Below are 451,247 nucleotides of genomic sequence, written 5' to 3' on the forward strand. Positions count from 1 at the left end.
GCAGGCGCTCTGCCAACTGAGCTATGGCCCCTGGAGATCGTCCTACAGCCTACCGGGGGAGGAGGAGTGCCCGCTCGCCATGGTGCCATGTGGTCCCCGTGGATCGTCGTGGGCAGGTCCCCGGAAACCTTCCACGAGCATGGGGAGCTCGGCGATGCTGCCGATCACGTGGGTGGCGCCGGCGGTCTCGAGGCGAGTGCGGTCGTGGGCGCCGGTGAGGGTGCCGGCGACGATGGCGGCGCCGGAGCGGCGGCCGCTGCGCATGTCGCTCTCGGTGTCGCCGCAGACCGCGATGTGGCGGACGTCGTCGACCTTCACATGCAGCGCGGCGGTGAGGATCATGTCTGGGTACGGGCGGCCGCGGCCGCCCGCGTCGGCGGGGCAGAGGAGCAGGTCGGCTCGTTTCCACCAGCCGAGGGTGTCGATGATGTGGCCGAGTGTCCGGCTGCTGAAGCCGGTCATCAGGCAGATGCGCACGCCGGACGCGGCCAGGGCGTCGATCGCCGTCTCGGCGCCGGGTATCGGGGACAGGCCGACGCGGTCGATGATCGAGTCGTACGCCTGCTCGAACGCGTGGTTGGCCGCCTGGGCGCGGTCCTCGTCGGCGAAGACCTCGCGGAAGATGTCGAGCTTGGACCTGCCTCGCGCGGCGTGCACGCGGGTCATGGCCCGGTTGTAGGTGTCGGTGCCGGAGACGATGCCCTGGGTGGCCAGTGCCTCGCTGAAGGCTCGCTCGCCTATCCCGTCGTCCGCGACGGTCGTACCGGCGAGGTCAAGACAGGCGAGCGTGATTCGCGACTCGTCGCCCACGCCCGCCCCCCGTTTTACCTCGCCGGCACGTTGAAAACATCTCTCAGCTGTCGGACGACGTCGCCTCGGTCCACAGGTCCAGCTCGGCCCGGTCCTGCTGAAGCCGGCGCCAAACCGCGAATCCACCGAGGGCGACCAGCGCGAGAACAATGAGCTTCTTCACGATGGGAACCCCTTCAAACCTCGACTAGCACTGCCCTCGCAGCCTAGCAACCACCAGATGACCCCGCGTCGCTTCCCCCGGCGCGTCACCGATCATCCGGCGTGTCGTGATCCCGCAGCAGGTCTACCGTGCATGACGGGACCTTCTGGTTCCCTCCGGGCGCTCGGAGGTGCTGTCACCGGTGCGTCCCGTGGGCCGGCTTCGGATCTCCTCCGGCTCGGGTTCGGGGACCCGTCCCGGCTCGGGCTCCACCGGGAGCGCCGCGCGGGCGGTGAGCACCTGCCCGATGAAGAAGTCGTAGAAGAGGATTCCGATGATGCCTCCGATCAGAGGGCCTGCGATCGGTATCCACCAGTAGTTGTCGAACCATTGGAAACGCCCGGGCAACGCGATCGGTCCCCACCCGAGCGCATAGCTGAAGAGGCGCGGGCCGAAATCGCGGGCCGGGTTGATGGCGTATCCGGCGTTGACGCCGTAGGTCAGCCCGATCCCCGCGACGACCAGTCCGATCATCAGTGCCGAAGTGTTGCCCTTCGGTGCGTTGTTCCGGTTGTCGATCAGCGCCGCGACGAGCGCGACGAGGATCGCGGTGCCGACGATCTGGTCGACGAACGGACCGCCCCAGGACCCGTTCCAGTATTTAGCGGGGAACGTCGCGAATATCGCGAACGTGTCGAGCGACTGCCCCCTCGTGGTGTGATGTGTGCTGGTGAACCAGTCGATGGCGCCCCAGTACACCGCGTAGACAAGGGCGGCGCCGCAGAAGGCACCGGTGACCTGCGCGAACCAGTACGGGACGACCTTTCGCCAGGGGAAGCCCCGGCGCAGGGCGAAGCTCAGGGTGACCGCCGGGTTGATGTGCGCTCCGCTCACCCCGCCGGCGGCGTACACCGCGAAGGCGACCCCGAGCCCCCAGCCCCAGATGATGATGAGCCAGTTGGCGGGGCCGAAGGGGGCGAGGGCGAGGTTCTGCCGACCGGAGCCGGGTAGGCCGGCGACGGCGACCGCGACCGAGCCGTCACCGAACAGGATCAGGATGAAGGTGCCGAAGAATTCGGCGAGGAGTTCTCCGCCGAGTCGGGCCCGTAGCCGCCCGAACGGGATGCCACTGGGACGTCGAATCTCTCCCACAGTCGCCATGGCCGATCGCGTCTCCTCTCCGGGAGCGGATCACCGCCGTCACGGAGCGGCCTCTTCGGCGTGAATCCGTCCCCCACAGGAGCGGCTGACGCCGATGGACCGACCGACGGCGGCGGCCAGCGGAGGAAGCAGACACCGACACCACAGGAGCGATCGGCAGCCGGCGAAACACCCCCGCATATCCGCACGACCTGCAACAACTCATGACTTACCCCCCTCGCTGTCCACTCAAGCCACCCCCTCTCCCGGCGCGCCGCACGCGATGGTCCTACGGCGCCGATTCCCCCGGCGGGTCGCGGATCATCTGGATGGCGCGGTTGTTCGGCGCCGCACCGGGCATTTGCTTCAAACTCCCGATATCCGGCGGAGGAGAGCATGCTGAAGGGCATCGACGTCTCCAGCTATGAGGGCACGGTCGACTGGGACGCGTGGAAGCGCAAGGGCCTGGCCTTCGCCGTCGCGAAGGCGACCGAGGGCCGTACGATCCGGGATTCGAAGTTCTCCCGGAACTGGAGTGAACTGCGGCGAATCGGCCTGGTCCGCGGTGTCTACCACTTCGCGCACCCGGGCAACGACGCGAGCGCTGAGGCGGACTTCTTCCTCAGCACCGTACGGCCGCGGGGGCTGGAGGCCGGCGACCTCCTGGTGCTGGACCTCGAGCGGACCGACGGGAAGTCCCCCGCGCACGTCTCCTCGTGGGCGCGAACGTGGTGCTCACGAGTGGCGAAGGCGACCGGCTGCGACCCCATCCTCTACACGTTCCTGTCCTTCGCCCAAGAGGGGAACTGCGCCGGACTCGGCGGCCATCCCCTGTGGATCGCCGACCCGTCCCGTACGGCGGGCAAGCCGCGAGTTCCGGCGCCGTGGAAGCACTGGCTGCTGCATCAGTACGACCAGGACCCGATCGACGCCGATGTGGCGAACGTCTCCACGGCGGCGGCGCTTCGCGCGTACGGGATCGGCGGGCGGGACGACACGGCCATCGTCGTCAGTCTCGGAGCGGGCCGGGACCAGAGCGTCGCGCCCGGGGCGACGGAGTCGATCGCCTGGCACACCGAGTACACCGACCGGCATGGCGTGCACGCCGCCGACGACTCCTCGGTGATCGTCGACGCGCCGTACTGGGTCGTGGGGGACGCCCTCGTACGGGTGTCCGGGATGCGTCCCGACGATCCCGTGGACATCATGTGGACACGGATGACGCGGGACGGCACCACGGTGAAGGATGACGCGTGGCGCGTGACCTACCGTGCCGACTCGACGGGCGGCCTCGCGGTATCGCACTCGGGCCAGGTGGGGATCGCCGGTGACGTGCGGTTCCGCCTCCGTGTCCACAATCCGAACCCGGTGCCCATCACGGTGTCCGGGTCGACGATTGCAGGCCTCACCCTCCTGGCGTACTGAGCGACGGCCGGTTCTCCACTGCCTGTGGAAAACCCGCCGCCTCAGCACCCGGCGCGCCCGGTATCTCCCCCTGTAGCCACCGAGTTGTCCACAGCTCTTGTGGATAACCTGTCGATGGTCGAGCGGTGATCATCACGAGTAGTGTCACCGCATGCACGTCGACAGGTCCCTGGCGTGGGTCACCGTGCGAACCCCTCTTGCCACGGGCGACCTGCGGGTCGCGGTGACGGACCGGGGAGTGGTCGCGGCGGCCTACACCGCCGGCGGGGCCGCCGGGCTCCCCGCCGGCCCGCAGATCGCGAACCCGTCCGACGACCGCCGGGCCGCGGCCGTGGTGAGCCGGATCACCGAGTACTTCGCCGGCCTGCGCCGGGAGCTCGACCTGCCGATCGACTGGCGGTCGACCTCGGGGATCCAGTCGACCGTCCTGCGAACGCTCCAGCGAACGGTCGGCTACGGCGAGACCATCACGTACGGGGTGCTCGCCGAGCGCAGCGGCGTGTTCGAGGAGGAGCCGGCCGAGCCGGGATACGCCGCCCGTACGGTCGGCACGATCATGTCGACCAACCCGATCTCGCTGCTCGTGCCGTGTCACCGGGTCGTCGCCGCCGACGGGCTCGGCGGGTTCGGATCGGTCGGCCTCGACGTCAAGCGCTGGCTGCTGACGTTGGAAGGCGTCCTCCCGCCCACCCTCGATTGGACGGGCCCGGGCTGACGAGGCCCCGCCGTACGAGCGGCTCGTCTCTGTCGCCTTCCGACGGTCCCCGGTAACCGTACGGGCGTCTCGCCGTTACCTCAGAACCGTTCGTCGAGGTCAGGCGGCATATCCGGAGCACTGACACATCTCGCAAAGCCCTGCAAATGAAGTTTGTTAGCTGTTTTCCTCACATACCGCCATTTCGGATTCACTTACCGCTCGCTCCGGCGTGGCTCTGGGGAGCGACTCTCGCGCTTGGGAAGCCCCAGAGAGGAGATTGCCCGTGAAGCGCGCGATCGCCGTCACCGCCCTCCTGCCCGCCCTGCCCCTCCTGTCCGTCGTCCTCGCCACTCCCGCCTCCGCCGCACCGCCACCGCCACCGAGCACCGCGACCGTCAAGAAGGAACTCGCCAAGCTGAAGGTCCGGCGGGAAGGCTCGCTGTCCGGGTACAGCCGGGCGAAGTTCCCCCAGTGGATCGACCAGGGCCACAACTGCAACACCCGCGAGGTCGTGCTGAAGCGCGACGGCGCGAAGGTCCGCGTCGGCTCCGACTGCTACCCGACCAAGGGCCGCTGGTACAGCCCGTATGACGGGAAGTACCTCACGAACCCCCACAAGGTCGACATCGAGCACCTCGTGGCACTCGCGGAGGCCTGGCGCTCCGGAGCGCGGTCCTGGAGCACCGCGAAGCGCCGTGCCTTCGCCAACGACCTGCGGCATCCAGAGCTGTGGACCGCCGACGACCCCATCAACCGGCAGAAGGGCGGCAAGGACCCGGCGCGTTGGCTGCCGCCTCGCCGCGCCTTCCGGTGCACGTACATCCGGGCCTACGTCAACGTCAAATACGTCTGGGGCCTGTCCGTGGACTCGGCCGAGAAGAAGGCGATCAGCGCGGTCCTCAAGGGCTGCTGAGGCCCTGGGCACGCCAAGACCCGCCCTGACGTGCGCCTCGGACCGCCCGCCCTGCTCAGGGCGGGCGGTCCGCTCACGGCACCAGCACCACCTTGCCGACGGTGGCGCGCGTCTCCAGTGCCCGGTGCGCCGCCGGGGCGTCCTTCAAGGGGAACGTCTGCACGGCGGGCACCAGGCGCCCCTCCGCGGCCTCCGCCAGCGCCCTCTCCTGAAGGCCGCGCAGACCGCCCGGGCGGCGAAAGATCCCCGGGCCGAGCGCCACGGAGGCCGACAGGCCACGCTTGAACAGGTCGGCCGACGTGAACTGGACCGGTTCGCCCGCGGACCAGCCGAAGAGGACCAGCCGTCCACCGGGCGCCAGCAGCTCGAACGCGGCCTGGCCCGCCTCGCCGCCGACGCCGTCCAGCACCAGAGTGACCCCGCGGCCGTCCAGGGACTCCCGGACCCGGTCGGTCCAGTCCGGCACCGTGTAGTCGGCCGCGATCGTCGCCCCCGACTCCCGTACCCGCGCGACCTTGGCGTCGCCGCCGGCGACACCGACGACCGTGGCGCCGGCGTTCCGCACGGCCTGGACGAGCAGCGTGCCGATCCCCCCGGCGGCCGCCGTCACCAGTACGACGTCGTCCGCCGTCGGCTGCGCGACGTCGAGGATGCCGATCGTCATCCGGCCGGTTCCGACCATCGCCACGGCGGCGCCGTAGTCGAGCCCGTCGGGGAGAGGGTGCAGGTCGGCGACGTTCGCGACGGCGCGTTCGGCATATCCGCCGCTCGCCATGCCGAGGTGGACCACCACGCTCCGGCCGAGCCACGCCTCCTCGACGTCGTCGCCGAGCTCGTCGACGACGCCGGCCACCTCGCGCCCGGGCGTCATCGGCAGCTCCGGGAGCCCGAACGGCCCCTCGTACGAGCCCTTGCGGAGCATCGTGTCGACCAGGTGCACCCCGCACGCCCGTACGGCGATCCCGACCTGACCCGCGCCGGGCCGTGGATCGGGGACCTCCTCGTAACGCAGGTTCTCCGGCGGCCCGAACTCTTGCTGACGGATGGCGTGCACAGCGTTCTCCTCATTCGGTCGGTACGTGCGCGTCCACCCTGCAACCTCAACCATGATTCAGGTCAACGCGCCGGCCGAACGATGCGAGACTGGCGACATGGCCGACGACCACGAGCACGACCCCGCGTGTGCCGCCGCGCACGGTCAGGCGCCCGGCGTGGCGGACGACCGTACGCTCATCGCCGTGTTCGCGTCTCCGGTGGCCGGCTTCCTGATGCGGTTCGGCACGGAGCTCGGATTCCGGTGCCTGCTACTGGAGCCCGACCCGGAGCGGGCCGCGGTCGTGGCCGCTGGCTCCGCCGAGGTGGTCACCACCCCGCCGTCCGGCCTCGACGGTACGGCGGACGTCGTCGTCACCGACCATCACCGGCCCGAGCTGGGCGTCGTCCTGCGCGACCTGCTGACCCGGCGGGTCCGGTGGATCGGCGTGATGGGCAACCCGCGCCATGAAGGACCACACGTACGCCTGCTGACCGCGCTGGGCGTTCCGGCGGAGGAGATCGCCCGCGTGCACCGGCCGGTCGGGCTCAACATCGGCTCTCGTACGCCTCCGGAGATCGCCGTCGCCACGCTGGCCGGGCTCCTCGCCGACCGCAACGGACGGCCCGGCGGCTTCGCCTTCTGATCCCCCGGAGGCGCCGGGGTTTCGCGGATTCGCGGGCTCGCGGGGCTCGCGGGGCTCGCGGGGCTCGCGGGGCTCGCGGGCGAGTTCACGCCCCGAGTTCGCGCCCGCACAAATCGTTGTGCTCAGCCGCATGCGCCCTGGTCCGGCGACGTTCATGTTTAGCCCGATTCCTAATGGTGATGAAGAAAGCGCCATCTCGAAAGGAGAATGAAATGGGCATCGTGATCGCCGTTCTGATCCTCGCGCTTATCCTCGGTGGCGCCGGTTTCGCCGTCCACGTCCTCTGGTACATCGCGCTCGCCGTCCTGGTGCTGTGGCTACTCGGCTTCGTCCTCCACGGCTCCGAGGCGGCCGGCGGCCCGCGCCGCCGCTGGTATCGATGGTGACCTCCACGCCCTTCTGACCTCCGGCGACCGTCTCTCCATCGGAGCGGACGGTCGCCGGAATGCGTGCTGGACGATGAGTTTCCCGTACCTCTCGGCGCACTGAACGGTGCCGGAATTTTGCTTCGTTGTTGTTTACTGAAAATAAGCGGTCAATTACGAGGAAACAGCGAGCACATCCGCTCCCGAGGCAAGCGCCGCACGACCCTGATGGATGAGACACGTGACACTCATGAGATAGTCGGCGACGACTGCATCCCCCAGAGAAAAGCGGTGGCATGACCGACCTTCCCGTCCAATGGTTCGAGGGCCACGACGGCGCCAAGCTCGCCTACCGCGAGCTGGGAGACGGCCGGCCCGTGGTGCTGATCCACGGCTACTTCTCCACCGCGACGGTCAACTGGATCCGCTACGGCCACGCCGCGGCGATCGCGGCGCGCGGCCATCGCGTGATCATGCCGGACCTGCGGGGGCACGGCGACAGCGCCAAGCCGCACGCCCCCTCCGCCTACCCGCCCGACGTGCTGGCCGACGACGGCTTCGCGCTCATCGACCACCTCGGGCTCACCGACTACGACCTCGGCGGCTATTCGCTGGGCGCCCGGACGACCGTACGGATGCTGGCCCGGGGCGCGACACCTCGCCGGACGATCCTGGCCGGAATGGGGCTGGAAGGCATCGTCGACACCGGCCAGCGCGGCGACCACTTCCGCCGGATCCTCACCGGCCTCGGCACGTTCGAGCGCGGCACGTCAGAGTGGATGGCGGAGGCCTTCCTGAAGACGGTCGGCGGCGACCCGGTGGCGCTGCTCCACGTCCTCGACACGTTCGTCGACACGCCACGCGAGGAGCTCGGCCGGATCGAGGTGCCGACCCTCGTCCTCGCGGGCGACAAGGACCGCGACAACGGCTCCGCCGAGGCGCTGACCGAGGCCCTGGCGAACGCCCGGCACGCCGTCGTGCCCGGCGACCACATGAGCGCGGTCACCAAGCCGGACCTCGGCACGGCGATCGCCGACTTCCTCGACGACGCTTCTCAGGTGTAGGCCGTCGCAGCCGGGACCGCCCGGCCCCATCCCACCGGCCGGTAAACCGGAGGTTTTCGCAGGGCGTCTTGATCATGAAAAGCGGCGTTCCGGACGGCCTCCGTTTCGAGCGCCGCGCTCGTCGTTTCTGGGAGGAAGACGCATGCGAAAGACGCTCGCCGGTGCGGCCGCCGCGGCCATGTTGACCGGTGTGTTGGCCGGCGGCCAGGCAGATGCCGCCACCTCCCCGTGGAAGCTCGCCCAGAAGAACGACCTGCCGACCTCGAACTCGGTGACCGCCCTGTCCATCAGCGCCGGCGGGAGCGCATGGGCGGGCGGCTACCAGGGCGTCGGCAACAAGACGATCCCCTTGGTGCAGCACCTCTCCGGTAAGAGATGGGTGACCCACTCCGTGCCCCCCGGGGTCACCGGCAGTGTCAAGTCGCTCGCCGTCTCGGCGAGTACGAACGTGTGGATGTTCACGGCCTACGGCTCCGGCAACAACCGTGCCGGTCACTGGGACGGCAAGAAGTGGACGACGACGAACCTGCCCGACTTCTTCGTCCCTACCGGCTCCGCCGCCATCAGCCCGTCGAACGTCTGGGCGGTCAGCGCCGACAACGGTGACGGGACGCCCGCGAAATACGCCGAGCACTGGACCGGCAAGAGCTGGAAGAGGACCGCCGTCCCGGCCGCCGCCAGCGCGGTCGGCGCCTCATCGCCGAAGAACGTCTGGGCCGTCGGCACCTACCAGCGGCAGCCGGCCGTGATGAGCTGGAACGGCACCTCCTGGAAGCTCGTGAAGACCCCGAAGATCAAGCTCGCCGGCACCAACGCGCGGGGCATCCTCTACGACGTCCTCGCCCTGTCGTCGAAGAACGTGTGGGCGGTCGGCGGACTCGAGCGGTACTGCGGGGAGGACGGCGACAGCATCTGCGCCAAGCCGCTCATCATGCACTGGAACGGCCGGACCTGGAGCGTGGCCGTGGACGCGAAGGAGTCCCACTCGTACGCCAAGGTGGCCTCCGACGGATCCGGCGGCCTGTGGCTCCTCCGTGGCCGCTGGAGCGCGGACCTCGTCCACAAGGTCGGTTCCAAGCTGACCGTCACGAAACCGCCGCAGACCGCAGGCGCCGACAACTCCCTGTCCGCCCTCGCGGCGCACGGCACGACCGTCTGGGCCGCCGGCGAGGCGGTCGCCCGTAGCACCGGCAACTCCAGCGGAATCTACTTCCGCAACCACTGACACGACCGGTACGGGCCGGCGAACTCCATTCCCGGCCCGTACCCACCCCTCAGGAGCCTGCGGGCAGCAGGCTCGTCGGTGGCGTACGGGGCCGGGACGGCGGGCACGGTCGGGACGTGAGGAGGCGTCAGGTCGTGAGGAGGCGTCAGGCCAGCGAGCGGACGTCCGCGACGTCGTACTCGGCCACAGACGCCGCGAGCATCGCCGCGCTCTGCTCCGCACTGGGGCCGCTGCCGCGAAAGGTCACGACGGCCTCCTGAGAGTCCCAGCGCTCGAAAACGTTGATCCGTCCAGGCTCGATCGCGAGACCGCGAGGTCATTCCAACGGCGCGAGTACGAAAGTCTGTTGCGCGGCAATGTGATCATGGACGCATGCGGGTGAGATTTCCTCGACTGCCGGACGGCAAGCGCTCGTACAGCGTGGTGGAGCGTTCGGATGGTGTCCGGTATCGCGTGCATGAGGGAGTGGCCGGTCCTGACCTCCCGCACGACGCGGTCCACTTCATCGTCGAGCGCGAGATGGAGGAGGATGGCGGCTTCTGGGGAGCGGTAGCCGCGGGGGCGGTGTTCTCCAGCATGGAGCATCTCGACGGCCGTCGTCCGCCGCATGCCAAGGAACGCTCAGAACGGGCAATACGCTCCCGCTCCGATCGGTTGCAGCGTGCGGAGTTGATGGCGGGCCTGGTGGAGCGCATCGCGGCGGAACGACTCACCTCCATCGACGCCGTCGCCAAGGCGGCCCGGGAAGCACTGTCTACGCTTCCCGATACAAAAGTCGACGAGTCGAAGGCCATCAGGGCCGCAACGGCGCTCCAGGACACCGCCGGGCGCTGGGCGGCACTCGTTCCCGGTGATGAGCTGGTTCTGGAATGGCCCGGAAAGCGGCGACACCGACACCGGTAGAACCCTGTTGGTGAATCCGCGGCACGCCACCTGGTGCTGCCGAGCCCATTCCCGAGCCGGATGCTCCCGGCTCTGGCGGGCCGAAAGCCGGCCGTTGCCGTCACCACTGCTGTCAAAAGCCCCCGCCGGAGACCCGGCGGGGGCTGTGACCTGGGTGGGCCTAGGTGGACTTGAACCACCGGCCTCATCCTTATCAGGGATGCGCTCTAACCGACTGAGCTATAGGCCCGTGCAGCTGCTCCCGGCTCGGACGACCAGGAGGCGACGTCGAGAAACAGTACCCGATCGTCGGCCCCAACAGGAAATCGAATCCGGTCTTCCGTCCTGGGGCGGCCGCGGGATTACTGGTCGGCCTCCTTCAGCGTGACCTCCACACCGCCGACGAGGTCGGCGGCCATGTTGTAGATGACCGACCAGACGGTCGCGAGTGCGGTGATGAGGAGGACGTTGAGCGTGCCGATCAGGGCGGTGTAGCCGAGGATGCGGGCCGCGGAGAACCAACTGGCGGGGTTCAGGGCGTCCTTGCCGTTGGTCTTGCCCTGCAGGTCCTGGATCGTGTTGGTGAGCGCGTCGAAGACGCCCAGCGCCGACAGGATCAGGTAGAGCACGGTGACCGCGACGAACAGCACCAGGAAGCACACCAGTGACATGATGAAGCTGAACTTCATCACCGACCACGGCTCGAACCGCGCGACCTGAAGGTGGGCCTTGCGCGGGGACTTCCGGCCGGCCGTCTTGTCGGGCGGCGAAGGGGTGCCTGCCGGCCGCCGGGCGGGCTCGAGGGCGGTGGCGGAGCCGGAGCCGGACCCGTACGACGTGGAGCCGGACCCGTAGGACGGCGTGGAGCCCGCCGGAGAGCCGGTGCCGCCGAAGCCCGGACTCGTCTTTGGAATGTCCATGGACGTCGTCCTACCCGAGGCGGAGCCTGCTTCTCCGGTGTTCGACTTTTCCTTGCCCGACCCGTCACTCGTCGATCCACGGGAGACGAGCCGGTCCTTGCTTCCGGCGGCGTCGCCCGTGGGATCGGGCTTCTTGTTCTTGGACGGCAGCTTGAGGTCCATGACGGTGTCCTCGGTGCCGTCCTTCTTCGCCGCGAGGTCGACGACCGTGTCCTCGGCCTTGTCGGCCGGCTCCACATCCTTCTCTTTGTCGTCGGTCTTCTTGACCGTGACCTCGTCGGTCGGTGGTTTGTTCGCGGCGCTGGTCTTCTTCCCCGTACCGCCCTTGTCGCCTGCCCCGGTGGAACGCCCCGACTTCCCGTCGGCGTCCTTTCCGGCGTTGGCCGTCATATAACCTCCCCGGGGAGGCGACGCGCCATCAGGCGTCTCACGCGTCGCTCCCTTCCCCGGACTCTGCGTCCGGCTCAGCGTCGGTGTCCTCGATGGACTCCACGTTCCTCGCGATGGCGACCACGCTGTCCCCATCGGCGAGATTCATTAGGCGTACCCCCATCGTGGAGCGCCCAGACTGCTTGATCTCGGCCGCTCGCGTACGGATCACGCCACCGCTGGCAGTGATGGCGTACACCTCATCCTCGGGCCTGACCATGAGGGCACCGACCAACCTGCCGCGATTCTCCACGATCTTAGCGGTCAGTACGCCCTTTCCCCCACGACCGTGGATCGGGTATTGGTCGGCGGGGGTGCGTTTTGCGTATCCACCCTCGGTGGCGACCAGAACGTCCTCGCCTTCGAGGACGACGTGCATATCGAGAACTTCCTGGCCATCGTCGAAGCGCATGCCGATGACACCGGCCGTGGCGCGTCCCATCGGGCGCAGGACGTCGTCGCGGGCGGGGAAGCGGATTGCCTGCGCGCCGCTGCTGACCATGAGCAGGTCGTCCTCGGGTGAGACCAGGCGGGCGGCGATGACCTCGTCGCCCTCATCGAGGTTGATCGCGATGAGGCCGGCGGAACGCGGCGAGTCGTACGCCGACAGGTCGGTCTTCTTGACGCGGCCCTGCTTGGTGGCGAGCACGAGGTACGGGGAGACGCCGTAGTCGCGCAGGTCGAGGACCTCGGCGATGCGCTCGTCGGGCTGGAAGGCCAGCAGATTGGCCACGTGCTGACCACGGCTGTCCCGGCCCGCCTCGGGCAATTCGTACGCTTTTGCCCGATATACCCGACCCTTATTCGTGAAGAACAGAATCCAGTGGTGGGTCGTCGTCACGAAGAAGTGGTCGACGATGTCGTCCTGTTTGAGCTGGGCGCCGCGTACGCCCTTACCGCCGCGCTTCTGCGCACGGTACATGTCGGTCTTGGTGCGCTTGGCGTAGCCGCCGCGGGTGATGGTGACGACGACGTCCTCTTCGGCGATGAGGTCTTCCATCGACACATCGCCCTCGAAGGGGATGATCTGGGTGCGGCGTTCGTCGCCGTACTTGTCGACGATGGCCTTCAGCTCGTCACCGACGATCGAGCGCTGCCGATCCGGCGAGGCGAGGATGTCGTTGTAGTCGGCGATCTCCGCCATGAGCTTGTCGTACTCATCGGTGATCTGCTGGCGCTCCAGGGCGGCCAGCTTGCGCAGCTGCATGTCGAGGATGGCCTGCGCCTGGATCTCGTCGATCTCCAGCAGCTGCATCAGGCCGTTCTGGGCCTCGGCAGCGGACGGCGAGCGGCGGATCAGCGCGATGACCTCTTCGATCCGGTCGAGGGCCTTGAGCAGACCGCGCAGGATGTGGGCGCGCTCCTCGGCCTTGCGCAGCAGGAAGCGCGTGCGCCGGATGACCACTTCGATCTGGTGGTCGACCCAGTGGCGGACGAACTGGTCGAGGCGGAGCGTGCGGGGCACGCCGTCGACCAGGGCGAGCATGTTCGCGCCGAAGGTCTCCTGCAGCTGGGTGTGCTTGTACAGGTTGTTGAGGACGACCTTGGCGACGGCGTCCCGCTTCAGGACGATGACGAGGCGCTGGCCGGTACGGCCGGAGGTCTCGTCCCGTACGTCGGCGACACCGCTGATCTTCCCTTCCTTCACCTGCTCCGCGATCTTCAGAGCGAGGTTGTCGGGGTTGACCTGGTAGGGCAGCTCGCTGACGACGAGGCAGGTGCGGCCCTGGATCTCCTCGACCTCGACCACCGCGCGCATGGTGATCAGGCCGCGGCCCGTACGGTAGGCCTCCTCGATGCCCCGGCGGCCGACGATCAGGCCGTAGGTGGGGAAGTCGGGGCCCTTGATCCGCTCGATGAGCGCGTCGAGGAGCTCCTCGTCGTTCGCCTCGAAGTTGTCGAGGTACCACTCGACGCCGGCCGCCACCTCGCGCAGGTTGTGCGGCGGGATGTTGGTGGCCATGCCGACCGCGATGCCGGCCGAGCCGTTGACCAGCAGGTTGGGGAAGCGGCTGGGGAGGACGTCGGGCTCCTGGGAGCGCCCGTCGTAGTTGGGCGAGAAGTCGACGGTCTCCTTCTCGATGTCCCGCAGCATCTCCATGGCCAGCGGCGCCATCCGGCACTCGGTGTACCGCATGGCCGCGGCCGGGTCGTTGCCCGGGGAACCGAAGTTGCCGTTGCCGTCGACCAGGGGGTAACGCATCGCCCACGGCTGCGCCAGGCGTACGACGGTGTCGTAGATCGAGCTGTCGCCGTGGGGGTGGTAGTTACCCATGACGTCACCGACGACGCGCGCGCACTTGAAGTAGCCGCGGTCGGGGCGGTAGCCGCCGTCGTACATCGCGTAGAGCACGCGCCGGTGCACCGGCTTGAGACCGTCGCGCACCTCGGGCAGCGCCCGCGCGACGATGACCGACATCGCGTAGTCGAGATAGCTGCGCTGCATCTCGACCTGGATGTCGACCGGTTCGATCCGGTCGGCCGGGCCTTCCGGCGGCAAGGTAACGTCCGTCACCTGAAACCTCTTCCCGCTGTTGAGTCAGTGGCCGGGCGACACCGGGGATCGGCCCGGTGCCCGCGCGTCGGCTAGATGTCGAGGAAGCGCACGTCCTTGGCGTTGCGCTGGATGAACGAGCGCCGCGCCTCGACGTCCTCACCCATGAGAACGGTGAACAGCTCGTCGGCCTGGGCGGCGTCGTCGAGCGTGACCTGGAGGAGGATGCGGTGCTCCGGGTCCATGGTGGTGTCCCACAGCTCGCTGGCGTTCATCTCGCCGAGACCCTTGAAGCGCTGCACGCCGTCGCGCGGCCGGGGGTCGCGCTTGCCGTTGGCGATGCCCGCCTCGATGACCGCGTCGCGCTCGCGGTCGGAGTAGGCGTAGTCGGACTCGTTGCCCCGCGCATCCCACTTGATCTTGTAGAGCGGGGGCTGGGCGAGGTAGACGTGGCCGGCCTCGACGAGCGGCTTCATGAAGCGGAACAGCAGGGTCAGCAGCAGCGTGCGGATGTGCTGGCCGTCGACGTCGGCGTCGGCCATCAGGATGATCTTGTGGTACCGCAGCTTCTCGATGTCGAACTCGTCGTGGATGCCGGTGCCCAGGGCGGTGATCATCGCCTGGACCTCGTTGTTCTTCAGGACCCGGTCGATGCGGGCCTTCTCCACGTTGAGGATCTTGCCGCGGATCGGGAGGATCGCCTGGTACTGCGGGTTACGGCCGCCCTTGGCCGAGCCGCCCGCCGAGTCGCCCTCCACGACGTAGATCTCGCACTTGCTCGGGTCGGTGGACTGGCAGTCCGACAGCTTGCCCGGCAGTGACGTCGACTCCAGCAGGCTCTTGCGCCGCGTGAGGTCGCGCGCCTGGCGGGCGGCGATGCGGGCGCGGGCCGCCTGCGTGGCCTTGCTGATGATCTCCTTGGCCTCGCCGGGGTTGCGGTCCAGCCAGTCGCGAAGGCTCTCGTACATCGCGCGCTGGACGAAGGACCGCGCCTCGGTGTTGCCGAGCTTGGTCTTGGTCTGGCCCTCGAACTGGGGGTCGGCCAGCTTGATCGAAATGATCGCGGTGAGGCCCTCGCGGACGTCCTCACCGGCGAGGTTGTCGTCCTTGCCCTCGCGCAGCAGCTTCTGCTCGCGCGCGTACTTGTTGACGACGGTCGTCAGCGCCGCGCGGAAGCCCTCCTCGTGCGTGCCGCCCTCCGCCGTGTTGATGGTGTTGGCGAAGGTGTGGACGGACTCGGAGTAGGACCCGCTCCACTGCATGGCGACCTCGACCGACATGCCCTCGGTCTCCTCGCTGAACGCGATGACCGAGTTGTGGACGGACTCCTTCTTGGCGTTGATGTAGCGGACGAAGTCCTCGATGCCACCCTCGTAGTGGTACGTGACCACGCGGGGCTCGCCGTTGATGTGGTCCGGCCGCTCGTCGTGCAGGGTGATCGTCAGCCCGCGGTTGAGGAAGGCCATCTCCTGCATGCGGCGGCTGAGCGTCTCGAAGTTCCAGTCGAGCGTCTCGAAGATCGACCCGTCCGGCCAGAAGGTGATGACGGTGCCGGTCTCGTCGGTCGCCTCGCCCTTCTGCAGCGGCCCTTCGGCGCCCTGCCAGGTGTAGGACTGCCGCCAGACGTGGCCGTCGGTCCGTACCTCGGCCTCGAGCCGCGTGGACAGGGCGTTCACCACCGCGGAGCCGACACCGTGCAGACCGCCGGAGACGGCGTAGGACTTGCTGTCGAACTTGCCGCCGGCGTGCAGCGTGGTGAGGACCAGCTCGATGGCCGGTCGCTTCTCCACAGGGTGCTCGCCGACGGGGATGCCACGGCCGTTGTCCTGGACCCGGACGCCGCCGTCGGCCAGCAGCGTCACCTCGATGGTGTCGGCGTATCCGGCCAGCGCCTCGTCGACGGAGTTGTCGACGATCTCGTAGACCAGGTGGTGAAGACCACGCTCTCCCGTAGAACCGATGTACATGCCCGGGCGCTTGCGAACCGCCTCGAGGCCTTCTAGGACAGTGATCGAGCTAGCGTCGTACGCCAAGTGGAGATCCTCCTGCCGGAGGACACGCGCCGCGCAGCACCCCGTAACACATAAGCAGGGCGCCCGATCCACGGGCGGCCCGCAACGGCGATCGTGTCCTGTATCCGGCCTCCATTCTATCCATCCCGGACCCCTTCTTGGGCCATGTAGGGCGTTCTCAAGGCGTACAAGCGACGAACAGAGCCGCCCGGAAGTCCCCCTACCGGTCCAGGGGGGTTACGAGGCGTACGGACGACGAAAACGAATCGGGCCGGACTGCGCAAGCCGCCTCGCACACCGTGTGGAAAACGATTCCTCACGTACGGCGCCGACCGCCGGTCACCCGCAGCCGCCCGGGGCTGCGCGACGCCGACGACGGCCCGACGACCTTGACCCGCTGCACGCTCCCGTGGCCGAGCTCCTCGTTGAGCCGCTTCACCAGCGTCGCGGCCAGCAGGCGCAGCTGCGCCGCCCAGGCGTTCGAGTCGGCGGCGACGACGAGGATCCCGTCCTCGAACGTCTGCGGCTCGGTGTGTTCGGCCAGCTCAGGCCCGACGATCTCCGGCCAGCGGCCGAACACGCCACCGACCGCGACACGCTCCTCCCAGCCCCGGGCCGCGAGCAGCTCCCGGATGGCGGGGCCGAAGGCCGTCGGATCGCCGCCGCGCCGCGGGTCGCGGCCGCCACTCCGGGACCGCTTCTTCCGGGCCTGCCCCGGTTGGGCGCCGCGCCGCTTCGCGTCGGCCTTGGCCTGGGCGAGCGCCTCGCGGGCCAGCTCGATCCCCGACTTCGGCTTTTCCACAGGCTGTGGATCGCCCTGGTCATCGGACACGTGTGACCTCCCCATCCGCGACCTCGTACGTCGCGCCGCTCAGCCGTTCGGGTACGTCCTCGGGGACCGCCGCGGTGATCAGCACCTGCTCGGCCTGGGCCACCAGCTCGGCGAGGCGGTTGCGCCGTCCGGTGTCGAGCTCGGCGAACACGTCGTCCAGGATCAGGACCGGGTCGTCGCCGTCGGAGCGCAGCAGCTCGTACGACGCGAGGCGCAGCGCTAGCGCGAACGACCAGGACTCGCCGTGGCTGGCGTACCCGCGCGCCGGCAGGTCGCCGAGCTTGAGCAGCAGCTCGTCCCGGTGCGGGCCGACGAGGCTGACGCCCCGCTCCAGTTCGTTGCGCCGGGTCTCCGCCATGCCTTTCAACAGGGCCTCGGCCAGCTGTGCACGGTCTGTGGACAACCCGGTGTCGACAGAGGACCGGTACTCGAGGGCGGCGGCCCCGCTGGGTGCGAGCGTGGCGTACGCCTTGGCGACGAGCGGCTCGAGCACGGCGACCAGCTCCAGGCGGGCGCCCAGCAGCTCCGCCCCCGTACGGGCGAGGTGGGTGTCCCACACGTCGAGCGTGCTCAGCACCTCCGGACCGGGCGCCCGGCGGTGCTGGGCCGCGGATTTCAACAGGGCGTTGCGCTGCTTGAGGACACGGTCGTAGTCGGACCGGACGCCCGCGAAGCGCGGGGCCCGGACGGTCAGCAGCTCGTCGAGGAACCGGCGGCGCTCCCCTGGGTCGCCCTTCACCAGGACCAGGTCCTCCGGGGCGAACAGCACGGTCCGCAGCATCCCCAGGACCTCGCGAGGCCGCTGCACCGGCGACCGGTTCAGCCGGGCGCGGTTGGCCCGGCCCGGGTTGATCTCCAGCTCGATCAGCGCCTTGCGCTCGTCCCGGACGATCCCGGCCCGCACGATCGCCCGCTGCGCGCCGTGCCGGACCAGCGGAGCGTCTGTGGACACGCGGTGGCTGCCGTGCAGTGCGACGTACCCGATGGCCTCGACGAGGTTGGTCTTCCCCTGGCCGTTCGGGCCGAGGAAGGCGCTGATCCCGGGGTCGAGGGCGATCTCCGCCGACTCGTACGACCGGAAGTCCTGCAGCGTGAGGTGGGCGACGTACACCCAGACGAGAGTAGGGCCTGTGGACGATCCGCGCTGCCCGGCCGCACACCGGCCCTTACGCGGAGGGCGGGTGCGGCCGTGGAGACCACGAGTCCGGGAGGTCTGTCGGGGTCGGCCGGGGTCGGTTGGTCGGAAGAGACACGACCAGGAAAGACACGACCGGGCCCGCATGCCGCCGGCACTTCTCAGGCGTCCCCAGATCAGGCGCGCTTTTCCACAACCCTGTGGATTACCGTGTGCGTCGCGACCCGGCGATCAGGACTGCGGCGGGGTGACGTCGGCGCCCGGTGAGTCGGCGCCCTTCAGCGTCTCCACAGCATGGCCGCCGAACTGGTTGCGAAGCGCGGCGACCATCTTCATGGCCGGGGAGTCGTCCTGCCGCGAGGCGAACCGCGCGAACAGGGACGCGGTGATGACGGGCAGGGGCACCGCGAGGTCCACCGCGGCCTGCACCGTCCACCGGCCCTCACCGGAGTCCTGTGCATAACCCTTCAGGTGGGCCAGCTCCGCGTCCTCCTCCAGCGCGCGGTCGGCCAGGTCGAGCAGCCAGGACCGGATGACCGTGCCCTCGCGCCAGCTGCGGAAGGTCTCGGGAACGTTGTTGACGACGCCGCTGGCCTCGAGCAGCTCCCAGCCCTCCGCGAAGGCCTGCATCATGCCGTACTCGATGCCGTTGTGGACCATCTTCGCGAAGTGCCCGGCCCCGACCGCGCCGGCGTGGACGAACCCGAACTCGCCCTCGGGCTTGAGCGCCTCGAAGATCGGCATGACGCGCTTGACGTGCTCGTCGTCGCCGCCGACCATCAGCGCGTAGCCGTTCTGCAGGCCCCAGACGCCGCCGCTGACGCCGGCGTCGACGAAGCCGATGCCGTGCTGGGCCAGGAGCTCGGCGTGCTTCTGGTCGTCCTGGTAGTGGGAGTTGCCGCCGTCGATGACGGTGTCGCCCGGGTCGAGCAGCTCGCCGAGCCGGTCGATCGTGGCCCGCGTCGGGTCGCCGGCGGGCACCATGACCCACACCGCCCGCGGCGCGCTCAGCCGCTGGATCAGCTCCTGCAGGGAGCCGACGTCGGTGACGGCCGGGTCACGGTCGTAGCCGACGACCGTGTGCCCGGCCTGCCGAATGCGCTTGGCCATGTTGCCGCCCATGCGGCCGAGCCCGATCATCCCCAGTTCCATGAACATCTCCTCAGATGGCGCTCCGTGTCCGTCTGAGCCTAGTTACCCCGCAGGATCAGCTTGACAGCCGGATCGGCATGATCAGGTAGCGGTAGTCGGGGTCGGCCTCGTCGGCGGGCTTCCCGGTGATCACCGCGGGCTTCGTCGACGTCGTCATGGCCAGCCGGGCGACGTCCGAGCCGATGGCGCTGAGGCCGTCGAGCAGGAAGTTCGGGTTGAAGGCGATGTCGATGTCCTGACCCTCGAGCGACGCGCCGAGAACTTCCACAGCCTGTGCATCGTCGCCGCTGCCCGCCTCGAGCACGACCTCGTCCTGCCGGAACGACAGGCGGACGGGGGTGTTCTTCTCGGCGACCAGGCCGACGCGCTTCACGGCCTCGGCGAACGGACCCGTCTGGATCTCCGCCACGGCGGAGGTCTCCTTGGGCCACAGCGACTGGTACTTCACGAACTCCGCGTCGAGCAGACGCGTCGTCGTACGGCGGCCGCCGCCCTCGAAGCCGATCATTCCCTCGCCGCTGCCTCCGGCCGCCAGGGCGATCGAGACCTCCGCCCCCGAGGTGAGGGACTTGGCGGTGTCGGAGAGCGTCTTGGCGGGCACGAGAGCGACTGCGGAGATGTCGGCCTGCTCCGGCTGCCAGCGGAGCGTACGGACCGCGAGACGGTAGCGGTCGGTGGAGGCCAGGGTCACGGTGTCGCCCTCGATCTCCACGCGGACGCCGGTGAGCATCGGGAGGGTGTCGTCGCGGCCGGCGGCGATGGCCACCTGGGAGACGGCCGCGGCGAACGCGTCGCTGCCGATCGTGCCCGCGGTTTGGGGCATCGCCGGGAGGCTCGGGTAGTCCTCCACAGGCATGGTCAGCAGTGTGAACTTCGCAGACCCGCACTTCAGCGTCACCTTGGCGCCGTCGGTGGTGATCTCGACGGGAGCGGCGGGGAGGCTGCGGCAGATCTCGGACAGCAGCCGGCCCGACACGAGCGCGGTGCCCGCCTCGTCGGCGTCGATGTCCATCGTGACCTGCGCCGAGACCTCGTAGTCGAACGACGACAGCTTCAGCTGGTCGCCGGCTTCGATGAGCATCCCGGCCAGCACCGGGACGGGAGGACGGACCGGCAACGAGCGCGCGGTCCAGGCAACGGCGTCGGCGAGAACGTCTCTCTCGATGCGGAACTTCACTTTGGACCGTCTCCTGAGGTTTTGATCACCTTGTGTGGTGGAACTTAAGAAACCGTACGGGCCGGGCCGGTGGGCCCGCATGCCCCTCTACGTTTTGACTTTCTTTCTTTGTAGATACAAGGAGAGTCATCGTCATAGGGACCGTGGATACTGTGGAGAAGCCTAGTCTTCGCAGCTCAGACCCTGTTTCAGTATCCACCCCCGGTGTGCATCGACCCTGTGGATCCAGTGGATGCCTGGGGATGACGAGAATCTGTCCACCGGGTGTCCACCGTCCATCCCCATGTCGTCCACCGTTTTTCCCCCTCGTTCCACAGGGTTGTCCACGGTGATTCATCCACAGAGTTATCCCCACCCTGTGTAATCCACGACTTCGGGATAACCACTGTGCATGGCCTGTGGACGTCTGTGGACCGCTGTGGACGACCCGGCGCGCACGGACCGGCTCCTGGGGACAGGGTGCCCACCCGCACCGACAGATCCGGGGAGACCACGTCACGCACCGCCGTTGCGGGCCTGCTGCTTGATGCGGTTCGTCAGCTCGGTGACCTGGTTGTAGATCGGCCGCTTCTCCGCCATCAGCTTGCGGATCTTCTTCTCGGCGTGCATGACCGTCGTGTGGTCCCGGCCGCCGAACTGTTGCCCGATCTTCGGCAGCGACAGGTCCGTCAGCTCCCGGCACAGGTACATGGCGATCTGCCGTGCGGTCACCAGCACCCGCGAGCGCGACGGGCCGCACAGCTGTTCCATGTCGATGCCGAAGTACGTCGCGGTCTGCGCCATGATCGTCGCCGCGGTGATCTCCGGGCCGCTGTCGTTGGGGATGAGGTCCTTCAGCACGATCTCGGCGAGCTGCAGGTCCACCGACTGGCGGTTCAGGCTCGCGAACGCCGTGACGCGGATCAGCGCGCCCTCCAGCTCGCGGATGTTCGTGGAGATCTTCGACGCGATGTACTCCAGCACCTCCGGCGGCGCGACCAGACCCTCCTGCACCGCCTTCTTGCGCAGGATCGCGATGCGGGTCTCCAGCTCGGGCGGCTGAACGTCCGTGATCAGCCCCCACTCGAAGCGGTTGCGGAGCCGGTCCTCGAGCGTGACCAACTGCTTCGGCGCGCGGTCGCTGGAGATCACGATCTGCTTGTTGGCGTTGTGGAGCGTGTTGAAGGTGTGGAAGAACTCCTCCTGCGTCTGCTCCTTGTTCTCCAGGAACTGGATGTCGTCGACGAGGAGGATGTCCACATCCCGGTAGCGGCGACGGAAGTTGTCGGCCTTGCCGTCGCGGATCGCGTTGATGAAGTCGTTGGTGAACTCCTCCGAGCTCACGTACCTCACCCGGGCCCCGTTGAACAGGCTCTGCGCGTAGTGGCCGATGGCGTGCAGCATGTGCGTCTTGCCGAGCCCGGAGTCGCCGTAGATGAACAGCGGGTTGTACGCCTTGGCCGGCGCCTCGGCGACCGCCACGGCCGCCGCGTGCGCGAACCGGTTGGACGAGCCGATGACGAACGTGTCGAAGGTGTACTTCGGGTTCAGCCGCGCGGGCTCCGCGCTCGCCTTCTCGCCCGAATCCGCGGGCGGGCGGGACTGCCAGCCCCCGCCCGGCACCACGCCGGGCGTCGGCACGAACGGATCCCGCTGGTTCCCCGGGACGTTCGGCATGCCCGGCTGCTCGAGGCGGCGCTGCGGCTCCTGCTGGTACGGCGCGCCGTACTGGTCGCGGTAGCCCTCGCCGCGATAGGGGTCACCGCCGTACTGGGGCTCCGCGCGGTACCGCTCGGCGCTGAACCGCTCGCCGCCGCCGTACTGGTCGTTCTTATAGGAGGCGGGACCCGGCTCGCCGTAGTTCGGACCCGGGGCGCTCGGGTCGCCGTACGGGGCGGGGCCGCGTTCGCCGTAGCTCCCGGCGTTCGGGCCTCCGGCGTTCGGGTCCCCGTACGACCCGGAGCCAGGGCCGGGTCCGGGGTCGGCGGACGGACCGCGGTGCGGCGCGGCGGGGAACCGCGGGCCCTCCAGGCGGTAGCCGCCGGGGCCGTGGGCGGACTGCTCGTGATCGGTCTCCGGCTCCGCCGGGATCTGGCGCTCGGCGGACGGCGACGGGTCCGGCTGCACGGTGACCACGACGCGGATGTCGCGTCCGAGCTGGGCGGACAACACCTCGGTGATGAACGGGTGGAGGCGGTTCTCCAGCACCTCTTTGGCGAACTCGTTCGGAGTCGCGAGGAGCGCGGTGTCCTCGACGAGGGCCAGCGGCCGGGTCATGGAGAGCCAGGCGCGATGCTGCGGGGGCAGATCGGTGGGGAGCGCCTCCAGGGCCCTCGTCCACACGAGCGCAAGATCCAGCCCATCCATATCCTGGTTCCCCTCCCTCGAAGCGGCCGGCGCCCCACTAATGGGCGTTGTCCTCCCGCACAACGTCAGACGAACACTCTCTCACGCGTCATCCACAGGGTTGTCCACAACTTGTGCACAACCCCCGGGGTTATTGGGGATACGCGTGCTCGGTTTGACCGGAGGGCGGCGCAGACCGTAACGTACGACGGTCGAGTCGCATCGACGGCGGTGCTGCGCGCCCGCAGGACGCCGCTCCCGTAGGGGGTCAGGCGCCCGATGCGACATCTGTACATTGACCGCAGCACCCCACTGGAGTCTCGAGTGAGCAAGCGCACGTACCAGCCGAACAACCGCCGCCGTCACAAGAAGCACGGCTTCCGGCTCCGCATGCGCACCCGGGCGGGGCGCGCGATCATGTCGTCGCGCCGCCGCAAGGGACGCGCGCAGATCGCCGTCTGAGCAGCGGCGATCGATGCTGCCGTCCGGACACCGGATGCGGCGGCGAGAAGAGTTCACTTCGGCCGTCCGGCGCGGGGATCGTGCCGGACGGCCTCATCTCGTTCTTCACCTGCAATTCCGGGATGACGTCGACGAACCCCCCCGGGTCGGCTTCACCGTCGGCCGCCAGGTCGGTGACGCGGTCGTCCGCAACCGCGTGCGCCGCAGGCTCCGGCACATCGTCCGGGAACACCTGCATCGGCTCGCACCAGGTAGCCTGCTTGTCGTGCGGGCCAATGCCAAGGCGGCCACCGCACGCCACGACGAACTCGCCGCAGATCTCGACGCGGCACTCGACCGGCTCCTGCGGCGACAGGTCAAGAGGCGGACATGACGGACAAGCCGACGCTAGCGGCTCGGGCCCTGACGGTGCCCATCGTCTTCTACCGTCGGTTCATCAGCCCGCTCTTCGGTCCGGTGTGCCGCTACCAGCCGACCTGCAGCGCCTACGCCCTGGGGGCGCTCCGCACCCACGGCGCCCTGCGCGGCGGCTGGCTCGCGGTACGGCGTATCGCCCGCTGCCACCCCTTCCACGCCGGCGGATACGACCCGGTCCCGCCGCGGAAGGGCGAACGACACGACCTCACGCCGCCCCCCGGCGGCACTGTTTCGGAGAGCACATAGGAGCCAGCCGGTGAGTCTCAGTTTCCTCAGCCCGCTGTTCGAGGCCGTAGCGTGGGTGATCGTACAGATCCACGCCGGCCTGAGCCTGATCTTCCCGGCGGACAGCGGGTGGGCGTGGGGCCTGTCGATCTTCCTGCTGACCGTCCTCATGCGGATCATCATCTTCCCGCTGTTCGTGAAGCAGATTCACGCGTCGCGGAAGATGCAGGAGCTGCAGCCGCAGGTGCAGGCGCTGCGTAAGAAGTACAAGAAGGACAAGCAGCGCCTCAACCAGGAGATGATGAAGCTCTACCAGGAGGCGGGCGCCAACCCGCTGTCCGGGTGCCTTCCGCTGGTAGTGCAGTTCCCCATCTTCATCTCGCTGTACAACGTGCTCCGGGCCATCTCGACGACGCCGAAGGGCCAGTCGAAGTACGGCATCTCCGCCGACCTCATCCAGAGTGCCCAGAACGCCCACATCTTCGGCGCGCACATCCCGTCGACGTTCAAGGACGCCTTCTCCAGCGGGCACGTGGGCGCCATGGTCGTCACCGGCCTCGCCGTCGTGATCAGCTCGACGACGACCTTCTTCACGATGAAGTCGAGCGTCGGCCGGTCCATGCAGACGATGACGGCCGACAACCCGATGATGGCGTCGCAGAAGTACCTGGTGTACCTCTCGCCGCTGTTCGGCCTCTTCGGGCTCACCCTGCCGCTGGGCGTTCTGATCTACTGGGTCACCACCAACTCCTGGACCCTGGCCCAGTCGCACTACGTCTACAAGAAGTACCCGATGGCCACCCCCGACGCCCAGGGCGACGGCGCGGCCAAGACGGGCACCGCGAAGCCCGCGACCGGCAAGACCGGCACCGCCAAGGGCGGCGCCGTGAAGTCCGCCACGAAGGCGACCCCCCGGACCGCGCTCACCAAGTCTGCGACGTCGAACGGTTCAGCGGGTAAGGCAAAGAAGAAGGCCGAGGCCGAGGCGGAGGAGCCGGTGGACGACACGCCGCCGAAGGTCGTACGGCAACAGCCGACACGCCAGCCGCGGAGCAAGAGGAAGCGATAGCGTGACTTCCCAGTCGAGCCGCAGTACGCATGAGGAGCCCGCAGTGAGCCAAGCCGAAGCCGAGACCGCTGAGACCGTGAAGGTCGACATCAAGGCGCTCGAGCAGGAAGGCGAGATCGCGGCGGATTACATCGAGGGCCTCCTGGACATCGCCGACCTCGACGGCGACATCGACATGGACGTCGAGGGCGAGCGCGCCCTGGTGTCCGTCGTCGGCGCCACGCTGGACGAGCTCGTCGGCCGCAAGGGCGAGGTGCTGGAGGCGCTCCAGGAGCTCACCCGCCTGGCGGTGCACCGCAAGACCGGCGAGCGGAGCCGGCTGATGCTCGACGTGGGCGGCTTCCGGGAGCGCCGCCGGTCGGAGCTGTCCAAGCTCGGCAGCGAGATCGGCGAAGACGTCAAGCGCACGGGCGAGCCGAAGGCCCTGTCGCCCATGACGCCGTTCGAGCGCAAGGTCGTGCACGACGCGATCGCCGCCATGGGACTGCGCAGCGAGTCGGAGGGCGAGGAGCCCAACCGCTACGTCGTCGTCTACGCGGAGTGATCCGGCCGGGCGCCTGCGCCTGACCCGCCGGCGCGCCGTGTGAACGCGCCCGCCGACCCGTACGAAAGACGAACGGCCCCGCCACTCGGTGGCGGGGCCGTTTCTTTTGGCACGGATCGGCCGGTCGGTCCGCGGTCGGTCGTGGCGACCTTTCCGATTACTCCGGCTCGTACCTCGTGACATCACGGCGGGCCTGTGAAACCGACCGCGGACGGGCGGACGACTCCGGCGCACGCTCGGCGGGAGCCTCCCGGACAATGATCGTTTGCGGACGCTCCTCCTCGCTCACATACAGCGGATCGTCCTGGACGATCTCCGCGATCTGCCGACGGCGACGCGGCCGCGTGTAGGCGAACGTGATCGCCAGCCATGCCGCGCCGACGAACATCAGGATCCATCCGATCATCTGGATATCGATCCCGCTGACGTGGAAGTTGAAGGCGAAGGCGAGGATCGCTCCCATGGCGATGAACGCCAGGCCCGTTCCGATGCCCATCTGAGACGGCTCCTTCCGGGGATGGATCGGCCAGCCAGTGACCTACCCGATCCACGAGAGATATGCATAGGACCGGCTTTTCCTCGTGGGGACGCAGAGTCGAAATCCGAACGAACCGCCATCAGCCCGTACGACCGGGGCGATGTCTGCGCCGCGCGTACCGTCCGGCTGTGGCGTTCAGGGGCGTCACCCAGGGCATGGAAGAGGGGCGTCGATGTCACGTTCGGGGGGTGGGCCGTGCGGGTCGGCGTTTCCCGGACGCCATGCGATGTGGAAGCATTCCAACACTGTGGGGACCCATACGACGTTTCTGAGCCGCTGAGCCATGCCACTACTTCCTGCACCGTCGATCGCCCGCGAGATCTTCACCGACGCACTGCCTTCCGCTGAGAGATACGCCGAGTTCCTCGCCGGCCCCGGGGTCGAACGCGGCCTCATCGGGCCGCGCGAAGTCGAGCGCCTGTGGGAGCGGCACCTGCTGAACTGCGCCGTGATGGCGGAGGTGATCCCGGCGGAGGCGTCCGTCGTCGACATCGGCTCGGGCGCCGGGCTGCCCGGGCTGGTGCTGGCGATCGCCCGCCCGGACCTGTCGGTGACGCTCCTCGAGCCGCTGCTTCGCCGCACCGTCTTCCTCCAGGAGTGCGTCGATCTGCTCGGGCTGCCGAACGTCGAGGTTCGTCGGGGTCGAGCCGAGGAGGTCACCGACGAGTTCGCCGCCGACGTCGTCACGGCTCGGGCGGTCGCGCCGCTCGAGCGGCTGGCGCGGTGGGCGCTGCCTCTGCTGCGACCGGGCGGCGAGCTCCTGGCGTTGAAGGGGGAGCGCGCGGCGGCCGAGCTCGAGGAGGCCGACACCGTTCTGAAGGAATTCGGTGTTCGCGCCGCAGAAGTGCTCCAGGTGGGTCACGGTAAAGTCGAGCCTCCGGCGACGATCGTCCGTGTCGTCGCCGGCAAGGCTCCGCGACCCTCGGGGAAACGGACGAATTCTCGTCGCGGCGGGCGCCCGCGCGGCGAACGGAAGAGGTGACGGTCCTTGACGACAGCAGAAGGCTTGGGATGGCCGGACCGTACTGCGGGAGCGTCACGGCGGGACGCGTCCGGTCTCGGCTGGCCGGGCGCGACGGCGGCCTCGCCCCGGTCGGCGGCCGCGCCATCGAGACCCGCGGCCCCACCTACGGCCCCACCTACGGCCGCGCCTCCCTCGCCGCCGATGGCGTCATCGGCCACTCCGGCCGCACCGCCCGCACCTGCCGCAGAGGCATCGTCCCCGCCGGCCGCCGCACCCGCGGCCCCGCCCGCGGCCCCGCCGGCCGCCGCACCCGACGAAGAACCGGTGGGAGATCTCGCCACGGAGATCCCGCCCGCTGTCGATCCTGTCACCGAGACGTCGCAACGTGACCCGGCCCATGGGGAGTCGAAGTTGGTAAGTGAGGCACTCAAGTCGGCCGATGTTTCACGTGAAACAGCGAAGCCGATGGCGCAAGCCACGGCGGCCGCGTTCAAGGCGGTTGCGAAGCGGGACGAGAAGGACTGGCCGAGGCCGCCTCAGTGCCGCATCATCACGATCGCCAACCAGAAGGGCGGCGTCGGCAAGACGACGAGCGCCGTGAACCTGGCGGCGGCGTTGGCGATGCACGGCAACCGGGTGCTCGTGGTCGACCTGGACCCCCAGGGGAACGCCTCCACCGCGTTGGGCGTGGAGCATCACGCGGACATCCCGTCCGTCTATCACGTGATCCTCGAAGGCGCGCCGTTCGATGAGATCGTCGTGCCGGCCGAAGGGCTGCCGAACGCCTACTGCGCTCCGGCGACCCTTCACCTCGCCGGAGCGGAGGTCGACCTCGTGCCGATGGTGGCGCGCGAGGGTCGCCTGCGGCGAGCGCTAGAGGCGTACGACACCACGAAGTTCGACTACGTGCTGATCGACTGCCCGCCGTCCCTGGGCCTGCTCACTGTCAACGCCCTGACGGGTGCGAACGAACTGCTGATCCCGATCCAGACGGAGTACTACGCCCTGGAGGGTCTCACCCAGCTCCTCCACACCGTCGATCTCGTCCGGCAGCACCTCAACCCCAACCTCGCCGTCTCGACCATCCTGCTCACGATGTACGACGCGCGGACCCGCCTGGCCGCTCAGGTCGCGGACGAGGTGCGGAGCCACTTCGGCGAGTTGGTCCTGGGCACGGTGATCCCGCGGAGCGTCCGGGTGTCCGAAGCGCCGAGCTATGGCGAGTCCGTGCTGACCTATGACCCGAGTTCCAGTGGCGCGCTCGCCTACACGGAGGCCGCCCGCGAGATGGCCTACCGGGGAGCGGAGGGCGCCGTATGACCGGATCATTCGCGCTGAGGCGAGCGGTGTGGGCCTCGGCCGGGTCCGCCGACACCGCAGAAGGACGTAGGGAAGGTCGCAAGTGAGCCAGCCACGACGAGGCCTGGGCAAGGGCCTGGGTGCGTTGATCCCGACGGCGCCCGCGCAGCCGGCGTCGCCGTCCACCGGCACTCCCATGTCGGCCGACGACGGGAGCCAGCCGCAGGCGGTGGCCGGGGCGCATTTCGCCGAGGTGCCCCTCGCGGAGATCACTCCCAACCCGCGGCAGCCGCGGCAGACGTTCGACGAGGACGCGCTCGAGGAGCTGGCCGCGTCGATCGGGATCGTCGGGCTGCTCCAGCCGATCGTCGTCCGCGAGCTCGGGCCGGACGGCTACGAGCTCATCATGGGCGAGCGGCGGCTGCGCGCCTCCAAGATGGCCGGTCTGGAGAAGGTCCCGGCGATTGTCCGGGACACCGGCGACGACGAGATGCTGCGCGACGCCCTCATGGAGAACCTCCATCGGCAGCAGCTCAACGCGCTGGAGGAGGCCGCCGCGTACCAGCAACTGCTGGACGACTTCGGCGCGACGCACGAGGAGCTCGCCACCCGCATCGGCCGTTCCCGCCCGCACATCACCAACACCCTGCGGCTGCTGAACCTCCCGCCGGCCGTGCAGCGGCGCGTCGCCGCCGGGGTGCTGAGCGCCGGTCACGCCCGCGCGCTCCTCGGACTGGAGAGCACCGAGCGCCAGGAGTATCTCGCCAAGCGGATCGTGGAAGAGGGCTTGTCGGTCCGGGCGGTCGAAGAGCTCATCGCGCTCGGCGAGGGCGGCGAGACCAAGAAGGCGGCCCGGCGCAAGGCGCCCAGCAGGCCGGAGAACCCACGGATCAGGGAGCTCGCCTCGGAGCTGTCGGAGCTCTACGAGACGAAGGTCAGCGTGGATCTCGGACAGCGCAAGGGAAAGATCGTGGTCGAGTTCGCCACGCTCGAGGACCTCGAGCGGATCGTCGACGCGATGACGCCGGGCGGCCACCCCGGCGCCTAGCGCGCGTCCGGTGGATACCCCCTAGCTCGGATCGGGCGGATGGTTTCACGTGAAACAGCGGCCATCCGCCATCGAGCCACAGTTCAGGTGGAAGCTCTAAGCTCCTCCTGGAGCGGGAATAGGTTCCTGAGAATGAAGGCGCTCCGCCCAAGAAGGGGGCCTGGCCGGTGTCGCGTCGTCTGGTGAATATCACGCTCGACAATCTTGAAGACCTGCCATCGCGGTGTCGCAGGTGCGTGTTCTGGGAGCTCGACCCCGTCAGCAAGCAGCGGGCCGAGGACTGTGGCGATCCGGAGTTGGAGAAGGAAGCCTGGATCTCCGCCACCCTCCTCGAGTGGGGCAGCTGCGGCAAGATCGTGTACGTCGACGGGGTGCCCGCGGGGTACGTTCTGTTCGCACCGCCGCTCTACGTCCCGCGCTCCGTGGCGTTCCCGACGAGCCCGGCGAGCGCCGACGCCGCGCTCCTGATGACCGCGCACATCGTCCCGGAGTTCCAGGGCGGCGGTCTCGGCCGGATGCTCGTCCAGGGCGTGGCGAAGGACCTCACCCGGCGCGGGATCCGCGCGATCGAGGCCTTCGGCGATCTCAAGTGGGAGAAGCCGTCCTGTGTGCTCCCCGCCGAGTACATGCTCGCGGTCGGTTTCAAGACGGTGCGGCCGCATCACCGGTTCCCGCGCCTGCGGCTGGAGCTGAAGTCCGCCATCTCCTGGCGTGAGGACGTCGAGGTCGCCTTGGAACGCCTCCTGGGCTCCATGTCCCCGGAGGGCGCTCTCCGGCCCGTCTGAGGGCGTCTCCGGGCCCGTACCCGGCATCAGGTGGCGGCTCGGGCCCTTGTCGTAGAGCCCGAGCCGTCGTACGTGCCTCGTGAGCATCCGCCGGACGAGCCCTTCTCGGCTGCTCCCATCCGCCGGACGAGCCCTTCTCGGCTGCTCCCATCCGCCGGACGGGCCCTTCTCGGCTGCTCCCGTCCGGCGAGCGACAATCCGACGACACCCCTCGGTGAGCGCGGTGACGTCGTGAATCCGCCGGTCCTCGGCCGGTGACGCCTGTTGGGTGGAACGCATCCACTGCCATCCACCACAGGACGGGATCGATGTCCACGCTCACCACTTCCGCCGATGGCGCCACGTCGGCGAGGCCGGCGCCGACCAACTGGCCGGCGGTGCTCGCGGTGATGATGGGGATCTTCTCGATCGTCACCACGGAGATCCTCCCGATCGGGCTGCTGACGTCCATCGGCTCCAGCTTCACGGTGTCCGACGGAACGGCCGGGCTGATGATGACCATGCCCGGTTACCTCGCGGCGGTCTCCGCGCCCGCGGTCACCCTCGCGACCGCCCGGCTCGACCGGCGGCTGATGCTGTGCGCCTTCATGTTCCTGCTGGCGTCGGCGAACTTCATCGCCGCGGGCGCACCGGCGTACTGGGCGGTGCTCATCTCGCGAGTCCTCGTGGGGGTCGTCATCGGCGGCTTCTGGTCCATCGGCGCGGGCCTGGCCGACCGGCTGGTCCCGGCTCGATCCATGCGCCGGGCGACGGCCGTCATCTTCTCGGCCGTTCCGCTGGGGTCGGTTCTCGGCGTGCCGTTGGGGACGCTGATCGGAAATGCCGAGGGTTGGCGGGTCGCCTTCGTCGTGCTGGGTCTGCTGTCCGTGGCGGTGCTCATCGCCCTGGCCACGCTTCTGCCACCGCTGCCCGCCGAGCAGCTCACGCGCCGAGGCGTCCTGCGCGGCATGATCTGCGGCGTCGACACCCGGTTCGCGCTGCTGGTGACGGTGCTCGTCGTGCTCGCGCACTTCGGCACCTACACCTACGTGACGCCGTTCCTGGAGCGGAGCACACATGTCCCCGCGAGCCTGATCACGGTGTTCCTGTTGACGTACGGCGTCGCGGGAATCGCGGGCAACTTCCTGGCCGGCGCGGCCGTCGCCCGCCATCCGTACGCCGCCATCGCCACCGCCGGAGGTCTGATCGCCGTGGCCACCTTGGCGCTCCCGTCTCTCGGCCGGTGGGCACCGGGCGCCGTCGTACTGCTCATCGTCTGGGGCGTGGGCTACGGTGCCGTTCCGGTCTGTTCGCAGGCGTGGTTCGTCAGGGCGGCTCCGCATGCACCGGAGGCGGCCTCGGTGTTGTTCACGGCGTCGTTTCAGGCGACGTTGTCGACCGGTGCTCTGGTCGGCGGCGTCATCGTGGATCGCACGTCCCTGCCGACCGTCATGCTGCTCGGCGGGGCGACCGCCGTGATCATGGTGATGGCCGTCGGAGTGCGCCGAAAGCTGTTCGCGCAAGGCGACACACCGGTCAGATCGTGAATTCGCCGATGAGGGACGCCCGTCTCGAGGGGTCGTAACGGGTCTTGAGCGGGGTAAGGGCATTCTGTGGCCTGAGAGGCTCCTGAGGCCGCTTGACCCCCGGATTGATCCGATCACACCAGGGAGGCGGCGTTCGCGGCCCACCGGCGCTCTGGTGAGTTTCCGCAGGCCAGAGGCGTGAAATGGTGACGGCCCCGCGTGAGAACGCGGGGCCGTCGGGTACCAGCCGCGGGAGGCTGGGAAGAAAGTCCGGATCGAGCGGTCGAAGGGCGGATCAGACCTGCTGCGGCGTCAGCTCGGCGGTGCCCTCGTCCTGGAGCCAGCGCTCGGCGTCGATGGCCGCCGCCGCGCCCGTGCCCGCCGCGGTGATCGCCTGGCGGTAGCGGTGGTCCACCACGTCGCCCGCGCCGAAGACGCCGGGGATGTTGGTGTGGGTCGTCGGCGCCTTGACGCTGAGGTAGCCCTCCTCGTCCAGGTCCAGCTGGTCGGCGAACAGCTCCGTACGCGGATCGTGCCCGATCGCGATGAACAGGCCGGAGAGCTCCAGCTTGCGCTGCTCGCCGGTGTCGACGTCGCGGAGGACGACACCGGTCAGCTTGTCGTCACCGACGATCTCGGCGACCTCGCTGTTCCACTCGAAGCGGATCTTCTCGTTGCCGAATGCGCGGTCCTGCATGATCTTGCTGGCGCGCAGCTTGTCCCGCCGGTGGATGACGGTGACCGACCGCGCGAACCGCGTCAGGAAGATCGCCTCTTCCATCGCCGAGTCGCCGCCGCCGACCACCGCGATGTCCTTGTCGCGGAAGAAGAACCCGTCACAGGTGGCGCACCAGGAGACGCCGCGGCCGGACAGCTGCTTCTCCGTCGGCAGCCCGAGCTCGCGGTACTTCGACCCGGTGGCGATCACGACCGTCTTGGCGAGGTAGGTGTCGTCGCCGACCTTCACGACCTTCGGCGACGCCGCCAGGTCGACCTCGGTCACGTCGTCGGTGACCAGCTCGGCGCCGAAGCGCTCGGCCTGCTTCCGCAGGTTGTCCATCAGGTCAGGGCCCATGATGCCGTCGGGCCAGCCCGGGAAGTTCTCCACGTCGGTGGTGTTCATGAGAGCGCCACCCGCCGTCACCGAACCCTCGAACACCAGCGGCCGCAGGTCCCCGCGGGCGGCGTAGATCGCTGCCGAGTACCCCGCCGGCCCCGAACCGATGATGATCACGTTCCGGACGTCGCTCACCACAGTGCCTCTCTCTGAATGAGTCCGCGAAGCCGAACCCGGCCTCGTCTGCCGGTCACCTTCGCTCGCAGTGACCCTCAACCGATCCTAGGGTGCGGGCATTCCCGGGTATGCCGACCGTGCATCGTATAGCCGTGGGCGTGCCCGATGGATCTTCGTCCGGCTGCGCGGCGCCCCGGAGCGCGCCCGCTACGAACAAGACCCACCGGACACGCCCCGGCGGCATGGCCGTACGACACTCGGAGATCAGCGAGCGATCTGCCGGTGGACGATCAGATCGGTGTCGCCGGCCGAGCACTTCGGCCCGACGACCCAGACGTCGGCATGCCCGCTGTCGGCCCCCGCCAAGGCGATGACCGTCGCCGCGGCCGTCGTACGTGGCCGAGTCGACCAGCAGCGGGACCTTCCCGCCACTGACCCGGCCGACGCAGGCCGAGAGCGCGCCGTCGGTCGCCGCGTTCAGCGTGGGGCGTCCGGCGGCCGACACCGAGGACAGCGCCGAGGCGAGCTGGGATTCCAGCCCCGCCGACGTGTAGCGCGTCCCGCTCCGGAGAGCGGCGTACGGAACGGTGCTCTCCGCCCGCGGCCGAGGCTGGGTGCCTTCGATGTGCGGTCGAGAGGGCTCCTCCACCGGACGCTGGGAGACCGTCGCGCTGTCGGAGTCTCCGTCCTCCAGAACGGTGCGGGCGACGACGGACCCGCCGCCGACCACCACCACCGCGGCGGCCGCCGCAGCGAGAAACTGAAATCGCCGGGCGTGCCGATGCCCCGGCACATGCGAGGCTGCTTCAGCGGCGATCGCCGCGTCGAGGCGCTCGACCAGGTGAGCGGGCATCGGCGGAGTCGGTGCCTCCGCGAGAACGCGGGACACCTCCGCGACCTCGGTGGCCCGATCACGACATTGGGCGCACTGGGTCAGGTGTTCTTCTGCGGATGTGGCCGTGGCATCGTCGAGAATCCCCTCGGCGAGGTCGGCCAGCGCATCGTAGTCAAGGTGTGCGGCAGTCACGCGGATGTGCCACCTCCTTCCTCCGCAGATTCGACGCCCGAGCCGCGTCCTTGGTTCCGCAGGTGCCCGAGAAGCGGTGCGAGGCGGGCCCGGCCACGGGCGCACCGGCTCTTGATCGTGCCCGGCGGGACCTCCAGGACCTTGGCGGCCTCGTCGACGGCGTACCCCATCATGTCGACCAGGACGAGCGCGGCCCGCTGTTCGAAGGGTATGCGCTGCAGCGCCTCGCTCACGTCAAGGGAGAGCTCGTGTGCGGCGGTCGGGTCGGAGTTCTTCGGCGCGACCGAGTCGAGGGTGGCGTCGTCGCCCATCGGCACGACCGGCCGGATCGAGCGGCGCCGTACCCGGTCGAGGCAGGCGTTGACCACGATGCGGTGGAGCCACGTCGTGACGGCTGCGTCACCGCGGAACCGGCCCGCCGCCCGGTACGCCGACAGGAAGGCGTCCTGCAGAGCGTCAGCGGCCTCCTCGTGATCGCCGAGCGTACGCAGCGCGACGGCCCACATGCGATCACGGTGCCTCTGCACCAGCTCCGCGAACGCGTACGGGTCCCCACCCGCGTGCCGCGAAAGCAGCTCCTTGTCCGGAATCGCCTCGACCGAACGTCCCCCGCGCATGACCGCCATATTCGTCAGCCCGCTCCGTAACCGGCGACCCCGCCGATGGTGTGCCGCTCTCGCCCAGCGTGCCCCCCGAAGACCCCCATCCGTCCCCGTCGCGCCGCACCGCCGTGTTCGCACGACCGGCGCGCACGTGAGTGCACGGAATGGGAGGGCTTCAACACGCTCATGATGGTAGCCGTCCCCGTACGCTCCCGTCCGCCGTGACCGGATCATGCCGATCCGCGCACATCCGCAGGTCCAAGGAACGGACATTGACGGACTCTTTACTCCCAGGAAACATGCGTGTCCGGCTGGGCACCCGGCCTGGCCTGTCTAGGGGACAAGGGGGCAACACATGCGGATTGCGCGTGCGGCGACGATCGCCGGTGCGGCTGCGTGCCTTTCCTTCACCATCGGCGCGACACCGAGCTTCGCCGGGCACGGCCGGCGCCGCCCAGCCCCGCGTCGCGGATCGTTGCTCAGGAGGGATCGGCGCATAGCCGAAAAAGCGGCAAAGGCGGTTCGCGTCCGGTCGGGACGCGAACCGCCGATTACGTTACGGCGCTCTCAGAGCGCGTAGGTCGGTGCCGGCAAGGTCACTCGGATCCAAAGACCTTGACGTCTTTGACCTTGGCCTGGAACTGCCCGATGTTCGGCAGCTTGGTGAACCACAGGATGACGTAGCGGCCCTTGGTCGGGGGGACGGCCTTCATGTCGAAGGTGTCGACCGCGTCACCGGTGGCGACCCTGGTGTCCGACCCGTGCGTCGCGGAGTCCCCGACCCTCAGCTCGACGTGGCCAGGCGAGCCGTTCGGCATCGCCACGGTGACCTTGTCGACGGTCACGCTCTTGCCCATGTCGAGGACCAGGCCGATGCCCGAGCGCTGCCCCCCGAACTCGGCACGACCGATGTAGTACTGCGTGGTCCAGTACGACGACGGGCTATCGTCGATCGCCTTGCGGCGGTCCTTCGGCGCGGTCGAGTCCGGGTTCGGCGGCTGGTTGTCGAGAAGGACGTCGGAGACCTTGAGCTCTCGGGTCGGCGGCTTGCTGGACTGGCTGGGCGTCGTCTGGACGCGGGTCTTGATGTTCTTGGCGCCCTTGTCGTCGCTCATCTGGCTCAGGCCCCAGCCGCCGATGGCGACGACGACGAGCACGATGGCGGCGATCGCGGCCATCACGGGCTTGTTGACCGAGCCCTGGCCGCCGTTCCCGCCACTGGTGGCGCGATGGCCGCCGGTGTGCTGGGGCGGCTGTGGGGGGCGCATACGGGCGCTGTCGGGCACGGTCTGCACCGGGGGGATCGGCTGCGACGCCGCGGCACCCATGGCGGCCGTATGGTCCGTGCTCTCGGGCCGTGGGACGACCGACGGCGGGGTCGAGCCGACGAGCGGCACGAACGGCAGCGGTGACCGGGGGACCTTGGCGAGGGCGTCCGCGAAGGCCGCAGGGGAGTCGAACCGCTCCGGAGCGCCGTGGACGGGGAGGCCCAGCGACCGGCTGACGATCGCGTCGAGGTTGTGCGGGATGCCGGCGCGGACCTGGGCGGGCGTGAGTGGGCGTCCGTCGGCCCCGGTGGGCGCGGGCGGGAGGATGGTGCCCTCGCCGCCCGGCCAGTGGCCGGTGAGCGCGGCGTAGAGCATGGCGCCGAGCCCCTGGACGTCGTCCAGCGCCGGAGTGTCGGAGTTCGCGCCGGACAGGACGGCCTCGACGCCGAGACCCGTGATCTTGACGGTGCCGCCGCTGGTCCAGACGAGGTTGTGCGGGGTCAGGCAGAGGTGGGCCAGGCCGGCGGAGTGCGCGGAGGTCAGCGCCTCGCCCGCCTCGAGCAGGAACGCCGCGGCGCGGTCGGCCTCCATCGGTCCCTGGGCCAGGAGATCTTCGAGGGTCTCCCCGGTGACCCACTCGCTGACGACGTAGGCGCGCTCGCCGCTGTCGTCGGCGTCGAAGACCTGGGTGAGGCGCGGGTCGGTGAGTCGGCTCGCGGCGCGGGCCGCGGTCACGACGTCGTTCACCCGGGGGAAGCCCGGGGCGAACGTGAGCACGGCGACGGAACGGGCGAGGATCTCGTCCGTTGCCTTCCAGAATGTGGAACCGCCCGCTTCGCTCACGCGGTCGTCCAGGCGGTACCGACCGGCGAGGCGGGTTCCAGGTTCGATGACGGACGTGCTCAACGCGGCGTCCGGCGTAGGTGGTCGCATCCCATTTTCAGTGCCGTGGCTCCCTTACGCCTTCGACCCTCCCTCACTCCTGCGGAGGCAGAGGAAGACTTCATCACATTCCCGCCCGATGGTAGGACGCTCGAGGAGCGTCGCTGGATTACTACCCGGCGCGAGTCGCGCTCTCCCACCTTACGGGCAGCGCGTCCTAACTCGCCCCACGACCGGGCAATCTGGCCATCACGGTTCGCTGTAGGGTCTCCACCTCTGGGACCCGCAATACGCGTGCGACCAGCGCGTACAGCACCACCGCTCCTCCTCCACCGATCACGAGTGCGCCCAGCGACGAGATCGCGTGGTAGTAGAAGAATTTGACGGACGCCAGGTGCACCCCGAACGCGAACACGAACGCCGGGATGGTCGCGATCGCGATCTTCATGTGGGACGTGACGATCTGGCGGGCGCCCAGCCCGTTCAGGCGACGGCGCAGGATCAGGGCGGCCAGGACGCAGCCGAACGTCCAGGAGATGCCCAGGGCGATCGAGATGCCCTCCACGATCTTGTCCGTGGGCAGCGTGTAGTAGCCGACCAGCCCGAGGCTGATGCTGATCGCGACGTTGAAGATCGCCATGATGGCGGGCGTCCGCGTGTCGGCGAGCGCGTAGAAGACTCGCAGCAGCAACTGGTAGACGGCGAACGGCACCAGCGCGAACGTGAACGCCTGCAGCACGTTGGCGATCATGAGCGCGTCCGAGACGTGAGTGGCGCCGTGCGCGAAGAACAACGTGGTCATCTCGGGTGCCAGCGCGAACAGCAGTGCGGCGGACGGGACGATGACCACCGACGACAGGTTCAGCGCGGAGGACATGTTCTCTCGGACCAGGTCGTACCGCTTGTCGGAGGCGTGCCGGCTCATCTGCGGCAGCAGCGCCGTGACCACCGAGACACCGACGATCGCCCACGGCAGTTGGAACAGGAGGTACGCGTTCGTCCACGGCGTGAGCCCGACGCCGTACCGGATGCCCTCGTGCGCACCCCTGTCACCGGCGCCGTTGGCGATGTTGGTGTTGACGACGAAGCCGACCTGCTGGATCGCGACGTACAGCAGCGTCCACAGCGCCATGCCACCGACCGGCGCGAGCTCCTCACGGCGGAAGTCGAACCGCGGCCGGTACCGGAATCCGACCTTCCGCAGGGACGGCCACATGGCGATCGTCTGGATCACGATGCCGAGCGTGGTGCCGCCCGCGAGCAGGATGATCTCGTTGTGCGTGATGTTCGCCGGGTTGACTCCCGGGCCGGCCATGAAGAGGAACGCGATGCCGACCGCGATCACGACGATGTTGTTGAGCACCGGCGTCCACATGGGCGCGGCGAAGCTGCCGCGCGCGTTGAGGGACGCGCCGGCCAGCGCGCCGACGCCGTAGAAGAAGATCTGCGGCAGGAAGAACAGCGCGAAGATGATGGCCAGGTCGTGCTTCTGTTTGCTGTACGAGCTCGCGTACAGGTCGACCAGCAGCGGGGCGCACAGCATCGCGATCGCGGTCAGCGCCAGCAGCGCGCCGAGCACGAGCGTCAGCAGCCGCGCCTCGTACTCCTCGCCGTACTTGCGGTCCTTCTCCAGCGCGCGGACCAGCATCGGCACGTGCACGGCGGTGAGCACGCCGCCGAGCAGCAGGTCGTAGATGACGTTGGGGAAGGTGTTCGCGGTGTTGTAGACGTCGCCGAGCGCAAGAGTGCCCATGGCCATGACGAGCACCGCGGTGCGGAGGAAGCCGGTGAGCCGGGAGGCGATCGTGCCCAGGGCCATGACGGCGCTGGACTTGAGCAGCCCGCTCACCCCGCCGCGGCCGGGCTTCTCGCTGGGTTCCTCGGGGGAGATCGCTGGGAGATCGGTCGCCGTCACGGCGACATCGGGAGTGGGTTCGGCCTCAGCCACCGGTCGTATCCTCCGCTTCCTCACCTCGACGCCGGATCACGCGATATCCGACGCCGACGAAGAGTACGGCAAGTGAGATGCCGGTGATGAGCAGTGCGGTTCGCGCGTAGGCCGTCGCGCGGACCTGGAGCATGAGCGGCTGGGTGATGGGCTGGTCGTCGGGGCCCAGGAGATCGATGTTGACGTAGGCGGGGCCGTTGGCCGCGGCCTTCATGTACAGGTTGACCGTCTCCTTGTGGCCGGCTTCGAGCGTGATCTCGCTCTGCTTCGGCCCGGGGCCTTCGACGCGGAGCCTGGCGGCGTTCTGCGAAGTGGCGCGCAGCCGCACCTTGATCGTGCCGTGTTCGAGCTCGTTGGAGACCGTGATCGGCACCTGCCCGGACTTGCCGGCCAGGTCGAGGCTGGGTTTGAGCACTCTGATCTTGCTCTGGGCGCTGCGCAGCTCGTTGTCCAGCGTCTGCCGCAGCTTCGACCCGGCCCGGGTCTGGTCGTTCCAGGCCGAGGACTCGAGCCGCGTCACGCCGAGGGTGAAGCCGCTGGCCGGCGGCTCGAAGACGTTGGTGAACCGCCCCACCTCGTCGCCGAGGTCCTTCACCTGCCCCAGGTAGCGCTTCGAGAGCCCGTTCTGGCTCTTCTGCGGCTGGAAGGTGCGCGGCTGCGCCGGCTGCCGCTCGACGGAGCCGAGGGAGATCTCCTTGAGCCACGGTGCGTGGGCGGAGAGGTACAGCAGGTCCTTGGCGAAGACGGGGCCCGGTTCCCAGCGACGCGGCGGCACGATCACCACGGTGCGGGAAGGGGCGTACGGCCGCTCGTTCGTGACCATGGCCGTCTCGGCGAGGAACCGCTGCTCGGCGAGGGCGACCCCGCCCGGCTCGTCGGTGTCTGTCGCGAGGACCTTGTTGATCGTGTCGTCGAACGCGACGAGCTTGACGTTCTGGCCGCCGACCTGTTTCCGGGCGACGGGATCGGCGGTGTAGTTCTGATTGGGATGGGGCAGGACGGTGCTGTTGAGCAGGATCGTGTGGGCACCGGCCTTGACGAGGTTCGTGAGGGTCTGCTGGTCGGCGAGGCCGTCCGGAGGGACCGCCACCGACGTGCTCTCCAAGGGCAGCTTGGCCCGCGTGAGCGCCTGGGACACCGCAGCGCCGGCGGCCGTCTTGATGTGCGAGGACATCCGGGCCCGGGAAAGCGCCATGACGTCGGGGTCGGCATACGGCGTGGCGATGACGCGTTTGTTGCCCCCGAGTGCCTGCCGCAGGCTGGTCAGCCAGGAGTTCGCGGCGACGCTCTGCGGCTGGTGCGCGGTGCCCTTGGCGGTCTTGATCGTGTAGCCGTCCTTGCCCGACATGGACGCGGCGTCGTCCGCCAGTCCCGGGTCGACCAGCCAGCTGACCGACTTGTAGGGGGCGGCCGCGGTGACCAGGTCGGCGAGCCGCCCGCCGGAGTTGAGCATGCGTTCGAGCTTGTCGTCGACGAACGTCGAGTCGTCGGCGCGATGCGGCTGGTCGACCACGGGCCAGACCCACGAGACCTTGGTCTTGTTGGCGGTCGTGGTGCTCGGGAAGTACGTGATCAACGTACGCTGCCGGCCGACGACCACGCCGGCGCTGAGCACCTCGACGGAGATCGGGTAGACGCCGAATCTGAGCAGGTTCATCTTGCTGACGGGCATCTTCAGCATCCAGGGCTGCTGGCCGCCCGGCTGCACCGAGCCGGGCACCGCCTGGGTCACACCGACTCCGACCGGATCGTTGGTCTTGCCCTCGGCGTACGCATCGAGCGCTCCGCGGCTCTGCACCGCCGTTGTGGAGTAGCGCAGGCGCACCGAGAGCCGCTGGTACGCGCTGTCGGACTGGCTCTGCAGCACCCCGCTCAGTTTGAGCGCCTGCGACGGCCGTACGAGGTATTTCGGGGTCACGGAGCCGATGACCACGCCGATGGGCAGCTTTCCGGTGGGCTGCCTCTCCCGGGAGGCCCGTGTGGTGCCCAGCCCGCCTGAGGATCGCGTGGTACGCGCGGCGTGGCTGGAAGAGGTCGCGCCGTGATGCGGGTGTGGGGTCGCGGCGAGCGCCGGCCCGCCGGTCAGCACCAGTGGGACCACGAGGGCGAGCGCCCGCTTCATGCGGCGCCCGTGAGCAGCTCGGGCACCTTGGCGACCAGCGCCTGCTCGTCGGCGTGAGCGAGCCGTCCGGCCACCTCGTCCAGCGGCACCCAGGCGACCTCGGCGACCTCCGCGTCGCAGTCGGACAGATCCCCTCCCACCGCGACGAGCAGGTGGTGGTGCACGGTCTTGTGCACGCGTCTCCGTTCGGCGGAGAACCAGTAGTCGACAGTGCCGAGTGGGGCGATGATCCGGCCTCGGATGCCGGTCTCCTCCTCGACCTCGCGCACGGCCGCCTCCTCGATCGTCTCGTCGGCCTCGACATGCCCTTTCGGCAGCGACCACAGGAGCCTGCCGTCACGGTCGAATCTGGCGATCAACGCGGCCCGCGGCGAGCCCGTCAGGTCGACGACCAAGCCTCCCGCCGACGTCTCCTCATGGTGACGGCCCGGCGGGCCGGCGGGCCGACGACGACTCGGTCTGCGCGAGCGGGACACGGCCGCAATCGTAGTAGCCACGCGTACGTTCTCGGTCAGTGATCCGTTGGACGCGAGGCCTCGGGGGCGTGCGTACAGGGGATCGGCGTCGGCTTGGCGTCACAGAGTGCGAACAGATCCAGGGTGTGGATCCCGAGGGCCGTCCACGCCTCACCCGTGGTCGTGTAGACGATGTCGTCGACGCAGGCGGCCTGCTGGTCCACGAACATGGTCATGCCGGCGGGGAGGAGAAGGGGGGCGACCAGGTCGGCCGCGTAGTCGGTGACCTCGTTGACCAGGTCGGCCGGGGCGGGACGCACCTCCGACACGCCGAGGGCGGCGGCGATGACCTCCGGAGTGGGCCGGGCACCCGCCGTGACGATCACCGCGATGAGGTGGTGACCCTCGGTGTACGGACGGTTCGGTTCGTACGGGAGATACACGCGCGTGCACAGGCAACGGAACGGCGGCAGTCCGAGCACCTCTGGAAGATCGTCCGCGCCGCTGATGTGCTTCGGCAGGCGTACGATCTCGTGTGCCGTCTGGCGCTCGAGCAAGAGCCGATGGATGGAGAGTGCGTCCTTCATCGTGGTCTCCGTGCCTTGTTCAGGCAATTTACCCGGATTTCGTGGCATTAGCGGATCACGGAAGTGGTGATTCGCGTTTTGCCCGCCACGTGCGAGGACCTACTCTCGATTGCCGTGCCGAACGACCACGACGTGACCACCGACCACCAGGCAGCAGTCAGCGCACTGCTACGGCGTGTGACGCCCCTCGCCGACGAGATCGGCGGGCGTTTCGCCGCCGCGGGCCACGAACTCGCCCTCGTCGGCGGTCCCGTACGCGACGCCCTCCTCGGCCGCCCGGTGAACGACCTCGACTTCGCCACCGACGCCCACCCGGACCGCGTCCTGGAGATCGTCAAGGGCTGGGCGGACGCCGTCTGGACGATCGGCATCGAGTACGGCACGATCGGGCTGCGCAAGGGCGATCTTCAGCTCGAGATCACCACGTACCGGAGCGAGTCGTACGACCGCGACTCGCGCAAGCCCGAGGTGACCTACGGCACCTCCCTCGAAGGCGACCTCGCCCGCCGCGACTTCGCGGTCAACGCCATGGCGGCTCGCCTGCCCGGCCACGAGTTCGTGGACCCCTTCGGCGGCCTGCGCGACCTGAAGCTCAAGGTCATCCGGACCCCCGGGCGGCCCGAGGACTCCTTCGGCGACGACCCGCTGCGGATGCTGCGCGCCGCGAGGTTCGCCGCACAGCTCGGATTCAGCGTCTCCCCCGACACCGTCGCCGCCATGACGGCCATGGCCGACCGCATCGAGATCGTGTCCGCCGAGCGGATCCGCGACGAACTGTCCAAGCTGCTGCTCGGCGCGCACCCCCGCGCCGGCATCGCGCTGCTCGTCGACACCGGCCTGGCCGACCGGGTGCTGCCCGAGGTCCCGAAGCTCAAACTGGAGATCGACGAGCACCACCGGCACAAGGACGTCTACGAGCACTCGCTGATCGTCCTCGAGCAGGCGATCGCCCAGGAAGAGGACGGCCCGGACCTCATCCTGCGGCTGGCCGCCCTGCTGCACGACATCGGCAAGCCGAAGACCCGCTCCTTCGTCGACGGCGGCCGCGTGACCTTCCACCACCACGAGGTCGTGGGCGCGTCGATGACCAAGAGCCGCCTCACCGCGCTGCGGTACCCCAAGGACGTCGTCTCCGACGTCTCCCGCCTCGTCGAGCTGCACCTGCGTTTCCACGGGTACGGCACGGGCGAGTGGACCGACGCGGCGGTGCGCCGCTACGTCCGCGACGCCGGGCATCTGCTGTCCCGCCTCCACAAGCTCACCCGCGCCGACTGCACGACCCGCAACCGGCGCAAGGCCGCCGCGCTGGCCCGCACGTACGACCAGCTCGAGGAGCGGATCGCCCGGCTCCAGCAGGAGGAGGAGCTCGCCAAGATCCGCCCCGAGCTGGACGGCAACGAGATCCAGCAGATCCTCGGCATCAAGCCCGGCCCGGCGGTCGGCAAGGCGTACAAGTTCCTGCTCGACGTGCGCCTGGACCGCGGCCCGATCGGCAAGGAGGCCGCCACCGAGGCACTCCGCGAGTGGGCACGCGAGCAGGAGCTGGGTTAGGGGGCCGAGCCGGCCCCCTTTGGGGCTGATCCGGGATGCCATGATGACGCATGGCCTCTGAGGACCTGCTCGCGTTCGACCGGGAGCACATCTGGCACCCGTACGCCCCGATGCCCGCGAGCACGCCGGTGCACCCCGTGGTGTCGGCCACGGGCGTACGCCTGACGCTCGCCGACGGCCGGGAGCTGATCGACGGGATGTCGTCGTGGTGGGCGGCGATCCACGGGTACGCCCACCCCGTCCTCGACGCGGCCGTCACCCGTCAGCTCGGCGCGATGGCCCACGTGATGTTCGGCGGGCTCACCCACCCCACCGCCGTCCGCCTCGCCGAGCTGCTGATCGACGCCACGCCGGAGCCGCTCACGAAGGTCTTCTTCGCCGACTCCGGATCGGTCTCGGTCGAGGTCGCGATCAAGATGGCCCTGCAGTACTGGCGGTCGCGCGGCCGTACGGACAAGACCCGGCTGTTCACCGTCCGCGGCGGGTACCACGGCGACACGTTCGGCGCGATGGCGGTCTGTGATCCGGTGGGCGGCATGCACCACCTGTTCACCGACCTGCTGCCCGATCACGTCTTCGCGTCGGCGCCCCCGGCGGCGTACGACCCGGCGTTCGCCGCCGACGTCGAACGCCTCGTCGCCGCCCACGCCCACGAGCTGGCCGCCATCATCGTCGAGCCGGTGGTCCAAGGGGCCGGCGGCATGCGGTTCTACGACCCGGCGTACGTGCGTCTGCTGCGCGACCTCGCCGACGAGCACGACGTGCTGCTGATCCTCGACGAGATCGCCACCGGGTTCGGCCGGACCGGCGCCCTGTTCGCCTGCGAGCACGCCGGGGTGAGCCCGGACATCATGTGCGTCGGCAAGGCGCTGACCGGCGGCTACCTGACACTGGCCGCGACCCTCTGCACCGACCGGGTGGCCCGGGGGATCAGCGAGGGCGAGGCCGGCGTGCTCATGCACGGCCCGACGTACATGGCCAACCCGCTCGCGTGCGCGGTCGCCACCGCCTCCCTCGAACTCCTGCGCGAGCGTGACTGGCAGGCCGAGGTCACCGGGATCGAGAAGCTGCTCACGACCGGCCTCGAACCCGCCCGCGACCTGCCCGGAGTCGCCGACGTACGGGTGCTGGGCGCGATCGGCGTGATCGAGCTGACCGACCCGGTGGACGTCGCCGCCGTCCAGGACACCGTCATGGCCCACGGCGTGTGGCTGCGCCCGTTCCGCAACCTGATCTACACGATGCCGCCGTACGTGACGGCCGAGGCCGACCTGGCGCGCGTCACGACCGCTATGGTCGCCGCCGCCCGCCGGCACGCCGCGACCGGCTGACTCGCGGGACAGAACTCGCATAGCGGCGCGGGGTCCGATGCGTCTCAGGGGTGACGCACTTCGGAGGTGACGATGGTCGTCGCAGACCACGCGGTTTTCCGGGGAGCCGAGGCGGGCTTCCCCGCCGAGGCGGCCGAGAGCAGATGGATGCGGATGCTCGAGGCCCTTCGCCAGAACGTGGCGCTCATCCTCGGACCGGAACGGCCCCTGCACGACGGGGATGATTCACACGGTCTCAACCGCGACGAGGATTCCGATGAGCTGTGGTGACGGCGTACGTGGCCATGGTCATGCGGTGGGCCGGGATCGATTACTCGTACGGGGACGCATAGTCGCGCGGGTCCGCAGGCGTCTCAGGGGGCCGATGACCTTCGGAGGTGACGATGGATGCCGCTGCTGAGCGACATTTCCGGGAGTTCGTGGTGGCGCGGTCGCCGGCGCTGATGCGCCTTGCCTTTCTGCTGACCGGGGGCGACCAGCAGTCGGCCGAGGACCTGCTGCAGATCGCGCTCGCCAAGACGGTGGCACGGTGGCGCACCGTCGACGACCCGGACGCCTATGTGCGGCGCGTCATGTACCACCAGCAGGTGAGCTGGTGGCGGCTCAAATGGCGGTCGCGCGAGACCCAGGTCGCCGTCCCGCCGGAGCGGTCCCACGAGGACGACACCTCGGCGGTGGAGCTGAAGATCACCGTACGCCGGGCGCTGGCCAGGCTGACGCCCAAACAGCGGGCCGTCCTCGTGTTGCGTTTCTTCGAGGACCTGCCGGAGTCGGAGGTCGCCAAGATTCTCGACTGCAGCGTCGGCACGGTGCGCAGCACCACCCACCGGTCCCTCGCCCGCCTGCGCGAAATCTCCCCCGAACTCGCCACGCTGAAGAACATCACGGAGGTTCGACCGTGAAACTGGAGACGCTCGTCCGGCGGTCACTCGACGAATGGTCCGCCGAGGCCCGGGTGCCCACCGGCCTGGCCGACCGGGCACTGCGCCGCAGAACCCGACGGCGGATCCGCGGCATCGCCCTCGTCGCGGGGACGGCGGCCGCCGTCGCGGCGACGACCTTCACGGTCGACCTCGGAACCCGGTCCGCCACGCCCCCGGCGACACGCCCCACGCCCATGGACACCTCGCTGCACACGGACCCGGCGCACTCGCCGCCACAGCGCTTCGTCGCGGCGGGCCAGACGGCGATCTCCGCGTACTCCGTCCAGCGGCAGTCGTCGATCGGCGGGAAGACGGTGTTCCAGGCCACGTGGTACCTCTACAGTCCCGCGACGGGCGGCTATCAGAAGACGCCGTGGGCGAACCTCGACGTGGCACCCGGCCTCCGGCAGGCCGCCGTCCTCGAAGGCCCACTGCCGGCCGCCCGGGTCGGCCTGGTGGACCTGAAGACGCAGAAGGTCACCCGCTGGATCAGGCTGGAACACCGGGCCGGCGGCCTGGCCTGGTCGCCGGACGGCACACGGCTGCTCGTGACCACCTACGACCACTCCCCGGACGTGCCCACAGGCCCGAGGACGAGTTCGCGAACCGGCTACTACCTGGTCAACGTCGCGTCCGGCAAGGCCTCGTTCCACACCCTCCCGACGGCCACGGACAACTTCAACGCCAGGCAGGACCTCGGCTGGAGCCGGAACGGGAGACTGCTGTGGGCGCCTACGGACACGACTCCGACCAGGAGGTTCTACGACCTGAGCGGCAGGCCGCAGCCCGCGCCGCCACACGAGGACCAGACCTACGTCGATGAGGCGGGACTGTCCCCGAACGGTCGCTACCTCTCACGGGGAAACCCGAACGTCCGCCCTGGCGGAACGAATCCGCTCGGTCCCGCCACAGCGGTCGAGGACGTCACGACGTCGAAGCAGGTCGGCGTCCAACCGGTCGAACAGCTTCGCGCCTGGGCGGACGACACCCATCTGATCGCGGTCGCGTGCGACGTCAAGAAGTGCACCGGGAAGGGAGAGTTCCACAATCGGTACGTCCTGGTCAGCGTCGACGGCAAGAGCGTCATACCGCTCACCGGCTACCAGAACAGCGAAGCGCCCGGTGCCTGGAACCCGCTCTTCACCCACCGCTGAGGCCGACCACCGTCGGTCGTACGGGCGCGCTCATGAGGCCAGGTCACTACCGGCGGTGGCAACCCTCGGCGCGTTTTTCATGGACAGCCAGTAGATGATCGCGGACAGTACGTAGCCGGTGCCGATGAGGGCGAGGACGCCGTAGGACTTGCCGTTCGCGGGGAGCAGGGCGGCGGCGACGGCGAAGCCGGCGACGTACAGGCCGTTGAAGAGCATGTCGTAGATGGAGAAGACGCGGCCCCGGAAGGCGTCGGCGATGGAGGTCTGCACGATCGTGTCCACGCAGAGCTTCACGCCCTGGGAGGCGAGCCCGAGCACGAAGGCGCCCAGGATGAACGGCAGTGGCGAGAACGGCGCCGCGAGGATCATCTCGGCGACGCCGGCGAACGCCAGTTGCATCGCGATCCAGGCCTCCTTGCGGATCCGCCCCGTGACGGCCGGGGTGATCACGGCGGCGAGGAAGTAGCCGATGCCCGAGACGACGAGGACGACGGCGAACCCGCCGAGTCCGGCCTCCGCGCTGCTCGAGAAGTAGTTCCGGAACAGCAGCACCGTCATGATGGTCGCGATGCCGTAGAGGAAGCGGTGGGCGCCGATCGCGCCGAGCGCGGCGGCGGCCGGGCGCCGGTCCCGTACGTGCCGGGCGCCGTCGAGCAGGCCGTGCAGCACCCGGCCGAGCGCCTCGCGGGTGTCGGTCCGCAGTTCGCTCTGGTCCGGGCCGAGCCGGTCGCGGCCCATGCGGGTGGCGACGAGCGCGGTGGCGACGTAGAGGACGGCGGCGCCGAAGAGGACACCGGCGGTGCCGCCCTGACCGGCGCCGAACAGCACCCGCAGGACGTACCCCACTCCGGCGCCGGCGAAGGTCATCATCGTCCCGGAGGTCACCGACACGGCGTTGGCGGTGATGAGCTCGGCCGCTCCGACCACGCGGGGCAGCGCCGCCGACAGCGCGGACAGGAAGAACCGGTTGACGGCGAACACGATCAGCGCCGCGAGGAAGAACGGCAGGCCGTCATCGCCGCGCATCAGCAGCAGCGCGGTCGCCGCCACGGCGACGGCGCGGATGAGCGGGGCGTGGACGAGGATCTGGCGGCGCCGCCACCGGTCGATGAAGACGCCGGCGAACGGGCCGAGCACGGAGTAGGGCAGCAGTAGCACCGCGGCGGTGGCGGCGGCCTCGGTGGCACTGGCCTGTTGTTCCGGGGAGAACAGGACGTAGCCGGCGAGGCCTACCTGGAACACGCCGTCGGAGAGTTGCGAGATCACGCGGGTCGTGAACAGGCGGCGGAAGTCCTGACCCCGGATGACCAGGCGCAGGTCGGCGGCGTAGGACACCGCCCAAGACTAAGGCAGCGAAACGGCCGGTCGTCCCCCGAGGGGACGACCGGCCGTTCCGGTGCTGGTTCGACGCGGCCGCTACTCGAGACGGACGCGCGGGTCGAGGAAGGAGTAGACGATGTCGACGACGATGTTCGCGAGGACCACGAAGAACGACGCGATCAGCACGACCGCCATGATCACCGGCAGGTCGCCGGTGGTCAGCGAGCGCACGGTCAGCTGGCCGATGCCCTGCAGGCCGAACACCGTCTCGGTGACGAGCGTGCCGCCGATCAGGACGCCGACGTCCACGCCGAACTGGGTGAGCACCGGGGTCAGCGCGGACCGCAGGCCGTGCCGGTAGATCACCCTGTTCTCCGGGAGGCCCTTCGCCCGCGCGGTGCGGATGTAGTCCTCACCGAGCACGTCGAGCAGCGAGCCTCGGGTCAGCCGGGTGTAGATCGCCGACTGCAGGAGCGCGAGCGTCAGCCACGGCAGCACCAGGTGCTGGAACCAGCTGACCGGGTTCTGCTGGATCGGGACGTAGCCCGAGGCCGGGAAGATTTGGATCTTGTTGGCGAACAGGAACGCCAGCGTCAGCGCGACGACGAACGCGGGCATCGAGATGCCGACGAGGACCGCCGCGGTGATGCCGCGGTCGAGCAGCGTCCGCGCCCTGGTCGCACTGAGCACCCCGGTGACGACGCCGGTGACGAGCCAGATGACCGCGGCACCGAGGATCAAGGACAGGCTGGCGGGCAGCGCGCTCTTGATCATGTCGTTGACCGGGCTCTGGGTGACGAAGGACTGCCCCAGGTCACCCTTCAGCAGGCGCGTCAGGAAGCGCCAGTACTGCACGGTCAGCGGCTTGTCGAGGCTGAGCTTGTGGCGCACCAGGGCGAGCGTGTCCGCCGTCGCCGACTTGCCGGCGAAGCGGGCGGCCGGGTCCTTCGAGGTGGCGAAGAACAGCAGGAAGACGCCCAGGGTGACGATCCACAGCACCACGACACCGAAGGCGATCCGCCGGATCAGGAAACGAAGCATGTCGGTGTCCCTTACTTCTTCTTCTTTTTCCGGCCGGCCTTCTGGGCCGCGAAGAGACGCTCGGAGCGCGGGTCCATGGCGTCGCGCACGGCGTCGCCGAGGATGTTGAACGCCAGCGTCGTGATCAGCAGGAAGGCGGCGGGCACGAACAGCGTCCACCAGGCGACCTGGTACGTCTCCGTGGCGTCGGCGAGCATGTTGCCCCAGCTCGGCGTACGGGGGTCGATGCCGGCTCCCAGGAACGAGAGCGTCGCCTCGAAGACGATCGCGACCGGGATCGTCATCGTGGCCAGCACGATCAGCGGAGCGAGCAGGTTCGGGATCACGTCGATGAAGATGATCCGCATGTTGCTCGCGCCGAGAGATCGTGCCGCCTCGACGAACTCCCGCTGTTTGATCGAGATGACCTGGCCGCGCACGATCCGGCCGATGGAGGCCCACGAGAAGAAGGTGATGACGAAGATCGTCAGCGGCGTGCTGGCCCCGAACGCCGCCGCCAGCGCGATGGCGAACAGCAGGTACGGGAACGACAGCGTCACGTCCATGAAGCGGGCCAGGACCGTGTCGACGACACCGCCGAAGTAGCCCGCCACCGAGCCGACGACGACACCGAGGATGGTGGCCGCGGCGGTGGAGACCAGGCCGACGATGAGCGAGATGCGCGCGCCGTACACGGCCCGGACGAGCAGGTCGCGCCCGAGACGGTCGGTGCCGAGCGGGTGATGCCCGTTGGGACTGACCGGCAGGCCGTCCACGGTGACGCCGAGTTTCCGGTCGCCGAACGCGGGGGCGTATCCGATCCACTTGGAGATCACCGGGGCGATCAACGCCATGACGACGAGCAGGACGATGACCACGAGGGATATCATCGCCGCCTTGTCGCGGCGTAGTCGTGCCCAGGCGAGCTGCCACGGGCTACGGCCCTGGATGGGCCCGGCCGCCGCTACTTCTCCCGCGGCCGGAAGCGAGGCGTCGGCTTCGAGATCGGTGAGGCTCATTGTCGTCTCGCCTATGCACTCGGGAGCGTGGGCTCGGTGGACAGCTGCTCGATCCCCGCGCTCTCACGGGCGAGGTGCTCCCCGGCCTCGACCGGGAAGTGGCACGCGGTGAGGTGATCGGCGGGATCGCCCTGACGCGTGATGAGCTCGGGGACCTCCCCGACGCACGTCTCCTGCGCCTTGGGGCAGCGCGGGTGGAACCGGCAGCCGGACGGCGGCTTGATCGGCGAGGGGACGTCGCCGATGAGGACGATGCGGTCCCGCCGCTCGGCGGCGTCCGGGTCGGCGATCGACGCGGCCGACAGCAGCGCGTTGGTGTACGGGTGCCGGGGGCGTTCGTACAGCTCCTCGCCGTCCGCCTCCTCGCCGATCTTGCCGAGGTACATCACGGCGACCCGGTTGGACACGTAACGGACCACCGACAGGTCATGGGCGATGAAGATGTACGTGAGGCCGAGCTCGTCCTGCAGGTCCTTCAGCAGGTTGATGACCTGCGCCTGGATCGACACGTCGAGCGCCGAGACCGGCTCGTCGCAGACGATGAGCTTGGGCTTGAGCGCGAGGGCCCGTGCGACGCCGATGCGCTGCCGCTGCCCACCGGAGAACTCCGCGGGGAACCGGTTGTAGTGCTCGGGGTTGAGACCCACGAGCTCCATCAGCTCCTGCACCCGCCGCTTCCGCTCGGCGCCGGAGGCGGTGCCGTGGATGTCGAACGGGTCACCGATGATCGAACCGACCCGGCGGCGAGGGTTCAGCGAGCCGTACGGGTCCTGGAAGATCATCTGCACGTCGCGCCGGAACGCCTTGCTCGGCGACTTGCCGATGTCCTGGCCCTCGAAGAGGATGCGCCCCTTCGTGATCGGGTGCAGCCCGGTGATGCAGCGGGCCAGCGTTGACTTGCCGCAGCCGCTCTCACCGACGATGCCCAGCGTCTCCCCGCGGCGTACCTCCAGGTCGACGCCGTCGACCGCGTGTACGCGGCCGACCTCCTTCTTGAAGAAGATCCCCTGCTTGATGGGGAAGTGCTTGTAGACGCCTTCGAGCTTGACGAGGGCGTCACCGCTCTGGCTCACTGTGCCTCCACGCCCTGGGTGGTGATGTTGGACGCCGTGGTACGTCCCGTCGCGACGGCCTGCCGGCGAAGCTCCTCGGCCTCGGGCTTCAGCCCCGTGGCCTCGGCGGGCAGCCAGCACGCGGACCGGTGGTTCGGGTCGGTGCCGCCGTCCGCGTCGAGTACCGGCCTCAGCTGCGGCTCATCCGTGACGCACCGGTCCATGATGTACGCGCAGCGAGGGTGGAACGTGCAGCCCGTCGGGAGGTTGATGAGGGATGGCGGCTGGCCCGGAATCGGCTTGAGCCGGTCCTTCGCCCCGCTGGAGCCGGGGATCGACTCGAGCAGGCCCTTGGTGTAAGGGTGGTGCGGCCGGTAGTAGAGGGTGCGCCGATCGGCGTACTCCACGGGCTTTCCGCCGTACATCACCAGCACGTCGTCGGCGAGGTCGGCGATCACCCCCAGGTCGTGCGTGATCATGATCAGCGCGCTGTCGAACTCCCGCTGCAGGCGCAGCATGAGGTCGAGGATCTGCGCCTGGACGGTCGCGTCCAGCGCGGTCGTCGGCTCGTCGGCGACGATCAGCTTGGGGTTCAGCGCGAGCGCCATCGCGATCATCGCGCGCTGCCGCATACCGCCGGAGAACTGGTGCGGGAAGTCGTCCACCCGCTGGTCCGGCTGAGGGATGCCGACCATGCCGAGGAGCTCGACCGCCCGCTTGCGGGCCTGTGCCTTCGAGACCTCGGGCTCGTGCTGGCGGATCATTTCGACGATCTGCCGGCCCACCTTGTACAGCGGGTGAAGACTGGAAAGCGGATCCTGGAAGATCATCGCGATCTCCTTGCCGCGGATCCGCCGGAGCTGCTCATCGCTCATGGTCAAAAGATCTTGACCTTCGAACAGAGCCTGTCCTTCGATCCGTGCGCCGGCCGCGAGCCCGAGGAGCGTCTGGGTGGACACGCTTTTACCTGAGCCGGACTCGCCGACGATGCCGAGGGTTTGCCCCCGGTCAACACTGAACGACACCCCACGGACGGCTTTGACCACTCCGTCGGAGGTATCGAAGGAGACCTTTAGGTCATGGACCTCGAGAAGGCTCATGTCCTCCCCTTCGAGAACTGGTTAGAGAGCAGAGCCACAGCATGTTTACCTGATGAGAACGGTCTCGGCGACATCGACCGAGGCCAGGATGCCAGGCGATCTGCGCGGGGATGTGCATGTGACGCGGCCGGGCACCGGAATCCGGGGCCCGGCCGCGTCGCGTGGCAGTGGCGGGGGTCAGCTACTGCTGAGCCACAGGTTCGTGTAGTCGAACTGCTGCGCGATCGGGAGCCAGGTGGCGCCCTTGACCTTCGAGGAGTGGTACCACGGGGTCTTCTGCGCCATGAAGGGCACGATCGCCGCGTCCTTCATGATCTGCTGGTCGGCCTGGTGCCAGAAGCCTGCGGCCTCGTCCACGGTCTTGGCCTCGAGCGCCTTGTCGATCAGGCCGTTGGTGACCGAGCTGTCGTAACCACCGTAGTTGGAGGTGCCGTCGGCCCAGTTGCGACCGTCGAACAGCGGCGAGATGACCGCACGCCCGTTGTTACCGAACCAGTCCGGCACCCAGCCGGGAGCCGCGACGTCCCACTTGCCGGCGAGGGTGTTGTCGGTCTTCTGCAGGAACTGCGAGTAGAAGTCCGCCTGCGGCACCGGCACACCCGTGACGGTGATGCCGCACGCCTGGAGGTCCTGCGCGTAGCTCTGGAAGATCGCCGGGTGGTTACCCGCCTGCCGGTACGCGGCCTTGATCTTGAGGCCGTTCGGGTAGCCGGCCTCCGACAGCATCTGCTTGCACTTCTGCGCGTCGCCCTGGCTGCCGTTGGTCGGGTACAGGTTGTAGTCCTGGTAGCCGATGCTGTCCGGCGGGATCACGGTGTTCAGCGGCGTGTTGTACTTCGGACCGCCGTAGACCTTCGCCAGCGCGACCTTGTTGATCGCGTACTCGATGGCCTGCCGAACCTTGAGGTTCTGCATGGCCTTCTTCTCGTTCGGGCTCTTCAGGTTGAAGACCAGGTACGGGTTCGAGATGGGCGGGCCGTTGACCGTCAGGTTCGGGTCGTTCTTCGTGGCCAGGCGGCCGAGCGCGGACGCCGGCACCGGCTGGTCGAGCGAGATGTCGGACGAGCCGCCCTCGAGCTGCTGCTGAACCGCCTCGGGCGAGCCCTGGCCCTCGGTGACCTGGATCCGGTCCACCCACTGGTTGCGCAGCGGGTCGGTGTCCTTCTTCCAGTTCGGGTTCTTGTCCATGATGATGGACTTGTTCGGGTCGTACGAGGTGATCTGGTACGGCCCGGCCGAGACGAGGTGCTTGAACTGGTCGGTGCTGCCCGGCACGTACTGGTAGTACTCGACCGGCACCGCCGACGCGAACGTCATGGCCAGCAGGCTGATGAAGTCAGAGGCGGGCTTCGTCAGCTCGAACTGGATCGTGTAGTTGTCCAGCGCCTTGACGCCCGAGATCTCGTGACCGTTCTCGTAGTCCGCGATCCCCTTGGGGTCCTGCTGGAGCTTCTTGTTCTTCAGGAAGGGGTCGCAGTAGGACTGCATCCCCTTGATGTTCGGCACGTAGTAGTTCGGCGCGCCGACCGGCGAAGCCGGGTTGCACATGTGCTTGAACGCGCGGACGAAGTCCCCAGCCACCATCTCGCGCGGCGTGCTGGTGTTCCACATGACGCCGTGCCGCAGCTGGATCTTGTAGGTCAGGCCGTCCTTGCTGATCCCACCGTTCTCCGCCGTCGGCATCGACGCGGCGACGTCGGGCACCGGGGTCGAAGCCGTCTTCGGGTCCTTAGACGCCGGGTATGCGAAGAGCTGCCGTGAATAGGCACGCTGGAGGGCGCTCGACGTGGTGCTGTAGGCGCTCGTCGGGTCCAGGTTGTCCTGGCCGCCGGCGCCGACGATTCTGAGTGTGCCCCCCTTCTTCGGCTTGCCATCGTCCGAACCGCTGCTGCCGCCCGAACCCCCGCCGCAAGCGGCGAGGGCCAGGGCAAGAGTGCCGATCGCGGCGGCAGCTGTCAGCCCTGACTTCCTGCCAATCATGTACGCCCTCCATCCGGCCGATACGGCCGTCTTGCATCGCGTTGAGATGCACCAGGTCATGGCGCGTCCAAGGTGGAAGAACACCGTGAGTTACGGCTTCTGTCCAGCTCAGCCCGGTAACGAGTGGTACCAGTTACTCAACCGTTGAGATCACGCAATAAGCTTGTTATTGCTGATGAGCCGACTGTGAGACGAACAGTGCTCTGCGTGTTCGCGGAGTTGAACGGCACGGCGGTGGGTGTCCCCGCCCGACTCTGCGCACGGCGCCTTCTTTCCCCTGTCACACGGTGAGCCCTGCCCGGCCCCGTCGGCCGCGGTCCGAGCTCCGACGCGGTCGGTGTCCGGCCGTGGTCCAGCGTATGGGCACAGGTCAGGTGGCCGGTACCCGGGGTTACGCCCTGTTCTGCCGAAACGGCCGCCGAACATGCGCAGGGCCCGTACACCGCGTGGTGTACGGGCCCTGCGCTGCTACTCGTATGACGTTCCGTCAGTGCTTACCGCTCGACCTCGCCGCGGATGAACGCCTCGACGGCGTCGCGGGCCTGGTCGTCGCTGTACTGGACCGGCGGGGACTTCATGAAGTAGGAGCTCGCCGACAGGATCGGACCGCCGATGCCGCGGTCCTTGGCGATCTTCGCGGCGCGGACCGCGTCGATGATGACGCCCGCGGAGTTCGGGGAGTCCCAGACCTCGAGCTTGTACTCGAGGTTCAGCGGGGTGTCACCGAAGGACTTGCCCTCCAGCCGGACGTAGGCCCACTTGCGGTCGTCGAGCCACGGCACGTGGTCGGACGGGCCGATGTGCACGTCGGCCTTTGCCATCTCGTGCGGGATCTGCGAGGTGACCGACTGGGTCTTGGAGATCTTCTTCGACTGGAGGCGCTTGCGCTCCAGCATGTTCATGAAGTCCATGTTGCCGCCGAAGTTGAGCTGGTACGTGCGCAGCAGCTCGACCCCGCGGTCCTCGAACAGCTTGGCCATCACGCGGTGGGTGATGGTGGCGCCGACCTGGGACTTGATGTCGTCACCGACGATCGGGATCCCCGCGTCGGTGAACTTCTGGGCCCACTCCGGGTTGCTGGCGATGAAGACCGGCAGCGCGTTCACGAAGGCCACGCCGGCGTCGAGGCAGCACTGCGCGTAGAAGCGGTCCGCCTCCTCCGAGCCCACCGGCAGGTAGGACACGAGCACGTCGGCCTGGGTGTCCTTGAGGATCTGGACGACGTCGACCGGCTTCTCGTCGGACTCGTCGACGATCTCGCGGTAGTACTCGCCGAGACCGTCGAAGGTGTGACCGCGCTGCACCGTGATGCCGGACGGCGGCACGTCGCAGATCTTGATCGTGTTGTTCTCGCTGGCGACGATCGCTTCGGACAGGTCACGGCCGACCTTCTTGGCGTCGACGTCGAAGGCGGCGACGAACTCCAGGTCGCCGACGTGGTAGTCGCCGAACTGAACGTGCATCAGACCAGGGACTCGAGTCTCGGGCGAGGCGTCCTTGTAGTACTCGACTCCCTGGACGAGCGAGCTCGCGCAGTTGCCGACACCGACGATGGCTACGCGCACTGAACCCATCCGGATGCTCCTTTGCTCTCTTTGCGGGGGGACGCCTGGCGCCCTCAGCCGTTGCTCTCATCTGCTTGCTGTGCGCGCTCGCGCCCGATCAGCTCGTTGAGCCACCGGACTTCGCGCTCGACCGACTCCAACCCGTGCTGCTGGAGCTCGAGCGTGTAGTTGTCGACACGCTCCCTCGTACGGGCCAGCGCGGCCCGTACGCTCTCCAGTCGCTCCTCGAGCCGGCTGCGCCGACCCTCGAGGATCCGCAGCCGTACGTCGGCGCGGGTCTGGGCGAAGAAGGCGAAATGCACTCCGAACCCCTCGTCCTCCCAGGACGCCGGGCCGGCCTCGGACAGGAGCTCCTGAAGGCGCTCCTTACCTTCGGCCGTGAGCTTGTAGACGATCTTCGAGCGCCGGGTGCCTCCCGGACGTGCCGCGACGGGCTCCTCGTCGTCCTCCATGATCAGCCCCTGCTCGAGCAGAGCCTTGAGACAGGGGTAGAGGGTGCCGTATGAGAACGCGCGGAACATGCCGAGCAGGGTGTTCAGCCGCTTGCGCAGCTCGTACCCGTGCATGGGGGACTCGTGAAGCAGCCCGAGCACGGCGAGTTCCAGCACGCCGGCCTTGCTTCTCATGGTCCCTCCAACTCGACCGCTCGATTCGATGTATCGCTCGAATGTATCGACTCGATACATCAGGACGATACGTGGCCCAGGGGAGGCTTGCAAGCGCGGGGTCCGGCGAAGGGCCGGAAGGGGGCCGTGTTCGGGCAAGACGCACGTTCGGTGCCTGGAATGTCACGGATCGGGGATTGCGGGCCGTCGTAGTCTGCTGACATGTGGTCCCAGCGACTGGTCGTCGACTACGGGCTCGCCCGGCGGGCCACGCTGGCCGAGCTGTCATCCGGCGGCCTGACCGTCGCGGACGCCTGCGACGCACACCCCTATCTCCTGCGCGCGGCGAAGTATCACGGCGAGCCCACCGATCGGGCCTGTCCCGTCTGCCGGAAGGAGCGGCTGACCCACGTCACGTACGTGTACGGCGACGAGCTGGGCCGGTACGCGGGACGCGTCAAGGCGACGGACGAGCTCCAGGAGATGGCCCGGGAATTCGGTGAATTTCGGGTCTATGTGGTTGAAGTATGTCAAGGTTGTGCCTGGAACTATCTGACGCTGTCCTACGTCCTTGGGCACGGAGACACAGCTCCCGACCAGGGACAAAGCGTCCGAGAGTAGCCACGCGACCACAGTCGCGTGCCCGGCAGGCGGTCCCCGCTCACTTGCCTACGCAGTACTGTCGGACGGATTGAAAAAGCCGTACCCCAGTGAACGAGGTCGCGTGAGTTACAGCAGCGATTACGGGCCAGAGTACGGTCGATCGGGGTCTGCTGGACCTGCCCCGACCCGGCCGCAGCCGCAGGTTGGTGGGTCTAACCTTCCCGCACTCCCCACGGGCACACGCCCCGGCGGCCCCAGCCGACCGGGCGGGCCCGGTGGTCCTGGCGGACCTGGAGGATCAGGCGGTGGTGGCGGCCCGGGCCGCCGGCGTCCTGGGGGCGGTGGAGACGGCACGCGCCGCGGCAAGAAGGCCAAGAAGCTCGGTTGGCGCCGCCTTCTGTCGTGGAAGCTGTGGCTCGCCGTATTCGGCATCGGCACGCTCGCGATGATCTGCGGGGTGGGTGTCGCCTACGCGATGACACCGGTGCCCAAGGTGAACAGCTCCACCTTGGATCAGGGTACGACGATCTATTACAGCGACGGGAAGACCGTACTCGGCGTGATGGGCACCTCGCGCCGGATCGTCCCGCTCGGCCAGATGTCGCCGAACATCCGCAACGCGGTGCTCGCCGCAGAGGATCGGAAGTTCTACCACGAGGCGGCCATCTCCCCGACGGGCATCGGCCGCGCGGTGATCAACAACCTCTCCGGCGGTGACACGCAGGGCGGCTCGACGATCACGCAGCAGTACGTGAAGAACGCCTACCTGAACCAGGAGCGCACCTTCACGCGAAAGTTCAAAGAGCTGTTCGTCTCGATCAAGATCGGTAAGCAGAAGTCCAAGGACCAGATCCTTCAGGACTACCTCAACACGATCTGGTTCGGTCACGGCGCGAACGGTATCGAGGCGGCGGCCAAGGTGTACTACAACACCAAGGCCCAGAATCTGACGGTCCCCCAGGCGGCGATGCTGGCCGCCAACGTCAAGTGGCCGGGGCACTACGACCCGAGCGACAAGGGGCCGGCGTACCAGGCGACGGTCGACCGGTACAACTGGGTGCTCGACGGCGAGGTCAAGATGGGAGTGCTCCCCCAGGCCGAGGCCGCCAAGTACATGAACCACCCGCCGAAGTTCAAGATTCAGAAGACCACGAGCGGCGGCGGCGACAAACAGAAGGAATACCTGCTGGAGCGAGTGCGGCAGGCGCTGGTCTCCATGGGCCTCGACCAGGCCAAGATCGAGACCGGTGGCCTGAAGGTCTTCACGAGTTGGGATCCGAAGCTTCAGGCCAAAGCCGCGGCCGCGGTGCAGCAGAGGCTTACGGGGATGCCGAGCGACACGCGCGTCGGCCTCGTCACCATCGACGCGAAGACCGGTGAGATCAAGGCGGCGTACGGCGGCAAGGACTTCACCAAACGGAAGGTGGACGACGCCTACTACTCCAGGGCACAGGTCGGCTCCTCGTTCAAGCCGTTCGTCCTCGCGACCGCGCTCAAACAGGGCATCAGCCTCAAGACCACGATGGACGCGGCCGCGCCCGCCTATATCAACACCGACGGCGATCGCGTCTCTCCCACGGATCCGAGCGGCCACAAGTTCACCAACGACGAGGGGAACACCAACAAGATCGTCGACCTGGTCGAGGCTACGGCCGAGTCCTACAACACGGTGTACGTGCCACTCGGATACAAGGCGAAATGGCAGAACGTCCTCCAGACCGCCGAGGACTCCGGCCTTCCCAAGGAGGCGCTGCAGCGCGGACACCCAGGTGAGGGTGGTTTCTTCCTGGGCCAGTCGGACATGCGCCCGCTCGACCTGGCCGGCGGATACGCCACGCTCGCCAACGACGGGAAGTTCATCACTCCGCACAGCATCCGCCGGATCGAGGACTCTCACCACAACGTGGTCAAAAAGCCGACGATCGCCAAGACGACGGCGTTCGAGCCGGACATCGCCCACGACGTCCAGTTCGCCATGCAGGCCGTGGTCAAGCGCGGTACCGGCAAGAACGCCCAGCTCGGCAATCACGAGGTGGCCGGCAAGACCGGAACGACCAACGACAACGTGTCCGCGTGGTTCTCGGGGTTCACCCCGCCGACCACGGGTTCCAACCCGGTGCAGTACGTGACCTCGGTCGGTATGTGGCGGTACGACGACGCGGTCACGCATGGAAAGCACAAGCGGCGCGCTGGTTTCGGCAAGCTGCAGAACGTCGGCGGACATGGCCACATCAACGGTGGTGACCTGCCCGCTCAGATCTGGCACGACTACATGAGCCAGGCGCTGGAGGGCAAGACGACCGGGTCGTTCCCGCCGCCGGCGTACGTCGGCGAGAACAAGATGTTCGCCACGCCGTCGCCGACCGCGACGACGCCGACGCCGTCGACGACGCCGACGTGTCAGCCAGACCAGATCCCCGAGATCGACCACTGCAAGCCGGGCAAGACGCAGGATCCGGGCGGCCCGCCCAACCCGAGGTTCTGCAAGCACCACCCGACGGACCCGAGGTGCATCGGGCAGGGGAGCCACAGCCCGACGCCCGACCCCACTGATACCTGCAAGAAGTTCATCGGCTGCCCGTCGCAGCCGGCCGGTCCCGGCAACCCGCAGAGCAACGAGGTGCAAGGGCGGGCGGCGCGGCCCTTCAGGGAATAGCCTGCAGTCATGCCGGAGTCACAACTGATCGATGGGGCCGGGGGAGCAGCGAGCTCTCCCGGCCCCGCCGGTGTCCGTACGGGATTCCGGCAGGTGCTGCCCCTGCTCGTGTCCACGACCGCCGTCGTGTCCGTCCTGGGCTATCTGCAGAAGCTGCCGTGCAAGCAGGTGGGCTTCGACTTCATCCCGACGGTGCGCAACGCCTGCTACACCGACGTCTACCCGCTGTACTTCGGGCGGGGGCTGGCCGACGGGAAGATCCCGTACCTGGACAAGATCCCCGAGCCGGTGGAGTATCCGGTGCTCACGGGCGGTCTCATGCAGGCCGCGGCGACGCCGGCGCGCTGGCTGGGCGGCGATGCCGTCATCTCGCGCGGCATGTGGTTCTTCAACCTGACCGCCGTGGCGCTCGTCCTCTGCGCGGTCGTCACCGTGCTGGCGACGGCGCTGGTGGCCGGGGGTCAGGGTCGCCGTGCCGGGTTGATGGTCGCGGCGTCGCCCGCGCTGCTGCTCACGGCGTACATCAACTGGGACCTGCTCGCCGTCGCGCTGACCGCGCTGGCGCTGGCGGCCTGGGCGCGGCGTCGCCCGGGGCTCGCAGGCGGCCTGCTCGGCCTCGCCGTCGCGGCGAAGTTCTATCCCCTGATCCTGCTCGGCCCGTTCTTCCTGCTCTGCCTGCGTGCGGGGAAGTGGCGGGAGTTCGGCCGGTTGCTCGCCGGCACGGTCGTCGCGTGGCTGGTCGTGAACGTCCCGATCATGCTGGCGGCCTGGGACAGCTGGAGCCGGTTCTACACGTTCAACCAGAAACGCCCGGTCGACTGGGGCTCGATCTTCTTCTTCGCCGAGCGCAAGGGCCTGTCGTCCGTCGATGACATACCGACCCTCAACCTGATGGGTGAGGTCGGGTTCGTCGTCCTCGCCCTGGCCATCGCGTTCCTCGTGCTGTTCGCCCCGCGCCGTCCCCGGCTGCCGCAGGTGCTGTTCCTGGTGCTCGCGGCGTTCCTGCTCACCAACAAGGTCTGGTCGCCGCAGTACGTCCTGTGGCTGCTGCCGCTGGTCGTGCTGGCCCGGCCGAAACTCCCCGCCTTCCTGCTCTGGCAGGCAGGAGAGATCATCTACTTCTTCGGCATCTGGTGGTACCTCATGGCCGGAGCGAAGGAGCATCCCGGCGTGGGGCTGTCCGCCACCCTGTCCGCGGTCTTCTCCGGGCACGCCCCGGCGGCGGGCATCAGCGACGGCGTCTACTACATCGCGCTGCTGGCCCGTTTTCTGACGGTCCTGCTGCTGGCGGCCCTCGTCGTGGTCGACATCCTCGTGCCCCGGCTCGACGTCGTCCGTGCCAACGGCGCGGACGACCCGGCCGGTGGCGTCCTGGACGACGCCGAGGACCGCTTCGCGCTGCGGCGCCGTACGGCGATGCGACCCGCCTGACCGATGGATCAGGCGGAGCGTCCGCGCGGAATCGGCGCGGCGCGGCTTCTTCATGGCGACCGTCTCGCCCTGCGCGCCTGGGTCGGCACGCGGATCGCCGTGCTGGTGATCTCGTTCCTCGCCTCGGCCCTGTGGCCGCACGGTGACCTGCGCGACTCCTTCCTCGATCGCTGGACCCAGTGGGACGTCGACCACTTCGTCGAGATCGCCCGGTACGGCTACGGCGGCGATCCCGGGCACCCGAAGGATCCCGGACTGCCGGCGTTCTTTCCCGGTCTGCCGCTCGTGCTGCGGGGGGTCCACCTGGTCGTTCCGGACTGGCGGCTGGCGGCGCTGCTGATCAGTTTCGTGGCCGGCGCGGTGGCGATGGTCGCGCTGGCCCGGCTCGGCGACGAGTTCATGGAGAGCGGGCGCCCGGCGGGCGGTGCCCACGCGGGTCGCCGCGGGAGGCTGTGGGCGCACGCGGGTTCGGGACCGGTGGGGCCGTTGGCGGTGTTCGCGCTGCTCGTCAGTCCGTACGCCGTGTTCCTGTTCGCCGGCTACTCCGAGAGTCTCTTCCTGGCGTTCGCGCTGCCGGCGTGGCTGCTGGCCCGACGGCGCCGGTGGGCGGCCGCCACGCTCTGCGCGGCGGGCGCGACCTGCGTACGGGTGACCGGGCTGTTCCTCGCCGTCGCGCTGATCGTGGAGTTCGTCACCGCGGACCGGCGATGGCGGTCGGCGCCGTGGCTCGCCGTGCCGTTCGTCCCGGTGGTGGGCTACACGCTGTACCTGTGGAGACGCACCGGCGACTGGTCGGCGTGGCAGCACGCGCAGCAGGCCGGGCTGGGGACGTTCGACGGTGTGGCCGTGGACCTCCTTCCACACCACCTGGCAGGCGGCCTTCGGCACGCACGACCAGTTCACGACGGCGTTCCGGGTGGAGTTGATCGCGGCCGCCGTGGGCGTCGCGCTGACCGGGTGGCTGCTGGTCCGGCGCCGGTGGGCGGAGGGCGTGTACGTCGGACTGCAGCTCGCCTCGCTGCTGACCTCGGCGTACTACCTGTCGATCGGCCGGGCGACGCTGCTGTGGTGGCCGTTGTGGCTGGCGGCCGGCCGATGCCGGCGCCCGGTGTACATCGTGTTGATCATCGTCTTCGTGCCGCTGATGACCGCCGAGGTGGTGGCGTTCACCTCAGGAGGGTGGGCCGGGTGACGGCGGACGGGGCGTTCGGGGGATCATCGAAGAGAGAACACCGAGCGCTGGGACCGCCGAGCCTTCCGAACGGGTGATTCATGATCGCGGAGCTGCTGGCCGGACACCGGGAGCCGGGTGTGTACACCTGGCCCGTCGACCGCAAGGAGGCCTCCCGGGGCGCCACCGAGGCCGAACGCGCCGGGTGGCGGGCCTTCTGGCTCGACGGCCACGGCGTCCACGACAAGCGGACGCTGCTGGAGCGATGCGCCGAGGAGTTCGTCCTGCCCTCGTACTTCGGCCACAACTGGGACGCCCTGCAGGACAGCCTCACCGACCTGTCCTGGGTTCCGGCGAACACCGGCTACCTGGTGCTGTACGACCGCTGGCGGGAACTGGCCGACGCCGACCCCGCGGCCCACCAGACCCTGCTGGACATCTTCACCAGCGCGGTCGAGCACTGGCGGCGGACGCCGACCCCGATGGCGGTCCTTCTCCTGGTCACCGAGGAGGACCGGGAGCACGCCCCCGTGGGGCTCCCGGACGCCTGAATCGCCCGGCCGTTTTCCACAGCCTGTGGACGGCCGGTCGGCGTCCGTACGTAAGGGCCCCCGCACGGCCGCTTCGTACGGCCGGACATGCGCGCATCGGTCCCGGCGGGTCGCCGGCGCCGAGCCCTTCGCCGGCCGTGTCGCCGGTCAGGGAGAGTCGCGCGCCAGCTGGTTATCCACAGGTTGTGGATCTCGAGTCCTCGCCGGGAGGCGCACTCGGGATCACCGTCCGACGCTGTCGCGGACACTGCTGCGGATCAGCGCCAAGGTCGTCGGCGAGCGTGGCACCATGACGGTCCTCAACCCCTTCCTGCCGCACGCCTTCCACCGGCTGAAAGTCACCGTCGACGGCCGGACACGGCGCGAGAAGGTCGCCGGCGACGCGACGTACACCGCTCAGCTCCGGGCGTTCGCCGCGGCCTCCGGCGGGGACCCGGCCGCCAACCTCACCCCACCGGAGGACGCGATCGTCACCATGGGGCTGATCGACGACATCTATCGCGCGGGCGGTCTCGCCCCACGCGGTGCGGCCCCGCCGCCCGGCGGACAGGCCTCCTAGAGAGCGCCTGATCGCGTCTCGTCCTGGAAGCCGGGGCCCTTCTCCCCGCACCGGGAGAAGGGCGTCTGAGTGCTCGGCGGCGGTCAGGCCTGCGCGTTCTTGATCACTTCCGCGACGCTGGTGAAGCCGTCGGCACCGTGGCCTGCGGCCTCCGCGCGGGCGAACAGCTCCTTGAGGGCGGCCGGCATCGTGGTGTCGACGCCCGCGTCGCGGAGAGCCTGCACCACGTGCCCGGCGCCGACCACCTGCATGTGGAGGTTGTTCTGCCCACCCGGGTACTCACCCGTCTCCAACTGCTGGGTGACGATGCGCAGGAAGCCCATCGGCCCGTCGGCGGCCAGGTCGCCGAACATGGCGGCGACGTACGGGCGCAGCGCTTCGGCCTTCACCCCCGCCGTCCGCAGCAGCGCGGCGGAGTGGATGTAGCTCGTCAGGCTGGTCCAGAACACGAGGAGCATGGCCTGGTAGTAGAGCATGGCCAGGCCGGGGTCGCCGCCGGTGTACTCGATGGTCCCCAGCACCTCCAGGGTCGCCCGGTGAGCGTCGAGGGCGCCGTCGGGGCCGCTGTAGAAGGCGTACGAGCCCGGCTTCCCGATCCCGGGCGGCGGCACCATGATGCCCGCGGTGACGAGTTCGGCGCCGCGCTCGGCCGCCCACCGGCTCGCCCTCCGCAGTTCGTCCGGTGTGTCGGAGCTGAGGTTGACCAGCACCCGGCCGCGCAGAGCGTCGTCCGCCGCGCCGAGGGCGTCGTACATGGCGGCGTAGTCGACCAGGCTGATCACGACCAGGTCGCCGGCTGCGACCGCGTCGGCGGGCGAGGCCGCCAGGGCCGCTCCCCTGGCGACGAGCGCGTCGGCCTTGCCGGTCGTACGGTTCCACACCGTCGTCGGGTGACCGGCGGCGAGGAAGGCCTCGGCCATCGCCGAGCCCATGGCGCCCAGGCCGATGACGGTGACGTGTTCACGCGTGCTCACGGTGTTCCTCTCATCAGGGGGTGTACGGACCCACGATCGGCCGACACGCCACGGGTTCCCTACGGGCCGGCCACGGGCCGCACTCCGCGACCGCCCGACGCCCGTACGGTGCGAGAGCCGGGGCGAGTGGGGCCGCACGCCGCGATCGGGCGGTGCGCGGGGTGAGGCGCGAGCGGAGGACGCACCCTGCGGCCGGGCGGTGGTCCGTACGGGGCGAGGGCTAGCGGGCCCCGCGATAGGGGCGGTGGCTCGTGCGGTGCGGGAGTCGGGCTAGCGGGCCCCGCGATAGGGGTGGTGGCTCGTACGGTGCCGGAGCCGGGCGAGTGGGGCCCGCGCGCCGCGATCGGGCGGTGGTCCGTGCGGCTCCGGGGTTAGGGCGGTCGCGGGACGTCGGCGTCGGCAGGGCTGGCTACGCTGGCGGCGTGCGCTTCGGGGTGCTCGGTCCGCTGGCCGTCTGGACGGATGACGGCGCACTGGTCACGGTTCCCGACCGGAAGGTCCGGGTGCTCCTGGCCGACCTGCTGGCGCACGAGGGGCGGTCCGTGTCGGCGGACCGGCTGATCGACGATCTGTGGGGTGACCGGCCGCCGCGCGATGCGGTGGGCACGCTGCAGGCCCGCGTCTCCCAGCTGCGTACGACGCTCGAGCGCGCCGAACCGGGCGGTCGCGCCCTCGTGGCGTACGGCCCGGCCGGGTACGCGCTGCGCGTCGCCTCCGGTGCCTCCGGCACCGCGCCCGCTGGATCCGGTGGCGCGCGCGCGGGCTCCGACGCCGTGCCCGCCGGGGCCGGGATCGTGCCCGCTGGATCCGGTAGCGCGTCCGTGGGATCCGTCGACGCCGACCGGTTTCGGGACCTGATGCGGCGGGCGCGGGCGGCCGGTGATCCGCGCGTCCGCGAGGAGCTCCTGGCGGAGGCGCTCGGCCTGTGGCGGGGGGCCGCGTACGCCGACTTCGCCGACGAGGCGTTCACCCGGACGGTCGCCGCGCGGCTCGACGACGAGCGCCTCACCGCGTTGGAGGAGCGGGCCGAGACGTGGCTGGAGCTCGGAGAGCACGACCGGGTGATCGAGGAGCTGGCCGAGCCGGTGGCCCGGCATCCGCTGCGGGAGCGGCTGCGGGCCGCGCAGCTGCGGGCCCTGTACCGCGCCGGCCGCCAGGAGGCGGCGCTGGTGAGCTACCAGCGGCTGCGCGAGGATCTGGCCGAGGAGCTGGGAGCGGATCCGGGGCCTGAGATCGCCGCGCTGCACCGCGCGATCCTGACGCACGATCCGGCGCTCGCGCCGCGTCCCCGGACGAACCTGCCCGCGCCGCTGAGCGACCTGATCGGCCGGGCCGAGGCGGTCGCCGAGACCCGGGCGCTGCTGGAGACCGCCCGGCTCGTGACGCTGACCGGCCCCGGGGGCGTCGGCAAGACGCGGCTGGCCCTCGAGGTGGCCGCCGGACTGGCCGCGGCGTACGCCGACGGCGTCTGGCTGGTGGAGCTGGCGGCGCGCACGGGGGCGGAGGTGCCCGACGCGGTGGCGGGGGTCCTGGGCCTCCGCGACGACGCCGTCTCGGGGGTGCTGCCCTCCGGCCGATCCGCGCCGCTCACCGATCGGCTGGCCGACGCGCTGGCCGCGAAGACGCTCCTGCTGGTGCTCGACAACTGCGAACACGTCGGCGAGTCCGTGGCGGACCTGGCGCACCGGCTGCTGAAGGCCGCGCCGGGGCTCCGGATCATCGCGACGAGCCGGGAGCCTCTGGGCATCACGGGCGAGCACCTCCGGGCGGTTCCGCCGCTCGACCTGCCCCCACCCGGAGCATCGGCGGCCGGGGAGTTCAGCGCCGTACGCCTGTTCGCGGCGCGGGCCGCCGCGGCGGCACCGGGATTCGCGTTCGACGCCCTGGACGACGACGAGGCCGGTGCGGTCGCGGCGATCTGCCGGAGCCTGGACGGGATACCCCTCGTCCTGGAGCTCGCGGCCACCCGCGTCCGGACCCTCGGCGTACGCGAGCTGGCGCTCCGCCTCGACGACCGGTTCCGCCTGCTGGCCACCGGGCCGCGTGACGCCCCGGCCCGCCAGCGCACGCTCCGCGCGATGATCGACTGGAGCTGGGAGCCGCTCCCGGAGCCCGAACGGGTGGTGCTGCGGCGCCTGGCCGTCCCCATGGACGGCTGCACCCTCGAGGCCGCCGAGGCGGTCTGCTCCGATGACACCGACGCGCCCGGCGGCCGGGTGCGGCCCACCGACGTCCTCGACGTCCTCGCCCGCCTCGTCGACCGGTCGCTGGTCGTCGCCACCGGCGGCCGGTACCGCCTGTTGGAGTCGATCAGGGCGTACGGTCTCGAACGTCTCGAGGAGGCAGGGGAGTCCGCACGGATTCGCCGCCGCCACGCGGAGTACTACGCCGCCCTGGCCGAGCGAGCCGAGGCCGAGCTGCGCGGCCCCCGGCAGCGGAAGTGGCTCCGGCTGCTCGACCTCGAGTCGGCGAACGTCCGTGGCGCTCTCGAGTGGGCCGCTGGGGAGGGCACCCGCGGGCATCGTCCCATCGGCGCCGATCTCGCGCTACGCCTCGTGGGCGCCATGGCCTGGTACTGGTTCCTGCGCGGCCGGCTCGGCGAGGCCCGCCGGTCGCTGGCCACCGCACTGGGCGTCGACGGCCCGGCGGCACCGGCTCTCCGGGCGGCGGCCGTGGCCTGGCAGGCCGGCCTGACGGCGACGGCACCGGACGGCGCCGAGCCCGCCGCGCGGGTCCCCGAGGCGCTGCACCCGTACGAGGGCGTCGACGACCCGGTCGGCCGGGCCAGGGCGGAATGGTTCCTGACGCTGGTCCGCTGGGCGTACGGCGACTTCGCCGTCCACGAGGCGCAGGTGAATCACGCGCTGGCGGTCTTCGAGGCCGCCGGTGACCGCTGGGGCACGGCGGCGGCGCTGAGCACGCGGGCCAAGCTGGCGATCGGCCGTGGAGATCTCTCGGCCATGGAGCGCGACGGGCGCCGGAGCCTGGAGATCTTCAACGAGCTCGGTGACGCCTGGGGACGCCTCGAAGCGGGCTATGCCCTCACGGTCGTCGCCGAGGTCACCGGCGACTACGACCAGGCGGGGCGCAGGCTCCGCGAGGACCTCGGCCTCGCCGAAGAGCTCGGGATGTGGACGGAGGTGTCCATCCGCCTCTCGGGGCTGGGCCGGATCGCGCTGCTCACCGGCGACCACGCGGAAGCCGAGCGCCTGCACGAGCGGGCCCGGCGGCTGGCGATCGAGCAGGCGAACCGCTCCGCCGAGGAGTACGCCGAGGTCGGTCTCGGCCTCGGGGCCCGCTGGCAGGGACGGCTCGACGAGGCCGAGGCGCACCTGCGCAAGTGGCTCGGCTGGCTCGGTCGGGTCGGCGGCACGGCGGGCGAGGCGTTCATCCTCGCCCAGCTCGGATTCATCGCCGAGCAGCGCGGTGACCACGACGCCGCGCTGCGCCTGCACCGGGAGGGGTACGCCGCGGCCCGCGCCATCGCGGATCCCCGGGCGATCGCCCTCGCCCTCGAAGGACTCGCCGGTGCCGAGACCGGTCTCGGTCGTCCCGAGCGCGCCGCCGCCATCCTCGGGGCGGCCGCCGCGACCCGCGCGTCCGTCGGGGCTCCGTTGCCGCCCGGCGAGCGTGGCGACGTCGACCGCATCACCGGGGCGGTCCGGGCGATGCTCGGCGACGAGGCATTCCTGGCGGCGTTCGAGCACGGCCACCGTTCGGACCCGCACACCGCCGCGTGAAAGGCGGCCGCGTCGAGGGATCGGGTCGCCGCGAGTCGCTGGTCGCGACGTAAGGCGGGGCGAAAATAATCTTGTGGCAGGGGCCACGGCCTCGAACTTCGCCGGCCTGGGCCTGGTCAAGCACTGCTGATCGCGTGATCGGCCATACGTAGCCTCCGCGGTGGAGGGCGCGGACCGCGCCGGCCACCGCGGAGGGCTCAGAGGTGCTCGCGGAGCCAGGCGATGTCGGCGGCCTGTCCGTCGCCGGGCGTCTCCACGATCACCGGCGCGCCGGCCGCGCGTACGACGGCGAGGATCAGCTCCGGGTCGATCTGGCCGTCGCCGAGGTTGGCGTGCCGGTCGGCGCCGGAGCCGAACGCGTCACGGCTGTCGTTGCAGTGGACCAGGTCGATCCGGCCGGTGATGGCCTTGACGCGTTCGACGACGTCGACCAGGTCCTCGCCCGCCGCGTGGGCGTGGCAGGTGTCGAGACAGAATCCGACGTCGAAGCCGTCGAGGGCCTCCCACAGGCGGGCGATCCGGTCGAGCTTGCGCGCCATGGCGTTGTCGCCGCCGGCGGTGTTCTCGATCAGGACGGGGACGGGGTGGTCCTCCATCCGTTCGAAGACCTTCCGCCAGTTGTCGAAGCCGGTCTGCGGGTCGTCGTTCTTCAGCACGTGCCCGCCGTGCACGATCAGACCCTTGGCGCCGATCTTCGCGGCGCCCTCGAGCTGCTGGGTGAGGATCTTGCGGCTCGGGATGCGGATGCGGTTGTTCGGCGACGCGACGTTGACGACGTACGGCGCGTGTATGTACACGTCGACGTCGGAGTCGCGGATCGCCTCGTACCCGTCGGGCATGACGGGCGCCTTCCACCCCTGGGGGTCGCCGAGGAAGAACTGCGCCGCTTCGGCCTTCTTGGCGGCCGCGGCGGCGAGCGGGTCGGTCCGGTCGACGTGGGCTCCGATTCGCAGCATGGCGTCGAGCCTACGCGCGAGGTGGGACGGACGCGCTGACCGCGGCGGATCCGGGGTCGCCGCCGCGGCCCGGCCGATCCGGCGAGCGGGGCCCGGAGGCGAGGTCAGACCGTGAAGCCGCCATGGGACAGTCCGAGACCGACGCCGACGAACGCCATGCCGATCCCCAGGACGTTCAGCCAGCGCTCGGCCGTGGTCGCGGAGACCAGCTGCGAGTACAGGCCGAAGAAGAACGCCACGATCCCCACGCACACGGCGATGAAATGCGTGTCGTGGATGGCGCCCGTCACGAACGCCACGAATCCGGCGACCACGGTGGCGATCGCCAGGGAGTTCTCCAGGGGATGCTCCTGGTGGCGGATATTACGTCGTGGGATCGCTGCCGGTGACATACGATCTGCCACCTCCATCCGAGAGGGTTTCCTCTCAGGGTGTGCCTCGCCGCGATGCTGGTCAACCCCTTGGCAGGCCTCTCGAGGCGGCGAGCGTTCTGTCGGTCCGACGCGGTAGTGTCGAACGTGGTTTCGAACGGAGGATGCCATGACGATGATCACTCGTGACCTGGCCGGCATCGACGACGCCGAGCTCGTCGAGGAGTTGTCCATGCTGACGACCCAGACGGCGCGGATGCGGTCGCGGATGGCCGACATCATGTCCGAGCTCGACCGGCGCCGAGGCCGCTGAGCCACCCGCCCGCGGCGGGGAGCCGTCCGCGCGAAGCGTGCCGATTGAGCTGCTGGTTGTTGGTAGCCTGTGTCGGTCCCGCATATCCGATACGCGGGGCGACGCAAGAGCCCTCCTGTCACGGAGAGACCGTGACCGCACCAGTCCAAAGGAGGTTGGGACCCGCATGCGTCGTTACGAACTCATGGTCATCCTCGACCCGAACACCGAGGAGCGTACGGTCCAGCCGTCGCTCGACCAGTTCCTCACCGTTGTCAAGGACGGCGGTGGCAGCGTGGAGAAGGTCGACGTCTGGGGCCGCCGGCGCCTGTCGTACGACATCGCCAAGAAGTCCGAAGGCATCTACGCGGTCATCGACCTGACGGCCACCCCTGACACGGTCAAAGAGCTCGACCGGCAGCTGAACCTGCAGGAGACCATCCTGCGCACCAAGGTCATCCGCCCCGAGGCCCACTGACCGGTCTCCGGTCAGCCCACGACACGCACACGATCTGTAACCGGAGAGCCGCATGGCAGCAGGCGACACCCAGATCACGATCGTCGGCAACCTCGTCGCCGACCCTGAACTGCGCTTCACGCCCAACGGGCAAGCGGTCGCGACGTTCCGCGTGGCCTCCACCCCTCGCTTCCGCGACCAGCAGTCCGGTGAGTGGAAGGACGGCGAGAGCCTCTTCCTCACCTGCAACGTCTGGCGGCAGGCGGCAGAGAACGTCGCCGAGAGCCTCCAGCGCGGCATGCGGGTCATCGTCCAGGGCCGCCTGAAGCAGCGGTCGTACGAGACCCGCGAGGGCGAGAAGCGCACCGTCTTCGAGGTCGAGGCCGACGACGTCGGCCCGTCCCTGAAGAACGCCACCGCCAAGGTGAACAAGAGCCAGCGCCAGGGCGGCGGTGGCGGCTTCGGCGGAGGCGGCGGCCAGGGCGGTGGCGGCTATGGCGGTGGCCAGGGCGGCGGCTTCGGTGGCGGTCAGGGCGGCCAGGGAGGCCAGGGCGGAGGCGGTTTCGGCGGAGGCGGCAACGCCCCGGCCGACGACCCCTGGGCGACCGGGGGCGGCGGCGGTGGATTCTCCGACGACCCGCCGTTCTAGGCCCGTACGGGCATCACTCATCATCCGACCGACCATTCCCGCGCGAGCGGGGCTCTTCTTCTAAGGAGCACCACGATGGCGAAACCGGCACCACGCAAGCCGAAGAAGAAGGTTTGCCTGTTCTGCCAGGAGAAGCTCTCCTACGTCGACTACAAGGACACGGCGCTGCTGCGCAAGTTCATCTCCGACCGCGGCAAGATCCGCGCTCGCCGGGTGACGGGCAACTGCACCCAGCACCAGCGTGACGTCGCCACCGCGATCAAGAACGCGCGCGAGATGGCGCTGCTGCCGTACACCAGCACGGCCCGCTGAGAAAGGAGTCACTTTTCATGAAGCTCATCCTGACTCAGCAGGTCTCCGGCCTCGGCGCTCCCGGCGAGGTCGTCGAGGTGAAGGACGGCTACGGCCGTAACTACCTGATCCCGCGCGGCTTCGCGATCCAGTGGACCCGCGGCGCGGAGAAGCAGATCGACTCGATCCGCAAGGCTCGCGTGGCCCGTGAGATCGCCAGCGTCGAGCAGGCGGAGGCCATCCGCGGCGAGCTGGAGAAGCTCAAGGTGCGGCTGCGCACGCGTGCCGGTGACAGTGGTCGGCTGTTCGGCGCCGTGACCCCGGCCGACATCGCCGGTGCCGTGAAGTCCTCCGGCGGTCCGCAGCTGGACAAGCGTCGCATCGAGGTCAAGAACCCGATCAAGACGGTCGGCGCCCACCAGGTCGCGGTGCGCCTGCACCCCGAGGTGAGCGCGAAGATCTCCCTTGAGGTCCTCGCCGGCTGACCTTTCGATCAGCGCGAAGGGCCGGGTCCTGTGGACCCGGCCCTTTTCGCATTTCCCTGGGCGGGAGCGATTCCTTTTCGGCCGTCGAAGGTCTGCATTGTCGAAGGCTCCGTGGCACCGCGAGGCCTTCCACAACTGCCCGACCCACACCGCCTGAGCGAGGAACGATGCCGAGCACACAGTCCGAAGCGGTCAAGAGACACTGGGCGGCGGCCCGCCTCGCCGCCGAGCGGCCGGCCGCCGAGCAGCCGGACACCGAGTCCGCGGACGATGCCTGGGGCGGCCTGACGGCCGAACCGCGCGGAGTCGACTACATCGAGACCGACGCGGGCGGCCTGCCCGCGATGTGGGCGATGCCGAAGAGGAGCGCCGAGGATCGCGTGCTGTTGTGCGTGCACGGCGGCGGGTTCGTGAGCGGCTCGATGTACTCGCACCGCAAGATGTTCGGTCATCTGGCCAAGGAGACCGGAGCACGGGCGCTGATCTTCGATTATCGTCTCGCGCTCGAACACATCCATCCGGCGCAGGTCGACGACGCCATCGCCGTCTACCGATGGCTGCTCGACCAGGGGATCGGCGCGGACCGCATCGCGTTCACCGGCGACTCCGCCGGCGGCGGACTCGCGATCACCACCCAGCTCCGGGCTCGCGAACGAGGCCTGCCGCTGCCCGCCGCGACGATGCTGCTGTCACCGTGGGTGGACATGGAGGCCCTCGGGGAGTCGTACCGGACCAACCGGGACCGGGACGCCTTCTTCTCCACGGACGTCGTGCGAGCGCTCGTGGGCATCTTCCTCGGCGAGGGCGGCGACCCCCGCGATCCGCTGGCCAACCCGCTGTACGCCGACCTGTCCGGTCTCGGACCCGTCCACATCCAGGTGGGCGGGGACGAGGTGCTGCTGGATGACGCCCGCCAACTGGAGGAGCACGCGCGCAAGGCCGGTGTGGACGTCCGGCTCCAGGTCTTCCCCGAGATGCAGCACACCTTCCAGATGGCCGCCGGCCGAGCGCCCGAGGCCGACGAGGCGATCCGTGCCATGGCCGACTGGGTACGTCCGAAGCTCGGCCTGTGACCCTCGACGATTCGGACGTCCGGCGTGATGAACGGGGAGCGGGGATGACGGACGTCGTATCCGGCGCTGAGGAGTTCTCCCGTCGTACCGAGCCGTTCCGGCGCGAGCTGCTGGCGCACTGCTATCGGATGCTCGGTGCGGTGGACGAGGCCGAGGACCTCGTGCAGGAGACCTACCTGCGGGCGTGGCGGGCGTACGCCACCTTCGAGGGCCGCGCCTCGCTGCGGGTCTGGCTGTACCGGATCGCCACCAACGCCTGTCTGAACGCGCTAGCGCAGCGTGGTCGGCGGGCGTTGCCGTCCGGTCTGGGCGGTCCCGGCGACGACCCCGACGCCCCGCCGGTTTTGGCCGGCCCCGACGTGGCGTGGCTGCAGCCCATCCCGGACACGCTGGTGAGCCCGGAGTCACAGGACCCCGCGGTGATCACCACCGCACGCGAGAGCCTGCGGCTCGCGCTCATCGCCGGCCTGCAGTATCTGCCGCCGCGGCAGCGGGCCGTGCTCATTCTGCGGGAGGTGCTGGCCTTCCCGGCCGCCGAGGTCGCGGCCATGCTCGACACCACCGCGGCCGCGGTGAAGAGCACGCTGCAGCGGGCCCGCGCCCGCCTCGAGGAGGTGGCCCCGGAACGCGGGCAGATCACCGAGCCCACCGAGCCGAACGTCCAGGCGCTTCTCGAGCAGTACATCGCCGGGTTCGAGCACGCCGACACGACGGCTCTGGAACGGGCGTTGCGCACCGACGCCGCGATAGAGACGGTGGGCACCCGCACCTGGTTCGCGGGCCGCGTGACCTGCCTGCGCTACCTCGCGCACGTGGTCGGATCCCCCGGGGACTGGCGAATGATCCCGACCCGGGCCAACGGACAGCCCGCCGTGGTCGCCTATCACCGCGACGGCGATGGCATCCACCACGCGTTCGGCCTCGGCGTCCTCACCGTGACCGACGGCGGCATCGGCCGTGTCGTCGTCTTCGGTGGCGGACCGGACCTGGTCGCCGAGTTCGGTCTCCCGCCCGTGCACCCGGCCACATTCCGCTGAGCGCCCGCGCCGTGGCGGCCCGTCGAGGACCGCCACGGCGCGGGCGTCCAACGCACCCGGCTCCGCAGCCCGATGTCCATATCAGCGCTATTTCCCGGTGAAACGCCCAATGCGGCCTCCTCGCATTCCGTGATCTGATCACTACGCTTGGCGATCAGTCGTCCACGGGGGGTGGCCACGGTCGTGGGTGAGGGGACGCTACGCCGGAATGTGCTGCGGGCGATGCTGGGCGTCGTCGCCGCCGATGTCATGATGGCAGGCGGGATGATGTGGGCGAACGCCGATGCGGCACCGAGGGTGTACACGCGCAAGGAGTGGGGTGCACGGCCGCCCAGGCGTCCGTCTCATGTGCTCGACCGCGCCCCGGACCACATCATCGTGCACCACACCGCCTCTCCCAACGTGCCGGACCTGTCCCGCGTGCACGCGTTCGCGCTCTCCCGGCAGATCCAGCGGGACCACATGGAGTCCAACGGCTGGGACGACATCGGCGAGCAGCTGACGATCAGCCGCGGCGGTCACGTCATGGAGGGGCGAGCGGGCTCGCTGCAGGCCATCCAGGAGGGGCGACTCGTCGTCGGCGCTCAGTCGCTGCACCACAACAAGCACACGATCGGTATTGAGAACGAGGGTACGTATCTGAAAGACGACGTCCCCGACCCTCTGTGGGAGTCCCTGGTCGACGTCTGCACCTGGCTGTGCACGGCCCACCAACTGGACCCGTCGGTCGCGATCATCGGCCACCGTGACTACAACCAGACGGACTGCCCGGGTGACGTGCTGCACCGTCGGCTGCCCCGCCTGCGGGTGGAAGTGGCGCGCGCCCTGGACGACGCCGCGCGAAGCGCCGACGCGCCTTCGGACGCGCGACGCCGCGTCACCTCGCGCCATCATCGTCGGCTGCGCGGCCACGGAAAGTAGAGATTCGGCTTGAGCCTGCCGCTGGCCGAGAACGCCCGCCCGGCGCGGGCGTCGAGAGGGCGACGCCCGCGCGGTTCGCCGGGCGGCGAATCAGTTTTGAATCTCGTAGTAGGCGCGGCGGCGGGCGAGCTCGGGATCGAGCCCCTCGACGAGGGCCCAGATGCCGGCCACCCGCTCCGCCCACGCGTCCGGCGGAAGGCCGCCGAGGCCCTCGGCCGCCAGGTCGTCGATCGCTCGGGTGAGGCGCGCGAGGCGCTCCCCTTGTGTAGAACACATGTTCGAAGTCTAGCGTGACCGACCGACACGGGAGCGTATTTCCGCGCCTTCACATGCGGCGCTCTTCGCCACTCCCGGCACTCAGGCCCCGCACCAGGGAAAGCGTGTCGCAGACCCCTGACATTCCCCCGAGCGTGGCGGTGCTGTGTCTACGCTGTAGTCTACGACGTAGACAAAGAAGCGTGAGGCGATGGAGGTAGAGGTGGAGCTGGTTCAGACCAAGGGTGCGGTCCTCCACGTCGAGCGATCCGGTCAGGGGCCGGCCCTGGTCCTGATCCCGGGCGGCGGTGGCGACGCGGGCGTGTACGAGGATGTCGCTCCGCTGCTGTCGGGACGGTTCACGGTCATCACGTTCGATCGGCGCGGGAACTCGCGCAGTCGCCTGACCGAGCCCGACGGTCCGGTCGACGTGTCCGACCAGGCGGAAGACGTCGTCGCGATCCTGGACCAGCACGGGATCGACCGCGCGTTCGTGTTCGGCACCAGCGGTGGGGCGGTCATCGCGCTGGAGCTGCTGAGCCGGCACGCCGACCGGCTCCTGGGGGTCGTCGTGCACGAGCCCCCGCTCGTCCAGGTCCTGCCCGCGAACAGCGCCGAGCGGCGGGCCATGGAGGACATCGCCCGGCTGGGACGAGAGAAGGGCACCATGCGGGCGTACGCGGCGTTCGGCGCGATGACGATGGACGATCCACCGCGGATCTTCCGCTCCGCGTCCGGGCAGGCGATGATCGCCGTCGCCACCCGCTGTGGGCTGGCCGTCGGATCGGTGCTGCGCGGCATCACCCGGCGCGAGCCGTCGACCATGACGCGCATGCTGGGCAACGCCGATCTCCTCATCGCGCGCGAACTGCCCGCCGTCTGCTTCCGCTACCGGACCGACCTCGACGCCCTGCGTACGGCCGGTGTCCGCTGGTGCACGGCCGTCGGCGAGCACAGCGCCGGCCGTCCCTACCATCGGCCGGCGCTCGTGCTCGCCGAGCGGCTCGGCGTATCCTGCGAGACGTTCCCCGGCGGCCACACGGTCTACCAGGAGGCCCCGGAGGCATTCACGACCCGGCTCATCACGATCCTGGACCGCTACCGCTCATGACGCCCAAGGGCCGCACCGACGAGACATCGCCGTCCAGGCCTGCCCGGACGCGCCTCAACCGCGACCACATCGCCTCCGCCGCACTGGCCCTCATCGACGCCGACGGCCTCGCGAAGTTCTCCATGCGCAAGCTCGGCGCCGCGCTGGGTGCCGACCCGATGGCCGTCTACCGTCACTTCACGGACCAGGAGGCGCTCTTCGACGGCATCGCGGAGGCGATCTTCGACGAGCTGGACGTCGCCTCCCTGCCCTGGGACGGCACCTGGCAAGAACTGGTCTCGCGGTACTGCCACCGCCTCCGGGACGCTCTTCTGCGGCATCCCCACGCCGTCACGATCTTCGCCACCCGACCGGTCCGCTCGCCCGCGTCGATCGACACCGGCGTCACAATGATCAACCGGCTTCGAGACGCGGGCTTCGCACCGGACGCCGCCCTTCGGATCATCCGCTGCCTGCGGGAGTACACCGTCGGGCACGCCCTCAGCGTCGCCGTACTGCGTCTGGGCGCCGGCGCCGGAGCAGGAGACCCGCCCCGAACGCACCCGATTACAACGCCCTGGCCGAGGCCGCGGACGCCACCGAACCCGACGACCACTTCGACCTCGGCCTCACCGCGATGCTGACCGGTTTGACCCCGGCCGACGGCGCCTGATCCGTATCCTCGGCCTCTCCCGTAGGGCCGATCAGCGAGCGGCGCCGAACCAGCGCGCGCACGCGTGCCGCAGCCCGTCGGCGTCCTCGCCCGCCCACGCGACGTACCCGTCCGGCCGTACGAGCACGGCGGGCGCCGGGGCCTCCTCCGTCCGTCCCGTCACCGTCTCGACCCGGTCGGCCCACGGCCCTGCCACGTCCCGTACGTCGGCTCGGCCGTCGAGGTCGAGCAGCAGCGGCCGACCACTCCGCGACAGCTCCGCCACGCTCGTTGCCGCACCGGCGACGGTCAGGGGCAGGTCCGGGCAGTAGCGGCCGGCGAGCGGATGGTCGACGCCCACCTCGTAGCGCAGGTCGAGATCGGCCATGAGGTCGGTGAGCAGGCGGTTCGCCTCGTCGGTCGAGGCCAGAGTGGTGAAGATGTCGCGCAGCGCGTCGACCCGCGGGCCGGGGGCCAGCAGTGCCACCTGGGCGCGCGTGTTGTGCAGGACGCGAGCCGCGGCCGGGTGCCGTTCGGTCGTGTAGGTGTCGAGCAGTCCGTCCGGGGCCCAGCCGGCGACCTGGGCGGCGAGCTTCCAGCCGAGGTTGACGGCGTCCCCGAGCCCGAGCGCGAGTCCCTGCCCGCCGAACGGCGGATGCACGTGGGCGGCGTCACCGGCCAGCAGCACCCGTCCGGCGCGGTACGTCTCGGCCTGCCGCGTGTTGTCGGTGAACCGTGTGGCGCTGTGCACGGCGGTGACGGTGACGTCGGTGCCGGACAGCCGCCGGAGGGATGCCTGCAGCTCTTCCTGGGTGATCGGCGCGGAGCGGTCGACGGGCGGCCCGTCGAACTCCACGGCCAGAACCCGCTGCGGCATCGGCCCCCGGGCCAGCAGCCCGTGCTCGGTCCGGTGCCAGCCGCGCGGGAAGAAGTCCGGGTCGTCGACCTCGACGAGCGCCTGATGACCGGTGATCACTCCGTCGTCGCCGGGGAAGGCGAATCCGGTGAGCTTGCGGACCGCGCTGCGCCCTCCGTCGCAGCCGACGAGCCATCCCGCGCGCAGCTCGTACGGCTCGTCGGGCCCCTCGACGGCGATCGTGACGCCGGTGCCGTCCTGGTCGAGGCCGGTGAGGGCGTGGCCGCGCCGGACGTCGGCGCCCAGCTCGATCGCGCGTTTCTCGAGGGCGGCCTCGATCACCTGCTGACCGGCGATGATCGGCGCTTCGGCCGGGGTGGTGCCGCCGCGCAGGATCCACAGCCCGGCGAAGTGCCCCCTGAGGGGCGACCCCGCCGTGGCGGTCTTCGTCTGCAGGCTGCCGGCGCCGGGCTTACGGCCGCCCGTCAGCTCGGCGATCGAGGGCAGGTCGCCCAGTAGCTCCACGACACCCCGGCGGATGAGGGTGTCGGCGCCTCGCCCGGTGATACCCCCGGCCTTGACGGTCGGGTCGATCTCGGTCCGCCGCTCCAGGACGACGGCGCGCACCCCCTGGAGCCTGAGTTCGCAGGCGAGGAAGAGGCCGATGGGCCCGGCACCGACGATCACCACGTCGTACGACATCACCACTCCTTAACAGCGTTAAATCCTTAACGGTGTTAAGGGTTACTCGAACAGTGTTAAGTTGTCAACGGGAGGAGGGCGTTCATGGCGCTGGAACGCGAGACGGTGCTCCGCACCGCTCTGCGACTGCTCGACGAGGTCGGCCTGGACGGTCTGTCGCTGCGGCGGCTGGCCAAGGAGCTCGGCGTCCAGGCCCCCGCGCTCTACTGGCACTTCGCGAACAAGCAGGACCTCCTCGACCACCTGACCGTCTTCGCGAGAGATGAGGCCGGCATCGCCATCCGCCCCCCCGAGCCTGATCTGCCGTGGGACGAGTGGCTCGCCGAGGGCATGCGGGTGCAGCGCCGTGGGCTGCTCGCGCACCGCGACGGCGCACGGCTCGCCGCCGGCAACCGGCCGGTACCCGAGTCCTGGCCGCACATCGAGCGCGTGCTGGCGTTCCTGGTCGACGCCGGGTTCAGTCCCGAGGACGCCCTGCGCGCCGTGATCGTCCTCGGTCACTACGTCGTCGGGTTCGTGCTGGACGAGCAGAATGACGCCGAGCGCCAGAGCGGCACTCCCGGCGAGTTCGACCCCGAACGGTTCCCGATCATCACCGCCGCCGGACCCGCCGCCCTCGACGGCGACACGCTGTTCGAGTACGGCCTGCAGCGAATGCTGGACGGCATGCGCGCCCAGGTCGCGGCCCGGAAAGGCTCAGCCGCGGACGGCCCCCGCGACGAGCCACGCGTCGCTCCGGGCCCGCAGGCCGAGGGTGACCAGCCGGGCGGTCATCCAGACGCCCATCGCCAGCCACAGTGACACCAGGCCGCCGCCCAGCGCGTACGCGAGCCACGCCACAGGCAGGAACGCCGCCGTCTGGATCACTCCGGCCACCGCGAGGTAGCCCATGTCCCCGGCACCGATCAGCACACCGTCGAGAACGAAGACCACTCCGGCGATCGGCTGCAGCAGCGCGACGATGACCAGCGCGGCCAGGAGCTGCGACCGTACGGCCGCGTCCCCGGTGAACGCGTCCGGCAGCCAGGGGCGTACGGCGAACAGCGCGAGCGCGAACACCACCCCGCAGGCCACGCCCCACTCGACCATCCGGCGGGTAGCGGCGCGGGCGCCCGCCACGTCGCCCGCACCGAGCTGCCGGCCGGTGATCGCCTGCCCGGCGATCGCGATCGCGTCCAGCGCGAACGCCATGAGCGTCCAGATGTTCGCCGCGATCTGGTGGGCGGCGATCTGCGGGTCGCCGAGGCGCGCGGCGACCATGGTCGCGACGACCAGGACGACGCGCAGGCTGAGCGTCCGGATCAGCAGGCCCACACCGGCCGTCGCGGACGCCCGCAGACCGCGCAGGTCCGGACGCAGCGGCGCGCCGTATGCCCGCGCGCCGCGCACGACCATGACGACGTACGCGGCGGCGCCACCGGTCTGGGCCAGCACGGTGCCCCAGGCCGATCCCGCGATCCCCCACCCCAGCCCCAGAACGAACAGGGCGTTGAGCCCGGCGTTGCCGGCGAACATCCCCACCGACACGACCAGCGGCGTCCGGGTGTCCTGCATACCGCGCAGAACCCCGGTCCCGGCCAGCACGATCAGCATCGCCGGCACCCCGAGCAGGCTGATGTGGACGTACGTCTCCGCCTGCGGTGCGATCACCGCCGACGCCCCGAACGCGCGGACGACCGCCGGGACGAGAGGCCGCCCGGCGAGGATGAGCGCGACCCCGATGAGGGCGGCGAGCCAGATGCCGTCGACGCCCTGGCGCACGGCCGCCCGTTGGTTCCCGGCGCCGATCTGGCGGGAGACGGAGGCGGTGGTCCCGTACGCGAGGAACACGCACAGGTTGACCAGCGTGCCGAGGATCTGCCCGGCCACCCCGAGCGCGCCGAGGGGGACGGTGCCGAGGCGGCCGACGATCGCCGAGTCGGTGAGGAGGAACAGCGGTTCGGCGACGAGCGCGCCGAAGGCCGGTACCGCGAGACGGAGAATCTCCCGGTCGTGGGGGTGCCGGAACATCATGATGTGCCACTGTAACCGACAAATGTGAGTTGACACTTACTTTGTCCTGTGGGTGACCCTGTGGATGACCGGCGCCAAAACTTTCTCCCGCCCACAGGTGGTGGACGGAGTATTACCAGCTCAGCGCGGTCTCTCGCTAGGGTGATTCGATCATCCACAAGTTATCCACAGGCGATGTGCACAGCTGGATCGGCGTGTATGCACAGGCCGTCCACAACACCCTCCACAGATCGTTTTGCCATCCCTCCCGTACCGGCCGCAGACTGTCAGACCCGAGGGGTAGACGTGGAACACGTGAGCGACTGAGGCGGTTGGGGGTGCCGGAATGAGCGTCACCGAGATGCCGTCACACGAGCAGGAGTTCGAGCGCACGCCGCCGCACGATCTCGCCGCGGAGCAGTGCGTCCTGGGCAGCATGCTGCTGTCCCAGACGGCCATCGCCGAGGTCATCGAGATGGTCCAGCCGCGCGACTTCTACCGGCCCGCGCACCAGACCGTCTTCGACCGGGTCCTCGACCTGTACGGCCGGGGCGACCCGGTCGACGCCATCACGGTCAAGGACGAGCTGCTCAAACGCGGCGAGCTCAGCCGCATCGGCGACGCCCCCTACCTGCACACGCTCGTCGCCTCCGTGCCCACGGCGGCCAACGCCGGCTACTACGCCAAGATCGTCCAGGAGAAGGCCGTCCTGCGGCGGCTCGTCGAGGTCGGCACCCGCATCGCCCAGCTCGGCTACAGCACCGACGGCGCCGACGCCGACGCCCTTCTCGACCGGGCTCAGGCCGAGGTCTACGCCATCGCCGACAAACGGTCCGGCGAGGACTACGCACCGCTCAGCGACATCATGCCCGGCGCCCTCGACGAGATCGAGGCGATCGGCAGCCGCGGCGGCCAGATGGTCGGCGTCCCCACCGGCTTCACCGACCTGGACGCCCTCACCAACGGCCTCCACTCCGGACAGATGATCATCATCGCCGCCCGGCCCGCGATCGGTAAAGCTCTCGCTCTGGACACGCCTTTGGCGACGCCGACGGGGTGGACGACGATGGGTGACGTCGCGGTCGGCGATTTCCTGCTCGGCGCCGACGGAATCCCGACTCGTGTGGTGGCGGCTACCGAGGTAATGCACGGACGATCCTGCTATGAGGTGGAATTCTCCGACGGTGAGGTCATTGTTGCGGATGCTGACCACCAGTGGTTGACCTGGACCCGGGCGGCTCGCAGGTATGACGCACAGACGCGTGGTCTGGGAAAGAACTATGCAAATCCCGTAACCCCGAGTGTTGTCACCACCGAGCAGATCGCCGCGACCCTGCGGTGCGCAACTGCAGAACGTCGGCCGAATCATGCGGTGGAGATCCATGCGCCTCTCGAGCTTCCCCCCGTGGATCTACCTATACCGCCTTACGTTCTCGGCGTGTGGCTAGGCGATGGTCATTCCAGCGGAGCCCGCATAACGTCCGCCGATCCGGAGATCGCTGTTCATCTGGAATCCTGTGGAGTCGAAGTCACGCAGGGGAGCGGCCTCAACTATGGACTGAGGTTTGCCCAGGAGCGTACGGTCGGCGAAGAGCGAACGTGCGTGGTATGTGGAACGGCGTTTAAGCCGAAGGCTGTCCAAGTGCGGACGTGTGGCAGATCCTGCGGAGGGAAGGCTCGATTCGTTAGTCCGCCCGCTCCCCCGCCGAGCTGCTCGCGATGTGGTTCTCCCATGACTGGTGCGTCAGCCGGCTCTGGGCTGTGCAATAACTGCTGGAAGAGCCACGGAACTCTCCAAGCCGTTCTCCGAACCGTCGGCGTTTTGGGAAATAAGCACATTCCTGCCTCCTATCTCCGAGCGTCTGTACAGCAGCGGCGCGATCTCCTGGCTGGGATTCTCGATACGGACGGAACCGTCACCAGCAGTGGGGCCATTCAATTGGCGGTGACGTCGCAACGTCTCGCGGAGGGCGTGCGCGAGTTGGTCCTCAGTCTCGGATATCGCTGTTCGATCACTACGAAGACGGTTCGCGGACGTACCGAAGAATCTTCAACCTGTTACATGGTCAACTTTACGACCACGGATGAAGTATTCCGGCTTTCGCGTAAGCAGAAGGTGCATATTGAGCGGCTGAGTCACGATCCGCAGCGAACCCGTTGGCGTTATATCACCGACGTTCGGCCAGTGGAGTCGCGCCCTGTGAGGTGCGTACAGGTCGACAATCAATCAAAGCTTTATCTTGCTGGTCGGCGGATGGTCCCGACGCACAACTCAACTCTCGCGCTCGACCTTGCTCGGGCGGCGGCGATCAAGCATCAGCTGGCGACCGTGGTGTTCTCCCTGGAAATGGGGCGCAACGAGATCACCATGCGCCTGCTGTCGGCCGAGGCGCGGGTCGCGCTGCACGCCATGCGGTCCGGCTCGATGAACGACGAGGACTGGACCCGGCTGGCCCGGCGGATGAGCGAGGTCGCCGAGGCGCCACTGTTCATCGACGACTCGCCGAACATGTCGATGATGGAGATCCGGGCCAAGTGCCGGCGGCTCAAACAGCAGCACGACCTGCGCTTGGTCATCATCGACTATCTGCAGCTGATGCAGTCCGGCAAGCGGGTGGAGAGCCGCCAGGTCGAGGTCTCGGAGTTCTCCCGGTCGCTGAAGCTTCTCGCCAAGGAGCTCGAGGTCCCGGTCATCGCGCTCTCCCAGCTCAACCGTGGCCCGGAGCAGCGAACGGATAAGAAGCCCATGGTGTCCGACCTGCGTGAATCCGGATCGATCGAGCAGGATGCCGACATGGTCATCCTGCTGCACCGCGAGGACGCCTACGAGAAAGAGTCCCCGCGGGCGGGCGAGGCCGACCTGATCGTGGCCAAGCACCGTAACGGCCCCACGGCGACCGTGACCGTCGCCTTCCAGGGCCACTACAGCCGCTTCGTCGACATGGCCCACTGACGGAAAAGGATTGGACGGGGCGATGCTCGGGCTTGTAGCTTCCAGCTGACCGTGACACCGCCCGAGGAGGTGAGACCCATGAACGCTGTATCGACGTGGGTGCTCCTCCTACCCGTCATGGTCGGGCGATTGACGTAGGTGTCGCCGGGAGCGCCTCGACAACAAGGCACTCCCGAAGGGCAACACCTATGCACTCTCCGCAGTTCACCGCCGAGCCGTCGTCGAACGGTATGGCCGGCGCCGATCGCGCGCCCCTCACGTTCGATGTGATCATCGCCGGATGTGGGCCGACCGGTGCGATGCTGGCCGCCGAACTCCGGCTGCACGATGTGCGGGTACTCGTTCTGGAGAAGGAAACCGAGCCCGCGTCGTTCGTCCGCGTAGTCGGCCTGCATATTCGCAGTCTCGAGCTGATGGCGATGCGCGGACTACTGGATCGCATTCTCCAGCACGGAAGACGGCGTCCGGCCGGCGGTTTCTTCGCCGCCATCACCAAACCCGCGCCCGAGGGCCTGGATTCCGCGCACGCCTATCTGCTGGGCATCCCGCAGCCGGTCATCAACCATCTGCTCGAAGAACATGCGATCGAACTGGGTGCGCAGGTCCGGCACGGTTGTTCGGTGGCCGGTTTCGAGCAGGACGACGAGGGTGTGACCGTCGAGCTGTCCAACGGGGAACAGCTGCGTTCGCGCTATCTCGTCGGCTGTGACGGCGGGCGCAGTACGGTGCGCAAACTGCTCGGCGTCGGCTTCCCCGGCGAGCCCTCGCGGACCGAGACGCTGATGGGCGAGATGGAAGTGGGTGTGCCGCGGGAGGAGATCGCCGCCAAGGTGTCCGAAATCAGCGAGACCAATAGGCGATTCTGGCTCAGGCCCTTCGGCGAAGGGGTCTATAGCGTCGTAGTCCCCGTCGCGGGAGTCAGCGATCGCGCGGAACCGCCCACTCTCGAGGATTTCAAACAACAGTTGCGCACCATCGCCGGAACCGATTTCGGCGTGCACTCCCCGCGCTGGCTGTCCCGCTTCGGGGATGCCACCCGGCTGGCCGAGCGTTATCGGGTCGGGCGGGTGCTGCTGGCCGGCGATGCGGCGCACGTCCACCCGCCCACCGGCGGTCAGGGCCTCAACCTGGGCGTTCAGGACGCATTCAACCTCGGCTGGAAACTGGCCGCACAGGTCCGCGGCTGGGCGCCGGAAACATTGCTGGACACCTACCAGGCCGAACGTCATCCGGTCGCCGAGGACGTGCTGGACAACACCCGCGCCCAGATGGAACTGCTGTCCACCGAACCGGGCCCACAGGCCGTGCGCAGGCTGCTCGCCGAACTGATGGACTTCGACGAGGTGAACCGCCATCTGATCGAGAAGATCACCGCGATCGGCATCCGCTACGACTTCGGCGAGGGCCCCGACCTGCTCGGCCGCCGCCTGCGCGACATCGACGTGAGACAGGGCCACCTCTACGGTCTGCTGCATCGCGGCCGCGGTCTGCTGCTGGACCGCACCGAACGCCTGACCGTCGGCCGCTGGTCGGACCGGGTCGATCACCTCGCGGATCCCACTGCGGTCCTGGATGTTCCGTGCCTCCTGCTACGCCCCGACGGCCACGTCGCCTGGATCGGCGACGATCAGCAGGACCTGAACGACCACCTCTCCCGCTGGTTCGGCATGCCCGCCGACTGATTTCCACCCTGATCGCTCTGGGCGGCCGGCTGCGCTACTCGGCGCGGAGGGCGGATGCGGTTCGGGCCCGTGCCGCCCAGCCGGCCGGGCCGAGCGCTCCGGTGACCGCGATGATCAGGCCGGCCAGCGCGAGAAGGACGAGTTCCCACGGTGCGTAGACCGAGATCAGCGACGGCGGGTACCCGGAGTTCGCGGCGTGCGCCATCACCGGCACCACGGCATGGTGCAGGAGGACTCCGGCGGGGACTCCGACGATTCCGGCGACCAGACCGACGCTGGCGACCGAGCACACCACCATGAGGAGGGTCTGCCGCGGCGTCATGCCGATCGCCTTGTACACGCCGATGTCGTGAGCTCGCTCGCGGATCTGCAGCGCCACGGTGTTCAGCACGCCGAGGCCGGCGACCACGGTGATCAGGATCGTCAGCATCGTGATCAAAGTGAGCACGGCGAGGAACTGCGTGGTCGAAGCCTGGGAGGAGGTGGCGCGATAGGAGTGGCCGAGCGCCGCCGACACGTTGTTGGTGTACGCCCGCACGCTGGTGCCGGGCTGGAGGGCCACGTCGAAGTACTGCGGCCGCGCACCCGGGTCGAAACGGGAGAGCGTGGCCGGGCTCAGGTACAGCTCGGGTTGACTGCCGGTCTTGAACACCTCGCCCACGATCTGGACCGTCAGCCGGTGCCGGCCGGAGATCAGTGTGTACGTCGACCCGACCGAGGTGCCGGTGTCGGTGAGGAACAGCGTGTTCACATCCACCTCCGCGGCTCCCGAGGAGGTGGAGTACCAGCGGCCGGAGATCAGCGGAATCCCGCTCAGGGACGGGGTGCCGCCGTAGGCGACGGCGGCTGCCTTCCGCGCCGAGCCGGGCACGCTGAACTCGTCGTCGGTCTCGGTCATGTAGTACCGCGTTCCGGCCTGTGCTTTCAGCGCCGTCTCGACGGCGTGCTGCTGTGCGTCGCTCAGAGAGGGAGGCCGGCCGCCTGCGCCGCCCGACACCTGCACCGGCATGCGCGAGTAGGGCGAGTCGCCGCCGACCCGGATCAGCGTCGACCCCAGCCCGATGCCGAACGTCACCGCCGCGGCACCGAACACGATGACCACCCAGGTCGTCACCGTCCGCGCGGGCCGAGCGGCCGGCGCGGCCAGGCCGAGCGTGATCGACCGAGGGAGTGACCGCAGTCGCGCCGCGGCCCGGTGTGCGAAGAAGCCGTGGACCGGGCGGGGGGCACGGCCGGTGGCGATCGCCTGGATGGCGCTCATCCGGCCCGCCCGCAGCGCGGGAAGGACCCCGCCGACCGCGGTCAGCGCGAGTGCCGCCAGCGGAACCAGGACGTCGACCCACAGCGGGACGCTCAGCGTCCCCACCTGGTAGACGTGCGCGTTCACCTCGAGCATGGGTATCGCCAGCAGGTTCCCGACCACGACCCCGACGGCGCAGCCGACCATCGCCGGAACCAGCACCAGCAGCACGTACGAGGCGACCACCTGCACCGGGCTGAAACCGATCGCCTTGAGCACACCGATGCGGGTGGTTCCGGCGATCACCGCACCGGCCACCACGTTCACCACGATCAGCACCGAGATCACCAGCGCGATCACGCCGAACGCGATGATGAACGGCACCCACGGCTGGATCCCGGCCTGTTCCGCCTGCCGAACGTCCAGATAGGACGCGCTGCCGAGGACCGCGCCGCTCGGCAGCGCCGACCGTACCGAGGTGATGTCGGCGGCGACCGCGGACTGCGACTCCGCGTGGGTGAACCGGTAGAGCAGCTGAGCCTCCCCGGTTCCTCCCACGCTCCGGAGCGAGGCGATCTGGGACGGCGTCACCCAGCCGGCGGCGGTGTGGGTGATCGAGTTCGCGGTACCGACCACGGTCAGCGTCTGCGAGCCGATGGTGAGAGTCGACCCGGTGAACACCCCGTTGCCCCGGTCGACGACGATCTGCCCGTCGCCGTCCGGCCAGTGGCCGTCGAGCAGCGTAATGTCGTCCACCGGGCCGCTCGGGGCGGACCGGCCGACGATCCGGAGCGGCGTCGTCGACGAGCCGGGTACTCCGGGAACCGTGACCCGCGCGTTCACCTCGACCTCGCCGAACGGGCCGGACGCAGCCGTCACACCCGAGAGCCGGGACGTCGCGGCAAGCCGGTCGGCGTCGGCGACCGAGGTGTTCACGGTGACGGCGATGTGGGCGCCGTTCTGTTCTGCGAACGCGCGGTCGAACGCGCCGTGGGCGCCCGCGAGCAGCCCCAGCGCGACCGTCGAGGTCGCGGTGGCCGACAGCATGACGACACCGATGATCAGTGCCTGCAGGCGGCGTCCGCGCAGGCCGCTGAGGGCCGTGCGGAGGACCGCGGTCATCGCCGGCCCCCCACGCCGGGCGCGCCCGCGGGACCTGCCGGGTCGGCCGAGTCCGACCTGATCCGGCCGTCGGCGACGGAGATCACCCGGCTCGCGTACCTGGCGGCCAGCTCCGGGTTGTGGGTGACCAGGATCAGCGTCTGCCCGGTCGAGTTCAGATCCAGCAGCAGTGCGCCGATCTCCTCTCCGGCCCTGGTGTCCACCGCACCGGTCGGCTCGTCGGCGAGCAGCAGCGCGGGCCGGTTGATCAGGGCCCGGGCGATCGCCACACGCTGCCGCTCACCGCCGGACAGCCGCGCCGGGTAGGCGTCGCGGCGGTGGTTCAGCCGGAGCCTGTCCAGCAGCTCGTCGGCCCGCTGCCGCGCGCCGTCCGACCGGCCCCCGGCGAGCTGGGCGGGCAGCAGGATGTTGTCCATGACGGTCATGTCGTCGAGCAGGTTGAAGAACTGGAAGATCATGCCGACCTGGCGCCGGCGGTACTTGGCGGCGGCGGTCTCGTTCATCTTGTCCACGCGGTCCTGGCCGACCTGCACCGTGCCGGTGGTCGGCCGGTCCATCGCCGCTATCAGGTTGAGCAGCGTCGACTTGCCGCTGCCGGACGGCCCCATGATCGCGACCGCCTCGCCGGCATGCACCGCCAAGTCGACGTCCGCGACCGCCGGCGCCGCCCCGTCGTCGTACCGTTTGGTCACGCCGTCCAACCGGATCAACTCCACGCCGGTGGCAGGCACGCTCTGTCGTCTCATGGCGCCCACTTTGGCCACGCGGGGCACGTCACGGTATCGGCTGGAAGTCTGCTTCCCGCGCGGCCCGGATTCGTACTTTCGACCGACACGGCCGCGGTGGCGTGCGGCCGTAACCTTGCGACATGGACGTGCTCAGGCCCCTGGCCCGGCGGGCCGGGAAGGGCGCCGAAGTAGCGCTGGGCGTGGCAATGGCCATGATGATCGCCCTCAACGCACTGCTGATCGCCAAAGTCGGCAGGGGCTGGTTGTTCAGCCCCGGTGTCGGCATCGTGATCTGCGCGACCGCCCTGCTACGCGGACGGAACCGGACACTGGCGGCGGTGACCGGTCTTGCCCTGTTCGGCGGGGCCGGACTCGCGATCACGCTGGGGGCGATCCCCCCGGGACCGCTGTTCGGCGGCGGGCTCGTCGGCCTGCTCGTACTCGGCGCCGCGGCCGTCCGAACGCTGCCGCCGCGCCGCGCCGCCATCGTCGGCGTCGCCGGCACGCTCGTGATCGGGATGAGTGAGACCGCCGGGCCCCACGGCCTGTTCGACAACCGGGTCTATTGGGCGCTGGCCGGAGCCACCCTGTGGTCTGCCGCGCTGGCCGTCGGCCTCTATCTCCGCTATCTCGACTTCCTCCACCATGAGACGCTGGCGACCGTACGGCACGAGGAGCGCCTTGAGCTGGCCAGGGAACTGCACGACGTGGTCGCCCACCACGTCACCGGCATGGTCGTCCAGGCCCAGGCTGCCCGGTTCGCCGGGAACGACCACGCTGAGACGCTACGGTCCGCGTTGAGCGACATCGAGACCGCCGGCACTGACACGTTGACCGCGATCCGGCAGCTCGTCGGGCTGCTGCGCGATCCGGACGACATGAGCGGTGTCCCGCCGACACCCGAACCGATCAGCAGGCTCGTGGAGCGATTCGCCGAACACGGCCCCGCTGTCGAGCTACGGCTCCCCCCGGGCATACCGACCTCCGCCTGGCCGCCTGAGGTGGCCAGCACCATGTACCGGGTCGTGCAGGAAGCGCTGACCAACATCGCCCGCCACGCTTCCGGCGCCCGCTCGGTCACCGTCACCGTCACCCACGACCCCCGGCAGGTCAGTGTCGAGGTGACCGACAACGCCCCCACCACACACTCCCGACCCGGAGGAGGCTACGGGCTCGTCGGGATGCGAGAGCGCGTCGAGGCGCTCGGCGGCAGGCTCCGCGCGGGGCCGCTGCCCCAAGCGGGCTGGGCGGTCCAGGCCAGCCTGCCCCTCCCCGCGCCAGGCCGGCCGTGACCCTACGGGTCCTGCTGGCCGACGATCAGGCCATGGTCCGCAGTGGCTTCCGGCTGATCCTCGAGAGTCAGCCCGGCATCACCGTGGCCGCAGAGGCCGCGGACGGCATCCAGGCCGTAACCCTCGCCCAGGCACTCCGCCCGGACGTATGCCTCGTCGACATCCGCATGCCGGGCCTGGACGGCATCGAGGTCACCCGTACGCTGGCCGGCCCGGGCGTCGCCGACCCGCTCCGCGTCGTGATCGTCACCACCTTCGACACCGACGAATACGTCTACGGCGCGCTGCGTGCCGGCGCGGTGGGCTTCCTGCTCAAAGACGCCGGACCCGCACTCCTCATCGAAGCCGTCCGCGCCGCCGGCGCCGGTGACGCCCTGATCTCCCCGTCGGTCACCGTCCGGCTCCTCCGCCGGCTCGCTTCCACCCGGCCCCCGGCCGCCGTAGCCCGGGACCGGCTCTCGGACCGAGAGATCGACATCGCCCGCCGCATCGCCAAGGGACGCACCAACCAGGAAATCGCCGCCGAACTGTTCATCTCGCTCAGCACGGTGAAGACCCATATCACCCGGATCCAGAACAAACTCGGCGTACGCAACCGGGTAGAGATCGCCGCTTGGTGTTGGGAGAACCGAATCACGGACCAATAGGCGAAAAGGTTCAGGGCCGTCAGACCGGTTGGTCTGACGGCCCTGTTCGGCCGGTTCACGGTCAGGCCTTGTTGTAGGTCTTCTTGGCCCAGAGGTAGGAGACTGCGGCGATGCCGGCGCACCAGGCGGTGGCGATGGCGGCGTTGTCGCCGATCGGGGTGCCGAGCAGGAGGCCGCGGACGGTCTGCATGATCGGGGTGAAGGGCTGGTATTCGGCGAACCAGCGCAGGACGGTGGGCATGGAGTCGGTGGGGACGAAGCCGCTGCCGAGAAAGGGCAGGAAGACCAGGGGCATCGGGGCGTTGCTGGCGGCTTCGGGGGTCGGGGACTTGAGGCCGAGGGCGACCGACAGCCAGGTGATGGCCACGACGAACAGGGTGAGCATTCCGGTGGCGGCGAGCCATTCGACGGGGGTGGCGTTGGGGCGGAAGCCGATGGCCAGGGCGATGCCGATGACGACGGCCATTCCGATGAGCTGCTGGATGACGCTGGCGACGACGTGGCCGGTGAGGACGGACGCGCGGGAGATCCGCATGGTGCGGAAGCGGGCGATGATGCCTTCGGTCATGTCGGTGGCGACCATGACGGCGGTTCCGGTCGCGGCGGTGGCGGCCGCCATGAGCAGGATGCCGGGGACGACGTAGTCGATGTAGGTGTGGCGGCCGCCGCCGAGTCCGGCGCCGAGGGTGCCGCCGAAGACGTAGACGAACAGCAGCAGGATGATGACGGGCGTCACGACCAGCTGCACGGTCATGGACGGGTAGCGGAGCAGGCGCTTGAGCTGGCGCCGGACCATGGTGGAGGAGTCGCGGGCGGCGAGGGCGAGGGTGCTCATCGGATGGCCTCCGTGTTCTGGCCGGTGAGGGTGAGGAAGACGTCGTCGAGGTCGGGGGTGTGGACGCTCATCTGGTCGACGTCGATCGAGCGTTCGTCCAGGAGGGTGAGCAGTTCGCGGATCGCGTGGACGCTGCCGTCGTTCGGCACCTGCAGGGTGAGCGCGTCGTGGTCGGGGGTGCCGGCGCCGAGGACCAGCCGGGCCGCGTCGACGCGGCCCGGGTCGGTGAACTTCAGCAGGACGTGGCCGCCGGGGATGAGCCGCTTGAGTTCCTCGGCGGTGCCTTCGGCGATCAGCCGCCCGTGGTCGAGCAGGGCGATCCGGTCGGCGAGCTCGTCGGCCTCCTCCAGGTACTGCGTGGTCAGGAAGATCGTGACGCCGTCGGCGACGAGGTCGCGGACGATCTGGTACATGGCGCGGCGGCTGCGCGGGTCCAGGCCGGTGGTGGGCTCGTCCAGGAAGATCAGGCGCGGGTCGCCGACCAGGGTCATCGCCAGGTCCAGCCGGCGCTGCATCCCGCCCGAGTAGGTACTGGCGGGCTTGCGCGCCGCGTCGACCAGGTCGAACCGTTCAAGCAGCTCGGCGGCCTTCCCCTTGCCCTCGCGTTTGGGCAAGTGCTTCAGGTCGGCCATGAGCAGCAGGTTCTCCTCGCCGGTCAGCAGCTTGTCGACCGCCGAGTACTGCCCGGTCACCCCGATCGCGCCGCGCACGTCGTCGGCCTGACGGTCCAGGTCGTATCCCGCGACCTGAACCTGGCCGCCGTCCGCCCGGATCAGCGTGGACAGGATCTGCACGGTGGTGGTCTTGCCGGCGCCGTTCGGGCCGAGCAGGGAGAAGATCGTTCCTTCGGGGACGGCCAGGTCGAGGCCGTCGAGCACGACCTTGTCGCCGTTCTTGTCGGGGTAGGACTTGCGCAGCCCGGTCGCCGCGATGGCCAGGTTCGTCATGATGCTGCTCCTCAGAGGCTGCGGGTCACAGGCTGCGGGCGGTGATGTCGCCGTTGGAGGTGGTCGCCTGAATCGTCAGGTCGGCGGCGCCGTCGTTCTTGAGGGCGTTGTGGATGCGGCCGTGGGTGGTGCCGGCGTCCAGGGAGGCCGAGACTCCGGCGGCGGCGGTGACCGAGATGTCGCCGGACTGGGTGCGGAGCACGACCGCGCCGCCCGTGGCCTCGGCGATGCGGATGTCGCCCCGTGCGGTGCTGATCTCCGCCGGGCCGCCGAGGCGGCCGACCTCGACGTCGCCGTCGACCGCGGTGAGGTGGAGGCTCGCGGCCTCGTCGACCTTGATCTGGCGGTAGGCGCCGTCGAAGGTGACGTCGCCGAGCCGTCCGACGGTCCGGAGCTCGGCGCCGGCCGTCTTGGCCTCGATGCGGGAGCCGGCGGGCAGTTGGACGGTGACCTCGACGGATCCGGACGGGCCGAAGTACTGGTTGTTCGCCGGGGCACCGATCCGCAGGACGCCGTCGCCGTATTCGACCGTGGTCTGCTCCGCCGCCTTCACGTCGCGGCTCTTGGAGGGGCTGGCGGGCCGGACCTCGACGGTGGTGTCGGTCCGGTCGGCGGCGATGACCTGGACGCGCCCGGCGGGGATGTTCAGGACCGTGGTGATCGAGGCGGGGGTGGTGAACTTCTGCATCGTGTGCTCCTGGTGCCGTGTCGTTTCTGACATCGCAAACGCTACGTTGCATTCCAAAATTAGGCAACACATCCGTTGCGCAGAATCGACATCTAGGCAGGTAGAAGCAAGAAAACTGTTGCAATGGTCTTCGAGGTTAACGCAATACTGGTTGCTCGATCATTGCATTGGATGAGAAGTGAACGCTATGGTGAGGGATCAGGGACACCACGAAGGATCACCAAGGAGATCACGATGCCGGGAGGCAGGCTCACCCAGCAGGACCGCCAGCAGATCGCGCTGGGGCTGGCCGACAGCCTCCCCTACGCCGAGATCGCCCGGCGCCTCGACCGTCCGACCTCGACCATCACGCGTGAGGTGATGCGCAACGGCGGCCCCACCGGCTACCGCGCCGAGTTGGCCCACCGCGCTACCGAACGCCGCGCCCACCGGCGCAGGCAGGCCGCGCCCCGAGGGCCGCAGACTCACGGACGCGACGCCGAGGCCGTCGCCGAGTACGAGGAGACGCTCACCACCGTCTTCATGGAATCAGGCACGCCCAAGATGATGGCCCGGGTGCTGGCCTGCCTCCTGTGCACCAGCGACGCCGGCAGCCTCACCGCGTCCGAACTCGCCCAGCACCTTCAGGTCAGCCCGGCGTCGATCTCCAAAGCGATCACATTCCTCGACAGCCAGGGCCTCGTCCGCCGTGAACGCGCCGAAGGCCGCCGCGAGCGCTACATCGTCGACGACGACGTCTGGTACCAATCGATGATGGCCAGTGCCCGCGGCACCGCCCAGGTCGCCGAGACCGCACGGCAGGGCGTCGGCGTCCTCGGCCCCCACACCCCGGGCGCCGTCCGCCTCCAGAACGTCGCACGCTTCCTCGACTTCGTCTCCGAGAGCATCACCCGCGCCGCGGACCAGGCCCGCGAAGTCCTCCACACGCAACCCGAAGCGACCTCAAGCGACACTGCCGAGCCACCGTCCGCGTCGTAGGGCCTCCGCCGGCCGGAGGGCCTCATCGGCTCGGGGCACGACTTCCTCTCACGCCGATGAGCGGGCGCGTGGCCGGCGATTCGGTCACGTCCGCCGGCCCGTCACGTCATTCCGCGGCCAGGCGGAACACAGGCCAGCCGATCTCGGTTCGCCAGGCCCGCGGATCCGGGTCGTCGCGCGGTCCGACGAGGTAGGTCTCGTGGACGGGACCGTCCACGGCGAGGGCGTGTTCGACGACCCATGAGCCGAGCCGGCCGTACGTGACGTCGATGTCGTCGTGGGATCCAGAATGGACGGTGATGGCAAGTTCGGCGGACGGAAGGTCGACGGGTGCCACTCGCCCTCGGGCCGGCGGTTCGGCGACCGGACGGTAGACCAGCACCGCTCCTCGGCCGCCGGTGAACAGCTCGTTGGCGTACCGCCCGCCCGGCGGCCCGAGCGGCGGCAGGCCGGTGATCGCGGCGTCGAGTTCGGCCATGGCCTCCGCGTACCAGGACAGCACCTCGCCGTGGTCGATGAACCCCTTGACCGCGGCGACCGTTCTGGCGGCCACTGAGCGCAGCTCGACCTGCGGTAGGCCCTCGTCGGGACGGAGCAGTCGGCGCAGCGAGGTCACGGCGGCTCGCGTGCGGTCCAGCTCGGCTTCCAACCGCCGCAGGTGCCCGCCGACCAGACCGGCGCGTTCCTCGGTGTCCTCGGTGGCGAGGATCTTGGCCACCTCGGCCAGCGGCACGTCCAGCTGACGCAGTCGGTGGATGACCTGCGCGGTGGGGATCTGGCCGCTGGTGTAGTAGCGATAGCCACTGACGGGGTCGACGGACGCGGGCTCCAGCAACCCGGACTCGTGGTAGCGGCGCAGGGTCCGAACGCTCAGGTGCGTCAACCGCGCGAACTCGCCGATCGTCAGTCCGCCGTACATAGCCCCACTCTGCACCCTCACGGGACGGTGCGCTTGACCCTCTCCCCGCGGGAGACCGCAGTCTGAACGCGCGACACCACGACGCAGAGAGGACCGTGACATGAGTGAAGCGATCGATACCCGCCGGCTGCCCGAGGCGATCACCGACTACCTGGCAGCCCACCAGGCCCGTGACCTGGACCCGGCCCTCGCCCACTACACCGAGGACGCCATCGCCGTCGATGAGGGCCACACCTACCGCGGTAAGCGTGAGATCCGCGACTGGTTGGCACGCGCCAGTGAGTACACCTACACCACGGAGCTCGTCGCGGCCCAGCGCATCGACGACGACCATTACGTGGCCGTGCAGCACCTCGAGGGTGACTTCCCGGGTGGCGTCGTCGACCTGCGATTCCGGTTCACCCTGCGTGACGGCCGCATCGCCGAGTTGGTCATCGAGCCCTGACCCGCGAAGACCTCACGACCACGTCGTCATCCGGCGGTCAGAGCGACGTTTATCACCACCCCGACGATGACCACGATGAGCAGGATCCACGGCCATATCCGGCGTTCCTTCGGCGGTGTCCATTCGGAGCGGCCGTCGGTGTTCTTCTCTTCGTTCACAGTGACTCCTTCGGGTGGGATCGCAGGGCGATTCGGGCCGGGATGAGGATGGAGAGGGTGCCGAGGACGGACGCACCGCCCGCGATCGCCGCGTACAGCAACGGCGGGAGGTACGGCACGGGGTCGCCGGTGAGGCCGTAGCTGATCGTGGCCAGGGGCAGCAGTGGCACGGCGGTCCCGATGACGATGGCCGTCACGGCGACCAGTACGGCTTCGGCGCGCATCATCCGCATGACCTGGCTGCGGGTGGTGCCGATGAGGCGGAGCAGCGCGAATTCGCGGGTTCGGCCGGTGACGGCGAGGGCGAGGGCGTTGGTGACGGCCACGGCGATGTAGCCGAAGACCATCAGCAGGGGCAGTGCGCTGGTGAGGATGGTGCCGTCCTGCTGTGATCGCTGCGCCGCCGCGATGTCGTCGCGGTCCTGGACCGTGAGGCCGGGGTAGCGTCGCTGGAGTTCGCCGAGTGAGGTGCCGGCGCGTGCGCGGACCAGGACGGCCTCGTCGATCCGGCCGGTGGTGTGGGGCAGTAGGTCCTGGTGGGGCAGCGTGATGTCGCCGAAACCCGCTCCGCGGCGGTAGACGGCGATGACGCGCGGGGTGATGGGTGAGCCGTCGCCGAGGTGGAGCCGGACGGTGGAGCCGACGCGGGCGCCGAGCGTGCCTGCGGCGGCTCGGCTGATCGCGACCGTTCCGCCGGTGAGGTCACCGAGTTTCCCGGACTGAACGCCGAGGTCGAGCGTGCGGTCGACTCCCCTCGTGTCGATGCCCTGGGCCTGGTATTCGAAGACTTCCGGGTCGCCCAGCATGGTGATCGCCGCGTAGACGGTGGAGCGGACGACCGGCGTGGCCGCCAGCACGCCGGGGGCGTTCCGGGCCGCCTCGACGGCATCCCACGGGACTCCTCCCTTACGCGCGAGGGTCCGGTCGGCGAGGAGCCCGTGGATGGCGTCCCGGTGGGCGGCGGCGGCCATGGTCGTGGGCAGGCCGAGCTGGATGAGGGCGAAGCCGACGACGAGGATCAGCGGTGAGATCGCCGCCGCCAGTCGTCGCGACGAGGCCCGCGCGCTCGCCACCGCGAGGTGGCCGGGCGTGCCGAACGAGCGCCGCAGCGGTCCCGCCAGCACCCGTGTCGAGGCCCTGACGACGGGCGGGCCGAGCAGGGCCACGGCGATGATCATGATCAGCCCGCCCGAACCGGCCCCCGCGACCGCGAACACGCTCCCGAAGAACAGCGGGAGTAGGGAGGCGGCGCCGCCGACCAGCAGGAGCCCGAGACCGGCCACGACACGGGCACCACCGATGGCGCCCTGCTCCAGCGCGGCCTCGCCGAGCGCCTCGACGGGACGGACGCGCACGGCCCGGCGGATCACGGTCCACGCGGCCAGTTCGGCGACGCCGACGCAGGTCACCAGCGCGACGAGGACGGGCAGCGGGCCGGCCGAGAACGCGAAGTCGGCGGGGATCACCCCGGCGGCTCCCAGAGCGCCCTTCAGCAGGAACGCCACGGCGACGCCTGGGACCCAGCCGAGCACCGCCGCGATGAGCGACACGACGAGGACTTCCGCGGCGATCATCTTGCTGATCTGCCGTGGGGTGGCCGCGATGGCGCGCAGCAACGCGATCTCGCGTCGCCGCCGATGGAACGTGAGGGTGAGCGTGCTCGCGACGACCAGCACCGTGACCAAGATGATCATGCCGGTGAGTGCTCCGGCCATCTCCTGAAGGTCGCTGCGGGCCTGCCGTACGTCGTGGAACTCGACGCGGCTGCGGGCCGCGCCGGTGGCGACCGTGACACGGGTGCCGCGCAGGGCCTTGCCGACGCGTTGCGCGAGGGCGCCGGTGTCGGCGTGCGGCGCGGCCAGCACGCCGATGGCGTCGACGGTTCCGGGCGGCCGGCGATCCGTTCGGCTTCCGGGTCGGCGAAGAACAGGGCCGGGCGCCGGTCCGCGCCACGTGACCTGGCGACGCCGCTCACCTGGTAGGTCGCCGGTGCGCTGCCGGCCATGACCTGGATCCGGTCACCGGAGGTCACGCGCGCCCGGCGGGCGAGAACCGCGTCGAGCACGACCTCGCCGACGGTGGTGGGCGGGTGTCCGGAGGCCAGCGTGACCGGAGTCAGGGCCGCGGAGGCCCAGCCGTGCCCGAGTGACCCGTCCCCGGCGGTGACGGGTTCACCGTGCCGGTCGATCACCTCGGCGGGAAAGCTCACGTCCCCGATCGCCGTGCGCACGCCTCGGACCTGCGCCACCCGGTCCACGAGAACGACGGGCAGCGTGGCCCGCTCGGTCAGCGGCTTGTGCTTCGTCTTGCCGTTCCGCGTCACCGCGACGTTCGCCGGCCCACCGACGACGACCGCCGCACCCGCGTACCGCTGAGGTGCGACACCGGGGCTCAGCCCCGACTGCAGGATGATCCCGCAGGCGGTGATCAGGGCCGATGCGCCGAGCAGGGCGACGAACGTGCCCACGAGCCCGCCGCGGTGCGCCCGGATCATCTTCCAGGCCAGGTCCAGCACGGTCACCACTCCCCGAGGCGGGTCATCGCCGTCGCCACACGTTCGGGAGTCGGCGCGTCCAGGTGCCCGGCCAGCCGTCCGTCGGCCAGGAACACGACCCGCCGGGCGTAGGACGCGGCGACCGGATCGTGGGTCACCATCACCACGGTCTGGCCGAGCGCGTCCACGAGGTGCCGCAGGAGAGTCAGGACCTGGCGCCCGGACCGGGTGTCCAGCGCGCCGGTGGGCTCGTCGGCGAAGACCACGTCCGGCCTGGTGATCAGCGCCCGGGCGATCGCGACGCGCTGCCGCTGGCCGCCGGACAGCTCCGCGGGACGGTGGCGTCGCCGGTCGGTCAGCCCTACCCGCTCGAGGATCTCCGCCAGCCACCGCCGGTCGGCGGGCCGGTCCGCCAGCCGCAGCGGAAGCGTGATGTTGTCGGCGACGTCGAGCGCGTCGATCAGGTTGTACGCCTGGAAGATGAAGCCGATCCGTTCCCGGCGCAACGCGGTCAGCCCGGTCTCGTCCAGGTCCGACAGGTCGGTCTCGCCCAGCAGCACCTCACCGGCGCTGGGACGGTCGAGGCCCGCGGCGCAGTTGAGGAACGTGCTCTTGCCCGATCCCGACGGCCCCATGATGGCGATGAAGTCGCCGCGCGCGACGGCGTATGTGACGCCCGCCAGCGCGGTGACGGCTCCGTCACCCCGGCCGTAGATCTTTCGAACGTCCCGCATCCGTACGGCGGCCACGGCGTCCTCGTGCGTCGGCTCGCCCATTGGAACTTCGCTCACCTGCGTGAACGTACGGTCCGGGTGATGGGCCCGGACAGCCCGTGCACGGGTGTCTTCGAGGTGTGGCGCGTGGGGGCTCCGATGGTGGAGCCGGCACCACCCCCGGGCGGGGCGGCGAGAATGAAGCAGTGATCAGTACTGAGGGCGGGCGGCGGCCGGCTTCATGGTGGCCGGCGACCGCCGCGTCCATCCGGTCCACGATGCGGTACCTGTTCGTCGGCTTCGGGACCGGCCTGCTGGCGCTGTTCGCCCTGATCGGACTCCTGCTGGTCGGGGCGCTGTCGCTGATCGGTATCGGCCTGCCGGCGCTGCCCGCCGCCGTGGCCGGGGTGCGGCGCCTGGCCGGGACCGAACGGCGCCGTGCCGCCGCGTTCCTGGATACGCCCGTACCCGATCAGTACCGGAGCGTGGAGGGGGGCTTCGCGGCACGTCTGCGAAGCGTGCTGGGCGATCCCGCGACAGGCCGCGACCTGGCCTGGCTCGCGGTCCACGGCCTCACCGGGACGGTCGGCGGCTACCTCGCGCTGGGCCTGCCACTCGCCGCGCTCAACGCCGCGACCATGCCGCTGTGGTGGTGGGCGATACCGGGCAGCCCACCGTCCGTCATCGGGCTCCCGGTCGACTCATGGCCGGCGGCGCTGACCACGCCGTTCGTCGCCGTCGGCTACGCCGCTCTCGGCCTGGTCATCCTGCCCCGGCTGGCCCGCCTCGACGCGCGCGTGGGCCGGGCCCTGCTGCGGCCCACCGACCGGATGCGGCTGAGCGAGAGGGTCACCGAACTCACCGCCACGCGTGCGGCGGCGCTGGAGGCGCACGCCGCCGAACTCCGGCGTCTCGAGCGCGACCTGCACGATGGGACACAGAACCGCCTGGTGGCCGTCGTGATGCAGCTCGGCATCCTCGAGCGGGCCCTGGAGGCCGCACCGGAGAACCAGCGCGCGCTCGCGTCACGAGCCCAGAACGCCGCCAATGACGCGCTGGCGCACATGCGCCAGGTCGTCCGCGCCATCTATCCGCCCATCCTCGACGAACGTGGCCTGGACGGCGCCGTCGCGGCGCTGGCCGCACACTGCCCGATCCCGTGCGTCCTGGAGACCGCCGACGTTCCACGTGCTCCGGCCGCCGTGGAAGCGGCGGCATACTTTTCGATCGCCGAGGCGCTGACCAACGTCGCCAAGCACAGCGGCGCCCGGCAGACCGTCGTACGGCTGACCGGACGCGACGGAACACTGGTCATCGAGGTGACCGACGACGGCCACGGCGGCGCCGACGAGCACGGCGGCAGCGGGCTCGCCGGCATCCGCCGGCGGGTCGCCGCCCTCGACGGCCGCACCGAACTGCTCAGCCCGCCAGGCGGGCCGACCGCACTACGAGTGGAGCTGCCATGCGGGTCGTGATCACCGAGGACGACGCACTGCTGCGCGAAGGCCTGGTACTCCTGCTGGAGACCGAGGGCATCGACGTGACCGCCGCCGTCGACAACGCCGACGACCTGCTGGCCGCCATCGCCGATGACCGCCCCGACGCACTCGTCATGGACGTACGCCTGCCGCCGACCCATCGCGACGAAGGGCTGCGCGCCGCGGTGGAGGCGCGCCGGATCCATCCGGGCCTTCCGGTGCTCGTGCTGTCCGCGCACGTCGAGGACAGCCACGCCGTCGACCTCCTGTCCGACGGCGGCGCCGGCGTCGGCTACCTCCTCAAGGAACGGGTCGGCAAGGTGACCGAGTTCGTCGACGCGCTACGCCGCGTCGCCGACGGCGGCACCGTCATGGACCCGGAGGTGATCGCCCAGTTGCTGGTCCGCCGGAAGGCCGACGATCCGCTGCGCACCCTCACCCCCCGGGAACGCGAGGTGCTGTCCCTCATGGCCGAAGGGCACGCCAACGCGGAGATCGCCGAGCACCTTTCCGTCAGCCACGGCTCGGTGAACAAGCACATCGGCAACATCTTCGACAAGCTCGGCCTGCACCCCGACGGCAGCGGCCACCGCCGCGTCCTCGCCGTCCTGACCTACCTCAGCGCTTGACGCCGTCCATCGTGGGCGGCCACCGCGCCGGGAGATCTCAGTACAGGCCCATGACCCGGTCCACCGTGATCTCGATCGCGACGAGGCCGGGGAGAGCGGGCGGTGGCGCTCCATAGCGGTCGGCGTATCGGCGTATGCCGTCGGCCAGCCGCCGCGGATCGTCGGACACGGTCGCCGAGCCCTCGAGCGTGATCCAGCGCGAACCCACCACCTGACAGATCGCGGCGCGGCCGGCGGGGTCGGCGACGAGGTTCGCGGCCTTGCGGCGCGACGCGACGGTCATGACCCGTACGGTCGCGCCGTCCCAGGTGAACCGTACGGGTGCGACGTGCGGCGTGCCGTCGGGGCGCACGGTCGTCAGCGTGCCCAGGTGCGGCTCGGTGAGGAAGGCCTCGGCGGAGGAGGGCAGTGGCGGGGGCGCGGTGCTTCGGCGCCGGGTCCCGCGAGCGGTCATGGAGGTTCCTTCCTGACGGGCCGGAGCCGGGTTCGGCCTCCGGCCGGAGAGACGGATGAGCGGGCTCACGCCGGGCCGGCGCGTGCGGCCGTGACCGGTCTCGCGCCCGTACCGGGCGGGCACGGCGCGAGATCCGGTCTCAGCGACAGGCGACGATGCGGCAGGTGCGGCACCCGACGTCAGCCGGGGGCGGCGACGCTGTGGGCGGGATCCGGCCGCAGGGGCGACATCACCGCCGGTACGGGCGCGGGCCCCGTGTCAGCGGAATGCGGCGACGCTGTGGGCGGGATCCGGCCGCAGCGGGCGGCGGCGACGTCACCGCCGGTACGGGCGCGGGACCCGTGTCAGCGGAATGCGGCGACGTTGCGGGCCGCCCAGTCGGCGAACGAGCGGGGCGGGCGGCCGAGGACGTGCTCGATGTCGGGGCTCACGCGCTGCTCGGCGGGCAGCGGCTCGCCGAGGATGGCCAGCGTGCCCTCCACCACGGGTTCGGGCATGAACTGCAGCATCTGCGCCCGGGCCTCCGCGCGGGTCTGCTCGACGAACCGCACGGGACTCCCGAGCGCGTCCGCGATCGCCTGGGCGCGCTCGCGGGGCGTGGTCGGTGCCGGCCCGGTGAGCTCGTACGTCCGGCCGGCGTGCCCCTCCTCGAGCAGGACCCCGGCCGCGACCTCGGCGATGTCGTCCGGGTCGACGGTCGGCAGGCCGATGTCGCCGAACGGCGCGGCGGCCATTCGCTCCGAGCGCACCGTCTCGGCCCACGCGTAGGCGTTGGAATCGAACCCGCCGGGCCGGAGGATCGTCCAGGTCAGGCCCGACTCCCGTACGGCGTCCTCGAAGGCGCGGGGGTGACGGTAGGCCTCCGGCCGGGTGCCCGCGCCCTGAGAGGACAGCAGGATGATCCGGCGCAGACCGGCGCCCTTCGCGACGTCGACGATGCCCTGCGGGTCGCCTCCGGCGACGAGGAGGAAGAGCGCGTCGGCTCCCTCGAGCGCCGGCTTGAGGCTCGCCGGGTCGTCCAGGTCGCCCGGCACGTGCCGGGCCCCTTCCGGCAGGCCGGCAGCCGGGGCGCGCCGTGAGACCGCCGTCACCTGCTCGCCTGCCGTCGCGAGCAGGTGGACGAGCCGTCCACCGACGTTCCCGGTCGCTCCCGTAACCACGATCATGACTATCTCCTTGCGTTTCGCGAGTGAGTCAGTTGACTAACTAAGAAGACCATAACCACTCGAGCGGTGACTGTCCACTGTTAGTTGGATAACTGACTCAAAGCGCGCCGTCCGCAGCACGCGTGGCTCACCCGGGTGAGCGAGCTCGTCATCCGGGGTAAGGGTGACGATGGTTCGTCAACGGCTCGATCCGGGGGGAGCGATGGCGGCTGTTCACCATCGGTACGGCACGGTCCGCGGTCGGCGGCTCTTCTACCGGGAGGCCGGCCCCGCGGACGCTCCTGTGATCGTGCTGCTCCACGGCTTCCCGGCCAGCTCGTTCATGTTCCGCGACCTCATCCCGTTGCTGTCCGACCGCTACCGCGTCATCGCTCCGGATCACCTTGGGTTCGGTCTGTCCGACATGCCGAGGATCGAGGAGTTCGACTACACCTTCGATGCGCTCACCGACCTCACCGAAGGACTGCTCGCCGACCTCGGTGTCGTCCGGTACGCCATCTACGTCCAGGACTACGGCGCACCGATCGGGTGGCGGCTGGCTCTGCGGCGCCCGGAGGCGATCACCGCCATCGTCAGCCAGAACGGCAACGGCTATGACGCCGGGTTCGTCGAGAGCTTCTGGAAGACGATCTGGGACTATCAGCGCGAGCAGACGCCGGAGACCGAGAGCGCCATCCGGCAGGCGTTCACGCTCGATGTCACCAGGTGGCAGTACGTCATCGGGGTTCCCGACGAGACGCTGGTCAGTCCCGACACGTGGCATCACGATTTCGCGCTGCTCTCGCGTCCGGGCAACGATGAGATCCAGCTGAAGCTGTTCCTCGACTACGCGACCAATCCGCCGCTCTACCCCCGCCTGCACGAGTACTTCCGCACCGGGCAGGTGCCGCTGCTGGCCGTGTGGGGTCGCGGTGACCCGATCTTCGGCCCGGACGGGGCCCGCGCGTTCGCCCAGGATCTCCCCGATGCCGAGATCCATCTGCTCGACGGCGGTCACTTCCTGCTGGAAAGCGCCGCCGAGGAGGTGGCCACGTTGATCCGAGGCTTCCTCGCCAACGTCAAGCCAAGCGCGTGATGACGAGCGTGCCCTGTGGTCCTCAACGCCTAACGCAGATGGGCGCGGTAGAGCTCCTGGAGCGCTTCCCAGTGCCGGGCGTCCGCTTCCGCGTCGTAGGTCGGATTGTCCGGCACCGCGAATCCGTGATGAGCGTCGTAGAACTCCACGGTGTGCTCGACTCCGGCGCTCGTCAGCGCACTCTCCAGTAGGTCGGCCTGCTCGGCGGTGAACGACCTGTCGTCTTTGGCGGCGCCCACATAGACCGTGGCGGTGATGCGGTCCGCCGCGAGATGCGGGCTCGACTGGTCGTCGGCGACGGCGAGGCGGCCACCGTGGAACGACGCGGCCACGGCGACCTTGCGCCCGAGCCCGCCCGCGGTGATGAGCGACAGGCGGCCGCCCAGGCAGTAGCCGGTGGTGCCGATCGCGGATCCCGTCACTTCCGGACGTGCCAGCAGGAAATCCGCGTAGGCCTCGGAATCAGCGATGATCCGGTCATTGGTGAGCACGCTCGTGAGGCCGGCCAGCCGCGCCCGCTCGTCCTTGTCGGTGAAGAGGGTGGCCACGTCGAACGGTCGCCACTCGCCGGCGCGGTAGTAGATGTCCGGGACCAACGCGACGTAGCCCATGCTCGCGAGGTGGTCGCCGAGCCGCCGGATCGTCTCGCGCGCTCCGCCGGCGTCGGGGAAGACCAGCACGCCCGGTGCCGCGCCGTCCCCGTCGGGGACGTGGAGGGTTCCGTCGCTCTGCCCGTCGGGAGTGGAAATCCGAACGCTCAGGCGTCCCATCGCGCTGCCTCCGCTCGGCTCGTCAGCGCCGGTCGCGTGAAAACGTATCAGCGTCCGTCTCGGCGCGGAGGTGTCACGCCGACCGCGGGGAGGAGGCTCGCCTCTTCGGCGGCGAAGTGCTCTTCCAGCCCGGCGACCACTCGGTCGAGCTCGTCGCGGAGGTGTTCCAGGTCATCCGCCGGCTCGTCGCCGAGGAGCGTCTCGAGCTCGGTCAGGGCCTTCTCCATGACCCGATGCTCGGCCCGCAGCCGTTCGATGACGGGTACGAGGTCGGGGAACTCCTCCTCGAACGCAGAGAACGCGCCGTTCTCCCGGGTGTGGTGCAGGTGCAGGCCGTAACAGAAGGTCAGGCAGTGCCGGCGCAGCTGGGCGGCCAGGTCCGCTGAAGGCGCGGCCTGTGGCCCTCCGGCGAGCAGCTCGTCGATCCGCGCCCGTACGTCGCGCAGTTCGGCACGCAGATCCTCGTGGTGCCGGATCAGCTGCTCACCGATCATCCGGTTGCGCGCGGGGTCGGCGGACAAGTCGAGGGGGTGCAGGGCGACCACGGGGATCGTACGGACGGTCTTCTCCTGGTATGCGCGGAAGCCGGGTTCGATCGCGCACTGGCGTTCGTACCAGTGGTCCCGCTCCTCGCCGTCGAGGACGACCGCCCGGGTCGCGAGCGCGCGGACGCCGCCCGCGGTGCCGATCTCGAGCGTGACCTGCGGGTTCGCCACGATGTTGTGGTACCACTGCGGGTGTTGCGAGCTGCCGGCGTTGGAGCCGAAGACGAGGTGGCGGTCTCCGTCGCGCAGGTGGACGACCGGGGTGGTGCGGGGTCGTCCGGTCTTCCGGCCCGCCGTGGTGATCAGCACGAGCGGTACGCCGTCGAACATCCCTCCGACCTGGCCGTTGTTCGCGCGGAACTCCTGGATGATCCGTTGGTTGAAGCTCGCTGTTTCCGAGGGCGTCGCGTTCATGGAGACCTCCACCGGAGGGGTGTCCGGTACGGTGTGGCTGCCGAGGAAGTGTTTGCTTTAAAAGCAATGTTTGCTTTGAAAGCAAATATGATTTGATCGCAAACGTATATGGGTGATCGCGGGGATGTCAACGGATCCGGAAGCCGGCCTGGGCGCGGACGAGGCGGTCCGGGCCATGCTGCTGCTGATGCCACGTCTGGCCGCGCGGCTGAAGCGCACCCCGATCCCCGAACGACTGCGGTCCTTCAACCTCGCGCCACGGCACCTGTCGCTGCTGTCGTACCTGCTGTTCGACGGGCCGATGGTGGTCGGTGAGCTCGCCGCCCGGCTGCAGGTCGCCCCGACCACCGTCAGCCTCATGGTCAGCGACCTGACCAAGCAGGGCGTCCTGCAGCGCCGCTCCGACCCCGGCGACGCCCGGCGTACGATCGTGGACCTCACCGAGGACCTCGAGACCCGCGCGGCGATCGAGAGCTGGCTCGCCGGCGGGGCCACGGCCTGGCGCTCCGCGTTCGAGCCGCTGTCCCCGGAAGAGCGCGCGCTGTTCGTCCGGACCATCGAGACGTACGAGGCCGGCGCCTCCGGCTCCGCCGAGGGCGGTTGACCTTCAAGCGGGTCGAAGGCCCACGATGGCCGCCATGGACGACACCGGAGCACTGGTGAGCATCGGGGCCTTCGCCCGCCGGGTGGGGCTGAGCCCGAGCGCCCTGCGGTTCTACGACGACTGCGGCCTCCTGCCACCCGCCCACGTGGACGGCGCGACGGGATACCGGTACTACGCCCCGGACCAGGAGTCCCGCGCCGTCCTCGTACGGCGGCTCCGCGAGGCCGGGCTGCCGCTGGTCGACGCCTCGGCCGTGCTCGACGGCGATCCCGGAGAGGCCCGCGCCGTCCTGGCCGAACACGCGCGCCGGACCCGCGAGACGGCCGCGGCGGCCCAGGCGGCGATCGACGCCGTCCTCCGCGACCTCTCCGGCTCCCCGGGAGGCGCGGAGGCCCGCGTCGGCGGCCCCGAACTGGCCGGCGCGGTCCGGCAGGTCGTTCCGTCGGCGGCCCGAGGGGAGGCCCGGGAGGAGTTCCCGGTGCTCGGCTGCGTGCTGGTCGAGATCGCCGGGCAGGAGGTGCGCCTGGTGGCCACCGACCGGTACCGGCTGGCCGTCCGCGCGCTGCGCCCGAGCGTCGTCACCGGTGGCCCGCACCAGACACTGGTCGACACCGCCGCGCTGGCGGAGATCGCGTCCTGGGCCGTACGGCTGCCGGAGGTCGGCCTCGAGATCGACGGCCGGGGCGCCCGGGTGTACGGCGACGGCGACCGTCGGGTGATCCCGGTGACGGACGGGACGTTCCCCTCCTACCGGGTCATCCTCGACGACCTCCCGGCCGCCCGGCATCGGTTGATCATCGAGCGGGACGCCCTCCGTACGGCGCTCGCGCGGGACGCCGACGGGCCGGTCACCTTCTGGTCGGACGACGGGCACGGCCTGGTCGTACGCCGTGGACCGCACGAGACCCCGCTCCGTGCCATCCGCACGGGACCGCCGGTGCGGATCGCCTTCGACCCGGCGGTGCTCCTTCCGGCGGTCGACGCCAGTGTGGGCCCCGACGTGCTGCTGGAGATCTCCTCGGCGACGCACCCGGTCGTCGTCCGCTCCGCCGACCAGGGCGGCTTCACCACCGTGGTCATGCCGGTCCACGACACCACCGGCGCCTGAGCCCACGCGAAAGGGAACCATGAACCCGGACAATCCGGTCGTACGGCTGTGCGCGGAAGGCATGCGCGCGGAGGCCGACGGCAGAGCCGCCGACGCCCGTGACCTCTTCGAGAAGGCCTGGGAGACGGCCACCGACGACTACGAGGCCTGCGTCGCCGCGCACTACCTCGCCCGGCACCAGCCGACCCCCGAGGACACGCTCCGCTGGAACCGGGAGTGCCTCGCCCGCGCGGACAAGGTCGGCGACGAGCGCGTCCGCGGCTTCTACCCGTCCCTGCACATCAACCTGGGAACGGCGTACCGCGACCTCGGCGACCTCCCCGCGGCGCGCGAACACTTCCTCCTCGCCGCCGCGTGCGTCGACGACGCGCCCCAGGGCCAGTACGGCGACTGGAACCGATTCGCGATCGCCGAGGGCCTGCGCTCGACCGGCGGCCTGGAGCACCGCGCCGCCGACGACCTCCTGCCGGACCTGCTGGCCCGGCTCTGCGCCCGCGCCGACCTCAAGGCTCTCGGCCTGATCCTGCCCGCCTACCTGGGTGACCTGGGGACCGACGCCGACCGCGTCCGCCTGACGACGGCCCTGCACATGGTCCACGCGGCGAGATGGCTACCGGACGACGACCAGACCGCCATCGGCCAGGCGATCGCCGCCTTGTCCCCCATCCCCTGACGAGACCACCGTCGGCGCTTCTGGACTCGGCGGCCGCGTTCATGGGAGCTCAGGGCTCCCGTGTGAGCGGCTGTGCGTGGCGTCAACGGGCGAACTTTTCGATGGCCGCCGGGGTGACGGGGGTGAAGAAGTTGACGAGGTTGCCGTCAGGGTCGCGGAAGAGCAGCGACCGGTTGCCCCAGGGCATTGTGGTGGGCTCGGTGACGAAGTCGGTGACGAAGCCGGTCAGGTTCTGGTGGACGCGGTCCACGTCGTCGACGAGGAACTCGGTGATCACGCTGTGGTTGTCCGCCGGGCGGGCAGAGCCCGGGGCGAACAGCGGGACGGTGCGAGTGCTGGCGATCGCGAGGGTGGCGTTCGGGGTCTTGAGCTCGGCGAAGTCCTCCGTGGCCCACATCGCCGGCACTCCTGTGGCGCGCTCGTAGAACTCGACGAGGCGCGCTACGTCGCTGGTGATGATCCGGATCGAGACGAAGTTCATGGTGATCTCCTTGGCCGTGCTGAAGTCGTGCACTTCGCAGGTTAGGCGAAATAGTGGACAGAATCGGTCCCCTATTTACGTAGGCTGTGCACATGTCTCGACCCACTGGCCGCGTGCTGACACTCCTGGAGCTGCTGCAGTCGGGCGGCACCCGGACGGTGGCCGAACTCGCCGACCGACTCGGCGTCGAAGGGCGCACCGTGCGGCGGTATGTGGACCAGCTGATCGACCTGGACGTGCCTGTGGAATCGGTGCGCGGCCGCTACGGCGGGTACCGGCTCGCCCCCGGCTACCGTTTGCCTCCGCTCATGCTCAGCGACGACGAGGCGCTGGCCGTGCTGCTCGGTCTGGTCGCCGGCCGCCGAGCAGGGTTGACGACGACGGAGCACACGGCGAGTGAGACCGCGTCGGCGAAGATCCGGCGGGTGCTGCCCAAGCACATCGCCCGTCGGCTCGACACACTCCTGGAGGCTCTCGCCTTCACGGATCAGCCCGGGGAGTTCGACACCCCGGACGCCGGGGTCCTCCTCACCATCGCCGATGCGGTGCGCCACCGTAGACCGGTCTCGATCCGCTACACCGACCGCGACGGACGGCGCAGCGAACGCACGCTGCACGCGTACGGGATCGTCGCCCATTCAGGCCGGTGGTACGTCACGGGCAAGGACGCCCGGAACGGCGAGGACCGAACCTTCCGGCTCGATCGCATCGCGGACGCGAGGGCCCTGCCCGGTTCATTCGAAGCGCCGGTGGGTCCGAGTCCGGCACAGCGCGTGTTGTCAGGGTTCGCCACGGCTGAGTACCGGCATGAGGTGACCTTGCGGATCCACGGGACGGTTGAGCAGATCCGCGCCCACCTTCCCGCCAGCGTCGCGAGCCTGGAGGAGCTTACGACCACGGCAGGCGAGGACCGGGCGACCGAGCGCTGGCTGCGGGTCGAGCTACGGGCGGAGCGGCTCGACTGGCTGCCTCCGGTGCTCGCCTCACTCGACCGGCCGTTCGTCATCGAGCGCCCCGATGAACTGCGCGATCGCGTCATCGCGCTCGCCGATCGCCTCGCGTTCCACGCCCGCCAAGCCTGACAGGGTGGCACACCCGGTTCGAGGTCGGCCATCCGGCCTCCGCCGATGTGGTTATACGCTGGGTGACCAGCCCGGATTCGCAGGTCACGCCGGCTTGGGAGGGGACCATGGCAGCTGCACGCCAGGGATGATGGCCGTGCCGAGGAGACTGCTTCGTCAGCTGGGGATGATCTGGGATCGGCTGTACGCCCCAGGGTCAGGTCGTGACGAGCTCCCGCGGATCATGGAGCGCGAGGGAGCCTTTCGGCGCGTCGCGACGCTGGTGGCCGAAGGCGCCTCACCGTCGGCGGTCTTCACGGCGGCGGCCGGTGAGATGGGCGGGCTGCTCGGCGCGGACTACACGTCGATCACGCGTTACCGGGAAGACCGGACGCTCACCCTGGTCGCCAAGTGGAGCAGCCCCGGCCTTCCGGAACTCGACGCTCCCTTCGGAGGCCGCTGGGCCGTCGCACCCGACACGCCGGCGGGCGCCGTGCTGGAGACGGGATGGCCGGCGCGCCGGACGATGGCCTCCATCGAGAGTGATCTCGGTCCCTGGGCCAGGGCACATGGCCTGGGAGTCGGCGTTTCCGGGCCCATCACGGTCGAGGGCCGGCTGTGGGGGGTGATCACCACGCTGTACCGGGAGACCAACCCGCCACCCGATGACGCCGAACAGACCATGTCCGAGTTCGTGCAACTGCTGAACTGCGCGGTCGCGCAGGCCGACGCCCGCGCGGAGCTCATCGCCTGCCACGCCCGCATGGTCACGGCGGCCGACGCGGTACGCCGGAGCGTCGCGGCGGACTTGAGCGACGGACCACGGCAGTGTCTGGAGGCGCTCACCCGGCAGCTCCGGGAGGCGCAGGCCGGGATCGCGGATGAGGGGCTCCGGCGACGCCTGTCGCGGTTCGCCGATGAGGCGTCGGCGATCGACGGCCGGCTTCGGCAGGTTTCCACGGACCTGCTCTCCGTGGGCCCGGCGAGAGGCGGCTTGACGGCCACCCTCAAGGCGCTCGCCCGTCGCTGCCCGGTGCCCGTCGACCTCAACGTTCCGACCGGTCAGGAGCTGACCGACCGGGTCGAGATGACGGTCTATCAGATCGTGGCCGAGGCGCTGCTGAACGCGATCAGGCACGCCCACGCCTCCGCGGTCCGCATCGATCTCACCAAGGACGGCGAGGGCGTCCGGCTGTCGATCAGCGATGACGGTGTCGGCGGCGCCCATCCTCTGCACGATGAGTCCGGGCTCGCCGCGCTCAAGAAACGGGTCGAGGTGCTCGGCGGGTCTCTTCAGGTCGAGAGCCCGGTCGGGGAAGGGACGTCGCTGTCCGTCACGCTTCCGTGTTCCGCGTGATCGCCGCGCGGAACGTCAGCGGCGGGCCGTGTGGTGGTCGACGATCCGGCGCAGCAGGGCCGTCAGCTGCTCGCGTTCGGGTGCCGAGAGGGGCGAGGAGGGCGTCCTGGATCTCGGTCAGGACGGCGGTGAGGTGCTCGAGGCGGTCGCGGCCGGCGGTGGTGATCGTGATGATGTTCCGCCGGCGGTCGTCCGGGTCCGGTGAGCGTTCGATCAGCTTCTTCTCGGCGAGTTCGTTCAGTGCCGCGACGACGTCGCTGCGGTCGATGCCGGTGCGGCGGCCGAGCTCGGCCTGGCTCGCCGGGCCGAACTCCTGCAGGGCGGCGAGCAGCCGGTAGTGGTAGCCCCGCGCGTCGGCGGCGGCGAAGTGCTCGGACACCAGCCGGCCGCTGTGGATCGAGGCCTGGCCGAGCAGCCAGCTGGGCGCCTGCCGCAGGCGGGTGGGCGTCGTTTCGTCGCCTGTCATGGGGCGCAGTCTAGCCGTTGGCCGTACCAATGAATGGTGCTATTGTTGGCCGCGCCAATGTTGGTTACGCCAATGAATTGAGGTGTGTCATGACCGACCATGTCGAGCTCTCCGCCCTGGTCACCCGTCTCGGACTCTGGCTGGACGAGAAGCGATTCGACGAGGCGCGCACGATCTTCACCGAGGACGCGACCGCCGACACCCTGGGCGGCACGGTGCACGGCGTCGACGCCCTCGCCGCGCAGGCTCGCCGATCGCACCCGGCCGACGTGGCGACCCAGCACTTCATCACCAACCCCCGCATCGAGGTGGACGGCGACCATGCCGCCATCGACGCCAACCTCCTCGTCGTCTTCGCGGCACCCACGGGACAGCGGATCCTCGGCGAGCGGTACCGGCTCGAGGCCGTCCGCACCCCCGGCGGATGGCGGCTCTCCCGGGTGGCGGCCAGCCCGATCTGGGAGTTCTCCCCGGCCTGACGCTCACGTCGGCCTCCGGAGTCCGAGGCGCTGTACGGCGTAGGCGCGCACGGCCTCGGCGAGCCACGGCGGCAGGTCGGGGTCGACGGCGGCGACGATGGCGCGCTGCTCGGGATTGTCCGTGATCAGATCGGCCAGAGCGTGGTAGGCGGCGGCGTCGGCGGGCCAGAGGGCGCGCACACCCTGATAGTGCTCGGCGACCAGGTCCAGTGCCTCGGGCGCGTCCGGAGGCGCTCCGCGCCGACGGGCCTCGGCCATGCGGATGTACAGGCGTTTCCCCTGCTCGGCGGCGTCCTCGTAGTCGGCGCGGGTCCAGTGGCGGGTGACGTGCTCGGCGTCGGCGACGTGACTCTCGGCCGCCGTGCCGTATCTCACGCGCAGATCCTGGCGCAGCCGGTCCTTGGCCTCGGCCAGTCCGCTGAAGAACTCCTCATCGCGCATGAGGCGTTCTCCGGACAGGCCGGCGATGGTGCGGTCGACGGTGTCCAGCACCCGGGTGAGGCGGTCTCGTTCGGCGGCCAGTTGTTCGCGGTGTCTCCGTAGCGCGGTGAGCTCGTCGGTGGCGCCGTCCAGGGCCGCGGCGATGTCGCTCAGCGGCATGCCCAGTTCGCGCAGCAGCATGATGCGCTGCAACCGCAACAGCTCCCCGCGCCCGTACCAGCGGTACCCGTTGTCCGACACGTCCGCGGGCACCAGGATGCCGATGTCGTGATAGTGGCGCAGTGTCCGGGACGAGATACCCGCCATGCGGGCGACCCGGCTGATGGAGTACCGCATGACCGCAGGTTAACCGCTGGACCTTCTCGTTACGTCAACTTCTAGGGTCGCGGAGGTGAGCACACACCTCCCATTCACCATCACCGGCGTCCGGGTCTTCGACGGCCGTGACGACCTCGACGTCACCTGCGTGCGAGTCGCCGACGGGCGGATCGACGCGCTCGGCGACGCCTCGATCGCGGCCGAGGGCGACGTCCTGGTCGACGGGCGCGGCGGGACGCTGCTGCCGGGCCTCATCGACGCACACGTCCATCTGCTGCCCGGCTGCACGCAGCTCGCGGCGGTGTTCGGCGTCACGACCGTGATCGATCAGTTCAGCAAGCCGGAGGTCATCGAGCCGGAGACGGCGGCCGTGCGCGCGTCCGTGCGGGGAGTCGGCCCCGTGCGGGCCGACCTGCGGACATCCGGCATCGGGGCGACCGCTCCCGGCGGCCACCCCACGATGGCGTACGCGCCGCTGCCCTACGTCGGCGAACCGACGGACGCGGCGGCGTTCGTCGACGCGCGCGTGGGCGAGGGCGCCACCCACCTGAAGGTCATCTACGACAACGGGGCCGGCGCCCTGCTGGACATCCCGACGCTCGACACCGCGACGATCGAGGCCCTGGTGCGGGAGGCGCACCGGCTCGGGCTTCCGGTGGTCGCGCACGCCTCGACGGCCGCCGGGGCGGTCACGGTGGCCCGGTGCGGCGTGGACGTGCTGGCGCACGCGCCGTTCGACGCCATGAGTGACGAGGAGGTGGACGCCGTGGCCGCCGCGGGCTGTGCGGTGATCGCGACGCTGGACGTCGTCGACGGATTCCCCGGCCCCGACGGTGTCCTGCCGCTGCTGGCCGAGCCGAGGCCGGCCGGGCGGCTGCCCGCGCGGTGGCGCAGGGTCCTGGACCGCCAGGCCCGGCGGTGGATGCCGCCTCAGCCGCCCGACGGCGCCGCGGCACGGCGCAACACCCTGGCCCTGCTGCGGGCGGGAGTGCCGGTGCTGGCCGGCACCGACGCGCCCAACCCGGGGCTGGTGTTCGGTGCGAGCCTGCACCGCGAGCTGCGGCACCTGGTCGCCGCCGGACTGAGTCCGGCCGAGGCGCTGACCGCCGCCACCGCCGTGCCCGCCGAGGTGTTCGGCCTGGCCGACCGTGGCCGGGTCGCGGTCGGCCGCCGCGCCGACCTCGTCCTGGTGGACGGCGACCCCACCGCACGCGTCGACGCCACTCAAGAGGTGCGCGCCACGTGGGTCGCCGGACGCCGCGTCGAACCCGACGCCTACCCGGGCAGCCAGGCCGAGCGCGACGGCATCACCTGGCTCCGCGCCACGAACGAAAAGATCGTCGCGGCGATGCGCGAACGCTGGCCCGGCCTGCCCGCGCCCGAGCAGGTCGTCCGGGACGACGGCGAGCCGCTCGGCCGGCTGGTGCCCGCGGCGGGAGGCTGGCAGGCCATGACCGTCTTCGGCGCCCCGCTCGGCGAGGTCACCTCCCGCGAGGAGGCCAGGGAAACGCTGCTGACCACGGGCCTGTCGTGCCTGGCCGAGCCCTGGTGGGCCCGGCCCGTGGACGAGACCCCCTGGCGCCAGGCCCGCCTGCTGGAGGTACGCCCCGACCGCGTCCGCCTGCGCTGGACCGACCCGATGGCCGAACAACCGGCGTCCGGGCAGTGGTTCGACCTCGACGACGTCGACCTGTCCTACACCCGGCCCTCGGAGTGAGCTTCACGTGTCCCGGAGGAGCCGCGGATCCTCCGGGACGCGCCTGCGAATAAATGAGCTGCCCCCTGGCGAGCCTCTTGTTAGGCTCCGGCCGCATCGGCGTCGCGCGTACGCCGTCGTCGTCCGTACGAGGAATGGGGGCTCGGCGATGCGCCAGTGGTCACAGGTCATCACGACAGAGGATCACTCGGCGGCATCGAGGACGACACTTCATGAATTCCCTGAACATCGGGGTGCTCGCGCATGTTGACGCGGGCAAGACGACGCTCACCGAGCGGCTGCTGTTCCACGCGGGCGTCATCGGCGAGCTCGGCAGCGTAGACCGGGGCACGACGCAGACCGACTCCCTGGAGCTGGAGCGGCGACGCGGGATCACCATCCGATCGGCGGTGGTGTCGTTCACCATCGACGACCTGAAGGTCAACCTGATCGACACGCCCGGCCACTCCGACTTCGTCTCCGAGGTCGAACGCGCGGTACGGGTCCTGGACGGCGCGGTGCTGGTCGTCTCGGCGGTGGAGGGCGTCCAGGTCCAGACGAGGGTCCTCATGCGCGTGCTGGCCAGGCTGCGCATCCCCACGCTGATCTTCGTCAACAAGATCGACCGGATGGGCGCGCGCCACGACGACCTGCTGCGGGACATCGCCCGCAGGCTCGCCCCCGGCGCGGTGGCGATGGGCACGGTCACCGGCCTGGGCACGCGCGACGCGGCGACCCGGCCGTACGCCCTCGACGATCCGCGGCACCTCGACCGGGTCACGGAGGTACTGGCCGACGGCGACGACTCCTTCCTGGCGGCGTACGTCCGCGCCGACGGCCGGGTCGACGCCGCGGACTGCCGGCGGCGGCTCGTCGCGCAGACCGGCCGGGCGCTGGCGCATCCGGTGTTCTTCGGTTCGGCCGTGACCGGCGTGGGCGTGGCCGAACTCGTCCGCGGCGTCCGCGAACTCCTTCCGCCGGCCGGCGGAGCGCGCGGCGACGACCTCTCCGGCACGGTGTTCACGATCGAGCGTGACGCCTCCGGCCGGAAAGCCGCGTACGCGCGACTGCACTCCGGGATCGTCGCCGTACGGGAGCACCTCACCCTCTACCGGCGCACCGGTGGCGCGCCCACCGCGTGGCAGGAGCACCGCGAGAAGATCACCGCCCTCGAGGTCTTCGACCGGGGCGGCGCGGCACCGGCTCCCCAGGCGGGGGCGGGCGACATCGTGAAGCTCCGGGGCCTCAAGGACGTACGGATCGGCGACCGGATCGGCGCGCCCGCCGACGGGCCGGACGAACCGCACTTCGCACCCCCGACCCTGGAGACCGTCGTACGGAGCGTGCGCCCGGCCGACGCTCCACTGCTCCACGGCGCGCTCCTTCGGCTGGCCGAGCAGGACCCGCTGATCAACGTACGCCTGGGCGACCACGAGATCTCCGTGCTGCTGTACGGCGAGGTGCAGAAAGAGGTCCTCCAGACACGGCTGGAGGAGGAGGCGGGCATCGCCGTCACCTTCGACGCCACGCGGACCGTCCACATCGAGCGGCCGGTCGGCGTCGGCGCGGCGTTCCACGAGATCGACCGGCACGGCGACCACGAGGTGTGCGCGACGGCCGGCTTCCGGATCGAGCCCGCCGAGGCGGGGACGGGCGTGCGGTACGGGCTGGAGGTCGAGCCGGGATCGCTGCCCGCCGCGTTCCACGCGGCCATCGAGGACAGCGTGCACGCCGCCCTCCGCCGCGGGCCGCACGGCTGGGAGGTCACGGACTGCGCGGTCACCCTGACGCACTCGGGCTACGCCAGCCCGGTCACGACCGCCGGCGACTTCCGGACGCTGACGCCCCGGCTACTGGAGCGGGCACTGCGCCAGGCCGGGACCCACGTGTACGAGCCGGTGGGCCGCTTCGAACTGGAGGTTCCGGCCGACCTGGTCAGCGGCGTGCTGGGCACGCTCACCGAGGCCGGCGCGACCCCCGACGACATGGCCGTACGGCGCGACACCGCGTACGTGACAGGCGTGATCCCGCTCGGGCGGGTGCACGAGTTCGGGCGGCGGCTGCCGGGTCAGACCCGCGGGGAAGGGGTGTTCCTGACGGAGTTCGCAGGCCACCGCCGCGTCGAGGGAACCCCGCCGCGCCGGCCGTGCCCCCGCGCGGACCGGTCCGGGTGAGGACGCCGCGCTCACCGGATCCGGCCGGGGGAAGCGTGTGATCTCAGGTCGCTCGCGTCCGGTCGGCCGTCCGCGCGGAATGATCGCACGTCGTCCGGGTCTGGTCGGGGTCACCGGGTGATCGGTCGGCGGGTCCGCGCGCGTTTGAGCTCGAAGAAGCCGTCCGTGCCCGCCACGAGAAGCACGCCGTCCCAGAGCCGGCCGGCGGCCTCGCCGCGGGGAATGGGGCTGACGACCGGGCCGAAGAACGCGATCCGCTCGCCGTCCGGTCCTGGGACGTGGATCGCCGGGGTTCCCAGGTCCTCCCCGACCGGGTCCAGACCCGCGTGCTGGCTCTCCCGGAGGGCCTCGTCGTGGTCGGTCACGTCGGCCGCGTCGGCGAGCTCGGCCGGCAATCCGACCTCGGCCAGCGCGTCCAGGTAGAGGGCCCGCCCGACGGGCGCCTTGTCGTGATGGATCCGGGTGCCGAGCGCCGTGTAGAGGTCGCGCAGCACCTCGTTTCCGTACTTCCGCTCGGCCGCCATGGCGACGCGGACGGGTCCCCACGTGTCGCGCAGCCACTCGGCGTACCAGTCCTCCAGGCCTTCACGGCCGTCGTTCAGCATCGCCAGGCTCATGACGTGGAAACGCACCTGGACGTCGCGCACCTTCTCCACCTCGAGAAGCCAGCGGGAAGCGATCCACGCCCACGGGCATTTGGGGTCGAACCACATGTCAGCACTGATCACGCGGTCAGACTAGGAAGCAGAATGGCCGGGCGTAAGGACCAATGTGCTACATACTGATTGGGCCAATGGCCTGGAGCCGGTCCGGTCGGGAAGGCGGGTCGACCGGTGGATCGGCCGGCTTCGTAGGATGACCGAGGACCTGCTGCGCTCGCGGGAGGTGCCCGACGACCTTCCGGGGAGCCCGATGGGAAACGAGCCGATTCGGCCTGACGTGACGGTCGTCGAGGTGCCGCAGTGGCAGGGATCTTCCTCGGTGACCGCCCATCGCCTACGCGCCGGAGCCCGCCTCCTCGGCGACCTCGTCCCCGCCGCCGACCGGGTGTGCGTCGACGTCGCGAATGACGACGGCGGCCGGGCGCTGGCGGCCAACGCCCGGCGGACACGCGCCGCATTGGAACGCGCCGATGGCCGGTTCACCGTCACGCTCGGCGGCGACTGCGGTGTCGAACTCGAGCCGATCGCCGCCGCGGCGCGCCGGCACGGCGACCGGCTCGCCGTCGTGTGGTTCGACGCGCACGGCGACCTCAACACACCGGAGTCCTCGCCGTCCGGCGCGTTCCACGGCATGGTGCTGCGCACGCTGCTCGGCGATGGGCCCGCGGACCTGGTGCCCGACCGGCCCCTGAAACCCCGCCAGGTCGTGCTCGCCGGAGTACGGGACCTCGACCCGGCCGAACGCGACTACGCGGCCGCCGCCGGCATCCCGGCCGTCGGCGACCCGGACGCTCTCGTCGAGGCGGTCGGCGACGCGTCCGCCGTCTACGTCCACATCGACCTCGACGTCCTCGACCCGGAGCTGTTCTGCTCCGTCGGCGTGCCCACGCCACAGGGGCTGACGCCGGACCGGCTGCTCGCGATGGTGACCGCCCTCGCACAGCGGTTCGAGGTGACCGGACTCGGCATCACCGAGTACGAGCCCGCGCGGCCCGAGGACCAGGACCTCCTCGCCGGCCTGATCCGCCCCATCGCGGACGCCTGCCGTTCGTCGGTCGCCGCGGTCGTCGAGCCCCGTGCCCGCGCCGCCTGGCCGGCGGAGTTCACCGAAGAACACGAGGGCTGGCTGCTCCGGCACACCCCCGACGTCCGACGCCGTCGCTCGAACTCCGCGGTGCCGCCCTCGTCCGGCGGTGAGGCGGCGATCGGCGACATCGAGAGGTTCTACCGGGACCGCGACCGGCCGGTCATCATCCAGGTCCCCGATGCCCTCGGCGACCTCGACGCCCTCCTGGACCGGCGGGGCTATCGCCGAGATGCGCCGACGACGGTACTGACCGCCTTCACCGAGGAGGTCGTCGCGGCCACGGCGGGCGCGGAGACGCCGTCCGTCGACGTCGACGAGGACCTGGAGCGCCCGCTGCGGGTCTTCGCCGAGTTGGACGACCACGCCGACACGACCGCCGTCGGGGAGAAGGTGATCTCCCGGATAGCGCGGCCCGCCGGGTTCGCGAGCGTGACGCGGAACGGCCGGGCCGTCGCCATGGGGCTGTTCGTGGCCGACGCGGGGTGGGCGGGCGCCTTCTGCATGGCCACCCGCCCGGACCTTCGGCGGCAGGGCGTCGGCACCGCCGTCCTCGGCGCCGGCGCACGATGGGCCGCCCGCCAGAGCGCGGACCGGCTCTACCTCCAGGTCGAGACGGGCAACGACGCCGCCTGGCGGCTCTACCGAAACGTCGGCTTCACCCCGTCATACGCCTACCACTACCGAATCGCCCCCTGACCAGCGCGACCTGGCGCCAGGAGCAGCTCCAGGTCGCACAGCCGGACCGCCAGAGGCGAGCCAGACGGGCCCGGGGCGGACCGCCGGGCCGTCAGAGGCCGGCGCGGTCGGGCGAGCCCGACTCCACCCAGCGGTAGACCGCCTCGACGCCCTCGGCGACCGTCGTACGGGGCGTCCAGCCCAGGTCTCGCTCGGCGGCGTCGATGGCCAGGGCGCTGCGCTGCAGCTCACCGGCTCGGGCCGGCGCGAACTCCGGGTCCAGGTCACGACCGGCCGCCCGGCCGAGCAGGTCGATCAGCTCCCGGACGCTCGTCTCGCGGCCGGTCCCGATGTTCCACATGCCCGGCTGGTCGGTCTGGGCGGCGGCGAGGAAGGCCCTCGCGACGTCCTTGACGAACACGTAGTCGCGGGTCTGGTGGCCGTCGCCGAACACCGTCGGCCGCTCCCCCCGGACCGCGCGCCCGCAGAAGATGCCGACCACGCCCGCCTCACCGGCGGGATCCTGGCGCGGGCCGTAGACGTTCGCGAGCCGGAGCGCCGCGTGCCGCGTGCCGTACAGCCGGTTGTACAGGCCGAGGTACTGCTCGGCGCAGTACTTCGCCGTGCCGTACGGCGCCTCCGGACCGGGCAGCACGTCCTCCGGCGTCGGTATCGGCGCGTCCACCCCGTAGATCGCGCCTCCGGTGCTGGCGAACAGCACCCGGGCCCCGACCGCACGGGCGGCCTCCAGCACGTTGACCGTGCCGACGACGTTGACGACCGCGTCGTCGGCGGGGGCGTCCACCGACACCCGTACGTCGATCTGCGCGGCCAGATGGCAGATCAGCTCCGGCCGTACGCGCTCGACGATCGAGCGGAGCGCGGCCGCGTCCGTGATGCTCGCCTTGTGGACGACGACGGAGGGGTCAAGGCGCCCCGGCCGGCCACGGGACAGGTCGTCGAGCACCGTGACCTCGTCGCCGTTGTCGAGGAAGACGTCCGTCAGATGAGAGCCGATGAAGCCGGCGCCGCCGGTCACGAGGATGCGCATGTTCCGCAAGCGTAGGCGATCCGCACGCCACCCCGGCATCGACCGACGGCGAATGTGGATACGCAGTTCCCTACCGGCCGGTGTGGATATTCGCACGCCGGCCGGTGGCGCGCCGCGGGCGGTCGGGGCACCGGTCCGCGGCGGCCCGCGCGCCGGCTCGGGATCGAGTGGTGGCGTGGCGCGGGCCGCCGGGGCACGGTGCGAGTTCCCCGGTCAGGCGGCGGGCACCTTGTCGAGGAAGCCGTGGACGTTCTGGATCCGGCCGTCTTCGGCGAGGACCACCACGTCGAACCCGATGATGATCGCCTCGGCGCCGGCCGGGCCGAGCTCCCAGGTGAACCGGGCCAGGTTGTGGTGGGCGTCGACCACCGCGCCGGGGCGGAAGACGAAGTCGGGGAACTGGGCCTGCACGGCGCCGATGACCGCGTCGATGCCGTCGTGCCCGGCCACGTCGGCCAGCGGGTCCAGGTAGGTGCCGTCCTCGGTCCACAGCGCCTCGACTGCGGCACGGCGGGCGGCGGGGTCCTTCTCGTTCCAGGTGTCGATGTAGCGGCCGACCAGCTCGTTGATGTCGCTCATTGCGTTCCTCCTTGAGATCCGATGCCTCAAAGATGCCGAGCGACGAGCAGAAGATCGATTACGTGGGAGGTAACGGCCCCGACTCGACGTGGCTGTGCGCCGGGGCGGTCCGTTGTTTCCCGAGGGCCTGGGCGTTGGGGAGCGTAACCCTCAGGGCCTGGTCTCACGGTGTCACAGGTCCATGACGGCGAGGACGAAGTGCACGTCCTCGTTCCCCTCGTTCGCGTACGAGTGCGGCCGGTCGCCGTGGAAGACGGCGGCATCCCCGGCGCCGATCTCGGTGCGGCTGCCGTCGACGGTGAGGCTCAGGCATCCGGAGTCCACGGTGACGACCTCGCGGGTGCCGGGCGTGTGCGGCTCGCTGTCGCGGCACTCGCCCGGGCGCAGGACCCACCGCCACAGCTCGACGGACGGGCGGGGATCGCTGCCGGCCAGGAGTGTGCCGGTGCCGCCGGCCGCGCCGTGCCACAGGACGACGTGACGCTCGGCGGGGAAGAACTGGATCGGCGGCTCCTCCTCGACCTGTACGAGCCGGGTGAGAGGCACTCCGAGGGCCTCTGAGACGCGGATGAGCGTGCCGAGGTTGGGGTTGCCCCGGGCCTGTTCCAGCGCTACCAGGACGCCCTTGCTGACCCCTGCCCGCGCGGCGAGCTGATCGAGGCTCCAACCGTGCGCCGCGCGCAGGGAGCGTACGGTGCGGGCGACCGCGTCGCCGACCTTGTCCGTCACGCAGGACACCCTAGATGGTCATTTCATTGAACCGGACGGTATGCTGAACCGACCGATGATTCGAGAGGATGGGTCCATGCTCGAGCAGATCGTCATCGATGATGCGATCCGCACCTTGCGTCCCGACTTCGCGGTCCTGCTCATGACCGCGGAGGGGCTGACGAACGCCCCGTCGGACGGCCGCGTCGCCGACTCCGCCGCGGCCGACGGCGTCGGCGGTGGTCATGTCGAGGCCTGGCGGGAGGCGTACCGGGGGTTCGGCGTCAACCCCAAACGCGCCCGCCCGTCGGTGGACGCCCTCCTGCGCCGTGGCGACCTGCCGGAGATCAACCGGGTCGTGGACGCCTACAACACGATCAGTGTCCGGTTCGAGCTGCCGATCGGTGGCGAGGACCTCGACGCGTACGACGGTCCGGCACGGCTGGTCCGCGCCGGCGGGGACGAGCGCTTCGACACGGTCAAGAACGGCGAGGCGGTCGTCGAGCACCCCGACCCCGGCGAGGTCATCTGGCGCGACGGCTCGGGCGTGACCTGCCGCCGCTGGAACTGGCGTCAGTGCACCCGCACCCGCATCACCGAGGACACCAAGAACGCCCTGTTCATCCTGGAGCGGCTGGAGCCGTACCCGATGGACGTGCTGGCAGCCGCGGGGGAAGCGCTGACCGGCCTGCTCACCGAGATCTCCCCGGGCGCCGTCGTCCGTACGCGCCTGATCGAACCGTGATCATCGCACTCGCCCTGGCCTCCGCGATCGCCTTCGGCGCCGGCGACTTCTGCGGCGGTGCGGCCTCGCGGCGGATCGACGACCTTCGTGTCCTGCTGGTCAGCCTGCCCACCGGGCTGCTCCTGCTACTCGGGGTTGCGGTGCTCGGCGGTCCGTCGAACGCGACCGCGCTCGGCTGGGGAGCCCTCTCCGGAATCGCCGGGGGAGCCGGGCTGCTCGTCTTCTACCGGGCCCTGGCCATGGGCCCGATGAGCGTGGTCGCCCCGGTGTCCGGGCTCCTGGCCGCCGTCGTGCCCGCGGTCGTCGGCATCGCGCGCGGCGACCGGCTGAGCCTGATGGCGATCGCCGGGATCGTCCTGTGCCTGCTGGCCGTCTGCTTCGTCAGCATCGAGCGGGGCGGCGGGCCGGTCCGGCTGACGGGCGGTCCCGTCCTGGCGGTGGTCGCGGGTACGTGCTTCGGCCTGTTCTTCGTGATCATCCACTTGGGCGACGACGGCACCATGTGGCCGCTGGCGGTGTCCAAGGCGGCCAGCCTCGCGGTGGTGCTCGTCGTGGCCGTCCTGGCGCGCCGTGGCCCCCTTCCGCTGCTCAGGAACCGCGGCGCCCTCGGCATCGCCCTGCTCGCCGGCGTCCTCGACGTGCTCGGCAACGCGCTGTACGTCCTCGCCGCGCGGGCGGGTGCGCTGAGCATCGCCGGGGTGCTCAGCTCGCTCTACCCGGCCAGCACCGTGCTGCTGGCCCGCCTCGTGTACGGCGAACGGCTGCGGCCGATCCAGCGCCTCGGCCTCGCCATCGCGGTCGTCGGCGTCACCCTCGTCACGACCGGCTGAGACGGCGTCTCGGAACCTCCAAGCGTCATTGCGATTCGTAAGGCAGGTCGCAGCCGCCGGCCGGTCGGAACCACTCCGGGGACATCGGGGAATCAGAGTCGACCGTGGTTCTCGGAAAGGAGTCCGCCGGATGGCCGGCTCCCCGCACCGGCCCCCACCCCTTCCTCACGCGCCACGCGTAACCTCAGCCGGCACCGAACGCCGGACGGGAGCACCCGTCCGGCGTTCTTGCGCTCGTCCTCGGGAAAAGGGAGTCGTCGTCGCCCGAGCCGCCGGCCGGATGGTCGGCCGACGGATGCCGCTGAAACACAGCGGCGCGGAGTGCTTCGCGCGCCGTCGGTGTGCCAGTGAGACGGCCACGACCGGTCGAGACGGTCGGGCGGCGCGGATGAGCGTCGGCCCGACCGTCTTCGGTGTACGACCCCGCAGGGGTCAGTGGCTGCTGAGGTCGGCGACGGCGTTCGAGTGCTGGGGGGTCGACCGGAGGCCGGCGGATTCCAGGGCCTTGCGGTAGGCCTCCATCATCGCCTCGGTGTCTCCCGCGGCGCCGAACAGGTCGCCCAGCTCCCGCCAGACCCGCGCGGTCGCCCGCGACGGGGCGAGCACGTCGAGTTCGCCGCCGGTCGCGCGGAGCGCGGTCAGCGCCTCCTTGTGCTCACCGGTGGCGACGAGCGCCTGGGCGAGCATGAGCCGGGCCCGGATGACGGTGACCGAGCCGCCGGGGTGGGAGGCGAGCTCGGTCAGGACCCGCTGGGCGATCGTCACCGCGGCGGCGGGCTCTCCGAGCACCATCTTCGAACGTGCCGTCTCGATGAGGCACTCGGCCGCGTCGGCGCCGCTCAGCGCCTGCTGCGCCGTGTGCAGGAGCTCCAGGGCCTTGTTCGCGGCGTCCGGCGACGCGTCGCCGGGCAGCAGGCTGCGTGCCGACGCGACGCGGAGGCGGGCCTGCGCGGTGGTCAGCGTGTCGCCCGCGTGCAGCGCGAGCGCCTGGTCGGCGAGGTAGAGGGACTCTCCGCCCGCGCCTTCCTCGAGCGCCCGCCGGCTGGCCTTCCGGTAGGCCGTGATCATGACGGTGGGGTCCAGCTCGGACGCGGCGAGGAGGCGCTCGGCGAGCGTCCGCGCCTGCGCGGCGTCGCCGCGATCGAGGTAGGTGCTGATGAGGGTACGTCCGACCTCCGCGGCCTCCTCGCCGCCGAGCAGACCGAGCTCGGCCAGGCGCTCCAGCGCGGACTCGCCGAGCGCGATCGTACGGCCGAGGTCGCCGGCGGCGCGGTAACAGCGGGCGAGGACGACGATGACGGGCAGCCATCCCGCCCGGCCGCGGTCCCTCCCGGCCTCCTCACGGAGCTCCTCGAGCGCCCTGATGGCCTCTTCGCCGTCGCCACGGGCCTCCAGCGCGCGGGCCTGCCCCCACCGGGCCCGCTTGGCCAGGTCGGGGTCGTTGTCGACCGCGGAGAGGATGTCGCCGAACATCCTGAGCGCCTGATCGGCGTCGCCGGCCAGCAGAGCGAGCTCAGCGTGGCGGACGCGGACCTGGAGATGCAGGCGCTCTTCCGGCTCGATGCCCTCGGACAGGTACTCCGGCAGGCAGCCCAGCCGGCTCGCGAGTAGCCGGACAACTGCGGGCGTCGGGGTTCGCTTCCCCGACTCGATCAATGAGATGTAACTGTCGGACAGCTCCGTCCCCGCCAGCTGCGCCTGAGACAGATGTTTACTCAGACGTAGGTTACGGACTCGCTCACCGACGCTTCCTTGACCCGGCATCTCGACTCACTTACCGAAGGGTTTCACCCGGAATGGGTTACGTCTTGTTCGTAGGGTGCACTACCTCACACATGGAGAGTAACCCAAACGACACGGACAACGTGGAGAAGTTTTGGTCAAGACCGGGGTCGAATCAGTCGTCAGCGTCGTCCTTGCTCGGAAAGATCATGCTGCAGACCTCGAGGTAGAGCTGTTCGGGGTAGGGGAGGAAGCTGACGACGCGGAACGCCTGGTCCTGACCTGCGGACTCGAGAACGAACTCCCCGTAGCCGAGCATCCGCCCGGTGATGGACCGCTGGAAGCTCATGTCCGTGACCTTCGACAGCGGCATCATGGCCACCTTACGGGTCAGTAGGCCCGTGGTCAGGAGCATGCGCTGGTTCGTTATGACGAAGTAGTCAACGGACCACTCGGCGACCTTCCACACGAACCACGCGAGCAGGATCAGCCAGGCCCACCAGATCCAGCTGACGACAGACCCGCCCTGCTTGGCCAGCAGGTTGCTCAGCACCCCGGCGACGATGAGGCCGCCGAGCACGAAGCCGATCGGGGTCATGAGCACCGCCGGATGGCGCCGGACGGTGATCACCTGGTGCTCGTGCGGCAGGAGGTAGCGGTGGATCGATGCGGGCGCCGAATCGCCCGGCGTGACGAGCCTCATGGCGCGGTCACGAATTCAGCGGGCGAATCGCTCGCCGGAGCCCGGCCGCCGGACGCGTGACGGGCGATGGGTCTCGTGCCGTGGGACTTCCCCAACAGCACGGGCGTCAAGGCCCCGTCCGCCCGAGTGAGGTACTTCTTCAAGGAAACCCCGCCTCCCGAAGGCCGACCCACTGACCCATTTAATTTGTACACCAGGCGACGATCCAGCCGCAAAGAGCCGCGCGAACGGATGCGCCGGATCGCGTCGAAGTACGGGCGCTCGCGCCAGGACGCGCGCTAGACGACGCCGTACAGACGGTCGCCCGCGTCGCCGAGGCCGGGGACGATGAAGCCGTTCTCGTTCAGGTGTGAGTCGACCGCGGCGGTGACGATCCGGACCGGCACCTTGCAGTCCGCGAGCTTCTCCTCCATATGGGCGAGGCCCTCGGGCGCGGCGAGCAGGCAGATGGCGGTGACGTCGTCGGCGCCCCGGTCCATGAGCAGCTGGATCGCCGCGGCGAGCGTGCCGCCCGTGGCCAGCATCGGGTCCAGGACGTAGCACTGGCGGCCCGACAGGTCGTCCGGCAGCCGCGTCGCGTACGTCGTCGCCTTCAGTGTGCCCTCGTCCCGCACCATGCCGAGGAACCCGACCTCGGCCGTCGGTAGCAGCCGGGTCATCCCGTCGAGCATTCCGAGCCCGGCGCGCAGGATCGGCACCACCAGGGGCTGCGGCCGCGTCAGCCGTACGCCTTCGGCCGGCCCGACGGGTGTGTCGACCGTCACAGGAGCGACACGAACGTCACGGGTCGCCTCGTACGCGAGCAGGGTCACCAGCTCGTCGGCGAGCCGGCGGAACGTGGGCGAGTCGGTGGTCGCGTCGCGGAGCGTCGTGAGCTTGTGCGCGACGAGGGGGTGGTCGACGACGAGGGTCTTCATATCCCGAACGGTATCCGAATGGATGCCTGAGCATGGGGAACGTACCGGCCATGAGCGAAGGGATGAGCCCCGAGGAGGTCCGCGAGCGGCTGCGCCGCAGAGCGGTCTTCCTCCGGGAGTTGGCCGAGGCGAGGGAGCTCCGGAAACGCGTGTCCCCCCGCCGATCACGCCGAGAACGGGTCCGTGAGGCAGTCCGCATGCGCACCTTCCGATCCAACTGACCGGACCCGGGTTTTCCCGTGCCGCGAATCTTTGGGCTCCGCATCTGCCAAGATGCCCGAGCAGGACGCGCGCGGCTGGGGTGAAGATGACTGAACTGGACACGGCGGACTTCGCTGTCGTGGTCTATCGCGAAACCGACGCGTGGGAAGTCGAACAGCTTCCCATCGCGCTGACAGAAGACCTCGAGGGGCTGATCCATGCCCTACGGCAGCAGCCCAGCATCGGGGGCACGATCGGGTTGGTCGCGGTCGGCGACGACTTCTTCGTGGCCCTCCGGATGCTCGCCGACGAGGTCCTGGTCTTCCTCTCGGACGTCACCGCGTCCGTCGACTGGGTGCTGGCCCGGCAGATCGTCGAGTACCTCGAACTCGACATCCCCGACGACGAGGAACTCGACCAGGTGCTTCCCGCGGGAGACATGTCGATCTTCGCCGACCTCGGCCTCGACGAGATGGAGCTCGGCGCCCTGTCCGGCGACCTCGACCTCTACCCCGACGAGATGCTGGCGAGCATCGCCAAACGACTCGGATTCGGCGCCGCCTTCGAGCGTGCGATCGGTTGACCGCGGCTTCGGGAGAGAATAGAAGCGTGCCGTACTTCTCCGCGGTGTTCGCGCGTGGCGACGCCGGATGGATCGGGACCGAGCCCGACCTCAGCGAGGTCACCGGTCTCGAGGACATCGCCGACATCATGCGAGAGGCTGCCGTCGAGACGGCGGCCGACACGGTCGTCCTGCTCGTCGAGCAGGAGGACGAATGGTTCGTCGTGGTCCGCCTGGACGACGGCGAGGACCCCCGCGTCTTCCTCTCCGACGGTCGAGCCCCCGTCGGCAGCGAACTGGCCGAGATGCTCAGCGAGCAGCTCGACACCGAAGACGTGTCCACCGACGACCCGGTCGGCGACGCCGAACTCCTCGCCGACCTCGGAACCACCTCCGGCGCCCTGACCGCCCTCGGCGAGCGAACCCTCCCCGGCGACGCGCTGTCGGTCGTCGCCGAAGGAGCCGGGTTCGCCGAGGAGTACGAGCGGCTCCGCTAGCCGGGGCCGTCATGGACACCGGAGGGCCGACGGCGGACGAGGCGATGCGGCTCGCCCTCGAGGAGGCGCGGCGGGCCGCCGCCGACGTGCCCGTCGGCGCGATCGTGCTCGCCCCCACCGGCCAGGTCATCGGCGCGGGCCACAACGAACGCGAACGCACCGGCGACCCGACCGCGCACGCCGAGATCCTCGCCATCCGCCAGGCCGCCGCCCACCAGGGCGAATGGCGACTGACCGGCTGCACCCTCGCCGTCACCCTCGAGCCCTGCACCATGTGCGCCGGAGCCGCCGTCCTCGCCCGGCTCGACCGCGTCGTCTTCGGCGCCTTCGACCCCAAGGCCGGGGCCGTCGGCTCCCTCTGGGACGTCGTACGCGACCGCCGCCTCAACCACCGCCCCGAAGTCATCGCCGGCGTCCTCGCCGACGAGTGCGCCGCCCTGCTCACCGAATTCTTCGCCGGCCGACGGGACCGAGGACCATCCGACTTCCGGTAGGCTCCCGTCTTGGTGGAGTCGCCTAGTGGCCGAGGGCGCACGCCTCGAAAGCGTGTGATGGGGCAACTCATCCGTGGGTTCAAATCCCACCTCCACCGCCATGTTCGGTGCCCCCTTCGGGGGGTCACCTTCCCCTCTTCTTGCTTCCATCCGGGGGGACGACCCCCCGGACCCCCCGGTGCGCGGCTTCGCCGCGCCCTCCCGCGCCTCCGCGTGTTCGCGCCCTCCGTGTGTTCGGCGGTTCATTTGCGTTTAGGGCTTTTGGTGACTTTGGCGCGGTGTGATCGGGTTGTGATCATTTGTGGGGAACCGGACTGTCCGTTAGTTGGTCTCACCGTCGGTCGGAACGATCGAAGGGGGGCCGGTGGGTACCGTCCGGGTTCGGTTCGTGGCGTTCGTCGCGCTTTCCCTTGTTCTGTGCGGCGGCTGTAAGAACGGTCGGTCCGACCGGCATTCCTCGGTGAGGCCGTCGGCTGCCGGCACCTCGCCCACGGTGCGGCCCTCCGCTACCCCGGGCCGTTTCGGTGCGGTCATGGTGAGTGCGCGCCGCTTGGCTGGAGGTACGGAGGTGACGTACCGGGTGGCCACGATCAAGCACGTCGTGGACAAGTACACCGAGTACAACAAGGTCATCGTCACTGGTCCGCAGGCGACGCTCGAGTTGAGTCCCGACGTCCGGATCACGCTCATGGTGCCGCTGTACGGGTTGGAGGCCAAACCCACGCGGGTCACCTCGGCCGCTTTCGTCGCGGCACTGGCGAAGAATCGCAGGTTTCTGCCCAGCGTCGGCTTTGAGGTCCGGGTCGGGGCGGACGGTCGGATCACCTCCCTGCAGCAGGTCTACACGCCGTAATCGACCACCTTCCGCGTCCGGCCTCGGCTTGTGATTGCTCCTGTACCTACTGGTATGTACGATCCTTCCCATGGATACCAGGGAGCGGCTGATCGAGAGCACGCGGGAGTTGTTGTGGGAGCGCGGGTACGTGGGGACGAGCCCGAAGGCGATTCAGCAGCGGGCGGGGGCCGGTCAGGGCAGCATGTACCACCACTTCACCGGCAAGCCGGATCTCGCGTTGGCGGCGGTGCGGCGCAGCGCCGAGGAGATGCGGGACAAGGCCGAGCGTGAGCTCTCCGGGCCTGGCACGGCGTACGAGCGGATCGAGACGTACCTGCTCCGCGAGCGGGAGATCCTGCGCGGATGCCCGGTCGGGCGGCTGACCCAGGATCCGGACGTCATCGCGGACGCGGAGCTCCGGCGGCCCCTGGAGGAGACGTTCGACTGGCTGCGGGGACGCCTGGCGGAGGTTCTGGCGGAGGGGCAGGAGCGCGGAGAGCTGCCGGGAGGCCTCGACCCGGTCGCCACGGCGGCGACGATCGTGGCCACGCTGCAGGGCGGCTACGTGCTGGCCCGGGCCGCCCAGTCGGTCGAGCCGTTCGAGCACGCGATCAAGGGTGTGCTGGGCCTGCTCGCCGCCCAGACGACGTCGGCCCCGCGCCCCGCCTGACGAGAGGGAGCACGCGCGTGTACGCGATGCAGTACGAGATCACCTTGCCCGCCGACTACGACATGAAGATCATCCGGGAGCGGGTGGCGACGCGGGGTCGGGCCATGGACGACTTCGGGGGACTGGGACTGAAGGCGTTCCTGATGCGGGAGCGTGGGGTCTCCTCACCGGTGAACCAGTACGCGCCCTTCTACCTCTGGGACTCCGTGGACGGCATGAACCGTTTCCTGTGGGGCGGCGGCGGGTTCCGCGGGATCGTGGAGGACTTCGGGCGGCCGGGGGTGCGGCACTGGACGGGTGCCGGGTTCGAGCGGGGGCCGGCGTACGGTGCGACGCCGCGTGCGGCGACCCGCCGTACGGAGCCGATCGAGGCGGGAGTGGACCCGGCGGGCGTGGTCGAGTCGGCGCTGGAGGAGCTGGGGCGCCGCGCCCGTACGGAAGGCGTGCACGCGACGGCGCTGGCCGTCGACCCCGGGCGGTGGGAGCTCGTGCACTTCACGCTCTGGGCGGATTCGCCCGCGGCGGCGGACGGCGACCGGTACGAGGTGCTGCACCTTTCCGCGCCGCACCTGCACGATCTGGCAAGGGGACGGCAGTGGTGAACCGCGAGGCACGTTTGGATCGGGAGGCCGGGCATCGCCTGCTCGAGGTCCTGCAGGACGAGCGGACCCGGCAGGGCACGTTGCCCTGGTTGGAGGAGCTCGCGCCCGGATTCCCCGACTGGATCGTGACGGCGCTCTTCGGCGGCACGTACCAGCGCGACGGCCTGTCGCTCCGCGACCGGCAGTTGGTGAACCTCGCGGCCCTCACCGCGCTCGGCGGGGTGGACCCGCAGTTGACCGGCCACGTCCGTACGAGTCTGCGGGTGGGGCTGACCGCGGAGGAGATCGTCGAGGTGTTCGTTCACCTGGCGCCCTACATCGGGGTGCCGAAGGCGCTCGCCGGGCTGCGGGTCGCCGCGGCCGTGCTGGAGGACGAGGCGTGAGGGCCGCTCGTACGGTTCTCGGCGACGTCCCGGCGGAGGACCTCGGCGTCTGCGACGCCCACGATCATCTGTTCTTCCGGAGTGCGCGGCTGCCGGGGCAGGAGCTCGACGACGTCCCCGCGGCGACCGATGAGGTGCGGGCGTTCCGCGCGCTGGGCGGCCGTACGGTCGTGCAGTGGACGCCGTACGGGCTGGGCCGGCGCGCGGACGCGCTCGCGGAGGTCTCCCGGGCCGGCGACGTGCACGTGATCGCCGCGACCGGGCTGCACCAGGCGGTGCACTACGAGCCGGAGGTCCTCCGGGAGGTGCGCGGGCGGCTGGACGAGCTGTTCGTCGAGGAGCTGACCGAGGGCGTGCACGGGGGTCCCCGCGCCGGGATGATCAAGGTGGCGGGCGATTTCCACGGGCTGGACGAGCACGCCCGGTCCGTGCTGGCCGCGGCGGCGCGGGCTCATCACGCGACCGGCGCGCCCATCGGGGTACATCACGAGCTCGGGACGGCGTCGCTGGACGTCCTGGATGTTCTGTGCGGCCGGCACGGCGTGCCTCCGGAGCGGGTGATCCTCGGGCACCTGAACCGCTTCCCGGACCCGCGTGTGCACGCGGAGGCGGGCGAGGCCGGCGCCTTCCTGGCCCTCGACGGCCCGTCGAGGGCCAACCACGCGACCGACTGGCGGCTGTTCGACCTGCTCGCCGCGCTCGTCGAGGCGGGGCACGCGGATCGGCTGCTACTGGGCGGTGACACGACGACCGCGGCGGCCCGGGCGTCGACCGGCGGCGGGCCCGGCATACCGTACCTGCTGCGGGTGATGAGGCCGAGGATCGTCCGCGATCTGGGCGAGGACGTCGCCGAAAAGATCTTCGTGGCGAACCCGGCCCGGGCGTTCGCGGTCGACTGGCGGTGCTGACGGCCTATCCGGAAGGTAAAGGAAAGTTGGCCCTCCGGTTGGCTGCATCGCGAACTAACACGTCGCCACGGACGTCATGCTTACTGACCGGAGTCGTCCGGCCGAGCGACGAGCCCACAGGGTGGGGTAGGGAGGATCGTGTTCGGTCCACAGGGCTTCCTTACCTTCAGCGTGCTCGTGATCGGTTTCATGGGCGCGCTGTACTGGCTGGTGAGAACGCGGATGCTGGCGCTGAAGATGGTCGCCGGGGTGGTCGCCTTCGCCCCGGCGATGCTGTTCGGCGTCGCGCTGGTGAACAAGTTCTACGGCTACTACCAGAACTGGGACGACGCCTGGCGCGACCTGACCAACCAGGCGCCGGCGAGCGTCGCGCGCGTGCCCGACCTCGGTGACCGCCTCGACCAGGTGCTGAACGAGGCGGTGAAGAAACGGAATGCGCGTAAGAACGGGTTCGCCCTCGAGACCGTGCTGACCGGTGTGAAGAGCAACATCACCCGCCAGGGCATGATCTACCTGCCGCCCCAGTACTTCCAGCGGCCGTACGCGGCGCAGCGGCTCCCCGTCATCGAGCTCATCCACGGTGCGCCGGGGAACCCGGGCGACTACGAGGGCCGGCTGAAGATCTCCGGGATGTTCCGCAAGCTGATCGCCGCGCACAAGGCCAAGCCGGCGGTGCTCGTCATCCCGGACGTCGGCGGCGGGCCGGACCGCGCCACGCAGTGCCTGAACACGGCCGGCGGCGAGCAGGACGAGACGTACGTGGCCTATGACGTGCCCGACCTCGTCGCCTCGCGGCTGCGCGTGGAGCCGCCCGGTCCCGCCTGGGAGATCGCGGGATTCTCCGAGGGCGGCTACTGCGCGGCCAACCTCGCGCTGCGTCACCCGGACCGGTACGGGATCTCCGCCTCGCTGAGTGGCTACTACGAGCCGTTGCGGCGCAACCGGCTGCCTCAGCCGGTCGACCCGTTCGCGGGCAACAAGGCGCTGCGCGACGCGAACTCCCCGCTGAAGGTGCTGGGGCAGCCGCGCATGAACGGCCGGATGCCGAGATTCTGGGTGATGACCGGCAGCGGCGTCCAGGTCGACCTGGTGCAGGCGCAGGCGTTCGTCGACCTGGTGAAGCGGTTCCAGCCGGACGTGCCGTTCCTGATCGTCAAGGGCGGCCAGCACAACTACGGCGCTTGGCGGGAGGCGTTCCCCAAGATGTTCGAGTGGGCGACGCCACGCCTGTGGAACGCCACTCCCTGCCGACCAGGGCCCGGCCTTACCTGCTGACTAGCGGGCGTATTCGTCCAGGTCGAGCACGCGGGCGTGGAGCACCAGGCGCTGGTGGAGGGCCGCCCGGAGCGCCCGGTGCAGGCCGTCCTCCAGGTACAGCTGGCCGCGCCACTGAACGACGTGCGGGAACAGGTCGCCGTAGAAGGTGGAGTCCTCGGCCAGCAGGGAGTTCAGGTCCAGCCCGGCCTTCGTCGTGATCAACTGGTCGAGGCGGACCTGGCGTGGGGGTACGTTCGCCCAGTCCCGGGAGCTGAGCTGGTGCTCCGGGTAAGGGCGGCCCTCGCCTACTGCCTTGAAGATCACGCCATGCAGTTTAATGCGGGCGCGACCTCATCGGCGCCTCGTCCGCCAGGCCCGGCCACGCGCCCGCCAGTCGTATCGGGTGCCGAACCCGGCGAGGTGAAGCGCGATGAACAGCAGTCCGAGCGTGTCCAGCGTCGGATAGTTGAAGAAGTCCGAGCCCTTGCCGAGCCAGTCCGCGAGAAGGGCGATGGCGAAGCAGACCGCCGCGACCAAGACGAACATTTGTGCCTCCTGAGGTAGATTCGCGTCCCCCGAGACGCCCAAGAGATCTCCCACAGGACGAAGATCAAACCTCGGGTGAGACGGCTCTCGCCTTGTCGCGCAGGGTGGTCTTCTTGGCGCGGTTGCCGCAGGTCCCCATCGAGCACCAGCGCCGGGTGCCCGGCCGTGAACCGTCGAGGAAGAGGGCCCCGCACCGCGGGCCCGCGCACTCGCGGACGCGGGCGATGGCGGCCGAGGTGACGAGGTCCAGGGCGTCCCGTGCGATCAGGGCGAGCGTCGCCGTGACGGGGTCGTCCGCCCGCCATCGGACCCGCCCCGACGCGTCGAGGCTCGGCACCGGCACGGGGGCGGCGGCGGCCCGGTTGAGGCGATCGCGGGCGGCGTCGCCGCAGGACGCCGGCTCTCCGGTACGGACGGCCGCGATGACGAGGGCGTGGACCGCCTCCCGGAGCTCACGGGCGCGGGCGACCTGGTCGGGGCTCGGTACGACGGTCTCGTCGAGCCCGTACGAGCCGCACTGCCGGATCCAGGCGGCCAGAGCCGTGCCGTCGGCCAGTTCCTCCGACTCCGAGGGCGTCCCCCGGTACCGCAGGGTGCGGATGAAGTCCAGGCACAGTCGGCCTGCTCCCTCCCGGAACCGCACGGTGTCGCTCGTCGTCGCCATACCTCACCCTAACTCCGGAACCGGTTTAACTGGTACCGTTCGGAGAACCCGTTAAACCGGTTCTGCTTGTGAGGTGCCGTGTCCCCCCGATCCTCTTCCCCCACCGAGGCGTCACCGTCCACCCGATCCGTGCCCGAATCCGGGCCGCCGGGCTGGCTGGTGCTGCTGCTCGCGGCCTCCTGCGGCCTGACCGTCGCGAACCTGTACTACGCACAGCCGCTCCTGGCCGAGCTCACCCGTTCCTTCGGCATCAGCGGTCTCGCCGCCGGCGGCCTGATCACCGTGACGCAGGTCGGATACGCGGCGGGCATGGTGTTCCTCGTCCCCCTCGGCGACCGCATCGAGAACCGGCGCCTCGTCTCGACCCTGCTCCTGCTGACCTGCGCGGCGCTGCTCGTCTCCGCGACCGCGCCGGTGTTCCCCGTGCTCCTGGCCGCCTCGCTCGTCAGCGGAGCGACCTCCGTCGTCGTGCAGATCCTCGTCCCGTTCGCCGCCGACCTGGCCCCGGACCACACCCGCGGCCGCATCGTCGGCCGCGTGGTGAGCGGCCTGCTCACCGGCATCCTGCTCTCCCGTACGCTGAGCAGCCTCCTGGCCGACCTCGCCGGCTGGCGCGTCATCTACTTCACGTCGGCCGTCCTCATGGCGGTCCTGGCTCTCGTGCTCCGGTCGGCCCTGCCGACCCGCGCCCCCAGCACCGGCCTCTCGTACGGCCGGCTGCTGCGCACGACCGTCCACCTCGTGCGCGTGCACGCGCCGCTGCGGCGGCGGGCGCTCTACCAGGCCGCGATGTTCGCGATGTTCAGCGCCTTCTGGACGACGATCTCCTTCGTCCTCACCGGCCCGCCGTTCCACTACTCCCAGCTCGGCGTCGGACTGTTCGCCCTGGTCGGCGCGGGCGGCGCGCTGATCGCCCCCTGGGCGGGACGCTGGGCCGACCGGGGGCTGACCCGTCCGATGACGGCCGTCGCCTTCGTCGTCGCCGCCCTCTCGTTCGGCGTCGCCGGAGTGGGGCGGCACAGCGTGATCCTGCTCGCCGTCGCGGCGATCCTCATCGACATGGCCGTGCAGACCACCCTCGTGCTCGGCCAGCACACCATCTACGCGTTGGACCCCACCGCCCGCGCGAGGCTGAACAGCGCCTACATCGCGACCCTGTTCCTGGGCGGCGCGGTCGGGTCACAGCTCGGATCGGTCGCCTACCACGAGGGCGGCTGGACCACGCTGGCCGGCTTCGGCGCCGCCCTGCCCGTCCTGGCCCTTCTCGCGTGGTGCACCGAACGCCGCGTCAAAGAGACAGCGCCCGCAGGGTGAGGACGACGGCGGCGACGATCAGCATCACCAGAGCGTTGGGCAGGCCCTTGAAGTCGCTCTTGCGCAGGTGGGCGCCCACGGCGCCGATGAAGTAGAGGACGACGCCGATCGCGGCGGCGACCCCCAGCGGGCCGTACCACAGCCCGATGACCAGGCCCGCCGCGCCGGCGATCTCGCAGGCGGCCAGGAACGGGAACATGCCGAGCGGCACGCCGATGGAGGTCATGCCCTCGACGATCATCTTTTGGCGGGTCAGCTTGGCGAACGCGGAGAACAGCAGCGCGACCGCCAGTAGCAGGCCGACGATGGCATAAGCGACGAACATTGCGGGGCTCCCGATGATTGGAACACGTGGAGCATGGAGATTAGCAGATCATTGAAGACTTTCAATGATCTAACTCTGCCGACTATCTGCGGCTTGTATCATCGAGGAGTGATCTCGCACCGTCCCGGCCTCGCCCTCGCCTACGCAGGGCAGATCGCCAACGGTCGGATCAAGAAGGCCCTGGCGGCGCACGGTCTCAAGCCCGCCCACTCCCACGTCCTGATGCTCCTCACCGAGAAGGGCGCCATGGGGCAGCAGGCCCTCGTGGAGGAGCTCCGGGTCGACCCGAGCGTGCTGGTGGCCATCCTCAACGACCTGGAGGGCGCCGGCCTGGCCGAGCGCCGTCGCGACCCGGCCGACCGTCGCCGGCACATCGTCGAGATCCGCGACCGCGGCAAGGAGCTGCTCGAAGAGGTCGACCGCGCCGTCGCGGCCGTCGAAGCGGCGCTCTTCGCCGACCTGGCCCCCGACGAGCTCACCGCCCTGCAGCACATCCTCGAACGCGTCCGGCCCGGCGCCGACGACGGAAGCTGCGCCGAAGACACCTGACGCGCTCGACCGGCGGACCGCCGCCTGCGCGCACCGGCACATCGAATGGTCTATGGCCCGTCGGCCGTTCCAGGGTGGGCTCGGTGTGCCGTCTCTCCGCCGCCCCGACCTGTGAGCGCGGCCAAGGCCGCGGCGATCGCCGGTTGGCGTTCGGTGCCCGCGCGTACCAGCGCCTCGATGGTCCGTCCCCGGCCGGGGAGTGGCAGCACCGCGATGCCTGCCGGCGGGCCGGTGCACAGGAGGTTCGGCAGGATCGTCACGGCGAGCCCGGTCGCCACCAGGGACAGGGCCGCTCGCAGGTCGCTGTAACGGTGGTCGATCCGCGGCGTGAAGCCCGCGTTGCGGCAGGCGTGCAGCAGGACCTCGTCGCAGGCGCTGGACGCGGGCGCCGAGATCCACGATCGGTCGCGCAGGGGCCGGAGTCCGTCCTCCTCCACCGCCTGCCGCAGGTCTTCGGGTACGGCGACCATGAGGGGGTCGTCGAACAGCGCGACCGTGGTGATCCCGTTCCGTGGCGGCGAACCGAGCAGGTGGTAGTGGTAGGCCACCACGAGGTCGAGACCGTGCTGCTTCAGCCGCGGAATGGAATCCTCCGGCTCGGACTCGACGATCCGTGGACGGAGCCGAGGGTGGCGAACGGCCAGCTCGGCGACGAGCGGCGCCGCCACGGTGGGCAGAGTGCTGGGGACGCAGCCGATGTCCAGCTCGCCGCCGGCCTCGGCGTCCAAGGCGCGGACGGCGCCCTCGGCGCGCTCCAGCGCGGCGAGCACGCGCTCGGACTCCGCCGCGAGGGCCGCCCCGGCCGCGGTGAGTCGCAGAACGCGTCCCTCCCGGCGGATCAGCGCCGCGCCGGCCTCCGCCTCTAGGACCCGCAGCTGCTGGGAGACCGCCGAGGGGGTCACGCCGTGGAGCTCCGCGACGGCCGTCACCCTGCCGTGCTCGGCGAGGTCGCGCAACATGACCAGGCGTTTCACCTCGAGCATGAGTTGAGCTTAACAAGTGCTGTAGATGAAGTAGCTGGACTTCATAATGTCGACCGGGCCATTCTTCCCGCTATGAAGATCCTCCTGATCGGAGCGAACGGCACCCTCGGACGAGCCGTCCACGCGGTCCTCCTCCAGCGCGGCCACGAGGTGGTCACCGCCTCCCGCAAGGACAGTGACCAGTACGTCGACATCGCCGACCCCGCCTCCATCGGCGCTCTGTACGAGCGGGTCGGGTCGATCGACGCGGTCGCGTGCGCGGCGGGCCCCGTCCCCTGGCGGCCCCTTGCCGAACTCGACCTGCGAGACATCCGGAACGGGCTGGAGGGTAAGGCCATCAGCCAGGTGGAGCTGGTCCGCCAGGGTCTCCGTCATGTCACCGAGGACGGTTCGTACACGCTCGTTACCGGCATCCTGGCCCGCGAGCCGATCCGTACCGGCGCGGTCGCCTCACTGGCCAACGGCGCGGTGGAGGCGTTCGTGCGCGCCGCCGCGATCGAGCTTCCCAACCGGCAGCGCATCAACGCAGTGAGCCCGACGGTCTTCGAAGAGTCCCTCCCGGAGTACGAGGCGGTGTTCGCCGGCTTCGAAGCCGTGCCCGTGAGCCGGGCCGCCACCGCGTACATCCGTTCCATCGAAGGCCACCAGACCGGGCAGGTCTATCGAGTGGAATGAGCGGGCCGCGTCCGCCGGAGTCCCACGCGGACGCGGCTGCGCGTCCGGCCCGGCGCCGACGACGGAAGCTGCGCCGAAGACCAGTGACGGGCTCGAATCTCCGCTCGGAACGATCGACGGCGAGGTTTCCGGCCCTGAACGCGCGTGTGCCCCCGAACCGTGAGGTCCGGGGTCACATTCGCTCATCGCATCAGGTTGAGAAGGAGCAGGTTCGCTTGATCGAGCTCGCCTGCTTGTCGCCCACGCCCGACTTGTAGGGACTCTTGCCGAGGTCGGGGACGTTCCAATAGCCCTTCCCCGGTCGGTCCTTCGCCCTCTTCCAGGTGCTGCGCTTTCCCTTGTATCCGCCGTCCCGGTAGAGGGTCACCGTGCAGGCCTTGTCGATGCTGACCGACCTGATGTGGTCATTCAAGGAGGTGTGGGTTCCCGGCCAGTAGTACTTCCTGCCGTACTTATCCTTGACCAGGTTTGATATCGACCCCGTGATGCAGGCCTGTTTGCCGGTGTAGTTCTTCCCCGAGAACACCAGGACATAGCAGTCTGCTGCGTGCGCCTTAGGCGCGGGGGCGGCGTGAGCGACACCGCTCAGTGCCGCGGTGAGCACAACGCTCGTCCCCAGCATGGCGCCAACGCGTGCGATTCGAGACATGCGAGGTCTCTCTCCTTTCCATGAACGACGAGAACGGAGGACCATCCGAGCCGAACGATCCCGGCCGCCCTCTGCTGCCGCCGCACATGCGAAATACGGTGCGGAGCGGCCGCTACAACCGGTGATCTTGGCGTTGATTCGCCTATCGCAACAGATCCGGGAGACCTGATTCCCGGCTGCTCGTTCAGGGACCTGCGCCCTAACTTCCGGCCATCGGCGTGCATCAACACGTCGGGTGATCTATAGTCCGGCCCCTTGGGGTAGGGGCCGTGTCCTCGGACGCCTGGACCTCAGGAATGATTGATGACTACTTTGCCGAAGCCACCGCCGCCCTCGACGTAGGCGAAGGCGTCGTGGACCTTCTCGAACGGGAAGACCCGGTCGATCACGGGGCGCAGCCGATGCGTCGTGACGGCGCGGTTCAGTTCGAGGAAGTGGGCCCGGCTCCCGGTGGCGACGCGGTGGAGCACCGCGCCCGCGCCGAAGAGAAGCCCGGGATCGATCGGCTTCGCGCCCTCCCGGCCGGACAGCCAGTGGCCGACGAAGGCCACCGCGCCGCTCGGCGCGACGGACCTCAACGACTGCTCCAGTGGGCCCGTCGGGTCGACGACGCGGTCGGCGCCCACGCCACCGGTCAGGTCGCGTACCCGGTCGGACCACTCCGGGTTCTCCCGGTAGTCGATCACCTCGTCGGCGCCCAGCTCCCGCAGCCGCGCGGCCTTGGCCGCGCTGGACGTCGTCACGATCACCCGGGCGCCCGCCAGCTTGGCGAACCGCAGGACGAACAGCGACACCGCCCCGGACCCCAGCGTCAGCACAGTCTCGCCGGGACGCGGTGCGCCGCCGCTGGTCAGGGCGTTCCACGCGGTCACCGCCGCCAGCGGGAACGCCGCGGCCTCCTCGTACGACAGGTGCTCCGGGATGGGTACGACGCCGTCCTCGCTCAGCACCGCGTACTCGGTGAGCACGCCGTCGATCATCGTGCCGAGCTGCGCGGCGTTGTCCCGCCGGAACGGGCCGTCGAGCCAGTGCGGGAAGACGGTGGCCGCCACCCGGTCGCCCGGCTTGACCCGGCCGACGTCCGCCCCGACCGACACGACCTCTCCGGCCCCCTCGCACCCGGGCACCACGCCCGGTCTGATCGGCAGGGGATAGTTGCCGGCGAGCACCATCAGGTCGCGGAAGCCGAGGGCGTTCGCGCGCATCCTGACCACCACCTGCCCCCGTCCGGGCTCGGGCTCGGCGTGCTCCTGGACCGTCAGACCGGCGAGTCCCCGGCCCGGGTCAAGGTGATAGCTCTTCATCGAACGGCCTTTCAGCGTCTCGGCAGGCCCACGGCGGGCCGCCGGACGTGATCCTCCGGAGGGCACCTGACGTCCGGCAATTCCCCCGGGGGAATCGCCGGCCTCCCGAACGCCCGATAGAACTGCGTTTGTGACGATTACGACGGAGCGGATCGGCGTCGGCGCGGAGCTGCGGCGCTGGCGCCGGGCTCGACGGCTCAGCCAGCTCGAGCTCGCCATCCTGACCGGCACGACCCAGCGGCATCTGAGCTTCATCGAGAGCGGCCGTTCCCAGCCCGGCCGCGCGATCGTGATCCGGCTGGCCGAGTCGCTCGGCCTGTCGCTGCGGGAGCGCAACGACCTGCTGACCACGGCCGGCTACGCGCCGGTGTTCAGCGAGTCGGGCCTGGACGAGGAGGCGCTGCGCCCGATCCGGACCGCGCTGGAGCAGATCCTGTACGGCCATCTGCCGTATCCGGCGCTCGTCATCGCCCCGTACGGCCGGGTGGTGGCCGTCAACGACGCCGTCGAGGTGTTCACCGAGGGCGCGTCTCCCGCGCTGCTCGAGCCTCCGGTCAACATGCTGCGGCTCATGCTCCACCCGGACGGCATGGGGCGAAGGGTGCACAACCTGGGCGAGTGGGGCCTGCACGTCATCGAGAACCTCCGCGCCCGGGCACGCCGCAGCCCGGACCCCCGCCTCGACGACCTCGTCGACGAACTGGCCGGATACGTACCCGAGGTCCCGGTCGGCCCCGAGCACCTGGGTTTCTCCGTGCCGATGCGGCTGGCGTCGGCGGACGGCGAACTCCGGCTGATCACGACCCTGACGTCATTCGCCACCGCGACCGACATCACCCTCGCCGAGCTTCACCTGGAGGCCTTCCTGCCCGCCGACCAGGCCACCGCCGAGCTCCTGAGGCGCCGGGCCGACCGCCACCAGTAGCATTCCGGCGTGCGGACTCTGGTCCTCTGGGACATCGACCACACGCTGGTCAGCATCGCCGGACTCAGCGCGGAGATCTACGCGGCGGTGTTCCAGGAGATCACCGGCCGCCCTCTCGAACGCCTCGCGCACATGGCCGGGCGGACCGACCGCGCGATCATCACCGAGATGCTGGGCCTGCATTCCCTCACGTCCACCGAGGACGTGATGATCGCCTTCGGCGACGCGTTGGCGGCTGCCTTCGCCGACCGCGCCGATGACCTCCGGAAGCGTGGCCGGATCCTGCCGGGCGTCGAAGAGGCACTGTCGGCACTGGCGGCCCGGCCCGAGGTCGTGCAGTCCGTCCTCACCGGCAACATGGATTCGATCGCGTCCGCCAAGCTGACCGCCTTCGGCCTGCACCGCTTCGTCGACCTGGACATCGGCGCCTTCGGGTTCGACGGCGTGGAACGCCCACCGCTCGTCGGGCTGGCCCGCGAACGCGCGGCCGAGAAGTACGGCGGCTCGTTCGATCCCGCGCACACCGTCCTGATCGGTGACACGCCGCACGACGTCCTGGCCGGTCACCGGGGTGGCGCCCGGGTCGTCGCCGTGGCGACCGGCGCGAGCGACGAGGCCGCCCTCAGGGCGGCCGGCGCGGAGCTCGTCCTCGCCGACCTCTCCGACACCGACGACGTCGTCCGGTCGGTCCTCGGCGTCAGCGCCCCCTGAACGGGCCGCGGCTGGTGCCCCGGGCAGCTGGGAGCTCCGTTCAGCGGGGCATGAGCCTGAGGGTCGTCGCGCGCGCGTCGGGGGCGACCATCGGGTCGACGTAGGTCGCGCTGTAGTGGCCGTACTTGGTGCGGTACGCGGCGTCGATCCGGTCGTTGACGCCGGGCTCGGCTTCCTCGACGAAGGCGACGTCCTTGTCGACGCCGCCGGCGCGAATGCGGCCTTCCCCGTTCGCCCGCGCGGCCCGGAACCACGCGCCGCCGCGGCCCCGATAGGAACGGACGTACAGGTCGTCGCCGTCGCGGACGACCCAGATCGGCACCGGGGTGCGCGGCGTGCCGTTGCCTCGGAGCGGCGCGATCCGCAGTTCGTCCGCCGTCGCGATCCTGTCGAGTTCATCGCTCGTCCACGTCGTCATCTGTCTACCTCCCTGGTGTAGGTACGGGTTTCGAACCGGCTGAGCGGGGGCGGCTGCGTCAGGGGCGCAGCAGTGCCTTGACGGCGCGGCGTTCGTCCATGGCGCGATAGGCCTCGGCGACCCGCTCGAGCGGCAGGGTCAGGTCGAAGACCTTGCCGGGGTCGATCCGGCCGGCCCAGACCCGGTCGATCAGGTCGGGCAGGTAGCCGCGTACGGGCGCGGGGCCGCCGCGCAGCCCGACGTGGGAGAAGAACAGCTCCTCGCCGTCGACGGTCACGCCGTGCGGAACGCCGACGAAGCCGACGTTACCGCCGGGGCGGGTCGAGTGCAGGGCCTGCCGCATCGCCTCGCCGGTGCCGACGCACTCCAGGACCGAGTCGGCGCCGACGCCGTCGGTCAGGTCCTTGACGCGGGCCACGCCCTCGTCGCCGCGCTCGGTGACGATGTCGGTGGCGCCGAACTCGAGGGCGAGCTTCTGCCGGGACTCGTGGCGGCTCATCGCGATGACGCGCTCGGCCCCGAGTTCCTTGGCCGCGATCACCCCGCACAGGCCGACGGCGCCGTCGCCGACGACGGCGACGGTGGAGCCCGGCCTGACCTCGGCCGCCACGGCGGCGTACCAGCCTGTGCCCATGACGTCCGACAGGGCGAGCAGGCTGGGCACGAGCTCGTCGGCGGGCCGGTCGGGCGTGGCCACCAAAGTGCCGTCGGCCAGCGGGACACGGATCGCCTCGGCCTGGCAGGTGCTCATGAACTCACGGTGCACGCAGGAGGACTGGTACCCGTTGCGGCAGTTGGGACAGGTGTTGTCCGAGGTGGCGAACGAGCCGATGACGAACTGGCCCGGCCTGACCGCGGTCACCTCGCCGCCGACCTCCTCGACCACGCCGACGTACTCGTGGCCCATCGGGTGCGGCTCGGTGACGGGTTCGATGCCCCGGTACGCCCACAGGTCCGACCCGCATACGCAGGTGGCGACGGTACGGATGATCGCGTCGGTGGGGTTGATGATCTTCGGGTCGTCGCGCTGTTCGAAGCGCACGTCCCCGGGAGCGTGAATGACGGCTCCGCGCATGATGATGTCCTTGTTCTCTGTCGTACGAGCGGGGCTGAGCCCGCCCGGTCGGTGGGTCAGCGGCGCGTGCTGACGCGCGGGCCCTGGTACTCGGCGTCGGTGACGTGCTCGAGCCAGGAGACGTCGTCGCCCTCCCACAGCGCGAGGTGGCTCATGAACCGGTCCGGGGCGGCCCCGTGCCAGTGCTCTTCGCCCGCCGGGGTGTGGACGACGTCGCCCGGGTGAGCCTCGATGAGCTCCCCGCCACGGGACTGGATCAGCGCGACGCCCTCGACGATGTAGAGGGTCTGGCCCAGCCCGTGCGAGTGCCAGGCGGTACGGGCCCCGGGCGTGAACCTGACCAGGTTCGCCCGGGCCCGGGAGGGCTCGTCGCCCCGGTAGATCGCGTTGAACCAGACGTCACCGGTGAACCAGTCGGCCGGTCCCTTGGCGGTCGGCGGCTGCGTCAGTAGTTCCATCACGTTCTCCTTGATCAGCGTTTGCACCACCCGTGAGCTGGCACTACCCATGAAACAGCCGGTGCTCTGGGCGTAGAAGGCTCTGTCGTTCCAGGTAATGACAGAACACCCCAAAGCTCGCGAGGCGTACGTAACCTGGGGCGGTGGACCGAAGGAACGACGTTCGGGAGTTCCTGGCCTCCCGGCGAGCCAGGATCACGCCGCAGCAGGCGGGACTGCCCGCGTACGGCGGCAAGCGGCGCGTTCCCGGGCTCCGGCGGGAGGAGGTCGCCATGCTCGCCGGGGTCAGCGTCGACTACTACAACCGTCTCGAGCGGGGGAACCTCGGCGGGGTCTCCGAGAGCGTGCTCGAAGCACTCGTCGGCGCGTTGCGGCTTGACGAGGCCGAGCGCGAGCATCTGTTCGACCTGGCCCGTGCGGCGAACTCCTCGCCGCGGCGCCGCCGTTCCCCGCAGCAGCGGATCCGGCCGGGCGTCCAGCATCTCCTCGACTCGATGACCGACGCACCGGCGTTCGTGCGCAACGGGCGTCTGGACGTCCTCGCCGCCAACCGGCTCGGCCGCGCGCTGTACTCACCGGTCTTCGACGACCCGGCGCGACCCGTCAACCTCGCCCGGTTCCGGTTCCTCAACCCCCGCGCGGCCGACTTCTACCCCGACTGGGAGGACTCGGCCAACACCACCGTGGCCCTGCTGCGCACGGAGGCCGGCCGCGACCCGTACGACCGGGCTCTGCAGGACCTCATCGGCGAGCTCGCCACGAGAAGCGAGGACTTCCGCACCCTGTGGGCCGCGCACGATGTCCGCCTGCACCACACCGGCGTCAAGAAGTTCCACCACCCCGTCGTCGGCGACCTCGACCTCCCCTTCGAGGCGATGCCGCTGCCCGCGGACCCCGGCCTGACGCTCACCGCGTTCAGCGCCGAACCCGGCACTCCGGCCCAGGACGCGCTCAACCTCCTCGCCAGCTGGGCGGTGAGCATCGAGACGGAGGAGGTCGGATCTGCCGAAGGCTCCGGCGCGTAGGGCCGGCCGTTCCGATGGGATCCACGGCCGCCGGGCACGCGGTGGTCGTCGGAAGGTGACCCGCTGCGGGCGGATCGCCCGGTCCATTACCAGGGCACTTTGCCAATCATTTACTCTTGTGCTGTGACCTGCCCCAAGTGCCACAGCCCGATGCAGACGTTCAACCGACAAAACATCCACATCGAGCAGTGCGCCGGCTGCGGCGGCATCTTCCTCGACCGTGGTGAGCTCGAGCAGATCGTGATGGCGGAGCAACGGCACTACGCCGCGCCGCCGCCCTACCCGGGCGGCTACTCCGACTCCCCGCCTCCGTACCAGGGGCACCGTGACTCTCCGCCCCCGTACCACCCGGGCCACGCCCCCCAGCACGGGCGCTACAAGGATTCACCCCCGCCGTACGGACGGAAGGGTCGCAAACGGGGCTTCCTTGAGGATCTCTTCGACTGACCGTCCGGTGAATCCGCTCATCTGCGTACGCTGCGAGGCCCGCGCGGACTCACCCCAGGTCATCGCCGAGCCGCCGGTCGTCGTCTGCGCCGCGTGCGGCCACCGGCAGCCGTTCGTCCGGCTCCCCCTGTGGTCCCTCACCGGCCCCAGCGGCTGCGGCAAGTCGACCGTCGCCCGGCTTCTCGTCGAGCGGCTGGGCGGGCGTTTCGTCATTCTGGAGCAGGACGTGCTCTGGCAGGCGGGCCTCCACGACCCCGTACGCTTCCGGTCGGCGTGGCTGGCGATGGCCGCGATGATCCAGCAGAACGGCCGGCCGGTGCCGCTGTGCGGCACCGTCGTGCCGCCCGAGTTCGAACCGCTGCCCGAGCGGGCGCTGTTCACGGAGATCAGATACCTCGCGCTGACCTGCGACCAGGACGTCCTCGCCACCCGGCTCCGAGCGCGTCCGGCGTGGCGGGAATGGTCCGAGCCGCGGATCGCCGAGATGCTGGAGTACAACGCCTGGGTCCGCGCCGAGGCCGCCTCGATGGCACCGGCGGTGCGGCTCCTGGACACGACGAACGCCACCATCGACGCCACGGCCGATCAGGTCTGCGCCTGGGTGCTCGAGGACGAGAAGTACTCTGCCGCACATGCCTGAAGCCCTCACTCTGACCAACCTCCTCGAGGCGCCTTGGTGCTCGACCTGAACGAGACCTGAGAAAGCACCGGGCCGGCACCCCATGGGGTGCCCGCCGGCTGTTCGATTCTCAGCCGGAGAAGTAGATCTCGCGGCTGACCACACCGTCGTAGTCGCCGGGGAGCTTCGTGGTCAGCACGTGGTAATACCGGCGGCCGGCAGGCAACCGGACCTTGAAGGCGCCACCCTTGCCCGTCGTGACGATCGTGACGCGGTGCTCGATGGTCGTCCACTTACGGGTGCGGTATTCGAGGGCGATCTTCTGGCCTGCCAACGGTCCGTTCTCGGAGTACAGCCGGCCTACGAGGTAGGCCTTCTTGTGCGACTTCGTGACCTTCAGGCTGTGGAACGAAGTCGACAGGTACACCTCTACGGGCAGAGCCTGGGTCGCCGCTCCCTGGAGCAGCGGAGTCGCCGCCGTGCGCAGCTGCCACGAGCCCTCACGCGGCCGGCCCTTCGCGACGTATCCGCAGATGCCGGAGATCGTGACGGCGCCGAACCGCTCAACGGGATAGGAGCCCATCAGTTTCCAAGCCGCCGATCCGCGTTGTTGGAAGTACAGATCGGCGGTCTGGCCGTCTACGTATGGCGAGACGCTCGCCCTGAAGGCAAGTCCTTGGGAGGCGGCGACCGAACGCATCGGGATTCCGTTGTAGACCGCGGTGAAGTCGCTGATCTGAACCGGCATCGGTGTCACGTTGATCGTCTGCGCGGAACTGTTCGCCGTGCCGGCGAAGGTCCGATCGTCGCCGGCGCTGGTGGCGGTCCATGGGCCCGACGACGTCACGTAGACATTGGTGCGGAACGCGCCGGAGCCGTCGGTGCTGGCGAATGTCCTCGCCTGTTGCGGGTCGCCGTTTTCGATCTGAACGGTGGTGTCGGGTACGGGAATCCACTGGTCGTCGGGGGTCTGCATCTCAACGTGTCCAGAAACCGGCACCGTGCCGTACGCGACCGCGGTCGCGGGAAGTGGATCCAAGGTGACCCGCGCCGGCAGGTGCGAGGCAGGCCTCGTCGTCCTGTCGCTTTTCGCCAGGCTGTAGTCCGCGTCGCCGGCGTACGTGGCGATGACCATGCCGGGCTCGGGAAGCGTGGTGGTCAGGGAGAATGTGCCGTCGTCCCCGGTCGTCACCGTGCCGAGGTCCTTCGGAGGCCCACCGTTCCGCAGGGCCAGGTCCACCGGCTTTCCGGCGATCGGGTGGGCGTCGCTCGCGTTCGAGGCGCGGGTTTCAAGGGTGCCGTGGATCGTCACCGTCGAATCACCGTAGGCGATGGTCCGGATCGGTGACATCACGATCACAGTCGGGGTGGGTGCCGCCGCTATCGCGCCGGATGCCGGACCAGTCGACAAAGCAAGCGCGATGAACCCGGAAACGGTGCTTACGGAACGGCCGAAACGAGAAATGCGCATTAGGCCTCGTGTCACTGAGATCTTGGGAGACACGGGACTTTAACACCATGATCACGACCGTGGTGCGGAGTTTTCAGCAGATCGACAAGCCCGGCATCGGGAGATGCCGGGCTTGCGTACCTCCAGTCTCGCGGGGAGCCTCAGCGGAGTTCGTTGATGCGAATCATGTTGCCCGCGGGATCGCGGAAGGCGCAGTCACGAGTCCCGTACGGCTGCTCGGTCGGCTCCTGGGCGACCTCGGCGCCGCCGGCCCGTACCTTCTCGAAGGTGCCGTCGAGGTCGGCGGTGGCCAGGACGATGCGGCCGTACGTGCCCTTGGCCATCATCTCGGCGATGGTGCGGCGCTCGTCCTCGGTGAGGCCGGGGTCGGCGGCCGGCGGGTGCAGGACGATGGACGTGCCGGGCTGGCCGGCAGGGCCGACCGTGATCCAGCGCATCTTGCCGCTCCCGACGTCCTGGCGGACCTCGAAGCCAAGAGTGTCGCGATAGAAGGCCAGGGAGGCGTCCGGGTCGTCGTGCGGGAGGAAGGTCCAGTGAATGGTGATGTCCATGGCCGCAACGCTAGGCGTGGCCCGCTGACCGGCGCTTCTCGATTCCTGATCGGTCTGTCGACCTGTTTCAGCGACCCCTGACGGGATTCCTTTGTCCCCCGTGCGAGCTACCCGTGAGTGTCCACCGCGCGGTGACGATTCCGGGCCGTCGAATCCATAGCGTTCTCGACGTCGCCGCGGCGCTCCGGTCGCGGAATCTCGCAACGGAATCCCGCAAGGAGTCGTCATGCGATTGTTGAAGCAGCTCGTGCCCGTCGTGGCGGTCGCTTTCGTCGGCGGGCAGGTCGTGACCGCGGTGCAGGGGAACGCGCTGTTGAGCCTGGTTCTCGGTGTCGCGACGGCTGCGCTCGCGGTGTTCGTGTACGCCCGGGTGGTGCGGTGGTCCGAGCGTCGCGCGCCGGTGGAGGTAGCGGCCAAAGGCGCCACCGCCCGCATCGGCCTGGGAGCGCTGATCGGTGTCGGGTGGTTCGCGGCCGTCATCGTGAACATCGCCTTCCTGGGCGGCTACCGGGTCGACGGCTTCGGGTCGGCGACGGGCGCGGTCGGGCTGTTCGGCTTCATGGCGGCCGCCGCCGTGACCGAAGAGCTGATGTTCCGCGGCATCCTGTTCCGGATCATCGAGGAACGCGCCGGCACGTGGATGGCGCTGGCGCTGACCGGTGTGCTGTTCGGCCTGTGGCACCTGGTCAACCCGGACGCCACCGTGTGGGGCGCGATCGCCATCGCGATCGAGGCCGGCGGCACGCTCGCCGCCGCGTACGCCGCCACCCGCACCCTGTGGGTGCCGATCGGCCTGCACTTCGGCTGGAACTTCGCCGAGGCCGGCATCTTCGGCACCGAAGTGTCCGGCAACGGCAAGACCGAGGGGCTGCTGCACGGCGTGACCTCGGGCCCGGCCCTGCTCACCGGCGGCCGGTTCGGACCGGAGGCGAGTCCGTACACGGTCGTGTTCGGCGTGCTGCTGACGATCGTGTTCCTGTGGGTGGCCCACCGGCGCGGCAACCTGGTCCCTCGCCGGCGCGGCGCCCGGACCGCCGCGACCGCTACCCTCGCCCAGTGATCGACCTTCGGGGCGTCCCGGACCTGTGGCGGCGGTGGGACGTCACGGTCCGGGATCTCCCGTTCGCGCTGCTGCTCGCGGTCGCGTCGTTTCTGCCGGTGCTCCACGGCCACGAGACGCAGGTCGGCGACCTGCCGGCGCGCCCCTTCGACGCGCTCGCCATCGTGGCGCTCGTCCTCCAGTGCCTCCCGCTCGCCGTACGCCGGCGGTGGCCGGCCACCTGTCTCGCCTTGGTCTCGCTCGGCTTCACCGTCGCCGAACTCCGCGGTTACCACATGGTCGCGGGCACCGCGCTGCCCATCGCGTTGCTCAGCGCGGGCGCCTATCTGGCACATCATCGGCGCGCCACCGCGGTCGTCCTGTCCGCGGCGTACGTGTCGCTGGCGGTCGCGCTCCACCGACTCGGCGGGGCCGAGCGCCTGGACGGATTCGCCGTGTTCTACCTGGGGCTGGTCGCCGTGTGGGGCGTCGGGTCGTGGCTGCGCTCCACCCGAGCCGCCGAGGCCGTACGCCGCCGCCACGTCGCCGAGGCCACCCGCGCCGCCGAACGCACCCGCATCGCCCGCGAACTCCACGACGTCGTGACCCACCACGTGACGGCCATGGTCGTGCAGGCCGAGGCGGCACGCTACCTGACCGCCGCGCCTGATCGCCTCGATGAGACCCTGAGCGCCGTCACCGACACCGGCCGGAAGGCCATCACCGACCTGCGGCACCTGCTCGACCTGCTCAACCCGGACCACGACACCGACGCCAGGACACCGTCCGTCGGCGAACTCGACACGCTCGTGGAGCAGACCCGCCGGGCCGGACAACCGGTGGAGTTCACCCAGGAGGGCAGGCCGGCGAACTCGGCCCGCAGCGCCGAGTTCGTGGCCTACCGGGTCGTGCAGGAGGCTCTGACGAACGCCCTCAAGTACGCCCACGGCAGCCGCACCGCGGTCCGCGTACGCTACGACGAAAGCGAGATCATCGTGGAGGTCGGCACCGACGGTTCCGGCTCGCGGACCGGCTCTCCCGGCGGGAGCGGCCGGGGCCTGGCCGGGCTCCGCGAACGCGTTGCGGCCCTGGACGGCGACTTCAGCGCGGACCGGCGGCCGGACGGCGGCTTCCTCGTACGGGCACGCATCCCCGCGCGGAACCCGTCGTGAGCGCGCCGATCCGGGTCCTGATCTGCGACGACCAGGCGCTGATCCGCACCGGCCTCACCACGATCATCGACGCGCAACCGGACATGGAGGCGGTAGGAGAGTGCGGAGACGGCCGCGCCGCGGTCGACCTCGCCCACCGGCTGAACCCGGACCTGGTCGTGATGGACGTACGGATGCCGGTGCTCGACGGCATCGAGGCGACCCGCCTGCTCGCCGGCGCCGGGGTGGAGCGTCCCACCAAGGTGCTGGTGGTGACGACGTTCAACCTGGACGAGTACGTCTACGAGGCGCTCCGCGCGGGGGCGAGCGGGTTCCTGCTCAAGGACGCCCCGCCCGCGCAGCTGCTGCACGGCATCCGCACCGTCGCGGCCGGCGCCGCGCTGCTGGCACCCGAGGTGACACGGCAGCTCGTCGGCAGGTACGCGGCGCGGATCCGCCCCGCCGAGAGCACGCCGGACGACAGCGCGCTGACCCCGCGCGAACTGGAGGTCCTGCGCCTCATCGCCGACGGCCTGTCCAACAGCGAGATCGCCGCGACGTTGGTGATCAGCCAGGAGACCGTCAAGACGTACGTGTCGCGCATCCTCACCAAGCTCGACCTGCGCGACCGCGTGCAGGCCGTGGTCCACGCCTACCGCAACGGCCTGGTGACCTGACCCCGTCGCACCGGTCCGCGGACCCCGCCCGACCGAACGATCGGGCGGGATTTCTTCGTGAAACGGCCTCAATGGCCGACCGAGGCTATCGCCCGGGGCAGAGCACTCCGAACCCGAACACCGGCCATCACCCATGCGTGTCCGCCCTGCCACAAGATCACGGCAGGCCGTTCGCCGCGCGACTGAGACCACAGAGCATGCCGGGCCGGTACCCCGTGTGACGCCGACTGATGAGGGTTGATCTCGTATACGGATGTGGTGGCGAAATAGTTCACTCGCGGATGCGACTTCTCTGCCGTGCCTTTGGGGCGCGCGACATGTCGGAGGCGATCTGTTTTTGCAGGCCAGCGGGGCGGAAAGCCCTATGGCGCCAACCTCGAATATGCTGCTTTGTGTAGTATATCACAATAGCTCGTTAGGTCGAGACAGAATAGGCGTTTGCGTGCAAAATTGCATTGAGGTCCATTCGGCGTCATTGCGGGGCGATCGCGGAGTGATGACCCTGTCATTCTCGTCGAATCAGGCCTTCGGCAAGGATCGTCGACTTTCGAAATGAGGTAACCCATGCGACGTGCTGCTCTTGGCAGACTGGGCATCGCCACCGGCATCGCCGCGGCGGCTGCGGCACTCTCCTTGTCCGGCGCCGCATCCGCATCCGCATCTACGGCCGACGGAGGCTGGTCTCCCAGGTGGTACTCGTCGTACGGGGAGTGCCAGTACGCCGGAAACGTCCTCGCCCAACAGGGCAAGCTGCACGGATTCTCCTGCCAGCCGTACGACGGCGGCTGGGGACTGTACCCCTGGTGAAAAAGGCTCCCTGGCCTCGACCTTTCGTGAGGTCATGTCGTCCGGCTGTTCACCGCCGGCGGCCACCCGCGCGTCTATAGGTCGGCTGAGTAATCGCCATCCATCGGCGACAACTGAGACCAGGAAGCATGTCGGGCCGGTACCCCTAGGGGTACCGGCCCGAAAAAATCGCCACGCTAGTGAACTTCTGTCCCGGTGTGCGCTTCGAACCTAGTGAACGACGCACAGAGCAGGCGGCTTTCGGCCGCGGCGCCTCTCCGGAAGAGCTGTGCATGGAAAGGCCCGAAGACACCCGATGGAGGAATTCATGAAGTCCTGGCGCTCTCGTATCGCTCTCGGTCTCGCCGCTCTCGGTATCGTCGCGGGTGCCGCAGCGGCCACTGTGCCGCTGGCCGCCACGAGCGCTTTCGCCGACACTGCGCCCAATGACGGCTGGGTGCAGGTCGGTGGCGACTCGTACAACTCCTTCCAGGACTGCTATGACCAGGCGCAGAGGGACCTGCCACTGAACCCCCAGTACCACGAGGCCACCTGCCAGAGCTACCCCAAGCCCGGCTTCCCCAACTACTACCTGGTGTGGATGCGCTGACCCGCTCCTCATGGTCTGACCTCGAACGATTCCGCGGAACGTGACCGCTCGTACGAGGATTCCAGGGACGCGAACAGTGAGTCTGCCGCAACCTGTCCGGCCGGAAGCGTTCGCGGTGGCGTCCTGAGAGTAAAACCGAGACCACAGAGCACACAGGGCCGGTACCCGCTGGGTACCGGCCCTGTGCTTCTGCTGCTCAGAGTGGCGGAGGATGCGAGATTCGAACTCGCGAGGCGTTGCCACCAACACGCTTTCCAAGCGTGCGCCCTAGGCCACTAGGCGAATCCTCCGCCGCAGAGCCTACCGGTTCTCCGGCAGTGCGCGAACCTCGATAACCGCGCTCGGCGGGATCGGGCCGTAAACATGGGGGAAGACGTCGTCTCCGACGGGCTCGTACCGGACGTCCAGACCCTCCGGATCGATGACCAAGAGTACGAGATCGTCGAGGCCGGCGTAGAAGGCGCGCCGGACCTTGCGGACCTGCTCCTCGTCCCGGGAGGCGTGGATGAAGCCCTCCTCGGCCAGCGTACGGCCGCGGGTCGACACCTCGTACGGGCGGTCGGCGTCGCGGGCCGCCTCCCATTCCGACCGTTCGGCGATGTGGAGGATCGGTGTGCGCGTCTCGTCGAGGTCCCCTGCCATGAAGCAGAGCGTACGGGCCGAACCCGTCCGCCGGATGCCATAGACTCGGGCCCAGACCCCTCGCACGGCGTCCATCCTGTGAACCTCCCCAGGGCCGGAAGGCAGCAAGGATAAGCAGGCTCTGACGGGTGTGCGGGGGGTCCTCTTTTCGACGAGGACGGACCCCCATGAGTCTGGCTCTGTACCGCAAGTACCGGCCAGCGACGTTCGCTGAGCTCAAGGGGCAGGAGCACGTCGCCGAGCCGCTTCAGCAGGCGTTGCGCAATGGGCGCATCCATCACGCATATCTGTTCAGTGGGCCGCGTGGCTGTGGCAAGACGTCGAGTGCGCGCATCCTCGCCCGCTCGCTGAACTGCGAGAAGGGTCCGACCCCGGATCCGTGCGGCGTGTGCGAGTCCTGTGTCGCGCTCGGGCCCTCCGGCGCGGGCCACATCGACGTAATCGAGATCGACGCGGCGTCCCACGGTGGTGTCGACGACGCCCGTGATCTGCGGGAGCGCGCGTTCTTCGCGCCGGTGGCAGCGCGGTACAAGATTTACATCATCGACGAGGCGCACATGGTGACCCGTGAGGGGTTCAACGCGCTGCTGAAACTCGTCGAGGAGCCTCCGCCGCACCTGAAGTTCATCTTCGCGACGACCGAGCCCGAGAAGGTCATCGGGACGATCCGGTCGCGGACCCACCACTACCCGTTCCGGCTGATCCCGCCGGGCACCCTCCGGGAGCTGCTGGAGGAGATCCTCCAGAAGGAGGCGGTGCCGTACGAGCCCGCCGCGATCCCGCTGGTGGTGCGGGCCGGCGCGGGGTCGGCGCGTGACTCCGAGTCGATCCTCGACCAGCTCCTGGCGGGCGCGGGCGAGGAGGGCATCACGTACGCCCGTGCGGTGTCGCTGCTCGGTTACACCGACTCGGCCCTGCTGGACGAGGTCGTGGACGCGGTGGCGTCCCATGACGGGGCGGCGGTGTTCGCCGCGATCGACCGTGTGATGGAGGGCGGGCAGGACCCGCGGCGGTTCGCCGCCGACCTGCTGGAGCGCTTCCGTGACCTCGTCATCCTGTCGAACGTCCCCGACTCCGGCGCGACGGGCCTGCTGAACGTTCCGCCGGACGAGTTGGAGCGGATGCAGGCGCAGGCGTCGCGGCTGGGCTCCGCCGAGCTGACGCGCGCCGCCGATCTCCTGCACACCGGCCTCACGGAGATGCGCGGCGCGACGTCGCCGCGGCTGCTGCTCGAGCTGATCAGCGCCCGGATCCTGCTGCCCGGCGCGTACGACGACGAGGCGTCGCTGCTCACCCGCCTGGAGCGGCTCGAGCGCCGCGTCGCGGTCGGTGGCACCGCCCCGGCCGCGCCCGTGCCGCACACCTCCCAGGCCCCGGCCGCGCACGCGCCCCAGGTCCCGGCCGCAGCCGTGCCGCCGCCGGTCACGCCGCAGCCCTCGCCCGTGGCCTCGCCTCCGCCGTCCCCTGCCCAAGGCCGGCCGCAGCCGGAGTCTTCACCGGCACGGGTCGCGGCTCCGCCTGAGGCCGATCGGCCTCAGCCCTCTGCCTCGCACGTGTCACAGGCCACAGGTCACCAAGGGGTTCGGCAGCCCGCCACGCGCGAGCCCGGGGGTGACGGGCCCGCCGGAGGCCAGGGCGGGAGTGCGGACTGGCCGGTTCCCACTCGGCCTTCCAGCGGCGCGCAACCGTCCGCTCGGCCATCCGATCCCGGCCCGGCGGCCTCCTACGGCCAGCCCGCGCCCGACCGGCCGGCCGACCGGACCTCCTCGTACGGTCAGTCGCCTGCCTCCGGGGGATCCTCGGCCCCCAGCGCCCCGTCCGGTGGGGTGGACGTCGCCGCGATCCGGCGGATGTGGCCCGACATCCTCGAGGCGGTCAAACAGCGGAGCAAGGTCGCCTGGATCGTCCTCATGGAGGGCGTCGAGGTGGCGTCCCTCGATGGGCAGGTGCTGACCCTCGCGTTCGCCAACGAGGGCAAGCGGCGCGGTTTCACGACCGGGGGCAAGGACGTCGTCCTCCGCGACGCGCTGAAGGAGATCCTCGGCGTCGAGTGGCGCATCGACGCGATCCTGGAGGGCGGATCGGGGCAGGCCTCACGGCCGGCGCCGCCGCCACCGGATCCCGGTGGTTGGGGCGCCCCGGCGGCCCCGCCGCGCGAGACCCGTACGACGCCGCCGCCCGAGTCGGCGCCGGTTCCGCCGCCCAGCCCGCCTCCGCCACCGCCGCCCGAGCCCGTGGACGAGGCGGACGAGGTCGACCCCGAAGGCGACGCCGACGCGGACGTCGAGGCCGTGCTCACCGGAATGGCCCTGATCGAGCAGGTGCTCGGCGGAAAGGTCATCCAGGAGTTCGACAACACCTGACGATCGGCAAAAGGATCGGTAACAACGCGGTCATGCCGCCCCGCCGTCGATCGGTCCCGCGCCTTTCGTACGGGCCTCGCCGGGCTGGCGGGGGGCGTTTCGGCACGCCCGTACCGGTTGCCCGGAGCCGCATACCGGATTCGGGGCGGACCCCGTAGTCTCGTCTCATTGGACGATCTGAACGAGGAGAGCACCGTGGAACCCGGTGGCCAGCCGAATATCCAGCACATGTTGCAGCAGGCGCAGCGTATGCAGGAACAGTTCATGAGCCTGCAGCGCGAACTCGCGCAGACGGAGGTCGAGGGCACCGCCGGCGGCGGCTTGGTCTCCGCGACGGTCAACGGGCAGAACGAAGTGACCAAGATCGTCATTGATCCGGCCGCGATCGACCCCGCGGACCCGGCGGACACCGCCGAGACGGTCGCCGACCTGGTGCTCGCGGCGATCCACAACGCTGTGGAAGAGGCGCAGAAGCTGGCGCAGGAGAAGATGGGACCATTGACCGAGGGCCTGGGCGGCCTGGGCGGCGGATTGGGCCTGCCCGGTATGTGAGCCCGGGCGGCCGGGTGCCGTCCTCGCGGCGGCACCCGCCCTGCCACGGTCGCCGGACGCTCTTCGATCAGGGAGGTCTCGAAGGACGTCCGGGGATGTGACTCATGGTCGCCGAGCGTCGCATGAGACCACCGCCCAGATCGGAAGAGCCTCCCGGACGACACCACCGAAGACGGCGCTCCCGGTGAGCGCGTCGACGAGGAGAAGGGAGGGACCGTGTACGAAGGGGTTGTCCAGAACCTCATCGACGAGTTGGGCAGGCTGCCCGGCGTCGGACCGAAGAGCGCACAGCGGATCGCCTTCCACCTGCTCGCCGCGGATCCCGCCGACGTCACGCGGCTGACCGAGGCGCTGCGGGAGGTCAAGGACAAGGTCCGGTTCTGCAGCGTCTGCGGAAACGTCGCCGAGGCCGAACAGTGCCGGATCTGCCGCGACGCCCGCCGCGACACCCACGTGATCTGCGTGGTGGAGGAGCCGAAGGACGTCGTCGCGATCGAGAAGACGCGGGAGTTCCGGGGCCGCTACCACGTGCTCGGCGGGGCGATCAGTCCGATCGAGGGCGTCGGCCCCGACGATCTGCGCATCCGGGAGCTCATGCAGCGCCTCGCCGACGGCGAGGTCACCGAGCTGATCCTGGCCACCGACCCCAACCTCGAAGGCGAGGCGACCGCCACCTATCTTGCCCGGCTCGTGAAACCGATGGGTCTCACCGTCACTCGGCTGGCCAGCGGACTGCCGGTGGGAGGCGACCTGGAATACGCCGACGAGGTCACCCTCGGTCGCGCGTTTGAAGGACGGAGGCTGCTCGATGTCTGAGAACAGCAAGTCTGAGCTCAGCTGGATGACGCTCGCCGACCGTGTGGCGAAGCACGCCGGAAACTACCTGACAGGGCTGACCGCCGTGGCGCGCGGCGAGGCCGGTGGCCACGCGGTGCCGCTGCTGCTGCTCGAGGTGTCGCAGATCGCGCTCGCCGGGGCCCAGCTCGGCGCCAGCACCGACGTGATCCTGCCGGACAACTGGGAGCCGGACGTCGGGGAGGATCCGGATCTCGATTCCACCCGTCAGGGGCTTGCCGAGCGCCTGACCGACGTCGACGAGTACACCGAGGTCTTCGACCCGTACAAGGACCCCGAGACCACCGCGTACCGCCTTTCGGACGACCTCGTGGACGTGGCCAGCGACCTGGTGCACGGGCTGCGTCACTATGACGCCGACCGCAAGCTCGAGGCGCTGTGGTGGTGGCAGTACAGCTACTTCAACCACTGGGGAAACCACGCCGGTGCGGCTCTGCGGGCGCTGTACGCCGTGTCGGCGAGCGCGCGGCTCGACGTGATGGAGGAGCCGGTCGCGGGGTAGATCCGTCGTGGATCCATTTCCGTCGCAAGGTTTCCGGAGCGTTACACGACTTTCGGGAAATCTCGCATACCGGGACAAATCTGGCCGGGTATTGAGCTGACCTCGGTAGACTCGAGTCTCGAACGCCTGATCCCCATCCGAGGAAGTGCACACGCGTGGCTCTTGTCGTGCAGAAGTACGGTGGCTCCTCCGTCGCCGACGCTGAAAGCATCAAGCGCGTCGCCCAGCGGATCGTTTCCACGAAGCGGGACGGCCATGACGTCGTTGTCGTGGTGTCCGCCATGGGTGATACGACGGACGAACTCATCGATCTCGCCAACAAAGTCAGCCCCCTCCCGCCGGCGCGTGAGCTGGACATGCTGCTCACGTCCGGCGAGCGCATCTCCATGGCGCTCCTGGCCATGGCCATCGCCAACCTCGGGCACGAGGCGCGGTCGTTCACCGGTTCCCAGGCCGGTGTGATCACGGACGGCACGCACGGCAAGGCGCGCATCATCGACGTCACGCCCGGTCGTCTCCGTGACGCGATCGACGAGGGTTCGATCGCGATCGTCGCCGGGTTCCAGGGCGTCTCCCAGGATTCCAAGGACATCACCACGCTCGGCCGGGGCGGGTCCGACACGACGGCGGTGGCGCTGGCCGCGGCGCTCGGCGCGGACGTGTGCGAGATCTACACCGACGTCGACGGCATCTTCACGGCCGACCCGCGGATCGTGCCCGCGGCGCGCCGCATCCCCGACATCTCCTACGAGGAGATGATGGAGATGGCGGCGTGCGGTGCGAAGATCCTGCACCTGCGCTGCGTGGAGTACGCCCGGCGGTACGGCATGCCGATCCACGTCCGGTCGTCGTTCAGCAACAAGACCGGCACGTGGGTCAAGAACAGCATCGAGGGAAGCCAGATGGAACAAGCGATCATCTCCGGCGTCGCACACGACCGGAGCGAGGCGAAGATCACGGTTGTCGGTGTCCCCGACAAGGTCGGCGAGGCGGCCACGATCTTCTCCACGCTGGCCGACGCCGAGATCAACATCGACATGATCGTGCAGAACGTCTCGGCCGCGGCGACCAACCGCACGGACATCTCCTTCACCCTCCCGCGCACCGACGGGCAGGCGGCGACCAAGGCCCTCAACAAGATCAAGGAGCGCATCGGCTTCGACTCGCTCCGCTACGACGACCAGATCGGCAAGGTCTCGCTGATCGGCGCGGGCATGCGTTCCCACCCCGGCGTGACCGCCAAGTTCTTCGGCTCGATCGCCGACGCGGGCGTCAACATCGAGATGATCTCCACCTCGGAGATCCGGATCTCGGTCGTCGTCGACCAGGACGACGTGGACGCCGCCGTCACCGCCGCCCACCGCGCGTTCGACCTGGACGCCGACCAGGTGGAGGCCGTCATCTACGGGGGTACCGGCCGATGAGTCGTAAGCCCACTCTCGCTCTCGTCGGCGCCACCGGCGCGGTCGGCACCGTCATGCGGGAGATCGTCTCCTCCCGTGAGGACGTCTACGGCGAGATCCGTCTCGTCGCCTCCGCCCGGTCCGCCGGCAAGCGGCTCTCCGTACGCGGCGAGGAGCTCGTCGTCCAGGAGCTGACCCCGGAGGTCTTCGACGGCGTCGACATCGCGATGTTCGACGTGCCCGACGAGGTGTCGAAGGTCTGGGTGCCGATCGCGGCCGAGCGTGGCGCGGTGGTCGTCGACAAGTCCGGCGCGTTCCGGATGGAGCCGGACGTGCCGCTCGTCGTCCCCGAGGTGAACGCCGAAGCCGTACGGAACCGGCCCCGGAACATCATCTGCTGTCCGAACTGCACGACCCTGTCGATGATGGCCGCGATGGGCGCGCTGCACGCGGAGTACGGCCTGGACTCCCTCGTCGTCGCCTCGTACCAGGCGGTGTCCGGCGCGGGCGTGGCCGGCACGGAGCGCATGTACGCCGAGATCGAGGCCGTCGCCGGCGACCGTACGCTCGGCCAGACCGCCGGCGACGTGCGCAAGGCGATCCAGAACCGCCTCGGCGAGACCGAGTCGCCGTTCCCGGCCCCGATGGCGCTGAACGTCGTGCCCTGGGCGGGCTCGCTCAAGGATGGCGGCTGGGCCTCGGAGGAGCTCAAGCTCCGCAACGAGTCCCGGAAGATCCTCGGCATCCCCGACCTGAAGGTCTCCGCGACCTGCGTGCGGGTGCCCGTGATCACGACCCACTCGCTGGCCGTCCACGCGACGTTCGAGCGGCCGGTCACGGTGGAGGGCGCGCGCGCGATCCTGGACGCCGCCCCGACCGTCGTGGTCATGGACGACCCGGCGAACGGCGTCTTCCCGACGCCCGCCGACGTGGTCGGCACGGACCCGACGTACGTCGGCCGGATCCGCCAGGCGATCGACTTCCCGAACACGCTGGAGCTGTTCATCTGCGGCGACAACCTGCGCAAGGGCGCCGCGCTGAACGCCGCGGAGATCGCGGAAGTGGTCGCGGCGGAGCTCACCGCTTGATCGTCGTCGGCGGAGTCCCGGCGGTGCACCGCATCGCCGGGACTCCGCCGATGGGCATTGCCGTTCGGTACGCGCGAAACCTTCGGCCGTCCTATGATCATCCGAATTTGATCATGATCGTGGGGGTGGGTTCGTGGAGGTCTGGACCGACGGCACGCTGACCGTACAGGCGTGTGAGCAGACCGGCGCCGTGCGAGTGATACGCGACTTCGCCGTGGTCGGTGAGGTGAAGGCCGAGCATCACCTGGGCTGGAAGACCCCGCTGGCGGTCGACGTGGACGCCGACCGGATCTGGGCCGGCAACCGTCTTCAGGAGTTCCGGCTGAGTGACGCGTCGGTGGTCGCGGTCCATGGGGAAGAAGTCGTTCGGGTGGCCGGGCTCGGTGACGGCCGGCTGGCAGCGGTACTCCCGCCCGCCGACGGGGTCTGCCGACTGGCCATCGGACGTCCGGGCCGATGGGAACGAGAGGTCATCCTCGATGACCTCGGTGACGCGGCGGTCGGTCTGGCGGCGACCGGCGAGTGGCCGGTCTCCCACGCGATCGGCGGCGACCCGATGTTGACCGCGACCGAGCACGGCCTGGTCGTCGCCGACGGTCAGCGTGGGGTCGTGGCGCACTTCACCCCGGATCTCGACCTTGTGGGGCTCTGGCATTCGGGTGGCGTCGACGAAACCGAACTGATCGGCTATGCGACGGCTCACGGGGTACTCGTCACCGCCCGCTGGGCCGGCCGTGACTCGCATGTCGGGCTGCTCACCTCTGAAGGCGCGGAACGGCTGCACGACGGCTACGGCGCGTTCGCCATGCCGGCAGGCGACGATCGATTCTGGCTGATGGACTTCTTCGATGGCGTGGCATTGCTGGATCGCGGCGGTAAGGCCGTCGCCTCGGTGCGGTCGCCGCGCAGCGGGGACGCCGCCCAGGCGTGCGGTGAGACCTGCGTGATCGGTACCACCTCGTCGGTCCACATCGCCATCGCGGACGACGACCTCACCGTGCGCAGCGTCGCTGTCGGCGGCCTGGCCGACATCACAACGTAGGGCACTCACGGAGGAGACATCGGGGCGGACGTTGCGGCGACCAGGGCGGTGAAGAGCGAACCGTCGTCGCCGGCCTCCGGATGCCACTGAACGCCGATCCCGAACGGGTATCCCGTGAGCTCGGCGGCCTCCACCAGGCCGTCGTCCGCCCACGCGGTCGGGATCAGTCCGGTGCCGAGCCGATCGATCGCCTGATGGTGATAGTGCGCGACCGTGATCCGCTCGTCGGCGAACGTCGCGGCGAGCCGGGTCCCGGATCCGATCTTCACCGGGAAGCGGCCGTACACGCCCGCGGCCGGGCAGTGCCGGCCGTCCCCCACGACGTCCGGGACGTGCTGGTGGAGCGACCCGCCGAGCGCGACGTTCAGGACCTGCAGCCCACGGCAGATGCCGAGGACGGGCAGCCGCCGCTCGATCGCGGCCCGTACGAGACCGAACTCGGCGTCGTCGCGGAAGTCGCGCACATGGCTCGTCCGCTCGTGCGCGTCGGCGTCGTACCGCGCGGGGTTCAGGTCGCCCCCGCCGGCGATGATCAGGGCGTCGAGACGGTCGACCAAAGACGAAGGGTCTCCGGCCGGCGGCAGCAGCACCGGCTGCCCACCGGCCCGGACGACGTGTTCGACATAGGCGTGGGGCAGGAGCGTGGCCGTCACGTCCCAGACCGTGAAACGGGCCGGTTCGACGTACGCCGTGATGCCCACGACGGGGGCGGATGCGCTCATCGCGGGCGGCCTACAGCGGCGTCACGTACGCGCCGGAGATGCCGCCGTCGACGAGGAACTCCGACGCGGTGATGAAGGACGCGTCGTCGCTGGCGAGGAAGGCGACGGCGGCGGCGATCTCCGTGGCCTCGGCGAACCGGCCCACGGGGACGTGCACGAGGCGGCGGGCGGCCCGCTCGGGGTCCTTGGCGAACAGCTCCTGGAGCAGCGGGGTGTTCACCGGCCCGGGGCAGAGGGCGTTGACGCGGATGCCCTCCCGGGCGAACTGCACGCCGAGCTCACGGGACATCGCCAGCACGCCGCCCTTGGACGCCGTGTAGGAGATCTGGGAGGTGGCCGCGCCCATCACCGCGACGAAGGACGCGGTGTTGATGATCGAGCCCTTGCCCTGTTCGCGCATGTAAGGGATGACGTGCTTGCAGCAGAGGTACACGCTGGTGAGGTTGACCTCCTGCACGCGCCGCCACGCGTCCAGTCCCGTCTCGAGGATCGAGTCGTCGTCCGGAGGCGAGATCCCGGCGTTGTTGAAGGCGATGTCGACCGATCCGTACGTCTCCTTCGCCGCGGCGTACATCGCCGTGACGTCGTCCTCACTGGTGACGTCGGCCCGGACGAAGAGGCCGCTGACCTCATCGGCTGCGGCCTTGCCCGCGGTCTCGTCGAGGTCGGCGACGACGACCTTGGCGCCCTCCTGGGCGAAGCGCCGCGCGGTCGCCAGCCCGATCCCGCTGCCGCCGCCGGTGATGACGGCGACGCGGTCCTGCAGACGCTGCATTCGAGTTCCCTCCGATGGTGAAGCTGTGATCAGCCGGTGGCGATGAAGACGTTCTTGGTCTCGGTGAAGGCGGCGAGCGCGTCGGGGCCGAGCTCGCGGCCGAGCCCGGACTGCTTGAACCCGCCGAAGGGCGTCCAGTACCGCACCGAAGAGTGGGAGTTGACCGACAGGTTGCCGGCCTCGATCGCCCGCGCGAGGCGAAGGGCGCGGCTCACGTCGCGGGTCCAGATCGATCCCGACAGGCCGTACGCCGTGTCGTTGGCGATCCGTACGGCGTCGGCCTCGTCGTCGAACGGCAGGACGCTCACGACCGGCCCGAAGATCTCGTCGTTCCAGGCCCGCCGGAACGCCTCGTCATCCGGCGCGGGCGCGAGCACGGTCGGCGGGAACCAGAAACCCGGACCTTCCGGGCATCGCCCCTGGATTGCGATGTCACCGGCGACGTAGCCGCGCACCCGCTCCCGCTGGGCGGCGCTGATCAACGGGCCGACCTCGGTGTCCTCGGCCTGCGGATCGCCGACCCGCACGCCCAGCACCGCCGGCTCCAGCAGTTCCATGAACCGGTCGTACACGTCGCGCTGGACGAGGATCCGCGAGCGCGCGCAGCAGTCCTGCCCGGCGTTGTCGAACACGGCGTACGGCGCGGTCGCCGCCGCCTGCTCCAGGTCGGCGTCGGCGAAGACGATGTTGGCGCTCTTGCCGCCCAGCTCCAGGGTGAGCCGTTTCACGTCCGTGGCGCAGGCCGCCATGATCTGCTTGCCGACCCTGGTCGATCCGGTGAAGACGATCTTCCGGACTCCGGGATGCTCGACGAGCCGTTGCCCGGCGACCGGGCCCTCGCCGGGCACCACCTGCAGGACGCCTTCCGGCAGGCCGGCCTCCAGGGCGAGCCGGCCGATGTGGAGGGCGGTGAGCGGCGTCGCCTCGGCGGGCTTGACGATGACGGTGTTGCCGGCGGCCAGGGCGGGCGCCATTCCCCACGCCATGATCGGCATCGGGAAGTTCCACGGCACGATCACGCCGATCACGCCCAGGGGCTCCTGGAAGGTCACGTTGAGCCCGCCGGCGACCGGGATCTGCCGTCCGAACTGACGCTCCGGCGCGGCCGCGTAGTACGTCAGCACGTCGCGGACGTTCCCGGCCTCCCAGCGGGCCTGGCCGACGGGGTGGCCCGCGTTCGCGATCTCCAGGGCGGCCAGCGCGTCGATGTTCTCCTCGACCTTGGCGGCGAAGGCGCGCAGCAGCCGCGCGCGGTCGCCGGGCGCGACGTTCCGCCAGGTCTCATGCGCCGCGGCGGCGCGCTCGACGGCGGCGTCGACCTCTCCGGCACTCGCCATCGACACGGACTCGACGACCTCTTCCGTCGCCGGATTGATCACTTTGAAGTCGGTCACGATCTGTCTCCCCGGATGCCTGGTCAGAGCCGCTCGAAGCCGCGGAACAGCTCCCAGTCGGTGATCGCCCGGTCGTAGGCGTCGAGTTCGACGCGCGCGTTGTTGGCGTAGTGCTCGACGACCTCGTCGCCGAACGCCTCGCGGGCCAGGGAGCTCTTGCACCAGTCCTCGTACGCCTCGCGCAGCGTCGGGCGTACCTGCTCCGCGTCGGCCGCGTAGGCGTTGCCGGCGAACGGGTCCTCCAGCGGCAGCTCGCTCTCGATGCCGTGCAGGCCCGCGGCGACCAGGGCGGCCACGGCCAGGTACGGGTTGACGTCGCCGCCGGGCACGCGGTTCTCGATGCGCAGCGACGGGCCGTGCCCGACGAGCCGCAGCGCGCAGGTCCGGTTGTCCAGCCCCCACTTGAGCGCGGTGGGCGCGAACGAGCCCGGCGCGTACCGCTTGTAGGAGTTGATGTTCGGCGCGTACAGCAGCGTGAAGTCCCTGATACAGGCCAACTGCCCCGCGATGAAGTGCTCGCCCAGCGGCGACAGCCCGTACGGTCCGTCGCCGGCCATCACCGGCGTGCCGTCGGCGGACCGCAGCGAGATGTGGATGTGGCAGGAGTTGCCCTCCCGCTCGTTCGGCTTGGCCATGTACGTGATCGACATGCCGGCCTGGGCGGCGATCTCCTTGGCGCCGGTCTTGTAGAGCGCGTGGTTGTCGCAGGTGGACAGCGCGTCGGTGTACCGGAAGGCGATCTCGTGCTGGCCGAGGTTGCACTCGCCCTTCGCCGACTCGACGTACATCCCGGCGCCGTCCATGGCATTCCGGATCCGGCGCAGCAGCGGTTCCACGCGCGAGGTCCCGAGCACCGAGTAGTCGACGTTGTACTGGTTCGCCGGTGTCAGGTCCTGATACCGGCGGTTCCACGCCTCTTCGTACGACTCCTGGTAGACGATGAACTCCAGCTCGGTGCCGACGTAGGCCCCCCAGCCGCGCTGCGCGAGCCGGTCGAGCTGGCGGCGCAGGATCTGCCGCGGCGCGGCGACCACGTCGGCGCCTTGTGCCGCATCGTGCGCCTCGCCACCCCACTCCAGGTCCGCGAACACCATCACGGTCCCGTCGTGCCAGGGGATGCGGCGCAGGGTGGCCAGGTCCGGGCGCATGACGAAGTCGCCGTAGCCGCGCTCCCAGGAGGACATCGCGTACCCGCCGACGGTGTTCATGTCGACGTCCACCGCGAGGAGGTAGTTGCACCCCTCCGAGCCGTGCCCGGCCACCTCCTCCAGGAAGAACCGGGCGGACAGGCGCTTGCCCTGCAGCCGTCCCTGCATGTCGGGGATGACGATGAGGACCGTGTCGATCAGGCCCGCCGCCGCCTCGTCCTTGAGTTGCTCGAGTGTGAGCAGACCTCGGTCGACCACGCTTCGTCCTCTCCGGACGCCGGACCGGGGGTGGCCCAGGGGGAATGGTTTGGTTTAGAACCATTGATGGCTAGACCTGGGCATCTGTCAACCCCCTGGCGTCGCCGGTGAATTCCACGGCCGAATAAGTACCCCCTTGACGGGAGGTCTTCCGGCTCGCACACTTCCGGAACAGTGAAAGGGCCGCTACGGGCCGTGTTTCGAACGGGTTACGGACAGTCCAAGACCCCCTCCGCTCTGCAGACCCGGCGCGCGCCGGCCGACCCCCGACCTCCACCACCCCCGATCCGAGGAGGCCCCATGGCCACCGGTCTCGACGATGACGCCAGACGACTCGCAGAACTCGGTTACAAACAGGAGTTGGAGCGGTCCTGGAGCGGCTTCTCCAACTTCGCCATCTCCTTCTCGATCATCTCGATCCTGTCCGGGTGCTTCACGACCTTCGGGCAGGCGTGGAACAACGGCGGTCCCGTCGCCATCACCTGGGGCTGGCCGCTCATCGCCGGGTTCATCCTGATCATCGGGTTCTGCATGTCCGAGCTGGTCTCGGCCTATCCGACCGCCGGCGGCATCTACTGGTGGGCGGCCACGATGGGCAAGCCGGTGCACGGCTGGTTCACCGGCTGGCTCAACCTGATCGGCCTCATCGCCGTCACCGCGTCGGTCGACTACGGCTGCGCGACGTTCCTCAACGTCCTGCTCGGCATGCTGCACAAGGGCTGGGACGGCGGCCTCGGCTTCGTCTTCGTGCTGTTCCTGGTCATCCTGGCCCTGCACGCGCTGATCAACATCTATGGGCACCACCTCGTCGCGATCCTGCAGAACATCTCCGTCTGGTGGCACGTGTTCGGCGTCGCCGCGATCGTGCTCATCCTGGTGTTCGGCCCGGACTCGCACCAGAGCCTGAAGTTCGTGTTCACCGAGCGGATCAACAACTCGGGCTTCTCCGGCGGGACCTACTGGTTCTACGTGCTGCCGCTGGGCTTCCTGCTGACGCAGTACACGATCACCGGGTTCGACGCGTGCGCGCACGTGTCGGAGGAGACCCAGGACGCCGCGCGCACCGCCGCGAAGGGACTGTGGCGGTCCATCGCCTACTCCGCGGTCGGCGGCTGGATCCTGCTGCTGTCCTTCCTGTTCGCCGCCACGGACGTCAAGGGCATCAACGCCGCACAGGGCTTCGCACCGGCGATCTTCACCAGTGCGCTCAGCCCCGCGCTCGCCAAGATCGTGATCGCCATCTCGGTGATCGGCCAGTTCTACTGCGGCATGAGCTGCGTGACGAGCATGTCCCGGATGACGTACGCCTTCTCGCGGGACCGCGGCGTGCCCGGCTGGCGGCTCTGGTCGAAGGTGGACAAGAACCGGACGCCGGTGAACGCGATCATCATGGGTTCGATCGCGGCTCTCATCCTCACCCTCCCGGCGCTCTACAAGAGCCCGACCGGAACGCCCGTCGCGTTCTACGCCGTCGTGTCCATCGCGGTCATCGGTCTGTACCTGGCCTTCCTCATCCCCATCTACCTGCGGGTACGGATGGGCGACCGGTTCCAGCCGGGGCCGTGGACACTCGGACGCAAGTACAAGCTGTTCGGCTGGATCGCGATCATCGAGATCGCCGTGATCTCGATCTACTTCATCCTGCCGCTCGCTCCGGCCGGCGTCCCCGGCAACAAGAAATGGGACTGGAGCGCGGTGAACTACGCCCCGATCGCTCTCGGCGTCGTGCTGGCCCTGGTCGGTGGCTGGTGGGCGCTGTCGGCGCGAACCTGGTTCACCGGACCCCGCCGGACGATCGACACCGACGAGCCGGCGCCGACGATCGCCGACGGGCCGGCGGCCCCGCCCCCGAAGCGTCGCAGGCCTGACCACGCCCGCCGGGCGGGCGAACGGCCCGCCCGGCGGTGCGCGACGGCCCAGCTGTCCGCATCGCCGTCGGCATTACGCTGATGCGCATGAAGGGCGGTCTTCGTTGAGTGACGAGCGGGAGCCGGCCGCTCTGGCGCCCTCGACGGTCTTCCGGCCCGTCCGCGCGGGCAACGCCTTCGAGGAGACGGTGGAGCGTCTCCTCCAGGCGATCAAACTCGGGGTGGTCGGCCACGGCGAGCGTCTCCCTCCGGAGCGGGAGCTCGCCCCGCAGCTGGGCATCAGCCGCGTCACGCTGCGCGAGGCGATCCGCGCCCTGCAGGAGGAGGGATACGTCGAGTCCCGGCGCGGCAGGTTCGGCGGGACCTTCGTGACCTACCGGCCCCGAGCCCCGCGCCGTGGCGACCTGGAGCGGGTCGCCGCGGGCATGGGCGAGGAGCTCAGCGACGCCCTGATCTACCGCATGGCGGTCGAGACCGGGGCGGGGCAGCAACTGGCCGGCCAACGACTGCGCGACGAGCAGATCGACCGGCTCCGGTCGTGCCTGCGGGACGCCGACACGGCGGCGCCCGAGGACTACCGGCGGCTCGACACCCGGTTCCATCTGACGATCGCCGAGCTGACCGGCTCGCCACTGCTCGCCGGTGCCTGCGCGGACGCCCGGATGCGGCTGAACGACCTGCTCAACGCCATCCCGGTGCTGCAGCGCAACATCGAGCACGCTTCGACGCAGCACGCCGCGATCGTGAACGCCATCCTGGACGGCGACCCGGAGGCGGCGCGCCGCGCTATCACCGAGCACCTGGAGGGCACCGGCGCGCTGCTCCGCGGCTTCCTGACCTGACCGGGCCGCCGGCGCGCGGCAGCAGACCCACCGAGCGGAAGGAGCCGGAAGAGTGAGGATCCGTCAGGGCGGAGTGGCCGACGTGCCAGCGATCATGGAGATGCTGGACGGCGCGGTGGCCTGGCTGACCGCCCTCGGCCGTACGGATCAGTGGGGCACCGAGCCGTGGTCGGCCAACCCGGAACAGGTGCGGAGCATCACCGACAAGGCCCGCACCGGCACCACCTGGATCGCCGAGATCGAGGAGGCACCGGCGGGCGCCATGATCGTCTCACCGGTGGCGCCGCGTCACGTCCCGGCCGCCGATGAGCCGGAGCTGTACATCAACTGGCTCGTCACCTCCCGCCCCTTCGCGGGCCACGGCATGGGCGCCGCGCTGCTCGAACATGCCTGCGGGGAGGCCCGGCGCCTGGGCGTCGGGCTGCTTCGCGTCGACTGCTACGCCGGCAACGACGGCCGCCTGGTCGACTACTACCGCGGCAACGGCTTCACCACGGCCGAGACGTTCTCGGTCGGTACCTGGCCCGGCCAGGTGCTGTTCCGACGGATCTGATGCCCCCGCCCGGCCGGCGCGCTGGGCAGGCCGCGGAACCGGTCGGCGCGGAACGCGGCGAGTTCGGCCGGGCGCCGGCCGGTCACGACGTAGTCCGCCATCGCCTTGCCGGTCACCGGCGCGAGCGTGATCCCGAGCATGCCGTGACCGGTGGCCACGTACGCGTTCGGGCTGCCGGGCACCCGGTCGAGCACGGGCAGCCCGTCCGGCATCATGGGCCGTCCGCCGACCCACGGATCGTGGATGAGGGCCATGAGGTCGTCGGCGTTGTCGTACCAGTGACCGAGGTAGTCGCGGCTGGCGTGCGCGATCGCGACGACACGCCGCCAGTCGAGCCGCCGGTTGTTGCCGCTGAGCTCCATCGTCCCGGCGATGCGGGTGGCGCCCCCGATGGGCGAGACCGCCAGGTGCTTGTCGCCGAGGTACAGCGGATGTTCGGGAGCCGGGTCGAGGTCGACGGAGAAGCTGTAACCCTTGCCCGCCTGCAACGGCAGGCGTACGCCGAGCCACCGCAGGAGGTCCACCGACCAGGCGCCGGCGGCCACGACGACGGAGGAGCACTCGATGTCGCCGCCCGTGGTGCGCAGCGCCGCGACCCGGCCGTCGCGGAGGTGGAAACCGCGGACCGCCTCGTGCTCGGTGAAGCCGACGCCGTCGTGCCGCAGCCGGTCGGCGAGCGAGGCCACGAAGGCGGTCGGGTCCACGACGCCTTCGCCGGGGACGAGGTAGCCCGCCTCGACCTTGCCGCCGAGGGCGGGATCCAGCGCCATGGCCTCCTTGCCGGTGAGGATCTCGCCGGGGACGTCGTACCCGGCCCACGCCATCGCCCGCTGGACCGCGTGCGTCCGCCGCGCCTCCGCCATGGACGAGTAGGCGTGGACGAGACCGGGGCGGGTCAGCGTGGTCACCACGCCGGCGTCGGCGAGTTCGGCGAAGCGCTCGAAGGTGGCCTGGGCGAACTCGGCGACGGCCGCGTACCCGCGGTCGAAGGCCGTACGGGCGCAGCTGCGCTGGAAAAGCACCAGCCAGCGGAGGAACGCCGGTGTGGGCTGGAGGCGCAGGTAGAGCGGGGAGTCAGGCCGGCCGATGGACCGCGCGGCGTACCAGATCACCCCCGGCGCCGGAACCGGTGCGGAGTGGCTGAGGCAGACCCAGCCGGCGTTGCCCCACGAGGAGCCGCCCCCGACGGGCCCCCGGTCGACGACGTGCACCGGGACGCCGAGGCGCCGGAGGTGGAAGGCGGTGCACAGCCCGATCGCTCCGCCGCCGATGACGACGACCGGGGCACGGCTTTCCGCAGACAGGGCGTTCACCTGGTCCTCCGGAGGAAGGCCTGCGTACGGGCCTGCCGCGGGTCGTCCAGCACCTGCGCCGCGGAGCCCTCCTCGACGACGCGTCCGCTGTCGATGAAGGCCACCCAGTCGGAGATCTCCCGTGCGAACGGGACCTCGTGCGTGACGATCATCATCGTCATGCCGTCGTCGGCGAGGTCGCGCATGACGCGGAGCACCTCCCCGGTCGACTCCGGGTCGAGCGCCGAGGTCGGCTCGTCGAAGAGCAGCACGGCGGGCCGGAGCGCGAGCGCGCGGGCGATCGCCACCCGCTGTTGCTCGCCGCCGGACATCTGCTCGGGAAAGGCGAGCGCGCGGTGCGCGAGCCCGACCCGGCGGAGCAGGCGCACGGCCGTGGCGATCGCCTCGTCCTCGCCGACGCCGGCCGCCTTGATCTGCGCGAGCACGACGTTCTCGACGGCGGTGAGGTGCGGGAACAGGTGGAACCGCTGGAACACCATGCCGACGCGCTGCCGCAGGCGGGCCAGGTCGCCGGACGCGACACGGCCGTTCGCGAAGACCGGCTCGCCGGCGACCTCGATGGTCCCCCGATCCGGCCGTTCGAGCAGGTTGACGCAGCGCAGCAGGGTGCTCTTGCCGCCCCCGCTCGCGCCGAGGATGCTGACGATGTCGCCGGATCGTACGTCCAGGCCGATGTCGTCGAGGACGACCCGGCCGTCGAACGACTTGCCGAGACCGTCGATCCGTACGACGGGGCGGTCGCCGGCGGGCTGAGCGGTCTTCGCCACGGCGGGCCTTTCGATTGTCATTTCGCCTCCAGCGCAGGCTCGGCCTCGGCGATGGCGAGCAGCGCGCGGGCCTTGCGCAGGCGCCGGCGTCGCCCCGGGAACAGCGGCGCCCCCGCGCGCACCCGCCGTTCCAGCCAGAGCAGCGCCTGGGACAGGGGGTAACAGACGGCGAAGTAGATCGCCGCGATGACGATGTAGACCTCCAGAGCGCGGAACGTGTCGGAGGTGATGAGCTGCGCCTGGGTCATCAGCTCCGCCGCGGAGATCGTCACGAGCAGCGAGGTCGACTTGAGCAGGTCCACCAGCATCGTGTTGGTACCCGGCAGGGCCAGGCGCAGCGCCTGCGGGAAGATCACGTGGGTGAGGGTGCGGAGGCCGCTCAGGCCGAGGGCGTGAGCGCTCTCCCGCTGGCCGTCGTGGACGCCGGCGAGCGCGGATCGGAAGATCTCCGAGAGGTACGCCGCGTAGAAGACCACCATGCTGAGCGACCCGGCCGCCAGCGCACTGAGCTTCACGCCCACGGAGGTCAGCCCGAAGTAGGTGATGAAGATGATCGCGAGCAACGGGATGTTCTTGAACACCTCGGTGTAGATCGTCGCCGGGAGGCGTACGATCCGCAGGCGGTTCATCCGCAGGAGGGCGACGGCGAGCCCGAGGATCACGGCGCCCGCGAAGCCGAGCGCCGTGTACTCCAGCGTGTGCAGCAGTCCTTGCACCAGCGAGCCGGTGTAGTCGGACCAGGGAACCTTGAACATCGCGGTCCTTCCGCTCGTCGTCAGATCGACGGGGGCTGCCACCCGGCCGGCCGGTCGACGCCCTGCCGCTGACCCGCCATCCACGGGGAGGGCTTGAGGAACTGGTTCGGGTCGCCGCCGTACTTCTTGATCAGCGCCGTCATCTCGCCGTCCGTGTACATCTGCCGGATCTGCGCCGAGATCGCCTGCTCCAGCTTCGGCTCCTGCTTGGGGATGTAGAAGCTCGTCATGTACGGCCGGAGGGCGTCGTACGCGGGCTTCTGCTTGACCTCGGCGTCGGTCGGCGGCGTGAGGTACTGCGTCGTGAATTTCATGTCGGGCCGCTTCCGCTGGGTGTAGATCACCAGCAGCGGGTCCAGGAAGCCCACCTGGATGCGGCCGGCGGACAGGTCGTTGAACACCCCCTGCGCGTTGGGGTAGGCGTGCAGCTTCGCGCCCGGGATCGCCTTGATCGAGTCGACCCACACGTAGCCGGTGACGGTGCCGAGACTCAGGCCCTGCAGGCTCTGGACCGTGGAGTACTGCTTGCCGCTGTGCACGGCCATGGCCGGCGGCGAGTAGTACGGCGGGTCGGTGAACAGGCCCTGCTCCTGCCGTTTCTTCGTCCAGGCGATGCCGCCGATCGTGATGTCGGCGCGGCGGCTCTGGATGCTGCCGAGCATGCCGTTGAAGTCGGTGACCTGGGTTTCGATCTTCAGGTTCAGCTTGCGTGCGGCGGCCTGCAGGATCTCGCTGTCGATGCCGACGAGCTTGTCGCCCTGGCGGGCGGTGTACGGCTGGTACGGCTCGATGGTCACCTTGAGCACGCCGGGCTTGAGGGTGTTGTACGGGTTGGACGTTGACTTCGCGCTGCTTCCGTCGGCGGAGCCACCGCAGGCGCTGAGGGAGCCGAGGGCGGTCAGCGCCGCCGTGGCGGCCATGAGGGCGCGGGGTCCGGGCCGGGTTCTTCTCCACCACATGAGTACGTCGGCCTAACTCTGAGGAGGGGTCTCCCGACGTCGCGAGGGCCCGCCGGACCGTGCTCTGGCCGGCCTCCGCCGTCGATTGCGTACACGGTAGAGAGGGGCATCGGCCCAGGTCATTAGCCGATTCGTACGAACATGTGAGTAAATAGGGCCCTGTGCTCGTACGACACGTACGACCGAGGAGCGCGCATGTCCCAGGGGCTCGGGCCGGGATGGCATTCGGCGCTGACCCCCGCGCTGGCGCAGGAGATCGCCGGCGACACCAGCGCCATCATCGGATTCAACGTCCTGGTCACCGACCCGGACGGCGTGGTCATCGGGAGCGGGGACGCCGGGCGCATCGGCTCCTTCCATGAGGCGTCGGTGGAGGTCATGCGGACGCTCCGGGCCGCGACGCACACGGTGGGGCAGGCCCGCCTCCTGCGCGGCGTACGGCCGGGCGTCACCCTGCCCATCGTCATCGACGGGCAGGCGGCCGGCACCGTGGGCATCACCGGCGCGCCGGCACAGGTGCGGCGGTTCGGGCTGGTCGTCCAGCGGCAGACCGAGATCCTCCTGCGGGAGTCGCTGCTGCTGCGGTCCCACCTGCTGCGCGAACGCGTCCTGGAGGACCTCGTCCGCGACATCGCGCACTTCGACGCCGACCTGGTCACCCCCGAAGAGCTGGCACTCCGCGCCGAGGAACTCGGCTATGACCTGGATGTCCCGCGGACGGCGATGATCCTCGAGCTCGAGGACGCCGCCACGGCCGTCCCGCCCGACGGCCACCACCTGCGGTCGACGCTGCTGCGCCTCATCCGGGAGACGTTCGCCTCTCCACAGGACCTCGTCGCCGCGGTGGCGGCCGGTCGGTTCGCCGTGTTCCACCGGGGTTCGGTCAGGCCCGCCGCGGACGATCCGTCCGGCGTGCGGTCACTGGGCCGCGGACTCGTCGACAATGTCCAGCGCCGGCTCGGCCTGTCCGCGAGGGTCGGCATCGGCGGGCTCGCCGCCTCGGTGCCGGAGCTGCGCGACTCCTACGAGGACGCGAAGGCCGCGCTGCGGCTCGGATCGCGGACACGGCCCGCGACCTCGGTGCATTCCATCGACGAACTGCGGGTGCATCAGTTGCTCGCGGCGGTTCCGCACCGGGTGCGCAGGCGGTTCGCCGAGACGTACGTCGGGGAGTTGTGCGAGCGCCCCGACTGGCCCGTGCTCCGCCAGACGATCACCGTGTGGACCGAGCACGGCTTCAACCTCGTCAGGACCGCGGCCGCGCTGAACATCCACCGCAACACGCTGGTCTACCGGCTCGACAAGATCGCTCGCCGGGAGGGCGACCGGGCCGACGGCGACGCGGACCGCCTGGCCTTCTACCTGGCCTGCGTGGCGGATCACCTGGACGATTGACGACTGCGGACGCGGCCGAACGTCCCAGCCGCGCAGAGCGGCGGGGTCAGCCGGACCCGGTCCGTCTGACCCCGCCTCCCATGTTTCACGGGAAACCCTCAGTCGTCGTCGTCATCCTCAGGGTCGAACCATCCCGTGCCGACATCGGCGTGCCGGTGGCCCGTCCTGTCCTCGGCGGCCCGGGGCGCGCCCACCGACGGTGGGGCCCCGTGCCTCAGCCGATGGCTGTGGGCGCCGTGTCGCGTACCCGGTCCTTCCTCCTTGCCGGTCCGGGGCGCGGCCTTCGCGTCCCCGCTCCCGGTGCCGGTCCTGTCGCTTCCGGTCGCGGGGACCGTCTTGCCGGTTCCGGTGCCGGTTCCGGTTCCGGCCGCGGGAACGACCTTGCTGTCCCCGGTGGCGGGGACGGTCTTACCGCTCCCGGTGGTGGGGACGGTCTTTCCGCTCCCGGCCGCAGGGACGGTCTTTCCGCTTCCGGCCGTGGGAACGGCCTTACCGCTTCCGCTCTTCTCGGCTCCGTCGCCGGTGAGGGCGTCGTCGTCCGGGCCGCCGATCGGGAGCTCGTCGTCGCGCCCGGTCATCGGCTTGTCCTCGCCCTGCCCGATACCCGGCCTGAGCTCTCCCCGATCGGCCGGGGGCTTGACGCCCTTGTGCCCGATCGGCGAGCCCGGAGCGGCACCGAAGGTCATGTCCCAGTGGGACCCCTCGCGCGCGAGCGTCACCCGCCCCGGCCCGCGATACTGCGCCGCGCCGTCGGCCCGCGTCGCGACACGCTGGAAGTGGCGCGGGATGTAGCCGTCGAGGCACCGGTTGGGCAGGACGTCGAGCTTGTAGCCGGTGTGGTGGCTGAAGCGACCCGCCGCGTGGCCCGCCTCCGTACCACCGGAGACGGTCAGGTGGCAGTGGCTGGCCTGCTTCAGCGCCAGCAGCCCGCTGAACGTCGCCGCCCGCAGCCCCTCGAACGAGGTGCAGTGCGGGTTCGCGCGGCGCGCGCAGTGCCCGGAGGAGATCGAGCGGATCCCCCCGGCCCGGAGCAGCGCCCCGACCAGCCGCTGGTGCAGCAGGTTCGGGGCCGACGCCGGGGTGTGGGTGCGCGCCATGGCCGCGGGACCTGCTATTAACGTGCAGAACCCCACGGCGCAGCCGGCGATGACGGTAGTGCGAATCGACATGAAGCCCTCCCGTACTGTCGCAGCGCCAGTCGCAGCATTGATCGCGTCAAGCGCGACACTCCGGCAAGGGACGCGCCGCTTTCCCGATTCCGCACGTAGTTATGGCCTGTCGCTGACCGACACGGATGGTCCGCGGAGAGTCGTACAGTGTCGGCTGTGGCCGTACCGACCAAATCCGAGCAGACGAGAGAACTGATCGCGAAGACCGCCCTGCGGCTGTTCCGCGAGCGTGGCTACGAGGCCACCACGATGCGGGCGATCGCAGCCGAGGCCGGGGTGTCCGTCGGCAACGCCTATTACTACTTCTCCTCGAAGGAAGAGCTGATCCAGCTCTACTACGAGCACTCCCAGGACGACCACACCGAGGCGTGCCGGGCCGTGCTGGAGCGGGAGCGGGAGTTCCGTGCGCGGCTGCTCGGCGTGGTCCGCGCGCGCATCGACGTGCTGCAGCCGTACAAGGAGTTCGCCGGGAAGTTCTTCAAGTACGCGGCCGAGCCGACGAGTCCGCTCAGCCCGTTCAGCACCGAGACGGCACCGATCCGCGAGGCAGCCGTCGCCGTCTACCGCGAGGTCGTGGAGGGCTCGACGCTCAAGGCCGACGCGGAGATCCGCGCCGACCTGCCGGAGCTGCTGTGGCTCTACTCGATGGGCGTGATCCTGCACTGGGTGTACGACAGCTCGCCGGACGCGGCCAAGACCTACCGGCTCATCGAGCGCACGGTCCCGCTGATCGACCGCCTCGTCGCCCTGGCGCGGGTGCCCGGTATGCGGGGCATCGTGCGCGAAGCCCTCTCCACCTACCGCGACCTGCGTACATAGCACGACCGGCCGGACCCGCGTGTCCGGCCGGTCCTCGGGCTCACGTCAGGTCGAGGTGCTTGCGGGCGAAGTCGATGGTCGCGGCCATCTGCCGGATGCGCTCCTCGACCACGAGGGAGCCGTGCCCGGCGTCGTAGCGGTAGACCTCGTGCTCCTTGCCCAGCTCCCGCAGCCGGGCGAGGTAGTTGTCGATCTGCCGGATCGGGCAGCGCGGGTCGTTCTCTCCGGCCATGACCAGCACCGGTGCGGTGACCTGCTCGACGTACGTGATCGGTGAGGACGCCTCGTACCGCTCGGGGACGTCGGCCGGCGAACCGCCGAACAGCGACCGGTCGAACGCCTGCAGCGCCTCCATCTCGTCCTCGTACGCGGCGAGGTAGTCGGCCACCGGGACGATGCCGATCGCGACCGACCAGTCGCCCGGCTGCGTGCCGATGCCGAGGAGGGTGAGGTAGCCGCCCCACGACCCGCCGGTGAGCACGATCCGCGACGGGTCGGCGAGCCCGGAGGAGACGGCCCAGTCGCGGAGCGCCTTGATGTCCTCCAGCTCCGTCAGTCCGGGACGGCCCTCGATGGCGTCGCGCCACGTGCTGCCGTATCCCGTCGACCCCCGGTAGTTGACGCGGACGACGGCGAAGCCGTGGTCCACCCAGGCGGCGGTGTCCGGGGAGAAGGAGTCGTCGTCGTACGCGGTCGGCCCGCCGTGGACGTCGAAGACGGTCGGGAACGGACCCGAGCCCGCCGGCTTGGAGATCAGGGCGTGGATGTCGCCGCCGGGACCAGTCACCCAGGCGTCCTCGACCGGCACCGACTCGGGCGCGGGCGGACCGGGCGGGGCCAGCACCACCGCGCCCGACGTCGAGCGGATCACGGGCGGCGACGCCGACGACGACCAGGAGAACTCGACCGTGCCGTCCGGGCGGGCGGTGGCCCCTCCGATCACCCCACGCGGCGTGTCGATCCGCTCCAGCGCGCCGCTCGCCAGGTCGTAGCGGTACAGCTCGTCGCGCGCGTGGTGGGAGTGCGAGACGAGCAGCGCCGACCCGTCGGGGTACCAGTTGGCGCCGACCTCGCCGGGCAGGTCGAGGACGATCTCCTGCACGTCGCCGCCCGAAGGGTTCCAGATCAGCAGCTCCGGCCTGCCGCGCCGCTCGTGCTCGACGAGCAGCCGCTGGTCGCCGGCGACCGGGGAGAACGACAGCCCGCCCAGCCCCTTGCCCGGGCCGTCCCACAGGTCGGCGACGGTCTCACCGTCCGCGCGCACGACCCGCAGCGCCATGTGCCGGCTGTCGCCGTGCTCACTGTGGTTGATCGCGACGAACGACTCGTCCTCGGACAGGTCGATCGCGTACGCGTCCTCGGCGTGCGAGTACAGGACGTACGGGTCGGCTCCCGGCGGGCACACGTGGATCGTCGTGCCGCCGTCCGTCGACCGGCCGATGACGGCGAGCCCGCTGGATCCCACGGCGAGGCCGGCGGGGTAGGACGGCTCCAGAGCGGGGACGGCGGGCGCGTCCTCCCCGCCGCCGAACCGCTGACGCCGCCACACCCCGAACTCGTCCCCGTCGGTGTCGGCGAACCACCAGATCCATTCGCCGGTCGGGTCGATGCCCCCGATCCAGGTGCCGTTGGGCCGGTCGGTGACCTGTCGGCGTTCGTCGGTCGTCCGGTCCCAGGTGTAGATCTCCCAGGTCCCGGTGGTGTTCGAGCGGTACACCGAGCGGTGCGGCGCGTCGTGTGCCCAGCCGGGCAGGCTAACCCGGGCGGCCCGGAAGCGAGCCTTCCAGCGTTCGTCGTCAACCATGAGTCAAGTCTGTCAGTCCGTGGCCGTGCCCGAGGGGAGTGAGCGAAGCCGCATCTGCGCCGACTTGGTGCCGTACGCCCAGTCGAGCATCTTGGCCGCGTCGGTGAACCGGCGGTTCGGGGCGGTGGTCGTGCTGTTCAGCTCCACCCCGTAAAGCGTACGGCCGCCGCGCCGGGCCGCGAACAGCAGGCAGTAGCCCGCCTTGTCCGTGTGGCCGGTCTTGATGCCGATGGCGCCGCTGTAGGAGCCGAGGAGCAGGTTCGTGTTGGTCCACTTGTACGCGCGGTGCCCGCTGGTCTTCGACAGCGAGTACGTCTTTCGGGCGACGACCGCGCGGAACGACGAGCTCGCCATGGCCGCCTTCGCCAGCTTCATCAGGTTGCTCGGCGTGGAGTACCCCTCCTTCTTGGAGGAGGTGGGCAGTCCGTCGGACGTACGGAAGTAGGTGCTCGTCATCCCGAGCGACTTCGCGGTCTTGTTCATCTTGGCGACGAACTTCGTCTGCCCTGGGCCGTACACGTCGGCGAGGGCGTACGCCGCGTCGCAGCCGGACGGGAGGAGCATGCCGTTCAGGAGCTGCCCGACCGACACCTTGTCACCGACCTTCAGCCCGGCGGTCGTGGCGTCGTTGCCCTTGACGTGGTCGACGTAACTCTGCTTGACGGTGACCTTGCGGTCGAGACCGCCGGCGCGGATCACGACGAGCGCGGTCATCACCTTGGTGATGCTGCCGATGGGGCGCTTGGTCGTGGTGGCGACGCCCCACAGCTTCTTGCCCTTGGTCGCGTCGTAGAGGTAGGCCCCCTTCGCCGCGATTCCGGACGGCTGGGACGCCTGCGCGGCGTACGGGGCGGCGGTCTTCGGGGTGGCGCTCTTCGGGGTGGCGGCGACGGCGTTCGGGGTGGTCAGCGAAACCGAGCCGATCAGGGTCCCCACGGCGGTGGCGGCGACCAGGCGCGCGCTGCGACGCATGCAAACTCCTGGGAAATCTGGGGGGAAACAAGCATGCTCGCAGTTGATCAATTCGGGACGCAACAGGACTCGCGGGACAACTGTGCCGGATGCGGTCAGCCGAATCGGTTTGGATGGGCCGTTCAGCACCTGTCCGGGATCTTCTGGACGACGCGTCGTACCGTTAAGGGGTGACGCCGAGATCCTCGACAGAGCTCGCGCCGCTGCCGACCGGCAGCGGCGACGACGAGGTCACGCACGGCTATCCGCCGCCCGCCCGCCCGGTCGGGAGCACCGTGGTCGCCTACTGCGGCGTGGTGATGACGGTGCGAGGGGAGTCGACCTCCGCGCCTCCGCCCGACACCTGCGCGGAGTGCGCGAAGATCTGGCGACGCCGTCGGCGCCGTTTCCGCTGAGGACCCGTTAGTGTCGCTCCGGCCGTGCATGCTTGGGCCCATGGAATCCGAACTCACACTGATGGCCGTTCATGCGCACCCCGACGACGAGGTGATCAGCACCGGCGGGATCTTCGCGCGCTACGCCGATGAAGGCATTCGCACGGTCCTGGTCACCTGTACCAACGGCGAGCAGGGAGACGGCCCCGGCGGGGTCAAACCCGGCGAGCCGGGCCATGACCCGGCCGACGTCAGCCGCCGCCGGCTCGGCGAGCTACGCGAGTCGGTCGCTCACCTGGCCATCGGCCACGTGGAGCTGCTCGGCTACCCCGACTCCGGGATGGCCGGATGGGACGCCAACGGCGACACAGGCGTGTTCGCCAACGTGCCCGTCGAGCAGGCGGCCGCCCGGCTCGCCGACCTGATGGAGCGGTACCGCCCGCAGGTGGTGGTGACCTACGACGAGAACGGCAACTACGGGCACCCCGACCACATTCAGGCGCACCGCATCGCGATCGCCGCCGCCGAGTCGACCGGGATTCCGCGCAAGTTCTACCACACCGCCATCCCCCGGGCCGGGATCGAGCAGATGATGGAGTATCTCCGCAGCACCGGCGCCGATATGGGGGACTTCGAGCTCCCCGATGACTTCGGCACGCCGGACGAGGAGATCACCACCGTGGTCGACGTCTTGGCGTACTTCGAGCGCAAGGTCAAGGCCCTGGAGGCCCACGCCAGCCAGGGGGAGAACATCTTCCTGCTGCGCATGCCCGACGACATGCAGCGCCAGGCGCTCGGCACCGAGTCGTTCGTCCGCCGCTTCAGCGCCGTATCGGCGCCCGACCACGAGGACGACCTGTTCGCCGGCCTCCGCTGACGCTTCCGACGAGAGCGATCCGTATCCGGGCGTCCGCGCCATGACGCCCGGATACGGATCACGCGTGCGAAAGGCGTGTCACTTGCCCAGGATCGTGACCGGCGCGCCGGCCTTCTTGCCCTGCCACACCTGAACGGAGAGCTTCTTCAGGTGTGCCGTCGGGAGGGCGAACGTCTTCCCGCCCGTGGCCTTGACGGTGATGGGCGCGGTCTTCCTGGTCTGGTTGGTCGGGGTGACGTAGGTGAAGATCACCGTGATGGTGCCCTTACCCGTCTTCTTGTTGTACGTCTTGTTGGTCGCCTTCCACTTCACCGTCGTCCAGGCGGTGATCGTGGCGCTTCCGGTCACCGTCTGCAGGTGGATGACCTTGTGGTGGGGGGCCTTCTTCACTGCGGGACCGTAGGCGGTGAACTTGTGCGGCTTCGGGGGAGCGGTGCCGGCGTGGGCGGCACCCGCGGTGCCGGTCAACGCCAGGCCGGCCACGGCGGTCGCGATGATCGTCTTACGAAGAAAAGCCATGACAGGTCTCCTTTGAGACGAGTGAGTACCACGCCGCGCGAAAGGGGCATCGCGGCCAAGGCGGAAACTATCAATCGGAATGATCATGGCGGAATCCTCGCCAGTGGAATTGAGGCACAGTTCCCATCTCGAATGGATCCGGTGGGCTCTGTCCGTTCCGTGACCGATGTGCTAAGGAAGCCGTTCTTCGTGCGGGAAGCCCGGCGTCGAGGGAGACATCGAGAGCGGTGTTTTAGTCCCTCGTGTGATCTAAGTCCTGGGTGTTAGGTTCTGGTGGCCACTGTCTGATCTTGGGAGCGTGCCGCATTGTCGCTGCACAGCCTGCTGGGTCCGCTGCTCCATCCCGCCGTCACGCTCGGCGGCACGCCTACGACCTGGGCGGAGGTGCTCGGGTTCGCGACCGGCGTGGTCAACGTCTGGCTCGTCGTCCGGCAGCACATCGCCAACTGGCCGATCGGCATCGCCAACGTCGTCCTCCTCGGCCTGATCTTCGTCGACGGCGGCCTGTACGCCGACGCGGGCCTGCAGGTCGTGTACGTCGTCCTGCAGGTGTGGGGCTGGTGGGAGTGGCTGTACGGCGGGCGGGAGCGGACCGAGCGGGTCGTCCAGCGCACCTCCGGTACGGAATGGGCCGGGCTCGCGGCCGCCGGGATCGTCGCCACCGGCCTGCTGACGTGGGCGCTCAGCGCCTGGACCGACTCGACCGTGCCGTTCTGGGACGCGCTCACCACCGCCATCTCGCTGGCCGCGACGTACGGCCAGAGCCGCAAGCTGCTCGAGTCGTGGTGGCTGTGGATCTCCGCCGACCTGATCTACATCCCGCTGTACGCCTACAAGCACCTCTACCTCACCAGCGTCCTCTACGTCGTCTTCCTGGCGCTGTGCGTCGCCGGACTGCTCGCCTGGCGGAAGGACCACGCGGAGCGGCAGGCGGCGGCCGTCTCGGTGGCCTCATGACGTTCCGGCACGGCCTGGTGATCGGGAAGTTCTATCCGCCGCACGCCGGCCATCACCACCTGATCGACACCGCAGCGGGCGCCTGCGAGCGCGTGACCGTCGTCGTGGCCGCCTCCACCGCCGAGAGCATCCCCCTCGCCCTCCGTACGGCCTGGCTCCGCGAACGGCACCCGCAGCCGCACGTCGAGATCGTTCCGGTCGTGGACGACGTCGAGGTGGACTACGACTCCGAGGAGATCTGGGCGGCGCACGTGGCGGCGTTCCAGACCGGCCTGGCCGCGGCGTCCGGGCAGGGTGTGGGGGCGGTGGCCGGGCAGGGCGTGGGGACGGGGTTCGGGCAGGGCGTGGAGGTAGTGGCCGGGCAGGGCGTCGGCGCGCTCGACCGTCCGCCGGTCGACGCGGTGTTCAGCTCGGAGGAGTACGGTCCCGAGCTGGCCCGCCGGTTCGCCGCCGCGCACGTCCCGGTGGACCCGCCGCGCGGCCGGTTCCCGGTGAGCGGCACCGCCGTACGGAGCGACCCGGTCGCCTGCTGGCAGTGGCTCTCGCCCGCCGTACGCGCGTACCTGGCCCGGCGCGTCGTCATCGTCGGCGCGGAGTCCTCGGGCACGACCACGCTGAGCCGTGCCCTCGCGGCGCACTACTCCGCGCGCGGCGGGGTGTGGGCCGCGACCCGGTGGGTGCCGGAGTACGGCCGCCTGTACTGCGAGGAGAAGCTCGCCGTCGCGCGTCGCACCGATCCGGACCGGTGGATCGGCGATCTCCCTTGGGCGTCGGAGGAGTTCACCCTGATCGCCGAGCGGCACCTCGCCCTCGAGGACGCCGCCGCCCGCTCCGGCTCGCCGCTGCTGATCTGCGACACCGACGCCTTCGCCACCTCGCTGTGGCACGAGCGCTACCTCGGCGCCCTGTCACCCGACGCCGAACGCGTCCACGCCCGTACCCGCCACGACCTGTGGATCCTCACCGACACCGCCGGCGTGCCCTTCGAACAGGACGGCTGGCGCGACGGCGAGTCGATCCGGGAACGCATGTCGGAGCGGTTCCGGGAGGAGCTCGACCGGCGCGGCCTGCCGTACGTCGTCGTGACCGGACCGCATGAGGACCGCCTCGCCGCCGCCGCCACCGAGATCGACGCCCTCCTCGAGAAGGGCTGGACGTTCGCCGATCCGCTCTGAGTAGTGCCCCGGTCCTGGGTCCCCAGTACTAACTCCGCCGCAGGTCGTGAACGAACCCTCAATCGTGACCAATAGGTACGGACTGGTCGGCTAACCTCCGGTCCACCCCGGCCACGCCCCTCGTCGGAGACCGCCCTATGTACAGCTATTACGTGTTCGAGGAGTCGTCCTTCCCGGGAAGCGGCGGCCACGGACACGTGTGGACCTTCACCGACCTGCCGAGCATGCGGGACGCCGTCGGCGACTTCCTGCGCACCGGCTGGTCCCCGCATTCCGGCGGCACCCTCGCCATCCGCGTCCACCAGCGGGGCGAGGAAGTGGCGGCATACGACCTGTATCCGTTCCTGGGACTGAAGATCCCAGGGCTGACGGAGATCACCTGGGACGCCGAGCGGCGGATCCACGGCGGGGAGCCCGAGCCGGTGGGCTCCTACGCGCGCCTCACCACGCCGGACGGCACGGGAGGACGGCGCTTCCGGGTGCTGCCGGCCGAGGAGGTCGCGCCGCCCGCCGAGCAGCGGTCACTCGAGATCCGGATCGACTGGGCGAGGATGGACCTGCCGGCGCTGATCCCGCCGGTGCGACCCGGGGAGGCGTCCTACGGCGTCGGCCACGGCGACCGTCGGTCGGTGCTCGACCGCACCGACGCTCGTTGAGCTACGGTGCCAGCCCGTTCAGCAGGACGGCGAGACCCCGACGGAACTCCTCGTCCACCGTGACCCGCCCGGCCTGCCGTGCCGTCTCGGCCAGCAGGGGGAAGTCCGCGCCCGGCAGCGTGGCCAGGGTCCGCGTGCCGTCGCCGGACAGCGGTCCGAGGTGCTCCAACTGGACGGCCCCGACCAGGTAGCCGACCAGACTGCGCAGCGCGACGACGCGCCGCTCGCCGACGATGCCCGCCTCGGTGAGGATGCCGAGCACCGTCTCCCCCCAGCGCAGGCTGCTCGGTGAGCCCTGCCGGTGCGTCAGCGTGAGCGGCACGACGTTCGGGTGGGCGCCGACGGCATCGCGGACGCGCTCGACCATGGTCGCGACCCGCTCCCGCCACGACGAGCCCGCCGGGGGCGTGGTGTCGACGGCACCGAGGACGAGGTCGACGACCAGGCCCTCGAGCTGGTCGCGGTCGTCGACGTAGCGGTACAGGGACATCGTCCCCATCCCGAGTTCCTTGGCGACCGCGCGCATCGTCAGGGCGGCGAGTCCGTCGCGGTCGATGACGGTGAGCGCGGCCGCCGCGATCTGCGTCTCTGTGAGCGAGCGTGGGCGTGGCATGGTCCCGACAGCGTACAAGGTACGCCTACGCGTGTTAGCGTATGTTGTACGCCTACAGGAAGGACGACGCGATGGTCGCCCACGACGATCCGCGCAGGCCCCGCCCCGGCACCGTCATCGACGAGCGCGAGTTCACCCCCATCTCCGGCACGCCGATCCGCGTCCCGTCACCCGGGCGCCTCGTCCACCTGCAGTTCCGCCGCTTCGCCGGCTGCCCGGTGTGCAACCTGCACCTGCGATCGATCGTGCGGCGCCATGCCGAGATCGAGGCGGCCGGCATCCGCGAGGTCGTCGTCTTCCACTCGCCCGCCGACGAGTTGCGCGAACACGCCGCCGACCTGCCGTTCGCCGTCATCCCCGACCCGGCCAAGCGGCTGTACGTCGAGTTCGGCGTCGAATCGGCGCGGCGCGCACTTCTACACCCGCGCGCCTGGGGGCCGATCCTCCGGGCCGTCCTGCGCAGTACGTGGGCCATCGTCCGCGGCCGTGAGCGCGGCCCCGCGGCCCGCCCGGAGGGCGGCCGCTTCGGCCTGCCCGCCGACTTCTTGATCGCCGAGGACGGCACCGTGGTGGCGTGCAAGTACGGAGAACACGTCTACGACCAGTGGTCCGTCGACGAACTGCTGCAACTGGCCGCCGGCAGCCCGCGCCCCGCGGCTTCGACGCCGTGAGCTGAGGGCGCTGCGCCCGGGCGGTCCCTTTTTCTGGGTTTCCGACGGGTGAAATCTCCGCGGTTGACTCTGCGGAGGACCGGCGGACACGATCGGTCGTACGGTGGTTCCACAACGTCACGGAGGTGCTGCACCATGCCGAAGGTGCTGATCGTCACGGGCGACGCGGCCGAGGATCTCGAGGTGATGTACCCCTACCAGCGGCTGCTGGAAGAGGGCTACGACGTGCACATCGCCGCTCCGGCGAAGAAGAAACTGCAGTTCGTCGTGCACGACTTCGTCGACGGCTTCGACACCTACACCGAAAAGCCCGGCCACACCTGGCCCGCCGACGTCGCGTTCGCCGACGTCGACCCGGCCGAGTACGCCGCGCTCGTCCTACCCGGCGGCCGCGCGCCCGAGTACATCCGCGGCGACGCCGACTGCCGCCGCATCGTCCGGCACTTCGCCGAGGCGGGCAAGCCGATCGCGGCGCTCTGCCACGGCCCGCTCGTGCTCGCCGCGGCGGGAGTCCTGGCGAGCCGCTCCTCGAGCGCCTACCCGGCGCTCGCCCCCGACATCGAGGCGGTCGGCGGCTCCTTCGTCGACAGCGAGGCGCACATCGACGGCTCCATGGTCACCGGCCGCGCCTGGCCGGACCACCCGGCCTGGATGCGCGAATTCCTCAAGGTCCTCCGCGTCGCCGCCCCGGCCGACTGACCGACCGCGCCCGAGCCCACCGCCGCGCCGCCCGTAGCGGCCGGCGCGGCGGTACGCAATGCGCGACGATCACGGCTCGGAGAGCCGCTGATCGGGAATCGGCGGCTTCTCGTGCCTGGATTACTCGCCGTCGGGGCGCATCTCTGCCACGTCGATATCGTCGGCCACGCCCTGTTTCAGGTCAGCCGGTCGACCTCGGGTGCCGTGTCCACCGTTCGGTGGACACGCGAATGACCGGTTCACCGATCGCCTGAGGTGCCCGCTGCCGCGACGCTGGCGGTACGGATGAAACAGCGGTGCGCGTACGCCCTTCCGTAACGCAGGCGCTGTCGCCCAATGCCCTGGATGTGACATGGACGAAAGGGCTACGGCGCTTACGCGGGCGCAATCGTCACCGAGCGGGATGGCAGGCGGAATGGCCTGTGCCCTGGACTCTGACCTCCGACCGAAGGGAAGCACTGATGCATGCAAAAGATGCCGAACTGGCCGGCGCCCTGACCGAGCAGCTCGGCGACGAAAAGATCGTGGCGGCCGCGTACGCCAGGGTGGACACCGCGCTCAGCCCGGCGCGGATGCTTTCGCCGCTCGGCAACTACCTCATCGCCAGGCCGGCAGCCCGCGCGGCGGCGAAGAAGATGACCGAAGAGACCGACATCCCGCTCGACGCTGCCGTCGTCTTCGGCGTCAGCGACGGTGCCCTGCACGTGTGGGCCGCCGACCCGATGCTCAACCGGGTCGGTGAGCACCTCGGCCAGATTCCGCTGGAGCGCATCGCGTCCATCAAAGTCGAGGGCGGCAAGAGCTGGCAGCCGGTCACGATCAGCATGGCCGACGGAAAGAGTGTCCAGCTCGAGGGCCGGGGCTCCATCCATGCGGTGGCGGCCGAGTTCGACAAGCGCAAGGCTGGATAGTGTGCACCGACGGGCAATCCGAGCCCACCGCCGTACGGACCGATGTGGCGGTGGGCATCCGCATTGGGCCTGGCCGACGGACCATGGTCCCGCCTCCTCAGGGACGTTCGTCCCTGGGAGGAACGCCGACCAGCAGAGCAGAGTGGAAGTTGGCCTGCGAGACGGGCGAGGGAGCTCGACCGTACGAATCCGCCAGGACGGGGACTCGTAGGGGAGGGCTGAGAGGCCGGCGGGGGCGATATGCCTCCATAAGACGGCGACCCCCAATACCTGAATCGGACAATGCCGACGAAGGGAAATCGCCTCGCAGGTCTTCGCCGTCCCCGGACAGCCGTGCACCTCGAGAGGGTCCCGGCCACACCGCCGACCGGCAGCAGAATCCGGCTGGGCGAGATCAGCTCACGTCAACGTAGTCACCCGAGCCTGTCACGGCCAGGTACGTCGAGGTCCCGGCGTAGGCCGCTCGCCAGGTGCCGTCCTTGGACGCCGTGAAGCCGTGGGAGAAGTATCCCGTGCGGCTGGTGGTCGCCTTGCCCTCGTACGTCCAGGTCGTGGATCCCTTGGCCTGGAAATAGATCTTCACGCTCTGCCCGGAGAACGCGGTCCACGATGAGCCGTAGCGCTGTAGGTAGCCGGCCGCCGTGATGGTCTTCCCCTTGCGTACCGGTTCCGGTGAGGCGTTGAAGGAGCGGATCCGCGTCCAGGTCTTCGTGTCGACGTAGTCGGAGCCGCTGTTCGCCGGGAGGTACGTGCCGTCGTCCTGGACGGCGGCGCGCCAGTATCCGTCCTGGGTGGCCTTCGCGGTCAGAGTGAACGCACCGTCCTGTTCGAAGGCGAGGCGGTTCTTGGTCGTCCAGGTCTTGCCGTCGGGCGAGAACTGCAGGGCCACGGTGGGATAGGGGGCGGGTTCGGTGCCGCCGTCGCCTGTCCGCCGGAGTACCTGGCCGCGTGCGGTCACGGTGGCTCCGCGGCCGACCGGTTCGGGCGCCGCGTTGAATCCGGTGACCGTCGTGCGCCACTGGGCGGCGACGTACGCGGTGGTGCCGCCCGAGTCGGCGTAGCGGCTGCCCTCACCGGGGGGCGGGAACCGGGCGTCCCACTGGGTGCCTGAGTACTGGGTCACCGGCACGCTGAACGTGCCGTCCGGACCGGTCGTCACCCGTACCGGCGAACCCGTCCCATCGTGCGCCGTCACGAGCACCGGGAGGCCGGCCAGGCCCGCCCATTCTCCGGAGCGGCTCTGCCGTTCCAGACGTCCCGTCAGGACCATGGTGTCTCCGACGATCCCGCGGGTGACGGGTGCCTTGATGGTGAGACGCGTCGGGAGATCAACATGACCGACCATGACCTGGGCGCTCTTGGCCGACCGGTACATCGCGCCGGCCGTCGAGACGGCGTACACGTGCATCGAGTTGGTGAAGCGCGTTGTGAACGTGAAAAGGCCCTGCTCGTCCGTTGTGGTGCTGCCGATGGGATTATTGGGCAGTTCCGGTGAGTGGAAGCTGATCTTCAGCCCGGGTACGCCCGCTGCCGCGGGATCGATGACCTGGCCGGTGATGGTGACGTCCTCGTGCTCGGTGTCGATCGTCGTGGGGTTCACCGCGAACGCGCTGAAGGTGACGTCGCGTCCGTTGTCGATCACCCCGGCGTCGGTCGTCGTCCGGTGGTACCCGCCGACCGTGGTGCCCTCGACGTCGACCGCCACCCGGCCCTCCGGCAGGGTCACCGCTGTTCTGCTCCGCCAGACACCGTTATTGCCGGCTCCCTGGACCAGTTCGAAGTCGTCCACGGTGGCGAGAACCTCGGTCTGGCCAGAAAGACGCAGCCGTGCGACCAGCGTCGCGATGTCGGTGCCCGACAGCGCGGTGATCTCGATCTGGGTGGTCAGTCCCGGCGTTGTGGCTCTGACGCTCCTGACGATCAGCCCGTCCCCGGCGAACGACGCTGGCCCCGTTGCGACGAGCGTGAATGCCGCCATAGCCAGAACAATGGCCGCGCCGATGAGTCTCCGCATACGTAGTCCCCGGATAGAGCCGAACCATGGTCATCTAAACGACGCCATTGGGCCCCATGGCGTTGACACCGCGGAGAACAAAAATTGACGCGTCCGTGCCGACGCACCGCCGGCCAGAGGCGATAGCGGCCTTGTAGACGGCCGAGCAAAAGACAGAGGCCCTGTACCTTCGCGGTACAGGGCCTCTGAGCTGGTCGGGGTGGCGGGATTTGAACCCACGACCTCTTCGTCCCGAAGGAACTTCGGTCTATCGATCTTCGTCCTGGTCGGCTACGAGCCAAGCGGGGCGCCTCTCACCTGGGATTACGCCCGGGGGAGTCGCGGTGAGTCTGAGGGTGCCTGAATGCGTTGGCTCCCAAGATTGGCTCCCCGTGGCTCCCTCTCCGGGCGGGAGAGGAGCCTCCATGGCAATCGAGATCAACGAAGACCGCATGTCCCTCACCGTCGACGGAACCGAGATCGCCACGGCCAGTCGGAGCGGCGAGCGGTGGACCGTCAGCACCTGGCCGGTTCCGCTTTCCTACAACCAGGCGATCACGGCCCTGACCCTGGTCGAGCGCCTGGCCCACGGCTACCGCGACGATGACCCGTTCGTCGCCGCGTGGCGAGAGGAGTTGGCCGGTGATTGACCGGATTATTCGGGCGACAACCACACTGGCGGTAATTGGTGTAGCCGCAGTCGCCGCGGTCATCTCGTATCGGCACGCCTACGAACTGGTGCGCTCACACGGCGAGTCGGGCACTACCGCACGGCTGGTGCCGCTCACCGTCGATGGACTCATCCTGGCGGCTTCGATGGTAATCCTCGATGCCAACCGGCGTACCGGTCGTGTACCAGCATTGGCCGGCTGGAGCCTTGGCGCGGGCATCTCCGCGACGGTCGGCGCCAACCTGGCGCACGGCATGGGACACGGACCAATAGGTGCCCTCGTCAGCGCATGGCCGGCCCTGGCGCTTGTTGGCTCCTACGAACTACTCATGATGCTCATCAGAGCCGAACACGGCACCACGGCAGTGCCGCCTGCGGACAAAGCTGAGTGCCGCACCACGTCATCCGGCAAACCGGACGCACCACCTGAGCCGTCGGACGTACCAATGCTGGAGCAGGCGGTACGGACACGATACGAAGCAGGCTCCAGCCAGCGTGCCATCGCTCGTGAGCTGCAGATCGACCGACGCAGAGTGAAACGGATCATCGAGCAGCCCGCATAAAGAGCAGCCTCTGTACCGGTTGCCCTGGTGCAGAGGCTCCTCTCATACCCCGGATCCCGACTTGGATCGCGAGTCGGTGAGAACTTGCTCTACAGCGATCAAGGACGCCTCGCTGTGCGGGCCGCCCGCGGCCTGCACAGCCCTCGGGCTGATCTGTTCCGAATCGGTCGCCCGCAACGTGTCGATAGTGCCGCCCATAATTGATAAGTCTATAGTTGTCCGGTTTGCTGGTCTGTCGAGTCACAATTGTTACTTCAGAATAGGCTTCATTTTTCACGCAAGAGGTCGTATCATGACCTGAAGGCCATCAAAGCTTGAGGTTAAATATGTTTTTTGAGCAGCGAATGTTTGCGCGGCTTAAGTTCTTCGAAAAGATCCTCGAATTAAGTGAAAACGCATTTGAGGATTTCTTTCATAATCTGATGTCTGCGCGCCATCCTGATTATGTTGATGTCCGCACACATGGAAATATTGGCGACAAGGGTGCGGACGGGTTGGGTCTGCATGACAGAAAATTGTATGCATGCTACGCGCCGCCTACCTTCAACGTTAGTGAGATCGAATCGAAGTTCGCTTCCGATCTGAAGAAGGCAAAAGAAAAAAGAGACGGCGAGTTTGACACTTTCGTCTTTGTGCACAACGATATGCGTGGTGCGCATCCAGAAATATCAAGTGTGTTGGCAGAGGCCGGTCGGGATCACGCACCCCTAAAATTCGATCACATGGGGCGAAGGCGTCTTTGGCATGAGGTTCTCAAGCTTAACGTAGAGCAAGTGGAAGATCTTCTGGGATGCCCAATTCCGATTACTCAACTTGCCTACGGCATTGGCATGGAAGATCTCGCGCCTCTACTGGAGCACCTTAAGGATCAGGCCAAATTTTCCGATCCACTTAAGCCAGTGCCGCCCGTGAGTGAATTGAAGCTCGACTATAATAGACTCGACGGTGATAGCCGTGAGAGCCTTGTTAAAGCATTTCGAAGCACTCGACTTATCGATCAGTATTACACTATGAGGATGGCGGCATACGAGAGAGACGAAGTTGCCGCGGGATTCTCAATTTACTATCAGCAAATAAAGGAAGATTGGGAAGACCCTGAAGATATAATATGGCAACTTGAGATGTACGTGCTCGGGAACATGCACCAAGATCGTCGTACCCATAGAGCAGCGATGGTTGTCTTGGCCTACTTCTTCGAACGGTGCGATATTTTTGAGCAGCCGCCACCGGACTGGAGGCCCGCCAGCGTCGCTGGGAGCTCAACATGATCACGCCAACCAAGGGTATTGAGCCAGACAGAGCCCTGTTGTCAGTAGGCGCGCAAGTTTTGCAGCAGCTCAACGAGCCAACGTCGGTAAGCCAGACATGGTTCAAACTGAAATCGTGGAGGAAAGAGGCAGGACATCAGGCGCCCATTTCCTTTGGGTGGTTCACTCTCGCGCTTGACATTCTCTACGCTATGGGACTGGTAGAGTTCCGCGACGGCCTTTTGATTCGGAGGAAAGTCCATGCTTCGTCGACTCGGAGCTGACGACTCCCGATTCAAAACGCTGAATTTTAATGCCGGCTTGAATCTGCTAATCGCCGATACTACCCCCAAGTCTACTTCTACGGACAGTAGAAATAGTTCTGGTAAGTCAAGCACTATTGAGCTAATTCACTTTCTGCTTGGGGCAAGAGCAGATAAACATCTTGCGACGCGAAAGGCTCTCCGGGACGTTAGCTTTGAGCTTCTTCTTGATTGGCCACAGGTCCCTGAGGGACTTCGCGTCCGCCGTAAGGGATCTGACGCTAATGTGGTAACGCTCGATCCGGACGTCTCGGCGGATTCCGCAAATCGACTCTCTATCGGTCCTGGGCGGGTTGCTGCTGCCGAATGGGTCAACCTCCTTGAGGCAAATCTATTTAATCTGCAGGGCGAGCATGCCGGCGTAAGTGGACGTGTCCTGCTCTCTTTCTATGCGCGCCGCAGCGGCAGTCATGCATTTAACGAGCCGATACGCATTCATTCTCGCCAGTCGGAAGTAGAAGCAACGACGAATTTGGCGTACCTGTTGGGCCTCGACTGGAAGCTTGCGTCTCGCTACAAAGAAATAGCTGCGAGAGAAGCTACTCGGAAACAGTTGCGGCAGGCCGTTAACGATCCCGTATGGGGTCGGATCGTTGGCAATGTCGCAGATTTGCGTGGGCAGATCACTTTGGTTGAGGCGCGCATCGCGAAAGTTGAAGAGCAAATAGCTAACTTTCGAGTTATACCCGAGTATGAGAACCTGAAGAACCGTGCTGATGAGATAGCAATGCGCATTCGCGATCTATCAAACAGTGACGTCGTTGATCGTCGCAATCTTCAGGAGCTGGAAGCCTCGGTGGAGGAATCTACCGATACGGAAGTTCGCTATCTGGAACCGGTTTACGGCGAACTGGGAGTAGTTCTGCCAGAGGAGGTTCGCCGGCGCTTTGAGGACGTTCGCCTATTCCACGACTCCATCGTTCGCAACCGCCGCCGCTATCTCGCTGAGGAAATTTCGTCGATTCGCGAACGCATGGCCGAACGCAAGGCTGAGCGGGAGCGCCTGGGGGCACAGCAGTCCCAGATACTTCGACAACTCAATGAAGGCGGTGCTCTGGAAGCGCTGACTATGCTTCAACAAGCTTATGCGCAAGAACGTGCATCGCTAGAGGCCCTGAGGAACCGGCTTGCGGCAGCACAAGAACTAGAAGCCAGCGCTAGGCAAATCACGGCGATGCGGCTAGAAGTTGAAGAAGAGATGGCCGCCGACCTTGAAGATCGTGAAAGTCGGACTAGGGAAGCCACGCTGCTGTTCGACGAATTTGCGAAAAGGCTTTACGGAGAAGAGCGTGGCGGCTACCTAGCGATCAATGCCGGACGTAATAGTATAAAGATCATTCCTCGTATCGATAGTGATGACAGCCGTGGTATTAGCAACATGGTGATCTTCTGTTTTGATCTTACCGTGGCCGTAATTGCACACCGACATAATAGAGGACCAGACTTCCTTGTTCATGACAGTCATCTATTCGATGGTGTCGATGATCGGCAACTTAAGGCTGCACTGGAACTCGCGGGCGAGACGGTCGATGCAGAAGGAATGCAATACATAGCCATGCTTAATAGTGACGATCTGAATAAAGCGGTGAGTCGAGGCTATGATCCGGGCAATAAGATCTTGTCCCCCCGACTAACTGACGAATACTCAGATGGCGGCTTGTTCGGATTTAGATTTAAGTGACGCGTGAGCTAACTCCACGGGCGTATGCGAACGCTCTCGATCTTGTTGCAGATCGGATGATCCGCTGCCGAGTTGGATTTGGTGGCCCAAGTGACAACCCAGTGACGAACTTCGGCTAGTCGGGGGCCTTGGCTTTCGCCCATACCCGATCAAAGCTTTCGAGGTATGTCTCTGCCATGTCGCCTGCGGCGGCATGCCGGATTCCAATAACTGGCGAGTGGGATGCAGGCACTCCGTAAGCGTGTGTATTGATCAAGACGTCGTTGTCGGCCCGATAGATCGACGCGTAGAGCGCTGTGTCGTGGAGTCGAATCTCTACCCCGTCGATATCGGCAAGAGCTCGGTACAGGGTGAGAGCATTGCGCACCTTGGCGGCGATTGCATCGCCAATCCCTTCACCGGTTCCTCGTTCGGCTACCTGAGACCCTTTTGGATTACCAAGCAAAATCCGTATATGGACGCCTGCGCGTGCCCTCTCCGCGAGAGTGCGGATGATTCCATCATCTTCGGCGAGGAAGAGCGCCGCGTAGGCCAGCACTCCGATGTCTTGTTTTGCTGATAGGAACAGCCGAATCCATTGTTCTCGGGGCACGGCCCACCGATGTGCGTATGCAACCTTGATCTCTGCTGTCCGCTCATTTGAAGCGGTCGTTTCCTTAGTTATTCTCTGGTGCCAGATTGCTTTCTCGTCGAAACCTAGGATCTCGGCGAGGGCGCGACGGTAACGCGGGTATGGCAGACGGCCGGCTACCCATCGCTCGACGGTCTTCGGATCAACGCCAAGCTGTTTTGCTATCGCGGCCTCATCAAGCGTCGAAGCATTGAAAGCTTCCCGAAGTCTGTCGTTCACCGTTTCTCCTCGATGTGAAAACTTGGACCGAAATTCCCGTCGCACGCACGGACTGCACGCACGGACGTCCCGTCCTCGACGTTAGGCCAGCCACTAGGGACGTCTACGGACGTCTCGTAGTCGTCTTAGGACGTCTACGTGGGGATTCAAGACATCCCAAGACGTCCCTTGGCGTCGGTAGAGACGTCGGCCGTTGGCCGGAAGGCTCACCTATAGGCGATGGACCCGATGGGTTCTCAGTGGTGGTTAGGGATTCCAAGACCGCACTGGATTCCAACGTCATCGCATCGGATTGGCGCACTGTCCACAAATCCGACACGCGAAGGAGACGCGACATGAGCGTCATGGAGTCAAGTTCGGACGCGGCCCCCGAAAAGGTCGTGCTCTTCCTGGAAGCACTCACGGCCGCACTCACAAGGCGCGGACTTGTCGCCGAAGCGTTCGGCACAAGGATGGTCTGGGTGAAGAACCCAGCCGCCGACGCTTCGGGCGGCGACCCACGGGCAGCGGCGATGAGCCCCGGACTACGTCAGAGCGTCGTGTGCCAACGTGACGGCGACTCTGGTCGCCTCGCATGGTTCTGGGTGTGGTCGGGACCGACACGAGACGCACCGTCGGAACTGGAGTACCTCTGCCCTGCCGAGTACGTCGAGCAAGCGGCCAATCGGATCACGCACGTCCTGCGACTTGACGGCGCCGACTCGGGAGTGACGCCATGACGGCGCCAACTCTGGTCGACGGCCTGACGCCACCGATCGGGAGCCAGGCCGCCGTGACCGCCTCAATGCTGAAACGTCGCTTCCCCTCAGCCATGGTCTGGTTCGGGACCTTTACGCGAAGGTGGTGGGCGCTGGTATGGGCCAGCGGACGGTGGCAGCTCATCGAAGGCGCCGGGCCGGAAGAACTCACCGGGGCAATCATCAACGCCCACAAGCGATGAAGGCTCCGCGCGTCCGGCCCGTACCGGGGAGGGGCGGTCGCGCGGTAACCCCCGTGACGGTTGCGTCGTTCTGGCGTCACGGGTGACAAGCGGGGGCGCGGCGGTGCCGGAGGTGAGGGGCCGGCGACGTCGTGCCCCCGCGCCCTGATCCCCCCGGCGGGGCAACGACCGGTAGCTCATGGCCATGACACCAGCCCGCCCCGCCGGGGGCACCATCAATGGTGCAGCCGTCGCGGACCGCACCCTCTACGCTGTCACCGCACAGAAGCTGATCAAAGACCTGGCGTGCTAAGCCTTCACGCACGAGGTAGATAGTGAGCCCCAAATCGACCGCCTGGGGAGTGTTTGCGCAGATCGCGGATGCGCTGCGTGGGCGCATCGCCAGAGGTGAATTCGTTGCCGGTGCGCTGCTACCTTCCGAAGCCGCCCTATGTAAGGAGTTCGCTGTCGTCCGTAACACGGTGCGCCGGGCGCTGTCGGTTCTTGAGGACGAGGGGCTGATCGAGACGCTTCCCGGCAAGGGGCGCGCCGTGCGTGGCGACACACCGACGCAGTACATGTACATGCGGATCGCTGCTGATCTGCGGCGCCAGATTGAGATCGGCGGATTGGTCCCTGGGGATCCTGTGCCTAGTGAGGCCGCACTCGTCGAGCAGTACGCCGTTGCGCGGGGCACGGCCCGCCAAGCTCTTGCCCATCTTGAGGCCGCTGGCCTCGTCGAGGTGCAGCACGGGAAGGGACGTTTCGTGTGTAGACGTCCCTAGACGCCGCTCGTACGTCCGTGGACGTCCCTGCGATGTCGCCTAGCGTCGGTGACATGACACAAGCCGACTGGGCGCGTGAGGTCGCCCGCACGTTGCTCCAAGCGCCGATGCCCCGTCGATGGTCACACGTCCAAGGGGTGGCACGGCAAGCCCGAACGCTGGCGCCGATACTCGGCGGTGATGCGGATCTCGTTGAGAGCGCCGCGTGGCTCCACGACATTGGCTACTCATCGAAGCTCGTCGTGACCGGCTTCCATCCCCTTGATGGCGCACGTTACCTGCGTGACGTCGAGTGTGCCGATTCGGTTCTGTGCGGCCTGGTCGCCTACCACTCCTGCGCTATCAACGAAGCTGAGCAACGAGGTCTTGCTACCGAGCTTGCCGAGGAGTTCAGGCCAGCGAGCGAGCTCCTGTCGGATGCGCTGACCTACTGCGACATGACGACGACACCGGACGGAGAACCGGTGGCGGCCGAGGAACGCCTTGCCGAGATTCAGAGACGGTACGGCGCAGGGCACCTTGTCACGCGGTTCATCCAGCGATCATCTACGCAACTCCTCGCTGCTGTACGAACGATCGAGGCCGCGCAAGCAGGAGTTATGTGATCTCGGGAGAGCTCTCGGGAGAAAGAAACCGCTCGATCCGTCTGCGCATCGTACGGTCCATCGTGTAGCTGCGGATGTCGGCGGGCGGCACCCAGCGCACTTCGCTTGATTCGCTGCTGGGAGTCGGCTGGCCCTCGACAGGGCGACCGGTCAGGACGACGGAGAACTCCTGCCGTACCTCGTCGTTGCTGGTGTAGTGGATGACATGCCGCGGGTCGGTATAGATGCCGACCAGGCCGGTGATCTCGGCGGTGACGCCGGTTTCTTCTTGGGTCTCGCGTATCGCGGCCTGGGTGACGGACTCGCCAAGATCGATGGCGCCGCCAGGGAGCGCCCAGTTGTTGTTGTCGGTACGGCGGATAAGCAGGATCTCGCCCTGGTCGTTGGTGACGACCATGTTGACCGAAGGGACGATGCTGTTCGCAGCCGGCGCATTCGGGTCGTCGTAGTAGTCGATCCGTCGCCCCAACGTCATGCCTCCGGTATTGATGTCGCGTCGTCCCAGACGCGCTCGAAGCTCTCAAGGTACGTGTTCACGATGTCGCCACCCGCGACCTTGCGAAGGTGGAGAACCGGTGCGCGCGGCGCGGTCACACCGTAGACGTGCGTGTTGACGAACAGCTCGTCGTCAGCACGGTAGATCGAGTTGTACAAGATCGTTGTGTGGAATCGGAACTCGATGCCCTCGACGCCGCGTAGCGGCCGGTACATGACCAGGGCGTTGCGGATCTTGGCTGCCATGGCGTCGTCCACGCCCTCGTCGGTGCCGCGCTGCGCCACCTCGGGGCTGTCCGGGTCGCCGAGCAGAATGCGCACCCGCACGCCCGCACGCGCCTTGTCCAGGAGGATCTTCTGTACGCCGCCGTCTTCGGAGAGGAAGAGGCCGGCGTAAACGAGGATTCCGATCTCGTGTTCGGCCCGTGAGAACAGACGTCCCCACCCGTCCCGTGGCACGGCCGTGCGCCGTGGGTAGATGTTGATGATCTCGCTATCCGACGCCGTGGCTACCTGCTCGCGAGAGATCGCGTCCGGCCATAGGTAGGTCTCGTCCACGCCGAGATGCGTTGCCGCAGCGTAGCGGTGTCGTCGGTAGGGCGTCCGTCCCTGACTGATCCAGCGCTCGATGGTCTTCTCGTCGACCCCGATGCCTTCGGCCAGCGAGGCCACGGTCATGCCTCGCTCCAGGAGCGCCGCTCTCAGTCTCTCGTTTGTCATCTACCCGACCGGATCAAAGGACGTCTCAGGACTCCTTGACCCTAGTAAGACGTCATGAACACGTCCAGTCATGCTGGTGCTCGTCCGGCCTGATCGGCGCATCTTTGGTGGCGTAAGGAAAAAGCCCCGATCAACTCCGAGCCGAAGCCTCCGTTTCCTCCCCCTCCAAAAATCGCTCTTGAATGCCAGCAGGTTCTTATACAGGACTGGTCATGTTCATTAGTGCAGAGCGTGGGAGGCGAGGTGCCGGCTCTGAGAGGAGAGCCGATGCCCGTTCGCCGGATCACCCTCGAAGCCTGGTGCTGGCACTGCCCGTGCGGCGCCCGAGCCGAGCACACCCACCGCCTGTGCCGTAAGTGCCAGGCACGAGCCGCCTGGAGTCGCCGCATCATGCGGCCTCGCCGTGTCCGCCGTACCGCCCGCGGTCAGCACGTGGCGGTGACCAAATGATCGCCGTTCCGATTGTCACAATCACCGTCGCCATCCTGGGCGTCGTCTTCGTCGCCCTCGTCCTCATCGGCGCACACAGAGAGGCGCCCTGGACCGCCCTGGACGACCAGCCACCTACCCCGCTGGCCGGCTTCGCCCGCGCCGTGCTCGGCGTCTACGTCCGCAAGAACACCAACGACCAGGCCACCGAGCCCACACAGATCACCGAACTCATCAAGGGACGGAGGTGATGCGTGTGCGCCGACTCCCTGACGGTTTCTCCGGCCGTCGCTGCCCATGCGGGGCGCTCATCGAACTCGGCAACCGGCTATGCCGCAAATGCCGATGCCGCGCCCGCTGGCAGCGCCGCAAGGCCCGCAACGACTGGCTGTGAAAGGAGGTGACGCCTCTATGACCGTTTCCGTGCCCCTCGTCGTCATCCTCGGGGTCGGCGCCTGGGTGGCCTGGCGCTACATGGGTCTGCGCGTCTGGCACGCGGTGCTGTGCCTGCTGTTCGGATTCTTCCTCGCCGCGACCAGCGCCGCCCCCGAGATCCATCGCCTGGTGACCGCCGTCGTCCAGTGGCTCACCGGTGCCTGAACAACCCGCAGTCGACCAAAGGAGGCGATGCCTGAGTGCCTGACAATTCCCCCACGACCAGGCGTGATCTGCAGGAGGTCAGCACCCGAAACGACACCGCTCGTCAAATCGTCGCAGGATTCTCCGACGCACTGCCCACCCTCGCCCGCTACTGGCAGACCATCGACACCGCCCTATCCGACATCACCGAACTCGTCGGCACACTCAAGCGGATCCGCCTCGACCACGCGAACCTTCTCGCCGCTGCCCGAGCCACGCTCAGCGCCTACGCCGATGGTGAAGCCGATCACCTGGCCTACCTCCGTGACGAGCTGGACGACCAGGCGGAAGGGCGGGCCGACCGATGAGGAATCGTCAGCTTCGACGCCACGCCCGCAAGATGAGCCGCCACGGCATCCAGCCGATGATGGTCATCAACTCCGACGACGGGCTACCCGACATGATCGGCGTGTTGATCGCCCGCTGGCTGTGGCGCTACCGCTCCGAACTCGCCCCCGTCCATCTGGCCTACCTCACCGCCCTCGCCGCATGGCTCCTCCACGCCACCCACCCGACGTGGTGGCCCGAACTCCTCGCTGCCCCAGTCGTGACCGCCGCGGCGCTCATGCGTTTTGGCCACCGTATGGGCCTGGTTAGGCGCTCGGAGCGGCTGTACGCGGCTCTCGTTGTTATCGCAGTGGGCACGTGGCTCACCGCCGCAACCGCCGTAGGTCCGATGCACCGGCCGCTTCCGCAAGCTCTACTCGTCGGCGGAATTCTGCTGTCAGTGCCGTGGTGGGCACACCGGCGCCGGCGCGTACGGGTCCGTGTCGAGCGCACCCTTGAGTCCTGGCCCCAGATCGCCGAGTCGGTAGGTCTGGCCGGCTCTCGCGTGATGTCCGCCGTGGTGGACGCCTGGGGCTGGACCGCCCGCATGGCCCTGCGCCGTGGACACACCGTCGCCGACGCGATCGGCAAGCTGCCCGCGATCGAATCTGCACTCGGCACCCGCCCGGGCGCCGTCCGTATCGAAGCCGACGCAGCACGGGCCGACCACTTCCTCATGCGTGTGCTGCACACCGACCCGCACGCGCGTCCGATCCCCTGGAAAGCGCCCGAGGTCCGCTCCATCGCTCAGCCGATTCCGCTGGGAGTGTTCGAGGACGCCGCCCTGGCAACCGTGCTGCTGCTGCGCCGTCACGCGCTGATCGGTGGAGTCGTCGGCTCAGGCAAGTCCGGTGTCCTCAACGTCATCCTCGCGGCGCTGACCGCCTGCGAGGACGTGGTGATCTGGGGAATCGACCTCAAGGGCGGCATGGAGCTTCGACCCTGGGTCCGAGCTTTGGACCGCCTGGCCACCACACCCGAGCAGGCGACACGGCTCTTCCGCGACGCGGTGACGGAGCTGGATCAGCGCGCCACCGAATCCGGTCACCATGGCGCACGCGTCTGGGAGCCCACACGCAGACGCCCTGCACTGGTGATCGTGGTCGACGAGTACGCCGAACTCCCCGAGGCCGCGACGGCCTACGCCGACTCGATCGCCCGCCGTGGGCGTGCCGTCGCGGTGACCCTGCTGGCCGCGACCCAACGGCCCACACAGAAGGCCATGGGACACGGCGCTACGCGCTCGCAGATGGACGTGCGCATCTGTCTCCGAGTGCGGGAACGCCGCGACGTCGATCTCATCCTCGGACAAGGAGCGTTCAACGCCGGCTGGCACGCCCACACCCTTGACGCGCCCGGCAAGTTCCTCATCTCCGCCCCCGAACATCCGACCGCCAAACGCGCCCGCGCGTACCTCATCACCGACCAGGACGTCACGACCACCGCCGACCACTACGTGACGCGTCGGCCGATGCTGTATCCACCCCATCCAGTGCCCGAACGTGACGACGTGCAGGGCGAGCCGTCCGACGACTCCCGGCCGTCCGGCGGCGCAACCGAGAGACCAGCCTCGGAGCGGCCGGACACCGCCGAGGGACGCCTCTGGCAGGCACTGCTGACCGCCCCGGACGGAGGGATCTCCGTCCCCAAACTGGTCAAACTCACCGGGCTGAGCCGTCCGACCCTCTACCGACGACTTACCGAGCAAGCAAAAGCCGGGCGAGTGGTCCAGGTGAGTCGAGGCCGATACCGCGCCGCTAGTCCCGAATCCGGCAACGCAGCGTGATCGTCTCAACGTCTCAGTCTCACGCGCGCCTGCACGTAGAGCGCCTGAGATGAGACGTGAGACAACGCCGCAGCGACCACCCAACGTGACGGCAACCCGATGGAGGCAACGCGCGCGGAGAGGAGGTGAGGCACCTGCAGGCGTACACCGTTGAGCAAGTGGCCGAGATGCTGCACATCGGACGCGACAAGGTCTACTTCCTCCTGCGCACCGGCCAGCTACGCAGCATCAAGATCGGCAAGCTGCGCCGGATCACCGACCAGCACCTTGCCGAGTTCATCGAGCGCACGGAGACCAAAGGATTGACCCGAGCGTAGAACACCGTGCTACGTTGCTCTACGAGCCTCGGGGCGCGCCCCAGCAGGGAAGGTCCCGAGGCCACGCCTCTTGATAACCGCATCGACGCGAGCGCGCTCTTCGGTCACACGCACAACCACGATCGACAAGAGAGGACGCTCTACATGACAGGCGACAAGACCACGCTTCCACCCGTACGGGTCGATGCGGCGTTCAAGGAACGCCTCGCCCGTTACGCGGCATCGCAGGAGCGCGACGTGTCGTGGGTCATCAGGAAGGCGATCAAGGAATACCTCGACAGACACGAGGAGGGATCCCTTGGCAAAGATCCTGATCGGTAGGTATGAGGGGACGATCTATCCCGAGGGGGACGGCTACACCGGAGCCATCTCCCTCGGATTCGCCCCCGATGGCAAGCGGAAGCGCCTCAAGAGGAAGGGCAAGACCAAGACCGACGTCAAAGACAAGCTCATCACGGCGGTCGAAGAGTTGGAGTCCGGCATCAAGAGTCCGGAGAACTACACGGTCCGAGACGCCGTCGAGGACTGGTTGTCCAAGGGGCTCAAGGACCGCGACCCGGAGACCGTCAAGACCAATCGCATCCTCGCCGATAAGCACGTCATCCCGCTGATCGGCAAGGCCAAGCTCAAAGACCTGCGCGCCGACGACGTCGACGAGTGGCTCGATGGGCTCACCGCCAAGCTGTCCACGCGGAGTCTCCGCGGCGTGCACGCGATCCTCAAGCGCGCGACTCGCCAGGCTCAGGCACGTGACATGGTGATGCGCAACGTGGCCGAACTGGTCACCACGCCGAAGGGCAAGGCTGGACGGCCGAGCAAGGCGCTCACCGCTGAGCAGGCAACGGCTGTACTGGAGCACGCGAAGTCGTCTCGGCTTCACGCCTATGTCGTGCTCAGCCTCATGACCGGAGTCCGCACGGAGGAAGCCCGTGCGCTCCGGTGGGATCACGTCGTGGCGTGGGTGAACGACGACATCGGATGGCAGCCCGTTAGCGAGGCGGGTTTCAAGCACAAACGCTTTGCCATCTACGTCTGGCGCTCCGTACGCGCCCACGGTGACACCAAGACCGAGAAGTCACGTCGCACGCTGGAACTACCTAAGCAGGCGATCGAGGCTCTTCGGGAACATCACAAGCGCCAGGCGGCCCAGCGTCTCAAGGCCGGCAAGGCGTGGCAGGACCGGAACCACGTGTTCTGCTCACCGACCGGAACGCCGCTAGATGCCGCCAACGTGCGGCGTGCGTTCCGGCTGATCACCAAGAAGGCGAAGATCGGGGAGAAGTGGACTCCCCGCGAACTCCGTCACTCGTTCGTCTCGATCATGAGTGACAACGGCGTGCCCATCGAGAACATCGCCGATCTCTGCGGGCACTCCAGCACGGCGGTCACCGAGGAGGTCTACCGGCATCAGCTCAAGCCGGTGATCACCAAGGGGGCCGAGACGATGAACACCATCTTCGGCGACAAGTCCGCGAAGTCCGCGTGACGATGGCTCCCCGTTTGGCTCCCAACGGCCAACAAGATCGAAAAAGGGGCTCCGGACTAAGTCCGAAACCCCTTCTTACCAGGTACTTCAGCGTCGGGGTGGCGGGATTTGAACCCACGACCTCTTCGTCCCGAACGAAGCGCGCTGCCAAGCTGCGCTACACCCCGGTGGCTACAGGTCGTCTTCAACGCCTGCGCCTCGACGAGTCTAGCGGACTTTTGACCCTGCCCGCGCCACAGTATCCCGGCAAGCGCGTCGAAGACGCCCGTACGAGCCGGTCCCCGAGGCGGCTCGTACGGGGTCGACGGGGTCAGGCGGCGACGGCGTCGATCGCGGGGGTGCGGATGGTCCGCCGGGCGGTGCCGATGCTCGCGGTGAAGGTCAGGGCCACGGCGAGGGCGACCATTCCCAGGAAGATGCCGGCGCTGGAGTGCGGGAGGAAGGCGTCGGCGCGGGCGCTGCTGTACGGAATGCTGGTGAAGAGGGAGGCGAGCGCGCCGAACAGGACGCCGGTGGCGGTCAGCACGGTGCTCTCGAGTACGACCACGTGCAGGACCTGCGCGGGCGTCGCGCCGGACAGCCGTTGCTGCCCGAACTCGCGGCGGCGGTGGGTCGTCGCGGCGACCAGAGTGTTGATCAGCATGATGGCCGCGAACAGCACGATCATCGCGATGACGACGAGGTTGAGGGTCTCGATGTTCTTCTGATCGGCGGTCTTGGCGACGCCTGCGGCGGCGGTGACGGCGTTCTCGGTGCTCTGCATGCAGAGGGTGCCGATGCTGATGCCGGTGAACAGGATGATCGGCATCAGCGCGGTGGCCATCTGGTTGCTGCGCCGGCGGAGGTTCTGCACGGCGAGGTGGCCGCTCGCCCCGCCGAGGCGCTCCAGTGGAGCGGCCACGATCGCGATGACCTTCCGGATCAGTGCGGGTCCGAGCAGCGCGAACCCGATGGCGGCGAGGCCGTCGGCCGAGCCGGCCGTCGACATGGCGTCCGTGGCCTTGTCGCGCATCGCGGTGACGGTCAGCACGGCGAGGTACACACCGAGCGCGAGGAAGACGCACGCCGCGATGATCCGCTTCTTGGTCATCCGGCCCGATTCGGTCGAGGCCTCGATCATGGCCTCCGCCGCCCGTACCCGGGTGGCGCGGCGGGCCGCCAGCATCGCGGCGGCGGTCGCGGCGATGAAGGTGATGCCGAGTCCCATGCTGAGGGCGATCGGCCCGAAGACGTACTTCACGTTCGGCGCGATCTGGTGGGTGTGGACCAGCATCGCGAACAGTCCGTGGCCGGCCAGGAGCCCCAGCGGGATGGCCGCAGCGGCCGCGGTGACGGCGACGACGGCCGCCTCACCGACGATCATCCGGCGGACCTGGGCGGGCGTCGCGCCGATGCTCTTCAGCAATGCCAGCTCGGTGCCGCGCTGGCGCACCGAGAGGTTCAGGGTGGAGGCGACGGCGAAGATCACGATGAGGAGGCCCCAGCCGCCGACGACGTTCGCCATCGTGATCAGCGTCGTCCGGTTGGCCGACGGCACTCCGTCGCCGACGGCGGTGTCGAGGAGGGAGGTGAAGGCCATGAGGATCGTCGCGCCGAGGAAGATCGCCAGGAAGCTCGCCGTGAAAGCGCTGGCACGTCGCCGCAAGGATCGGAGTGCGAGAGCGAACATGGTCACACGCCCGCCGTCTCGTGCCGCTCGGCGACGGCGTCACCGAGATGGGTCATGCGCTCGGCCACCGCCTCGGCCGTCGGCTGCTGCATGCTTCCGACGATCCGGCCGTCGGCCAGGAACAGCACCCCGTCGGCGTGAGAGGCCGCGACCGGGTCGTGCGTCACCATCACCACCGTCTGCCCGAAGTTCCGCACGGCCTCCTGGAGAAGGGCGAGGACCTCGCGGGCGCTTCGGGTGTCGAGGGCCCCGGTCGGCTCGTCGGCGAAGATCACGCTCGGCCGGGACACCAGGGTCCGGGCGATCGCGACGCGCTGCTGCTGACCACCTGACAACTCCGCCGGCAGGTGGTCGAGCCGACCGCTCAGCCCGACGCGCTGGAGGATCGTCTCGCAGTACGCGCGGTCCACCTTCCGCCGGGCCAGCCGCATCGGGAGCATGACGTTCTGCATGACGGTCAGCGTCGGCAGCAGGTTGAAGTGCTGGAAGATGAACCCGACGTGCTGCCGGCGGAACTTCGTCAGGGCCGTCTCATCGTCCGCGGTCATCTCGGCCCCGGCCACGAGGACCTGTCCTCGCGTCGGCCGGTCGAGGCCCGCCGCGCATTGGAGCAGCGTGCTCTTGCCCGAGCCCGACGGCCCCATCACCGCCGTGAACGTTCCGGCCGGCAGCGTCAGCGACACGTTGTCGAGCGCGGTGACCTGGGTGTCCGCCTCACCGTACGTCTTGCTGACCGCGAAGAGCCGCAGGGCCTCGGCCGTCCGTGCGGTGTCTCCGCGCCGCGTTCCTGCCATCGTCTACCTCCCGGTGGGCGCCCCGTGCGCCGTACATGGAAGACGCTATGGGCGGCCGAAGATCGGGACGATCGGCGTAACACGCCGATCGGGGGTGGAGGTAGTGACACCCCCACAAGGCAGGAAGAGCCACCCGCCGTACGGAGCGCATCGGCGACCGCGAGCGGCGCATCGGAGATCGCGTGCAACCATCCACGGATCGCGTCCCATCTACCGGGCATGGAGCAAGCGACGTGAGCCGCGTGGACGACGAGTACACCGCGCACGTCCAGGAACTGTTGCCCCGGCTGCGGCGGACGGCGTATCTGCTGTGCGCCGACTGGCATCGGGCCGACGATCTCGTCCAGGCGACGATCACGCGGCTGTACGTGAAGTGGCGGCGGGCGCGGGCGGCGGAGAACCTGGACGCCTACGTGCGGACCATGCTCGTGCGGCAGTTTCTCGGCGAGCAGCGGACCGGGTGGCGCTCCAGGGTGAGTGTGGTGGCGGACACTCCGGAGCCGGTGGCGGCCGGTTCGGACGTCGACGCCGGGTTGGACGTACGGCGGGCGCTGGCGGCCGTGCCGGCGCGGCAGCGGGCGACGTTGGTGCTGCGCTTCTACTGCGACCTCACCGTCGACCAGACCGCGGAGATCCTCGGATGTTCGTCCGGGAACGTCAAGAGCCAGACGTCCCGGGGGCTGGCCGCGCTGCGGCGGATTCTCGAGTCCGCGTCCGTACGTGAGGAGGGGGCGTGACGATGAACGAGCATGAGATCAAGACGTTGATCGCGGAGATGACTCGAGAGCCACAGCCCGTATCCACGATCGACGTCGCACGTGCGGTACGGGATGGGCACCGGAGGCGACGCAGGCGGTCGCTGCTGCAGATGGGGGCCGTCGTCGCCGCCGTCGGCCTGATCGTGGGCGGGGTGAACGTCGTGGCCATCGGCCGTAAGGCGTCCGCCCCGATAACGACGCGGACCGATGCGCGGTTCGACCCGCTGGTGCGGTCCGCGGACTTCGGCTGGCTTCCCAAGGGCATGACCGAGCGATCCGTGGACATCGGCATCGGATACATCTCCCTGCAGGCGCGTACCCCCAAAGGGCGACCGTATGAATTCTTCGGTCCCCAGGTCGGTGTGACGCTCTTCCCGGCCGGACGGCGGGTCGACGCCGAGGCGGTCGCGCGGGTGTCCCGCGCCATGGACGAGAAGTGCCCCCACGGGGAACAGGTCGGCGATGCGCCGCGGATCGATGGCCGGCCGACGCAGTGGGTCTACGCGCGTGACGTCGCCGGCACCCACTGCCGCAGCACTCCGGTGGAGCTCCGCTGGCAGTACGCGGCGGGAGCCTGGGCGGTCGCGAAGATCGCGCCTGACGCGGGTCTGGTGGACGAGCGTACGGCCTATCGCCGGATCGCCGAAACGCTGCGGGTCGGTCGGACCACGCCGGTGGGCCTGCCGTTCCGGCTGACGTACGTACCGCCGGGCCTGCACGTCGTCGGGACGACGGACGAGCGGAGTTCTTCCACCGGAGAGAAGTGGCGGACCTCACTCGACCTGTCCGCGGACGCCGATGGCCCGCCGCCCGGCGGCTATTCCGACGACAAGCACACGCCGATGAGCATCAGCGTCGAGGTCGTGCCCGCGACGGCGGTCGATCCGGCCGATGAGGCGGGGCCGCTGAACACGACCATCGACGGCCACCCGGCGTTCCGGGACAAGAGCGACGACGGCTCGGAGGTGCTGCGGGTCGCCGGAGTCCACGGCGCCCAGGTGAGGATCATCGCGTTCAAGGCAGGGAACGGTGTCCCCCTGCGAGTGCTGCGTGGCCTCCAACTGCTGGGCCTGGACCGTGCGACCTGGACGACCAGACCGGTGGGCTGAACGGACGATCCCTGACGGACGCCGCTCCTCAGGGGCGGTGTTCGCCAGGGATCAGGGCCGGTACGGCTCAGGCGGACGGGACCAGGGTCAGCAGCGAGGCCTCCGGCGGGCAGCAGAAGCGCACCGGCGCCCACGGAGAGGTGCCGAGGCCGGCGGAGACGTGCAGCCAGGCGGGGCCGTGCCGGTTGAGGCCCTTGACGCGGGCGCGGTCGATGCCGCAGTTGGTGACCAGTGCGCCGAACATCGGCACGCAGAGCTGGCCGCCGTGCGTGTGGCCGGCCAGCAGGAGCTGGTAGCCGTCACTAGCGAACCGGTCGAGGTTGCGCGGCTCGGGCGAGTGCATGACGCCGATGCTGAGCGGGCCCTTGGCCGGGCCGGCGATCTCGTCGTAGCGGTCCTTGCCGATGTGGGAGTCGTTGATGCCGCCGAACCAGATCTCGGTGTCGCCGGCCTTGAGCGTGCCGGTGGCGTTGTTGAGGTCGAGCCAGCCCGCGGCGGTCATCGCGGCGCCGAGCTCGCGGTACGGCAGGTCGGGGACGGATCGCTTGTTGTAGTCGGTCCGGCTGGTGCGCCAGAGGTAGCGCGCGGGGTTCTTCGGGACCGGGGAGTACATGTCGTTCGAGCCGTAGACGAACACGCCGGGGCGGTCCAGCAGCGGCCCGAGCAGGTCGAGGAACGGGCCGATGGCGTCGGGGTGCGAGATCGAGTCGCCGGTGTTGACGACGAGGTCGGGCTCGAGGGCGTCGAGCGCGCTGACCCACTTGATCATCCGGCGGCGGCCCGGGGTGAGGTGCGTGTCGGAGATGTGCAGGATCTTGATCGGCCGTCTGCCGGGGGCGAGCACCGGCACGTCATAGCGCCGCAGTCGGAACCAGTTGCGCTCGATCAGTGAGGCGTAACCGACTCCGGCGATCCCGGTGCCGACGACGCCCAGGGGGACCCCGTATCTCTTTCGCACGCTTCCATCGTGCCAGAACCGCGCCAGGATTATTGCCGGGCGCCGAAGCCCGTGAGCAGGGCAAGATTGTTCTCATGTTGAAGGAGAAGCTGCGGGCCGACCTGTCGGCCGCGATGAAGGCACGCGATGAGGTGCGCACCCGTACGCTCCGCATGGCGCTGACGGCCGTCACCAACGAGGAGGTCGCGGGCAAGCAGGCGCGCGAGCTCTCCGACGACGAGGTCGTCAAGGTGCTGCAGCGGGAGTCCAAGAAGCGCCGTGAGGCGGCCGAGGCGTTCGCCGACGCGGGCCGTACGGAGCAGGCCGAGGCGGAGCGGGCCGAGGGCGTCGTCCTGGAGGACTACCTCCCAACCCAGCTGTCCGACGACGAACTGGCCGAGCTCGTCCGTACGGCGATCGCCGAGACGGGCGCGGAAGGGCCCCGTGCCATGGGCCAGGTGATGAAGGCCGTGACGCCGAAGGTGGCCGGCCGCGCCGACGGCAAGAGGGTGTCGGGAGAGGTCAAGCGCCAGCTCACCGGCTGAACGGGCAGAAGAGGCAAAAGAGAAGGTCCCGTGCGCGGCTGGAGCCGCGCACGGGACCTTTCCGTTCCGGTCAGTTGCCGAACGGGAACTTCGGCCAGCCCTTACGAGGCTTGCCGTTCTTCTTGCCCCGGCCGGAATCCGGGCTGCCGTTGCCGTTGCTGACGAACAGCAGGACGGTGGTGTCCTGGTCGACCTGGCTGCCGGCGCTCGGCGACGTGTACACCACGGTGTTCACGGGCTGGTTCGAGTCGACCGCGCGAGGGGAGACCTGCACCGAGAACCCGGCCTTCTCGATCTGCTGCTTGGCCTGGGCCACGGGCAGGCCGTGGACGTCCGGCACCTTCGACTGGTCGAGGTTGGCGAAGTCGTTCACCGGCGTGTGGAACGACGACGGGCTCACCCCCCTCAGCGCGCCGTTCATCGACGACCTCCAGATCGGCGCGACGTCCTTGCCGTAGACCCCGGGGTTCCGGTTCGCCCACGGTGCCGCGGGGTCGCCGTACCAGACGGCCGCCGCGAGGTCGGGGGTGTACCCGGCGAACACCGCGCAGGTGAAGCTCTCACACGTGCCCGTTTTGGCCGCCGCGGGACGGTTGAGACCCATGCCCTGCGCCGTGCCCTTGGTGAGAACGCCCTGCAGGATCTTGGTGACCTCGTCGGCGGTCTCGGAGTCGACCGCCTTGGAGCACTTGGACTTCGGCACCCGGATCTTCTTGCCGACGCTGTCGGTCACCTCGGTGATCGCGATCGGCGTGCAGTACTGGCCGCGGGCGGCCAACCCGGCGTAGGCGGCGGCGAGGTGCGTGACGTCGATCTCGTTGGCGCCGAGCACCTGGGAGGGCACCTGCTTCAGCGGCTTGCCGTCCGCGCGGTTCAGGCCGAAGTTCTGCGCCATCTTGACGGCGTCGCACAGGCCCACCCGCTGCTCGAGCTCGGCGTAGAAGGTGTTGATCGATTCCCAGGTGCCGGTCTGCAGGTTGGCGGTCTTGCCCTTGGACTTCTCGGCGTTCTGCACGGGCCACGGCTCGGTGCCGCCACCCTTGCAGTCGCGGTAGCCCGAGACCGTCGTGCTGTACGGCGCGGGGAGCGTGGTGCCCACGTCGATGCCCTTGTCGATCGCCGCCGCGAGGGTGAAGACCTTGAAGGTGGACCCGGCCGAGTAGCCGAGGTTGCCGCCGTGCGCGTAGTCGGCGGCGAGGTTGAGGGTGGTCTCGCCCTTCTTGACACTGTCGCCGTACGTCTTGCTGACCACCATCGCCTTGATCTCGCCGGTGCCCGGCTTGACCATCGCCTCGGTGGCGGTCCTGCTGTGGCTCGGGCGCTGGGCGAGCGCCTGCTGCGCGGCCCGCTGGGCCTTCATGTCGATCGTGGTGCGGATCGTGAGGCCGCCGCGGTAGAGCAGGTGGAAGCGGTCCGTGGACGTCTTGCCGAACGCCGGGTTGCCCATGATCTCGTTCTTGACGTATTCGCAGAAGAACGGCGCCTTGCTGGCGACGCAGTCGCTCTTGGGCTGCTTGGGGTGCAGCTTGATCTTCTGGGCGGCGGCCTGGTCGGCCTGCTGCTTAGTGATGATCTTCAGCTCGGCCATGCGGTAGAGCACGGTGTTCCGCCGCTGGAGCGCGTGGTCCGGGTAGATCGTCGGGTCGTAGTAGCTGGGGCTGTTCGTAGTGCCGGCCAGGAGGGCCGCCTCCGGGAGCGTGAGCTGCGAGGCGTCCTTGCTGAAGTAGCGCTGGGCCGCCGCCTCGACGCCGTACGCGCCGGCGCCGAAGTAGGCGATGTTGAGGTAGCCCTGGAGGATCTGGTCCTTGGTGAGCCGCTTCTCGACGTTGACGGCGTAGCGCAGCTCCTTCAGCTTCCGTCCGAAGGTGGCGGCCTTCGCGGCGTCCACCTCGGCCTGGTTGTCCGCGGCCTCGACCAGCAGGTTCTTGATGTACTGCTGGGTCAGCGTGGAGCCACCCTGCTTGACGCCGCCCTCCTGGGCGTTGGTGATCAGCGCCCGGACGGAGCCCTTCATGTCGAGGGGACCGTGCTGGTAGAAGCGGGAGTCCTCGATCGCGACGACCGCCTTCTGCATGATCGGCGCGACCTGGTCGAGGCGTACGGACTCGCGGTTGTGCTGGAAGAACGTCGCGATGACCTGGCCGTCCGCGGAGTAGACCGTGGTCCGTTCCGGCGGCGGCTGGATGTTGAAGTCGGTCGGGAGGTCCTTGAACCCGTCGGCCGCGTCCCGGGTCGCCATGCCGGCGCTGCCGACGGCCGGTAGGGCGATGAGACCGACCAGAAGCCCGGCCACGATCGCTGCGCCAAGGAGGCGTAGCAGCTTGATGATGGCGTGTTCCTGATCTGATCTCTGAGTCACGGGACATAGGTTACGCGGGACGAGAGGTGCATATGGGACACCCCGTGAAGAGGGATGACTAGTTCGTTGCCTTCCTATGGCCCGTAGGGGCTATCTCAAGAATGGACCCTACGGGGGCTGTTGAAGCGCCGCGCTCTTCCGTAAGTTTCTCCCCACGGCTTTCGTATGGCGGCCTGACGTCCGCGCCCGTCCGGCCGGGGCTCGCAAACGACAACCGACCCAAGGGGAGTGGGGCCAAGATGTGGATCACGGATTGGACCGCCCGCGCCGCCTGCCGTAACGCGGATCCCGACGCGTTGTTCGTGCAGGGAGCGGCTCAGAACCGGGCCAAGCTGATCTGCCGCGGTTGCCCAGTGCGCACCGAGTGTCTTGCCGACGCTCTCGACAACCGCATCGAGTTCGGCGTATGGGGTGGCATGACGGAGCGCGAGCGCCGAGCGCTGCTCCGCCGTCGTCCGGACGTCTCGTCGTGGCGAGAGCTTCTGGAGACCGCCAAGGAGCAGTACGAGGCGACGCAGGACCCGGACGAAGAGCTCGTCGCGAGCTGATCGGCCGATCGACGGCCTGGCCGCGCCCGGCCGGCCAGGCTGAGCAAACCTCACCCGCGAGCACACGGACCGGCCCCTCAGGCGGCCGGTTCCTCCAGTTCGCCCGCGAGTCCTCGCGCGATGCACCTGAGTCCCTCGAGGTCGTGCACGTCTTCGGCCATGGCCGCGACCGTGGCCCGGGGCACCGTCGGGTGCGATGAGGTGAAGCTCTCGCACAGCCGCGTCTCCCGCGCGGTGACCTGCATCCGTTCGGCGTGCAGGCGCAGCAGCGCGGCGGCCAGCGGATGCGTCCCACGGTCGTTCAGGGTCTCCGCGGCGGCCTGGCTGCGTACGGCCGACAGCTCCGAGGCGTCCGAGCGGTGCACGCGGTTGACGACCAAACCGGCCAGCGGCATCTGCTCCTCGGCGAGGCGCTCGACGAAGTACGACGCCTCGCGCAGCGCGTCGGGCTCCGGAGCGGCGATGACGAGGAACGCCGTGCCGGGCGCCTGCAGCAGGCGGTAGGTCTGCTCCGCCCGCTCGCGGAACCCGCCGAACATCGTGTCGAAGGCCAGCACGAACGTCTGGACGTCCTTCAGCAGCTGCCCGCCGAGCACCTTCGTGATCGCGCTGGTGAACATCCCGAAGCCGGCGGTCACGACCTTCATCCCGAACCGCCCGCCCGCCTTGGCCGGGGCCATCAGGATCTTGATCAGGCGGCCGTCGAGGAACCGCCCCATCCGCTCCGGCGCGTCGAGGAAGTCCAGGGCCGACCGGGACGGCGGCGTGTCGACGACGATCAGGTCCCAGTCGCCGGACCGGTGCAGCTGGCCCAGCTTCTCCATCGCCATGTACTCCTGCGTGCCAGACAGGCTGGACGACAGCGACTGGTAGAAGGGGTTGGCCAGGATCTGCCGCGCGCGTTCGGGCTCGGCGTGCGCCTCGACGATCTCGTCGAAGGTGCGCTTCATGTCGAGCATCATCGCGTACAGCTCGCCGTCGACGCCCTCGACGAGGCGCGGGGTGTTGTCCAGCTCGGTGAGGCCGAGCGCCTGGGCGAGCCGGCGGGCCGGGTCGACGGTGAGCACGACGACGTCCCGGCCGCGTTCGGCGGCGCGGACGCCCACGGCGGCGGCGGTCGTGGTCTTGCCGACACCTCCGGACCCGCAGCAGACGATGATCTTCGTCTCGGGATCGTCGATCAGGTCGTCGATGCAGAAGGCCGGCGCGTCCTTCTCGGCTGCGGCGCTCACGCTGCTCCTTGCGTCCTCAGGTCGGCGGCGAGCTCGTACAGGCCGGCGAGGTCCATGCCGTCGCTGAGCATCGGCAGCTCGTACTGCGGCACGTGGGCCTCGGCCAGGCTGGCCTTCTCACGCTCCTGCAGGGCGGTGCGGCGCGCGTGGTCGGCGGCCTCGACGGCGAGGGCGTCGGCGATCTCGGCGGTGCGGTCCTCGATGCCGGCCGCCTTGATCCCCATGCGGATCGTCTCGACGTCGAGCTCGTCGCGGGCGGCCAGGACGAGGTCCTCCGGGTCGAGCAGCGGCGGCCGCACCATGTTGACCACCAGACCGCCGACGGGCAGGCCGATCTCCCGCAGCTCCGTGATCCCGTCCAGGGTCTCCTGGACGGGCATCTCCTCCAGGAGCGTGACGAAGTGGACCGCGGTCTCCGGGCTGCGGATCACCTTCATCACGGTGTCGGCGTGGTTGCGGATCGGGCCGACCTTCGCCAGCCCCGCGACCTCGGCGTTGACGTTGAGGAACCGGCCGATGCGGCCGGTCGGCGGGGCGTCCATCACCACCGCGTCGTAGACGAACCGGCCGCTCTTGTCGCGGCGGCGGACCGCCTCGCTGGCCTTGCCGGTGAGCAGCACGTCGCGCAGGCCCGGGGCGATGGCGGTCGCGAAGTCGATGAGCCCCAGCTTGGTGAGCGCCTTGCCCGCCCGCTTGAGGTTGTAGAACATCTCGAGGTAGTCGAGCATCGCCTCTTCGGGATCGACCGCGAGGGCGTGGACGTCGCCGCCGCCGGGCGCGACCGCGACCTTCCGCTCCTCGTACGGCAGCGGCGGGCAGTCGAACAGCTGGGCGATGCCCTGGCGGCCCTCGACCTCGGTGAGCAGGACCTTCCGGCCGCCCGCGGCCAGCGCCAGCGCGAGGGAGGCGGCCACCGTCGTCTTCCCGGTGCCGCCTTTGCCGGTGACGACGTGCAGTCGTACACCGTCCCAGTCGGTGTCTCTCCCGCTCACTCTTGTGAGGTTATCGTCCGTCCGCCGACGCGTTCGCAGCGCCTGAAAGTGACGTCTGACACCTCGGGGTATCCGACGACTAGTGTCGGACATGAGGGAATCGGCCGTCAGAAAGGTGAGCGCCGTGGCTGAAGCGGCATTCGTGCTCCTAGGAATCCTCGGATTCCTGATATTGCTGGTCATCCTGTCGTCGATCAAGGTCGTTCAGCAGGTCGAACGCGGCGTGGTCTTCCGCCTGGGGCAGGTGCAGCCGCAGTTCCGGCCTCCGGGCCTGACGCTGATCTTCCCCGTGATCGACCGGATGACGAAGGTCAACATGCAGACGGTCGCCATGGGGGTCCCCGCGCAGGAGGGCATCACGCAGGACAACGTCAGCGTCCGCGTCGACGCCGTCGTCTACTTCCGGGTGATCGACCCCGTTAAGGCGATCGTCAACGTACAGAACTACAACTGGGCGATCTCGCAGGTGGCCCAGACGTCGCTGCGTGCGGTCATCGGCCGGGCCGACATGCAGCAGCTGCTGTCCGACCGCGAATCGATCAACGCCGAGCTCCGCCAGATCATGGACGGCATGACCGAGGCGCCCTGGGGCGTCAAGATCGAGCGCGTCGAGATCAAGGACGTCTCGCTGCCGGAGGGCATGAAGCGGTCCATGGCGCGCCAGGCCGAGGCGGAGCGGGAACGCCGGGCCCGCATCATCGCCGCCGACGGTGAGTTCCAGGCGTCCAAGCGCCTCGCGGCCGCGGCCGAGGTCATGGCCCAGGACCCCGCCTCCCTCCAGCTGCGCCTGCTCCAGACGGTCGTCGAGGTGGCGGCCGAGAAGAACAGCACCCTCGTGATGCCCTTCCCCGTCGAGCTGCTGCGCTTCTTCGACCGCGCGGCCGGCGGCGACCAGACGCCGCGCGAGGGCACGGGCCGGCCCGACCTGGCCGAGCGCCTCGCCAAGGCCGAAGAGGAGCTCGCGCAGGCCGGCGAGCCGGTCTCGATCGACTCGGCCGACAAGGTGCCGCCCGTGGCCGGCATGGAGGAGCCGGAACAGCCGGGCATCGCCGCGCCCGTACGACCCGAGGAGCCGCCCGCGCAGAGCTGAGGCGCGCTACTAATGTTCACCCCATGAAGAAGTGGGAGTACGCGACCGTTCCGCTGCTCGTGCACGCCACGAAGCAGATCCTCGACAACTGGGGCGAGGACGGGTGGGAGCTCGTCACCGTCATCCCCGGCCCCAACCCGGAGAACCTCGTGGCCTACCTCAAGCGGGAGAAGCAGTGACGACGCCGGAGGAGCGGGTACGGGAGCTCGGGCTGGAGGTGCCGGACGTCGTGCCGCCGGTGGCGTCGTACGTCCCGACCGCCCGGACCGGGAACCTGGTCTACACGTCGGGGCAGGTGCCGATGGTCGACGGCAAGCTGCCCGCGACCGGCAAGGTCGGCGCCGAGGTGAGCGAGGAGCAGGGCAACGAGCTCGCCCGTACGGCCGCGCTCAACGCGATCGCCGCGCTCAAGGCCGAGGTCGGGGAGCTGTCGCGGGTGCGCCGCATCGTCAAGGTCGTCGGCTTCGTGGCCAGCGCCCCGGATTTCTTCGGCCAGCCGAAGGTGATCAACGGTGCGAGCGACCTGCTGGCCGAGGTGTTCGGCGACGCGGGCCGGCACGCGCGCAGTGCGGTGGGTGTGGCGGTGCTGCCGCTGAACGCCCCGGTCGAGGTCGAACTGATCGCCGAAGTCGAATAGCGTTCGGTCTGGAAGCCCGGGTCGTCGTCCTGCGCGACGGCGTCCCGGCCCACGCCTGAACGAGGAGGCCCCCCTTGACGGACGTCCCCGGCCTTCGGCTACCGGATCAGCTGGCCGAACGCGCGCGCGACATCGACGAGGGCCGGGCGGAGCCGGTCGCGTCACGGGACGCCTCGACGGTCGTCCTGCTCCGCGACGCCCCCGACGGCGGCCTCGAGGTGTACATGCTGCGCCGGGTGACGTCGATGCCCTTCGCGCCCGGGGCGTACGTCTTCCCCGGCGGTTCGGTGGACGCGCGCGACGGCGACCGTACGGTGGGCTGGACCGGGCCGTCGCCGCAGGAGTGGGGCGCGGCGTTCGGAGCCGGGGAGACCCTCGCCCGCGAGCTGGTGTGCGCCGCCGTACGCGAGACGTTCGAGGAGTCGGTCGTCCTCCTCGCCGGGCCCGCCCCGGACACGATCGCCCGTGACATCAGCGGCGACGACTGGGAGGCGGACCGCCTGGCCCTGCTCGACCGTTCGCTGTCGCTCGCCGCGCTGCTCGACAAACGCGGCCTGGTCCTGCGCAGCGACCTGCTGCGCCCCTGGGCGCACTGGATCACGCCGGTGTTCGAGGAACGCCGGTACGACACGCGGTTCTTCGTCGCGGCCCTGCCGGCCGGGCAGCGCACCCGCGACGTGAGTACCGAGTCCGACCAGGTGGCATGGGTACGCCCGCGTGAGGCGGTGGAGGCCGCCCGGCGCGGTGAGATGGCGCTGCTGCCGCCGACCTTCGTCACGCTCACCGAGCTGGCGGCGTACGACACGGTGGCGGCGGTGCTGGCCGCCGAACGGGCCGTGCGCCCCCGGCTGCCCGAGACCCGCGTGACCGACGACGGCGCCTACCTGATCCTGCCGCCGGAGCTCGACGGGCACGTCCCGGGAGCGCGGCCGTGACGGACGGGGGCGCGATGACGGGCGTCGACGGAATGGCCACCGAGCGGGCTCGGCCGTGACGGGTAGGGGCGCGATGACGCGTCGACGGAATGGGCATCGAGCGGGCTCGGCTGTGACGGGTGGGGGCGCGATGACGGGCGTCGACGGGATGCGTCCCGAGCGGGCGCGGCCGTGACGGATGGGAACGCGATGACGGACATCGACGGGATGGGCACCGAGCGGGCGCGGTGCGTGCTGGCCCCGAATCCCTCGCCCATGACGCTGGACGGCACCAACACCTGGATTCTCCGCGAACCGGGCGCCGAGCGGTCCATCGTCGTCGACCCCGGGCCGGAGCACGAGGAGCACCTGCGCCGGGTCGCCGCCGAGGCGGGGCGCGTGGCCCTCGTGCTGCTCACGCACGGCCACCCGGACCACGCCGAGGGCGCGCGGCGGTTCGCCGAACTGGCCGCCGGCGGCTCCCGTCCCGTGCCCGTTCGGGCCCTCGACCCGGCACTGCGGCTGGGCGAGGAGGGGTTGGCCGAGGGCGACGTCGTCGAGCTGGACGGGCTGGAGCTGCGCGTCATGGAGACGCCCGGCCACACCCCGGACTCGCTGTGCTTCTGGCTGCCGGGAGACCGGGCCGTCCTCACCGGCGACACGGTGCTCGGCTACGGCACCACCGTGGTGTTCCGGCTCGGGGACTACCTCGGCTCGCTCGACCGGCTACGGGCGATGGCCGAGGGGACCCGCGTCATCCTGCCCGGCCACGGACCGAAGCTCGACGACCCCGTCGCGGCGCTCGACCACTACATCGGCCACCGGCGCGAACGCCTCCAGCAGGTCGAGGCCGCGGTCACGGCCGGGGCGCGTACGGCCCGGGAGGTCGTGGAGCGGGTGTACGCCGACGTCGACCGATCGCTGTGGCCGGCCGCCGAATGGGCCGTCCAGGCACAGCTCGACTACCTCACCGAGCGCGGCGCGATCTAGCGCGAGCGCTTCCGCCTAGCGCGAGCGCTTGCGGAGGCGCTCGATGTCGAGGACCTGCACGGCGCGGGCCTCGATCCGCAGCCAGCCGCGCTGGGCGAAGTCGGCGAGGGCCTTGTTCACCGTCTCCCGGGACGCGCCGACGAGCTGGGCGAGCTCCTCCTGCGTCAGGTCGTGGTGGACGTGCAGTCCGCTCTCGCTCGGCTGGCCGAACCGTTCGGCGAGGTCGAGCAGGGCCTTGGCGACCCGGCCGGGCACGTCGGTGAAGACGAGGTCCGCCATGTTCTCGTTGGTCCGGCGCAGCCGCTGGGCGAGGGCGCGCAGCAGGTGGACGCTTATCTCCGGGTGCTCCTTGAGGAACGGCCACAGGTCGCTGTGGCCCACCCCCGCCAGGCGCGCCTCGGTGACGGCGATGGCGCTGGCCGTGCGCGGCCTCGGGTCGAACAGGGACAGCTCGCCGAACATCTCGCTGGGGCCGAGCACGCTCAGGAGGTTCTCCCGACCGTCTGGCGCCGTCCGGGTCAATTTGATCTTGCCCTCGAGGACGACGTAGAGTCGGTCGCCCTCCTGATCCTCGGAGAAGAGGGTCTGACCGCGGGACAGATGGACCTCTGACACGATGGCGCGCAGCGCCTTGGCCCCCTCCTCGTCGAGAGCTTCGAACAGCGGGGCCCGTCCCAGAACCTCCACGTCGCGGTCGTTCACATTTCCTCCTCGCTCACGCACGTCCACAGTGTGACGTACATCGCAGGATGAGTTTTGGTCGACCCCCCCGTTACCCTTGCGTTCGTGCCACGCAAACCGGAGACGCGTCTCGCCCTGGTACGCCGGGCTCGCCGGATCAACCGAGAACTTGCGGAAGTGTACCCGGACGCACACTGTGAGTTGAATTTCGACAACCCGTTCCAGCTACTGGTTGCGACGATCTTGTCCGCCCAGACGACGGACAAGCGGGTCAATATGGTCACCCCGACCCTCTTCGCGCGCTACCCGGCCGCGGCGGACCTCGCGGCGGCCGACCGCGAGGACGTCGAGAAGATCATTCAGTCGACGGGTTTCTTCCGGGCGAAGACCAACAGCCTGCTCAAACTCGGCCAGGAGCTGTGCGACCGCTTCGGCGGCGAGGTGCCGCACACCCTCGAGGAGCTCGTGACGCTGCCCGGCGTGGGCCGCAAGACCGCCAACGTCGTGCTCGGCAACGCCTTCGACGTCCCGGGCATCACGGTCGACACCCACTTTCAGCGGCTCACGAGGCGGTTCGGCTGGACCACCGAGACCGACCCGGTGAAGATCGAGTACGAGGTGGGGGAGCTGATCCCACGCAAGGACTGGACGATCCTGTCCCACCGGCTGATCTGGCACGGCCGGCGCATCTGCCACGCCCGGCGCCCGGCCTGCGGCGCCTGCCCGCTCGCCCGGCTCTGCCCGTCGTACGGTGAGGGACCGACCGATGAGGAGACCGCGCGCAAGCTGGTCAAGTCCGGTCCCTTCTCGTGACGGGGAAGGATCCGGAGGCCGGCTCCGTTGAACCCTCAATGATGTCGGTCGAACCCCCAATAGCGACGGACTGCCCGGAGTGGCTGCGCGACTTCGCGACCACGGCCCCCCGCATGCAGGTCCCCACCCTGTTCCGCCCCCCGGCGAACGGCGCCCGCGCCGCCGCGGTGCTCATCCTGTTCGGTGAGGGGCCCGACGGCCCCGACGTCCTGCTCCTCCAGCGTGCGGACACCCTTCGCAAGCACCCCGGGCAGCCGGCCTTCCCCGGCGGCGGCATCGACCCCGGCGACGGCGGGCCGGTCGGAGCCGCCCTGCGCGAGGCCGTCGAGGAAACCGGCCTCGACGCCACCGGCGTGACCGTCCTGGCGACCATGCCGGAGCTGTACATCCCGTACAGCAGGTATCGCGTCACCCCGGTCGTCGCCTGGTGGCGGGAGCCGTCCACCGTCGCCGCCGCCGACCCCCGTGAGGTCGCGTCGGTCGCCCGGGTCCCGTTGTCCGAGCTGACGGACCCCGCCAACCGGCTGCGCGTCCGCAGCCCCTCCGGCCATCTCGGCCCGGCGTTCCGCGTCCGGGGGATGCTGGTGTGGGGGTTCACCGCCAACCTCCTCCACACGGTCCTCGAGACGGCCGGCTGGGGCCGCTCCTGGGACACGACCCGGGTCGAGGACCTTCCCGCCGAGGTCATCGACCTCGCGGGCGGCGAGTAGTCCTCCGTTCGTACATCGCCGAATCGGAACTGGTCCGGGGAGGGGACGTCCTCGGCCCTCGATGCGCTATACGGTTGACCGGTGCTGGGCGATCACGTTCTTGATCTCATCCTGCTCGTGCTCATCGTGCTGTTCGCCATCTCGGGGTACCGGCAGGGCTTCATCGTCGGCGTGCTCAGCTTCGTCGGCTTCGTCGGGGGCGTCGTCCTCGGCATGCTGATCGCCCCGCCGTTGGTCAAGGCGGTCGTCGACGGGGCCGCGCAACAGGCGCTGCTCGCCGTCGTCATCGCCTTCCTGGCCGCGACCCTGGGGCAGCTGATCGCCTCCTCTGTCGGCTCCGCGCTGCGCAGCCGCGTCACCTGGGAGTCCGCTCGCAGCGTCGACGCCGTCGGCGGGGCGTGCGTCAGCAGCGTGGCGTTGCTCGTGGTGGCGTGGTTCATCGGCAGTGCCCTGGTCACCTCCCCGATCGTCTGGCTGCGCACCCAGGTGAAGAACTCCGAGGTACTGCACGGCGTCGACACGTTCATGCCGCAGCAGGCCGACACCTGGTTCTCCTCCTTCCGCGGGTTCGTCTCCAAGACGGAGTTCCCGCAGGTGTTCGGCGGGCTCGGCGGTGAGCCCATCGCCGAGGTGCCGCCCCCGGACACCAAGATCCTCACCACTCCCGAGCTGCAGGCGGCCGAGAAGAGCATCGTCAAGGTCATGGGGACGGCGCACAGCTGCCAGCGCCGGATCGAGGGCACCGGCTTCGTGTACGCCCCCGGCCGCGTGATGACCAACGCGCACGTCGTCGCCGGCGTCGACAGCGGCCCCACCGTGTACACCCTGGGCAAGGGCAACTACCGCGCCAAGGTCGTGCTGTACGACGACAAGCGCGACATCGCCGTCCTCGACGTCCCGGGCCTGAAGCTCCCCGCCCTGAAGTTCGACGAGGGCGGGCAGAGCCGCGACAACGCCGTCGTCGCCGGCTACCCGAAGAACCAGAGCTTCACCCCGCGCGCCGCCCGGATCCGCGCCAAGCAGAAGGCCAAGGGCCCGGACATCTACCACTCCGGCCAGGTCACTCGCGAGATCTTCGCCATCCGCGCGCTGGTCGAGCAGGGCAACTCCGGCGGCCCGCTGCTCGCGCCGAACGGCAAGGTGTACGGCGTGGTCTTCGCCGCAGCCCTCGACAACAAGGACACCGGATACGCCCTGACGGCCCACGAGGTCGCCCCGGACGCCCAGGCGGGCGTCGACGCCCGCGGAAGCGTCTCAACGGAGGCCTGCTCGGACTGAGCCACCGGACCAGGGCCTGCTCGGACCGAGCGTGCCGGCGGCATGTTGCGGACATGGCTCGCGGACGGGCCTTCTGGCCGGGCACGCTGTGCGTTCAGCGTTCGGGCGGCCTGCTCGGTATCAGCCCGAGGCGAGGAGGCCGCTCCCACGTCGGCGGCCGGCCGCGTCGCACCCGGCCTTACCGGACGCGCAGCCGGGGAGTCAGGTCCGCGTCCGTGATCGAGTCGAGGCCGTCGCGTTCGATGCGGTCGGCCAGCGCGTAGGCCGCGTGGGCGAGTTCGGCGGCCGCGATCCCGTGCGGCGCGCTCCCGGCGTATGGGGCGACGCGGTCGGCGGCGCGGCGCAGCAGCGTGGGGGCCCCTCGCGCGTTGCCACGCCGTACGTGCGTGAATCCGACGGCCAGCTGGGCCAGCCCCTGCCACAGGGGGCGTTCGGCGTCCGGAGCGGCCTTCCAGGCGGCTTCCAGGACCTCGTGAGCGTGGAAGGGGCGGTCGGCGTCGAGTAGCCGCTGTGCCTCGGTCAGCGCCTCGGCCGGCTCCGCGGCGTAGTCGTCGGGGACGCGGTCCTCTCCGACGGCGCCGTGCGGCAGCGGCCGGCCGTACGCGTCCCGGGGCCGTGCGTTGCGTGCTCGTCCCGCCTCATCGCGATCGCGCATGCCTCTATTGTCCGGCCTCAGCGCTCATCGCGATCGCGCACGACCCGTTTCTCGGTGTCGATCGCTCGGCTGGTGTCAGGCCTCATCCGGGACGGTGGCCCTCGGAGGCCGTGTAGCGGCCCGGTTCGGCGTCGGCGAGCCAGGAGAGGAGCTCAGTGTCGAAGGCCTCCGGGCGTTCCTCGTGGGGGAAGTGCCCGACTCCCTCGATGAGCCGCCACCGGTAGGGGGCGTCGACGTACCGGCCCGACCCCTGGGCGCTTCGGGGCAGCACGCAGCGGTCCAGCGAGCCGTGCAACTGCAGCGTGGGGACGCGGATGGGGGCGCGCATCCGGCGGGCGTACCGCAGGCCGTCCGGGCGCACGAGCGAGCGCACCGCCCAGCGGTGGTACTCCAGCGCGCAGTGCGCGACGCCGGGGATCTGGAAGGCCGAGCGGTACAGCCGCTCGCCGGCGGAGTCCGGCCAGCCGGGGGCCGACCAGGCGTGCAGCAGGCGGCCGACCTGGGCGGCGTCGTCCCGGACGAGCAGCCGCTCCGGTCCCATCGGCAGCTGGAAGCCGAGCGTGTGCCGGGCCGCCCAGCCCTGACCGCGTGGATCCGTCGCGATCGCGGTACGCAGGCGCAGTGGGTGGGGCGCCGACACCACGGCGAGCCGCTGGACGACGCGGGGCTGGTAGACGCCCATCGTCCAGGCCAGCAGGCCGCCCCAGTCGTGCCCGACGACGGTGGCACTGGCCGCGCCGAGCGCGCGGACCAGCCCGGCGGCGTCCCGGGCCAGCGTGATCAGGTCGTACCCGCGCGGTGGTTTGTCGCTTCCGCCGTATCCGCGCAGGTCGACGGCTGCCGCGCGGAACCCCGCGCCGGCCAGCGACACCAGCTGACGGTGCCACGACCACCAGAACTGCGGGAACCCGTGCAGCAGCAGGACGAGCGGGCCCTCCCCCACCTCGACGACGTGGAAGCGCGTGCCTCCCGCGCTCACCGACCGGTGTCGCCATGGACCATCGATCTGGACGACGGACTCGTCGGCCATGTCCGGCCCCCTCTTCATCGGCCCGCGGGCGTCACCCCGCGCCCGCCGGCGGACGTCACTCGGTCAGCGCGGGCTTCTCGTCCGAGTCGCCGCCCCGCCGCAGCATCGCGAAGTCCTCCATCACGGACTGCCGGGACCGTTTGGCGCCGCTCATCTTCTTCATCCGCCACAGGCCGATGAGGATGAGCACGGCCGCCAGCAGGACGTAGAAGCCCGCCACGATGAGGAACGCCGCCCAGTGCCAGATACCGGCCGCGACCAGGCCGTACGCGGCAGCGATCGACAGCAGGATGACGACGACGCCGCCGATGACCCCGGCCACGGCGAAGAGGGTCCCGCCGAGTGCGGCCTTCTTGGCGTCGCCCTTCAGCTCCAGTTTGGCGAGTTCGATCTCCGACTTGACGAGTCGTGACACACTGCCGGTGGCGATGGCGACCAGCTCGCCGAGTGATTTGTCGTCATACTGCCCGTTCGGATACTGCCCGTCCGGCCGTACCTCGGTCATGTTTCTCCTCTCAGTGCCGGTCGCCACTCTCTCGGATGGCGCGTGATCCGAATAGGCCGAATCGCCGATGAGGAGTGAACCAGAGAGGTACCGGCGAAAGAACGGCTTCTCGGCACAGGACTGTCCGAGGTTACCGGTGGCGAGGCGGGCCGATTCGGGCGGCGGGTCCTTATCGCCGCGTGGCGCGCCGCCCGTCGAGTCAGGGCGTGCGGCCGCAGCCGTGTGGCGGAAATGAGAGAGCGCGGCCCCGCGTGGGCGGGGCCGCGCCCGGTCGTCGTTACTCGTCGTTCGCCGCGGAGGGCATCTTGTCCGCGATGAGGTCCATCACCGTGCTGTCGGTCAGCGTGGTCACGTCCCCGAGCGAGCGGTTCTCGGCGACGTCGCGGAGCAGCCGCCGCATGATCTTCCCGGACCGGGTCTTGGGCAGCTCCGGAACGATCATGATCTGGCGGGGCTTGGCGATCGGGCCCAGGTGCTTGGCGACGTGGTCGCGCAGCTCGGCGACGAGCGTCGCGCCGTCGTCGACGGTCTCCCCGCGCAGGATGACGAACGCGACGATGGCCTGCCCGGTGAGCGGGTCGGTGGAGCCGACCACCGCCGCCTCGGCGACCTTGGGGTTCGACACCAGCGCCGACTCGACCTCGGTGGTCGAGATGTTGTGGCCGGAGACGAGCATGACGTCGTCCACCCGGCCGAGCAGCCAGAAGTCGCCGTCCTCGTCCTTCTTCGCGCCGTCGCCGGCGAAGTACAGGTTGTCGAAGCGCGACCAGTACGTCTTGATGTACCGCTCGTCGTCGCCCCAGATCGTGCGCAGCATCGACGGCCACGGCTCCTTGACGACGAGGAAGCCGCCGCCGCCGTTCGGCACCGACTTGCCCTGGTCGTCGACGATGTCGGCCTCGATGCCGGGCAGCGGCCGCATCGCCGCGCCGGGCTTGCCGTGCGTCACCCCCGGCAGCGGGCTGATCATGATGCCGCCGGTCTCGGTCTGCCACCAGGTGTCCACCACCGGCGTGCGGTCGCCCCCGATGTTGCGGCGGTACCAGACGTACGCCTCCGGGTTGATCGGCTCGCCGACGGAGCCGAGCAGCCGCAGCGACGACAGGTCGTGCTGGGCGGGGATGTCCTCGCCCCACTTCATGAACGTGCGGATCGCGGTCGGCGCGCAGTACAGGATCGACACCTTGTACTTGGCGACGGTCTCCCACCAGCGGCCCCGGTGCGGGGTGTCGGGCGTCCCCTCGTACATGACGCTGGTCGCGCCGTTGGACAGCGGCCCGTAGACGATGTACGAGTGGCCGGTCACCCAGCCGATGTCGGCCGCGGTCCAGAAGACGTCGCTCTCCGGCTTCAGGTCGAACACCGCGTGGTGGGTCCAGGAGACCTGCGTGAGGTAGCCGCCGGTGGTGTGCAGGATGCCCTTCGGCTTGGCGGTCGTGCCCGACGTGTACATGACGTACAGCGGGTGCTCCGCGTCGTGCGGCTCCGGCTCGTGCTCCTCGCTCTGCCGGTCCACGAGGTCGTGCCACCAGACGTCGCGGCCCTCGGTCCAGGCGACGTCCTGGCCGGTGCGGCGTACGACGAGGACGTTCCGTACGTGGTCGATGCCGGCGATGGCCTCGTCGACGTTCGGCTTGAGCGCGCTCGGCGCGCCCCGCCGGTAGCCGCCGTCCGAGGTGATCACGACGTGCGCGTCACAGTCCTCGATGCGGCCGCGCAGCGCGTCGGCGGAGAACCCGCCGAAGACCACCGTGTGCGGCGCGCCGACGCGGGCGCAGGCCAGCATCGCGAACACCGTCTCGGGGATCATCGGCATGTAGATCGCTACCCGGTCGCCCTTCTGGACACCGAGCTCGATCAGGGCGTTCGCCGCCTTGGACACCTCGCGCTGCAGATCGGCGTACGTGATCGTGCGGGTGTCGCCGGGCTCGCCCTCCCAGTGGTACGCGACGCGGTCGCCGAGACCCGCCTCGACATGCCGGTCGACGCAGTTGTACGCCGCGTTCAGCTTCCCGCCGACGAACCACTTGGCGAACGGCGGATTCGACCAGTCCAGCACGGTGTCCCACTCGGTGCTCCAGTGCAGGCGCTTCGCCTGCTTCTCCCAGAACGCCAGCCGGTCCGCCGTCGCCTCCTCGTACGCCGCCGAGGTGACGTTCGCCGCCTCGGCCAGGTCTGCGGGGGGAGCGAACCGCCGGCTCTCCTGGAGAAGATTGGAGAGGGTCTCGTGTGGGGTTTCCTGCGTCACGGCGCTCCTCCATCGAGCAGAAGGTCAGGTAGGTCCATGCCAACTTCACCAGCTTCGTACGTGTCGTTACAAGGGGCGCGCGCCGCGTAGGGTCATGCGATGGCGCCGTCTCCGCACGCCGCGGGGATCGCGCCGCGTCCCACCCCGCGCCGTTCCGTGTTTCGGCCACCGATGGTTCCAAGGAGGAAGCGGCGTTCCCGCACCGGCCCCCGCCGAGCGATCGTCGAACGCCGCGCGTCCGATGAGCGATGCGTTTGCCAACGTCGCGACCCTGCCCGACGTGCCCGAGGCCGTCGCGCGGACCCGGGAGGCCGTCGACCGGCTGCTCGGCCACCGGATCCTGCGGCGCCGCAGCGCCGAGGTCTCCGCGGAGTCGGCGCTGCGCGGCGCCCGGGCCTCGGCCGCCCTCGAAGGCGTCTCGGCGCCTCTGGATGAGGTTCGCGGCGGCCTGTCGAACGATCCGGTCGTGCAGGGTGCGCTGCGGGTGTCGGCCGAGCTCGGATCGCTCGCGGACACCTGGCGGAACGCCCCGCGCCAGGCGCTCGCGCGGCTGCACGCTCTGGCTGCCGCGGATGCCGTCGACCCCGAGGCGCTGGGCCGGCCCCGCCCGGACGACGACGCCGCCGACCCCTTCGAACTCGGCCCGCCGCCGTCGGCCAAGGAGGTCGTCGCCCGCCTCGACGTGCTCAGCGACCTGCTGACCGCGCCGACAGAGGCGCCGGCCGTCGTCGTCGCCGCGATCGTGCACGGCGAGCTGCTGGCGCTGCGCCCGTTCGGCTGGGGCGACGGCATCGTGGCCCGGGCGGCAGCACGGCTCACCCTGGTCGACCGGGGCCTCGATCCCAAGTCGCTGACCGCCCCGGAGGTCGGGCACCTCGAGCTCCAGGACACGTACGGGAACGCCCTGCGCGGTTATACGGCGGGCACTCCGGACGGCGTCGCAGGCTGGGTTCGCCACTGCGCCGAGGCCATCGAGCTGGGCGCACGCGACGCGCTCGCGGTCTGCGAGGCGTTCCAGCGCGGCTGAGGCGTTCTGCGCGGTACGAGGTGGCGTCCCGTGGTCGAGACCGTGCTCGCGGTCGGAGCCGGTACCCCGCGGCAGGAGGCGGCGCCTCGCGATCGGCGATGGCGTCTCGTGGTCGAGGCAGCGTCTCAGGTCGGAGACGGTCCTCACGGTACGAGACGGTGCCTCGCGGTTGAGGCGGTGCTTTGCGGTCGGCGAGCAGGGGGACGTCTTGCGGTCGACGGGCGCGGACGGTGCTCCGGCCGACGGGCGCGGACGGTGCTCCGGCCGACGGGGTGCCGAGCCGTCCGCCTTTCAGGCCTCGGGCCCTTTTCTTGTCGTGCGGGGAGGCGTGGAATCGACCGGCTGTCAAGGCGGTGTCAGGATGTGAGGGATGCTCTCTGCGCCGTCGTGAGGGTGAGAGTGTTCAGGCGCTCGGGTAACCCATGTGCGGGCGCCGACGGGTCGATGGACGCCCCGTAATCGATATCGGCGCGGCGGCACGGGGATGAGCGATGGCGCAGAGTGGACGAACCGGCGCAAAGCGAACGGCGCTCCCGGAGGAACGCCGTCGCCGACACGTCACACCGGGTTACCAAGCGTGCACCTCTGAATCGTCGGATCGGGTCAAGCCCGTCTCGACGCGCCTCCCGCGGCTGGTCGCGCGTGGGTGCCCGGCTGCCGTGCTCGGACACTTGGTCCGTGCAACCTGTCTACGCCGAATTAGCCCAGTTGGCAAGCCCTCGATTCGCCGAGCCGAGGTGCGCGAGAAGATCTCCGAGAGTGGAACAGTGAACCCGCGCAAGAGATCGACTTCGTAAATCCGACATTGGCTGCGGTGTTCGGACATCGCTTGGGCGACGGCAAAAAGATCACGCAGTGTGATCTACCCCTGTATCAATCAAGCCTGCCCGAGCGCAGAACGATCTCGCCTGCTTCCGCTACGCTGCAGCCACTCGCGGAAGGCGTTCTCGACGTACCCCCCACGTGGGAAACGCCCGAATACTCCCGTTATGGGCGGTCGGCCAATGATCACAAATTGGTCGCCACTTCGACGGAACACCGAGTGATCGGGCGACATTATGTTGAATCTGCATACACTGGGGGGTGTCGGGTTTACCGTCCGCTGACGAGTGCTCGGCCACGACTTGACCTTCGAGACCTCCCGGGAAAACGGGACCGGCTCTACCCCCCCGGAGCCGGACCGTCCGGCGACCCCCGCTCTCCCCCCCGGCGGGGGTCGTCTCGTATCCCCAGCCATTTCGTCTCCTGCCGGAGCCGTCGACGACGGAGTTATCCACAGGTTGGGGAGGGGTCCTTTCGGCGTCGACGGCCGCGGGCGCATCGTTGACCTCGCGAAAGCGAGGAGATGCCATGTCCGCCATCGTGCTGATCGCCTCTGCCGATTCCCTGCTCGTCGACGACCTGCTGCGCCTGGCCGCGGCGGCGGACGTCGAGACCCGGCTCGCCGCCGATCCGGCGGGCGCCCGGGCCGCCTGGCGCGACGCCGCGCTCGTCGTGGTCGGCGCCGACTTAGCCGGGGACCTGGCCCGGTCGTCGCCCGAGCGACGGCCGGGCGTGATCCTCACCACGGTCGAGACCGACGGCGACGACGTCTACCGGTTCGCCGTGGAGATCGGGGCGCAGCAGGTGGTGGCCCTGCCCGGGGCCGAGACCTGGCTGGTCGACCAGATGGCGGCGGCCGGGGAGCCGGCGGGCGGGCGGCCGTGGTCGGCGTCCTGGGTGGGCGCGGCGGGGCGGGCACGAGCGTCCTGGCCGCGGCACTGGCCGGCGTCGCCGCCCGGTCCCGCCTTCGCACGCTGCTCCTCGACGGGGATCCGCTCGGCGGCGGCATCGACCTGGTCCTGGGCGCGGAGGGGACGCCCGGGGCCAGGTGGTCCGACTACGCCGACCGGCAGGGGCGGTTGAGCACCGCCGCGCTCCACGACTCCCTGCCGGCGCGCGACGGGCTGGCCGTGCTCTCGTGGCACCGCGGGGCGGCCGAGCCGGTCTCGGCCGAGACGATGCGATCCGTGCTCGACGCGGCGGTCCGCGGCTACGACCTGGTGGTCGGTGACCTCCCGCGGCAGATCACCGACGCGAGCGCGGAGGTCCTGGCCTCCGCCGACACGACGCTGCTCGTCGTCCCCGCGGAGGTGCGCGCCACCGTCGCGGCCGACCGGGTCGCCGGGCTGGTCCGCGCCTACTCACGCGACCTTCGGGTCGTCGTCCGCGGTCCCGCGCCCGGCGGTCTGAAGCCCGCCGTCATCGCCGAGTCGCTGCGCCTGCCCCTGGCCGGCGTGGTGTCCACGGACCGGCGACTGGCGAGCGCGATTGAGCGGGGCGACCGTCCGGGGAGGGGCGGTGCGCTCGATGACTTCTGCCGCCGGTTCCTCACCGACTTGGCACACGACCGGCCGCCGCGCGGAGCGGCCCGCTGATGGGCACCGTCGGCGTCGTCGCCCCACCTCACGAAAGCGCGCAGGAACGGCTTCGCCGACCCCCGCGTTCGTGCCGGAGCCACGGGAGGCGGAGGCAGCCGAGACCAGGCCGCCTTCCTCCACCTCCTTGCGAGGCGTCCGCTGGACGCCGCTCGCCACGAACAAGATCCATCGGACAGGCCCTGGATCTCCCCGGCCAGGCCCCGCACCTCCGGGCCGCTCGGCCTCGAACCGCCCGCGCGGCGGGCACGAAAGGGAAGGCGTCATGAGCGATCTGACCGAGGCTGTCCGCGGGCGGCTCGTCGGGACGGGCGTGGCCCCGACCGCCGCGCACGTGGCGGCGGCGCTGAGAGCGGAGGAGCGGATGCTCGGCGACACGGAGGTGCTGTCCCTCGCCGACGAGGTACGGGCCGACCTGGTCGGCGCGGGACCTCTCGAGCCTCTGCTCCGCGCCCCCGAGGTGACCGACGTCCTGGTCAACGGCCCGGGTGAGGTCTGGGTCGACGCCGGTGCGGGTCTGCGCCTCACCCGCGTGCGGTTCCCCGACGATGCCGCGGTGCGCCGGCTGGCTCAGCGGCTCGCCGCCGCGGCCGGCCGACGGCTCGACGACACCGCCCCGTACGCCGACGCCCGGCTGCCCGGCGGGATCCGGCTGCACGCGGTGCTGCCGCCGATCGCCTCCGGGGGCACCACGCTGTCGCTCCGCCTGCCGCGGCACCGGGCCTTCACCCTCGCCGAGCTCGTCTCCGCCGGGGCCGTGCCCCCGGAAGGAGCCCACCTCCTCGACGCCCTGGTCACCGCCCGACTTGCCTACCTCATCACCGGAGGTACCGGGACTGGGAAGACGACGGTCCTGTCGGCGCTGCTGTCGCTGGCCGACCCAGGCGAGCGCCTGGTCCTGGTGGAGGACTCTGCGGAGCTGCGGCCCGCACACCCGCACGTCGTGGGCCTGGAGACCCGCCCGCCGAACATCGAGGGAGCCGGCGGCGTCACCCTCCACGACCTCGTCCGCCAGGCCTTGCGGATGCGACCGGACCGCCTCGTGGTGGGCGAAGTGCGAGGCGCCGAGGTCGTCGATCTACTGGCCGCCCTCAACACGGGGCATGAGGGCGGCTGCGGCACCCTGCACGCCAACGCCCCGGCCGACGTCCCCGCCCGGCTCGAGGCCCTCGCGTGTGCGGCGGGGCTGAGCCGGGAGGCCGTGCACAGCCAGCTCGCCGCGGCCCTCGACGTCGCCGTGCACCTCGTCCGCGAGGCACCCGGCGGACGGCGCCGGGTGGCCGAGATCTGCGTGTTCCAACGGCGCCCGGACGGCCTCGTGGAGGTGGTCCCAGCGGTCTCCTACGGGGCCGACGGCGCGATCCATGAGGGCCCTGGCGCCCCGGCCCTGGCCGCCCGGCTCGGCGGTCCACCGCCGTGATCGCCCTCCTGGCGGTGGCGTGCGTGTCCGCCGGCGTCTGGATCCTGTCGCTGCCCCTGCCGGCCGCGTTCCGGCTGACCTCGATCATGCCGGCGCGCTCCGAGGCGGCGTCCGAGCGGGCCTCCGGCCCCCGCCTGATCGACCGGATGCTCCGCCTGCGCGACGTGCTCTCCGGAGGGCGACGCGACCTTGAGGCGCGGCGGGCCGCGATCGTCGAGTTGTGTGACGGGATCGCGGCGGAGCTCGCGGCCGGACGCCCACCCGGCGCCGCGCTGTCCGGTGCCGCCGAAGGCCTGTCCCTTCCCCGGTTCGGATCCGTCGTGGACGCCGCCCGGTCGGGTGACGACGTCGCCGCATGCCTCGAACGGGCGGCCGAGGCTCCCGGTTGCGAGGGACTCCGCCTGCTCGCCGGCTGCTGGCGCATCGGGGTCGACCGTGGCGGGATGCTCGCCCGCGTCATCGACGGTCTCGCCGCTGCGCTCCGCGACGAGCAGGAGCACCGGGAGGAGATCGCCCTCCAGCTCGCCGGCCCCCGCGCGACGGCGCGACTGCTCGCCGGGCTGCCCCTCCTCGGCCTGCTCATGGCCGTCGCCCTCGGTGCCCGACCGTTCGCCTTCCTGTTCGGCACGATCCCCGGAGCGCTGTGCCTGGGACTCGGCGTCACCCTGGACATCCTCGGCCTCTGGTGGACCAGACGCCTGGCAGCCGCCGCCGAGGAGATCCGTTGACGCGCCGAAGCCCGTCCCGCGCCGGCGGAGCCCGATCCGGCAGATGGAGCCCGACTCGCGCCGATGGAGCCCGACTCGCGCCGATGGAGCCCGACTCGCGCCGACGGAGCGCGGTCGGCCCGACCCGGTCCGAGCACACGCCGCCAGGACCCGCGCTCGGCCACGCCGGAGTTCCCGGTCGAAGCCGAAGCGGAGGGCATCCGACTGTGAGAAGGGATCATCGATGTTCCTCGAGCTGACCGTCGTCGGCTGCGCCGGCCTCGCGGGTTTCATCGTCGTCTCGGGCGATCCGGCGGGTAAACGACTCGGCAGGCTGTTAGCCGATGAGCGTCGGCCCGCCGAGACGGCGGTTGAGGCCGTGCGGGCCGGGAGCCGCTCATGGCCGCTTGTGAGCCCTGTGGGCGCGAACATCGGCCGTTCTCGTGGGCCGAGCACACGTCGCTCTCATCGATCGCTCTGGGGCCGTTCTGGAACGGTCGTGGGCCGCACGGGGAGCCTGGAGGACGCGGCCGTCGGCGGCCGCAGCAGATCGGCCGGGGGGCGCTCGGACCCGAGCGAAGGACAGGGGAATGACCGCGTCGGCCTCGGGGTGAGCGTGTTGGCCGGCATCGCGTGCGCGTTGTTGCTCGGAGGTCCGCTGGGCTGGGTGGCGGGCGTCCTGGTCGCAGTGGGGCTCATGCGCTTCCTCGCGCGGCTGGAGCCGAAGGCGGCTCGCGAACGCCGAGGCCGCGTCGTCGCCGAACTGCCCATCGCGATCGATCTACTGGCGGCGTGCCTTCGGGGCGGCGGAGCGTGGCACGAGTCGGTCGAGGCCGTGGCCGATGCCGTCGGCGGACCGCTCGGCGCCGAGCTGGCCCGCGTGGCCGCCCGTATCCGCCTCGGTGCGGACCCCGCCGCGGAGTGGCTCGCGCTCGCCCAGGATCCCGTTCTGGCGCCTCTGGGCCGCGCGGCGGCCCGCGCCGCTTCCGGGGGCGCGCCCCTCGCTGCCACTCTCGCCCGTCTGGCGCGCGACCAGCGGCGTGCCGCACGGGTGGCCGCCGCGAAACGAGCGAGGGCCGCAGGGGTCCGAGCGGTCGCCCCGCTCGGCCTGTGCTTCTTGCCGGCATTCATCCTGCTGGGCATCGTCCCGGCCGTCGCCGGCATCGCGGCCACGTTGCTCCTCCCCTGAGCCGGGCGCGTCGGCGGGGGCGTTGGCGTCCAAGGTGGCTTCCCTGAACCAAGAATTGATCATGGAGGTGGTGAGCACGGGGGAACGCGCGGAGGTGATCTGTGCCTTCGTGGTGCTTCGGGCGGGCGGTCAGGGGTCGCCGAAGGTGAGGATGTCACCGGGCTGGCAGCCGAGTTCGCGGCAGATCGCGCTGAGGGTGGTGAAGCGGATCGCCTTGGCGCGGTCGTTCTTGAGGATGGACAGGTTGACGACGGTCACGCCGACGCGTTCGGCGAGTTCGGCCAGGGTCATGCCGCGCTCGGCCAGGAGACGGTCCAGACGGACCTTGATCTGGTGTGGTTCCTCCGGCGGCATCAGACCAGCCCTTCGGAGTCGGCGCGCAGGCGGGTGCCCTGGCGGAACGCCTCGGCCGCAGCGGCGACCAGGAGCGCCAGCAGCACGTAGGGGCCGGAGACCTCATAGGTGATCGAGATCTTGGGGCTCAGATGCGTCCCGCTCACCAGGAGTGTGGTGGTGACGGCGTCCACCAGCGGGATGAGCGTGGCGAGGACCAGGACCGCTGCGGCGATGACGCCCAGCCGCCGGGCGTTCCGCGCGATGAAGACGTCGCCGTCACGAAGGCTGCGGATCATCCGGCGGAGCAGCGCCAGGATCACCAACAGGAGCAGAGCCCTGGCGACCTCGGGGAGAACGAGCAGCAGGCGCTCGGCGAGGCCAGGGTGGGCGAAGGCCAACTCCCCGGTGCGCACGCCGCGGAGCGTCACGCCACGCGACGAGATGGCGGCGGGCACCTGGCCGAGGTCGCCGAGCTGGACCTCGCGGGTATGCGCCGATGAGAGCAGCCCGGCCACACGAAGGACGGGCACGAGTACGCCGGAGAGACCCACCAACAGGAGGGCCAGGCCGAGGACCGCTTCCAAGATGCGACTGTCGTTCCGGCTCCACGTCTGCCAGGGCTTCCCGCTCATGTTCTCTCCGCTCGTCGAGCGCATATCGATATTCGATAGTACCGATAATCGATATGCCGACGCGCGGGTTTTCCACAGAACGTTGTTCGGGGATGGCTGGTCTCTGGGCGTTCCGCAACGCTGATGCCGGGACGTTCTCGCGTCCGTCATCCGAACAGGAGGATCACATGCGCATGATCTCTACGTTGAGTAGCCGTTGGGCGTGCCGTGGAAGCGACGACGGCATGTCCACCGCCGAATACGCCGTCGGCACGGTGGCGGCCGCCGCTTTCGCCGGTCTGTTGTTCAAGATCGTGACCAGCCCCGAAGTCCGGCGAATGCTCTTAACGATCATTCACAGGGCACTCAACCTCGTCGGTTGACCGACAGCCATGCGGAGCGATGATCGACGGGGTGGGTCGCGCGCGCCTTCGGACCTCACACTCATCGGAGTGGGGCCGGTGACCGGACTTGGGGGCGCCGCGATGGGGCGCTGGCGTGTCGCCGAGCCCGGTCCGGCCACAGTCGGACGGGATGCGGCACGGACCGATGTGCTGACGGATGCCGGGATCTCGGTCGCGGCGGTCGCTGGCGGTCGAGGCGGGACCTCGATCCGACGCCGAGCGGACACGGCGGATGCGGGCCGCACGGCCCACACGGCCCGCACCGCATCGCCCGGTGGTCCAGCACGGCGACGCGTCCATGTCGAGCCCGATAGTGACCGAGGATCGGTGACCGCTGAGACGGCGGTCGCCTTCCCGGCGCTCGTCCTCATCCTCGCGACCGCGATGTGGGGCGTGAGCGCTGCAGCGGCCCAGGTCGCATGCGTGGACGCCGCGAGAGCCGGTGCCCGTGCCGCCGCCCGAGGCGAGCCGATGACCGAGGTCCGCGCCGCCGCTCGGCGCGCGGCCCCTCCCGGCGCGAGCGTCTGGATCCATCGGGACTCTCGCATCACCCGTGTGGTGGTACGGGCAACGGTGAGCCCTCCGGTGCGGAGCCTCTTCCCGCCCCTGAAACTGCGAGCGCAGGCAACCGCCGCGACCGAGCCGGAAGGAGGCACCCAGACGCCGGTCACCAGCGGCTGAAGTGTCGGAGGTCCGGAGAAAACGCCGACAGAGCGGGAGATCCGAAGGCAGAGGTCGGCGACCCGCAAGGTGGGCGCGAGACGAGCGCTGAGGGGGATACGAGGCCGCGAGAGCGACTGGAGGTCGGAGAGAGGAACGGGAGGCCGGGCAGGAGGAGAGGAACGAGAAGTCGGAGAGGAACGGGAGGTCGGAGCAGAGGTGCTGCGGGAAACGGCGTCGGCATCGGCGCGGGTGGCGTGCAGGACGATCGAGAGCGCACGCCGGTCCGTGGACACGGAATCCAGTGACCGAGGTTCGGGCACCGTGTGGACGGTCGCGCTGATCGGGGCCGTCTGGACGGTGGCCGCCATGGCGATGGTCGTGGGCGGAGCGCGCGCCGCCCGGCATCGTGCGCACGCCGCCGCCGATCTCGCGGCCCTCGCCGCGGCGGCACACGTGGCCGAAGGATCCGAGCGCGCCTGTCTGCTTGCGGCACGAGTGGCGCGTGATTCTCAGGCGCGGCTCCACGAGTGTGAGGTCCACGGATCGATCGCGGACGTCATCGTCACCTCCCAGGTCCGGTCGCTGCCGCGATTGGGTCGGCTGACCGCCACCGCCCGGGCCCGTGCCGGCCCGGTGGACGGCGGTGGCCTGCCGAAACCTGATCCGCCAGGGAAGGGCGTGACCGGAGGCGGCTTGGCTCGTTGAATCCGTCAAGTGGGATGCGTCCCGGTGCCCCACGCAAAGTGGGGCATCGGTATGGATCTGTGACTCTATTGGAGATAGTGTCCGATAAGCTGCTGCGAACAATTACCACCACTGGCTCCAGAAACCCCTAGAGTCACTCGGAACGGCCGTGATGTTCTTCCCGTCCGGTCGTTTCGATCAAGGGATGAGCGTTGCCGCCGGTGTTCCGAGCCGGTGCGACGGAAGAGTTGTCGAGGAAGGGACGGCGTCGTGAGGAAGGTCGCCAAGGCCGCCGCAGTCGCCCTGATGACTCCGCTGACCGCTGCCGCCATCGCCGTCGGCGAGAGCGGCCCCGTGCACGCCGATAGTCCCTGCTGGCTCTTCGCGCACGCGTCGATCACCCCGCCGTCCGAGTCCGTTACCGCAGGCTCGAGCGTCCATGTGAGTGCCACGGTCAGCGGGATGCTGGCCAAGGCGCATCTTCAGATTTCGGGGCCGGGTCTGGATCGGCAGGTGGGTCCGAGCATCTCCGACGGTGTCATCGAGGGAGACGTAAAGGTCCCCGAGGCCGGATACTTCACGCTGGCCGTGATCGGAAATCTCACCACCTGTACGTACGACACGAGCGGGTTCTCGGCGAACGCCCGGTCGGCGTCGCCGAAGCCCAAGCCGACGCACCACAAGACGACGCCGGGCAAGACGCCGAAGTCCGGCGGTAACACGGTGGTTCCGGGATCGGGCCCGACTCTCCCCAGCGGCACCGAGGGCGTCCCGACACCGTCGCTGAACAGCAACTCGCCGTTCAACCTTCCGTCGTTGGGTCCGAATGGCACGGGGATGGGATTCCAGTACCCGACGCCGGATCCGCAGATCGCCGCGCCGAACACCAAGCAGATACGGGCGGACAACGTCTCCGCGACCACTCCGATCAAGTGGGGCCAGAGCATCGCGGCCGCGTTGGTGCTCCTGCTGCTGTCCGCGCACTTCGGCATGTGGTCCCGCCGCCAGCGGCTGGCAGCGGACGCCCGCGTCGCGCAGACCGGCTCCGGCGGTCGCACCTCTCCCGCCGGTCGTGCCGACGGGAAGTCGCCGGGTGGCGGGGTGCCGACCGGCCGGAAGCGGCGAAGGGCGCCGGTGACCGAGCTCGCCACCGGTGCCGACATGCCCGGAGCGGCCGGTGACGCCCGAGACGCAGGGACGGGTGATTCCAATGCCGCTCCGGCTGCGGAAGCCGCCGCAGGCTCGCGCCGGAACGCCGATGGCGCGGCGGTGGCGCCGGATCGTGCCGCCGACCACGGGGACGACCAGCAGGAATCCTCCGGAGTCGCCGGCCAGCGGGAGGCTGCTCCTGCCCGCCGCGGCTACCGCGGGCGGCGGCGTCGGAGCTGACTCTCGACGTACGGCAGAGCCGACTCTCGACGTTCGGCAGAGTCCGTCGCCGCGCGTGATGCGTGTGCCCGGCGCGATCCGTGCCCCGCGGTCCCTGTGCGCCCGCGCGATTCCCGTGCTCTAGGCCATCCCGCCTACCTCTCGTGGTCGATGTGTCTCGCGCGATCCATGCGTGCGTGAGCTACGTGCCTCACGCGATGCCCGACGCGTCTGCCCGGCCCGATGCGCCTGCCGGCCCGATGCACCTGCCGGCCCGATGCGGTCTGCCGGGTCCGATGCGTCTGCCGAGCCCGATGCGTGCGCCATGGTGCGATCGCTGTGCCACCTCGTGGTGGGCGCGGTACTGGCTCTTCACGAGGGACGGTTCGCGGGCTCCAGGGTCGGGGGTTGCCAGGAGAGCGTTGGAGCCAGCGCCTTCAGCATGGAAGAGGACGGGCTCAGGCGCAGCACCCGGTCCCGCAGGATGGCGGCGGGCCGCCAACTCCACTGCGCGACCGTTCCGATCAGACGGGACCGGCGGGCGATCATCTGCGTGCGGGCGCGACGCTGGCGGTCATAGGCGGCGAGAGCGGGGTCCACGTCCGGATGCGCGGCGAGCATCGCGGCCAGCGTGACGGCGTCCTCCAGCGCCTGGTTGGCGCCCTGCCCCAGGTCCGGGGTCATGGCGTGCGCGGCGTCGCCGAGCAGCGCGGTGCGGCCATGGACGAAGGTGCGCAACGGCGGCAGTTCGTAGATGTCATGACGCATCACCGCGTCCTCGGAGGCGGCGGCGAGGAGTTCGGGGATCGGCGCGTGCCAGCCGGTGAAACGCCGCCGCATCTCCGCCAGCTCGCCGTCGGGGCTGCGTTGCCCTTCGGGAGCGTTCGCGACGCAGAAGAAGTAGGTGCTGCCGTCGGCGAGTGGCACGATTCCCGCTCGCTGGCCGCGTCCCCAGGTCTCGCCGGCCCCCGACGGACGACCTCCCGTATCGACGATCACGCGCCAGGCCGTGTATCCCGCGTAGCGGGGTTCGCGATGGCGGGGCCAGAGGGAGCGCCGGACGACGCTCCGGATTCCGTCGGCGCCCACCAGGAGGTCGGCTCGCGACACCCCTGCCGTGTGCCGGACCTCGACCGAGGAACCCGCGGCTTCGACGCCGGTGACCTCGGCGTTCATGCGCAGCGCGGCGGTGGGAACGGCCTCGCGGAGGATCTCGGTCAGATCGGCGCGGTGCACGGCGACGATCGGGCCGTATCGGCGTCCCAGTTCGCGTACGTCGGTTCGGGCCAGCCAGTGGCCGGAGGCGTTCCGGATGCCTCCTTCGGTCTCCGTCATGGCCTGTCGGCGAACGTTCTCGCCCAGGCCCAGCGCGTCCAGGGCACGTATCCCATTGGGCCACAGGGACAGCCCGGCGCCGACCTCCTCGAAGGCGGGGGCGCGCTCGAGGACCTCCACCTGCCATCCGCAGCGGATCAGTGCGACGGCGGCTGCCAGTCCACCGATTCCACCGCCGACCACGACCGCGTTGCGTCTGTTGGCGCCGTCGGCGTCCGCTCTGGGGTCCATGCGCCCGTTGTACACCTATGGCGGACCCGCGGCCCCGGGCGAGCGCACAGCGCGCAGAACGCTCGCGGAGAGGTCGACCCTGACTGCGCCGCAGTCCGGGAGGAACCGTCCGTCAACGAAGCTTCCTAGATCACCCCGGCGTCGTACGGGGCGGGGCGGTCACTCGTTGCGGTCGAAGAAGGAGGAGACCGGGTCGCGCTCGGACCTCCGGCCGCCGCGGGCGACCGGGATGTCGTTGGCCGTCGTCGAGGGACCACCGGGACCGCCCGGACCACCGGGGCCGCCGGGGGCGTTGCGGGCGCGGGCCAGTTCGCGCTGCAACTGCTGCTTCTCCATCTCCAGCGTGCTGAGCGACTCGCGGTGCTGGTCCCGCAGGTCGCGGATCTCGCGGCGTGCTCGCATGGCGCGGCCCATCGTCAGGAACGCCAGCGCCATGCCGATCAGGAACACGAACGCGACGAGCACGCCTGCGGCGAAGACCTGTCCGTCGGTCTGCACGCCCGGCACGTGCTTGCCGAAGATTTCGATCGAGGCGGATGACGAGTTCCCGGCGATGACGCCGATGCCAACGGCAACCGCCGCGGCGGCCAGCACGATTCCCAGGATGACCATCGATACGTCTCCTCTCCCATGACCCCGGAGCGCGAGCCACGACCCGCGGTGTCATCGGCGATTTGTCGGATTGGCCAAGGTAGCGGGAAGTGGACCGCTTCAACAGGGGCCACCACTGCCACAGCGGTCACCGAGCGTCGACCCGGTAGCACATGATCGAGCCGAAGAAATCACGACGCCGGAGCATGGGAACGGCCGCGTGATCAGCGGGAGGGCGCCTGCTTCAGCAGGGCGTCGAGCAGGTCCAGCGCGCCCTGCTTGTCCAGCGGATCGTTGCCGTTGCCGCACTTGGGCGACTGGATGCAGGAGGGGCAGCCGTGGTCGCACTCACAGTCGGCGATGGCCTCGCGGGTCGAGCGCAGCCAGCGTCCGGCTTGTTCGTACCCGCGTTCGGCGAAGCCCGCGCCGCCGTCGTGGCCGTCATACACGAACACCGTCATCCGGCCCGTGTCCGGGTGGAGGGCCGTGGAGACGCCGCCGATGTCCCAGCGGTCGCAGGTCGCGAACAGCGGCAGCAGGCCGATGGAGGCGTGCTCGGCGGCGTGCGCCGAGCCGCCGACGTCGGCGTCGCCCAGGACCCGCAGCGCCTCGTCGGGCAGTGTCCACCAGACCGCGCGGGTGCGCAGCGTACGGGGCGGCAGGTCGAGCGGGCGTTCGCCGAGGACCTCGCCGCTCGCGAGGCGGCGCATCTGGTACGAGACGACCTGCTGGGTCACCTCGACGGTGCCGAAGCACAGGGTCGCCTCGCCCCAGGACGTCGACCGCAGGGTCTCCAGGATGGAGATGTCGGTGACGTCGCGGGCGGTGGTCGTGTAGTCGGGGTCGGCCGCCTCGACCAACGCCACCGAGTCCTCGAGGTCGAGGGTCTGGACGACGTACGACTCACCCTGGTGGAGATAGACGGCGCCCTGGTGGACGGTGGTGTGCGCGGACGGCTCGTCGACGGTGCCGAGGAGGCGTCCAGTGGCGGCCTCGACGACCTGGACGGGCGGGCCGCCGGCGCCGCGGATGTCGGCCAGGTCGGTGGCGCGCTCGCGCTTGGTCCAGTACCACCCGGTGGGCCGGTGCCGCAGGAGCCCGCGGCGTACGAGGTCGGGCAGGAGATCCTTGACCGACGGGCCGAAGAGCGGCAGGTCCTTCTCGGTGAGCGGGAGTTCGGCGGCGGCGGCGCACAGGTGCGGGGCCAGGACGTACGGGTTGTCGGGGTCGAGGACGGTCGCCTCGACGGGCGTGCCGAAGATCGCCGACGGGTGGTGCACGAGGTAGGTGTCGAGGGGGTCGTCGCGGGCGATCAGGACGGCGAGGGCGTCCTGGCCGGAGCGGCCCGCGCGGCCGGCCTGCTGCCACAGCGACGCGCGGGTGCCGGGCCAGCCACAGATGATCACCGAGTCGAGCCCGGAGACGTCCACGCCGAGTTCCAGAGCGTTGGTGGAGGCGAGCCCGACGAGCTCCCGGGATCGCAGGGCCTTCTCCAGCGCCCGTCGCTCCTCGGGCAGGTAGCCGGCCCGGTACGCGGCGACGCGGGCGGGCAGGTCCGGGGCGACCTCGGCGAGGGCCCGTTTGGCGCCGAGCGCGACCGCCTCCGCGCCGCGCCGCGAGCGTACGAAGGCCAGGGTCTGCACGTCCTCGATGACGAGGTCGGCGAGCAGGTCGGCGGCCTCGGCCGTGGCCGTGCGGCGTACGGGGGCGCCGTGCTCGCCGCGCAGCTCGGTCAGCGGCGGCTCCCACAACGCGAACGACGTCGCGCCGCGCGGCGAGGCGTCCTCGGCCACCTCCGCGACGTCGACCCCGGTCAGCCGGGAGGCCGAGGCGCCCGGGTCCGAGGCGGTCGCCGACGCGAGGATGAACACCGGCTCCGAGCCGTACCGGGCGCAGACGCGCCGCAGCCGCCGGAGGATCTGGGCGACGTGGGAGCCGAACACCCCGCGGTAGCCGTGCGCCTCGTCGACGATGACGTAGCGGAGCCGCCGCAGGTACGGGGCCCAGCGCGCGTGGCCGGGCAGGACCGTGCGGTGCAGCATGTCGGGGTTGGTGAGGACGTAGTCGGCGAACTGGCGGACCCAGGTGCGCTCGTCGGCCGGAGTGTCGCCGTCGAACGTCGCGGCGCGCAGCTGGGCGAGCTTGAGGCCGCGCAGCGAGCGGAGCTGGTCGGCGGCCAGGGCCTTGGTCGGCGCGAGGTAGAGCACGGAGCCGCCGCCGAACACGGCCTCCAGAGCGGGCATGAGATAGGCCAGGGACTTGCCCGAGGCGGTGCCCGTGGCGATGATCACAGACCGGCCCGCGTGCGCGAGCTCGGCCGCCCGCGCCTGGTGCTCCCAGGGCCGCTCGACGCCGGCCAGGCGCAGGCGCTCGACCAGGAGCGGCGGCACCCAGGCGGGCCAGTCGGCGGTGCGGCCTTCACCTGCGGGAACGTTCTGAACGTGGGTGATGCGGCCGTGGCGGCGTGGGTCGTCGCGCAGGCGGCGCAGGATCAAGGGGGCGCGCCCGCGCGAGCCGTTGGCCGCCGAGGTGCCGTCATCAGGGGGGAGTGCGGAGTCCGTACCTATGGCCTGCGTCACCCCTTCGGTTGAAAGTGGTTCGCCATGCGGAGGTTTCCAGTCTGGCATCCTGGGCACAACGCATGGACCGTCATCCGTGCTACCCCCTGCTCGCACGAGGGCGCGTCACGCTGGGCAGGGTCGCCCTGTGTGGTGATTTCGTGTAGACACGATGGCGGAGCGTGGTTGAATCACGGCGGGGTGCCATGGCCCCGACTTCCATACGCGGCACGGCGCAGGAGGATCTGTGGACCTGAAGGTGAACGACTACACCACCGACGATGACCTCACCGTCATCAACGTGGAGGGAGAGATCGACGTCTACACCGCGCCGAAACTCCGCGAAAAGCTCATCGACCTGGTGAACAAGGGCAAGTACCACCTCCTCGTCGACATGGAGAAGGTCGAGTTCCTCGACTCCACCGGCCTCGGGGTGCTGGTCGGCGGGCTCAAGCGGGTACGGGCGCACGACGGCTCGCTGGAGCTCGTCTGCACGCAGGAGCGCATCCTGAAGATTTTCCGGATCACCGGCCTGACCAAGGTCTTCGGCATCTTCGACTCGGTCGACGACGCGCGAGAGCACCGCAAGAAGCAGAAGTAGGGCCGGGATGGCGCCCGAGACAGCCACCGTCGAGCTCACTTTCAGCCCCTTGCCGGCCCATGTCCGCACCGCCCGGTTGATCGCGACCGCCGTCGCCCGGCGGGGCGGGGTCGAAGAGACGTTGCTCGACGAGGTGAGATTGGCGGTCGGCGAGGCCTGCTCCCGTGCGGTGGAGGCTCATCGCCAGCAGTGCCCGGAGGAGCCCGTACGCGTGGAGCTGCGGGACGGCGCGGATCGGTTCGAGGTGGTCGTGACCGACCGTGTGCCCGACGACGATCCGGCGGGCAGCGGCGTCCCGGAGTCGTCAGTGGACCTCGCGGAGCTGAACGGCGATCTCAACCTGGGATTCGCCGTTATCGCGGGTCTGGCCGACGACGTGGACATCACGTCGACGCCCTCCGGTGTCGAGATCACCATGAGCTGGCCGGTCAAGAAGGACTGAGCCGGCCGCCGGTCGGCGGCGACCGACCGGCATGGACGTCCCCACCCCCGGGGCCGCGTGAGACGCGGCCCCGGGGGTCTCTGCTTTATACGGGAGTTACACTTTTCCCAGTTTTCGCAGTCCTAATCATGATCGCCCCTTATGGACGGCTTTTTGATCAAGAAGTGGTTTGCCGTATAAGTCGCGATTGACCAGCGGAGATGCTCCTCGCTAGCGGCGTAGGATTAATTTCTGGTGCAGCGAGTGTCACATCTCGGTCGCATTACTGTTAAGCAACCGAGCAGGCTTCTAATTCCGGCTACGCCTGCGTAGACTCCCGGCACCATTGCCCCGCCCGACGCGTGGCGGTGGCCGGTCACCCCCGGGGCGACCGGATCGAACGCGGCTGTCGAGGAGGATGCATGTCTGGGCTTTCCCTGCCCGCCCAGGCCAGTGCAGAGGTGAATCTCGGCGGCAGCGACCTGAGTCTGGTGGTCGTTGTCGGTGTGATCGCCTTGTTGGCGCTGGCCGTAGCAGGTGTCCTGGTCCGCGAGGTACTCGCGGCGGGCCAGGGCACCGAGAAGATGCAGGAAATCGCGCGGGCGGTGCAAGAGGGCGCGTTGGCGTACCTCAAGCGCCAGTTCCGCACGGTCGGCATCTTCGTGGTCCTCATCCCATTCCTGCTGCTCCTGCTTCCAGCGGAGTCGACCGGGGTGAAGATCGGCCGATCGGTGTTCTTCGTCGTCGGCGCGCTGTTCTCCGGCGTCACGGGATTCACCGGCATGTGGCTCGCCGTGCGCGGCAACGTCCGCGTCGCCGCGGCGGCGCGGGAGAGCGGCGAGAAGGTCGCGATGCGGATCGCCTTCCGCACCGGCGGCGTCGCCGGAATGTTCACCGTCGGCCTCGGCCTGTTCGGTGCCGCCGTCGTCGTGTTCGCCTACAAGGGTCATGCCCCGGGCGTGCTCGAGGGCTTCGGCTTCGGCGCGGCCCTGCTGGCGATGTTCATGCGGGTCGGCGGCGGCATCTTCACCAAGGCCGCCGACGTCGGCGCGGACCTCGTCGGCAAGGTCGAGCAGGGCATCCCCGAGGACGACCCGCGCAACGCCGCCACGATCGCCGACAACGTGGGCGACAACGTCGGCGACTGCGCCGGCATGGCGGCCGACCTGTTCGAGTCGTACGCGGTCACCCTCGTCGCGAGCCTCATCCTCGGCCGGGTGGCCTTCGGCACCGAGGGCCTGGTCTTCCCGCTGATCGTGCCGATGATCGGCGTGATCACCGCGGTGATCGGCATCTTCGCGGTCGCGCCGCGCGCCAAGGACCGGTCGGGCATGAGCGCGATCAACCGGGGCTTCTTCATCTCGGCGATCATCTCCGCGATCGCGGTGGCGGTGGCGACGTTCCTGTACCTGCCCGACTCGTTCGCCAAGCTGCACGGCGCCAACGCCTCGATCAGCGGCGACTCGAACCTCGCGGACGTCGACCCGCGCTGGGTCGCCCTCGGCGCCGTACTGGTCGGCATCGTGCTGGCCAGCGCCATCCAGCTGCTCACCGGCTACTTCACCGAGACCAACCGCCGCCCGGTCAAGGACGTCACCGACAGCGCCCGTACGGGCCCGGCGACCGTCATCCTGTCCGGCATCTCGCTCGGCCTGGAGTCGGCCGTCTACACCGCGCTGGTGATCGGCGCGGCCGTGTACGGCGCGTTCCTCCTCGGCTTCAACAACACGACCGTCGCGCTGTTCGCGGTCGCGCTGGCAGGTACGGGTCTGCTGACGACGGTCGGCGTGATCGTGTCCATGGACACGTTCGGCCCGGTCTCCGACAACGCCCAGGGCATCGCGGAGATGTCCGGCGACGTCGAGGGCGAGGCCGCGAGCGTCCTGGAGAGCCTCGACGCGGTCGGCAACACCACCAAGGCGATCACCAAGGGCATCGCCATCGCCACGGCGGTGCTCGCCGCGACCGCGCTGTTCGGCTCGTTCCGTACGACGGTCGTCAACGAGCTCAGCGGGGCGAACGACAGTGTGAAGAAGGCCCTAGGGCCGACCTTCCAGCACTTCAACCTCGGCGTCGACAACCCGAACGTACTGATCGGGTTGCTCATCGGCGCCTCGGTGGTGTTCCTGTTCTCCGGCCTGGCGATCATGGCGGTGGGCCGCGCGGCCGGTCGCGTGGTGGTCGAGGTGCGCAACCAGTTCCGCACCAAGCCCGGGATCATGGACTTCACCGAGAAGCCCGACTACGACCGGGTGGTCAGCATCTGCACCGCCGACGCCCAGCGCGAGCTCGCCACGCCGGGCCTGCTGGCGATCATGACGCCGATCGCGGTCGGCTTCGCGCTCGGGTACGCGCCGCTCGGCGCGTACCTCGCGGGCGCGATCGCGGCGGGCGCGCTGATGGCGGTGTTCCTGTCCAACTCCGGCGGCGCCTGGGACAACGCCAAGAAGCTCGTCGAAGAGGGCAACCTCGGCGGCAAGGGCTCTCAGGCCCACGAGGCGACGATCATCGGGGACACGGTCGGCGACCCGTTCAAGGACACCGCCGGCCCCGCGATCAACCCGCTGATCAAGGTGATGAACCTGGTCTCGCTGCTGATCGCCCAGGCCGTCGTCACGTACGCCGCGAACGCCGCGCTGCGGATCATCGTCACCGTCGTCTCGGTCGGCATCATCGTCGGCGCCATCGTCGTGTCGAAGCGCCGGACCTCCTCCATCGGCGGGGAGACCGAACCGGCCGTCGAGAGCGGCGACGCGAAGACGCCGGGCGGCGCCGACACCACCGACGAGGAGGAGGCCGCGGCCGCCAAGGCGTCGTGACCTGAGCCAACCCTGGAAAGAAGGGCAGAGGGGGCCGGACGGACCACCGTCCGGCCCTCTCCGCGTCTCCAGCTCAAATTTCACGACTCCGTGGAACCCCTGGCCGTTCAAGATCGTCGCTTCCCCTCAGGGGAGCAAGATCAACGAGGAGGATTCGATGATCAAACGGCTCATCGCCGGTGGAGCAGCGACTGCGGGAGTCGCCGCGCTGGCGCTGGGGGCGTTCGTGTCCCCGGCCCACGCGGACGTGCCCTGCAGCTCGAAGGTGTTCAACACCTGGTACGTCACCAGCAAGCCGACGTCCCACGAGTGCACCACCGGTCACCGGACGAATGTCGGGATGCCCAACCGCCTGGTGCGGGTGATCAAGGCCGGGAACCACAGTGGGTACCTCGTGCGGCGGGACGACGGCAGGAAGGTGAAGTTCAAGGCCCACCAGCGGATCGTTTTCCAGAATCACCGCACGGTGGGCCTGAACTTCAAGCTGCTCCACTTCAACTGATCGTTCCGGTACGTCGGGCCGCCGTGCCGAGGCACGGACGCGCCGGCTGAACATGCCGACGATTCGCGGGGAGGCGCGGGCCCGTCCGGGCCGGCCTCTCCGCCGTCGCTTCCTGGGCCGCGATTCACCGCGCACCTCCGGGTGCGCCCGCCGACCAGCGTGTCTCCTCCCCTGGGGCGGGGTGTGGTCGGGGCACGCGGAGGGCACGGCAGACTGGAGGCATGCAGAAGTCCCAGCCGTCCGGCGCCAAGGGGTTCGCCGTCCTCGTCGGCATCATGGTCGCGATCGTCCTTGTGCTCATGCTGATCGCCGTGATCTTCTCGCCGCACCACCGCCTCTGATGCCCACGCTGATCGTGCTCCGGCACGCCAAAGCCGACTCCCCTCTGGGCACGCCCGACTTCGAGCGCCCGCTGGCGGCCCGCGGCCGGCGCGACGCGCGGGCGGCCGGCGACGAGCTGCGGGCCGCCGGCCGCGTTCCCGACCGGGTGATCTGCTCGCCCGCCGTGCGCACCCGCCAGACGCTCGAGGAGCTCCGGATCGACGCCCCCGTCGACTTCGAGGAGCGGGTGTACGACAACGATCCCGAGGCGATCCTCGACCTCCTGCGCGCCCAGCACGAGGAGCCCGGCACACTGCTGCTGGTCGGCCACAACCCGTCGATGCACCGGCTCGTGCTCGATCTCGGCAGTGCGGCCGCCGAGCGGTTCCCGACGGCGGCCACGGCGGTCATCGAGTTCGACGGGGACTGGTCCGACCTGTGGCCGGGCATCGGCCGCCTCACCGCGTACTGGACTCCGCGCGCCCACTGACGCGGGCGAGGCCGGGCGAGAAGCCCGCTGAACGCATCGAGCGAGGTTCGACGGTCGTCGCCGTCTGCTCACCGAGCCTTTCGTACGCGGCGTTCCTCGAGGTCCGGCCGGTACGGAGCCGAGTCGCGCGAGGACGCAGCGTGGTGACACTCACAGTTACTTGCCGGTTTACAAAGTGGCCGGATCCGGCCACGTACTCGCATCGGCGACACCCTTGATCGTACTGATCACAGCGTCCGCGACTGGCCGTAAGGAATCCAGTCACGCCAGTTACGGAACGTCATAGGGGTGCCATTGGCCCCGACCGGATCTCTAACCTGCGGACGGACGTCAGGCAGGGGACCGTGCCGGACCTACGGCGGGGAGCCGGCGTCGTTCGGTCGGGCCATCGGATGGCCCGTGCCTGCCGCATCCGAGATCCGGATGGGGCCGAACGAACGGAGAGGTCGTGAAGAGGCTCGCATTCCTCCCGCTCCTCGCACTGCCGATGGCCGCCGTCGCCCCTGCCGCGTCGGCCACGCCCCTGGCGCCCTTGGTCGCCGCCCAGGGCAGTGCGGCGTCCGGTCAGTACATCGTCACCGTCAAGTCCGGCGCCGCGCGGCGCTCCGACGCGATGAACCGGGTGCCGCAGCGCTCGATCACCCACGTGTTCACCGCCGTCACGAATGGCTTCTCGGCCCGCCTCGACGCCGCGCAACTGGACCGCCTGCGCCGGGACCCGAACGTCGCCCAGGTCACGCAGGCGACGACCGTCCACACCATGGAGACCCAGTCGAACGCGGACTGGGGGCTGGACCGCCTCGACGCGGCCAAGGGTCTCGACAAGAAGTACACCTACAAGCACACCGGCAAGGGCGTCACCGCGTACATCATCGACACCGGCATCGACACGTCCGACTCCGACTTCGGCGGGCGCGCCGCGGTCGGCTACGACGCGACCGGCGGTGACGGCAAGGACTGCAACGGCCACGGCACCCACGTCGCGGGCACGATCGGCGGCAAGACGTACGGCGTCGCGAAGGACGTGACGCTGAAGGCCGTCCGCGTGCTGGACTGCCAGGGCTCCGGCACCGACGCGGACGTGGTCGCGGGCATGGACTGGGTGGCTCAGCACGCCGCCAAGCCGTCCGTGGCGAACATGTCCCTCGGCGGCGCCAAGTCCACCTCCATCGACAACGCGGCGAAGAAGCTCACCGGCGCGGGCGTGTTCCTCGCGGTGGCCGCCGGCAACGAGAGCGCCGACGCCTGCAACGGCTCGCCGTCCGGGGCGAACGGCGTCCTCGCCGTCGCCGCCTCCGACAAGACCGACGCCTCGGCGAGCTTCACCAACTTCGGAAAGTGCGTCCAGGTGTACGCCCCGGGCGTGGACATCACCTCCGACTGGCTGAACGGCGGCACCAAGACGATCAGCGGGACGTCCATGGCGACCCCGCACGTCGTCGGCGTCGCCGCCCTCTACAAGGAGGCGAACGGCGACGGTTCCGAGTCGGCCGTCACCAAGTGGATCACCTCGCACGCGGTCAAGGACGCGGTCAGCGGCGTCCCGGCCGGAACTCCCAACCTGCTGCTGAACTCGGGCGGTCTGTAAGCCGTGCAGGGGGCTGTCCCCGATCCAGCCTCCTGTTGACCGTCTGACGATGCCGGGGCCGCGCGGGCCCCGGCATCGTGCTGTAGTACGGCCCCCCGCCGTCGTGCTGTAGTAGAGCAGGAGATTCCGGACAGGGGGGAGCGAGGGTTGCGGTCATCGCTGACCTGGCTGCGGGAGACGTACGCCGAGTCCGAGGGGCGCCCGTCGTGGATGTACGGCGCGGTCGCGTCCATCGCCATCGCCACGCCCCTCGTGATCGGCACGGTGACCGGCCATCCCGCCCAGGGCGGGCTGGCGGCCCTTGGGGCGTTCTTCGTCGTCAACACGACGCCGCAGGGCCCATACGGCGCCCGGGCCCGCGCCCTGCTGGCGGCGGTGATCGTCGTGACGGCCTCCACCCTGTTCGGCGGCCTGCTGTCCGGGCACGGCTGGCTCGCCGTCGCGGTCGTGCCCGTCGTCGCGGCGCTCGCGGCGGCCATCCCCTGGCTCGGCGTCACGGCGACGCTGTGCACGGTCGTCGCCACGGTGCGGCCGCCGGGCAGCCCGGCCGTGTCCAACGCCTTCATGGAGATGATCGGCGGGCTGTTCGTGGCCCTGGTCATGGTCGTCCCCCTCCTCACCCACCGCCTGCAGCCGCTGCGGACGGCGCTCGCGGACGCGGGCGCGGCGGTGGCCGCCGCCCTAGACGTCCTGGCCGACCCCGAGTCGCCGAGCGGGGAGTGGACCCGGCGCCGCCGCCGGGCGTACGAGGCGATCAGGAAGGCGCGGGCCACCTACGGGCTGTACCTGTCGGGCGGCCGGGACGACCACCAGCGCCCGAAGCGGCTGATCGAGGCGTTCGTCCGCGTGATGGACGAGGCCGTGGCACTGCAGATGCTGCACGACGCGGCCCTGGAGGCGCCCCCGCCGGAGGAGTGGGAGCAGGAGCGCCGCGTCGCGGTCGCGGCGATCGCCGCCCGGCTGCGGCTGGTCGCCGGGGCGATCGAGACGCGTGGCGGCGCGCCTCTCGGCGCCGACGAGCCGGTCGCGCTGCAGCGGTTCAACCGGATGACCGAGGACCTCCGCCTGGCGTGGCTGGCGGAGCCGGACTATCTGATCGAGACGGCGCTGGTCGTCCAGGTCCGCAGGCTGGTCTCCCGGATGGCCGAGAGGGTGGACGGCGCCCGGAAGATCATCGCCCCGGGCCTGAAGATCGGGTTCGACTCACCGCACCTCCCGGAGCGGCCGACCGGCGGCTGGGCCCGGTTCCGTGAGGCCGTCCGAACGCGCTCACCGGGCTTCCGATACTCCACGCGCATGGGTGTGGCGATCGCGGTGGCCATGGCCGTGACCACCGCGCTGCGGCTGCCGCACGGGCACTGGCTGACGATCACGGTCGTCGTCAGCCTGCGCGACTCGTACGGGGACACGGTCTCGCGGGTCGTCAAGCGGATCGGCGGCACGGCGATCGGCGCGATCGTCGCCGCGCTGGCCCTCGCGCTCGTGCCGCAGCAGAGCACCCTGATCGTGCTCGTCTTCATCGGTGCGGCGCTGGGCTTCACGGTACGACCGGTCAACCACGGGCACTGGATGGCGTTCGCCACCCCGATGATCATGCTGCTGGTCGACTATTCCAAGCCGATGAGCTGGTCTGCCGCCGGGTGGCGGATCGGGCTCACCATCGTCGGCGGGCTCTTCGCGCTCGTCGCGGCGCGCGTGCTGTGGCCGGCCGGCACGATCGGCCTCCTGCCCGGCCGGCTGGCGCGGCTGATGCGGACGCACGCCCGGCTGGCGCGGACCGTCGCGGCCCGCTTCGACGGGGACCACGAGGTGTCGATCCGCCGCCGTACGGAGGACGCAGCGGCGGCGGCGACCGGCGTGGAGGAGTCGGTGACCGGGCTCGGCCGCGAACCGGTGCCGCCGGACGACCTCATCCGGCGGCTCCGCCAGGTCGGTGTGGAAGGGCGGCGGTTCCGCGACGACCTGAGGGCCCTCGTCGCGCTGCAGGAAGAGGACCGGTCGGATCCCGGCCCGCTGTCCGCGATCCTCGAACGCGTCGCCGACCACCTCGAGGAGGGCGCCGACGCCGTGCTGTCGGACGAGCGGACGGACGCCGAACTACGGCTCGACGATCTGCTGGACGAGTACGACCAGCACCTGGCGGAGCTGACGCGCCGCCGCCGCGACGAACTGGACAGCGGCGTCGGCACGGACGCGGTCACGACGCTGCGCCGCTCCCTGGTCGAGGTCGCGGCCGCCCGGCACGCGCTGCGCGGCCTCGTCTCGGACGCCGAACGCCTGCGAAACGCCGTCCGCGTCGACGCTGCCTGAGGTTCCCCGGGGCGGCGCCGTTCAGAGGGCGATCTCCGGGCGGCTGCGTCTCCGGCGCCGAGCGTTCCGGAGCGCTGCGGGTGGCCCTGCCTTCGGCGCCGAACGTCTCCGATGTCAGCTCAGGGGAGGTCGGGGTCCTCGGCGTCTGCGGCGTCGATCTCCTCGCGGGAGATGCCGAGCAGGAAGGCGATGGTGTCCATGTAGGGCACGTTGACGGCCGTGTCGGCGGCCTCGCGTACGACGGGCTTGGCGTTGTAGGCGATGCCGAGCCCGGCGGCGGCGAGCATGTCGAGGTCGTTGGCACCGTCACCGATCGCGACGGTCTGGCTGACCGGCACGCCCGCGGCGACCGCGAACCGGCGCAGGGCGGCGGCCTTGCCGGCCCGGTCGATGATGGGGCCGACGAGGCGGCCGGTGAGCTTGCCGTCCTCGACCTCGAGGACGTTGGCGGCCGTGTAGTCGATGCCGAGGTCCGCGGCGAGCGCGTCGGTGATCTGCGTGAACCCGCCGCTGACGATCGCGAACTTGTAGTCGAGGCGCTTGAGCGTACGGACCAGGGTGCGCACGCCCGGGGAGAACTCGATGCGGTCGCGGACCTTCTCCAGCACGCTCTCGTCGAGACCGGCGAGCATCGCGACCCGCTCGCGCAGCGCGCCCTCGAAGTCGAGCTCGCCGCGCATCGCCGCCTCGGTGATCTCGGCGACCTGGCCGGCCAGCCCGGCGTGCTCGGCGATGAACTCGATGACCTCGCCCTGGATGAGGGTCGAGTCGACGTCCATGACGATGAGCCGTTTGGCCCGGCGGGCGAGGCCACCGCGCTGGACGGCGACGTCGACGTGCTGCTCGGCGGCCTCCGCGGCGAGCGCGGTGCGCAGGCCGTCCGGGTCGGCGCCGGAGACGTCCATCTCGATGCACGTGACCGGGTGGTGGGCGAGCCGCTCGATGCGGTCGATGTTGGCACCGTGCGCGGCGACGCGGCCCGCGATCCCGGCCATCGCGGCGGGCGTGAGCGGGTTGCCGAGGATGGTGACGTGCAACCGTCCGCGGCGGCGCGGGTTGCCGGTGCCGGTGCCGGTGGCCAGCTCGATCTCCATCCCGAGATCGGCGGCGATCTTCTCGGCCGCCGCCCAGACCCGCCCGACGTCGGTGTCCGGGCCGTACGAGACGAGCACGCCGAGGACCAGACGGCCGCGGATCACGACCTGCTCGACGTCGGCGACGGCCACGGGGAAGGCGGAGAGGATGCTGAACAGGCGAGACGTGACTCCGGGACGGTCACGGCCGGTGAGCGTGATGAGCAGTGTGCGCGTCTTGGCATTCATGCTGTTCACCACGGTACTTGGCTCTGATCGCGGATCGCGCGGCGGTCCACCATGCGGACACCAGGGGTTCCGCGCCTGTTCGCGGCCCGGCCCGCCCGCGCCCACCGGAGGTTCATCCGGCGTTCGAGAGCCATCCTGCGTGCGGGCCGAAATCAGATCGTATGCCGGAACGAAGATCGTTCGTCACGGAAGCAGCAGGTTGAGATCCCCGAACTCGTGCCAGCGGTAGCCGCCCGCCAGGGCCTCGGCGTAGACGCGTTCGAGCAGGTCCTCGCCGGCGATCGCGGTCAGCATCCGCAGGTGCGATGAGCGCGGCTCGTGCAGGCCGGTGAGCAGGCCGTCCACCACCCGTACGCCTTCTTCGGGGGTGACCACGTGCGAGGTCCAGCCCTGTGCCGCGCGGACGAACCCGTCCTCGGCGACGGCGGTCTCCAGCGCCCGTACGACTGTCGTGCCCACGGCGATCACCTTGCCACCTTCCCAACGAACGTGGTTCACCAGCGCCGCCGTCGTGGCCGGGACGTCGTACCGCTCCGGGTACGGCGGCTCGTCCTTCTCCGGCGACGCCACGCCGGTGTGCAGGGTCAGCGGCGCGACCAGCACGCCCCGGGACACCAGACGGGTCACGAGTTCCGGGGTGAAGGGACGTGCCGCACTCGGCATCTCCGCGCTGCCCGAGTCGCGGTCGATGGCGACGGCGTCGGCGAAGACGGTCTGGTAGGCGGTGGTCGGCTGGTCGTGGTCGACGTAGCCGTAGCGGATCGGCACGCCGTGTCGCCGGAGGTACGGCTCGACGTCGGTGTCGAGGCGCGCCCGCCACAGCCGGGGCGTGTAGCGGTCCAGGAGGGTCAGCGTCGCGCCGCCGGGCAGGGGGAACCACTCGCCCGGGCATCCGCCGGCGTACGGCTCGGTCGCGCGGCCGGTCCGCAGCCGCAGTTCCACGAGCCAGGAGTCCGGATCGCCGGGCATCGGACCGGAGAAGTGCACGGCCATGCGGTCGAGGCGTACGGCGGCGGGCAGGGTGGCCGAGGTGTTCACGACGAGCAGGTCACCGGGCCGGAGCAGGTCGGGCAGGTCGGTGAAGGCGTGGTGGGTCACGCCGTCCCGGGTGGCCGCGAGGAGGCGGACGGCGTCGCGGCGAGGCGGGGGTTCGTGCGCCTCGAGGGTCGGGGGAAGGGCGAACTCAAGCACGGGAGACCTCCACACGATGGGCGGCCGCGGCCGCCACGAGGCCGATGGCGAGGGTCCAGGCGAGCCCGGCTCCCAGGCCCGCGGCGTTGACGAGGGCCCCGGCCACGCCGACGGCGAGCGACGAGCCGAGGGTGTCGCTGATCTGCAGAGCCGAGGAGTTGACGCCCTGCTCGGACGGTGCGGAGAAGCTGAGCACCTGGACGCTGAGGGTGGGGAAGGCCATGCCCATTCCGACCCCGCCGACGATCCAGGCGGGGACGGCCGCCCAGCCGGAGGTGTAGAGGGCCAGCGTGATCCCGGCGACGCCGATGGCGAGCAGGACGGCGCCGAGTACCGCGAACCGCGCCCGCGACGCGTCCGTGAACCTGCCCTGCCACCAGGAGCCGGCGCTCCAGCCGAGAGCCCCGGAGGTGAGCACGACCCCGGCGGCCGTGGGGCTGAAGCCGTGCCGCGTGATCAGCGCGAGCGGGATGAACGCCTCCGTCCCGGCCATCGTGCCCATGAGCAGCCCGCGCATGGCGATCGCGGTCGGCAGGCCCCGGCCGAGGCGCAGCGTGCCGCGCGGCAGCAGGACCCGCAGCCCGTACGCGAGCGCGGCCAGGCCGAGCAGCGCGAGCGGTGAGCGGTGGTCGATGCCCCAGAGCAGGAGGGCGGCGCCGGCGGCCAGCGCGACGGCGGCGAGCGTACGGCCCCGGGGGAGCGAGCCGTGCGTCCGTGAGCCGCGCAGGACCGGCGCGAGCATGACCGCTGCCGGGACCACGAGAGGGACCAGCCCGAGGAAGACCCAGCGCCAACCCACGTGCTCGGCGACGAGCCCGCCGACGGACGGGCCGACCAGCGACGGCACGACCCACGCGGCCGACATCGCCGCGAACACCTTCGGCCGGGACTCCTCCGGGTAGACGTGCGCCACGATGACGTACAGCGGGACGACCGCCAGGCCCGAGCCGAACCCCTGGACGGTGCGCCCCACGACGAACCAGGTCATCCCGGGGGCGGTGCCCGCGATTACGAGTCCGGTCACGAACACCGCGATCCCGGTGAACAGCGGGAGGGCGGGCCCCCGAGCGTCCGCCCAGCCGCCGGCGAGGACGTTGGCGATCAGCCCGCTGATGGAGACCGCGGTGAAACCCCAGGCGTACATCGACAGGCCGTGCAGCTCGCGCGCCGCGACCGGCATCGCCGTGCCGACCGCCATCTGCTCGAACGCCAGCAGGGTGACGACGAGCAGGATCCCGACCGTGGCCGTGCGGTACGGGCCGGCCAGCAGGCGGGGGCGCCGGACCGCCCCCACCACGCCGACCGCCTCCGCGGGGGCGCTCACAGCGCCTCCTTCGTCGGCACTGTGAGCGACGCTGCTGTGCCCGTCGGCTCGCTCGCTCGCGGTGCCTCCTTCGTCGGCACTGTGAGCGACGCTGCTCTGCCCATCGGCTCGCTCGCTCGCGGTGCCTCCTTCGCCGGCACCGTGACCGAAGCCGCTGCGCTCACAGCTCGCCCACCGCGTACCGGCCGCTTGCGGGCCGCCGGGCGATCAGGCGGCGCAGCGCGGGGACGGCCACGTCCTCCGGAAGGGGAGCGGCGTCCGCGTCCTCTCCGGCGTCGGCCAGCATCCGCGTGCGCATCTCGCCCGGGTCGACCGACCAGACGGCGAGGTCGGGCTCTTCGGCGGCGAGCACGTTGGAGAGTTGGTCGAGGGCGGCCTTGGTCGCGCCGTACCCGCCCCACCCCTCGTACGCCTCGCGGGCGGCGTCAGAGGTGATGTTGACGATCGCGCCGCGGCGCTCGCGTAGGGCCGGCAGCAGCCTCTGGATGAGGCCCAGCGGCCCGAGCACGTTGACGGCGAACGCCCGCTCCAGCTCGGGCAGCGGGTATCCGGCCAGCCGGGGCAGCGGCGTGGCGCCGAGGGTGCTCGCGTTGTTGACGAGGAGGTCGAGCCCGTCCGACGCGCGGACGAGCGCCTCCCGGTGAGACGGGTCGGCGATGTCGCCGGCTACGGCGGTGGCGTCCAGGTCGGCGGCGATCTTCTCCAGGTCGGGTGCCCCCCGCGCGTCGAGGACGAGGGTCCAGCCGTCCTGGGCGAGCGAGCGGGCCAGGGCCAGGCCGAGTCCGCGGGACGCTCCGGTGATCAGTGCCTTCATGCCTCTGACGTTAGGCAGGGGGCGTGCCGCCGACATCGGTCGCGGGACGGGGTCCGCCCGGGCGGATGGTCGTAGGTCTCTCGGGCACACTCGACATATGAAGTACGCGATCCGGCGGCCGTGGGGCGTGCCCACACGGGTGCTGCTGCTGGTGATGGGGGTCGTCGGTCTCGCCGTGCTGCGGATTCCGCGCCCGCCGACGCTGTGCCTGCTGCGCCAGGCGACGGGCGTTCCGTGCCCGCTGTGCGGGTTCACCACGGCGGCGGTCCATCTCGGCCACGCCGACGTCGTGGGAGCCCTTGGAGCCTCGCCGCTGGCGGTCGCCACGTGTGTGGCGTTCGTTCTGGTGCCGGTCACCCGGCGTTCCCGGTTGATGACTCACTGGCGTGAGATGTCGCACAGGACGCGACAAATAGCGCCTGTTGTCACTATCGTCACGGTCCTGATCGTTTCGGAAGGCTGGCAGCTCGCCCGCTTCGGCATCATCTGACAGGAGGACTCCGTGGGATACCCGCCCCAGGACCAGCCCCCCGGTTATGGCGGCTACCCGCCTCCGGGACCGCCCCAGGGACCGCCCCCCGGCTACGGCGGCGGATACGGACAACCCGCCCCGCAGCCGCAGTCCAGCACTCCTCAGGTGCTGTCGATCATCGGCATCATCTGCTGGTTCTGCTGCTCGCCCGCCGCGATCGTGCTCGGGCTCGTCGCCCAGAACCAGTTCCGCGCCCAGGGACGGCCGGACACCCTCGCCAGGGTGGCCTGGATCGGCGGCATCGTCGCGCTGGTCCTGGGAGTCATCGGCACCGTCGTCCGGCTGCAGAACGGCGGCTGACCGCCGCCGCCGGGTTTCCCGACCGGGATGAGCGGGGACCCGGCGGCGGTACGGTCGGAGCCGTGGAAACGGATCGGGACGCCACACTGCACGCCGTCAGCACGGCGGTGCTCGCGGTCACGCGGCACCTGTCCGTGCACGAGGTCCTGCAGGTGATCGTCCGGGCCGCGGCACAGCTCCTCGACGCCCGGTACGCCGCCCTCGGCGTGCCCGACGACGAGGGGTCGTTCGCCGAGTTCGTCGTGGAAGGCGTCTCGGACGAGCAGTGGAAGCGGATCGGCCCGCTGCCCCGGCAGCACGGGCTGCTCGCCCTGATGCTCCGCGACGACCGGGTGCAGCGGCTGGCGGACGTGCGCCGGGATCCGGCGTTCGAGGGCTGGCCGACCGCACATCCGGTCCTCAAGGACTTCCTCGGTGTCCCGATCAAGGACGGCACCGAGACCCTCGGCATCATCTTCCTCGCGAACCGCCGTACGCCGGGGGGCTTCACGGTCGCCGACGAGGAGCTCCTCACACTCTTCGCGGCGCACGCGGCGATCGCGATGACGAACGCCCGGCTGTACGAGCGCAACCGCGAGCTGACGGTCATCGAGGAACGCGCCCGCTTGGCGCGGGAGCTGCACGACGCGGTGGCGCAGAAGCTCTTCTCGCTGCGCCTGACGGCCGCCGCCGCGCTGTCCGCACCGGACCCCCGGGCCGAGCTCGAACGCGTCCAGGCCCTCGCCAAGGAGGCCCTGGCCGAGCTGCGCGAGGTCATCTTCGAGCTCCGCCCGGCGGAGCTGGCGGGCGACGGGCTCGCCGAGTCGCTGCGCAAGCACGTCCGCGTCCTGGATCGCGCCTGGGGCGCGGGGCGCGGACGGCGGCCTCGCGTACGGTTCGAGGGCGAGGACGTCGCGCTGCCCTCCGACGTCGAGGCGGTCGTCTACCGCGTCGCCCAGGAGGCGGTGTACAACGCCCTCCGCCACGGCGATCCCTCGGAGGTGACGGTGCGGCTCACACCCGGCGTGCTGGAGGTCCGCGACGACGGCGCCGGATTCGACGTCGGGGCCGACTCCCGCGACGGTCTCGGCCTCGCCTCCATGCGCGACCGCGCCGAGTCGGTGGGCGGCTCCCTGACCATCGACTCCTCCGCCGCCGGCACCGTCGTACGGCTGGAGGTGCCCGCGTGACCCGGGTTCGCCGGTGCCCGCCCGCCTGCCGGCGCTCGTCCGGTCGTACGCCTGGAGGTGCCCGCGTGATCGCCGATCGCCGTCCGGTCGTACGCGTGGAGGTGCCCGCGTGATCCGAGTGCTGATCGCCGACGACCATCCGGTCGTCCGCCAGGGCCTGCGGACGTTCCTCAGCGTGCAGGAGGACGTCGAGGTCGTGGGCGAGGCGGCCGACGGCGCGGAGGCCGTCTCGCGCGCCGAGGCGCTGCGGCCCGACGTGATCCTCCTCGACCTGAAGATGCCGGGCGTCGACGGCCTGACCGCGCTAAGGGAGCTTCGTGGGCGGGGCGTCGACGCCCGTGTCATCGTGCTGACGAGCGTGGGCGAGCGGGAGCAGGTCCTGCCGGTCGTCCGCGCCGGCGCGTCCGGATATCTCTACAAGGACGTCGACCCGCAGGCCCTCGTGCAGGCGATCCGGGCCGTGCATGATGGGCACATGCTGTTCGCACCGGAGGCGACGGAGGCGATGCTCGCACCCGCGCCGGTCGACCCGGGCTCCGGGGGGCTGACCGAACGCGAACGCGAGGTCCTCGTCCAGATCGCCCAGGGCCGGTCGAACCGCGAGATCGCCCGTGCGCTCGTCGTCTCGGAGAAGACCGTCAAGACGCACGTGTCCAACATTCTGCTGAAGCTGGGGCTGCAGGATCGCACCCAAGCGGCCCTGTACGCGGTGCGTCACGGCCTCGCCGATCGGTGACTCGCGAGTATTCGCGTGAGATCGAGGAGGCGTAAGACGCCCGGGTCGAATATCTTGATGAACCTCAGTAGTCGGCTGAGTGAACCGCATCGCCGAGGACGTCATCGGAATTCACATGAGAGTCGCCATTCGCTACGCCGCGGGATCGGATGTCGGTCGCGCTCGCGAGAACAACGAGGATTCGGCGTATGCGGGCCCCTGGCTGCTCGCAGTCGCCGACGGTATGGGGGGTCACGTCGGTGGGGAGATAGCAAGCTCCCTCACCGTCCAGACCCTCACGCCGATCGACGCCGAGGTCTCCCAGACCACCCTGGTGGAGACGCTCGAACGAGCCGTCCTGTCCGCCAACCAGGCGATCGCCCAGCGTGTCGAACAGGAACCGGCCCTGCAGTCGATGGGCACGACCTGTACGGCCATGCTCTGGTCGGGCACGCATCTGGCCCTCGCCCACATCGGGGACTCCCGCGCGTACATGCTGCGCGAGAGCATCCTCTACCAGATCACCGAAGACCACACGCTGGAGAAGATGCTCACCGGCGAGGACGGGGCAGCGCCGCACCTGGCGAACCGCCTCGTCCGGGTCCTCGACGGCAAACCGGATCGCAAGCCGGACCTGTCGCTGCGCGAGGCACTGCCGGGCGACCGCTACCTGTTGTGCTCTGACGGGTTGAGCGGTCCGGTCGGCGCCGAGACGATGCATCAGGTCCTGACCACCCAGCAGGATCCCGAGGGCGCCGTCCAAACGCTCATCGATCTGGCCAATCAGGGTGGCGGACCGGACAACATCACTGTCATCGTGGTGGACGTCATCACGGAGGGGGTGGAGGCACGGCCCCCGGTCGTCGTGGGCGCCGCCCGGCGCTGACGCCGATCCGGTCGCCAATGTCTCTGTGCGGTCACGTTCTGAGCTCTGAGGGTTCTTCGACTTGACCGTTGCCCTTCTTACTGCGATATAGGGTCCACAGGGCGTATAACGGCACCGGGTTGGAGGGGCAACTTTGGACGTCGCACGGGGGACTAGGGTCACCCCTGGTGCGCCGACCGCGCCGGCGCGGATGGTCGGCCGTCTCACCTCCGCCGCAGGCGACGGGGTACGGGGCGTGGCGATCCGTGCGGGCGGTATGGCCGTCGTGGCGGTTCTCGCGGCGTTTGTGCATCGTGCCCACGATCCCGGCATACTGTGTCCGCTTCGGGCTCTTACCGGAGTCCCCTGTCCTCTGTGCGGCGGTACGACCGTCTTCATGGAGCTGGGGGCCGCCCATCCGGCCAGGGCAGCCCTCGCGAATCCCTTCGCGCTCGCGGGGGCGATCAGTGTGGCAACGGCGCCGCTGGGGCTTGGGCGCCGTTGGTGGGCGATCTCACCACGTACCCGCGCATGGATGCTCGGCGTCGTGGTGGCCCTGTCCTGGCTATGGCAGCTTGCCCGGTTCGGGCTCCTGCAGTGGTGAATTTCATATCTCGTCACGGCGATCGCGGGCCCGGCTTGGCAGACGGGCGTCATTCGATGAAGGAGTAACAGCGTGAGCACCCCCTACGACCCGTACGGCCAGGGTCAGCAGCAGCCCGGGTACGGCCAGCAGCAGCCCGGATATGGCCAGCAGCAGCCCGGATATGGCCAGCAGCAGCCCGGGTACGGGCAGCAGCAGCCCGGATATGGCCAGCAGCAGCCGGGCTATGGGCAGCAGCAGCCCGGGTACGGGCAGCAGCAGCCGGGCTATGGGCAGCAGCAGCCGGGCTACGGCCAGCAGCAGCAGCCCGGGTACGGGCAGCAGCAGCCGGGTTATGGCCAGCAGCAGCCGGGTTACGGTCAGCAGGACTACGGGCAGCAGCAGGGGTACGGCCAGCAGCCCGCCGCGTACGGCCAGCAGTACCCGCAGCAGGGCTACGGCACCGGCTACAACCAGGGCCAGTACGCCAGCTGGTTCTCGCGGGTCGGCGGGTACATCGTCGACGCCTTGATCGTCGGCGTGCCCTACGGCCTCCTCTACGGCATCGGCGGGGCGATCGGCGGAGGCGGCGGCGCCGCGCTCATCTTCCTGGGGCTGCTGGTCGGCTTCGGCCTCGGCCTGTGGCTCTGCTACCAGGAGGGCACGACCGGTCAGACGCCCGGCAAGAAGGTCGTCGGCATCAAGCTCGTCAGCGAGACCACGGGTCAGCCCATCGGCTTCGGCATGGCGTTCGTGCGCAAGCTCGCGCACTTCCTCGACAGCCTCGCCTGCTACATCGGCTGGCTCTGGCCGCTGTGGGACGACAAGAGCCAGACGTTCGCCGACAAGGTCTGCACCACCATCGTCGTCCAGGCCTGACCCCGAAGGCCACACGACAGACGCCTCGGCGACCGCGGAAGCGATCGCCGGGGCGTTTCACGTACGACGGGATCAGCGGACGGGGTCCAGGACGCTGTTGCAGGCGGCGACCCGGGCCCGCCGCACCGCGCGGTCGAGCGTGCGCAGCGCCTCGGCGCGGCGCTGGATGTGCGCGGCGGACAGCCCCGCGCTCTCGGTGGAATGTGCCAGGTCCACCACCACGGCCAGTCGGCTCGCGAGCGCCGCGACCCGGTGCGCGCGTGCGGCGTACCCCGGCGCCAGGCCGCCGACCTGCTCGTGGCGGTGCGACTCGCGCAGCGCGCTGAGAGCCTCGGCGATCTCCGGTCGCCACTCCTGGCCGCCGTCCACGGACAGCAGCGCCTCGGTGGCATCCCGGACGGCCATCGTCAGCTGATGATCGGCCTCCGGCAGCGCCGGTGTGTCCGGGGTGCCGTGGCGCGTCTCGTGCACCTCCCAGCGCGTGCCGACGTACGACGAACCCCGGCGGTCCTCCGCCGGGATCAACCCGAGCGACCGCTCGCCGACCGCGGCGAGCACGGCCTCTCCCGCGTCGATGGCCGCCGTGTTGAAGTCCGGCGGACCGGTCAGCCCGAGCGGGTCACCGGGGGCGGGCAGCGCGAGGCGCAGCGCGGCGAGCCCCGCCACGCGGAGCGCACCGAGGCCCCGCCGCAACGGAAGCTCGCCGTCCTCCCCGGGTACGCCGACGACCACGTGCGGACCGCCCTGACGCTCGACGGCGTCGGCGGCCTCGTCGAGCCCCACGTGGCCGGTCAGCCAGGCGTTGCCCCAGGCGACAAGCCCGGTGGAAGGGTGAGTGAGGCGCATGCCGACCACCATAAGCCGTCCATAATGCCGTAGGTTCGTTCCGTGACCCGGAGAGCGCCCGGCGGCATCCCGCCGGACGCTCCGCGCGCAAGGGGAAGGATGCGATGGCCGGCGAGGTACTCCGACTCAAGGGCGTCGAGGTCCGGCGCGAAGGCGCGTCGCTGCTGCGCGACGTCGACTGGGCGGTCGCGGAAGACGAGCGATGGGTCATCGTCGGTCCGAACGGCGCCGGCAAGACGACGCTGCTGCAGGTCGCGGCCGCCATGCTGTTCCCCACCGAGGGCAGTGTCGAGCTACTGGGCGAGTCCCTCGGCAAGACCGACGTCTTCGAGCTCCGGCCCCGCATCGGCCTGTCCAGCGCGGCGATCGCCGACAAGATCCCGTCCGACGAGAAGGTCATCGACATCGTCCTGACGGCGTCGTACGCCATCATCGGCCGGTGGAAAGAGGAGTACGACTCGACGGACGTCACACGCGCCGTCGAGCTCCTCGACGCGCTCGGCTGCGCGCACCTGATCCGCCGCCGGTTCTCCACCCTGTCAGAAGGCGAGCGCAAGCGGGTGTCGATCGCCCGCGCCCTGATGCCCGACCCCGAGCTCCTCCTCCTGGACGAACCGGCCGCCGGCCTCGACCTCGGCGGCCGCGAGGACCTCGTCGCCCGCCTCACGGCCCTGGCCACCGACCGCCTCGCGCCGACGATGGCCCTCGTCACCCACCACGTCGAGGAGGTGCCGGAGGGGTTCACCCACGCGATGCTGCTGCGTCGTGGCTCGGTGGTCGCCACGGGCAAGGTCGACGAGGTGTTCACGGACGAGATGCTGTCCGAGTGCTTCGGCCTGCCCCTGACGGTCGAGCGCCAGGACGGCCGCTGGCACGCCCGCGCCGTCGCCCCGCGCGTCTGAACGGAGACGGCCCGCCGATCGCGTGACCACTTGATTACTGTCGGCGCCTAATGCACAATGGTCTCAGCCTCGGGCAGTAGCTCGAGGAAGTGAGCCCGACTCCTGTCCGGACGGTCAGCAGTCGGGTTTCGCGCTTTAATGATCCTCGCCTCGGGCCGTAGCTCGAGGAAGTGGGCCCGGCTCTTCTCCGGACGGTGATGGGTCGGGTTTCGCGTTTCAGACCACCTGACCGACGTTCTTCGTCAGTTCAATGATCGGTTGGACTCGACGTCGCCAGTCGCCGCCTGCGCCGTAGGCCCAGGCGAGCGCGTCTGGCAGCCACAATCCGGGCTCCTCGTGCGGCCGCAAATGAGCGTAGCCGAGGTGCTCGGAAGCCTTGCGAAGCGTCTGGGCAATGCAACTTCGATCGAAATGGTCCATGGTCTCTCGGCTTTCGATGACCAGGCGGCCGGCTTGGCGGTCGACGAGGTCGAACACGAGTGCCGCCAGACATTCGCGTCGCACTGGCAGTTCTTTGCCGCAGCCCTCGTAGATGAGTGCCCGCACGGCGCCACAGCGAGCGATCACGTCGAGGATCTGCCGTTGTCGCGGTGTCGACTCGTGTTTGAAGTGCCAGCGCCGCTGGCCGGGGAGGCAGAGGCCGCGTAGGAGCCGTCGTACCTCGTCCAGGCGCGAGGTATCCACGGTCGCCGCGCACAGGATGTACCGGTCGCGGCGTGCGGATTCGTCGACGAAGGCATGAATGGGCACTCGGAGGGTCGTATTCGTGTTCGATCGAATACGTATTGTGATCGACGTATTTGGTGACAGCTCCGTGTCGGTCCGGTTGGGCGGCCAGGGTGGCGGGTATTAATCGAATATGCGTTCGAAAGGGGAGTGGTGTGAAGGGTGACCGGGTTGAGGTCGTGATCGATGCCGGAGGGGCGACCCGCACCTATGAGGTCGTGGCGACGCGCGCGGGTCGCCGGGTCGAGGTCGTCACGCGCCGGGGTGTCGTCGAGGTCGTCGAGGTCACGCGCACCGGTACGCCCGTACGGACCGCTCGGTTCATGGCGAGTCGCATTCTCGCGCTGGTCGAGCACCCGGTGAACGATCGGGGAGACTCGCGGGCCGAAGCCGAGGACAAGGAGTAGCCGCCGGACGAAAGACACCCTCCTATCGGGCGGGGCGTACCTGGATCATGCCGTTGTCGCCGACTCGCGTCTCGAAGGCGGGCTGGCGGCCGGTGGCGGGGCCGTGGACGACGGTGCCGTCGCTGACCCGGAAGGTGCTGCCGTGCCAGGGGCAGACGACGCAGGTCTCCTCGTCGATCTCGACCATGCGGCCCTGGTGCAGCGGCCCGTCGAGGTGGGAGCAGCGGTCCGCGAGGACGTAGACCTCTTCGCCCTCGCGCAGGACGAACAGGCTGATGTAGCCGAGGTTCCGGTGGACCGGCCAGCCGTCGGGCAGCTCCTCCATCGGGCACAGGTCATGCCAGCCGAGTGGGCCGAGGTGCGTGATCGACTCGGCGTGGCTCGGCCCGGCCGCCTGCCGGAACGCAAGGTGCCCGCCGAGGTACGCGCCGGCGACCAGGGCGGTCAGGCCGGCGAAGGACAGGGCCTTGCCGGTGCCGAAGTAGCCGCGCCGGCGGGCGACGAGCGAGGCGGTGTAGAGCGTTCCCGCGGTGATGTTTCCGACCGCGTGGACGAGGCCGACGCGCTGCTGCTCGCTGTGCAGGGACGACCAGTCCGCGATTCCCGTGAGCGCGGTCGGCACCGAGGCCGCCAACCCGGTCGCCACGAGCACCTCGGCCGCCCGATCGGTCCCCGGGAGCAGGTCGAGCACGGCGGCCGACATGAAACAGCCGATCGGAATGTCGGTCAGCGGTGGATGGGCGGGATGGCCGACCGGGACTCCGTGCAGCAGGTCCTTGACGGGTCCTGGGGGCAGCAACCGCCGTACGACCTTCGTGATGAACCGGGCGGACCCGTCGAGGGCGTTGGCGTGTTCGAGGTCCTCGGCGACCTTCAAGGGACGGGGCCGCACCAGCGACCGGGAGATCCTGCTCACCCGTTGGCGGTTCACCGCACCTCCTCGGCTGGCTTCGCTTTTCGGACACTAGTCTGCCGTGCTTACGTCCCCAGCACTCGGGGTCCTACCCGTAATGATTTTCCCCAGCACGTCGGCGGGCGCGCCGTGATTCCGTGAAGTATCGCCCGCTCGGGCGGCGGCAATCGGCTCGTGCGGAGTTACCGTGGATTCAGGGCCGTGCGTCCTTGAAGGAGTCCCGATGCCGGCGTGGGTGGTCTGGCTGATCGTGGCCGCGGTTCTCGGCATCGCCGAGGTGACCACGCTGACGTTCGCGCTCGGGCTGATGGCGGTCGGCGCGCTCGTCGCCGCCGTGACCGCGTCGGCGGGGCTTCCCGTGCTGGTCCAGGTGCTCGCGTTCGGCGCGACCTCGGCCGCCGGGCTGGCCGCCGTACGCCCGATCGCCGTCCGGCACATCAAGCAGCCGCCGCTGCTCCGCAGCGGCACCGCGGCGCTCGTCGGCCGTGAGGCGCTGGCTCTCACCGAGGTCTCCCGCTACTCGGGCCGGGTGCGCATCGGCGGTGAGGAGTGGAGCGCGCGCCCGTACGACCCCGGAGTCGTCATTCCTGAGGGGGCGGCCGTCGACGTCCTCGCCATCGAAGGCGTCACCGCCCTCGTTCATCCCCAGGAGGACCCATGGCCGATCTCGCCCTAGCGGTCATCATCGCGCTGGTCATCGGACTGCTCTTGGTGGCGACCGTGGTGATGCGGACCGTCTGGATCGTGCCCCAGGCCCGCGCGCGGAACGTCGAGCGCTTCGGGCGCTACCGCAAGACCCTGCAGCCGGGTCTGAACGTCATCGTGCCGTTCGTCGACCGGGTCAAGCCGCTGATCGACCTGCGCGAGCAGGTGGTGGCGTTCCAGGGGCAGCCGGTCATCACCGAGGACAACGTCGTCGTGCACATCGACACGGTGCTGTTCTTCCAGGTCACCGACCCGCGGGCGGCCGACTACGAGATCGTCGACTACATCAAGGCGATCGAGCAGCTGACCGCGACGCAACTGCGGAACGTCATCGGCACGCTGGACCTGGAGGCGACGCTGTCGTCCCGCGACCGGATCAACACGGCGCTGCGCGGCGTGCTGGACGACGCCTCCGGCAAGTGGGGCATCCGTGTGACGCGTGTGGAGATCAAGGCGATCGAGCCGCCGCAGTCCATCAAGGACGCGATGGAGAAGCAGATGCGGGCGGAGCGGGAGAAGCGCGCCACCATCCTGCAGGCCGAAGGCGTACGCCAGTCCCGGATCCTGACCGCCGAAGGGGAGAAGCAGGGCGCGATCCTGCAGGCGGAAGGCGCGCGGCAGGCCGCGATCCTCAAGGCCGAAGGTGAGGCCAAGGCCATCGAGCAGGTCTTCACCTCGATCCACGAGAACGATCCCGACCCGAAGCTGCTCGCCTACCAGTACCTGCAGACGCTGCCGAAGCTCGCCGCCGGCGAGGGCAACACCTTCTGGGTCATTCCCGGCGAGATGACGTCCGCGCTGCGGGCGGTGACTGCGGCGTTCGGCGGCCAGGCCGGAGAGGCCGAGGAAGCCGAGCGGCACGGCCGGCCGAGGGCGAAGAACGAGGCCGCGGCCCCGGTGCCGGAGCCCCGCCCGGGCGCCGTCGAAGGCCCGGATGAGCAGACCGCGCTGCGGGAGCACACGCCGCCGTTCGAACTCGCCCCGGGCCGCGCGGACGCCGCCACCGAGGTGCCGTAAAGAAGCCGTAAACGCCCTCCCGCCTGGTGAGACCACACCGAGAACGACGGGAGGGCGGACATGACGCGACTGGCCGTCATCATCGCGAGTACCCGCAACGGACGGTGGCCGCTGCTCGACCAGCTCGTCTGGTGGGCCCGTGCCCTGCGCGACGCCCGCACCGCCCGGCCGTACACGGTCTGACGCCCCTTACTCGGCCAGCGCTCGGGCGAAGGCCTCGTGGACGTCGGCGGTGAACAGCACGAACCGCGCCTCCTCCACCCGGCTCGGCGTCGCCCGTACGGTGCCGACCGCGACGCGGGCCGCGTCGTCCAGCGGCCAGCCGTAGATCCCGGCGGACACGGCGGGGAAGGCGACCGTCGCGGCGCCGAGCTCGTCGGCGACCCGCAGCGACTCCCGATAGCACGAGGCGAGCAGCTCGGACCGGTCCTCGGATCGGGAGTACACCGGGCCGACCGTGTGGATCACCCAGCGCGCGGGCAGCCGCCCCGCCGTCGTGGCCACCGCCTGCCCCGTCGCCAGGCCCCCGCCGTAGTGGGACGCCCGAAGGTCACGGCAGGCCGCGAGGATCTCCGGCCCGCCGCGGCGGTGGATCGCACCGTCCACGCCGCCTCCGCCGAGAAGCGAGGAGTTCGCGGCGTTGACGATCGCGTCGACCTCCTGCTCGGTGATGTCCCCCTGAACCAGCGTGATGGACGTCATCTGACCATCCAACCGCTCCCGGACCGCATCCGTCGACCGCTCCGCCGGCCGCGCACGGCATCGAAATCCCGCTCGATACCAATATTGATGTTGGCCGCCATATTACGAACCTCTGGGATTTTAGGTCGATTGGCGGGAGATACTGGTTACGTAACGCCCTTAAATCAGGTCTTAAAAGGGCGTAATGGGCAATAATTGCGCATCTCAAGGTAGGCAGGTGACTTAACGTGCTGAGAAAGGCGATTGCCGTCTGCGGCCTGGTGACCGCCGCCGCTGGTTCCTTGGGCATGGCGTCGTCCGCGTCCGCCCAGCAGTATCCGCCGGTCGGCTTCTACCCGACGCGGCTCGCGCCCGGCGTCTCGGTCTCGTTCGTGCCCGGGATGGCGACCTACACGCCGCGGCTCGCGCCGGTCGTGATGACGGGCCCGGTTCTCTCGCCGCCGGTCGTGACGACGGGACTCCCGCCGGCCATGACGACCCGAATCCCGTCGGCCATGACGACAGGATTCCCACTGTATCCGTCGGGCGTGACGACGGGGTTCCCGCTGTACCCGCAGTCGCCGGGGGTGACGATCATCATTCAGTCGCCGAGTGAACGGTCGACGTCGCGGTCCCAGACCCGATCGCAGACGCAGTCCATGTCACAGACCACGTCGCGGTCCTCGTCGGAGTCGTCGGGGCAGGTCTCGCTGGTCGGTTCGGAGGAGCCCGGTTCGCGGCAGGACGCCTCGGGGCAGGATTGTTCGACGAACTCGACGGGGCAGAACGTGCCCTCGTACTCCTCGGAGAGCGGCACGACGAGCCAGGGCTCTGCCGAAGAGAGCGGTAGTTGATCGCAATACCGGCGTGTTCTCCGACGCCGGGTGGAAGTGGGCCGGGTCACCGATTCGATCGGTGGCCCGGCACTGTTCTGTTCGGTAGGTGAATCGTCAATTCTTGCAGTGGACGGCGCGCATCCGGGAATAGGGCGCTGACGCTCCGCTGAGGAGAGGCTCCGGCAGCGACCGTACGGTGTGGTCGAGGAACGCGGCCACGTACACGCCGGTGATCCGCAACCCCAGGCCGCCGTCGATGGAGCCCAGCGCGAGGAAGCGGCGGAGGGGCGCGGCCAGGTAGTAGGAGGCGTAGTCGCTGAAGTTGAAATGGTGGCTTCCCGCCAACTCGTAGCACCAGGCCGCCCCGGTGCTCGCGGTCAGCAGCGTACGGGCGGTGGCGACGTCGGCGCGGCTCACGGCGTCGGTGGCCCGGCACACGCCGGTCACGCAGGACCCCGCACTGCCCACGATCATCATCGGCCGGTCGAGCCCCGTCCGTACGACCGGGCCGAACTGGGTGCCGTCCAGGTTCACGGCGCCCGCGCAGTGCGCGTCGAGACGACAGGCCTCCAGCGACGCCACGCCGCCGAAGGAGTGGCCGATGTACGCCGGGTGCGCCGCGTCGACGTGCCCGGCGAACCGCTGCCCCAGTCCGGCGACGCGGCCTGCGGCGAAGCGCGCGTCGGCGGCCCAGATCGCGACGATCCGGTCACCGGCCTGAGCGGCGGCGCCCGTGTGGAGGTTCGGGGCGTTGAACGCCGGTGGATTCCCTGCCGTCGTCGCGTGCACGGCATGGCCGTGCAGCACGGTGAGGTTCGCGGTATAGGTCGGGGTGACACCGGCGACGAGGTAGCCGTGGCTCGCCAGGTCCTCGGCCAGCGCGGTGTACTGCGGCGCTGCGAAGCCCAGCCCGGGCAGCAGGACGACGACCGGGAACCGGCCGGCCGCCACCGGCGCGCCGTCGTACGCGTGCACCCGGACGGCGCCGAACCTCGTCTCGCCCAGCCCGGGCAGGCTCCCGAAGTGCAGGCCGTTCCACGCGCCGGGCAGGTACGCCGCGCGGCGCCCACCCGATGGCGCGGCCGGGTACCAGAGCCAGACCGACAGCTCGCGCCGGGCGCCGGGACGCGGGGCCAGCGGGTCGGTGCGCGCCGGGTCGGTCCAGTCGAACGTCGTCCGGCCCACCGGGTACGCGCCGGTCGGAGCGGGCAGCGTGATCGGTCGCGTGTGCCGGATCGTGGCATAGCCGACGTACGCCCCGGCGGCGAGCACCACGGCGGACAGGACCGCCAGCGTCACCGTCACGACCCGCCGCCATCTCGGGCGTTCGCGCGTTGCAGGATGCCGTTCGCTCATGGCAGGCATAGTACACGTCGCGTAGTACGCAATGCGTAGTACGGTGGGATCTCGCAACGGAGGTGACAATGTCCACCCTTCTTCACACGCTCTACGCCCGCCGCCTGCGCCGGCAGGTCACGAATGGCCCGCTCCCCGAGCACGTCGGGCTGATCATGGACGGCAACCGCCGCTGGGCCCGCCAGATGGGCCTGGAGAATCCGAGCCTCGGGCACAAGTACGGCGCCGAGCACGCGGAGAACGTCCTGTCCTGGTGCGAGGCCGTGGGGATCAAGCACGCCACCGTGTTCCTGTGCTCGACGGAGAACCTTCAGAACCGCGGTGACGCCGAGGTCGCCTTCCTCATGGAGGTCATCGAGCGGATGGTGGCGGACCGGCTCGGCCGCCGGGACGCCCGCTGGCGGGTCCACGTCGCGGGCATGCTCGACGCGCTGCCCGACACGACGGCCCGTGCCCTGAAGGACGCCGTGGAGGCCACCCGCGACTGCGCGACCGGCGCCCACGTCACGCTGGCCGTCGGTTACGGCGGCCGGCAGGAGGTGATCGACGCCCTCCGTGACCATCTGCACGAGCGAGGCGAGGCCGGAGAGTCCCTGGCCGATGTGGCACAGGCCCTGACGGTGGACGACATCGCCCGGCACCTCTACACGGCGGGCCAGCCGGACCCGGACCTCATCATCCGCACCAGCGGCGAACAGCGGATGTCGAACTTCCTGCTCTGGCAGAGCGCCTACTCGGAGCTGTACTTCTGCGAGGCCAACTGGCCCGCGTTCCGCGAGATCGACTTTCTGCGAGCGCTGCGCAGCTTCGCCGCCCGGCAACGGCGTTACGGCGCCTGACACGTCGTTTCGATCTGGTCGGGCGGTCGGTGCGGTGTCATGATCAGTCCATGGACGCGCCGTTAGTGAGATGGCGTACGGCGATCAGCACTCGGGTCGTCGTGAGCCTGATCATCATTGTCTTGGCCGTGTTCGAGGCCGGGCTCGTGGCAGATCTGGTCGACGAACGTAGAACAGGGTTGATCGTCCCGCTGCTGCTGTTCCCTCCCTTCGCCGTATGGCTCTGGTGGAACGCCTTCCGGCCCTCGATCAGCCTCACGTCCACCGAGCTCGTGCTCCGCAACAAGCGCCGGACCGAGCGCGTCGACCTACGGACGATCGAGGCGGTCATGCCGAGCTCCGAGGGGCTGGTCGTCTTCGTCGGCGGCCGGGCCGCGTACGTCGGGTGGGCGGTCCAGAAGTCGAATCTCGCCTTCTGGCTGCGCCGGCCGGGCCGTGCCGACGAGGTGGCGGAGCGGATCCGGCACGCAGCCTTGGCCGTCGGCGCACCCGTCCGTCCGGCGTTCGGACTGCCGGACGTGCCGCCGCCCGACTCACCCAGGTGAACGCCTGACGGTTTGTCATTTTCGGGGTGATCGCGCGCCGTTGATTTGCGGATGGTCGCCTATCTCTCGGCAGGCGGAAGGGGGATAGTCCAGGTCCCCGCATCCGGAAGGTCCGGTGCCCCCACACTGGAGTGACCGATGAGACCGGTTGCCAGAACCGCCCTCACCCTGCCGATCGCCGCCGCGGCCCTCACCCTCCTGGCGGGCACTGCGTCGGCCGTCGACCCGCCGCCCGCCGGCTCCGTCCCCCCGGACCAGGACCCCTTCTACAGCGCCCCGGCGGACATCGGGTCCTACCGGCCGGGCCAGGTCGTCGACGACCGGAAGATCACCCCGAAGGCCGGCGACCTCGCCGACACGGTCGACGCCTGGCAGATCTCCTTCCGTACCGACGACTCGCACGAGCAGCCTGAACTGGCGGTCACGACCCTGCTCGTCCCGAAGAAGGCCTGGGCGGGCGGTGGCCCCCGGCCCGTCGTCTCGGTGCAGGCGGCCGAGGACTCCACCGGGACCCAGTGCGCGCCGTCGTACGGGGTCTCCTCGGGTCAGGGGTACGCCGCGTCGTCCGCCTTGTTCGCCGGTTCCGTCCTCGACAAGGGCTGGGCGGTGGCGATGCCCGACTTCGAGGGGCCGAAGTCGGTGTTCATGGGCGGCCCGCAGGCCGGGCACGCCGTGCTCGACGGCATCCGGGCGGTGCGGAACCTCGGCGCGGGCGGCGTCGGCGCGAGCAACCCGTGGGCGCTGAACGGTTACTCCGGTGGCGCCCAGGCGACCGGCTGGGCCGCCGAACTCCAGCCCTCCTACGCACCGGACGTGCGGCTCGCCGGCGTGGCCATGGGCGGCACCCCGGCCGACCCGGCCGCGGTGGCGCGGTCGCTGGACGGCGGGGCGTTCTCCGGCTTCGAGGCCGCCGCCACCGTGAGCCTGGCCGCGGAGTACCCCGAGGCGGGAATCGAGGAGCTGACCAACGCCCAGGGCAAGGAGGCCTTGCAGAAGGCGCGCGGCAAGTGCCTCACCGACCTGATCACCGGGTTCGCCTTCAAGCGGCTCGCGGACTACACGACCGTGCCCGACCCGCTGTCCGTGCCGTCCGTCGCCGCGATGCTCGCGAAGAACACCATGGGCGCGGCCGCCCCGGCGGCGCCGGTCTACGACTACCACGCGAACACCGACGAGATCGTGCCCGTCGCCCAGGCCGACGCGGTCGCCAGGGCGTGGTGCGCCAAGGGCGCCACCGTGCAGGTCGTCCGGGACGCCATCGGCGAGCACGCCCTGGAGGCCCTCGTCCGGGGAGGCGACGCCCTGTCCTACCTCGCCGACCGCTTCGCGGGCCGGACACCCCCCGACACCTGCGCGTAGACTTCGAGGCGCACACGAAAACGCGGCCCGGTAGGTAGCCCGGGCGCCGTCGATTCGACGGTCTGTATCCGCCCTCTCCAGGGATGTCCGGTGTGCCGGAATCCGGCCTCGTCAGGCCGGTGCTCGGCATACATGCTGGAGGGGACGATGAGCGCCGTGACGCTGACCGTGTGTTTCGAGGACCCGTTCTGGGTCGGCATCCTGGAGATCGCCGAGGACGGCGAGGTGCGCGCCACCCGCGTCGTGTTCGGCGGCGAGCCGACCGACGCGGAGCTGCACGAGTTCCTGCTGCGGCATGGCACCGCACTGCTGGACAAGGCCGCCGCCAACCCGCCCGTACCGGCGGACGCCCGCCCGTCGCAGCGCCGGGTCAATCCCAAGCGCGCCGCGAAACTGGCCGCCCGCGAGGCCGCCCGCATCGCCCAGGGCCGGCGCGGCACCGCCTCACAGGAGGCCGTACGCCTGGAGTTCGAAGAGCGGAAGACGCAGGCCGCGGCCGACGCCAAGGAGCGGAAGGCCGCCCGCGCCGAGCAACGGTACGAGGCCGCCCGCGCCAGGAAACGAGCCCGCCGGCGTGGGCACTAGGCGGCTTTGGGTTCGGAGCGCGGCATCCAGCGGCGTGCGGCCCAGGCGGCGATCGCCAGTACGAAGCCGTAAGCGGAGACCAGGCCGTGGCCGTTGTCCTGGGCGAACCACATCGCCAGCCCGAGTGCCGGGACGGCGATCGCCAGGGCCTGGTGCTTCCTGACCGTGGTGCGGGTCAGCAGGGCCAGGGCCAGGCTCGCCCCGAGGAAGTAGGTGGCGCCGGAGCTGCCGGCGAAGTTGCGGGGATCGGTGCTGGGGCCGCTCCCCAGGCCGAGCAGGGCGTCGATGTGTTCCGGAAGGAGGACGCCGGCGAGGAAGAAGACGCCGGCCGTCCAGCCGCCCCAGAGCCACTGGGCGAGCGCGGCGACGATGGCCAGGGTGGCGATGTTCCAGGCGGCGCCGCCGACACCGCCGTTCTGCATGAAGACCGAGGTGAACACCCGCCACCAGCCGGTCTTGGCCGGGTCCTGGTCGAGCGCGGCCATGGCGCCCGACCAGCACAGCTGCAGGACGACGCCGGCCAGGGCCAGCGCGGTCAGCCCGACGGCGACCCAGGGGATGGGGCGCTCGCGCAGGGTGTCACGCCCGGCCGCCGCGAGACCGCTATTGATCATCATGATCATCAACGCGGCCGTGGTCGCGAAGAACAGGACATTCCCCAAGGCGCACACCTTTTCCAACAGTGTTCGAAACTGAGGGCAACGCTAGCACACGATTCAAACACCGTTCGAAATGCCGGTACGGTGGAGCGATGAAGCTCACCAAGGAGCGGATCGTCGACGCCGGCATGGCCACGTTCGCCGAGGTCGGATACCACGGACTGTCCATGCGCCAGGTGGCGGACCGGCTCGGCGCACACGCGGGCAGCCTGTACTACCACGTACGCAACAAGAACGACCTGCTCGCGATGATGGCCGACCGCGTCTGCCGGCAGGCCTACGACGCCGGCACCGCCGCCGTGGCCGCGCTCCCGCCCGAGTCCAGCTGGCAGGACGAGATCGAAGCCCAGGCCACCGCGCTGCGCCGCGTCATCGAGCAGCATCCCGGCGGGGCCATCCTGCTGGCCGAGAGCCCCAAAACGCTCAGCCCCGGCGCACTGTCGATCATGGAACGCCTCCTGCGGACCCTCTCGGCGGCCGGCGTCCCCGCCGAGCACCGCATCATCGCCGCCGACACCCTTCTCAGCCACGTCACCGGGTTCGTCCTCCAGGAGCAGGCCACGTTCGAGATCCCGGCCGTTACTGAGGAGACCTACGCCGACCTGGTCGAACGCTTCCCGCACGTCTTCGAGGAGGCGCCCCGCCTGGACCAGGACGAGAGGTTCCGGCGGAGCGTCCGACTCCTGTGCGCGACCGTCGACGCCTTCATCGAGGAGAGCACGCCGACAAAGGCGTGAACTCGGGGCGGGGCTCGCGGAGAGATACCTGCGACCGATCCCCGAGTGAAAGGGTCGCCCATGCCCGGACAGGCATCCCCGAGATGATCGCGGAATCCGTGTCACCGCCGGACTCCAAGATCATCTCCGTTTCCCGTGACGATCCGGACGCCTTCGCGGCGCTCTTCGACCGGTATTCGGCGATGCTCTACCGCTATGCCGTCAAACGTCTCGGACCGGAGGTCGCCGAGGACCTGGTCGGGGAGACGTTCCTGGTCGCCTTCCAGAAGCGGCACCGGTACGACCCCGGCCGTGCGGACGCCCGGCCCTGGCTGTTCGGCATCATCACGAAGCTGATCGCCCGGCACCACCGCCGGGAACGCGCCCGCTATCGGGCGTTGGAGCGCGCTCTGCCCGAGGAGGCCGCCGACAGTCCGGTCGATCGGGCGCTGGCCGAGGTCGCGGCGCAGAGCGTCCGGCCCGAGCTGACCAGCGCCCTGGCCGAGTTGTCCCGTGGCGACCGTGACGTCCTGTTGCTGATCGCCTGGGCCGACCTGTCGTACGAGGAGACCGCGACCGCGCTCGGCATCCCGATCGGCACGGTGCGCTCGCGCCTCAACCGAGCCCGGCGCAAGGTGCGTGCCGCCTTCGGCGGAACCGACCCCACGAAGGAGCACAGCGATGGATGAGATGACGATGCTCCGTGAGCTCGGACGCAAGCTCGACCGCGAACCTCCGGCCACGCTGGCCCGCCAGCGCAATCGGATCACCACGACTCGGGCCGTACGAGGCCGTCGGCGATGGCGGCCCGTCCTCGCCGGTGGCGTCGTCCTGACCAGCGTGGCCGGCGCCATCGTGACGCAGTCGTTCGGCGTCGGTGACCGGCGGCCCGGGGCGGTCGCGGAGGCGGCAGTGATGCTCGACCGGGCCGCGGCCGTGGCCGACGGTCTTCCGCGTCCGAGCCCTGGACAGTACCTCTACATCGACGGCAGGAACTGGACCCTCACCTACGTCGATGGCAAGGGATGGAAGGGGTTCCGGGCTGAGGACCGCGCCGACTGGTTGCCGGTCGATGGGGGCAAGCCGGGCCTGTTCCGGTTGCGGCAGAGCGGTACCGGGCCGTTCCCGCCGAATGACGGGGCTCCGGTGCCCGGCCAGGATGGCTGGACTCAGGAGTGGGTCTGCGATCGCGCGATGGGACAAGAGGAGTCCAAGGCGTGGGATCTGACCCGGCCGCCCGCGAACTGCTCGATGGAGGCGGCGTACCGTCGGGATCTTCCCACCGACGCGTCCGGGATGCTGCGCCACCTCTACAAGGACGGGGACGGTTCCAAGGAGGACCGAGCGTGGGAAAACGCCGGTGACCTGCTGGGCGGAGCGATCCCACCGCCGTCGCGCGCGGCGCTGTTCCGGGCGCTCCGCAGGATCCCGGACGTGACCTACGTCCCCGACACGACGGATGCCACGGGTCGGCACGGCGTGGCCGTCGCGCGGGTGGTGGACGGGCACATCAGGGAGGAGTTGGTGTTCGACCGGACGACGTACGCCTATCTCGGCAGCCGCAGCGTGCTGGTCCGGTCGTTCGGGGGACGACCGGCCGGCATCGTGAGCGGGGCCACGGCGGTCCGCACGGCGTACGTCGACCAGATCGGGCGGCTTCCGTGACGAGGCGGCTCAGAGCGCGGTGATGAGCTGCCGGATCTCGTCCACGGCGGAGTGGCTGGAGCGGTCCCGTCATCGTCGGCCGCGGTGCCGCGTTCGGTTGTCGTGTCGCCGGGCCGGCTCTTTGCGGCGCATCGCGATGATGGAGGCCGCACCGGACGCCGCCGTACCGAGCCCGGCGATGACGGCCCCGACCGCGGCGAGCAGCGCGGTGCCGTCCGGCCCGTCTCCCTGGCTCCCGCTCATCGGCGCGATGGTCGGAACAGCGGTGACGGTCACCGTGATCGTGGGGACCGGGGGGCTGGCGGAGCCGGGCGACGGTGCGGTGGTGGCGGTCGGGAAAGAGTCGGGGGGCGAGGCCGAGGCCGAGTCGGTGGGTGACTCCAGTGTCGGGGTGATCCCAGGTCCGGGGGGTGAACTGTTGTTGTCCGACCCGCTCGACAGCAACATCAACACCACGCCGGAGAGGACGATCAGGACGAGGACGGCCCCCGCGGCGAGTCCGGCGCAGCACGACCGGCGCGCGGCCGGGCCGGTCCTCCTGGCCTGCGGCGGCACCGGGAAGGGTGCCGCCGGTGGGCCCGGCCAGGTCGGCTCGTACTCCACGGGTCGAGCCGGAGCCGGCTCGCCGGGCTTCGTGGTGAAGGGCTCCGATCGGCGGTTCTGCCGGAGCTGTAAACCGGCGAGCGTAACGCCGAGCGCGCCAATGATCGCTGCGAGGAGCGCGGTCACCGTCGCCGTCTGCATGTCTGGAGACTATGGTCCGTCACGGTACGTGGGCGTCAGATGGCTGAATGTGGCCTGCTTCGTAACGACAGCGTCAGGTCGAGGGCCGTCTCTCCACGTCAGAGCGCGGTGATGAGCTGCCGGATCTCGTCCTCGGTGGTGTAGTAGTGCACCGACGCGCGTACGCGGGGCGCCGGCTGCGCGCCCTCGTCGTACCGGTACGTCTGCTGGGAGACCCGCACGTTGATCCGCCGCTCGGCGAGCGACGCCACGATCTCGGCGGGCTCCCGGTCGCGGTGCGTGAACGTCACGATCCCCGACCGGTGCAGGCCCCGGTCCCGTACGGTGACGGCCGGGTTCTCCGCCAGGGCCGCCCGCAGCAGGGCGCCGAGCTCGAGCACGCGCCGTTCGATCGCCTCGACGCCGACCTCCAGGGCGTACTCCGCGGCGGCGCCGAGGCCGAGCTGCCCGGCGACGGAGCGTTCCCACGACTCGAACCGGCGCGCGTCGCCGCGCAGCTCGTACGAGTCCGGTCCCGTCCAGTCCGCGGCGCGCAGGTCGAGGAACGGCGGCTCGATACGGTTCAGCACCGACCGCCGCACGTAGAGGAAGCCGGTGCCGCGCGGGCCGCGCAGGAACTTGCGGCCCGTGGCCGACAGCAGGTCGCAGCCGATCTCCTCGACGTCCACGACGAGCTGGCCGACGGACTGGCACGCGTCGAGGAGGTAGAGCGTCCCCGCGGCGCGGGTCAGGCGGCCGACCTCGGCGGCCGGGTTGATCAGTCCGTCGTGGGTGGGGACGTGGTTGATCGCCACGAGCCGTACGTCGTCGTCGAGCGTGTTCGCCAGGGCGTCGAGTGAGATCTGGCCGTACTCGTCGTCCGGCACGACCTCGACCTTCACGTCGTGCCGGCGCGCCGCGTGGAGGAACGCGATCGTGTTGCTGGAGTACTCGCTCGCGGTCGTGAGGATCCGGTCGCCGGCACGGAACGGGATGCCGTAGAACGCCATGTCCCAGGCGCGCGTGGCGTTCTCCGCGTAGGCGATCTCGTCGGGGTGCGCGCCGATGAGGCGGGCCAGGGAGTCGTACGTGCCGGTGATCCGGGGAGCGACGGCGTCGGCCGCCTCGTACCCGCCGATGCGCGCCTCGAGGTCCAGATGGTCGTGTACTGCGTCGATCACGGTCCGTGGGGGCAACGCCGCTCCGGCGTTGTTGAGGTGCACGACCTCCGCGCAGCCGGGGGTCTCCGCGCGAATGCCCGCGATGTCGAGCAAGGTCACTCCATTATCCGTGATGGGCGAAACGTGTCATTCTTGTGACTTCCCTGGGGAGGGGGACGTGATGCGGCGTGCGGTACTGGCGGCTGCCCTGGCCGGTCTGGCCGGTCTGGCGGCGGCCTGCGGTGGTGGCGGTGGTGACGCGAAGCGTCCGCCGCGTGCCTCCGCTCCGCCCGGTCAGACGGCGGGCGGCGCGGACGACGGACCGATCACGGTGGGGTTCGCCGGGGACGTCCACTTCAATGGGCCGCTCGCCAAGCGGCTGGCCGACCCGGCCACCGCCCTCGGGCCGATCATCTCCGAGCTGAAGCGTCCCGACCTCATGATGGTCAACCTGGAGACGGCCATCACCACGCGGGGGAAGAAGGCGCCGAAGGAGTTCACCTTCCGTGCCCCGGCGAGCGCGTTCGACGCGCTGCGGTCCGCCGGCATCGACGTGGTGACCATGGCCAACAACCACGCCATGGACTACGGAACGGTCGGCCTGCACGACTCCCTCGCCGCCATCAGGAAGTCGCGGTTCCCCGTCGTCGGCATCGGCGCGAACGCCGCCCAGGCGTACCGGCCCTACTACGTGACCGTGAAGGGCAACCGGATCGCGGTGCTCGGCGCCACCCAGGTCCTGGACGACAACCTGGTCACGGCGTGGACGGCGACCCCGAAGAAGGGCGGCCTGGCCTCGGCGAAGAACGTCCCGCGCCTCGTCCAGGAGGTCCGCGCGGCGCGGAAGAAGGCCGACACCGTCATCGTCTACCTGCACTGGGGCCAGGAGCTGAACCCCTGCCCGCTGCCCCGGCAGAAGACGCTGGCCCGCGCCCTCGTGCGGGCGGGCGCCGACGTGGTCGTCGGCGGGCACGCGCACATCCCGCTCGGCGGCGGCTTCATGCAGGGCCGGTACGTCGACTATGGGTTCGGCAACTTCTTCTTCACCGCCCCGGACCGGAACGACCCCCACTCCGGCATCCTCGAGTTGACCCTCCGCAAGCGGAAGATCATGAAGGCCGAGTGGAAGCCGGCGTACATCACCAAAGGCGTGCCGCGGCTGCTCACCGGCGCGGCGGCGACCCGCGATCATGCGAGGTGGGACAAGCTGCGCCGCTGCACCGGCCTCATCGCCACCCCTTGATCGCGACAGAACCGGCCATACCGCCATCCCTGATCAGGAGCAGGCCGCGATGAGGTCGCGGTACCAGGCGTACGACGCGCGTGGCGTTCGCTTCTGCGTCGCGTAGTCGACGTGGACGAGGCCGAAGCGCGGATGGTAGCCCGAGGCCCACTCGAAGTTGTCCAGCAGCGACCAGACGTAGTAGCCGCGTACGTCGACGCCGTCGTTCATCGCCGCCCGTACGGCACCGACGTGCGCGTTCAGGAAGCCAATCCGGTCGGTGTCGTTGAGCGACTCGTCGTAGGAGCAGCCGCTCTCGGTGATGTACACCGGCGGCAGCGCGGCACCGTACCGCTCCCGCAGGTCGACCAGCAGCCGGTGCAGCCCGTCCGGGACGACCGGCCAGCCCAAGCCCGTCGTCGGGAAGCCGCTCAGGTCCCGGATCGCGAACGGCAGACCGTCGTCGTCGGGTGCCACGACTCCGGTCGGGTTGTAGTAGTTGACCCCCAGCGCGTCGATGGGCGCGGCGATGACCTTCAGGTCGCCGTCCCGGACGTGGGCCAGGTCCAGGCCGAGGCCGGGGTAGCGGCCCAGCAGGATCGGATCGGTGAACTGCCAGTTCAGCAGGGCGTCGAAGGCCACGGCCGCCGTGACGTCCTCGGGGCCGTCGCCGGCCGGCCAGGCGGGCGTGTAGTGGTTGGAGATCCCGATCCGGGCCGCTCCTTCGGCGCGCAGGGCGGTCGTGGCGAGGCCGTGGCCGAGCAGTTGGTGGTGGGCGGTGGGCAGGGCATCGAGCATGAGCGTCTGCCCGGGCGCGTACAGGCCGAAGGCGTAACCGTAGGACATCACGACCATCGGCTCGTTCAGCGTGATCCACAGGTCGACCCGGTCGGCGAGCCGTTCGGCGACCAGCGCCGCGTACTCGGCGAACCGGTAGGCGGTGTCCCGGTTCATCCAGCCGCCCTCGTCCTCCAGCGGCTGCGGCAGGTCCCAGTGGTACAGCGTGGGCACGGCCGCCACCCCACGTGCGGCGAGGCCGTCGACGAGCCGGTCGTAGAAGTCCAGGCCCTTGGGGTTGGCGGGGCCGCTGCCGGTCGGCTGGACCCGAGGCCAGGCGATGGAGAAGCGGTACGCGTGGGCGCCGAGCCCGGCGATCAGGTCGAGGTCCTCGACCCAGCGGTGGTAATGGTCGCAGGCGACGTCGGCGGTGTGCCCGTCGCGTACCCGGCCGGGCTCCCGGCAGAAGGTGTCCCACGTGGACGGACCCCGGCCGTCCTCCGTTGTCGCACCCTCGATCTGGAACGCCGACGTCGCGACGCCCCACTGGAAGTCAGAGGAGAACACAGGCGGCCTCCGCAGAACGTGAATGGATCTCGGATCCTACGCGCCGGTATCACCGTCGGAAAAGGCATGATTGAACGTGTGACGACGGATAGCTCGGCGCTGCGCCGCCGACCTGCGCAACGACGGAGTGCCGAACGCGTCCAGCGCATGCTGGACGCCTGTGCGGAGATCCTCGACGAGTCCGGGTACGACGGCCTGTCCACCACCAAGATCGCCCAACGGGCGGACGTCGCGATCGGCTCGGTCTACCAGTTCTTCCCCGACAAGAAGGCGATCGCCCAGCAACTCGCGCTGCGCAACCTCGACATGTTCGGCGACCGGGTGGCGGGGGCGCTCGCCGAGGACGAGTTCACGCACTGGTACGACGCCGTCGGCACCGTGATCGAGATCTTCGTGGACATGCACCGTACGGTCCCGGGCTTCCGCGTCCTGCGCTTCGGGGACATCGCCGACGTCCACCTGCTCGACGTCGCGGCCGAGAACAACGCCGTCGTCGCCGGCCGGCTGAAGGGCCTGCTCGTCTCGGCGTTCGAGCTGCCGGACAACGGGGAGTTCGCCACCGCGCTCGCCGTCGCCGTCGAGGCGGCCGACGCCGTGCTCAAGCTCGCGTTCCGCCACGACCCCGAGGGCGACCCGGCGCTGCTCGCCGAGGTGAAACGCCTGATCCACGGGTACCTGGCGGATCACCTCGACGGCCGATGAACGACGCGGACCCGTCCCCGTACGGGGCGGGGCCCGCAGGTGGCGTCTGTCGGGGATGAACCCGGCCGCGTGCACGAGGACCGGGCCCGCGTCGTGCCGATGCGGCCCGGGCCGGTGCGCCGGAGACGGCGCCCGGCCGGACCGTCAGGTCAGCGGCGGAAGAGCCGCCAGGCGCCGGGCAGCAGCCCGGCGGCGAGGGCGATCTTGATCGCGTCGCCGATGAGGAACGGCCGGACGCCCATGCTCAGCGCCGTGCCCAGGTCGCTGTGGGTCCAGGCCATCAGCCACGGCACCCCGGCAGCGTAGATCACCGCGAGGCCGAGCGCCATCGTGCCCACGGTCCGCAGCGGCGACCGGTCACCACCGCGCGCGGCCAGGGCGCCGACGACGGCCCCGGCGAGCACGAAGCCGATGATGTAACCGAACGACGCCATGTGCCAGCCCGAGGCGCCCTCGGCGAACCACGGCACGCCGACCATTCCGGCGAGCGCGTACAGCACCATCGAGGCGGCACCCCGGCCGAGCCCGAGCGCCGCGCCGGACAGCAGCACGGCGAAGGTCTGGCCGCTCACCGGCACCGGCGTCCCGGGGATGGGCACGCTCACCTGCGCGGCGACCCCGACGAAGACGGCCGCGCCGACGACGAGCGCGACGTCACGAACCAGCCGGCCCGGCACCAGATCGCCGAGCACGGCCGGACGGGTCGCCACAGCCTGCGTGTTGGACACGAAGTACCTCCCTTTCGAGGGTTATCGCGCTCATTGTCGCTTCTAAGGGCCGCTCTCGGCGGGCGGCGGTCCCGCCAAAAGATGCCACCCCGGCTTTGTACGCCCACTCGCGCCGCGATGGAGCCCGCGTGCCGGAGACCGTCGGCGGGCCGTCCTCAGCGCTGTGACTCGACGACGGACAGCAGGACGTCGACCAGCCGGTCGGCCGCGTCGGGACGGCCCATTTCGCGGGCCCGCTGCGCCATCGTCGTACGCCGCGCGGGGTCGGTGAGCAGGGGCTCCACGGCGGCGCCCAGGGCCTCCGGCGTGGTCTCCCCGACCAGCGCGACGGCGGCGCCGACCTCCTGCAGGTGGCGCGCGTTGTGCGCCTGCTCGTCACCCGCGGAGGAGGCGAGGGGGATGAGGACGGACGCCTTGCCCAGGGCGGTCAGCTCCGCGATCGTCCCCGCGCCGCTTCGGGAGATCACCACGTCGGCCAGGGCGAGGACGTCTGGCAGCTCCGGACCCACGTAGCCGGTCAGGAGGTAGCGCGACGCCGCTTCGTCCGGCAGGCCCGCGGTGTGCTGCCGCATCTCGGCGAGGAGGTCCGGGCCGCACTGGTGGATGACGTTGGCGTGGGACAGCAGCCACGGGAGGATGGCGGCGACGAGGGTGTTGATCTGCTTTGCCCCCTGGGCGCCGCCGGTGACGTACACGGTCGGGCGGCGCGGGTCGAAGCGGTGCAGGCCGAGCCCGTGGACCGCCTTGTCCGGCTGCCCGGACAGCACCTCGGGCCGCACCGGGTTGCCGGTCACCACCGCCGCCGAGCGCACCGCCTCGGGGAGCAGCGGCAGCGTGGACTCCGAGGACACGGCGACGCGTGTCGCGCGGCCCGCGAGGGACCGGTTGGCCAGACCGAGGCGGACGGTCTGCTCGTGGACCACCAGCGGACGGCGGCGCATACTGGCCGCCAGACCGACCGGAACGGCGACATAGCCGCCCGTGGCCAGCACCATGTCGGGCCGGAATCTCTTGACGATCCGGCGAGCCTGGAGCACGCCCAGCGGCACCCGCAGCATGTCCTTCACATTGGCCGGCGAGAGCATCTTCAACGGGTTGCTCGACCGGCGGATCTTCCCGGTGGCGACCGAGGCGAACCGGATGCCCTCACCGGCCGCGACGCGGGACTCCAGACTGTCGGCGGTCCCCACCCACAGGACGTCCAGCCTCCGGCCGGAGGCCGCGAGCCTGGCCTGCAGCGTGCGCACTGCGGTGAGAGCGGGGTACGTGTGGCCGCCCGTCCCACCACCCGTGACGATCAGGCGGAGAACCTGATCCGGAGCGGACGGGAGACGGCCGGCGGTGTCGCTGTACACGGAGAGAGCGCCAATCTGATCACGTGGACGGAATCCATGCCACGCTATAGGCGATCAAGGCGCTCCCTCCCCGCAACGGAAGATCGCCTCGGTTTTAGCCCCAGCCGTGGAGGGCGAGGGGCGTACCGGTCAGGTAGGCGTCGATGCCGGCGGCCGGGTAGCCGATCGTGTTGGACGGCAGGGCGGCCGGGTCGCACCACAGCAGCTTGTCGCACTTATGAGGCTCGGCGTTGTACGGCTCGCCTTCCCAGCGGGCGGTCGCGAAGAACATGCCGACCCTGGCGACGTCGGGCCGATGACAGTGGTGGACGACGGCGGCGAGCCGCAGGTCGGCGGGGTCGATCCGGACGCCGACCTCCTCGCGCACTTCCCGGACGGCGCCGTCGGCGACGGATTCCCCCGCTTCGAGGTGACCGCTGGGCAGGTGGAACATGCCGTCGCCGTACCCGGTGTTCTGGCGTTCCAGAAGCAGGATCTCGCCGCCGCGCTCCAGGATGACGTGCACGTCGATGATCGACCGATACCGCTCCGGCATGCGCCCCCTGTTCACGTAAAGACGATTCTCCTTCTCAGGCCTTTACGACCTCGATGACTTCGACACAGTTACCAGAGTTTCCGCTACGGGTGGACTTGCGCCACTCATCGGGGGTGAGGAGTTCGTCCATCACAGGGCCTCCATGGCCTCTCTGATCAGTTGCAGGGACGGGGCGACAGGTAGGGCTACCTGTCCGATCCGGTCGTATCTGTCCCAGTATTCTCTGACCTCGGAGGGGGAATCGACAAGACGTCCACGGCCGGGCGCTTCGGTATAGGCGACGTCGCCGGCCTCCCCGTAGATCAAGGTGAAGCTCCCGTCAAAACCTGCATGAGCCCCGGACGACAGAGGAACGACTCGGATGCCCACGTTGGGGCGTTCGGCCATCTCCAGGAAATGTGCGAGCTGGTCGCGCATGACCTCTGCCCCTCCTACCGGCCAGTTGAGCGCGTTCTGCGACAGCAGGACGTAGAGGCTCGGTGGCGGTGTCTTGCTGAGAATGGCCTGCCTGGCGATCCTCCGCTTCACCTGATCCTCGGCATCCGCAGAGCCGAGCTCCCTGATGAGGGCTGCCGCGTACTCCGGGATTTGTAAGAGGCCGGGAACGGCCAGTGCCTCGTACGCCTTGACCACCGATGAGGCGGCCTCGTACTCGAGGTATTCGCGAAACCACTCTCTCGAGCCGTCCCGCTTGGCGTACCTCACCAGCCGGGTGAAGTGCTCCCCGAGATCCCAGTGCGCATCGAGCGTCTTGGCGTCCTCCTCTTTGATCTTCCTGCGGCCCGCCATGATGTTGGAAACGTTGGAGTAGCTGCGGTTCAGCAGTCGCGCTACGGCTGCGTAGGACATTCCGGACTTCTTGGTTTGGAAACGCAGGTCGATTGTTATCCAATCCCACATCGACGAGTCCGGATCGAGCTTGATCTCGCTTGTCATTCGCGCCACCGGCCTTTCCAACTGTCCCGGGAATGGTAGCGACCTATTCGAGGGCCAGTCCAGACTTCTCGACATTACGCAGAACAGCGCGGAACGAAGTCGAATGTCGGGGGTGACCAGGGTGCGGACCAAAGCGCGAGAATCCCTAAGGGTGTACCCCGTGCCGTCCTCCGCCGGTGAAGCGCGTAGGTGGATCAGGCAGGCGCTGCAGGTCAATAGGTGCGAGGAGTGGCTGGATAACGCCACGCTGATCGTCTCGGAGCTGGTCACCAACGCCTACCGGCACACGCAACGGCCGGCGACTCTCTACTACAGCGAGTGGGACTGCCGCCCCTGGATAGAGGTGGTGGACGAGTCGGCCATCTTTCCTGATTTTCACACCATCGACACCCTTGGGGAGACCGGACGAGGTCTCAAGGCGGTATCCAGGCTGTCTGTCATATGCGGTTATTGCCGCATAGAGAGCTCGAGCTTCGTGGGGAAGGTGGTTTTCTCCGCTCCGAGAAAGGACCGCGACGGTCTCTAAGGCCGTGGTGCGCGCGCAGACGTGGCCTTGCATGGTCACGAGGGGGCTCCGGGTTTGAGGGGACTCGGAGCCCCCTTACCGTTGCGGGCCGTCGAATTACTCGCTGTCGGGCGAGTGACCGACCCCTGTGTGGGTGGGCTGTGGCCAACCAAGAGCGCTTGTGATGGAGGTGGCGAGACCCGGCATAACGCCTGAATGCCGCCGACGGGTGAGGGTCTTTTTCTGCGCTGTACGCTCAGGCGGGAAAGTTATCGTCTGGCGAGACGGCGCAGAACGGGGGCAGCCGTCCCGGAGGGAAAGGAGCCCCCCGGGGGGCGCGTCAGCTCTTGAGCTCCTCCAGGCCCGTTGCCACCAGCAACGGTGTGAACTCAGTGATGCCGTACTCGGCGACGCCGTTGATGAGGTACGGGTCGGTGGCGAGGATGCGGTCGAGTTCTTCGGCGGGCATGTCGGGGACGAGGTAGATCCCGCCGACCAGGGGGACCTGGCGTCCGGCGACGAGGAGCAGGCGTCGTGCGATGAGGTCCTTGAGCCAGTCGCCGTGCGCCGGGCGCAACGGGTCCACGTCCTCCAGTGGTGCGGTGTAGGTCACCGTGACGATGAACATGCGCGAATTGTCGCAGAAATGGATCATGAAACGGTATCGCGTTAGTACTGCGTCGGCCGACCGGCCGAGCCGCTCCTGACGCCGAATGTCGCGGGAGAGTACGAACGCAGATGCCCCGGAACTCAGGGCCCATGGTCGGTGGCGAGTCTTTCGATCGTGTGGAGCTCCTGGTCGATTTTCGCGAGAGCGGCGCGGCGGTCAGGTGTCCGGCTTGGACCGGGGGTCTGCACGCGTCGGTGTTCGAGATGGGCCAGCAGGGTCTCGCCGCCCAGGCGGCGGGCGGCGAAGGCGACGACGACTGTGGCGGACTGCATCAGGCACCAGCCTGGCCGGAGCCTGGCGTCCATCGCGTCCTCGCGGCCATCGGTGTCCTGCACCAGCAGGCGCAGGAACTCGCCGCGTTGCTCGATGACACGTACGTGGGCGACACCGGGTTCGTAGCGGGGGAGGGCGTGTTCCAGGTCCGCGATGACCTGCCACACGGTGTCGAAGGGGGCGGCGATGCGGCGCTGCCGGACGGCGGCGCCGGGCAGGGCGGCCGCGAGAACGGCGAGGCGGTCGATCGGGTCGATGTCGGGGCGCGCCACGGGATCGGTCACGATTCCCACACCTCCCGGAACGCGGCCCTGGCTCGATGCAACCGGGATTTCACGGTCCCCGTCGGGATCCCCAGAGTGGTGGCGATCTCTTGTTCGCTGAGGCCTTCCCGGGTGCGCAACACCAGTACGACGCGCTGGGAGACCGGCAGGCGCGCGAGGGCGTCGTCGATGTCCACCAGCCCTTCGCGAGAGGGGTCGTAGCGGTCCATGAGCGTTCCCTCCGCGGGGACCTCCAGGTCATGCCGGCGGGCGAGCCGGATCGCCGTCCGGACGGCGACCGAGCGTACCCAGGTCATGATCGCCTCAGGGGCGCGCAGCGAAGGCAGGCCCCGGAAGATCGCCAGCAGGGCTTCCTGTGTCGCATCGTCGGCCGCCGCCGGGGCGATCCGTGCGCACAGTCGGCGGACATAGGGGGCCAGCTCGTCGAGAAGCCGGTCCAGCGCGAGCGCGTCCCCCTGCTGAGCCGCCGCGACGTTCTCCGGGTCCACGTTAGGAAAGTTAGCCGGAACCTCCCAAAGGTTCCCTGCCACTTTCCCGTTAGGAGGACACCACACAGAGAGGCCTCTCTTGTGACACCAGACCTGATGATCGTCGGCGCGGGGCTCACCGGGCTGACCGCCGCCATCGAGGCGGCCGAACGTGGCCGGCGGGTGGCCGTCGCCGAGGCACATTCCCAGCCGGGTGGGCGGGCACGCTCGCTGGCGGCTCCCTACCGGGCCAACGCCGGTCCCCACGCGATCTATGTGGACGGGCCGTGGTGGGCCTGGCTGGAGGACCGCGGCCTCACGCCGCCCATCGTGGAGGCACCGCGCCTTCCCGGCCTCGTCCGGGCCGGAGGCCGGTTCGGCCCCTGGCCGGCCGAGCTCAGCGCGGCCATCGCCGCGCTGCCCGACGAGGCGCCGGCAGCGGAATCGTTCCGCGCATGGCTGCTCCGGCACGTCGACGCGAAGACGGCGGAGGCGATCGTCGGCGTGGCCTTCATCTTCACCTTCGACCACGACCCCGGGCGGCTTTCGGCCGCGTTCGCCCACGAGCGCCTTCGCCGGGCGCTGGCCGGCGGTGCCCGGTACGTGGCCGGTGGATGGTCCACCCTGGTCGATCTTCTCGTCGAGCGAGCCGCCGGTCTCGGCGTGCGGATAGAGACCCAGACCCGGGTACCCGACCTGCCTGCGGGCCCGACGATCCTGGCCACCAGCCTCGCCACAGCGCGCCGGCTGACCGGCGACCGATCGCTCACCTGGACCAGCGCGCGCGTGGCAACGTTCGACGTGGGCCTGCGGGCCGACGGCGGCCCGGACTGGTTCCGGGTGATCGACCTGGATGACCGGATCTACGCCGCCCGGTACAGCCTCGCCGACCCCACCCTGGCCCCGACCGGGCATGACCTCATCCAGATCGCGGCCGCATGCGGCCCCCGCGAGCGAAAAGCCGACGTCGAACGCCGGGTGCGGCGTCTTCTCGACCAGACCTGGCCCGGCTGGCGCGCTGCGGTGGAGTGGGACCGCAGCGCCATACGCACGGACTGCACCGGGGCCGTGGACCTGCCCGGGACGACATGGCACGACCGCCCGGCCGTCAGCCGCGGCAATGGCCTCACCGTGGCCACGGACCAGTCCGCCGCGCCCGGACTGCTCGCCGAGGTCGGAATCGCCGCTGCGCGACTCGCCCTCCAGCAGCTCAGCGAAGCCGGGAGTCACGACAGGGCGTTGCAGTATTAGAGCCAGCCCTGGCGTTGGGCGGTGCGTACGGCCTCGATGCGGTTGCGGGCGCCGGTCTTGCGGATCGCGGCGGACAGGTAGTTGCGCACCGTCCCCTCCGACAGGTGCAGTTTGCGCGCCACGTCGCCGATGGTGGAGCCGTCGGCCGCGGCGGCGAGTGCCTCGCGCTCGCGGGGGGACAGGGGGTTGGGCAGGCGCTGAGCGCGGCGGCGGCGAGCGCCGGGTCGATCACCCGTTCGCCGGCCAGGACGCGGCGGATCGCCGCCGCCAGCTCCCGGGCGGGGCTGTCCTTGACCAGGAACGCCGACGCGCCCGCCTCCATGGCGCTGCGCAGGTAGCCGGGACGGCCGAACGTCGTGAGGATGATCACGCGGCAGCCGGGCAGCGCCTCGCGGAGGGCGGCCGCGGCGTCGATGCCGTTCCGGCCCGGCATCTCGATGTCGAGCAGCGCCACGTCGGGGCGCGTCCGGGCGGCGACGGTGAGCGCCTCGTCGCCGTCGGCGGCCTCGCCGACCACTTCCATGTCGTCCTCGAGGTTCAGCAGGGTGGCGAGCGCGCCCCGGACCATGCCCTGGTCCTCGGCCAGCAGTACGCGGATCATCCCGTCATCCCCTCGGACATCCGATGACCCTCTCACGCGGGCGAGGCCGGCGCGTCGAGCGGAGCGCGTACGAGCAGCCGGAAGCCTCCGGCCGGGCCTGGACCGGACTCGAGCGATCCGCCGACCTCGGCCACGCGTTCGCCGAGCCCTGTCAGCCCGTTACCCTCCGTGGAATCGGCCGGACCGGACCCGTCGTCGACGATCTGCAGGACGGCGCCTTCGTCTCGGCGGGTGATCGAGATGCCGGCGGTACGGGCGCGGGAGTGCCGGACGATGTTGGTCACGCCCTCGCGGACCGCCCAGGCGAACAGGTCGTCGAGTCCGTCCGGCAGCGGCGTGCCGGAGGTGCTGATGGACGGCTCGATGTCGGCGGCGGCCAGGACGCCGCGGGCGTTGTCGAGCTCCTCGGCGAGGCTGCGCCGCCGGTATCCGCTGACGGCCTCGCGGACGTCCGTCAGGGCCTGCCGGGCGACCGTCTCGATGTCCTTCACCTCGTCCAGGCTCCTGGCCGGGTCGCGGTCGGCGATCCGTACCGCGACCTCGCTCTTCAGGACGATCAGTGAGAGCGTGTGGCCGAGCAGGTCGTGCAGGTCGCGGGCGATGCGCAGCCGCTCCTCGTTCGCGGCCAGCCGGGCGACCTCGCTCCGTGCCTCCTGCAGTTGGACGATCAGCATCCGGCTGCCCCGGAAGCCCAGCAGGATCAGGCCGATGCTCAGCGTCTGGAAGCTCAGGAAGGCGAACGTCGTGCCGGGCACGTGCGTCGCCAGGCCGAGGGCCGCCGTCAGCGCGGTGGCGGCCAGGACGCCGCGCATGGCCCACGCGGGCGGCAGCGTCATCGCGTAGGCCACGCCCAGGTAGATCGGCAGGCCGACCCACTGCCCCCCGAGCAGAAGCGGGAAGACGACCGCCATCGCCGTGACGATCCCGAGCAGGACCCAGGTGCGACGACGGGTCTCGGTGCTCCCCAGCCTGTTGCTCATGGCCAGGGCGAGGAAGAACCCGACGAACACCACCAAAGCGGTCAACGACGCCGCGATGTGCGCCGTTGACCGGTCGTGCCGCAGGAGGTCGGCCAGGGGCCAGAAGAAGAGGTAGACCAGGCCGGAGGCCATCCACATGAGGCGGCGCATTTGGGGCCACTTGGCGCGGGACCACGGGTCCGTGTCCCCGCCCTGCGGAAGGAAGATGCTCATCAAGAGCGCACGGTAGCGCGGCGGTACGCCGCGAGGGCGAGGACGCCGAGGACGAGGCCCCACCCGGCCAGCACGAGCCCGTCCGAGGCGGACGGCATGTGCCCGCCGACGATGCTCCAGCCCAGCCCGGCGAACCGGTTGGAGGGCAGCCAGTGCGAGATCTGCCGCAGCGCCTTGGGCAGCGTGTCGACCGGCATCCACAGCCCGCCGAGGATGGACAGCGTGAAGTAGCAGACCAGCGTCACCGGCTGGGCGGCGTCGGCGCCGACGAGCGAACCGATCAGCGTGCCGAGCGCGGCGAACGGCAGGGTGCCGAGCCACATCACGACGATCATCCCGGCCCACTCTCCGGCCGACAGGTGGACGTGCTGCGTCAGCACACCCGCGAGCCCGACCAGGATGATCGCCGGAAGCGCGAGGAACATCGACGCGATGATCTTCGCGGTGATCACGGCCCAGGGGCGCAGCGGGGTCACCTGGAGTTGCCGGAGCCAGCCGCTCTGCCGTTCGAACGCGAGCCGGGCCCCGGTCGTCGTCAGCGCGGCCCCCACCGCGCCGTACGAGGCCATCGACACGAGCAGGTAGGCGCGAGCGCCCAGATTCGTCCCGGAGACGGAGCCGGAGCTCTTGCCGTAGATGTTCGCCCACAGGAGGTAGAAGGCGACCGGGATGGCCATGGTGAAGAAGATGAAGCGCCGGTCGCGGATCGTGCGCCGGATCTCCACGCCCAGGTAGCGGAGCATCGCGTAGGTCCTTTCCGAAAAGCCGGTGGTCAGCGGTCGCGTGTGAGGGAGACGAAGGCGTCCTCGAGATCGGCGCCCTTCACTTCCAGGCCGGTGACGCGCAGGCCCGTGGCGTACAGCGCCTGGACGGTCGCGTCCGGGTCGGTGGTCCGCAACTGCGCGAGGGGCCCGCGGATGTCGACCGTGTGCACGCCCGGCAGCGCGTCGAGCCCGGCCGTGGGCTGGTCGCCGATCGTGAACTGGACGGTGCCGGTGCCGACCATCGCCTTGATCTCCTGCGGGGTGCCGTCCGCGACGACCCGGCCCCGCGCGATGACGATGACCCGGTCGGCGTTCTCGTCCGCCTCCTCCAGGTAGTGGGTGGCGAAGAGGATCGTCCGGCCGGTGCCGGCGTAGTCCCGCATGCTCGCCCAGAACGACCGGCGGGACTCCACGTCCATCGCCGCCGTGGGCTCGTCCAGGACCAGCAGCCGGGGCGCGCCCGCGACGGCGATCGCGAACCGTACCCGCTGCGTCTGTCCGCCGGACAGCCGGTCGATCCGGCGTCCGGCGATGTCGGTCAGGCTCGCCAGCTCCAGGACCCGCTCCAGCGGCATCGGGTCGGGGTACATGCTCCGGACGAAGGAGACGACCTCCCGGACGGTCAGGCCGGGGACGAGCACGCCGTCCTGCAGCATCGCGCCGACCTGGCCGCGCTTGACGGCGGTGTCGGGGGTGTCGCCGAAGAGGCGGACCTCGCCGGCCGTCGGCCGTACGAGGCCGAGCAGCATTCCGATCGAGGTGGACTTGCCGGCCCCGTTCGGGCCGAGCAGTGCGACGGTGCTGCCGGCGTCGATCGTGAGGTCCAGCGCCTCGACGGCGCGGACCGTTCCGTAGCTCTTGGACACCCCGGTGAAGGCGATCGCGTTCATGCCATGAACGCTAGATTCCCGCCGGTCAGCGCCCTAGTGCGCTCGATCCTCGGTTCGCGATGACATTTGTCATCGCCGTTCCGGTGACCGAGGTCGTACGAGCCCCTTGTCGTAGGCGAAGATCACCAGCTGGACCCGGTCGCGGGCGTGCAGCTTCGTCATGATCCGGTGCACGTACGTCTTGGCGGTGGCGGGACTGAGGTGCAGCTTCGTCGCGATCTCCTCGTTCGTCAGGCCGATGGCGATCTGCAGCAGGACCTCCCGTTCCCGCTCGCTCAGAACGTCCAGGTCCTTGGACCCCGGCTCCGGCTGCTGCGGCTGGGACGCGAACTCCTTGATCACCCGGCGGGTCAGTCCCCGGCCAAGGAGCGCCTCCCCGGAGGCGACGACCCGGATCGCGTCCAGGAGGTCGTCCGGATCGGTGTCCTTCAGCAGGAACCCGCCTGCGCCGGCCCGCAGCGCGCCGAAGATGTACTCATCGTGCTCGAACGTCGTGAGGATCAGGACGTGCACGGTGGACAGCGCCGGGTCGGACGTGATCCGGCGCGTGGCCTCGATGCCGTCCATTCCGGGCATCCGGACGTCCATGAGGACCACGTCGGGCACCGTGGCGCGGGCCATCTCGACGGCGCGGGCGCCGTCGGCCGCCTCGGCCACGACGTGCATGTCCTCGGTCGAGTCGATGAGCATCCGGAACCCCGCCCGTACGGTGGTCTGGTCATCGGCCAGCAGGACACGAATCGTCATCGGGAAGCCTCCTTCAGCGGCAGGCGTGCGTGTACGCGGAATCCGCCGCCGGGCAGCGCCGTGGTGTCCAGGCGGCCCCCGATGGCGGTGACGCGTTCGCGCATGCCCTGGATGCCGATGCCGCCGCCCTCGACGATGGAGGCCTGAGCGCCGTCGTTCACGACGGTGACATCCAGGTGATCGTTTGCACAGATGACGGCGACGATGACCCTGGTGACGCCTTTGGCATGCCGGTTGATGTTGGTCAGGCTCTCCTGGACGATGCGGTACACCGTGAAGCCGATGATCGCCGGGATGCCCCGGTCGGTCAGGGACTCCTTCAGCGTCACCGGCAGGCCGCTCAGCCGGGACTGCTCGATGAGCGCCTCGAGGCCGTCGAGTCCGCGCTCGGGTTGTTTGAGCGGTTCGGTGCCCTCCCGCAGCAGGCTCAGCGTGCTGCGGATCTCCCGCAGTGCCGAGTTGCTGACCTCGCTGATCGTCCGCAGGGCGTCCCGTCCCGCTCGCTGATCGCGTTCGATGATCCGGGAGCTCACGGAGGACAGGACATTGATCGACATGAGCGCGTGGCCGACGATGTCGTGCAGTTCCCGGGCGATGCGCACGCGCTCCTCCGCGACCCTGCGCCGCGCCTCTTCCTCGCGGCCGCGCTCGGCGCGCTCGGCCCGCTCCTCGACGTCACGGACGTATGTCTTCTGCGTCCGCACCCACGCGCCGGTGAGGACCGCGAACACCACCCAGCCGAGGTTCACGACGTTGTGCAGGGTGTACGACGGGATGCTCTCGGCGACCTGGGCGACGGCGAACCCGATCAGGATCGTCAGCACCGCCGCCGCCAGCGCCACGCTGCGGGAGCAGTAGCGGCCGACCGCGTAGAGGGCGACGAAGGTCGCCGGGGTGACGGGGTAGGACCGCCGCAGCAGCACCGACAGTATCCACGTCAACAGCAGGCACCCGGCGAGTGTTATCAGTGGGAAGCGTTTCTTCGCGAGCAACAGGGCGGCGTTCGCGGCGCCGAGCGGAAGCGTGAGGTGCAGATTGCCACTGCTGTGAATGTAGGGAATGAACACCGCGAACACCCCGACCGACAGAATCACGTCGGCCGGACTCACGCGTCCTGGGGCCCTTGCGGGCGACCCCCTCACAGTCACATTCCGATCATCGGTCGATACTTGCCTTGCCAACCCCAAAAGAGGGCAAAGCCGCAGGTCAACCGGGGGTGTACGGGGAAGTGTCAACCAGAGGTGGACGGAATGCCGCTTCCGTCTCACGTACCGTAGCTACTGCAAGAACACGGACCACCCTATACGGCCGACGCGTCGCGATGAATTGGGGGATTCAACGGGGGACGCGATGCGATGGCCGGATCCGCAGGCTTGGATCTGTACCCGTCCAGGCCGCAGGAAGGTGAACGTCCGCGGGTTGAGCTTCTTTGGGGGAAGGGGCCTACCCGCGGGCGTTCACTCATTTGTGGACTTGCTCAGATTCCCCCCAGCACTTCGTACCGTACCGGGATGACGCCCGAGAGCACCCCGCCGACCGCCCGCATCGCCGCCGTGGACAGGTCCAGGCAGCGGCCGGGCACGAACGGCCCCCGGTCGTTGATCCGTACGACGACGGACCGGGCGTTGCCCAGGTTGGTGACGCGGACCAGCGAGCCCATCGGCAGCGTACGGTGCGCGGCGGTCAGCGCCTGGGGATCGAACGGCGCGCCGCTCGCGGTCGCCGGGCCCGTCCCGTAGAACGACGCCTCGCAGCTCCCCTGGGCCACGACCTCGGTTCGCGCCGTACGGCGCGTTCTCTTCCTCGCCGTACGGTGCCGCGTGGACCGGGCCCGGAGCGGACCGCGGCGCTGCGCCCGGCTCGCCCGGCTGGCCCGTTCGGGGGCGATCAGCGGGGCCGCGGGGGCCACCGCCGCCCCGACGTCCGCCCGGGGCGCGGACCGGCCGGACCCGATCAGCGTCGCGACGGCGGCCGCGAGCAGGGCGGCGGCCAGTCCCGCGATCGCGAGCAGGCGCGTACGGAGATGCGTGAATCGATGGACTCGGCGATGTCGGCCCGAACCACCCACAGAGCGTCCTTCGGTAGGGGACAGGACCTCGGGCCCCGGCCGGCGGCCGGCAGGGCCCGAGCGGCGCCGCGCCCGGAGGCGCCACGCACAAGTCCCCGACGATAGGGGTAACGTTCGGTGATCGCGGGTAACTCACCGTTTTCGGCAGGTGTCCCGCCGGTGCGAATCGGAGTGGGCTACTCCGCGGCGCCGTCGGCGATCGCCGCGTGGACCTCCGCCCGGCGCTCGGCCAGCTCGCGCTCGTTCTTGAGCCGGTCGACCTCCTCGGCGATCTCCTCGTCCTGCTTCATCAGCGCGACGAGGTCGCCCTTGGCGGCGTCGAGCACGCCCATGTCGGCGTACGCCTTCTGCACCTTGTCGCCCCACAGGCCGATGTCGCGGACACACGGGACGATCCGGCTGAACAGCAGCGACTGGTACAGCGAGTAGATCGGCCCGTTGTCGACGTACTCCATGCACTCCTTGACCGGCATCCCGAGGTTCTCGAAGATCTCCCTGCCCTTGAACCGGTCGCGCATCAGGTAGCAGCCCTCGACGACGAAGTCCTCGCGCTCCCCCCGCTCCTTCGACGTGAGCTCGGCGTAGTAGTCCTTCAGCGCCAGCCGGCCGAACGCGACGTGCCGCGCCTCGTCCTGCATGACGTACGCGAGGAGCTGCTTGACCAGCGGGTTGGTCGACATGTCGCGGTAGAGGCCGAAGGACGCCAGGGCCAGGCCCTCGATGAGGACCTGCATGCCGAGGTAGGGCAGGTCCCAGCGGCCGTCGGTCAGCGACTCCTCCAGCAGTTTCGCGAGGTCCTGGTTGATCGGGTAGTACATGCCGAGCTTCTCGTCGACGAACTTCTTGTACAGCTCGACGTGCCGGGCCTCGTCCATCACCTGGGTGGCGGCGTAGAACTTGGAGTCGAGGTCGGGCACCGACTCGACGATCCGCGCGGAGACGGTCAGCGCGCCCTGCTCCCCGTGCAGGAACTGGCTGAACAGCCAGGCGCCCTGGTGGCGGCCGAACTCATCGCGCCCGTCCTGGGGCATGCGTTCCCAGATGTCGGATCCGATGAGCGGGTTGAACTCGTCCGGCAGGCCGGCGACGTTGTTGACGTCGACCGGCAGGTCCCAGTCGATGCGCTTCTGAGCGTCCCACTGCTTGTCCTTTCCCTTCTGGTACAGGGACAGCAGGCGGTCACGGCCGTCGTCGTACTCCCACGAGAACCGCGCGGCGCCGGCGGCGGGCACCTCCCACGTCATCTCGGGGACAGGAGTGGTGTAGCGGTCGCGCATCGACATCGGGGGACCTCCCGAGGGGTTGGCTTTACATTTGTTGGTAGCACGTAAAGCAGATCGCGTCGAGGCCGTTACCGGAACATGTCCATCAGGCTCTCGCCGCGCGCGGTGCGCGACACCCGCACCTGACGTCCGCTCCGCTCACGCTGGACCAGGCCGATGGCCGCCAGCCGCTCGCAGTGGTACGTGACCGCGCTCGGCGCCAGTTCCGTGAGGGCCGCCAGCTCGCCCATCGTCCGCGGCTGCGCCAGGACGCCCAGCACCTGGGCGCGCACGGGGCCGAGCAGAAGCTCGAGGGCGTCCTCGCGGACCGACTCGGGCTCGCCGCGGAGCAGCCGATCCACGCCCGGCATCGGATAGCCGATCCACACGGCGTCCGTCCGGTCGAAGTTGCAGATCAGCGCGCCGTCGCCGGACAGCATCGGGACCAGCACGAGCGGCCGGTCGCCGAGCTCGAACCGGGTCGGCTCCGGGTCGCTGATCCTCAGGACGCCGTCCTCGTACCGGCTCCGCGGATGCAGTCCGCCGAGGACCACGTCGAGCCGGCCGCGTACCGCCGCGGTGCCCACCCGCTCGACCTCGCGGTGGAGCAGCGGGCGGGCCTGCTGCCACAGCGGCCGCACCGCCGACCAGGCCTCCCTCGTGGCCTCCGCGTGACTGTGCAGCCAGTGCCGCGGGCGCTTAGCCACCGACCCCCAGTCCGCGGGCGGGCGTCCGCCGAAAACACTTTCCACATCCGACCGGAGCTCGTCGGCGGAGATGTCATGCAGCCGTTCGATGAGGTCCGTGACGGGAGCCTCCGCGACCGGGTTGATCGGCGTCACGGACTCCGGCACCACGGAACGCCCCGGCGCCACGATGGGCCGGATCGCCGCCGCGTTGGCGGGCGAGATCGTGCTGCGGATCCGATGGCGCCAGCGTTCCGGGGCCCCTCGGCGCCGCCCGAAGGCGTCGGTCGTGAGAGCCAGCACCGAGATGTACGGATCGAGCGCCACGCGGACACGTGCCGCGTCGAATCCCCCGATGTCGAGTTCGGTCATGGCCGGCTGAGTTCCGAGCACCGTTTCCCCGTTCCGTGTTCTCATCCGGATCTGGGACGTATGCACCCATGATGGGGTTCCGTGATCGCTCACGGGGTGGTCACTGGAACATCGCTTCGGGCGGTTCAGGTCCCGCGCGCGGCGAAATAGACGGCGGCCATGTCCTCGTCGCCGTGGCCCAGCTCGACGGCGCGGCGCATCTGGTCGCGTACGGCCTCGGCGACCCGGACATTCGCCCCGGAGGACCGCCCGTCCGAGGCGACGAGGGCGGCGTCCTTGGCGGCGCTGGTCGCCTTGAAGCTCGGCGTCAGCTCACCGGCCAGAATCGCCTTGCCCTTCATCTGGGCGTACTGCGAGTCGAGCGATCCACCCGCGATCGTCTCGAAGAACAGCCGCGGATCCAGGTCGAACGCCTCCGCCAGCGCGACCGCCTCGCCCGTGGCTGCGGTCAGCGCGAGGACCCAGCTGTTCAGGACCAGCTTCATGCGCGACGCCTCCGTGCCCTGGCCCAGCCACACCGTACGAGAGCCGATCGCGCCGAACACCTCCTCCGCGCGCGCGTCGCGTGGCCCGGAGGCGAGGACGATGAGCGCCCTCTCCTCGGCCGGCTTGCGGGTGCCGAGCACGGGACAGTCGATGAAGGGCACGTCGCGCTTGCCAGCGAGGTCCGCGAGGCGGTCGGCGGCCGCAGCCCCGACGGTGCTCATCTGCGCCCACACCGCCTCTTCCTCCATCGCCGGGAGCACACCGGCCATGACGTGCTCGACGGTCTCGCCGTCGTGGAGCATGGTGATGACGACGTCCGCGCCGTCGGCGGCCTCGGCGGGCTCGTCGCACACCCGTGCGCCGTCCGCGGCGAGAGGCTCGGCCTTGGCCCGCGTGCGGTTCCACACGCGTACCAGGTGCCCGGCGCCCAGCAGGTTGCGGGCGATCGGCTCGCCCATGATCCCGGTCCCGAGTACGGCGACGGTGAGCTCGTTCATGGCGTGGCTTTACCCAGAGTGCGGCGTGACGACCCGGGGTCCGCCCGATATTTCGGGCTTTGGCGGGGCTCAGGATCTCGGGCCCCAGCGGGGCTAGGATCTTGGGCCCCAGCGGGGCTCAGGCCGACAGGCGGCGGGCGAGCTGTCCGGCGGTGCGGCGCATGATGGGCACGACATCCTCAATCACCTCGTCGGTGAGGCGGCCGTGCGGCCCGGACACCGAGATCGCGACCCGGGTGGGCGTGCCGGTCACCGGAACGGCGACGCACCGCACGCCGATCTCCTGCTCCTGCTCGTCGAGGGCGTAGCCGCGCTGCCGGATGCGCGCGAGCTCCTCCATCAGCGCGGCCGGGTCGGTGATGGTGTGCGGGGTGTACGCGGGCATTCCGGTACGGGTGATGATCTCCCGGGCCATCGGCTCGGGCAACTGCGACAGCAGGGCCTTGCCCACCCCGGTGCAGTGCGGCAGGACACGCCGGCCGACCTCGGTGAACATGCGCATCGAGTGCCGGGACGGGACCTGCGCGACGTAGACCGCCTCGTCGCCCTCCAGCAGCGCCATGTTGGCCGTCTCCCCGACCTCGTCGACGAGCTGGGCGAGCGCCGGCCGCGCCCACGAGCCGAGCAGGCGCTCCGACGTCTCACCGAGCCGGATCAGCCGTGGCCCGAGCGCATACCGTTTGGACGGCTCCTGGCGGACGTATCCGCGGTTCACCAGGGTCCGCATCAGCCGGTAGATGGTCGGCATGGGCAGCCCGGAGACCTCCGTCAGCTCGGTGAGGGCCAGCTGGCCGCCCGCGTCGGCCAGGTGCTCCAGCAGTTCGAACGCGCGCTCCAGCGAGCGCACACTCGACGCCGAGCGCTCCGCCTGGGGCGTGGTCGCCCGTGTCTCCCCGCCGGGGATCACCGCGGGACCCGGTTCCTCATCCGGGGTCGCCACTCGAACTCCTCTCGACACCTGCTCGGAAGTGTAGAAAGAACTTGTCTCTTCGCCGAAACGATCGCCTGGCAGTGGTTACGGTCGGCGATCTTGCGGTAGGAGTGGGAGCGATCACCTCACGGGCTCCCGGCCCGTCCCCCCGGAGGCAGACCGGCGTGCGTCTGGGGGTAGCTCGATGAAGGCGGTTTCCAGGAAGGTTCTGACCGCGATCGGTACCACCGCGATGACCGTTCCGGCGGTCACGTGGTCGGTCCCGCTGCCGGGGCAGGTCTCGTCCGCCTCAGCGGCCACCGCTCCGGTGGCCGCGTCGCCCGATCCGTCCGTGGTCGGCCGTGAGGTGCGTCTCGAGCCGGGCCGCGAGGTACGGCTCGAGACCGCCGTGCGCGTCGTCGCGGTGATGCCCGGGGCGGTCGACTACGCGGTCACGGTACGCCCGGTCGGCGGCCCGGCGATCGGCGCGCGGCTGGTACTGACGACCGTACGGCCCGCCGCCTGGGATGACTCCGAGACCGACTGCGTGACCGCCCGGTCGGAGACCGTGCTCGGCTGCGACCTCGGCGACCTGACGGCGGCGCGAACTCTTTACGTGTCGGTACGGACGGGCACGTCCGTGCCGATGCAGCCGCCCATCACAGTGGAGGCGAGCGCGGTCAACGCCCCGCGCCGTTCGATGCTGGCACTCCAGACCGTCCGGCTTCCGGCCGACGGTTCGCTCACGCCGTCCGTCTCCACGGCGGCCGACTCCGCTCCTGAGCAGGGCGCGGAACCACCGTCCGGCTCGACCGGCCCCGGCGGCTCCGCGGTGGCCCCGTCCACCGCCTCGTCGACACCCGCATCCCTCGATCTCACCGGGCACGCCGCCTCCCCGGCCGCCCCTTCAGCATCCAACGGACTCGCGCGCCCGGTAAGTCCGGCTGCGGGCAGTCATGGGGGGCCGATCGCCCCGGCTTCGGGCAGCGATCCTGCGCGTCCGGCCGGCTCGGCTGCGGGCGGCAGCCATGGGGGTCCGGCCGTACCGGCGGCCTTGTCGGCTCCGCGAGCGGCCGGCTCTCTTGGCGCGGCGGCCTCATCGCCGACGGTGCCGCGAGGGGGTGCCGCACCTGGACGGGTGCCCACGGCGGCCTCGCCGTTGGTAGTGCCGCGAGGGGGTGCCGCGCCTGGACGGGTGTCTACGGTGGCCTCGCCGTCGGCGGTGCCGGGAGGGGGTGCCCGCGGCGGGCGGACGTCCGGTAACGCGGCTCCGGCGAGTGCCGGGTCTGCCGCCCCCGGCGTGGCGGCGGGAGACGCGCGCGCGAAGATGGCACGACGCAGGGCCGGCGCGGTGCCGCCGGTTCTCCCCGCGGGCGGTGTCCAGAACGGCCGGCCCGCGCGACTCGCCGCGCCGGCCGGGGCACACCCCGCCGCTCCGGCGCCGGCCCCGATCTCCGCGCCCGTCTCGACCCCGGCGGTGGGCGCGCCGTCCGCAGCCCCCGCGGTACAGGCACCGGGTGGCGCGACGAACACCGGCACGCCCATCAGGTCGGCCAAGTCCGCCAAGCACGCAAAGCATGCCAAGTCCGCCAAGCACAGCAAACACGGCAAACATGGCAAGCACTCCAAGCACGCGCACCGCGCGGTACCCGCCGTGCCCAACGGGCCGGCCGGATCCGCCGGTGCCGCAGGGACGGGCAACCCTGCCGGACCGGGCTCACCTGCCGCCCCGACTGGGGCCCGTGCCCCGGTCGCCCCTGCTGGGGCCGGTGTCCCGGTCGCCCCCGCCGGGGCGGGTGTCCCGGTCGCTCCGGCCGGGGCGGGTGTCCCGGTCGCCCCGCCTGGAGCGGGTCTCCCGATCGCCCCCGCTGGGGCGGGTGCTCCGCCGGCCCGCCGAACGCACCCGGAGCGGCATCGCCATTCACCCAGCCGGCTGTGCCGCTGCTCCCGAGCCTCGCTCCGGCCGTCACGCCGACGGCGTCCCGACCGGCGGGCACTTCCGAGTTGACGGACGTCGCTCCGGCCGGGGCACTGCGGTCGGCGGGACGGCGATCCTGGACGGCGGCGCTCGGTATCGCCGTGGTCGTCGAGGCGCTCCTGCTGTGGCTCGCCGGTCTGATCATCGTGCGGCGCGAACACCTGACGCTGCCGTTCCGGAAGTGGATCCGCGCGGTGCGGGCGAAGAGCCCCGAGCCGACGCGCTGAGCGCGGCGGCCGCACGCCCGGTTTCGGCCGGGCCGTTCCGCGCGATGACAGAGACGCCGCGGGCGGTCGGTGTTCACGCGCCGACCGCCCGCGGCGTTCGGTTCATTGCGTGAAACCTGCCGAGCCCCTTGTGATCATTACCGCGCCACGGGAAAAACGTTCCCTCAAAGGGCGATGGTTATTAGTCTTGCCTGATCGTCGAATTCGTTCACAGGGGAGCCACAATGGCTGCGACGGGGATGACGTGTCCGAAGTGTTCCGGGGATTGGGACACGCGGGAGCGTAACGGGGTGATGATCGAGGAATGCGTCGGCTGCCAGGGCGTATTCCTCGACCGCGGGGAGTTGGAGCGTTTGATCGACGCGGAGAGCGACTACCTCGCCAAGCTCGATCCGAGCACGGACGACGCCAACGCGTCGTACCACGGTCGCCATCGACGGGGGATCATGCACCAGATCTTCACGTCCGCGGAATAGCGGGGTCGGCGCTCTGGAGGCGTTCAGCCTCCCAGAGGTCGCGATAGGGGCCGCGTCGTTCGACGAGGTCGCGGTGGGCGCCGCGCTGGACGATCCGGCCCCGGTCGAGCACGATCACCTCGTCGGCGGCCGCCAGGGGAGCGAGCCGGTGGGTGACCAGCACGACCGTACGCCGCTCGGCCAGCAGGGCGGTGACGAGGCGGTCCGCGGTCGCGAGGTCGAGTCCTTCGGTGGGTTCGTCCAGGACGAGCACCGGCGGATCGGCGAGCAGCGCGCGGGCGAGCAGCAGCCGTTGCCGTTGCCCGCCGGACAGCCGGGTGTCGCCGACGGGGGTGTCCCAGCCGTCGGGCAGCCCGTCGATCCAGTCGAGCAGACCGGCGCGGCGTGCGGCGTCGGCCGTTTCGGCGTCGGAGGCGTCCGGCCGTGCCAGCGCCACATTCGCCCGGATCGAGGTGCCGAACACGTGCGCGTCCTGGGTGAGGCCGCGGACGGTCGCGCGCACTTCCCGGGGGTCGTAGGTGCTCTGGAGCGCGTCTCCCAGCAGCACGACGCCCTCGGGCCGTATCTCGCCGGACAGGACGCCGAGCAGGGTGCTCTTGCCCGCGCCGCTCGCGCCGACCACGGCGATCCTCCGTCCGGCGGGGATCCGCAGGTCGATCCCGTCCAGCGCGCTCACGGAACCGTACGACACCCGGACGCCGCGCAGTTCGATCGTCGGCCGCGGGAGCGGGCGGACCGCCGGCCGCGGCGGTCGGCTGCCCACGGTGGGGGCGGTCCTGGCCGTCGGGCCGGTCCTCGCCGGACCGGACCTGCCCGCCCTCGCCGCCCGGCTTGGGCCGGGCCGAATCGCCCGGTGCCCCCCAGCGCGCGGCGGGGCGGCGAACGTACGGTGGACGCGCCACCCGTCGGCCCGCAGCAGGTCGGCGACCCGGCGTGCGGCCGGGCGGATCTCCGACAGCCGCCGCGCGGCGTCCGCGACGGGCAGTACGGCGTCGACCGCGGCGAGCGCCGTCAGGGCGAGGACCGTGACCAGCACGCTGTCCGCGCCGTACCGCCGCGCCGTCCAGATCACGGCGAGCACGGTCGCACCTTGAACGGCCGCGCCGAGTGCCGCGATCGCCGCCTCCACCGCACCGGCCCGCCGCTCGATCCGGGCCAGCCGGGCCGCCGCGGCGTCCGCGCGGGCGACGAAGCGCTCGGTCGCGCCGAACGCGGCGAGATCCACCGCACCGCGTTCCAGGTCGAGGCCGTGAACGGCGAGGTCGGAGCGTGCATCGGCGGCCCGGCGGGCGTCCGCCCGGGCGGCGAGGGTAGCGAGGGCGGGGAGGGCCGTTCCGGCGAGGACCGTCCCGACGGCCAGGACCGCTCCGGCCGCAGGTAGCAGGAGCGAGGTCACCACGATCGCGGCCGCACCGGTGATCCAGGAGATCGCGGCGGGAAGGAGACAGCGCAGCAGCAGGTCCTGGACCGCCTCGACGTCGGAGACCATCCGCTGGACGGCGTCCGCGTCCCGCAACGGGGCCGGAGAGCCGTGCTCGGCCGGGTCCGTGGAGCGGCGCAGCGCCTCGTAGACGCGGACCCGCAGACCGGCGAGGACACGGAGGGCGGCGTCGTGGCCGGCGAGTCGCTCGGCATAGCGGAGCACCCCCCGGAACAGCGCGAACGCCCGTACGCCCACGATGGCCAGGGCGAGCGCCGACAGCGGCGGGTGCTGTCCGGCCCGTGCGATCAGCCATGCGGCGGTCGCGGTGAGCGCCACCGCGCACAGCTCCGCGCCCGCCCCGGCGGCCAGCGCGGCGACCAGGCGAGGCACCTCACGCGGACCGAACAACCGAAGCACCGCCCGCCCACGCGTCAGCTGGTCGTCACGTTCACCGATCACGCGTACACCTCCCGTCCGGACAGGTGGATCACGCGGTCGGCGAGGGACAGCAGCGCCGGGCGGTGGGCGACGAGCAGCGCGGTGCGCCCGTCGAGCAGCCGGCGGGCGGCCTCGGTGACCGCCGATTCGGCCACCAGATCGAGCCGCGCGGTGGGCTCGTCCAGCACCACGATCGGCGCATCCAGCAGGTACGCGCGGGCGATCGCGACGCGCTGCCGCTGACCGGTGGACAGACCGACCCCTCGTTCGCCGAGGGGCGTCTCGTATCCGCCGGGCAGCGCGATGATGAAGTCGTGGGCGGCGGCGGCCTCCGCGGCGGCGCGTACGGCGCCGTCCCCCGCGTCCGGACGGCCGAGCCGGATGTTGTCCGCGACCGTACCGGCGAACAGGTGCGGACGCTGTGGCACGTACGCGACGCGGCGACGCCACCCGGCCAGGTCGAGATCGGCGAGGTCGACGCCGTCGATCGAGATCCGGCCGCTCTCGGGAACGACGAAGCCGAGCACCGCCCGCAGCAGCGTGCTCTTGCCGGCGCCGCTCGGCCCGGCGAGCGCCACCCGCTCACCGGGCGCGACGGTCAGGTCGAAGCCGTCGAGGGCGGGCACGTCCGCCCCGGGGTACCGGACGACGAGATCCCGGACCTCGATCCGCGCCGCCCGCCCCTCCGAGCGAGCCCTTCGAGCGGAGCCGGGCTCTGTAACGGGTGCCCTCACCGTGCCAGGCCGCTCGGGAACGTCGGACTCAGCGATCGGTCCCGAGCCGAGCCGTTGGGGAGCGGCGGGTTCGGCGAGGATCGCCGTCACCTGGTCGAGGACGGCGCGCCCCTCGGCCGCGGCGTGGAACCGGGTGCCGAGGATCCGTAGCGGCAGGTACGCCTCGGGGGCCAGCAGGAGGATCAGCAGCGCCGTCCGGAGATCGAGCGAACCGTCCAGCAGCCGCAGCCCGGCCGGCACGGCCACCAGCGCCACCGACAGCGTGCCGACGATCTCCAACACGAACGAGGACAGGAACGCGATCCGCAGCGTACGCACGGTCGCCCGCCGATGGCCGTCCGCCATCGCCCGGACCACCTCGGTCTGCGCTTCGTCCCGGCCGTACGCCCGGAGCGTTGGCAGCCCGGCCACCACGTCGAGGAAGTGGCCGCCGAGCCGGTGCAGCAGGCCCCACTGCCGCTCGGTCGCCTGCTTGGTCTTCCACCCGACGAGCGCGCCGAAGACCGGGATGAGCGGCAGCGTCACCAGGATGACCAGAGCCGACGCCCAGTCCGCGACGGCCAGCCGTACGAGCACGATCAGCGGCACGACCGCGGCGGCGTACCGCTGGGGCAGGTAGCCGCCGAAGTAGGGATCGAGGGCGTCGAGCCCGCGCCCGAGCAGCGTCACGCCGCCACGCGAGCCACCAGAGCCCCGAACGACACCGGAGCTACCTCCGGCACCGGGACCTCCGGCACCGTCAGAGCGGTCGGAGCCGTCGCTTGAGCTACGAAGGCCGGAGCGACCGGTGCCGCCATGGGAGTCGCCGGGGCCGCCGCCCTCGCCAGGGACTCCTGCGCCGTCGGAGCGTCGTGAGTTGTCGGCTTCGTGCCGGAGCAGCCGGGCGCGCAGCTCGCGCTTGCGGCGGGCCGCTGTCCACCGGAACGCGGTGCCCTGCCCCGCGAGGAGGACAGCGCGGCCGGCGACGACCGCGGCCAGCGGGAGCAGGAGGGCGCTTCCGGCCAGTACCCGGGACAGCAGGTCGGCTTGGGCCACGACGAGCGCGCCCTGGGCGAGCGCGAACAGCAGATACGGCATCACAGGTAGGACGGCTTCTCGACTCGGCCGCGGAAAATCCACCACACCCACGCCTGGGCGGCGACCAGGAGCGGGGTCATCGGGCCGACGACCGCGAGCGTGAGGGCGGCTTCGTGCGCGAGTTCGGCGTCCGGCAGGTTCAGGGCGGCGAGGACCGGCACGGCCGTGATCGCGAGAGCGGACGCCGCCAGCGCCCAGCCGTCTCGAGCCCAGCCGCCCCGGGCCTGGCCGTCTCGGGCCTGGTCACCCGGGGTCCGGTTGTCCCGGGCCCAGCCGTCCTGGCCGTGGCCGTCCCGGGCGTGGCCGCCCTGGGTCTGGTCGTCTCGAGCCCAGCCGTCCGGGGCGTGGCCGTCCCGTGCCTGGTCACCCGGGGTCCGGTCGTCCCGGGCCCAGCTGTCCCGGGCCCAGCTGTCCCCGGCGTGGCCATCCTGGGCCTGGCCGCCCCGGATCCAGCCGCCTCGGGTCCGGTCATCTCGAGCCCGGTCGTCTCGAGCCCGGTCGTCTCGGGTCTGGTCGGCTGCCGGCCGCGCGAGGGCCACCCACACTCCGGCGAGGGCCGCCGCGAGTAGGGCCGCGACGGGAACCGTCGTCGCCAGGTCGTCGGCTCCGGCGCCGATGACGCAGGGCACGCCCGCCAGGAGTGCCGCCCGTACGACCCACCGGGCCACCGTGCGCGCGGTCTCGGTCCCCAGCCGTACGGTGGCGAAGACCGCGCCGTGCAGCGCGAACAGGCCGCACGTCGTCACGGCGAACAGCGGGCCGCCGCCGCCCATGAGCGCGCCGATCGCCACGCCCCACGACGCCGCGACTCCCCAGCTGCCCGCGACGATCGCCGCGTCCCATGCCGTCCGCCAGGTGTCTTCCGTACGGCGTCCGCGCAGCCACAGGCCCATGTCGCGGACGATCCAGGCGGGGACGAGGACGCTCAGCGCGCCCCATGTCCGGCCGAACAGGTCGGCCTCGAGGACGGGGAACAGCGCGGTCAGCAGGCCGACCGAACCGACCAGCCACACCTCGTTACCGAGGAAGAACGGTGCGATCGTCGCGATGGTCAGCCGGCGTTCGCGGCCGAGGAAGGGCAGCAGCATGCCCACGCCGATGTCGGCGCCGGCGAGTACGAAGTAGCCGATGAGGAAGAAGCCGAGCAGGCCGAACGCGAAGGTGTCCATGGAGGGCTCCGGGTCAGAAGGAGGGTACGGGCTCGGGCTGGAAAAGAGGCTCGGGCCGCCCGAGCGCGGAGCCGTCCGGGCCCTGTCGCGCGTACCGCCGCAGCAGCGCGATGTTCACCACGACGAGGACCGCGAACAGGGCCGTCACGCCCGTGAACACCGCGATCATCGCTCCGTGCCCGATCGGGCGTACGGCGTCCTCGGTGCGCAGCACGCCGTAGATCAGCCAGGGCTGGCGGCTGCTCTCCCGGTAGATCCAGCCGGCGAGCATCGCCACGTACGGCACGGGGAGGGTCATCATCACGACGCGCAGGAAGATCCGGCCCCGCAGGAGCCACCCGGTGAAGGGCAGCTTCACCAGCGCCATGACGGCCACGACGAACATCCACAGCCAGGCGAACATCATCGCCTCGGCCCCGATCCCGGTCATGACCGGCACGCCCGCCGAATCATGCACGTACGGGAACTGGACGCCGCCGAACACGACCGACGGCACGATGGCGGCGACGACCGAGATCAGGCCGATCCGCAGCGACCGGCGGTAGAACTCCGGCTCGCCGGACCGCCGCAGGTGCCACGCGCTCACTCCGGCCATGAAGAAGCCCGCGGTGAGGAACGCGCCGGCGGTGATGTGACCGAGTGGCAGCAGCGCCGCCGGGTTGGTGAACAGCGCTCCGGCGGAGTCGACGCGCAGCTCGCCGCCGACCCGCAGGTATCCGACGGGGTTCTTCAGGAAGCCGTTGGCGACCAGGATGAAGTACGCCGAGGCGTACGCGGTCAGCGTGACGACCCAGATCAGCGCGAGGTGCGCGTACCGGTTCAGCCGGTCCCAGCCGAAGATCCACAGGCCGAGGAACGTCGACTCGATGAAGAACGCGACGAGGGTCTCCATCGCGAGCGGTGCCCCGAAGACGTCACGGGCGCGATCGGTCAGCCCGGGCCAGTTCAGCCCGAACTGGAACTCCATCAGCAGGCCGGTGACGATCCCCACCGCGTAGTTGATGACGTACAGCTGCCCCCAGAACCGCACCATGCGGAGATGCACGGCGCTCTCGCCGAGGACCGCCCTGGTCTGCATGATCGCGACGAGCGTCGCGAGCCCGAGTGTCAGCGCGACGAACAGGAAATGGGTGCCCGCCGTCAGGGCGAACAGCGTTCGGGCAAGCGACAGTGTGCTCAACGATCCCTCCAGGTCCGGTCGCGGTCCGGTGGACGCGCGCGGCAGGGCCCCTAAGGAGGTCCAAGGGGCCGGCACTCTGGAAGCAAATCGGACACGGCGGGTGTACGGCGTCCGGCTGCGCTCTACATTCGCGATACACCTCGCGATGCACCCGGCACCCGCGCCGTACCGCGCGGAGTGTAGAACCTCCTCCGGAAGGAGGAGCGAGGCCGACCGGAGGGATCAGGCGGGTCGAGTCCCCGGATGCGGCCGGGTGATCAGCCGAGCCAGCCCGGGCGTACCAGCCCGGATTCGTACGCCAGGACGACGAGCTGCGCGCGGTCGCGGGCGCGCAGCTTGGTGAGGACCCGGCTGACGTGGGTCTTCGCCGTCGCCGGGCTGACGACGAGCCGTTCGGCGATCTCGTCGTTGGACAGTCCGGACGCGACGAGTTCGAGGACCTCGCGTTCGCGGTCGGTGAGGGCGTTGAGCTCGACGGACGGCGGGGGCTCCTTGATCCGCGCCGCGAATTCGCTGATCAGCCGGCGGGTGACCGAGGGCGCGAGCAGCGCGTCACCTCGGGCGGCGACGCGGACCGCGTGGATCAGCTCGATCGGCTCGGTGTCCTTCACCATGAACCCGCTGGCCCCGGCCTTCAGCGCGCTGTAGACGTAGTCGTCCAGGTCGAACGTCGTCAGGATCACGACCTTGACGTCGCGGAGCCGCTCGTCGGCGACGATCCGCCGGGTCGCCTCCAGCCCGTCGAGCACGGGCATCCGGATGTCCATCAGGACGACGTCGGGCCGCTCGGCCGCCGCGAGGCGCACGGCCTCGGCCCCGTCGCCCGCCTCGGCGATCACGCTGATGTCGTCCTCGTTGTCGAGGATCGAGCGGAAGCCGGCCCGTACGAGCGTCTGGTCGTCGGCCAGGACGACCCTGATCGGGGAGTGCACGTCCCAATCATCACATCTCGTCGCGGAGCCCGTCTCACTCGGCGCGTCCACCCTTTGCCGTGAATGAAACTACTTGACGACTTGGAAAGTACTTGCCATCGTGGAGGAAACGATCAAGGGAGACTTCTCATGCCCGAGCGTGACACCCACGACGCGATGGACGCCGCGGCCGCGCTGGCCCGCGCCCAGGACCTGGACTCCGCGGTACGGAGCGGTTCCCGGTGGGCCGTCCGCTATCAACTGGTCTACGGGGTCGCGATCGCGATCACCGTGTCCGTGGTCGGTCTGCTCGGCCACCCCGTCGGCACGGTGGTCGGCACGGTCTTCTGGCTCGTGACCCTCGCCGCACTGATCGTCTACGCGCTGCGGCAGCCGGTGATCCGCCGAGGATTCGGGCACCGTCACACCCTGGCGCTCGGCGCGTCGACGATGCTCTACATCGTGACGCTGTTCACCGGGACTTCCTACTTCGCGGGCGAGCCGGCCTGGTGGCTGCCCGGAGCCGCGGTCGTGGCCCTGCCCGCGTTCATCGGCGCCTACGTGGCGGCACGGCGATGACCCATCCACGCCACGGCCTCGACGAGGTGATCCACTCGCCGGTGCGCTTCTCCATCGTGGCGACCCTGGCGGCCGCGGAGAAGGCCGAGTTCGGGTACGTCCGCGACACCGTGGAGGTGAGCGACTCGGTCCTGTCCAAGCAGGTCGCCGTGCTGGAGAAGGCCGGCTACGTCAAGGTCACCAAGGGCTACGTCGGCAAGCGGCCCCGCACCTGGCTGGCGCTGACCCCCGACGGCCAGGCGTCTTTCAAGGCCCACTGTCAGGCACTACGCGCCATCGCGGGCGATACCTGATCCAGTACCGCGCCGACGCGGCCGTGACCTTCGCGCGGTCGGCGATGTCCTCGGCCGTCACCAGGTCTCCAATCCCCGGTTACCGCGGAGGCCTGTCCGGTTCCGGGCGCGCGCATCACTGTGACGACCGCAGTCACGACGCGCGTCGCGATGCCCAGCACGGCCGTGGTGAGAAGCCCGAAGATTCCGTTGCACCACCAGAGGATCTCGTCCATCGAGAAGCAGAGATTGTCCGGCGAGCAGTAGGTGCCGTTCAATTCCGCTCGGGCAGCGAGTATGCCAGCCGGGACGCAGAGGATCGCCAGGAGCAGTCCGGCGACGAAGAACCACAGCGGCACCCGTCGGCGGGTCGCCCACAGCGTGAGCCAGGCCATGAGAAGCATCGCCGGCAGAATCCAGTTGACGGGTAGGGTCCAGGAGAAGATCATGCTGCCTCTCCGCGTCGGTCCGGGTGAGGGTCTCCCGCCCGATCAGGCGTTGCGACGTCGTGACACCGGATGCCACCACGGAGCCCATTTGTGTGCGTACGGGTTCGGCCTCTCGGCGGATCGCTGGTCCGCCGGCTATCGCTGCGCTCTGGAACACAGCGGACACCAGTGATCACGAGCCCATGGACGACGGGGTGTCGGCGGAGGTGAGCGGTAGGGAGGCGCGGACGAGGAAGCCGCCGCCGGGGCGGGTGTTCGCGGTCAGGGTGCCGCCGATGGTCGCGGCGCGCTCGCGCATTCCGCGGATGCCGTTGCCCGCCGCGGCGTCGGAGCCGTGTCCGTCGTCGGTGATCTCCACGGTCACCCGGTCGGCGTCGTACCGGAGCAGGACCGTGGCGGTGGCGGGGCCGGCGTGGCGTATGGCGTTGGTCAGGGCCTCCTGGATGATGCGGTAGGCGGTCAGGTCGACCGTCGACGGCAGCCGAGTCCGGTCGCCGGAGACGGTCAGCTCGACGGGGAGCCCGGCGTTCCGTGTCCGGGAGATGAGCTCGTCCAGGTGGTCGAGTGACGGTGCCGGCGTCAGCGGCTGGGCCTCGTCGACCTGGCGGAGCACGCCGAGCGTCGTGCGCAACTCGCGCAGTGTCTCCTTGCTCGCGTCCTTGATCGCGCTCAGCGCGGCGTACGCCTGCTCGGGGTCGCGCCGGTGCAGCGCCGCGCCCGCCTGCACGTTGATGAGCGAGATCTTGTGCGCGAGCACGTCGTGCAGCTCCCGGGCGATGCGCAGGCGCTCCTCGGTGGCCCGCCGCAGCGCCTCCTCCTCGCGGGTGCGCTCGGCCTCGGCGACCCGTCGCCGGGCCTCGTCGATGTACGCGCGGTGGTAGCGGGTGACCTCGCCGGCGATGACGACGACCAGCACCCACGCCAGGACGCCGAGGAACCGGAACACGTCCGGCCGATGCCCGACGCCGAACTCGGCGACCGTGAAGACCGACAGTCCCGCCCCCGTGCCGACGTACGCGGCGAGACGCTGGCCCTGGGCGGCGGCCAGGTAGGAGGCGACCGCGAACGTCGCCATCTCCATGCCGTCCGGGAACGGGCCGACGTAGTAGTACGCGGTCGAGACGGCGACGACCGTCGTCGCGAGGACCGGCGCGCGGCGGCGGAAGGCCAGCGCGACGACGCCGACGCCCATCATGAGGTATGCCTTGGGCCCCACCGCCGCGATGCCGCCGGCGTGCCACATCGTGCTGACGATCACGATCACGGCGACGACCGCGGCGATCAGGAAGTCGGCGCGTTGCCCGCTGGGCCGCCGGGGCTTGTTCACCTCTCGCACGGTATCCGAGCCCGCCGGGTTGTCACGCGGGTGACAACCGGGCTCCGGCGAATGTGGTGTGCGAGGCAAGTCGCCGCTTATTGCCCTGCGATAGCGTCACGCGGTCACGATGATCACGGGTGGTGTCGGCCTTGGCGCCGGGGCGAGGCAGGGAGTGCGGATATGGCACTGATCGGTCGCCGTGTCGACGCCGATGCCCTGAACGAGCCGCTCATCGCGTTGGTAGCCCGCTGGGCGGCGGAGATGCCGTCCGCGCCGGCCTTCACGTTCGTCGACTACACGGTCGGCACAGAACGGCAGACGCTCACGTGGGGTCAGGTCCACCGGCGGGCGCGGGCCATCGCCGCCCGGCTTCGTGAGGTCGCCGAGCCCGGGGAACGCGTCGCGCTGCTCATGCCGCAGAGCCTCGAGTACCTCACCACGATGATCGGCGCGTTGTACGCCCGGCTCATCGCGGTCCCGCTCTTCTCCCCGGACCTGCCCGGCCACGCCGACCGGCTGATCCGCGCGTACGGCGACGCGGACCCTTCCGTGGCCGTCACCACGACGGCGGCGCTCCCGCAGGTGGAGCGGTTCCTGGACGAGCAGAGCGCGCCGCGTCCCAAGGACGTCGTCCTCGCCGACGCCGTCGCCGTCTCGCTCGCCGCGTCGTGGCAGGGCGAGGAGCTCGCCCTGGACGACGTCGCGTACCTGCAGTACACGTCGGGATCGACCCGGGCGCCGGCCGGGGTCCAGATCACCCACCGGAACATCACCGCGAACGCGCTGCAGGCGTGGACCGCGTACGAGGCGCGGCCCGGAGAGACCGTCGGTGTGAGCTGGCTGCCGCTGTTCCACGACATGGGCCTGATCCTGTCGCTGGCGCTGCCGTTGGTGCACGGCAACCACGTGGTGCTCACCGACCCGGTGGCGTTCGTGATGCAGCCGCTGCGCTGGCTGGAGCTGCTGTCCGAACACGACGACGTCGTCACCGCGGGGCCGAACTTCGCGTACGAGTACTGCGCCTCCCGCGTCACCGAGGAGGAGAAGGCCCGGCTCCGGCTCGGTGGCGTACGGGTCGCGCTGAACGGCGCCGAACCGATCCGCCCCAGCACCGTTCGCGGCTTCGCCGACGCGTTCGCCGAGGCGGGGCTGTGCTCCGAGGCGCAGTCGCCGGGCTACGGTCTCGCCGAGGCGACCGTCTACGTCGCCAGCAAGACACAGGGGGAGCCGAGGTTCACCGCCTTCGACCGGGCGGCGCTGACCGAGGGTGTGGCACGGCCGGGCGCGGACGCCGTCCTCGTCTCCTGCGGCACGCCGACCGGCCAGGCCGTCGCCATCGTCGACCCCGCGAGCCGGGCCGAGGTGCCGGACGGGCGGGTCGGCGAGATCTGGGTGAACGGGCCGAACGTCTCGCCCGGCTACTGGCGCAACCCCGAGAAGACCGGCGAGGTGTTCGGCGCCGTGCTGGAGGACCCGGCCGGCGGGCTGCCCGCCGAGGGCTGGCTGCGCACCGGCGACCTCGGCGTCGTCCACGAGGGCGAGCTGTACGTCACCGGGCGGATCAAGGACCTCATCATCATCGACGGCCGCAACCACTATCCCCAGGACGTGGAGGTCAGCGCGCAGCAGGCGCACGAGGGGATCAGACGCGACCACGCGGCGGCCTTCGCGGTCTCCGGCGAGGACGGCGAACGGGTCGTGGTCGTCGCCGAGCGCGGCCGGCGCGGCGAGGGCGTCCCCGTCGAGGACATCGCGCGTGCCGTCCGTCGCGCCGTGAACACCGTCCACGAGCTGCGCGTGGACGACTTCGTGCTCGTGGAGCCGGGCGGGGTCCCGCGGACGTCCAGCGGCAAGATCGCGCGGACTGCCTGCCGGGAACGGTACCTGGCCGGGACACTGCCCGTCGTCGCCTAGTGATGTTCGCCGGTCTGGGACGACTCGTCCATCGACGACGGCTGACCTGCCTCGCGCTGTGCCTGGTCTTCATGGTCGTGTCCGGCATGTGGGGAGCGGGCGCGGTCGCGCGGCTGAAGAGCGGCGGCTTCGACGACCCGCACTCCTCCTCGTCGCTCGTCGCCAAGCTGTCCGCGCAGTACTTCAGCAACTCCACGCCCGACGTCTTCGTCATCTACCGCAGCGACCGGCTGACCGTCGACGACCCCCGCTTCCGTGGCGCGGTCACCACGGCGCTCGCCCGCCTGCCCACGGACAAGATCCGCAACGTCCTGACGTACTGGAGCCAGACGCCCCGGGTGACCGAACTCGCGTCCAAGGACCGGCACGCGACGTTCGCCGCCGTGCAGCTGGCCGGGGACGACACGGCGAAGACCAGGGAGTACGACGCCATCGCCGGCCTGTTCACCGCGCCCGGCCTGAGCGTACGGGTCGGCGGCGGTGTGCCTCTCGCCAAGGAGTTCAACACCCAGACGCAGCGGGACCTGGCCCGGGCGGAGACGATCTCGTTCCCGGTGCTGCTCGTCCTGATGCTCTTCGTGTTCGGCAGCCTCGGGGCCTTCTGGCTGCCGCTCGTCGTCGGGGTCTTCTCCATCGTCGGCGCGTTCACCGTCCTGCGGCTGCTGACGATGATCACCGACATCTCGTCCTTCAGCGCCGAGGTCATCACGATGATGGGCCTCGGCCTGGCGATCGACTACTCGCTGTTCATCGTCAACCGGTTCCGGGAGGAGCTGGCGCGCGGCACCGACCGGCCGACGGCCCTCGCCAACACGATGGCGACCGCCGGCCGCACCATCGCGTTCTCCGGGATCACGGTGACGACCGCGCTCAGCGGGCTGCTGCTGTTCCCGCAGATGTTCCTGCGCTCGGTCGGCCTCGGCGGCATGGCGGTCGTCGCGGTCGCGATCGCCGGCGCGCTGTTCCTGCTGCCCGCCCTGCTCGCCCTCCTCGGCCCCCGCGTCGAGTTCGGCCGCATGCCCTGGCGCCGCAGGACGCGCGGCGACCGGCGTACGAGCGGCCCGTGGTACCGCCTGGCGACCAGCGTCATGCGCCACCCGATCCTGTACTTCGTCGCCGTCATGACGGTCCTCGGCGTCCTGACCACGCCGTTCCTGCACGTCCGCTTCGGCACCACCGACGTACGGGTCCTGCCCACGAGCAGCCCGAACCGGCAGCTGTACGAGGCGTTCCAGCGGGAGTTCCCGACCGGCTCGAAGGACCCGATCGACGTCGTCCTGTCCGGCGACCTCGTACCGAAGAACTTCGTGCCCACGAAGAAACGGCCGGTCCCGTCGTTCATCACCGACTACGAGGCACGGCTGCGGCAACTGCCCGGCGTCACCAGCGTGGAGATCACCGGATACGCCGAGAAGTACGCCGCCGTGCGGATCTCGGTGCGGCACCAGTACGCGGGGATGAGCGACCAGGCGCGGGACCTGGTGCGGCGCATCCGCGCGATCCCTCCGCACCGCGAGGCGCTGTACGCGGACGTGGGCGGCAGCACGGCCGCCCAGATGGACCTGATGGACAGCCTCAAACGCGGCCTGCCCACGGTCGGCGCGATCATCGGACTCGTCACGTTCCTGCTGTTGTTCATGGCGTTCGGGTCGATCGTGCTGCCGCTCAAGGCCGTCGCCATGAACCTGCTGTCCCTCGGCGCGTCCTTCGGCGCCATCGTCTGGGGCTTCCAGGACGGCCACCTCGCACGCCTGCTGCACTTCACCCCGACCGGGACGACCGAGCCCACCACCATCATCCTCGTCCTGCTCACGGTCTTCGGACTGTCCATGGACTACGAGGTGTTCCTGCTCAGCCGCGTCCGCGAGGAGTGGGACCGTACGGGGGACAACGCGCGATCCGTCGCCGTCGGGCTGCAGCGCACCGGCGGCATCATCTCCAGCGCGGCGCTGCTGTTCCTCGTGGTGATCGCGGTGTTCTCCACCGCGGACATCACGCTGGTCAAGCTGATCGGCGTCGGCATGTTCGTCGCGATCGTCGTCGACGCCTCCCTCGTCCGCATGCTCCTGGTCCCGGCGACGATGCGCTTCCTCGGCGCGGCGAACTGGTGGCTTCCCCGCCCGCTACGCGCCCTCCACTCCCGTATCGACCTGGGCGAACACGACGACCCGCCGCCCGCCGCGACCGTACGCTCCGGGAAGACCGCGCCCGAGCACGTACGGCCGACGGCGAGCGCACTCACGCCCCGGAGCGTACGGGCGTCTGCGGGTGAGCCCGGGGCGGCGGGCGTACGGGCGTCCGGGAGTGGGCCTGCGGCGGCGGACGTACGGGCGTCCGGGGGTGAGCCTGCGGCGGCGAGCCTACGGGCGTCCCAGGATGAACCCGAGCTTGGGACGGTACGGGTGCCCGGGGATGAAGCCGAGCCTGGGAGCGTACGGGTGCCCGCGGGTGAGCCTGCGGCGGGGAGCGTACGGGCGACGGGGCGTACCGTTCCCGGGCACGCTCCCGAGAGGCCGCCCGTGCCGAGGGTGCGGCGGCAGGCGGCGCGGTTGGCCGAGCTTCGGGCGGAGCGCCGGGCGCTCCGGACCGTCCCCGAGCGGGCGGCCCCCGCAGACCCGGCGCTGCGGACGGTCTCCGAACGAGCCGCTCCCACCAACCCGGCGTTCCGGACGGTCTCCGAACGAGCCGCCCCCGCCGACCCGGCGGATGAGCCCACGCTCGCCGACGAGATTCTGCGCCGGGTCGCGGAGGTCAACGGCCGCGCCCCGGCATCCCCGGAGACGCGCGAGACGGCACTCGGCCGTCGCGCTCCCCGCCCCCAGCGAGAGATCGTTCCCAACCCGGATGGACCCGGGTGGCACTGGAAGACACCGGAGGATTGAGCATGCCAGGTAGTCCGCTGCGCCGCGCCATCGCGTCGACCCTGGGCGCAGCCCTGGCCGTCGCCGCGGCGGGGGCCGCTCCCGCTGCGGCGGCGAGCAAGCCGAGTTCGAAGGTTCCGAAGACCGCCACGGCGAGCGACGGGGCGCGCGTCACCGCGCAGAAGTGGTTGACGAGCCACGAGGTGGACCTGACGGTCAAGTCGGTGGCGCTCGGCCAGACGGTCAAGGTGCGGATCCTCGTGCCGAAGGGCTGGAAGACCTCGACGACCAAGAAGTACCCCGTGCTGTACGCGCTGCACGGCGGCCGGGACCACTACTTGTCGTGGACCCGGAGCACCGACATCGAGACCTACGCGTACCGGTACAACGTCATGGTCGTCATGCCGGAAGGCGGCGTGAACGGGTCATATACGAACTGGTACAACTACGGCAAGTACGGCTCCCCGCAGTGGGAGGCCTTCCACAACTTCGAAGTCCGGGAGATCGTGGAGCGCGCCTACCACGCCGGCACGTCCCGGGCCGTCATGGGCAACTCCTCCGGCGGGCAGGGCGCGATCACGTACGCGGAGCGGTACCCGGGCCTGTACCGCTACGCCGCCTCGTTCAGTGGCCTGCTGTCGATCCGGTCGGTCGGCATACCGGCGCTGCTGATGTTCACGGTCGTCGGCGCGGGCGACGGCACGGACCCGTTCCGCATCTGGGGCGTTCCGGGCGCGGACGACGTCAACTGGCGCCAGCACGACCCGCTGTACCTGATCCAGCGGCTCAAGGGCACGGGCGTCTACATCTCGGCGGGTACCACCGGGAAGCCCGGTCCTGGCGACAACCCCAAGACCGCGCCGTGGGACATCGGCCTGCTCAGCGAACGGGTCGTCGGCGCCACGGACGTCACCTTCCTCCAGAAGGCCCAGCAGCTCGGCATTCCGATCACTTCGCACATCTACGGCAACGGCCGCCACGCGTGGCCCGCCTGGATCCGCGAGATGCACAACGCCTGGCCCAAGCTCATGGCCGCCATCGGCGCCAAGCGCGTCTGACCCCGGCCGCGACCTCTTCCGGCTCCGAGCAATGGGTGGAGCCGGAAGAGGTCTTAGATCAATACCTGGGGCCGCGTCGTCCGTGCGGCCATGCTTCAGGGGCGCCGACCGGGCTTGTCGACGATTCCGACCTGGACGATCTCGCTGGCGATATTGACGGTGCCCGCCTTGACCACCTCCGTACTGCCGTCCTTCTGGGGGGCACGAAGGTCACGGGTCAGGAGCATCCGATCACCCCGATACGCGTAGGTGTCGGGGTCGAGCAAGACCTCCTCGTCCAGCGGGACGTCTCCCACGGCCGCCTTGGTGTGTCCGACGACGGCGATCGCGGGCCTGCCCCGTACATCCCGGACGTTCTGTCGAACCGTCACTCCGGGGAGCTTCTTCATCGCCTGGAAGGTCGCCGCTTCGAGCTTGGGAGGCACCAACGCGACGACGCGGAGGATCTCGCTCAGAGCCTCGAAGTCCGTCGTCCGGTTGGTACGGGGCCGGTGCGTTCGGATCCAGCGCAACAGCGCGTCAGGTTCACGCGGCAGCGATGAGACCGTCGCGTAGTCCTGCGGCGGAAATACCGGAATGTGGTTGAGACGGCGTAGGCGGCCGTTCGGCGCCTGCGCCACGTACACCACGGGACCGCCCGCAGCGGTCCAGCGATAGACGTCCATCCCGGGGTTGTGGTTTTCTCCGGGCTCGACCCAGTGAGTGTGCTCGTAGATCCACTGGCCTGGACGCGGCGGGGTGAACGGGCGCGAGGCGGCTGCGGCGCTGGCCCGATCCAGTACCGCTGCGGCATTGGCGACCGGCTCGTTGCCGCTCGGGTTCAGCGTGACCATGACACCGGCGGCGACCGCCGTGGCCAGCCCCCCGACTACCGCCCACCGCCAGGTGAACCGAGGTGCGTGCCGACGACGCTGGGATCGGGCCGGTTCCCCGATGCCCGTCAGCAGCCGTGCTCTGGCGGCCTGCCCCGCACCCGGCGTGATCTCCGGAGTGGAACGGCGCAGATCCTTGACCAACTGCATCTCGTCCATGACTCAGTTCTCCAAAGACGTGGTGAGGGGGTGATGGCCGCCGAGTGCCTTGCGCACTTTCCGGCGCGCCCGGTGCAGGCGGGATCGCACCGTGCCGACCGGGACGGAGAGCGCTTCGGCGGTCTCCTCGTAGCTGAGGTCGCCCCAGGCCACGAGCAGCAGCACGTCGCGATCGCCCTGTGAAAGGGCTGCCAGCGCTCCGGCGAGCCGGCGCTCCTGCTCCTGCGCGACGACGCGGCCGGTGACCTGGTCGGCGAGCGGCTCGGGCAGCGGGTCCACGCCGGTTCGGCGGAGCGCTCGCAGGTACCGTTCCTCGTCGCGGCGGTGCCGGGCGACGAGTGAGGTCGCAATGCTGTACAGCCACGGCAACGCGTGACTCCTGGAGAGGTCGTAGGTCTCCCGTCGTCTGAAGGCGGTGAGGAAGGTCTCGCCGACGATGTCATCGGCGGCCTGGGTTCCCAGCCGCCGGGCGACGTAGTGATGGATCGGCCGGTGATGCCGGTCGAAGAGCGCCGCGAACCGCTCGGAGTCGGTCAAGGACGCGCGGATCAACTCGGCGTCGGTGAGATCGGTGTCTCGTGTCGACTCCATGGGCACCGCCGGCGGCGTCACGAGCGTCCCCGTTGACGCCACTGCGGCAACCTGGACGGGGGAAGCGGCTTTGCACCGAGTGCACTCACGGAGAATCCCTTCGGGAGGATATGTCGTCGGGTTTTATGCCGAAGGGCCGCGTCGAGTTCTCGGGTCTTGTCGCCGCCTGGGATGACCGGCGCTGATCAGGGCTTTCGCTGCAGGAACGGGGCGAGGAGATCGGGTACCGCTTCTTCGGCGAAGGCCAGCCCGTCGGAGACGGCGACGTCCCGGACCTTGTAGCAGTGTTCGCCGGCGGAGGTGGCCGCTCCCAGGGTGAGCAGGCCCGCGCGGCGCTGGAAGATCGAGCGGGAGATGCTCCAGCCGATGATGTCCTCACGCTTCAGCGCCACCGTGCAGCGTGCGAAGGCACCGGCCCGGGTGACCAGGTAGCGGCCGTGCAGTCCGTGACCCAGGGCGCGGTAGGCGGTGAACGCCAGCGCCACCGCGGCCGGGACGAGCACCAGACCGCAGGCCACGGCCGCGTACAGGAACGATGAGGACAGCCACGCGCCGAGAACGGCCGGCGCTGCGACGACCAGCGCGGTCACGATCAGCGCGCGGGTGATCCGCCTCCGCAGGACGACGCGCGGGTGTGCTCTGAGGTCGGCCGAGGCCGTGGGTGATTCGTCCTCAGCCTGTACGTCGGCGGCGACGAGGAGCACTTCGTCGCGGGGCATCGGCGGCGTCAGCAGGCGCCGCCGGCGGTTCTCGTCCCGGTCGCCGAGGCCGTCGGCCACCGCGTTCAGGCGCGCGCCTCCGGCCCAGCGCAGAAGCATCGGCTCGCGCAGCTCCACCCCGCTCAGCCGTCGTTCTTCGATGGTGACCGACCGGGTGACGAGCAGGCCGCGGCGGACCCGGAGGACGCCGCCGTCCGCGCGTTCCAGGCGGTAGCCGCGCCACCCCTCGATGAGGGCGAAGGTCGAGACGAGGGCGCCGAGCACGGTGATGACCAGCAGCGTCACCAGAATGCCGAACCACAGGGGCACGGATCCGTAGCTCTTCTCGATGTCCTTGACAAAGCCGAACTCGAGCGGGTCGACCTTCATCTCGTGCAGCGTGCGGTAGGCCGTGCCGACGGCGGCCAGGAGACTCCCCACGCCCCAGACGGTCAGCGGCCCGTAGCGCACCCAGGACCAGTCCATGGCGGCGATCGGGCCGTCATCGTCGACCGTCGTACGACCGGTACGGCGGAGGAGCCGTCGTCGCAGTTCGGCGGCCTGGACCTTGCCGACTCCGTCCAAGGTGAGCCTGCGGCTCGACGCGGAGGTCTGTTCGCCGGTGCCGATCCGGATGGAGGTGAGCCCGAAGATCCGGTGCAGGAGGTTGGCGGTCAGATCGATGCTGCGGACGCGGTCGAGCGGCAGGGCGCGCTCGCTGCGGAACAGCAGACCGGAGCGCAGCTCGATCCGGTCCTCGGTGATCCGGTAGCGGGTGGTGAGGAAGCGCATCAGGCCGAAGCCGGTCACCACGAGGAAGGTGACGAGGATCGACCCGAGCGTGATCAGGGCCAGCAGGCCGAGTTCGCCACCCGTGACCAGAAAGGTGCCACCGAAGGAGGCCAGCGGTGCGGCCAGCAGGCTCATGTTGGCCAGGATCAGGCGGGCGTCGAGCCGTTCCCAGGGACTCGCCGGGCTCTGGGGCGCGGTCACGTGGCGTCTCCCGGTGTCGCCTGCGTGCACCTGGTGAGGTGCTGGACGAGGTCGGTCGCGACTCGGTGGTCCAGGCCCTTGATCTTGACGGCGCCGGCGGTCGAGGCGGTGGTCACGGTGACGCCGGAGAGCCCGAAGAGTTGCTGAACCGGGCCGCGCAGCGAGTCCACGGTCTGGACGCGGGACAGCGGCACCACGCGCCACCGCTGCCAGAGCCATCCGGACGCCGCGTACACCGCGTCGTCCGTGGTCTCCCAGCGGTGGACCCGGTAGCGCCAGGCGGGCATGACGGCCATGTAGACGAGCCCGGGGACCAGGGTGAGGACCAGGCACCAGGCGAACCAGGTCCGGGCGGGCGGGATGAAAAGGTAGAGCACCACGAACACGATCGGCAGTGGGAGCGCGAACAGCGAGGATTGGGCGGTCCACCAGCCGATGGCCCGGCGTTCCAGACGGTTCCGGGGCGGCCGGAGAGTCAGGTCAGTCATGCGTCCGTCCCGTTTCCCTGGTGGTGTTCCAGCCGACCCGTACCGCGGGCGGCATCATCCGGCAGCATCGCTTCTGGGCCGCGACCGTGCGGCCTCACCGCGCGCTGCTGCCTGCCGTTGCCGTGGCGGGCGAGGGGGCGTCCTCGCCCGCGACGCGCAGCCGGCGGCGCCTGGTGAACAGGACCGCGCTACGCCCCAGCACCATCGCCAGCGACATGAAGATGAAGGCGTTCGCGTAGACGTCCTGGCCGCTGAGCTTGTTCTCGATGCTGAACCTGAGGATGTCCGGGCCGAACCAGTGCTCGGTCCCGTACGCGAAGATGACGCGTCCGCTGGACAGGGCCAGCCAGAGCAACGCGTAGGCGACCCCGCCGGTGGTGTAGATCAAGCCGGACGGGTCGCGGTGGGCGGGGAGCAGGGCGCCCGCGATCAGCCCGAAGACGGCGCCCACGACAAGGCCGACCAGTTGGAGCCAGAGGTCGTTGCCGCCCGTGGGAAGGGAATGCACGAAAATCGCGATGACGATGGCGACCGCGATGAATGACCGCAGTATCCGCATGTTGGTCACACGTTTGCGCCCTAGATCGGTCGCCAGAATGATGACGAGGATCGTCGCGCTGGCGATGAGTGCTGTCAAAAACGGGCTCATGCGACCTGTGGCCTTTCCTGCTTTAGTGCGATCTGCCGTGCCATTGCGCTTAACGCTATGTCGCCGCTCGACTCCGCCGCGACGACCGAACGACGGGTTCGGCCGTCAACCGATCGGTGGACAGTCGACCACGAAGAGTAGTGAGTTTTGTCAGGTTCGCAACCGCTCTGTGGATGCATGGGGTGAATATCCCGTTCCGAGCGTCGCCTCCGCCTGACCTGGCGGGCCTGCCTCGTGACCTCGGACGTTCCAGCGAGTCGTCGCTCGGGGGAGCCTCTTCGTCGCCGGAAGGGTCGCCGCTCGGGAAGGCGTCACCGTGAGGAAGGTCTCGCCGAGAGGCCGTCGCCGTAGCGCTCGATCCAGCGGTCGCCGGCGGTCGCACTGAGCTACGGCAACCATACGGTGCCGTATGTTAAGCTCAAGATCATTACGTGACGGTCGGCGGTGAGTCCTTGCCCGCCTTCACGTCTCTGCGCTATTCCCCCCGGAGGAAGCAATGCGTAAGTCCCTGGCCCTGACCTTCGCGACGATGACCGCGGCCGGAACACTGGTCACCGCCGTTCCCGCATCGGCTCAACCGGCCGGCGCATCCACGGTCGGCCGAGTCGCGCCGTCCACGATCACCACCGCCGGTACCACCGAAGCGGCCGCGAGCACTGCGGCAGAGCCGGAGGCGGCGGAGGTGTCAGCGGCGGGCCTGCGGCAGCTCTACCGCTGGAACTTCCAGATCAGGCCGGGCAGTTCGATGCCGAAGGGCTCGGACAAGAGGGCCTGGAAGGTCCTGCACAACTGCTTCAACTGCGTGTTCCCGATCAAGGGGGCGCCGAAGAAGTTCCCGAAGGACGGCCAGCGAATCAATCTGAAGGCCTGCGTCGGGGGGAACTGGGGTTGCAAGAAGGCGCCGGTCAAGTACTACCACGGCATGGCCAAGTACGGCTGGTACTTCATCGCTCAAAGCGGACATTTCGACGGTGCCGGCTCGCGGGTCTACTTCACCATCTACATGAAGGGCAAGCTGCTGTTCCTCGGTGTGCGCGGCTACGTCAAGCACCCGACGATCCCGGACGCGGTCAACAAGCACTTCGCCAACGCGACGTGGTCGAAGTTCGCCACCAGGCTGGGTTCCAAGCTGCGATGACACCCGCTCACCTCTGAGCGGCAGGACGCCCCTCCGGCAATCGGCCGGAGGGGCGTCAGACCGACGGGATCGGGTCACCCGGGACGGCGGAGGCGGCAGAACTATTGTCAGGGTCTTTGCCGCAGGAACAGGCAAGGAGATCAGGTTACGGCCATGAGCGTTCTGAGCGATTACTTCTCAGCCCCTTCCGACGAGGCGGCCGCCCGCGCGGTCACTGAGAGCCTGTCGTATTACGACGTGATCCAGATGAAGGGCCTCTTCCCGGACTACCACCTGGTGCCGCTGGAGGTTTTTCTCACCGGCCGCAGTATCGAGGAGATCGAGGAGGGTCCCCGCCACGGCCGACTACTGGCGTCGGTCGACGACCATCAGGTCGTGGTGGTGACGGTGTCCGACGAGCTCATGGCCGGTCTCGCGGCGGCTGAGAGCCGGCGGCTCGCCGAGGCGGCTGAGTCATGGTCGCGGTTCGAGGACTTCCAGGGATCGGATACGTCGGGATTGGTCGACTTCCTCGAGGAACTCGCCGGCCTCGCTCGGCGGGCCACGGTGAGGAAAGAACACCTGTACTGCAAGATCTGCTGCTGACGGGCGTTTCGCTCGGGTTGGTGCGATGAGCCCCAACGCGGACCTCTTCGCGCAGGTCAGCGGCACCACAACCGAATCGCCGATCAGGCCGCTCCGGTTCGTACGGCGGCGGCGGCCAGTGTGGTGTACGGCATCGTGAAGCCGCCCCCGACCTTGTCGATGGCGGCCCCGACGTCCTCGAGCACCTCCGCCAGCTTGTCCGGCGGGAGCTGGGTGAGGGCGCCGGTGGTGGGCAGCAGGTCCAGCCATTCGTCCCGGGTGTAGGACTGTTCCCAGTCGAACCGCCACTGCTCCGGTTCGCCGAACCCGCCCGCCTGCCGGATCCCGTCGGCGGCCGCGGCGAACATCGCCTGGTAGATGTCGATGGCCGTCCTGGTCGGTTGGTCGCCGCGGTTCACCGGCGAGTCGGGCGCCACCCGCCGGAGTGCCGTGGCGAGGGCTTCCCTCGCCTCGGGTGGGGCGTCGAACACGTGCCCGAACACCGCCAGCCGGCCGCCGGGCCGGAGGACCTGCGCCGCCTTGGCCGCGCCCGCGACCGGGTCCACCCAGTGCCAGGCCTGTCCGGCGATGACCACGTCGAACACCCGGCCGGCGGGGTCCCATGCCTCGAAGGTCGCCACCTCGACCTCGATCCCGGTCCGCCGGGCGAACTCGGCCATCCGCGCGTCGGGGTCGACGCCGAGCACCGTGCAGCCCGCCGTCCGGAACTGCCGGGCCTCGATGCCGGTGCCGCAGCCGACGTCCAGGACGTCGTGGCCGGGGCTCGCGGCGACGATCCGCTCCACCAGGGCGTCGGGATAGCGCGGCCGGGCGCGGTCGTAGCGCTCGGGGTCCACCCCGAACGACTCCGCCATCGCTCGGGCTCGATGCGCCTCACGGGGCATGCGTTCGGAGGGACGTGGTTGCTCTTGCGGGATAGTGGGCATACGCCCACTTTAGTGGGCGTGCGCCCACTCGGTCAAGATGGGGTCATCGAGGTACGGGAAGGGGATGCGCGGTGCCGACAGGGGTGCACATCCGCGACGCGCGTCAGCAGCTGTTCGACGCCGCCGAGCGTGTCCTGCTCCGGGACGGGGCGAGCGCGCTGACCAGCCGGGCGGTCACCACCGAGGCGGGTGTCGCCAAGGGCGTCCTGCACCGGCACTTCGCCGACTTCGACGCCTTCCTGGCCGAGCTCGTGCAAGACCGCATCGCCCGCGTCGACGGCCAGGCCGCCGCCCTGCGCCAGTCCGCCGGGACCGGCACCGTCGCCGGCAATCTCACGGGCGCGCTGATCGAGCTGTTCGACCCTGTCGCCGTGGCGATCGTCAGTCTCGTCATCTTCCGGGACGAGTTGCGCGCCCGGCTACGCCAGGCCAGGCCTGTCGACGGCGTCCCGATCCTGGCGGAGGCCAGCGCCATGATCGCCTCCTATCTCGCCGAGGAGTGCGAACTGGGCCGCATCGCGGCCGACGCCGACGTCGACTCGCTCGCGCTGTCGCTCATCGGCGCCGGGCACATGCTGTTCGCCGGCCGCAAGGGCACTCCACCGGACCCCGGAACCGTCGATGTGGTCGTGACCACGGTCATCGCCGACGTGGTGCAGAGACGACTGCTCTGAACCGCCGGCAGTGACCTGACTCAAGGGGCTCTCGTACGGCCTGCCGTCCAGCGCGTTCGCGCTCGCCAACGGGCAAGGGCCTCCTCATCGACGTCCTTGACGTCGCAGGAACACGCCCTTCCAGGTGGAGACGACCCCTTTCGGTTGGCAGAAGAGCTTCAAGCTCGACGTAATGGGAAACACGGGATCGCAGCGGTTCATTCACATATAGTGCTGGTCTGGACGCCGTACGCGTTATCGGCCGGCTGCCGGTGAATGGGCCGACCCGGGGGATTGTGCTCGCGGGGGCGCGGGAGGTTCGGCAGGCTGTTTCCTGACGAGCCACAGGCCCGTCAGGATCGCGCTGGCCGCGGTGACGATGCCGGCGGCGAGGAACGCGGTGTCGAGTCCGGTCTCGAAGGTGGCACCGTGGGTCTGCCGGGTGCGGACGATTGCGCCGAGCACCGCGACTCCCAGAATGGCGCCGATCTGCCGTGTGGTGCTGCTGACGCCGGAGGCCAGACCGCCGTCCTGAGGGTCGACCGAGGATACGGACGCGCCGGTCAGCGGCGACATTGTCAGGCCGAAGCCGACGCCGACGACGGCCAGCCGCCACCACACGTCGCCGTAGCCGGTGTCGTGATGGACGGCGGACAGTGTCAGGAGTCCCACCGCCGCGAGGGCCAGTCCGGCGGTGACGACGACGCGGAAGCCGAATCGGGCGGCGATGCGACCGGCGTACGGGCTGGTGATCACCATGGCCAGCGAGCTGGGCAGGGTCTCCATACCGGCTCGCAGCACCGAATGTCCTTGGACGAAAACAAAGAACTGGGAGAAGAAGAACGCCGAGCCCATCAGGCCGAATCCGACGACGACCATGGCGGTGTTCGACACGGTGAACAGTCGCCGCCGGAACAGCCGCAGCGGCAGCATCGGTGTCGCTGCGCGTGCCTGGGCGGCGACGAACAACGCGAGCAGGACGGCGGCTGCGGCGAGACTGCCGAGGATCAGCGGCGAGCCCCAGCCGTGGTCGCCTGCCGCGATGAGGCCGAAGGTGAGCGCGCCCACGCCGAGTATCGACAATGCCTGACCGGCGATATCGAGAGCGGGTGCCGCCGGATTGCGGGACTCGCCCAGCACGCGCATGCCCGCCAGCAGCGCTGTCACTCCGATCGGCAGATTGACCAGGAAGATGCTCGGCCAGCCGAACGCGTCGGTGAGGACACCGCCCGCCACCGGACCGGCGGCCAATCCGACGCCGCTCAGGCCCGCCCACAGCCCGATGGCCTTCACCCGTTCCTGCGGTTGCGGGTACGCCGAGGCCAGCAAGGCGAGGGACGCGGGACTCAGCGCCGCGGCACCGACGCCCTGCAGGACGCGCGCGGCGACGAGCCAACCGAGTGTCGGGGCGACACTGCACAACAGCGAGGCCAGCGTGAACACCGCCACACCGGTCAGGAACACGCGTTTGCGACCGAACCGGTCGGCGAGCACGCCACCGGCCAGCAGCAGCATCGCGACCACGAGCACGTAGGCGTCGACGATCCACTGCAGACCGGTCAAGGTGGTGTGCAACCTGAGCTGCATGGTGGGCAACGCCGCACCGACGATGGTGTTGTCGAGCAGCACCATGAACTGACCGACGCACGTCAACGCCAGCAACACGCCCCTGTTGGGCCGAATGGATTCGGACACAGGCGATCCCTCCTTCGGGTGGTGGGACGTGGACGCTAACGATTGACATCGATGTCACCTCAAGCCCGCGAGAGGCGCTTCCGCCCACCGCCACGCCCAACGGGAAGGGCTACGGTGTCGCTGAACGCCGCCGTGAGCAGGCGGCGGGGGAAGGGGAGGCCGCAATGCGGATCGGTGAGCTGTCGCGGCTGTCCGGGGCGAGCCCGCGTTCGATCAGGTACTACGAATCGGTCGGACTGCTGTCGCCACGACGCGACAACCGCGGGTACCGCGAATTCGACGCGAGCGCGGTCGCGCAGATCGCGAAGATCAAACTCTTGCTGCGGGTCGGACTGGACATCACCGACATCGTCGTGATGCTTCCCCGCGAGGACACTTCCGAGATCGTGTACTGCGCCCGCGCCCAGCAGCGCATCGATGAACAGATAACCCGCATCGAGCGCCAGCAGACACTGCTGAGCGAAGCCAGGTCGCTCCTACTGGAACTGCAGCGTGTCGGACAGGTCACCGCCACCGACCGGCCGTTCACCGAGCCCGTCCGAGCAGTCAGCGGCAACAGGACCGCAGGAATCCGCTGACCGCGTCCTCTGCAACAGGGGGATCAGCGGCCGGAGCCGACGGCCGACAGGTTCCCAACGGCGTCGGCGTAGTAGGCCGACTCGGCCAGATGAAACGCGATCTGCCGGAATGTCCAGCCCTCCCCGGGCGGATGGTCAAGCTGGTCGGGCGTCAGCGTGTTCAGCCGGGCGGCCCAGATCCGGCCGAGCCGGGTAAGCCGGCTCTTCGCCTCGTCCAGGTCCTGGCCGGTGAAGGCCGCCAGATCGCCGGGAGTCGTGCTCGCCGAGGCATGCCAGCGATCAGGGATCGTCCGGTCTCCGGCCAGCCGCGCCTCCAGCTCCGCGAGGTGATCGATGAGGTGATCGGCGACCCGTCGGATCGCCTTGTGCGGGGTGTACAACCGCTCGCCGGCGCGCAGCGGGCGGCCGTCCCATGCCGTCCAGGTCACCGCCAGCCCGAGCACGTGATCGATCATCGCCGTCACGACCGATGCCGGCTCACGGTCATCGGTGATCGGCACATCGTCGGACATCCGGGAACCTCCATCTCGCGAGGCCGAACGGCCGCGGAGGCCAACGTAGCTTCCGGATACCTCGACGAACGTCGAAACATCGATGCGTCGAAGGCCGGCTCACCCTGTTCACGACGGGCGGCTGTCAGACCGGCGGATCGGTGCGCAGCAGGCTGTACGTGACGCCGTCCCGCCAGGCGCCGTCGCGCCATCCGCAGCCGCGCATGACGCCTTCGCGGGTGAAGCCCGCCTTCTCCAGGGCGCGCTGTTCGGCGACGTTCTCGACCTCGGTGTCGGCCTCGATCCGGTGCACGGTGGTGTGCGCGAACAGGTAGCGCGCCAGCAGCCGGTGCGCCTCGGTGCCGTATCCCCGGCCACGGGCCTCCGGCAGCAGCCCGATGCCCATGCTCCAGCAGTAGGACGCCGGCGTGGCCTGCCGCCGGCGCCAGGCCACGAAGCCCAGCCGCTCGTCGCCGCGGACCACCAGCAGCGTGCCGCCGTCCTCGCCGATCAGACCGTTCTCGGCCCACCGCCGCCGGTAACGGCCCGGGTCGAACCAGCCGAACCGCGCGAACTCCCCCGCCGTCTCCGGGTGCTGCGTCAGGTCCTCCAGGATCTGGACGTCGTCCTCCTCGACCGGCCGCAGCCGCACCTGATCACTCATGTGTCGATCATCCCGTTCTGGAAGACCGCCGCGTCCGGCTTTCTTCGCAAGTCCCGGCACCGGATGTTCATCAGTCACGGTCCTGCCAGGTGCACAGGCAGACCCGGTTGCCTTCGGGGTCGGCGAGCATCCAGAAGCTCGGCGCCTCCGCGTCGCTGACCAGCGTGCCGCCGGCGGCGAGCGCCGCGTCCACGCGTGGCTGGACCTGCGCGGGATCCACCCACAAGTCGAGGTGCCAGCGTTGACGGGGTTCCTCGCTGCCGGACGGCTGGAACCACACGGTCGGCAGAACGTCGCCTGGGTCGCGAACCTCGTCGCCGAAGTCGGGCCCGGACAGATGCTCCATCGCCAGCACCGCGGCCCAGAACGGCGGAATCGACTCGCCGGCGCGTGTCGAGGGCGAGTTCGAGCCGGGAGACGTTCGAGGACTCCAGCTGCACCCCGGCATCTGCGGCGATGGAGGAGATGGCGCGGGCCAGCCGGATGTCGCGGTCGGTGACCGCGCGCTCATCGTGGCTGGTCAGCCGGACGTCTACGTGGGTGTGGCGCAGGTGGAGGTCGGGATGATGGTTCATCTCGTCGGCTACCGCGCCGATGGCGCCCACGACCGAGAGCCCGGTCGCGAAGTCCTTGGTGTGGATGCGGGTCTGCAGTCCGCCGAGCAGGTATGCCCACCTGTCCAGCGCCTCGTCTGCGATCTGTTGTCCGGTCAGCTTGCCCATGGGACACCCTTGCATCTTGATCCCGTTCTCGCGAACGCGGCCACGTCTCAGCGGATCACGCGCTCTGCGACCGCCGCCAGGATCGGGGCGGTCCGTGGGAGCAGGTAGAAGTGGTCGCCGGGGTGGACGTCGAGGGTGAACTCCGCGGTGGTCAGCTCCGCCCAGCGCTTCATTTCCGCGGGCTTGACGACGGGGTCGTCCTCCGCGGCGAGCGCGGTGATCGGGCGGTCGAGCGGCGGACCGGGCTCGTGCTCGTACGTCTCGGCCAGCCGGAAGTCGCCCCGGACGTACGGGAGCACGAGCTCGCGTAGCTGTGGGTCGGCGAGGAGCTCCACGTCGGTGCCGCCGAGCCGGTTCAGCGCGCGGACCAGGGCCTCGTCATCCTTGTCGTGGATGATCTCGTCGTCGGCCGGACGGTCGTGGGCGGCGTGGGCGGCGGAGACGAACAGGTGCCTCGGCGGGTGCCCGCGCGCGGTGAGCAGGCGCGCCGTGTCGTACGCGACGGTCGCCCCCATGCTGTGCCCGAACAGCGCGACCGGCCGGCCCGGCAGCGGCGTCAGCGCGTCCGCGACGGCGCGGGCGAGCGACCCGATGCCATCGGCCGGCGGGTCGCCCAACCGGTCCGCTCGTGCGGGGTACTGGACCGCATGGACCTCCATCCACGGCGGCGCGGCCCTCGCCCACGGGCGGTAGAACGCGGCCGACCCGCCGGCGTGCGGGAAGCACAGCAGCCGGACGGCGGCGGACGGCCGCGCGTCGAAGCATCGGAACCAGCCCGGCACCGTCAGCCTCTCTCGTCCTGTTCCATGGCCGCGATGAGGCTCTTCGGCCGCATGTCCGTCCAGTGCTCGTTGACGTAGTCGAGGCAGGCCTGCCGGCCGTCCTCGCCGTGCGCGACCGTCCACCCGGCCGGGACATCGATGAACGTCGGCCACAGGGAGTGCTGCCCCTCGTCGTTGACGAGCACGAGGTAGCGGCCGTCGGGATCCTCGAACGGGTTGGTCATGGATCCAGAGTCTCCTTCAATCTCGCGGCGATCCGGGCCAGCGGACCGGGATCGGCCATCTCGGTGTGCGCGCAGTCGACGGGGTGCTCCTCGACGCGGACGGCGTACGGCTGCCAGACGCCGGGAGGCGGTCTCTCGTCGTTGCGGGCGGCGGTGAACAGCAGGAGGTCCCCGTCGAACCGCCCCGGGACGAACCGGCGCCCGTTGCGCAGGGCACCCCGGTAGGCCCGGTACATCCCCTCCAGGTGACGGCCGTCGATCCCGCCGAGCGCGCTGCCCTCCAGGAGAGCGGCGACGTCCCCGGTCGTGACGTCGTCGGCCACGTCGAACCCCAGGTCGCGCAGCAGGTCGGGAAGGGGTACGTCGGCGTCCGGGACCCCGTCGAGCGGGTAGGCGTCCATGAGCGCGAGCAGCGCCACCTCCTCGCCCTCGACCCGCAGCCGTACGGCCATGGCGTGCGCGATCAGGCCGCCGAGCGACCAGCCCAGCAGGTGGTACGGCCCGGCGGGCTGGACGGCGCGGATCGCCGCGACGTAGTCGGCGGCCGTGTCCTCGATCGACCCCGGCAGCTCCTCGTCGCGGGCGATGCCACGCGCCTGCAGCCCGTACACCGGCCGGTCCGGAAGATGCCGGACCAGGCCCGCGTACGACCAGGCCACCCCGATCGCGGGATGCACGCAGAACAGCGGCGGCCGGTCTCCTCGTACGCGGAGCGGCAGGATCACCTCGAGCGGCGTCATGCCCCCGGCACCCGCCAGGCCGGAGCCCGTCGCACTACCGGCCCTAGCGGGCTGCGTCGAGCCGTCGGGCTGGGTCGGGCTGTCGGGCTGCGTCGGGCCGTCGGGGTGCGCCACGCTGAGCCGACGGGCCAGCGTCGCGACCGTCGGCGCCTCGAACAGTGTGCGGACCGGGATCTCGGCGCCCAACTCGGCGCGGATCCGGCCGGTCAGGCGCGTGGCGAGGAGGGAGTCGCCGCCGAGTTCGAAGAACCCGTCGTCGACCCCCACCCGGTCCAGGCCCAGGACCTCCGCGAACAGGCCGCAGAGGATCTCTTCCAGGGGCCCGAGCGGTGGCCGGGAGGCCGAGGACGGCTCCGGGGCGGGCAGTGCCGCGCGGTCGAGCTTGCCGCTCGGGGTGAGCGGGAGGGCGTCCAGGACGACGACGGCGGAGGGGACCATGTGGCCGGGCAGGGTCCGCGCCGCCGCCAGCCGCAGCTCGGCCGGGTCGGCGTCTCCTTCCCGACTGACCAACCCACGTCCTTCCCGACCAACCGACCCCGGCCGACCACCCGGCCGACCTCCCGGCCCGGTGACGTATGCGACGAGGCGGCGGTCGCCCGGCCGGTCCTCGCGGACGACGGCGGCGGCCTGGGAGACGCCCGCCTGCTCGGTGAGCACCGCCTCGATCTCGCCGAGCTCGATCCGGAAGCCGCGGACCTTGACCTGCGCGTCGGTGCGGCCGAGGTACTCCAGAGCTCCATCGGCCCGCCGCCGGACGAGGTCCCCGGTCCGGTACATGCGACCAGGTGCGAACGGGTCGGCCACGAACCGCTCGGCGGTCAGGGCGGGGCGGTTCAGGTAGCCGCGGGCCAGGCCGATCCCCGCGACGTACAGCTCACCGGGCACACCGGGAGGCACCGGCCGCAACCGTCCGTCCAGCACGTACACTCGCGCGCCTGTGATCGCCCGGCCGATCATCGACGCGTCGCAGGTCAGCGGCGCGCTCATCGTCGCCGCGACGGTCGTCTCCGTCGGCCCGTACGCGTTGATCATCCGGCGGCCGGGCGCCCAGCGTTCGGCGAGGCCGGGCGGGCACGCCTCGCCGCCGACGACGAGGGTGCGCAGGTTCGCCAGGCCCTCGGGGTCGACGCCCGCGAGCACGGCCGGCGGGACGAAGCCGTGCGCGACCTGCCGCAGCGCGTCCTTGAGCGCCTCGCCGCCGTACACGTCCGGGGGCACGATCGTCACCGTCCCGCCCGACGCGAGCCCCATGAGCAGTTCGAACACCGACGCGTCGAAGCTCGGCGAGGAGAAGTGCAGCGTCCGGTCGCCCGGGGCGATGTCGAACCCCTCGGCCTCGGCCGCGGCCAGGCTCGCCAGGCCCGCGTGCGAGACGACGACACCCTTCGGCCGCCCGGTCGAGCCCGAGGTGTAGATCACGTACGCCGCGTTCTCCGCCCGAAGCCGTTGGGCGCGGGAGACGCGCCCTTCCGGGACCGCAGGGAACGGTTCCGCGGTCAGCGAGGGTGGGGGAATCCGCGGGCCGTCGTACGGGAGCGGCGCACCGTCCTGGGCGATCACGCAGGCGGGACGGGCGTCGCCGAGCATGTACGCGATGCGGTCCGGCGGATAGCCGGGGTCGATGGGCAGGTACACGCCGCCCGCCCGGCTCACGGCCAGGGCCGAGACGACGAACTCCACCGATCGGGGCAGGGCGATCGCCACGATGGTCTCCGGGCCCACACCGAGCCGGGTCAGCTCGCCGGCGAGCCCACCGGCCCGCGCCCACAACTCCGCGTAGGTCAGCGAGGCGGCGGTTCGAAGGTGAGGTTCCGGCGGCTCGGAGGAAGGCAGGGTGGTGACGGCCAGGGCGTCGGGGGTGCGCTCGACCCACTCGCCGACCAGCTCCGGCAGCGTGCGGGGTGGCACGGCGGGCGGGCCGGACGCCCAGTCGCCCAGGATCCGCTCGCGTTCGCCGGGCAGCAGGACGTCCAGGTCCGTGACGGAGGCGTCCGGTCTCGTGGCCATCGCGCGCAGCAGCCGCTCGACGCGGGCCAGGAGCAGCTCCGCCTCCGCGCGGTCGTACGCGTCCGGCCGGTGGTCGAGCCGCAGCCAGAGCCGGTCGCCGCCGAGAGGCGCGGCGACCAGGGCGAGGGGGTAGTGCGTCGCGTCGAACAGGTCGACGCGCGCCACCCGGACGTCGCCGAGCGAGATATCCCCAGGCTGTGGATAGTTCTCGAACGCGGTCATCGTGTCGAATAGCGGCGTCCTGCTGATCTCGGTCAACCCGACGTGCTGGTGCGGGAACAGCTCGGCCTGCTCGTCCTGCAGGCGGGTCAGCAGGGCCGCGACGGACTCGCCCTCGTCGATCCGCACCCGCACCGGGACGGTGTTGATGAACAATCCCACCATCCGCTCCACGCCGGGGATCTCCGGCGGACGCCCGGACACGGCCGTCCCGAACACCACGTCGTCGCGGCCGGTCAGCCGGGACAGCAGCAGGCCCCACGCGCCCTGGACGAGCGTGTTCGCCGTCAGGCCGTGCCGCCGGACGGCGCCCAGGTCCAGGGCGACCTCCGTGGTGATCCGTTCCGGCGGCAGCGGTGGGCCGGTCACGGTCGCCGGGGCGACCAGCGTGGGCTCCTCCACTCCGTCGAGGGCCTGGGCCCACGCCCCGCGAGCCGCCGTACGGTCCCGGCCGGCCAGCCATTCCAGGTACCGCTTGTACGGCGTGACGGGCGGGAGCCCGCCGCCGAGGTACTGCGTGAAGAACTCCTCGGCCAGGACCGGCATCGACCAGCCGTCCAGGAGGATGTGGTGGCCGGTGACGATGAGCCGGTGCCGGTCCGGCGCCTCCGGGACGAGCGTGAAGCGCAGTAGCGGCGGCCGGGCCAGGTCGAACGGGCGGGTCCGCTCGCGCTCGGCGACGGCGTCGGGGTCGCCGGGCGTCTGCTCCCAGGGCAGGGCGACCTCGCGGTGGACGAGCTGCACCGGTTCGCCGTTCTTGCGCTGCCGGAAGCCGCACCGCAGGTTCGCGTGCCGCGCGAGCAGGGCCGACGCGGCCCCCTTCAGCGCCGCGACGTCGAGCGGGCCGACCAGGTCGAGGACCAGCTGCGTCGCGTACAGGTCCCGGTCGTCCAGCGCGGCGTGGAAGTACAGCCCCTGCTGGAGGGGGGACAGCGGCAGGATGTCCTCCAGCCGCCCGCCGTGGGTCTTCACAGGTCCTCCAGCTCAGCCTCGAACTCGTCGATCTCGTCCTGGTCGAGGTCGACGAGGCCGATGTCGGACGGCGTGTGCCCGCCGTCCTCGGTGACGGCCAGCTCGCGCAGCGCCGCCGCCCACGCCTCGGCGAGTTCCCGCACGTCGTCCTCCTCGTACAGGCCGGACGCGTAGGACCAGGTGACCTTCAGGTGCGGGCCGTCGGGCAGGTCATGGGTCACCGCGTTGACGTCGATGCCGTGCGGCAGCGGCGTGCCCGCGCCGTGGCCCATGCCGAGCAGGTCGGACTCGGGCGCGGTCGACCACTCGCCCTGTCCCGGGGCCACCCGGCCCTGGTAGTTGAACCCGAGCTGGGGCGTGGCCGTCAGGCGCGTCCCCGGGCGCAGGTAGCGCAGCAGCCCGTACCCGAGCCCGTCGCTGGGGACGTCTCGCAGCTGTTCCTTGATCCGCTTGAGGGCGGGGCCCGGCTCGGTGGTGTCCGGGCTGAGCCGTACGGGATACAGGCTGGTGAACCATCCGACCGTACGGGACAGGTCCACGCCCAGGTCGGCGCGGCCGTGGCCCTCCAGGTCGACGAGCACGCCGTCGCGACCCCGCCAGCGCCGTACCGCCAGGGCGAGCGCGGTGAGCAGGACGTCGTTGACCGTGCCGTGGAAGGCTGCCGGGACGGTCGTGAGCAGGGGCTCGGTGACGTCTGGCGGGAGGGCCGACCGCAGGTGCCGTACGGTCTCGGCGGTGTCCTTCGCCGGGTCCAGGGCCCGGCCGGCCAGCGGCGGGTCGTCCTCGAGCGCCGTCCAGAACGCGAGTTCGTCCACACGCTGTGGATCGTTCGCCGCGGCGGCGAGCCGTCCGGCCCACCGGCGGAACGAGGTCGGCACCGGGTCGAGCGGATGACCCTCCAGCGCGAGTACGAGATCGGGCAGCAGGATCCGCCACGACACGCCGTCGACGACGAGGTGGTGCAGCGTCAGCAGCAACCGGCCCGGCGCGTCGCCGGCGTCGAACCACACCACCCGCACCATCGCGCCGGAGGCCGGGTCCAGGGACCGTTGAGCCGCCTCCGCGTGTCCGGCGATCTCGTCCAGCCCCTCGACGCGGGTCACGTGCGGGCGCACCGAACCCGGCGGTGTGACCTCGGCATACTGCCCGTCGAACCGCAGGCGCAGCGCGTCATGGTGGTCCAGGAGCGTCGCGACCGCCCGCGTCAGCCGGTCCAGGCCGAGGCCGGGCGGCACGGTGAGCAGCGCCGACTGGTGCAGCGACCCGCCCAGCTCCGCGAACCAGCTCATGATCGGCGTGAGCGGCACCGGCCCGACGCCCGCCCCCTCCGGCTCCGCCTCCGCGGCCTCCTCCGAGGCGGGCCGCGCGACCGCCGCCAGCGCGCCCGGCGTCCGATGCCGGAACACCTCCCGCGCCGTGAACGCGAGCCCCTCCCGCCGGGCCCGCGCCACCAGCTGGATCGCGACGATGCTGTCCCCGCCCAGGTCGAAGAAGCCGTCGTCGACGCCGGCCGGACCGTCCAGGCCGAGCACCTCCGCGAACAGCCGGCACAGCAGCTCCTCCTCCGGCGTGCGCGGCGCCCGGCCCGACACCCGGTACTCCGGCGCGGGCAGCGCCGCGCGGTCGAGCTTGCCGTTCGCGGTCAGCGGCAGCTCGGGCAGGGGCACGACGGCCGCCGGGACCATGTACTCCGGCAGCCGTTCCCGGACGAACGCCCGCAGCCCCACCGGGTCGGCGTCGCCCACGACGTACGCGACGAGACGCCTGCCGCCCGGGTCGTCCCGTACGACCACGGCGGCCCGGGAGACGCCCTCGTGCCCGGCCAGGACCGCCTCGACCTCCCCGGGCTCCACCCGGAAGCCGCGGATCTTGACCTGGTGGTCCGTACGGCCGAGGTACTCGAGCCGCCTGTCGGCACGGAGCCGGACGAGGTCCCCGGTGCGGTACATCCGTTCGCCCGGAGCGCCGTACGGGTCGGCGACGAACCGCTCGGCGGTGAGATCCGTTCGGCCCAGGTAGCCGCGGGCCAGGCTGAGACCCGCCGCGTACAGCTCGCCGGGCACGCCGGGCGGCACCGGCCGCAGGCGCTCGTCCAGCACGTACACACGGGTGTTCGCCACGGGGGTCCCCATGGGCGGGACGACCCGGCCGGACAGCGGCGCGCTCACCGTCGTCGCCACGGTCGTCTCCGTCGGCCCGTACGCGTTGATCATGCGGTGGTCCCGCGACCAGCGCTCCACCAGCTCGGGCGGGCACGCCTCACCGGCCACGACGAGCGTCAGTCCCGGCGGCAGCCCGTCGAGCGTGGGCAGCGCCGCCGGCGGCAGTGTCGCGTGCGTGATCCGCTGCTCGGCGACCAGCTCGGCCAGCGGCGCCCCCGGGGTGAGGCGGTCCTCGGGCGCGAGCACGAGCGTCGCCCCCGACAGGAGCGCGACGAGCTCCCAGAACGCCGCGTCGAACCCCGGCGACGCGAACTGCAGCACCCGGCTCCCCGGCCCGATCCCCAGCCGCTCGCGCTGCGTCGCCGCCAGACTCGCGACCCCCCGATGCGTGACGACGACCCCCTTGGGCCGCCCGGTCGACCCGGACGTGTAGATCACGTACGCCGCACCGTCCACCCCCGCCCGGGCGGCGGCATGACGCCCCCCGACCTCCGAGCCACGTCCGACCTGGGAGCTGCGTCCGACCTCCGAGTCGCGTGCGACCTCCGAGTCGCGTGCGACCTCCGAGTCGCGTCCGGCCTCCGAGTCGCGTCCGGCCTCCGAGTCGCGTCCGGCCTCCGAGTCGCGTCCGGCCTCCGAGTCGCGTCCGGCACCCGAGTCGCGTCCGACCTCCGAGCCGGCTGCGGCAGTCGGGTCGCCTCCGACATTCGGGGCCGCTGCGACGCCCGGACTCGACGTGGGGAGTCCGGTCCGTGGAAGGTCCAGGCGCGGTGGGTCGCCGGGGAGGCCGATGCCCTTCCGGGTGACGACGCACACGGGCTTCGCATCCTCCAGCACGTACGCGATGCGGTCCTGCGGGTAGGCGATGTCGATCGGCAGGTACGCCGCGCCGGTCATGGACACTGCCAGCATCGCCACGACCAGGTCGACGGAGCGGGGCAGGGCGACGGCCACGATCCGCTCCGGCCCGGCGCCCGCTCCGGCGAGCGTGTCGGCGAGTTCCCCGGCGCGCGCCGCCACCTCGGCGTACGTGAGCTCTTCACCGTCGAAGACGACCGCCGTCGCGTCCGGGTTGCGGGAGACCTGCAGCTCGAACAGCTCCGCGAGCGTGGCGGACGGGACGGGGACGATGGTGTCGCCCAAATCCCGGAGGATCCACCGGCGTTCGTCCGGGGTGAGGACGTCGACCGCGCCGACGCGGATGTCGGGGTCGGCGGTGACGGCGGCGATCAGGCGGTCCAGCCGCGCGACGATCGCTTCGGCGGTCGAGCGGTCGAACAGGTCGGTCGCGTACTCCAGGACGCCCTCGAGGTTCTCCTCCAGGCTCAGCGTCAGGTCGAACTTGGCGGTGCCGGCGTGGAGGTGAAGGGGCTCGGCGGTGAGGCCGGGGAGGGTCAGCCGGGCGCGGGGGTTGTTCTGGAAGGCCAGCATGACCTGGAACAGCGGGTGGCGGGCCATGCTGCGCGGCGGGTTCAGGATCTCCACGAGGCGGTCGAAGGGCAGGTCCTGGTGCTGGTAGGCGGCCAGGCCGGTGTCCCGCACCCGTGCGACCAGCTCCCGGAACGTGGGGTTGCCGGAGAGGTCGGTGCGCAGCACGAGAGTGTTGACGAACATGCCGACCAGGTCGTCCAGCGCCTGGTCGGTCCGGCCCGCGATCGGCGTGCCGATGGGGATGTCGGTGCCCGCGCCCAGCCTGGACAGCAGCGTCGCCAGCGCCGCCTGCAGCACCATGAACACGCTGGCGTTCAGCTGCCGCGCCAGGGCCGTGACGCGGTCCGCGTCGAGCCGTACGGGAACCTGCCCGCCCTCGAAGGAGGCCTGAGCGGGGCGGGGCCGGTCGGTCGGCAGGTCGAGCCGGTCGGGCAGCCCGTTCAGGGTCTCGCGCCAGTAGGTGACCTGCCGGGAGATGAGGCTGCCGGGGTCGTCCTCGGAGCCGAGCAGTTCCTGCTGCCAGAGCGCGTAGTCGGCGTACTGGACCGGCAACGGCTCCCAAGAGGGTGCTCGTCCTCCCGAACGTGACGCGTAGGCGCCGATCAGGGCGCGGGCCAGCGGCGCGAAGGACCAGCCGTCGGCCGCGATGTGGTGCAGCACGACCAGCAGCACATGTTCACCGGGACCGGTCGCGTACAGGTGGGCGCGGACCGGGATCTCGCTCGCCAGGTCGAACCCGTTCGCCGCGTCCCGGGCCAGGGCCGCCGCCAGGTCCGCGGGCTCCTCGACCCGCAGCTCCGGAAGCCGGTCCTCGAGGATCACCTGGTACGGCCTGCCGTCCGACTCCGGGAAGATCGTCCGGAGTGTCTCGTGCCGGTCGACGAGGTCGGCCAGGGCCGCACGCAGCGCGTCGACGTCCAGGTCACCGGTCAGGCGCAGCGCCAGCGGCATGGCGTACGTGGCGGTGCGGCCCTCGAGCCGGGCGAGATACCACAGGCGTCGCTGCGCGTGGGAGAGCGGAGGCGAGGTGAGCGCGCGAGGCCGGGGTGTCAGCGGCGGGCGAGCGGTGTCCGCTCCCCGTACGGCCTCCGCGAGCCCGGCGACCGTGGGGGTCTCGAACAGCGCGCGGACGGGCAGCTCGACACCGAGCACCGACCGTACGCGCGCCACCATCCGTGTCGCCAGCAACGAGTCTCCGCCCAGGTCGAAGAACCCGTCATCGACCCCCACCGACGGCGTTCCCAGCACCTCGGCGAAGACCCCGCACAGCACCTCCTCGACCGGCGTACGCGGCGCCCGCGACGACGCGGTGATGTCCGGCGCGGGCAGGGCTCGCCGGTCCACCTTCCCGTTCGGCGTGAGCGGCAGCGCCTGCAGGGTCACGATCGCCGACGGGACCATGTAGTCCGGCAGGCTCTGGCCCGCGAACTTCCGTAGCTCCCCGGCGTCCACGTCTCCTTCCCGACCAACCAATCCGTGTCGTTCCCGACCAACCTGCTCTTCCCGACCAACCGGCCCCGGCCGACCTCCCGGCCCCGGCCGACCTCCCGGTCCCGGCCGACCTCCCGGCCCCGGCCGACCTCCCGGTCCCGGCCGACCTCCCGGCCCGACGACGTACGCGGTGACGCGCCGGTCGCCGGGCCGGTCCTCCCGTACGACGGCGACGGCCTGGGAGACCGAGTCGTGCGCGGTGAGCACGGCCTCGATCTCGCCCAGCTCGATCCGGAACCCCCGGACCTTCACCTGGTGGTCCACCCGGCCGAGATACTCGATCCGCCCGTCGGGGAGATGTCGGGCGAGGTCGCCGGTGCGGTACATGCGGCCGGGCCCGTACGGGTCGGCGACGAATCGTTCGACGGTCAGGTCCGGGCGGCCGAGGTAGCCGCGCGCCAGTCCCGCGCCCGCGATGTACAGCTCGCCGGGGACGCCCGGCGGCACGGGCCGTAGCGCGGCGTCCAGGACGTAGACCCGGGTGTTGCCGAGGGGACGCCCGATCGGCGGGCGGGCCGCCGTCGCCGCGTCGATCGGCGCGTACGTGGACCAGATCGTCGTCTCGGTCGGTCCGTACAGGTTGAGCACCGGGCATCCGCGATCCAGCAGGGCCTGGGCGAGCCCGGCGGGCGGGGCCTCCCCGCCCACCAGCACGCGGAGCCCGTCGAGGCCCGGCAGGTCGACGAGCTCCTGCCACAACGTCGGCGTGGCCTGCACGATCGTCGCATCCGCGACGAGCTCGCCGAGCCGGACCGGATCGGCGACCTCCTCCTCCCGGGCCAGCCGGATCCGCGCCCCGGCCAGCAACGGCAGGTAGATCTCGACGACGGAGATGTCGAAGCCGACCGTGGTCACGGCCACGAGCGTGTCCTCGGACGTGAGAGGCACCCGCTCGGCCATCGAGTCGAGGAGGTTGGTGACGGTCCCGTGCGGGACGACGACGCCCTTCGGCCGCCCGGTCGACCCGGACGTGTAGATGACGTACGCGGGGTGTTCCGGGAGCGTACGGCGCGGGAGCTCGGACGAGGCGTCGAGCCGCAGGGGGAGCCGTACCTGGGGCAGGCCCGAGGGCAGCACGTGCGCGGTCGTCTCGCAGGTCACCGCCGCGACCGGCCGCGCGTCGTCGACCATCATGGCGATGCGGTCGGCGGGAAACCGCGTGTCGACGGGCAGGTAGGCGGCGCCCGTCTTGTGCACGGCGAGCACCGCGACGACGAGTTCGGCGGTACGCGGCAGGGCGAGGGCGATGAGCCGTTCCGGACCGGCTCCGTGTTCCTCGATCAGGTGCCGGGCCAGCCGGTCCGCTTCGTCGTTCAGCCGCGCGTAGGTGTACGTCACGGCGGTGGCCGGATCGGCGAGTGTTCCGGCGGTAAGCGCGGGCGCGTCCGGTGTCCGCGCGGCCTGCGCCTCGAACAACTCCACCGGCGTGACCGCAGGGAACGGACGGTCGGTGGCGTTCCACTCCGCCAGGACCCGGTGCCGCTCCCGCGCGTCGAGGACGTCGATGTCGCCCACCCTGACATCCGGGTTCGCGACGGCCGCACCGAGCAGCCGGACGAACCGCGCCGCGATCGTCTCGGCGGTCGCCCGATCGAACAGGTCCGTCGCGTACTCCAGCATCCCGCCCAGCTCGTCCCCGTCGTCCTCCAGCACGAAGTGCAGGTCGAACTTGGCGGTGCCGGCGTGAAGGTGAAGGGGCTCGGCGGTGAGGCCGGGGAGGGCGAGGTGGGCGCGGGGGTTGTTCTGGAAGGCGAGCATGACCTGGAACAGCGGGTGGCGGGCCATGCTGCGCGGTGGGTTGAGGATTTCCACGAGGTGTTCGAAGGGGAGGTCCTGGTGCTGGTAGGCGGCCAGGTCCGCGTCCCGAACGCGCGCGATCAGTTCTCGGAAGGTGGGGTTTCCGGTGAGGTCGGTGCGCAGGACGAGGGTGTTGACGAACATGCCGACGAGGTCGTCCAAGGCCTGGTCGGTGCGTCCGGCGATCGGGGTGCCGATGGGGATGTCGGTGCCCGCGCCCAGTCTGGTCAGCAGTGCGGCCAGCGCCGCCTGCACCACCATGAACAGGCTGCACTGCTCCCGCCGGGCCAGCGCGGCCAGGCCGGCGCGGAGCTCGGCGTCGATCTCGACCGGGACCCGGCCACCCGCGTAGGACGCCTGCGCGGGCCGGGGCCGATCGGTCGGCAGGTCGAGCTGGTCGGGCAGCCCGTCCAGGGTCTCCCGCCAGTAGGTGACCTGCCGGGAGATGAGGCTGCCGGGGTCGTCCTCGGATCCGAGCGCGTCCTGCTGCCAGAGCGCGTAGTCGGCGTACTGGACCGGCAGCGGCTCCCAGCCGGGCGCCCGCCCCTCGGCCCGCGCGGCGTACGCGCCGATCAGGTCGCCGGCGAGCGGGGCGAAGGACCAGCCGTCGGCGGCGATGTGATGGAGCACCACCAGCAGGACATGCTCGCCGGGGCCGGTCGCGTACAGGTGGGCACGGACCGGGATCTCGCTCGCCAGGTCGAACCCGAACGCCGCGTCCGCCGCCACATCACCGGCCTCGGTGACCCGCAGCTCGGGGCGCGGATCGTCCAGGACCATCTGCCACGGTTCGCCGTCGACCTGCGGGTAGACGGTGCGCAGCACCTCGTGCCGGTCGACGACGTCGGCCAGCGCCGCCCGCAGCGCGTCGACGTTCAGGTCGCCGGTCAGCCGCAGCGCCAGCGGCATGGTGTACGTGGCGCTGCGTCCCTCGAACTGATCGAGGAACCACTGCCTCCGCTGCGCGAACGACAGCGGGACCCGCTCAGGCCGTGGCACGGCCACGAGCGCCGGCCGAGCACCCCGACGGGTCTCGTCGAGGCGCCCGGCCAGCGCGGCGACGGTCGGGGCGTCGAAGAGGGTGCGGACGCCGAGTTCGACGTCGAGCACGGCCCGGATCCGGCTGACCATGCGGATCGCCAGCAGCGAGTCGCCGCCGAGGGCGAAGAAGTCGTCATCCGGGCCGGTTCCGTCGACGCCGAGAAGTTCGGCGAACAGCCCGCAGACGATCTCCTCGGTCGGGGTGCGGGGCGTCCGCGATGAAGCGGCGGCGAACTCGGGCTCCGGCAGGGCCCGGCGGTCCAGTTTCCCGCTGGTGGCCAACGGTAGTTCGTCGAGGACGACGACGGCCGCCGGGACCATGGCCTCCGGAAGGTGGCGTGCGGCGAGCGCACGCAGGTCCGCCGCCAATCGGGTGCGGTCGGCGACCTGGGCGACGACGTACGCCACGAGCCGCATCCCGTCCGCCCCGTACGACCGGGCGATCACCGCGCAGTGGCCGACGTCCTCGTGACCGGCGAGCACGGTTTCGATCTCGCCGAGTTCGATGCGGATGCCGCGGATTTTGACTTGGTGGTCGGTGCGGCCGAGGTATTCGAGTTGGCCGTGGGTGTTCCAGCGTGCGAGGTCTCCGGTGCGGTACATGCGGCCGGGACCGTACGGGTCGGCGACAAATCGCTCGGCGGTCAAGCCGGGCCGGTCGTGGTAGCCGCGGGCGAGCTGGATACCCGCGAGGTACAGCTCTCCGGGCACACCGGGTGGCACGGGCCGCAGCGCGGGGTCCAGCACGTACGCGCGGGTGTTCCAGATCGGCCGCCCGATCGGCACGCTCGTTGCTCCCGGAGGGCACCGCCAGGCGGTGACGTCCACCGATGCCTCGGTCGGCCCGTACAGGTTGTGCAACTCCGTATCAGGCAGCACCTGGTTGAACCGCACGGTCGCCTCGGGCGACAGGGCTTCGCCGCTGCACAGCACCCGCCGCAGGCCCGTGCAGGCGGCGGCCTCGGGTTCGGTCAGGAACGCGACCAGCATCGATGGCACGAAGTGCGCGGTCGTGACCCGCTGCTCGCGGACCAGTGTGGCGAGGTAGCGAGGATCGCGGTGGCCGTCGGGACGGGCGATCACGAGGGCGGCACCTGTCTGCAGGGGCCAGAAGAACTCCCACACCGACACGTCGAACGTCGCCGGGGTCTTCTGCACCACCCGGTCACCAGCCCCCAGCCCGTACTCGTCCTGCATCCAGAGCAGTCGGTTGACGATCCCGGCGTGCGGAACGACGACTCCCTTGGGCCGCCCCGTCGACCCCGACGTGTAGATCACGTACGCGGCGTTGCCCGGCGAGACGGCCCGGGCCGGAGCGGCGTCGGGGAACGCGGCCAGTTCCTCCCACACCTCCGGGTCGTCGAGGATGAGCAGCGGCACCTCGGGGATCCGGCCGGCGACGTCGGTCGTGGTGAGGACCAGTGCCGGCCGGGTGTCGGTCAGGACGTAGGCGAGGCGGTCGGCGGGATGGTCGGGGTCGATGGGGACGTAGGCCGCGCCCGCCTTGAGGACGGCGTACATCGCGACCAGTAGTTCGACTGAGCGCGGTACCGCGAGTGCGACGCGGCTTTCCGGTCCGACGCCGCATTCGACCAGGTAGTGGGCCAGGCGGTTGACTCGCGTGTCGAACTCCGCGTACGTCAGCTCGACGTCCTCGTACACCAGCGCGACCGCGTCCGGGGTGCGGGCGACCTGCGCCTCGAACAGGTCCGCCAGCGTCACGTCCGGCACCGGGCGCGCCGTGGCGTTGCACTCCTCCAGCACCCGCCGCCGTTCGCCGGGCAGCAGCACGTCCACGGTGCCGACGGGCGTGTCGGGTGCGTCGGCGATGGTGCGCAGCAGCCGTGCGAACCGGGTGAGGAGTGTCGTGTCGACGGCGTCGGGCCGGTGGTCGAGGCGGAGGGTCAGCCGTTCGCCGGGGACGACGTACAACGTCAGGGGGTAGTGGGTGGCGTCCCGCTGCGCCGCGCCGGTCAGCCGGAGGCCCGCCACGGACTCGCCCATCGCCGCCGGGTCGAACGGATAGTTCTCGAACACGGTGAGCGTGTCGAACAGTGGCGTCACGGCCGACTGGGCGGTGATCTCCGCGAGGCCGAGGTGCTGGTGGCCGAGCAGCGCGGTCTGTTCGGCCTGGAGCCGGGTGAGCAGCTGGGCGAGGGTCTCGTCGTCCCGGATCCGGAGCCGTACGGGGACGGTGTTCACGAACAGCCCGACCATCTGCTCGACGCCCGGGATCTCCGGCGGCCGTCCGGAGACGACCTGCCCGAACACCACATCCGATCGGCCGGTCAGCCGCGCGAGCAGCAGTCCCCAGGCGGCCTGGACGAGCGTGTTCACGGTGACGCCGTGCCGGCGGGGCCCGTACACGGAGCCGGGCGGTCAGGTCCTCGGGCAGTTCCTCCGACACGGCCGCCGGGAGCACGGGAGGGAGCCCGGCGGCCTCGGGCACCAGGAGCGTGGGCTCCTCGACGCCGTCCAGGGCGGCCGCCCAGGCGCGGGTCGCGGCGGCGTGGTCCTGCCGCTTCAGCCAGGCGAGGTACTCCTTGTACGGGGTCGCGGCCGGGGGCTCGGCGCCGGCGTAGCGGGTCAGCAGCTCGGTGACCAGGACGGGCGTGGACCAGCCGTCGAGCAGGATGTGGTGGTTGGTGAGGACGATCCGGGCGCGGTCGGGCCCGAGCCGTACGAGCGTGAGCCGGATGAGCGGCGGGCGGGTGAGGTCGAACGGCGTGACGCGGTCGGCGTCGGCGATCCGGTCGGCCTCGTCCTCGTCGGCCGCCTTCACCTCCCGGAACGGCAGCTCCACCGCGAGGCGGATCACCTGCACCGGCTTTGTGAGCCGGTCATGGGGGAACGCCGCGCGCAGGTTCGGGTGCCGGCGCAGCAGGTCCTGGCCCGCCTTCCGGAGGGCGTCGGCGTCGACCGCGCCCGTCACATCGAGCACCACCTGCGCCGCGTACACGTCCCGCTCGTCGAGGAGTGCGTGGAACAGCAGGCCGTGCTGCAGCGGCGACAGCGGCCAGACGTCCTCGATCTGTGACCGGTTCAACCCTGCTCCCATAGGTCTTCCAGCGCGTCGATCTCGTCCTGGTCCAGCTCGACGAGGGTCAGGTCGGAGGGCGTGTGCCCGCCGCCGTCCGCGGTGGCCAGTTCCCGCAGCGCGGCGAACCACCGGCCGGCGAGGTCGCGCACCTGCTCCTCGGGCAGCCATCCGTCCGGCCAGACCCACGTCGCTTCCAGGTCGCCGTTCCGCGTCACGGCGTCGATCTCCAGGCCGTGGGCGACCGGCATGGCCGGGTCGTGGCCGGTGCCGAGGACGTCGGACTCCGGGGCCAGGGTCCAGTCGCCGTCCCCGGTGTCGACCCTGCCGAGGTAGTTGAAGAGGATCTGCGGCGTGGGCAGGGCGGCCAGTTCGTCGCGGGTGCGCGGATTGAGGTGACGCAGCAGCCCGTATCCGGCATCGGACGGGACCGCCCGCAGCTGTTCCTTCACTCGCTTGAGCGCCTGTTCCGCGTCCTCCGTTCCAGGGTCGAGGCGTACGGGGTGGAGGCTCGTGAACCAGCCGACCGTCCGCGTCAGGTCGAGGCCGCCCACGTCGTCGAGATCCTCGCGCCCGTGGCCCTCCAGGTCGATCAGTACGCCCTTGCCGGCGTCCCGGCGCCATGCCGTGACGGCGAGGGCCAGCCCGGTGAGCAGGACGTCGTTCACGCCGCAGTGGAACGCGGCGGGCACGGTGGTGAGCAGGGGATCGGCCTGTTCGCGCGGCAGGGTGACGGTGAATCGCCGCAGGTCCGCTCCGGTGTAGGCGTCCCGTGGCCCGGTGCCGAGCGGCGGGTCGGCGGCGTCGAGGATCTCGATCCAGCGCGGGAGTTCGTCCACAACCTGTGGATGGTTCGCGGCCGTGACGAGGTGCTGGGCCCATCTGCGGTACGACGTCGGCACCGGGTCGAGTGCCGCGCCCTCCAGCGCCACTACGAGGTCGGGCAGCAGGATCCGCCACGACACTCCGTCCACGACCAGGTGGTGCAGGACCAGCAGCAGTCGTCCCGGCGCGTCGCCCGCGTCGAACCAGACGACCCGGACCATCGCCCCCGCCTCCGGGTCGAGGCTCCGGCGAGCGGCGTCGGCGCGTGCCGCGATCGTCCCGCGGTCGTACCCCTCGACGCGGCTCACGCACGCGGCCGCGTCCACCGTGCCCGGCGGCGCCGTCTCCAGCAGCCACGAGGCACCGTCCGCCCGGCGGGCCCGCATCCGCAGCGCGTCATGGTGGTCGAGGATGGTCCGCACCGCCGCGGTGAGCCGCTCCAGGCCCAGCGTCGGCGGCACGGTCAGCAGCATCGCCTGACTGAACCCGTCGAACCGGCCGCCGCGTTCGGCCAGCCACGACACGATCGGCGGGCGCGGTACCGGGCCGACGCCCGCGCCGGGCGGCTCCGACCGCTCGGCCACGTCCGCCGCCGCCCTCGCGACCGTGGCGAGAGCGGCCGGCGTCCGATGCTCGAACACCTCCCGTGCGCTGATCACGAGCCCGGCGGCCCTGGCCCGCGACACGAGCTGGATCGCGAGGATGCTGTCCCCGCCGAGATCGAAGAACCCGTCCTCGGCCCCGACCGCATCGACGCCCAGCGCCTCGGCGAAGATCTCGCAGAGCAGCCGCTCGGCCGCTGTTCCCGGCGCCCGCGACCCGGCGGCGGAGGCGAACACCGGAGCGGGCAGGGCCGCACGGTCCGTCTTCCCGCTGGCGGTCAACGGCAGTTCGTCGAGCACGACCACGGCCGCCGGGACCATCGACTCCGGCAGCACCCGCGCGGCGGCCCGCCTCAGCGCCGCCGGCTCGGCGTCGCCGGTGACGTACGCGACGAGACGCCGGTCGCCCGGACGGTCCTCCCGCGCCACGACGACGAGCGAGGTCACGCCCTCCTGTTCGGCCAGGACGGTTTCGATCTCGCCGAGTTCGATGCGGATGCCGCGGATTTTGACTTGGTGGTCGGTGCGGCCGAGGTATTCGAGTTGGCCGTGGGTGTTCCAGCGTGCGAGGTCTCCGGTGCGGTACATGCGGCCGGGACCGTACGGGTCGGCGACGAAGCGTTCGGCGGTGAGGCCGGGCCGGTCGTGGTAGCCGCGGGCGAGCTGGATACCCGCGAGGTACAGCTCTCCGGGCACGCCGGGTGGCACGGGCCGCAGCGCGGGGTCCAGGACGTACGCGCGGGTGTTCCACACCGGCCGCCCGATCGGGACGTTCCCGGATCCAGGGCGATGGCGCCACGAGGTCACGTCGACGGACGCCTCGGTCGGCCCGTACAGGTTGTGCAGCTCGACACCCGGCAGGACCTGGTGGAGGCGTCCCGCGAGTTCGGGGGACAGTGCCTCGCCGCTGCACAGCACCCGGCGCAGGCCCGTGCAGGTCGCGGCGTCGGGCTCGGTCAGGAACGCCGCCAGCATCGACGGCACGAAGTGCGCCGTCGTCACCTTGCGTTCCTGGATCAGCTCGGCCAGGTAACCGGCGTCCCGATGGCCGTCCGGGCGGGCGATCACGAGGGCGGCACCTGTCTGCAGGGGCCAGAAGAACTCCCACACCGACACGTCGAACGTCGCCGGGGTCTTCTGCAGCACGCGGTCACCGGCCCCCAGCCCGTACTCGTCCTGCGCCCACAGCAGCCGGTTGACGATTCCGGCATGCGGGACCACAACACCCTTGGGTCGCCCCGTCGACCCCGACGTGTGGATGACGTACGCGGCGTTGGCGGGCGTCACCGAACGGACCGGAGGATCGGCGAGGAACCCGGCCAGTTCATCCCGCACCTCCGGATCGTCCAGGATCAGCAGGGGAGCGTCGGCGGGCAGCCGGTCCGCGACGTCGGCCGTGGTGAGGACCAGCGCCGGCCGGGTGTCGGTCAGGCCGTAGGCGAGGCGGTCGGCGGGATGGCCGGGGTCGATGGGGACGTAGGCCGCGCCCGCCTTGACGACGGCGTACATCGCGACCAGTAGTTCGACTGAGCGGTGTACCGCGAGTGCGACGCGGCTTTCCGGTCCGACGCCGCATTCGACCAGGTAGTGCGCCAGATGGTTGACTCGCGTGTCGAACTCCGCGTACGTCAGCTCGACGTCCTCGTACACCAGCGCGACCGCGTCCGGGGTGCGGGCGACCTGCGCCTCGAACAGGTCCGCCAGCGTCACGTCCGGCACCGGGCGCGCCGTGTCGTTCCACTCCTCCAGCACCCGGCGGCGTTCGGCGTCGTCGAGCAGGTCGATCGCGCCGATCCGGACCTCGGGGTCGGCCACGGCCGTCTCGAGCAGGCGGACGAAACGGGCCGCGATCCGCTCGGCGGTTCCGGCGTCGAACAGGTCGAGGGCGTACTCCAGCGTCCCGCCGAGTCCGGCCGGACCGCCGTCGGCGCCGCGGTGTTCCTCGAGCATGAGGTGCAGGTCGAACTTCGCCACTCCCGCGTGCACCGGTTCGACGGCCGCCCGCAGTCCGGGCAGGTCGACGGCCGCCCGCTCGGTGTTCTGGAACGCGAGCATGGTCTGGAACAGCGGGTGCCGGGCCATCGAGCGTTCCGGGGCGACGATCTCGACCAGCCGCTCGAAGGGCAGGTCCTGATGCTGGTAGGCGGCCAGGTCGGTCTCGCGGACGCGGGCCAGGAGCTCGCGGAACGACGGGTCGCCGCTCGTGTCCGTGCGCAGCACGAGCGTGTTGACGAACATGCCGACCAGGTCGTCCAGCGCCTCGTCGGTGCGCCCCGCGATGGGCGAGCCGATCGGGACGTCGCTGCCCGCGCCGAGGCGGGTGAGCAGCGCGACGAGCGCCGCCTGCGCGACCATGAAGACCGTCGCGCCGCTTTCGCGCGCCAGTGCTTCCAGCCGGGCGTGCAGTGCGGCGTCGACGTCGAAGGCGACGGTCGCGCCCCGGTACGACGCGCGCGCCGGGCGTGGCCGGTCGGTGGGCAGGGCGAGGCGGTCGGGGAGCCCGGCGAGGGCGTCGCGCCAGTACGCGATCTGCCGTCCGATCAGGCTGACTCGGCGTCCCTCGTCAACCCGCTCCTCGGCACGAGCGACGGAGGCGACGACCTCCCCGGCGCCGACGTCCCGTTTCGCATGCGGCAGTGGAGTCCCGGTATCGCCGACCGAGCGCTGGGCGGCCGTGCCGTCGGTGCCGCCCTCGTCGAGGAGGGTCCGCTGCCAGAGGGCGTAGTCGGTGTACCGGACCGGCAGCGGATCCCACCGCGGGGTGTCGCCGTCGACCCGCGCCGCGTACGCGGTGATCAGGTCGCGGGCCAGCGGGGCGAGCGACCAGCCGTCGCAGGCGATGTGGTGCACGACGATGAGGAGTAGGTGCTCGTCCGCGCCGAGCGCGTACAGGTACGCGCGCAGTGGCGGCTCGACCGCCAGGTCGAAGCCGCGCGCGGCGTCGGCCGTCAGGCGGTCGTCGAGCTCCGGCCCGGTCGCCGTCGCGACGTCGACGACCCGCAGCTCGGGGGCCATGCCGTCGACGACCAGCTGGTACGGCGTGCCGCCGGAGACGGGGAAGACGGTCCGCAGCGGCTCGTGCCGTTCGGTGAGGTCGCACAGGGCGATCCGCAGGGCGGCCTCGTCGAGTTTGCCGGTGAGCCGCAGCGCGATCGGGATGTTGTACGTGCCGGAGGGTTCGTTGTCGAGGCCGTCGAGGAACCACAGCCGCTGCTGCGCGTACGACAGGGGGACGATCGGCGGGTGCTCCACGGGCCGCAGCGGCGGCCGGGCCACGCCCGCCTCTTCGATCGCCCGGACGACACCGGCGGGTGTGGGCGCCTCGAACAGCGCCCGGATCGTCGGCTCCACACCGAACGCCGACCGGATCCGGCTGATGACGCGGGTGGCGAGCAGCGAGTTGCCCCCCAGGTCGAAGAAGCCGTCGTCCGGGTCGACCCGCCCCGCGCCCAGGACGTCGGCGAAGATCCCGCAGACGATCTCCTCCGCCGGGGTCCGGGGTGCGCGGGACCGTCCCGTGGCGGACACTTCCGGGGCGGGCAGCGCGGCCCGGTCGAGCTTCCCGCTCGGGCCCAGGGGAAAGGCGTCGAGGACGACGACCGCGGACGGCACCATGTGGGCAGGCAGCCGGTCGGCGACGAACCCGCGCAGCTCGGCCGAGTCCACGCCTCCTCCCCGACCAACCTGCTTTTCTCGACCAACCGACCCCGGCTGGCCTCCGGACCCCGGCTGGCCTCCGGGCCCGGTGACGTACGCGACCAGGCGCTGGTCGCCTGGCCGGTCCTCCCGCAGGAGTACGACCGCCTGGCCCACCGCCTCGTGTGCGGCGAGCACCGCCTCGACCTCGCCCGGCTCGACCCGGAAGCCGCGGATCTTCAGCTGGTGGTCGGTGCGGCCGAGGTACTCGACCTGGCCGTCGGCGGTCCAGCGTGCGAGGTCGCCGGTCCGGTACATGCGGCCGGGGCCGAACGGGTTCGCGACGAACCGCTCGGCGGTGAGGCCGGGCCGGTCGTGGTAGCCGCGCGCCAGGCCGCTGCCGGTCAGGTACAGCTCACCGGGAACGCCGACGGGGACGGGGTTCAGCCAGGCGTCGAGGATGTACGCGCCGGTGTTGGTCAGCGGCCGGCCGATCGGGGCCCGCCCGTCCGGCGCGCCGTCGTCCTCCCAGGCCAGGGCGTACACGGTCGCCTCGGTGGGGCCGTAGATGTTGGCGATGCGGGCCTGCGGCAGGGCGTCCCGCGCCTCGCGGAGCAGCTGCGGCGGGAGCGCCTCGCCGGCCAGCGCGAGCGTGCCGGCCTTCGGCCGCGCCCCCTGCGCGAGGACGGCTGACAGCGCCGAGGGCACGGCGCAGATCAGGTCGATGTCGACCGGGCGGTCGAGGAGGGCGAGCAGGTCGGGGACGACCTCGATCGAGCCGCCGGCCAGCAGCGGCACGAGCGTGTCGAACACCGAGACGTCGAAGTTGAGCGAGGTCGCGGCCAGTACCCGGGACAGCCGCTCCCGCCCGAAGTCGCGCACGGCCCAGTCGACCAGGTCGACGACGCCCCGATGCGCGACGACGACGCCCTTCGGCCGGCCCGTGGAGCCGGAGGTGTAGATCAGGTAGGCGGCGTTGTCCGGCCGCACCCGCCGCGCGCCCGTCGCCGCTCTCCGGAGCGCCGGCTCGGCGTAGGCCGGCTCCTCCGCGGAGACCGCGTCCGGGGTCTGTTCGGGCAGGTCGGCCGGGACCGGCGCGGAGACGTCCGGCGGGACGCGGGGCAGCGAGCGGGGGAGCACGGTGCCCTCATGGGCGATGACGCAGGCGGGCCCGGCGTCATCGAGCAGGAGCGTAATGCGCTCCGCCGGGTGACTCAGGTCGATGGGGACGTACGCGGTGCCCGCCTTCAGCACCCCCCACAACGCCACGATCAGCTCCGCCGAGCGCGGCAGCGCGACGGCCACGAAGTCCTCCGGGCCGATACCCCGGGCGACCAGCGCACCCGCCAGCCGCTCCGCCCGGGCGTCCAGCTCGGCGTAGGTCAGCTTCTCGCCTTCGAAGACGACCGCCGTCGCTTCCGGGGTCCTGGCGACCTGCTGCTCGAACAGCTCGGCCAGCGTGGCGGTCGGGACCTGCCGGGCGGTGTCGGTGAATTCCCGGAGGATCCGGCGGCGTTCGCCCGGATCGAGAAGGTCGATCGCGCCGATACGCGTGTCGGGATCGGCCGCGACCGCGGCGATCAGGCGATCGAGCCGTGCGACGAGCGCCTCGGCCGTCGAGCGATCGAACAGGTCGGTCGCGTACTCCAGCGCGCCCGCCCCACTCGGATCCAGGTCGAGCAGCACGTCGAACTTGGCGATCCCCGCGTCGACCGGCCGTACGGTCGCCGCCAGACCCGGAAGCTCGAGCTCGACCCGGTCGGTGTTCTGGAAGGCGAGCATCACCTGGAACAGCGGGTGGCGGGCCATGCTGCGCGGCGGGTTGAGGATCTCCACGAGGTGTTCGAAGGGGAGGTCCTGGTGCTGGTAGGCGGCCAGGTCCGCCTCCCGGACCCGTCCGATCAGCTCCCGGAAGGTGGGGTTTCCCGAGAGGTCGGTGCGCAGGACGAGGGTGTTGACGAACATGCCGACGAGGTCGTCCAAGGCCTGGTCGGTGCGTCCGGCGATCGGGGTGCCGATGGGGATGTCGGTGCCCGCGCCCAGTCTGGTCAGCAGTGCGGCCAGCGCCGCCTGCACCACCATGAACACGCTCGCGTCCGTCTCGCGGGCGAGCGCGTCCAGTGACCCCGGATCCAGCCGCACCGGGACCCGCGCGCCCTCGTGCGACGCCTGGGCGGGCCGGTCGGCAGGCAGGTCGAGTTCGTCGGGCAGCCCGTTCAGGGTCTCCCGCCAGTACGCGATCTGGCGCGCGAGGAGGCTGCCGGGGTCGTCTTCGGACCCGAGCGCGTCCTGCTGCCAGAGCGCGTAGTCGGCGTACTGGACCGGCAGCTGCTCCCAGCCGGGCGCCCGCCCCTCGGCCCGCGCGGCATACGCGCCGATCAGGTCCCGGGCCAGCGGCGCCGACGACCAGCCGTCGGCCGCGATGTGGTGGAGCACCACCAGCAGCACGTGCTCGCCGGGGCCGGTCGCGTACAGGTGGGCGCGCAGCGGGATCTCGTCCGCAAGGTCGAACCCGCGCGCGGCGTCCCGCGCCAGGTCGGCATCCAGGTCGCCGGCCTCGGTCACCGGCAGCTCGGGCCGTACGCCGTCCAGGACGACCTGGCACGGTTCGCCGTCGACCTGCGGGTAGACGGTGCGCAGCACCTCGTGCCGGTCGACGACGTCGGTCAGCGCCGCCCGCAGCGCGTCGACGTTCAGGTCGCCGGTCAGCCGGAGGGCGGCGGGCATCGTGTAGGTGGTCGTGGGGCCGTCCAGCCGGTTCAGGAACCACAGCCGCCGCTGCGCGTACGACAGCGGGACCCGCTCCGGTCGCGCCTTGGCGGCGACGAGCGGGGGCCGGGCCGGTGCGGCGGCGTCCAGCCCAGCGGCGAGTCCGGCGACGGTGGGCGTCTCGAAGAGGGCGCGGACGGGCAGTTCCACGCCGAGCACGGACCGGACGCGGGCGGCGACGCGGGTGGCCAGCAGCGAGTCCCCGCCCAGGTCGAAGAACCCGTCATCGATCCCGACCGCCGACGTTCCCAGCACCTCGGCGAAGACCCCGCACAGCACCTCCTCCACCGGCGTACGCGGACCACGCGACGACGCGGTGATGTCCGGCGCGGGCAGGGCACGGCGGTCCAGCTTTCCGTTGGGCGTGAGCGGCAGGGCGTCCATCCGTACGACCGCCGCCGGGACCATGTGCGCCGGGAGGTTCCGCCGCGCCAGGTCGCGGAGCGCGGCGGGGTCCGCGCCGGGACCGGTGACGTACGCGACGATCCGCCGGTGCCGGTCGTCGTCCGGCCCGTCCTCGCGGACGACCGCCGCGACCTCGTCGACGGACGGGCCGACGGCGAGCACGGCCTCGATCTCGCCGAGTTCGATGCGGAAGCCGCGCAGCTGAACCTGATGGTCCGCGCGGCCGACGTACTCCAGACGGCCGTCGGCGCGCCGCCGGGCCAGGTCCCCGGTGCGGTACATGCGACCAGGCCCGTACGGATCGGCGACGAACCGCTCGGCGGTCAGATCGGGGCGACCGAGGTAGCCGCGCGCCAAACCGGCCCCCGCGACGTACAGCTCGCCCGCCACACCAGGCGGCACCGGCCGCAGCGCCGCATCCAGGACGTACACCCGCAGATCGGGGAGGCCAACGCCGATCCCGCTGCCTTGCCCGGTGCCGATCCCGCCGTCCTGACCAGTGCCGATCCCGCTGGCCTGGCCGGCGGTGCTCGCGGCGTCCAGTGGCGCGTAGGTGACGTGCACCGTCGTCTCGGTGATGCCGTACATGTTGACCAGGACGGGCGCGTCGTCGGCGTGCCGGGAGTACCAGTCGGCGAGGCGGTTCGGGTCGAGCGCCTCACCGCCGAAGATCACATACCGCAGGGCAAGGTCTCGCGTCGTGTCCCGGTCGGCGCGCATGAGCTGGTGGAACGCCGACGGCGTCTGGTTGAGGACGGTGACGCGCTCGTCGCCGAGCAGACGCAGGAAGTCCTCCGGCGAGCGGCTGACATCGTACGGAACGACGACGAGGCGGCCGCCGTACAGCAGGGCGCCCCACAGCTCCCACACCGAGAAGTCGAAGGCGTAGGAGTGGAAGAGCGTCCAGACGTCCGACGGCCCGAACCCGAACCACAGGTCGGTGGCGTCGAGGAGCCGCACGACGTTCTGATGGGGGACGACCACGCCCTTCGGCCGCCCGGTCGACCCGGACGTGTAGATGACGTACGCGGAATGCTGCGGCCGCAGCGGCACGACCGGGTCGGCCTCGGGGTACTCGCTAAGCGCCTCGTCGCCGACGCGGACCGGTGTGACGCCTGCGGGCAGTTCGACGGTGGAGTTCGTGAGGACGAGTGCGGGCGCGGCGTCCTCCAGCATGGCCGCGACGCGGTTCGCCGGGTAGTCCGGGTCGATGGGGACGTACGCCGCACCGGACTTGAGCACGGCGAGGATCGCCACGACGAGGTCGGCGCACCGGGGGAGGGCCAGGGCGACGAGCCGTTCGGGGCCGGCGCCGAGGGCGATGAGATGGTGCGCCAGCCGGTTCGCGCGGGCGTTCAGCTCCCCGTACGTCAGGGACGTGCCGGCATCGGTGACCGCGACCGCTTCCGGGTCCCGGGTGGCGCGTGCCGCGAACAGGTCGGGGATGGTCGCGTGACGAGCCTCCGGCCCCCGGAGATGGCCGAGAGCCGCCGTCCGTTCCTTTGGGAGGGCGGCGCGGATTTCCGGTGCCGGGGGATGGCCGAGGGCTGCCGCCCGCTGCTCCGGGAGGGCGGCGCCGATTTCCGGTGCCGGGGGATGGTCCAGGGCCGCCGTCCGTTCCTCCGGGAGGGCGGCGTCGAGCACGCTGATCTCCGGCGTCCGGGGACGGCCGAGGGCCACCGCGCGCTCCTCCGGAAGGGCGACGTCGAGCACGCCGGTCGGCCGGTCCGGGCCGATGGTCGCGAGGGCGCGCAGGAAGTCCAGGAAGCGGGCGTGGTGAGCGGCGACCTCCGCAGGGGTGTACCGCTCGGGGTGGGCGTCGACGTCGATGCGCGTGCCCTCGCCGGTGGAGCCTTCGTACACGTTGACGGCGAGGTCCTCGACCGGGCCGGTGGTCAGTACATGCGGGGCGCCCCGGTGGCCGGCGAAGTCCAGGTCGCGTTCGAACCCCATGATGTTGATCAGCGGGCCGTACAGCGGGCGGGCGTCGCCGAGGAGGCCGAGCTCGCGGCGCAGGTCCTCCAGGCGGTACCGCTGGTGCCGCAGCAGCCGCCCGACCTGCTCGGTCACCTGCCGGATGAGGTCGCGGACCGAGTCGGCGGGCCGGACGTTCAGCCGGAGCGGCAGGACGTTCGACAGCATCCCGGGGGTGCGGCGTGCCGCCGGGGTGGTCCGCGCGGTCACCGCGAGGCCGAGGACGACGTCGGAGACACCGCACAGCCGGGCGGTGTACGCCGCTGCGGCGGCGATCGTCAGTCCGGTGAGGGTGGTTCCGAGCACCCGGGCCGCGGACGCGATCGCGTCGGCCTCGGCCGGGCTCAGCCCGCCGGACTCCCGGATGAACGTCGCGGACGGCCGGGTGCCGTGCACGGGGCGGACCGACAGCGTCGGAGCCTCGGGCAGATCCGCGCAGCGGTCCAGCCAGTACGCGCGGTCGCGTTCGAAGCGGCGGGACGCGCGGTACTCCTCGTCCTCGGTGAGCAGCACCTCCATCGACCCCAGGGTCCCCGCGCCGTACGGCCGTCCCTCGGTCATCGCGGTGTACACCTCGGCGAGCCGCCGCGTGATCAGTGGGCCGCTGTAGCCGTCGACGGCGAGGTGGTGGCAGCGCAGGTACCACAGGTGGCGTTCGTCGCCGAGGCGCAGGAGCGCGTTGTCGAACAGCCGTCCGCCCAGCAGGTCGATCGGGGTGGAGGAGGCCGCGCGCATCCACGCGTGCGCGGCCGCCGTGGGGTCGGCCTCACCGCTCAGGTCGACGACGGGCACCTCGACCGGCGCGATGTCCAGGACCTGCTCCGGCGGCCCCGGCTGCTCCGCCCGGCCGGCGGACCCGTCCGACGGCCCACCGTGCTTCGAGTCACCGCGCTTCGGCCGGCCGTCGGAGGCGGAGTCGACGAGGCGGACGTGCACCGCCTCCACCTCGTGGGCGCAGGCGCGTACCGCGGCGGCGAAGATCTCCGGGTCGACCGGCCCCGAGATCTCGACGTACTGCGCCACCTGGACGGGGGCGTCCGGGTTCAGCAGTTGGGCGTACCAGACTCCGCGTTGCGCGGCGGACAGCGGCCAGGGGGTGGACATGGAGGGTCAGACCGGGAGGTCGGTCGGGGTCGGTTGGCCGGGGAAGGCCGGGAGGTCGGTCGGGGTCGGTTGGTTGGGAAAAACAGGGTCGGGGGTGGGCCGGTCACCGACGCGTTCGGTCAGGTGGGCGGCGAGGGCGTCGATGGTCGGGTGAGTCCAGGCGAGGGTCGGTTCGACGTCCAGGTCGTACTCCGCCTCGATGTCGCCGCACAGGCTCATCGCGTACACCGAGTCCATGCCGTATTCGGCGAGCATGGCCGACGGGTCGATGTCCGCGGGGGAGCGTTCGAGGTATTCGGCGACGCGCTGCGTGAGCCAGTCGCGGATCAGCGTTTCACTGGGCATGGAGGCCTCCGTAGGGGGTGGTGCACCGGGTGAGGGGAGCCCGGTCTATCTGCCGGCGATGGCGCGGAGCTCGGGTTCGAGTTCGGCGTGCAAGGGGCTGAGGTCGCCCGCCAGGAACATCTCGCGCATCCGCCGTCGCTGGATCTTGCCGCTGGTGGTCTTGCCGACGCCGCCCCGTTGGACGAGGACGACGTTCATCGAGGGCAGGCCGAAGGCTCTCGCCAGCTCACCCTTGATCTTCCTGGCGAGGCCCTCGTACGTGAGGTCGCCCAGGTCCTTGGGGCGTACCTCCTGGACGAGAACGACGTGCTCGCGCCCGTCCTCCACACCGAACGCGGCGGCGGCCCGCGCCGCGGGGTGGACGTCCCGGCTCGCCTCTTCCACATCCTGTGGATAGATGTTGCGGCCGTTGACGATGATCAGATCCTTGAGCCTGCCGGTGACGTACAACTCGCCGTCGTGGAGGAAACCGAGATCGCCGGTGCGCAGGAACGGCCCTTCCCCGGTGGACAGGCGCGCCCGGAAGGTCTCCTCGCTCGCCTCGGCGCGCTGCCAGTACCTCAGCGCGACGCTGCCGCCCGCGACCCAGATCTCGCCGATCCGGCCGTCGGGCAGCGGCTCGGCCGACTCGGGCCGGACGATCCGTACGGTCAGGTCGATCGGCCGGCCGCAGGCGACCAGCTCCACGCTGTCCTCTCCCCGACCGACCTGCCCCGGCCGACCATCCGGCCCTTCCCGGCCGACCCGCTCCGACCGACCTCCCAGTCCTTCCCGACCAACTGACCCCGACCGATCTCCCGGTTCTTCCCGACCAACTGACCCCGACCGACCTCGCGGTTCTTCCCGACCAACCGACCCCGACCGACCTCCCGGGGCCGACGGCTCGGCGCGGTCCTGTTCCAGGGCGGCCGCGTTGAAGCGGCCGACGGTCGGCCCGCGGCCGCGTTCGGTGCCGGTGACGAGGAGCGTCGACTCGGCCATGCCGTAGCCGGGTGCCCAGACCTCCCGGCGGAACCCGAGAGCGCCGAACCGCTGGACGACCTTCTCCAGCGTCGCGGTACGGACGGGCTCCGCGCCGTTGAGCGCCCAGGCGAGCGAGGACAGGTCCAAGCCGTCGAGCTGGTCGTCCTTGACCCCGCGCACCAGCCACTCGTACGCGAAGTTCGGCGCGACGGTGTACGCGGCCCGGTAGCGGCTGATCATCCGCAGCCACAGCACCGGCTTCATCACGAACGACACGGGCGAGGTGAACGCCAGGCTCCCGCCCGCGTACAGCGGCTGGAGGAGCAGTCCGATCAGCCCCATGTCGTGGTAGTGCGGCAGCCAGCCCGCGCCGATCCCGTTCTCCGGGCGGCCGAGCACCGTGTAGATCTGCGCCGAGTTGTGCAGCAGGTTGCCGTGGGAGAGCAGTACGCCGCGCGGCTCGCTGGTCGAGCCGGAGGTGTACTGCAGGTACGCCGGGGTGTCCGGCTCCAGCTCCGGCATCGTCCACGTGTCCGCGTCGGGGAGTTCGACGGCGTCGGTGGCGACGCATTCCACCCGGCCGTCGAGGCCGGCGTCTCGCAGCCACGCGGCGAGCAGCGGCGCGTTCGCGCTGTCGGTGAGCACCATCCGGATGTCGGCGTCCTTGATGATGCCCTCCGCGCGTTCGAGCGCGCGCGGATCGGTCGACGGCAGCGGCGACGGCACCGCGATCACCCGCGAGTACAGGCAGCCGAGGAACATCCGGAGGAACTCCAGCCCCGCCGGGTAGAGCAGCAGCGCCGCCTCCCCGTCCAGCCCGGCGCGGCCGAGCCACGCACCGGCCGACCGCGCGCGGCGGTCCAGCTCCGCGAACGTCGCCCGCTCGACCTCGACCAGGTCGCCCTTGCGGTCGTCGACGAACGCGTACCAGCGCTCGTCTCCGAAGCGCGCGACCTGGGCGCGCAGGTGGTGCACGAAGCTCGTCATCGACCGTCCCCGTTCATGTGGTGAGACCCCCCGGCCCGTCCAGCGCGTCACAGGCACGGCCCACGCCGTCCTCCGCCGCGATGTGCCGGCCGATCAGCGCCGCCCGCCGGCGCATCCCGCCGTCGCGTACGGTCGTGGTGATCCGCTCGGCGAGCGCCCCCGGACCGAGCCGCTTGATCGGCAGCGGTGGCGGCCCGGCCCCGATCGCCGCCACCCGGTCGCCCCAGAACGGCTGGTCGCCGAAGAACGGGCAGATGACGGCGGGGATCCCGGCGCGCAGGGCGGCGGCGGTGGTGCCCGCGCCGCCGTGGTGCACGACCGAGAGCGTCTGCGGGAAGAGCCACGAGTGCGGCACGTCGCGTGCGACGAGGATGTCGTCGTCCCCGTCCTCCCCGAAGGCGACGATCCCCCGGACGCCCGCGACGCGCAGCGCCGCCCGTATCGTCCGGAAGGTCGCCTCGGGGTCGCGGGGCACCATGCTGCCGAAGCCGACGTAGACCGGAGGCGGGCCGGAGGCGAGGAAGTCCGTGAGCCGCGGGTCCGGGGTCCAGGAGGGCTCGTCGAGGAACCAGTAGCCGGTGACGTGCACGGACGGGGGCCAGTCCGGCGGCCGTGGCACGAGGGCCTCGCTGAAGCAGGCCAGCACCGGGACGTCCCGGACGGTTCGCATCGGGCCGCGCAGGGAGAGCTTCGGCAGGCCGAGCGTGTCCCGGCGCCACGGGTCGACGATGGGCCGGCCCAGTTGCCAGGCGATCTGGTCGACGAGGTGGAAGCTCAGCCGTTCGGCGCCGAACGCCCGCCGCACGAGCGGATGCGGGAACGCGCTCGTCGGATGGCTGGGCTGAAAGTGGATCAGCGCCTCGTCGACGTGCAGGTACTCGGCGAGGTGATGCCCGACGAATCCCAGCGTCGGGCAGATCAGCAGGTCGGCATCTTTCGAAGCGGACCGGATCTCCTCGAGGAGCATCTCCGCCATCGGCCGGATGAGCCGCTTGAACCCACCGACGAACCGCACCGGGTTGCGGCCGCCCTGCAGCCACTCGCGGACCTCGTCGGTCTCCAGGAGCCGCGCCGGGTCGACGGACAGGACGGCCGTGTCGAGTCCCGCGGCCAGCGGTTCGTGGCCGGCGGCGATGATCAGCCGTACGGCGTTGCCGCGCGCGGCGAGTCCCCGGGCGAGCGCGACACAGGGCTGGACGTCCCCCCGGGAACCGGCCGCCAGTATGACGATGGTGCGTGCCACCGCGGTCACCGGGTGCTCTCGGCGGGCGGCGACCAGGTCAGCAGCGGTGGTCGTTCCGGGGTGTCGGCGGGCGGCGACCAGGCCGGCAGCGGCGGCCGTTCCGGGGCAGCGGCGGTCTCGGCAGGCGGCGTCGAGGTCAGCAGTGACGACGGTTCCGGTACGGCGGGGGCGGTCTCGGCAGGCGGTGTCGAGGTCAGCAGCGGCGACGGTTCCGGCGCGGCGGGGACGGTGTCCTCAGGCGGTGTCCAGGTGAGCAGCGGCGACGGTTCCGGCGTGACGTGAGTGTCGGCGCTCCATTGGGGCCGGGCGTGCCGGGCGCGGCGCTTGCGGGGCGGCAGCGAGACGAGGGCGATCAGCACGCCGAGGCAGACCAGTCCGGCACCGCACAGCAGGCCGATCGAGGTCGCGTGCTGGAACGCGGCGGCGTGAGTCGCGCCCGAGGCCACCTCGGAGTTCTGCCGCGCCGCGATGATCAGCCCGATGACGGCGATGCCGAACGCCCCGGAGACCTCCCGCCCGACGCTGAGGATCCCGCCCGCGACGCCGTGGCGCTCGTCGGGGATCGAGCCCAGAACGTACGCGGTGAGCGGCATGTTCAGCGCCGAGCCGACACCGATCAGGGCGACGCCGGGCAGCAGGTCGGTGTAGCCGTCGCCGGGACGCAGCAGTGCGAACGCCGCCATCCCGACGGCCATGAGCAGCAGTCCCCAGGCGATCGTGGATCGGGCGCCGAGCTTCCGGCCCACCCAGAACGACACCGGGGTCAGCAGGGCGATCACCAGGGCCGGCGGCAGGAACACCGAGCCCGTCTTGGTCGGGGAGAACCTCAGCACCTCCTGCAGGAACAGCGAGGCGTAGAAGAGCACGCCGTTGAAGCCGACGCCCCACAGGATCTGCACGGCGACGCCGCCCGCGAACGCCCGGCTCCGGAAGAACACCACGTCGATCATTGGCGTGGTCGCCCACCGCTCGACGACGATCAGGGCCACGAGCCCCACGGCGGCCAGGGTGAACGCGCCGAGCACCAGGCCGCTGCCCCACCCGTGCGCGGAGACCTCGCTGAGCGCGTACGTGACGGCGAACAGCGTGGTTCCGGAGGCGAGCATGCCGGGCAGGTCGACGCCCTGCGCCGTGGTGTCCCGCGACTCCGGGATGACCAGGAGGCCCAGCAGGACGACCAGCACGCCGGGCGCGAGGTTGATGAGGAAGATCCAGTTCCACGCCCAGTGCTGGGCGATGTACCCGCCGGCCACCGGGCCGAGGGCGAGGGCCAGCGCGGCGGAACCGACCCAGACGACGGTGCCGGTCGCCTGCTCGCGTTCGGTGCGGCCGACGGTGACGAGCGCGAGCCCGGCCGGGATGACCAGCGCCCCGCCGGCGCCCTGGACGACCCGGGCGGCGATCAGCGTCTCGGCGGTCTGCGCCAGCCCGGCGAGCCCCGACGCCGCCGTGAAGATCGTCAGGCCGATCAGGAAGATCTTCTTGCGGCCGTACACGTCCGCCATCCGGCCGCCGGCGAGCATCACGCTGGCGAAGATCAGGATGTACGAGGTGGCGATCCACTCCAGTGTTGACAGAGAGATGCGCAGGTCACGCTGGATCGACGGCAGCGCGACGTTCACGACCGTGTTGTCCAGCGTGGTCATGAACCCGGCGACCGCGATCACAGTGAGCGTCCATCCATGTCGCGCGCGGGTCATTCGCCCTATAACGCCATATTCGCCACCTGGAGTCTTGTCATCGGCGTGATAAGGCCTGTGAGAGAAAAGTGGCCTATGTGCGCATCGATACTCATGCCGGATAAGACACGGTGTTCACTCCTCAGCGTCTTTTCCCATGTGACCGTGTGTAATGGGGGTAGCACAAATGGCGGCTACCGAGCCGGGCGAAGCCGGCCCCCGCCGACTCGGAAAGTCGGCGATTCGCCGGTTTCTCATCGACGCCGTGGCGAGCCGATGCCGGGTGCCCTCTTCCGAGGTCGACCCGGACCAGCCGCTCGATGAACTCGGCCTGACCTCGCGCGATGCGGTCGCCATCGCCGGTGAACTCGAACGCCTCATCGGCGCGCGGCTGCCCGCCACCCTCGTTTACGAACATCCGACCATTGCGCGGCTCACCGACGCCATCGCCCACGGTGAATTCTCCGCTCCAGGCAGTGATTATGCTAATCGGCCGGATTCGGCCACGGCCGTTTCCGACGAACCCATTGCGGTGGTAGGAATCGGCTGTCGTTTCCCCGGCGGCGTGTCCGGCCCGGCCGCGTACTGGCGATTTCTCCTCGACCGCGGCGACGCGATCAGCGAGGTCCCCGACGGCCGCTGGGACGCCTTCGACGACGGCTCACTCGAGGACGTCACCCGGCTCGGCGGATTCCTCGACGACATTGCCGGCTTCGACTCGCGGTTCTTCGGCATCACCCCCGACGAGGCCGACGTCATGGACCCGCAGCAGCGGCTCCTCCTCGAGGTCGCCTGTGAGGCGTTCCTGCACGCGGGCCTCGCGCCCCCGAGCCTGCGCGGCAGCCGCACCGGGGTGTTCGTCGGCGTCTCCGCCCCCGAGTACGGCTACCTCACCGGAACCGCGCCACTACGGCCCTGGACCGCGACCGGCGCCGCGCTGAGCATCATCGCGAACCGCCTGTCCTACCTCCTCGACCTGCGCGGCCCATCGATGATCGTCGACACGGCCTGCTCGTCGTCCCTGGTAGCGACCCACCTGGCCGTACGATCCCTGCGCGAGGGGGAGAGCGACCTAGCCGTCGCCGGCGGCGTCAACGTCCTGCTCTCCCCGCTGATCACCAAGACGTTCGACCTGAGCGGCGCGACGGCCCCGGACGGCCGCTGCAAGCCGTTCGACGCGTCCGGGGACGGCATGGTGCGCGCCGAGGGCTGCGGCGTCATCATCCTGAAACGGCTGTCGGACGCACGGCGCGACGGCGACCGCGTACTGGCACTGATCCGCAGCTCGGCGGTCAACTCCGACGGCCGCTCCAACGGCCTGGTCGCACCGAACGCCGAGGCCCAGGCCGCAGTCGTCCGCTCGGCGTACGCGGGCCTTCCCCGACCCGACTACGTGGAGGCCCACGGCACCGGCACATTCCTAGGCGACCCGATTGAGGCCCGCGCCCTCGCCACCGCCCTACGCGTCCCGAACCCAGCCGTCCCGGATGCGGCCGTCCCGAACACGGCCGGTCCGGATGCGGCCGACCAGGACCGGGTTCGTCCCGGCACACCGGGCCCGAACGGCAACCTCCCAGACGGGAACGGCCCGGATACGTACGGCCTGGGCGGGGGTGGCCTGGAGGCTGACGGCCTGGCCGGGGGCGCCCGGGAGACGGGCAGCGTTGGCGGGGGTGGCCAGGGGGCGGGGGGTCGGTCCGTTCTGATCGGGTCGGTCAAGTCCAACCTCGGGCACCTGGAGGCCGCCGCCGGTGTGGCCGGGCTGATCAAGGTCGTCCTCGCGCTGGCTCACCGGCGGATCCCGCCGAGCCTGCACTACCGGGAGCCGAACCCGCACATCGACTTTCCGGAGCTCGGGCTGGCGGTCACCGCCGACGAGACGCCATGGCCCGAGACCGGTAGGGCCGCCCTCGCCGGGGTCTCCGGCTTCGGATTCGGCGGCACGAACGCACACGTCGTCCTCGAAGAGGCCCCTGCGGCGGAGGACCGGCCACGTCCCCGCCGCGGACCGGCCGTGCACACCCTCCTGCTCTCCGACGTCGAGGCCGACCGGATCGGGCCTTACGCCGCACGCCTCGCCGACTGGCTCGAGACCGCACCCGACTCGGCCCTGCCGGACGTCGCCCACACACTGAGCCGCCGTTTCGGGCGGGGCCGCGCGGCCGCCGCCGTCGTCGGCCGTGATCGCGCCGCGCTCGCCGAGGCGCTCCGCGCTCCGCGCGTCACCGGCGTCACGATCGGCCGGGACGCCCGGCCGGTCTGGGTGTTCTCCGGGTACGGCGCGCAGCGGCCTGGCATGGGCAGGCGTCTCCTGGCCGACGAACCGGCGTTCGCCGCCGCCATCGACGCGCTCGACGGGCCGTTCGCGGCCGAGGCCGGTTTCTCGCTGTGGGACGCGCTGGAGAGCGGCGAACGAGTCACCGGCGTGTACCGCACGATGACCACGCTGTTCGGGTTGCAGGTCGGGCTGGCCACGCTGCTGCGGTCGTACGGCGCCGAGCCCGGCGCGGTGATCGGCCACTCGATGGGCGAGGTCGCCGCGGCGGTCACCGCTGGGGCGATGTCCCTCGCCGACGGCGTCAAAGTGATCACGACCCGGGCGCGCCTGCTCGACGGCATCGCCGAGACGGGCGGCGGGGCGATGCTGGTCCTCGGTTGTTCGGCCGTCGACGCCCTCGGCCTCGTACGGGACGGTGCCGACGTGCACGTCGCGGTCCGCTCGTCGCCGCAGCAGACCGTCCTGACCGGCGACGCCGACGAACTCGCCCGGACCGCCGACCTCGCCACCGGCGAGGGCCTGCTGGCCCGGCTCGTCCAGGCGGAGGGCGCCGGGCACTCGCCCGCCGTCGACCCGATCCTCGACCCGCTGCGCGCCGAACTCGCGCACGTCCGCGGGGGCGCGGCCGACGTGCCGTTCTACTCCACCGTGCTGGAGGACCCGCGCGAGGCTCCGGCGTTCGACGGCGACTACTGGGCCGCCAACGCCCGCCGGACCGTACGCCTCGCCGACGCGGTCGCCGCCGCCGCTGAGGACGGCTTCACGACGTTCGTCGAGGTGAACGCACATCCCCTGCTCGCCCAGGCGATCACGGAGACCGCCGACGGCGCGCTCGTCATCCCGACGCTGCGCCGTCCGCCCCGGCGCTCCGGCCGGCCGGAGGCGGACGACACCGTCACCTTCCACGAAGCGCTCGCCACGCTGACCGTCCACGGCCACCTGCCCGCGCCCACACCGCCGGGCCGCGTCGTCGACGTGCCCGTACCGGCGTGGGAACACCGCCACCACTGGATCGACGCCCCGCCGCGCGGTGCGGCCGGACAGCATCCCCTGCTCGGCGCGCACGTCGAACTGCCCGGCGAGGACCGGCACGCCTGGAGCGCCGACGTGGGCACGGCCGCGTCGCCGTGGGCGGACCGGCCGTTCGGACAGCCGCTCCTGCCCGCCGCCGCGTACGCCGAGATCGCGCTGGCCGCAGGTGCCACGGCCCTGGGACCGGAGGTGGCCGTCACCGGGCTGCGCCTGCACCGGTTCCTGCCGCTCGAGGAGCACACGACCGCCACCACGTCCCTCACGATCGCCCACGAAGACGCGGCGATCATCGACGTACACGCGCGCACCGCCGCAGGCACCTGGACCCACCTGGCCTCCGCCACCGTCGCGCCGGCCGGCAGCCCCCCTGTTGACGCCCCTCCCGCCCGTACCACTACGGCCGACGCCATTCCGGCCGCCACCATTCCGGCTAACGGCCCGTCGGCTAGCGGCGCCTCGGCTAGCGGCGCCTCGGCTAGCGGCGCCTCGGCCAACGGCGCGTCGGCCAGGCCACCGGTCAGCAGGCCGTCGGCCAGCGGGCTGTCGGCCAGCCCGTCGGTCAACCGGCCGCCGGCAAGCGGCGCGTCGGCCAATGGGGAGTCGGTCAGCGGCACGTTGGTCGACGGCGCCGGCGTGGACGCCGAGGTCGAGATCGGACCGGCCGAGGAGGGCAACCGTCACTTCCGGCTCCATCCCGAGGTGTTCGGCCGCTGCCTGGCCGCGCTCGCCGACCTCATGGACGGCGGCGGATCCGCCACGGATCCGGCCCTGCCCGCCTGGCTGCCGGAGTCGATCGGCGCCGTGCGGGTGTACGGACCGACGAGGAACGGGGGCCGCTGCCTGATCCGGCTCACCTCCACCAGCGACGGCCGTACCGCCGACCTCCGACTGGTCGGGGAGGCGGGACGGATCCTGCTCGAGGCCACCGACATCCGGCTGCGCCCCTACGGACGCACCGAACTGCCCGTGCCGCTGAGCACGAAGCTGGCCGAGGTCGTCTGGGAGCCCACCGGAGCGGCATCGGCGGTGGACGGCGGCTCGTTCGGGGATGCGGTGGTGGCGGGTGCGTCGGGCGGCCGGGCTGCGAGTGAACCAGGTGTCGGAGCGGCATCGGTGGTGGACGGCGACCTGTTCGCGGACGTCGTCGTGCTGGCCGCTCCTGGCGACCCGGTCGCCGGCGAACTGCCCGCCGGCGCGGTCCGCGCGATCGACGACTGGACCGCCGTCGAGCAGCGGGCACGAGGCTTCGTGATCGCCGGAGCGAGGACCGCGGCTGACGGCGTTCCCGGCCGCGCGACGGTCGAGAGCGCTACCGATCATTCGGCGGACGAGAGCGCTACCGATCACCTGGAGAACGAGAGCTCGGTCGGTCATGCGGCGAACGAGGACACGGCCGGGCGTCCGGTGGGCGCGGACTCGATCGGGGTTCCGGCGCAGGTCGTGGTGCTCGTGCCTGGCGATCTGACCGGCGTGCGGCTCGTGCTTGCCGTGTCCGGTCTGGTTCGCGGGCTGACGAGCGGGTCCGCGCTGCCCCGTCTGTGGCTGGTCACCCGGGGTGCGCTCCGGCCGGCGGGCACGGGCGCGGGCGAGCCGGGGCAGGCGTTCGTCGGCGCGATGGTGCGGGTGCTCGGGTTCGAGATGCCGGCTCTGCGCGCCACGCACCTGGACCTCGACGCCACCGGGCCGGCGAGCGTGGCCGCCGCGCAGATCGCCGCCGAGCTGCGCGCCCGCCCGGCCGACACTGAGATCGCCCGGCGCGGGGGTGCCCGGTACGTCGCGCGGCTGGCCGCCGCCCGCCTCGGCGACGGGCATGACCCAAAGCCGGCGACCGCGGGCCGGACCGCCGGCCACCGCCTGCGCCCGGTCGTCCGGCGGGGAGCCGCGTACGTGATCAGCGGGGGCTACGGCGGTCTGGGTCTGGTCACCGCCCGGCTGCTGGCCGAGCGCGGCGCGGGACGGATCGTGCTGTCCGGGCGGAGCGGCCCGCCGCCCGATGCGGAGAAGGCCATCAGCGAGCTGCGCGAGAGCGGCGTCGAGGTCGAGGTGGTCCTCGGCGACATCGCGGCACCCGGTGTGGCCGAGCGGGTGGTCGCCGCCGCCGGGGATCGGCTGCGTGGCGTCGTTCACGCCGCCGGCGGACTCGCCGACCGGATCTTCACCGACATCGACGTGGCCGACCTGCGCCGCGTCTGGGCGCCGAAGGTCGACGGCGCGTACCGGCTGTACGAGGCGGCGCGCGGGCACGACCTCGACTGGTGGGTCGCCTACTCCTCGGCCGCCGCCCTGCTCGGCTCCCCGGGCCAGGGCGCGTACGCCGCCGCCAACGCCGCGGTCGACGCCTTCACCGGATTCCTCCGGGAGCAGGGCGTGCCCGCCGTCACGATCAACTGGGGCACCTGGTCCCGGGTCGGCGGCGCGGCGAACCTGACCGGCGGGCCCGTGAGCGGCATCGACCCGATCACCCCGGAGGAGGGCGCGGAGACCCTCGAAGCGCTGCTCGCCCACGACCGGGCCGCCACCGGCGTGCTCCGTTTCGACCCGCGCCAGGCGGTGACCGTGTTCCCCGAACTCGGCCGGATGCCGTACTTCTCCGCGCTGGTCGGGGCGCTGCCGGAGGTCGCGGACGACTGGCCCGGCCCGGAAGCGCTGCGCTCCCTCGAACCCGCCGCCGCCCGCACACTGGTCCGCGACCGGGTCGCCGAGCGGGTCGCCACCGTCCTCGGATTCCGCCCCGACCCGGCGCAGTCGCTGACCGACCTGGGACTGGACTCGCTCGTGGCGGTTCGCATCAAGAGCGCGCTGGAACACGACTTCGGGCTCACGGTGCCCGCGACGGTGCTGCTGCAGGGTGGCAGCGTCGAGGTGCTGACCACCTGGGCGCTCACCGAGCTCGGACTCGCCGACCCCGAGCCAGGCGAGGAGGCGGCCGGTCGGGCGTCCGGCACCGCATCCCGCTCCGACGGCACGACCCGCGGCGCCGCAGGCCGGCCCGAAGACCGGGCCTCCCGTGCCGCACGCGACCGCCTGGAAGGCGAGGCGTTCGTCGACGCACGGGACGCCTCCGAGCGGCTCGTCGTCCGCGTCTTCGAACGCGTCCTCGGCGCCGACGGGGTCTCGGCCACCGACGACTTCTTCGCCCTCGGCGGGCGCGAGGACCAGGCGCGTACCGTCCTGGAGATCCTCGAACTCGAGGTGGGCCGTCCGGTCGACCACGCGGAGCTGTTCGCCCACCCGACGGTCGAACACCTCGCCTCCGTGATCCGCAAGGGTGAGGAGGAGGCCGCGCGCCGTATCGTCCGGTCCCTCAGCCCGGCGACACGCGGACGGCCGTTCTTCTGTATGCACCCGGCGGGCGGGACGACCGGTGTGTACCGGCAGCTGGCCACGCTCGTCGGCGGTCCGTTCCTCGGGCTGGAGCGCTTCGCCGATGCGCCCAGTGTCGAGGAACGCGCCGCCCGCTACGCCGCGCTGATCCGGGCGACGCAGCCGCAGGGCCCGTACCGGCTGGGCGGCTGGTCGTTCGGCGGCGTGGTGGCGTACGAGACCGCCCGGATCCTCGGCGACGTCGAGCTCCTGGCCCTGATCGACGCGGGGATCCCCCGGCAGGTCGACGACGCGGCGGAGGCCGCCGCCCGCCGGTACGCCGACTTCGTGGCCTACCTCAACGAGACCTATGACCTCGGCGTGACGCTCGGCCTGGAGGAGCTGCGCCCGCTCGACGAGGACGCGCAGCTCGCCCTGGTGATGGAGCGCGCCGCGCCGCTCATGGAGACGCTGCCGCCCGCGGTGCTGCACCACCAGCTCACCTCGCACGAGGACACGCGGTCCCTGGAGGCGTACCGGCCGGAGCCGTACGACGGGCGCGTGGTCCTCTACCGCGCGACCGAGCCGACGCCCTGGACCGTACGGGACGCCCGGTACGAGCTCGACGAGACCAACGGCTTCGGCGGCCTGTGCCCGCGCCTGGACGTCGTCCCGATCCGGGGCGCGCACCACCTGAACCTGCTCGACCCACCTGCCGTTCACGCCCTCGCCGGCCATCTGGGGGCGCTCCTCACTGGGAGGTAATCCATGTCCGATCTGCTCGAAGCGGTCCGCGCGGGCGCAGGGCCCGCCGATCTGCTCTCCTGCGAGCTGCCGACGCGATTCCGCGCCGCGCACACGCTCAAGGACGAGGTGGGCATCTTCGACGGCGAGACGGACAAGGACGTCCGGCGCTCCATCCACGTCGGCGAGGTCGACATGCCCGAACCGGCACCGGACGAGGCCGTCGTCGCGGTGATGGCCGCGGCGATCAACTACAACACGATCTGGTCGGCGATCTTCGAGCCGATCCCGACCTTCGCGTTCCTGGAGAAGCTCGGCCGTACGGGCCCGTGGGGCGCGCGGCATGACCAGCCGTACCACGTTCTCGGCTCCGACGCCGCAGGCGTCGTCGTCCGGACCGGCGACGGCGTGCACAACTTCAAGGTCGGGGACCGGGTCGTCGTCCACGCCGGCGTCGTGGACCACCAGCACCCCGCCAGCCAGGAGGACAGCATCTCCAGCCCCGCCCTCGCGTGGGGCTTCGAGAACAACTATGGCGCGTTCGGCGAGTACACCGTCGTCAAGGCCAACCAGCTGATCCGCAAGCCCGCGCACCTCACCTGGGAGGAGGCGGCCGCGAACACGCTGTGCGCGGCGACGGCGTACCGGATGCTGGTCGGCGCCCACGGCGCCCGCATGAGGCAGGGTGACGTCGTCCTGGTCTGGGGCGGTACGGGCGGGCTCGGCTCGTACGCCGTGCAGCTCGTCAAGAACGGCGGCGGCGTCCCGGTCGCCGTGGTCGGCTCCGAGGAGAAGGCCGAACTGGTCCGGCGGCAGGGCTGCGACCACGTCATCAACCGCACCGAACTGGAGCTCGGCGAGGACGGGCTGCGCAGCCCGAAGGCGTGGCGGCGGCTCGGCGAACGGATCCGCGCCCTCACCGGGGAGGACCCGCACATCGTGTTCGAGTACCTGGGCGCGGAGACGTTCGGGGCGTCGGTGTACGTCGCCCGGCGCGGCGGCAAGATCGTCACGTGCGGTTCGTCGACGGGCTACCGGCACGAGTACGACAACCGGTTCCTGTGGATGAACATCAAGAGCATCATCGGCAGCCACGGCTTCAACTACCACGAGGCCGTCGAGACCAACCGCCTGATCGGCCTGGGCATGATCCACCCGACCCTGTCCAGCGTCTACACCCTGGACGAGGCCGCCGAGGCGACCCGCGCGGTGCAGACCAACCAGCACATCGGCAAGGTCGGTCTGCTCGTCGGCGCGGAGAAGGAAGGACTCGGCGTCGAGGACCCGGCCCTGCGCGAGCGCGTGGGCGAGGACAAGCTCACCCTTTACCGCCGCTGACCGTCAGCGTAGTGGGGTGACTCTCCGGCGATCAGCTCGGCGAAGGCGGCGTGCCTGGCGATATCCCCGGATCAGCACGCCCACGGCGGCGTGCGCCGCGGGCCGCGTCGACCGGGTGAGCACAGCGGTGCCCTTGGCGGCGGCCGCGTCCAAGGTGAGGCTCTCCAAGGAGATCAAAGAGCTCACGAGCGGACGGTTCGGCGGCGGGGTGAGCTCAACGAGCGCGCGGCCGCCCTGAAGGGCGCGCCGCGCCCTTTCCAGCAGATCCTCCAACAACGCCCTGGTCTCCGGCGTATCACGGGCGTCCTCAAGGTCGGCACGTGAGACACCATGGTGTTCGAGAATTTCGAGGGGGATGGTGAGCCGTCCGGCATTCAGGTCCTCTCTGAGGTCCTTGATGTTGTCCAGACGCTGACCGGCATCGATATAGGAACGGCAGGCGGACCGGAACGCCGGGTCGTCGGCGGGACCCACCAAACAGGCCACGAGAATGAACGCCGGCAATGAGTACGCGTCGAGGTACTCCTGATAGTCCGCTTCGGTGGCGAAACCGGAGCTGTCGATGTCCGTCGATGCCGTGGCGAGGTAGTGCTCCAGATGCCGCCGAAGCCCGGGATGGGCGGTGACGGTGTTCAGCAACGCACGGATCAGCGGTTGATCGCCTTCGCCGGTGGACAGGCCCAGGCGGACCTGCTTCTCCCACCCGTCGTACGCCTCGACGCGCTCGGCACGGGGACGGTCAGCGTCGAGGATCGTATCGGTGTGATGCATGAACGCCGTTGCGGCGATCACGTGTGGCACCAGGGGAGCGGGCAGCAGCAGCCGTGCCGCGAGATAAGGACCCCGCCGGAACCGCGCGACCAGCTCGCGCTGCTCGGTGTAGTTCTTACGCAGCCGGGGCTCGGTGATGCCCGCGGCATCAAGCGCCCTTCTCCAGGTGGTCATGGACCAGCTCCCATGGCGTAGCACCAGCACCGCCGCTGCATTTCCACCTTCGGGTAATGCCGTGACTCGACGGGATTTCTCTACATTATGGAGCGTTCGAGGGCAAGGGGGACTCGCTGCAAATGATGGGACATTCGTAGATGCGTGCATTGATGCCGCTAGTGGTGTCGGGGGTTCTCCTGGTCGGCGTGTCGGCCTGTGGCACGGCGGACCGGCCGACTCGAGCAACGGCGGACGTGTCCACCGGCTCGGCTGCCGTACCGGGATGTGACGGGGTCGCCGTGGGACCGGCGCAGGAGGTCGTCTCGGTCGCCGACCGTGCCCGGCTGGGGCTGGATGTTTGGCCTGACACGGCGCTGGGCGTACTGAACGACGGAGGCGGCAAGTACCGATTCTTCGCGACCGGTACACCCGGTTCGCGGCCTCCGCAGAAAGTCGTCGTCACGAGTGGGACGCTCAGCCATCCGGTGGCGGGTGGCGTCCGGAGCGCGCAGGCCGTTGCCGGCATACCGAGCGGCTACGACTACGCGGGTGGTGGCCCGGTCTTCCGCGATACCCGAAGCGGGCAGGTGCTGGAGATGCTGCACCTTGAGCGCCCGTACGGGAATGACCCGTCGAAGTTCTACACCGAACTGCACCTTGGGCGTGTCGATCCGAAGACGGGAAGGGTGGTGCGGCTCGGCGAAATCGTACGGCCGCACGTTGATTTCGCAACCGCGAAGCGGACACAGGCCACGATCGATCTCGGCGCGCCGTCGTTCAGTGTCACGAAGGTCGGTACGACCTCATACCTCTACGTCTACTTCGCGGACGCCTCCGCCGACGGATCAGGACACATCGCCTTCACCGGACTGTCGGTGGCACGCGCATCGCTCGCCTCAGTGCTGGCCGCGGCCAAACGCGGAAAGGCGACCGCGTGGCACAAGTACGCGGGCGGAAAGTGGACGCAGCAGGCGCTGGGCGGCGCGTCCGCGGACATCAACGCGGGGCGGCCGATGGCCTGGGCGCCGGATGTCGCCCGCGGCGACGGACGTACGATCATGGTCGCCGGTGAGTCACCGCACGAGATGGTCCTGTCCACTTCGGCGAACGGTGTGAGCGGATGGTCCGCGCGGCATCCGCTGTGGCGTGACCCGGATTCCTTCGACGCCTACCCGACCATCGTGGCGGCCGGCGGCGCGCCGAACACGCCCGGCACGACGTTCTTCGTCTACTACACCCAGTGGCAGAGCGCGACACCGGACTGGTCGAAGGCCCGGCTGATGCGGCGGACGGTGCGGTGCACGAAGGGAACGCCCGCGACCGCGACCGCCCTGGTCCGCTACAGCAACGGGACGCGGCATCAGGTCACGACCGGACCGGCCCCGGCCGGCTACCACGAGGAAGGGCGCTGGTACCTGCGCTCGGCGCAGGAGCCGGGCACGGTTCCGCTGTACGGCTGCCGTAACGGACAAGACGATCAGTTCCTCTACAAAGAGGCGGACTGCGGCGGCTCGCAGTACGCGATCGTCCAGACGGAAGGCTGGATTCACACCACCCGGCCGGCCGGTCCATCCGTGCCTCTCTACCGATGCCACATCGCCGGGATCGGAGATCACTTCGTCTCCGTGCGCGCGGACTGCGAGGCGCCCGGAAACGCGAACGTCACCCAAGAGGGCCTGCTGGGATACGCACTCACCCGTTGATCGTCGAGGAAGCCGAACCGCCTTCGGCTGGGCGAAGGGAGCCTTGAAAACCGGAGGACGTGGGGCAGACGGGGCTGCCAGTCTGGTGAGCCGATCATGGAGGATGCCCTATGCCCGACGGCGATGAAGCGTCGTTTCTCGGGGAGTTCAGTCAGCGGCTGCACAGTGGCGACCTCGGCGTCGTGTGCGATGCGCTGAGCGATTATCAGCAGGCGCAGGCGGACACCAGGTGGGGAGTGGACAACCCGTACTGGCCACTGAACAACGAGGTACTCTTCGTCGCCCGCGACCTCCTGGACCGGTCGTCCACGCTCGACGACGAGAACCGGCATCGGGCGCTCTCCTGGTCGCTCACCATGGTGTGGCACCTCGGTGAAGACGAGGACGCCGACCGGGTCGCCGAGATTCTGGAAACCACCTCGGACCCCGGGCTGCGGGAGGAAGGGATGATGGCCGCGTCCACAGCTCTCGAGGACGCGGAGGAGCCGAACCCTCGGCTCCTGGCGGCCGTCCGCGCGATCGCCCTCGACGAGAGCCTGGACGCGCGGGATCGCGGCTCCGCGATCCATGCCCTGGGCGATCTCGACCTGCCCGAGGTGGAGGCCCTCTTCATCCGCCTTACCGAGTCCGGCGACCTCAAGGTCCAGGTCAGCGCCGCCGGGCAGCTGACATCGCCCAAGAGGGTTCGTGTGCACCGCGAGTTGCTCCAGCAGCTCGTCGAATCCTGGCCGGAGGACGCGGGCCCCTTTTCCGGGGACGTTCGTGATGCGCTCGTGGGCTTCCACAGCACGTACTGGAAGGACGCCCACCTGGACGATCCGGCCCTCCGGAACGCTCACGACGAGCTGCGGTTCCCGCTGACCGACGAGACGTGCCTGGAGGCGTTCACCACGCTGCTGCGCAGCGACGACCCGGTCGCCGTGGGTATCGCGCTCGACCACTACGAATGCGGGGAGGGGCTGCGGCACGTCCTGGATGACTCCGGCTTGGCGGACGCCTACCTGCCCGAGGTTCTGGAGCGCGCCCGCGAGGTGCTCCGTCGTCCGATCTCGCCCGCCGAGGTGAGCGCGCTGAACATGATCGGGGCGCAGCACGCGAAACCGGGTGACGCCGACCTGCTGGTGGACATCCTCGGCCGGACGGATTCCGACACCGTCCGGCATGAGGCCATCTGGATGGCGTACGGGCTCTTCGACGAGGCCGAGACTGCGGACGCCCGGCTCGTCGAGGCGGTGAGCGGTGTGATCTTCGCCCCGTCCTCCGCCTCCCACGGCACCAAGGAGACGGCGATCCGGATCCTGGCCGACGGGCTCGGCGCGGGCGCCGACGACGTCCTTCTGCGTGCGATCCGCGAGGGGGAGCCCGACGTGCAGGTGCACGCGGTCTCCTACCTGGTGAAGACCGGCGGCCTGGACCGCCACCGTGCGGTCATGGAAGACCTGGCCGAAAGCTGGGAGGAGCGTCCTCCGGGGCGCTTCTGGGGCCAGAACCCCGTCGACCTGGTCTTCGGGAAGCCGCATAGCGTTCACTGGGAGGGGCACCGGCTGCAGGACCCGGACCTGCATAGCGCGCACAGAAGGCTGCGCCTCCCCACGGCGGACGAGTCGTACCACGACGCCATGCGCACGATGCTCGAAAGCGGCGACGCGGCCGCCGTCGGCATCGCCCTGGACCATTGGTGGGACTCGGAAGGCGCCCTCGCACGAGGTGGCGAAGAGGCACGGCAACCGGCGAGGGCGCTCGTCCTCACGCTGATCCAGGAGATCCTGCGGCAGCCGCCGTCCCCGCCCGAGCTCAGCCGCGAGTACGGTCCCCGCGCCGCCCACCTCACCGCCCTGTCGGCGCTGAGGATCGCCGCGAAGGACGACCTGTCCGTGCTCGCCGACTCGCTCGAGAGCGCCGACTCGCTTCGCGACCAGGTCCTCGACACCGTGAGAGACGTGCTCTGGTCCGTCGACCACTCCCACCCCCGGCTCGTCCAGGCCCTTGGGGACATCGTGTGCGACGAAGCCGTCCCGATGAGCGAGCGCGGTCAGGCCTTGTATCTGCTGGGGGAGTTTCGGAGCGACAACTCCGTCGACGTCCTCTTGAGCGCGACCCGCTGCCCCGAGCTGGAGATCCAGGCGGCCGCCGCCGTGGTCCTCGCACGGGACGAGACGTTCGAAGAGCACCGTCCGATGATCCAGGCCCTCGCCGCGAGCTGGCCCACGGAAGACGTCCCGACCGAAGTCATCGAAGTGCGCGAGCTTCTCGAAGACTCGGACGAAGAGTAGGGCTCCTCGACCCACCCCAACGGCATCGGCAACCTCCGGCCGCGTCCCGGTCAGCCGGTGCCGGTGCGCAGGGCCGTGTCGTCCTCGTCGAGATCCGCGGTGTCCGCCGTCTCCAGATCGACGCCCGCCGCGTCGAGCGCGGCCACGAGGTCGTCCGGCGGCAGGCTGTCGGTCACCAGGACCGACACCTCCTTGAGGTCGCAGATGTGCACGAATGTGTTACGCGAGAACTTCGACGAGTCGGCGACGATCACGACCCGGGACGAGGACTCGATCATCTGCCGGATCATCTGGGCCTCCGGCAGGTTGGTGGTCGAGAGCCCGTTGTCCCCGGACACGCCGCCGACGCCGATGACGGCGACGTCCGCGCTGATGCCCCGGGTCCCGGCGAACCCGACCGGCCCGACGGTGACCATGGAAGCGACCCGGCAGGCGCCGCCGATGACGTACAGGTCACGGACGACGTCCGGCGGGATCTCGCTCGGCACCCGCAGGTTGTTGGTCACCACCGTGAGGTTGCGCTTGCCGGTGAGGGCGCGGACGACCTCGAGCGTCGTGGTGCCGCCGTTGATGAGCACCGTCTCGTCGTCGGAGATCAGCCGGGCGGCTCGCGCGCCGATCGCCTGCTTTGCAGCTTTATGCACGGAGATGCGGTTTTCGAACGGAGTGTCGGCGGTGGCCCGCTCGCCGAGGGCCATCGCGCCGCCGTGCGTCCGTGCCAGCAGGCGCCGTCTGGCCAGGTGATCGAGATCCCGCCTGATCGTGTCGACCGAGACGCCGAACCCCGTGGCCAGCTCGGTCACCGTGGCATGACCGCGCTCGCGGACGTACCTCACGAGCTCGGCACGGCGTTGTGCCGGTAGTGCGGTGTCCTGCATGTTCACTCCCTGAAGCCTGCACCTTCTTGCGGCTTCTTTCCGTTTTTTGCCCGTTCAGCATTGACCATACCGCAACGACGTGACTAACGTCGCATTGCAGCGCCCGAAACATGCATGAAACAGCAGGGGCGGGCGCTCAGCAGCAGCACCCCCGGCTGCCCTGTGTCAGGAGACGACATGGAACCCAATCCGACCGTCGCCCACAAGTCCATCCCTCGCCGCGGTTTCCTCCGTTTCGGCGGCCTCGCTCTCGGCGCTGCCGCCGCCGCGCCCGTCCTCAGCGCGTGCGGCAAGTCCGCGGCGGGTGGCAGCTCCTCGGGCAGGACGGAGCTGACGTTCGCCAGCGCCAAGTTCTACGGCAAGTCGAACCTTGGCCAGATCGTCGAGCAGTTCAACAACTCCCAGAGCAAGATCCACGTTACGTACCGGGAGCTTCCGCCTCCGAGCTCCAGCACCGAGGTCCACCAGCAGCTCGTTCAGACGGTCGGGCGCGGTGACGGCAGCGTCGACGTGTTCACCCAGGACATCATCTGGATCTCCGAGTTCGCCGGCGCCGGGTGGGCGCTGCCGCTGGACGAGTACATCGGCGCGTCGGAACGGGCGCAGTACTTCCCCGGTGTCGTCCAGGCGTGCACCTGGCAGGGCAAGCTGACCGCGCTGCCGTGGTTCGTCGACTCCGGGATGCTCTACTACCGCAAGGACCTGCTCGACAAGGCGAACCTGAAGGTCCCCACCACCTGGGACCAACTCGTCTCCGCGGCCCAGTCCCTGAAGTCCGGCGGCAAGACCCAGTTCGGCTTCCTCTGGCAGGGCAAGCAGGCCGAGGTCCTGGTGTGCGACCTGGTGGAGTTCGTCGGATCCGCCGGCGGAAGCATCCTGGGACCGGACGGGAAGACCGTGAGCATCGCCGACCCGCCGGCGGTGAAGGCCGTGCAGTTCATGTACGACACCATGAACCGCCTCGCGATCACTCCGAAGGACGTCCTGTCCTGGGACGAGGAGCCGAGCCGGCGCCCGTTCACCGCCGGGCAGGCGGCGTTCATGCGCAACTGGTCCTACGCCTACGCCATCGCCCAGGACCCCCAGCAGTCGCATGTGGTCGACAAGGTCGGGGTCGCGCCGCTGCCCGCCTTCCCGGGCGGGAAGAGCTCGGCCTGCCTGGGCGGCTACCAGTTCGGCGTCTCCGCGTCCTCCAAGCACAAGGAGGCGGCGGTGGAGTTCGTCAAGTGGATGTCCAGCCCGGCCACCCAGCTCAAGTTCGCCACCGAGGTCGGCCTGGCCCCCAGGCCGGCGGTCTTCGCCGAACCGGCCCTCGCCAAGGCGAACCCGTTCATGGTCAAGCTCAAGGACGTCTTCACCGGAGGCACCCCACGGCCGGTCACGCCCAAGTACCCGCAGGTGACCCTGGCCCTGCAGTCCGGCGTCTCCAAGGCCCTCACCGGCGGTGACGTCCAGGGCTCCCTGCAGTCCGTCAAGAGCGAACTCGCCAGCCGACTCTCCTGAAGGGACGGCCGATGTCCCATTCCCTCAAGGAACATTCCCTCAAGGAACGACGCATGCCGGCCCGGCTCGCCGCCGGCACCGCCGTACCCGACGCGCGCGGCGTGCCCCGGCGGCGAGGCCCCGGCCGGAGCCATCGCGGCCGGCTCGGCGCGGTGGCGCTGATGGCGCCGACGCTGCTCTCCCTGCTGGCCGTCTCCCTGTATCCGGTGCTCCGTTCGCTGTGGATGTCCGCCCGGGACACGACCCTGGCGCAGCGGACGGACTCCTTCACCGGCCTGAAGAACTACCGGACCCTCTGGAGCGACGCCCAGTTCTGGAACGCCTGGAAGCAGACGGTCGGCTTCACCGTCGTCTCGACGCTGCTGGAGACGCTCCTCGGCCTCGCGATCGCGCTCGTGCTGTTCGAGGCGTTCCGTGGCCGTGGCTGGGTGCGGGCGGCCGTGCTGATCCCCTGGGCCATCCCCACCGTCGTCACGTCGCGGATGTTCGGCTGGCTGTTCGACGGCCAGAACGGCGTGGTCAACTATCTGCTCGTCAAGCTGCACCTCGTCCCGCACAACGTCAACTTCCTCGGCAGCACGACCTGGGCGATGCCCACCATCGTCCTGGCCGACGTCTGGAAGACGGCGCCGTTCATGGCCCTGTTGATCCTCGCGGGTCTCCAGACGATCCCGCACTCCCTGGGCGAGGCGGCGCGGATCGACGGCGCGTCCGCCTGGCAGGTCTTCTGGCACGTACGGCTGCCGCTGCTGATGCCGTCCCTGCTCGTCGGCGCGATGCTGCGCGCCCTCGACGCCTTCCGGATCTTCGATCTGCCCTACACCCTGACGGGCGGGGGCCGGCCGACTCCACCGAGACGCTGTCGACCCTGGCCTACAAGCACCTCTTCTCCGGCCTGGAGATCGGGTACGGGTCGACGATCTCGACCGCGATGTTCGCCACCGAGGCGCTCGTGGCGATCGGGTTCGCGGTCTTCATCTTCCGCCGGCTGAGGGCGGTGGAGGGCTGATGGCCGCCACCACGGTACGCCTCCGGACGGCACGCCCCGGACGCCCCGTACGGCGGATGGCGATGTGGGCGGCCGTCGTCCTGATCGTCGTCTGGTCGACGTTCCCCTTCCTCTGGCAGCTCAACGCGTCCTTCCAGCCGGACCGCAGCCTGACCCGTCACACGCCGTCGTGGTTCCCGCTGCCGGGCACGTTCGCGCACTACCGGAACGTCTTCGTCGTCAAGGGGTTCGGCGCGTACATCGTGAACAGCGCGATCACCGCCGGCCTGTCGACGATCATCGCGCTCGCGTTCGCCGCGCTGTGCGCGTTCGCCCTGGCCCGCCTGCCCGTGCCGGGCAAGGGGCTCGTGCTGGGCGTCATCCTCGGCATCTCGATGTTCCCGCAGATCTCGATCGTCACCCCGCTGTTCCTCGTGCTCCGCAAGCTGCAGCTCCTCGACACCTACCGCGGCCTCACCGGGGTCTACGTCGGCCTCGCGCTGCCGTTGATGGTGTGGGTGATGTGGGGGCACTTCCGGGCGATCCCCAAGGAGGTCGACGAGGCCGCCAGGATCGACGGCGCCGGGCCGATCCGCACGCTGTGGAGCGTCATCCTGCCGATGGCGCTGCCCGGCGTGGTCACCGCCGGCCTGCTCGGCTTCATCGCGAGCTGGAACGAGTTCCTGCTCGCGCTGTCCTTCACCAGCACGCCCGCGCACCAGACGATTCCGGTCGGCATCGCCAACTTCACCGACCTGTACTTCATCCCCTGGGGCGACATCGCGGCCGCGTCGGTCGTCGTGACGATCCCGCTCGTCGGCATCGTCCTGGTCTTCCAGCGCCGCATCGTCGCCGGGCTGACCGCCGGGGCGGTGAAGGAATGACGCGCGAGCCCGACCGGCGACAGGAGTACGCGGAGGCCGCAGCGGCCGTCCCGGCGGCGGCCCGCGACGCGGCACCCGCCCTCACCGGGTTCAACGCGTGCGTCGACCACGTGCATCGGATCCGCTCCGTGACGCTCGACGCGTTCGCCGCCGTCGGCGTACACCACCACCCGATGACCCGCGCGCTCGTACGGCAGGTGCTCGACCGCATCGCCGGCGGGCACGGCGGAGAGATCTACCTCCAGGCCCGCGAGATCGAGCCGGAGCTGCGGACCCTGCTGGGCACGCCCGACGCCCGCCAGGTGGGCGGCACCGGAGTGCAGGCGTCGTGGGTCCTGGCCGTGCTCGGCGCGCCGAGCGTCACCGCCCTGGCGGACCGCGGCCGTGACCAGCTCGGCGTCCTCCACCCGTCCGTCGGCGTGTGCGCGGGCGGCGAGGTCGTCCCGGCGGGACGCCTGTCCCCGAGCGACTCGTCGGCCAAGCCACCGCACTACATCCTGGAGTTCACCGCCGGAACACGGTGGCGCGGCGGCGTCGTCCCCCGGTCCACCCGCATCATCGTGCGGCTGGCCGAGGACGGCATCGAACGCGACGCGGAGTTCGCCGCGGCGGCCCCGGCGCTCGCGGCGCGGGCCGGTGCCGGGCTGGTGTCGGGGCTCAACGGGATGCCCGACGACGACACGGAAGGGCGGGCCTGGCTGCACGGTGTCGTGACGGCCTGGCACGAGGCGGGCCTGCCCACGATCCACCTCGAGCTCGCGGAGTACACCTCCCAGGACGCCCTGCCCCGGGTCACCGCGGAGTACGCGGGCCTCGTCGACTCGCTCGGGATGAGCCTGTCGGAGCTGGCCGCGTTCGGCCCCGTCGGCCACCGCCCGGTCGCGCTGGCGCACCAGGTCGCCGTACGGTTCGGCCTGCGGCGGGTGCGGGTCCACGCGGACACCTGGGCGTTCAGCGTCCATCGCGGGGACGCCGAGGCCGAGGCCGGCGCCATCCGCCTCGGCAACCTCCTCGCGGCGGCCCGCGCCCGCCACGGAGCGCCCTCCTCCGACCTGTCGCCGGCCGAGGCGGCCAGGTTCACCACCGACCTGCCGGCGAGCGAGGACCTCGGTGACGGGTGGCGGGTGGAGTGCCTGCCCACCCCGTACCTCACGTGTCCCGCCACGACGATCGGGCTCGGCGACACGTTCGTCGCAGGCCTGCTCCTGGCCGACGGCGCCGTACGGGCGGTGGGAGCGTGACCGCCCCTGGACCGTCCCCAGATCCCGTCCCCCTGCCACTCACAACCGGCCCGACCGGCGAAACCGGCCGGAGCACGACATCCCCCGCTGTGAAATGGAGAGTTCTGTGAGCGCATCCGTACCCGACACTGGGAAGGTCCGGGGCCTGCAACGCGTCACCAGCCCCGACGGCTTCTTCCTGATCTGCGCCATCGACCATCTGTCCGACTACGGTGAGCTCCTCGCGCCCGACCCCTCGACCGTCACCTTCACCGACATCGTCCGTTCCAAGGACGCCGTCGTACGCGCGATCGCCCCGAGCGTCTCGGCCGTCCTCGTCGATCCCCTGTACGCGCTCGGCTACCTCGTCGGCTCCGGAGCGATCCCCGGCGACGTCGGCCTCATGCTGAGCATCGAGGACGAGGACTACAAGCACCCCGAAGGCCCGCGCCGTACCCGCTTCCGGGAGCACTGGAGCGCCCGGCGGATCAAGATGGCCGGCGGGGACGTGTGCAAGCTGCTGTGGTTCTTCCGGCCGGACGGCGACCCCGAGGTGGCCGAGCTCCAGCGCAAGCTCGTCCGCGACCTCGCCGACGAATGCACGAGCCTCAGCCTGCCGCTGGTCGTCGAGCCGATCTGGTACCCGCTCCCGGGCGAGGACTCCGGCACCGACGAATGGCGGGCCCGCCGCGTGGAGGGGATCCTCGCCTCCGCGCGAGAGGCGAACGCGCTCGGCGTCGACATGCTGAAGGTGGAGTTCCCCGGTTACGTCGACACCGCGGAGGGGCGCGCGGCGGCGGCCGAGGCCTGTGCCCGCCTCGACGCCGACATCGACGTCCCCTGGGTCATCCTGTCGGCCGGCGTCGGCTACGAGGACTTCCGGACCCAGGTGGAGATCGCGTGCCGGGCCGGAGCGTCCGGCTACCTCGCCGGCCGCTCCATCTGGCGCGACGCCGTCTCCACGCACGACCCCGCGGAGCGGGAGAAGGCGATCGCGCAGGCGCGCGGCCGGCTCGAGGAGCTGAACGCCGTCGCCCGCGCCCACGGCCGCCCGTACTCGCCCGCGCGGCCACTCGACGAGGTCCTGGCCGCGCTGCCGATCGAGTGGTACCGCACCTGGCACGCCTGAGCCCCCCTTCCCCCAATGGCCGCGGCGGCCGGACACCGGCCGCCGCGGCCACCCCCCGACAGGAGGGTCCCGTGCGGCCCATCGTGCTGCCGCCCAACATGCCGCGTTCCTTCTACCGGGGCGCGGGCCGCATCGCCCGGTTCCGCGACCCGGAGGCGTCTCGCCCGGCCGACCCGTACTTCCCGGAGGACTGGGTCGGATCGGTCACCACCCGGCACGGGGCGGACTCCGCCGGGCTGACGAGGCTCCCCGACGGACGGCTCCTGGCCACGGCCGTCGCCGCCGACCCGGAGGCCTGGCTCGGCCCGGCCCACCTCGCACGCCACGGGGCGGACCCGGCGATCCTGGTCAAGCTCCTCGACGCGGGCGAACGCCTGCCGCTCCACGTCCATCCCGACCGGCGGTTCGCGACCGCCCACCTCGCCTCGCCGTACGGGAAGACCGAGGCGTGGGTGATCGTCGACGCGGCCCCGGACGCCGCCGTCCATCTGGGTTTCCAGCGCGAGGTTTCGGCCGGTGAGCTGCGCCGCTGGGTCGCCGGACAGCAGGTGGCGGACATGCTGGCCGCCACCAACCGGATCCCCGTCGGGTCCGGCGACGCGATCGTCTGCCCGGCGGGGCTGCCCCACGCCATCGGCGAGGACATCCTGCTCGTGGAGGTCCAGGAGCCCACCGACCTGTCGGTCCTCCTGGAGTGGGGGGGGTACGACATCGACGGCGAGGCCGGCCATCTGGGGCTCGGCTTCGACCAGGCGCTGGCGTGCGTGGACCGCGCCGCCTGGGACGATCGCCGCATCGACGGCCTCCGCGCCGCCCGGCGGCGGGGTCACGGGGTCCGGCCGGGAGTCGACCGGCTGTTCCCGGAGACCGCGGACCCCTTCTTCGGCGCCGAGCGCATCCGGCCCGACCCGCTGAGCCTGCTCGACCCGGCCTTCTCCATCCTCGTGATCACGGCCGGGGCGGGAGTCCTCGAGTCCGGCGACGGCGACGGCGATCGGATCGAGGTCCGCTCCGGCCAGACCCTGCTCGTCCCGTACGCGTCGGGACGGTGCACCCTCAGCGGGGACGTCGAGGCGATCCGCTGCCTGCCGCCCCGCGACGGGTAGGAGTCAGGGCCGGAAGTCGTCGGCGTGGTCCCGGGCCCACTGGGCGAAGGTGTGCGCGGGGCGGCCGGTGATCTCCTCGACGATCGTCGAGGTCTCGGGCGGGGTGCCGTTGCCGGCCGCCCACACGCGCAGGAAGGTCTCGACGCCGATCGCGGGGATGGTCCTGCCCATGTCCTCCCGCGCCTCCTCGACGGAGATCACTTCGAAGCGGACGCCGCGGCCGATCGCGTCACCGATCTGTTCGACCTGCTGCCGCAGGGTGAGCGACTCCGAGCCGTAGACGGTGTAGGCCCGCTGCCTGTGGCCCGGCTCGGTGAGCGCGGTGACCGCGAGCGCGGCCATGTCCTTCTCGTGGATCGGGGCGGTCCGCGCGTCCGGGTACGGGTTGCGGACGACGCCCTCGTCCCGGATCGACCGCTGCCACCACCACAGGGTGTTGGTGGCGAACATCCCCGGGCGGATGAACGTCCAGTCGATGTCGGACCGCTCGAGGGCCTCCTCGACGACGCGGTGTTGCCGGGCGATCGGGTTCTGCTCGGCGCCGGGGGCCACGACCGCCGCCGACGACAGCAGCACCACGTGCCGTACGTCCGCGGATCGAGCGGCCTCGACGAACCCCTCGATTCCGTCCGGCTTGGTGTAGAGGAACACCTTGTCCGCGCCCTCCAGTGCGGCCGGCAGTGTCTCGGGCCGTTCCAGGTCGGCCGCCACGGCCTTCACCCTCGGCGACAGGCCGGCGGCGTCGGGGGTCCGGCTGGTGGCGCGCACCTGCTCTCCCGCGGCGAGCAGACCGTCGGCGACATGCCGGCCCACGTTTCCCCGGGCACCGAAGACGACCGTGACCATATCGAGGACCTTCCTATTCTCCGGCTCCGCCGAGGAGCCTGGTCAGTTGACGGTGGAGCCGCTGCCGGGTCTCGGGCGCCATCGGATCGTCGCCCAGGATGTCTCGTACGAACTGGGGCATCGCGATCGGTGCGAAGATCACGGCATAGGCGACCAGGAGCGCGAACTCCGGCTCGACCGCGTCGGTGACCTCGCCGGCCTGCTGGCGCAGGCGCATCTTCTCCACCGCCGCCGCCAGCCTGGACCGCTGGGCCTCCGCGTAGCGTTCGCCCTCCTCGGCGTCGGTGAAGGGGCAGTCGCCCAGCGCCTGCCAGATCGCCAGCCGGGCCCAGTCGGGCCGGTCGAGCGTCGCGTCCAGGTACGCGCCGATCGACTCGTCGAACGACGCGTCCGGGGCCGCGACCGACGCCTCGACCCGCTGCCACCGGCGACGCAGCTCCTCCAGCAGGCCCTGCTTACCGCCGAAGTAGTACGAGATCAGCTGCTGGTTGACGCCCGCACGCGCGGCGATCCCGGCGGTACGCGCACCCGCGTACCCCTTGGCCCCGAACTCGGCCACGGCGGCGTCGAGAATCCGCTCGCGGGTCTGCTCGGCCGCCTTGCCGCGCTCCTCCGGCTGCGACGCTCTCCGTGTCGGCATGATCGGAACAGTAGTCAATCAAGTAGATGAATGACAAGCGTCAATCGAACGATTGAACGGGCGGGGCGGTCCGGCGGCGGAGCCGGACCGCCGTGACCACTCAGGGTTTCGGATACTGCACTTCGGCGCTTCCGGAGGAGCTGCGCACGTCGACGTGGCGGTCGGAAGCGTCGTCCCGCAGGCCGGGCGAGACGTCCGGCCCGCCGAACGACGACCCTCCGGTCACCCGGTAGCGCTGCCCTCGCGGCACCATGATCGTGATGGAGCCAGAGCTCGCTCGCGCGGTGACGTCCCGCGGAGCCTGCTGGAACTCCAGCGTCATGGCTCCGGACGACAACTCGGCGTCCACCTGGGACGAGGCGAGGTCCGTACCGTTGATCACGCCTGAACTGGCATGCGCCCACACGGGTCCCGTCAGCCGGTCCATCGACACGACGCCGGAGCTGGTCTGCAGTCGTACGGCGCCTGTGAGCCCATGGGCGCCGACCGTTCCGGACGAGGACGTCGCCTGCAGCGCGACCCCGGCCGGGACCTGAACGTCCATCCCGACACTGCACTCCAGGCTGCTGAACAGCGGGCTCCCTGCCCCGCACGCGGCCCTGAGCCGGAGGGTGGTGCCGTCCCAGCGCTGCTCGATGTGCGGTTTGTTCAGCGCCCACTTCAGCGTCTGGTCCACGGTCACCTGCCCGGCGGGCCCGGAGCTGACCTCGACGTCACCGGCGCCCACCTCCACCACCAGTGCCGTGATCGGATGGGCACCGGTCATGATCTGGCTGTGGTACGTCTGCCGGATCAGCCGCCCCCAGATCTGCACGCCGTTCGGCACGACCACCACGAACGCGGTCAGCGCCGCGACGGTCAGCCAGAGGCCCTTGCGGCGCGGGCGCTGCGGGGGCGCCTCGGCGGCGGGTTCCCGGGTCGGGGCCTCCGCGAGACCGGGTGACGTGCTCATGATCCACCCTCCAGGAACCGGAGTACGGCGAGGACCCGGCGGTGGTCGGCGTTCGCGCCGCCCACCAGGCCGAGCTTGGCGAAGATGTTGTTGATGTGCTTGGCGACGGCGCTCTCGCTGACCACGAGAGCCTCGGCGATGCCGCTGTTCGAGCGCCCTTCGGCCATCAGCGCGAGGACCTCCCGCTCGCGCGGGGTCAGGCTCTCGAGCGGGTCGTTCTGCCGCCGGACGAGCAGCTGGGCGACGACCTCCGGATCGAGGGCGGTACCGCCGGCGGCGACGCGGCGCAGCGCGTCCAGGAAGGAGGAGACGTCGGCGACCCGGTCCTTGAGCAGGTAGCCGACGCCGCTGGTGTTGGCGGCGAGGAGGTCCGCGGCGTACCGCTCCTCGACGTACTGCGACAGCAGCAGCACGGCGACGTCCGGCCACTGCCGGCGGATGACCAGCGCCGCCCGTACGCCTTCGTCGGAGTAGCCGGGCGGCATCCGCACGTCCGTGATCACCGCGTCGGGCCGGTGCTTCTCGACCGCGACGAGCAGGCCCTCGGCGTCCCCGGAGGCGTCGGCCACCTCGAACCCCGACGTCTCGAGCAGCTTGATCAACCCGGCCCGGAGCAGGACGGAATCCTCAGCGATCACAATACGCACGGCAACTCCACGGTGATGACGGTCGGCCCACCGACCGGACTGATGATCCGGAACGTACCGTCGACCGACCCGACGCGCTGCCGCAGCCCGTTGATGCCCGTGCCACCCGACGGGTCGGCGCCGCCGATCCCGTCGTCGGTGATGGTCATCCGCAGGACGTTCCCATGGCGGGCCAGCGTCATCTCGACGTGGGAGGCGCGGGCGTGCTTGGTGACGTTGGTGAGGGCCTCGGACGCCACGAAGTACGCGACCGCCTCGACGGTCGGCGCGGGACGTTCGGACACGTCGACGCGCAGTTTCACGGGGAGCGGCGCACGGGCGGCGATGCCCGACAGCGCGGCGTCCAGGCCACGGTCGTCGAGGACGGCCGGGTGCAGGCCCCGGACGACGTTCCGCAGGTCGGTGAGGGCCTCCTTGGCCTCCGTGTGCGCCTCGGCGATCACCTGCATCGCGTCGTCGGGCACACCGGTGAGCGTCTCCTTGGCCAGCCCGAGGTTCATCGCGAGCGAGACGAGCCGCTGCTGTACGCCGTCGTGCAGGTCGCGCTCGATGCGTCGGCGTTCGGCGTCCGCCGCGTCGACGACGCCGGCCCGCTTCTCGGCGAGATCTTCGACCTGACGCTCGAGTACCTCGGCGCGGCTCGGGCCGAGCAGGGCCCGTGCGGCGCGGGCGTCCAGCCGCGCGACCAGCGCGGCCACGGTCGGCGCGATGAGCAGGAGGAGGATGCCGCCCGTGGTCATGAGGGTGGCCGCCCTGTTGTGCGCGGGGAGCGCGAGCGCGCTGTACGGCGGAAGGGCCCACGCGTACGCGTAGACCAGCGCCATCCCGAAGCCGGCCGCCCACATCACGATGACGAGCAGCCCGCCTAGGCCGAGCATCGGACCGACGATCGCGTGGTAGGCCAGTTGCCGCCACGTCGCTGGGGAGCGCAGGAACGCCCGAACGTCGCGCCCGACCGGGGGAGGCGGCGGAAGGTCGGCGTCGAGCAGCCCCCAGAACCGGCTCCGCTGGATGCCTGTCAACGGCCTCAGCAGGACGAGCGGCAGCAGGAGGGAGGTCACGAGGGTGATCAGGATCTGTCCCACCGACTCGACGTCGCCCATTACCGTCCAGGACGCCACGACCGCCGAGAGCGCCACGGCGTGGACGGGAACGCCGGCCGCGACGAAGGCCGTGTTCCGCCACGCGCCACGCGACAACGGAAGGTAGTCGGTCCATCGAGGGGAGGCGCGGTGCTGTGAGACCGCTTGTGTCATGAGAAGACCCTAATCGGGCCGGTTTCCAGCACGCCATGAAGCAGACTCCCGATCGGAGGTGAAGCCAGTACCACCCTCAAGTCGGAAATCGGCGTGACTGACTGTGACGCCGCTGATCGCCAAGCTGTTGACCATGGTCACCAGCACGATCAGCCCGCCCGTCGCCCCGGCGAAGCGTCCTCTCCCCACGCCGAAGCCCGCCTCGGCACCCCCGGCCCGAACCCGCCCGCGGTGGCCGGCCCGCCTTGGGTTCCTGTTCATCGGCGCCGGCCTGGCGCTGGTGCCCTGGCTGTTCGTGCTGGCCTCCAGCCTGCCCGCCACCACGACCGCCGCGCACTGGCCGATCGCCTGGGTGGGTTTGGACACCCTGGAGGCACTCGCCCTGATCACGACGGGCGTGCTCCTCACCCGGCGCGACCCCCGAGGGTGCCTGACCGCAATGGTCACCGCCACCCTGCTGACCGCGGACGCGTGGTTCGACGTGTCCACCGCCGCCCCCGGCGCGGACCAGATCACGGCGGTGGCGATGGCGGCCTGCCTGGAGATCCCCCTGGCCGTCCTGTGCACCGTCCTGGCCCTCCGCACCCTGCCCCGCCCCTCGTGACGGGTCAGCCGGCGGACTCAGGTGTGCCGTCGCACCGAGGTCGTATCGCTCGTCAGTGGTGAACCGTTCGCTGCCACGGGCAGGAGGTCGGGTACGCGGGCACCGTCGCCGTCGACCAGGATCGAGTGCGTCTCGCCCGCTTCGAAGGCGTGGCGTTCGCCCCACTGTCGCAGTGTGACGATCACGGGGAAGAGGTCTTTGCCTGCCTCGGTGAGCGCGTACAGCCTGCGTCTGCCCGAAGGGGCGTCGACCTGGGTGAGCAGGCCGTGGGAGGTGAGCTTGCGGAGCCGGTCGGTGAGGATGTTGCGGGCGATGCCGGTGCGCTGCTGGAAGTCGGTGAACGAGCGGGCGCCGTCCATCGCGTCGCGGATGATGAGCAGGCTCCACCGGTCGCCGACCAGATCGGCCGTGCGGGCGACCGGGCAGCTCGGGTCCGTCCACGCGGGGCTCTGTCCGTCGGGTTCGTCGCGCGCCATCACCCCTCCAATGAGTTGCGTAATGAAACCATTCTTGCCTACCCTCCAATCAGTTGCAAACTGAAACCAAATGGGGGTGTGCTCGTGAACTGGAGGACGAGGCTGCTGCTGGCCGTGGTGTGCGGGGTCGCGGTGGCGAGCGTCTACGCCGGGCAGCCGGTGCTGGGCCCGATGGGGCGTGACCTGGGCGTTCCGGTCGACTCGCTCGGCTGGTTCGTGGCCACCGGCCAGCTCGGCTATCTGGCCGGACTGGTGCTGCTGGTGCCGTTGGGCGACGTGCTCGACCGCAGGCGCCTGATCGCCGCGCACCTCGTCCTGGTGGCCACGGGAATGGCGATCACCGCGGCCGCCCCGGCTGCCTGGGCGGCATTCTCCGGACTGGCCGCGGCGGGCGTGTTCGCGGTGGTGGTGCAGACCGCCGTCGCGTACACGGCGTCGATCTCCCCGTCTGCCGAGCGCGGGCGCAACCTCGGCATCGTGACCTCAGGCGTGGTGATCGGCATCCTGGGCGCGCGCGTCATCGCGGGAGTCCTCGCGGACCTGTGGGGATGGCGGAGCATCTACCTGACCCTGGCGATCCTCGCCGCCGTCCTCGCGCTGCTGGCCCTCACCCTGCTGCCCGCGGATGTCCGCCCGAACACGGCACGGTACGGACAGGTCCTCCGGTCCTTCGGTGGGCTGTTCGCCCAGCCGGTGTTCCTCAGCCGCGGGCTGATCGCGTTCTTCCTGTTCGCCTCGTTCGGCACCCTGTGGAGCGGCATGGCCCTGCCGCTGGCCGATGCGCCGTGGCACCTCAGCGAAGCGAGGATCGGGCTCTTCGGCGTCGCCGGGCTCGCCGGGGCTCTCGGCGCCGCCCGGTCCGGACGCTGGGGCGACGGCGGGCACGCGCACCGGGTCACCGGCATCGCACTCGCGCTCCTGCTCGTCTCCTGGGCCGCGATCGGACAGCTCCCGTGGTCGCTGCCGCTTCTGATCCTCGGCGTGATCCTGCTCGACTTCGCCGTTCAAGCCGTGCACGTCAGCAACCAGCACACTCTCACCGCCGCCTACCCCGACCGCACCAGCACGACCATCGGCGCCTACATGGTCTTCTACTCCCTCGGTTCCGCCCTGGGAGCGGCCGCGACCACAGCCCTGTTCGGCGCCACCGGCTGGATCGGCCCCACCGTCCTCGGCGCGACACTCGCGCTCTGCGCACTCGCCACCTGGGCGTTCAGCGCCCGTACGGCGGATCGGCCCGCCCGTCATCCACAGCTCGGACAGGCAGCAAAAAACATGACTAATTGCCCCAGATAGCGCACCCGTCGCACTAGCGCGGCCCGCGTTACGCCGTCAGTGGCAGAGGCTGATCACTTGCCCTTCGGACGTCGTCGCCTCGAGGCGATGCCGTGCCCAGCGCCGGGCCACGGCCGTCAGCTTCGCCGAGTGCGGCCGCGCGGACGGAGACCGTGTCTTGTGCCCCCACAGGCCCAGCACCGTGGCCGCGAAGGCCGTCACCGTGGCTGCCGGAGCCGCCCGCCACGCGGGGATCTGGTCCGCCCACGACTCCGCGCTCTCGGGCGAATGGCCGGCCGCCATGAGCCTGATCACCATGAACGCTGAATCTATCCAAGGTGCGCCACGGGAGGCCCAGGCCCAGTCGACGACCACCACCTCGCCATCGTTGATGAGGAGGTTCCCGGGCTGCAGGTCCGTGTGCAGCAGCGCGTCACCGTCGAGCAGCTCGTACGCGCCCGCCTCCAGCTCCGCCAGGCGCGGCAGGTTCTCCTGCTCCCATGGGTCCAGGTCGTCGGGTGGGTTCTGGGCGTACTGCTGCCAAACCGGCAGCCGGGCCCAGCGCGCTGCGATGCTGCGATTCGGCACGGCGTGCGGGTTCACCTGCTGGAGGGCTGCCACTGCCTCCGCGACGGGTGCCAGGTCGGCGGAAGAGGGGGACGGGTCCGGGTGTCGTCCGGTCGCGTGCTCGAAGCCGAGCATCAGCCAGCCGTCCGTCTCGGTCTGCCATAGCAGCCGCGGTGCCAGGCCACGAGGCAACAGGTGGTTCACGGCAGCCTCGTTGCGGTGCATCCACGCGTTCGGCGCGGTGGCTCGGATGCCCTTGCAGAACACGGCCCCGCCGTTCAGACGGAGCGTGGCGGAGAACTCCGAACTGCATCCCATCTCGGGCGCTTCGGCGTCGATGACCCGTCCGCCGCAATGCTGCTCCACGGCGTTGCGGACGCCTTTCGGCAGGGCGTCCCATTCATGTCGACTCATGGCGTTTCCTCGCTGGCGGGGGCGACCCCAGGTCGCCGAGCATATGACCTGGGGCCGCCTGGGAGGTGGATGTCACGGGCTGTCGGTACAGCCGGCATGGCACTGCGAGCAGTCGCCCGTGTGGGCCCGCCACATCTCCTCATCTATTGGGATGCCAGCCGCGCGCATCTTGGCGAGCGCGGTGGCGACCATGCCGCCCTCGACGGGCGGGATGTCTCCCGTACAGGCGCTGTCGCACTTGTTGTCGTCGGTAGGGAGATGGTGAATGAACCGCCCCGCGACCCGCTCGCAGAACTCGCCGTACTCCTTCGTGTGGAGAACGAACGTGTGCCAGCCGATATCGACCATCGGGGAGGGCGCCAGGCCGGCGCCGCGGTTGAGGGCGCACACCTGCAGAAACGCGAGCGCCTGGCCCATGATCCGCTCGGCCGTCGGCTGGTCGACCTGCTCGTCCTTGACGATGCGCCGGACGAGTCGGTCGAACAGTGCGGGCGGGACGAGATCCGGGGGGACGACGGCCGTGGCCGTCCTGTCGAGGATTAAGGTCATCTGGCTCCTCCTCAAGAGCCTCGTGTACGGCTCGGTCGCCGTACCGGCTTCCTCTCCGGCCGGTCGGCCGGAGCGTCAGTGGGCCTGGCCGGCTCGTAGTGCCGCCAGTTGGTCCGCGGTGTCTGGTTACCGGGCCCGTCTCTCACCGACCTGGCGGCGGTGTGCCGGCCCGGGTTGGCGGCGGCTTACGCTGCCGTCGCCAGCTCCACCTCGCGGCATTGGAAGACCAGCCGCTGCGGATCGCGGTCGTAGATGATCGTCGGCTCATCGCCGAACTTCGCGATCGCGGCGTACTCGCGCCGGTACCAGCACCACATCACCAGCCACTGAGCGCAGAGGCCCTGGAGGTTGGCCAGTTGTTCGGGGCTCGGGTCGGGGACGTGGGCCGGGATGTCGATGGCCGTGTCGTCGGCCACCAAACGGCGTTTGGGCGTGGGCCGGACGAGCAGCCAGGCGAGCATGGAGAGGAGGCAGTGGATCACTACGGCCTCCGGAAGTCGTGGAGCTCAGCCGGAGTCAGGGCGACCTCGGGGGCCGGGACGATGACGTGCACGGTCTTGCTGTCCTCGGCGTAGGTCACCCATCGGTCGAGGGCGTGCTGGTCGACGATTAAGAGACCGCGCCCGTTGTTGGCGAGCAGGCCGCCCTGCTCCCGGGCGGGCATCGGCTCGGTGACGGGGTCGGTGACGGCCAGGTGCACGTACCGGTCGGTGACGATCACGTTGAGATCGATGGGAAAGACGTCGTCCGGCCAGTTACGCAGGGCGGCGGTGGCGCAGATCGCGTTGGTCACGATCTCGCTGGTGATGAGGGCGACCTCGTACGGGTCGTGCGGAAACCCGGTGACCGTGTTCTTGGCGAACTCGCGGGCCCGGCCGGCGTACTCGGGCAGGGCTCGCACCGGGAACCGCGCCGACGGTAGGGATAGGAGACGGTCGGCGAGGACCGCATCGTTATGTGTCACAGGGATCACTCCCCGTTAGGTCTGCCGGGCTGGGTGGGCCCGAGGGTGGGTTGGGTACTGGTTCAGAATGAACGCTGTAGCGCAAACTTTCAAGCGCAATCTTTGCGCTGTACGTTAAATGACGAATGACTGGTTCTCTGAGTGAGGTGGCTACGATCGCGTCCATGCCAGAACGCCGGAGCCCGACGCTGCGCCGTCGACGTCTGTCCGCCGAGCTCAGGCAGTTGCGCGGTCGTGCCAGGATGACGCTCGAACAGGTTGCCGAACGGCTGGAGTTCTCTACGGCGAAGCTGCGGTTCATCGAGAGCGCGCAATGGGTCCGGCCGAACATCGGCGACGTCCGCAACCTTCTGGATGTCTATGGCGTCACCGACGAACGCCAGCGCGAGGAGTTGCTGCAGCTCGCTCGCGAAGGCCGCCAGAAGGGCTGGTGGCAGCCGTACAGCAAGATGCTGTCGGAAACGTACACGACGTACATCGGCCTGGAGGCCGAGGCGATCAAGCTGCTCACCTACCAGCCGCTGATCGTGCCTGGCCTATTCCAGATCGAGTCCTACGCCCGCGCATTGGTTCAGGTGACACCGGACGAGGTCAGCGAGAAGGTGATTGACGACCGTGTCGCGGTGCGGATGGAACGCCAGCAGGTCCTTGCCGACCCTGATCCGCTGAGCGTGTGGGCGGTCATTGACGAAGCCGTGCTGCGCCGCCCGATCGGCGGGCCGGAGGTCATGCGGGCGCAGATTGAGAGGCTTGTGGAAGTGGCCCGGCTGCCGAGCGTTACGTTGCAGCTGATCCCGTTCGGCATCGGGGCGCACCCGGGTGCTGGACGTGGGCCGTTCACGATCCTGCAGTTCCCGGAGGAGGCCGATCGCGACGCGGTCTACGTGGACAACTTCGCAGGCGAGCTTTACGTCGAGGAAGGGGCCGAGGTCGACGCGTTCCACGAAGGGTTCCGTCATCTGGTCGGAGCGGCGCTGAGTCCCGCCGATACGATGGCGCTCATCGCCGAGGAATTGGCGAATACTTGACCCAGCGAGGGACGTGCATCCATGCCCCAGATCGATCTGTCGCATGTCGAGTGGCGGAAGGCCGAGCTCAGCACCAACACGGGTGAGTGCGTAGAAGTGGCGGTCGCGACACGCTGACGCCGAAATGCGAAGAGCCCCCGGGCCGTACGGCCCGGGGGCTCTCGCGTACCTAACTTTCACCGACCGATGATGATGTGCCGACGGGTCGATATCCGGCGATCACCAGCCGAGGGATCGCGGTGCCTCATCGGGTCTTGGGGACGCTGCCCTGCCACTCATGACGAGGTCAGCGGCGGAGGCTGATCACCTGGCCTTCGGGGGTCTCGCTCGCTCGGCCGGTGCCGGACAGCAGGGCCCGGGCACGTAGGACGATCTCCAGCTCGAACCGCAGGTCGGGGTCCTGTAGCCGGTCGCCGAACAGGTCGTCGAGCTGGCGCAGCCGGTAGCGCACCGTCTGCGGATGGACGTGCAGCCGGACCGCGACCTCGTTGGCGTTGCGGCCCGCCTGCAGCCACGCCAGCAGCGTCTCGGCCAGCCGATCCTGCTGGCTCTGCCGCAGGTGGGCCAGTGGGGCGAGCTGCCGCGCGGACAGGGCCGCGAGCAGTCCCTCGTCCTGGAAGAGGATCAGCGTGGACATGTGCTCGGCGCACCGTACGACGTTGTCGTCGGCGACGACGCCCCGGCGTACGAGGTCGAGGCCCTGCCGGGCCCAGCGCATCGACCGGGACACCTCCGACAGCTTTACGGTCGGGCCGACGACGGCGACCCAGTCGGTCAGGGCGGCGTCGAGCTGGCGGGCGCGGCCCGGTCCGTCGGGGTCGGGGACGATCAGGCAGGGCTTCGAGCGGCTGAGGTCGGCGAGTATGTCGGGCGGCAGCGCCGGCCTGCCGACGCCCTGCCGGCGTTCGTAGAGGGCGACGGCGGCGACCGTACGGGGTACGGGCCAGCGCGCGACGCGGGCGAGTTCGATGATGTCCTCGGCGGAGGCGGGCGGCCGGGCGAGGAGCAGGTTGACGAGGCGGCTGCGGCGGCGGGTGAGCTCGCCGGCGACGGCGGCCTCCGCCTGGGCGTAGCCCTCCGCGGCGGCGGCGGCGACCTCGTCCTGGATGATCATGACCGTCTCGCCGAGTGCACACAGCGATTGCGGGGACAGCCGGAGGGAATCGAGGTCGGCGGAGATCCGGCGCCAGACGGTCAGCCCGGCGACGCGGATGGCCATCTGGAGCGTGTCGAGGGCGCGCCCCTCGCGGGCCACGCTGTGGCCGATTCCGCGGAAGAACTCGGCGACCTGCTCGGTGGACGCCTCGTCTTCCGTGACACGCCTTAACACCTCGTCGATGACCCGGTCGACGGCCGAGCGGATGACCGCGGCGAAGGCGTCATCCCAGCGGCGGGCGTATTCGGGGATCCTGCGGTGGATCTCCTCGGTCATCTCGTCGGCCAGCCCTCGTCTGACCTCGGCGGCGAGTCGGGGTGGGATGGATGCCCACGGCCGTCCCTCATTCGTCACACGGAACCCTCCCCCCAGCCCATGGCTGAGATCGAAAGTTACCGTCGCAAGTGACGAACTGCACTAATTGTGCCAAAAGTGGCCAAGGCAACTCCGTTGCGTTATGAACGGGGAAGTACTACAAGTGGTAGAGGACCGATACTCGAGGCGGTCGGGGGGCCGCCAGAGCGGAGTCGGCGATGGCGACAGCGCCCAGACCACTGTCCAGCACAGGCCGAGCGATCGATGAGCGGTTCGGCGGTGCGCGCTTCGGGTCGAAAGCGATGCGGAAGGTCTTTCCCGATCATTGGACCTTCCTGCTCGGCGAGATCGCGATGTACTGCTTCTTCATCATCATCGCGACCGGCGTCTTCCTGACTTTCTTCTTCAAACCGAGCGCGCACGACGTCGTCTACAACGGCCACTACATGCCGCTGCGCGGCATCACGATGAGCGAGGCGTACGAATCGACGCTCCGCATCAGCTTCGACGTGCGCGGCGGACTGCTCATGCGGCAGATCCACCACTGGGCGACGATCGTGTTCCTGGCGTCGATCGTCGCGCACATGCTGCGCAACTTCTTCACCGGCGCTTTCCGCAAGCCGCGTGAGGTCAACTGGCTGATCGGCGTGACGCTGTTCATCCTCGTCCTCCTGAACGGCCTGTTCGGCTACTCCCTGCCGGACGACCTGCTGTCCGGCACCGGCATCCGCATCCTCGAAGGCGTCCTGCTGTCCCTGCCGCTCGTCGGCTCGTACCTGTCGTTCTTCCTGTTCGGCGGGGAGTTCCCGGGCAACGAGATCATCCCCAGGCTGTTCACGATCCACGTCCTGCTGATCCCGGGCATCCTGCTGGCGCTGCTCCCGCTGCACGCGGTGGTCCTCACCTGGCGGCAGACCCACACGCAGTTCCCCGCCAAGGGCCGGACCGACCGGACCGTCGAGGGCAAGCCGTTCTGGCCGGTGTTCATCGTCAAGACGTCGGCGTTCTTCATGTGGGTGTTCGGGTTCGTCGCGTTGCTGGCGACGTTCTTCCAGATCAACCCGATCTGGCTGTTCGGCCCGTACGAACCGGGCAGCATCAGCGCCGGATCGCAGCCCGACTGGTACATGGGATTCCTCGAGGGCTCACTGCGGATCATGCCGGCGTGGGAGATCAACGCGTTCGGGCACACGCTGCCGATGAACGTCATCGTCCCGGCGCTCGTCGTGCCGGGGGTGCTGTTCACGGGCCTGGCCATCTACCCGTTCCTCGAACGCTGGGTCACCCACGACTACGAGATCCACCATCTCCTCGACCGGCCGCGCGACGTCCCGGCGCGCGTCGGCATCGGCATGGCCGGCGTCGTCTTCTACGCCGTCCTGTGGCTGGCCGGCGGCAACGACATCATCGCCAAGACGTTCGACATCCCGCTGTTCACCACCACGTGGATCTTCCGGATCGCCGTGATCGTCGGGCCGGTGCTCGCGTTCGTCATCTCCCGGCGGATCGCTCTCGGCCTGCAGCACCGCGATCGCCACATGCTCGAGCACGGTGTCGAGACCGGCGTCATCAAACGGCTGCCCAACGGCGCGTACGTCGAGGTCGAGCGCCCGGTCGACGAGGAGGAGGCCGCGGTGGCCATGGCCCGCCGCGTGCCGCCCGCCCGGCCGCTGCGCGAACTGCAGCCCGACGAGCACGGCGTACTGTCCAAGCAGGCCCGGCGCCCGACCGCCCGCGTCAAGATCAAGCTCAACCACGTCTACCGCGACGTCGTCGACCTTCCGCACACCGCGCGGATCCGAATGGACGACGGCCGGGAGGAGCACCTGGCGATCACTTCGGGCGACGGTCAGGGCGCGGCGACGCGGTCCACCGCGGGGGAGGGCGGGCACTGAAGCCGCCACACCGGGTCATTCGGTCCAGGACGCCAGCTTCTTGCCGGATCGAGTCTTCCAGAGCGCGCCGCCGGCGGCGTTATCCGCGCCGGCCAGCATGGTGCCGTCCTGGCTGAACGCCAGGCCGTACAGGCCCTGGGTAGCGTCGAACTTCGCGGCCTCCTTCTCGGCCGAGACGTCCCAGATCTGGATGACCGGAACGCTCGGGGTACGGTCCAGGTCGCTGGTCGGGACGGCGAGCGTGTCACCGTCCGGGCCGAACTCCAGCGGATCCGCGTCCGCGATCACCCGGGTGTGCAGCACGTGCTTCTCCCGGTGCGAGGAGATGTCCCAGATCTGCAGGTTGTCGTCGAATCTGCGGTCATCGATCGCGAGGGTCCTGCCGTCCGGGCTGAGTGCGATGGCGTTCGCGTCGGCACCGGGCCAGGAGGCGACCTGCCGGCCCTTCTCGGTGTCCCACACGACGACACCATCGCTATATCCACAGGCCACGTAGCCGTTCGGGCTGATGGCCATGCTGAGGCAGTCCTCCTTCTCGTCGGGGACGCGGATGGAACCGCCTCGGTAGGCGAAGGTCCCCATGGTCCACCTGCCGACGGTGCCCTGCGAGCCGGCCGCGATCAGCGTCCGGCCGTCGGAGCTGAACCGCAGCACCTTCAGCACGTCGGAGAACCCGGAGAGCGTGCGCTGCTTGCGCTTGGCGATGTCCCAGACCTGCACCTCGTCGGCGTATTCGCGTCCGACCGCGATGCTCAGGCCGTCCGGGCTGAACGCCAGGGCGGAGATCTCCTCTTCCGAGTCCTTGGGCGGGCGGAAGGAACGCAGCAGCTTATGCGAGGTGGTCCCGTACAGCCGGACCACCCCGGAGTCTCCGCCGAAGGCGACGGTGCCCCCGTCCGGGCTGATCGCCACCGCGTGGAAGCCGCTGGACTCCTCCGGCGTCGTCGGCGTGGGTTCCGGCGACGTGGCGGGCGGGAAGGCCGGGACGCTCGGGGGGCCGCCGAACGGATTGGACGGGCTGGGGGCGATGATCGGGCCGCTCGGCGAGTAATGCGCGCAGGAGTACAGCAGAGCGAGGCCGAACACGGTGACGAGCATCCCGGTCAGGGCGCGGCCCGTTCGCCGCTGCGGGGAGGACGGAGCCGGGGCGCGGGCGGGCACGGAGTGGGGCCGCGGACCGTCCGGGCGCACGTAATGCGGGCGCTTCGGAAGCGCCCCCGGCGGTGCGGCAGGCTTCGGCAGCGGAGCCGACGCGGGTGTACTCGAAGCGGTCGCGCCGCCGCCTCTTACCTTCCCGGGGTCCGGCGGGAGGATCGCCGGACTCTCGGACGCCGGCGACCCGCCGTCGTCGTCCTGGCGCAGGATCGCCGTCAGCCGTTCGGCCGTCTCCTCGGCGGTCGGGCGGCGCTCCGGATCCTTGACCAGCAGCGCGGCGATCAGCGGTCTGAGCGGCCCGCCGTTGACCAAAGCGGGCGCCTCCTGGGTGAGGAGGGTGAGCAGGACGGTGGCGTGGTCGGGGCCTTGGAAGGGCGGCCTGCCCTCGACGGCGTTGAACAGCACGGCGCCGAGCGACCACAGGTCGGCGGCGGGGCTGGCGGCGGCGTTCTCGGCCTGTTCGGGGGCCATGAACGCCGGGGTGCCCAGCACGTCGTCGAAGTCCGCGGCGCGTTCGCCGACCCGCTGGGCGACGCCGAAGTCGGTGAGCACGATCCGCCGGTCGGTGATGAGGATGTTGGCGGGCTTGAGGTCACGGTGCACGATTCCGGCGGCGTGGGCCTCCCGCAGCGCGTCGAGGACCGCGGCGCCGATCTCGGCGACCCGCCGGTACGGCAGGCGTACCTCTTCGCGGAGGATGTCGGCGAGTGAGCGGCCTTCGATCAGCTCCATGACGATGACGGGGGAGCCGTCGTCGAGGACGTCGTAGATGGTCACGACGCCTGGGTGGTTCAGTCGTGCGGTGGCGCGGGCCTCGCGCAGTGCCAGGGCGGTGAGTTCAGCGCGTTCGTCGTCGTCCACGTCCGGCGGGAACAGCACCCGTTTGATGGCGACCTCGCGGTCGAGCATCTCGTCGTGACCGCGCCACACAGTGCCCATGCCACCTTGGCCGATGGTCTCGACCAGGCGGTACCGCCCGTTGATGAGCTCCTGCTCGCCGTCCGGCGTGCCGTCCACCATGATCACGTCAGACGCGGGCCCGCTCGGCGGGGTTCCCTGCGCGACGGGTGCTTCGGGGGTGAACCACCTCGCTCTCCGCCTTCCGGGCGACGAGCGCTTCCGGGCGGGGTCATCCGGTCCAGGACGCGAGTTTCCGGCCCGAACGCGCGTTCCACAACACGCCACTCTGGTAATCCGCCGCGACCAGCCTGTCCCCGTCCGCGCTGAACGCCATGGCGCTCGCGCCACCGCCGCCGCCCCTGAGCGTCGCCACCTTCTTCTTCCGGGAGACGTTCCAAATATGGATGACACCATCGGTGTCCGGGTCGGGAACGGCGAGCCTGCTCCCGTCCGGGCTGAACGCCAGCGCGAAATTCGACGAGGAGACTTCGACGGCCAGGCTGCCGGTCTGTCGATGTGAAGCGACGTCCCAGACCTGCAGCGGCTTGTCTTCGTCGGAGAAGAGGACCTTCCCGCCGTCCGGGCTGAGGGCCAAACCGTACTCCCAGTGGGCGCCCGGCCAAGCGGCCACCTGCTGATTGTTCTCGATATCCCAGACGACGATGCCGACGTCGTCGTTCCCCCCGAAGTTCGAGTACCCGCAAGCCGCGTAGCGTCCGTTGGCGCTCAGCGCGGTATCGCAGGTGTCATCGTCGTGGGGGAGCGCGATGGCGCCGGCGGAGGTATAAGTTCCGGTCCCGACGTTCCAGGTGCCGAATTTGCCGCCCATGCCGAGGGTGGTGAGGGTGCGGCCATCCGCGCTGAACTGCAACGTGCCGACCGCATCGTCGAAGTCGTCGAGCTGGCGGTGCTTGTGTCCGGGGATGTCCCAGAGGGTGACCTTGTCAATGGCGACGGCGAGGGTCTTGCCGTCCGGACTGAACGCCAGTGCATAGGTGTCCATGTACTGCTCCGAAGACGCGCGGAAGCGCCACCGCAGCTTGTGGGACGCAGTGTCGTACACCCGGATCATCCCGGACTCTCCGCCGAACGCGACAAGTTTCCCGTCAGGGCTGATCGCCGTTTTCTCAAAGTACGCGGCTGGTCCGGGCGTAGGCGAGGCGCCCGGCGGGCTGCTCGGCGGGCTGTTCGGAGGACTGCTCGGCGGGTACGGCGGGATGCTGGGCACGCCGCCGAACGGGTCGGACGGGCTCGGGTCGATCCCGGTCGGGGAGAAGTGGTTCGAAGACAGGCCGGTGGCGCAGGAGTACAACACGATGCAGAAGAGGAATATCCCGCCGACGACGCGGCCCAACCGCAGAGGGACTGAGGCCGGACGCCGGGTGGGCCATGCGGCCGGGGGGCGGGCGGGGACGCGGTGGGGACGCACGGGGTCGGGGCGCACGTAGTGCGGTCGCCGCGGAGCGGCTCCGGGGCTTACGGCGGGCTTCGCGGCCGGCGTGCCGCCGGTCGACGGCGGCGTGGTCGAGGTGCCGCCGTCGGGTTTCGCGCCGTGCGGCTTCCCGGAGACCGATGGCGGCGAGGGCGGTGACGCAGCCGCCGGACTTCCGGCGCCCGGCGGCGCGGTGGTCGGTTTCCCGGGAGGGGCGGTGGCCGGTTTCCCGGGAGGGGCGGTGGCCGGTTTCCCGGGAGGGGCGGTGGCCGGTTTCCTGGGAGGCGTGGTGGTCGGTTTCCCCGAAGGTGTGACGGCGGGTGTTCCGGCAGTTGAAGCGCGGTCGTTGTGCCGCAGGATCGTGTCGAGTCGCTGCGCGACGTCTTCGGCGGTGGGGCGGTGTTCGGGGTTCTTGTGCAGCAGGGCGGTGATGAGCGGGGCGAGTGGCCCGGCGTTCGCCGGGGCCGGGGCCTGCAGGGTGAGCAGGCTCAGCAGGATGGTGGGCTGGTCGGGGCCTTCGAAGGGTGGCCGGCCCTCGACGGCGTTGAAGAGTGTGGCGCCGAGTGACCACAGATCGGCGGCGGGGCTGGCGGCGGCGCCCTCGACCTGTTCGGGGGCCATGAACGCCGGGGTGCCCAGGACTTCCTCGGCGTCTTCGGCACTTTCACCGGCTCGCTGGGCGACGCCGAAGTCGGTGATGACGACCCGGCGATCGGTGATGAGAACGTTCGCCGGTTTGAGATCCCGGTGGATGATCTCGGCGCTGTGGGCCTCCCGCAGCGCGTCGAGGACCGCCGCGCCGATCTCGGCGACCCGCCGATAGGGCAGGCGCACCTCCTCGCGGAGGATGTCGGCGAGCGACCGGCCCTCGATCAGCTCCATGACGATGACGGGGGAGCCGTCGTCGAGGACGTCGTAGATGGTCACGACGCCTGGGTGGTTCAGCCGTGCGGTGGCGCGGGCCTCGCGCAGTGCCAGGGCGGTGAGTTCGGTCCGTTCGTCGTCGTCCACGTCCGGCGGGAACAGCACCCGTTTGATGGCGACCTCGCGGTCGAGCATCTCGTCGTGACCGCGCCACACAGTGCCCATGCCGCCCCGGCCGATGGTCTCGACCAGGCGGTACCGCCCGTTGATGAGTTCCGGCTCGCCGTCGGGAGTGGCCTCCATGATCAGAAACAGACGCACGCCAAGCCCGTACGGTTCCGTACGGGGGGGTCGCCAAATTACATGTCCGGCTATAAGATTCCCGGCTATGGAATTCATCGACGTATTCGGCATCTGCGGGAGCGTGCGGGCGGGATCCCTGAACCGGGTGCTGTTGCTCGCCGCGCGGGAACTGGCCGACGCCCCGCTTCGCGTGGAGGCATGGGACGGCAACGCGGAGGTTCCCCGCGTCGACGCGACCATGGGGCGTCCGTTCCCGCCGGCCGTCGCGGCCCTGCGAGACCGGGTCGCGGCGGCCGATGTGCTGCTGCTGGTGACGCCGGAACTCAACCGCGGCATCCCCGGCAACATGAAGGACGTCGTCGACTGGCTGGGGGTTCTCGCGCCGCCTCGCCCGCTGGCAGGCAAGCCCGTCGTGCTGATGAGCGCCTCACCGAACCGCTTCGGCGGCGCGTTCGCCCAACTGCAGCTCGCCGACCTGCTCCGGCGGTCCGGCGCCGAGGTCCTGTCCGACCTCGACGTGGCGGTCGGCCACGCCCACCGCCACGTCGACGACCACGGCGTCCTGGTGGGTGAGGACCCGCGACGCGAGATCTCCGGACTGTGGCAGCGCGTCCTCACCCGGGTCCAGAGCGATCGCCAGGTAGTGCCGGCATGACCACCGGGCGTCAGGTCGCCGCCGACAACGGGCCGGTCGGTTACGCGCTCGCCCACGCCACCCGGGCGCACCGTTCGGCGTTGCAACGGCGGATGGCGGAACTCGGCCTGCACCTGGGCCAGGAACTCCTCGTCGTCGACATCCACCACAACCCCGACACCACCCAGGCCGAACTCGTCCAGCGGATCGGCCTCGAACAGCCCACCATCGCCAAGGCGCTCACCAGGATGGAACGGAGTGGGTTCATCCAGCGCACCACCGACCCCGGCGACCGCCGCGTGACCCGCCTGCGGCTGACCGAACGCGGCGAGGCCGTCGTGGACGCCGTGACCGACGCATGGGCGGACACCGAGGCCCAGGCCACCGCCGGGCTCACCGACACCGAGGCCCGGCAGTTCATCCGCCTGCTGACCACCGTCCGCGACAACCTCGAGTAGCAGACGGTCTCGACCGGCGACGTCCCCGTCGTGTAGGACAGGGGCGAGATCGCTCTTGTGCCCGGAGGAGACATTGGCCGAGAACCCCGGCCCGTACGGCCCTGCCGAGCAGCCGGGCCCATCACCGTATGAGAGCCCGGGCACCGGGCCGCACGGTTCTGCCGGGACGCCGGCCCCACCGCCGTACGGTGCCCCCGAGAACCCGGGCACCGGGCCGTACGGGCCTCCAGGTCCAGAACCGTACGGGCCACCCGGACCGCACCCGTACGCTCCGCCGCCGTACGGACCCGGCCCCGGTCAGGGCTTCGCACCGGGCCCGCCCCGGCGCGGGCGTGGTCCGCTCATCGCGGTCGTCGCCGTCGCGGCGGTGGTGCTGCTGGCCGGGGCGGCGACGGCGATCCTGCTCCTCACCGGGAACAAGGAGCCGACCCGGGCCTCGGGCGCGCTGAAGACGCCGATCCGGTTCCAGCAGGTGACCACGGAGTCTCCGGGCCCGTGCTCGGGCGGCGGCGTGCCGGACGCCGACGGCCGGACGTGCTACCGGCTCGGCGCCGCCGGCGCCATGACCGTGAGCCGGGTGAAGGTCATCACGGTGGAGTCACCGGACGCCGCGCACGGCAGGAGGTCGTGGGCGCTCGGCCTGGACCTGGAGTCCGCGGACGCCCAGGCCTTCGCGGCGCTGAGCGGCCAGGCCGCCGCGGCGCAGCAGCCCGGCAACGAGATCGCCATCGTGGTCGGGGACAAGGTGGTCTCCGCGCCGATGGTCGCCCAGGCCATCACCGGCGGCAGCGTCGAGATCAGCGGAGCCTTCGACGAGCGTGCCGCCAAGAGCCTCTTCCGCCGGCTCACCGGCCGGGACGGCTGAGCCGCTCAGAGTAGGGCGGCCTCGATGGCGCGGTGGAAGGTCGGGTAGGCGTAGATCATGCTTCGCAGGCGCTCGACGGGGACCTCGCCGTGGACCGCCACCGCGAGCGCGCCGAGCACCTCGCCGCCGACCGGCCCGGCGGACGTCGCGCCGACCAGCACGCCGTCGTGCTCGATGAGCTTGAGGAACCCCTCGGCCTTGTGGATCCAGCCGCGGGTGGACACGGAGATGTCGGTGTGGTGGACGCGCACGTCCATGCCCTGCTCACGGGCCTGCTGCTCGGTCAGGCCGACCGCGCCGATCTCCGGGTCGGTGAACGTCACGCGCGGCACGGCGCGGTAGTCGGCGAGCGGGCCGTCCTGCCCGAGGATGTCGCGTACGACGATCCGCGCCTGGTACACCGACATGTGCGTGAACGCGCCCTTGCCGGTGACGTCGCCGAGGGCCCACACGCCGTCGGCGGCGCGCATCCGCTCGTCCGTGTCGACGAACCGGGCGTTCTCGTCCAGGCCGACGGCCGCGACGCCCAGGGCCTTCAGGTCCGTACGGCGCCCGGTGGCGACGAGCAGCCGCTGGGCGCGCAGGTCGCCGTTCAGGACGAACGCGTCACCGTCGTGGCGGACGTGCTCGACCTTCGCGCCCGTACGGACCTGGATGCCCTCGTTCTCGAAGACCTTCTGCAGCAGCTCGCTGGACTCGGGCTCCTCCAGGGCGAGCAGCCGGGGCAGGGCCTCGACCACCGTCACCCGGCTGCCGAATCGGGCGAACACCTGGGCCAGCTCCACGCCGATCGCCCCGCCGCCCAGCACGATCAGCGACTCGGGGACCTCGGTGGTCTCGATGGCCTCCCGGTTGGTCCAGTACGGCGTGTCGCGCAGGCCGTCGATCGGCGGGATCGCCGCCGCGGTGCCGTTGGCGATCACGATGCCCTTGCGGGCGCGGAAGACCTGGTCGCCGACGGTGACCTCGTTCGGGCCGGTGATCCGGCCCTTCCCGCGTACGAGCGTGCCGCCCTTCCCGGTGAACCGGTCGGCCGCGACCTTGTCGTCCCAGTTGTCGGTGGCCTCCCGCACCCGGCGCGCCACCGGCGCCCAGGACGGCCGCACCTCGGCGTCCCCGGCCATGCCCGGGATGCGGCGGCCCTCGGCCAGCAGGTCGGCCGCGCGGATCATCATCTTGCTGGGGATGCATCCCCAGTAGGGGCACTCACCGCCGACGAGACGGTCTTCGATGCCCACCACCGTGAGTCCGGCCTCGGCCAGGCTGCCGGCTGCCTCTTCTCCGCCCGGGCCGAGCCCGATGACGATGACGTCGACGTCCATGGCCCCATCTTTGCCTACTGGGGCGCGCTCTCCCGTACTGCCTCGTCGTAGAGGTGCTTGACATCCCCGTCGAAGTAGGAGCTGTAGGAGACGTCGTCCTCGTCGCCGCCTTCGTCGCGACCGCCGATCACGCCGACGACCTTTCCCACGCGGGTGTTCGGGTCGTAGCCGGTGAGCCAGGGGCTGCCGCTGGTGCCGGGGAAGTACCCGTTGCAGGCGAAGCGCAGCTGGTAGGTGTCCTCTTTGGACGTGGAGTTCACGCAGGTGATCGGCTTGTCGGACTGCATCGGGTAGCCGGTGACCCGTACGACGTTGGAGAAGCCGGCGTCGATGGCGAGCGTGTTGGCGCCGACGACGTCGGCGATGTTCTTGCCGTCCAGGGGCGCGAGCACCGCGAAGCCGACGTCGAGGTCCTCGTCCGAGCCGTTCGCCCAGCGGGTGTCGACGAGCTGCGTGCGGACCTTCCAGATCCCGTACGGGGCCTTGCCGTTGCGGTAGCCGGGGACGAACACCAGATCGCTGGCGTAGTCACTGTCCTTGCCGCCGTGCAGGCAGTGCGCGGCGGTGATGATCAGGTTGTGGTTGGGACTGTCGACCGTGCTGGCGGTGCAGAAGTGGGTTCCCGAGGTGTCGTGGGAGAACAGCGCTCCGACCCGGCGGCCGTACACCGCGGCCTGGGCGGTCGGCGTGCCGTTCGGCAGGGGAGTCGTCGGTGTGGTGGTCGGCTTTGCTGCGCTGCTGGTCGGGTACGGGTGGGCGGCCGGGCGATCGGCCTGGACCTTGGGCGTCGTCCCGTGTGCCGAGCCGCAGCCGGCCAGTAGAACGATCGCACTCACCGAACACAACATTCTGCGCATCGCACCCCCCTTGCCGCGTTCTTTCCTTAGGGATAACTCCCGAAACTCTCCGCATCCTGGGCGGTGCCTGTGAGGACTCTGGGTACGGCCCGATGGCCTGTTCCGATAGCGGACCTGGCCGTGACCCGATCGTTATAGAGACTAGCCGAACCGGTGAACACCCTGCTCTACGCCTTGGGTGACAGTCACCACACCCATGCCGTGTCGCAGCCGTGCCCTATACGTCCGTAACGCCGGTTAAATCTGTTTCGAACCTTGTTTGTCTACTTTTGTGCGGAATGTGCGAGCCGGTAGGGCGTCGCCTCGGGGGATGGGGTTGGGGATGCGGCTCGCCGGTTCACGGGCGGCGCGTACGCTGCTCGCCGCGGTGGTGGCGACGGCCGTGGCCGTCGCGCTGGGAACGCCCGTGCCCGCTGCCGGCGACGTGACCACCGTCTCGCGTGATCCGCTGCGCACGGGGTGGGACTCCGGCGAGGCCGGCCTCGGCCCGGCCTCCGTGGGCTCGTCCGACTTCGGGCAGCTGTTCGCGACGCAGCTGGACGGCCAGGTCTATGCCCAGCCGCTGTCGGTCGGCGGCACGCTCATCGCCACGACCGAGCACAACAACGTCTACGGCCTGGACCCGGCCACCGGGGCGATCACGTGGCAGCGCGCCCTCGGCCCGTCCTGGCCGGCGTCGGCCATCACCTGCGGGGACCTGGCGCCGGACCTCGGCAGCACCTCCGCGCCGGTCTACGACCCAGCGACCAAGGCCGTCTACCTCACCACCAAGGTCAACGACGGCCCCGACATGCAGCACCCGCACTGGTACATGCACGCCCTCGACCCGGACGGCGGCGCGGAGCGGCCCGGCTGGCCCGTCACGATCGCCGGGACGGCGACCAACGACCCGACCGTGGCGTTCGACCCGATGGTCGAGATGCAGCGGCCGGGGCTGCTGCTGCTCGACGGCGCGGTCTACGCCGGGTTCGGCGCGCACTGCGACCACGGGCAGTACCGCGGCTACGTCGTCGGCGTGAGCACCGCGGCCGCGAAGGTGACCTCGATGTGGGCGAGCGAGGTGACGTCCGCCAACAAGGGCGCGGGCATCTGGCAGGCCGGCGGCGGCCTGGTCTCCGACGGGCCCGGGCGCGTGTTCCTCAGCACCGGCAACGGCGTCATGGCCCCAGCCGGCCCGGGGACCAAGCCGCCCGGCACGCTGTCGGAGTCGGTCGTCCGTCTCGACGTCGGGGCGGGCGGCGCACTGTCGGCCGCCGACTTCTTCAGCCCGGCGAACGCTCCCAAGCTCGACACCAACGACACCGACCTCGGCTCCGGCGGTCCGCTCGCCCTGCCCGACTCGTTCGGCACGAGCGCGCACCCGCACGTCCTCGTCCAGCAGGGCAAGGACGGCCGGGTGTTCCTCCTCGACCGCGACGCCCTGGGCGGCCGGTCCCAGGGCCCCGGCGGCACCGACGCGGTCCTCGGCGTCATCGGCCCGTACCAGGGGCAGTGGGGCCACCCGGCCGCCTGGTCCGGCGACGACGGTGGTTACGTCTACCTGATCGGCAACGGCGGTCCGCTGCGCGCGCTGAAGGGCGGGGCGAGCGGAGACCTGCCCGCGCTCACCCAGGTCGGCACCAGCGCGGAGACGTTCCCGTACACCTCCGGCTCCCCAGTGGTCACCTCGGACGGCGGGAAGGCGGACACCGCGGTCGTCTGGGCGGTGTGGGCCGACGGCCCGAAGGGCGGCAACGCCCAGCTGCGCGCGTACTCGGCCGTGCCCGACGCGCAGGGCCGGTCAGGCCGCTGTGGTCCGCGCCGATCGGCACGGCGGTGAAGTTCACCGTCCCGGCCACCGACGGCGGCCGGGTCTTCGTCGGCACCCGGGACGGGAAGGTCATCGGGTTCGGCCGCCCGGCCGCCTCCGCGCTCACCGGCAGCCCGGTCGACTTCGGCACCACCGATGTGGGCGGCGCCGGGACCCGCACGCTCACGCTGACGGCGACCCGCGACCTGACCATCACCGGCGTGTCCGCCTCGGCGCCGTTCGGCGTCACCGCCCCGGCGCTGCCGCTGTCGGTGGCCAAGGACGCGACCGTCGACCTGCCCGTGACGTTCACGCCCACCGGCCCCGGCGCGGCGGGCGGCGTCCTGTGGGTCACCACCGACGCCGGCACGGTCGGCTTCACGCTGGGCGGCCTGGCCACCAGGCCGGGGCTGACCGCGACCCCCGCCGCCGCGACCTTCAACGACCAGCCCGTCGGCTCCACCGCCACCGTGAACGTCCAGGTCACCAACACCGGCACCGCCGACGAGACGATCGCCTCGGTGACCGGCACGACCGGGCCGTTCACGGCGACCGGCCTGCCCGCCGCGGACACCGTCGTCAAGCCGGGCGGGTCGTTCGTCGTGGCGGTGACGTACGCGCCGACGGCTCCCGGGCCGGACGCCTCCTCGGTCACCGTCGCCTCGACCGCCGGCACCCTCACCATCCCCGTCACCGGCACGGCGGTGACCGGCGCGGGCAGGCTCGTCATCACCCCGGGCAGCGTCGACTTCGGCTCGCTGCCCACCGGCTCGTCCCGCACGCTGAGCTTCGACATCACCAACGCGGGCAACCTGCCGGTCACGGTCCCCAAGGCCAAGGCCCCGATCGGCGACTTCAGCAGCACCGCGCCGCTCGCCGAGGGCACCGTCATCAGCCCCGGCGACGTCGTCCACCAGTCGGTCACCTTCACGCCGGCCAAGCCCGGCCTGCAGACCGCGACGTACGACCTGACCGGCGACGCCGGGCAGGGACTCATGTCGGTCAAGCTGACCGGCACCGGGACCGGCACGCTCACCGCGCCCGAGGCCGCCACGTGGTCGGTCAACGGGGCCGCGAAACTCACCGGCGGCGACCTGGTGCTCACCCCCGCGGTCAGGCTGAAGGCCGGGTCGTCGTTCTACCGCCGCGCGGTGCCGACCGAGGGCCTGCACGCCCGCTTCACCGCCAAGCTCGGCCCGGGCACCGGCGGCGAGGGGCTGACCTTCGCGCTCCTCGACCCGCGCACGCAGACCCCCGCCTCCGTCGGCAGGACCGGCTCGGGCCTCGGCTTCCTCGGCCTGCGCGGCGTCGCCGTCGCCCTCGCCACTCCCCGGAACGCGGCCGGCTTCACCGGTGTCGCGGCCGGCCCCGGCGGCACGACCCTCACCTACCGGGCCACCGCCAAGGTCCCAAGCTCGCTGCGCAGCGGCACCCACACGGTCGACGTCACCGTGACCGGCGGCCGCCTCACCGTCGCGGTCGACGGCAAACGGCTCCTGGGCGTCACGCCCCCGGCCGGTTCCCTGCCGGCCACCGCGCTGCCCGGCTTCACCGCTGGCACCGGCACCCGCGCCGACACCCACCTCGTACGCGGCGTCACGATCACCACCGTCGCCGCCAAGGGCGCGCCGCTCACCGCCGCACCCATGTCACTCGACTTCGGCGACGTCCAGGTCGGCCGCACCGGCACGGCGACCGTCACGCTCACCAACCGCGGCGGCCAGCCCGAGACCGTCTCGGCCGTCGCGCCGCCCGACGTCCCGTACACCGCGTCCCTGCCCGCGGTGCGCACCACGGTCGCCCCGGGCGCGTCGGTGAGCGTGCCGGTGACGTTCAAGCCCGCCGTCGGGGGCACGTTCACGGGGAGCCTCACCGTGACCACCGCCAGCGGCAGCACGGTCGTGCCGCTCACCGGGAACGGCGACGACGAGCTGCCGGACCTCACCACCTCCACCTGGGGATACAGCGGCTACACCACCGTCTCGGGCAGCACCGCCACGCTCACCCAGGACGGCCAGAAGTCGGGTGCGGGAACGTTCGTCAACGCGATCCCGGTCCCGCCGCGCGGGCTCCACGTCACGTTCACCGCCCAGATCGGCGGCGCGCACCCCACCGGCGCCGACGGCCTGACCGTCGCCCTCCTCGACGCGAGCGCCGCCGCGCCGACCTCGATCGGCGCGGCGGGCTCGGGCCTGGGCGTCGCGGGTCTGCCCGCGGTGTTCGCGGCGCTCGACACGTGGGGCAGCGGCGGGGCTCGCGACATCGCGGGCGTCGGCACGGCGAAGCCGGGCTCGGCCGCGCTGACCTACCTCAAGACGACGACCGCCATCCCGCCCCTGCGCACCGGAACGCACGCGGTCGACGTGCGCGTCACGACGGCGAGCCACATGGTCGTCCAGATCGACGGCAAGCAGGTCCTCGACGTCGCCGTCACCCTGCCGCCCAAGGTGCTGGTCGGCTTCACCGGCGCGGTCGGCGGCAGCACCGACACCCACGCCGTGATCAACCCGCACGTGACCTACGTCGGCTGAGCGGGTGCCGGGCTGTCAGAGGATCCGGTGGATGACGTAGTACATGCCGCCCTTCTGGGAGACGGCGGCGAGCTTCTTGGCGCTGATCACGTGCGTGCCGCCGGTCTTCTTGCCGTTGGTCATCTTCCACGGATCCCAGACGGTGATGGTGCCCTTCGACTTGTTGTAGCCGTAGACGACGATCGCGTGCCCGGTGTTGTTCTTCCAGCCCTTGCCGCTCCAGGGCAGGTCGTCGATCCAGACGCCCAGGACGGTGGCCCGGTGCAGCACCCCGACGTCGTTCGCGACCAGGTTCATCAGCTTGGATCCGCTGCTGATGTCGTCGCCGGTGCGGTAGGTGCTCGTCTTCGACCTGACGTAGGCGTTGAGCACCGGCACGGCGGTCTTGGCCATGGTGCCCTTGCTGGTGGTCCCCATCTTCTTGGCGAGGGTGGTCTGGCTCACCGTGATGCCGAAGCTGCGGAGGCTGATCGAACTGGCCGTCGGCACGCACCAGGAGTTCTTGCTCTGGTACTGCCCGACGATCTTCACGGTGTAGGCGTTGGGCGCGACCGCCGTCGTGGCGACGCTTCCCTGGGTCACCGTACGGACGGGCGTCTGGGCACTGGTGCGCTCGACGTGGGTCGTCGGCGCGCCGGATCCGACGGCCAGGGCGACGGCTGAGGCGGTGATGACGCCTCCAGCGATCAAGAGGGCGGTGGGCACCTTCTTCACCCTGAATGCTCCTAACGGGGGATAAGAAACTTCTATCTCGGGAGCACCATAGTTAACCCCAGTTACAAAATGTCAGGTTACGGGTGATCGTCTGTCACCTGCGCGCGACCGTACGCTGACGGCGCCCGAGGTCTCGGCGCCGTCGCTGAGATGATGATCACATCTGTTTCAAGATCAACTTCCTGTCCGGAGCCGGTACCGTCCGGCGATGACGGCCAATGTCAACTGCGTCCACATACCGCCTGACTTGAGGCTGTGCTCACGACGCAGCGATGAAAAAGGACGGGAGTCAACCCCCCATGACCTCGGCTTCGAACGCCTCCTCCGGCGGCCGACGACGGCTGTTCGCCCGCGTGGTGGCGACGGCAGCGGTCCTCACCGGCGCGCTGACCACCGCCGGCGCCGCACAGGCGGCCGGTGACCCCTCACCCAAGATCGTCGGCGGGCAGCCGGCCGACCAGACGTACTCGTTCATGGTCTCGCTGGAGTATCTGCGCAACGGCAACCCGGACTCCCACCGGTGCGGCGGCGCCCTGATCAAGCCGCAGTGGGTCGTCCTCGCGGCGCACTGCGTGTCCACCGAGGGCTCGGACACCACCCCGTCCCAGCCCATGGACCCGACCATCTTCCACGTCCGGATCGGCTCGAAGGACCGGACCACGGGCGGCACGATCGCGAAGCTCGACAAGATCGTCCTGCACCCCGGCTGGATCTTCTACCCGGACAAGGTCACCGGAAAGGACGTCGCGCTCCTGCACCTGACCGCGCCGGTCACCGAGAAGACGGTGCCGATGGCCACCGTCCTCCCCTCGCCGGGGACCAAGGTCCGGGAGATCGGCTGGGGGTACACCTCCAACAGCGATATCGGTGACCCGAGCAAGCTCCCGACGACCCTCCAGCAGCTGGACACCAAGATCATTCCGGACGACACCACGAAGTGCCACGTCGACGAGAACGGAAGCGACGCGTACGGCATCGCCGTCGGTGACACCTGCGCCGACAACCCGGAGGGTGTCCGTGGCCCGTGCGGCGGCGACTCCGGCTCCCCGCTGCTCTCGCTGATCGACCAGCGCTGGGTCCTCCAGGGCGTCGACAGCCGCGGTGTGAGCGACACCTGCGGTGGAGCCCCGGACATCTACACCGGCATCGGCTACTACCGCGACTGGATCAACAGCGTCATCTCCGAGTCCTGACCGAGCGTCGGGCCGGATGAGGCCGGTCGGTGGCCGTGACACACCGACCGTGCCCTGTCTTCATGCGAGGTCGGCGGCGAAGCCCTCCAAAGCCGCGGCGACGGCCTCCGGCGCCTCCAGCGGCAGCAGGTGCCCGACACGGGGGATCACGTCGAACCGCGCGTGGGGGATCCAGGGCAGCAGATGATCGCGCAGGACCTGAGGCGGCTCGACCTGGTCGCGCTCGCCCGCCAGAACGAGGACGGGCACGTCGATCGCCCCGGCGGCGTCCGTGACGTCCGCCGCGATGCCGTGCAGCGGCCACTCCCGGTACGCGCCGGCGTCGGCCGCCATGCTGTCGCGGACGACGGCCTCCCGTACGGCCGGATCCAGCGGGGTGGCGGTCAGCACCTGGTCGAGCGCCTGCTCGACGGCCCCCGGCGAGTCGTACGCGTGCGCGAGGAACCCCTGAAACTCGGCGGTCACCGTGACCGGCGGCCGCGGCGGCGCGGGAGCCACCAGCACCACCCCGGCCAGTCCGGACGGACGCCGGGCGGCGGCGAGCTGGCTCACCTTGCCTCCCATCGAGTGCCCGACCAGCACGTACCGCTCGAGGCCGAGCCCCTGGGCGACGTCGATGACGTCACCGGCGAGCCGATCGAGACCGTACGGGCCGGGCAGTCGCCGCGACGAGCTCCAGCCGCGCTGGTCGAAGCGGACGACGTCGCGGTCGGCCGGCAGCCGCTCCACCACCGCGTCCCACGTACGGGCGGACCCGCCCCAGTAGTGCACGAGGACCAGCGCCGGCCCGCCCCGCCCTCGCCGGCACACGCCGACCGCCCCGCCCGCCACCGCGATTGTGGTTTCCGTCATCACCATGGTCTCCTCCGCACTGTCGGGCCGCCCGTGCCGACCGGCCCACTTACTGCAAGATCGCAAGGTCGACGCTACGGTCGTCGTGGGAGGGAAACACGGTCGAAAGGCGCGTGACTGCTGTGGAAACCGGTCAGCTCCCCGGGGTGCGGCAGCTCCGTTACTCCCCGGCCCCCGGAGCGGGCTTCGGCGTCGAGGTGCTCGGCTTCGAACGCCTGCGCCAGATGGACCCGGACCGTCGGCGGACCCGCCCACAGCGCCCGGACTTCCACGTCCTGGCCCTCGTACGGTCGGGTACGGGACGGCACACCGCCGACTTCGTCGACCACGCCCTGCAGGAGCGGAGCGTCGTGTGGATCCGGCCCGGCGTCGTCCACCGCTGGACCGACGTCGACGATCTCGACGGCCCGCTGGTGCTGTTCGAGCAGGGCTTCCTGCCCGCCGGTCCCGCGGCCCGGGCGGCGGCGGACGTCTTCGCCCCGGCGTGCTGGCAACTGGACGAGAACGCCTGGGACCTGAGCGTACGAGCGGCGGACCACCTGACGTACGAACACGCCGCGGCCGTGGCCGACCCGCGCCTGGCATCGTCGCCGGTGCTCGCCCACCTGCTCGCGGCGCTCGCCCTGCGGGTGCTCCCGGACCGACCGGGCACCTCCGCCGCGGCCGAGGACGACACGGTCTTCCGCCGCTACCGCGCCGCCGTGGAGAAACACTTCACCCGGCGGCACCACGTCGCCGAGTACGCCCGCGCGCTCGGCTACGGCGTACGGACCCTGACCCGGGCGACCCGCGAAACCGCCGGTGTGGGCGCCAAGCAGTTCCTCGACCAGCGGATCCTGCTGGAGGCCAAGCGCCTCCTCGCCCACACCGACCTGTCCGTCGCGCGCTGCGCCGAACGCCTCGGCTTCGACGACGCCGCGAACTTCAGCACGTTCTTCCAGCGTCAGGAGGGCCTGTCCCCGAGCCGCTGGCGCGCCGCCCGCAGCGGCCGCTGACCTATTCGCCCTCGCGCATCCGGGCGGCGACCCGGGCGGCGAACTCCTGCCGGTCGTTGCTCCGAGGGAACGGCTCGTCGGGGACCGGCACGCCGAGGAAGTCGCACAGCGGCCCCCAGCCCTGCTTCACCTGGAACTCCAGCAGCCGCTCGGCCGGCACCTCCCGCCGTACCGCGTCATTGTGCTCGGTGAAGACGGCCATCGCGTGCTCGGCGTCCTCGAACCGGTCACCGAACGTCCCATCCCACAACAGCCGTCCTATGAACTCCCGCCGCTCCTGGTTCGCCGACGTCACGTACGACCGGGCACGATAGATGCTCTCGTAGGCGCTCTCGTACCAGCTCCGCGGCTCGCGGACGGAGAGGATCACCTTCGCCTCCGGGTAGTGGCCGACGAGCTGCCGCCAGTACGTCACCCCCGGCCAGTCGACCGTCGCCCGGTAGTCCCGGTAGACCATGTCCCAGTCCGCGGTGCCGTCCTCCACCACCCGCGACCACAGGTCCAGCTGCTCCTGATTGTCGATCAGCTCGATCATGTGGTGGCACGGCCCGAACCCGAGCCGTTCCAGTGCGAGCTTCAACGACAGCGTGCCGGTCCGTCCGAACCCGGCCCCGATCACCTCGAGCACGAGCGCGTCCTCTCGTGTGTGGGAAGCCCCCTTCGTGGCAGTCGGGGGCGCCATACAAAACGAACGTTCTTCTCCCGATGCTAACCGGATCCGCCGATATGTTGATCTTTCCGAGAGGTGTCATTCGTCGGCCGGTTCCGGACATCCGGGAAGGGAACGCCGGTGAGCCGTTCGCTGATCTCCAGCAGCCGGGCGCGGGCCACCGGGTCGGAGGCCTGCGGGTGGGCGCGGGCTTCACTCGTTCGGTTGAAGTACACCCCGGTGACGCCGGCGAGCGCGGGGTCGGTGACCAGGCGCGCGGTGTTCGCCACACCCTCCTCGAGGGTGCTCTGCACCGTGAAGAGGTGTGTCACGATCTTGGTGGGCATGTACGACGCGGGGTGCAGCGCGTTGACCGTGACGCCGGTGTCGCGCAGCAGTCGGGCATGGTCCATGGTGAGCATGATCTGCGCCAGCTTGGCCTGGCAGTAGGCCTGCACCCCGTCCCAGTCGTGTTCGAGCAGGACGTCGTCGAAGTCGAGCGGGGCCTGGCCGGCCGAGCTGACGTTGACGACGCGTGCGGGCGCGGACCGGACCAGCAACGGGGTGAGCAGGCAGCTCAGCATGTAGGTGGCCAGGTAGTCGACCTGGAAGGTCAACTCGTGTCCCTCGTCGCTCTCGCGGCGCTTCAGCTCGACCCCCATCCCGGCGTTGTTGACCAGGACGTCGAGCCGGTCGCGGGCCGCAACCCGCTCGGCCAGCGACCGTACCTCGGCGAGCGAGGAGAAGTCGGCCTTCTCAAAGGTGAACCGGTCGCCGTCCCCGCCGCCCGGCTCGGCGCGCAGCTCGGCCAGGAGCGCGGCGCCCTTGGTCTCGTCGCGGCCGTGCAGGATCAGGGTCGCGCCGCGGGCGGCGAGCTCCCGGGCCAGGGCGCGCCCCAGGCCGTCGGTGGCGCCGGTGATGAGGATCGTCTGCTCGTCGAGAGGAGCCGGTGTCATACGACTCCTCCGTTGACGCGGATGTTCTGGCCGGTCACCCAGCTCGCCGCGGGGGAGGCGAGGAAGGCGACGACGTCGGCTATCTCGCCGGGCCTGCCGATGCGGCCCATCGCGGTCATCTTCTCGAGGCTCGCGATGAAGTCGGCCGGACGGGTGCGGAACTCCGGGGTGTCCGTGGGCCCGGGCGACACGACGTTCACCGTGATGCGCCGTTCCCCGATCTCCTTGGAGAAGACCCGGGAGAACTGCTCCAGCGCGCCCTTCGCGCCGTCATACAGGCCGTACCGGGGGAAGAACAGCCCGGTGGTGTGCGAGGAGACGTTGATGACGCGTCCCTCGTTGCGCATGTGCCGCGCGGCGAGTTGCATGGCGAAGAACGGTGCCCGGGCGTTGACCCGGAAACTGCGGTCGAACTCGTCCTCGCTGACCTCCGCCATCGGCTTGAGGACGGGCAGGACGGCGTTGTTCACCAGGATGTCGACGCCGCCGAAGCGCTCGGTGGCGATCCGGTAGAGCATCCCGATCTGTTCGGTGTCGGCGATGTCGGCCGCGACCGCGATCGCCTTGCCGCCCGCCGCCTCGGCGCGCGCGACGACGTCCGCGGCCTTCTCGGCCTGGTCGGGGAGGTGGTCGACGACGACGGAAGCGCCCTCGGCCGCCAGCCGAACGGCGATCGTCGAGCCGAGGCCGGTGGCCGCGCCGGTGATGATGGCGACCTTGCCGTCGAGGGTGGTGCTCATGTGCCGTGCTCCGATTCCAAGGGTCAGACGATGGGATTGCCGCTGGCCGTGGTCTCCGGGACGTCCTCCCGCAGGTCCCAGTGCTCGGCGATCAGCCCGTCGGCGACGCGGAACACGTCGAGCACGGCGACACCGCGGTGACCGGGCTGGGTGGTGAACAGGCTGTGGACGAAGACCAGGTCGCCTTCGGCGGCCGTCCGGCGGATGTCGAAGTGCAGCTCGGGGAGCTGCTCCCGCAGCCCGTCGATGAAGTCGACCAGCGGCTTGCGGCCGTTCGGCAGGTTCGGGTTGTGCTGGATCAGGTCCTCGGCGAGGAACCGCTCGGCCTCCTCGGTGCGGCCCTGGTTCCAGACGAGCTCGATGTAGTCGCGGATCAGCTGTGACATTCCGGTTCTTCTTTCTCTGTGATTCAGTGATGGGCGAGCACGGGGATGTCCGTGTCGCTCTTCGGGCGGGCGCCGCGCCGCACGGACGCGACGTGCGCGGCCACCGCGAGCGCGAGTGGCAGTAGGGCGAGGGCGGACAGCGGCCGGGCGCCGACCTCTGGGAGGAGCCGGCTGCCGAGCAGGCTGCCGATGCTCATGCCGAGGTAGAGGGCGGAGGCGTTCAGGGCGAGCAGGATCCCGCGCTGCTCGGGGAGCAGCTCGACCAGGCGGGCCTGCTGCGGTGCCATGAAGGACGCGCTGAAGAACGCCCAGACCCCGAACACCGCGACGGCGACGACGATCGAACGGGGCGCGACCGTGAGGCCCGCGAAGACGACCGTCAGCCCGATCAGCGGCACGGCGATCGTCCGGGCACCGCCGACGCGTTCGTAGATCCGGGAACTGGCGGCGTTGCCGAGCAGTCCGACGGCGCCGAAGACGAGCAGCACGAGCGAGACCACGGTCTGGCCGGCCCCGAACCTGGCCGTCAAGTACGCGCCGGCCACCCCGTACACGACGAACTGCGCGGCCATGACCAGGAGCGTCGTGGACACGGTCGGCAGCGCACCGGGTGTGCGGAGAACCGCACCGAACACCCGCGCGGTGGGCGCCGGACCCGCCTCGATGGAAGGGAGCAGCCAGGCCAACAGCACCATCGCGACGGCGGTGAGCGCCGCGATCCCGGTGAAGGCCCAGCGCCAGCCGACCGTCCCGCCCGCCGCCGACGCCAGCGGCACACCGAGCACCGTGGCGGCGGTCATCCCGGCGAAGACCGTGGCCAGCGCCCGGGGCCGCTGCTCCTCGGGAACGATCATCGATCCGGCGGCGGACGCGGCCGGACCGAAGATCGCGCCGCCGAGGCCCGCGGCCACCCGGGCGGCGTCGAGCACCGCGAAGCTCGGAGCGGCGGCGCTGCCGAGGTCGCCCACGACCAGCAGGGCCAGCCCGAGGAGCAGCGCCCGGCGCCGGCACATCCGGCCCAACACGATCGCGGCGGCCGGTGCGGCCAACGCGAACACCAGCGCGAAGACGGTGACCAGGGTGCCGACCGTGGCCGGCCGGACGTGCAAGTCGGTGGCGATCGGGGCGCTCAGGCCGATGACCGCCAGCGACGCGGTGCCGAGAGCGAAGTACCCGAGCGACAGGGCGAGCAGTACGGGGGTCGAGGAACGCGTTCGCACGACACCTCTCCTTCCAATACGGTGCGGGGCGTGAGCATGGAGGGGATCGCCGTCCGCAGTGGTGCCTCCGAGCAGGCGATCTACCGCCGGTACGGGAGCGAGGCGCTCCAGGACGAGGACTTCAGCAAGGGCGAGGCGCTCCAGGACGAGGACTTCACGAGGCTGGTCACCGAGGCCCACATCGCCCGGCGGCGCGACGCGGTCCGACGTGCACGATGCTCGCCGACCCGGCAGGTGCGGGGACAGTGCGACCGACACGGGGTTCCTATGCATTTCGCATACCGGTGGATCACCGAGGTGGAGCGCAGCGGATGATCCGAGTACTGATCGCGGAGGACATGCACCTCCTGCGCGAGGCGCTGGTGGAGCTGCTCCGACTGGAAGACGACATCGACGTCGTGGCCGAGGTCGTCGCCGGCACCCAGATCGTGCCCGCGGCCGAGCTGCACCGGCCCGATGTGGCGCTGATCGACATCGACCTGCCCGGGATGGACGGCGTCACGGCGGCCGCCACGCTGCGCGAGCGCCTGCCCGGCTGCCGGGTTCTGATCGTCACCGCGCTGAGCAAACCGGGCGAGCTGCGCCGGGCGCTGGACATAGGGGTTGCCGGGTTCGTCCCCAAAGACATCCGTCCGGCCGAGCTGGTCGAGGCGATCCGCACGGTCGCCGCGGGCGGTCAGGCGGTCGACCCGACGCTGGCGCTGGCCGCGTTGCGCGCCCCGGCGAACCCGCTCACCCAGCGGGAGACCGAGGTGCTGCGCCTCTCTGCGACCGGGGCACAGCCCATGGAGATCGCCGAGCGGCTCTTCCTGACGTACGGGACGGTCCGCAACTACCTGACGTCAGCGGTCGCCAAGCTGGGCGCCCGCAACCGGGTGGACGCCATCCGCATCGCCTCCGAGGCCGGCTGGATCTGAGCGGACGTTGCCTCCGAGGCTGGCCGGATCTGGACGGACGCCATCCGCGTCGCCTCCGGAGCAGGCTGGATCCGGGCGGACGCCATCCGCGTCGCGTCCGAAGCAGGCTGGATCTGAGTGGAACTCGGCCACGACCTCGAACGTCCCACCGGGCCCGCGCTCCGCGGTCAGCCGGCCGCCGGTGCGCTCGGCCAGCCCGGCCAGACCTGATCCCCCGCCCCGGCCGCGCTCCGGCGGCCGTACCCTGTCGTTGACGACCCGCAGCCGTACGACACCGTTTCCGCATACGACGGAGATCACGCACGTACGGGCGTCGCTGTGCCGCAGGACGTTGGTGACGCTCTCGCGGAGCACGGCGGCCAGGGCGGTGTCGAGAGAGTCCGGCAGTCGCCCCGTCTCCACCGTGGCGTCGGCGGCGACGCCCGCAGCCGCCAGCACCTCCAGCGCGGTGTCGATCTCACGGCGCAGCCGAAGCCGGATCCGCCCGTCCGCGATCGAGCCGAGCTCGCCGCGCGCCCTGCCGACGAGCGCGCGGAGTGCCGTCAGCTCGGTCCCGGCCCGGGCCGGCTCGCGCTCCACCAGCCGGAGCACCAACTCACCTCGCAGCGCCACCGCCGACAGGCTGAACCCGAGGACGTCATGCAGGTCGCGGGCGATCCGGACGCGTTCCCTGGCGACCGCCTCCGACGCCAGGTCATGCCTCGCCCGGTCGAGCAGCACCACCAGATCGGCCAGTCGGGTCAGGCTGTAGACCAGCCACGCCAGGATGAGGTGCGAGATGACCCCGGTGACGATGGTCGCGGTGGGCGGCACCGGCGGCGGGGAGAAGTAGACCCACAGGTGCCCGGCCAGCAGCAGCGCGGCGATCGCCCACGAGCGCGGCGGCCGCACGTAGGCCAGGACGGCTCCGGTCGCCAGGCCCCAAACGTCGATGAAGAACCCCAGCCCCAGGTCGAGATAGGAGCCCGGCAGCGCCGCGGGCACGACCGCCAGCACGATCAGGACCAGCCGGGTCCGGGTCGGCCGCCGCAGCTGCGCCATCTGGAGCGCCACCATCCCGTACAGCAGCGGGACGCCCACGAGCATCAGCGCGGGTCGGCCGTTCTCCGCGAAACCCAGTTCGAACAGCACCTTCGTCGCCTGGAGAAGCAGCACGGCGAGCAGGACGCGGCGGGCGAGCAGCGGCGACTCGATCGGTGCCGCCCCGGGCCCGCCCGAGGTGCGGTACTCGCCCGCGGTGGCGCGGATGCGTGCCAGCGTGCCGCGGGCGATGTCGACAGCCTCCCGCAGGCCCGTCCGTACGACCTCGGACTCGTCCCCGACGGAACGCGCCGCCCGCTCCAGCCGCTCCGCGATGGACCGCAGATCGCCGCCCACCACCTCGCGCAGCTCGCCGTCCAGCCGCAGCCGTTCGCGCAGTGTCGCCAGCCGGGCCTGCTCACCGCGGGCGGTGTGCAGGCCGCTCACCATGTCCGCGAACGTGTACAGGCTGAACAGGATGAGCCCGTCGGTGGCGGTGGCGGCCACCCGCGACTGCGTCACCACGAGCGATTCACGCATGAGCAGGCCGCCGACCGCCGTGACGGCCAGGACGAGGACGAACGACGGCCACGCCGCGCGGGCGGGCAGGAGACAGAGGACCGCGACGGCGACCGGCCACGGCAGCCACGCCCAGTCCGCGCCGAGGACGAGGAACGGCGCCGCGTAGCACGCCGCCACGGCCACGAGGAGCGCGTAGGGCTTTGGACCACGCCGGGCCAGCACCGCCATGAGCGCGGGGTACGGAGCCATCGTGAGCAGCAGGTGCGACCAGGGAACGCCCTCAGACCTGCCGCTCATCAGGCGGATGGCGAAGAGCAGACCGAGCGCGGTCCACATCATGCCGCGGGCGAGTCTGGGGGGAAGATCCTCTGGATCCGAGGCCACGCATGCTCCCGAGCCGTACGGGGCGCCTCCGCGCCTTGATCGCAGCCTAATCGCCGCGACCGCCGTCCTCTACGGGTGACCAGGTGGCACGTTGTTCCTGGTGGACGACTGCTTTCCGCAGGATCAGAGGCCGGCCAGTACGGCGTCGACCGCCTTCACGTAGGCGTAGAACGCCTGCGTCCGGTGCGCCGGATTCGCGATCCAGTCCCCGTCCAGCCGCCCGCTCTTGAAGAACGCCTTCCGCTGCGCCGTGCTGATCTCCAGCTGCACGCCCTTCCCACGCTGGTTCCGGTTACAGATGTTCTTCGGATCCTGGCCCTCGATCTTCGACGCCGGCACCGCCGTTTTGAACCCCTTGGCGTTCAGCGCCTTGATGATCTTCTTTACCAGCGCGGTGTCCCGCCCGCCCACGTACGTCACCGCCCGGTCGCCCTTGGCTGCGTGCCAGGACACGGTGTACTTGGAAGCCTTCACGAGCTTCAACGCCCGCGGCTCGTCGAAGTGGGTCGAGGTGATGTGCAGCTTCTGGTTGCCCGACTTCTTGATCCCCATGAACGAGTAGTAGTCGTCGCGACCGGAACTCGCGGCGTAGTCGGCGAGCTGCGTGGTCGGCGGCTCGATCAGCCCACCGTGAATCGCGATCTGCACCACCTTCGCGCCGCGCACCGTACGCTGCACGCGCTTGTAGTCCCGGCCCTCCTTCTCGTGCCGGGCGAGGTCGGCATAGTTCCGGTACGTGTCGGCCGTCACCTGGACCGACCGCGCGACCGGAGCGGCCTTGCCTGCCGCCGGGCTCCCGGTGCCACACGCCGTCAGCGCAAGGAGACCGGCGGTGCTGAGAACGAACTGTGTCTTCTTCTTCACTGCTACCTCACTCCACTGGGGGACGAGGCAGCCAAGCGCAGAAAACGATCTTGAGTCAAGAGGGCCACTGCGAAAGGGGCTTCACCGCCCCTGCCGCTGGGCGACCCGTTCGGCGAACTCCTGCCGGTCGTTGGCACGGGGAAACGGCTCATCGGGTACGGGCACGCCGAGGAAGCCGCACAACGGCCCCCAGCCCTGCTTGACCTGGAACTCCAGCAGCCGCTCGCCCGGGACCTCGCGTCGTACCGCGTCGTTATGCTCGATGAACACCGCCTTCGCGTACGCGGCATCCTCGAACCGCCCACCGAACTCCCCGTCCCACACCACCCGCTGCACGAGGCGCCGCCGGCGCTGGCCGGTCGGATCCGCCGGCCAGATCGACGTGGCGCGGTAAATGCTCTCGCGGGCACTCTCGTACCAGCTCTTCGGGCTGCGGACGGTGAGGATCACCTTGGCCGCGGGATAGCGGTCGACGAGCCGCCGCCAGAACGCCACCCCCGGCCAGTCGACCGTGGCCCGATAGCCGCGATAGACCTCATCCCAGTCCGCGTCGCCGTCCTCGACCGCCCGGGACCACCGATCCAACTGCTCCGGATTGTCGATGAGCTCGAGCATGTGATGGCATGGCCCGAACCCGAGCCTCTCCAGCGCGAGCTTCAACGACAGTGTCCCGGTCCGCCCGAACCCGGCCCCGATCACCTCGAGCACGACGCCCTCCCCCGAGAACCCGCCCCAGCGACCGACCACACCCTCATCGAGGCATGCCCCACCCGAACCCCACCGAACCAGGGCAAACGCCATCCGCGCCGGCCGTCATGGGCGAGGGCGTGCCCCGGGGAGGCCCCGGGTCGGCGGCGTCAGCGCGGCATCGCCTGAGCGTGCTGATCGACAAGAGTCGCCCAGCGCTCGGTGCTCAGTACCTGGCTGCTCGGGGACCATCCGGCGTACGGTCCCACCTGGACGTCCCTCAGGCCCTCGTCTCTCGCGTCAGATACGGAAAGCGTCGCGCCGCCACGTTGGACGAGCACCAGAGCCGTCGCGATGAAACCGTCCATGAGCGAATGAAGGATCGGATGGTCGGATCGTTCGTAGCGCCGGATCAGCGCGCTCACGAACCCCGTGAACGCCGCCAAGTCGATCTCGCACTCATCGTTCACCATGGGGCCGAGCCCCGTCGGCAGCCCTGCCTCAGGCGCGAGTGCCTCCGCCGTCCGCACGAAGAGCCGAGCGACTCCGCTCGACGGATTCCACAGAACGCGATCGTCGACCTGGAGATACTGGCTCATCGAGGGCGTGGAGGGCGTGGAGGGCGTGCTCAGATGACGGGCGGCCGGCCAAGCGAGGTCATCCGCCAGACGGTACGCCACGACATGGGCCGCCGTGGCCCGCACGGCGTACGGACACCTTCGGTGAAACCGCCGACCCAGGCACGCAGGCCGGCCAGCGGCGGTCGGCGCAGCACCGTCACCAGCAGCCACACGCCCAGATAGACCGGGACCAGTACGGCGGGCAGGTGGCGGCGGGCCAGCCAGACCCGGTTCCGGGCGATCATCCGGTAGTACATCGCGTGCCGCGTCGGGCTGGTGCGAGGGTGCTGCAACAGCAGGTCAGGGCGGTAGTCGATCCGCCAGCCCGCATCCAGAGCGCGCCAGGCGACGTCGGTCTCCTCATGCGCGTAGAAGAACTCCTCCGGCCAGTCACCGGTCTGCTCGACAACGGCCATCCGGATGGCGTTCCCGCCGCCCAGGAACGTGGTGACCGGACCACCGCGGAGCGGATCCCGCGCACCCAGCCGAGGCACGTGACGGCGCTGCGTGGCGCCGGACTCATCGGCGATCCGGAAGCTCACGATGCCCAACTCGGGATCTTCGGCGAACGCCTCCCGTACCCTCTGGGCCGTTGTCGGCTCGGGAAGCAGGCCATCATCATCGAGGTACATCACCACATCGACGTCGCCGTGCTCCCGAAGCGTCGTCAGCGCGACGTTCCGGCCTCCGGAGATCCCGAGGTTCTTCTCGACCTCGACGCCCTGCACTCCGGGCGGAAGCGGCGGCAACGACACCCCATTGCCCACCACCACGATCCGCGGGACGGCCCCGTCCTGGCTCAGAACCGACTCCAGCAATGCGGACAGCTCCGCGGGCCGGTCGCCCATCGTCAAGATCACGACACCGAGCCGCAGCCCCGCGTCGGCGACATCAGCAGATGACGCCTGAACCTCGGCCAACAGCATGACGGCTCCCCGCATCAAGTGGAACAAAAGGTGACGTGGCGATGAACGCTATGGGACTGAATCGTAACGACAAGCGCGTGACCTCGTGCGGAAGACGAGCCACAGACACCCGCCAGCAAGCCGTGGGACAGCCCTACTCAGGGAAGCCGACGCACCGCGCGGCCGGCCGTCCAGCGCGCTGATCAACTCCTTCGGCTGCCCAGGGCGGGTTCGCCGGGACCCACGTCGTAGGCTGGCTGAACGAGCCACCGGCGGGAAGGAGGCGGCATCCCTGGTGATGGCCGTGTCGCGCACCGCCGCAGCACTGATCCCCCTGGTCCGCGCCACGCCCGCCTGGGAGGTGACCGCGTGAGCGTCCCACCCGACACGCTCGTACCCTGGCCGCACGTCGCCGACCTGATGGGCGGCTGGCCGGACTCCCTCACCGTCGAGATCTACGACGGTACGGGCCCGGCCCCGGCGGATGTGTCCGAGGTGCGGTTCTACGTCCTGCCGTACGCGAAGGGGCCCGCGACGTTCGAACCGCTGAGCCGGATGCCGAAACTGGAGGCCGTACAGAGCCTCAGCGCCGGCGTCGACAACCTGCTCCCACACGTGCCACCGGGCGTCACCTTGTGCAACGGCCGAGGCCTGCACGACGCGAGCGTCGCCGAACACGTCCTCGGCCTGATCCTCGCCGCGCAGCGCGAACTGCCCCGCTGGTTCCGCGACCAGGACAAGGAACGCTGGCAGCCACACTTCACCCGCTCGCTCGCCGGCTCACGAGTGCTCCTCCTCGGCTACGGCTCGATCGCCGCCGCCATCGAGGCCCGGCTGCTGCCCTTCGAAACGGAGATACGCCGGGTCGCCAGCCGCGCCCGCCCGGCCGAGTCGGTGCACGGGGTGGATGACCTACCGGACCTACTCCCGCACGCGGACATCGTCGTGTCGACCCTTCCGCTGACCGCCGAGACCACCGGCCTCCTCGACGCCCGCCTACTCGCCGTCCTACCCGACGACGCGCTTGTCGTGAACGTCGGCCGCGGCGGCACCATCGACACCGCCGCCCTGCTGACCGAGACGAGGTCAGGACGGCTGCGCGCCGCCCTCGACGTCATGGACCCCGAACCGCCCCCGGCCGGGCATCCCCTGTGGTCGACACCGAACATGCTGATCACCCCGCATGTGGGCGGCGGCTCCGCGACGTTCTATCCGCGTGCCGAACGCCTGATCGCCGAGCAGTTGCGAAGGTTCGCCGCCGGAGAGCCACTCCTCAACCAGGTCCTTCGGCCGACCTGACCGCGGGTGCCATGGGGACCTTTTGGTCCCCGGTCCTCGTGCTCTCTGCCATGATCAGGGCCCGTCTGGAATCCATCGAGAGGGCTGCGACCTTGTCGGCATCCGCTGAGTCCCTGATCGCTGACATTCCCGCGTTCGCACCCTACGCCCGCCCGGCCACTCTGCTGAGGCCGACGGAGAGTACGCCCGGTGTCCGGGACAGCTCCGTCGGCGGGCCACTGCTGTGGCCGGAGGACGAGCCGTGGCCGGTATGCCATGCGCCCCATCTGATGGAGGTGCGCGAGAAGCTGTCGGACGAGGAGCGCGAAACCTGGCAGCGGATCGACCGTGACATGAAGGAACGGCGCCGCCAGAATCCGGGCCGGGCGTACGAGGTCACGTCCGAGGAGGCCCGCATCCAAGACCAGATCATGGCGGGCGCGTCGTCGCTCGACATGACCACGTGGGAGAGGTCCCGCTGGGTGCAGGACACTTCGGGCCCGGGCGTGCCGATGGTGCCCGTTGTCCAGCTGTACTCCCGCGACGTACCGGGAGACCACTGGCCGGCCGGGATGGACGTTCTGCAGGTGCTGTGGTGCCCGAACGACCACGACGAACTGCCGGACCAGTCGTACTACTTCGGCCCCAACGTCGAACTGAGGTATCGCTCATCGTCCACGGTGGAGACGGTGCTGAACCCTCCCCGGCCGGAACAAACCGACGAGAACTACCTCCCTGAACCTTGTGCCGTCGCCCCGGTGGAGATCGTCGATCTGCCCGGCCGTGGACGAGCTACCCGAAGATCGCTACGACGAGGGCTGCCGCTGGGCGGACGCGCGCGGTATCGAGTTCGACTGCGGCTTGGCCTGCCGCCCCGGCTGGAAAGTCGGAGGCTGGCCCAGCTGGCACCTCACCGACCTCATCCCCATCGACTGCTCCTGCGGCGCGCGCATGCGGTTGTTCCTGACCATGGACAGCGGCGACGACCCGGACATCGTCGTCGGCCGCTTCGGCGAACTCCGCATCTTCACCTGCCCGACGGATCCTTCGCACCCGATCAGGCTCAACATCCAGTAGCGGCTCTGTGGAGGAAACCGTGAGTTCCGCCCGATCGAGTGCGTACGGGATGGCCGCGCCCGCGTAATCCCGTGGCGTGGGCGTGTGCTGCGCGCCAGGATGAAGCGCCATGGGGCAGCGCGCGAACTTCATCCTGGTCGACGACACCGGCTGGCGGCTGTACTACGACCACTGGGCCGCCAACCGGGTCTGCTCCGTTCTGGTCGCCGGACCTGCGGCGGCCACCCGGTTCATCACCGCCCAGCGCCTGTGCGCCCAAGATGAATGGCTCGACGACGTCTGGGCCGAAGGCGGCGCCGTCGTCGACCATCCCGGCCGCCGGCTCGTCTTCTTCGGCGATGAACTGATGACGGACCTGTCCGCCAAACGCGCCTTCATGCGGTTGCTCACGCTCACCTGGCCGGGCTGGGACGTCCGCTGGGCGTACGACGGCTTGGGCGACCTCGCCGCCCAGGTCGGTGTTGACCGCTCTGTCGTCCGAGTCTCCGATGACCGGATCATGCCGGACGACCTGCAACCGAACCCCTCGGAAGACTGGCCGCCGCACCTGGTGACCGTACGGGACGAGGCCGACCGGCTGACCGCGTACCCGTTCGACTGGGCGGACGACCACAGCGCCTGGCAGGGCCCCGGCCTGCTGGACCGGCTTCCCGCAGGTGGTCTCGCGCAGGTGAACCTGCCCGTCATCCCGGAAAGCGGACTGCACGTCGACGTCCGCTCTCGTACGGCCGGGGCATGGTCGATCGAAGCCGTCCCCGGCCTGCTACCCGCGCTGCCAGATCTGTGGCCCGGCTGGCAGGTGGAGTTCTGGGAGGACCGCTACGAGGAGCAGGCCCGCCGCTGCGGCAACGCGGTCACCTTCCCGCCCGTCAAGCCCACCGCCACTCTGGACGGACTCCTGACCTCGATCGCGCACCGCTTCGACAAGGACCCGGTGCCCGGCATGATCGAACTGGCGTTCAGCCCCGACCCCACCACCGGTGAGACGCCGGACGTGATCCTCAACCCGCTCTTCACCGCCCACACCCAGGACGACCCGACCCCCGAGGAGTGGTCCGCGGTCCTCCACGCCGCCGCCTCCCTGCGGACGGCGTCCTGAGGATGCCCGCTCTGCGGCGTACTTCAGGGTGAGCGCCTCGCCGAAGTGATCCCGCTGTAGGACGAGTGCTGATCGTCCGGCAAACCGGATGCGCACATCGAGTGGGTTTCGGCCCGCCCAGTAAGCTCTCCGGACCGACGGGGAAGAGGAGGATCTCGATGGGCCTCAAGGACCGCGCAGGCGACGTCAGGCGTACCGCGTCGGCGGCGTTCGACACCGGGGCGAACGCGGTCCGTGCCACCGGACGCGGCGCGGCCGAGGTCGGCGGCACCGCCGCCGCGGCAGCCCGGGACGCCGACGACTGGGTGATGGAACAGCTCGCGTCCGTCCCGCTGCCGGTCCTTCCCCTGACGGAAGAGTGGCGTCTGTCGATCGGCGGGATGATCACACGGCATCCGAAGGCACCCGAGCTGATCGGCAAGCTGCTGTCTCCGCTGGACAGGTTCGGCGCGATCGCGGTGGGGCCGAAGGAGATCGGCTTCGACGGCGACGAAGTCGAGTGGGAGCGCGTCATAGAGGTACGCACCCGCACGGCGACCGAGCTCGCCTCCGGCGCCGTCTGGGACTTCGCGATCGACGACCTCCGCAACCGGCTCCCACCGGCGCCCGGACGCAAGTGGGCCGTCACCAAGGTGCTGCAGATCGTGATGGCCATGGCCGTGGACCTGGAAGACCGGATCGAGGAGGCTCCAGAGGGCGAGCTGCCGGGCCGGGTGGCCTGCGAGATCGTCTACCGGGGCCGGATCCGCAAGGAGAAGACCGCAGCCGCCGGCCTGTTCTCGAGCCTCGCACTGTGCTCAATGCCGCAGGTCGGCGAGGCGCTCGTGCTCAGCGCCGCCGAGCGCGGCATCCCCGTCGTGCACGCCGAGCCCCACAAGACCCTGTCGGTCAACGAGCGCGTGGCCACGATGCGCAAGCGCAGGGCCGCCCTCGCCGCCCGCGCCGGCGAACTAGAAGCCGTCTCCGACGAGGAGTAGCACCCTCCCGCAGTGACGTCACGCGACCGGGACGGCGCCGACCGGAGAGTACTGGCCGACGATTTCGCCGGGGGCGGCCTAGTATCCGATCTGCTCGGGTCAGCGCGTTCGAATCCAGGGGGCGGGCGTTCGCGGCTGCCAGCGCCTGGTCCTCGACGTCGCCGGTGCCGGGAGGCTGTGCGGCGATCCAGGCCAGGACGTGGCCGCGCCAGCGTGCGGAGAACGCGTGGGCTGACTTGGTGGTCGGCCGGATCGCACACGCCGGTACATCTGGCGTTGCATCGAACAGGCAATTTGGGCATTTCATCATAAGTTTCGCTAGCCTGCCCCCGTGTCAGCGTCAGCGGATCAACCCACGCTTTTCGCCCTCGAGACACCCGACGACCCTCAGCTGCGCTCGGTGGCAGCGTTCTTCAACGAGGAGGATCCGGAGGGGGTGCGGACTGCTCGCGTGCTACGTCGCACATACGACATGCTGCTAGACGGTCAGCACACAGGCCGCTACAAGTGGAGCCAGCTCCACAAGACAGAGAAGACTCACTTCGGCACTCTCGTCGAGATCAATCTCCAGCGAGAGTTTGGTTTTGAGGACGGCGTCAGCATGGATTTCGCGATCCAGGGCATAGACGTGGACTGCAAGTTTTCCCAGAAACTGGGGGACTGGATGATCCCGCCCGAAGCGGCAGGACATCTCCTTCTTGGTCTCTGGGCCAGTGATCAGGAGGGCAAGTGGTCAGCCGGTTTGATCCGTGCTCGCGAGGACGTTCTCTCTGCTTCTCAGGGCAACCGAGACCGCAAGCGGTGGCTGTCCAAGGCTGGGAAGCAGGCCGTCCACTGGATCTACTGGAACCAGCCACTGCCTGAGAATGCTTTGCTGCACATCCCACCGCAGCATGTCGATAAGATTTTCAGCTACTCAAGCGGCAGCAAGCGTGTGGACACACTCTTCCGGCTTGCTCAGGGACGGCCAATCAGCCGGAACGTCGTGGCAACCGTCGCCCAGCAAGACGACTACATGAAGCGTATTCGGGGCAACGGTGGCTCACGCAGCAACCTCCGACCCGGAGGTATCGTGATCTTCGGCCAGTACACCAGCCATCGAAGGATCGCTGAGGCTCTTGGGCTGCCAGTGCCGGGCGCAGGCGAGTCGGTTAGTGCGCGGCTTGCCCGTCGGGCGTCACAGCATGGCGATGCCCCGTTTGCGCTGCTTGAAGGTCAGCAGTGGGTCGTTGCGTTGCCTTCTGATCCCGTTGAGCCAGCTCCGCAGTTGCCGGATACCCGACGTAAGGACACAGGAGGGTAGTCACTCTTAGCTCCCGCCCGGGCCGCAAGGGGGAGCGGACACCCCCTACTTGTTTCGTCAGTGCTCGGCTGTACCTTCGAACCTGCGTTCGGCAGAGGCTGGTCCTACTGCCTGTATGACGGCATCGACAGCAGCAGGGAGGGGCTCGTGTTCCCACAGGCGTACCACACACCAGCCTGCTGCTTCCAGGGCAGCGTTTGCTGCCCGGTCTCGCTCCATGTTCCGGCGAAGCTTGGGCGTCCAGTACCACTCGTTGGTGGTTGGCTCCCTGCCGTGCTCGGGACAGACATGCCAGAAGCAGCCGTCAACGAAGACGGCCACCTTGCGTGCCGTGAAGACGATGTCCGGCCGCACGCGGACCCCGCCAGGAAGATCAAGCCGGAGATCCTTGCGGTAACGATAGCCGAGAGCATGCAGTGCACTACGCAGCGCTACCTCGGGCTTGGTGTTGGAGCGCCGGTTAGCGCGCATGTTGCGCGACCGTCCCTCGTTCATCGGACGCGGGTACAGGCCCTTTGCCCAAGCCTGCTCGCGAGCGTCGCTGCCAGGTGCGTCAGACACGATCTCGCCGGGTTCTGCTCTCGATTCGCCAGTCGGGGGCATACATGAGAGAAGATACTGCTCATGACTGCTTCCCCGCTGGACACTCAGGCACCACAGGAGGACTCTGTGGCGAAGCAGCTTAGGGTCATTGAGATCTGCGCTGGTGCAGGGGGGCAGTCACTCGGCCTTGAGCTTGCGAAGTTTGAGCACGAGCTCGTGGTGGAGCTCGACGCCAACGCGTGCAACACCTTGCGTCTGAATCGCCCCCGGTGGAAGGTGGCCGAGGGCGACGTCGCCGCCCCTGACGTCTGGACTCCAGCTGCCTACCGCGGAATCGACCTGCTCGCCGGCGGGGTTCCGTGCCCTCCCTTCACTATCGCTGGCAAGCAACTTGGGGCGACGGACGAGCGTGATCTTTTCGCGTGGGCGGTCCAGCAATGCCGTGTGATGAAGCCGCGTGCACTTCTGCTTGAAAACGTGCGCGGACTGAGCATGAACCGCTTCACGGCCTATCGCCAGGCTGTATTGGATGAGCTCCACGACATGGGCTACATTGCGGATTGGAAGCTCATTCAAGCCTCGCACTTCGGGGTTTCGCAGCTCCGTCCACGCTTCGTTCTTGTAGCCATGCGGCCCGAAGAATTCTCGCGCTTTGACTGGCCGGATCCCCTCCCTACTGAACCTCCTACTGTGGGCGAGCTTCTGCATGACCTGATGGCTGCAAACGGATGGCGGGGCGCCGACGCATGGCGCGAGAAAGCTAATAAGATCGCCCCCACCATCGTCGGTGGCTCAAAGAAGCACGGCGGTGCCGACCTCGGGCCAACACGCGCCAAAGCGGCCTGGGCGGAAATGGGCGTTGATGGCTGGGGGATCGCAAACGATGCACCAGGCCCGGACGATCCCATCGACCTGGTGCCCAAGCTTACCTGGCCGATGGTAGCCCGCATTCAGGGCTGGGACGACGACCGATATAAGTGGGAGTTCTCCGGCCGAAAGACGTCTATATATCGGCAGATCGGGAACGCGTTTCCACCCCCTATTGCTGAGGCGATCGGTACGGCAATTCGCAAAGCGTTGACCCACGAAACCAAGGCCAAGACGCTCATCGAAGAGGTCAGGCCGGTCCATGATCCGGTCTACCAAGTTCTTCGTAAATCAACTCGTTACATGGGTGTCGACGAGATTTCCCGGGCTCTACCTCACCCGCTCGACCAGCATACGCTGGAGCGGCATATCAATCACCTAAAACGCGATTTCGAGATTAAAGAAAAGGTGCGCGGAAGTAGCACCGTTTACCGTCTGGGCGAATTCAAGGCTTTTACAGGCCAGGAAGTGCACCCGCGCCACGAGGCATTCCAGATGCAACTCCCTACGATCAGCTAGTTGTTGCACTGAAAGTAGGATCTGCCGGTCCTGGCTGCCGCAAGCTGCCGACGTAGGTGGTTAGCGGTCCTCCATCGGTGCGACAGCGAGCTATCCAAGTCCGACGACGCGAGATTCGGTCTGACACTCTTATGCCCAAAGGAGTGTCCCTTACCGCGGAGATCTTGATCGGCGGATCAACAGGCGGCTGAACCCCGTAAGCTCTTGACCGCAGGGGGTCATGGCGAGAAGCTTCTCCCCGGACGTGAGCAAGGGGGCTTCGCGTGACCAATGGGTCGACCAGTCCAACACCGCCGCTACTGCACCAGTATCGAGCCTGGATCGAGCCAGATAGCGGGCGGGCCGGGGACGGCCGGCGAGCCTTCTTTACTAACGCGCTGATCGTTCTCGACACGAACGTGCTGCTCGACCTTTACCGGTACACACCAGAGGCCCGAAATCAGATCCTTGACGCACTGCGGCTGGTCGCACCGCGGCTCTGGCTTCCATATCAGGTCGGTCTAGAGTTCGTCAGAAATAGGCGAGGTGTCATCGCTGATCGTACCGACAAGCTCCGGCGAGCCAAGACACAACTCGACCGACTTCTCCATGAAGCATGGAAGGACGTTCAGGGGGCGCTGGACGGGGTGAAGTCTCTGCTCGATACGTTCGCCGCCGACGAAGCAGGCCAGGCGGAGTTGGATGAACTGATTAACCAGGCGAACTTTAAAGAGCTCATCGAGCCGTGGCGACAAACGCTCTGTGCGCGCATCGACAAGCTAAGAGATTCCCAGGACATCGGGCTTAACGATATCAGTGGCGGCTCGGATCCGGTCCTCCCCGAGGTCACGGTACTGTACGGCGACAGGATTGGGCTCGCGCCGAGCCCTGCCGAACTGCGGAAGCATATCGAGCAGGCTGTCGAATACCGATACCCGAACAAGATCCCGCCCGGATTTCTTGACGCCAGTAAGCCGACTGCACTTCAGGCAGCGGGTGACTATCTGCTCTGGGAAGAGATGATCACGCATGTTCGGGATACAGCCATATGGGAGCGTGCCTTGTTCGTTTCTGGCGATATTAAGGCTGACTGGTACGAATCCCCCGGGTCTGGCTCGGACTCGCGGCGACCATGGCCGTCCCTCATCAATGAGTTTCGCAGCCGTACAAACGCCGACCTGCTCATTGTGGAGACCAAGGCGTTCTTCGAGGGGATTACTGAGTTCCTTGACGCCAAGATAACTTCCAGCACCGTAGAAGAGATCAGCCGTACGGCAGAGGCCCGCGAAAAAACTGACGATAAGTTCGAAGAAGCCGTCACGGCCGAGGAGGCGGCGGCCCTCTCTCTCCCCGAGGGACTACCGTTGACGGCCTATCGAGCGGCTCGCCTATCAAGTGCAGCGATCAGAGCTGCTGTCACGGGTACCAGCCACCGCCTGTTCCAATGGTGGCTGGTGGGAGTAACCCTAGAACTGGGCCTGCGTGAACAGGAGCTCGGCGAACCTGCGGTAGACCTTCTGGCTGTCGCCACGGGCGAGTTGCCGCCTTCACCGGACTGGATCCAGGGGACAATTCTGCGCCGAGGGGAATTCCCGGCGCCCAGCTCGACCTGGATTGCGCCATGGATGGCACAGATTATCGAAGCGTCGCCGAGGGCGGACCGCGCATCCCTGCTGCGACTTGCGCAGCGGCAGCTTGCGCAACGCGCGGATGCAGATTCTGAAGTCAGCACATGAACCGTTTGATAAAGGCTCATTTCTGAGGAAATGAGATCGACAATAGGGTCAAATATCTCTCTGCCCCAGGATGTCCACATCGAGATCGAGGACCTTCCCCATGACCCACAAGCTACTTGACATCACGCCCACGCCGGAGGTGCTGGTCGCGCTGACGCGCACGCCGATCACCCCACTAGATGCGTTGAGTGAGCTGATCGACAACGCGATCGACTCGTTCCGGGCGGCCGAGATCGCGGGGAATCCCTCACCCGTTCGCCATGTGGTCATCGAGGTCCCCGGATTGAGTAAGGTAGATCGTGGCGAGGGAGTTGTCCGCGTACGTGATACCGGACCTGGCCTGAGCGAGCAGCACATCGCGAACGCCATGCGCGCTGGATACACCTCGAAGAATCACTTTGACAATCTGGGTCTGTTCGGCATGGGCTTCAACATTGCTACCGGGAAGCTCGGTAGGGTCACCCAGGTCATCTCCGCAAGGGCCGAAGATTCCCATGCCATCAGCGTGACACTCGACCTGCCGGAGCTGGTTCGGCGCGGGACATTTGAAGTTACAGCCGAGGCGATCGAGAGACCGCCAGGTCTGGAACACGGCACGATCGTAGAGATCCGTGACTGGTGGCCCAACGGCGACGCCAACCATGGCTTCATTCGCGAGGTTAGCCGTATACCTAAGGCGACACTACGCGACCGGATCGGCCGCCGGTATGCGACGATCCTCCGCGGTAACGCCGAGCAGGACATCCGTATTACGCTCAACGGGGAGCAGTGCCGGGGCTTTGAACACTGCGCGTGGTCTGAGAAACGCTTCGTAGAACGACCTGGGCACGGCAGGATACCGGCGCTGTTCCGTATTGACGAGGAACTTGGTCGCTCCCGGCGGTGCTTGTACGACGGTGTCGATTTCCGAGGCGCGGAGGTGTGCCCGCGCTGCAGCCGCACCGAGAGCCGTGAGATTCCGCAGCGGATACATGGCTGGGTCGGTATCCAGCGGTACGACGACAAGGACGATTTCGGAATCGACCTGATCCGTAACGGCCGCGCCATCCGGACTGACGAGAAGGAAGCGTTCTTCGTACACGAAGATCCGGTCACGGGAAAAAGCGAGCGGGAATATCCGATCGACCAGCAGTACGGCCGCATCATCGGCGAAATCCACCTCGACCACGTACCGGTCGATTTCCAGAAGCAGAACTTCCAAATAGCGACCGAGGAATGGAAGAGCGCCATCGACCTTTTGCGTGGTGGCTCACTGCTGCCTAGCAAGTGGCAGGATGGCGAACCCAACAAATCTCCGATCTCCATGCTGTTCCAGGGGTATCGTAAAGTCCGCAACTTCGGCCGTGCAGACATGTACATGGGCCAGTTCAACACGGCAAAGCGGAAAGCTGAGCGGATCTCGCGGGACGTGGAGAAGGACTTCTACGAGCGGTTCCGGAACCGACGAGAGGGCTACTATGACGACGCCCGATGGTGGGAACTCGTCGAGACAGCGAATGAGCCGCCTATCGAGGAACTCCCTGAATGCCCGGAATGCATGTTCCAGAACGTCAAGGATGCTGAAGCCTGCGCTGGCTGCGGCGAGGTTCTCATCGGTAGGTCTTGCCTGAACTCCGAGTGCCGCCGGAAGATCCTCAGGTCAGCGGCTATCTGTCCGCATTGCGGGACTGATCAGAATCCCGAGGTCCGCTTTCCCTGGCGCTGTGCGGTCTGTCAGGCCGATAACAAGCCGGGCGAGGACCGCTGCGGCACCTGCGGCAGCCCTGAAGGCGCTCCCCACCCGGCCAATCCTGAGATCCTCCGGGAAAGATCCGAGATCCTGCCCGACCTCGGAGCGTCATCACTCGTTCTCGCGCTCGGTAACGGCAAGCAAACTGGCCCGCTCGACGTCGTAGTGCACGCTGTCTATCAGCCTATTGCCGCGATGTACGGCCGTCCGCCTGTTCCTCTCGTTACGGAGATCAAGCCGGGCATGCTTAATGTGTTCGTGGACCTGAAGCATCCGGTCTTCGCCAGCAGTGGCCTGCGACCGGAATACCTGATCGCGTCAGAAGCCGCCCAGTATCTCTACCAGCTGCACCCCGAGATGCACGGCAAGCCCGGCCACACGGTCGCTGTTCTCACCACCGAACTGCTCATTCAAGGCTGGGGTGACGCTGTCACCGATAATCCAGACATTGTTCGGGAGGACATCAGGCAACTGTTCAGTGACATCATCGAGCGGATCCTCGATGCTCCCAATGCCAGCGACTTCTACGACGAGTTGCCCGAGGCAGACCAGCTCGCCATGGCCAAGGAGATGATCAGCGCTGGCGTCGACCTGGCCGAGCTCGGCAGGCTGAAGAGTGGTGGCTACCTGAAGTACTGCTCCCGTGACGCCATCGCCGACTTCTTCGGCAAGTATCCCGTGTCCTGGTTCGACGGCCGGGTCTGGAGTGACCCGTGGCCGAGCGAAGCGCAGCTTGGAATGGTCGTCGCCGGCAAGCTCCAGGATGATCTTCAGCTCAAGTACCTGCGCTGTCTTCAAGACTGCGCCTCGTATCTTCGGTATGAGCAGCCGGAGCAGCTTTTGGTGGTACGCGCACGCGCCGCCGTGGAATTTCTGTCCAACAAGCTGTCATGACGCAGCGGTTTGTCACTGACCTGCTCATCGCGGATACCGGGTGGCAAGGGTTCGAGCGGGTAATCGAACGGCTCCTGCTGGCCCGTGGCTACGAGGCTGTTCAGCGCGTCGGCGCCTCTGGCGACGGCGGTGCTGACGTCATCGCGACGCTCAACGGCCGACGTTGGCTTTTCCAGGTGAAACGATGGCGCACGCCTGTTGGTCCGAGCGCGGTCGTAGAGACACTGGCCGCATGCCGGCGGTATGACGCAGACATTCCCGTCTTGGTCGGGCTTAACGGCTTCGAATCATCGGTACACGTACAGCGCGGGCAGCTTGCTGCTAGGGGGATTCCCCTGCAGCTCTGGGACCGGCGCACCCTCCTTAAACAGGCCGACCTGATCCCCCTCGCAGCCCTAGCGGAGCGGATGCCCGACAAATATGAGCTCAGGTCATATCAGGAACAGTCCGTCGACCGGATTATGGGAGAACACCTTGCTGGAGCCCGCAGCGCTCTGGTTGTCTTGGCCACTGGCCTAGGGAAGACTTTCGTCGCTGCGGACTTCTATCGACGGTATGCAAAACTCCGCGCTCGCTCGAAGACCCTCGTCCTAGCCCACCGCAACGAACTCGTCTACCAGCTCGAACGGTCATTCTGGCCCATGCTCTCTGCAACCACTGCGACTGGCGTGTGGAATGGCTACGAGCGACCAAGCACGGACACTCTGGCGGACCTAGACATAATCTTCGCCTGCGTCGACAGCGTAGCGAGTGCCGCCAACTCTGGCCGCGAACTTCCCGACTTCAATCTCGTGATCGTAGATGAATGTCACCATCTCGGCACCAGGGCATATGACACCGTGCTAAACGAACTGTCGGCCGGGGACGGTGGCGCATTCCTTGTAGGCATGACAGCAACGCCGTGGCGACCAGATGGAAAGGCATTGCATCAGTGGTTCGACTTTCCTGTCGTCGACATCGATCTCGTACGCGGACTGCGTGAGGGATACCTGTCCAACGTGGACTACCGGATGTACACGGACAACATTAACTGGGAGGCGCTAGTCCAAGGCCTTTCCGGGGAATCTCCCGCCCTCTCGCCGCGAGGAATCAATCGTACCCTATTTATTGAAGAGTGGGACGACGCTGTGGTCCTGCGCCTCTCGGAAGCGTGGCGTGAACAGCCCAATCCACGCGGAATTGTGTTTTGTGGCACAATCGACCATGCCGAGCGGATGGCGGCCCGGATCAATGCTCTCGGCTTCACGCGGGCCGAAGTCATCGCCTCGAAGACTGGCGACGGAAAGGTTCTCGACATCCCCACCCGCAGCCGTATCCTCTGGGACTTCGCGGATGGGAAGACCGGGATCTTGTGTGCCGTGGACATCCTCAATGAGGGCGTCGATGTGCCCGACGTCAACATCGTCGTCTTCCAGCGTGTCACCCACAGTCGTCGCATCTTCGTCCAACAACTCGGTCGGGGGCTGCGGCTCGCCCCCGGCAAGGATCGCGTCGTGGTGCTTGACTTCGTATCGGACATCCGCCGCTTCGCGGTTGGCCTCGACCTCCAAGACCAACTCGGGCGTAATGATTCCCTCAACCCGCGAGTCCGCCTCGGCAGCAAGGTCACCTTCATGCGCGCCGAATCTCCGGACCAACCCGCCGCCGACTTCCTGCGGGAATGGTTGGGTGACGTGGCAGCAGTCCAGGATGCAGGGGAGGATGCCCATATTCTCCGCTATCCTCCTGAAGTGTCTATAGGCTGATCGCTAGAGAGGAGCGGGTAAACCGTGAGCCCCCTCGACGACTGGACCCAGCTAAAGCCAGACGCAGAACTGGCCGTCGCCCAGTTGCTCACCCAGCTCCGATCCGGCACTTCGCCTCAGGATCTGCTTGACTCCTACCTGTACGCTAAGAGGCTCCTCGCTGAGTCGATGCAGGCATTCATCCGCATTGACATCGACGAACGCAACGCCGCCTTCCACGACCTGCGTGAGCAACTCCGTGACGAGATCCACGACCGCTATGTCGACCGGGTCCCGGACCGCTACCTGAGGGTCCCGTACGGCAGCCGCGTTCACGAGGAGCTGTTTACCCTCCTCCTGCAGCGCCGAGGCGCGCCAGTCCAGGCAGCCTTGCTCCGCATAGCGACCGGTGACTCCGTCCACACCGAACGCCGCATTCGCGAGCTCCGTGAACTTGGCCTCGATATCCGCAGCTCCAAAGAAAACGGCTACGACCTGTACACTCTTGGTGATCTCGATATCGATACAAGCTTTATTCCGAACATAGTCGGCAATAGCATAAAAAAGGACAAGTCCCTACCGAAGGCTGAGATGCAATCTCTGCTGAGAGATATTGGCTACGAGACTGAGTAGGCGCTGAGCCGGCGTTTGTCAGAGGCTGATTATCGCACTAGACACTTCGTGGCGCGCGGTACGCGGGCGCCGGTCATCGCATCTTGTTCTCAAAGACAGCCGTAAATGTACGGCCGGCCGAGCTTCCAGCCCAGGTCAGCTTGGTGGCGGCAGCTTTGGCTATGTATAGCCCTCGCCCGCATTCGGAGAGGTTATCGAGGGTCGGCACCCTAGGTTGTTTGGAACTTCCCTGATCCGTTAATGCGATAGTCGCATCCTTGGAGTGGCGGCGTACTTCTATCAGGAACTGGCCGCCGGGCGTGGCGGATGCCGTGTGGCGGAGAGCGTTGGCGATCAACTCGCCGGTCACGAGGACCGCATCATCGAGGGCTGGAAGATCTGCGAGGAGGAAGGCGACGAACTCGCGGGCCGGGCGAGCGTGCTCCGCTAGGCCCGGGAAAGCCCGTCGCCAGACGAGCTCGCGGCCGTCTGGATAGACCTCCACAGGACCTCCTTCTTTGTGGCTATTTGAGGCCGCTGCCCTGGTTGTCCCTCGCTCCACACGAATCCAGGGTCGCGGGTTGGCGAAGCGACCGGGGTGCCGCTCGCTGTCGTGGTCGGCGCTGGTTCGAGCGTCGGCCACTGGTGCCCCCACTGTGGGCAGCTATCGGCATATCGCGGCCGTTGCCGCAATTTGCCGAATGCCGGTAGCTCACCGTGGCCGGCTGACTACACTCTGACGCAGCCCCTCGGATCACACAAGTGGTTCAGAAACAAATTGTGGAGACGCCGTGACGTACACACCGACGCTTCGGGCCCGCCGAGTCGCCAGGGAGCTGAAACGCCTACGCAGGGAACGCAGGCTGACGGGTGACGACGTCTGCCGGTTGCTTGGGTGGGACACGTCGAAGCTCAGCCGTATGGAGAACGCCAACATGCGCACGACCTCAGGTGAGGTCATGGAGCTTCTGGAGGTCTACGGTGTCACCGGCCCACAGCGACGCGACCTGATCCAGCTCGCCCGCGACGCTCGCAAGAGAGGGTGGTGGCAGGACTACACCGACGAGGTGAAGGCAGGCTTCAGCGACTACCTCGCTCTGGAAGACGAGGCCCGGACGTATAGGGCCTACGACGTCCAGCTCATCCCCGGACCATTCCAGACCGAGGAGTACATGCGGGCGATCTATCGCGGCGCCCGCCCTCGGACGGACGGCGAGATCCAACGGATGGTGGATGTCCGCCTCGCTCGCAAACAGCGCCTCACCTCGTCTGTGGATTCTCTCCACGTCATTCAGGTCGTCGAGGAAGCAGCCCTGCGCCGCATAGTAGGAGGTCGAGGAGCGATGCGGGCGCAGCTCGACCACCTGTTAGAACTCGGTGACCTGGCGAACATCTCAGTCCAGGTGGTGCCGTACCGTGCGGGAGTCCATGCGGCGATCGACGGGCCCTTCATACTCCTGACCTTCGATGGCTATCCCGATGTCCTGTACATCGAGCATCTGGTGGGTTGCCTATATCTGGAGAAGCCAGAGGAGACGATGCGAGGTAGCTTGGTGTTTGATCACCTCCGGGCATCAGCGCTCAATGCAAGTGATTCCCGGGTGCTGATCAAGGAGGTCGCACGAGGTTTCTAGATCAAATGAGAGGCGGGAGCGGGAGTGAGTAACCCGGACCTGACCCCTGCTCAGTGGCGCAACAGCACGTACAGCGGAGATGGCGGGCACTGCGTCGAGTGCGCCGTTACTTCGCGAGCCAGTGGCATGAGCAGTGCTGAGTCAGAGCATTAGCCGCCAAAGTAGCCGTAGCTGTTGCCCGCGATGAGCAGGCCAGATTGTGGCGCGGCGTCCTTGGGTGTACCACCCACCCTCGCAAGGGAGATCCGGTGAATGATTGCGGTTTCGCGCATAATCGGGTCCATGAGGTTCCGCGCGACGGTTCAGCTGGACGGTAAGACGGCGACGGGGATCAACGTTCCGGTTGACGTCGTCGAAGGGCTCGGGGGCGGTAAGCGTGCCCGGGTGAAGGTCGCGATCAACGGTCACGCGTACTCGATCACGCTCGGGAGCATGCGCGGCGTGACGAAGATCCCGGTCAGTGCGGAGCACCGGAAGGCCGCCGGAATCGCGGCAGGTGATGAGGCGGACGTCGAGGTCGAGCTCGACGACTCGCCGCAGGAGCTGGCCGTACCGGCCGATCTCGCAGACGCGCTGCGGGCCGAGGCGGACGCCCAGCGTTGTTTCGACGGGCTGTCGCCCTCCCGCAAGAAGGCGTACGTGACCTGGATCGAGCAGGCGAAGAAGGCCGAGACGCGGGAGCGTCGCGTGGCCCAGGCGGTCGAAGAGCTGCGCGAAGGACGCCCTCGGCGCTGAGCCGGCCTCGCGGAGATCAGCTGGCAGGCGGGCACGGTCCCGGCCCGTCAGCGGACCGCGGCGAAGGCGGTGAGAGACGCCAGCTCATAGCGTGTGACATCGGAGAACAGGCCGCCGAGACCGCGCTCGATGCGGGCGAGCTGGTCGTCGAGCAGTGCGAGGCCGCGGGCGATCCGGGACGGCCGGGTACCGCCGTGCCAGGCGATCAGCACCCGTCCGCCGGGACGTGTCACCCGGTGTAGCTCGCGCAGGCCGGCTTCCAGGTCCGGCCAGAGCGCGACGTTGTTCACCGAGACCACACAGTCGAACTCCGCGTCGGAGAACCCCGTATGGTCGGCCATGCCCAGCCGCAGGTCGATCCGGCCTGCGGCGATCTGTGTCCGGTGTGGTCGGCCGGCGAGGTCGCGCATCTCAGGTGAGGGGTCGACACCGCAGATGCGTTTCGCGGGCGTCCGTTGGAGTAGGCGGATCAGCCCGCCGGGCCCGTAGCCGACCTCCAGCACCTGTTCCCCGGCCTGGACGTCGAGCAGGTCGAGTATGTCCCGCTGCCGGTTCATCCACAGCATCAGACGGCCGGCGAGCCGCCCGGCCAGTCCCTTCGGCATCGCGAACGGCGAGCGGGTCGGTGTGTCCAGGGTCCAGGGCGTCGTGGATTCCATGCACTCAGGCTGTCGTTTCAAGTCGGCTTGAAGTCAAATAGTCGACGTGGACCTGATCCCCATCGGTGAGGCCGCCAAGCGGCTCGGCATGCGAACCTCGGCGCTCCGCTACTACGAAGAACGCGACCTCGTACGACCGGCGGCGCGGGTACACGGAACGCGGGTGTACGGCCGGCCGGAGTTGCGGCGCCTAGCGTTCATCCAGATCGCGCAGCGGCTCGGTATCGGCCTCGACACGGCGGCCACCGTGCTCGACGAGGGGAGCGAGCAGTGGCGCGAGACGGTCGGCGGGCAGATCCAGAAGCTGGACGCGCTGATCGCCAGGGCCCAAGGCGCGAAGGACTTCCTCAGCCATGCGCTCATGTGCCCGGCGGAGCATCCCGCGCGCGAATGTCCCCACCTCATCGACGCGCTGGACCGGTTGCTCGACGGCGCCTCGTTCGAGGAGTTGGCGGAGGAGCACATGGACACTCCGCACGGCAAGACCTGATCGGCCAGGACCGCAGGACGGCGCGCTGATCAGGGAACGCGGGAGCGTCGTATCACTCAGCCGCTCGAGAAACTGTGGGAAGGCGGGCGCGCATCTCGCCTCGGCGATCGGCCCACGCCCGCGTACGCATCCCGTGGTCCCTGAGCGGGCCGACGTGCAGGCCGTGCTCCGCGCAATGATCGAGGAGAGCCGGCAGGGCGCCGAGAGTGGAGTGCCAGGAACCGCTGGCCGAGGTGCAGTCGGAGTCGTGAAGCAGGATGGTGCCTCCACCGTCCAGATCGCGGCTGACGGTGTCGTACACGGTCTGCGCGGTCGCGCGGCCGCGCCAGTCTTCGCCCCAGGCGGTCCACAGCACCGGGGTCAGGCTAAGTCGGCGGCAGGCGAGATGCGCGCTGGTGCTCATCACGCCGTACGGGGGCCGGAACAGACGTGGCTCCTTTCCCACGGTGTCGGCGACGACATCGCGCGCGCGGGCGAGGTCGTCGTACGTGGCGCGGGGGCCGCGTATCAGCAGTGGCCGGTGTGCCCAGCCATGGATGGCGATCTCGTGCCCGGCGGCGGCCATCTCCTTGGCCAGGCCGGGTGCGCGCTCGAGCATGGACCCGAGCAGGAAGAAGGTCGCGTGGATCCCGCGGGCTTCCAGCAGGCGCAGGAAGTGCGGGGTCGATTGGGGGTCGGGGCCGTCGTCGAAGGTGATCGAGACGTGGTCGGGCCGGCCTCGTCCGGACAGGCGGGGCATCACGCGGTTGCGGAGTGGCCCGAACGTGGAGATGACGGGGGCCGCATGAACGGCGGCCAATGCCGGTGCCATCGCGGCTCCGGCCCACAGGGCGGATCGGATCAGGCGTGCGGATGTCATCGGTGATGTGCCTCTGGCAACTCTGCGGGCGAGTGGAAGTGTACGGGTAGGCGGCCCTCCACGGCTCCGGCGCTGATGCCGAGGCAGACGGTGGCGGCCACGGCGGCGGCGAAGATCCTGATTCTGCGCCGCGCCAGGCTGGGGTCGCTCCTCGTACGTGCGGCGGCGGCCCCGTCCGTGACGACCGAGGCGATGGTGTGTACCGGGCCGGGGCCGGCCTCGTACAGTCTGAGCGCCTCGGTGCGTTGGCGACGGCCGAGTGGTCCGTCGAGGAGTTCGGCGAGGACCGGTTTGAGCTGGTCCGCCTCCCGGATCCACGTTGCCAGGCCCGCTTCCTCCAGGGCGGCGGCGTTCGTCCGGCCATGGCCGGGAATGCAGCGGTAGCTCGCCACCGGGAGCCCGCTGGCGAACGCTTCCAGGCTGGTCAGGCCGCCCGCGTTCTGCACGAGGACGTCGCAGGCCCGCATCAGGCCGGGCATGTCGTCGACCCAGCCGTAAACGTGACCGAGGCCGTCGTGCCGCAACCGGTCGGCCAGAGCCTGGTTGCGACCGCACACCACGACGGGTACCGCGATGCCACTGTCCAGGATCTCGGTGGCCGCCTCCCGAACGGATCCCACGCCCCAGGAACCGGCGACCAGGAGCGCGAGCGGGGCGTTCTCCGGCAGCCCGAAGCGGGTTCGTGCCGCCGCCCGCTCGGCCGGCGTGGCCGGGGAGAAGGCCGGATCGACGACGGGTCCCGTCACGGGGACCACCGTGGCGCCCAAGGCACGAGCCTGATCGGCGGATATCGGGTGGATGGCCATATAGGCGTCGATACCCGGCGCGACCCAGATCGGATGTACCGACAAGTCGGTCAGGTAGGTGAGCGCTGGCACGGTGAGGTCACCGCGGAGGCGCAGCCCGCCGAGCACCTGGCCGGCCGCGTGGTGGGTCGATACGATCGCGCGGGTGTCCGGCGGCAGTGCCGCCAGGGTGCGGCGTTCGGCGCTGCGGAGCAAGGCTCGCAGGGCCAGACCCGGGCGGCAGGAGCGCTCGGTCGTGGCGTAGATCCGCTGGTACGCCGTCGGCGCGACGACCAGCAAGTGGCGATATCCGGCGCGCAGCAACCGCCCGAGACGGGCGGGGAACAGATCAACGAAGTCGAGTCGGGTCACGCGGTATCCCGCCGTCGCAAGACGCCGAGCGACTTCGGTGGCCGCGCCGTCATGACCTGCGCCGACACTCGCCGAGATGATGACGATCAGTTGTCCATCGGAATGCCGCGCCGTATCGGCCCGCGGGTGCATTCGGTCACTCACCAGGCCGTCGCGAGATGACACGGCACATCAGCCTCCTGCTCGACCAACGCGACACGGGGTTCACGACCGCACGCGACGCCGGGTGCGGGGCAGCGCGGCCACCTGGATGCCCCCGGTGGTTCCCGGATCAAGGAAGCCGTGCCAGAAGCTACTACACGGGTCGTAGCAGCAGGAAATCGGAGCTTCGGCCCGGCCTGTGTCCCATGTCGCGGGCAGGCTCCACGAACGTCACGCCGGGGTGACCACCTCGACAGCAGATGCCCGGCAGTCCGATGCAAAGACTCTTTGCAAAGAGCCTTTGCGAACGCTTATGATCAGTGTGTGGCAGATCGTCCTCCGGCTCAGGAGATCACCGACGTCGCGGCGCTCCGGCTGCTCGTGCACCCACTGCGGCGCAAGATCGAGCAGTGCCTGCGCGACGGGCCGGTGAACTCCGCGACCCTCGCCCGGGCGCTCGGCGAGAGCACCGGGGCGACCAGTTACCACCTCAGACAGCTCGCCAAGCATGGCTTCGTCGAGGAGGTTCCGGAGCTGTCCAAGGGACGGGAACGCTGGTGGCGTGCTGTGCCGGGTGATCGACGGTTCCCGTCTTACAGCCGCCAGACGCCGGAGGTGCGCGAGGCGCTCTCGGAGATGGTGCAGCACAACTTCGCCGAACTCTTCGAGCTCTTCTCTCGCTTCGCCGCGAGCCGCGACGCGCTGGGCGAGTGGGCGGACGCGTTCTTGTTCTCCCGCGCCACCCTTCGTCTCACGCTCGATGAGGCGAAGGAGTTCTTCGAGGAGTACATCGCGCTGATCTACCGCTTCTCACGATCGAAGGAGGAGACACCTCCGGGCGCACGCCCGGTGCACGTCCGGCTGCTCGGTATCCCCGAGGCGGCCGCCTCCGAACCCACGGCAGGCTCCGAGGAATGACCCGGGTCGCCGAGCTGGCACTCGGCGACCCGGTGAACGGAGTCCGTGTCACCACGCCCATGCGGCGTGTCTTCGCGTACACGAATCCCAGAGAAAGGAGAGCACGTCGTGCTGCTCTCGTTCAAATCCCGCCGGGTCCGAGTGGCCGGGTGGGCGATCGGCCTGCTGGCGTCGCCGCTCCTGGCGCTCATGCCGTCGCCGGCGACGGCGACCCGCGCCACGTACGACGTGGCTGGTACGAGTTCCACGCGCGACGGCGTGGACCGCAGCGATGTCGCCTTCCGCGGCGGCGAGGGTGTGATTCTGCACGGTACGGTCGTCGCGCCGAGCGGGGCCACGGGCCGTGTTCCGGGCGTCGTTCTGGTGGGTGGCGCGGGTCCGGCGCCCCGGCAGGAGTACACGCAGGAGGCCGAGGCGTTCGCGCGCGCCGGGATCGCCGCGCTCATCTACGACAAGCGGACCATCGGCTATTCGAGGACGCACCGCGACTACTCCCTCCTGGCCGCCGACGCGCTCGCCGGCGTGCGGACCCTCCGGGCCCGTCCCGGCGTCGACCCCGTCAAGGTCGGGTTGTGGGGTTTCAGCGAGGGCGGCTGGGTCGCACCGGTGGCCGCCTCACGGTCCTCGGACGTCGCGTTCCTGATCTCTCTCGGCGGCCCTGGCTACACGCCGCTGCGTACGCAGACCTGGTACCTCACGGGGAATATGCGGCATCAGCACATCTCCGGGTCGTATCTCGACACGATCGCCGGACCGGCGGCGCACCTCTTGGACAGTACGGGTCTGTTCCCCGAGGCCGACCACGACCCGGTTCCCGTCCTCGCGCACGTGCAGCAGCCGGTCCTCGCGCTGTGGGGCGAACACGACACCGAGGTGCCGCCGCGAGAAAGCGCGCAGATCTTCGAACGTGTCCTCGCCCGCGCGGGGAACGAGCACGTGACCATCCGGTTCGTCGCCAGCGCCGGCCACAACGGGCACCGTACGACCGACGGGTTCGACCATCTCGGCGGCCCGCTGCTGCGCGGTCATCCGCTGGGCGCGCTCGCTCCCGGCGCTGCGGACACGATGACGTCGTGGGTCCACCAGGTCGCGGATGGCCACGCACCGCCCTCCAGCGCCGCCGCCCCTCCCCAGCAGGCGCTCACCAGCCGGGCGGCTTCGAACGGCGCCTGGTACGAGGCCAACGGCCTTCAGTGGGCCGCGATCGCGTTCTTGCTGGTGATGTTCGCCGGATATCCCGTGACCGGGATCGTACGCCGGATCACCGGGCACGCGGGAGCGACCCCGGCCCGCCGCTCAGCACGCCTGCTCGCGACGACGGGCCTGGTGGCCGTCGCCGGAACGCTGCTGGTCATGCTCTCGGTCTTCGTCACCAGCGGACGACTCAACGGGCCGGTCCTCGCCGGCCGCCCCATCCCGTGGCTGATCCTCCAACTCCTCGCCCTCGCCGTCACCGTCACGACGGCCGCGACCGCCACGATCGCCTGGCGGAACCGGCGCGTATCGACGAGCGGCTCACGCATCCGCGTCGCCACGCTGGTGGCCGCCGGAGCGATCTTCATTCCCTGGGCGGCCTACTGGGGCCTTCTCGCCTGGTGAGGAACGACCGGCGAAGACGAACCGCTGTGGACGGTGACGGTGCGGCGTCATCGGGCGTCGGGGCCGGGCCCATGACAACGAGCCGAGAGCGGCGTTCAGGCCTACCTCACGGCGAGCCGGCAGACCTCGTCATAGGTTGTCGTCGTGGGCGAAGAGCCAGATGGCGGCCGTATCGCCGGGTTCGTTGATGAAGAGCGGCGGTTGACCGGGCTTCTCGACGGTCTGGTTCCTGCGGCACGGGCGGCGCTGGCGGCGGCGGTCGCCGACCGCCTGCTGCCGCACTACCGGCGATTTCATGAGCAGACCGGTCTGGGAGAACCACTGGTGCTCCAAGACGCTCTGGGCAGTGTCTGGGATCTGCTGGAACAGGGAACCGCTATCGACGTCGTCGCCGTGGGCGTGGCCTGCATGGACCAGGCGTTCGTCGCCGCCGAGTTCGGTTTCGCCCTGGCTGGGACGAGGAGGTGGGAGGCGTGGAGGATGGTGAACGGGGCCGCCACGCCTTTGGCGGAGAACGCCGTACACGCCGCCTGGGCCGTGGCCGGCACCTGTCATGTCGCTGTCCACGGTGGGGTCAGGGAAACACTGCAATGCCTGCGGTACGGCCGAGACGCCGCCCTGGCGACAGCCCTTTCTCGTCGGCACCGGGCACTCGAAGCGCAGCCGACGCAGGCCGCGGCGAGCGATCCATCGGTTGAACAGGAGAACCGCCGTCAACTGCTCGACCTGGAGCTACTGGAACGCTCGCCGCTCACCGCCCAAGTCCTGGCGGAGTTGCGAAGACCGGTCTGACGGATCATTCCAGGCTCGCCGGCCGATGATCGAGCATCGTCGGGTCTTCCGTACGAGCGTTCATGTGCCGGCGGCGTCCAGCAAAGCGTCCCGGTTGGCCAGGATGAAGACTTTCAGCACTTTGGGTCTCAGGTCGGTGGTCGCCAACGATTCGTCGCGGAGGTCGATGAAGTCGACGTCGTAGAGTCCGCGCGAGGGGTCGGCGAACTCCGGACCGTCTCGGCGCGAGAGGTCGAGTTCGACAAGCCGTGTCACGAAGACGTTATGGACCACCACGCCGGCAGCTTTCGGGGAGCTGAACAGGAATACCTGCCGGCAAGAACCGGCGGTCGCTCCCAGCTCCTCGCGGAGTTCCCGTCGTAGGGCGTCCTCCAGGGATCGGTCATCCGGTTCGACCCCGCCCCCGGGAGACTTCCAGTAGACCGGCCGGCCCGGACGGGTGCGTTTGATCAGCACGAGGCGGTCTTCGTCGTCGATCAGGATCGCGCGAGCGGAACGCCTCACGATCGGGGTCATTCACCACTCCCTCGTCGCCCGGCCCGGCAGGGGCCGTTTCGGCGGTAGTGCTCAGGCCAGCCTCAAATCGATCCAGTCGACGTCGTCGCCGGGCAACTGATACCTGTCGAACTCGACGAAGCCGTGCTTCTCCGCGAACCGCAGTCCGTCGACGTTCGCGGCCCAGATGACCGTTTCGATCGTCTCGGCGTTGAGCTCTCGCGCCTGCGCCAGCCCTCGCTCGTACAGCGCCTCCCCGAACCCCTGCCGGCGGTGCTCGGGGAGGACCCGGGCGATCACCGTGGCCGGCGATCCGTTGTCGCTCGTCGGCGGGCGTACCGTCGTGCAGCCCACGAGGACATCGTCGGCGTACGCGACGTCCAGGAGGTTGCGGCCGGAGCGCTCGCGGACCTCGTCGAGCGACAGCGTGGCGGTGGGGATGATCAGGTTGTGGACGTACTGCCAGTCTTTGAGGCCGGCCTCGCCGTCCACCCGTTCGATGCGAAGGTTAGGCACCGGCACAGGGAAGCGCACTGCGCTGCACGGCGTCAAAAGGGATATCGGGCAGGTACGACCGGCGGTCAGGGCAGGAGCTTCACGCGGACCGGCTCGCCGTGGTGGGGGACCTGGCCGGACGGGACGAATCCGTCGTTGTCCTGCCAGGCGTACGTGATGGTGACGGGCGGCAGGGAGGCGCAGCACTCCGGGTCCTGTGCCGCGTAGTGCGTGTACGCCTTGAAATTGCTCACGCGCGTGCGTTCAAAGGAAATCGGTCAAATGTTCCGCGACAACTGCCAGTCGGCGATCGCTCGGGTTGCCGCGATGGTATTTTTGCTGTGTCGAGGGCTCCTCCTTAATGCGGGGAAATGGTGATAGAAGAGGTGCATTCCAACACGGCCGCCCGACTTAGCGTAGATGAGTACCTATCGGACTTTTGGCCGTATTTCTCCAGCTCTACGGATGCGTTCATAAAGCTCGAAAGACGTCAGACCTTTCGGGAGCCCGATGATCCAAGTTGGCGGGCGCTCGATGCTGGTGACTGGGCGGAGGCGGTCCGGCTCATCGATGAACGCAGAGATCAGATCCAGGCGCCGCTATGGGAGGCCAACGGTCTTACGATGCGCCGGATCCGGATTGTAGAGCGGCCGTACACGCCTTACCTTCAGTGGGAGCTGTACTACATCCGGCTTCGAGCTGAGGCCGGTGAGAGCATCCGCGTTCTCGACGTCGCCGATATCAGGCATCTCGAAGAACGCCGACCGTTGCCAGAGCTGGTAATTCTCGACACCGTTGTCATGTACGAAGTGCTATACGGTATCGATGGCGATCTTGAGGGCGCGTGGAAGATCGTGGACAGAGATTTCATCGAAGCGGTCCGGCGCGAAGTGGAAGATCTCTACATGGCCGCCGACGAGCTCAGCTCCTTGTTGGAAAGCGAGCCGTCCATCTTGCCACCTCCCGTACGGGAGTAAGTAAGAACATCGCCGTTGGACGCGATTCCTGGGATGTCTGGTGGCGGCTTAATGCCGGTCGAGTCCCCGGCGGAGTATCCGGTAGAACACCATGACGGCGGCGCCTACGCTCGCCCACAGCAGGCGTTCCTTCGCCGTCGTCCGGTGCGCGACGGTGGGCGCCAGGGCCGAACGGTCGATGATCGCCGACAGGTGAGCCCGGTTGTACTCCTCGTCCAGGATCTCGTGGAATCGTCGTTCTCGGCGGCTGGCCGATGTGGAGAGCCGTGTCTCCCCGGCGTTCTTCCAATAGTCGCGCCCGATCTGGCCCTGGAACATCTCGTTGGCGATGACACGCAGGCGGGCTTCCGGCAGCGCTCTCGTCTCGAAGGACAGCGACCACTCAGCGATGATCATGTTCGTGTAGAGCAGTTGCTTGCGGGTCCTCGGATCGTCGGGTTGCGGTACCGGCCCCCAGCACTCGTCGAGGTCGGGGTCCTCCATCGCCATCTTGAGGAGATCCCCGATCGCCTGCCGTCGTGTCTCCTCCCGGGCGAGCTTCGTCTCGCGCGCCTGATAGCTCAAGGTCAGGACGATGCCGACCAATGCCAGTACCGAGACGATCGCGGACGCCGCGCCGTACGTCTGGCCGATGAAGCTGAACCGTTCCCACTTATCGGTGCGCCCGTGGAAGGCTCCGAGTGCGATCGGAGAGATGCCGATCAGGGCAACGGCCGTGACGGCGATGAGCAGAAGAACGGCCGTCGTGAGTGCGCTTCTGATGCTTCGGTTACCGATTCGTCGGCTCATGCCTCTTTGTGGGTCTGACCCTCACGGGGTCGACGGCAGGAGCGTCATGATCTCACGGGTGAAGTAGCGCGAGAACGGCTCTGCCAACTCCCACAATGCCGCGATCTCCTCGGTGGCCCCCCGCATCACGTCCGGGTCGTCGATACGTCTGGCGCCACATGGCCGCCAGTCCTTGTCGTATCTGACGTGGTAGAGCGCATGCTCGTCGACGACGATCTCCGGGAGAACGCCGTCGCGTTCAAAGGCGCGTACGTGTTCGGCATCGAGGACGCGGATCGCGGTGCCTTCTTCTGCCAGGATCCTGAACCACTGCATCTCCCACAGCAGGTATCGCGATACCGGCCGTTCGACGATGCGCAGGCGCCGAAGCTCAGTGCCCTGCCGCGCGTAGCTATCCACCTCGGCCCGCGCGTCGGCTCGCTCGCTCTCGAATACCGCGAGGACCCGAGGCCAGTCATCCGCGACGAATGCCTGCCAGCTGGGATCATCGTCGGGTTCATGGAAGTGCTGAGAGCGCTCGAGCTTCCAGATCGGCCTGGTCAGTCGACGAGTCTCCGCGCGGCGTATGGCGTGATAGGCCGCGACGTCGAGGGTCTTTCCGGCGATCTTGTGTATGTGGCTAAGCATCCGGGATGTCCGGTTTGGCGGCGCTCAGCATGTTTCCGGGGATGACGACGAGGCGTTCGTCGACGCCGATCCGGACGTCAGCGGGCAGGCGGTCGGCGAACACCGTCGTCATGTCACGTCCGACGATCGCGATGTCACCATTATCGAGCTCCCAGATGTCCGGGCAGTCGTTGGTGGTGCGGCTGTTCCCTAATTCGGCGGCGGTCTTACCGAGCCGACGTCTGAACTGAGCTCCTCGGTCGGCTTCCCAGGGACGGGGCACGGCGGTCTCCTTGCCTGTTTTAACGCCTCGCCAGGACTGTCGCACGCTAGCGGACGCTACACAAGCTTCCTTGGAGCTCTGGACTTGTTCCGCCGGGCATGGGGTAAATATGTCGCAGGGGTGCGCTTTCAAATCCCTAGGGTGAGCTGGACGACATCTTTGTCATTTCGCCGGCGTCGCCCGATTTCGAATTCATCACCGAGGTGGGCGTACGTCATGCGCCTGTGGTGCGGGTCGGCGGAAGGCTGTCCCCTCCTGGACATGCTATGTCAGGCTAGGTACCATGCGTCGCATGGAACCGGGTGACGCATCGAACCTTCTCACGCAGATGCGGAGGGGAGCGCTGCCGTACTGCGTGCTGGCGCTGCTGCGTCACGAGCAGCGGTACGGCGTCGAGATCGTGCGGATGCTCGGCGAGATCGACGGCATGGTCATCAGCGAGGGGACGATCTACCCGCTGCTGTCCCGGCTGCGGCGCCAAGGGCTGGTCGAGACGGTGTGGCAGGAGTCCACCACCGGCCCGCCGCGGCGCTACTACCGGCTCACGCCCGCAGGGCACCAGGCGCTGGAGGCCTTCACCGCGGAGTGGGGGCGGTTCAGCGGCGCGGTCGAGCATTTCATCGGGAAAGGGACGTGAGGTCGATGACGGTGACCGATGAACTGATCGGGGATTACCTCGGCCGTCTCGAGGGGGTGGCGCGGGGGCTGCCGGCGGATCGCCGGGCGGAGCTGGTGGCGGAGATCCGGGAGCATATCGACACCGTGCTGGCGCAGAGTCCCGACCGGACCGAGGCCACCGTACGGACGATTCTCGACCGTCTCGGCACCCCGGAGGAGATCGTTCAGGAGGCCGGCGTCGGTCTGCCGGAGACGTCGCCGGTACGCGCGGCAGCGGCCGGGCAGGCGTCTCCCCGGAGGCGCGCGGGCGCCTTCGAGATCGCGGCGGTCATTCTCCTGCTGATCGGGGGCGTCATCCTGCCCGTGCTCGGCTGGCTCGTCGGGGTGGTGCTGCTCTGGGCGTCCGCGCGCTGGACGCTCCGCGACAAGCTGATCGGCACGCTGGTGGTTCCCGGCGGGCTGATCCTGCCGTTCTACTATTTCTTCTTCTGGAGCGGGACCACCATCTGCGACGCGACGGGCCACTGCGAGTCGTCCGGCACCTCGGCCGGCACCGCCGTTATGGTCTCGCTGGTCGCTTTCGTCGGCTCCCTCGCTTCGGCGGCGTATCTGCTGCACCGGGCGCGGCGCGCCGGGGCTTGACCCTTCCCCGTACGGGCCACCTCGAGCGGTCTCAGGCGAGGACGTCGGTGGCGCGGTGGTTGTCGCCGGCGCCGTCGATCAGCAGGATGGCGCTGCGGGAATGGTCGGCGCGCAGCGGGATGATCTCGCGGTACGCGGGGGAGTCGTACCAGGCGCGTGCCTTGTCCAGGTCGGGGAATTCGATGACGGCCAGGTCGCCCGACCAGTCGCCCTCCCTCACGTCGGCCTTGGCGCCGTGGATGACGAAGCGTCCGCCGTACGGCTCCAGGGTCGCGTCGATCCGCTCGAGGTACTCCGCGATCGCCGGTCCCATGTCGACCTCGTGCAGGTGCCCGATGGCGTATCCAGCCATGATTCTCCTCCATCGCTCTCGGCCGCGGAGCGGGTGTCCGCTGCTGACAGACCTAAGGATCACCCCACGCGGTAGCGGAGGCGATTACGTCCGGAGTAACGAGCGTGCCTCGCGCACCGAGCCTCGCGGTCGTGGCGGCGCACTCTCGGCGCAACCTCCGGCGCTCCGCTCCGCTGCGCCGAGGGTCGATTTTTAGCTTTTGTGATCTTGGTCCGCGAACCGGTCTCCTGCGCCGGATGTCTCACCCCATGGGCGCGCCGCGGGGGCGCGCCATCGACAACAAGGGGAACTCTTGAACCTCGACCTCCGTCGCCGGGTACCGGCGCTGCTCGCCGCCACTGCTCTCGTGGGCGGCATGGCCGCTGCCACGGCCGGGAGCGCGTTCGCCGACACGACCTCGCGGACCTCGGTGAAGTGCGTCAAGGCGGCCGGCAAGTACAAGCCCGTGCTGATCAAGAAGTACAAGATCTGGGGCCACGCGGAGAACACCGGCAAGCATGTCCGGGTCGGTGGTTATCTCGACGTCTACCGTTCGGACGCCTGCAAGACCGTGTGGGCCACGGTGGTGAAGAAGACGGCGTACACCAAGAAGGCGTACGAGACCGGGACCGGCATCGAGTGGACGGACCCGAAGACGCACAAGCCGAGGCTCGCCTACAACCACAAGACGACGAAGAAGAACCTCTCGACCCCGGTCGTGCGCCTGGCCGGGCAAGACGAAGATCAGCGTCGACGGTGGGTTCGCGGCGGACCTCCAGTACGAGGGCGGCGGCAAGCTCGTCGTCCTCTTCAAGTAGGCCTCCGGCCGTGAAGGGTCACCGTCGGCGGCGCGGCCGGCGGTGACCCCAGGGCCGAAGGGACGAGGTCAGCCGCAGGCCGACTTGAGCTCCTTGCCCGCGCTGATCAGGTCCGAGGTGTCGGGCATCTGCGGGTTGCCGCCGGCCGCCGACTTCACCTGGCTCCCGAGCTTCTCCATCGCGGAGGCCGCGTGGTTCGCCGCCTTCTCGACGTCGCCGTCGCCGGAGTCCTTGCCCTCCTGCCGCATGGTCGCGGCGCCGGTGGCGTACGTCTGCGCCAGCGCGTTCGGGTTGTTGATCTGGGTCATCATCGTGCGGTTGGTCTGCTGGATGGTGTTCTGCAGTTTCTCGCACGCGGCCTTCTTATCCCCGCTGCCGCAGGCGGTGGCCGACAGCGCGAGCGCGGTCGTCAGGGCGAGCGCTCCGGCGAGGCGAAGGGGGGTCTGCGTCACTGATGGGTCCTTCGTAGTCGTTCGTTGTGCCGCCCGGGCGAGGTCCCAGGCCCCTATTCGATACGCATGAGGCCGATGTGGTTCCAGTGAGTCACGGTGGCCGGGCGTAGCGGTCCGCGTTCCGTTTGTGTCAAGGACGCCAAGGCCCGCTGACGCCTCCTACGGCCGTGATCGGCCGACGTCACCGGGGGTGATCGACGGAATCCCGTACGGGACGTGCGAGAATCCCGGGACGGTTCCCGATCTTTCTGCTCGATCGAGCGTGATCGTCGGAACGTCCCGCTCGGGGAGGCGACTCGCACGTGGCCTTCCCGGCTCGTTCACCAGGAGGATCGATGTCCGCGCCGTACCCCCCGCAGCCCTCGCCGCAGGGCGGACCGCCCAACTGGCAGCAGCCCAACCCGACGCCGCCCTCCGGACCGGGCGGGCCGTACGGCATGCAGCCTCCTCCCGGCGGACCCGGCATGCCTCCTCCGGGTGCGCCCGGGCCCGGCATGCCGCCCGGCGCGCCCGGCCCGTACGGTGGTCCGCCCGGACCGTACGGTCCGCCGCCGGGGCTCGCGCCCGGCCAGCGCCGGAAGCGGCTGCTGATCGTCCTGCCGATCGCGCTCGTCGGCCTGGTGGGCATCATCGTGCTCAACCGGATGGGGTCGGGTTCCGACGAGGCGGCCGTCGGTGACTGCGTCAAGAAGACGTCGGACCAGACCACTTCGAGCGGCAAGCACATCACCGGCGACAACATCAAGGTCGTCTCCTGCACGGACGCGACGGCCGCGTACAAGGTCGTCGGCAAGGTGGAGCACGTCTCCCGGATCACCGTCAGCATCAATGAGATGGACGGCAAGGGCGTCTGCAGCCCGTACCCCTCGGCGACCGTCCGCTACTGGCGCGGCAAATCGGGCGGCGGCGACGGTTCCGTGCTCTGCCTCGCCCCGAACCAGCACTGAGCAGCCCCGGGGGTCAATGCTCGGCGCGGAAGGAGCGGCCGAGGCGGGAGCCCAGGCCGAAGTAGTGGCGGAAGTTGTAGATCAGGGGGCTCCACCGGGCCGGGTCCACGTACGAGGTGCCGGGGACGACGATGTCGGTCGCCGCGTGGACGCGGCTCACCGCGGCCTCGGCGATCAGGAACGATCCGCCGGCGTCCGGGCGGAGCCGGGTCACGGCCGCCTCGAGCTGTAGCGGGCATTCGCGGACGCGCGGCGGGCGGACGGTCTCCGAGGGTGACGCGGTGAGGCCGGCGATCCCGAACTTGTCCGACTCATGCCGGAAGACGCCCTGCTTGTGGGCGGGTACGGGGTGGCGGCCGGTGGTCGGTGCGAGCCGTTCGACGGCGTCCCACTGTCCGGGCCCCGGCAGGTTGATCACCACGTCGGGGCGTTCGGCGAGGTTGGCCGCGGTCTGGGAGGCGGCGCCCATGCCGAGGACGACGACGTCGCCGAGGGCCCACGCCGATGACATCGGCGCGAGGTTGGCGGTGCCGTCGGCGTTCTCGGTGGACAGCAGGACGACGGGCGTGCCGAAGTAGAGGATCTTCGGCGTGATCGTCGTGTGGGATTCGGCGACCTGTGCTCCGTGCGCCGTCTCGTCGACCATGCCTGCACGCTAGGGGCGGGATATTTCGCCCACGGTCGAAACGATCGTACGGTCGGGGCTCGCCGGTTCCAGCGGAAAGTCTCGGTAACGCGTCTCCAATGGCGTTGGTGAGGCACAATCTGACTACTGTCCGCGAGTAGGGAGTCACGCATGGAAGCCGAACCTCCGAGTAGTCCGTACTCCAGCGGTCCGCACGCGTGCGTGGTCCGGCCGGACCTCGAGCTCCTGGAAGACGTGCTGGACCAGTTGGAGATCAGTTCGTTCCGGGACTCCCGCGGCCGCCTGGGCACGAGGTGGCCGTGCTTCAGCCTCTTCTTCACCATCCACGACGAGGACGAGGTCTTCTCCGCGCGCACGATCTACGATCACTTCTTCAGCGTCGAGGACAAGCCGGCGCTCTGCTCGGCCCTCGACGAGTGGAACCGCGACACCACCGGCCTGAAGGTCTACACCGCCACCGACGACGACGGCAGTGTGATCATCGTCAGCGAGGCGATGATGCGCGTGGACGGCGGCGTGACGCGTGAGCAGTTCGCCGCGAGCACGGCCGTCTGGCTCGGGGCCGCCGGGTCCTTCCACCTCTGGCTCACCCAGCGGCTCTCCCTCTCCGGCCTCGCCGGCGAGCCGCTCTGAGGTCACCTGCCCGTCGGCCGGCCGTCACGGACGGGCCTCCCAGACCATGATCAACAACGCTTATTGTTGATCATCCGGATCGTGGTGATCCGGGCTGTGCGACGTATGGCTGGGAGAGACATGAACGGGATGACGAGGCTGGCCGTGCTGGCGCTCGGTGGCGGCATCGCGCTGACGGCGTCGGTGGGAACGGCGGCGGCGGCCGGGACGCAGCCGTACACCCCGGAGCAGATCTGCGGGTCCGGTTTCCAGGTGGTCGAGTCGCAGCCGCTGGGCAAGGCCGGCGAGGCGCGCGTCTACTGGCTCAACAACGGCCCGAGCGACTGTGTGGTGACGCTCAAGCAGGGCTCGTACGTCGGGAACACCGTCAAGATCTCGGCCACGCTCCAGGTCGGCGGCGTGACCGCCAAGCCCGACGGCCCCACCGCGTACAAGTACTACGCCGGTCCGGTGACGCTGGCCAACCCGAAGGGCGAGTGCGTCGTCTACGGCGGCACGTACGGCTCCTACAAGTCCACCTTTCAGGGCGGCTGCGGCTGACCTCGCATCCACGCCTCGAGGGTCGACCACGGCTGTGGTCGGCCCTTTTTTCATGGCCGCCTCCACCGCGTCGTGGACATCCGCGGTCCGTCGCGGGAATGCCGACGGGCGGAGACATGTTGCTTAGGGCAACCAAGTACGTCTATGGTTGCTTCGGGCAAATAATGATGAGCCCGTACGGCCATGGAGCGATAAGGAGCTTGATGACAACCGCAGCACCGGCCGGGGTACGGGCTACGTCCGGCCACGGCGCGGACGCCCCGATGTCGCATCGGCAGATCATGGAAGCGCTCTCGGGCCTGCTACTCGGGCTGTTCGTCGCCATCCTGTCGTCGACCGTAGTGTCGAACGCCCTGCCGACGATCATCGCCGACCTGCACGCGAGCCAGACGGCCTACACCTGGGTGATCACCGCCACCCTGCTCGCGACCACGATCTCCACCCCCATCTGGGGCAAGCTCGCGGACCTGATGAGCAAGAAGCTCCTCATCCAGCTGGGCCTGCTCGTGTACGTCCTCGGTTCGGCGTTCGCCGGCCTGTCGCAGAACCCCGGCATGCTCATCACGGCCCGGGTCGTGCAGGGCCTCGGCGCCGGCGCGCTCACCGCGCTGGCTCAGACGATCATGGCGGTGATGATCCCGCCGCGTGAGCGTGGCCGCTACTCCGGGTACATGGGCGCGGTGTTCGCGCTGGCCACGATCGGCGGCCCGCTGATCGGCGGGGCCATCGTCGACACGTCC

At 70.0% G+C, this 451,247-nt stretch carries 438 protein-coding genes, 4 tRNA genes, 1 other RNA gene and 3 pseudogenes (1 of these 446 running past the window's edge); 233 read left to right on the top strand and 213 right to left on the bottom strand.

The window, feature by feature from the left end; all coding sequences use genetic code 11:
* Positions 1 to 42: 42 nt before the first annotated feature.
* The 3 genes from ACYVF7_RS00005 to ACYVF7_RS00015 all read right to left on the bottom strand — a co-directional run bounded on the left by ACYVF7_RS00005 (position 43) and on the right by ACYVF7_RS00015 (position 2,113).
* On the bottom strand, positions 43 to 810 hold the full coding sequence (locus tag ACYVF7_RS00005) for an HAD family hydrolase (RefSeq protein WP_460332825.1): 768 nt from the start codon (positions 808 to 810) through the stop codon (positions 43 to 45).
* Positions 811 to 853: 43 nt separating this feature from the next.
* The gene (locus ACYVF7_RS00010) at positions 854 to 973 is read right to left on the bottom strand and encodes a DLW-39 family protein (RefSeq protein WP_252785262.1); all 120 of its coding nucleotides are present in this window, start codon (positions 971 to 973) and stop codon (positions 854 to 856) included.
* Positions 974 to 1,096: 123 nt separating this feature from the next.
* Positions 1,097 to 2,113, bottom strand: coding sequence for an MIP/aquaporin family protein (locus ACYVF7_RS00015; protein WP_460332829.1), 1,017 nt, complete (start codon positions 2,111 to 2,113; stop codon positions 1,097 to 1,099).
* Positions 2,114 to 2,488: 375 nt separating this feature from the next.
* Between ACYVF7_RS00015 and ACYVF7_RS00020 the strand changes: the two genes are divergently transcribed.
* From ACYVF7_RS00020 to ACYVF7_RS00030, 3 genes are all read left to right on the top strand, one after another.
* Positions 2,489 to 3,517 (top strand): glycoside hydrolase family 25 protein, encoded by a 1,029-nt coding sequence (locus ACYVF7_RS00020; protein ID WP_460332832.1) that lies wholly within the window; start codon positions 2,489 to 2,491, stop codon positions 3,515 to 3,517.
* 151 nt (positions 3,518 to 3,668) lie between these two features.
* Positions 3,669 to 4,232: a methylated-DNA--[protein]-cysteine S-methyltransferase gene (locus tag ACYVF7_RS00025; protein ID WP_460332835.1), complete on the top strand. Its 564-nt coding sequence runs from the start codon at positions 3,669 to 3,671 to the stop codon at positions 4,230 to 4,232.
* 265 nt (positions 4,233 to 4,497) lie between these two features.
* Positions 4,498 to 5,127: an HNH endonuclease family protein gene (locus ACYVF7_RS00030; protein ID WP_460332838.1), complete on the top strand. Its 630-nt coding sequence runs from the start codon at positions 4,498 to 4,500 to the stop codon at positions 5,125 to 5,127.
* Between the two features lie 73 nt (positions 5,128 to 5,200).
* Here ACYVF7_RS00030 and ACYVF7_RS00035 read toward each other — a convergent pair whose 3' ends face one another.
* Positions 5,201 to 6,181, bottom strand: coding sequence for a zinc-binding dehydrogenase (locus tag ACYVF7_RS00035; protein ID WP_460332841.1), 981 nt, complete (start codon positions 6,179 to 6,181; stop codon positions 5,201 to 5,203).
* 97 nt (positions 6,182 to 6,278) lie between these two features.
* Here ACYVF7_RS00035 and ACYVF7_RS00040 point away from each other — a divergent pair, with 97 nt between their 5' ends.
* From ACYVF7_RS00040 to ACYVF7_RS00060, 5 genes are all read left to right on the top strand, one after another.
* Positions 6,279 to 6,806, top strand: a complete 528-nt coding sequence (locus ACYVF7_RS00040; protein WP_460332844.1) for an XdhC family protein — start codon at positions 6,279 to 6,281, stop codon at positions 6,804 to 6,806.
* 212 nt (positions 6,807 to 7,018) lie between these two features.
* A complete protein-coding gene (locus tag ACYVF7_RS00045; protein WP_360882088.1) occupies positions 7,019 to 7,192 on the top strand; it encodes a hydrophobic protein in 174 nt (57 codons plus the stop codon).
* A 275-nt stretch (positions 7,193 to 7,467) separates the two neighbouring features.
* Positions 7,468 to 8,235: an alpha/beta fold hydrolase gene (locus ACYVF7_RS00050; RefSeq protein WP_460332847.1), complete on the top strand. Its 768-nt coding sequence runs from the start codon at positions 7,468 to 7,470 to the stop codon at positions 8,233 to 8,235.
* 142 nt (positions 8,236 to 8,377) lie between these two features.
* Entirely contained in the window at positions 8,378 to 9,460 is a 1,083-nt protein-coding gene (locus ACYVF7_RS00055) for a hypothetical protein (RefSeq protein WP_460332852.1), read from the top strand.
* 372 nt (positions 9,461 to 9,832) lie between these two features.
* On the top strand, positions 9,833 to 10,363 hold the full coding sequence (locus ACYVF7_RS00060; RefSeq protein ID WP_460332855.1) for a hypothetical protein: 531 nt from the start codon (positions 9,833 to 9,835) through the stop codon (positions 10,361 to 10,363).
* Positions 10,364 to 10,518: 155 nt separating this feature from the next.
* Here ACYVF7_RS00060 and ACYVF7_RS00065 read toward each other — a convergent pair.
* From ACYVF7_RS00065 to dnaA, 9 genes are all read right to left on the bottom strand, one after another.
* Positions 10,519 to 10,592 (bottom strand) — tRNA-Ile (locus tag ACYVF7_RS00065).
* A gap of 112 nt (positions 10,593 to 10,704) precedes the next feature.
* A complete protein-coding gene (locus ACYVF7_RS00070) occupies positions 10,705 to 11,652 on the bottom strand; it encodes a DUF3566 domain-containing protein (protein ID WP_460332858.1) in 948 nt (315 codons plus the stop codon).
* 37 nt (positions 11,653 to 11,689) lie between these two features.
* A complete protein-coding gene (gyrA, locus tag ACYVF7_RS00075; RefSeq protein ID WP_460332861.1) occupies positions 11,690 to 14,206 on the bottom strand; it encodes a DNA gyrase subunit A in 2,517 nt (838 codons plus the stop codon).
* A gap of 71 nt (positions 14,207 to 14,277) precedes the next feature.
* The gene (gene gyrB / locus ACYVF7_RS00080; protein WP_460332864.1) at positions 14,278 to 16,218 is read right to left on the bottom strand and encodes a DNA topoisomerase (ATP-hydrolyzing) subunit B; all 1,941 of its coding nucleotides are present in this window, start codon (positions 16,216 to 16,218) and stop codon (positions 14,278 to 14,280) included.
* 295 nt (positions 16,219 to 16,513) lie between these two features.
* A complete protein-coding gene (locus ACYVF7_RS00085; RefSeq protein WP_460332867.1) occupies positions 16,514 to 17,029 on the bottom strand; it encodes a DciA family protein in 516 nt (171 codons plus the stop codon).
* Positions 17,019 to 18,140 (bottom strand): DNA replication/repair protein RecF, encoded by a 1,122-nt coding sequence (recF, locus tag ACYVF7_RS00090; protein ID WP_460332870.1) that lies wholly within the window; start codon positions 18,138 to 18,140, stop codon positions 17,019 to 17,021. Before recF ends, ACYVF7_RS00085 begins: the two co-directional genes overlap by 11 nt.
* 255 nt (positions 18,141 to 18,395) lie before the next feature.
* Positions 18,396 to 19,316 (bottom strand): phosphogluconate dehydrogenase (NAD(+)-dependent, decarboxylating), encoded by a 921-nt coding sequence (gene gnd / locus ACYVF7_RS00095; RefSeq protein ID WP_460332873.1) that lies wholly within the window; start codon positions 19,314 to 19,316, stop codon positions 18,396 to 18,398.
* 55 nt (positions 19,317 to 19,371) lie between these two features.
* Positions 19,372 to 20,493, bottom strand: coding sequence for a DNA polymerase III subunit beta (gene dnaN, locus ACYVF7_RS00100; protein ID WP_460332876.1), 1,122 nt, complete (start codon positions 20,491 to 20,493; stop codon positions 19,372 to 19,374).
* Positions 20,494 to 20,988: 495 nt separating this feature from the next.
* Positions 20,989 to 22,839, bottom strand: coding sequence for a chromosomal replication initiator protein DnaA (gene dnaA, locus ACYVF7_RS00105; RefSeq protein ID WP_460332879.1), 1,851 nt, complete (start codon positions 22,837 to 22,839; stop codon positions 20,989 to 20,991).
* Between the two features lie 303 nt (positions 22,840 to 23,142).
* Here dnaA and rpmH point away from each other — a divergent pair, with 303 nt between their 5' ends.
* The 5 genes from rpmH to ACYVF7_RS00130 are packed head-to-tail and all read left to right on the top strand — an operon-like array spanning position 23,143 to position 25,535.
* Entirely contained in the window at positions 23,143 to 23,280 is a 138-nt protein-coding gene (gene rpmH, locus ACYVF7_RS00110; protein ID WP_360882118.1) for a 50S ribosomal protein L34, read from the top strand.
* Positions 23,281 to 23,293: 13 nt separating this feature from the next.
* Complete coding sequence (rnpA, locus tag ACYVF7_RS00115) at positions 23,294 to 23,653, top strand: ribonuclease P protein component (RefSeq protein ID WP_460332884.1); 360 nt, start codon at positions 23,294 to 23,296, stop codon at positions 23,651 to 23,653.
* Entirely contained in the window at positions 23,650 to 23,943 is a 294-nt protein-coding gene (yidD, locus tag ACYVF7_RS00120) for a membrane protein insertion efficiency factor YidD (protein ID WP_460332887.1), read from the top strand. The genes rnpA and yidD overlap by 4 nt, the downstream gene beginning before the upstream one ends.
* A gap of 10 nt (positions 23,944 to 23,953) precedes the next feature.
* Positions 23,954 to 24,991: a membrane protein insertase YidC gene (gene yidC, locus ACYVF7_RS00125; RefSeq protein ID WP_460332890.1), complete on the top strand. Its 1,038-nt coding sequence runs from the start codon at positions 23,954 to 23,956 to the stop codon at positions 24,989 to 24,991.
* A gap of 43 nt (positions 24,992 to 25,034) precedes the next feature.
* On the top strand, positions 25,035 to 25,535 hold the full coding sequence (locus tag ACYVF7_RS00130; RefSeq protein ID WP_360882124.1) for a Jag family protein: 501 nt from the start codon (positions 25,035 to 25,037) through the stop codon (positions 25,533 to 25,535).
* A 157-nt stretch (positions 25,536 to 25,692) separates the two neighbouring features.
* On the opposite strand, the gene ACYVF7_RS00135 is transcribed toward ACYVF7_RS00130, so the two are convergent.
* Entirely contained in the window at positions 25,693 to 26,031 is a 339-nt protein-coding gene (locus tag ACYVF7_RS00135) for a DUF6458 family protein (protein ID WP_460332893.1), read from the bottom strand.
* Positions 26,032 to 26,356: 325 nt separating this feature from the next.
* Here ACYVF7_RS00135 and rsmG point away from each other — a divergent pair, with 325 nt between their 5' ends.
* The 5 genes from rsmG (at position 26,357) to ACYVF7_RS00160 (ending at position 31,695) form a co-directional block, all read left to right on the top strand.
* Positions 26,357 to 27,055, top strand: coding sequence for a 16S rRNA (guanine(527)-N(7))-methyltransferase RsmG (rsmG, locus tag ACYVF7_RS00140; protein ID WP_460332896.1), 699 nt, complete (start codon positions 26,357 to 26,359; stop codon positions 27,053 to 27,055).
* A gap of 447 nt (positions 27,056 to 27,502) precedes the next feature.
* Complete coding sequence (locus ACYVF7_RS00145) at positions 27,503 to 28,357, top strand: ParA family protein (protein ID WP_460332899.1); 855 nt, start codon at positions 27,503 to 27,505, stop codon at positions 28,355 to 28,357.
* A gap of 82 nt (positions 28,358 to 28,439) precedes the next feature.
* Entirely contained in the window at positions 28,440 to 29,384 is a 945-nt protein-coding gene (locus ACYVF7_RS00150; RefSeq protein ID WP_460332902.1) for a ParB/RepB/Spo0J family partition protein, read from the top strand.
* Positions 29,385 to 29,620: 236 nt separating this feature from the next.
* On the top strand, positions 29,621 to 30,169 hold the full coding sequence (locus ACYVF7_RS00155; RefSeq protein WP_460332905.1) for a GNAT family N-acetyltransferase: 549 nt from the start codon (positions 29,621 to 29,623) through the stop codon (positions 30,167 to 30,169).
* A 308-nt stretch (positions 30,170 to 30,477) separates the two neighbouring features.
* On the top strand, positions 30,478 to 31,695 hold the full coding sequence (locus ACYVF7_RS00160; RefSeq protein ID WP_460332908.1) for an MFS transporter: 1,218 nt from the start codon (positions 30,478 to 30,480) through the stop codon (positions 31,693 to 31,695).
* Positions 31,696 to 31,969: 274 nt separating this feature from the next.
* On the opposite strand, the gene trxB is transcribed toward ACYVF7_RS00160, so the two are convergent.
* The gene (trxB, locus tag ACYVF7_RS00165) at positions 31,970 to 32,926 is read right to left on the bottom strand and encodes a thioredoxin-disulfide reductase (protein WP_460332911.1); all 957 of its coding nucleotides are present in this window, start codon (positions 32,924 to 32,926) and stop codon (positions 31,970 to 31,972) included.
* Positions 32,927 to 33,303: 377 nt separating this feature from the next.
* Here trxB and ACYVF7_RS00170 point away from each other — a divergent pair, with 377 nt between their 5' ends.
* Positions 33,304 to 33,462: a hypothetical protein gene (locus ACYVF7_RS00170; protein WP_460332914.1), complete on the top strand. Its 159-nt coding sequence runs from the start codon at positions 33,304 to 33,306 to the stop codon at positions 33,460 to 33,462.
* Positions 33,463 to 33,931: 469 nt separating this feature from the next.
* Here ACYVF7_RS00170 and sigM read toward each other — a convergent pair whose 3' ends face one another.
* From sigM to ACYVF7_RS00200, 6 genes are all read right to left on the bottom strand, one after another.
* Positions 33,932 to 34,552, bottom strand: a complete 621-nt coding sequence (sigM, locus tag ACYVF7_RS00175; protein WP_460332917.1) for an RNA polymerase sigma factor SigM — start codon at positions 34,550 to 34,552, stop codon at positions 33,932 to 33,934.
* A 581-nt stretch (positions 34,553 to 35,133) separates the two neighbouring features.
* Complete coding sequence (locus tag ACYVF7_RS00180) at positions 35,134 to 36,711, bottom strand: protein kinase family protein (protein ID WP_460332920.1); 1,578 nt, start codon at positions 36,709 to 36,711, stop codon at positions 35,134 to 35,136.
* A 193-nt stretch (positions 36,712 to 36,904) separates the two neighbouring features.
* Positions 36,905 to 38,635 (bottom strand): murein biosynthesis integral membrane protein MurJ, encoded by a 1,731-nt coding sequence (murJ, locus tag ACYVF7_RS00185; protein WP_460332923.1) that lies wholly within the window; start codon positions 38,633 to 38,635, stop codon positions 36,905 to 36,907.
* A complete protein-coding gene (locus ACYVF7_RS00190) occupies positions 38,628 to 40,757 on the bottom strand; it encodes a DUF6049 family protein (protein ID WP_460332926.1) in 2,130 nt (709 codons plus the stop codon). The genes murJ and ACYVF7_RS00190 overlap by 8 nt, the downstream gene beginning before the upstream one ends.
* Positions 40,754 to 41,233, bottom strand: a complete 480-nt coding sequence (locus ACYVF7_RS00195) for an NUDIX domain-containing protein (RefSeq protein ID WP_460332929.1) — start codon at positions 41,231 to 41,233, stop codon at positions 40,754 to 40,756. Before ACYVF7_RS00195 ends, ACYVF7_RS00190 begins: the two co-directional genes overlap by 4 nt.
* Before the next feature lie 35 nt (positions 41,234 to 41,268).
* Entirely contained in the window at positions 41,269 to 41,799 is a 531-nt protein-coding gene (locus ACYVF7_RS00200) for an aminoacyl-tRNA deacylase (RefSeq protein ID WP_460332932.1), read from the bottom strand.
* Positions 41,800 to 41,913: 114 nt separating this feature from the next.
* Between ACYVF7_RS00200 and ACYVF7_RS00205 the strand changes: the two genes are divergently transcribed.
* The 5 genes from ACYVF7_RS00205 (at position 41,914) to ACYVF7_RS00225 (ending at position 46,758) form a co-directional block, all read left to right on the top strand.
* Positions 41,914 to 43,350, top strand: a complete 1,437-nt coding sequence (locus ACYVF7_RS00205; RefSeq protein WP_460332935.1) for a CCA tRNA nucleotidyltransferase — start codon at positions 41,914 to 41,916, stop codon at positions 43,348 to 43,350.
* A gap of 50 nt (positions 43,351 to 43,400) precedes the next feature.
* A complete protein-coding gene (bioA, locus tag ACYVF7_RS00210) occupies positions 43,401 to 44,681 on the top strand; it encodes an adenosylmethionine--8-amino-7-oxononanoate transaminase (RefSeq protein WP_460332937.1) in 1,281 nt (426 codons plus the stop codon).
* Positions 44,682 to 44,753: 72 nt separating this feature from the next.
* Complete coding sequence (locus ACYVF7_RS00215; protein WP_460332940.1) at positions 44,754 to 44,951, top strand: hypothetical protein; 198 nt, start codon at positions 44,754 to 44,756, stop codon at positions 44,949 to 44,951.
* A gap of 113 nt (positions 44,952 to 45,064) precedes the next feature.
* Entirely contained in the window at positions 45,065 to 45,583 is a 519-nt protein-coding gene (locus ACYVF7_RS00220) for a SigE family RNA polymerase sigma factor (RefSeq protein ID WP_460332943.1), read from the top strand.
* Entirely contained in the window at positions 45,580 to 46,758 is a 1,179-nt protein-coding gene (locus ACYVF7_RS00225; RefSeq protein ID WP_460332946.1) for a WD40 repeat domain-containing protein, read from the top strand. Before ACYVF7_RS00220 ends, ACYVF7_RS00225 begins: the two co-directional genes overlap by 4 nt.
* 30 nt (positions 46,759 to 46,788) lie before the next feature.
* Here ACYVF7_RS00225 and ACYVF7_RS00230 read toward each other — a convergent pair whose 3' ends face one another.
* From ACYVF7_RS00230 to ACYVF7_RS00265, 8 genes are all read right to left on the bottom strand, one after another.
* On the bottom strand, positions 46,789 to 48,093 hold the full coding sequence (locus ACYVF7_RS00230) for an MFS transporter (RefSeq protein ID WP_460332948.1): 1,305 nt from the start codon (positions 48,091 to 48,093) through the stop codon (positions 46,789 to 46,791).
* A gap of 81 nt (positions 48,094 to 48,174) precedes the next feature.
* A complete protein-coding gene (locus ACYVF7_RS00235) occupies positions 48,175 to 49,119 on the bottom strand; it encodes an ABC transporter permease (RefSeq protein WP_460332951.1) in 945 nt (314 codons plus the stop codon).
* A gap of 11 nt (positions 49,120 to 49,130) precedes the next feature.
* The gene (locus ACYVF7_RS00240; RefSeq protein ID WP_460332954.1) at positions 49,131 to 50,117 is read right to left on the bottom strand and encodes an ABC transporter permease; all 987 of its coding nucleotides are present in this window, start codon (positions 50,115 to 50,117) and stop codon (positions 49,131 to 49,133) included.
* 11 nt (positions 50,118 to 50,128) lie between these two features.
* A complete protein-coding gene (locus ACYVF7_RS00245) occupies positions 50,129 to 51,190 on the bottom strand; it encodes an ABC transporter ATP-binding protein (protein ID WP_460332957.1) in 1,062 nt (353 codons plus the stop codon).
* The gene (locus ACYVF7_RS00250; RefSeq protein WP_460332960.1) at positions 51,187 to 52,269 is read right to left on the bottom strand and encodes an ABC transporter ATP-binding protein; all 1,083 of its coding nucleotides are present in this window, start codon (positions 52,267 to 52,269) and stop codon (positions 51,187 to 51,189) included. Before ACYVF7_RS00250 ends, ACYVF7_RS00245 begins: the two co-directional genes overlap by 4 nt.
* A 177-nt stretch (positions 52,270 to 52,446) precedes the next feature.
* Positions 52,447 to 54,249: an ABC transporter substrate-binding protein gene (locus ACYVF7_RS00255; RefSeq protein ID WP_460332963.1), complete on the bottom strand. Its 1,803-nt coding sequence runs from the start codon at positions 54,247 to 54,249 to the stop codon at positions 52,447 to 52,449.
* A gap of 494 nt (positions 54,250 to 54,743) precedes the next feature.
* A complete protein-coding gene (locus ACYVF7_RS00260; protein WP_460332966.1) occupies positions 54,744 to 55,823 on the bottom strand; it encodes an inositol-3-phosphate synthase in 1,080 nt (359 codons plus the stop codon).
* Between the two features lie 44 nt (positions 55,824 to 55,867).
* Entirely contained in the window at positions 55,868 to 56,440 is a 573-nt protein-coding gene (locus ACYVF7_RS00265; protein WP_460332969.1) for a PadR family transcriptional regulator, read from the bottom strand.
* Positions 56,441 to 56,641: 201 nt separating this feature from the next.
* On the opposite strand from ACYVF7_RS00265, the gene ACYVF7_RS00270 reads away from it, so the two are divergent.
* The 6 genes from ACYVF7_RS00270 to ACYVF7_RS00295 all read left to right on the top strand — a co-directional run bounded on the left by ACYVF7_RS00270 (position 56,642) and on the right by ACYVF7_RS00295 (position 63,390).
* Positions 56,642 to 57,040, top strand: a complete 399-nt coding sequence (locus ACYVF7_RS00270; RefSeq protein WP_460332972.1) for a DUF5318 family protein — start codon at positions 56,642 to 56,644, stop codon at positions 57,038 to 57,040.
* A gap of 439 nt (positions 57,041 to 57,479) precedes the next feature.
* Positions 57,480 to 59,678 carry a transglycosylase domain-containing protein gene (locus tag ACYVF7_RS00275; protein WP_460332974.1) on the top strand — a complete coding sequence of 733 codons (2,199 nt, stop codon included), beginning with the start codon at positions 57,480 to 57,482 and terminating at the stop codon, positions 59,676 to 59,678.
* 9 nt (positions 59,679 to 59,687) lie between these two features.
* Positions 59,688 to 61,109 carry a glycosyltransferase family 87 protein gene (locus ACYVF7_RS00280; protein WP_460332976.1) on the top strand — a complete coding sequence of 474 codons (1,422 nt, stop codon included), beginning with the start codon at positions 59,688 to 59,690 and terminating at the stop codon, positions 61,107 to 61,109.
* A gap of 3 nt (positions 61,110 to 61,112) precedes the next feature.
* Positions 61,113 to 62,378, top strand: a complete 1,266-nt coding sequence (locus ACYVF7_RS00285; protein ID WP_460332978.1) for a hypothetical protein — start codon at positions 61,113 to 61,115, stop codon at positions 62,376 to 62,378.
* 3 nt (positions 62,379 to 62,381) lie between these two features.
* A complete protein-coding gene (locus tag ACYVF7_RS00290) occupies positions 62,382 to 62,831 on the top strand; it encodes a barstar family protein (RefSeq protein ID WP_460332981.1) in 450 nt (149 codons plus the stop codon).
* Positions 62,832 to 63,120: 289 nt separating this feature from the next.
* Positions 63,121 to 63,390 carry a hypothetical protein gene (locus ACYVF7_RS00295; RefSeq protein WP_460332984.1) on the top strand — a complete coding sequence of 90 codons (270 nt, stop codon included), beginning with the start codon at positions 63,121 to 63,123 and terminating at the stop codon, positions 63,388 to 63,390.
* 83 nt (positions 63,391 to 63,473) lie between these two features.
* Here the strand turns inward: ACYVF7_RS00295 and ACYVF7_RS00300 are convergent, their stop codons facing one another.
* Entirely contained in the window at positions 63,474 to 64,364 is an 891-nt protein-coding gene (locus ACYVF7_RS00300) for an NAD(P)-dependent oxidoreductase (protein WP_460332987.1), read from the bottom strand.
* Between the two features lie 422 nt (positions 64,365 to 64,786).
* Between ACYVF7_RS00300 and ACYVF7_RS00305 the strand changes: the two genes are divergently transcribed.
* A complete protein-coding gene (locus ACYVF7_RS00305) occupies positions 64,787 to 68,104 on the top strand; it encodes a BTAD domain-containing putative transcriptional regulator (protein WP_460332990.1) in 3,318 nt (1,105 codons plus the stop codon).
* A 197-nt stretch (positions 68,105 to 68,301) separates the two neighbouring features.
* Here ACYVF7_RS00305 and ACYVF7_RS00310 read toward each other — a convergent pair whose 3' ends face one another.
* Both ACYVF7_RS00310 and ACYVF7_RS00315 read right to left on the bottom strand, forming a co-directional pair.
* Positions 68,302 to 69,060, bottom strand: coding sequence for a deoxyribonuclease IV (locus ACYVF7_RS00310; protein WP_460332993.1), 759 nt, complete (start codon positions 69,058 to 69,060; stop codon positions 68,302 to 68,304).
* A gap of 104 nt (positions 69,061 to 69,164) precedes the next feature.
* Positions 69,165 to 69,452 carry a hypothetical protein gene (locus ACYVF7_RS00315; RefSeq protein ID WP_460332996.1) on the bottom strand — a complete coding sequence of 96 codons (288 nt, stop codon included), beginning with the start codon at positions 69,450 to 69,452 and terminating at the stop codon, positions 69,165 to 69,167.
* A 148-nt stretch (positions 69,453 to 69,600) separates the two neighbouring features.
* Here ACYVF7_RS00315 and ACYVF7_RS00320 point away from each other — a divergent pair, with 148 nt between their 5' ends.
* The 8 genes from ACYVF7_RS00320 (at position 69,601) to ACYVF7_RS00355 (ending at position 74,636) form a co-directional block, all read left to right on the top strand.
* The gene (locus ACYVF7_RS00320) at positions 69,601 to 69,744 is read left to right on the top strand and encodes a hypothetical protein (RefSeq protein ID WP_252843549.1); all 144 of its coding nucleotides are present in this window, start codon (positions 69,601 to 69,603) and stop codon (positions 69,742 to 69,744) included.
* Positions 69,745 to 69,910: 166 nt separating this feature from the next.
* Positions 69,911 to 70,201, top strand: coding sequence for a 30S ribosomal protein S6 (rpsF, locus tag ACYVF7_RS00325; protein ID WP_460332999.1), 291 nt, complete (start codon positions 69,911 to 69,913; stop codon positions 70,199 to 70,201).
* A gap of 52 nt (positions 70,202 to 70,253) precedes the next feature.
* Complete coding sequence (locus ACYVF7_RS00330) at positions 70,254 to 70,829, top strand: single-stranded DNA-binding protein (protein WP_460333002.1); 576 nt, start codon at positions 70,254 to 70,256, stop codon at positions 70,827 to 70,829.
* Between the two features lie 75 nt (positions 70,830 to 70,904).
* Positions 70,905 to 71,141, top strand: a complete 237-nt coding sequence (rpsR, locus tag ACYVF7_RS00335) for a 30S ribosomal protein S18 (protein ID WP_252781265.1) — start codon at positions 70,905 to 70,907, stop codon at positions 71,139 to 71,141.
* Between the two features lie 17 nt (positions 71,142 to 71,158).
* Positions 71,159 to 71,605, top strand: a complete 447-nt coding sequence (rplI, locus tag ACYVF7_RS00340; protein WP_460333005.1) for a 50S ribosomal protein L9 — start codon at positions 71,159 to 71,161, stop codon at positions 71,603 to 71,605.
* 167 nt (positions 71,606 to 71,772) lie between these two features.
* On the top strand, positions 71,773 to 72,678 hold the full coding sequence (locus tag ACYVF7_RS00345) for an alpha/beta hydrolase (protein WP_460333008.1): 906 nt from the start codon (positions 71,773 to 71,775) through the stop codon (positions 72,676 to 72,678).
* A gap of 44 nt (positions 72,679 to 72,722) precedes the next feature.
* Positions 72,723 to 73,715, top strand: coding sequence for a sigma-70 family RNA polymerase sigma factor (locus ACYVF7_RS00350; protein ID WP_460333011.1), 993 nt, complete (start codon positions 72,723 to 72,725; stop codon positions 73,713 to 73,715).
* A 183-nt stretch (positions 73,716 to 73,898) separates the two neighbouring features.
* Entirely contained in the window at positions 73,899 to 74,636 is a 738-nt protein-coding gene (locus ACYVF7_RS00355) for a peptidoglycan recognition protein family protein (RefSeq protein ID WP_460333014.1), read from the top strand.
* A gap of 90 nt (positions 74,637 to 74,726) precedes the next feature.
* On the opposite strand, the gene ACYVF7_RS00360 is transcribed toward ACYVF7_RS00355, so the two are convergent.
* The gene (locus ACYVF7_RS00360) at positions 74,727 to 74,912 is read right to left on the bottom strand and encodes a hypothetical protein (RefSeq protein WP_433178816.1); all 186 of its coding nucleotides are present in this window, start codon (positions 74,910 to 74,912) and stop codon (positions 74,727 to 74,729) included.
* 202 nt (positions 74,913 to 75,114) lie between these two features.
* Here ACYVF7_RS00360 and ACYVF7_RS00365 point away from each other — a divergent pair, with 202 nt between their 5' ends.
* Positions 75,115 to 76,002, top strand: coding sequence for an alpha/beta fold hydrolase (locus tag ACYVF7_RS00365; protein ID WP_460333018.1), 888 nt, complete (start codon positions 75,115 to 75,117; stop codon positions 76,000 to 76,002).
* A complete protein-coding gene (locus tag ACYVF7_RS00370) occupies positions 75,999 to 76,625 on the top strand; it encodes a TetR/AcrR family transcriptional regulator C-terminal domain-containing protein (RefSeq protein WP_460333021.1) in 627 nt (208 codons plus the stop codon). The genes ACYVF7_RS00365 and ACYVF7_RS00370 overlap by 4 nt, the downstream gene beginning before the upstream one ends.
* A 60-nt stretch (positions 76,626 to 76,685) precedes the next feature.
* On the opposite strand, the gene ACYVF7_RS00375 is transcribed toward ACYVF7_RS00370, so the two are convergent.
* Entirely contained in the window at positions 76,686 to 78,191 is a 1,506-nt protein-coding gene (locus ACYVF7_RS00375) for an FAD-dependent monooxygenase (RefSeq protein WP_460333024.1), read from the bottom strand.
* Between the two features lie 84 nt (positions 78,192 to 78,275).
* Between ACYVF7_RS00375 and ACYVF7_RS00380 the strand changes: the two genes are divergently transcribed.
* Positions 78,276 to 78,992 carry a TetR/AcrR family transcriptional regulator C-terminal domain-containing protein gene (locus tag ACYVF7_RS00380; RefSeq protein WP_460333027.1) on the top strand — a complete coding sequence of 239 codons (717 nt, stop codon included), beginning with the start codon at positions 78,276 to 78,278 and terminating at the stop codon, positions 78,990 to 78,992.
* Here the strand turns inward: ACYVF7_RS00380 and ACYVF7_RS00385 are convergent.
* Complete coding sequence (locus tag ACYVF7_RS00385; protein ID WP_460333030.1) at positions 78,888 to 80,204, bottom strand: MATE family efflux transporter; 1,317 nt, start codon at positions 80,202 to 80,204, stop codon at positions 78,888 to 78,890. The two genes, ACYVF7_RS00380 and ACYVF7_RS00385, sit on opposite strands and share 105 nt — an antisense overlap.
* A gap of 325 nt (positions 80,205 to 80,529) precedes the next feature.
* Between ACYVF7_RS00385 and dnaB the strand changes: the two genes are divergently transcribed.
* Both dnaB and rox read left to right on the top strand, forming a co-directional pair.
* Positions 80,530 to 83,136 (top strand): replicative DNA helicase, encoded by a 2,607-nt coding sequence (dnaB, locus tag ACYVF7_RS00390; protein ID WP_460333032.1) that lies wholly within the window; start codon positions 80,530 to 80,532, stop codon positions 83,134 to 83,136.
* Positions 83,137 to 83,366: 230 nt separating this feature from the next.
* Complete coding sequence (rox, locus tag ACYVF7_RS00395) at positions 83,367 to 84,818, top strand: rifampin monooxygenase (RefSeq protein ID WP_460357723.1); 1,452 nt, start codon at positions 83,367 to 83,369, stop codon at positions 84,816 to 84,818.
* 34 nt (positions 84,819 to 84,852) lie between these two features.
* Here rox and ACYVF7_RS00400 read toward each other — a convergent pair whose 3' ends face one another.
* Both ACYVF7_RS00400 and ACYVF7_RS00405 read right to left on the bottom strand, forming a co-directional pair.
* Entirely contained in the window at positions 84,853 to 87,180 is a 2,328-nt protein-coding gene (locus ACYVF7_RS00400) for an ABC transporter permease (protein ID WP_460333035.1), read from the bottom strand.
* The gene (locus ACYVF7_RS00405; RefSeq protein WP_460333038.1) at positions 87,177 to 87,926 is read right to left on the bottom strand and encodes an ABC transporter ATP-binding protein; all 750 of its coding nucleotides are present in this window, start codon (positions 87,924 to 87,926) and stop codon (positions 87,177 to 87,179) included. Before ACYVF7_RS00405 ends, ACYVF7_RS00400 begins: the two co-directional genes overlap by 4 nt.
* Positions 87,927 to 88,048: 122 nt before the next feature.
* On the opposite strand from ACYVF7_RS00405, the gene ACYVF7_RS00410 reads away from it, so the two are divergent.
* Together ACYVF7_RS00410 and ACYVF7_RS00415 are read left to right on the top strand one after the other, a co-directional pair.
* Positions 88,049 to 89,200, top strand: coding sequence for a sensor histidine kinase (locus ACYVF7_RS00410; protein ID WP_460333041.1), 1,152 nt, complete (start codon positions 88,049 to 88,051; stop codon positions 89,198 to 89,200).
* Positions 89,197 to 89,847: a response regulator gene (locus ACYVF7_RS00415; protein WP_460333044.1), complete on the top strand. Its 651-nt coding sequence runs from the start codon at positions 89,197 to 89,199 to the stop codon at positions 89,845 to 89,847. Before ACYVF7_RS00410 ends, ACYVF7_RS00415 begins: the two co-directional genes overlap by 4 nt.
* A gap of 61 nt (positions 89,848 to 89,908) precedes the next feature.
* On the opposite strand, the gene ACYVF7_RS00420 is transcribed toward ACYVF7_RS00415, so the two are convergent.
* From ACYVF7_RS00420 to ACYVF7_RS00430, 3 genes are read right to left on the bottom strand one after another with little or no spacing between them, the layout of a single operon-like run.
* A complete protein-coding gene (locus tag ACYVF7_RS00420; RefSeq protein ID WP_460333047.1) occupies positions 89,909 to 90,682 on the bottom strand; it encodes an ABC transporter permease in 774 nt (257 codons plus the stop codon).
* Positions 90,679 to 91,629, bottom strand: a complete 951-nt coding sequence (locus ACYVF7_RS00425) for an ATP-binding cassette domain-containing protein (protein ID WP_460333050.1) — start codon at positions 91,627 to 91,629, stop codon at positions 90,679 to 90,681. The genes ACYVF7_RS00420 and ACYVF7_RS00425 overlap by 4 nt, the downstream gene beginning before the upstream one ends.
* A 25-nt stretch (positions 91,630 to 91,654) precedes the next feature.
* Positions 91,655 to 92,317: a DUF4097 family beta strand repeat-containing protein gene (locus ACYVF7_RS00430; RefSeq protein ID WP_460333053.1), complete on the bottom strand. Its 663-nt coding sequence runs from the start codon at positions 92,315 to 92,317 to the stop codon at positions 91,655 to 91,657.
* A gap of 234 nt (positions 92,318 to 92,551) precedes the next feature.
* Here ACYVF7_RS00430 and ACYVF7_RS00435 point away from each other — a divergent pair, with 234 nt between their 5' ends.
* Positions 92,552 to 93,295, top strand: coding sequence for a helix-turn-helix domain-containing protein (locus ACYVF7_RS00435; RefSeq protein WP_460333056.1), 744 nt, complete (start codon positions 92,552 to 92,554; stop codon positions 93,293 to 93,295).
* Between the two features lie 106 nt (positions 93,296 to 93,401).
* Here ACYVF7_RS00435 and ACYVF7_RS00440 read toward each other — a convergent pair whose 3' ends face one another.
* Positions 93,402 to 94,214, bottom strand: coding sequence for a MerR family transcriptional regulator (locus ACYVF7_RS00440; RefSeq protein WP_460333059.1), 813 nt, complete (start codon positions 94,212 to 94,214; stop codon positions 93,402 to 93,404).
* 100 nt (positions 94,215 to 94,314) lie between these two features.
* Here ACYVF7_RS00440 and ACYVF7_RS00445 point away from each other — a divergent pair, with 100 nt between their 5' ends.
* Positions 94,315 to 94,659, top strand: a complete 345-nt coding sequence (locus ACYVF7_RS00445) for a nuclear transport factor 2 family protein (RefSeq protein ID WP_460333062.1) — start codon at positions 94,315 to 94,317, stop codon at positions 94,657 to 94,659.
* A 26-nt stretch (positions 94,660 to 94,685) separates the two neighbouring features.
* Here the strand turns inward: ACYVF7_RS00445 and ACYVF7_RS00450 are convergent, their stop codons facing one another.
* Genes ACYVF7_RS00450 through ACYVF7_RS00465 form a run of 4 tightly spaced genes read right to left on the bottom strand, consistent with a single transcriptional unit; the run spans position 94,686 to position 98,102 of the window.
* A complete protein-coding gene (locus ACYVF7_RS00450; RefSeq protein WP_460333065.1) occupies positions 94,686 to 94,817 on the bottom strand; it encodes a hypothetical protein in 132 nt (43 codons plus the stop codon).
* Positions 94,814 to 96,532 carry an FtsX-like permease family protein gene (locus ACYVF7_RS00455; RefSeq protein WP_460357725.1) on the bottom strand — a complete coding sequence of 573 codons (1,719 nt, stop codon included), beginning with the start codon at positions 96,530 to 96,532 and terminating at the stop codon, positions 94,814 to 94,816. Before ACYVF7_RS00455 ends, ACYVF7_RS00450 begins: the two co-directional genes overlap by 4 nt.
* Positions 96,508 to 97,338 (bottom strand): hypothetical protein, encoded by an 831-nt coding sequence (locus tag ACYVF7_RS00460; protein ID WP_460333068.1) that lies wholly within the window; start codon positions 97,336 to 97,338, stop codon positions 96,508 to 96,510. The genes ACYVF7_RS00455 and ACYVF7_RS00460 overlap by 25 nt, the downstream gene beginning before the upstream one ends.
* Positions 97,335 to 98,102 (bottom strand): ABC transporter ATP-binding protein, encoded by a 768-nt coding sequence (locus ACYVF7_RS00465; protein WP_460333070.1) that lies wholly within the window; start codon positions 98,100 to 98,102, stop codon positions 97,335 to 97,337. The genes ACYVF7_RS00460 and ACYVF7_RS00465 overlap by 4 nt, the downstream gene beginning before the upstream one ends.
* A gap of 128 nt (positions 98,103 to 98,230) precedes the next feature.
* Between ACYVF7_RS00465 and ACYVF7_RS00470 the strand changes: the two genes are divergently transcribed.
* Together ACYVF7_RS00470 and ACYVF7_RS00475 are read left to right on the top strand one after the other, a co-directional pair.
* Positions 98,231 to 99,499, top strand: a complete 1,269-nt coding sequence (locus tag ACYVF7_RS00470; protein WP_460333073.1) for a sensor histidine kinase — start codon at positions 98,231 to 98,233, stop codon at positions 99,497 to 99,499.
* Positions 99,487 to 100,131: a LuxR C-terminal-related transcriptional regulator gene (locus ACYVF7_RS00475; protein WP_460333076.1), complete on the top strand. Its 645-nt coding sequence runs from the start codon at positions 99,487 to 99,489 to the stop codon at positions 100,129 to 100,131. The genes ACYVF7_RS00470 and ACYVF7_RS00475 overlap by 13 nt, the downstream gene beginning before the upstream one ends.
* Positions 100,132 to 100,168: 37 nt before the next feature.
* Here the strand turns inward: ACYVF7_RS00475 and ACYVF7_RS00480 are convergent, their stop codons facing one another.
* Positions 100,169 to 100,585: a pyridoxamine 5'-phosphate oxidase family protein gene (locus ACYVF7_RS00480; protein WP_460333079.1), complete on the bottom strand. Its 417-nt coding sequence runs from the start codon at positions 100,583 to 100,585 to the stop codon at positions 100,169 to 100,171.
* A gap of 344 nt (positions 100,586 to 100,929) precedes the next feature.
* On the bottom strand, positions 100,930 to 101,751 hold the full coding sequence (locus tag ACYVF7_RS00485) for an NAD(P)H-binding protein (protein ID WP_460333082.1): 822 nt from the start codon (positions 101,749 to 101,751) through the stop codon (positions 100,930 to 100,932).
* 202 nt (positions 101,752 to 101,953) lie between these two features.
* Between ACYVF7_RS00485 and ACYVF7_RS00490 the strand changes: the two genes are divergently transcribed.
* On the top strand, positions 101,954 to 102,826 hold the full coding sequence (locus ACYVF7_RS00490; RefSeq protein WP_460333084.1) for an alpha/beta fold hydrolase: 873 nt from the start codon (positions 101,954 to 101,956) through the stop codon (positions 102,824 to 102,826).
* A 29-nt stretch (positions 102,827 to 102,855) separates the two neighbouring features.
* Here ACYVF7_RS00490 and ACYVF7_RS00495 read toward each other — a convergent pair whose 3' ends face one another.
* On the bottom strand, positions 102,856 to 103,596 hold the full coding sequence (locus tag ACYVF7_RS00495; protein ID WP_460333087.1) for a dienelactone hydrolase family protein: 741 nt from the start codon (positions 103,594 to 103,596) through the stop codon (positions 102,856 to 102,858).
* Positions 103,597 to 103,643: 47 nt separating this feature from the next.
* Entirely contained in the window at positions 103,644 to 104,555 is a 912-nt protein-coding gene (locus ACYVF7_RS00500; protein ID WP_460333090.1) for a nitroreductase/quinone reductase family protein, read from the bottom strand.
* 124 nt (positions 104,556 to 104,679) lie between these two features.
* Here ACYVF7_RS00500 and ACYVF7_RS00505 point away from each other — a divergent pair, with 124 nt between their 5' ends.
* The 3 genes from ACYVF7_RS00505 to ACYVF7_RS00515 are packed head-to-tail and all read left to right on the top strand — an operon-like array spanning position 104,680 to position 106,940.
* Complete coding sequence (locus tag ACYVF7_RS00505; protein WP_460333093.1) at positions 104,680 to 105,159, top strand: MarR family winged helix-turn-helix transcriptional regulator; 480 nt, start codon at positions 104,680 to 104,682, stop codon at positions 105,157 to 105,159.
* 34 nt (positions 105,160 to 105,193) lie between these two features.
* Positions 105,194 to 106,267, top strand: coding sequence for a DNA polymerase III subunit beta family protein (locus ACYVF7_RS00510; protein ID WP_460333096.1), 1,074 nt, complete (start codon positions 105,194 to 105,196; stop codon positions 106,265 to 106,267).
* Between the two features lie 19 nt (positions 106,268 to 106,286).
* On the top strand, positions 106,287 to 106,940 hold the full coding sequence (locus tag ACYVF7_RS00515) for a hypothetical protein (protein ID WP_460333099.1): 654 nt from the start codon (positions 106,287 to 106,289) through the stop codon (positions 106,938 to 106,940).
* 82 nt (positions 106,941 to 107,022) lie between these two features.
* Here ACYVF7_RS00515 and ACYVF7_RS00520 read toward each other — a convergent pair whose 3' ends face one another.
* A complete protein-coding gene (locus ACYVF7_RS00520) occupies positions 107,023 to 107,421 on the bottom strand; it encodes a VOC family protein (RefSeq protein WP_460333102.1) in 399 nt (132 codons plus the stop codon).
* 92 nt (positions 107,422 to 107,513) lie between these two features.
* On the opposite strand from ACYVF7_RS00520, the gene ACYVF7_RS00525 reads away from it, so the two are divergent.
* Both ACYVF7_RS00525 and ACYVF7_RS00530 read left to right on the top strand, forming a co-directional pair.
* Positions 107,514 to 108,503: a helix-turn-helix transcriptional regulator gene (locus ACYVF7_RS00525; protein ID WP_460333105.1), complete on the top strand. Its 990-nt coding sequence runs from the start codon at positions 107,514 to 107,516 to the stop codon at positions 108,501 to 108,503.
* Positions 108,504 to 108,639: 136 nt separating this feature from the next.
* Entirely contained in the window at positions 108,640 to 109,839 is a 1,200-nt protein-coding gene (locus ACYVF7_RS00530; protein ID WP_460333108.1) for a GAF domain-containing sensor histidine kinase, read from the top strand.
* On the opposite strand, the gene ACYVF7_RS00535 is transcribed toward ACYVF7_RS00530, so the two are convergent.
* The gene (locus ACYVF7_RS00535; RefSeq protein ID WP_460333111.1) at positions 109,817 to 110,305 is read right to left on the bottom strand and encodes a MarR family winged helix-turn-helix transcriptional regulator; all 489 of its coding nucleotides are present in this window, start codon (positions 110,303 to 110,305) and stop codon (positions 109,817 to 109,819) included. The genes ACYVF7_RS00530 and ACYVF7_RS00535 overlap by 23 nt on opposite strands.
* 89 nt (positions 110,306 to 110,394) lie before the next feature.
* Between ACYVF7_RS00535 and ACYVF7_RS00540 the strand changes: the two genes are divergently transcribed.
* Positions 110,395 to 110,784, top strand: coding sequence for a nuclear transport factor 2 family protein (locus ACYVF7_RS00540; RefSeq protein ID WP_460333114.1), 390 nt, complete (start codon positions 110,395 to 110,397; stop codon positions 110,782 to 110,784).
* Positions 110,785 to 110,787: 3 nt separating this feature from the next.
* On the opposite strand, the gene ACYVF7_RS00545 is transcribed toward ACYVF7_RS00540, so the two are convergent.
* Complete coding sequence (locus ACYVF7_RS00545) at positions 110,788 to 111,561, bottom strand: MerR family transcriptional regulator (protein ID WP_460333117.1); 774 nt, start codon at positions 111,559 to 111,561, stop codon at positions 110,788 to 110,790.
* 55 nt (positions 111,562 to 111,616) lie between these two features.
* Between ACYVF7_RS00545 and ACYVF7_RS00550 the strand changes: the two genes are divergently transcribed.
* Together ACYVF7_RS00550 and ACYVF7_RS00555 are read left to right on the top strand one after the other, a co-directional pair.
* Positions 111,617 to 113,260, top strand: coding sequence for an amidohydrolase family protein (locus tag ACYVF7_RS00550; protein WP_460333120.1), 1,644 nt, complete (start codon positions 111,617 to 111,619; stop codon positions 113,258 to 113,260).
* A gap of 212 nt (positions 113,261 to 113,472) precedes the next feature.
* On the top strand, positions 113,473 to 115,413 hold the full coding sequence (locus tag ACYVF7_RS00555) for a GTP-binding protein (protein WP_460333123.1): 1,941 nt from the start codon (positions 113,473 to 113,475) through the stop codon (positions 115,411 to 115,413).
* 110 nt (positions 115,414 to 115,523) lie between these two features.
* Here ACYVF7_RS00555 and ACYVF7_RS00560 read toward each other — a convergent pair whose 3' ends face one another.
* Positions 115,524 to 116,126 (bottom strand): mycothiol-dependent nitroreductase Rv2466c family protein, encoded by a 603-nt coding sequence (locus tag ACYVF7_RS00560; RefSeq protein WP_460357728.1) that lies wholly within the window; start codon positions 116,124 to 116,126, stop codon positions 115,524 to 115,526.
* A gap of 142 nt (positions 116,127 to 116,268) precedes the next feature.
* On the opposite strand from ACYVF7_RS00560, the gene ACYVF7_RS00565 reads away from it, so the two are divergent.
* Positions 116,269 to 117,858, top strand: a complete 1,590-nt coding sequence (locus ACYVF7_RS00565) for a GNAT family N-acetyltransferase (RefSeq protein WP_460333126.1) — start codon at positions 116,269 to 116,271, stop codon at positions 117,856 to 117,858.
* A 91-nt stretch (positions 117,859 to 117,949) separates the two neighbouring features.
* Here ACYVF7_RS00565 and ACYVF7_RS00570 read toward each other — a convergent pair whose 3' ends face one another.
* From ACYVF7_RS00570 to ACYVF7_RS00580, 3 genes are all read right to left on the bottom strand, one after another.
* Positions 117,950 to 118,888 carry an NAD-dependent epimerase/dehydratase family protein gene (locus tag ACYVF7_RS00570; RefSeq protein ID WP_460333129.1) on the bottom strand — a complete coding sequence of 313 codons (939 nt, stop codon included), beginning with the start codon at positions 118,886 to 118,888 and terminating at the stop codon, positions 117,950 to 117,952.
* A 213-nt stretch (positions 118,889 to 119,101) separates the two neighbouring features.
* Positions 119,102 to 119,467 (bottom strand): nuclear transport factor 2 family protein, encoded by a 366-nt coding sequence (locus tag ACYVF7_RS00575; protein ID WP_460333132.1) that lies wholly within the window; start codon positions 119,465 to 119,467, stop codon positions 119,102 to 119,104.
* A 171-nt stretch (positions 119,468 to 119,638) separates the two neighbouring features.
* A complete protein-coding gene (locus ACYVF7_RS00580) occupies positions 119,639 to 120,196 on the bottom strand; it encodes a helix-turn-helix domain-containing protein (RefSeq protein ID WP_460333135.1) in 558 nt (185 codons plus the stop codon).
* A 76-nt stretch (positions 120,197 to 120,272) separates the two neighbouring features.
* Here ACYVF7_RS00580 and ACYVF7_RS00585 point away from each other — a divergent pair, with 76 nt between their 5' ends.
* Both ACYVF7_RS00585 and ACYVF7_RS00590 read left to right on the top strand, forming a co-directional pair.
* Positions 120,273 to 120,920, top strand: coding sequence for a B3/B4 domain-containing protein (locus ACYVF7_RS00585; protein ID WP_460333137.1), 648 nt, complete (start codon positions 120,273 to 120,275; stop codon positions 120,918 to 120,920).
* Positions 120,917 to 121,750, top strand: a complete 834-nt coding sequence (locus tag ACYVF7_RS00590) for an EamA family transporter (protein ID WP_460333140.1) — start codon at positions 120,917 to 120,919, stop codon at positions 121,748 to 121,750. The genes ACYVF7_RS00585 and ACYVF7_RS00590 overlap by 4 nt, the downstream gene beginning before the upstream one ends.
* A gap of 432 nt (positions 121,751 to 122,182) precedes the next feature.
* On the opposite strand, the gene ACYVF7_RS00595 is transcribed toward ACYVF7_RS00590, so the two are convergent.
* The 3 genes from ACYVF7_RS00595 to upp all read right to left on the bottom strand — a co-directional run bounded on the left by ACYVF7_RS00595 (position 122,183) and on the right by upp (position 125,092).
* Positions 122,183 to 123,514 carry a helix-turn-helix domain-containing protein gene (locus tag ACYVF7_RS00595; protein WP_460333144.1) on the bottom strand — a complete coding sequence of 444 codons (1,332 nt, stop codon included), beginning with the start codon at positions 123,512 to 123,514 and terminating at the stop codon, positions 122,183 to 122,185.
* Positions 123,515 to 123,647: 133 nt separating this feature from the next.
* The gene (locus tag ACYVF7_RS00600; protein ID WP_360882293.1) at positions 123,648 to 124,175 is read right to left on the bottom strand and encodes a PH domain-containing protein; all 528 of its coding nucleotides are present in this window, start codon (positions 124,173 to 124,175) and stop codon (positions 123,648 to 123,650) included.
* Positions 124,176 to 124,453: 278 nt separating this feature from the next.
* On the bottom strand, positions 124,454 to 125,092 hold the full coding sequence (gene upp / locus ACYVF7_RS00605; protein ID WP_460333148.1) for a uracil phosphoribosyltransferase: 639 nt from the start codon (positions 125,090 to 125,092) through the stop codon (positions 124,454 to 124,456).
* Positions 125,093 to 125,399: 307 nt separating this feature from the next.
* Between upp and ACYVF7_RS00610 the strand changes: the two genes are divergently transcribed.
* The 10 genes from ACYVF7_RS00610 (at position 125,400) to ACYVF7_RS00655 (ending at position 131,519) form a co-directional block, all read left to right on the top strand.
* Complete coding sequence (locus ACYVF7_RS00610) at positions 125,400 to 125,876, top strand: tRNA adenosine deaminase-associated protein (RefSeq protein WP_460333151.1); 477 nt, start codon at positions 125,400 to 125,402, stop codon at positions 125,874 to 125,876.
* Positions 125,877 to 125,902: 26 nt separating this feature from the next.
* Complete coding sequence (locus ACYVF7_RS00615; protein ID WP_460333154.1) at positions 125,903 to 126,352, top strand: tRNA adenosine deaminase-associated protein; 450 nt, start codon at positions 125,903 to 125,905, stop codon at positions 126,350 to 126,352.
* An 11-nt stretch (positions 126,353 to 126,363) separates the two neighbouring features.
* Positions 126,364 to 126,846, top strand: coding sequence for a tRNA adenosine(34) deaminase TadA (gene tadA / locus ACYVF7_RS00620; RefSeq protein ID WP_460333157.1), 483 nt, complete (start codon positions 126,364 to 126,366; stop codon positions 126,844 to 126,846).
* Between the two features lie 11 nt (positions 126,847 to 126,857).
* Positions 126,858 to 126,947: transfer RNA gene (locus tag ACYVF7_RS00625), tRNA-Ser, on the top strand.
* A 467-nt stretch (positions 126,948 to 127,414) separates the two neighbouring features.
* On the top strand, positions 127,415 to 127,699 hold the full coding sequence (locus ACYVF7_RS00630) for a hypothetical protein (RefSeq protein WP_460333160.1): 285 nt from the start codon (positions 127,415 to 127,417) through the stop codon (positions 127,697 to 127,699).
* A gap of 70 nt (positions 127,700 to 127,769) precedes the next feature.
* Positions 127,770 to 128,351: a TetR/AcrR family transcriptional regulator gene (locus ACYVF7_RS00635; RefSeq protein WP_460333163.1), complete on the top strand. Its 582-nt coding sequence runs from the start codon at positions 127,770 to 127,772 to the stop codon at positions 128,349 to 128,351.
* 26 nt (positions 128,352 to 128,377) lie between these two features.
* Complete coding sequence (locus ACYVF7_RS00640; RefSeq protein WP_460357731.1) at positions 128,378 to 128,953, top strand: DUF4865 family protein; 576 nt, start codon at positions 128,378 to 128,380, stop codon at positions 128,951 to 128,953.
* Entirely contained in the window at positions 128,947 to 129,336 is a 390-nt protein-coding gene (locus tag ACYVF7_RS00645; protein WP_460333166.1) for a carboxymuconolactone decarboxylase family protein, read from the top strand. Before ACYVF7_RS00640 ends, ACYVF7_RS00645 begins: the two co-directional genes overlap by 7 nt.
* Entirely contained in the window at positions 129,333 to 130,244 is a 912-nt protein-coding gene (locus ACYVF7_RS00650) for a phosphotriesterase family protein (RefSeq protein ID WP_460333169.1), read from the top strand. Before ACYVF7_RS00645 ends, ACYVF7_RS00650 begins: the two co-directional genes overlap by 4 nt.
* A 138-nt stretch (positions 130,245 to 130,382) precedes the next feature.
* Entirely contained in the window at positions 130,383 to 131,519 is a 1,137-nt protein-coding gene (locus ACYVF7_RS00655; RefSeq protein ID WP_460333172.1) for an alpha/beta hydrolase, read from the top strand.
* Here the strand turns inward: ACYVF7_RS00655 and ACYVF7_RS00660 are convergent, their stop codons facing one another.
* From ACYVF7_RS00660 to ACYVF7_RS00670, 3 genes are all read right to left on the bottom strand, one after another.
* Positions 131,520 to 131,825, bottom strand: coding sequence for a type II toxin-antitoxin system VapB family antitoxin (locus ACYVF7_RS00660; protein WP_460333175.1), 306 nt, complete (start codon positions 131,823 to 131,825; stop codon positions 131,520 to 131,522).
* 27 nt (positions 131,826 to 131,852) lie between these two features.
* A complete protein-coding gene (locus ACYVF7_RS00665; RefSeq protein ID WP_460333177.1) occupies positions 131,853 to 132,047 on the bottom strand; it encodes a hypothetical protein in 195 nt (64 codons plus the stop codon).
* A 64-nt stretch (positions 132,048 to 132,111) separates the two neighbouring features.
* The gene (locus tag ACYVF7_RS00670; protein WP_460333180.1) at positions 132,112 to 132,711 is read right to left on the bottom strand and encodes a CGNR zinc finger domain-containing protein; all 600 of its coding nucleotides are present in this window, start codon (positions 132,709 to 132,711) and stop codon (positions 132,112 to 132,114) included.
* A gap of 129 nt (positions 132,712 to 132,840) precedes the next feature.
* Between ACYVF7_RS00670 and ACYVF7_RS00675 the strand changes: the two genes are divergently transcribed.
* Positions 132,841 to 134,025 carry an MFS transporter gene (locus ACYVF7_RS00675; RefSeq protein ID WP_460333183.1) on the top strand — a complete coding sequence of 395 codons (1,185 nt, stop codon included), beginning with the start codon at positions 132,841 to 132,843 and terminating at the stop codon, positions 134,023 to 134,025.
* On the opposite strand, the gene ACYVF7_RS00680 is transcribed toward ACYVF7_RS00675, so the two are convergent.
* Positions 134,000 to 134,350: a DoxX family protein gene (locus ACYVF7_RS00680; protein WP_460333186.1), complete on the bottom strand. Its 351-nt coding sequence runs from the start codon at positions 134,348 to 134,350 to the stop codon at positions 134,000 to 134,002. The two genes, ACYVF7_RS00675 and ACYVF7_RS00680, sit on opposite strands and share 26 nt — an antisense overlap.
* Before the next feature lie 108 nt (positions 134,351 to 134,458).
* Between ACYVF7_RS00680 and ACYVF7_RS00685 the strand changes: the two genes are divergently transcribed.
* On the top strand, positions 134,459 to 134,899 hold the full coding sequence (locus ACYVF7_RS00685; protein WP_460333189.1) for a MarR family winged helix-turn-helix transcriptional regulator: 441 nt from the start codon (positions 134,459 to 134,461) through the stop codon (positions 134,897 to 134,899).
* Positions 134,900 to 134,949: 50 nt separating this feature from the next.
* Here ACYVF7_RS00685 and ACYVF7_RS00690 read toward each other — a convergent pair whose 3' ends face one another.
* Positions 134,950 to 135,882 (bottom strand): LysR family transcriptional regulator, encoded by a 933-nt coding sequence (locus tag ACYVF7_RS00690; protein WP_460333192.1) that lies wholly within the window; start codon positions 135,880 to 135,882, stop codon positions 134,950 to 134,952.
* 72 nt (positions 135,883 to 135,954) lie between these two features.
* Between ACYVF7_RS00690 and ACYVF7_RS00695 the strand changes: the two genes are divergently transcribed.
* Positions 135,955 to 136,557: a short chain dehydrogenase gene (locus ACYVF7_RS00695; protein ID WP_460333195.1), complete on the top strand. Its 603-nt coding sequence runs from the start codon at positions 135,955 to 135,957 to the stop codon at positions 136,555 to 136,557.
* A gap of 190 nt (positions 136,558 to 136,747) precedes the next feature.
* Here the strand turns inward: ACYVF7_RS00695 and ACYVF7_RS00700 are convergent, their stop codons facing one another.
* Both ACYVF7_RS00700 and ACYVF7_RS00705 read right to left on the bottom strand, forming a co-directional pair.
* Positions 136,748 to 137,206, bottom strand: a complete 459-nt coding sequence (locus ACYVF7_RS00700) for a peptidase inhibitor family I36 protein (protein ID WP_460333198.1) — start codon at positions 137,204 to 137,206, stop codon at positions 136,748 to 136,750.
* 290 nt (positions 137,207 to 137,496) lie between these two features.
* Complete coding sequence (locus ACYVF7_RS00705) at positions 137,497 to 138,510, bottom strand: zinc-dependent alcohol dehydrogenase family protein (protein ID WP_460333200.1); 1,014 nt, start codon at positions 138,508 to 138,510, stop codon at positions 137,497 to 137,499.
* A 130-nt stretch (positions 138,511 to 138,640) separates the two neighbouring features.
* On the opposite strand from ACYVF7_RS00705, the gene ACYVF7_RS00710 reads away from it, so the two are divergent.
* Entirely contained in the window at positions 138,641 to 139,435 is a 795-nt protein-coding gene (locus ACYVF7_RS00710) for an MmyB family transcriptional regulator (RefSeq protein WP_460333203.1), read from the top strand.
* Between the two features lie 9 nt (positions 139,436 to 139,444).
* Entirely contained in the window at positions 139,445 to 140,146 is a 702-nt protein-coding gene (locus tag ACYVF7_RS00715; protein ID WP_460333206.1) for an HAD family hydrolase, read from the top strand.
* 40 nt (positions 140,147 to 140,186) lie between these two features.
* Here ACYVF7_RS00715 and ACYVF7_RS00720 read toward each other — a convergent pair whose 3' ends face one another.
* From ACYVF7_RS00720 to ACYVF7_RS00730, 3 genes are read right to left on the bottom strand one after another with little or no spacing between them, the layout of a single operon-like run.
* Positions 140,187 to 140,564, bottom strand: coding sequence for a DUF2255 family protein (locus tag ACYVF7_RS00720; RefSeq protein WP_460333209.1), 378 nt, complete (start codon positions 140,562 to 140,564; stop codon positions 140,187 to 140,189).
* 58 nt (positions 140,565 to 140,622) lie between these two features.
* Positions 140,623 to 141,639: a zinc-dependent alcohol dehydrogenase family protein gene (locus ACYVF7_RS00725; protein WP_460333212.1), complete on the bottom strand. Its 1,017-nt coding sequence runs from the start codon at positions 141,637 to 141,639 to the stop codon at positions 140,623 to 140,625.
* Positions 141,640 to 141,695: 56 nt separating this feature from the next.
* On the bottom strand, positions 141,696 to 142,097 hold the full coding sequence (locus tag ACYVF7_RS00730; protein ID WP_460333215.1) for a (R)-mandelonitrile lyase: 402 nt from the start codon (positions 142,095 to 142,097) through the stop codon (positions 141,696 to 141,698).
* Between the two features lie 143 nt (positions 142,098 to 142,240).
* On the opposite strand from ACYVF7_RS00730, the gene ACYVF7_RS00735 reads away from it, so the two are divergent.
* The 3 genes from ACYVF7_RS00735 to ACYVF7_RS00745 all read left to right on the top strand — a co-directional run bounded on the left by ACYVF7_RS00735 (position 142,241) and on the right by ACYVF7_RS00745 (position 144,209).
* Positions 142,241 to 143,122 (top strand): helix-turn-helix transcriptional regulator, encoded by an 882-nt coding sequence (locus tag ACYVF7_RS00735; RefSeq protein ID WP_460333218.1) that lies wholly within the window; start codon positions 142,241 to 142,243, stop codon positions 143,120 to 143,122.
* Between the two features lie 123 nt (positions 143,123 to 143,245).
* Positions 143,246 to 143,569 (top strand): TFIIB-type zinc ribbon-containing protein, encoded by a 324-nt coding sequence (locus tag ACYVF7_RS00740; RefSeq protein WP_460333221.1) that lies wholly within the window; start codon positions 143,246 to 143,248, stop codon positions 143,567 to 143,569.
* Positions 143,570 to 143,576: 7 nt separating this feature from the next.
* Positions 143,577 to 144,209: an AAA family ATPase gene (locus ACYVF7_RS00745; RefSeq protein ID WP_460333224.1), complete on the top strand. Its 633-nt coding sequence runs from the start codon at positions 143,577 to 143,579 to the stop codon at positions 144,207 to 144,209.
* 109 nt (positions 144,210 to 144,318) lie between these two features.
* On the opposite strand, the gene ACYVF7_RS00750 is transcribed toward ACYVF7_RS00745, so the two are convergent.
* Both ACYVF7_RS00750 and ACYVF7_RS00755 read right to left on the bottom strand, forming a co-directional pair.
* A complete protein-coding gene (locus tag ACYVF7_RS00750) occupies positions 144,319 to 145,539 on the bottom strand; it encodes a hypothetical protein (protein ID WP_460333226.1) in 1,221 nt (406 codons plus the stop codon).
* A gap of 260 nt (positions 145,540 to 145,799) precedes the next feature.
* Complete coding sequence (locus tag ACYVF7_RS00755; protein WP_460333229.1) at positions 145,800 to 146,210, bottom strand: VOC family protein; 411 nt, start codon at positions 146,208 to 146,210, stop codon at positions 145,800 to 145,802.
* Between the two features lie 226 nt (positions 146,211 to 146,436).
* Here ACYVF7_RS00755 and ACYVF7_RS00760 point away from each other — a divergent pair, with 226 nt between their 5' ends.
* The 5 genes from ACYVF7_RS00760 to ACYVF7_RS00780 all read left to right on the top strand — a co-directional run bounded on the left by ACYVF7_RS00760 (position 146,437) and on the right by ACYVF7_RS00780 (position 150,473).
* The gene (locus tag ACYVF7_RS00760) at positions 146,437 to 147,270 is read left to right on the top strand and encodes a lysostaphin resistance A-like protein (protein ID WP_460333232.1); all 834 of its coding nucleotides are present in this window, start codon (positions 146,437 to 146,439) and stop codon (positions 147,268 to 147,270) included.
* Complete coding sequence (locus tag ACYVF7_RS00765) at positions 147,267 to 148,421, top strand: sensor histidine kinase (RefSeq protein WP_460333235.1); 1,155 nt, start codon at positions 147,267 to 147,269, stop codon at positions 148,419 to 148,421. Before ACYVF7_RS00760 ends, ACYVF7_RS00765 begins: the two co-directional genes overlap by 4 nt.
* Positions 148,418 to 149,077: a response regulator gene (locus ACYVF7_RS00770; RefSeq protein WP_460333239.1), complete on the top strand. Its 660-nt coding sequence runs from the start codon at positions 148,418 to 148,420 to the stop codon at positions 149,075 to 149,077. The genes ACYVF7_RS00765 and ACYVF7_RS00770 overlap by 4 nt, the downstream gene beginning before the upstream one ends.
* A 564-nt stretch (positions 149,078 to 149,641) precedes the next feature.
* Positions 149,642 to 149,884 (top strand): hypothetical protein, encoded by a 243-nt coding sequence (locus tag ACYVF7_RS00775; RefSeq protein ID WP_460333242.1) that lies wholly within the window; start codon positions 149,642 to 149,644, stop codon positions 149,882 to 149,884.
* 307 nt (positions 149,885 to 150,191) lie between these two features.
* Positions 150,192 to 150,473, top strand: a complete 282-nt coding sequence (locus tag ACYVF7_RS00780) for a hypothetical protein (RefSeq protein ID WP_460333245.1) — start codon at positions 150,192 to 150,194, stop codon at positions 150,471 to 150,473.
* A 202-nt stretch (positions 150,474 to 150,675) separates the two neighbouring features.
* Here the strand turns inward: ACYVF7_RS00780 and ACYVF7_RS00785 are convergent.
* Positions 150,676 to 150,763, bottom strand: a tRNA-Ser gene (locus ACYVF7_RS00785).
* A 10-nt stretch (positions 150,764 to 150,773) separates the two neighbouring features.
* Positions 150,774 to 151,115 carry a DUF952 domain-containing protein gene (locus tag ACYVF7_RS00790; protein ID WP_460333248.1) on the bottom strand — a complete coding sequence of 114 codons (342 nt, stop codon included), beginning with the start codon at positions 151,113 to 151,115 and terminating at the stop codon, positions 150,774 to 150,776.
* Between the two features lie 51 nt (positions 151,116 to 151,166).
* On the opposite strand from ACYVF7_RS00790, the gene ffs reads away from it, so the two are divergent.
* The 8 genes from ffs (at position 151,167) to ACYVF7_RS00830 (ending at position 158,920) form a co-directional block, all read left to right on the top strand.
* An RNA gene (gene ffs, locus ACYVF7_RS00795) (signal recognition particle sRNA small type) lies at positions 151,167 to 151,263 on the top strand.
* 19 nt (positions 151,264 to 151,282) lie between these two features.
* The gene (locus ACYVF7_RS00800) at positions 151,283 to 153,478 is read left to right on the top strand and encodes a DNA polymerase III subunit gamma and tau (RefSeq protein ID WP_460333251.1); all 2,196 of its coding nucleotides are present in this window, start codon (positions 151,283 to 151,285) and stop codon (positions 153,476 to 153,478) included.
* Between the two features lie 168 nt (positions 153,479 to 153,646).
* On the top strand, positions 153,647 to 154,030 hold the full coding sequence (locus ACYVF7_RS00805; RefSeq protein ID WP_460333254.1) for a YbaB/EbfC family nucleoid-associated protein: 384 nt from the start codon (positions 153,647 to 153,649) through the stop codon (positions 154,028 to 154,030).
* 216 nt (positions 154,031 to 154,246) lie between these two features.
* Positions 154,247 to 154,846 carry a recombination mediator RecR gene (gene recR / locus ACYVF7_RS00810; RefSeq protein ID WP_252781197.1) on the top strand — a complete coding sequence of 200 codons (600 nt, stop codon included), beginning with the start codon at positions 154,247 to 154,249 and terminating at the stop codon, positions 154,844 to 154,846.
* On the top strand, positions 154,839 to 155,387 hold the full coding sequence (locus ACYVF7_RS00815) for a DUF5063 domain-containing protein (protein WP_460333257.1): 549 nt from the start codon (positions 154,839 to 154,841) through the stop codon (positions 155,385 to 155,387). Before recR ends, ACYVF7_RS00815 begins: the two co-directional genes overlap by 8 nt.
* Before the next feature lie 155 nt (positions 155,388 to 155,542).
* Positions 155,543 to 156,811, top strand: a complete 1,269-nt coding sequence (locus ACYVF7_RS00820) for an aspartate kinase (protein WP_460333260.1) — start codon at positions 155,543 to 155,545, stop codon at positions 156,809 to 156,811.
* On the top strand, positions 156,808 to 157,878 hold the full coding sequence (locus tag ACYVF7_RS00825) for an aspartate-semialdehyde dehydrogenase (RefSeq protein WP_460333263.1): 1,071 nt from the start codon (positions 156,808 to 156,810) through the stop codon (positions 157,876 to 157,878). Before ACYVF7_RS00820 ends, ACYVF7_RS00825 begins: the two co-directional genes overlap by 4 nt.
* A gap of 133 nt (positions 157,879 to 158,011) precedes the next feature.
* Complete coding sequence (locus ACYVF7_RS00830; protein WP_460333266.1) at positions 158,012 to 158,920, top strand: hypothetical protein; 909 nt, start codon at positions 158,012 to 158,014, stop codon at positions 158,918 to 158,920.
* Positions 158,921 to 158,925: 5 nt separating this feature from the next.
* On the opposite strand, the gene ACYVF7_RS00835 is transcribed toward ACYVF7_RS00830, so the two are convergent.
* From ACYVF7_RS00835 to ACYVF7_RS00850, 4 genes are read right to left on the bottom strand one after another with little or no spacing between them, the layout of a single operon-like run.
* Positions 158,926 to 159,642 (bottom strand): gamma-glutamyl-gamma-aminobutyrate hydrolase family protein, encoded by a 717-nt coding sequence (locus ACYVF7_RS00835; protein WP_460333269.1) that lies wholly within the window; start codon positions 159,640 to 159,642, stop codon positions 158,926 to 158,928.
* 10 nt (positions 159,643 to 159,652) lie between these two features.
* Positions 159,653 to 160,417, bottom strand: a complete 765-nt coding sequence (locus tag ACYVF7_RS00840) for a 3-oxoacyl-ACP reductase (protein WP_460333272.1) — start codon at positions 160,415 to 160,417, stop codon at positions 159,653 to 159,655.
* Positions 160,418 to 160,446: 29 nt separating this feature from the next.
* Positions 160,447 to 161,811 carry an aldehyde dehydrogenase family protein gene (locus ACYVF7_RS00845; RefSeq protein WP_460333275.1) on the bottom strand — a complete coding sequence of 455 codons (1,365 nt, stop codon included), beginning with the start codon at positions 161,809 to 161,811 and terminating at the stop codon, positions 160,447 to 160,449.
* Positions 161,812 to 161,834: 23 nt separating this feature from the next.
* On the bottom strand, positions 161,835 to 163,217 hold the full coding sequence (locus ACYVF7_RS00850; protein ID WP_460333278.1) for a glutamine synthetase family protein: 1,383 nt from the start codon (positions 163,215 to 163,217) through the stop codon (positions 161,835 to 161,837).
* Positions 163,218 to 163,517: 300 nt separating this feature from the next.
* Between ACYVF7_RS00850 and ACYVF7_RS00855 the strand changes: the two genes are divergently transcribed.
* From ACYVF7_RS00855 to ACYVF7_RS00865, 3 genes are read left to right on the top strand one after another with little or no spacing between them, the layout of a single operon-like run.
* A complete protein-coding gene (locus ACYVF7_RS00855; protein ID WP_460333281.1) occupies positions 163,518 to 165,167 on the top strand; it encodes an amino acid permease in 1,650 nt (549 codons plus the stop codon).
* 22 nt (positions 165,168 to 165,189) lie between these two features.
* Positions 165,190 to 165,927 (top strand): FadR/GntR family transcriptional regulator, encoded by a 738-nt coding sequence (locus ACYVF7_RS00860; protein WP_460333283.1) that lies wholly within the window; start codon positions 165,190 to 165,192, stop codon positions 165,925 to 165,927.
* Positions 165,928 to 165,979: 52 nt separating this feature from the next.
* Positions 165,980 to 166,480, top strand: a complete 501-nt coding sequence (locus tag ACYVF7_RS00865; protein ID WP_460333286.1) for a GNAT family N-acetyltransferase — start codon at positions 165,980 to 165,982, stop codon at positions 166,478 to 166,480.
* Here ACYVF7_RS00865 and ACYVF7_RS00870 read toward each other — a convergent pair.
* Genes ACYVF7_RS00870 through ACYVF7_RS00885 form a run of 4 tightly spaced genes read right to left on the bottom strand, consistent with a single transcriptional unit; the run spans position 166,399 to position 170,235 of the window.
* A complete protein-coding gene (locus ACYVF7_RS00870) occupies positions 166,399 to 167,793 on the bottom strand; it encodes an NAD(P)/FAD-dependent oxidoreductase (RefSeq protein WP_460333289.1) in 1,395 nt (464 codons plus the stop codon). The two genes, ACYVF7_RS00865 and ACYVF7_RS00870, sit on opposite strands and share 82 nt — an antisense overlap.
* Positions 167,790 to 168,581: an amino acid ABC transporter ATP-binding protein gene (locus tag ACYVF7_RS00875; protein ID WP_460333292.1), complete on the bottom strand. Its 792-nt coding sequence runs from the start codon at positions 168,579 to 168,581 to the stop codon at positions 167,790 to 167,792. Before ACYVF7_RS00875 ends, ACYVF7_RS00870 begins: the two co-directional genes overlap by 4 nt.
* Positions 168,578 to 169,315: an amino acid ABC transporter permease gene (locus tag ACYVF7_RS00880; protein ID WP_460333295.1), complete on the bottom strand. Its 738-nt coding sequence runs from the start codon at positions 169,313 to 169,315 to the stop codon at positions 168,578 to 168,580. Before ACYVF7_RS00880 ends, ACYVF7_RS00875 begins: the two co-directional genes overlap by 4 nt.
* 20 nt (positions 169,316 to 169,335) lie before the next feature.
* Complete coding sequence (locus ACYVF7_RS00885; RefSeq protein ID WP_460333298.1) at positions 169,336 to 170,235, bottom strand: substrate-binding periplasmic protein; 900 nt, start codon at positions 170,233 to 170,235, stop codon at positions 169,336 to 169,338.
* Positions 170,236 to 170,469: 234 nt separating this feature from the next.
* Here ACYVF7_RS00885 and ACYVF7_RS00890 point away from each other — a divergent pair, with 234 nt between their 5' ends.
* On the top strand, positions 170,470 to 171,669 hold the full coding sequence (locus ACYVF7_RS00890) for a CdaR family transcriptional regulator (RefSeq protein WP_460333301.1): 1,200 nt from the start codon (positions 170,470 to 170,472) through the stop codon (positions 171,667 to 171,669).
* A 98-nt stretch (positions 171,670 to 171,767) separates the two neighbouring features.
* Here ACYVF7_RS00890 and ACYVF7_RS00895 read toward each other — a convergent pair whose 3' ends face one another.
* Entirely contained in the window at positions 171,768 to 172,838 is a 1,071-nt protein-coding gene (locus ACYVF7_RS00895) for a hypothetical protein (protein ID WP_460333304.1), read from the bottom strand.
* 156 nt (positions 172,839 to 172,994) lie between these two features.
* On the opposite strand from ACYVF7_RS00895, the gene ACYVF7_RS00900 reads away from it, so the two are divergent.
* Complete coding sequence (locus tag ACYVF7_RS00900) at positions 172,995 to 173,657, top strand: TetR family transcriptional regulator (protein ID WP_460333307.1); 663 nt, start codon at positions 172,995 to 172,997, stop codon at positions 173,655 to 173,657.
* Positions 173,658 to 173,697: 40 nt separating this feature from the next.
* Here ACYVF7_RS00900 and ACYVF7_RS00905 read toward each other — a convergent pair whose 3' ends face one another.
* Both ACYVF7_RS00905 and ACYVF7_RS00910 read right to left on the bottom strand, forming a co-directional pair.
* Positions 173,698 to 175,461 (bottom strand): S9 family peptidase, encoded by a 1,764-nt coding sequence (locus ACYVF7_RS00905; RefSeq protein WP_460333310.1) that lies wholly within the window; start codon positions 175,459 to 175,461, stop codon positions 173,698 to 173,700.
* Positions 175,462 to 175,473: 12 nt separating this feature from the next.
* Complete coding sequence (locus ACYVF7_RS00910) at positions 175,474 to 176,433, bottom strand: D-alanyl-D-alanine carboxypeptidase family protein (RefSeq protein WP_460333313.1); 960 nt, start codon at positions 176,431 to 176,433, stop codon at positions 175,474 to 175,476.
* 170 nt (positions 176,434 to 176,603) lie between these two features.
* On the opposite strand from ACYVF7_RS00910, the gene ACYVF7_RS00915 reads away from it, so the two are divergent.
* Both ACYVF7_RS00915 and ACYVF7_RS00920 read left to right on the top strand, forming a co-directional pair.
* The gene (locus tag ACYVF7_RS00915) at positions 176,604 to 176,828 is read left to right on the top strand and encodes a hypothetical protein (RefSeq protein WP_460333316.1); all 225 of its coding nucleotides are present in this window, start codon (positions 176,604 to 176,606) and stop codon (positions 176,826 to 176,828) included.
* A gap of 40 nt (positions 176,829 to 176,868) precedes the next feature.
* Positions 176,869 to 177,684 (top strand): PIG-L family deacetylase, encoded by an 816-nt coding sequence (locus ACYVF7_RS00920; protein WP_460333319.1) that lies wholly within the window; start codon positions 176,869 to 176,871, stop codon positions 177,682 to 177,684.
* A gap of 78 nt (positions 177,685 to 177,762) precedes the next feature.
* Here the strand turns inward: ACYVF7_RS00920 and ACYVF7_RS00925 are convergent, their stop codons facing one another.
* Entirely contained in the window at positions 177,763 to 178,203 is a 441-nt protein-coding gene (locus tag ACYVF7_RS00925) for a hypothetical protein (RefSeq protein WP_460333321.1), read from the bottom strand.
* A 306-nt stretch (positions 178,204 to 178,509) separates the two neighbouring features.
* On the opposite strand from ACYVF7_RS00925, the gene pnuC reads away from it, so the two are divergent.
* The 3 genes from pnuC (at position 178,510) to ACYVF7_RS00940 (ending at position 180,991) form a co-directional block, all read left to right on the top strand.
* Entirely contained in the window at positions 178,510 to 179,160 is a 651-nt protein-coding gene (pnuC, locus tag ACYVF7_RS00930; protein ID WP_460333323.1) for a nicotinamide riboside transporter PnuC, read from the top strand.
* Positions 179,157 to 180,335, top strand: a complete 1,179-nt coding sequence (locus ACYVF7_RS00935) for an AAA family ATPase (protein ID WP_460333326.1) — start codon at positions 179,157 to 179,159, stop codon at positions 180,333 to 180,335. The genes pnuC and ACYVF7_RS00935 overlap by 4 nt, the downstream gene beginning before the upstream one ends.
* Positions 180,336 to 180,472: 137 nt before the next feature.
* Positions 180,473 to 180,991, top strand: coding sequence for a hypothetical protein (locus ACYVF7_RS00940; protein ID WP_460333329.1), 519 nt, complete (start codon positions 180,473 to 180,475; stop codon positions 180,989 to 180,991).
* Between the two features lies 1 nt (position 180,992).
* Here ACYVF7_RS00940 and ACYVF7_RS00945 read toward each other — a convergent pair whose 3' ends face one another.
* Complete coding sequence (locus tag ACYVF7_RS00945; protein WP_460333332.1) at positions 180,993 to 181,604, bottom strand: TetR/AcrR family transcriptional regulator; 612 nt, start codon at positions 181,602 to 181,604, stop codon at positions 180,993 to 180,995.
* A 41-nt stretch (positions 181,605 to 181,645) separates the two neighbouring features.
* Here ACYVF7_RS00945 and ACYVF7_RS00950 point away from each other — a divergent pair, with 41 nt between their 5' ends.
* The 3 genes from ACYVF7_RS00950 (at position 181,646) to ACYVF7_RS00960 (ending at position 183,885) form a co-directional block, all read left to right on the top strand.
* A complete protein-coding gene (locus tag ACYVF7_RS00950; RefSeq protein ID WP_460333335.1) occupies positions 181,646 to 182,275 on the top strand; it encodes a peroxiredoxin-like family protein in 630 nt (209 codons plus the stop codon).
* Between the two features lie 135 nt (positions 182,276 to 182,410).
* A complete protein-coding gene (locus ACYVF7_RS00955; RefSeq protein ID WP_460333338.1) occupies positions 182,411 to 182,974 on the top strand; it encodes a DJ-1/PfpI family protein in 564 nt (187 codons plus the stop codon).
* A 461-nt stretch (positions 182,975 to 183,435) separates the two neighbouring features.
* Complete coding sequence (locus ACYVF7_RS00960) at positions 183,436 to 183,885, top strand: hypothetical protein (protein ID WP_460333341.1); 450 nt, start codon at positions 183,436 to 183,438, stop codon at positions 183,883 to 183,885.
* 394 nt (positions 183,886 to 184,279) lie between these two features.
* On the opposite strand, the gene ACYVF7_RS00965 is transcribed toward ACYVF7_RS00960, so the two are convergent.
* Positions 184,280 to 185,863 carry a hypothetical protein gene (locus tag ACYVF7_RS00965; RefSeq protein WP_460333344.1) on the bottom strand — a complete coding sequence of 528 codons (1,584 nt, stop codon included), beginning with the start codon at positions 185,861 to 185,863 and terminating at the stop codon, positions 184,280 to 184,282.
* Between the two features lie 440 nt (positions 185,864 to 186,303).
* Here ACYVF7_RS00965 and ACYVF7_RS00970 point away from each other — a divergent pair, with 440 nt between their 5' ends.
* From ACYVF7_RS00970 to ACYVF7_RS00990, 5 genes are all read left to right on the top strand, one after another.
* Positions 186,304 to 186,528, top strand: a complete 225-nt coding sequence (locus ACYVF7_RS00970; RefSeq protein ID WP_460333347.1) for a hypothetical protein — start codon at positions 186,304 to 186,306, stop codon at positions 186,526 to 186,528.
* Positions 186,521 to 187,111: a DUF2637 domain-containing protein gene (locus ACYVF7_RS00975; RefSeq protein WP_460333350.1), complete on the top strand. Its 591-nt coding sequence runs from the start codon at positions 186,521 to 186,523 to the stop codon at positions 187,109 to 187,111. Before ACYVF7_RS00970 ends, ACYVF7_RS00975 begins: the two co-directional genes overlap by 8 nt.
* A 326-nt stretch (positions 187,112 to 187,437) precedes the next feature.
* A complete protein-coding gene (locus ACYVF7_RS00980) occupies positions 187,438 to 188,379 on the top strand; it encodes an ABC-three component system protein (protein WP_460333353.1) in 942 nt (313 codons plus the stop codon).
* Positions 188,376 to 188,642 carry an ABC-three component system middle component 6 gene (locus ACYVF7_RS00985; protein WP_460333356.1) on the top strand — a complete coding sequence of 89 codons (267 nt, stop codon included), beginning with the start codon at positions 188,376 to 188,378 and terminating at the stop codon, positions 188,640 to 188,642. The genes ACYVF7_RS00980 and ACYVF7_RS00985 overlap by 4 nt, the downstream gene beginning before the upstream one ends.
* On the top strand, positions 188,620 to 190,362 hold the full coding sequence (locus tag ACYVF7_RS00990; RefSeq protein ID WP_460333359.1) for an ABC-three component system protein: 1,743 nt from the start codon (positions 188,620 to 188,622) through the stop codon (positions 190,360 to 190,362). Before ACYVF7_RS00985 ends, ACYVF7_RS00990 begins: the two co-directional genes overlap by 23 nt.
* Positions 190,363 to 190,477: 115 nt before the next feature.
* Here the strand turns inward: ACYVF7_RS00990 and ACYVF7_RS00995 are convergent, their stop codons facing one another.
* Positions 190,478 to 191,212, bottom strand: a complete 735-nt coding sequence (locus ACYVF7_RS00995) for an XRE family transcriptional regulator (RefSeq protein WP_460333362.1) — start codon at positions 191,210 to 191,212, stop codon at positions 190,478 to 190,480.
* Positions 191,213 to 191,547: 335 nt separating this feature from the next.
* Here ACYVF7_RS00995 and ACYVF7_RS01000 point away from each other — a divergent pair, with 335 nt between their 5' ends.
* The 4 genes from ACYVF7_RS01000 (at position 191,548) to ACYVF7_RS01015 (ending at position 193,521) form a co-directional block, all read left to right on the top strand.
* Positions 191,548 to 191,931, top strand: coding sequence for a hypothetical protein (locus ACYVF7_RS01000; RefSeq protein ID WP_460333364.1), 384 nt, complete (start codon positions 191,548 to 191,550; stop codon positions 191,929 to 191,931).
* Positions 191,928 to 192,152 carry a hypothetical protein gene (locus ACYVF7_RS01005; RefSeq protein ID WP_460333367.1) on the top strand — a complete coding sequence of 75 codons (225 nt, stop codon included), beginning with the start codon at positions 191,928 to 191,930 and terminating at the stop codon, positions 192,150 to 192,152. Before ACYVF7_RS01000 ends, ACYVF7_RS01005 begins: the two co-directional genes overlap by 4 nt.
* Positions 192,153 to 192,466: 314 nt before the next feature.
* The gene (locus ACYVF7_RS01010; RefSeq protein WP_460333370.1) at positions 192,467 to 192,916 is read left to right on the top strand and encodes a GntR family transcriptional regulator; all 450 of its coding nucleotides are present in this window, start codon (positions 192,467 to 192,469) and stop codon (positions 192,914 to 192,916) included.
* A gap of 53 nt (positions 192,917 to 192,969) precedes the next feature.
* Positions 192,970 to 193,521 carry an HD domain-containing protein gene (locus ACYVF7_RS01015; protein WP_460333373.1) on the top strand — a complete coding sequence of 184 codons (552 nt, stop codon included), beginning with the start codon at positions 192,970 to 192,972 and terminating at the stop codon, positions 193,519 to 193,521.
* Here ACYVF7_RS01015 and ACYVF7_RS01020 read toward each other — a convergent pair.
* Positions 193,514 to 193,990, bottom strand: a complete 477-nt coding sequence (locus ACYVF7_RS01020; protein WP_460333376.1) for an NUDIX hydrolase — start codon at positions 193,988 to 193,990, stop codon at positions 193,514 to 193,516. The two genes, ACYVF7_RS01015 and ACYVF7_RS01020, sit on opposite strands and share 8 nt — an antisense overlap.
* A gap of 2 nt (positions 193,991 to 193,992) precedes the next feature.
* Positions 193,993 to 194,736, bottom strand: coding sequence for an XRE family transcriptional regulator (locus ACYVF7_RS01025; RefSeq protein WP_460333379.1), 744 nt, complete (start codon positions 194,734 to 194,736; stop codon positions 193,993 to 193,995).
* A gap of 446 nt (positions 194,737 to 195,182) precedes the next feature.
* On the opposite strand from ACYVF7_RS01025, the gene ACYVF7_RS01030 reads away from it, so the two are divergent.
* The 7 genes from ACYVF7_RS01030 (at position 195,183) to ACYVF7_RS01060 (ending at position 199,720) form a co-directional block, all read left to right on the top strand.
* Positions 195,183 to 195,416, top strand: coding sequence for a hypothetical protein (locus tag ACYVF7_RS01030; RefSeq protein ID WP_460333382.1), 234 nt, complete (start codon positions 195,183 to 195,185; stop codon positions 195,414 to 195,416).
* Between the two features lie 160 nt (positions 195,417 to 195,576).
* Positions 195,577 to 195,765, top strand: coding sequence for a hypothetical protein (locus tag ACYVF7_RS01035; RefSeq protein ID WP_460333384.1), 189 nt, complete (start codon positions 195,577 to 195,579; stop codon positions 195,763 to 195,765).
* A gap of 35 nt (positions 195,766 to 195,800) precedes the next feature.
* A complete protein-coding gene (locus ACYVF7_RS01040) occupies positions 195,801 to 196,112 on the top strand; it encodes a hypothetical protein (RefSeq protein ID WP_460333387.1) in 312 nt (103 codons plus the stop codon).
* Positions 196,109 to 197,917: an FtsK/SpoIIIE domain-containing protein gene (locus tag ACYVF7_RS01045; RefSeq protein WP_460333390.1), complete on the top strand. Its 1,809-nt coding sequence runs from the start codon at positions 196,109 to 196,111 to the stop codon at positions 197,915 to 197,917. Before ACYVF7_RS01040 ends, ACYVF7_RS01045 begins: the two co-directional genes overlap by 4 nt.
* Positions 197,918 to 198,042: 125 nt before the next feature.
* Positions 198,043 to 198,234 carry a helix-turn-helix domain-containing protein gene (locus tag ACYVF7_RS01050; RefSeq protein WP_460333393.1) on the top strand — a complete coding sequence of 64 codons (192 nt, stop codon included), beginning with the start codon at positions 198,043 to 198,045 and terminating at the stop codon, positions 198,232 to 198,234.
* Between the two features lie 144 nt (positions 198,235 to 198,378).
* A complete protein-coding gene (locus ACYVF7_RS01055; RefSeq protein WP_460333396.1) occupies positions 198,379 to 198,555 on the top strand; it encodes a CopG family ribbon-helix-helix protein in 177 nt (58 codons plus the stop codon).
* Positions 198,533 to 199,720, top strand: coding sequence for a site-specific integrase (locus ACYVF7_RS01060; protein WP_460333398.1), 1,188 nt, complete (start codon positions 198,533 to 198,535; stop codon positions 199,718 to 199,720). The genes ACYVF7_RS01055 and ACYVF7_RS01060 overlap by 23 nt, the downstream gene beginning before the upstream one ends.
* A gap of 93 nt (positions 199,721 to 199,813) precedes the next feature.
* On the opposite strand, the gene ACYVF7_RS01065 is transcribed toward ACYVF7_RS01060, so the two are convergent.
* The 3 genes from ACYVF7_RS01065 to ACYVF7_RS01075 all read right to left on the bottom strand — a co-directional run bounded on the left by ACYVF7_RS01065 (position 199,814) and on the right by ACYVF7_RS01075 (position 202,183).
* Positions 199,814 to 199,887, bottom strand: a tRNA-Pro gene (locus ACYVF7_RS01065).
* A 143-nt stretch (positions 199,888 to 200,030) separates the two neighbouring features.
* Entirely contained in the window at positions 200,031 to 201,365 is a 1,335-nt protein-coding gene (locus ACYVF7_RS01070) for an FtsX-like permease family protein (protein ID WP_460333401.1), read from the bottom strand.
* A 26-nt stretch (positions 201,366 to 201,391) separates the two neighbouring features.
* Positions 201,392 to 202,183 carry an ABC transporter ATP-binding protein gene (locus ACYVF7_RS01075; RefSeq protein ID WP_460333404.1) on the bottom strand — a complete coding sequence of 264 codons (792 nt, stop codon included), beginning with the start codon at positions 202,181 to 202,183 and terminating at the stop codon, positions 201,392 to 201,394.
* Between the two features lie 233 nt (positions 202,184 to 202,416).
* Between ACYVF7_RS01075 and ACYVF7_RS01080 the strand changes: the two genes are divergently transcribed.
* Complete coding sequence (locus tag ACYVF7_RS01080) at positions 202,417 to 202,920, top strand: SigE family RNA polymerase sigma factor (protein WP_460333407.1); 504 nt, start codon at positions 202,417 to 202,419, stop codon at positions 202,918 to 202,920.
* Positions 202,917 to 204,050, top strand: a complete 1,134-nt coding sequence (locus tag ACYVF7_RS01085; protein WP_460333410.1) for a hypothetical protein — start codon at positions 202,917 to 202,919, stop codon at positions 204,048 to 204,050. Before ACYVF7_RS01080 ends, ACYVF7_RS01085 begins: the two co-directional genes overlap by 4 nt.
* 67 nt (positions 204,051 to 204,117) lie before the next feature.
* Here the strand turns inward: ACYVF7_RS01085 and ACYVF7_RS01090 are convergent, their stop codons facing one another.
* Positions 204,118 to 205,008, bottom strand: coding sequence for a metallophosphoesterase (locus tag ACYVF7_RS01090; RefSeq protein WP_460333413.1), 891 nt, complete (start codon positions 205,006 to 205,008; stop codon positions 204,118 to 204,120).
* Between the two features lie 74 nt (positions 205,009 to 205,082).
* Between ACYVF7_RS01090 and ACYVF7_RS01095 the strand changes: the two genes are divergently transcribed.
* Positions 205,083 to 205,532 (top strand): GatB/YqeY domain-containing protein, encoded by a 450-nt coding sequence (locus ACYVF7_RS01095; RefSeq protein ID WP_460333416.1) that lies wholly within the window; start codon positions 205,083 to 205,085, stop codon positions 205,530 to 205,532.
* 70 nt (positions 205,533 to 205,602) lie between these two features.
* Here the strand turns inward: ACYVF7_RS01095 and ACYVF7_RS01100 are convergent, their stop codons facing one another.
* A complete protein-coding gene (locus ACYVF7_RS01100) occupies positions 205,603 to 207,891 on the bottom strand; it encodes a penicillin-binding protein (RefSeq protein WP_460333418.1) in 2,289 nt (762 codons plus the stop codon).
* A gap of 239 nt (positions 207,892 to 208,130) precedes the next feature.
* Between ACYVF7_RS01100 and ACYVF7_RS01105 the strand changes: the two genes are divergently transcribed.
* Positions 208,131 to 208,439, top strand: a complete 309-nt coding sequence (locus ACYVF7_RS01105) for a WhiB family transcriptional regulator (protein WP_360900099.1) — start codon at positions 208,131 to 208,133, stop codon at positions 208,437 to 208,439.
* A gap of 77 nt (positions 208,440 to 208,516) precedes the next feature.
* Here the strand turns inward: ACYVF7_RS01105 and ACYVF7_RS01110 are convergent, their stop codons facing one another.
* Together ACYVF7_RS01110 and ACYVF7_RS01115 are read right to left on the bottom strand one after the other, a co-directional pair.
* A complete protein-coding gene (locus ACYVF7_RS01110) occupies positions 208,517 to 209,671 on the bottom strand; it encodes an ArsA family ATPase (RefSeq protein ID WP_460333422.1) in 1,155 nt (384 codons plus the stop codon).
* Entirely contained in the window at positions 209,668 to 210,663 is a 996-nt protein-coding gene (locus ACYVF7_RS01115; RefSeq protein WP_460333425.1) for an ArsA-related P-loop ATPase, read from the bottom strand. Before ACYVF7_RS01115 ends, ACYVF7_RS01110 begins: the two co-directional genes overlap by 4 nt.
* Before the next feature lie 124 nt (positions 210,664 to 210,787).
* On the opposite strand from ACYVF7_RS01115, the gene ACYVF7_RS01120 reads away from it, so the two are divergent.
* From ACYVF7_RS01120 to ACYVF7_RS01140, 5 genes are all read left to right on the top strand, one after another.
* Complete coding sequence (locus ACYVF7_RS01120) at positions 210,788 to 211,753, top strand: SPFH domain-containing protein (protein ID WP_460333428.1); 966 nt, start codon at positions 210,788 to 210,790, stop codon at positions 211,751 to 211,753.
* Positions 211,754 to 211,776: 23 nt separating this feature from the next.
* Positions 211,777 to 211,932 carry a DUF4177 domain-containing protein gene (locus ACYVF7_RS01125; RefSeq protein WP_252781158.1) on the top strand — a complete coding sequence of 52 codons (156 nt, stop codon included), beginning with the start codon at positions 211,777 to 211,779 and terminating at the stop codon, positions 211,930 to 211,932.
* Positions 211,929 to 212,390: a RidA family protein gene (locus ACYVF7_RS01130; RefSeq protein WP_460333431.1), complete on the top strand. Its 462-nt coding sequence runs from the start codon at positions 211,929 to 211,931 to the stop codon at positions 212,388 to 212,390. The genes ACYVF7_RS01125 and ACYVF7_RS01130 overlap by 4 nt, the downstream gene beginning before the upstream one ends.
* Before the next feature lie 74 nt (positions 212,391 to 212,464).
* Complete coding sequence (locus ACYVF7_RS01135; RefSeq protein ID WP_460333434.1) at positions 212,465 to 213,325, top strand: NUDIX hydrolase; 861 nt, start codon at positions 212,465 to 212,467, stop codon at positions 213,323 to 213,325.
* Between the two features lie 189 nt (positions 213,326 to 213,514).
* On the top strand, positions 213,515 to 214,294 hold the full coding sequence (locus ACYVF7_RS01140) for an MBL fold metallo-hydrolase (RefSeq protein ID WP_460333437.1): 780 nt from the start codon (positions 213,515 to 213,517) through the stop codon (positions 214,292 to 214,294).
* 15 nt (positions 214,295 to 214,309) lie between these two features.
* On the opposite strand, the gene ACYVF7_RS01145 is transcribed toward ACYVF7_RS01140, so the two are convergent.
* On the bottom strand, positions 214,310 to 214,996 hold the full coding sequence (locus tag ACYVF7_RS01145; protein ID WP_460333440.1) for a Crp/Fnr family transcriptional regulator: 687 nt from the start codon (positions 214,994 to 214,996) through the stop codon (positions 214,310 to 214,312).
* An 84-nt stretch (positions 214,997 to 215,080) separates the two neighbouring features.
* Between ACYVF7_RS01145 and nth the strand changes: the two genes are divergently transcribed.
* From nth to ACYVF7_RS01160, 3 genes are all read left to right on the top strand, one after another.
* Positions 215,081 to 215,788: an endonuclease III gene (nth, locus tag ACYVF7_RS01150; RefSeq protein WP_460333443.1), complete on the top strand. Its 708-nt coding sequence runs from the start codon at positions 215,081 to 215,083 to the stop codon at positions 215,786 to 215,788.
* 38 nt (positions 215,789 to 215,826) lie between these two features.
* Positions 215,827 to 216,498, top strand: a complete 672-nt coding sequence (locus tag ACYVF7_RS01155; RefSeq protein WP_460333446.1) for an NUDIX hydrolase — start codon at positions 215,827 to 215,829, stop codon at positions 216,496 to 216,498.
* An 81-nt stretch (positions 216,499 to 216,579) separates the two neighbouring features.
* Complete coding sequence (locus ACYVF7_RS01160; protein WP_460333449.1) at positions 216,580 to 217,776, top strand: MarP family serine protease; 1,197 nt, start codon at positions 216,580 to 216,582, stop codon at positions 217,774 to 217,776.
* A gap of 178 nt (positions 217,777 to 217,954) precedes the next feature.
* On the opposite strand, the gene ACYVF7_RS01165 is transcribed toward ACYVF7_RS01160, so the two are convergent.
* The 4 genes from ACYVF7_RS01165 to acs all read right to left on the bottom strand — a co-directional run bounded on the left by ACYVF7_RS01165 (position 217,955) and on the right by acs (position 222,214).
* Complete coding sequence (locus ACYVF7_RS01165; RefSeq protein WP_460333452.1) at positions 217,955 to 218,431, bottom strand: DUF309 domain-containing protein; 477 nt, start codon at positions 218,429 to 218,431, stop codon at positions 217,955 to 217,957.
* 82 nt (positions 218,432 to 218,513) lie between these two features.
* A complete protein-coding gene (locus tag ACYVF7_RS01170; RefSeq protein ID WP_460333455.1) occupies positions 218,514 to 219,461 on the bottom strand; it encodes an alpha/beta fold hydrolase in 948 nt (315 codons plus the stop codon).
* 55 nt (positions 219,462 to 219,516) lie between these two features.
* Positions 219,517 to 219,966 (bottom strand): phage holin family protein, encoded by a 450-nt coding sequence (locus tag ACYVF7_RS01175; RefSeq protein ID WP_460333458.1) that lies wholly within the window; start codon positions 219,964 to 219,966, stop codon positions 219,517 to 219,519.
* A gap of 277 nt (positions 219,967 to 220,243) precedes the next feature.
* Positions 220,244 to 222,214, bottom strand: coding sequence for an acetate--CoA ligase (gene acs, locus ACYVF7_RS01180; RefSeq protein ID WP_460333461.1), 1,971 nt, complete (start codon positions 222,212 to 222,214; stop codon positions 220,244 to 220,246).
* 241 nt (positions 222,215 to 222,455) lie between these two features.
* Here acs and ACYVF7_RS01185 point away from each other — a divergent pair, with 241 nt between their 5' ends.
* The 5 genes from ACYVF7_RS01185 (at position 222,456) to ACYVF7_RS01205 (ending at position 228,974) form a co-directional block, all read left to right on the top strand.
* A complete protein-coding gene (locus tag ACYVF7_RS01185; protein WP_460333464.1) occupies positions 222,456 to 223,241 on the top strand; it encodes a Fic family protein in 786 nt (261 codons plus the stop codon).
* 1,703 nt (positions 223,242 to 224,944) lie between these two features.
* Positions 224,945 to 225,658 (top strand): septum site-determining protein Ssd, encoded by a 714-nt coding sequence (ssd, locus tag ACYVF7_RS01190; protein ID WP_460333467.1) that lies wholly within the window; start codon positions 224,945 to 224,947, stop codon positions 225,656 to 225,658.
* Between the two features lie 265 nt (positions 225,659 to 225,923).
* The gene (locus ACYVF7_RS01195) at positions 225,924 to 227,078 is read left to right on the top strand and encodes a TadA family conjugal transfer-associated ATPase (RefSeq protein ID WP_460333470.1); all 1,155 of its coding nucleotides are present in this window, start codon (positions 225,924 to 225,926) and stop codon (positions 227,076 to 227,078) included.
* Complete coding sequence (locus ACYVF7_RS01200) at positions 227,075 to 227,806, top strand: type II secretion system F family protein (protein ID WP_460333473.1); 732 nt, start codon at positions 227,075 to 227,077, stop codon at positions 227,804 to 227,806. The genes ACYVF7_RS01195 and ACYVF7_RS01200 overlap by 4 nt, the downstream gene beginning before the upstream one ends.
* A 478-nt stretch (positions 227,807 to 228,284) precedes the next feature.
* Entirely contained in the window at positions 228,285 to 228,974 is a 690-nt protein-coding gene (locus tag ACYVF7_RS01205) for a type II secretion system F family protein (RefSeq protein WP_460333476.1), read from the top strand.
* Between the two features lie 129 nt (positions 228,975 to 229,103).
* Here the strand turns inward: ACYVF7_RS01205 and ACYVF7_RS01210 are convergent, their stop codons facing one another.
* Both ACYVF7_RS01210 and ACYVF7_RS01215 read right to left on the bottom strand, forming a co-directional pair.
* Positions 229,104 to 229,328 (bottom strand): helix-turn-helix domain-containing protein, encoded by a 225-nt coding sequence (locus ACYVF7_RS01210; RefSeq protein WP_460333479.1) that lies wholly within the window; start codon positions 229,326 to 229,328, stop codon positions 229,104 to 229,106.
* Positions 229,328 to 229,942: a DUF2975 domain-containing protein gene (locus tag ACYVF7_RS01215; RefSeq protein WP_460333482.1), complete on the bottom strand. Its 615-nt coding sequence runs from the start codon at positions 229,940 to 229,942 to the stop codon at positions 229,328 to 229,330. The genes ACYVF7_RS01210 and ACYVF7_RS01215 overlap by 1 nt, the downstream gene beginning before the upstream one ends.
* A 167-nt stretch (positions 229,943 to 230,109) precedes the next feature.
* Between ACYVF7_RS01215 and ACYVF7_RS01220 the strand changes: the two genes are divergently transcribed.
* From ACYVF7_RS01220 to ACYVF7_RS01235, 4 genes are all read left to right on the top strand, one after another.
* Positions 230,110 to 230,304 carry a DUF4244 domain-containing protein gene (locus tag ACYVF7_RS01220; protein ID WP_460333485.1) on the top strand — a complete coding sequence of 65 codons (195 nt, stop codon included), beginning with the start codon at positions 230,110 to 230,112 and terminating at the stop codon, positions 230,302 to 230,304.
* A gap of 348 nt (positions 230,305 to 230,652) precedes the next feature.
* Positions 230,653 to 231,006 carry a TadE family type IV pilus minor pilin gene (locus tag ACYVF7_RS01225; RefSeq protein WP_460333488.1) on the top strand — a complete coding sequence of 118 codons (354 nt, stop codon included), beginning with the start codon at positions 230,653 to 230,655 and terminating at the stop codon, positions 231,004 to 231,006.
* A 267-nt stretch (positions 231,007 to 231,273) separates the two neighbouring features.
* Positions 231,274 to 231,693 carry an Rv3654c family TadE-like protein gene (locus tag ACYVF7_RS01230; RefSeq protein ID WP_460357734.1) on the top strand — a complete coding sequence of 140 codons (420 nt, stop codon included), beginning with the start codon at positions 231,274 to 231,276 and terminating at the stop codon, positions 231,691 to 231,693.
* A 249-nt stretch (positions 231,694 to 231,942) separates the two neighbouring features.
* Positions 231,943 to 233,061, top strand: coding sequence for a hypothetical protein (locus ACYVF7_RS01235; protein ID WP_460333490.1), 1,119 nt, complete (start codon positions 231,943 to 231,945; stop codon positions 233,059 to 233,061).
* Positions 233,062 to 233,412: 351 nt separating this feature from the next.
* Here ACYVF7_RS01235 and ACYVF7_RS01240 read toward each other — a convergent pair whose 3' ends face one another.
* From ACYVF7_RS01240 to ACYVF7_RS01250, 3 genes are all read right to left on the bottom strand, one after another.
* On the bottom strand, positions 233,413 to 234,606 hold the full coding sequence (locus ACYVF7_RS01240; RefSeq protein ID WP_460333493.1) for an FAD-dependent monooxygenase: 1,194 nt from the start codon (positions 234,604 to 234,606) through the stop codon (positions 233,413 to 233,415).
* Positions 234,607 to 234,765: 159 nt separating this feature from the next.
* The gene (locus ACYVF7_RS01245) at positions 234,766 to 235,218 is read right to left on the bottom strand and encodes a hypothetical protein (protein WP_460333496.1); all 453 of its coding nucleotides are present in this window, start codon (positions 235,216 to 235,218) and stop codon (positions 234,766 to 234,768) included.
* 203 nt (positions 235,219 to 235,421) lie between these two features.
* Positions 235,422 to 237,692 (bottom strand): DEAD/DEAH box helicase, encoded by a 2,271-nt coding sequence (locus tag ACYVF7_RS01250; protein ID WP_460357736.1) that lies wholly within the window; start codon positions 237,690 to 237,692, stop codon positions 235,422 to 235,424.
* 310 nt (positions 237,693 to 238,002) lie between these two features.
* On the opposite strand from ACYVF7_RS01250, the gene ACYVF7_RS01255 reads away from it, so the two are divergent.
* The 7 genes from ACYVF7_RS01255 to ACYVF7_RS01285 all read left to right on the top strand — a co-directional run bounded on the left by ACYVF7_RS01255 (position 238,003) and on the right by ACYVF7_RS01285 (position 246,807).
* A complete protein-coding gene (locus ACYVF7_RS01255) occupies positions 238,003 to 238,356 on the top strand; it encodes an STAS domain-containing protein (protein WP_252843406.1) in 354 nt (117 codons plus the stop codon).
* 7 nt (positions 238,357 to 238,363) lie between these two features.
* Positions 238,364 to 238,798, top strand: coding sequence for an ATP-binding protein (locus ACYVF7_RS01260; RefSeq protein ID WP_460333500.1), 435 nt, complete (start codon positions 238,364 to 238,366; stop codon positions 238,796 to 238,798).
* A gap of 401 nt (positions 238,799 to 239,199) precedes the next feature.
* Entirely contained in the window at positions 239,200 to 241,596 is a 2,397-nt protein-coding gene (locus tag ACYVF7_RS01265; protein ID WP_460333503.1) for a sodium-translocating pyrophosphatase, read from the top strand.
* Positions 241,597 to 241,753: 157 nt separating this feature from the next.
* Positions 241,754 to 242,098 (top strand): hypothetical protein, encoded by a 345-nt coding sequence (locus tag ACYVF7_RS01270; protein WP_460333506.1) that lies wholly within the window; start codon positions 241,754 to 241,756, stop codon positions 242,096 to 242,098.
* 340 nt (positions 242,099 to 242,438) lie between these two features.
* Positions 242,439 to 242,909 carry a SixA phosphatase family protein gene (locus tag ACYVF7_RS01275; RefSeq protein ID WP_460333509.1) on the top strand — a complete coding sequence of 157 codons (471 nt, stop codon included), beginning with the start codon at positions 242,439 to 242,441 and terminating at the stop codon, positions 242,907 to 242,909.
* A gap of 448 nt (positions 242,910 to 243,357) precedes the next feature.
* On the top strand, positions 243,358 to 244,497 hold the full coding sequence (locus tag ACYVF7_RS01280; protein WP_460333512.1) for a S8 family peptidase: 1,140 nt from the start codon (positions 243,358 to 243,360) through the stop codon (positions 244,495 to 244,497).
* A 147-nt stretch (positions 244,498 to 244,644) separates the two neighbouring features.
* The gene (locus tag ACYVF7_RS01285; protein ID WP_460333515.1) at positions 244,645 to 246,807 is read left to right on the top strand and encodes an FUSC family protein; all 2,163 of its coding nucleotides are present in this window, start codon (positions 244,645 to 244,647) and stop codon (positions 246,805 to 246,807) included.
* A 119-nt stretch (positions 246,808 to 246,926) separates the two neighbouring features.
* On the opposite strand, the gene serB is transcribed toward ACYVF7_RS01285, so the two are convergent.
* The 4 genes from serB to ACYVF7_RS01305 form a co-directional block, all read right to left on the bottom strand.
* Entirely contained in the window at positions 246,927 to 248,129 is a 1,203-nt protein-coding gene (serB, locus tag ACYVF7_RS01290; RefSeq protein ID WP_460333518.1) for a phosphoserine phosphatase SerB, read from the bottom strand.
* Positions 248,130 to 248,312: 183 nt separating this feature from the next.
* Positions 248,313 to 249,320 (bottom strand): S-adenosylmethionine:tRNA ribosyltransferase-isomerase, encoded by a 1,008-nt coding sequence (locus ACYVF7_RS01295; protein ID WP_460333521.1) that lies wholly within the window; start codon positions 249,318 to 249,320, stop codon positions 248,313 to 248,315.
* Positions 249,313 to 250,644 (bottom strand): MFS transporter, encoded by a 1,332-nt coding sequence (locus tag ACYVF7_RS01300; protein ID WP_460333523.1) that lies wholly within the window; start codon positions 250,642 to 250,644, stop codon positions 249,313 to 249,315. Before ACYVF7_RS01300 ends, ACYVF7_RS01295 begins: the two co-directional genes overlap by 8 nt.
* Before the next feature lie 160 nt (positions 250,645 to 250,804).
* Entirely contained in the window at positions 250,805 to 251,458 is a 654-nt protein-coding gene (locus tag ACYVF7_RS01305) for an SDR family NAD(P)-dependent oxidoreductase (protein WP_460333526.1), read from the bottom strand.
* Between the two features lie 97 nt (positions 251,459 to 251,555).
* Here ACYVF7_RS01305 and ACYVF7_RS01310 point away from each other — a divergent pair, with 97 nt between their 5' ends.
* From ACYVF7_RS01310 to ACYVF7_RS01340, 7 genes are all read left to right on the top strand, one after another.
* The gene (locus ACYVF7_RS01310; RefSeq protein ID WP_460333529.1) at positions 251,556 to 251,948 is read left to right on the top strand and encodes a DUF2752 domain-containing protein; all 393 of its coding nucleotides are present in this window, start codon (positions 251,556 to 251,558) and stop codon (positions 251,946 to 251,948) included.
* A 12-nt stretch (positions 251,949 to 251,960) separates the two neighbouring features.
* On the top strand, positions 251,961 to 252,290 hold the full coding sequence (locus ACYVF7_RS01315; protein WP_460333532.1) for a DUF4190 domain-containing protein: 330 nt from the start codon (positions 251,961 to 251,963) through the stop codon (positions 252,288 to 252,290).
* 62 nt (positions 252,291 to 252,352) lie between these two features.
* Entirely contained in the window at positions 252,353 to 253,459 is a 1,107-nt protein-coding gene (locus ACYVF7_RS01320) for a GAF domain-containing sensor histidine kinase (protein WP_460333535.1), read from the top strand.
* Positions 253,460 to 253,568: 109 nt separating this feature from the next.
* Positions 253,569 to 254,195 (top strand): response regulator, encoded by a 627-nt coding sequence (locus tag ACYVF7_RS01325; RefSeq protein WP_460333538.1) that lies wholly within the window; start codon positions 253,569 to 253,571, stop codon positions 254,193 to 254,195.
* 115 nt (positions 254,196 to 254,310) lie between these two features.
* Positions 254,311 to 255,060 (top strand): PP2C family protein-serine/threonine phosphatase, encoded by a 750-nt coding sequence (locus tag ACYVF7_RS01330; RefSeq protein ID WP_460333541.1) that lies wholly within the window; start codon positions 254,311 to 254,313, stop codon positions 255,058 to 255,060.
* A 256-nt stretch (positions 255,061 to 255,316) separates the two neighbouring features.
* Positions 255,317 to 255,643 (top strand): DUF2752 domain-containing protein, encoded by a 327-nt coding sequence (locus ACYVF7_RS01335; protein WP_460357738.1) that lies wholly within the window; start codon positions 255,317 to 255,319, stop codon positions 255,641 to 255,643.
* Positions 255,644 to 255,715: 72 nt separating this feature from the next.
* Positions 255,716 to 256,501 carry an RDD family protein gene (locus ACYVF7_RS01340; protein WP_460333543.1) on the top strand — a complete coding sequence of 262 codons (786 nt, stop codon included), beginning with the start codon at positions 255,716 to 255,718 and terminating at the stop codon, positions 256,499 to 256,501.
* Positions 256,502 to 256,573: 72 nt separating this feature from the next.
* On the opposite strand, the gene ACYVF7_RS01345 is transcribed toward ACYVF7_RS01340, so the two are convergent.
* Positions 256,574 to 257,347, bottom strand: coding sequence for a hypothetical protein (locus ACYVF7_RS01345; protein WP_460333545.1), 774 nt, complete (start codon positions 257,345 to 257,347; stop codon positions 256,574 to 256,576).
* 104 nt (positions 257,348 to 257,451) lie between these two features.
* On the opposite strand from ACYVF7_RS01345, the gene ACYVF7_RS01350 reads away from it, so the two are divergent.
* Entirely contained in the window at positions 257,452 to 258,249 is a 798-nt protein-coding gene (locus ACYVF7_RS01350) for an ABC transporter ATP-binding protein (protein WP_460333548.1), read from the top strand.
* A 216-nt stretch (positions 258,250 to 258,465) separates the two neighbouring features.
* Here ACYVF7_RS01350 and ACYVF7_RS01355 read toward each other — a convergent pair whose 3' ends face one another.
* A complete protein-coding gene (locus ACYVF7_RS01355) occupies positions 258,466 to 258,999 on the bottom strand; it encodes a hypothetical protein (RefSeq protein ID WP_460333551.1) in 534 nt (177 codons plus the stop codon).
* A gap of 131 nt (positions 259,000 to 259,130) precedes the next feature.
* Between ACYVF7_RS01355 and ACYVF7_RS01360 the strand changes: the two genes are divergently transcribed.
* Positions 259,131 to 259,382, top strand: a complete 252-nt coding sequence (locus ACYVF7_RS01360; protein ID WP_460333554.1) for a hypothetical protein — start codon at positions 259,131 to 259,133, stop codon at positions 259,380 to 259,382.
* A 22-nt stretch (positions 259,383 to 259,404) separates the two neighbouring features.
* On the opposite strand, the gene ACYVF7_RS01365 is transcribed toward ACYVF7_RS01360, so the two are convergent.
* Complete coding sequence (locus ACYVF7_RS01365) at positions 259,405 to 260,313, bottom strand: Rieske (2Fe-2S) protein (RefSeq protein ID WP_460333557.1); 909 nt, start codon at positions 260,311 to 260,313, stop codon at positions 259,405 to 259,407.
* Positions 260,314 to 260,518: 205 nt separating this feature from the next.
* Here ACYVF7_RS01365 and ACYVF7_RS01370 point away from each other — a divergent pair, with 205 nt between their 5' ends.
* The 3 genes from ACYVF7_RS01370 to ACYVF7_RS01380 are packed head-to-tail and all read left to right on the top strand — an operon-like array spanning position 260,519 to position 262,200.
* On the top strand, positions 260,519 to 260,971 hold the full coding sequence (locus ACYVF7_RS01370; protein WP_460333560.1) for an NfeD family protein: 453 nt from the start codon (positions 260,519 to 260,521) through the stop codon (positions 260,969 to 260,971).
* Positions 260,953 to 262,017, top strand: a complete 1,065-nt coding sequence (locus ACYVF7_RS01375) for an SPFH domain-containing protein (protein WP_460333563.1) — start codon at positions 260,953 to 260,955, stop codon at positions 262,015 to 262,017. The genes ACYVF7_RS01370 and ACYVF7_RS01375 overlap by 19 nt, the downstream gene beginning before the upstream one ends.
* A gap of 60 nt (positions 262,018 to 262,077) precedes the next feature.
* Positions 262,078 to 262,200, top strand: coding sequence for a hypothetical protein (locus ACYVF7_RS01380; RefSeq protein ID WP_460333566.1), 123 nt, complete (start codon positions 262,078 to 262,080; stop codon positions 262,198 to 262,200).
* A gap of 6 nt (positions 262,201 to 262,206) precedes the next feature.
* On the opposite strand, the gene ACYVF7_RS01385 is transcribed toward ACYVF7_RS01380, so the two are convergent.
* From ACYVF7_RS01385 to ACYVF7_RS01395, 3 genes are all read right to left on the bottom strand, one after another.
* Positions 262,207 to 262,719: an O-acetyl-ADP-ribose deacetylase gene (locus tag ACYVF7_RS01385; protein WP_460333568.1), complete on the bottom strand. Its 513-nt coding sequence runs from the start codon at positions 262,717 to 262,719 to the stop codon at positions 262,207 to 262,209.
* Positions 262,720 to 263,299: 580 nt separating this feature from the next.
* Positions 263,300 to 263,515 carry a hypothetical protein gene (locus ACYVF7_RS01390; protein WP_460333571.1) on the bottom strand — a complete coding sequence of 72 codons (216 nt, stop codon included), beginning with the start codon at positions 263,513 to 263,515 and terminating at the stop codon, positions 263,300 to 263,302.
* A 133-nt stretch (positions 263,516 to 263,648) separates the two neighbouring features.
* Entirely contained in the window at positions 263,649 to 264,890 is a 1,242-nt protein-coding gene (locus ACYVF7_RS01395) for an alpha/beta hydrolase (RefSeq protein ID WP_460333573.1), read from the bottom strand.
* Positions 264,891 to 264,958: 68 nt separating this feature from the next.
* Between ACYVF7_RS01395 and uppS the strand changes: the two genes are divergently transcribed.
* The 4 genes from uppS to ACYVF7_RS01415 all read left to right on the top strand — a co-directional run bounded on the left by uppS (position 264,959) and on the right by ACYVF7_RS01415 (position 268,218).
* Entirely contained in the window at positions 264,959 to 265,729 is a 771-nt protein-coding gene (gene uppS, locus ACYVF7_RS01400; protein ID WP_460333576.1) for a polyprenyl diphosphate synthase, read from the top strand.
* 50 nt (positions 265,730 to 265,779) lie between these two features.
* Complete coding sequence (locus ACYVF7_RS01405; protein ID WP_460333579.1) at positions 265,780 to 266,274, top strand: hypothetical protein; 495 nt, start codon at positions 265,780 to 265,782, stop codon at positions 266,272 to 266,274.
* A gap of 138 nt (positions 266,275 to 266,412) precedes the next feature.
* Entirely contained in the window at positions 266,413 to 267,633 is a 1,221-nt protein-coding gene (locus ACYVF7_RS01410; RefSeq protein WP_460333581.1) for a lipase family protein, read from the top strand.
* Positions 267,634 to 267,780: 147 nt separating this feature from the next.
* A complete protein-coding gene (locus ACYVF7_RS01415; RefSeq protein ID WP_460333584.1) occupies positions 267,781 to 268,218 on the top strand; it encodes a YjdF family protein in 438 nt (145 codons plus the stop codon).
* Here the strand turns inward: ACYVF7_RS01415 and ACYVF7_RS01420 are convergent.
* Positions 268,215 to 268,880, bottom strand: coding sequence for a hypothetical protein (locus ACYVF7_RS01420; protein ID WP_460333586.1), 666 nt, complete (start codon positions 268,878 to 268,880; stop codon positions 268,215 to 268,217). The genes ACYVF7_RS01415 and ACYVF7_RS01420 overlap by 4 nt on opposite strands.
* 89 nt (positions 268,881 to 268,969) lie before the next feature.
* Here ACYVF7_RS01420 and ACYVF7_RS01425 point away from each other — a divergent pair, with 89 nt between their 5' ends.
* The 3 genes from ACYVF7_RS01425 to ACYVF7_RS01435 all read left to right on the top strand — a co-directional run bounded on the left by ACYVF7_RS01425 (position 268,970) and on the right by ACYVF7_RS01435 (position 271,258).
* Positions 268,970 to 269,614 carry a TetR/AcrR family transcriptional regulator gene (locus ACYVF7_RS01425; RefSeq protein ID WP_460333589.1) on the top strand — a complete coding sequence of 215 codons (645 nt, stop codon included), beginning with the start codon at positions 268,970 to 268,972 and terminating at the stop codon, positions 269,612 to 269,614.
* 83 nt (positions 269,615 to 269,697) lie between these two features.
* The gene (locus ACYVF7_RS01430) at positions 269,698 to 270,282 is read left to right on the top strand and encodes an RNA polymerase sigma factor (RefSeq protein ID WP_460333591.1); all 585 of its coding nucleotides are present in this window, start codon (positions 269,698 to 269,700) and stop codon (positions 270,280 to 270,282) included.
* Positions 270,275 to 271,258: a CU044_5270 family protein gene (locus ACYVF7_RS01435; RefSeq protein WP_460333593.1), complete on the top strand. Its 984-nt coding sequence runs from the start codon at positions 270,275 to 270,277 to the stop codon at positions 271,256 to 271,258. Before ACYVF7_RS01430 ends, ACYVF7_RS01435 begins: the two co-directional genes overlap by 8 nt.
* A gap of 69 nt (positions 271,259 to 271,327) precedes the next feature.
* Here ACYVF7_RS01435 and ACYVF7_RS01440 read toward each other — a convergent pair whose 3' ends face one another.
* The gene (locus ACYVF7_RS01440) at positions 271,328 to 272,002 is read right to left on the bottom strand and encodes a hypothetical protein (protein WP_460333596.1); all 675 of its coding nucleotides are present in this window, start codon (positions 272,000 to 272,002) and stop codon (positions 271,328 to 271,330) included.
* Between the two features lie 98 nt (positions 272,003 to 272,100).
* Positions 272,101 to 273,261: an aminotransferase class V-fold PLP-dependent enzyme gene (locus ACYVF7_RS01445; protein ID WP_460333599.1), complete on the bottom strand. Its 1,161-nt coding sequence runs from the start codon at positions 273,259 to 273,261 to the stop codon at positions 272,101 to 272,103.
* Positions 273,262 to 273,322: 61 nt separating this feature from the next.
* On the opposite strand from ACYVF7_RS01445, the gene ACYVF7_RS01450 reads away from it, so the two are divergent.
* On the top strand, positions 273,323 to 274,384 hold the full coding sequence (locus ACYVF7_RS01450; protein ID WP_460357739.1) for a CapA family protein: 1,062 nt from the start codon (positions 273,323 to 273,325) through the stop codon (positions 274,382 to 274,384).
* A 33-nt stretch (positions 274,385 to 274,417) separates the two neighbouring features.
* Here the strand turns inward: ACYVF7_RS01450 and ACYVF7_RS01455 are convergent, their stop codons facing one another.
* Positions 274,418 to 275,707 (bottom strand): GH1 family beta-glucosidase, encoded by a 1,290-nt coding sequence (locus ACYVF7_RS01455; protein ID WP_460333602.1) that lies wholly within the window; start codon positions 275,705 to 275,707, stop codon positions 274,418 to 274,420.
* A gap of 78 nt (positions 275,708 to 275,785) precedes the next feature.
* Here ACYVF7_RS01455 and ACYVF7_RS01460 point away from each other — a divergent pair, with 78 nt between their 5' ends.
* Entirely contained in the window at positions 275,786 to 276,409 is a 624-nt protein-coding gene (locus ACYVF7_RS01460) for a TetR family transcriptional regulator (RefSeq protein WP_460333605.1), read from the top strand.
* 149 nt (positions 276,410 to 276,558) lie between these two features.
* On the opposite strand, the gene ACYVF7_RS01465 is transcribed toward ACYVF7_RS01460, so the two are convergent.
* From ACYVF7_RS01465 to ACYVF7_RS01485, 5 genes are all read right to left on the bottom strand, one after another.
* On the bottom strand, positions 276,559 to 277,137 hold the full coding sequence (locus ACYVF7_RS01465; protein WP_460333608.1) for a biotin transporter BioY: 579 nt from the start codon (positions 277,135 to 277,137) through the stop codon (positions 276,559 to 276,561).
* Positions 277,138 to 277,292: 155 nt separating this feature from the next.
* Positions 277,293 to 278,492 (bottom strand): UDP-N-acetylglucosamine--N-acetylmuramyl-(pentapeptide) pyrophosphoryl-undecaprenol N-acetylglucosamine transferase, encoded by a 1,200-nt coding sequence (locus ACYVF7_RS01470; protein ID WP_460333611.1) that lies wholly within the window; start codon positions 278,490 to 278,492, stop codon positions 277,293 to 277,295.
* Positions 278,493 to 278,586: 94 nt separating this feature from the next.
* Entirely contained in the window at positions 278,587 to 279,042 is a 456-nt protein-coding gene (locus ACYVF7_RS01475; RefSeq protein ID WP_460333614.1) for an NUDIX hydrolase, read from the bottom strand.
* A gap of 19 nt (positions 279,043 to 279,061) precedes the next feature.
* Positions 279,062 to 279,157, bottom strand: coding sequence for a DUF397 domain-containing protein (locus ACYVF7_RS01480; RefSeq protein ID WP_460333617.1), 96 nt, complete (start codon positions 279,155 to 279,157; stop codon positions 279,062 to 279,064).
* The gene (locus ACYVF7_RS01485; protein ID WP_460333620.1) at positions 279,157 to 279,963 is read right to left on the bottom strand and encodes a DUF5753 domain-containing protein; all 807 of its coding nucleotides are present in this window, start codon (positions 279,961 to 279,963) and stop codon (positions 279,157 to 279,159) included. The genes ACYVF7_RS01480 and ACYVF7_RS01485 overlap by 1 nt, the downstream gene beginning before the upstream one ends.
* Before the next feature lie 160 nt (positions 279,964 to 280,123).
* Between ACYVF7_RS01485 and ACYVF7_RS01490 the strand changes: the two genes are divergently transcribed.
* Complete coding sequence (locus ACYVF7_RS01490) at positions 280,124 to 280,489, top strand: ATP-binding protein (RefSeq protein ID WP_460333623.1); 366 nt, start codon at positions 280,124 to 280,126, stop codon at positions 280,487 to 280,489.
* Positions 280,490 to 280,808: 319 nt separating this feature from the next.
* Here the strand turns inward: ACYVF7_RS01490 and ACYVF7_RS01495 are convergent, their stop codons facing one another.
* The 3 genes from ACYVF7_RS01495 to ACYVF7_RS01505 all read right to left on the bottom strand — a co-directional run bounded on the left by ACYVF7_RS01495 (position 280,809) and on the right by ACYVF7_RS01505 (position 282,183).
* Positions 280,809 to 281,096, bottom strand: a complete 288-nt coding sequence (locus tag ACYVF7_RS01495) for a YciI family protein (RefSeq protein ID WP_460333625.1) — start codon at positions 281,094 to 281,096, stop codon at positions 280,809 to 280,811.
* Positions 281,097 to 281,218: 122 nt separating this feature from the next.
* The gene (locus tag ACYVF7_RS01500; protein ID WP_460333628.1) at positions 281,219 to 281,695 is read right to left on the bottom strand and encodes a hypothetical protein; all 477 of its coding nucleotides are present in this window, start codon (positions 281,693 to 281,695) and stop codon (positions 281,219 to 281,221) included.
* The gene (locus tag ACYVF7_RS01505; RefSeq protein ID WP_460333631.1) at positions 281,692 to 282,183 is read right to left on the bottom strand and encodes an RNA polymerase sigma factor; all 492 of its coding nucleotides are present in this window, start codon (positions 282,181 to 282,183) and stop codon (positions 281,692 to 281,694) included. Before ACYVF7_RS01505 ends, ACYVF7_RS01500 begins: the two co-directional genes overlap by 4 nt.
* Before the next feature lie 81 nt (positions 282,184 to 282,264).
* On the opposite strand from ACYVF7_RS01505, the gene ACYVF7_RS01510 reads away from it, so the two are divergent.
* On the top strand, positions 282,265 to 283,413 hold the full coding sequence (locus ACYVF7_RS01510) for an FAD-dependent oxidoreductase (protein ID WP_460333634.1): 1,149 nt from the start codon (positions 282,265 to 282,267) through the stop codon (positions 283,411 to 283,413).
* On the opposite strand, the pseudogene ACYVF7_RS01515 reads toward ACYVF7_RS01510, so the two are convergent.
* The 13 genes and pseudogenes from ACYVF7_RS01515 to ACYVF7_RS01575 form a co-directional block, all read right to left on the bottom strand.
* Positions 283,410 to 284,014: pseudogene (locus tag ACYVF7_RS01515) on the bottom strand (response regulator). The gene ACYVF7_RS01510 and the pseudogene ACYVF7_RS01515 sit on opposite strands and share 4 nt — an antisense overlap.
* Before the next feature lie 32 nt (positions 284,015 to 284,046).
* Positions 284,047 to 285,207, bottom strand: a complete 1,161-nt coding sequence (locus tag ACYVF7_RS01520) for a sensor histidine kinase (protein WP_460333637.1) — start codon at positions 285,205 to 285,207, stop codon at positions 284,047 to 284,049.
* Entirely contained in the window at positions 285,207 to 285,950 is a 744-nt protein-coding gene (locus ACYVF7_RS01525) for an ABC transporter permease (RefSeq protein WP_460333640.1), read from the bottom strand. Before ACYVF7_RS01525 ends, ACYVF7_RS01520 begins: the two co-directional genes overlap by 1 nt.
* 29 nt (positions 285,951 to 285,979) lie before the next feature.
* Positions 285,980 to 286,861, bottom strand: coding sequence for an ABC transporter ATP-binding protein (locus ACYVF7_RS01530; protein ID WP_460333643.1), 882 nt, complete (start codon positions 286,859 to 286,861; stop codon positions 285,980 to 285,982).
* Positions 286,862 to 286,930: 69 nt separating this feature from the next.
* Positions 286,931 to 287,608 carry a response regulator gene (locus ACYVF7_RS01535; RefSeq protein ID WP_460333646.1) on the bottom strand — a complete coding sequence of 226 codons (678 nt, stop codon included), beginning with the start codon at positions 287,606 to 287,608 and terminating at the stop codon, positions 286,931 to 286,933.
* Complete coding sequence (locus ACYVF7_RS01540; RefSeq protein ID WP_460333649.1) at positions 287,605 to 288,717, bottom strand: sensor histidine kinase; 1,113 nt, start codon at positions 288,715 to 288,717, stop codon at positions 287,605 to 287,607. Before ACYVF7_RS01540 ends, ACYVF7_RS01535 begins: the two co-directional genes overlap by 4 nt.
* 368 nt (positions 288,718 to 289,085) lie before the next feature.
* The gene (locus tag ACYVF7_RS01545) at positions 289,086 to 289,676 is read right to left on the bottom strand and encodes a septal ring lytic transglycosylase RlpA family protein (RefSeq protein WP_460333652.1); all 591 of its coding nucleotides are present in this window, start codon (positions 289,674 to 289,676) and stop codon (positions 289,086 to 289,088) included.
* 176 nt (positions 289,677 to 289,852) lie between these two features.
* Complete coding sequence (locus tag ACYVF7_RS01550; RefSeq protein WP_460333655.1) at positions 289,853 to 290,959, bottom strand: ferritin-like domain-containing protein; 1,107 nt, start codon at positions 290,957 to 290,959, stop codon at positions 289,853 to 289,855.
* Between the two features lie 68 nt (positions 290,960 to 291,027).
* The gene (locus ACYVF7_RS01555) at positions 291,028 to 291,996 is read right to left on the bottom strand and encodes an ArsR/SmtB family transcription factor (protein ID WP_460333658.1); all 969 of its coding nucleotides are present in this window, start codon (positions 291,994 to 291,996) and stop codon (positions 291,028 to 291,030) included.
* Between the two features lie 125 nt (positions 291,997 to 292,121).
* Positions 292,122 to 292,979: an NAD(P)-dependent oxidoreductase gene (locus tag ACYVF7_RS01560; protein WP_460333661.1), complete on the bottom strand. Its 858-nt coding sequence runs from the start codon at positions 292,977 to 292,979 to the stop codon at positions 292,122 to 292,124.
* Between the two features lie 118 nt (positions 292,980 to 293,097).
* A complete protein-coding gene (locus tag ACYVF7_RS01565; RefSeq protein WP_460357741.1) occupies positions 293,098 to 293,826 on the bottom strand; it encodes an IclR family transcriptional regulator in 729 nt (242 codons plus the stop codon).
* 675 nt (positions 293,827 to 294,501) lie between these two features.
* Positions 294,502 to 294,768, bottom strand: a complete 267-nt coding sequence (locus ACYVF7_RS01570; RefSeq protein ID WP_460333664.1) for a hypothetical protein — start codon at positions 294,766 to 294,768, stop codon at positions 294,502 to 294,504.
* Between the two features lie 75 nt (positions 294,769 to 294,843).
* Complete coding sequence (locus ACYVF7_RS01575) at positions 294,844 to 295,455, bottom strand: hypothetical protein (protein WP_460333667.1); 612 nt, start codon at positions 295,453 to 295,455, stop codon at positions 294,844 to 294,846.
* 438 nt (positions 295,456 to 295,893) lie between these two features.
* Between ACYVF7_RS01575 and ACYVF7_RS01580 the strand changes: the two genes are divergently transcribed.
* Positions 295,894 to 296,094 (top strand): hypothetical protein, encoded by a 201-nt coding sequence (locus tag ACYVF7_RS01580; RefSeq protein ID WP_460333670.1) that lies wholly within the window; start codon positions 295,894 to 295,896, stop codon positions 296,092 to 296,094.
* A gap of 239 nt (positions 296,095 to 296,333) precedes the next feature.
* Complete coding sequence (locus ACYVF7_RS01585) at positions 296,334 to 296,570, top strand: TFIIB-type zinc ribbon-containing protein (protein WP_460333673.1); 237 nt, start codon at positions 296,334 to 296,336, stop codon at positions 296,568 to 296,570.
* Here ACYVF7_RS01585 and cydC read toward each other — a convergent pair.
* The 5 genes from cydC to ACYVF7_RS01610 form a co-directional block, all read right to left on the bottom strand.
* On the bottom strand, positions 296,554 to 298,452 hold the full coding sequence (cydC, locus tag ACYVF7_RS01590) for a thiol reductant ABC exporter subunit CydC (RefSeq protein WP_460333676.1): 1,899 nt from the start codon (positions 298,450 to 298,452) through the stop codon (positions 296,554 to 296,556). The two genes, ACYVF7_RS01585 and cydC, sit on opposite strands and share 17 nt — an antisense overlap.
* Complete coding sequence (cydD, locus tag ACYVF7_RS01595; RefSeq protein WP_460333679.1) at positions 298,449 to 300,242, bottom strand: thiol reductant ABC exporter subunit CydD; 1,794 nt, start codon at positions 300,240 to 300,242, stop codon at positions 298,449 to 298,451. Before cydD ends, cydC begins: the two co-directional genes overlap by 4 nt.
* Positions 300,242 to 301,411, bottom strand: coding sequence for a cytochrome d ubiquinol oxidase subunit II (locus ACYVF7_RS01600; RefSeq protein WP_460333682.1), 1,170 nt, complete (start codon positions 301,409 to 301,411; stop codon positions 300,242 to 300,244). Before ACYVF7_RS01600 ends, cydD begins: the two co-directional genes overlap by 1 nt.
* A 13-nt stretch (positions 301,412 to 301,424) precedes the next feature.
* Complete coding sequence (locus ACYVF7_RS01605; protein WP_460333685.1) at positions 301,425 to 302,591, bottom strand: cytochrome ubiquinol oxidase subunit I; 1,167 nt, start codon at positions 302,589 to 302,591, stop codon at positions 301,425 to 301,427.
* A 257-nt stretch (positions 302,592 to 302,848) separates the two neighbouring features.
* Positions 302,849 to 303,523, bottom strand: a complete 675-nt coding sequence (locus ACYVF7_RS01610; RefSeq protein ID WP_460333688.1) for a response regulator — start codon at positions 303,521 to 303,523, stop codon at positions 302,849 to 302,851.
* A 129-nt stretch (positions 303,524 to 303,652) separates the two neighbouring features.
* Between ACYVF7_RS01610 and ACYVF7_RS01615 the strand changes: the two genes are divergently transcribed.
* Positions 303,653 to 304,081 (top strand): hypothetical protein, encoded by a 429-nt coding sequence (locus ACYVF7_RS01615; protein ID WP_460333691.1) that lies wholly within the window; start codon positions 303,653 to 303,655, stop codon positions 304,079 to 304,081.
* The gene (locus ACYVF7_RS01620) at positions 304,078 to 304,374 is read left to right on the top strand and encodes a winged helix-turn-helix domain-containing protein (RefSeq protein ID WP_460333693.1); all 297 of its coding nucleotides are present in this window, start codon (positions 304,078 to 304,080) and stop codon (positions 304,372 to 304,374) included. The genes ACYVF7_RS01615 and ACYVF7_RS01620 overlap by 4 nt, the downstream gene beginning before the upstream one ends.
* Here the strand turns inward: ACYVF7_RS01620 and ACYVF7_RS01625 are convergent.
* Both ACYVF7_RS01625 and ACYVF7_RS01630 read right to left on the bottom strand, forming a co-directional pair.
* The gene (locus ACYVF7_RS01625) at positions 304,341 to 304,802 is read right to left on the bottom strand and encodes a hypothetical protein (protein ID WP_460333696.1); all 462 of its coding nucleotides are present in this window, start codon (positions 304,800 to 304,802) and stop codon (positions 304,341 to 304,343) included. The two genes, ACYVF7_RS01620 and ACYVF7_RS01625, sit on opposite strands and share 34 nt — an antisense overlap.
* 172 nt (positions 304,803 to 304,974) lie before the next feature.
* Positions 304,975 to 306,129 (bottom strand): sensor histidine kinase, encoded by a 1,155-nt coding sequence (locus ACYVF7_RS01630; RefSeq protein ID WP_460333699.1) that lies wholly within the window; start codon positions 306,127 to 306,129, stop codon positions 304,975 to 304,977.
* 171 nt (positions 306,130 to 306,300) lie between these two features.
* Here ACYVF7_RS01630 and ACYVF7_RS01635 point away from each other — a divergent pair, with 171 nt between their 5' ends.
* Genes ACYVF7_RS01635 through ACYVF7_RS01645 form a run of 3 tightly spaced genes read left to right on the top strand, consistent with a single transcriptional unit; the run spans position 306,301 to position 311,953 of the window.
* Entirely contained in the window at positions 306,301 to 308,034 is a 1,734-nt protein-coding gene (locus tag ACYVF7_RS01635; RefSeq protein WP_460333702.1) for a fatty acyl-AMP ligase, read from the top strand.
* 2 nt (positions 308,035 to 308,036) lie between these two features.
* On the top strand, positions 308,037 to 310,916 hold the full coding sequence (locus tag ACYVF7_RS01640) for an MMPL family transporter (protein ID WP_460357744.1): 2,880 nt from the start codon (positions 308,037 to 308,039) through the stop codon (positions 310,914 to 310,916).
* Between the two features lie 2 nt (positions 310,917 to 310,918).
* A complete protein-coding gene (locus tag ACYVF7_RS01645; RefSeq protein WP_460333705.1) occupies positions 310,919 to 311,953 on the top strand; it encodes an alpha/beta hydrolase in 1,035 nt (344 codons plus the stop codon).
* A 95-nt stretch (positions 311,954 to 312,048) separates the two neighbouring features.
* Here the strand turns inward: ACYVF7_RS01645 and ACYVF7_RS01650 are convergent, their stop codons facing one another.
* The 5 genes from ACYVF7_RS01650 to ACYVF7_RS01670 all read right to left on the bottom strand — a co-directional run bounded on the left by ACYVF7_RS01650 (position 312,049) and on the right by ACYVF7_RS01670 (position 316,391).
* Positions 312,049 to 312,984, bottom strand: a complete 936-nt coding sequence (locus ACYVF7_RS01650; protein WP_460333707.1) for a CU044_5270 family protein — start codon at positions 312,982 to 312,984, stop codon at positions 312,049 to 312,051.
* Positions 312,985 to 312,987: 3 nt separating this feature from the next.
* On the bottom strand, positions 312,988 to 313,575 hold the full coding sequence (locus ACYVF7_RS01655; protein WP_460333710.1) for an RNA polymerase sigma factor: 588 nt from the start codon (positions 313,573 to 313,575) through the stop codon (positions 312,988 to 312,990).
* Positions 313,576 to 313,760: 185 nt separating this feature from the next.
* A complete protein-coding gene (locus ACYVF7_RS01660; RefSeq protein WP_460333713.1) occupies positions 313,761 to 315,266 on the bottom strand; it encodes a PH domain-containing protein in 1,506 nt (501 codons plus the stop codon).
* The gene (locus ACYVF7_RS01665; RefSeq protein ID WP_460333716.1) at positions 315,263 to 315,754 is read right to left on the bottom strand and encodes a PH domain-containing protein; all 492 of its coding nucleotides are present in this window, start codon (positions 315,752 to 315,754) and stop codon (positions 315,263 to 315,265) included. The genes ACYVF7_RS01660 and ACYVF7_RS01665 overlap by 4 nt, the downstream gene beginning before the upstream one ends.
* A 94-nt stretch (positions 315,755 to 315,848) precedes the next feature.
* Positions 315,849 to 316,391, bottom strand: a complete 543-nt coding sequence (locus ACYVF7_RS01670; protein WP_460333719.1) for a hypothetical protein — start codon at positions 316,389 to 316,391, stop codon at positions 315,849 to 315,851.
* A gap of 508 nt (positions 316,392 to 316,899) precedes the next feature.
* Between ACYVF7_RS01670 and ACYVF7_RS01675 the strand changes: the two genes are divergently transcribed.
* Both ACYVF7_RS01675 and ACYVF7_RS01680 read left to right on the top strand, forming a co-directional pair.
* Complete coding sequence (locus ACYVF7_RS01675; RefSeq protein ID WP_460333721.1) at positions 316,900 to 317,541, top strand: hypothetical protein; 642 nt, start codon at positions 316,900 to 316,902, stop codon at positions 317,539 to 317,541.
* 153 nt (positions 317,542 to 317,694) lie between these two features.
* Positions 317,695 to 318,126, top strand: a complete 432-nt coding sequence (locus tag ACYVF7_RS01680; protein ID WP_460333724.1) for a hypothetical protein — start codon at positions 317,695 to 317,697, stop codon at positions 318,124 to 318,126.
* An 83-nt stretch (positions 318,127 to 318,209) separates the two neighbouring features.
* Here the strand turns inward: ACYVF7_RS01680 and ACYVF7_RS01685 are convergent, their stop codons facing one another.
* Entirely contained in the window at positions 318,210 to 318,980 is a 771-nt protein-coding gene (locus tag ACYVF7_RS01685) for a class I SAM-dependent methyltransferase (RefSeq protein WP_460333728.1), read from the bottom strand.
* Between the two features lie 143 nt (positions 318,981 to 319,123).
* On the opposite strand from ACYVF7_RS01685, the gene ACYVF7_RS01690 reads away from it, so the two are divergent.
* Positions 319,124 to 319,726 carry a TetR/AcrR family transcriptional regulator gene (locus ACYVF7_RS01690; RefSeq protein ID WP_460333731.1) on the top strand — a complete coding sequence of 201 codons (603 nt, stop codon included), beginning with the start codon at positions 319,124 to 319,126 and terminating at the stop codon, positions 319,724 to 319,726.
* A gap of 234 nt (positions 319,727 to 319,960) precedes the next feature.
* On the opposite strand, the gene ACYVF7_RS01695 is transcribed toward ACYVF7_RS01690, so the two are convergent.
* Complete coding sequence (locus tag ACYVF7_RS01695; protein WP_460333734.1) at positions 319,961 to 321,400, bottom strand: MFS transporter; 1,440 nt, start codon at positions 321,398 to 321,400, stop codon at positions 319,961 to 319,963.
* 164 nt (positions 321,401 to 321,564) lie between these two features.
* Between ACYVF7_RS01695 and ACYVF7_RS01700 the strand changes: the two genes are divergently transcribed.
* Positions 321,565 to 321,978, top strand: a complete 414-nt coding sequence (locus ACYVF7_RS01700; protein ID WP_460333737.1) for a MerR family transcriptional regulator — start codon at positions 321,565 to 321,567, stop codon at positions 321,976 to 321,978.
* A gap of 23 nt (positions 321,979 to 322,001) precedes the next feature.
* Here the strand turns inward: ACYVF7_RS01700 and ACYVF7_RS01705 are convergent, their stop codons facing one another.
* The 14 genes and pseudogenes from ACYVF7_RS01705 to ACYVF7_RS01770 all read right to left on the bottom strand — a co-directional run bounded on the left by ACYVF7_RS01705 (position 322,002) and on the right by ACYVF7_RS01770 (position 356,278).
* Positions 322,002 to 322,490: a hypothetical protein gene (locus ACYVF7_RS01705; protein WP_460333740.1), complete on the bottom strand. Its 489-nt coding sequence runs from the start codon at positions 322,488 to 322,490 to the stop codon at positions 322,002 to 322,004.
* A gap of 124 nt (positions 322,491 to 322,614) precedes the next feature.
* Entirely contained in the window at positions 322,615 to 323,133 is a 519-nt protein-coding gene (locus ACYVF7_RS01710; RefSeq protein WP_460333744.1) for a GNAT family N-acetyltransferase, read from the bottom strand.
* Positions 323,134 to 323,203: 70 nt separating this feature from the next.
* Positions 323,204 to 323,644, bottom strand: coding sequence for a VOC family protein (locus tag ACYVF7_RS01715; protein WP_460333747.1), 441 nt, complete (start codon positions 323,642 to 323,644; stop codon positions 323,204 to 323,206).
* Positions 323,604 to 323,870: pseudogene (locus ACYVF7_RS01720) on the bottom strand (4a-hydroxytetrahydrobiopterin dehydratase); the annotation flags it as partial. The pseudogene ACYVF7_RS01720 and the gene ACYVF7_RS01715, both read right to left, overlap by 41 nt.
* A 32-nt stretch (positions 323,871 to 323,902) precedes the next feature.
* Positions 323,903 to 324,637 carry a thioesterase II family protein gene (locus ACYVF7_RS01725; protein ID WP_460333750.1) on the bottom strand — a complete coding sequence of 245 codons (735 nt, stop codon included), beginning with the start codon at positions 324,635 to 324,637 and terminating at the stop codon, positions 323,903 to 323,905.
* A 2-nt stretch (positions 324,638 to 324,639) separates the two neighbouring features.
* Positions 324,640 to 324,861: an MbtH family protein gene (locus ACYVF7_RS01730; protein ID WP_460333753.1), complete on the bottom strand. Its 222-nt coding sequence runs from the start codon at positions 324,859 to 324,861 to the stop codon at positions 324,640 to 324,642.
* The gene (locus ACYVF7_RS01735) at positions 324,858 to 328,799 is read right to left on the bottom strand and encodes an amino acid adenylation domain-containing protein (RefSeq protein ID WP_460333756.1); all 3,942 of its coding nucleotides are present in this window, start codon (positions 328,797 to 328,799) and stop codon (positions 324,858 to 324,860) included. The genes ACYVF7_RS01730 and ACYVF7_RS01735 overlap by 4 nt, the downstream gene beginning before the upstream one ends.
* Positions 328,796 to 339,058: a non-ribosomal peptide synthetase gene (locus ACYVF7_RS01740; RefSeq protein WP_460333759.1), complete on the bottom strand. Its 10,263-nt coding sequence runs from the start codon at positions 339,056 to 339,058 to the stop codon at positions 328,796 to 328,798. Before ACYVF7_RS01740 ends, ACYVF7_RS01735 begins: the two co-directional genes overlap by 4 nt.
* Before the next feature lie 166 nt (positions 339,059 to 339,224).
* A pseudogene (locus tag ACYVF7_RS01745) lies at positions 339,225 to 339,779 on the bottom strand (condensation domain-containing protein); the annotation flags it as partial.
* Positions 339,764 to 351,073, bottom strand: a complete 11,310-nt coding sequence (locus tag ACYVF7_RS01750; RefSeq protein ID WP_460333763.1) for an amino acid adenylation domain-containing protein — start codon at positions 351,071 to 351,073, stop codon at positions 339,764 to 339,766. The pseudogene ACYVF7_RS01745 and the gene ACYVF7_RS01750, both read right to left, overlap by 16 nt.
* Before the next feature lie 6 nt (positions 351,074 to 351,079).
* Positions 351,080 to 351,418: an acyl carrier protein gene (locus ACYVF7_RS01755; protein WP_460333766.1), complete on the bottom strand. Its 339-nt coding sequence runs from the start codon at positions 351,416 to 351,418 to the stop codon at positions 351,080 to 351,082.
* Positions 351,419 to 351,463: 45 nt separating this feature from the next.
* On the bottom strand, positions 351,464 to 353,368 hold the full coding sequence (locus ACYVF7_RS01760; RefSeq protein WP_460333769.1) for a fatty acyl-AMP ligase: 1,905 nt from the start codon (positions 353,366 to 353,368) through the stop codon (positions 351,464 to 351,466).
* A 13-nt stretch (positions 353,369 to 353,381) separates the two neighbouring features.
* Complete coding sequence (locus tag ACYVF7_RS01765) at positions 353,382 to 354,611, bottom strand: glycosyltransferase (RefSeq protein WP_460333772.1); 1,230 nt, start codon at positions 354,609 to 354,611, stop codon at positions 353,382 to 353,384.
* Positions 354,612 to 354,616: 5 nt separating this feature from the next.
* Positions 354,617 to 356,278 (bottom strand): MFS transporter, encoded by a 1,662-nt coding sequence (locus tag ACYVF7_RS01770; RefSeq protein WP_460333775.1) that lies wholly within the window; start codon positions 356,276 to 356,278, stop codon positions 354,617 to 354,619.
* Between the two features lie 199 nt (positions 356,279 to 356,477).
* On the opposite strand from ACYVF7_RS01770, the gene ACYVF7_RS01775 reads away from it, so the two are divergent.
* Complete coding sequence (locus ACYVF7_RS01775) at positions 356,478 to 363,668, top strand: SDR family NAD(P)-dependent oxidoreductase (RefSeq protein WP_460333778.1); 7,191 nt, start codon at positions 356,478 to 356,480, stop codon at positions 363,666 to 363,668.
* 3 nt (positions 363,669 to 363,671) lie between these two features.
* Positions 363,672 to 364,985, top strand: coding sequence for a crotonyl-CoA carboxylase/reductase (ccrA, locus tag ACYVF7_RS01780; RefSeq protein WP_460333781.1), 1,314 nt, complete (start codon positions 363,672 to 363,674; stop codon positions 364,983 to 364,985).
* Positions 364,986 to 364,988: 3 nt separating this feature from the next.
* On the opposite strand, the gene ACYVF7_RS01785 is transcribed toward ccrA, so the two are convergent.
* Complete coding sequence (locus ACYVF7_RS01785) at positions 364,989 to 366,080, bottom strand: phytoene/squalene synthase family protein (RefSeq protein WP_460333784.1); 1,092 nt, start codon at positions 366,078 to 366,080, stop codon at positions 364,989 to 364,991.
* Between the two features lie 131 nt (positions 366,081 to 366,211).
* Here ACYVF7_RS01785 and ACYVF7_RS01790 point away from each other — a divergent pair, with 131 nt between their 5' ends.
* Both ACYVF7_RS01790 and ACYVF7_RS01795 read left to right on the top strand, forming a co-directional pair.
* Positions 366,212 to 367,615: a hypothetical protein gene (locus ACYVF7_RS01790; protein ID WP_460333787.1), complete on the top strand. Its 1,404-nt coding sequence runs from the start codon at positions 366,212 to 366,214 to the stop codon at positions 367,613 to 367,615.
* Positions 367,616 to 367,725: 110 nt separating this feature from the next.
* Entirely contained in the window at positions 367,726 to 369,888 is a 2,163-nt protein-coding gene (locus ACYVF7_RS01795; protein WP_460333790.1) for a hypothetical protein, read from the top strand.
* A 50-nt stretch (positions 369,889 to 369,938) separates the two neighbouring features.
* Here ACYVF7_RS01795 and ACYVF7_RS01800 read toward each other — a convergent pair whose 3' ends face one another.
* Complete coding sequence (locus ACYVF7_RS01800; protein ID WP_460333793.1) at positions 369,939 to 370,766, bottom strand: DeoR/GlpR family DNA-binding transcription regulator; 828 nt, start codon at positions 370,764 to 370,766, stop codon at positions 369,939 to 369,941.
* A gap of 177 nt (positions 370,767 to 370,943) precedes the next feature.
* On the opposite strand from ACYVF7_RS01800, the gene ACYVF7_RS01805 reads away from it, so the two are divergent.
* From ACYVF7_RS01805 to ACYVF7_RS01830, 6 genes are all read left to right on the top strand, one after another.
* The gene (locus ACYVF7_RS01805) at positions 370,944 to 372,269 is read left to right on the top strand and encodes an ABC transporter substrate-binding protein (RefSeq protein ID WP_460333796.1); all 1,326 of its coding nucleotides are present in this window, start codon (positions 370,944 to 370,946) and stop codon (positions 372,267 to 372,269) included.
* An 11-nt stretch (positions 372,270 to 372,280) separates the two neighbouring features.
* Positions 372,281 to 373,261: a carbohydrate ABC transporter permease gene (locus tag ACYVF7_RS01810; RefSeq protein ID WP_460333799.1), complete on the top strand. Its 981-nt coding sequence runs from the start codon at positions 372,281 to 372,283 to the stop codon at positions 373,259 to 373,261.
* A gap of 16 nt (positions 373,262 to 373,277) precedes the next feature.
* On the top strand, positions 373,278 to 374,141 hold the full coding sequence (locus tag ACYVF7_RS01815; RefSeq protein WP_460333802.1) for a carbohydrate ABC transporter permease: 864 nt from the start codon (positions 373,278 to 373,280) through the stop codon (positions 374,139 to 374,141).
* Complete coding sequence (locus ACYVF7_RS01820; protein ID WP_460333805.1) at positions 374,138 to 375,382, top strand: ADP-dependent glucokinase/phosphofructokinase; 1,245 nt, start codon at positions 374,138 to 374,140, stop codon at positions 375,380 to 375,382. The genes ACYVF7_RS01815 and ACYVF7_RS01820 overlap by 4 nt, the downstream gene beginning before the upstream one ends.
* A gap of 106 nt (positions 375,383 to 375,488) precedes the next feature.
* A complete protein-coding gene (locus ACYVF7_RS01825) occupies positions 375,489 to 376,490 on the top strand; it encodes a tagatose 1,6-diphosphate aldolase (RefSeq protein ID WP_460333808.1) in 1,002 nt (333 codons plus the stop codon).
* 71 nt (positions 376,491 to 376,561) lie between these two features.
* A complete protein-coding gene (locus ACYVF7_RS01830) occupies positions 376,562 to 377,596 on the top strand; it encodes a class I mannose-6-phosphate isomerase (protein ID WP_460333811.1) in 1,035 nt (344 codons plus the stop codon).
* Between the two features lie 3 nt (positions 377,597 to 377,599).
* Here the strand turns inward: ACYVF7_RS01830 and ACYVF7_RS01835 are convergent, their stop codons facing one another.
* The 5 genes from ACYVF7_RS01835 to ACYVF7_RS01855 form a co-directional block, all read right to left on the bottom strand.
* A complete protein-coding gene (locus tag ACYVF7_RS01835) occupies positions 377,600 to 378,442 on the bottom strand; it encodes an NAD(P)H-binding protein (RefSeq protein ID WP_460333814.1) in 843 nt (280 codons plus the stop codon).
* A gap of 13 nt (positions 378,443 to 378,455) precedes the next feature.
* A complete protein-coding gene (locus ACYVF7_RS01840) occupies positions 378,456 to 379,082 on the bottom strand; it encodes a TetR/AcrR family transcriptional regulator (protein WP_460333817.1) in 627 nt (208 codons plus the stop codon).
* A 100-nt stretch (positions 379,083 to 379,182) separates the two neighbouring features.
* The gene (locus tag ACYVF7_RS01845; protein ID WP_460333820.1) at positions 379,183 to 380,034 is read right to left on the bottom strand and encodes a DUF4097 family beta strand repeat-containing protein; all 852 of its coding nucleotides are present in this window, start codon (positions 380,032 to 380,034) and stop codon (positions 379,183 to 379,185) included.
* Entirely contained in the window at positions 380,031 to 380,681 is a 651-nt protein-coding gene (locus ACYVF7_RS01850; protein ID WP_460333823.1) for a LuxR C-terminal-related transcriptional regulator, read from the bottom strand. Before ACYVF7_RS01850 ends, ACYVF7_RS01845 begins: the two co-directional genes overlap by 4 nt.
* Positions 380,669 to 381,937: a sensor histidine kinase gene (locus tag ACYVF7_RS01855; protein WP_460333827.1), complete on the bottom strand. Its 1,269-nt coding sequence runs from the start codon at positions 381,935 to 381,937 to the stop codon at positions 380,669 to 380,671. Before ACYVF7_RS01855 ends, ACYVF7_RS01850 begins: the two co-directional genes overlap by 13 nt.
* 103 nt (positions 381,938 to 382,040) lie before the next feature.
* Between ACYVF7_RS01855 and ACYVF7_RS01860 the strand changes: the two genes are divergently transcribed.
* Positions 382,041 to 382,541 carry a hypothetical protein gene (locus tag ACYVF7_RS01860; protein ID WP_460333830.1) on the top strand — a complete coding sequence of 167 codons (501 nt, stop codon included), beginning with the start codon at positions 382,041 to 382,043 and terminating at the stop codon, positions 382,539 to 382,541.
* Between the two features lie 17 nt (positions 382,542 to 382,558).
* Here ACYVF7_RS01860 and ACYVF7_RS01865 read toward each other — a convergent pair whose 3' ends face one another.
* Positions 382,559 to 383,017 carry a winged helix-turn-helix transcriptional regulator gene (locus ACYVF7_RS01865; protein WP_460333833.1) on the bottom strand — a complete coding sequence of 153 codons (459 nt, stop codon included), beginning with the start codon at positions 383,015 to 383,017 and terminating at the stop codon, positions 382,559 to 382,561.
* Between the two features lie 84 nt (positions 383,018 to 383,101).
* Here ACYVF7_RS01865 and ACYVF7_RS01870 point away from each other — a divergent pair, with 84 nt between their 5' ends.
* Entirely contained in the window at positions 383,102 to 384,313 is a 1,212-nt protein-coding gene (locus ACYVF7_RS01870) for an MFS transporter (RefSeq protein WP_460333836.1), read from the top strand.
* Between the two features lie 36 nt (positions 384,314 to 384,349).
* Here the strand turns inward: ACYVF7_RS01870 and ACYVF7_RS01875 are convergent, their stop codons facing one another.
* The 4 genes from ACYVF7_RS01875 to ACYVF7_RS01890 form a co-directional block, all read right to left on the bottom strand.
* Positions 384,350 to 385,273, bottom strand: coding sequence for a phosphotransferase (locus ACYVF7_RS01875; protein ID WP_460333839.1), 924 nt, complete (start codon positions 385,271 to 385,273; stop codon positions 384,350 to 384,352).
* A gap of 72 nt (positions 385,274 to 385,345) precedes the next feature.
* Complete coding sequence (locus ACYVF7_RS01880) at positions 385,346 to 385,822, bottom strand: glycine-rich domain-containing protein (RefSeq protein WP_460333842.1); 477 nt, start codon at positions 385,820 to 385,822, stop codon at positions 385,346 to 385,348.
* Between the two features lie 185 nt (positions 385,823 to 386,007).
* Positions 386,008 to 386,304, bottom strand: coding sequence for a hypothetical protein (locus ACYVF7_RS01885; protein WP_460333845.1), 297 nt, complete (start codon positions 386,302 to 386,304; stop codon positions 386,008 to 386,010).
* Positions 386,304 to 386,786 (bottom strand): ATP-binding protein, encoded by a 483-nt coding sequence (locus ACYVF7_RS01890; protein ID WP_460333848.1) that lies wholly within the window; start codon positions 386,784 to 386,786, stop codon positions 386,304 to 386,306. The genes ACYVF7_RS01885 and ACYVF7_RS01890 overlap by 1 nt, the downstream gene beginning before the upstream one ends.
* Before the next feature lie 164 nt (positions 386,787 to 386,950).
* Here ACYVF7_RS01890 and ACYVF7_RS01895 point away from each other — a divergent pair, with 164 nt between their 5' ends.
* Together ACYVF7_RS01895 and ACYVF7_RS01900 are read left to right on the top strand one after the other, a co-directional pair.
* On the top strand, positions 386,951 to 387,814 hold the full coding sequence (locus ACYVF7_RS01895; protein ID WP_460333850.1) for a helix-turn-helix domain-containing protein: 864 nt from the start codon (positions 386,951 to 386,953) through the stop codon (positions 387,812 to 387,814).
* A gap of 21 nt (positions 387,815 to 387,835) precedes the next feature.
* Entirely contained in the window at positions 387,836 to 387,931 is a 96-nt protein-coding gene (locus ACYVF7_RS01900; RefSeq protein WP_460333853.1) for a DUF397 domain-containing protein, read from the top strand.
* Positions 387,932 to 388,100: 169 nt separating this feature from the next.
* On the opposite strand, the gene ACYVF7_RS01905 is transcribed toward ACYVF7_RS01900, so the two are convergent.
* Positions 388,101 to 389,324, bottom strand: a complete 1,224-nt coding sequence (locus ACYVF7_RS01905) for a PucR family transcriptional regulator (RefSeq protein ID WP_460333855.1) — start codon at positions 389,322 to 389,324, stop codon at positions 388,101 to 388,103.
* 179 nt (positions 389,325 to 389,503) lie between these two features.
* Here ACYVF7_RS01905 and qcrB point away from each other — a divergent pair, with 179 nt between their 5' ends.
* Positions 389,504 to 391,180: a cytochrome bc1 complex cytochrome b subunit gene (gene qcrB, locus ACYVF7_RS01910; RefSeq protein ID WP_460333858.1), complete on the top strand. Its 1,677-nt coding sequence runs from the start codon at positions 389,504 to 389,506 to the stop codon at positions 391,178 to 391,180.
* 15 nt (positions 391,181 to 391,195) lie between these two features.
* On the opposite strand, the gene ACYVF7_RS01915 is transcribed toward qcrB, so the two are convergent.
* Both ACYVF7_RS01915 and ACYVF7_RS01920 read right to left on the bottom strand, forming a co-directional pair.
* On the bottom strand, positions 391,196 to 393,355 hold the full coding sequence (locus ACYVF7_RS01915; protein WP_460333861.1) for a WD40 repeat domain-containing serine/threonine protein kinase: 2,160 nt from the start codon (positions 393,353 to 393,355) through the stop codon (positions 391,196 to 391,198).
* Between the two features lie 109 nt (positions 393,356 to 393,464).
* Entirely contained in the window at positions 393,465 to 395,852 is a 2,388-nt protein-coding gene (locus ACYVF7_RS01920) for a WD40 repeat domain-containing serine/threonine protein kinase (RefSeq protein ID WP_460333864.1), read from the bottom strand.
* A gap of 67 nt (positions 395,853 to 395,919) precedes the next feature.
* On the opposite strand from ACYVF7_RS01920, the gene ACYVF7_RS01925 reads away from it, so the two are divergent.
* From ACYVF7_RS01925 to ACYVF7_RS01935, 3 genes are all read left to right on the top strand, one after another.
* Positions 395,920 to 396,489, top strand: a complete 570-nt coding sequence (locus tag ACYVF7_RS01925; RefSeq protein WP_460333867.1) for an NAD(P)H-dependent oxidoreductase — start codon at positions 395,920 to 395,922, stop codon at positions 396,487 to 396,489.
* Entirely contained in the window at positions 396,486 to 396,926 is a 441-nt protein-coding gene (locus ACYVF7_RS01930) for a MarR family winged helix-turn-helix transcriptional regulator (protein ID WP_460333869.1), read from the top strand. The genes ACYVF7_RS01925 and ACYVF7_RS01930 overlap by 4 nt, the downstream gene beginning before the upstream one ends.
* Before the next feature lie 73 nt (positions 396,927 to 396,999).
* Entirely contained in the window at positions 397,000 to 397,791 is a 792-nt protein-coding gene (locus ACYVF7_RS01935) for a SecDF P1 head subdomain-containing protein (protein ID WP_460333872.1), read from the top strand.
* Between the two features lie 5 nt (positions 397,792 to 397,796).
* Here ACYVF7_RS01935 and ACYVF7_RS01940 read toward each other — a convergent pair whose 3' ends face one another.
* On the bottom strand, positions 397,797 to 399,113 hold the full coding sequence (locus ACYVF7_RS01940; RefSeq protein WP_460333875.1) for a dihydrolipoyl dehydrogenase family protein: 1,317 nt from the start codon (positions 399,111 to 399,113) through the stop codon (positions 397,797 to 397,799).
* A gap of 14 nt (positions 399,114 to 399,127) precedes the next feature.
* A complete protein-coding gene (locus tag ACYVF7_RS01945) occupies positions 399,128 to 399,949 on the bottom strand; it encodes a trypsin-like serine peptidase (RefSeq protein ID WP_460333878.1) in 822 nt (273 codons plus the stop codon).
* A gap of 331 nt (positions 399,950 to 400,280) precedes the next feature.
* Between ACYVF7_RS01945 and ACYVF7_RS01950 the strand changes: the two genes are divergently transcribed.
* A complete protein-coding gene (locus ACYVF7_RS01950; RefSeq protein WP_460333881.1) occupies positions 400,281 to 401,789 on the top strand; it encodes a hypothetical protein in 1,509 nt (502 codons plus the stop codon).
* The gene (locus ACYVF7_RS01955; protein WP_460333884.1) at positions 401,786 to 404,290 is read left to right on the top strand and encodes a choice-of-anchor D domain-containing protein; all 2,505 of its coding nucleotides are present in this window, start codon (positions 401,786 to 401,788) and stop codon (positions 404,288 to 404,290) included. Before ACYVF7_RS01950 ends, ACYVF7_RS01955 begins: the two co-directional genes overlap by 4 nt.
* Positions 404,291 to 404,305: 15 nt before the next feature.
* Here the strand turns inward: ACYVF7_RS01955 and ACYVF7_RS01960 are convergent, their stop codons facing one another.
* A complete protein-coding gene (locus tag ACYVF7_RS01960; protein ID WP_460333887.1) occupies positions 404,306 to 405,004 on the bottom strand; it encodes a C39 family peptidase in 699 nt (232 codons plus the stop codon).
* A 299-nt stretch (positions 405,005 to 405,303) separates the two neighbouring features.
* Between ACYVF7_RS01960 and ACYVF7_RS01965 the strand changes: the two genes are divergently transcribed.
* On the top strand, positions 405,304 to 406,197 hold the full coding sequence (locus ACYVF7_RS01965; RefSeq protein ID WP_460333890.1) for a S1 family peptidase: 894 nt from the start codon (positions 405,304 to 405,306) through the stop codon (positions 406,195 to 406,197).
* 60 nt (positions 406,198 to 406,257) lie between these two features.
* Here ACYVF7_RS01965 and ACYVF7_RS01970 read toward each other — a convergent pair whose 3' ends face one another.
* Positions 406,258 to 407,049: an alpha/beta fold hydrolase gene (locus ACYVF7_RS01970; RefSeq protein ID WP_460333893.1), complete on the bottom strand. Its 792-nt coding sequence runs from the start codon at positions 407,047 to 407,049 to the stop codon at positions 406,258 to 406,260.
* Between the two features lie 113 nt (positions 407,050 to 407,162).
* Between ACYVF7_RS01970 and ACYVF7_RS01975 the strand changes: the two genes are divergently transcribed.
* The gene (locus tag ACYVF7_RS01975; RefSeq protein ID WP_460333896.1) at positions 407,163 to 408,044 is read left to right on the top strand and encodes a helix-turn-helix domain-containing protein; all 882 of its coding nucleotides are present in this window, start codon (positions 407,163 to 407,165) and stop codon (positions 408,042 to 408,044) included.
* A 1-nt stretch (position 408,045) separates the two neighbouring features.
* On the opposite strand, the gene ACYVF7_RS01980 is transcribed toward ACYVF7_RS01975, so the two are convergent.
* The 5 genes from ACYVF7_RS01980 to ACYVF7_RS02000 all read right to left on the bottom strand — a co-directional run bounded on the left by ACYVF7_RS01980 (position 408,046) and on the right by ACYVF7_RS02000 (position 411,995).
* A complete protein-coding gene (locus tag ACYVF7_RS01980; protein ID WP_460333899.1) occupies positions 408,046 to 408,672 on the bottom strand; it encodes a sulfotransferase family protein in 627 nt (208 codons plus the stop codon).
* 80 nt (positions 408,673 to 408,752) lie between these two features.
* A complete protein-coding gene (locus ACYVF7_RS01985) occupies positions 408,753 to 409,649 on the bottom strand; it encodes an SDR family NAD(P)-dependent oxidoreductase (RefSeq protein WP_460333902.1) in 897 nt (298 codons plus the stop codon).
* A complete protein-coding gene (locus ACYVF7_RS01990) occupies positions 409,646 to 410,389 on the bottom strand; it encodes an SDR family oxidoreductase (RefSeq protein ID WP_460333905.1) in 744 nt (247 codons plus the stop codon). The genes ACYVF7_RS01985 and ACYVF7_RS01990 overlap by 4 nt, the downstream gene beginning before the upstream one ends.
* A gap of 23 nt (positions 410,390 to 410,412) precedes the next feature.
* A complete protein-coding gene (locus ACYVF7_RS01995; protein ID WP_460333908.1) occupies positions 410,413 to 410,775 on the bottom strand; it encodes a nuclear transport factor 2 family protein in 363 nt (120 codons plus the stop codon).
* Positions 410,776 to 410,798: 23 nt separating this feature from the next.
* The gene (locus tag ACYVF7_RS02000; protein WP_460333911.1) at positions 410,799 to 411,995 is read right to left on the bottom strand and encodes an MFS transporter; all 1,197 of its coding nucleotides are present in this window, start codon (positions 411,993 to 411,995) and stop codon (positions 410,799 to 410,801) included.
* Between the two features lie 30 nt (positions 411,996 to 412,025).
* Here ACYVF7_RS02000 and ACYVF7_RS02005 point away from each other — a divergent pair, with 30 nt between their 5' ends.
* A complete protein-coding gene (locus ACYVF7_RS02005; protein WP_460333914.1) occupies positions 412,026 to 412,310 on the top strand; it encodes a hypothetical protein in 285 nt (94 codons plus the stop codon).
* Complete coding sequence (locus ACYVF7_RS02010; protein WP_460333917.1) at positions 412,307 to 412,912, top strand: response regulator transcription factor; 606 nt, start codon at positions 412,307 to 412,309, stop codon at positions 412,910 to 412,912. Before ACYVF7_RS02005 ends, ACYVF7_RS02010 begins: the two co-directional genes overlap by 4 nt.
* Here ACYVF7_RS02010 and ACYVF7_RS02015 read toward each other — a convergent pair.
* From ACYVF7_RS02015 to ACYVF7_RS02035, 5 genes are all read right to left on the bottom strand, one after another.
* A complete protein-coding gene (locus ACYVF7_RS02015; protein ID WP_460333920.1) occupies positions 412,838 to 414,838 on the bottom strand; it encodes a sensor histidine kinase in 2,001 nt (666 codons plus the stop codon). The two genes, ACYVF7_RS02010 and ACYVF7_RS02015, sit on opposite strands and share 75 nt — an antisense overlap.
* Before the next feature lie 123 nt (positions 414,839 to 414,961).
* Positions 414,962 to 415,702: a poly-gamma-glutamate hydrolase family protein gene (locus ACYVF7_RS02020; protein ID WP_460333923.1), complete on the bottom strand. Its 741-nt coding sequence runs from the start codon at positions 415,700 to 415,702 to the stop codon at positions 414,962 to 414,964.
* Positions 415,703 to 415,783: 81 nt separating this feature from the next.
* Complete coding sequence (locus ACYVF7_RS02025) at positions 415,784 to 416,410, bottom strand: sulfotransferase family protein (protein ID WP_460333926.1); 627 nt, start codon at positions 416,408 to 416,410, stop codon at positions 415,784 to 415,786.
* A 149-nt stretch (positions 416,411 to 416,559) separates the two neighbouring features.
* Positions 416,560 to 416,988 carry a DUF6086 family protein gene (locus ACYVF7_RS02030; RefSeq protein WP_460333929.1) on the bottom strand — a complete coding sequence of 143 codons (429 nt, stop codon included), beginning with the start codon at positions 416,986 to 416,988 and terminating at the stop codon, positions 416,560 to 416,562.
* 29 nt (positions 416,989 to 417,017) lie between these two features.
* The gene (locus tag ACYVF7_RS02035; protein ID WP_460333932.1) at positions 417,018 to 417,935 is read right to left on the bottom strand and encodes a glycosyltransferase family 2 protein; all 918 of its coding nucleotides are present in this window, start codon (positions 417,933 to 417,935) and stop codon (positions 417,018 to 417,020) included.
* A gap of 399 nt (positions 417,936 to 418,334) precedes the next feature.
* On the opposite strand from ACYVF7_RS02035, the gene ACYVF7_RS02040 reads away from it, so the two are divergent.
* The 5 genes from ACYVF7_RS02040 (at position 418,335) to ACYVF7_RS02060 (ending at position 423,648) form a co-directional block, all read left to right on the top strand.
* Positions 418,335 to 419,213 (top strand): 2-hydroxyacid dehydrogenase, encoded by an 879-nt coding sequence (locus tag ACYVF7_RS02040; RefSeq protein ID WP_460357747.1) that lies wholly within the window; start codon positions 418,335 to 418,337, stop codon positions 419,211 to 419,213.
* Positions 419,214 to 419,975: 762 nt separating this feature from the next.
* Positions 419,976 to 420,269: a hypothetical protein gene (locus ACYVF7_RS02045; protein WP_460333935.1), complete on the top strand. Its 294-nt coding sequence runs from the start codon at positions 419,976 to 419,978 to the stop codon at positions 420,267 to 420,269.
* Positions 420,270 to 420,378: 109 nt separating this feature from the next.
* Positions 420,379 to 421,368, top strand: a complete 990-nt coding sequence (locus ACYVF7_RS02050) for a hypothetical protein (protein ID WP_460333938.1) — start codon at positions 420,379 to 420,381, stop codon at positions 421,366 to 421,368.
* A gap of 158 nt (positions 421,369 to 421,526) precedes the next feature.
* Positions 421,527 to 422,345: a hypothetical protein gene (locus ACYVF7_RS02055; RefSeq protein WP_460333941.1), complete on the top strand. Its 819-nt coding sequence runs from the start codon at positions 421,527 to 421,529 to the stop codon at positions 422,343 to 422,345.
* Between the two features lie 400 nt (positions 422,346 to 422,745).
* A complete protein-coding gene (locus tag ACYVF7_RS02060) occupies positions 422,746 to 423,648 on the top strand; it encodes a NaeI family type II restriction endonuclease (RefSeq protein ID WP_460333944.1) in 903 nt (300 codons plus the stop codon).
* A 57-nt stretch (positions 423,649 to 423,705) separates the two neighbouring features.
* Here ACYVF7_RS02060 and ACYVF7_RS02065 read toward each other — a convergent pair whose 3' ends face one another.
* Positions 423,706 to 424,143 carry a very short patch repair endonuclease gene (locus ACYVF7_RS02065; RefSeq protein ID WP_460333946.1) on the bottom strand — a complete coding sequence of 146 codons (438 nt, stop codon included), beginning with the start codon at positions 424,141 to 424,143 and terminating at the stop codon, positions 423,706 to 423,708.
* 174 nt (positions 424,144 to 424,317) lie between these two features.
* On the opposite strand from ACYVF7_RS02065, the gene ACYVF7_RS02070 reads away from it, so the two are divergent.
* The 5 genes from ACYVF7_RS02070 to ACYVF7_RS02090 all read left to right on the top strand — a co-directional run bounded on the left by ACYVF7_RS02070 (position 424,318) and on the right by ACYVF7_RS02090 (position 432,272).
* Positions 424,318 to 425,577, top strand: a complete 1,260-nt coding sequence (locus ACYVF7_RS02070; RefSeq protein ID WP_460333949.1) for a DNA cytosine methyltransferase — start codon at positions 424,318 to 424,320, stop codon at positions 425,575 to 425,577.
* 263 nt (positions 425,578 to 425,840) lie between these two features.
* On the top strand, positions 425,841 to 427,292 hold the full coding sequence (locus ACYVF7_RS02075) for a PIN-like domain-containing protein (protein ID WP_460333952.1): 1,452 nt from the start codon (positions 425,841 to 425,843) through the stop codon (positions 427,290 to 427,292).
* 100 nt (positions 427,293 to 427,392) lie between these two features.
* Entirely contained in the window at positions 427,393 to 429,915 is a 2,523-nt protein-coding gene (locus ACYVF7_RS02080; protein WP_460333955.1) for an ATP-binding protein, read from the top strand.
* Positions 429,912 to 431,660 carry a DEAD/DEAH box helicase family protein gene (locus ACYVF7_RS02085; RefSeq protein ID WP_460333958.1) on the top strand — a complete coding sequence of 583 codons (1,749 nt, stop codon included), beginning with the start codon at positions 429,912 to 429,914 and terminating at the stop codon, positions 431,658 to 431,660. The genes ACYVF7_RS02080 and ACYVF7_RS02085 overlap by 4 nt, the downstream gene beginning before the upstream one ends.
* A 24-nt stretch (positions 431,661 to 431,684) precedes the next feature.
* Positions 431,685 to 432,272: a glycosyltransferase family protein gene (locus ACYVF7_RS02090; RefSeq protein WP_460333961.1), complete on the top strand. Its 588-nt coding sequence runs from the start codon at positions 431,685 to 431,687 to the stop codon at positions 432,270 to 432,272.
* 73 nt (positions 432,273 to 432,345) lie between these two features.
* On the opposite strand, the gene ACYVF7_RS02095 is transcribed toward ACYVF7_RS02090, so the two are convergent.
* Entirely contained in the window at positions 432,346 to 432,906 is a 561-nt protein-coding gene (locus tag ACYVF7_RS02095) for an ATP-binding protein (protein WP_460333964.1), read from the bottom strand.
* A gap of 136 nt (positions 432,907 to 433,042) precedes the next feature.
* Here ACYVF7_RS02095 and ACYVF7_RS02100 point away from each other — a divergent pair, with 136 nt between their 5' ends.
* The 3 genes from ACYVF7_RS02100 to ACYVF7_RS02110 all read left to right on the top strand — a co-directional run bounded on the left by ACYVF7_RS02100 (position 433,043) and on the right by ACYVF7_RS02110 (position 434,620).
* A complete protein-coding gene (locus tag ACYVF7_RS02100; protein WP_460333967.1) occupies positions 433,043 to 433,885 on the top strand; it encodes a DUF5753 domain-containing protein in 843 nt (280 codons plus the stop codon).
* A gap of 24 nt (positions 433,886 to 433,909) precedes the next feature.
* Positions 433,910 to 434,038: a DUF397 domain-containing protein gene (locus tag ACYVF7_RS02105; RefSeq protein ID WP_460333970.1), complete on the top strand. Its 129-nt coding sequence runs from the start codon at positions 433,910 to 433,912 to the stop codon at positions 434,036 to 434,038.
* Positions 434,039 to 434,167: 129 nt separating this feature from the next.
* On the top strand, positions 434,168 to 434,620 hold the full coding sequence (locus tag ACYVF7_RS02110) for a YdeI/OmpD-associated family protein (RefSeq protein ID WP_460333975.1): 453 nt from the start codon (positions 434,168 to 434,170) through the stop codon (positions 434,618 to 434,620).
* 47 nt (positions 434,621 to 434,667) lie between these two features.
* On the opposite strand, the gene ACYVF7_RS02115 is transcribed toward ACYVF7_RS02110, so the two are convergent.
* A complete protein-coding gene (locus ACYVF7_RS02115) occupies positions 434,668 to 435,279 on the bottom strand; it encodes a class I SAM-dependent methyltransferase (protein ID WP_460333978.1) in 612 nt (203 codons plus the stop codon).
* A 46-nt stretch (positions 435,280 to 435,325) separates the two neighbouring features.
* Between ACYVF7_RS02115 and ACYVF7_RS02120 the strand changes: the two genes are divergently transcribed.
* A complete protein-coding gene (locus ACYVF7_RS02120; protein ID WP_460333981.1) occupies positions 435,326 to 435,769 on the top strand; it encodes a MerR family transcriptional regulator in 444 nt (147 codons plus the stop codon).
* A gap of 52 nt (positions 435,770 to 435,821) precedes the next feature.
* Here ACYVF7_RS02120 and ACYVF7_RS02125 read toward each other — a convergent pair whose 3' ends face one another.
* Positions 435,822 to 436,628, bottom strand: a complete 807-nt coding sequence (locus ACYVF7_RS02125) for a polysaccharide deacetylase family protein (protein WP_460333984.1) — start codon at positions 436,626 to 436,628, stop codon at positions 435,822 to 435,824.
* On the bottom strand, positions 436,625 to 437,917 hold the full coding sequence (locus ACYVF7_RS02130; RefSeq protein ID WP_460357750.1) for an MGDG synthase family glycosyltransferase: 1,293 nt from the start codon (positions 437,915 to 437,917) through the stop codon (positions 436,625 to 436,627). The genes ACYVF7_RS02125 and ACYVF7_RS02130 overlap by 4 nt, the downstream gene beginning before the upstream one ends.
* A gap of 333 nt (positions 437,918 to 438,250) precedes the next feature.
* Between ACYVF7_RS02130 and ACYVF7_RS02135 the strand changes: the two genes are divergently transcribed.
* The 3 genes from ACYVF7_RS02135 (at position 438,251) to ACYVF7_RS02145 (ending at position 441,235) form a co-directional block, all read left to right on the top strand.
* Positions 438,251 to 438,844 carry an ArsR/SmtB family transcription factor gene (locus ACYVF7_RS02135; RefSeq protein WP_460333987.1) on the top strand — a complete coding sequence of 198 codons (594 nt, stop codon included), beginning with the start codon at positions 438,251 to 438,253 and terminating at the stop codon, positions 438,842 to 438,844.
* A 108-nt stretch (positions 438,845 to 438,952) separates the two neighbouring features.
* Positions 438,953 to 440,443: an alpha/beta hydrolase family protein gene (locus ACYVF7_RS02140; RefSeq protein WP_460333990.1), complete on the top strand. Its 1,491-nt coding sequence runs from the start codon at positions 438,953 to 438,955 to the stop codon at positions 440,441 to 440,443.
* Between the two features lie 144 nt (positions 440,444 to 440,587).
* Positions 440,588 to 441,235 (top strand): DUF416 family protein, encoded by a 648-nt coding sequence (locus ACYVF7_RS02145; RefSeq protein ID WP_460333993.1) that lies wholly within the window; start codon positions 440,588 to 440,590, stop codon positions 441,233 to 441,235.
* 60 nt (positions 441,236 to 441,295) lie between these two features.
* On the opposite strand, the gene ACYVF7_RS02150 is transcribed toward ACYVF7_RS02145, so the two are convergent.
* The 3 genes from ACYVF7_RS02150 to ACYVF7_RS02160 all read right to left on the bottom strand — a co-directional run bounded on the left by ACYVF7_RS02150 (position 441,296) and on the right by ACYVF7_RS02160 (position 442,479).
* Entirely contained in the window at positions 441,296 to 441,751 is a 456-nt protein-coding gene (locus ACYVF7_RS02150) for an NUDIX domain-containing protein (RefSeq protein ID WP_460333997.1), read from the bottom strand.
* A 51-nt stretch (positions 441,752 to 441,802) separates the two neighbouring features.
* The gene (locus tag ACYVF7_RS02155; protein WP_460334000.1) at positions 441,803 to 442,246 is read right to left on the bottom strand and encodes a GNAT family N-acetyltransferase; all 444 of its coding nucleotides are present in this window, start codon (positions 442,244 to 442,246) and stop codon (positions 441,803 to 441,805) included.
* 65 nt (positions 442,247 to 442,311) lie between these two features.
* Positions 442,312 to 442,479, bottom strand: coding sequence for a hypothetical protein (locus ACYVF7_RS02160; protein WP_460334004.1), 168 nt, complete (start codon positions 442,477 to 442,479; stop codon positions 442,312 to 442,314).
* Between the two features lie 117 nt (positions 442,480 to 442,596).
* Between ACYVF7_RS02160 and ACYVF7_RS02165 the strand changes: the two genes are divergently transcribed.
* On the top strand, positions 442,597 to 443,202 hold the full coding sequence (locus ACYVF7_RS02165; RefSeq protein ID WP_460334007.1) for a DUF6879 family protein: 606 nt from the start codon (positions 442,597 to 442,599) through the stop codon (positions 443,200 to 443,202).
* Positions 443,203 to 443,250: 48 nt separating this feature from the next.
* On the opposite strand, the gene ACYVF7_RS02170 is transcribed toward ACYVF7_RS02165, so the two are convergent.
* From ACYVF7_RS02170 to ACYVF7_RS02180, 3 genes are read right to left on the bottom strand one after another with little or no spacing between them, the layout of a single operon-like run.
* Positions 443,251 to 443,991 carry a DUF6082 family protein gene (locus ACYVF7_RS02170; protein ID WP_460334010.1) on the bottom strand — a complete coding sequence of 247 codons (741 nt, stop codon included), beginning with the start codon at positions 443,989 to 443,991 and terminating at the stop codon, positions 443,251 to 443,253.
* A 21-nt stretch (positions 443,992 to 444,012) separates the two neighbouring features.
* On the bottom strand, positions 444,013 to 444,618 hold the full coding sequence (locus ACYVF7_RS02175; protein ID WP_460334013.1) for a DUF6879 family protein: 606 nt from the start codon (positions 444,616 to 444,618) through the stop codon (positions 444,013 to 444,015).
* Positions 444,611 to 444,880, bottom strand: coding sequence for a hypothetical protein (locus tag ACYVF7_RS02180; protein WP_460334016.1), 270 nt, complete (start codon positions 444,878 to 444,880; stop codon positions 444,611 to 444,613). The genes ACYVF7_RS02175 and ACYVF7_RS02180 overlap by 8 nt, the downstream gene beginning before the upstream one ends.
* Before the next feature lie 292 nt (positions 444,881 to 445,172).
* Between ACYVF7_RS02180 and ACYVF7_RS02185 the strand changes: the two genes are divergently transcribed.
* Together ACYVF7_RS02185 and ACYVF7_RS02190 are read left to right on the top strand one after the other, a co-directional pair.
* Positions 445,173 to 445,517 carry a PadR family transcriptional regulator gene (locus tag ACYVF7_RS02185; protein WP_460334019.1) on the top strand — a complete coding sequence of 115 codons (345 nt, stop codon included), beginning with the start codon at positions 445,173 to 445,175 and terminating at the stop codon, positions 445,515 to 445,517.
* An 11-nt stretch (positions 445,518 to 445,528) separates the two neighbouring features.
* Positions 445,529 to 446,140: an HAAS signaling domain-containing protein gene (locus ACYVF7_RS02190; protein ID WP_460334022.1), complete on the top strand. Its 612-nt coding sequence runs from the start codon at positions 445,529 to 445,531 to the stop codon at positions 446,138 to 446,140.
* Between the two features lie 31 nt (positions 446,141 to 446,171).
* On the opposite strand, the gene ACYVF7_RS02195 is transcribed toward ACYVF7_RS02190, so the two are convergent.
* Positions 446,172 to 446,492 carry a DUF1330 domain-containing protein gene (locus tag ACYVF7_RS02195; RefSeq protein WP_460334025.1) on the bottom strand — a complete coding sequence of 107 codons (321 nt, stop codon included), beginning with the start codon at positions 446,490 to 446,492 and terminating at the stop codon, positions 446,172 to 446,174.
* A gap of 292 nt (positions 446,493 to 446,784) precedes the next feature.
* Here ACYVF7_RS02195 and ACYVF7_RS02200 point away from each other — a divergent pair, with 292 nt between their 5' ends.
* The gene (locus tag ACYVF7_RS02200; RefSeq protein WP_460334027.1) at positions 446,785 to 447,303 is read left to right on the top strand and encodes a hypothetical protein; all 519 of its coding nucleotides are present in this window, start codon (positions 446,785 to 446,787) and stop codon (positions 447,301 to 447,303) included.
* 54 nt (positions 447,304 to 447,357) lie between these two features.
* Here the strand turns inward: ACYVF7_RS02200 and ACYVF7_RS02205 are convergent, their stop codons facing one another.
* Entirely contained in the window at positions 447,358 to 447,741 is a 384-nt protein-coding gene (locus ACYVF7_RS02205; RefSeq protein WP_460334031.1) for a hypothetical protein, read from the bottom strand.
* 335 nt (positions 447,742 to 448,076) lie between these two features.
* On the opposite strand from ACYVF7_RS02205, the gene ACYVF7_RS02210 reads away from it, so the two are divergent.
* Positions 448,077 to 448,688, top strand: coding sequence for an LppU/SCO3897 family protein (locus ACYVF7_RS02210; protein WP_460334032.1), 612 nt, complete (start codon positions 448,077 to 448,079; stop codon positions 448,686 to 448,688).
* Between the two features lie 13 nt (positions 448,689 to 448,701).
* Here the strand turns inward: ACYVF7_RS02210 and ACYVF7_RS02215 are convergent, their stop codons facing one another.
* Positions 448,702 to 449,334, bottom strand: a complete 633-nt coding sequence (locus ACYVF7_RS02215; protein ID WP_460334035.1) for a flavin reductase family protein — start codon at positions 449,332 to 449,334, stop codon at positions 448,702 to 448,704.
* Positions 449,335 to 449,484: 150 nt separating this feature from the next.
* Between ACYVF7_RS02215 and ACYVF7_RS02220 the strand changes: the two genes are divergently transcribed.
* The 3 genes from ACYVF7_RS02220 to ACYVF7_RS02230 all read left to right on the top strand — a co-directional run.
* Positions 449,485 to 449,967 (top strand): YbjN domain-containing protein, encoded by a 483-nt coding sequence (locus ACYVF7_RS02220; protein ID WP_460334038.1) that lies wholly within the window; start codon positions 449,485 to 449,487, stop codon positions 449,965 to 449,967.
* A gap of 120 nt (positions 449,968 to 450,087) precedes the next feature.
* On the top strand, positions 450,088 to 450,507 hold the full coding sequence (locus ACYVF7_RS02225) for a hypothetical protein (protein ID WP_460334041.1): 420 nt from the start codon (positions 450,088 to 450,090) through the stop codon (positions 450,505 to 450,507).
* Positions 450,508 to 450,710: 203 nt separating this feature from the next.
* Positions 450,711 to 451,247: the beginning of an MFS transporter gene (locus ACYVF7_RS02230; protein ID WP_460334044.1), read on the top strand. It continues 1,995 nt past the right edge of the window; only the first 537 of its 2,532 coding nucleotides appear in the window; the start codon lies at positions 450,711 to 450,713; the stop codon falls past the right edge of the window.

The sequence above is a fragment of the Actinoallomurus acanthiterrae genome, assembly GCF_054775715.1.

Bases quoted from the DNA above. Each gene is read 5' to 3' on its own strand.
- ACYVF7_RS00015 (WP_460332829.1), bottom strand. From the start codon at position 2,113: ATGGCGACTGTGGGAGAGATTCGACGTCCCAGTGGCATCCCGTTCGGG.
- ACYVF7_RS00020 (WP_460332832.1), top strand. From the start codon at position 2,489: ATGCTGAAGGGCATCGACGTCTCCAGCTATGAGGGCACGGTCGACTGG.
- ACYVF7_RS00025 (WP_460332835.1), top strand. From the start codon at position 3,669: ATGCACGTCGACAGGTCCCTGGCGTGGGTCACCGTGCGAACCCCTCTT.
- ACYVF7_RS00040 (WP_460332844.1), top strand. From the start codon at position 6,279: ATGGCCGACGACCACGAGCACGACCCCGCGTGTGCCGCCGCGCACGGT.
- ACYVF7_RS00045 (WP_360882088.1), top strand. From the start codon at position 7,019: ATGGGCATCGTGATCGCCGTTCTGATCCTCGCGCTTATCCTCGGTGGC.
- ACYVF7_RS00050 (WP_460332847.1), top strand. From the start codon at position 7,468: ATGACCGACCTTCCCGTCCAATGGTTCGAGGGCCACGACGGCGCCAAG.
- ACYVF7_RS00055 (WP_460332852.1), top strand. From the start codon at position 8,378: ATGCGAAAGACGCTCGCCGGTGCGGCCGCCGCGGCCATGTTGACCGGT.
- ACYVF7_RS00060 (WP_460332855.1), top strand. From the start codon at position 9,833: ATGCGGGTGAGATTTCCTCGACTGCCGGACGGCAAGCGCTCGTACAGC.
- ACYVF7_RS00070 (WP_460332858.1), bottom strand. From the start codon at position 11,652: ATGACGGCCAACGCCGGAAAGGACGCCGACGGGAAGTCGGGGCGTTCC.
- gnd (WP_460332873.1), bottom strand. From the start codon at position 19,316: ATGGAACTGGGGATGATCGGGCTCGGCCGCATGGGCGGCAACATGGCC.
- dnaA (WP_460332879.1), bottom strand. From the start codon at position 22,839: ATGGATGGGCTGGATCTTGCGCTCGTGTGGACGAGGGCCCTGGAGGCG.
- rnpA (WP_460332884.1), top strand. From the start codon at position 23,294: ATGCTGCCGTCCGGACACCGGATGCGGCGGCGAGAAGAGTTCACTTCG.
- yidD (WP_460332887.1), top strand. From the start codon at position 23,650: ATGACGGACAAGCCGACGCTAGCGGCTCGGGCCCTGACGGTGCCCATC.
- ACYVF7_RS00135 (WP_460332893.1), bottom strand. From the start codon at position 26,031: ATGGGCATCGGAACGGGCCTGGCGTTCATCGCCATGGGAGCGATCCTC.
- rsmG (WP_460332896.1), top strand. From the start codon at position 26,357: ATGCCACTACTTCCTGCACCGTCGATCGCCCGCGAGATCTTCACCGAC.
- ACYVF7_RS00145 (WP_460332899.1), top strand. From the start codon at position 27,503: ATGGCGCAAGCCACGGCGGCCGCGTTCAAGGCGGTTGCGAAGCGGGAC.
- ACYVF7_RS00160 (WP_460332908.1), top strand. From the start codon at position 30,478: ATGTCCACGCTCACCACTTCCGCCGATGGCGCCACGTCGGCGAGGCCG.
- sigM (WP_460332917.1), bottom strand. From the start codon at position 34,552: ATGCGCGGGGGACGTTCGGTCGAGGCGATTCCGGACAAGGAGCTGCTT.
- ACYVF7_RS00190 (WP_460332926.1), bottom strand. From the start codon at position 40,757: ATGAAGCGGGCGCTCGCCCTCGTGGTCCCACTGGTGCTGACCGGCGGG.
- ACYVF7_RS00200 (WP_460332932.1), bottom strand. From the start codon at position 41,799: ATGAAGGACGCACTCTCCATCCATCGGCTCTTGCTCGAGCGCCAGACG.
- bioA (WP_460332937.1), top strand. From the start codon at position 43,401: ATGGCCTCTGAGGACCTGCTCGCGTTCGACCGGGAGCACATCTGGCAC.
- ACYVF7_RS00215 (WP_460332940.1), top strand. From the start codon at position 44,754: ATGGTCGTCGCAGACCACGCGGTTTTCCGGGGAGCCGAGGCGGGCTTC.
- ACYVF7_RS00220 (WP_460332943.1), top strand. From the start codon at position 45,065: ATGGATGCCGCTGCTGAGCGACATTTCCGGGAGTTCGTGGTGGCGCGG.
- ACYVF7_RS00235 (WP_460332951.1), bottom strand. From the start codon at position 49,119: ATGCTTCGTTTCCTGATCCGGCGGATCGCCTTCGGTGTCGTGGTGCTG.
- ACYVF7_RS00240 (WP_460332954.1), bottom strand. From the start codon at position 50,117: ATGAGCCTCACCGATCTCGAAGCCGACGCCTCGCTTCCGGCCGCGGGA.
- ACYVF7_RS00250 (WP_460332960.1), bottom strand. From the start codon at position 52,269: ATGAGCCTTCTCGAGGTCCATGACCTAAAGGTCTCCTTCGATACCTCC.
- ACYVF7_RS00255 (WP_460332963.1), bottom strand. From the start codon at position 54,249: ATGATTGGCAGGAAGTCAGGGCTGACAGCTGCCGCCGCGATCGGCACT.
- ACYVF7_RS00260 (WP_460332966.1), bottom strand. From the start codon at position 55,823: ATGGGTTCAGTGCGCGTAGCCATCGTCGGTGTCGGCAACTGCGCGAGC.
- ACYVF7_RS00265 (WP_460332969.1), bottom strand. From the start codon at position 56,440: ATGAGAAGCAAGGCCGGCGTGCTGGAACTCGCCGTGCTCGGGCTGCTT.
- ACYVF7_RS00270 (WP_460332972.1), top strand. From the start codon at position 56,642: ATGTGGTCCCAGCGACTGGTCGTCGACTACGGGCTCGCCCGGCGGGCC.
- ACYVF7_RS00280 (WP_460332976.1), top strand. From the start codon at position 59,688: ATGCCGGAGTCACAACTGATCGATGGGGCCGGGGGAGCAGCGAGCTCT.
- ACYVF7_RS00285 (WP_460332978.1), top strand. From the start codon at position 61,113: ATGGATCAGGCGGAGCGTCCGCGCGGAATCGGCGCGGCGCGGCTTCTT.
- ACYVF7_RS00290 (WP_460332981.1), top strand. From the start codon at position 62,382: ATGATCGCGGAGCTGCTGGCCGGACACCGGGAGCCGGGTGTGTACACC.
- ACYVF7_RS00295 (WP_460332984.1), top strand. From the start codon at position 63,121: ATGACGGTCCTCAACCCCTTCCTGCCGCACGCCTTCCACCGGCTGAAA.
- ACYVF7_RS00310 (WP_460332993.1), bottom strand. From the start codon at position 69,060: ATGCTGCGAATCGGAGCCCACGTCGACCGGACCGACCCGCTCGCCGCC.
- ACYVF7_RS00315 (WP_460332996.1), bottom strand. From the start codon at position 69,452: ATGTCACCGGCAGCGATCCCACGACGTAATATCCGCCACCAGGAGCAT.
- ACYVF7_RS00320 (WP_252843549.1), top strand. From the start codon at position 69,601: ATGACGATGATCACTCGTGACCTGGCCGGCATCGACGACGCCGAGCTC.
- rpsF (WP_460332999.1), top strand. From the start codon at position 69,911: ATGCGTCGTTACGAACTCATGGTCATCCTCGACCCGAACACCGAGGAG.
- ACYVF7_RS00330 (WP_460333002.1), top strand. From the start codon at position 70,254: ATGGCAGCAGGCGACACCCAGATCACGATCGTCGGCAACCTCGTCGCC.
- rpsR (WP_252781265.1), top strand. From the start codon at position 70,905: ATGGCGAAACCGGCACCACGCAAGCCGAAGAAGAAGGTTTGCCTGTTC.
- rplI (WP_460333005.1), top strand. From the start codon at position 71,159: ATGAAGCTCATCCTGACTCAGCAGGTCTCCGGCCTCGGCGCTCCCGGC.
- ACYVF7_RS00345 (WP_460333008.1), top strand. From the start codon at position 71,773: ATGCCGAGCACACAGTCCGAAGCGGTCAAGAGACACTGGGCGGCGGCC.
- ACYVF7_RS00350 (WP_460333011.1), top strand. From the start codon at position 72,723: ATGACGGACGTCGTATCCGGCGCTGAGGAGTTCTCCCGTCGTACCGAG.
- ACYVF7_RS00360 (WP_433178816.1), bottom strand. From the start codon at position 74,912: ATGTGTTCTACACAAGGGGAGCGCCTCGCGCGCCTCACCCGAGCGATC.
- ACYVF7_RS00370 (WP_460333021.1), top strand. From the start codon at position 75,999: ATGACGCCCAAGGGCCGCACCGACGAGACATCGCCGTCCAGGCCTGCC.
- ACYVF7_RS00375 (WP_460333024.1), bottom strand. From the start codon at position 78,191: ATGTCGTACGACGTGGTGATCGTCGGTGCCGGGCCCATCGGCCTCTTC.
- ACYVF7_RS00380 (WP_460333027.1), top strand. From the start codon at position 78,276: ATGGCGCTGGAACGCGAGACGGTGCTCCGCACCGCTCTGCGACTGCTC.
- ACYVF7_RS00385 (WP_460333030.1), bottom strand. From the start codon at position 80,204: ATGATGTTCCGGCACCCCCACGACCGGGAGATTCTCCGTCTCGCGGTA.
- dnaB (WP_460333032.1), top strand. From the start codon at position 80,530: ATGAGCGTCACCGAGATGCCGTCACACGAGCAGGAGTTCGAGCGCACG.
- rox (WP_460357723.1), top strand. From the start codon at position 83,367: ATGGCCGGCGCCGATCGCGCGCCCCTCACGTTCGATGTGATCATCGCC.
- ACYVF7_RS00400 (WP_460333035.1), bottom strand. From the start codon at position 87,180: ATGACCGCGGTCCTCCGCACGGCCCTCAGCGGCCTGCGCGGACGCCGC.
- ACYVF7_RS00405 (WP_460333038.1), bottom strand. From the start codon at position 87,926: ATGAGACGACAGAGCGTGCCTGCCACCGGCGTGGAGTTGATCCGGTTG.
- ACYVF7_RS00410 (WP_460333041.1), top strand. From the start codon at position 88,049: ATGGACGTGCTCAGGCCCCTGGCCCGGCGGGCCGGGAAGGGCGCCGAA.
- ACYVF7_RS00420 (WP_460333047.1), bottom strand. From the start codon at position 90,682: ATGAGCACCCTCGCCCTCGCCGCCCGCGACTCCTCCACCATGGTCCGG.
- ACYVF7_RS00425 (WP_460333050.1), bottom strand. From the start codon at position 91,629: ATGACGAACCTGGCCATCGCGGCGACCGGGCTGCGCAAGTCCTACCCC.
- ACYVF7_RS00430 (WP_460333053.1), bottom strand. From the start codon at position 92,317: ATGCAGAAGTTCACCACCCCCGCCTCGATCACCACGGTCCTGAACATC.
- ACYVF7_RS00435 (WP_460333056.1), top strand. From the start codon at position 92,552: ATGCCGGGAGGCAGGCTCACCCAGCAGGACCGCCAGCAGATCGCGCTG.
- ACYVF7_RS00440 (WP_460333059.1), bottom strand. From the start codon at position 94,214: ATGTACGGCGGACTGACGATCGGCGAGTTCGCGCGGTTGACGCACCTG.
- ACYVF7_RS00445 (WP_460333062.1), top strand. From the start codon at position 94,315: ATGAGTGAAGCGATCGATACCCGCCGGCTGCCCGAGGCGATCACCGAC.
- ACYVF7_RS00455 (WP_460357725.1), bottom strand. From the start codon at position 96,532: ATGGCCGGAGCACTCACCGGCATGATCATCTTGGTCACGGTGCTGGTC.
- ACYVF7_RS00475 (WP_460333076.1), top strand. From the start codon at position 99,487: ATGCGGGTCGTGATCACCGAGGACGACGCACTGCTGCGCGAAGGCCTG.
- ACYVF7_RS00480 (WP_460333079.1), bottom strand. From the start codon at position 100,585: ATGACCGCTCGCGGGACCCGGCGCCGAAGCACCGCGCCCCCGCCACTG.
- ACYVF7_RS00485 (WP_460333082.1), bottom strand. From the start codon at position 101,751: ATGATCGTGGTTACGGGAGCGACCGGGAACGTCGGTGGACGGCTCGTC.
- ACYVF7_RS00490 (WP_460333084.1), top strand. From the start codon at position 101,954: ATGGCGGCTGTTCACCATCGGTACGGCACGGTCCGCGGTCGGCGGCTC.
- ACYVF7_RS00495 (WP_460333087.1), bottom strand. From the start codon at position 103,596: ATGGGACGCCTGAGCGTTCGGATTTCCACTCCCGACGGGCAGAGCGAC.
- ACYVF7_RS00500 (WP_460333090.1), bottom strand. From the start codon at position 104,555: ATGAACGCGACGCCCTCGGAAACAGCGAGCTTCAACCAACGGATCATC.
- ACYVF7_RS00505 (WP_460333093.1), top strand. From the start codon at position 104,680: ATGTCAACGGATCCGGAAGCCGGCCTGGGCGCGGACGAGGCGGTCCGG.
- ACYVF7_RS00510 (WP_460333096.1), top strand. From the start codon at position 105,194: ATGGACGACACCGGAGCACTGGTGAGCATCGGGGCCTTCGCCCGCCGG.
- ACYVF7_RS00515 (WP_460333099.1), top strand. From the start codon at position 106,287: ATGAACCCGGACAATCCGGTCGTACGGCTGTGCGCGGAAGGCATGCGC.
- ACYVF7_RS00520 (WP_460333102.1), bottom strand. From the start codon at position 107,421: ATGAACTTCGTCTCGATCCGGATCATCACCAGCGACGTAGCGCGCCTC.
- ACYVF7_RS00525 (WP_460333105.1), top strand. From the start codon at position 107,514: ATGTCTCGACCCACTGGCCGCGTGCTGACACTCCTGGAGCTGCTGCAG.
- ACYVF7_RS00535 (WP_460333111.1), bottom strand. From the start codon at position 110,305: ATGACAGGCGACGAAACGACGCCCACCCGCCTGCGGCAGGCGCCCAGC.
- ACYVF7_RS00540 (WP_460333114.1), top strand. From the start codon at position 110,395: ATGACCGACCATGTCGAGCTCTCCGCCCTGGTCACCCGTCTCGGACTC.
- ACYVF7_RS00545 (WP_460333117.1), bottom strand. From the start codon at position 111,561: ATGCGGTACTCCATCAGCCGGGTCGCCCGCATGGCGGGTATCTCGTCC.
- ACYVF7_RS00555 (WP_460333123.1), top strand. From the start codon at position 113,473: ATGAATTCCCTGAACATCGGGGTGCTCGCGCATGTTGACGCGGGCAAG.
- ACYVF7_RS00560 (WP_460357728.1), bottom strand. From the start codon at position 116,126: ATGTGGTTCGACCCCAAATGCCCGTGGGCGTGGATCGCTTCCCGCTGG.
- ACYVF7_RS00565 (WP_460333126.1), top strand. From the start codon at position 116,269: ATGACCGAGGACCTGCTGCGCTCGCGGGAGGTGCCCGACGACCTTCCG.
- ACYVF7_RS00570 (WP_460333129.1), bottom strand. From the start codon at position 118,888: ATGCGCATCCTCGTGACCGGCGGCGCCGGCTTCATCGGCTCTCATCTG.
- ACYVF7_RS00575 (WP_460333132.1), bottom strand. From the start codon at position 119,467: ATGAGCGACATCAACGAGCTGGTCGGCCGCTACATCGACACCTGGAAC.
- ACYVF7_RS00585 (WP_460333137.1), top strand. From the start codon at position 120,273: ATGCTCGAGCAGATCGTCATCGATGATGCGATCCGCACCTTGCGTCCC.
- ACYVF7_RS00595 (WP_460333144.1), bottom strand. From the start codon at position 123,514: ATGCCGGGTCAAGGAAGCGTCGGTGAGCGAGTCCGTAACCTACGTCTG.
- ACYVF7_RS00600 (WP_360882293.1), bottom strand. From the start codon at position 124,175: ATGAGGCTCGTCACGCCGGGCGATTCGGCGCCCGCATCGATCCACCGC.
- upp (WP_460333148.1), bottom strand. From the start codon at position 125,092: ATGAAGACCCTCGTCGTCGACCACCCCCTCGTCGCGCACAAGCTCACG.
- ACYVF7_RS00610 (WP_460333151.1), top strand. From the start codon at position 125,400: ATGACTGAACTGGACACGGCGGACTTCGCTGTCGTGGTCTATCGCGAA.
- tadA (WP_460333157.1), top strand. From the start codon at position 126,364: ATGGACACCGGAGGGCCGACGGCGGACGAGGCGATGCGGCTCGCCCTC.
- ACYVF7_RS00635 (WP_460333163.1), top strand. From the start codon at position 127,770: ATGGATACCAGGGAGCGGCTGATCGAGAGCACGCGGGAGTTGTTGTGG.
- ACYVF7_RS00640 (WP_460357731.1), top strand. From the start codon at position 128,378: ATGCAGTACGAGATCACCTTGCCCGCCGACTACGACATGAAGATCATC.
- ACYVF7_RS00665 (WP_460333177.1), bottom strand. From the start codon at position 132,047: ATGTTCGTCTTGGTCGCGGCGGTCTGCTTCGCCATCGCCCTTCTCGCG.
- ACYVF7_RS00670 (WP_460333180.1), bottom strand. From the start codon at position 132,711: ATGGCGACGACGAGCGACACCGTGCGGTTCCGGGAGGGAGCAGGCCGA.
- ACYVF7_RS00680 (WP_460333186.1), bottom strand. From the start codon at position 134,350: ATGTTCGTCGCTTATGCCATCGTCGGCCTGCTACTGGCGGTCGCGCTG.
- ACYVF7_RS00690 (WP_460333192.1), bottom strand. From the start codon at position 135,882: ATGCTCGAGGTGAAACGCCTGGTCATGTTGCGCGACCTCGCCGAGCAC.
- ACYVF7_RS00695 (WP_460333195.1), top strand. From the start codon at position 135,955: ATGAAGATCCTCCTGATCGGAGCGAACGGCACCCTCGGACGAGCCGTC.
- ACYVF7_RS00700 (WP_460333198.1), bottom strand. From the start codon at position 137,206: ATGTCTCGAATCGCACGCGTTGGCGCCATGCTGGGGACGAGCGTTGTG.
- ACYVF7_RS00705 (WP_460333200.1), bottom strand. From the start codon at position 138,510: ATGAAGAGCTATCACCTTGACCCGGGCCGGGGACTCGCCGGTCTGACG.
- ACYVF7_RS00720 (WP_460333209.1), bottom strand. From the start codon at position 140,564: ATGACGACGTGGACGAGCGATGAACTCGACAGGATCGCGACGGCGGAC.
- ACYVF7_RS00725 (WP_460333212.1), bottom strand. From the start codon at position 141,639: ATGCGCGGAGCCGTCATTCACGCTCCCGGGGACGTGCGCTTCGAACAG.
- ACYVF7_RS00730 (WP_460333215.1), bottom strand. From the start codon at position 142,097: ATGGAACTACTGACGCAGCCGCCGACCGCCAAGGGACCGGCCGACTGG.
- ACYVF7_RS00750 (WP_460333226.1), bottom strand. From the start codon at position 145,539: ATGTCACCGATCCGGACCATCGCCTACGGTGATTCGACGGTGACGATC.
- ACYVF7_RS00755 (WP_460333229.1), bottom strand. From the start codon at position 146,210: ATGGACATCACCATTCACTGGACCTTCCTCCCGCACGACGACCCGGAC.
- ACYVF7_RS00760 (WP_460333232.1), top strand. From the start codon at position 146,437: ATGCGATTGTTGAAGCAGCTCGTGCCCGTCGTGGCGGTCGCTTTCGTC.
- ACYVF7_RS00775 (WP_460333242.1), top strand. From the start codon at position 149,642: ATGCGACGTGCTGCTCTTGGCAGACTGGGCATCGCCACCGGCATCGCC.
- ACYVF7_RS00780 (WP_460333245.1), top strand. From the start codon at position 150,192: ATGAAGTCCTGGCGCTCTCGTATCGCTCTCGGTCTCGCCGCTCTCGGT.
- ACYVF7_RS00790 (WP_460333248.1), bottom strand. From the start codon at position 151,115: ATGGCAGGGGACCTCGACGAGACGCGCACACCGATCCTCCACATCGCC.
- ACYVF7_RS00800 (WP_460333251.1), top strand. From the start codon at position 151,283: ATGAGTCTGGCTCTGTACCGCAAGTACCGGCCAGCGACGTTCGCTGAG.
- ACYVF7_RS00815 (WP_460333257.1), top strand. From the start codon at position 154,839: ATGTCTGAGAACAGCAAGTCTGAGCTCAGCTGGATGACGCTCGCCGAC.
- ACYVF7_RS00825 (WP_460333263.1), top strand. From the start codon at position 156,808: ATGAGTCGTAAGCCCACTCTCGCTCTCGTCGGCGCCACCGGCGCGGTC.
- ACYVF7_RS00835 (WP_460333269.1), bottom strand. From the start codon at position 159,642: ATGAGCGCATCCGCCCCCGTCGTGGGCATCACGGCGTACGTCGAACCG.
- ACYVF7_RS00840 (WP_460333272.1), bottom strand. From the start codon at position 160,417: ATGCAGCGTCTGCAGGACCGCGTCGCCGTCATCACCGGCGGCGGCAGC.
- ACYVF7_RS00855 (WP_460333281.1), top strand. From the start codon at position 163,518: ATGGCCACCGGTCTCGACGATGACGCCAGACGACTCGCAGAACTCGGT.
- ACYVF7_RS00875 (WP_460333292.1), bottom strand. From the start codon at position 168,581: ATGACAATCGAAAGGCCCGCCGTGGCGAAGACCGCTCAGCCCGCCGGC.
- ACYVF7_RS00880 (WP_460333295.1), bottom strand. From the start codon at position 169,315: ATGTTCAAGGTTCCCTGGTCCGACTACACCGGCTCGCTGGTGCAAGGA.
- ACYVF7_RS00885 (WP_460333298.1), bottom strand. From the start codon at position 170,235: ATGGCCGCCACGGCGGCGCTGACCGCCCTCGGCTCCCTCAGCGCCTGC.
- ACYVF7_RS00890 (WP_460333301.1), top strand. From the start codon at position 170,470: ATGTCCCAGGGGCTCGGGCCGGGATGGCATTCGGCGCTGACCCCCGCG.
- ACYVF7_RS00895 (WP_460333304.1), bottom strand. From the start codon at position 172,838: ATGTCGATTCGCACTACCGTCATCGCCGGCTGCGCCGTGGGGTTCTGC.
- ACYVF7_RS00905 (WP_460333310.1), bottom strand. From the start codon at position 175,461: ATGGTTGACGACGAACGCTGGAAGGCTCGCTTCCGGGCCGCCCGGGTT.
- ACYVF7_RS00910 (WP_460333313.1), bottom strand. From the start codon at position 176,433: ATGCGTCGCAGCGCGCGCCTGGTCGCCGCCACCGCCGTGGGGACCCTG.
- ACYVF7_RS00920 (WP_460333319.1), top strand. From the start codon at position 176,869: ATGGAATCCGAACTCACACTGATGGCCGTTCATGCGCACCCCGACGAC.
- ACYVF7_RS00925 (WP_460333321.1), bottom strand. From the start codon at position 178,203: ATGGCTTTTCTTCGTAAGACGATCATCGCGACCGCCGTGGCCGGCCTG.
- ACYVF7_RS00935 (WP_460333326.1), top strand. From the start codon at position 179,157: ATGACGTTCCGGCACGGCCTGGTGATCGGGAAGTTCTATCCGCCGCAC.
- ACYVF7_RS00940 (WP_460333329.1), top strand. From the start codon at position 180,473: ATGTACAGCTATTACGTGTTCGAGGAGTCGTCCTTCCCGGGAAGCGGC.
- ACYVF7_RS00945 (WP_460333332.1), bottom strand. From the start codon at position 181,604: ATGCCACGCCCACGCTCGCTCACAGAGACGCAGATCGCGGCGGCCGCG.
- ACYVF7_RS00950 (WP_460333335.1), top strand. From the start codon at position 181,646: ATGTTGTACGCCTACAGGAAGGACGACGCGATGGTCGCCCACGACGAT.
- ACYVF7_RS00955 (WP_460333338.1), top strand. From the start codon at position 182,411: ATGCCGAAGGTGCTGATCGTCACGGGCGACGCGGCCGAGGATCTCGAG.
- ACYVF7_RS00960 (WP_460333341.1), top strand. From the start codon at position 183,436: ATGCATGCAAAAGATGCCGAACTGGCCGGCGCCCTGACCGAGCAGCTC.
- ACYVF7_RS00965 (WP_460333344.1), bottom strand. From the start codon at position 185,863: ATGGCGGCATTCACGCTCGTCGCAACGGGGCCAGCGTCGTTCGCCGGG.
- ACYVF7_RS00970 (WP_460333347.1), top strand. From the start codon at position 186,304: ATGGCAATCGAGATCAACGAAGACCGCATGTCCCTCACCGTCGACGGA.
- ACYVF7_RS00980 (WP_460333353.1), top strand. From the start codon at position 187,438: ATGTTTTTTGAGCAGCGAATGTTTGCGCGGCTTAAGTTCTTCGAAAAG.
- ACYVF7_RS00985 (WP_460333356.1), top strand. From the start codon at position 188,376: ATGATCACGCCAACCAAGGGTATTGAGCCAGACAGAGCCCTGTTGTCA.
- ACYVF7_RS00990 (WP_460333359.1), top strand. From the start codon at position 188,620: ATGCTTCGTCGACTCGGAGCTGACGACTCCCGATTCAAAACGCTGAAT.
- ACYVF7_RS01000 (WP_460333364.1), top strand. From the start codon at position 191,548: ATGAGCGTCATGGAGTCAAGTTCGGACGCGGCCCCCGAAAAGGTCGTG.
- ACYVF7_RS01005 (WP_460333367.1), top strand. From the start codon at position 191,928: ATGACGGCGCCAACTCTGGTCGACGGCCTGACGCCACCGATCGGGAGC.
- ACYVF7_RS01015 (WP_460333373.1), top strand. From the start codon at position 192,970: ATGACACAAGCCGACTGGGCGCGTGAGGTCGCCCGCACGTTGCTCCAA.
- ACYVF7_RS01025 (WP_460333379.1), bottom strand. From the start codon at position 194,736: ATGACAAACGAGAGACTGAGAGCGGCGCTCCTGGAGCGAGGCATGACC.
- ACYVF7_RS01030 (WP_460333382.1), top strand. From the start codon at position 195,183: ATGATCGCCGTTCCGATTGTCACAATCACCGTCGCCATCCTGGGCGTC.
- ACYVF7_RS01035 (WP_460333384.1), top strand. From the start codon at position 195,577: ATGACCGTTTCCGTGCCCCTCGTCGTCATCCTCGGGGTCGGCGCCTGG.
- ACYVF7_RS01045 (WP_460333390.1), top strand. From the start codon at position 196,109: ATGAGGAATCGTCAGCTTCGACGCCACGCCCGCAAGATGAGCCGCCAC.
- ACYVF7_RS01055 (WP_460333396.1), top strand. From the start codon at position 198,379: ATGACAGGCGACAAGACCACGCTTCCACCCGTACGGGTCGATGCGGCG.
- ACYVF7_RS01075 (WP_460333404.1), bottom strand. From the start codon at position 202,183: ATGGCAGGAACGCGGCGCGGAGACACCGCACGGACGGCCGAGGCCCTG.
- ACYVF7_RS01095 (WP_460333416.1), top strand. From the start codon at position 205,083: ATGTTGAAGGAGAAGCTGCGGGCCGACCTGTCGGCCGCGATGAAGGCA.
- ACYVF7_RS01105 (WP_360900099.1), top strand. From the start codon at position 208,131: ATGTGGATCACGGATTGGACCGCCCGCGCCGCCTGCCGTAACGCGGAT.
- ACYVF7_RS01125 (WP_252781158.1), top strand. From the start codon at position 211,777: ATGAAGAAGTGGGAGTACGCGACCGTTCCGCTGCTCGTGCACGCCACG.
- ACYVF7_RS01140 (WP_460333437.1), top strand. From the start codon at position 213,515: ATGACGGACATCGACGGGATGGGCACCGAGCGGGCGCGGTGCGTGCTG.
- ACYVF7_RS01155 (WP_460333446.1), top strand. From the start codon at position 215,827: ATGATGTCGGTCGAACCCCCAATAGCGACGGACTGCCCGGAGTGGCTG.
- ACYVF7_RS01165 (WP_460333452.1), bottom strand. From the start codon at position 218,431: ATGCGCGATCGCGATGAGGCGGGACGAGCACGCAACGCACGGCCCCGG.
- ACYVF7_RS01170 (WP_460333455.1), bottom strand. From the start codon at position 219,461: ATGGCCGACGAGTCCGTCGTCCAGATCGATGGTCCATGGCGACACCGG.
- ACYVF7_RS01175 (WP_460333458.1), bottom strand. From the start codon at position 219,966: ATGACCGAGGTACGGCCGGACGGGCAGTATCCGAACGGGCAGTATGAC.
- ACYVF7_RS01185 (WP_460333464.1), top strand. From the start codon at position 222,456: ATGAGCGATGCGTTTGCCAACGTCGCGACCCTGCCCGACGTGCCCGAG.
- ACYVF7_RS01195 (WP_460333470.1), top strand. From the start codon at position 225,924: ATGAGCGATCTGACCGAGGCTGTCCGCGGGCGGCTCGTCGGGACGGGC.
- ACYVF7_RS01210 (WP_460333479.1), bottom strand. From the start codon at position 229,328: ATGCCGCCGGAGGAACCACACCAGATCAAGGTCCGTCTGGACCGTCTC.
- ACYVF7_RS01215 (WP_460333482.1), bottom strand. From the start codon at position 229,942: ATGAGCGGGAAGCCCTGGCAGACGTGGAGCCGGAACGACAGTCGCATC.
- ACYVF7_RS01220 (WP_460333485.1), top strand. From the start codon at position 230,110: ATGCGCATGATCTCTACGTTGAGTAGCCGTTGGGCGTGCCGTGGAAGC.
- ACYVF7_RS01240 (WP_460333493.1), bottom strand. From the start codon at position 234,606: ATGGACCCCAGAGCGGACGCCGACGGCGCCAACAGACGCAACGCGGTC.
- ACYVF7_RS01245 (WP_460333496.1), bottom strand. From the start codon at position 235,218: ATGGTCATCCTGGGAATCGTGCTGGCCGCCGCGGCGGTTGCCGTTGGC.
- ACYVF7_RS01260 (WP_460333500.1), top strand. From the start codon at position 238,364: ATGGCGCCCGAGACAGCCACCGTCGAGCTCACTTTCAGCCCCTTGCCG.
- ACYVF7_RS01265 (WP_460333503.1), top strand. From the start codon at position 239,200: ATGTCTGGGCTTTCCCTGCCCGCCCAGGCCAGTGCAGAGGTGAATCTC.
- ACYVF7_RS01270 (WP_460333506.1), top strand. From the start codon at position 241,754: ATGATCAAACGGCTCATCGCCGGTGGAGCAGCGACTGCGGGAGTCGCC.
- ACYVF7_RS01275 (WP_460333509.1), top strand. From the start codon at position 242,439: ATGCCCACGCTGATCGTGCTCCGGCACGCCAAAGCCGACTCCCCTCTG.
- serB (WP_460333518.1), bottom strand. From the start codon at position 248,129: ATGAATGCCAAGACGCGCACACTGCTCATCACGCTCACCGGCCGTGAC.
- ACYVF7_RS01305 (WP_460333526.1), bottom strand. From the start codon at position 251,458: ATGAAGGCACTGATCACCGGAGCGTCCCGCGGACTCGGCCTGGCCCTG.
- ACYVF7_RS01310 (WP_460333529.1), top strand. From the start codon at position 251,556: ATGAAGTACGCGATCCGGCGGCCGTGGGGCGTGCCCACACGGGTGCTG.
- ACYVF7_RS01330 (WP_460333541.1), top strand. From the start codon at position 254,311: ATGAGAGTCGCCATTCGCTACGCCGCGGGATCGGATGTCGGTCGCGCT.
- ACYVF7_RS01335 (WP_460357738.1), top strand. From the start codon at position 255,317: ATGGCCGTCGTGGCGGTTCTCGCGGCGTTTGTGCATCGTGCCCACGAT.
- ACYVF7_RS01345 (WP_460333545.1), bottom strand. From the start codon at position 257,347: ATGCGCCTCACTCACCCTTCCACCGGGCTTGTCGCCTGGGGCAACGCC.
- ACYVF7_RS01350 (WP_460333548.1), top strand. From the start codon at position 257,452: ATGGCCGGCGAGGTACTCCGACTCAAGGGCGTCGAGGTCCGGCGCGAA.
- ACYVF7_RS01370 (WP_460333560.1), top strand. From the start codon at position 260,519: ATGCCGGCGTGGGTGGTCTGGCTGATCGTGGCCGCGGTTCTCGGCATC.
- ACYVF7_RS01375 (WP_460333563.1), top strand. From the start codon at position 260,953: ATGGCCGATCTCGCCCTAGCGGTCATCATCGCGCTGGTCATCGGACTG.
- ACYVF7_RS01380 (WP_460333566.1), top strand. From the start codon at position 262,078: ATGACGCGACTGGCCGTCATCATCGCGAGTACCCGCAACGGACGGTGG.
- ACYVF7_RS01385 (WP_460333568.1), bottom strand. From the start codon at position 262,719: ATGACGTCCATCACGCTGGTTCAGGGGGACATCACCGAGCAGGAGGTC.
- ACYVF7_RS01395 (WP_460333573.1), bottom strand. From the start codon at position 264,890: ATGAGCGAACGGCATCCTGCAACGCGCGAACGCCCGAGATGGCGGCGG.
- uppS (WP_460333576.1), top strand. From the start codon at position 264,959: ATGTCCACCCTTCTTCACACGCTCTACGCCCGCCGCCTGCGCCGGCAG.
- ACYVF7_RS01405 (WP_460333579.1), top strand. From the start codon at position 265,780: ATGGACGCGCCGTTAGTGAGATGGCGTACGGCGATCAGCACTCGGGTC.
- ACYVF7_RS01410 (WP_460333581.1), top strand. From the start codon at position 266,413: ATGAGACCGGTTGCCAGAACCGCCCTCACCCTGCCGATCGCCGCCGCG.
- ACYVF7_RS01415 (WP_460333584.1), top strand. From the start codon at position 267,781: ATGAGCGCCGTGACGCTGACCGTGTGTTTCGAGGACCCGTTCTGGGTC.
- ACYVF7_RS01425 (WP_460333589.1), top strand. From the start codon at position 268,970: ATGAAGCTCACCAAGGAGCGGATCGTCGACGCCGGCATGGCCACGTTC.
- ACYVF7_RS01430 (WP_460333591.1), top strand. From the start codon at position 269,698: ATGATCGCGGAATCCGTGTCACCGCCGGACTCCAAGATCATCTCCGTT.
- ACYVF7_RS01435 (WP_460333593.1), top strand. From the start codon at position 270,275: ATGGATGAGATGACGATGCTCCGTGAGCTCGGACGCAAGCTCGACCGC.
- ACYVF7_RS01440 (WP_460333596.1), bottom strand. From the start codon at position 272,002: ATGCAGACGGCGACGGTGACCGCGCTCCTCGCAGCGATCATTGGCGCG.
- ACYVF7_RS01450 (WP_460357739.1), top strand. From the start codon at position 273,323: ATGCGGCGTGCGGTACTGGCGGCTGCCCTGGCCGGTCTGGCCGGTCTG.
- ACYVF7_RS01480 (WP_460333617.1), bottom strand. From the start codon at position 279,157: ATGGACGAACTCCTCACCCCCGATGAGTGGCGCAAGTCCACCCGTAGC.
- ACYVF7_RS01485 (WP_460333620.1), bottom strand. From the start codon at position 279,963: ATGACAAGCGAGATCAAGCTCGATCCGGACTCGTCGATGTGGGATTGG.
- ACYVF7_RS01495 (WP_460333625.1), bottom strand. From the start codon at position 281,096: ATGTTCATCGTCACGGTGACCTACACCGCACCACTGGAGGACGTGGAC.
- ACYVF7_RS01520 (WP_460333637.1), bottom strand. From the start codon at position 285,207: ATGAGCATCTTCCTTCCGCAGGGCGGGGACACGGACCCGTGGTCCCGC.
- ACYVF7_RS01525 (WP_460333640.1), bottom strand. From the start codon at position 285,950: ATGCTCCGCTACCTGGGCGTGGAGATCCGGCGCACGATCCGCGACCGG.
- ACYVF7_RS01530 (WP_460333643.1), bottom strand. From the start codon at position 286,861: ATGAACGCGATCGCCTTCACCGGGGTGTCCAAGAGCTACGGAACGGTC.
- ACYVF7_RS01535 (WP_460333646.1), bottom strand. From the start codon at position 287,608: ATGACGATTCGTGTCCTGCTGGCCGATGACCAGACCACCGTACGGGCG.
- ACYVF7_RS01550 (WP_460333655.1), bottom strand. From the start codon at position 290,959: ATGTCGATGCGCGACCGCTACACCACTCCTGTCCCCGAGATGACGTGG.
- ACYVF7_RS01555 (WP_460333658.1), bottom strand. From the start codon at position 291,996: ATGACCGAACTCGACATCGGGGGATTCGACGCGGCACGTGTCCGCGTG.
- ACYVF7_RS01560 (WP_460333661.1), bottom strand. From the start codon at position 292,979: ATGAACGAGCTCACCGTCGCCGTACTCGGGACCGGGATCATGGGCGAG.
- ACYVF7_RS01585 (WP_460333673.1), top strand. From the start codon at position 296,334: ATGACGTGTCCGAAGTGTTCCGGGGATTGGGACACGCGGGAGCGTAAC.
- cydD (WP_460333679.1), bottom strand. From the start codon at position 300,242: ATGCCGTATCTGCTGTTCGCGCTCGCCCAGGGCGCGCTCGTCGTGGCC.
- ACYVF7_RS01600 (WP_460333682.1), bottom strand. From the start codon at position 301,411: ATGGACACCTTCGCGTTCGGCCTGCTCGGCTTCTTCCTCATCGGCTAC.
- ACYVF7_RS01615 (WP_460333691.1), top strand. From the start codon at position 303,653: ATGCCCGAGCGTGACACCCACGACGCGATGGACGCCGCGGCCGCGCTG.
- ACYVF7_RS01620 (WP_460333693.1), top strand. From the start codon at position 304,078: ATGACCCATCCACGCCACGGCCTCGACGAGGTGATCCACTCGCCGGTG.
- ACYVF7_RS01625 (WP_460333696.1), bottom strand. From the start codon at position 304,802: ATGATCTTCTCCTGGACCCTACCCGTCAACTGGATTCTGCCGGCGATG.
- ACYVF7_RS01635 (WP_460333702.1), top strand. From the start codon at position 306,301: ATGGCACTGATCGGTCGCCGTGTCGACGCCGATGCCCTGAACGAGCCG.
- ACYVF7_RS01640 (WP_460357744.1), top strand. From the start codon at position 308,037: ATGTTCGCCGGTCTGGGACGACTCGTCCATCGACGACGGCTGACCTGC.
- ACYVF7_RS01645 (WP_460333705.1), top strand. From the start codon at position 310,919: ATGCCAGGTAGTCCGCTGCGCCGCGCCATCGCGTCGACCCTGGGCGCA.
- ACYVF7_RS01650 (WP_460333707.1), bottom strand. From the start codon at position 312,984: ATGGACGAGATGCAGTTGGTCAAGGATCTGCGCCGTTCCACTCCGGAG.
- ACYVF7_RS01655 (WP_460333710.1), bottom strand. From the start codon at position 313,575: ATGGAGTCGACACGAGACACCGATCTCACCGACGCCGAGTTGATCCGC.
- ACYVF7_RS01665 (WP_460333716.1), bottom strand. From the start codon at position 315,754: ATGACTGACCTGACTCTCCGGCCGCCCCGGAACCGTCTGGAACGCCGG.
- ACYVF7_RS01675 (WP_460333721.1), top strand. From the start codon at position 316,900: ATGCGTAAGTCCCTGGCCCTGACCTTCGCGACGATGACCGCGGCCGGA.
- ACYVF7_RS01680 (WP_460333724.1), top strand. From the start codon at position 317,695: ATGAGCGTTCTGAGCGATTACTTCTCAGCCCCTTCCGACGAGGCGGCC.
- ACYVF7_RS01685 (WP_460333728.1), bottom strand. From the start codon at position 318,980: ATGGCGGAGTCGTTCGGGGTGGACCCCGAGCGCTACGACCGCGCCCGG.
- ACYVF7_RS01700 (WP_460333737.1), top strand. From the start codon at position 321,565: ATGCGGATCGGTGAGCTGTCGCGGCTGTCCGGGGCGAGCCCGCGTTCG.
- ACYVF7_RS01705 (WP_460333740.1), bottom strand. From the start codon at position 322,490: ATGTCCGACGATGTGCCGATCACCGATGACCGTGAGCCGGCATCGGTC.
- ACYVF7_RS01710 (WP_460333744.1), bottom strand. From the start codon at position 323,133: ATGAGTGATCAGGTGCGGCTGCGGCCGGTCGAGGAGGACGACGTCCAG.
- ACYVF7_RS01715 (WP_460333747.1), bottom strand. From the start codon at position 323,644: ATGAGCGCGCGGTCACCGACCGCGACATCCGGCTGGCCCGCGCCATCT.
- ACYVF7_RS01730 (WP_460333753.1), bottom strand. From the start codon at position 324,861: ATGACCAACCCGTTCGAGGATCCCGACGGCCGCTACCTCGTGCTCGTC.
- ACYVF7_RS01750 (WP_460333763.1), bottom strand. From the start codon at position 351,073: ATGTCCACCCCCTGGCCGCTGTCCGCCGCGCAACGCGGAGTCTGGTAC.
- ACYVF7_RS01755 (WP_460333766.1), bottom strand. From the start codon at position 351,418: ATGCCCAGTGAAACGCTGATCCGCGACTGGCTCACGCAGCGCGTCGCC.
- ACYVF7_RS01760 (WP_460333769.1), bottom strand. From the start codon at position 353,368: ATGACGAGCTTCGTGCACCACCTGCGCGCCCAGGTCGCGCGCTTCGGA.
- ACYVF7_RS01775 (WP_460333778.1), top strand. From the start codon at position 356,478: ATGGCGGCTACCGAGCCGGGCGAAGCCGGCCCCCGCCGACTCGGAAAG.
- ccrA (WP_460333781.1), top strand. From the start codon at position 363,672: ATGTCCGATCTGCTCGAAGCGGTCCGCGCGGGCGCAGGGCCCGCCGAT.
- ACYVF7_RS01785 (WP_460333784.1), bottom strand. From the start codon at position 366,080: ATGCACGCATCTACGAATGTCCCATCATTTGCAGCGAGTCCCCCTTGC.
- ACYVF7_RS01795 (WP_460333790.1), top strand. From the start codon at position 367,726: ATGCCCGACGGCGATGAAGCGTCGTTTCTCGGGGAGTTCAGTCAGCGG.
- ACYVF7_RS01800 (WP_460333793.1), bottom strand. From the start codon at position 370,766: ATGCAGGACACCGCACTACCGGCACAACGCCGTGCCGAGCTCGTGAGG.
- ACYVF7_RS01805 (WP_460333796.1), top strand. From the start codon at position 370,944: ATGGAACCCAATCCGACCGTCGCCCACAAGTCCATCCCTCGCCGCGGT.
- ACYVF7_RS01810 (WP_460333799.1), top strand. From the start codon at position 372,281: ATGTCCCATTCCCTCAAGGAACATTCCCTCAAGGAACGACGCATGCCG.
- ACYVF7_RS01815 (WP_460333802.1), top strand. From the start codon at position 373,278: ATGGCCGCCACCACGGTACGCCTCCGGACGGCACGCCCCGGACGCCCC.
- ACYVF7_RS01820 (WP_460333805.1), top strand. From the start codon at position 374,138: ATGACGCGCGAGCCCGACCGGCGACAGGAGTACGCGGAGGCCGCAGCG.
- ACYVF7_RS01835 (WP_460333814.1), bottom strand. From the start codon at position 378,442: ATGGTCACGGTCGTCTTCGGTGCCCGGGGAAACGTGGGCCGGCATGTC.
- ACYVF7_RS01840 (WP_460333817.1), bottom strand. From the start codon at position 379,082: ATGCCGACACGGAGAGCGTCGCAGCCGGAGGAGCGCGGCAAGGCGGCC.
- ACYVF7_RS01845 (WP_460333820.1), bottom strand. From the start codon at position 380,034: ATGAGCACGTCACCCGGTCTCGCGGAGGCCCCGACCCGGGAACCCGCC.
- ACYVF7_RS01855 (WP_460333827.1), bottom strand. From the start codon at position 381,937: ATGACACAAGCGGTCTCACAGCACCGCGCCTCCCCTCGATGGACCGAC.
- ACYVF7_RS01865 (WP_460333833.1), bottom strand. From the start codon at position 383,017: ATGGCGCGCGACGAACCCGACGGACAGAGCCCCGCGTGGACGGACCCG.
- ACYVF7_RS01875 (WP_460333839.1), bottom strand. From the start codon at position 385,273: ATGAGTCGACATGAATGGGACGCCCTGCCGAAAGGCGTCCGCAACGCC.
- ACYVF7_RS01880 (WP_460333842.1), bottom strand. From the start codon at position 385,822: ATGACCTTAATCCTCGACAGGACGGCCACGGCCGTCGTCCCCCCGGAT.
- ACYVF7_RS01895 (WP_460333850.1), top strand. From the start codon at position 386,951: ATGCCAGAACGCCGGAGCCCGACGCTGCGCCGTCGACGTCTGTCCGCC.
- ACYVF7_RS01900 (WP_460333853.1), top strand. From the start codon at position 387,836: ATGCCCCAGATCGATCTGTCGCATGTCGAGTGGCGGAAGGCCGAGCTC.
- qcrB (WP_460333858.1), top strand. From the start codon at position 389,504: ATGGCGACAGCGCCCAGACCACTGTCCAGCACAGGCCGAGCGATCGAT.
- ACYVF7_RS01915 (WP_460333861.1), bottom strand. From the start codon at position 393,355: ATGGTGGACGGCACGCCGGACGGCGAGCAGGAGCTCATCAACGGGCGG.
- ACYVF7_RS01925 (WP_460333867.1), top strand. From the start codon at position 395,920: ATGGAATTCATCGACGTATTCGGCATCTGCGGGAGCGTGCGGGCGGGA.
- ACYVF7_RS01930 (WP_460333869.1), top strand. From the start codon at position 396,486: ATGACCACCGGGCGTCAGGTCGCCGCCGACAACGGGCCGGTCGGTTAC.
- ACYVF7_RS01940 (WP_460333875.1), bottom strand. From the start codon at position 399,113: ATGGACGTCGACGTCATCGTCATCGGGCTCGGCCCGGGCGGAGAAGAG.
- ACYVF7_RS01950 (WP_460333881.1), top strand. From the start codon at position 400,281: ATGGGGTTGGGGATGCGGCTCGCCGGTTCACGGGCGGCGCGTACGCTG.
- ACYVF7_RS01965 (WP_460333890.1), top strand. From the start codon at position 405,304: ATGACCTCGGCTTCGAACGCCTCCTCCGGCGGCCGACGACGGCTGTTC.
- ACYVF7_RS01970 (WP_460333893.1), bottom strand. From the start codon at position 407,049: ATGACGGAAACCACAATCGCGGTGGCGGGCGGGGCGGTCGGCGTGTGC.
- ACYVF7_RS01985 (WP_460333902.1), bottom strand. From the start codon at position 409,649: ATGACACCGGCTCCTCTCGACGAGCAGACGATCCTCATCACCGGCGCC.
- ACYVF7_RS01990 (WP_460333905.1), bottom strand. From the start codon at position 410,389: ATGAGCACCACCCTCGACGGCAAGGTCGCCATCATCACCGGCGCGGCC.
- ACYVF7_RS01995 (WP_460333908.1), bottom strand. From the start codon at position 410,775: ATGTCACAGCTGATCCGCGACTACATCGAGCTCGTCTGGAACCAGGGC.
- ACYVF7_RS02010 (WP_460333917.1), top strand. From the start codon at position 412,307: ATGATCCGAGTACTGATCGCGGAGGACATGCACCTCCTGCGCGAGGCG.
- ACYVF7_RS02030 (WP_460333929.1), bottom strand. From the start codon at position 416,988: ATGAGCCAGTATCTCCAGGTCGACGATCGCGTTCTGTGGAATCCGTCG.
- ACYVF7_RS02035 (WP_460333932.1), bottom strand. From the start codon at position 417,935: ATGCTGTTGGCCGAGGTTCAGGCGTCATCTGCTGATGTCGCCGACGCG.
- ACYVF7_RS02040 (WP_460357747.1), top strand. From the start codon at position 418,335: ATGGGCGGCTGGCCGGACTCCCTCACCGTCGAGATCTACGACGGTACG.
- ACYVF7_RS02050 (WP_460333938.1), top strand. From the start codon at position 420,379: ATGGGGCAGCGCGCGAACTTCATCCTGGTCGACGACACCGGCTGGCGG.
- ACYVF7_RS02055 (WP_460333941.1), top strand. From the start codon at position 421,527: ATGGGCCTCAAGGACCGCGCAGGCGACGTCAGGCGTACCGCGTCGGCG.
- ACYVF7_RS02065 (WP_460333946.1), bottom strand. From the start codon at position 424,143: ATGAACGAGGGACGGTCGCGCAACATGCGCGCTAACCGGCGCTCCAAC.
- ACYVF7_RS02080 (WP_460333955.1), top strand. From the start codon at position 427,393: ATGACCCACAAGCTACTTGACATCACGCCCACGCCGGAGGTGCTGGTC.
- ACYVF7_RS02085 (WP_460333958.1), top strand. From the start codon at position 429,912: ATGACGCAGCGGTTTGTCACTGACCTGCTCATCGCGGATACCGGGTGG.
- ACYVF7_RS02110 (WP_460333975.1), top strand. From the start codon at position 434,168: ATGAGGTTCCGCGCGACGGTTCAGCTGGACGGTAAGACGGCGACGGGG.
- ACYVF7_RS02115 (WP_460333978.1), bottom strand. From the start codon at position 435,279: ATGGAATCCACGACGCCCTGGACCCTGGACACACCGACCCGCTCGCCG.
- ACYVF7_RS02125 (WP_460333984.1), bottom strand. From the start codon at position 436,628: ATGACATCCGCACGCCTGATCCGATCCGCCCTGTGGGCCGGAGCCGCG.
- ACYVF7_RS02130 (WP_460357750.1), bottom strand. From the start codon at position 437,917: ATGCACCCGCGGGCCGATACGGCGCGGCATTCCGATGGACAACTGATC.
- ACYVF7_RS02150 (WP_460333997.1), bottom strand. From the start codon at position 441,751: ATGACCCCGATCGTGAGGCGTTCCGCTCGCGCGATCCTGATCGACGAC.
- ACYVF7_RS02165 (WP_460334007.1), top strand. From the start codon at position 442,597: ATGGTGATAGAAGAGGTGCATTCCAACACGGCCGCCCGACTTAGCGTA.
- ACYVF7_RS02170 (WP_460334010.1), bottom strand. From the start codon at position 443,991: ATGAGCCGACGAATCGGTAACCGAAGCATCAGAAGCGCACTCACGACG.
- ACYVF7_RS02175 (WP_460334013.1), bottom strand. From the start codon at position 444,618: ATGCTTAGCCACATACACAAGATCGCCGGAAAGACCCTCGACGTCGCG.
- ACYVF7_RS02185 (WP_460334019.1), top strand. From the start codon at position 445,173: ATGGAACCGGGTGACGCATCGAACCTTCTCACGCAGATGCGGAGGGGA.
- ACYVF7_RS02195 (WP_460334025.1), bottom strand. From the start codon at position 446,492: ATGGCTGGATACGCCATCGGGCACCTGCACGAGGTCGACATGGGACCG.
- ACYVF7_RS02210 (WP_460334032.1), top strand. From the start codon at position 448,077: ATGTCCGCGCCGTACCCCCCGCAGCCCTCGCCGCAGGGCGGACCGCCC.
- ACYVF7_RS02215 (WP_460334035.1), bottom strand. From the start codon at position 449,334: ATGGTCGACGAGACGGCGCACGGAGCACAGGTCGCCGAATCCCACACG.
- ACYVF7_RS02220 (WP_460334038.1), top strand. From the start codon at position 449,485: ATGGAAGCCGAACCTCCGAGTAGTCCGTACTCCAGCGGTCCGCACGCG.
- ACYVF7_RS02225 (WP_460334041.1), top strand. From the start codon at position 450,088: ATGAACGGGATGACGAGGCTGGCCGTGCTGGCGCTCGGTGGCGGCATC.